The sequence below is a fragment of the Flavobacterium piscisymbiosum genome, from assembly GCF_020905295.1.
Classification (GTDB): Bacteria; Bacteroidota; Bacteroidia; order Flavobacteriales; family Flavobacteriaceae; genus Flavobacterium; species Flavobacterium piscisymbiosum.
In genome coordinates this window covers 4497770-4959142 of sequence record NZ_JAJJMM010000001.1, presented here as the reverse complement: position 1 = coordinate 4959142, position 461373 = coordinate 4497770, and the positions used below count along the sequence as shown (strand labels likewise).

The following is a 461373-nucleotide window of genomic DNA, read 5'->3' as shown; positions in this document are numbered from 1 at the left end:
GCATAATAACATCGCTGATAATCAAATTCGGAACGTGCTGCAATGCTTTTTCAAAAGCCACTTTTCCGTTCTCGGCTTCAATAATATTGTAATCCTCTTTGAGCAGGTTTTTCATGAACGATCGTAAAACCTTGTGATCTTCGACAATCAAAATAGTTTGTTTTTGATCGTTTACCACAAAATCATCAATATCTTCCGGTTCTGTGACGTTAGATTTATCTAGTTGAGCGGTATATTGATCGATGTCATCACTAATTCTAAAATCGGTAATAATTTCGTTATCCAAAAGATGCGTTCTTCCTAACGGAAGCGTAACTTTAAAAACGACACCCTTAGTTTCTTTATTCGTGACTTCAATGTCTCCTTTATGCAGTTTTACAATGTTCTTTACTATCGAAAGCCCAATTCCGGTTCCTTTATTATAGTTTTTCTGAACGTTGTTGTGCATTGGAACTTCAAAAAACAAATCAAAAATTTTATCGATATGTTCCGGCGCAATTCCCACTCCGGAATCTTCTATTGCGATAAAAAGATTTTCATCATCATGCGAAATTTTAAGATGAATATCTCCGCCTTTTGGAGTATATCGAAAAGCATTCGAAATTAAATTATAAAAAACACGTTCTAATTTATAACGATCAAAATATACGAGAATTTCTTCCTCAGATGATTCAAAAGTATAGCTATAACCGCCGTCTTTGGCATATTCGATAAAAGATAAAAAGATTTCTTTGGTGAATTTTACAATATTTCCTTCAGCAGATTCCAGCGTAACCTGATGATTTTCGAGTTTTCTAAAATCCATCAAACGATTAATTAAACCCAAAAGATGATTCGCACTTCCTTCAATCACCAATAACTTTTTGTACATTTCATTTGTACCGTTGTAATTGGCGAGAATTTGCTGTAATGGCCCAAGAATTAAGGTTAACGGCGTTCTAAATTCGTGTGAGATATTGGTAAAGAAATCCAGTTTAGCGATATTGTTTTCTTCAATTCGTTTGGTTTCCAGATATTCCAGTTCCAGCTTTTGTTTCAATCTCGCTTTCGATTTCATGATCCAGATCAAACCGTATAATCCCAAACCAATTATGATTCCGTACAATAAAAACGCCCAGATACTGCGCCACGGGGCAGGTTTTACGATCACGGTCAGGGTTGTAGGAACTTTATTCCAAACTCCGTCATTATTAGAGCCGCGAACTTCAAAAGTATAAGTTCCGGGATTCTGAATGGCAAACATAGCTTCTGTGTTTTTTGTAAGCGTCCAGTTGTTTTCCAGTCCGGTTAAACGGTAGCTATATTGATTTTTTTTGGACCTGATGTAATTAGGAATCGCAAAATTAATCGAGAAATTAGCCTTGTCATAATCCAAAGTGATGGTTTTGGTATAACCAATACTTTTTTCTAAAATGCCTAAGGAGTCATTGGGGTTTGTAGTTTGATTTTTGATTTTCAAATCAGTAATCAAAACCTGTGGAGCATCTTTATTTACGAAAATCTTTTGAGTATCAAAATAAGCTGCTCCAGACGGGCTTCCAAAATAAAATCTATTGGCATCAAGTTTTAAAGCCGCATTATCATTAAATTCATTATTTACGATACCGTCTTTTTGATCATAATTAATGGCTGTTTTTAGAGTAGTATTGTATTTTATAATTCCCTGATTGGTACTAATCCATAAATTTTTATTATCATCTTCAAGAATCGAATGGATCGCTGTAATAACGGTATTTCTAATTTTCAGATTAATTCTGTTGAATTTTTTTCCATCAAAATAATGCAGTCCTTTTGCTTTTGTCCCTACCCAGATTTTATTTTGAGAGTCCTGAAATAATGTCAAAATATCATCTCCGGATAAAGCAACATCATCATAAAAAAAGTGTTTTACAACGTATTTATTGGTTTGAAAATTTTGAAGCTCAATAAGATTTAGTCCGCTCAGTGTTCCCACCCAAAGTCTTTTTTGTTTGTCGACCAATACCGTTCGTACATAATTATTGCTTAGATAATTTGGTTTTGCATTTTCATTTCTAATAAATTGAAAAGCTTTAGAAACCGTATTATAGCGAATCAATCCTTTGCTAAAAGTCCCCATCCACAATACGTCGTTTCCTTCTGTTTTGATAGAATAAACCCCCACATCTTTTAGGGAATCCTTCAATTGAGGCGAAATCCGGTCGTTTTCAAAATTTTTGGTTAGCGTATTATAAGCAGAAATTCCTTTGGAGAAAGTTCCCATCCATAAGACATTATTGTCCGCAAACCACATTGATTTAATATCATTTATGGGCGTTTGTCCAGTTTTGTTGGTAATGTAACTAGTAGTTTCTGTGTTTTTATTGTAAACAGTAACGCCGCCGCCTTCTGTCCCAAAATAAATATTCTGCTTTTTGTCAGTAACAATTGAACTCACCACATCATAACTCATCGGAATCTTTTTCGAATTCTGATCGTAATTGAAGAAATTCGCGTTCGAAATATCCCACATATTTACGCCTTTGTAATAACAGCCCACCCAAACAGAACCTTTTTTATCAACAAAAATCGATTTTACTTTTTCGATTCCACTGCTATGACTATTATTACTATTGTTATTATTTATTTTTTGAATACTCTTATCTTCTCCTAAAACATAAATTCCGTCATAGGCACCAATCCAGATTGAGCCTTTATGATCAATAGCCAAAGCACGGACTTCATTGTTAATTTCCTTGTATTTTTCATTAGATAAAAACGAAACAAAGTGGTTTGTTGATGGATCGAATTTTAAAAGCCCTTTGTTTTTTGTTCCAACCCAGATATTGTTAAAACGATCTTCGACAACTGCTGATACATTGAGCAAATCAATAGTATTTAACGGATAATTTTTAAAAGAAAATTTCCCGTTTTTTCTACTTGTTAACACGCACAATCCTTTTGTCGTTCCAATCCAGATCTGACCTTTTTTAGTTTTTAATATGCTTATAATATTATTACTTGGAAGCGTTGTATTGTCTTGTGAAGAATGAAAAGCAGAGGAAAACTGTTTTGTTTTTTTGTTATAAACAGTTAATCCTTTTGAAGTTCCAAACCACATTTCATCTCCAATTTTCTTTATACACCAAATGGTATTACTATTTATGGTATGATTGATTTTATCGTGTAAATATCTATTGAAAGTATTGCTAACCGGGTCATAACAATTGAGTCCATTGTAAGTTCCAATCCATAATTTTCCAGATTCATCTTCTTCAATAGATAAGATATCATTGCTGATAGACGTTTTGTTAGTAACATCATTCCTGTAAATAGTGAATCGGCTGCCATCGTATTTATTGAGACCATCGCGTGTACCAAACCACATTTGTCCAAATTTGTCCTGATGTATGGCAATAACAGAGTTCTGCGAAAGTCCGTCGGTGGTCGAGATATTTTTCAGGCGATATTTATTTTGGGAGAATATATTCCCGGAAATAAGCATTGTTACAAGAAAGGCTATTTTGTATTTCATAGCATTTTTTTTTAGGTTCAAAAGAACAAAGGGAGAAAGTTTTTTATACTAAGGATTAATTTTTTATCCGATGGCTATCTGGTGCATTTTTTTAAACACATAGAAACATAGATTTTCTTTGTCAAATAAGGTGATTCAAAAAACTAGTTTTTACACATAGCTAAACCTTAAGTGCTATGTTTTTTAATGTAAAGCAAAACGCCTTTTTTACGTTCCAAAAAGCTATGTTTCTATGTGTTTAAATATTATTTCTTTAATCTCCTTTTTAATTGATAATTATAAAGAGAAGGAACTTTGTCCATCGGCGTATTCAAAAATTCAATATAAGCATCAGGTTCATATTTTACTTCGAATTTGGCGTTTCCATTCACACCAACAATTCTTGCAAAAGCCCCATCTTTCATGCCGTAAAGTAAAACTGGTTTTGTGATTTCAGCTGGTTTCTCGACCAGAACATTCAGATTCCAAAAAGTACTAAATGGCCCATGCGAAGGTTTCCAGTAATCCGCGCCGCCACCGCCAAACAAGTAATAACTGTTGTTTTTATCCGGTGTTATATGTACGGTAATATGATCGAATAAGTTTTGATGATTCGCTCCCGAATGCTGATCTAAAAGAGCATCGGCAAAAATCTCGCAATCCTGATACACGTTTTTAGTAGCAAAAGTGTTGAAACTTAACGGATGAACGGCTTTATTATAAATTTTAAGATTCCTGACCAATACATTATGAACCCCGCCCAAAGTCACCGTATAATGCGACATATGAGGACCATCGGTAACAATATTCTGAATGGTAACGTTCGAGATTTCCTCGCCTAAAATTCCGCTGTCAGCATTCGTAATCGTAACATCTTTTACCCAACTATTAAAAATACGTGTTAAAAATATCGCATTGTTTCCGGGTTCAACATGATGCGCAACTCTTGGAATATCAGGAAAAGTAAAACGAAGATGCTCGATCCCGACTTCTTCTAAATGTTTCCATTCGACCAATTGCGCCTGATAACTGGGTTTTATAGCAATTGTCAAAGGCGTTTTGATTGTAATTTTTGAGTTTGATATTTTGGTAATTTCAACTTGCTGTCGTACGATAGGAAGTTTCGGAAATTTCCAATGATGAGAACCTGGTTTTACATTGGCACCTTTGTATAAATCTTTGATGATTTCGCCATTTTCGCCATCTTTATTAAACAATTGCAATTCGACAATATCGCCCACTTTTAAACCTTTTGCATCCGAAACATTGATGATATGTTCACCCATATTTCCGGAACTTACTTTAGCTAAAGGATTTGGAGTAGGTTCGTATTTATCCAAATACGATTTTACACGTTCACCCGGAATTTGCGTCCAGATAAATCCACCTGACCAGGCATATTGCGAGAAAGGCAAATCGACATTATTTTCCGGTTCGCGTTGTCTTTTATCGAGTGTAGTTAGATACTCACGAAGTTCGGCCAATGATTCCGAATCTTTGAGGTACATCATCGGTCTCGGGCAATAAATTTCAGTTCCATTTTCACCAGAACCCGCGCCACGAATTACAAAGTTGCTCCTTTCGATATATACAATTTCGCTCAGAATAATGCGTCCAGCAGGCAATTGCAGAATCACATTTCCCTCAATAGCATTTGCAGCTTTTACAGCTTTTAGTAAAGCTTTAGAATCATCTAGAGCGTCATTCGCTTTTACACCATAATCTGTAGCATTAATGATTTTTCCCTGAACTTCCGGAATTTGGCTTTCGCCGAAATGATAACCGGCATAACTAAAATCAGGTAAATAGTTGGCTTTCGAATCCGTAAGTATTTTGGGCGTTTGCTGCGCCATGACTACACTATTTACAAAAAGGCTGCAACAAATGAGGATGGTTTGGGTATTCATGGTTGTGGTTATTTGGTTAGTTAGTGGTTTGCCACCAAGGCGCAAAGACGCAATTTTTTTGTTTCACGCAGATTTTAAAAGATTTAAGCAAATCGTGCAGATTTAATTAATAAAAATCTGTAGATAATATCTGCGTAAATCCGCTTAAATCCTTTTAAATCTGCGTAAAAGATTCTCTCAATCCATTTTATAAAGTTGACTTTAAATAAAACTTCGCGTCTTAGCGACTTCGTGGCAAGAAAAGCAGCTTTACGATAACTTTTAAAGCGACTTCTTAATTCCCATTTCAAGTCCTCTCAATTCAGCCAGACCTCTCAAACGCCCAATCGCCGAATATCCGGGATTCGTCTTTTTATTCAAATCGTCCAACATTTGGTGTCCGTGATCGGGACGCATTGGCAATTGACTGTTATTTCTTTTTTCAACTTCAATAATCGCTTTTACGACTTCGTACATATCAACATCGCCTTCAAGATGATTCGCTTCGTAAAAACTTCCTTCAGCATCACGTTCCGTGCTTCTTAGGTGAATAAAATTCATTTTATCACCGTGACGTCTTACAATTCCCGGTAAATCATTATCAGCTCTCACGCCGTATGAACCCGTGCACATCGTAAATCCGTTTGATTTTGAAGGAGCAGCATTCATCAATTCGATCAAATCTTCCTCAGTACTTACAACTCTTGGCAAACCTAAAATAGGGTAGGGAGGATCGTCAGGATGAATCGCCATCAATACGCCTTTACTTTCAGCAACCGGAATAATTTCTTTTAAAAAGAAAAACAAATTCTCCTTCAAGGCCTTTTTGTCAATATGATTGTATCCACTTAACGTAATCAGAAAATCTTCTACAGAATATGCTTCTTCAGCACCCGGAAGTCCTGCCAGAATATTTTGCTGTAACTTTACTTTATCAGCAGCAGTCATGGCTTCAAAATAACTTTTTGCTTTTTCGATTTGCGCTGCCGAATATTCATTTTCTGCTCCGGGTCTTTTCAGAATATACAATTCAAAAGCAGCAAAAGCATTAATATCAAAGCGCAACGCTTTAGATCCGTCGGCAGTTTCATAAGCCAGATCCGTTCTCGACCAGTCTAAAACTGGCATAAAATTGTAGCAAATGCATTTTATTCCGCATAAAGCCAGATTTCTAATGCTTTCTTTATAATTTTCAATGTATTGAAGATAATTTCCGGTCTGTTTTTTAATGTCTTCATGCACCGGAATACTCTCAACAACTGACCAAATTAAACCCGAAGCGCCTTTTTTAGGGTCACCATTTTCGTGTTCAATTTCAACTTTTCGCTTGATAATTTCTTCAATATCCCAAACTTGCCCATTCGGAATATGGTGTAATGCGGTCACAATTCCGGTAGCTCCGGTCTGTTTAATATCTTGTAAAGAAACGGGATCGTTTGGTCCGAACCATCTTAACGTTTGTTCCATTTTTTTATATTTATTGATGATGATTGTTTTTTAAAGCCTTTTATGTATTCATTTTTAAACACGAATTTCACTAATTGACACTAATTTTATCTTTCGATTAATTTTTAAAATTAATTTTCACAAACCAATCTGTGCTAATTTGTGAAATTGGTGTTCTTTTTTAATTATTTTAAATGCTCGTCGCAGCAAATCCGCCATCGACTTTTAAGATCGTTCCTGTTACAAATTTTGACATATCGCTGCATAAAAATAAAAGCGCTCCGTCGATATCTTCCGGAGTTCCAAATCTTCCCATTGGCGTATGTTCGATAATTTTTTCGCCTCTTGGTGTTAGTTTTCCTTCAGGAGTAAGTAATAAAGCCTTGTTTTGTTCTCCTATAAAAAATCCCGGAGAAATCGCATTTACACGAATTCCTTCACCATATTTTTGAGCTAACTCAACTGCCATCCATTGCGTAAAATTATCAATTGCCGCTTTTGAAGCCGAATATCCCACAACTCTCGTTAAAGGTCTTTGTGCCGATGCCGATGATATATTAATGATATTTCCTGATTTTTGTTTCGCAAAAAGTTCCGAAAATACCTGCGATGGCAACATTGTACCAATAATATTAAGATCGACTACTTTTTGTAAATCATCGATTTTCATATCAAATATCGCCTGATCCGGACTAATAGTTGCTCCAGGCATATTTCCGCCTGCAGCATTAATTAAAATGTCAAGACGACCGTATTTTTCTACAATAAAATCTCTGGCTTTTTCTAGTTCTTCTTTGTTTAAAACATTGGCCTGAACAGCAAAAGCTCTTCCGCCGCTGTTTTCTATGTTTTGTACAGCTTTATTAGCCTTTTCAATCGATTGAGAAACGATTCCAACAATAACGCCTTGTTGGGCCAAAACATTTGCAAAGTTGCTTCCCAAAACTCCGGCACCTCCGGTAATTAATGCAATTTTTCCTTTTAGATTAAATATTGAATCCATATTAAATTTTAAATTTATAGGTAATGTTTTAAACACATAGAAACATAGTTTTTTGGAACGTTTGAAGTCGTTTCACTTTGCATTAATAATCATAGACTATATGAAAAAACTAGTTTTCTTAAAAAACATTCTTCAGTTTTAAAAGTTATGTTTCTATGTGTTAAATATTTTTTAGGTATTAGTTATCTTCTTATTGTTGCTACTATCTCCAGCATTTTTTTAGTTTCGTTTTCAATTACATCGTAATCCTGCTCTTCTATACGTTTTTTGCTGATGAGTTTGCTTCCTAATCCAACCGCAGAGGCTCCGGCCGAAAACCAGCTTTCAATGCTGGCATGAGTAGGTTCTACACCGCCGGTAGTCATGAAAACCAATGATGGGAAAACATCTTTTATGCTGCTTAAAAATTCTGTGCCTAAAATGTTTCCGGGGAAAAGCTTTACGAGTTTTATTCCGGCATTTTCAGCCGCTATAATTTCTGTTGGCGTCATACAACCCGGAGCGTATAAAACTTCTTGATCTTTTAAGAAATCAGCCACTTCAGGAACAAAACCCGGACTAATAAAAAAGTCGGCTTTTGCATCGTTGAAGTCTTTGGCTTGTTGGAGGTTTTTAATTGTTCCGATACCTAATAACATTTCAGGTAATTCGGCATTTCGAACCGCAACCATTTTTTTGAAATTCGATAGCGCTTCAGGACCTCGGTTGGTGTATTCTACAGCTCTGATTCCTGCTTTGTAAAGCGTTCTTAAAATTTCGACACTAATAGCTTCATCGGTTGTAAAATACAACGGAAGAATAACTTGCTCAGCAATAACATCGATGGTTTTTTGAATGGTGCTCATCAGTTTTAAATTTTAACTTTAATGACGATTTTTTTAATTGTTCCTTCGCCAATCATAGCCGCGTGAACATCTGTGGGAAATAAAATCGCAAATTGTTTTTCCTGCAATTCAAAAAACATATCCGGTTTGTCGTGAAAGAAACGAACATCTCTTTCGTCGCTGTATTCCCCGTTTGGACTCACGCATTTTTCTCTTGGTTTCCATGCAAAAGTTTCAGGACCTTTTATCGAAATCTGGATGTCGATATTTTGGTCATGACATTCAAAACCTTTTATACTTTCTTCTTTGGTTGCGCCTTCGCCAACAATTACGATAACTTTTAATCCTTCGGCAATTTCAAATGCACCTTCTTCGAGTTTGCTAATGTCATTTTGATTTACGTAATCAAATGCTTCTTTGAATTTAGGATGAAGGCTGAAATATTTTGCAGCGTTTTGTAATGAATCTACAATCATTTTATTTGGTTTTTATGTTTTCTATTTGAACTTTAAATAATTATTAATGCTACTTTTTAGTTAAATAATTACTTTATATTGTTTTGCTTAAAATACTGGTTTATAAATGTTAAATGTTTATATATCAATATTAGTTATTTACACTGTCTTTTGTCATGAAAATTTTTATGAATCCTGTCAGAGCGATAATCAACTCCAAATATTTTTCTCTAATATAATGTTTTTTTCAAACACATTTGTATATTTGCGTGTACGCACACGGGCTTTTACAAATGTATATAAAAAGTTAAGTAAAACAACTTATATTCAATAAAAAAATAATAATTTCGAATGATCTAAAGCATCATTTAACTTAAAACTCATCAATATCATAACGATAAAAAAAATTGCCGAATTAGCCAACGTTTCCCCTGGAACTGTTGATAGAATTATACATAATCGTGGGCAGGTTGCTCAGGAAAATGTAGATAAAGTAAATGCAATTATTGAGCAATATGGCTACAAACGTAATATTCTGGCGAGTAATCTGGCCTTGAATAAAAAGTTTCATTTTGCAGTATTTTTACCTCAATATGAAAATCTGGAATATTGGAAAAGCCAAATTACAGGAATAGAAAAAGCAGCTATTGAGTTTAGTAAATTCGGTATTGTACTGGATTATTTCTTTTATGATTTTAATGCAGCTTCGTTTAAAGAAGCCGTTAAAAAAGTGCTGGAATTTGATTGCGATGGACTCTTATTTGCTCCTATTTTTTATGAAGAATCGGTACGTTTTCTAAGTGAATATGAAAAGAAAAATATTCCCGTTGTCATGATCGATTCGAATATTTCTAATAATGACGAACATGCTTATGTTGGACAAGATGCTTTTCAGAGTGGTTATCTTGCCGGAAGACTAATCAGTTTTGCGGTAAAAAATGAAAGACAAATTCTGATTTTTAAAATCACCAGAGAGATCGAAAGTACATCGGTTTATTTGCAGCGCATCAATGGTTTTTATTCGTTTTTTAAAGATCATAATGAACTCAGGAATTTTAAATTTTCTGAAATTACCATCAAAGATTCCGGAATTGATCAATTGAATCTGGAAATGTTTTCCGGCATCAATAGTGTTTTTGTACCCAATTCGAGAGCTTATATTGTCGCAAGATTTTTAGAACAAAACCATATAAAAGGCGTGAGAATTATTGGTTACGATTTATTAAAAGATAATATCAAATACCTCAATAAAGGAGTAATCGACTTTCTAATCAACCAAAGACCGGAAGAGCAGGGGTATATGGGAATTAATCACTTGTATAAAAAACTGGTCCTGCAGGAAATTGTAGAGAATACACATTATATTCCGTTGGAAATTATTCTGAAAGAGAATTATTTTCCTGCACCTAAGTGATTTTTTTCTGTAAAGTTATTTAATTAATCTCGCAAAGGCGCTAAGTCGTAAAGTTTTTAGTCTTAGAATCTTAGTAACTTAGCGCCTTTGCGAGAAACTATTTCTTCACCTTAACAACCAACGGATTATTGATCTTTTTAGCAAACGAACTCAAATACGTTTCCCATTGTTTTTGAGTTTGAAACGGGCTTCCTTTTTTCCATCCAAAACCAACATAATAGATTGCTTTATTGTTCTTTACGTCAATTTTTCCGTAAAGATTACTTAAATCTTTATCTTCGGTAATATGATTATCAAAACTTGTTAAAGTATTTTTTGGAGCCACAATTCCGGTTCCAATTTCAGAATCATCGATAGGTTCCCAATGGCTCAACCAGCCTTCTTTTATATTGGTTCCAATAGTTCCTTTTTTATCATGCAGCGTTAATCCGGCCGCAATAGATTTTGTTCCGGTAATGTTGATTTCAAAACGAGAAAGGTAACTTCCGTAATCCAGACTGATTAATTTCGATTCGGTTATTTTGTTGCCTTTTACATCCCAATCGGCATAAGTCAGGATAAAACTTGTTCTGATAGGTCCGGTTGTGATGGTTTTCCAGCTAGTGAAATTCTTAGAAAAATAGTATTTATCATCGACCTTAACGGCAATTCCGCCTACACCACGACTGTCACCTACATGAAAATTATCCAAACCTTCGCCAGTATCTTTATGATACGTTCCGGTTCCGTTAGTGGCTTTTTCGTACCATTTATTGATAATTGGATAATCGACTCTTTTTAGCCACGCATCAATTCCGCTGGTTAAAGTTCCGCCCGCAATTTTGTCTTCGACCATTTTTTGAGCCACAGGACCATAAGTTCTAAAGGCGACTTTATTATTTTCCCATGCATAATCATCTGTTCGTTCCGGAACAAATCTCGAATAACAACTAATTGTAGTTTCTTTTGATGGATTTTCGGCAACCAAAACTTCAAAATCTTGCTGTGATGAAGCTTTTATTTTAGGTTGAAATAATAGTACATCAATAGTTCCATCACCATCATTATCGATAGATTGTGTGGTCAAAAAAGTATTTGTACCAGCTTCTTTTACAGTATAATTTTCCAGTTTAACAGAAGTGGGTAATCCAAGGGATTTTTTGGTTAATTCAATGGTTTCGAATTCACGATCTATAGGAAGGGAATTGGTAACGGTAATGATTTTGTTTTGAGCATGAACGGCAATACTACTTGCCAGAATTGCGAGAAATAAAACAGGCTTTTTCAAAGTGGTTATTTTTTAATGTTTGTAAAGTGACATTTTAAGAATGATAAAATTACAAATAGATAATTGATTAAAAATACAGAATTGGGGTAAATATGTGCAGAATTTGGATAATAGAATTAACTTGATCTATTGGTTGGAACTATTTAAACACATAGGTACATAGGATAGTTGAACTCAAAAAAGGCATTTTACTTTCATTAATAATCCCGTCCCGAAGTTTCGGGATCTGGACTATGTATGAGAAACTGGTTTCTTTTGATTGTCTTTTTCTAAAGATAAAATCTATGTTTCTATGTGTTTAATAAAAAATATTGCCCAAAGCAAAGTGAGTAAATTAAGTAATTAGCGTAATAATTAAATACTATCTTTAGATGATAAATTTAAAACCCCATGAAAAAAAGCTCCGGTATTTTACTCTACAAATTTATTGACAAAACGATATTCTTTTTATTGGTTCATCCGGGTGGTCCGTTTTGGAAGAATAAGGATTTAGAAAGCTGGTCGATTCCGAAAGGAGAATTTACGGAGGATGAAAATCCGCTTGATGCTGCAAAACGAGAGTTTTACGAAGAAACCGGTTTTAAATTAGAAACCGAATCAGAAACCGATTTTATTAAACTTGACTCAGTAAAACTAAAATCAGGTAAAACCATTTTTGCCTGGGCACTAGAATTTGATATAGATGCAACGCTTGTAAAAAGTAACGACTTCGAAATGGAATGGCCTCCAAAATCAGGAAAACAACAATCGTTTCCGGAAGTTGACAAAGCCGAATGGTTTCAAACCGAACATGCTTTGAAAAAAATAAATCCCGCACAGGCTGATTTTATTGTTCAGATTATTTCTAAAATTTCTTCTTCGCTCTAAAATTTGTCTTGCTTTCGGGAATAATTTTGTAATTTACATTTTCGGTCAAGCCGAATAATTAAAAATGTAACCGTTGGGTGTAATGGATAAAAATTTAATTAAACACATAGAAACATAGATTTTATGATTTTGAAAAAAGTAAATCAAAAGAAACTCGTTTCTAACACATAGCTATGTTTTTTAATGCAAGTGAAACGTCTTTTTTTGATTTCAATAATTCTATGTTTCTATGTTTTAAAAATAATTACACCCAACTGGTTAAAAATGTAAATTAAAAAATATGGAAGTTAAGTGTATTATTTTCGATTGTGATGGAGTTCTTGTAGATACTGAAAAAATTGGTAACGGAATCATGCTTGAAATGGCAGCAGAATATGGTTTTAAGATGAAACTGGAAGATGCGTATCGCGATTTTAACGGTCGTAAATTAAAAGAGTGTTTCCTGTATATCGAGAATGCTATTGGCAAAAAACTTCCCGATACTTTTGAAGCAGATTATCGTGAGAAAAGTTTCGAAGCTTTTAAAACGCAGGTGAAACCAATGGAAGGCATCGTTGAATTTCTTAATAAATTAAAGATTCCATATTGTGTAGCTTCAAGCGGTCCGGTTGATAAAATCAGACTGAATCTTGAAGTGGCAGGTTTACTGGATAAATTCGAAAATAAAATATTCAGTTCGTACCAAATTAATAGCTGGAAACCAGATCCCGAAATTTTTCTGCACGCTGCAAAAGAAATGGGATTTGAAGTAAAAGATTGCATCGTAATCGAAGACAGCAAAGCCGGGGTAATCTCTGGAATAAAAGGCGGATTTAAAGTTTACGGTTTTGCCAATGGTTATAATAATGAAGATTTAGAAAAAGAAGGAGCGGAGCTTTTTCATTCTTATGAAGAGTTAAGCAAAATACTTCAATTTTAAAGAACGGTTTTCGACCCTCCTAAACTGAGTAAATTATTAATTAGGTGTGCTGTATTTCATAAAAAAGTTCCGTAGGAACGAATCATTTTGTAGGGATGGATTTTAATCCATTCTATGCGTTACAACAAGCAATTGAGCCAGTTTTGTCATTTCGAGGAACGAGAAATCCTCGCAAGTAACTCCGCAACGAAAATCCAATCTTTATGGAGCTTCTCGCGAGGATTTCTCGTTCCTCGAAATGACAAGATCATGGTTACGTAATTTTTTAAATTTTCTCACTATCTAATTAGAATATTCTCTAATTTCTTCATTACCAAATTCTTTAATTAAAATGTAATTTGTTACATTAAAATAAATTTTTATATATTTGATTATAGAGATTCATTTTTTTTGATGCTTTTAATTGTGAAATTATAATTTTAAGAGTAGTAATAAGAATGTCTTTTTTTGCTTAAAAATGCCTTTTCCCAAAGGGGGATTTTTGAGACTGTAGCTCTTAAAAAGCTACGAACTAACCTACAGACCGAAACAAAAATGACAAAATTTTTACTTAGAATTTTAGTTCTATGGATATCACTTTTGTATCCAATTGTTAATGCCCAAATTAAAAAAATTGGAGTTCCTTTTATTACCAATTACAACCCTAAATCCTATAAAGCAGCATCTGAAAACTGGGATGTTTTGCAGGATTCTAAAGGCATGATGTTTTTTGCGAATCATTTTGGTATTATGCAATTTGATGGCGTGAGATGGAGCATTGTGGCACAGCCGGAAAATAAAAGTATGGTTCGTTCTCTTGCGATCGATAAAAATGATAAAATGTATGTTGGTGCTCAGGGCGAATTTGGTTATACGGTTCAGTTACCAAACGGACAATATAAATACACTTCTCTGGTAAAGTTGCTGCCGGATTCTGCCAGAAATTTTGGTGATGTATTGCATACGGTTATTCGCCATAAAGAAGTAATTTTTTTCTCGAATGAAGAACTTTTTATTTTTAAAAACAACAAAATCAAAGTAATACGATCTGAGGCCAAGTTTGATGAATTTTTTGAAGTTGGCAAAGAAATCTATGTTTCAGATAATGTACAAGGTTTGCTGAAATTAGAAAATGATGCCTTAGTTGAAATTCCGAACAGTAAAGAATTTATTGGAATGAAGATTAGGAAAATCTTTGAAACCAATGAAGGTTTGATCATCCTGACACAAAAGAAAGGTTTATTGGTTTACAAAAACAATCTGTTAAAACCTTTTATAACCGAAGCAGATAATGTATTGAAACAGAATCAGATATCAACTGGGATTTTACTTTCTGATGGCTATTTCGGAATCGGAACTCGTCAAAACGGATTGATAGTTATTAATAGCAAAGGAGATTTAATTCAGCATATTAATAAACAGACAGGTTTACAAAATGATTATGTGACCAACCTTAAAATGGATAGGGAAGGCAATTTGTGGGTAACTTTAAAAGATGGTATTTCGATGATTCAGATTTCGTCGCCGTTATCAAAAATAATCGATACATCGAATTCAGAAACAAAAATATATTGCAGTCAGATTTATCAAAACAAATTGTATATCGCTACTGATAATGGTGTTTTTTGGTTGGATTGGAATGCTTACAAAAATGGCCAGCATGAGAATGTTCACTTTCAGCATATATCAGGAATGTCTGAAAACGTATGGAATATTGGCATTTTTGGAAACTCACTTTTGGCTTTTGAGAAAAATGGAGTTTTTGAGATCAAAGGTAATTCGGCACAATTGTTAGCCAGAACAGATGGTGCCTGGCAAGGTGTTCTTATTCCGAATCATCCTGATTTATTGCTTGTGGGCGGTTATAATGGCTTGTATTTATTAAAACAGATCAATAATTCCTGGGTGTATCAACATAAAATAAAAGGTTTTGAAGAAAGCAGTAGGGTAATTGTAACCGATGAAAATGAGAATATCTGGATTGCGCATGGTTACAAAGGCATCTTCAAAATGAGATTGAATAAAACATTTGATGCTGTTTCGAACATTGAATTTTATAATGATAAAAATGGTTTTCCGTCGAGTTTGTTTTTAAATAATTTCAAAATTAAGAATCAGATTCTTTTTGGAACCACAAAAGGTGTTTACAAACAAGATACTCATTCAAAGAAAATGATTCCTGATAGTAATTTCAAGAAATATCTGGGAATGAACAGTCATATTCGTTTGCTTAAAGAAGATCCTCAAAACAATATCTGGTATCTTTCTGGAGAGAATACCGGAAAAATGGAGCATAAAGCGGGCGGAGGTTTTACTGTAGAAGAATTGCCTTTTCGAAAACTGAGATATTTATACATTCCGGGTTTCGAGAATATTCAGACGACTTTAGACGGAGATGTGTTTTTTGGAACACAAGAAGGATTGATTCACTATAATACCACCAAAAACAAGAAATATCAGTCGAAGTACAAAGCAATAATTTCTGAGGTTAAATGTATTTTTCCAAAAGACAGTTTGTTGTTTTCCAGCAGATATGATGTACTTCCAACCAATATAGAATCGGCAAATACATTTTCGCCTGTTTTATCGTATTCGAATAACGCTTTGCACTTTTCGTTTGCATCACTTTGTTATGATGAGGCCGATGCAACTAAATACGAATATTGGCTCGAAGGTTTTGAGCCTAAATGGTCGGATTGGAATCTTCAGACCGAAAAAGAATATACCAATTTACCGGAGAACGAATATATTTTTCACGTAAGAGCAAAAAATATTTATGATGTTGTCAGCGAAGAAGCCGTTTTTAAATTTGAAATTCTACCACCTTGGTACAGAACAACCTGCTCTTATATTTTGTATTTGATATTGTTTGGCGTTTTGATTTATACGATTATCAAATACCAAAAAAATCTGGCTGAACGCGAACGTGAACAGCTAATCCTGAATCAGGAAAAGGAATTGCTCCGAAATCGCGCCGAATTAAACGAGCAGAAACTGGCTTTAGAACAGGAAAACATGGCCATTATGAAGGAGAATCTCGAAACAACGATTAATCTCAAAAATGCAAAAGTTGCTTCGAATACCGTTAATCTTATTCATTTAAATGAAATTTTACTTTCGATAAAAGAGCTTATTGGTCAGATTGATAAGAACAATGATTTTAATACCAATTTTGGTCTACTAAAGAAAATCAACCGAATCATTGATCACGAATTACAAGGAGATCAGCACTGGAATGAGTTTGAAGAAATTTTTAATCAGCTTCATGATAATTTCATGCAACGATTGAAAAGTAGTTTCCCGGAACTAACTCCGCGTGATATGCGATTGTGTGCTTATTTGCGAATGAATTTTAATACCAAAGAAATTGCACCACTTTTGGGGATTTCTGTTCGAGGAGTTGAAGACACGAGATATCGCATTCGTAAAAAATTACAGCTTTCTTCGGAGGCAAATATTACGGAGTTTATTTTGAATTTTTAGATGGGTTTATTTTTTCTCGCAGATTTGGCAGATCGAGCAGATTTTTTTAATTTTTTTTATCCCTTAATCTGTGGCTAAAATTTTTCACGCAGATTTTAAAAAGATTGATGCAGATGTGCGCAAATGTTTTATTTTATAACGTATTAATTCTAAAAGTTCTAAATTAATCGCGATCATAACCGCAATCTTGTCATCCCGAGGAACGAGGGATCTCCGCAAGAAATTCTACAAAGATTGGCTACATTTGTTGCGGAGTTTCTTGCGAAGATTTCTCCTCCGTCGAAATGACAAACTAAACGCAAACTGCATTTTCTTTCACATTCCTACAATTAAAATCCATCTTCTATCGGTTTATAACCAACACATAACGAATTTTTTACTATCAGTAAAATCCTAAGTAGATTTACGCTTTTTGCGGGCTAATTATTACATTTTTTTACAAACACCGTAGTCAAACCGTATTGTAAAATGTAAGTCTTGCCTGATTTATTTGTTAATATTGTCTCATTATTATTACAATAGCAATCTGTTTTTATAAGCAGGTATTTATTGTGCTAATAATCTTTACTAACAAATAACCTAAAAACAAATGAAACAAAAAGACTCTTTTTTCGGCCGACCACCGAAAAGCAATTACAATGTACTAAAAAGGTGTTTAATGTTACTCGTTCTGGCATTATTTCCACTCTTAAAAGTTTACTCACAATGCAACACCTTAATTTGGTCGGATGAATTTAACGGGACAACCGTAGACACTACCAAATGGCAAAGTATTTCCGGAAACGGCTGTCCATCGCTTTGCGGATTTGGAAATGCCGAAGCACAGCGTTACGATCCTGCTCAGGCGACAATTGTCAAAGAAGGAACAAACAGCTATTTGAACATTCAGGCAAAATACGAACCCAATGCTGCCTTTCCGTCACAACCGTATTCTTCTGCAAAACTCACCACAGAAGGTAAATATGCCATCAAATACGGAAGAATCGAAGCCCGTATGAAATTATCTAACGGAATGGGCGCATGGCCTGCTTTCTGGATGTTACCTGCAGGAACTTCAAACTGGCCTTTTACAGGTGAAATTGATATCATGGAAGCCAAGCACAGAAACCCAAAATCTGTAGACGGAACGCTTCATTATGACGCAGGTGGCTATCATTATACTGGAAGAAGTTATTCTTCACCAACGGATTTATCTTCAGAATTTCACGTTTATGCGGTAGAATGGGGACCAAATATCATTAAATGGTTTATAGATGGCAATTTATTTCATACTGCCACGCCACAAACGACTGTAAATGGCGGATGGCCTTTTAATGACCAACAGTTTTATATTATTTTAAATCTGGCTGTTGGTAGTGGCGGAACGCCTTATACAAGTGTAAACGGAGCAGGTGTAGAACCAATTCCGGCTGACTTTCCTGCAAAGCTGCAAGTAGATTATGTTCGTGTTTACAGTGGTAGTTTTACGTATGGCGTTTTGGGCGATGCAAAAGTATACCATAACGAAACAGGCAAAACGTATTCGATCAATGCGATTCCCGGAGCCGCTTATAATTGGACCGTTCCGGCTGGAGCATCAATTACTTCAGGACAAGGTACCAATACAATTACTGTAAATTGGGGAACTACAGGCGGAGATGTTTCTGTAGCGACTACAGTGTCAGGATGTGCCAGTAATACTTATAAATTGGCCGTTGTAACAGAAGTGCCTTTACCGGTAGAAAGAATCTACGAAGATTTTCAATCGAATAGAAATATCGTCTACGGACTTAAAACAGGAGTTTTGACAGAAGCGGTGGCAAATCCATCGGCTACAGGAATCAATACTTCGGCTTTGGTGGGGAAATATGTTCGTAACGCCTCTGAATTGTATGATGTTATGAATATCAAAAATGTAACCATCAGCAATGCGAATGATTATGTATATGGCAGAAAAAAACTTTCTTTTGATATCTATACCTCGGCGCCAGTTGGAACTAAAATCTCGATGCAACTCGAAAATAGTTTAGTAACCACAGCAACAAATTTCCCTTCAGGAAGACATAGCGGTTACAAAGCCACAACTACAGTTCAAAACAAATGGGAAACTATTGAATTTGAATTCGAAAAAGTAATCGACGCCAATACAAGCGCGTTATCTATTAATAATGTAGTTTTTCTTTTTGAATCGAATTCGAATACCGGCACGACTTATTATTTTGATAATTTGCTTACCAGAGCAGCGCCCGAAAAACCAATTATTGCTACAGATGTTCTTCAGAATTATGATGGTATCAATAAGATAATTAAAGGAACTACAACCGGAGTATATTCTGTTGTGGCAAATCCCGGAGCAAATGCGGTTAACTCGTCTGCGAATGTGGCAAAGTATGTTCGAAATATTACCGAACAATATGATGTACTTTTCTTTAATACGCAAGGCAATATCGAAGATGCAGGTTTATTAAAAAGTCAGACCAATAAAATCATGATAGATGTTTATACTACAGCGCCAATTGGTACAGTGGTTAGTCTGAATTTAGAGAATAGTGCAACGTCGCTTCCGGCTAATTTCCCTACAGGAAGAAACAGTAATTATGTTGCCATCACGACCAAACAGAATCAATGGGAAACGCTGACTTTCTACTATAATTCAAGTCCGGATCCGGGAACATCTAATCTGGCGGTCAATCAAATGGTGATATTAGCCAATTCAGGTTCTTTTACAAACGATACTTATTATTTTGATAATATCAGAATTGGTTCTACTAAATTACCGGATACTTTTACGCCCGGAGTAGTTTACGAAGATTACCAAACGGTTCATAATATCACGTTTAGAGATGCAATTGGAACTTATACGGCAAACACGCCAAATCCAAGTGCAAGCGGAATCAATACCTCTACAAACGTTGGAAAATATGTTAGAAAATCGACTGAATTATATGATAACTTTTCATTCAATACCGCTTTAAATAATATTGGAGATTTCAAAAGCGGAACGAAGAAATTTGCTATGGATGTGTATACCTCTGCGCCGGTTGGATCTGTAATTTCATGGCAGGCAGAAAGTAGTGCTTCGGTTCCTTCTAATTATCCTGTGGGGAGACATAGTATTTATCAGGGTGTTGTAAAACAAACCAATACCTGGCATACCATTACGTTTACTTATGCGAGCGCTCCGGATGCATCGACACTAGATACTGAAGTGAACCGGTTTGTGTTTTTGTTTGAACCGGGAACAAATTCAGGAAATACGTATTATTTTGATAATATCAGAGCGGTAAATTTAGTGGGAACAGAAAATCCTCCGGCAACTTTACCAGCGCCTTGGATAAGTTCAGATTTAGGTGCTGTAACTCCAGCAGGAGAAGCCACTCATGCCAGCGGAACTTTTACCATAAAAGGATCAGGAACTGATATTTGGGAATCAAGCGATCAATTTCAATTTGTAAATCAGTCTATTACGGGCGATGGAGAAATTATAGCCAAAGTAAATTCGTTAACCAATACCAACACTTACGCAAAAGCCGGAGTAATGTTTCGCGAGACACTTACACCAACTTCTAAACACGCTATGACCGATATTACGGCTGCAGCTGGAGTAGAATTTTTATCCAGAGATGCTGTTTCAGCAATCACAACGGCTCAGACAGCTACAGGAACGACTCCAAAATGGCTTCGTGTAACAAGAGCAGGAAATGTATTTACGTCTTATACTTCAGATAATGGTTCAACCTGGACACAATTGGGTACGCCAAGAACAATTGCTATGGCCAATACTATTTATGTGGGAATGGCAGTGACTTCTCATGCAAACGGAACTTTGGCAACAGGAGTTTTCAGCGATGTTATCGTTCGAAATATCACGCCGCCAACAAACAATGTCAATTTGGCTTTAGCCAAAACAACTTTAGCTTCTTCAGAAGAAAATGCCACTTATTCTTCGGCGAAAGCCACAGACGGAGACGCAGGAACAAGATGGGCGAGTAGTTTTGTCAATGCAAGCGAATGGATTTATGTTGATTTAGGAAGTAATTACAACATCAATCGTGTAGTATTAAAATGGGAAGCCGCTTTTGCAACCCAATACAAAGTACAAATTTCGACGGATAATGTTTTTACCGAAAATGAAACTGTAAACACACAAACGGCCAGCGACGGAGGAACAGATGATTTGACGGTGAACGGAACCGGAAGATACATTAGAGTTTTATGTACGGCGAAAGCTTTGGCTCCGTACGGATATTCTCTATTCGAAATCGAAGCTTACGGATCTGCCTCTACAGCTAAGAAAGCTGCGGTTGTAACTGAAGAAGCTGATGCAACAACTACAGCATTTGCAGTATATCCTAATCCGGCAAGCAATTATATTCAATTGGCAATACCTGAAAAATTAGACAACAAAATCGTAACGATTTATGATGATTCAGGAACATTACTGGTAGAGAAAAAACTGAATGCTGATGCTAAAGAAGATGTCATAGATGTAAGTAAACTTAGAAAAGGAATTTACATTCTGAACTTTAAATCTGATCAAAAAAGCTGGTCTAAAAAACTGATCAAGCAATAATCTAAAACCCAGTTGGGTGTAATGATCCTTAATAGTTACACCTAACTTTTATAAATAAACTCGTAGTTATGATTCTTTTTAACACATAGAAACATAGATTTTGTTTGCGAAAAAGGCATTTCACTTTATATAAAAGCACATAGATAGCTATGCGAAAGAAATGGATTTCTTTTTTGTATACTTTTTCATCCATAGAATCTATGTTTCTATGTTTTTAAATAAATTTTCCGAATTAAATGCGACGAGTTATAGCTTAATATTTTCTCATTCTTACTAATGAATTAAAAACAAGTTTATTAACCCAAACAATTTTAAACAATGAGAAATTTTAAATTACAAAAAAGGTTTTTTACTGCATTGCTTCTGGCATTGCTATGCAATTTTATGTACGGGCAGGGCCCAATTCCGTTTACGATAAGTAATACGTCAACATTTAATGACAACGAATTGTATGTCGCCATTGTAGGTATCGATTACAATACTGGAAATCACGTTTGGGTCAATGCCAAAACAAGTCAGGTTTTGCCTATGAGTGCTTCTTATAATACCGTTACAGGACCTACAATTGGCGGAAATACCGGACCGGGACAAAACTCGAAATATGCCAATTGTTTTACCAAGTTAAGCGAAATTCCTAACAAAACTTTTACGCTGCCGCAAATTGCAGGCTGCAGGGTTTTTATTGCCAAAGGACAGCAGTTGTATTTCTACTTTTTTGGCGCAAATGGTGCTCCTTCGGGATATACATCTCCAAATCCGTTGAATGCTACAGACCCAAATCAGGGCATTTTATATGAAATCATCGAATTGACTAATAATCAATATGGTTTCTTTGGAAATCCTTCGAGAGTCGATTCGTATAAATACCCAATGGGACTGGAGTTATTTGGTGCCAATGGATATCAGAAAAGAGTAGGTGAACTAAAAAAGCACGCTGATATTGTGGCGGCTTTCAAAGCAAATGTGCCATCAGAATTTCAAGGTTGTGTCAATAATACAACCGGCGAAATTACGGCACCATCAAAAACTCCCGCTTTTGCAGACGGAACGGGAGGAACTTCTGTAGGAGCTCAGGCCAATTATCTGAAATCTTATATTGATGCCATTTGGAACAAATATAAAAATGAAGATTTAATATTTTATGCAGGCGATGCCGGAGTTTTCAAAGGAAGAGTGATTGGCGAACAACTTGAAGTTGTGGGACAATCAGGAGGTTTTGTGGGTAGAACGGGAAGAGTTCAAAACAGACCATCAACTCAGGAAGCCCTAGAAGGAAAAGGTGTTCTGGACAGAAGATTGGTCGACGGAGATCTTGATCTTGTGGTTCAGGCGCAATTAACGGCGGCGATTAATCGTCATGTGGTAAATGTTACAACTTCAAATCCGGGACAGCAAAATTGGTACGATGCATCAAAATTTTATCAGGTGAATCCAACCAATCATTATTCTAAATTCTGGCATTTACCAGGAATAAGTGTAGATAATCTCGCTTACGGATTTGCCTATGATGATGTGGCTGATCAGTCGCCGTCGCTTCATTCGCCTCAGCCAACAAAAGTAATTGCTACGTTTGGAGGATATGCAGGTACAACACCTTCGGTTCCGGCTACTACAGATGTTATTACGGTTTATAAAGATTGTAATTACACCGAGTTTTCTGGCGGATTGACTATTGGTGATTATAATTTGGCGCGTTTGAATACTTTAGGAGTTTTAAACGATGATATTTCGTCACTTAAAGTAGCTCAGGGTTTTCAGGCGATTTTGTATCAGGATGATAATTTTACAGGAGCTTCAACGGTAATCAATTCTGATAATTCTTGTTTGAATACCACATGGAATGATAAAGTGACTTCGATTAGAATTCTGGCAAATGGAGTAACTACTTTGAATAATCAGACCTTTTATCTTCAAAACAGAAACAGCAATTTATATATGGATGTCTGGAATGCGAATTTATCGAATGGTGCTGCCATCAATCAGGGCGCTTTGAATTCAGGCAACAATCAGAAATTTACCTTCACACATTTGGGCGACGGATTGTACAAAATCATTGCCAATCATAGCGGTCAGTCTTTAGACGTAAATAATTTTAATAAAGCCAATGGTGCGAAAGTAGAGCAATATCCATACAATGCGACAACTAACCAACAGTTTGTATTAGTTGCAACGGGCGACGGATTTTATAAAATTGTAGCCAGACATAGTGGTCGAATCGTTGAGGTTGCAGGAGCAAGTACAGCTTCTGGCGCAGTGGTTCAACAATGGGACAATAACAATCAAACGTGCGGACAATGGAAATTGGTTCCGGCAACGACTTCGCAAACTTCTGTTTTAATTCAGGCCGAAGATTATTCTGCCATGAGCGGTATTCAGGTTGAAGCAACTACAGATACGGGCGGAGGTTCAAATGTTGGTTATACCGAAACGGGTGACTGGTTGGCTTATAACAGTATTAATTTTCCAACGACTGGTTCTTATTTAATAGAATACCGTGTTGCAAGTGGCGTAACGGGTGGTAGGTTATCGTCTGATTTAAACGGAGGAACTATTGTTTTAGGCAATGTTGATATTCCAAACACAGGAGGATGGCAAAATTGGCAAACGGTATCTCAGACGGTAAATGTAAATGCAGGAACGTACAATTTTGGAATCTATATTCAGAATACCGGAATGAACATTAACTGGATAAAAATTACAAAAGTAGGTGCGGGTTTAACAGCTAAATCAGCTCAAGCTCAAGTGGTTGAGGAGGAAGTTGTCGAAACGGCATTGAACATATATCCAAGTCCGGTCGAAAATACACTTTACATTACAACGGATGTCAGCGGAGGAAATGTAAGCATTGTAGATTCTCAGACAGGAACTGTATTTTCCGGACGAAAAGTCAATAATAACAGTTTAGATGTTTCGTATTTACGACGCGGAATTTATTTGATAGTATTTGAAAAAGACGGTCAGAAAACGGTGAAACGTTTTATAAAGAAATAAGCTGTTGGGCGTAATTATTTTAACACATAGGAACATAGAATTATAAAGATCAAAAAAGGCGTTTCACTTTGCATTAACACATCCCGAAGCTTCGGGACTATGTGATAGAAACGAGTTTCTTTTTAATGTTCTTTTTTCAAACAAATAAAATCTATGTTTCTATGTGTTTGATTAAGATTTTTATGGATTGCACCCAAGGCATTAAAGAATAGTTTTAAAAGAAATTTTAGATCTAAGTCTTTAGATTTTTAGGTTCCAACCAATCTGAAATCTAAAGTCTAAAAACTAAAATTATTTTCTCCCCCGAAAATTTACATATCTATTAATCTATTAAAAAATGTTACTATGAAAAACAATTACAAAGTGATCCAGCTAAAATGGATCTTGATTTTGGTTCTGGGTATTGTTAACTTATCAGTTGCCCAAAAAAAAGTTATCGCTTATATCCCAAATTGGGTAGATCTGAATGCCTTTTCGAGCAGCGTTCAGTACAGTAAACTGACGCATATTAATATTGCTTTCGAAAATCCTGATGCCAATGGATATCTGTCTTTTAATTCAGGAAGTAATACCATAATTAATGCGGCACATGCTCAAAACGTAAAAGTTTTTGTTTCCCTTGGAGGAGGCTCAGTTTCTGAAGGAGGCGCTATTCGTGATAACTACTTCAATTTGATTAAAGCTGCCAACAGAACAGCTTTTATTCAGAAAATCTACGATTATGTTGTGGCTCATAATTTTGATGGTGTCGACATGGATCTTGAAGGGCCGGCAATTAATAGCGATTATGGCGGATTTGTGATAGCGCTTGCGGCCAAATTGCATGCTAATGGAAAACTAATTTCGGCGGCGCTTTCAGAAGGATATGGCGGTGCAAATGTACCTGCATCTACTTTTGTAGCTTTTGACTGGATTAACATCATGGCGTATGATGCAACAGGACCGTGGCAACCGGGAAACCCAGGACAACATTCTCCGTACAGTATGGCAGTAAACCAGTTTAATTACTGGACAGGAAGAGGATTACCGGCAAGCAAAGCGATCATTGGACTTCCGTTTTACGGATATGGTTTTGGAGCTTCTGCTAATCAGGGAATTTCTTATGCCAATATTGTAGCGCAATATCCGGGAGCAGAAAATCTGGATCAGGTAGGAAATACGATTTATTATAACGGGATTCCAACCATTAAAGCAAAAACAACCTTCGCGATTCAGAATGCGGGCGGAGTTATGATTTGGGAATTGTCTCAGGATGCTGTGGGTTCTAAATCATTATTAACAGCCGTAAATCAGGTTATTACCGGAAGTAATCCACCAACAGGTACAGGAACTTTAATACAAGCAGAAAGCTACTCTTCGATGAGTGGTGTACAAACTGAATCTACTACAGATACAGGCGGAGGCTTAAATGTAGGATATGCAGATACAGGCGACTGGATGGCATATTCTAATATCAATTTCCCAACTTCGGGTTCTTATGTAATCGAATATAGAGTAGCAAGTGCTGTAAATGGCGCCAGAATATCATCTGATTTAAATGCAGGAAGTATTCAGTTAGGTAATGTTAATATTCCTAATACAGGAGGTTGGCAAAACTGGCAAACGGTTTCTCAAACCGTAAATGTAAATGCAGGAACGTACAATTTCGGGATATTTATACAAAGTTCTGGTGTCAATATCAATTGGTTCAGAATCACGAAATCGGCTGCAGGTTTAGCTGCTAAAACAGCTTCTGCAACGGGTATCGAAAATTTGAGTATTTATCCAAATCCTAGCGAAGATTCAATTTCATTTACTATTGAAGTTTCTGGAGCAAACGTATGCATTATCAATTCTGAAGGCGGCGCAACTGTTTCAACACAAAAAGTAAACGATAACAGAATAGATGTGTCAGGTTTAAAATCTGGAATTTACTTTATTTCGGTAGAAAAAGACGGAATCAAAACGGTAAGACGTTTTATTAAAAAATAAATAGTTAGTTATATTTATTCTAAACCTTTGTCAAAGTTTTAAACTTTGACAAAGGCTTTACCTAATCAAAATCTGTCAGAAATGACAGATTTTTTTATTTAAGGAATAATTTTTTCCTGACGTAATTGATCAAATATTGTAAAGAACATTTCTTCGGTATCAATAAATTCATGAAAACCAAAACGTCTGGCTTTACTTCCGTCTGCGAAGAAATCGTAATCCCATGAAAAAACAAAATCACCAAATCCCCAGCTGGATAATTTTTCATAACTGTGTTTTTCTAAATTGTATTTTTCCTGAATATTTTCCCATAACTCTTTTTTATCAGCCATAATTGTTTGAAGTTGGATTTGAAGAGGGGGTGCAACAGGAATATTAAAATAGGCTGCAATTTTTGGCCATAGTTCCGTCCATCTAAATAAATCTCCGTTGGTAATATTAAAAGCCTGATTGGCACATTTCAAATTTGTAGCCGCCCAAACGGTAGCTTTGGCTAATAATCCGGCATCGGTCATTTCCATAAGTTTGTCATACGCTCCTGGTTTTCCGGGAAAACGAAGCGGAAGATTTAATTCTTTTGAAATGGAAGCATAGACAGCAATAACAAGTGCCAAATTCATTGGGTTTTCCAATGCTGTACCACCAACAACAGATGGACGTATAGCGGTCCAATTCCAGTTTTTTCCTTGTTGTTTTTTTTCTAAAAACTCTTGTTGGTCGATATTAAATTCCGGAGGCATATGACCGGCATCATTTTCTTTTGCGGGAGTTTTAAAAGGACCAAGATGCGCGCCATAAACTTTATATCCCTGCATCAAGCTTATGTGCTGTAAATTCTTAGCTAATGGCTCAATTGTACTAACAACATTTTGAAGCATTGTCAGATTAGGTTCAACAAGTTCAGCCCATGAAGGACGATTTTGATAAGCAGCATAAAAAATATGAGTAATGTTATCCAGATGAGATAATTTCTTTTGAGAATCCTCAGCATCCAGTAAATCGACTGAAATATATTCAAGATTTGAAGCATTCTCACCACCTCTTCTGGAAAGACCAATAACAGACCAATTTCCTAAAGATAAAAGATGATGAATAATATTAGTTCCTATCACTCCATTTGCTCCAACTACAAGCGCAGTATTTTTATTCGTTGCCATTTTCTTTGTATTTAAAATTACATTACAAAGTTGTGACTGTTTTTACTCAATAAAAATGAAGTAGATTATGAAATAAGGTTGAAGTAGTTCAACTTTTCTTTTTTAATTTATTGTTCCGTATTTTCGAAAGAAATTCAGTACTCATGCCCAAATAGGAAGCTAGTGCATATTGAGGCACGCGTTTTACAATTAAAGGAAAATTTTCTATAAAAGTATCATAACGTTTCTCAGCAGTTGAAGTAAGATTTATAATAATTCGGCGCTGAAAAAATGCTGCTGTACGCTCAGCCGTAATACGAAAGAAAGTTTCGAATTTTGGATTAGCATTTTTTAGTTTCGTTTCTGTTTCGAAATCAATTTGCAGGAGAATAGCATCTTCTAATGCTACTACAAACATAGTCGCCGGCTGTTGATAAATATAACTGTTGTAATCAGAAATCCACCAATCTTCAATCGCAAACGAAATTGTATGTTCTTGTCCCTGATCACTTACAACATAAGCTCTTAAAGCGCCCTCTACTACATAGCTTCTATATTTAGCGACAAAATCAGGTTGAATAATAAATTGTCTTTTTTTGATTTTTGTAATTTTAAACTCAGAAACAAACTGATGCATTTCTTCTTCAGAAAGTGATATTCGGTTTTGTATGTGGTTTATTAAAGACTGATGTTCTTCCATTTTTGTGTTTGCGTTTTGATTGAGTTTATATGATCGCGTTTATGATGACATTTTTTATACAGGTTCCCATTTCCCATTTTCTTTCGCAATATCAATAAGTTTTTGTCCTTGTTCTGTCATTAAACCCTGCTCAATCATTCTTTGGGCACGATCACGATTAGGCTGACTCCATTTACTTTTCTTGGGGTTTCTGGGAGTAAAGGTGAGATAAAAACTTTCGACATCTCGTTTTTTACACAAACTGTCAATCCATCCAAAACACAAAGCTTCTTCGGTTGCTTCAACAAGATTAATGCTTTCGACTTTACTTTTTTTATGATATAAAATCAACCAGACCGATTTCTCTATTTGACTATTTTCCTGTAACCAATCACGCCATTCTTTTCTGGTTTGGGCATAAATGGCTTGTTTTCCATCTTTTGTTTCCATGATTAATGTGAATTGAAAGTTGATTATAAATTTAAATAAAAAAAGTTAACCGCGAAGAGCGCAATCCCGATAGCTATCGGGATACGCTAAGTTCGCAAGGATTTATTTTTAAATCTCGCAAAGTCTCAGAGTCGCAAAGAAAATAAAAACTTTGCGCTTTCGCGACTTTGCGCGATTATTACGCACCAGCTACAAAAAAACTTTGCGAACCTTGCAGTTAAATCAACATCACGGTACAGCAGTAATAATTATCATTCCGTAACAATACGATAAAGGATTTTAAAGTTTTAATTCCTAAAATTGCAAATCTTTTTATAACCCCATTTGCAAAAGCCTAACCTATGATTTTTAAATTTTCCTCTCTACATAAATATTGCTTCGCCATTCTTTTTTTTGTTTTATTAAACACCACAATTTCAGCGCAAAAACAAAAGAATCTTGACGGCGTTCAGGTTGCTTTTTTATCCGATGTTCATTTACAGGATTTGTTCGGAACATTTTCTGATAATGATTTTAAAGGCATTTTGAATACGAAAACCGGAAAATATACGTTAATGAGAACAATGGCGTCTCAGTTGCATTCGACCCGAATTTTCAATGAGAACTATTTTGCTTTCATCGCGGCTTTAGAAGATATCGCAAAAAGAAAGATAAAATATGTCGCACTTCCGGGAGATTACACAGATGACGGTCAGCCGATTCACGTAAAAGGATTAGAGAAAATTTTAGATGAATACAGAAAAAAATACAATATCGAGTTTTTCATTACCACTGGAAATCACGATCCCGTTGGACCTTTTGCTCAGGAATCCGGTAAAGAAGATTTTTTAGGAAAAGACGGTAAAAGTCAACCCATTTATAGCAAAGAAGGCCTCTATAAGCCAAACTTAACCATCGAACAGCCTGTTGTTGTGACCGCCGATATTGCTAAAATGGGTTATTTGGGAATTACTGATAATCTTAAAAATTTTGGTTTTTATCCCAACAAAAAATACAAATTCTGGGCAACGCCATTTGCAACTTATACTTCTAAAGATTATAGTTTCGAAAAAGCATCAAAAGCGGCTTTATTATCCAATAGAGTCTATAATGTATCGCCTGGATTTGAAGTTCCGGATGTGAGTTATGTCGTTGAACCTGTTGACGGACTTTGGTTAATGGCAATCGACGGGAATGTTTATATTCCAAAAAAGAACGACGGAGATCCAAAAGATTCTAAAAGCTATTCAGAAGCCAGTACGGGTTATAATAATGTACTTTCGAACAAAAAACATCTGATAAAATGGGTTGAAGAAATTTCGGCGCAAGCCAAACAACAAGGTAAAACTTTGATTGCTTTTAGTCATTTCCCGATGATTGATTTTAATGATGACGCTTCCGCGGAAATAAAAGAGTTACTTGGGCCAAACAAATGGCAATTGAATCGCGTTCCGGTCGAAGAAGTAGCACAGGTTTTTGCTGATGCGGGATTGAAGATTCATTTTGGCGGACATATGCATATTAATGATACAGGAGTTCGTACAACAGCAAAAGGAAATACTTTGGTCAATATTCAAACGCCATCATTGGCGGCGTATATTCCAGCTTATAAGTTGTTGACGATCAAAAAAGATAATTTGGTAGACATTCAAACGATTACAATTGATGAGGTTCCGCGATACGATGAACTTTTTGATTTGTATAAAATGGAATATCAATTCTTAGAAAGTCAAAACACAAAAGACATCTGGAATTTCGATATCCTAAAAACCAAAAATTACCATGATTTTACCGATTTTCATCTGAAGGAACTAGTCCGTTTACGTTTCCTGAAAGACGATTGGCCGGAATCTTTCAAGAATTTTATTCTAAATATTTCTGCAAAAGATTTATTGGTTTTAGCCAATATGCAATCTGATAAAGATTTTGATGTGATTTTAAAGAACAAAGAAAACTTTAAAAAAGAATGGTCAGAAGCTGAAAGTAAAACAGATAAACTTTTGTCTGAAAACAACCTAAAAAGACAAGATTTCAATTGGACAGGTTATGACATGTTAGTAGATTTCTACCGTTTTAGAAGTGCGGATGAATTGGCTTTAGTTGATGTTGGAACTGAAAGAGCGAAACAATATAAAGCGGTATCTCAGTTATTTTTCGAAAACCATAAAGAAGATGCATCAAAAGAAAAACCATTGCAAAACCAAATGCGATTGTTTCTGATCATTTTTAATAAATTCATGCATGAAGTTCCTGCGGATCATTTTAGTGTTGATTTGAAGAGTGGGGAGATTAAGAGTGAAAAATAGTTTCAGGTTTTAATTTGTTTCAGGTTTCAAGTTTTGTTGGAACGTAATTTTTGGGTGTGAATTTAACCGCAAGGAGCGCAAAGGTTTTTTGTTTTAGATTGTCGTTAGTAAACGCAAAGTTCGCAAAGCTTTATCAATTAGCTTTGCGAACTTTGCGTTTTATATAAACCTTACATGTAAAAATCTTTGCGCTCCTTGCGGTTAAATTTTTTTCACTCATTCCAACTTGAAAACTGAGACTGAGACTGAAAACTTACTCCCCTCCAGTAACCGGATTTACTCTCACATAACTACCATCATCATATTTGATTTGATAAGGAGAATTGAAGAAAGTACTTGGCAAATAATAATCTGTTGTGATGACTTGAGCGCCGGATTTTTTGGCAGCTTCAAAGTGTGTGTAATCATTTTTGCGTGCTTCTTTAGTATCAGAATCTGCTCTGGTTCTTATAATATATCCTTTTTTGACTAAATCTGTAATTTTTGGATCTTCAGAATTTCCTATCATCAAAGTTGCCGCCTCTGGTTTTCCTGGTTCTGCACAGATAAAAGCGGAGCGTCCTTTTAGGGATGGATGATTCAGTGAATACATATCTCTTTTGGCTCCGTTATTATCCAAAATAAATAAAAATTTACCTTTTGCTTTTTTCAGCGTTGGCCAATTGTTGTGTAAAACCGCTTCTTCAAGGGTTTTGTATTTTCCGCGAACCATATCCGGTGTTATTAGTTTATTACCTAAACCTTTGCGGAGTTCAGCATCTAAAGCATCAAATAATTCAGGTGTAAATTTCTCTGCTTTTGTACCCATGAAACTATCGTCATCTTTGGGTTCCAGTGTGATAAAAACCGGAATGTGATCCGGATTTGCATCAGACCATTTTTTTAATTCCGCAAGAGCATTTTGAAGCGTGTAGCAAGATGTTCTAAAATCAATATCGATCATGTGAAAAACTTTAAAACCCGGTTTGTTCATTTCTCCATTTGGGTCATAAACTTTTTCAGATTTTACCAGATCCAGACCTTTAGGATGTGCAAATTTTCCGCCTTTAGGATCGCCCTGAACATCAATTTCAAGATTTCGCAAACCTTTGTTCAACTGATCTGTAATTGAAATATGCGTGTATTGCAATCCTTTTAAGGAACGCGAAGTGTCTTTTGCCTGAATGAAATTGTATAAATCCGGTTCGATATTCTGGCGGTAACTATTATGTGAACCTATTACTTGTATTTGATTGATTTTTAAGTTGTCATTTTGAGCCTGAACGCTGCTGTTTATGGCGCCGGCAAGAAATAAAGTAAACAGAATTTGTTTCATGATTTTGAAAATGTAATTTTTATTAGAACTGAGGACGCAGCACTAGAAAATTACCTTTTTTTAGAAAGTACTAATGTAAAGACAGGATTTGATTTTTATGTTATTTAAAAAAAAAGAAATCGCAACCTGATTGTCATCATTGCCCTAAAATAGTAGTATTTCTACATCAGAATAATTCTTTATTTAATTTAAAGATAACGTTCAGGCAAAAAACTTTGGTATAACATTTTATTATTTTACATCACCAAACAGTCCCAAAATAAGCTATGAAAAATCCTGAAGTATTTGAAAAAACGTATAATGATTACTGGAAAAAGCTTAATGCTTTTTCGTATACGATGACTCAGGATAAAGACTTGGCGCAGAACATTGTTCAGGATGTTTTTATCGATTTATGGGAACGAAAAGATGACATTACTATAAATGCCATCGAGCCTTATTTGTTTCGTGCGGTAAAAAATCAGGTTTTCAAACATTACCAGAATAACAAGTTCGACAAGACGATTCTTGAGGATAAATTCGAAGATTATATTATTGATAATTTCAGCTCGATCGATCCTGAATTAATGGATTTATTGTATTCCTTATTGGATAAACTTCCGGAGAAACGAAAAGAAGTTTTGCTGATGTACAAATTTCAGGATATGTCAATTGATCAGATTGCCGAAGAACTCGGAATTTCGAAACAAACCGTAAAAAATCAAATTTCTTCGGCCTTAAAACAATTGCGTGAAGGCCTGAAAGACCTTGCCTGGCTTGCTCCATACATCATTTTGCACAAAAACTTTTAAGATAACTTTCTGTTAATGGTTTCGTAATATTTCGCGATAGTACGATTTTGCATTTCTGGTACTTATTGATAATAACAAGTATTATGGTAAAAAGAATCAAGCACAGTTTAGAATATCTTATCAATAAAAGTTCCCGACATAAAACTTCAAGAGCAGAAGAAGATTTGTTGCATAATTTTACTTTTAGTGAATATCAAAAATCAAATTGGGATACAACTTCAATGGGAAACCCGGACGAAGTTGCTCAGGATATTTACGACAATATTCAAATTCGAATAGGAAAGAAGAAAGCCTTCAATCCTTACTTAAAATATATGGCAGCTGCCAGCATTCTTTTTCTGGTTGGTTTAGGGTTTTACTTTAAACCAGGTATTACAGCCGAAAAGCAATTATCATTTAAAACGTCAGATACCCCCAAATCTATCCAATTAAGTGACGGCTCGAAAATTTATCTGGCAGCAAATTCATCATTTCAGTATCCTGAAAAATTTATGGGCGGACAAAGAAAAGTTTCTTTACTAAAAGGAAATGCATTTTTTGAAATAGCCAAAGACAAAAAGCATCCTTTTATTATTAGCTCAGGCGAAATTAAAACGAGAGTTGTAGGAACTTCATTTCACATTCAAATGTCAAAATTAAAATGCGAAGTGATTGTCGTAACCGGTAAGGTAAATGTTTCTACGAAAGGGCAGAGCGTAGATTTGGTTCCAAACGAAGAAGCTTTGTTTACGGCACAAAAATTAACCAAACAAATGGCTGAAAAATCCTATTTGGTCAATTGGTACAATACAGATGTTACGCTCAATCAGACTACTTTAAAACAAGTAATTACGGTTTTACAATATAAATACGGAGTTTCATTTCAATATGAAAATAAGCTCGTATTGGCAACGCCATTAACGGTGTTCATAAAGAAGGACGCATCATTAGAGAATGTTTTAGAACAAATAAATTATATCACAAACCTAAAATTTAAAGTTTATGGCGAAATAGTAAAAGTGGATTAAAAACAAAAAAAGCAGTTGCTGAGAACAACTGCCATTTATCATTAAGTATCGTAAAAAAACCAATAACTTAAATCATGTATTTTAAACCTTCTTATTTAAATCTAAAGAGTTTCATCTTTTTAGTACTAGCGTTACTGACCATTGAGAGTGGTTTTAGTAAAACTAATTCATTAAAAAAATCAAAAATAGAAAATAAAATAGAAAAAGCGACACTTGTTTCTATTTTTTCAAAATTGAGCGCGCAAACGGATTATAAATTCAGCTACGGACAAGCTATTATTGCTGATAATACCACGTATGCAGTAAATTACACAAATGAATCAGTGGCATTAATTTTAAGTGATCTTTCTAAAAAAGCCAATTTCAATTATAACATTAATGGTAAATTGGTTTTAATTCAGAAAGCAGCTGCGCCAAAAGCAGTTCCTGTAAAAGCGGTTGATAAAATTAGAGTAAAAGGAAAAATTGTTGACGAAAACAAATTACCAATTCCGGGTGCAACTGTAATCGAAAGCGGGTCTTCAAACTCAACTGTTACTGATTTTGACGGAGTATTTGAACTTTCTGTAGGTGAAGGAAAAAATATCGAAGTTTCGTATGTAGGATATACTACAAAAGTTCTTGCTGCACAGTCTGGTTTTATGACAGTTCAATTAGAACCAAGCACTGCCGAATTGAACGAGGTTTTAGTTGTGGGTTACGGAAAACAAGCCAAAAAAGATGTTACCGGAGCTGTTACGCAATTAGAAGCGGCTAATTTTAAACAAGGTGTAAACGTTTCTGTTGATAATCTATTACAAGGAAAAGTTGCGGGTGTTCGTGTTGTGAATACAAGCGGAGAACCTGGTGCTGGTGTAAACGTTACCATTCGTGGAGTGGGATCTATCAGAAGCGGAAGTACACCTTTGTTTGTTGTTGATGGTATGCCATTGTCTAATGATGATACAAGCCCTGCCGGAACTAATGTTGGTTTTGGAGGTTCAACGGCAAAAAATCCATTAAACTTTTTGAATACAAGTGATATCGAATCGATTACAGTTCTTAAAGATGCATCTGCTGCAGCTATTTACGGAGCAAGAGGATCTAACGGAGTTGTTTTGGTTACCACTAAAAAAGGATCTAAAGGCGAAGGAACATTAACGTTTGACTCTTATATGGGAGTTTCTACTGTTGCTCATAAATTAGATGTTCTTGATGCAGGCCAATATAGAAACGCTATAAAAGATAAAGCATTTGATCATGGCGGAAACACAGATTGGCAGGATGTAATTTTTAGATCTGCAATTACTACAAACAACGCTTTGTCTTTTGCAAAACAAACAGAATCAGGAAATTATTATGCATCTGTTGCACAAATGAATCAGGAAGGAATTATTCATAACAGTAATTTCAAACGTCTTTCGGGTAGAATTAATGCTGCTGAATCATTTTTAGACAACAAACGTTTAAAATTAAAACTGAATCTTACTGCGAGCCAGACTACAGATGATGGCGTTCCTACAAGTGATGATGGTGGTTCTAACGGACAATTGATCGTGCATACTTTGATGGCTAACCCAACAAGATCAGTTTTTGATGCTAACGGAAAGTACACCAATTTTAATATGAACGCGCATTATAACCCAGCTTATTTATTAAGTATTTATGAGGATCAAACGCGTACATTAAGAGTTTTAGGAAATTTAGAGGCTTCTTTCAGAATTATCGACGGATTAGAATATAAATTGAATATTGGTGTAGATCGCTCTACATCAGAAAGAAATACTACAATTTATCCCAACCTTACCGATTTAAATCCAAAAGGTAAATATGTTCAGAACAATCTTGATTCAAAAAATTCATTGGTTGAGCATTATCTAACTTATAATAAGGCATTCGATAAACATAAATTTGAAGTTCTTGGCGGATTCTCTTATCAAAAATTTGAAAGATCAGGAACAAGTTTCAGTATTGATGGAATTTCAGCGCAGGGAGCAGGTGTAAAACCATCTATTAATCCAGGTTTTGCAGGAACACAATCTGGTACAACAGGTTATGCTCAGGAAAACGAATTGCAATCTTATTTTGGAAGATTAAATTACAGTTTCGATAATAAATATTTATTGACAGCTTCTATGAGAGCTGATGGTTCTACACGTTTTGGAGATAATAACAAATACGGTTATTTTCCTTCATTTGCTTTAGGATGGAATATTACTAATGAAAATTTCCTGAAAGATTCTAAAACAATCAATAACCTAAAGCTTAGAGCAAGTTGGGGGCAAACAGGAAATCAGGAAGTACCTAATAAACAAACTAAGGCAAGTTACTCTTTGGCTGGCCCGGACGGATATTATTTAAATGACGATTTAAATCTTGTAAATGGTGTTTCTGTTTCCAGAACAGCAAATCCAGATTTAAAATGGGAAGTTGTTACACAATATAATGTAGGTCTTGATTTTAATTTATGGAATGACAGATTTTATGGAACTGTAGACTATTTTAATAAAACAACTACAGATGCTATTTTGTATATACCTTCAACTCCTTTGAGTCAGACAAAATTTATCTGGACAAATATCGACGGTAAAATTGTTAATAAGGGTATTGAGATTATGCTGGGTTCTAAAATCATCGATAGAAAAGATTTTACCTGGAATGTTGATGTGAATGGATCTACATTAAACAACAAAATTGAAAACTTACCCCTTTCAGAAATCTTAACAGGTGCTATTTCTGGTCCTGGACAATCAGGAGTTAATGCTAATATTTACAAGAGCGGTTATGCGGCTGGTTCATTTTATTTGTTAGAGCATACTGGTTTTGATCAAAATGGAGCAAACGTATTTAAAGACCAGAACGGAGACGGTAAAATTGATAACAGCGACAGAATTATTATCGAAGGAGCTTTACCCACTTTTTATTACGGTTTCAACAGTGATATGAGATATAAAAACTTTAGTTTTTCATTCTCAATTATCGGGCAAACAGGCGGTTATTTGTTGAACAATACAGGGTTGAATGCTTTAAATATTAACAACTTAGCATCAGATCGTAACGTGGCAACAGGATATTATGAGTCAGGGGCAAACCCAACAAACTCACCAATTTTGTCTACGCTTTTCTTAGAAAAGTCTGATTTTATAAGATTAAATGCGGCACGTATAGGTTACAATTTTGATTTGAAAGGATTAAACTGGATTAATGGCTTAACACTGTATGTTACAGGAAATAACCTAATTACAATTACAAATTATACAGGATTTGATCCATTAGTAAATACGCCTAAAGCAACCGACGGAAACCAATCTATTGGAATCGATTACGCAGCTTATCCAACTTCGAGAACGTTCAGTTTCGGAGCAACTTTAAAATTATAAATTATGAAGACAAAGACATTATTAAGCATAAAATTTTTAACATTATTCTCTTTTATTTTTCTTCTCAACAGCTGTACTGATCTGAATGAAGTTTTTTTAGATGAAATACCTGGAAATACAGTTTCAGATCCTGCGGGTTCACTTGCTGCCGCTTATGACAGATTGGGTGACGGAACTTTCGTTGATCATGGAGCCATTTTTGCCATGCAGGAATACACTACAGATGAAGCAATTTTACCAACTCGCGGAAGTGACTGGGGAGATGGCGGAAAATGGAGAGATATGCACGAATTTACCTGGAGCTCTACCAATTCAATCATTGTAGGTAACTGGGATTTATTAACAAATGGTATTACACGTTGTATAACCGCTATACAATCAGCTGAACAAAGTGCAATTCCTGAAAAGAAATTATATGCTGCAGAAGCAAAAGCACTTATGGCTTTTTACACGTATACCACTTTAGATTTATACGCACAAGCTCCATATAAAGATCCAATGGATACAAAAGCCACTTTACAAATTTTAAAAGCAGATACTCAAATAGATAAATTAATTACAGATGTTGAGGCTTTAATTCCTGATTTGGCTGATATTGGAACGCAAAGAACCTATCAGGGAAGATTTACCAAACAAGCTGCTTATGCTTTTTTAGCCAATATGTATTTAAATCGTGCTGTGTTCAAAGATCGTTACAATGCGTCATCAAATTTCAATTTTAATGAACCGGCCGTAACAGGAAGCACAGGAACAGATATGGACCGTGTTATTTATTACACCTCTTTATTAATCGATTCAGGAAAATTCAGTTTAGAAAGCGACTTTTTCAAAAACTTTGCAAGAGACAACAATAATGGTAAAGAACTTATTTTCGCTATTTCTCAAAAAATAGATTACATCCGTAACGGTTCAAACAGTTTTGCTTATGTGTGTATGGAGCGTAACCAGAGAGCATCTGCAGCAAACAGAGGAACAAATGCTGCTTGTATAACTCCCGAATTCTACGCATCATGGGATGGTAATCATGACGATCCAAGATTCGAACAACATTACCAATATGCTGACGGTACATGGTTCATGAACGATGGTACAGATGTAAGTGTTCCCGCAACCGATATTGTACCTAAAAGCAGCCCGGCGTTGCCGTGGTTCCATTTCAACAGAGGAATTCAGGCCGGACTTCAATACGGTCCTATATTGTTGGCTTCAGGATCTCTTGAAATGGTAGGTAACCGTATCAAAGTTTCTCCGTTATTTATGGAAAAAAGTACAGGTACAAGAATGAATTTTACCCCATCATTAACCTTTGCAGACCCAACTAAATCTGTTTTTGCTCAAAACGAAATCAATCAGGGAGCACGTGTTTTTAAATACGAATTCGATCCTGAAGGAGGAAACGGAAACAGTAATGTTGATATTCCGTTATTCCGTCTAGGAGGAATTTACGCCATGAGAGCCGAAGCCTATTTTAGAAAAGGAAGCGCAGGATTAGCCATGATCGATCTTAATAAATTGCGTACCAGCAGAAAAAGAGAATCTTTATATGGCAATGCTCCGGGAAAAGCACTTACTGCTTTAGACTCAGATCAATTGTACAAAGAATTAGGTTTCGAATTGTACTGGGAATTACAAAGAAGGCCACAAAGTATCCGTTTTGGAAAATTCGATTTAGCCGGAACTGCAAAAGCTGCTTCTCAACCCTTTAGAAGAGCATTCCCAATTCCGCAAACCGTTATTGATCAAAAAGTATTCAAACAAAATCAAGGATATAATTAAAAGTTTTGTGTTAGTTTATTTTTTTTTACAAAGAGCCTGTTTCGAAAGAGACAGGCTTTTTCATTTTAATTCAGGATATACATAAGCTTCTCCCATCTAACAAAACCTTACAAACTTTCCAACTAATCTCAAACCCAGAAAAAAACTTAGAACCTTAGCGTCTTAACATCTCAGAACCTTAAAAATAGGGGCATGCCACCATCCCGACAAGAGGGCAAAGTTACTTTGCGTGTATACGCCCTCTTATCGGGATGCTGTCGGGCTTTCACTGCTACTTCGGTAGCTTAGCTCTATCCCTCATGCGCACGTAGTTTTCATAAGACGATTATCAACTTATCATTATCAATTTATCATTGTAGATTCGTTATCACTGTTGATTATTAATCAAATTGCATAGTCATAATAATATTCACACATGTTTAATCGTAGACGCACAGCAGTGCGTCTTACGTCCAATTGGCACGTCCAACAAAACCCCCTCTGCACCTCAATTTAAAAACCCAATTAGAAAACCTTTGAACCTTTGCAGCTCTGAACCTCTGCCCCTAAAAACAAAGTAGTTATAATATAAAACTCAAACGAGATCTTATAAGATTCAAAACCCATTCTATAACTAAATTTGATAGTAATTTTCAACTCTTCGAAAATTTAGAAAATATAAAATTCAAGAATCAATAATTCAAAAAAATCACATAAAATGATACATCAAATCGATACAACAGACAATATTGTAGCTTTTAGAGCTTTGGCCGAAGTAACAAAAGAAGACTTTCTTAGCGTAGTTGTTCCCGCTGTAGAGCATTTAGTTAAGCAAAGTAATGAAGTCAACTTTTTATTAGTTCTCGACACTGATATTCAAAATTTTACAGCCGGTGCCTGGTTGCAGGATGCTTTACTAGGATTAAAACATTTAGGAAAATGGAATAGCGCTGCAATCGTAACAGATTCTGACGAAATCATAACTTTTACAAACGGTTTTAGTTTTGTCGTTCCCGGAGAATTTAAAGGATTTAAAAAATTAGAATTCAACAAAGCTTTAAATTGGGTCGAAGGAAATATTCAAATTAAATAATCAATGCCAGTATACGCTTATAAATTGATTTTGATTGAAGTAAATTAGCTCAGATGTCAAGGCTTTAAATTAAAATTGGTTTATGTTTTCCTGTACATGTCGATACAATTAAAAACCTGATTAAGAAGTAGTAGTAAGAAGCTAATATATAATAATTAAAAAAAGCCACGAGATCATGAAAATCAATTCATGAATTCGTGGCTATATTTTTATCGTTTAATGTGGTTAAGAATAAAGTAAAAAAACAGATAGAACGGTTTTAGTGATTGTATTCGATTCCACTACTATCAGTAAGTTCTTTTTTTGCTTTCGAAATTTTATTAAATTGCTTGTAAGCTGCTGAAGCTAATAAGGGTAAAGCAAAACCACCAATAAGGTTACCAATTGTGTTTTGTCCTGCTTTTTTTAATACAGCACCAACTATAAGTGTGCTTACTCCGGCGCAAGCCAATTGTTTAGCAGAAAGATTAGGTATTTTATTCGTTGATTTTTCAGGGGTAATTCCGTGCAATAATGGATCTATAAAATTTAAATTTTCCATAAGTTTTTCAATTTATTAGTTATACTTTTTTATGTAGATAGTTTTTCACTATCTGTTTCGTTCTCAATTTTTTCGATTTCTACTTTTTCTTTTTTAATAGCCTGTCTAAGCAAAGCAAATAAACTCATGTAGACATTAGCCATAAAAACAAGCGAAAATCCTGCCAAAATATAGCCGCGCCAATCATTTAGCAAAAGTTTATAATTACAAAGGATCAAAAATGCAATTGTGACATAGTGGCTAAAACAATATTCGCAGGTAAAGAGATAAAAGGCTTTTCGGGACAAAAGTGTCCTGTCATTTTTAGAATGTTTTACACACCATTCACGAGGTTCCTTAAATATTTCTTCATGTGTCACAGTCCAGCTGATACAGGCTATCGGAATAGCCAAAACAAACAACCAGATAATTTGAGTTGTAATATCCATCATACAAATGCATTTCTATAATCGTTTTAAATTATTTAAAAACAATAGTTTAAAATTACAGCAATTGGCACTTAGAAAGTTTACATAGTTTTAATTTTTTATTATAGAATTTATACCGAATTTCAGATTTCAATATACAAAAAATAACCGTTAAGTTTTAAAATCTTAACGGTTATCTAATTATAATATTTCATATTTTCTAAAAATTTTGCGGATTCGTACTCGGAAAAGGATCATGAGATACCTCGTCCAAATCTTCCTCTATATCTCTCAAATTTTCTTCCTCTTCTTCAGAATCATCGTCATCAAGATCACCGTCTTTTTTTACTGTATCATCCAAATCTTCAGGATCTTCATCATTTGTTATTTGATCCTCATCATTAGTGATTGGTGCTCCTCCAGGATTATTTTCGTTTCGGTTATAATCATTTGTCTGGTGATTTACATCATCAATAAATTCTTCCTGAATCTGGTTTTTTTCATCCTGATAAGCATTTTCCTTATCAATAAGTGTATCTAAGTCCTGATTAAAATCACGATTATCCTGACCGTAATTTTTATTGTTTTCATGTTCCATAGTTAATATACTTTAGAATTAATTACTTTTTTGTTGTCGACGGCTTCTTCGCATCCTTTTCATTTGGTTTAGTTTCTCTTTTTGGAGACGTTTCTTTCTTGTCTATTTTTTTGTCCATAGACTTTGCACCAGATGTCGAAGTGCTGCTGTTTTTTTGATCTGTAGTTTTCATGATATTTTTTTTTAATTGTTTGTTATAGTACAAATCTAGTTCCTTACTGCTGTTGTTTTCTTATAAAAAAACATAATGTAATTGTATAATTAACAGCAGGTTATAATGTAAGTTTTTTGTTTAATGATATAACTTTTCAGGAGAGATAAAAATCTATTTTCTCAAAAGATTAAATCAATATTTAGGGCTGATTATCAAATGTTTAAATGATGTAATCTTTGGGTAAAATCATGTAAGCAGTTGGTTGTATTGTAACCTACATTTGTCAGGCTTGTTACAGTTTATAATTCTCTCTAACTACTTTAATGACTTATTAAATGAGAATATAAACTGCTTTTTAAAACCATTTTTAAAAATCCTAAACAACTATCAAAAAAATGAAAAATTCAAAGAAACCAAGTCAGGATCATGCTGATGAAAAACAAAGAGATTTAGAATTTAATAAATCAAATGCTGACAATCAATTTCTGACCACCAATCAGGGAGTGAAAATTAACGACAACAACAATTCATTAAAAGCTGGTGAAAGAGGACCATCTTTACTCGAAGATTTTATTCTTAGAGAAAAAATCACCCACTTTGATCACGAACGTATTCCGGAAAGAATCGTACACGCAAGAGGTTCTGCAGCTCATGGTTATTTTGAATTGTATGAGTCGATGGAGAAATATACCAAAGCGGGTTTTCTTAACGATAAAAGCATCAAAACTCCTGTATTTGTTCGTTTTTCGACTGTTGCAGGTTCAAGAGGTTCAACCGATTTAGCACGTGACGTACGAGGATTCTCGGTTAAATTTTACACACAGGAAGGAAATTATGATTTGGTAGGAAACAATATGCCTGTCTTTTTTATTCAGGATGCCATGAAATTTCCTGATTTAATACACGCCGTAAAACCGGAACCACATCACGAAATGCCTCAGGCAGCTTCTGCGCACGATACTTTTTGGGATTTTATTTCCCTAATGCCAGAATCGATGCACATGATTATGTGGGTAATGAGCGACAGGGCAATCCCGAGAAGTCTAAGAATGATGGAAGGTTTTGGAGTACACACCTTTAGATTCATCAATAAAAACAACGAATCTCATTTCGTAAAATTTCATTGGAAACCTAAATTAGGAACTCACGCCGTAGCCTGGGATGAAGCGCAAAAAATCTCCGGTAAAAATTCCGATTTTCACAGACAGGATTTATGGGAAGCCATCGAAGGCGGAAACTTTCCTGAATGGGAATTAGGTGTACAAATCATTCCTGAAGCCGACGAACACAAATTTGAGTTCGATCTTTTAGACCCAACCAAATTGATTCCGGAAGAATTAGTTCCGGTACAAATCATTGGTAAAATGGTTCTGAATAAAAATCCGGATAACTTTTTTGCCGAAACAGAGCAAGTTGCTTTTCACCCGGGACATGTAGTTCCTGGAATCGATTTCTCGAATGATCCATTATTACAAGGACGTTTATTCTCGTATACAGATACACAATTATCAAGATTAGGAAGTCCTAATTTTCATGAAATCCCAATCAATCGTACTGTTGCGCCTATGCACAACAATCAGCGTGACGGACATATGCGTCAGGAAATTCCAACCGGTCGCGTGAGTTATCATCCTAATTCATTAGGCGGCGGTTGTCCGTTTCAGGCAAAAATCGACGAGGGAGGTTTTAGTAGTTTCAACGAAAGAATCGATGCGCAAAAAATACGTGAAAGAAGCGAAAGTTTCTCAGACCATTTTAGTCAGGCAAAACTTTTCTTCAACAGCCAAACGCCTATTGAGCAAAACCATATTGGAGACGCTTTGTCTTTTGAACTAGGAAAAGTAGAAACAAAAGCCATTAGAGAACGAATGTTGGGATTAATTTCTCAAATCGATAAAAATCTCGCGGCAAAAGTAGGTAAAGCATTAGGTATGAATGTACCAACTGAACTTGAAAAACCAATTAATCAAGGTGTTGGAGCTGATGATGAAGGGAAACAAGAGCCTAAAGAAGTAAAACAATCTATCGAGAATTCGGATGCTTTAAGCATGTTGAAAAATCCAACCATTTCGAATACAATTGCCACCAGACAAGTTGCTTTTTTATGTGCAGAGGGTGTAAATGCAGAATCTGTAAAAACCATGAAACTGGCCTTGAAAGATGCTGGAGCAAAAGCGGTAATTATTGCACCGCATTTAGGTACAATTGTATCAGAAGAAGGTCTTGAAATTGCTGTAGATCAAAGTTATCTTATTGCCGCTTCGGTATTGTTTGATGCTGTTTATATTCCGGCAGGAAAAGGAATTTTGGCACTTAAAAACAAGAAAGAAGTAGGTGAATTTATAAAAGATGCTTACCATCACTGCAAGTTTATCGCAGCCGAAGGTCAGGGCGTTCAGGTTCTTCCTTTAAAAGACGATGTACAGAAAGATGCGGGAATTTTAACCAGCGAAAAAATAGGAGATAAGGCTTTGGCCACTTCTTTTATAAAAGCAATGGGAAGACACCGTTTCTGGGAAAGAGAAGAGTTATTAAAAAAAGAATAATTTCTTTGAAATGTAATTTCTAATAAGCAGTAAATGAAAAAGTTTTTCTACCATAACAGTTTGTCAATTGTGTTTCTGTTACTTTTTATCGGTGCCTTTATAGGTCAGGTATTTTTTGGTATAGAAGAATATAACAAAGAGCTTTTAGAAAACGGTGGTCATGCAGTTACGATGAGTAATTATTTGACCACCGGACATTTCATAGAAGCTACTTTCGAAAATTGGGAAAGTGAGTTTCTGCAAATGGCTTTGTTAGTATGGCTGACTATTTTTCTCAAACAAAAAGGATCATCAGAATCGAAAGGTTTTGATGGAGATGAAGAAGTGGACCGTGAACCTTCGGCCAACCGAAAAGGCGCGCCATGGCCCGTTAAAAAAGGGGGAGTTTGGCTTTGGCTATATAAAAACTCATTGACAATCAGTTTGTTTTTGCTGTTTTTTGCTTCTTTTGTACTTCATTTTTATGGAAGTCTAAAAGATGAAAATACAGTGAATGTTTTAAAAGGAGATCCACAACTTTCTTTGGTGGATTATTTAGGTGAATCAAGATTTTGGTTTGAATCTTTTCAGAATTGGCAAAGCGAATTTCTTTCGGTTTTTGCTATTATCGTATTGTCTATTTTTTTACGACAAAAAGGATCTTCACAATCTAAACCTGTAGACGCACCTCATAGCGAAACAGGAGAATAAATAAGTATAATTAATTGAGTAATAATATGGCTTCAGAAAAAGTGACTGCATGTTGCCAGGCTTTAATAAAGAAAAATTGGACCATCAGTTTTGTAGAAAGTGCCTCGGCAGGAAAATTAAGTTATGAATTTTCTACCGTGATCAATTCGGGACAAATTCTCATTGGTGGCATGGTTTGTTATCATACTTCAATGAAAGAAGATTTACTTTTAATTCCGCAGGGAACCATTCAAAAGCATACTGCAGAATCTGCCATTGTTACCAAATTAATGGCACAAAATTTTCATCGTTATGTTCTGTCTGATATTTGCGTAGCCCTAACCGGACTAACAACACCGGGCGGAAGCGAAACTCCACGTAAACCTGTAGGAACTATTTTTGTTCATATTATCTTTCCGGATAAAGAAATAGCCAGACAATTTACATTTAAAGGAAAACCTGAAAGTATCGTTGATCAGGCGATTGATGCAGTTTCAGAATTAATTTTGGAAGAAGTATAAATGTAAGTGGTAAATGAGTTTTCCGGCAAAAAATGCACAGTAAAATGTAATTTTAAATAAACCGATAAAATTTTTACCGATTAAAAAGGCTACATTTACCAGAATGCCATAATTGTGTTTTTTACATTACCTAAAACATGAATTAAATAGCATATCGTACAAAGATTAATTTACATGACCACAATCTACAATGAGTAACAATTTAGATTCTACTTTAACTATTGATTTTTTAGAAAACCTTAAAAATCAAACAGCCACATCGCATAAAAAGCTCGAAAGCCTTCCGGTTTCAGCATCCATACTTTCTCCTCAAATGAAGATGGCTGATTATTGCCATTATTTATCGCTAATGTATGATGTGCATTATAGTGCTCAGGAAATTGTTTTTCCTTTACTAAAAGATCATATTACAGATTTAGAGGAAAGGGAAAAAACGCAATTAATTGATAAAGACCTTTCTTTTTTGCATTACACAAAAAACAATACAGTTTCGGTTTTTAGTAATCAGGATATCAATGTTCCCTTTGCATTAGGCATTCTATATGTTATAGAAGGATCCTCGCTTGGCGGACGTTTTATTCTAAAAAATATAGAAACAATTCCGGGATTAGATCAGCAGGAAGGAGTCTCGTATTTTGCAGGTTATGGTAATAAAACAGGAAGTTACTGGAAAAATTTTCTAAGCCAACTTACAACATACGAACAACAAAATAATTGTCAGGACGAAATCATAAAAGGTGCTGTTTATGCTTTTGATACTATTTACAACCATTTTTTGAATAATAGTAAACAATGAAAATTAAGGACATTGTAAATCGTGATTTGGTCACACTAACAAATTGTGAACATGAACCCATACACATTCCGGGAAGTATTCAGCCTCATGGTTTTTTGTTAGGAATAAATTTAGATTGGGAAATTGAATTTTGCAGTGCTAATATCAATTTGTTTCTTGATTTAACGTACGACGAATTATTAGGTCACAAATTCAGTAAGATTTTTGGAGCATCGGCACAAAAAGAGCTTTATGATTATGTACACAATCAAAAAGAGCAGCTAGTTTTTCCGCTTGAAGTCGAACTAAAAGACGTAGCATTTCAGATTACGATACATAAATCCGGTGCAATATATGTGCTCGAAGCAGAGCCACAATCTACCGGCAAAGAACAATTAGCCAATATTTATGCGCAGACCATTCAGTTTGTGTCTAATATGAACAATACCCGATCATTAAAAGAGTTGTGTGCGCTTGTTGCTGAGGGAACAAGGGAAATAACAGGATATGATCGTGTAATGATTTATCGTTTTGATGAAGATTATAACGGTGAAATTTTTGCAGAAAATTGCAGAGAAGATCTGGAACCATTTTTAGGGCTTCATTATCCTCATACTGATATTCCGGTGCAGGCAAGAGAATTGTATATGAAAAATCTTTTGCGGCTTATTGTTGATATTGGTTACGAACCGGTTCCTATTTTTACTATTGATGACAAAGAAAATAAAAATCTTGATCTGAGTCTTTCGTCGTTGCGAAGCACATCGCCAATTCATGTTGAATATCTTAAAAACATGGGAGTTGGAGCAACGCTTACTATTTCGCTTATTCATCACGGCAGATTGTGGGGACTTATTGCCTGTCACCATTATTCGCCTAAAAATATTTCTCCCGAAATTCGACTGGCAGCCAAACTTCAGGGTCAGTTTATTACTTCTCAAATCGATTTAAGGCAATCGAATGATGAATATGAGATTGCACGTAAAACGAATAAAGCCCTGGAACAATTAACAGCTTTGAATCTGCCGTTAAAAAATGATTCTTTTGAAGTTATTTGTGCTAATCCTGAGTTGCTAAAGCTTTGTAATGCTACCGGAGTTTCTATTTGTATTGGACATAAAACGTACAAAAACGGAATAACTCCATCTGATCAGGAGATCGAAAAGATCATCATGAGCATGCAGGATAACGAGTACGGAAAAACATTCAGTACTAATAAAGTGAGCAATTTTGTAACAGATTTAAAAAGTTACGAGGATGTTTCCGGAATAATTTATTACGCTTTGGGAAATGGTAATAATATTATTTGGTACAGACCAGAAACGGTTGCCGTGATCAATTGGGCAGGAGATCCTGAAAAAGCCATTATTATCGATAGTAAAGGACTGCATCCCAGAAATTCATTTAATTTATGGAAACAGATTATAAAACATCAAAGTAAAGCCTGGTTACAACCGGAACTAACTGCAGCGGCAAGTTATGCGCATTCTCTTCATAATCAGATTATCATGTTGTTGCTTAGTGAAGAAGAAGAGAAATACCGAAACCTTAGTGATGTATTGAAAGAAACAAATCTGGAACTGGAAAATATTAACTGGATTAGTACACACGATTTGCAGGAACCTTTGCGTAAGATTCAGTTTATTGCTTCGAAAGTATTATCAGATACTACCGAAATCCCTTCGGTAGCGATAATAGATTCGTTACAGCGCGTAACCAAATCTGCGAATAGAATGCAGAATTTATTGATAGATATCCTTAAATATACCCGAATAAAACATACCAAAGAATCCATTCAAAAAGTAAACCTTAATACTATTATGGAAGAAACCTTGCGGGATATGAAGGAGATAATGGAAGAAAATAAAGCCAATGTTGAATGCGAAAGTTTGCCTGAAGTGCATGCTGTTCCGTTTTTGATGAAGCAGTTATTTTCGAATATCATGCAAAATTCATTAAAATACGCTTCTGTAAACCGACTTCCGTTGATTAAGGTAACAGCTTCAAAAGAACCGGAAATCAATGAATATTCTAATAAAGTATATTGTAATTGGGTAAAATTTAGTGATAACGGTATTGGTTTCGAGCAAGAATATGCGGAGTCTATTTTTAAAATATTTACCAGATTACATACGCTCGAAAAATATGATGGTTCAGGAGTTGGACTGGCTCTATGCAAAAAAATTATGCAAACCTGCCACGGAAATATTCGTGCTGTGGGTAAACTAAATGAAGGAACAGAAATTACGATTTATTTTCCTTGTGATCCAAATGATTCTCTTATAGCCAATTGATGATAATTGGTTTCGAAGGCACAATATTAATAAAAGTAAAAGTCGTAAAGGAATTAATCTTTACGACTTTTTAGTTTTAGATTATTTTCTACTATAAAGCGAACCATTCCTGATTGATTTTTTATTCAATTCTCCTTTTTCGTATAAGTCTTCTAAAATAGTTGTCGCTTCAGTATAAGATTTATCCAGGATTACGGCATATTCTTTTGGAGCTAAAGTGGGATAAATTTCAAATAGAGCTAAAGAATTTGCTGCAATAAATAGTTTCTTTTTAGCTTCAGGGTATAATGCCAATAAAGCGTTTTCATAAGAAGCGTAAGGTTTAGAACCGTAAACCGTTAACTGATTATTATTTCCATCAGAAAAAAACAAAGTAGGGAAACCTCGTACGCCCAGGGTTTTTGCGTAAGCTAAATCTTCCTGAAAAAGTGTTTTTGCCTTTCCTTCATAATCTGTTTTTAATTTATTAATGTCAAGACCGGCAAGTTGCGCAGACTCTGCAATGTTTTCCCATTTTGCAATGTTTTTCTTTTCGAGAAATAATTTTTCACGAAGAATTCGCATAAATTTTATTGCTTTTTCCTTACTCTGAATTTGTGCCGCTTTCATCGCAATACAAGACGGATACGAAGAATCAAGAGGATCTTCAATCCAAACATTTCCATCGATAGGCATTTCGTAATGTAAACTGGCTTCGTTCCAATGATGCGCTACATCAGATGGTTTGCTTATTCCGCCGCTATTGTAAGACCAATCGGGTAGGAGGCCGCCCATTCGGTAATCAATATCAATATAATCGCCGTATTCCAGTTTTAGTTTTCTCAATTGTGGTTCAATTCCCCAACACGAAGAGCAAATGGGATCTGTGTAATAAACAATTTTTATTGGTTTAGTTTCTGTCGTAATAGTGCCAATTTCATTTTGTTTTTCATCAACAGGCATTTCGCATGTTCCGGTTTCGGGATCGCACAATAACGGATTTATCTTGTTTTCGTTCATTTTAGAGATAATTTGCGATTGACAGCTACAACTGAAAATCAGGATTAATAATAGCGACAGTATTTTCATAAATAACTGTTTTAAATTTACGCTTCGGTTTTTAATTTTATAATTTTACTGCAAACATCGCTTATCTTTAATCACAAGTCAATTAGTCTAAAAAATATGACTACAGAAAATAAATCTCCAAAAGAAAATGAATGTCCGGCAGAAGGGCTTCTAAAATTGTTGTCCGGAAAATGGAAACCACAGATTTTTTTGTTGGCTGTTAATGGTCCTTTACGCTTCAACGGACTTTTAAGAGAGATTAAAGGTGCTAATAAACAATCTATCGCAGTAGCACTTCGCGAACTGGAAGATTTTGGTATTTTAGATAAAAATGTGATCAAACTGAAACCTCTTCATATTGAATATAATTTATCCGAAAAAGGAAAATCTTTGATTCCGGTTTTTAAGCAACTGGAGTTTTTTTTGGAGAGATAAATTGTTATGATTTTGAAACTTTATTAAAGTTTTGACAATGCTAAAATTTTCTAAAAATTCTTATCTGGTTCCAGGTATCAATTACAATCAAAGGCTTGCCTTCATCTATTATAATTAAAGCTTTTTGAGGTAATATTAAATTGGCAATTTTATAGATTTGATGGTTTATTTACCACTAAAATTTTCAAAGTAAATCCAAGTAAAAATAACAAGTTACTTATTTTGTTTACAAAGAATGTTCCTTAGGAACATTTCGTTGGTAGACAAATGAGAAAATGTTTTTTTAATGTTCCATCGGAACATCTCGTTGGTTGAGATGATGTTGTTCATTTTTGATTCAAAAATTTCGTTTGAACAATACATTTTTCAAAAAATCAATTGTATAATTTCAACCGTCCCTCCGGGACGATATCTAAAACAACATTTTTTTTTAGCTACCGATGAAATGTTCCTATGGAACATGAAATATTGTTATTTTGGAGTTTGTAATTTGATTAACAATGAATTATAGAAAATCAAGAGTTGAAAATTTGTTTGCAAAATAAATGTTCCATCGAAACATCTCGTCGGTAGATATTTACGGTTTTGCAAATTATTTGGTAATAAATTATAGGAAATCAAATAAATGTTCCATCGGAACATCTCGTCGGTAGCTATTTGCGGTTTTGTAAATTGTTTGGTAATAAATTATAGGAAATCAAATAAATGTTCCATCGGAACATCTCGTCGGTAGCTATTTGCGGTTTTGTAAATTGTTTGGTAATAAATTATAGGAAATCAAAATAAATGTTCTATTGGAACATCTCATAGGTAAAAAAAAATGGCAAATACATACACACAGTTACATATACAATTTGTTTTCGCAGTAAAATATCGTAAAGCATTAATTGACAAGGAATGGAAAGACAGATTGCATCAATACATAACGGGTATAATTCAATCAAATCATCATAAAATGCTTTGCATCAACAGTATGCCCGATCATATTCATATCTTTATAGGTATGCGTCCAACACAATCTATTTCTGCGCTTATTCAAAATGTAAAAACAGAAACAAGTAAATGGATTAAACAAGAAAAATTGTGTTTGGCTTTTGCATGGCAGGAAGGTTACGGTGCTTTTTCGTATTCAAGAAGTCATGTTCCCAATGTAATTCGGTATATCCAAAATCAGGAGGAACATCATAAAAAAGAATCTTTTTTAGAGGAATATCAAAAAATCCTAAAAGCATTTGAAATCGAATATGATGAACAATATATTTTTACAGAACCAATTGAATGATATCAACTACCAATGAAATGTTCCGATGGAAAATGAAGCAGTTTAAAGTGAGGAGTAGATGAGTTTTATATATTCTACTCATCAAATTAAATATTATTTTTACAAACAAGTTTTCAAATAACAATGAAAACCAGACAACCCATTAAACAATAAAAATGATGAAAAAGCTATTTTTAATTTTACTGTTGTTATTGCAAATACCTACAATCTCCGGACAAAACCAAAGTGAAGACCCTTCATCAAAAAAAATTATCGGAACCTGGTATATGGATCAAAACCGGGATACGAAATGGGTTTTCAGCCAGGATGGAAAAGTCTACAACTATAATAAAAACATTTTTAAGGTAATGTATCGCTATACCATTTCGCATTCCTGTCAAAATTATTCATCTGATACTATTGAATTTATAACTTTAATGGACAAAGACGGAAATGAATTTTGTTTTAGGATAAATGCAATCAACGAAAACAAAAATGGCATATTATCACTTACTAAAATGGATAATATGGAGCAACTATTATTTGTAAACAATACTGATGTAATCGTAAGGAAATAGCATTTACAAATAAATTATCGATAATTTAGTTTCAAAAAAATGAAAATACCTTTAATCTTATTTGTGTTGTTTTTAATAACAATTGTTTCCTGCAAACGAAAAACTGCAGACACTATTTATTCCGTTTCTTATAGTATCGAAAATGGTGGTAAGGGCGCTGCCAGTTCCAGTCTTTTAATTTCAAAAGATTCGACCCAGTATATATGGGCAAATTATAAGGAAACAAAAACCAGATCTCAAGTAACATCGAGCGATACATGGAAAAAAATAATTAATAGTATAAAGCTGGTAGATTTTAAGCGTATTAATAGTGGTAAACGTCGTATTCAGTATGATGGTTCAGATGTTGTAATTACAATAAATGCAGATAAAGAATATAAATTGATCAATGGGGAAGAAAATTCCGTAAATTATACTAAGATAAAACCTTTAGGAATATTGCTGAAGCAAGAGTATAAAAAATTAGATTCTTTAGCATTACATCTTTAATTAATACAAAAATGAAGCAATTACAATTAATACTCCTGGTAATCTTATTTGCTAATACAGCACAATCGCAGGCAATTAAAGACTGTGAAACTTGTTTGTCTAAAACAATAAAGCAAGAACAAATAAAAAACTTAAGCATAGATGAATTGCGTTTTCTTACCAACGATTTATACGCCCGAAAAGGATATAAATTCAAAAGTGGTGAAATAGACAATTACTATTCTGATAAAAAATGGTATAAACCAATCAATGACAATGAGAAAATTGTTTACAATACAATTGAACAGCAAAATTTGCAATTATTTAAGCAAAGAACAGCTGAACTTAAAACAGATCGTGATAAGTTAATGAATGAGCTAAAGATATTTAAAGCGACAATATTGGCCAATGATAAAGTTACCTTAAAAAATAAATATTCATTTACAACCGAAAACGAGCAATACAAAAATATTACTGAAGCTTTAAAAAAAATAAATCTTGAGGATGTAAACTGGTCAAAAAATAAAGGTTTATATGGCGTAACTATTGATAACGGTGATTATGTAATGACGTATGAGCTAAAAATAGAAAAGAATCATGTAATCGTACAATATAGCAGCAGAGGAGGATCTGATATTGCAGAATCTTTGTACCCAAGCGAGTTCTCTGATGAATTTTCTTTTTGGTGGGAATTTGAATGGAAAAATGACACATTGAAATTCATAAAAATGAATGTAGCAGGCTAGAGAATAGATTATTTTTAGATCATTTAGAAGATGAAAATTTAAAACAACAACATAAAATCACCAATATGTCTCTATACAAATTCGACGAAGTTTTAAATGACTTGATGGATTATTTCATTTTAGGCGATCCGGATTATTTATTGCAGTATAAAACCGAAAATAATTTGCCTGATGATTTGCTCACGGAATTTACTACAGAAGAAACCGGTGATCAGGTTGTAGAACAAGGAGTAATGGTACCGATGATAGGAATTGAAAATCATCCGTACACCATATACTTCAATCTTTCGGTTGAAACTCCGGAGCTTTTAAAACCAGGAAATGAACTTCAGCATCAGCGTGACGGATATTGTTTAAAAGTAGCCAACGGACGAATTTATCTTTATACAATTCCTTATCTAAGAAATTTTACAAGACCCACAGTCGAAGCCTTAAAGAAATTCAAAAATGCGACGATCGAATTGCCAAATGGTTGGTATACAGTTTCTGTTCTAGCAGGATTAACAAAACAGCTTACAGAAATAGAAACGGTTTCAGGTCAAATAAAAGAATTTGAAAGCATGGAACCCACTTTTGAATTTGTTTTGAAACCATCAGCAGAAAAACCAGATTATACAGCAGATTTTAATTATCAGTTTAAAGTGGAAGTGTAAAGTATAAGTACTGGCGTTATTGCAATTTTAATAGAATAAGATTTGTTCGAAATATAAAAAGATAAGGGATAACTCCTAAAAAGATAATAATATGAAAATGTACATTTTAGTAAAACAGGGTGTTCCTGATAATTTGGTTCCTGTAATTACTGCGCACGCTTCTTTAGCCTGTTTTAGAAAATTTGAACAGAATGAAAACATGCAAACCTGGATCAACGGAATATTTAAAAAGGTAGTTTGTGTTGTTTCTGAAACAGAATTTAAAAATGCACAGAAAGAAGCGGACAATATTGTATTAACTGAATCGGCTTTGGATAATCAGGAAGTTTGTTTGGCATTTGTACCGAGAGAAGAATATCCAAAAATGTTCAAATTTTTTAGAATGTGGACTCCACAAGATACTTTAAAGAATGAATAACGAAATAAATATAGAAGAAATCAGGGAAAATACTTTTTTCTGGAAGTTTTATTTATGCTGGTTCAGAGGTTTTGATGATAAAGAAGAAATTAATATTGATGAAGCAGTTGATGTTATAGAAACCAATGAAACCGAATTTTATAATTGGGAAAGATTATTTTTTAATCATGAATCGATCGAAGAAAATCCAAGATATATCGCGGGGAACCTAACAGATAATTTAAATTTTGCAGTTGAATTTCAGGAATACGAAATCAATTTTTTTCTGAATGATATTTATATTGGCAATTTGGGCGGTCATTTTGAAGCATGGTTTTTAACATTGGATGAATTGCTGGCTTTTGAAAAAGATCCTGTTTTCTTTTTGCTTCTTTTACCAATGACAGGAATACAGGAAAATCAGAAATCGGTTTTAAAATCAATACTTACAAAACATCTGGAAGCTATTCCTAAATTTGAATCGCATTCTGAATATATTGCCAATTGTATTTTAAATGGTTTAATAATGGACTCTTCATTTCAGGAAACAGCTGAAATTGGCCTGACAAATAATGAAAATCACAGCGTAAGGAATGTCATAAAATATCCGCGTTATGAGGAAGATGTAAAACAGTTGAATAGAATTCTTCTGTCCTTAAAAAAATAACCTTGAGACTTAGTGCCTTCGTGGCTAATCTTTCGTATTAAACTTTTATTAACAAAAACTAAATCTTCATTAGTTTATATTTGTAAGGCAAATTTAATTTTAAGCCTTCGCCAATATGAAAATCAACGTTTTTAAAATCTTTACTTTTTTATTCTTTGCCTTTTCAATTGCAGGATACAGTCAAAATGTAAAGTTGATGAATATCGATCAGTTGAACGAAAGAATCAAAAACGGAAAAGACAGTACTTATGTAGTGAATTTCTGGGCAACATGGTGCGCGCCCTGCATTAAGGAATTGCCTCATTTTGAAAAGTTAAACGCAGAATTTAAATCAGAAAAATTGGCTGTATTATTGGTAAGCGTCGATTTTAAATCAAAATTAAACTCTGCTGTAATTCCTTTTGTAAAAAGAAAAAACTTGAAAAGTCAGGTTTTCTTACTGAACGAAAGCGATCCACAAAAATACATTGACCGAATCGATAAATCCTGGTCAGGAAGTATTCCGGCAACACTCTTCATTAAAGGAGATCAAAGAAAATTTATCGAATCTGAATTTACCTATGAACAATTATTAACCGAATATAAAAAACTATAAATTATGCAAAAGTTCATTACCACAGTTACAATACTAGTATTTAGTATTTTATTTGCCCAGGCACAAACGGCTACGCTTAAAGCAGGACAAACGGCACCTGAATTTAAATTAAAAAATGTTGATGGAAAAGAGGTTTCATTTGCCAGTTATCCAAAAGCCAAAGGTTTTATTGTTGTTTTTACTTGTAATACCTGTCCTTATGCAGTGGCATACGAGAAAAGAATAATTGAGCTGGATAAAAAATTCAAACCACAAGGATATCCTGTAATCGCTATTAACCCAAATGATCCTGAAGCTTCAAAAGCTGACGCTTACGATAAAATGCAACAATTGTCAAAAGATAAAAAATATCCTTTCCCATATTTATTCGATCAGGGACAAATAGTTACAGATCAATACGGAGCAAAACATACACCGCACCTTTTTATTGTTTCTAAAACAACAAAAGGAAATATCGTAGAATATGTAGGAGCAATAGACAACGATCCTGAAGGTACTAAAACAGAGAAAACAAAATATGCCGAAGATGTTATTGCTGCCTTAAAAAGCAATCAAAAACCTGCTATAACTGAAACTAAAGAAATTGGTTGTACGGTAAAAAGAAAAGCGAAAGCATAGTTTTTATATTTTCGTATAAAGAAACACCACTGAAAAGTTGGTGTTTTTTTTGTTTAGAGTTTTCTTAAAAACGTTCCGAAGGAACAAATCATATTGTAGAGATGGATTTTAATCCATAATACGCGCAATTCTACAATATTGTGGTTATTCTTTGTCGAATTACTAGTGTGATCCTTCGTTAAAAGGATGACAAGCTTGTGGTTAGTTTTGTCAGGCTGAGCGAAGTCGAAGGCCCGTTCCAATAGGAAACTCTCTTCGACTCATCCAGAGTGACATTCGCTGTAGATAAGCAAAAAAACAATTAATTTTAAAATAAAAAAAAGACTGTCTTAAAAGAACAGTCTCTATGATGCTTTTTTATAAACTTTTCAGCTTTTTCATAAAAACAGGAAACACCTCATTCAATTCTTCAAAAAGAGGATTTTTACGATGCTTTAATTTTATTTCGCTAAACAATTTCAGGCCAAGGGCAAATTGTGTCGCTTCGTTAGGATCTTCAAAAATATTTTTCTCTTTTATTTTTTCAATAATGCTAAAAACTTCGTCGTGATTGTCAAATTGTATTCCGAGTTCTTTTGCCGGTTCGGTTGTACCGTCTGCATATTCTTTTAGACTTAGTGTCAGGTAATATTTATTTGATCTTTTTTCCATTTGATTTTATATTATAATTATTTCAACCATTTTTCTACAATGGTTTTAAAGGTTTCCTTGTACTGTTCCCCAACAGTTATTTCGGTTTTATTAATGAAAATTGAATTTTTGCTAATCGAATTTATTTTTTCTAACGGAACAATAAAGGAACGATTGATTCGCATAAATTTTGATGCCGGCAGTTTTTCTTCCAACGCTTTAAGCGAGATCAAAGACATTACTGATTTTTGAGCATCTTCAAGATGCACTTTTACATAATCTTTTAAACTTTCGATGTATAAAATATCTTTTAAAGAAATTCTAACCCATTGGTATTCTACTTTCAAAAAGATAAATTCATCATCGGCAGTCACAGAAGGGTATTGATTTGCAGCTTCTTCAGACATTTGTAAAACCTTATTGGCAGCTCTTAGAAACTCTTCATAACTAAAAGGTTTTAAAAGATAATCTACAGCATTCACCCTGTAACCTTCAATTGCATAATGGTTATAAGCAGTGGTGAAAATAATTTTAGGCAATGGTCCCGGCTGTTCCTGCAAAAGTCTTGCTAGTTCCATACCGGTTAAGTTAGGCATGTTGATGTCTAAGAAAACAATGTCCGGTTGTTGTTCGCGTATTAAACTCATCGCTTCAACAGCATTATCACAACTGCAGGCCAATTGCAAAAACGGAGTTTGTTCTATAAAGGTTTCCACAAGCCTTAACGCAAGTGGTTCGTCATCTACTGCTATACATCTTAATACAATCATTGTTCTAAAGTTATTTGCAGATTTACTTTGTATTTGCCATTTGAGGCAATTCCGCATGTCATCATATGTTTGTGCGGATAAATTAAATGCAATCTGCGTTTCGTATTCGTTAATCCAATTCCGCCTTGATCTGTTGTTGCTGTTTTTTCGAAAAAAGTATTTTCAACTTCAAATTCAAGATTGTTTTCTTGTTGTCTAAGCTTAATATGTATTTCACTTTTGTCTGTGGCATGTACGCCATGTTTAAAAGCATTTTCTACTAAAGGTAATAACAACATGGGAACAATTGGGTAATCGTGTATTTTTTCGGGAATATCTGTTGTTATGGTAAGCTTGCTATTGGCACGAAGTTTCATTAAAGCTATAAAATCTTTCATGAAGTCGGCTTCTTTTAGTAAAGTAGTTCTTTCGCCTTCGGTACTGTAAAGTAAATAGCGCATCATGCGGCTTAAGGTATGAAGTGCACTCCGTGAATCTTCGATATTGGTATACGTAAGCGAATAAATACTATTAAGCGAATTAAAGAAAAAGTGCGGATTGATTTGTGCTTTTAGCATTGCCAGTTCGGCCATTGTTTTATCCTGCTCCAGTTTTTGTTTGTGTTGTGCCGCTCTTTGCCAGTGGTGTAACATGGCCCAGCTCGTACTAATTCCTAAAACCAACAAAGTAAGCATGAAAACATAATTGTCAAAATAAGGATTTTTGTATTTTTTAAACCCTAAAACCAAACTGATTTTAGTATGAAGATCTGTTTGAGATGTATAGAAATAGGCGATGACCTGCATAACAAAGATGATACAGAACTCCCAAAGTAAAAAAGGAGATGTACTATCTTTTATAATGGTTTTAGGAACGATGATTTTGGCATTAGAATAAAATATAATAATAAGCAAAAGCAATACAATTATTTGCCAAATCCAAAAAACTGTTGGAAGCACTACATTCCACGTTATTGGAATATAAAATAGCATTATAAATCCCAATAAAAGCCAGGCAAGAATATGTAATCCGGTGAAAATGTATGGTTTAAAAAAGGTTGGTGACATTTTATATTATGATTTTATGACAATATTACATTATATTTATAGAAGATATAAAAGCAATCGCCCAAAATAGTATGAGAACCCGTAAAAACCATTTTAGAGCCGACGAGCATGTTGTAACACCTGTTGTTATTCATTAATAAACTTCTATCGGTTCTTATGTGATATCTATCGATTGTTTCTTGCGCTCCGTCTATTGTAAATTTTTTGTTTGTTATATTTTAGTTCTTTTGTTTCGATATAAATTGATAATTACACATTTTTCACAATGAATAAGCAATCCTTTTTAAGCATTCTCGCAGTAGCTGTTGTTATCACATCGTGTGGTAATAAAAATGACAAATCGGCTCAGGCCGGAGGTGCACCACAAGTTAAAGAGTATAAAACGCTGACTTTAGAGACTAAATCAGCCACATTAAATACAGACTTTCCTGCCAGTATCCAGGGACAGCAAAATATCGAAATTCGCCCTAGGGTAGAAGGTTATATCGATAAAATTTATGTTGATGAAGGTGCTGTTGTTAAAGCAGGGCAGCCTTTATTTAAAATCAGCGCACCAGAATATGAGCAACAAGTTCGTACAGCAACTGCAAGTATAAAAAGTGCTCAGGCAGATTTAAGTTCAGCAAAACTGGCGGTAAATAAAGTAAAGCCACTGGTAGAAAAAGGAATCATTAGTAAATACGATCTTGAATCGGCTCAATATACTTATGAGTCAGCTTTGGCATCAGTAGCTCAGGCAAATGCAGCTTTAGTAAATGCCAAAACCAATTTGGGATATACTACAGTTACAAGTCCGGTTAATGGAGTTGTAGGGTCAATTCCGTTTCGTTTAGGAAGTTTGGTGAGTTCTAATACAACTGAACCTCTTACAACAGTTTCCAGTATAGGAAACGTTTTTGCTTATTTTGCAATGAACGAAAAAGCTTTGCTAAATTTTACTCAAAGCGGTACGGGAACTTCATTAGAACAAAAAATCAAACAATTGCCAGCCGTTTCACTTTTACTTTCAGATGGTTCAACTTATCCTGAAAAAGGACGTATTGAAACCGTAAACGGACTTATTAATACCGAAACCGGTTCGGTAAATATCAGAGCGCGTTTTCCTAATCCAAAAGGAATCATCAGAAGCGGAAGTAGTACAACTGTTAGAATCCCGAATGAAGTAAAAGATGTTATCTTAATTCCTCAGAGCGCTACATTCGAACTTCAGGATAAAATCTTTGCTGTTACTGTAGGGAAAGACGGAAAAACAAAAAATGTCAATATTGCTAAACTTGAAAACACAGCAGGGAATTACTATGTTGTAACAAGTGGCTTAAAAGCAGGTGATCAAATTGTATTAGAAGGAGTCGCTGCTTTAAAAGAAGGAACCGAAATTAAAGCTCAAAATCAGAATCAGGAAACGGTTTACGCTGACTTAAAATAAGAAAAAATGTTTAAAATATTTATACAAAGACCTGTACTTTCGACGGTAATATCTGTTATTATTGTCATTCTGGGAGTTTTAGGACTTATTGAGTTACCTATATCTCAATATCCTGATATCGCTCCACCTACAGTAAACGTTTCGGCAAGTTATACAGGTGCCAATGCTGACGTTGTACTTAAAAGTATCGTAATTCCGCTTGAAGAGCAAATTAATGGTGTAGAAAACATGACTTACATGACTTCTACAGCAACAAATGATGGTAATGCCTCTATAAAAATTTTCTTTAAAGTAGGAACAAACCCGGATTTAGCAGCGGTAAACGTTCAGAATAGGGTTTCAAGAGCAACAAGTTTATTGCCAGTAGAGGTAACTCAGGCCGGTGTAACAGTAACAAAGAGTCAGAGTAGTAACTTAGTGATTTTCTCTTTATATAGTGATGATCCTGCTTATGATCAGACCTTTCTTCAAAATTATGCTAAAATCAACCTTGTACCGCAAATTCAGCGTGTAGTTGGGGTAGGAGATGTAACCGTTTTTGGTGCAAAAGATTACTCCATGAGAATCTGGTTAAAACCGGATATCATGCAACAATACAAATTGATTCCGAGTGATATTTCAGCTGCTTTGGCCGAACAAAATATCGAAGCTGCACCAGGTAAATTTGGTGAGAACGGAGATCAGGCTTTTCAATACGTAATTAAGTATAAAGGACGTTTAACCAGCGACAAGGAATTTGGTGATATTATCATCAAATCTGTTGGAAACGGACAAATGCTGCGATTAAAAGATGTTGCTAAAGTAGAGCTAGGATCTTTAAGTTATACTTCGACGATTAAAACAAATGGTGTAGAATCTGCTGCAATGGCAATTAGCCAGACTCCGGGATCTAATGCCCGTGATGTAATCAACAACTCTAAAGCCCTTATTGAAGAGGCTGCAAAAATTTTCCCAAAAGGAGTAAAATATACAATTCTTGTTGACGTTAATGAAAACCTTGATGCTTCTATCGAAAAAGTAATTCATACGTTGATCGAAGCTTTTATATTGGTTTTTATCGTTGTATTTATTTTCCTTCAGGATTTTAGATCAACTTTAATTCCGGCTATTGCAGTTCCGGTAGCGATTGTAGGAACATTTTTCTTCCTGAATTTATTTGGGTTTACGATTAACTTATTAACCCTTTTTGCAATGGTACTGGCCATTGGTATTGTGGTCGATGATGCTATTGTCGTCGTCGAGGCGGTGCATGCCAAGCTGGATCACGGTTATAAATCGTCTAAGAAAGCAACTATCGATGCCATGGATGAAATTTCCGGAGCGATTATTTCGATCACACTTGTAATGGCAGCGGTATTTATTCCGGTAACATTTATTACTGGGTCTACGGGGGTTTTCTACAAACAATTTGGTATTACATTAGCCGTTGCGATTATCCTTTCGGCAATTAACGCCTTGACTTTAAGTCCTGCATTGTGTGCTTTGCTTTTAAAACCACATGCTGATGATCATAAACATAAAAGTTTTATTCAAAGATTTTATACATCGTTTAACGTTGCATTTGATAACGTTACGAGTAAATATAAAAAATCAGTTCAATTTCTTTCTGTAAAAAAATGGATCGTATTAGCCTCTATTGTTATTGCTGGTGCATCTTTATTTTATATGATGAAAACAACACCATCTGCTTTCGTTCCTGCGGAAGATCAGGGAACTGTGTTTGCCAATATTAGTTTACCGCCATCTGCTTCGATGGAACGTTCTGATATTATTGCAAAAAAAGTGGATAGTATTGCCAAAACAATTCCTGGAGTTAAAAATACACTTCGTATTGTGGGACAAAACTTTACTGCAGGAGCGGGAAGTGCTTACAGTATGGTAATTGTAAAACTGGAAACTTGGGAGAAACGTGATTTGAGTGTAAATGATGTAATTGGTCAGCTTTTTGCCAAAACAAGTGGTATTCGTGAAGCTAATATTTTCTTTATCTCTCCGCCAACCATTCAGGGATTTGGACAAAGTGGAGGATTCGAATTCCAATTGCAGGATAAAGGAGGACACACTACGGCTGAATTCTTTAAAGTAAATACTGATTTCTTAGAAAAGTTGTCAAAACGTCCTGAAATTCAATATGCTACAACGCCATTTAATCCAGGTTTCCCTCAATACATGATGGATATCAATCTGGCAAAAGCAAAAGATGCAGGTGTACCTGTCAACACGATTTTGTCAACGATGCAAGGTTACTATGGAGGATTGTATGCTTCGAATTTTAATAAATTCGGAAAACAATACCGTGTTATGATCCAGGCTTCTCCTGAGTTTAGAACGAATACAGAAGGATTAAATAAAATCTTTGTTAGAAACAGTGCAGGAACAATGGCTCCAATTACAGAGTTTGTAAAAATGACCAGAGTTTTCGGACCGGAATCTATTTCAAGGTTTAACCTTTTCTCTTCTATTGCTATTACCGGAGCACCAAATCCTGGATTTAGTTCAGGAGATGCTATTAAGGCCATTCAGGAAGTTGCAGCAGAAGAACTTCCAACAGGTTACGGATATGAATTCTCAGGATTAACACGTGAGGAATTGGCATCAGGAAGCGAAACTATTTTTATCTTTATATTATGTCTTGTCTTTGTATACTTCTTATTAAGTGCACAATACGAGAGTTATATTTTGCCATTTGCAGTATTATTATCAATTCCGTTTGGATTGGCAGGGGCGTATTTGTTCTCGATCATTTTCAAATTAAACAGTAATATTTACCTGCAGATTTCCTTAATCATGCTGATTGGATTGCTGGCGAAGAACGGTATTTTGATTGTCGAATTTGCCCTCGAAAGAAGGCGTAAAGGAATGCCAATTGTACAAGCAGCAGTTGAAGGAGCCGTTGCGCGTTTAAGACCAATTTTAATGACGTCTTTTGCCTTTATTTTAGGACTTGTTCCTTTGATGTTTGCTTCCGGAGCAGGAGCTGTAGGAAACAAATCAATTGGTACAGGAGCAGTAGGAGGAATGTTAATTGGTACCATTTTAGGAGTATTTGTTATTCCGGTATTGTTTATCATTTTCCAGACATTACAGGAAAAAGTGAGTGGCCCGGCAAAAGATGGTTATGATGATGACGATGATGACGAAGAGGTACAACTAATCGAAGCTCATAAAGAGTAATAATTTTAATTAAGAAAAAATGACTCATAGTTCAAATAAATATATTCTTATGGTAGTTGCAGTCACTCTTTTGAGTGCCTGCGTTACCAAAAAGTACGAACGTCCCAAAACATTATCGACAGATAATTTGTACAGAGATCAGACTTCTACTGACTCGACTACGATCGCTACTATGCCCTGGCAGACTGTTTTTAAGGATCAAAAACTAAATGCTTTAATTCAAAAAGGATTAGACCAGAACCTGAACTTAAAAAATGCAATCGAAAATATTGTTCAGTCTCGTGCTACTTTACGTCAGACGAAATTAGCGTATTACCCAACTTTAGATTTTGATGCTAATGCAACGCGTAATAAGCAATCTAAAGCAGCATTGAATTTTCCTCCGGGAATCAATATCAATACGCTGACTACGACTTATAAAATGGGTTTTAATACCTCTTGGGAAGCTGATATTTGGGGAAAACTAAGCAGTTCTAAAAGAGCAGCTTTGGCCACTTATCTTTCTACAGATGCGGCAAAACAAGCGGTACAAACACAATTGATTTCGGATATTGCTAATAATTATTTTTTATTGCTGTCCTATGACAAGCAATTAGAAATTACGCAGGCAACATTAGAAAGCCGTATTAAAAATGTAGAAGTTATCAAAGCTTTAAAAGAAGGAGCAATTGTAACCGGTGCATCTGTTGTGCAAAGTGAAGCCAATCAACATGCAGCCGAAGTTTTGATTCCGGATTTAAAAAGAAGCATTCGTGAGACTGAAAATGCAATTAATATTTTATTAGGACAAGCATCAGGACCAATCGAAAGAGGAGTTTTAGGCGAACAGGTAATTCCTGAAAAAATAGCTATTGGTTTACCAGCTCAGTTATTAGAAAATCGTCCGGATGTTCGTCAGGCCGAATTTAATTTCAGAACTGCTTTTGAGACAACTAATTTGGCAAGAACTTACTTTTATCCAAGTTTAACGCTTACAGCAAGTGGTGGTTTGTCGACTTTGCAATTGAAGAATTTCTTTGATCAGTCTATCTTTTATTCTATAATAGGAGGATTAACACAGCCTATTTTTAATCAGGGACTTAATAGAGAAAGATTAACGAACGCACAATCAAGACAAGTACAGGCTTTTAATAATTTTCAACAAAGCCTTTTAGTTGCAGGTCAGGAAGTTTCGAATGCTTTATATGCTTACGAAATGGCTGTAGCCAAAGAAGATTCGAGAGAAAAACAAATTGAAGCTTTAGTAAAAGCAGTAGACTTTACACAACAGCTTTTAGAATATAGTTCTGCAACTAATTATACAGATGTATTAACTTCCGAACAAAATCTTTTAGCAGCTCAATTGAGTGGTGTAAATGATAATTTACAAAAACTACAAGCAGTGGTAGATTTGTACCGCGCTCTGGGTGGTGGATGGAAATAAAATATATCGATAAATCATTTTTACGATTATCGCCACAAATTAAAACATGACTAAAAAACGCCTCAAATTTTTGAGGCGTTTTTTTATGGATTTTGTCGGCTGTGAGTTGCTATTCGTCGATTAGTATGGTGTTTTTGTATAATGGCAAGCATAAAAGCAAATAAATGGCACTACTTTAGCATTGTATTAAATACATTAATACTAAATACCACAAAAATGAAAAAAATAGTAATTGCACTAATGCTCCTGATGAGTGTTTTTGCCCACGCGCAAGTTTCGATCAATGTAAATATTGGTACACCTCCAAGCTGGGGTCCACAAGGTTATGACGACAGTAGATATTATTATCTGCCGGATATTGACACCTATTATGATGTAAGTCAAAAGCAGTTTATTTATGATAATAACGGCAGATGGGTAAGACAAAGCAGACTACCTTCAGCCTACAGACAATATGATCTTTACGGAGGATATAAAGTAGTTTTAAATGATTATAGAGGAGACGCTCCTTATAGCTATCATAAAAAACACAGAGCTGAATATCCAAAAGGATATCACGGAAAGCCTCAAAAAAACAGAGGAAATAAACCGGATAAAGCCTATAAACAAAATAACAAGGATAAAAATAAAAACGATCATCCAGGTAAGTCCAAAGGGAATTCTAATAAAGGAAAAGATCACGGACATGATCACCACTAAGTAAAAACATGACTAAATTTTAAGAACGCCTCAGCAATGAGGCGTTTTTTGTTTTAAAGCAATGTTGCTACGTGTTTTGTTTTTTACACGAAACCTATACAAACAAAAAAGGCTGTCCTGGCAAGACAACCTTTAATGACTAATAAAATAAAAATGTATTCTAAAGTTTTACTTACCTGATTTACTTTCAGGGCTCATAATAACTTCGACACTACTAGAACTATCCAAAACGTGCTTACTAAACTGCTGAATAGTTTTTTGATTAATTTTAGAAATTAAATTTTTATATTCTTCATCCTGTAAAAACGGAATCTGATTTAAACTGTTGTTATAAAGTGTATTGTTCCAGAAAGAATTGGTTTTAAGTGATTCTTCCCTGTTTTTTAAAAGTGCTTTTTTAATGTCTTCCAAATCATTTGCATTGACCGGATTTGATTTTAAATCGTTTAATTCTTTCCAGACAATCTGCATTAATTTTTCTTCTTTATCAGGATTACAGTCAAAAGTCAGGGCAAGACTAAAAGTGGGTTTTGGGATTATTTCCAGATTTCCGCCAACGTTTACACCATAACTGCCGCCTTCTTCTTCGCGAATCGTCTGCAGAAATCGTTTTGATAATACTTCCCCGATAACGTACATCGACAAAGCATTTTCTTTACTGTATTCGATCGTTCCGGTTAAGTTTAAATAAACGGTTGTTTTCGCAACTTCCATCGGACGTGTGAAATGAACTTCGGTTTTTCCTTTTTTAGGTACAATATTATGATCAACATAATTTTCCTTTAAAGCCGGATTTGATTTAATATTTCCGATATATTTCTGAATCAGTTCTAAGGCTGAATCCGGAATGTTTCCAACAAAAATAAAAGTGAAATCGGCAGCGTTTTTTATGCGGTCACGATAAATATTTTCTGCTTTTTTGAGATCAATAGTTTCAAGGAATTTTTCGTTGAATATAAATGTACGCGGGTTATAATTAGAATTGGCCAGCTCAATAGTATCCTTAAAAGTGTTTCCGTTGTCTTGTTTAATATTTTCAAGATTGTTTTTATACTGCTCTTTCAGAATACTAAAAATATTAGGATCAAAACGTGGCGCTTCAAAAGAAAGATAAAGCAATTGCAGCATGGTTTCGAAATCGGCTCTGTTAGAACTTCCCTGAAAACCCTGCGTATTTTCGCCAATAAAAGGGGCGGCCTGCGCTACTTTTCCGGTTAGTTTTTCTTTTAAACCTATATTGTCAAAATTGCCCAAACCGGAAGATCTTGCCAGTGTTGTAGCAATTTCGGCGGAAGCCAAATCTTCAGTTTTTACTAAAGATTTACCACCTTTTGAAAAAGCAGAAAACGTAATTTGATCTTTTGAATACGTTGTTGGAAGTACAATTATTTTTGCATCATTTTCTAAAATATAACCTTTTGCATCCTTAATTCCGGCTACATCAAATGTCTTTTTGATAGCAGCAGGTTTTAATTCTTTTTCTATTAAAGGCGAATTGTTTTCTTTTTTTGTGTAAGGTTCTAAAGTCATACTTTCTACCTTTTTCATCACATTAACAACAGCTTCCTTGTTGGGGAAATCATTTTTATCCTGATCAGAACCTGTCACTAACACCACTTGATTGGTAGGTTGCTGGATCGTTTTCGCGTAAGCGTTCAATTCTTCCAAAGTGATGCTTTTAATAATGCCAACAGTCAATTTATAATCATCTTCCGGAGAAAGAAATGGTTTTGCTTTCAGGAAATAATTCGTCAGTTTATCTGCCCAGCTGTCGTTGTCGACTTTATCTTTATTGCTGATAAAATCATCGTATGAACTTATAAAAATCTTTTTTGTCCGGTCTAATTCGGCTTGTGCGGCACCAAAACGTTTTAAGCGTTCTGCCTCAGTATACGCGTCTTCAAAAGCCTGAATTGTTTTTCCTTTTTTGGCTAAAGCCGAAATATTAAACGACGTATTTAATCTTGAAACCGGTTCGAAATAAGTTTTTAAGTTTAATGCTGAACCTTGATTTTTTAGGATTAATTCTCTGAAACGATTGTTTAAAATACTGGTATAAAAAGAGTTCATCACGTTTTTGCGTGTCACGATGCTGTCTTTTAATAGAGGCTCATCAAGAACATACTGAAGTGTAATAGAAGTAGAAGAAGCTTCTTTGTCTGATGCTGTTCCAAAATACAATTCATCGTGTTTTGGGATCTCTGTATAAGTTCTGGCAGCTGCTTTTTTAGCCAAAGGAATACCTGAAAATATGGCTTTTACTTTTTGCTCCATTGCTTTTACATCGATATCTCCCACAATAATTACGGCCTGTAAATCTGGTCTGTACCATTTTTTATAGTAATTGCGTAATTCAGGATATTTGAAGTTATTGATGATATTCAAATCACCAATAACATCTCTTTTACTGTATTTTGAACCCTTGTATAAAACAGGATCTGTCTGCATTTTTAAACGAAAACCGCTTGTTCTTCGGGTTCTCCACTCTTCCCTGATTACACCTCTTTCGGCATCAATTTCCGCATCCGTTAAAGACAGCGATCCTGACCAGTCATGAAGTACCCAAAGTGTAGAATCGATTAGTTTTTGATTGCTAACCGGAACCGTGCTAATATTATAAACAGTTTCATCCTGAGCGGTATAAGCATTGATGTCTTTACCAAAACTTACTCCGTTTTTTTCCAGCATTTTAATGATTCCTTTTCCTTTAAAATGTTCTGTTCCGTTGAAAGCCATGTGTTCCAGAAAGTGCGCCAATCCGTTTTGATTGTCGTCTTCGAGTATGGCACCAACATTTTGAACAAAGTAAAAACTGGCTCTGTCTTTTGGCTCTTCGTTATGCAGGATATAATACGTTAATCCGTTTTTTAGTTTTCCGGTTGTCACGTTTTTATCCAGCGGAATGTTGGTTTTGAATTGCGCAAAAGCACCCTGAACAGAAAGCGCTAAAATGCCTATGATGATATTTTTTTTAGTATACATTTTGATATTTTTTATCTTCTGTTTCTTCTAATTAGTATAAAAGCACCGCTCAATATGATCAATAAAGGAAAGAGCCCAATAAAGACAATTTTATTAATGAAAACCTGATTTGCATTGATGGTTATTTTTTTATCTGTGTTTTCCGGACGAGTGGTATCGATTGGAAATTCGTAATTGCTGAACCAGCTAAAAATATCAGTCATAAACTGAAATGTTCCTGAACCGTTTCGGCTTAATTCGGCATTGCCCATAAAATCAGCATCTCCGGCAACAATTATTTTTTGAGATTTTCCGTTAATATTTTTCGTTAATGCCACAACCAGAGGAATCGCCGTTACAGAAGGCTGTTTCTTCAACTCTTCTGAAACTGAAGTAATTCCCATTTGAGATTCCCATGCCGGCTGATTATTGGTTTTTAAAAGCGGCGTAACTTTAAATCCGGCATCTTTAGTGATTTTGATTCCGCTGCTTCCTAAAAGCGGGATTGGATAGTTATTTCTGGTTTTACTAAATTTAATAACAGGATCTGTATTTTTTTGAAGATTGGTTACTAAATAATCCGGAGAGTTGGTTTCACTTTCCTGAACCAGTGTTTGTTTGGTATAGCTTAACCCTAATTTATCTGTTATAGCAGCTAAAGCCGAATTGGTCTCAGGTTCAGACAAAAGCATTACATTTTTTCCTTCGTCGATATACTTCGTAATACGGTCAATAGCGCCCTGACTCAATTGTGTTTTTGGATCGGCAATGATTAAAATACCGGTTTGTTCCGGAATATTCTGCGCATTTATATCTACAGATGAAACATCAAAACCTTGATTGATAAGTGAATACCTAAAAGTGATTTCGTTAAATCCTGTTTTATAATTTTTATCTCCGTTTTTGTCAATGCTGCGTTCCATGTTTCCGGTTGCAAAAACAATTTTTGGCGCAGGAACTACTAATCTTTTTAAAGAAGCAGAGATTTCTTTTTCGCCCGGCGCTTTAAACAAATCATCAAACATTCTTAAAAATGTTTTCTTTCCGTTGTATTCAATTGTTCTTACCACTCGGTTTTGTTCCGGTTTCAGGTCAATGATTTTTTTAATTTCTTCAGGAGAATATAATTTTTTTAGTTTTACGTTCTGCGTTTCGATCAGTTTCTCGGCAAGCTGTTTGTCATTTAATCCCGGATTTTGTGCATATAGTGCTTCATTGTTTGAAGTGTCATAATAATACACATATTCCATTTGCATTTGAGGCACAAAGCGGGTGTAGTTTTCAAAACTCGAAATGTCCTGATTTTGTGAATACGGCATAGCCATATAATAGTTAATATCTAATAAATTTACATAAGTGGTAAGCTTGACAGGACCTTCTATTTTATTGACAATGTCTAAGCTCGTTTTGGTTAATGTTCTGTCTTTATTGCGTGTCATATCTTCATAGAATGTCAACGATGCTCTTGAAGTAACATAACCAAGTGCCAAAACAACAGTTATTAGCAAGGTATATTTTAGAACTCTTTGAGAAGCTGGCTGTGCATCTCTTCCAGTTTGTAATTTGTAAATACTCAGGCCAATAAAAAGACTGCTTACCAGTATAAAATACAATACATCTTTACTGATAATAAGACCTTCGAGCATTTCATTGGCACGACCGGCGATCGATAGAAAATAAGTGATGTCTTTTACATACTCGACATCCTGCCATAATTTTCCAATAAAATTTAATCCTGCTAAAACTACCAATGTACTAATCGCAGCAACAACCTGATAAGAAGTTAAACAAGACATAAAAAGACCAATTGCGGCATAGGTGCAAACCAGTAAATACAAACCAATAAGTCCCGAAATGGCAAATTTTAAATCTAAATTTTCGACAGAGAAATAAGAAATAACAACCTGCAGCCCCAGTATACCAACAAATAAAAGGCAATAAGCGGCAATGGCTAAATATTTACCCAGTACAATTTCTTTAATTTTAATAGGCGATGAAAGTAAAAGTTTGATAGAACCACTGTTGATTTCACGGCTTATCAATCCCATTGTTAATAGCGGAACATATAGATATAAATAATTCTGCATTTCAGTATATAATCCCATGAAACCTGAAAAAATAGCTTGCGACAAATTACCCATTCCGTCGCCCATTTTCTGAGATTTTTCAAAGCGTTCCAGAGAGTCAAAGAATTTCCAGTTGGACTGGATTGAAAATATGACTAAAACGACCCATGCAACCGGCGAATAAAACATCGTGTAGAGTTCTGTTTTAGCGATTCTGTATATTGTTTTCATTTAGTTTGTTTTTTAAGAAAGAATAGCGTTTTTAGAAGGCGCTTTTTTAGATAATTGAGCAAAAATTTCATCAAGAGATACTTTTTCAAATTGAATTTCTCTCAATTTCCAGTTGTTATAAACACTGAGCGAAATAATTTTCTCCGCAACTTCTTGTGTTCCGGTAAAGGTGATCTGTACTTTTTTTGGAGACAGAAAAATAGCAGCTGTTATCTCAGGAATATCTGTTAATGCTTCAAGAGCCGGCGGATTTTCAAAACTTGCCGTTAGTTTATCTGCTTCGATATGATTATTAAAAGCATCAAGCGTATCCGAAAAAACCATGTGTCCGTTTTCGATCATTCTGATATCCTGACAGGTTGCCTGAACTTCAGATAGAATGTGAGAGGAGAAAATAACAGCTTTGTCTTTGGATATTTTTTTGATTAATTTTCTAACTTCCAATATCTGGTTAGGGTCAAGTCCGTTCGTTGGTTCATCTAAAACGACCAATTTAGGTTCGTGAATAATAGCCTGAGCAATACCTACACGCTGTCTGTAACCTCCGGACAAGTTTCGGATTAATCGGTTGCTGAAATGTGCAATACCGCATTGTTCTTTGGCTTTCTCTAAAGCATATTTTAAATCTTCTTTTTTTACGTGTCTTAATTCTGCACAATGAATCAGATATTCATTTACCGTTAAATCCAAATGTAGTGGAGGGGTTTGTGGCAGGAAACCAATTAGTTTTTTGGCTTCGACAGGATTTTCTTTTAGATTAATTCCATCAATAAAGATGTTTCCTTTGGTTTGGTTTAAAACGCCGCAAAGAATATTCATAGTAGTTGATTTTCCGGCGCCATTAGATCCTAAAAGACCTAAAATTCGATTTGTTTTAATTTCAAAACTAATATTTTGTATTGCCCAATCCTTACTATATTGATGTGACAAGTCCTCAACTCTTACAATTGTTGTTTCCATAGTGTTTTTTAAAAATCGCAAGAATGTTTTTTTGAAGTAACATTCTTGCGCTTATTTTATTTATTAGTATCCAGAATTTTGGTTTAAGAAAGGATTAGATCGAATTGCCGGCTCCGGAATAGGATATAAGTTATCCGTAGATTTCCAGATTTTATCAGATAAAACAGAGAGTGTTTCGTCTAGTTTTCCGGTTCTTTTAAGATCCAGCCAGCGATGTCCGTTCTCGGCAAAGAACTCGCGTTGTCTCTCAAGAGCAATTAAGTCTAACAATTGGTTTGGATTTGTTACCGTAGTATTGTCTAGTAAGGCTCTATTTCGAATTGCATTAATATCCTGCTGAGCTCCCGTAATATCATTCGATTTTACTCTGGCTTCGGCACGTATTAAATAAAGTTCTGCTAATCGAAGCAGAGTAGAGCGCTCTGAAGGAGAGTCTCCAAAATCATTTTGATATTTACGAGGAGCAATCCCTAAAAATACGCCCAATCTGTCATTAATGTCAATGGTCCAGTTTGTTTTTCTGGCATCACCGGCTTCAAAAAGCGCATTGCCTTTTCTTAGTAATAAAGTACCACCGGTTGTAAATACAGAAGATCCTTCGTAAGTATAATCAACATTAAAATAAGGTATTTGAAGAATAGACTCTTTATTATCTGCAATAAAAGGACTGTTAGTATCTGTTAATCCGGTAATTAAACCATAAGTACCAGTTTCATTAATTACAGCAGATGCGTGGGTTGAAGCCTCATTCCATCTTTCTAAATAAAGATTTACTCTTGCCAATAAAGCTTCTGCCGCCCATTTTGTAGCTCTGATTCTTTCCTGATCATAATTTTTATAATCTGCAGGAAGATCTTTTGATGCATCGGTTAAGTCCAGCAAAATTTGCGCATAAACAGTTTCTTGCGAAGATTGCGGTAACAATGCCGATACATCTACATCTGTAGTAAGTACCAGCGGTACATTGCCCCAAAGATTGGTCAGGTAAAAATAAGAATACGCTCTTAGAAATTTAGCTTCGGCAATCCATTGTTTGCTTTTTACGGCATTAAGAGATGTGCTTTTAGTAAGCCCTTCAATTACGTTGTTTGCGTTGTAAATAGTTTTATATAATTCGCCCCAGTTCGCGTTTATAGTTCCGTCAGTTTCCGGAATTTCATTCGAACTGTAAATATTGGCAATACCTGTTCTTGGTACTAATTCATCAGCTGTTTCTCCTAAAACAGTATGTACTCTGTTATAAAAAAAATCGGCAACCATGCTTTGGTAGATTCCGTTTACAGCAGCCTCAGCTGTTGGCTCTGAAGCATAAACACTTTCTGATGATAGCTGATTGCTGGGAAGATCAACATCAAGAGCATTATCACAGCTTGTAATTCCTAATAAAAGAAAAAACGAAAATATAGAGGTATATTTTATAGAAATATTTTTCATGATTTTTTAGATTTAAAATGTAAACTGAGTTCCCAAAGTGATGGTACGTAATGGAGGCAAAGCCAATCCCTGCGTTTCAGGATCAAGACCTTTGTATTTAGTAAATGTTACTAAGTTTTGTCCCTGAACCGAAAGGCGAATACTCTGTAAATATTTCTTTGTTGCCTCATCTAAAGGAATCTGGTATGAAGCGCTTACATTTTTAAGTTTGATATACGATGCATCTACAATAGAAGCATTTGATCCTAAATAATTGAAAAAACTATTTTGAAAACCGGAACTTAAAACATTTCCTTGTGCGATATAATCATTGTATTCGTCTACCTGAAAATTCGCTGTTGAATAAGGATAACCCGGCTGAGCACCAGTAGAAGACAGTAAAGTAGTACCATCTTGTTTTACGAATTGAAACAAAAAGTCAAGTGTAAAAGCTCTATAACTTATTGTATTCGAGATTCCCCCGTAGTATTGAGGATAGGATGGTCCGGCGTATCTTCTGTCACCTCTGCCGGTTTCTGCATATCCGCTAGAGATTCTTCCGTCTCCGTTTAGATCTTCAAACTGAGCAATTCCATTGGCATTTACACCGGTATAATTATACAAATACCTGCTGCCTAAAGGGTTTCCAACAACATATTGCGAGTAATAGCTGGTAAACTCTATACCAGGAAATGATACTAACTTATTTGAATTGGTCGAAATATTAAAGGACGTTGACCAGTTGAAGTTTTTAGTATGAATATTGGTCGTAGCAAGAGTAAATTCCCAACCTTGATTTTCAACTTTTGCAGGTAAGTTTGCCGTATAAGTTGTAAAACCTGCCTGCGCACTAAGTGTATAGTTTACCAATTGATTACTTGAAGTATTTTTATAGTAAGCAGCAGTAAAAGAGATACGGTCATTAAGGAAACTTAAATCAAGAGCAGCTTCAAATTTCTTTGTTAATCCCCATTTGATGTTAGGATTTGCAATTCTGGCAGCCGCCATAGAAGCATTTCCGTCACCGTAATTACGAGTGTCAAAAGTTTCAGCATATTGATAATCTCCAATTTCGTCACTTCCTATTTCTCCATAACTAGAACGTAGTTTTCCAAAACTCAGCCAGCTAAGACTATTTAAGAATTTTTCCTGAGTAAATACCCATGCAGCACCCACAGATCCAAAGTTTCCAAAACGATTATTAGCTCCAAAACGTGATGAACCATCTCTTCTAAAGTTAATGTTCAGAATGTATTTATTGTCAATGTTGTAGTTAAGTCTGCTAAAAAGAGAAATGTATTTATATTCTGCGCTTCCGTTATTTGCGGTTATGTTTTCTGCGGTTCCGAGATTTCCAATTAAATTGTCTGAACTATATCCGCTTGAACTCACATAAGAAGGCATTTCAGATTTTCTGTTCTGCCATGAACCTCCCACAAGAGCGGTAAGATTTCCTTTCCATAATTCAGTTGTATAATTCAGTTGAGGCTCTACAGTAAAATTATTGGTGTTGTTTGTCGAAACAGTATACGATCTTTGAAAGTTCATGCTACTGCCATTGGCTTCGGCGTAAACATGATTACTTGCAGATGCCGGCATGAATTGTTTGGTTTGCATCTGAGCTCTTCCGTATCCAAGATCAGTTTTAAAAGAAAACCCTTTTGCAATCTCATACTGAAGACTTAAACTTGTAATTAAGTTCGTTCCTTTATCGTCTACTCTTTTCTCTAAAGCAGCAAGCGGATTAATATCGCTAAAATAATCCGGAGACCAGTAATAGCTGCCATCTGCATTGTACAACGGACGGTTAGGAGCAGTGCCTACAGCATAAGTTGTGATATCAAAAAAGGGCAGTTTATTGTTGTCTGTTGCAAAAATTACAGAAGCACCTACTTTTAATTTATTATCCAGTGTACTGTGATTGATATTAAAGTTGGTAGAAAATTTATCATAGCTAAAATCTCCCGGTACAACAGTAGTTTCTTTATGGTAAGTACCACTTAAAAGAAAATTTGTCGTGTCATTACCACCTCTTAATGACGCAGAATAATTATTAAAATTCGCTGTTCCGCCTATTAATTTTTTCTGCCAGTTCGTTTGCGCATTCGGGTCCCAGTCTGTAATAGCGATACCGTTGCTATCTACATCAGCAACATCACCATTATTGGTTAATGCCGTTTGCAGCATGTTTAAATACGCTGGCGTGCCTAACGTTTTTGCCATATGGGCTACTTCAGAAACTCCTGAATTGGTAGTTACAGTAAATTCTGTTTTTCCAGATTTTCCTTTTTTGGTCGTGATTAATACCACACCATTTGCTCCCCTTGAACCGTAAATTGCCGTAGCATCTGCATCTTTTAAGATCTCGATACTTTCTATATCATTTGGGTTGATGATATTAAGAGGGCTGGTCGATTTTTGAGCACCTCTAATAACATTTTGGTCCTGAACCTGTTCTTTAATGTCATCTCCAATATAAGGAACACCATCAACAATATAAAGTGGTAAATTGTTTCCGGCAATAAAATTTCGGCCACGAATACTGATATTCATGTCAGACCCTGCATAACCGGATGTCTGGGTTACAAATACCCCCGGAGTTCTTCCTTGCAGCGTTTGTAAAATATTGGTTACCGGTTGTTTTTCGATATCTTCTGCTGTAATTTTTACTACAGATCCTGTCGAAGTTCTTTTGGTTGTTGTACCGTAACCAATCACTACGATCTCATCTAGTTTAGCTAAATCGGGTTGCATTTTGATCGTAACGGATACTTGGTTTTCAACCGTAATATCCTGTGTTTTATACCCTAAATAAGATATTCTAAGGGTATGTTTTCCTGATGGAAGCTGAACATAAAATTGTCCGTCGAAATCAGAAACACCTTGTCTGTTTCCGCCTAAAAGCGAAATAGTGACACCTGGTAGCGGCTGACCATTTTCATCAAGAATTTTTCCTGAAAGCATATAATCAGCATCATCTGAATTTTCTTTTTTAGAAGCACTTGTTTCTGTTTCGGCTTCAGTTTTGGACTTTTCTTTTTTATAAATGACTACATTTTTATCTACTTGTTTGTAGACCAAATTGCTGCCCTGTAGTACACTATTCAAAATATCGCTTACACTGCGGCGTCCTTTTGGCGTACTCACTTTAGGAAAATCTTTTATGATCTGTGGCTGGTAAGCAAATAGTAATCCTGTCTTATTTTCAATCGTTTTAAAAAGGGTTTTAATATCCTGATTATGAAGTTCAATATCAACAGATATCGCTTCCAGATTCTGACCGCTCATTTCATTGGCAAAGACCATGTGCGTGCCGCAGGTCAGTAAGAAAATGTGGAATAAACTGATTCGCATGATCATAATGGTTTTTTTTGACAGGTTAAAAAAAGACGTAGATGTCTTTTCCCTGTCAAACATGGTTGTTTTACAGCGTAATTTCATAAATTTGCATGTTTTTTAATGGTTACTGGAATTAATTATTAAGAATCGCGGCCATCTGGTGTAGGAGCTAGATGGCTTTTTTATTTTGGTTTTAGCTAGTTTTTATATCGTTTTTTTAAAAGGTTAATACTCCGTTATTGGTGCTATTCACAGCCTTTTCCTTCCAGGACAATGGCGTTATTTTGATTATAATGATAAGTGGTTTCGATTACACTGCATACTACTTTTAGAACATGATCTAAATCTTCTTCGTTTAAGAAACTGGCAGTAATCCTGCATTTTTTAATGTTTTCATTTTCTAATACAATCGAGACTTTATATTTTTGAGAAATTAGCGCAACAGCCTCTTCCATATTGATATCGTCCAGAATCAGGTAATTACTTTTCCAGGCGATTGCAGTTTCGATTTTAATATTATTTTGCTCAAAGTCTAAAGTGTTTTTGTTCACTTTTATTTGTTGGTTAGGTGTGATGATACCGTAAGTTTTTTTAACATCTCCCACTTGTACCTTACCACGTTCAACCGTAACTTCTATATTATCAGATGTGTCGTAAGCATTGATATTAAAGGCAGTTCCTAAAACTTTTGTACTTACTTTCCCTGTATGCACGATAAATGGTTTTTTCTCATTTCTTTTAATATCAAAATAAGCCTCTCCGGATAAAGTAACTTCTCTGGTTTCTTTGTCAAAATCATTTTGGTCGTACGTGATACTGCTTTTATCGTTTAGGATAATCGTACTTCCGTCTGGTAAACGAATAAGCTGTTTTCCGTTAAATGCCAAAATCGAACTCTCTTTCTCTATATTTTCTTCTTTTGTTTTTATGGCATTAGGTACATTTTCATAAACAAAAGCAGTTCTTAAAGCAAATAAAATGGTGATCGCTGCGGCAATGGCAACCAGCGTTCTTCCAATTTTTCTATAAGATCTTTTATTATCATGAATCGAAATAACCTTAGGAGCTGATGATTGAGAAAGAATAAAACTAAGGATATCATCACTTTTTTGTTTATCGAGAATTTCAACATTCTGATTTTCCTTCATCAGCGACTGAATCTTTTCTTTTATAAAATCATCATGAGTGCCTGACTGGATAATCTCCATCAGCTTTTGTTGTTCTGCCTCAGATAAATTATTCTGCAGGTAGTTTTCGAATAATTCTTCAAATACTTTTTGTTGCATTTGCGTTTGATTGTGAGTTAATAATCGTTTATAATAGTAAACCTGGGTGTTTTTTGTTTTTGTTGTAATGCAATGATCTTGTTAAAAGAGGAGATAAACCTATGTCAAGTAATGATCTTTATTATAAAGACGATTGAAAAATAGGGAAGGAGTAGTCGAAAGTGAAAAAAATGTAAAAAAAATGTAAAATAATATAAAACGGCCTTTTTAGCTGTGGCCGAAAGTTTACATTTTAAAAAATAAAAACAATGTCATGAACATATTCATATAAGGTGAAATTTTTGTGCGAACAAATTTCAAAGCCTGAGCCATATGTTTTTTTACTGTTTCTGTAGAGATGCCCAAATCCTCACCAATTTTTTGGTGACTTAAACCATCCCATTTTGCCATTTTGTAGATTTTTTGCTGCTGTGGCGGAAGCTGATCAACAATTTGATTGAGAATAACATTGTACTGATCATCTTTTATAGCATCTTCGGTATCATTGGTCGATGTGCTTTTGTAATTAGTCTCAACAACTATAGACGTATCTCTCGCAATTTTCTTGATCATGTCAAAAATATGATTGCGGGAAATAATAAAAATATAATTTTCGATACTGGTAATTTCAGCCAGATTTTCGTGATTTTGCCAGATTTTCAAAAAGACATCCTGAACAACTTCTTCGGCTAAGATTCTGGATTTTGTTATTTTTAAAGCAGTAGAAAAAACAACATTTTTGTATTCATTATACAGTTTTGTAAACGCCAGTTCATTCCCTTGCGATAACTCGTAAAGGAGCTTGCTTTGGTCGGAATTGGGATTTAAAGACATTTAGATAATAATTTGTTAACTTGGACAATATTATTACTTTTTTGAATATATGCACTATTACCACTGAAAATATTTAGTCGAAATGTTATTTTGTTAATTATTTATTACAAAATTTGTTTAATTTGTAAAAATACATCAGTCATTTTATAAATCAACGAAACGTACTATTTTGAGTACGAAATTCTTTTAAAGCTTCTATTTTACAAGCTTTAAGAGCTTTGTTTTATAAAATATACGAAAATAGGTAACTATTGGTTTTAGAGATAAAAAAGAAGATTATTACTATAAAAAAAAAATATTTCATACCATAAAAGGGCATGAAATAAATGTATTTCACATACAATAACTTATCTCAAAAAAAGTGAATGTTTATTCTTGGTATATAGAAATAGGATAAGATAATAATGATTTACCAGCTTCCTTTTAAACCTTCTTTAAGTGCGCTGTTATATTTCTCTAAATCAAAGCTGTACAAATCAGGGGCTTTATGTGCGCCACCTTTTCGGGATTCATCTAGTTTGGTCAGAATATCATAGCGAAGGATTTTTCGATAAAAATTACCTCGATTTAGTTTTTTTCCTAAAATGGCTTCATACAATTTCTGCAATTCCGGCATTGTAAACTTTTCACTTAGAAGATTATAACCAATAGGATGATTGTTCAATTGCTCGCGAAGAGTAAGCAAAGCTTTATCTAAAATCGATCTGTGATCCATCATAAATGGCGGAAGATTGTCTATAGAGTGCCATTCAACGGCAGTAGAATATTCATCGATAACCAATTTTACGTGCGAATGTTCTGCGAGCGCATAATAACCAATAGATACAAAACGCTGTTTATTCCATATACTGTCATCATGCTCTTCAAAAGCACTTTCAGAACGTTTTAAATTTCCAAAAGTATAAAACTGCTGCAGGTAGATATTCTCTGTTCCTGTTCTGTCTTTTAATATTCTAACTGCCGCATCATCAACGTTTTCCTCTTTTTTTACATAACCTCCCGGAAGTCCCCAGGAATTTTGATCTTTCATTTTTACGGTTAAAACATGAAGCGAATTTTCGTTAAAACTAAAAATAGCACAATCGATAGAAAGCGTCGGAATATATTTTTTAAAGGACTCTGCAGATTGTTTTTCAAGTATATGTTTTAATTCCATAAGGGTAAAGTTAACTCCAAATTTAATCTTTTTAAGAATTATAAGCCAAATCGTTTCAATTTTTTCTGACATTTTTTTTAAGGCATAAAAAAAAATACTGATTCAGAAAACGAAGTTTTAATTTGAATTTGTTGTTCTGAATTAAAATAGGGTCAATATGACTTTAACTAGTGATTTCAATACTTTACGCAAACGAGGTAGTTTCTTTTTTGCTGTTTTTGAATTACATAAGCATATTTCTTCTTTATTGTTTTTATGAAATTTATAAGCTTGAAATAGTGAGATTATGAAAATTATTTAGGCATTTATTTGTTGATATGAGAATTTGTTTTTAATATTGCTTCATAATGAAGCAATGAAATTAAAACTTACTTAAACTAACTTACCACTTATGAAAAAAATGCTAATCTCAGCAATCTGTATGGCTGTTTTTCCGACTCTTGATGCCTATTCTCAAGATGATAAAAAGCAACAAAAAGCCTTAGACTCCATTAAAACAATTACCAAAATTGTAGAAACAGATACCAAAGAAGAAAAAAATAGAAACGTAATGCTTAACGCTGCCAATAACTCAGGTCCGCGTGATGTAAATATTGGTTTGCCATCAACCGTTGGTGGAATCACGATTCAGGAAAATGATTTGCCAGTTGTGTATTATTTCTGGCCTGAATTACCAAACAGAACCTGGAGACAAAGTAAAAGTTTGGAGAGAACCGGTTTACTAAAAATTGGAGAAGCGGCTATTACAACCGGAGATTTAGGTTTTGCGGTAAACTCATACACTAAATTAGGAACAGATAAATTAGAAATTGTTGGTAATTTCTCAGGTTCAAGTTTTGGCTGGATGAAAGGAGATCTTAATGTTTCAGGACCTTTAGCAAAAGGCTGGTCGTATACCATGGGAGCTTACGCTAATTTCGATCCCAATTCTTTCGATTTAAAATTTGCCAATTATTCTGACCGAACTCAAATTTACAGAGCAGGACTTACCAAAAAATTCAATAACGGAAAAGGGAAAATAAGCTTTTTATATAAATATGCCAACTCAGCTTCTTTAACCAACTATGCCGTTTTTAGATATAAAGAAGGCGGAAAAGTCGAAGAATACAATGATTTTAAAATTGGTCGTGACTCGTACATCGTAAATGATGGAACAATGAAATTCAAAGACATACTTACCGGCGAAACTAAGTTTGCCGATATGGGCGGGAGCGATGCAGCAACAACTTCACACACATTTGATATCTTAGGAAATTACGATTTGGCCAACGACTGGAAATTTACGTTCTCAACTCGCTTCAGAACTTCAAAAGCATCACAGTTAATTGCCATTCCGTTGAGTATTTTTCAGGGAACTGCAGCTGATAATTTTACATACGAGGCAACGGGTCAGCCTTATGTAGGAAATGTAAACTCAATGTTGGGATTGTATACTGACGGAACGCCAACAACAACCTTTTTATCCCGTTTCGAAATTAAAAAGAATGTAGAGAAACACAAATGGAGATTTGGATTATTAGAATATTATTATAATGTAGACGAGTTTACTTCAAGCCGTTCTTTCTTTAATCAAACAGTAAGCGCTAATCCTGATAAATTAGTTCGAAATACTCCGGGAGGAACTTCAAATACAGATGCTGACGGATTTTATAACTACAATGTTGGTGGAGAATACCACAACGGATTCGAGAACAAATTATCAGGTTATTTCTCTGATAACTGGACTATTTCAGATCGTTTGACATTGGCTTATGGTATCAATTTAAGATACCACAAATTAAAAGGAGATTATTACCAAACACCAAGAACACCAAATGTAGTTTTCGATCCAAGCCAAAAATCATATTTTGATAACAACTGGTTTCATTTAGGAGGTTCTGTAAATGCAGTTTACAAAGTGACAAAAAGTGCCGGAGTTCTTGCTGATTTCACTTATACAGAAAAAAATGGACAGCTTGAAAGTTATTCAGGATCTGTTGCGCCTAATTTGGCTAAAACAAAAAGTCCTTTGGCAGCATTTGGATTGTACTACAACCTGAAAAATTTAAGCATTGTTTCCCAGGCAACTTATTTAACAAGAAACAATTATCAGGCGAGATTGAATCTGGTAAATCCTGCAGATGGAAGCCAGTCAGAAGTAGCAACTGTTTTTTACGATATTCAAACCTTAGGCTGGACTACAGACATGGTAGCAACACCATTTAAAGGTTTTAATCTTCATTACTTAATTACTTTTCAGGATCCGGTTTACAAGAATTATGATTTCTCTGCTTTTGGAAATAACTATTCTTATAACGATAAAAACGTTTTGGAAATTTCTAAAGTTTTAATGGAAATTGATCCGAGTTATACTTACGGAGATTTCAAGGTTTGGGCGAGTTTCCGTTATTTCAGTAAACAATATGCCAACTTAACAAACGCGTTATTTTTTGCGCCAAGATGGGAAACTTTTGGAGGTGTAAATTACAAAATCAACGATCATTTTGATATTGGTTTAACAGCTGTGAACTTCTTAAACCAAACAGGTGCAAAAGGAGCGATTAGTGGTGCGGAGCTGATTACAGATGCTTCAGCTTATTACGACCAGCTTTTGGTAGGATCTTATATTCGTCCGTTTACATTAGAAGCTTCTCTTAATTTCAGGTTCTAAATTTTATTTAAAATGAAAAAAACAATCATAACTGTCGGTTTCGCTTTTTTTATAAGCGTTACAGTACAAGCTCAGCAGGAAAATTTTACCATTATTAAAAACAATAAAGGTGCCGATTTGGGATATTCTCCTGAATCCGGCATCAAAATTCTAACAGTTAACGGAAAGAAATTTAAAGATTTAAATAAAAACGGAAAACTGGATAAGTACGAAGACTGGCGCCTTTCGGCAGATGAAAGAGCTAAAGATTTAGCTTCTCAAATGTCAGTAGAACAAATTGCAGGATTAATGTTATACAGTCGTCATCAGGCTTTACCGGCAGGAATAGCAGGTTATAATGCAGGAACTTATAACGGAAAAGTATTTCCGGAAAGCAATGCTAAAGCGTACGACTTAACAGATCAGCAAAAGGCTTTTTTGAAAGAAGATAATCTTCGCCATGTTTTGATCACAAATGTAGAAAGTCCAGAAGTAGCTGCTTTATGGAACAACCAAATGCAGGCTTTCGTAGAAGGAATTGGTCTGGGAATTCCGAGTAATACCAGTACAGATCCGCGTCATAATGCAACTGTTACCGCAGAGTTTAATGCAGGAGCAGGAGGAACAATCTCAATGTGGCCGGATGGTTTAGGAATGGCATCAACTTTCGACCCCAAAATTGTAGAACAGTTTGGTCAAATTGCTGCTAAAGAATATCGTGCGTTAGGAATTGCAACAGCCTTATCTCCACAAATCGACTTAGGATCAGAACCAAGATGGTACAGGATTTCGATGACCTTTGGCGAAAGCCCAGCCTTAACCAGAGATATGGGAAGAGCTTATATTGACGGATTTCAAACTTCATACGGAAAAGACGAAATCAAGGATGGTTGGGGTTACAAAAGTGTAAATGCAATGGTAAAACACTGGCCAAGTGGTGGTGCTGAAGAAGGCGGACGTGACGGCCACTGGGCTTACGGAAAATTCGCCGTTTATCCGGGAAATAATCTTCAACAGCATATTGATCCGTTTATCAATGGTGCTTTCAAACTAAAAGGAAAAACAAGCAAAGCTTCAGCGGTGATGCCTTATTATACGATCACTTTTGATCAGGATAAAAAATACAACGAAAACGTAGCCAATGGTTACAGCAAATATATCATTACTGATTTATTGAGAGATAAATACGGTTATGACGGCGTAGTTTGTACAGATTGGCTTGTGACGGGAGATGAAGGAAAAACACCAAATCTTTTTGCCGGTAAACCTTGGGGGGTTGAGAATCTTTCGATTAATGAAAGACACTACAAAGCCATTATTGCCGGAGTAGATCAATTTGGTGGGAACAATGATAAAAAACCGGTTCTGGAAGCTTATCAAATGGGAATTAAAGAATTTGGAGAGTCTTTCATGAGAGCGCGTTTTGAAAGATCTGCCGTTCGTTTATTGAAGAATATTTTCAGAGTTGGACTTTTCGAAAATCCATATTTGAATGTTGCCGAAACAAAAGCAATTGTGGGTAATTCTGAATTTATGAAAGCAGGTTATGAGGCACAATTAAAATCGGTGGTTTTATTGAAAAACAAAGCTTCGGTTTTACCTCTTAAAGAAAAGAAGACAGTTTTTATTCCGAAGATTTATAAGGCTTCTACCAAAGACTGGTGGGGCGTTGCAAGTCAGCCAAAATTGGAATATCCGGTAAATTTAGAATTGGTTAAGAAATATTACAATGTAACCGAAGATCCATCAAAAGCAGATTTTGCTATTGTTTTTGTTACAAGTCCGCAAAGTTTAGAAGGCGGTTACGATTTAAAAGACAGACAAAACGGAAGCAACGGTTATGTGCCAATTTCACTTCAATACGGAACTTATACAGCAACCGAAGCGAGAGCCAAAAGTATCGCAGCCGGAGATCAGGTTATTGACCCTGCAATTAAGGACAGAACTTATAAAAATAAAACAGTAACAGTTGCAAATACTATGGATTTAAGAACAATTCTGGATACCAGAGACATGATGAACGGAAAACCGGTTATAGTTTCGGTTACGGCTTCAAAGCCAATGATTTTTAATGAATTTGAAAAACAGGTTGACGGTATTGTGTTGAATTTCGGAGTTTCTACGCAAGCCGTTCTGGATATTATTTCAGGAAAAACAGAACCATCAGGATTATTGCCAGTTCAGATGCCGGTGAATATGGAAACGGTTGAAAAACAATTTGAAGATGTTCCTTACGATATGACTCCGCACAAAGACAGCGAAGGCAATGTTTACGACTTTGCTTACGGATTGAATTGGAAAGGTGTTATTAAAGATGCGAGAACTGAGGTTTATAAGAAGTAATTTTTTTAGGCCACGAAGACGCTAAGGCACAAAGTTTTTTCTGATTGGCTTGAGTTTTAATCTCGCAGAGTCATAAAGTTTTTTTGTTTCACGCAGATTCCGTGGATTTAAGCAGATTTAAATTTATTATAATAATCTGCGCTCATGTTAAATCTTTTTAAAATCTGCGAGAAACAAAAAACTTAGCGGCTTTGTGACTTTGCGAGCAAATTAAGCAACGATTGAAAAAAAACTTAGCGCCTTTACGAGATTTACTAACAATGCAACAACAAATACCACAAACAAATGAAAAATAAAATCACCATACTATTTGCTTTTTGCCTGCTTTTAGGCACAACAGCAAAAGCGCAGGAAACCGTAAAACTATACACCGGAAAAGCTCCGGGATCTGAAAACTGGACGCAAAAAGAAGCTCAAATGTACTCTGACCTTTTTAAAACAGAAGTAGTTTACAATGTCACCGATCCTTCATTATTGGTTTATCAGGTTCCAAAAGGAGTAAAAAATACAGGAACTGCTATTGTAATCGCTCCGGGCGGAGGTTTTCAGAGTTTATCCATCAACAGAGAAGGAAAAGAATTGGCTGAAATCCTTAGCAAAAAAGGCATCACGGCTTTTGTTTTGAAATACCGTTTGAACAAAACCGAAACCAATGATCCGGCAAGAGAAATGATGGAGAAGCTCAAAGACAGAGCAGCTTTCGAAAAAAACTCTTTGGCTACTATAAAGTTAGCAGCGCAAGACGGAAAAAATGCTTTAAAATATGTGCGTGACAATGCCTCAAAATACGGCATCGATACTAAAAAAGTCGGCATAATTGGGTTTTCTGCAGGAAGTACAGTGGCGATGGAAACAGTTCTGGAAAATACAGCAGATCAATTACCGGATTTTGTAGCCAATATTTACGGAGGTCCAAGACCTGAATTATTAACGGTTGCAACTCCAGAGAAAAAAATCCCGATGTTTTTGTGCGCAGCCAGCGACGATCAGTTAAAACTGGCTCCAAGAAGTATTCAGATGTACAATAAATGGCTGGAAGCCGGACAAAGTGTCGAACTGCATATGTACTCAAAAGGCGGTCACGGATTTGGAACAGGAAAACAAAACCTGCCGGTAGATTCCTGGGAAACCCGTTTTGAAGAATGGCTTACACTACAAGGATTTCTAAACTAATATTTCTCTTTAATAAAGAGACTATTTAAACTATCTATATATGAAACATACATTTATAAAAACAGCAAGAGTTACGCTTTTGACAGCATTAGTGCTTTCTAATTTGTCCTGGAATACTCCTAAAGATGAAACGAATCCTCCGGTTTTAACCGTCAAAGGATTTAAATTTTTCGATTTAAACAGAAACGGAAAATTAGATATTTGGGAAGATACGCGTCTTTCTAATGATCAAAGAATTGATGCAATCATCAAACAAATGACCAATGCAGAAAAAGTAGAATTGCTTATCGGAACCGGAATGCCGGGTATCGAAGTTCTGACTGGTCCTGTTGGAGATTCTAAACAAGGTTTGGTTCCCGGAGCTGCGGGCGGAACTGCTGCTTTCGAACGATTTGGAATTCCTGCAACGGTTGTAGCCGATGGTCCTGCAGGTTTAAGAATTGCTTCAACGAGAGAAAATGATACAAAAACCTATTATGCAACGGCATTTCCGGTAGGTACAGCTTTGGCTTCGACCTGGAATAAAGCACTTTTAGAAGAAGTGGGAAAAGCAATGGGTAATGAGGTAAAAGAATATGGCGTTGATGTTTTATTAGCTCCTGCTTTGAACATTCACAGAAATCCTTTGAACGGAAGAAACTTCGAATATTATTCTGAAGATCCGTTGATTTCAGGGAAAACAGCAGCGGCAATTGTAAATGGAATTCAGTCGCAAGGTGTGGGAACTTCGATCAAACACTTTGCTGTGAATAATGAAGAAACCAATCGTTTAACAATTAATGCGCACGTTTCTGAAAGAGCGATTAGAGAAATTTATCTGAAAGGTTTTGAAATCACGGTAAAAGAATCTCAACCGTGGACTGTAATGTCGTCTTACAACAAACTGAATGGCGAATATACTTCTGACAGAAAAGATTTGCTAACCGAAGTTTTAAGAAACGAATGGGGTTTTAAAGGAATTGTAATGACGGACTGGCTTGGTGGTTTTCCGGGTTTCGAATCGATTTCAAAAGGTTCAAACTCTGATGTTGTTAAACAAATGATTGCGGGAAATGATTTATTAATGCCTGGAATTCCGGTTCAGAAAAAAGCACTTTTAGAAGCTTTAAATTCGGGTAAATTATCTCAGGAAGTGGCGAATACAAATGCGAAAAGAATTTTAGAATATATTTTTCGTACGCCAACTTTTGCAAAATATAAATACAGTGATAAACCTAATTTAGCTAAAAATGCTGAAGTAACCAGAAATGCTGCTGCAGAAGGAATGGTTTTGCTAAAAAACACGAATAATGCATTGCCTTTTGCTGACAAGCAAAAAGAGGTTGCGGTATTTGGGGTAACTTCTTATGCATGGATTACAGGCGGAACAGGAAGCGGAAGTGTGAATAATAAGCACACCGTTTCTCTTTTAGAAGGTTTGACTGCTGCAGGTTACAAATTAGATAAAGAACTAGTTGACTTGTATAAACCGCACGCTGAAAAAGAAGTTATTGCTGAAAAAGAAAGAAGAAAAGCAAGAGGTATTTTGGCTTTGCCGGAAAGACTTCCTGAAATGAAAATGGATGATGCTTTTATGGCTAAAAAAGCGGCTAGTTGTGAAATTGCGTTTGTAACCCTAGGAAGAAATTCTGGAGAAGGAGGAGACAGAGTGGTTGATAATGACTTTAATATGGCCAATGAAGAGATTGAAATGCTAGATAAAATTTCAAAAGCTTTTCATGCAAAAGGAAAAAAAGTAGTGGTTATTTTGAATATTGGCGGTGTAATCGAAACAGCTTCATGGAAAGATAAAGTAGATGCTATTTTACTGGCATGGCAGCCAGGTCAGGAAGGCGGACATTCTGTTGCTGACGTAGTTTCAGGAAAAATAAATCCATCTGGAAAACTGACGATGACTTTCCCTGCGAAATATTCTGATACACCATCTGCGAAAAACTTTCCGGGACTTCCTGCTGAGAATCCAAAAGAGGTGACTTATGAAGAAGGCGTTTATGTAGGATACCGTTATTTTAATACTTTCAACATAAAACCATCTTACGAATTTGGTTTTGGTAGCTCATACACGACTTTCGATTACACTAATGTAAAATTGAGTTCACCAACTTTTAAAGATAAATTAACCGTTTCTGTTACCGTTAAAAATACAGGGAAAGTAGCAGGAAAAGAAGTTGTTCAGGTTTACCTTTCTGCACCATCAAAATCTATTGATAAACCAAAAGAAGAATTAAAAGCTTTTGGTAAAACCAAAGAATTAAAACCGGGAGAAAGCCAAACATTACAATTGACTTTATCGCCAAAAGACCTGGCTTCATTTTTAGAAAGCAAAAGCGCCTGGATTGCAGAAGCAGGAACTTATAAAGTTTTTGTTGGAGCTTCTTCTTTAGATATTAAAAAATCAGTTGAATTTTCAGTTGCAAAAGAAATTACAGTAGAAAAAGTAAAGAAATCTTTTGAATTAGATTCAAAATTTACTGAGCTTAAACCGTAATTGTTAGTTAATTATTGTTAGTAAAAAAGCCTTTGAGACATTTTGTCCTGAAGGCTTTTTTTGCTTTTATACCAGCGATTTCAAAATGGACAAAAATACCTTCACCGCTTTCTTTTCATATACTTCCTTTATCGAAATAATCATGGCGTTACGCGTCATATTTTTTCCTTCGATCGGAATACACGAAATCCCTTTTTCATTTTTAATAGTAGTTTGAGTAAGAATGGTGTACCAATTAGCACTTTTTACAAGTTCTAATAATGTGGGAATATCGTTTATTTCGATAGTAACTTTTGGATGCAGATTGTTTTTATCAAAAGCTTCACTGATAAATTGTGTTGTACTGTATCCTTTTGAGGGAAGTGCAAGCGACAATTTGCTTATTTCTTTTAATGATATCGATTTTTTGTTTTTTAAGTTAGATGCTGTCGAAGTTACCAGAGTCATAGGTGATGTAAAAAGGATCTGGTAATTAAAATGATTTTCGGTAATGATTTCTTCGAAAGTCAGAATGACATCCAGTTCAAAGTGATTTAGTTTTTCTAGCAATTCCTTAGAAGTTCCAAAAACAATTTTGAATTCTATTTCAGGATATTGATTTGCAAATTCAATTACACCTTGGGTTAATATATCGCGCAGGGCATAAGTAACACCAATTGCAATTTTTCCGGTGTTCAGATTGTTTAAGTCTTTTAATAATGCCAACCCTTCATTGGCTTTGCTAATACTTTGCAAGGCAAAACCTGAGAATAATTCTCCAGCTTCGGTTAAGGTAATCCGCTTGCCAATTCGGTTAAAAAGCGGAATCTGCAATTCATCTTCCAGTTGTTTAATCTGTTGCGATAAAGTACTCTGGCTAATGTTTAAAGCATTTGCAGCCTCAGTAAAGTTGAGTAATTCTTTGGCTTTAAGGAAATATTTAAGTTGTCTGAGTTCCATTTTTTAAATCGGTTTTATCGATTGATGCTATCGAAAAATAACGTTTTACAAATATAGAAATTCTTTAGACCTTTGTAAAAATAATGAACGAGTAAAATGAAAATAATACCACTACAAGAAGGAAATTATGTTGTAAGCAGCGAAAAAGAATTTAAACTCATCAATGAATTTCCTTTAGATTCAGGGCTTAAAATGGCGATTCAGCCTTTTTTGATCATTACTCAAAATGATTATATACTTTTAGATTTAGGTTTAGGAATTAACAAAAACGGAAAACCTTTTATTCATCATTTACTGCAAACTCACAATATAGCACCGGAAGAAATTACAAAAGTTCTGATTTCGCATTTTCATAAAGATCATATCGAGGGAATTGGTTTTTTTGAGGGAGAAAACTTCATTCAAAATTTTCCAAATGCAACGATTTATATGCAGGAACGAGAATTAGATTTTGCTTTAGCGCAACAACATCCTTCTTATAATCTTGACATCCTCAATCTGTTTAAATCGTTTCCTAATGTTGAGTTTCTTAACGATGATAAGGGACAAATCACAAATGAAATTTTCTATGAAGTTTCAGGCGGACATTCGCCATTTCATCAGGTTTTCTGGATTAAGGAAAATAACGAGATCACCTTTTACGGAGCAGATGATTTGCCACAAGAAGCGTATCTAAAAATGCATGTAGCTTACAAAACAGATTATGATGGTAAACGTGCCATGCAATCTAGAAAAAAATGAAAACAGGAAGCTAGAGAACAAAGCTGGAAAGTGCTTTTGTATCATGATATGAAAAAGCCGGTTTTGGAGTTTTAGTTTTTTTTGAGAGGAAAGAGGAAAGAGGAAAGAGGATAGAATAAAGAGGATAGAATAAAGAGGAAAGAATAAAGAGGAAAGAATGAAGAGGATATAAAAAAGGGTTGAATCAAAATGTATCTGGATTCAACCCTTTTTTATGAATTACTTTTAATTTAGAATTTTACGGCTCCTTTGGGAACAGTTTCTCCAACAGTTGTTTTATTGCTTAGGTTAAAATTAGCCGATGAAACAAATTCTATATTCTGGCTGTTTTCTCCGTTAACTGTAATCGCTTTAGGAGAAGTAGAATTGAATTCTACATTTTTAAGGGACATATTTTTAGTATTGTAAATTTCAAAAACAGTGGTTTCTTCTATGTCTAGTTTCGCATTGCTTATTTTAATTCCGTTGGCATCGATGATAGAAAAGCCTTTTTTGGCATTTCCTGTCAGATTAGAAATTTCGATATTTTCCAGATTCATTTCAGGTAAACCTTGTAAAAATACAGCTTGTTGAGCTCCTTTTATCGTTACATTTTTGATGGAAATATTCTTGAACTGAGGTGTTTCTTCGTTCACCGGCATTGCTTTAGAACTTAATGTATTACCGCCTTCAGCAAGCGTTTCTTCGATCGATTTTCCGCCATAATATAAATTAAACGAAATTGCCTGCGAAGGAATATTAGTCATGAAAATATCCGAAATAAAAATATTTTCGACTACACCGCCACGTCCGCGATTACTTTTAAAACGTAATCCAACATCAGTTCCCATAAAGGTACAATTAGATACGTGCATGTTTTTTACACCGCTTGACATTTCACTTCCAACAGTTACGCCACCGTGTCCGTGATATACAATATTATTTTTTATGATAATGTTTTCGCAAGGAACGCCGCGATCACGACCGTCTTTGTCTTTTCCTGATTTAATACAAATAGCATCATCACCCACATCAAAACTAGAGTTTTCGATGATTACATTTTTGCAGGATTCTACATCAAGACCATCTCCGTTTTGAGAATACCACGGATTACGAACCGTTACGTTACGTACAATTAAATCTTCGACCATCAAAGGGTGAATGTTCCAGGCCGGCGAATTTTGAAATACCGGACCATCAAATAATACTCTTTTACTGTTTTGAATGCTTACCATTACAGGTCGTAAAAAATCATGAATGGTTTCGAACTCTTCTTTGGTTTTTAAATCCAGACGTACGTTTTGATCAGCGCCTTTAGAAGCATTCATAAAAGTTTCTGACGGATACCAGCTGGTTTTCTCTTTATTTAAAACTCCGCCCGAAGCAATCACTTTTTTCCATTGGCTATCCGTTAGTTTGCTCTTTTTTACTTGTCTCCAAACTTCTCCTGATCCGTCCCAGACACCATTACCGGTAAAAGCAATGTTCTCAAGGTTTTTACCATAAATAGGAGAGATACATCTCCAGGTATTCAATCCTTCAAAGCTGGTTTCTATAAGGGGATATAAACTTTTATCTGGCGAGAAAATGATTAATGCACCAGTTTCTGCATGAAGTTCAAGATTGCTTTTTAATAAAATTGGACCTGTAAGCCAGATTCCGGGAGGAATGATCACTTTTCCGCCTCCTTTTTTTAAAACCGCGTTTATTGCATCGGCGAAAGCCTTTGTATTTAAAACATAACCGCCATTTACAGCACCAAAATCTTTAAGGTTTACGCTGTTTTTTGGAATTACAGGTTCTTTGACTTTAGCCATTTTAAATTCAATATTCTTATAAGTATCATAAGACTTTGAATTTTGAGCAATACTGTTTTGCACACAACTTGTTATTATAACTGCCAGAGCAATACGTAAAAAGTTAATTGGGTTAGTTTTCATTCTAATTGTATTATGGTTAAAAAATTTCAGTCTTAATAGAGAGACTTTTTTGCTAAATGTATTTATTGATCCTTGTTTTTTTGCTGATTCAGAAAAAAAGAACTTCGATCGATAAATATATGTAAATGTAATCGATTACACAAATCTATTAAAAAATATTTAGAAAAGAGATTAAAATTGATCTTAGCCACAAAATAAAAGAGATTCGTTAAGAAAGTCTGATTCATCGGTTTATTTTAAAGGTATCAGGAAAGTACGGGATACATTTTTAGAATTTAAGATTTATTCTATTTTTAATTTTAGAGATAAAGAAGTGAATTTCGGCGAAAGCCAATTAAAAATATTTCACGCCCATTTTTACAGATTTCAGCAAATTAAAATTTGATATTTTTTCGCAAAATAAATCTGCATTATCTGCTTAAATCCATATTAAATCTGCGTGAAACATTTTTTTGTAACGCAATAAATTTCATTCTGATTACGTTTGCATTTTGTAGTAAAATAAACCTATATTAGCCTAAATATACCAATTTTATATGCCTGAATATTTAATCACAAATAGAAATAATAGCATGATTTGTACTATTTACTCACACCAATCCGGGTTTGATAATATTAAAGAAATAATCGTTTCTCATTTTCCGAAAGGAAATGTTTTAATTGATAAAGAGGAGGAATCTGATATCATAGAATTGGAAATTATAGATGGAAATTCTTCTCAAAAAATAAAAATCTTATATCGCGAAAGAGCCGAGCCTTCTTATCAAATTCCTGAAATTGATGATTCTGCGCTAACAGCGAACTTAAAAGGACTTTATGGTTTTGTATATGGATTGCCAACTGCAAACGAAAAAGTAAAAGAGTTATTTTTGCGCAAAATAGAAACTTTAAATTCTGAATTTACCATTATTCAGGAAGAGGGAGAATTAGCCAATTTGAAAACCATAATAGCAAATATCGCCAACGAACTTGATGCGATTTTGTTTGTTGAGCCTGATGCGGTTATTAGTAAATCGAGCGGACAACATTTTCTGGATAAAAATTTAGATTTGATTATTGATACCGAAGGAAATTGCGAAATTGATGCATTAGATGTCAGAATTAATTCGGTTTATTTTGATGCAGATCAGAATGAGTTGACAGAAGATCAGTTGCAAAGAAAAGAAAATAACGAAAAAATTCTGAAAGAATATGATATCAAAATCAACAGAAATTTGCCTTGTATTGAATCTGAAGCAGAAACTACTTTAAGAACTCCAAAAGAAATTGCGCAAAGAGTGAGTGCTTTGGCTGTCGTCAATTTAGTGGCGTTTAGTAGCATTTCTCCCGAAGAAGCGACAGAATATCTTCAAAATTATAATCTTTGGGATTTTACGACTGAGAATGAGAAAGAATTTCTGACCAACCCAACCGATGATAAAAAAGCAAACGAAAGCTGGAAATGTGAAGGAATATGGGTTTTGATGTGGGCTTTGAATAAAATAGAAACACTGGATTTTCCGGATGAATTTTGTGATCTGGAAAACATTGATCCTGATAATTACCCTGTGGGTCAGGACAAAGACCCCAATATTTTTATTGATTCGATTGTTGCAATACGATCTAAAAGTGAAATTTTGGATGCCAATGATTTGTATTACAGATTCAATTGGGCTTGCGTTGATGAGAGAATCAATGGCAGGGAAATCGAAGGAATTAATCCGGGTATCGTTTACGAAAGACAATATGCCTTAAACTGGCTGATTAATTATATGGAGCAGGATTGGGATTTTATTACTTGTGATACTTAATTTGTAAAGGTTGCTTTTCTTTGAGCATAATTTTACCGCATAGAACGCAAAGTTTATCAATCTATGGGGGTTTATAAAAAAGACAAAGTTCGCAACGCTGTATCAATAGAAAGCTTTGCGAACTTTTTGTTTATCAGTATAATATAAAGTAAAACATTTGCGTTCTTCGCGGTTAATTTATCCCTCAAGAATCACTAGTAAACAAACATTCCGCTCCAAAAATCTGAAGCGGAATGTTCTAATTAAAAAAAAACTCAAGTAATAGCATTGTTGCAATTGCATTTCTGCTATTGTTATTTTTAGAATACACCAATATAATGGTTTCCTGCTTTGTTTACCAATTTAGCTCCTTTTGTTACAGTGCCTGTTACAGCATCAATGATATAAATGTTACCGTCTTTACCAACTGGTGTTACAGCTACATATAAATCATTACCATCAACTACAAAACCTTGATATTGACCAAAATCTAAATCAGCATCGTAAGCAATACCTTCTACTTTTTTAGCTGTTTTTGCGTTAAGATCGATTCTTGCAACAAACCCTTGATTGTTAGCACCATCATGAGTATAAACTGCAAAAGCAATTCCGTTTCCTACGTATCTCCATGCATCAATGTATGATCCTTTTACGCCAAGAGCAGTATCTAAACTAAATACGTAAGAGTTGTCATATTCGTTGCTTTGGTTGATTTTTAAGATATAAGAACCGTTTTTTGTATCTCTTTGAGTAGCTTGGTAAATATTACCATCGTTAGCCACAAAACTATTAAAACTACGGTATCCGCTTGTGTCTCCAAAACCAACTGTAGAAGTAATAATTTTAGGGTTTAATAATGACGGATAATCCACCACAAGTGATTTAGAACCTAAACGCTCAAATTCAGTTTCGTTTGCTCCGGTAGCAGTATTTGTTTTACGCATCCATGTTCCGATGATTAATTTGTTTCCGGCTTTGTTTAGAGTTGGTGCATCTAAACGGAAAATATGATGTCCTAAAGCTTCTTCTTCAGGAGTTAACGGAATCTCGTATTGTTTTGCAGCAGAAATCAGGATATTTTTTAAATCTAAACTTAACACAGTAGCAGAACCTCTTGTATGTTTATATGATTTATCTTCATTAGTTACAATTACTGGCGCAGTTACGTTTACTGCTACACCTGTTTTATCTCCGTCAAAAAGTTTGGTCCATCTTGGAGAAGTTCCCGCATATTGAGATATGTTTACTGTAGATCCTGATTGTGTAAAATTATTACCGCCATTTACTTTATACGTCATAAACTCACCACCGTTTGCACCTGTATACGTAATATTAAAAAGCGTGTTTCCGTCTACAGATGATTGTAAACGAGCTGTTCTGGTTGATTGTACAGGCGTTCCGTTGTCGTAAACGTTGATAGAAATATTAGGATTTTTTGCATCTTCTTTACTAACAGAAAAAACTTTAGTTCCACCATTTCCATCCCCGGGAGCAGTTTGCATTAGGGCTCCTGCAACTGTTATCCAACGGCTCTCTGTTTCTGGCAATGTTGGTGTTATCGGGTCTTCATTATCATTACTGCTGCAGCTTGTCGTTAAGGCAAATGTGGTAAAAACCAAACCAAATGCCATTAATTTAAATGTACTTTTTTTCATATTCATGGTATTTAAAAAAATTAATTATATAGATTTAAAACTTATTCAGTATGTAATTGAATTTCAGATAAAATGCTACTCCCGGTTTTTGAACCCCAAAATTGTCGTAAACCTGTTCGTTGGTGATATTCTTGGCATCAAAACTCACAATGTATTTTTTGCTAGGAAAAGTATAACTCAAACCTAAATCATGCGGAAACTGAGAGGGCACTTTATCTATTTGAGTTTCCTGCCAGGTGGTGAAAAATTCGCCCACATAAGTAAAATTGTAATACAAATTCAACTCCGAATTAGACTGCAATACATCTTTAAAATTGTATTGAGCATTTCCATTAATAATAAAATAAGGCTCATTAGGATATTGCTTGTTATAGTAATCCAGTATTTGTCCGTTTTTATCGTATTTATCTTTAAAGAGCGAATTGAACTTAGACATATTTATTCCTATAAATAATCTTTTATTATATGAATATTCTAATGAAGCTTCATACCCTAAAGATTGTGCTGTACCTAAGTTTACTGAAGGTGAGGTCTGCAAAGCTTCATTTAAACGATTACTAAACTCACGAACGATTTTATCTTTAGAATTTCTCCAAAATCCCGAGCCGCCAAAACTAAATTTATGCTGATTAATGAGGTAAGGTCCAAAACGTAGTCCTACATTCAGGTTGTCGCTTTCTTCAGGTTTTAATGAGCTGTTACTGGTTTGATTTTCGCCCGGATTACCAAAAATTTCATTTTCAGAAGGAAGTCTGATCGCTTTTTCTGCCGATAAAGAGAACATCAATTTTGGTAAAACAAAATAAGATCCTGCGAAACCGTAACCATAAAAAGTAGTATTATTATTATCTAATTTTTCGACTATTGCAGATTGTCCGCCTGTAGTAATAATCTGCGGGGTTCTTTGTTCTGTTTTTTGGTTATAGCGTTTCCCAAACAAATTGGTTCTTAGTCGGGAATCAAACGCCTGAAGTTCGTAGGCAAAAGACAAAACGCTTTTTTGAAGATCTCGCTTTTGCTGAAAATTTCTTTCCATTTCAGATTTTAATTCATCATAATCATTTCTGGCAAAGTCATAAAGCATCGTGCTAAAAACAAATTTGTGATTATCATTTAAGGTATAGTTCAATCCGCCTCTTGTACTGAATATTTTGTTATTGATGTGCAAAATTGTAGCAGCACCTTGTTGTGCACCCGTTGGCGATAAAAAATGCTGACCATCAATACCAATTGCTTTTTCATTAAACCAATTGTAATTCCATTTTACTGTATCATTTAAAACTTCTCCTCTTTGACTAAAAACAGAGTTTACGGTGAATTCAAGTCCTTTTACAATAAAATCTTTTTTAGCATAATTAATGCTTATTACCTGTGCATCAGCCTCTGTAAACCTGCCTTTGTAGGGTTTAGACATCGCTTGTCCGTGCTGAATTTCGTTATAATCGTCAGAAGCATTAATACCAATTAAGAAAGTATCTGCCCATTTTACATCTGTAAATCCAGCTTCAAAACGTCCGCCATAAGAACGGTACGCATCATTAAACCGTTTGGCTTTTATTTGCGTCATCACTCCGTTAGGCGCAATATTATAGGCAAATTTCCCCCAGATTTCATAATCGTTATCCGAGTAATTATATAAACCGGAACCTTTTAATGTAAAACCAGATTTATCGCGGTAAGTGGTATTAAAGTTGGATTGAGTGGTATTAAACGAACCGTAAGATATCGAAGCATTCAGGGTGTTTTTAGCCCCTTTTTTCAAAATTACATTTATCGCACCTCCTAAAGCATCATCTGCCAGATGTGCCGGAATTACTCCTTTGTACACTTCGATTCGCTCAATTAATGCAGGCGGAATACTATTTAAACTGAATGAAGAACCGTAAGTCGAAATAGGAATTCCGTCTATAAATATTCGGATGGCATTTCCGGACATTCCATTCAAATTATAATTGATGCTCGATCCCAAACCTCCGTTTTGTCTGATGCGAACTCCAGCCGATTGCCCTAAAAGATCATTGGTCTGAATATTACGTTTTGCAGCTTCCTGAGTATCTATGACATTTACAGAGAAACCTTTCTCCATAATTTCTTTCTTTACAGTGGTTTTCTGAATCACAACTTCTTTCAAAGCTTTAGGATCATTTTTTTCTAAAGCAATATTAATATGATGAGAAGGCTGGTGTACGTGAATGGTATGCGTTTTAGTTTTGCCCTCAGGTGAAGAAATTTCTAAAGTATAATTTCCGTAAGCAATTGCTTTGATTTTGAAGTCTCCGTTATGATCTGCAACAGCAAAATTCTGTGTTCCTAAAACCAGTATTGTAGCACCCAAAGCCGGTTCGTTGTGAGAAAAGTGAACCTTTCCGTTAATATTTCCTTTTTGAGACCAAACTGAAAAATGAACAAACAAAAACACAACTGCTAAAAATTTCATAATTTATTTACTTACCAATAGGAGCGCAAACTTATGTTATTGTTTATATTTAATCTAAATAAATGAATTAGAAGATCATTAGAATTACATTAGAAATTCTAATGTTGGGGAAAAATGTTCCAGATTATAAGGATTATGAATAGGTTCCTGCTTCAGCTGGAGTTTTACAAACAATGTCATGGCACACGGATGACACGGATTTGCTTCGCAAAAACGCGGATTTACACAGATTTTTTTTCTGTCATCGTGAAGAATGAAGGATCACACAAGTAGCTCGACAAAGAATATCGACAAAGATTGCGGCATCACTTTACGGAGTTAGTAGTGTGATCCTTCGTTCCTCAGGAAGACAAGCTTGCGGTTACTTTGCGTTAAGCAAATGATAAAAGAATAAAAATCCGTTTTTAATCCGCGTTTTTGCGAAGCAAATCCGTGTCATCCGTGTGCCATGACAAAGAAACTCGACAAAGAATATCGACAAAGATTGCAGCATCACTTTACGGAATTACTAGTGTGATCCTTCGTACAGGAAGACAAGATTGCGGTTACTTTGCGTTAAGCAAATAAAAAGAATAAAAATCCGTTTTAATCCGCGCTTTTGCGAAGCAAATCCGTTTTATCCGCGTCTCATTCGTCGAGATTATAAACTTTCTGGTTCGCTTAATAATCGATTTATAATGTGGTCAGGCTTTCATATATTCTTCTTTATCTTTGTTTCCATTAAACCTTAATTATGCTTAATTTCAAATTGCACCATCTTGAATTCGAACCTCCTGAAATATTGCAGGATAGCATCAAATGTTTTTGGTACGACAGAAGAGATTCCGGTGAAGAATTCTCCAATTTTGAAGTTATGCCGGATGGTTATGCTGAAATTATTTTTTATTTTGGAAGTACCTGCAGTGTTTCTTATAATGGAGTTTTACAGCCCTTGCCATCACCGTTTATAATGGGATTACTCAATGAGCCTGTTATTTTAAATTCGAATAATCGTTTAGAAATTATTGCCATACGATGTTTTCCCTGGACTGTTTTTGATTTACTCGGATTGCCGTCAGGAAAGGGCAAAGGCGGAGTGCATATTTTCGAACACCCTATTGCTCAGCTTCAATCACGTTTGAATGAATTAATTCAAACCAATAAAATAGAAGAAGCGATTGCACATGTACAAGAGTTTTTTGTGAATGCACACTCACAAATTCCTGCTGATAGTTTATTGTTTAAAGCCGGACTGGCAATGCGAAATGCGAAAGGAATTATTCCGGTAAGTGAAGTAGCGTCCGCGGCTCATGCAACAGTTCGTACATTAGAAAGAAACTTCAAGCAATCCTCCGGTCATAGTGTAAAAGATGTATCCGGTTTGATGCGTTTTGAACAGGTACGCAATCATTTATGGCATTTTCCCGATGCTAATATTGCAGGTTTGGCTCAGGAATTAGGGTATACAGATCAATCTCATCTTAGCAGGGAATTTAAGCGCTACAGCGGCACCACGCCCGGTGCATTTGCAAGAAAGGCAAAACAAACTATTAGCAACGATTTTGTCGCGTTTGTACAATCCTAAGGAATGCCCTTTTTAGAATTTTGTCTTTCAATTATTACATATGAAAACAAAATCAAAAAAACACATATTTTGGATTATCATCGGGATTGTACTCCTTAATTCTGTTGGCATGTCGGTTGTATTGCCGTTGTTACCCTTTATTGTTGGAAAATATCTTCCATCAGCACAAATTGTTGTAGGCATGAGCGCGCTTATGTCGGTCTTTGCAGCCTGTACGTTTTTTGCAGCACCTATTTTTGGATCGTTAAGCGATCGATACGGACGAAAATATATTCTTATTTTTAGTTTATTAGGTTCTGTAATAGGCTATGTTTTATTCGGAATTGGTGGCGCTCTCTGGGTTCTTTTTCTGGGACGTATTATCGACGGTCTTACAGCTGGAAACATTAGCATTTTATTTGCTTACATATCTGATTCCACTGAACCAAAAGAAAGGGCCAAGTGGTTTGGTTATATAGGTTCTGCGATGGGAATAGGCAAATTGGGAGGTCCCGCATTAGGCGGATTGTTAGGCGGAATTTCTCTTTCGTTACCCTTTTTTGTTACTGCGGGATTAATTTTTATTTCGGGTTTGGCGACTTATTTTTTACTGCCGGAATCTTTGGTTCCCGAAAAAAGAACGAAACATTTAACGTTGAATAGTTTTAATGTGTTTTCGCATTTTAAAGATATTTTTAAGTTAAAAAACGTTAAGATGTTACTCGTTTTAGGCATATTCTTTTATATAAGCCTTGGGATTTTTCAGTTTAACTTTACCATTTTTCTAAAAGATATTTACAAATGGGGACCGGTATTTATTGGCACAATGCTAACATTGGTTGGTATTTGCGAGATTATTTCGCGAGCCGTTTTATTGCCCTGGTTGTTGAAACGTTTTAACGAAAAGAGTATCGGAATTGCGGGCTTAATTGTTTTTGGAATTGGTCTGGCATTAATTATGATCAGCGTATTTAGACCCTCCATAATAATTATTTCGCTTGCTGTCATCTTTATAATTACCGGCGAAGGCTTATTCGACCCCACTTATAATGCAAGATTATCACAGTCAGTAGACGAAAGTAATCAGGGAAAATTACAGGGTGTAAACCAAAGTTTGCAGTCGGCAAATAATATGATTACGCCATTGGCAGCAGCTGCTATTTATTTTTATAGTCCTTGTATATTGTATGCAACCGCTACATTTATTGTACTGGTGGCCATTGTTATATACGCGAAATACATTCCTAAAGTAACAAAAAGCTGAAACTCTAAAGCATCACTTTAAGATAATGAATCTTTAGAGAAAGCTAAAGTTTAGGCTTGAATTTCTTGATTTTAAAGTTTTTCGATTTTATTAATTTCCCATTATCGGTAATCATAACACAACTATAATCTGGATATTTTTTGAGTAAAAGCAAACCTTCTTTTTGTCCTAAAACCATTAAGGAAGTACTTAATCCGTTTGCTGTTTCTGCATTTGGACCAAAAACCGATACGCTGCACAATCCGGTTGCGGGATAACCTGTTGCCGGATTTATAATATGTGAGTAACGTTTTCCGTTAAAAACAACAAACTTTTCATAGCTTCCTGAGGTGGTTACAGCGCCATTGTTTAAAGGAACAACGGCAAATAACGCATCAGGATGAAAAGGGTTCGTCATACCAATATTCCAGTCTTTGCCATTGGGTTGTTTTCCCCAGGCAGTCATGTCGCCGGATCCGTTTACGATTCCGGCTTTAATGCCTTTTGCGAGCATCATATTTCGGCATTTATCTGTTGCATATCCTTCGCCTAAAGCTCCGAAACCAATTTTCATTCCCTTCAATTTTAGAAAAATAGTCGATTGCACCGAATCCAGAATAATGTTTTTATAGCCTACTTTTTCCACCGATTTTTTTATGGCTTCCGCCGAAGGCATTTCGGTCATCGATCCGTCAAATTTCCAGATTCTGTCCATAGCGGCAAAACTCACATCAAAACCGCCTTTTGTAGCTTCAGAAAATTCAATAGCTCTTTGTGTCAGTTCAAAAACTTCACGATCGACTTTTATGGGTTTAATTCCCGCATTCTGATTGACTTGTGATACTTGTGAATCCGGTTTCCAATCTGAGATTAAATTTTCTATTCGGGTGATTTCTGCAATAACCTCGTCGATATTTTGTTCTGCCGAAAGAGAATCTTTTGCCACGATCGTAATATCAAAACGTCCTCCCATTAATAGAGTCGTTCTTTTTCGTAATACTTGCGCGTTGACTGATAAACCGCAGATTATTACAGAGAAAAACAGGAATTTGTATAGAATTGATTTGCGCATGATGACTTTTTAAGAAGAGTTTTGGACACGAATTTCACGAATTTACACGAATATAAATGTTTAATTTTAGTGCGCTTAATTATTTCGCTAATGAAAATCTAAATTTAAAATGTACCGCCAGGTACAAAATATTGGTAGAAAATTATGTTCGAAAAATGCGTTAGCGTGCCGTAGGTACGTAATAGCAATGCATTTGTTGCGTACCTGCGGCACGCCGGCTGTTTTTAATTTATGTTTTCTACCAATATTTAGTCCCACTGGGACTTACCAAAATTAATTAGTGAAAATTAATGCAATTAGTGTTTAATAGCAATCCGTTAATAACTGACCATTCTCTCTATAATCTGATATACTTTTTGCATTTCTTTCAAGACATAATTTATCCAGAATAGCTTCAACATCTTTTTGCATGGCAAGTGATCCGCAAATCATGATGACACCATTTTCTTTTAATAAATTAATAAAAAAGTCAGCATCGCGTTTGATGAGATCCATTACATAAAAATGTTCTGCTTCGCGGGATAAAGCCAAATGAAAACTGTGCAGTTTTTGTTTCTCCATCATTTCTGATGTAAACTTTTTATATCCTGAAACAGTTTCGGTTTCCATACGGAATCCGGCATACAAATGCATTTCTGTTTTGGTTTTATTTTGTTCTATCATTCCAAGGAAAGGCGCAATACCGGTTCCGTTTGAAATTAAAGCTACTTTCGAAACCTTCTTAGGAAAATGAAAAGCTTTATTATTGATGATTCTTGCTTTGATCGTATTTCCGAGAATAAGGTTGTTTAGAAACTCAGAACCCAATCCGTTTGGATGTAGTTTTATAACCAATTGTATGTTACCGGAATGATTCCCAATAGAGTAGAGGCGTTCTCTCGTATCGTTTGCCGGATAAATAGCCAGTAGATCTCCTGAACTAAATTTGGCTCTCATATTCGCTCTTAAAGTCAGTATAAAAGTCTGTTCGTGCTCAGAAACCAGTGTTTTATCTAAGACCATTAGTTTTTGCAAACCTTTCGGGACATGATTGTATAAAGATGGCGTTGTCGATAACGGAATTCCGGTTTTGGCGCTCCATAATTTTATCCATTCGACAAATTCTGTTGCCGATTTATCGTTTACGGTTTGTACATCGATGAAACGCTCCGCCCAATCTTGATTTTCTAATTGTTTGTCAATTTCAAAAGCAAATTCACAAAAATCCGGATAAGCTTTCGAACCAAAACCAACTACTGAATAATTGATTTTTTGTTGTTGCGGATATTTCTTTAAAAGCGATAAAAATTTGCTTCCGTTAGAAGGCGCATCTCCTAATCCGTGTGTAGACGAAAAGACAATAATATGTTCTGCTTTCGGGAAAGTGGTGTAACTGTTCAATTCGGTAATAAAAGCCTTTTCTCCGTGACCAATCAATTGTTTCAGAATGGCATTGGCAAATCGAAGGGAACTTCCGTTTTCAGAACCAGCTAAAAGAATGTACTTACTTTCATTGGCTTTGAATTTATTTTTAATACGGCTTGATCTTCTTTTTAAGGTAATAACAAAACCCGAATAAATGAAAAACAGAATATTAATACTCGCAATGGCCAATATAAATGCCCAGATTCCGTTGGTTTTTCCGGTATGAAGATTCAGGCTTAAGTCAGCTAACTGAACGGTCATTGCAGAACGTTTTTCGGTTACAATTGCGCCTGTAACCTGATTGACTTCGATTTCACGATCTTTTAACTGAATGATGTAATATTCTTCGGGATCATCTGTAAAAGGAAACTCGATTTTGTTGACATCAGTCAGAAGTGTAGTCGAAAATACAGAAACAATTTTTCCTTTTGGAGCTTGTACAATCTCTGATTTTTCTGTTTTCTGTTTTTCTTTCCCTATAAAAAAGTTGAATCTCTCCAACGATAAATAGGTTCCGGTAAGTGCAATAATCAAAATTGGAATCAATGCCAATCGTCCTAAAACAACATGATAATATTGGGCAAAATAATCTTTTACCACTTTCGAAAAGAAATTACGGATGCCTCTTTGTCTGTTTAAAACAAGAGCAAAACCGGAAATTGCGATTAAGAATAATAAAAATGAAATTACACCAACAAAAAATCGTCCCGTTTCATGAAGAAACAAAGAACGATGAAAACCGGTAACCCATTGAATAAATTCGCTCTTTTTTATTGGTTTACCTAAAGCTTTACCCGTTTTAGGATCAATATAAGAGTTGATGTCATTGCCATCCTGATCAATTGCCTGAAGGGTTACAAACTGATTGTGATCTACGCTTAACTCTGTAATTTCAGCATACTGTTTTTTTAGCAGGGGTAAAGTTTGCGCCAGCGTTATCTGGTCGAAATTTTCTACTTTATACGGAAGTGTTTTTTCCTGCATTGCATCAACTGCCAGAATAATTCCTGTAGTCGAAGCTAAAATTAAAAACAAAGAAGAAAACAAAGCCAAGGCTAAGTGTGCGTAACGCCAAAAAGAAAGAGTCATTGAGTGGTATTCGAATGTATATTAATTCTCATTTTTGTCATTTCGACGAAGGAGAAATCCTCGCAAGTAGCTCGACAATTTAGGAAAAAACTCTGCCTTAGTTTTTTACGTAGATTTCTCCTTGGCCGAAATGACAATTATTGTGGTTATTGCAACTTTGTCAAAGTTCAAAACTTTGACAAAGTTTACTCAGAGCGAAAATATTAAATCTTATTTAATCGTACGTATCTGATATAGCCTTTACCTTCAGTTTTATCAGCCAAACCTTCAGTCGTAAGCGGGATTTCAACATCATTTACATGATACTTCTGATCCTCAACAGCCGATTCGAAACGTAGTTTATATCCTTTATTAATTTTCGAATCATCGATTTCTATGGTGGTAATGCTGCGATCTCCACCAGTAACAGATGCTCCGGTTTTGGCACTAATATCAGCAGGTTTTGCTGTCTGGAATTTGTTCCATTCTTTTAGTGATTTGTACCATTTTTTATCATCACCCATTATATAAAGTGTTTTCTCATATTCTCCCTTAGAATTAATAAGGGAAACTACGATATAAGCACCTTCTCCCATATAATTAGACATTTGAAGCATGCATTTGTACTTACTTGCCTGAGCATTTGCCTGAAAAGAGATTAAAAAAAGTAAAGTACTTGTAAGAGCTATTTTAAATATTGATTTCATATTTGAGTTATGAGTTGTGAGTTGTGGGTTATGGGTTATGAGTTATAAGTTATAAGTTTGATTTAACTAAAAACTCATAACTCCTAATTCATAACTTTTTTAACTATTTTAAAAATTCAACCGAAACATTGTTTTTCGTTAGTGATTCATTTTCTTTGGCCAGTGCATAAGCGCTTTCGTCAAATTCGGTATTGATGTCTTTTTTGGCACCAAGAGATACAAGGTATTTTAGGATTGAATCGTCTTTGGCTACCATTGCAGCTTTGTGTAAAGCCGTAAGACCGTCTTTGTTTTTAGCATTAACATCAATATTCAAAGAAGCTAATTTTTTCAGCAAAGCCAAATCATTTTTAGCAATAGCGAAGTGATATAAAGTACTTCCGTCTTTTTGAGCAGCAGCAAGATTTAAACCTTTATCCTGAAGTAATTTTATTTTGGCCTCAAATGGATCTTTTGCAGCATTAGCCTCGCGTCCTGCCGGTCTGTACGATTGTACTAAATAAACGCCAAGATTATTTCCGTCTTTATCTTTTACATTCACATCTGCGCCTTTGTTTAAAAGTAGCGCAACCGCTTCAGGCGTTCCTGATCTTACCGCCATTGTCAAAGCCGATTCGCCTTTCAGGTTCTGTAAATTGATGTTTTTTACTTTTGGTAATAATAGTTCTAAAACAGCAGTTTCTCTTGCTCCGGCAGCAATCATAACAGGAGTGTTTCCGTCTTTGTTTACTTGGTTGGCATCGACACCTTTGCTTAAAAAGTAATTGATAATTTCAGTCTGATTTTGTTTGCCTGCCAAAAAGTGCAGTACATTTTCTCCTGATTTAGTGGTAAAAGTTGGTTTTAGTTTTATTTCTTCTACTAAATATTTGTAAGCTTCAAGAGGCGTTGTTTCTCTGCGTGTTCCCTGAGTAGCAACCAGAAGGGCATTATCTGTAGGTTTAACTCCTTTTGCTACAAGTTTTTTCAGAAGAACTACATTTCCAGTTCTTGCAGCATAATCAAAAGCAGTTTTTCCGTTATTATCAACATCTTTAAATGATAATCCTTTAGTTGTAAGATAGTCACTAAGCATAAGTTCTTTGTCAAACGGAATTGCCATAAGTAACAAATTGGCACCGTCATTATATTTTTGCTTTGGATTTATTCCGGCTTTAAAAAAAGCATCACAAACTCCTGAGTTTAAAAGACCATTTCCTGCTGCAAAAACAAGTGGGGTAGTACCATGACTGTCTTCAAAATTAATATCGGATCCTTTTGAGATTAAGTATTCTACCAATTCTGTATTTCCTCTGTAAGCCGCCCAGTGCAAATAAATACGATTGTCATGGGTAGGTTTGTTTACAGGATTTCCTGGTTGGTCTAATAAGTATTTTATACTTGCCAGAGGTGCATCATTATTAATAGCCATAACGACCACATCAAAAGCATTTGCATTGGATTCAGAAGGGTTGTTTCCTTTTGCTATTTCGGCTTTTACGGTTGTAACATCTGGTGTGGCTTTCCAAAAAGAAGCCTCTAACATTGTGTTTTTTTGTTGGGCACTAACAAATAAAGTTGCAGCTAATGCGAAAGAGATAAAAATATTCTTTTTCATATTGGGTATTTATTGTTTTGAAATTTGTTTGAGGTTGTTTTTTGTTTACCTAATATCTTCTTTATATAAAAACTATTTAGAATAATTAAAAATAACGCAAATGTAAAAAATAATATTAGTAAATCAATTTTATTTAGGAATGAAATGCCCAATTCTAATGCAATTTTAATGTTGCAATCTCTTTAGACTTGATTTGTTTTTTAAAACAGTTTTTGTTTTCTTAATAAATTGCTTTTTTTAGAAATAGATAAAGAAAATTGTTCCATTTTATAAAATGAAACGCTTTTCCTTCTTTTTTTTCAAAATAAACGTCAATTCATAGTAAATTTACTTTTGATTAATGTGTTGATTATTAACTGTGTTTATAGAAGTAAATAAGTTTTATTTTACTTTTTTTAAGCCTTTTCAAATTATCTATCTGCCTCAGATTTTATTTTACCTCTCTTATCTTCCTTTGAAAAGAATCCAGAAATGCATTTTGTTAAATTTTAAAACTATGTCTTATCAATAGGGCATTTACATTTAGTCTTATAAGAGCTTTAGTTATTGATTGTAAAGAATACTTTGTTAGCTGGTTTATTACATAATTGTTTCCCTTTTCTTCAAAATTTAAAATTGAATAATATGAATAAAAATATACTTATTATACTGGTATCGCTTTTGTTTAATTTTGGATATGCACAAACTAATACGTGGACTGGTGCAATAAATACGGCATGGGAAAATGATTTAAACTGGAGTCTTGGAGTTGCTCCGGAAGCATTAGAAGATGTTGTTATACCTCCTGTAGTCAATCAGCCCGTAATTTCGACAGCTGGTGTAACTTGTGCTGCACTTACTTTAGGAGCTGGAAGTAGTTTAACAATTAGTGCTTCGGGAACTTTAGCAGTTATTGCTGAAATTACAATTACTGCTCCAACCTTTGATAACGGTAATACTACGCTTGCCGTAGGATCAGGAACATTGGCTGCAGGAGGAATTACTATGGAAGCCGGTGTAAATGATACCAGAAAATGTCATTTGACTATTGATACAGGAACTGCAAATGTTGTAGGGAATGTTATCATGACAGGATCAGCTCTCCAGAATAATATTGCTTTTACCAGCATAGGTTCGTTAAATATTGGAAGTACTATGACTGGTGGATCTTTAACTCCTGGTATTGGAGAGGTAAATTATAATGGTTCGGCAGCACAGATAGTAGGTAATTATGTTTATGATAATCTTACTTTGTCCGGTGCCGGAATTAAGACTTTTGATAGTGCCATCGCGGTAAATAATACTTTATCCATTGAAGCCGGAGTAATTGCAGACTTAGGAACATTTATTCACTCGACATTTTTGCTATCTCTTAATGGATCAAATTCTACAGGAACCTGGGGAGGTGTGGGGTCTGCGGCTATAAACATAAGCCCAACTTTTTTTGCTGCTAATAGCGGAATAGTAAATGTTGGACCGCCAACAGTTCAGGCAAGTAATTTAGTTTTTACAAATACTACCTCAACAAGTACTACTATTAACTGGACAAATGGTAATGGAGCGTCCAGAGTTGTATTTGTTTATGCGGGAGCAAGTGGCAGTGCTGCACCTCTTAATTATTTTCCTTATACACCTAATTCTGTGTTTGGTTTAGGAACTGAAATTGGATCAAGCGGTTGGTTTTGTGTTTACCAAGGCATTGGTACAACGGTAGATCTTACAGGTTTATCTCCTTCAACAACTTATCAGGTTATGACACTGGAATATAATGGTTCATTGGGGAATGAATTGCATCTTACAGCGACAAGCACAGGAAATCCTGCGGGATTTACAACTGCTGCTCTAAATAATAATATTGCAACATTGAGTAATTTGAGTTTAAGTGCAGGAAATTTAAGTCCCGCTTTTGCATCAGGAACTACAAATTATACTGCAACCGTAGATTTTTATACAACTGCTATAACAGTAACTCCCGTAGCTACAGATGGTAATGCAACCATAACTGTGAATGGTGTACCAGTAATAAGCGGAAATACATCAGGCACAATTGCATTGAATGTAGGATCGAATGTGATAACCAAAATTGTAACAGCGACAGATGGTATATCGACTGAAACTTATACATTAACTATAACCAGGCTTGCTGCTAGCGCGCCCCCGCCAATAATTACAAGTTTTAGTCCGGAGAATGGTCCTGTAGGTACTACGGTAATTATAAGCGGATCTAATTTTGGTGCAACTTTAGCAGAAAACACGGTGTTTTTTGGAGCAGTTCAGGCAGTTGTTATTGCTGCAACAACAACAAGTTTAACTGTAACAGTACCAATAGGAAGTACGTATCAACCAATTTCAGTTACGAATACAGCAACTGTTTTAATAGGATATTCGATGATACCATTTACTATGACCTTTACACCAAACAAAGGAGCTATAACCATAGATGATATATTGCCGAAAGTAAATTTTACTGCAGGTAGCGTAGTTTTAGGTGTAGCGAATGGGGATTTTGATGGAGATGGAAAGGATGATTTAGTATCTACAAATGCTGGTAATAATTCAATATCGGTTTTCCGCAACACGGCTGTGAGTGGTACTATTGATGCCGGTTCTTTTGGTTCTAAAATAGATTTTACAATTGGAACAGCTCCCAAAGGCGTACGTGCAGGAGATTTTGATGGTGACGGTAAATTAGATCTTGCTGTAGCAAATTTAACGGGAACTTTAGTTTCTATTTTTAGAAATATTTCAACAGGACCCGGTAATATTAATTTTGCAAATCAGGTGACTTATATAGTAGGTGCATCACCAAGTGACATTGCAATAGGTGATGTTGATGGAGACGGTAAAACAGACGTAGTTACTTCTAATTTGGATTCTAATAATATATCAGTTTTGCGAAATATTTCTTCTGGTATTGGGAATATTAATTTTGACTCCAAAGTAGATTTTGCAGCCAACGGAAGAGCTCAGGCAATTGGAAGTGGGGATTTGGATGGCGATGGTAAAATGGATATAATTACGGCTAATTTAAATAGTTCTATATCGGTTTTTCGTAATATTTCAACAGTTGGTACTGTGGGTTTTGCTGCTCAAGTTGCATATGGCACTGGAGCAAGCGGTTATAACATAGCAGTAGGAGATTTTAATAAAGATGGTAAACCAGATATTGCCGCTGCTAATGCAGGTAGTGCTTTTGTATCTGTATTTAAAAATACTTCTTCAGGGATTGGGAATATTAATTTTGATCCTAGAATAAATGTTGTAACAGCAAATAATACCAATGGTGTAGCAATTAGTGATATAGATGGTGACGGTAATCCTGATTTAGTTGCAGCCACATCAGGAGCAATCTTAGCTGTTTTTCGTAATACTTCACCAGTTGGTGGAGCTATTACTTTTGGTACCAGAGTAGATTTTGCTAATAATACTAATGCTAGAAACGTAATAATAGGAGATTTTGATGGAGATGGTAAAAACGATATAGCAACGGCAAATGGAGATGGTAATAATATATCCGTTTTTCGTAATGATCCTTTGTATCCACCAACAATTCAAGCGACGAACGTTACTTTTGTGAATACAACAGAAACAACAACAACTGCGAGCTGGACAGTTGGAAATGGATTATCGAGAGCAGTGTTTATGTATGCAGGATCCAGTGGCAGCCCTCTGCCAGTTGATCATATTACTTATACTGCTAATCCAGCTTTTGGAACTGGGACACAAATAGGAACTAGTGGCTGGTACTGTATTTATAATGGTACAGGGACATCAGTAGATATAACAGGTCTGCTTCCTGCGACAACTTATCAGGTAATGGCGGTTGAATATAATGGCTCTTTAGCGGGTAGAGAAACCTATCTTTCTACTGTAAGTACAGGAAATCCAGCCTCAGTAACAACAATAAGCAATATAGCAACTTTGAGTGATTTAAGTATTAGTTCAGGTACTTTAACTCCGGTTTTTGCAACAGCAACAACAGCTTATACAGCAACAGTATCTAATGCAGTCACAAGTTTAACATTAACACCTATAACTACAGATAATAATGCGACTGTAACCGTAAATGGTGTAACGGTGGTAAGCGGAAGTGCTTCTGGCGCGATTGCATTAGTGGTTGGACCAAATGTTATCACAACAATAGTTACTGCCCAAGATGGTACAACAATAGAAACTTATACCATAACAGTAACCAGAACCGAACCTACTATTGTAACTACAGGTACTTTATCAGCGTTAACAACAATTTACGGCACACCATCAGTATCAGGGACTTTTAATGTTTCAGGAACCGATATGGCCGAAGGAATTTTAGTCACAGCACCAACAGGGTTCGAAGTAAGTTCAGATGATCTTACATTCACAAATTCAGTTACCATTGGAGCAGCCGGTATAATTGCTTCTACACCAGTTTATATAAGACTAAAAGGAACAATTCCGGCCGGCACATATTCCGGAGATATCGTATTAACTAGTAATAACGCAACTACAGTAAATGTAGCAGCAGTTTCCAGCACAGTAACTCCAGCAGCATTAACAATAACTGCCGATGATAAAACAAAAATGTATGGAGATGATAATCCAACTCTAACGCTTAGCTATTCAGGTTTTGTAAACGGAGACACCGTAGGGAGTTTAACTTTAGCACCCATTACAAGTGCAGCCGCCGTAACCGGAAGTCCTGTTGGCGACTACACTATTAGCGTAAGCGGAGCCGCAAATCCTAATTACACAATAAGTTATGTTGATGGAACTTTGACAATCACCAAAGCACTTTTAACAATAACAGCCGATGATAAAACCAAAGTTTACGGCGAAGTAAATCCAACACTCACAGCCAGTTATTCAGGTTTTGTAAACGGAGATACAGCAACAAATTTAACCACAGCTCCAACAATTTCTACGACGGCATTAGACGCAAGCCCAGTTGGAACTTATACAATTACAGCCAGCGGCGCAGTCTCCGATAATTATGATTTCACTTACGTGAATGGAACTTTGACAATTACCAAAGCAACATTAACCATAACAGCCGATGATCAAACCAAAGTTTACGGAGCAGCAAATCCAACACTCACAGCCAGTTATTCCGGTTTTGCAAACGGAGAAACTTCAGCGAGTTTAACCACTTTGCCAACAATTTCCACAACGGCTTTAGATGCAAGCCCAGTTGGAGCCTATACAATAACAGCCAGCGGCGCAGTATCCGATAATTATGATTTCACTTACGTGAATGGAAACCTGACAATTACTAAAGCACTTTTAACCATCACAGCCGATGATAAAACCAAAGTTTACGGCGAAGCGAATCCAACACTCACAGCCAGTTATTCAGGATTTGTCAACGGAGATACAGCAACAAATTTAACCACAGCTCCAACAATTCCTACGACGGCATTAGATACAAGCCCGGTAGGAACTTACACTATTACAGCCAGCGGAGCAGTCTCTGATAATTATGATTTCACTTACGTGAATGGAACTTTGACAATTACCAAAGCACTTTTAACAATAACAGCCGATGATAAAACTAAAGTTTACGGAACAGCAAATCCAACACTCACAGCCAGTTATTCCGGTTTTGTCAACGGAGATACAGCAACAAATTTAACTACAGCTCCAACAATTTCCACAACAGCTTTAGATACAAGCCCGGTAGGAACTTACACTATTACAGCCAGCGGAGCAGTCTCTGATAATTATGATTTCACTTACGTGAATGGAACTTTGACAATTACCAAAGCAACATTAACCATAACAGCCGATGATCAAACCAAAGTTTACGGAGCAGCAAATCCAACACTCACAGCCAGTTATTCCGGTTTTGCAAACGGAGATACGTCAGCAAGTTTAACCACTTTACCAACAATCACCACAACAGCTTTAGATACAAGCCCGGTAGGAACTTACACTATTACAGCCAGCGGAGCAGTCTCTGATAATTATGATTTCACTTACGTGAATGGAAACCTGACAATCACCAAAGCACTTTTAACCATCACAGCTGATGATAAAATTAAAGTTTACGGAACAGCCAATCCAACACTCACAGCCAGTTATTCAGGTTTTGTAAACGGAGACACGGCAACAAATCTTACTACAGCTCCAACAATCACTACGATAGCAGATGATACAAGCCCGGTAGGAACTTACACCATTACAGCCAGCGGAGCAGTCTCTGATAATTATGATTTTACTTACGTGAATGGAAATCTGACAATCACTAAAGCACTTTTAACGATCACAGCCGATGATCAAACCAAAGTTTACGGCGAAGTAAATCCAACACTTACTGCAAGTTATTCAGGTTTTGTTAACGGAGACACGGCAACAAATCTTACTACAGCTCCAACAATTACCACGACGGCTTTAGATGCAAGCCCGGTAGGAACTTACACTATTACAGCCAGCGGAGCAGTCTCTGATAATTATGATTTCACTTACGTGAATGGAAATCTGACAATCACTAAAGCACTTTTAACAATAACAGCCGATGATCAAACCAAAGTCTACGGCGAAGTAAATCCAACACTTACAGTCAGTTATTCAGGATTTGTAAACGGAGATACAGCAACAAATCTTACTACAGCTCCAACAATCACTACGATAGCAGATGATACAAGCCCGGTAGGAATTTACACCATTACAGCCAGCGGAGCAGTATCTGATAATTATGATTTCACTTACGTGAATGGAAACCTGACAATCACTAAAGCACTTTTAACAATAACAGCCGATGATAAAACTAAAGTTTACGGAACAGCCAATCCAACATTAACAGCCAGTTATTTAGGTTTTGTAAATGGAGATACAGCAACAAATCTTACTACAGCTCCAACAATCACTACGATAGCAGATGATACAAGCCCGGTAGGAACTTACACCATTACAGCCAGCGGAGCAGTATCTGATAATTATGATTTCACTTACGTGAATGGAAACCTGACAATCACCAAAGCAACATTAACCATAACAGCCGATGATCAAACCAAAGTTTACGGAGCAGCAAATCCAACACTCACAGCCAGTTATTCCGGTTTTGCAAACGGAGAAACTTCAGCAAGTTTAACCACTTTGCCAACAATTTCCACAACGGCTTTAGATGCAAGCCCAGTTGGAACTTATACAATAACAGCCAGCGGCGCAGTCTCCGATAATTATGATATCACCTACGTGAATGGAAACCTGACAATTACCAAAGCAGCATTAACCATAACAGCCGATGATCAAACCAAAGTGTACGGAACAGCAAATCCAACACTCACAGCCAGTTATTCAGGTTTTGTAAACGGAGATACAGCAACAAATCTAATTACACCACCAACAATTTCCACAACAGCTTTAGATGCAAGCCCGGTTGGAACCTATACAATAACAGCCAGCGGAGCAGTCTCTGATAATTATGATTTCACCTACGTGAATGGAAATCTGACAATCACTAAAGCACTTTTAACAATAACAGCCGATGATCAAACCAAAGTTTACGGCGAAGCGAATCCAACACTCACAGCCAGTTATTCAGGATTTGTCAACGGAGACACAGCAACAAATCTAATTACACCACCAACAATTTCCACAACAGCTTTAGATGCAAGCCCGGTTGGAACCTATACAATAACAGCCAGCGGAGCAGTCTCTGATAATTATGATTTCACCTACGTGAATGGAAATCTGACAATCACTAAAGCACTTTTAACAATAACAGCCGATGATCAAACCAAAGTTTACGGCGAAGCGAATCCAACACTCACAGCCAGTTATTCAGGATTTGTCAACGGAGACACAGCAACAAATCTAACGACACCGCCAACAATAACTACGATCGCAGATGCAACAAGCCCAGTTGGAACTTATATAATAACACCGAGTGGCGCAGTCTCTGATAATTATGATTTCACTTACGTGAATGGAAACCTCACAATCACCAAAGCGACATTAACAATAACTGCTGATGACCAAACCAAAGTTTACGGAACAGCAAATCCAACACTCACAGCCGGTTATTTAGGATTTGTAAACGGAGACACAGCAACAAATCTTACTACAGCTCCAACAATCACCACAACAGCTTTAGACGCAAGCCCGGTTGGAACCTATACAATAACAGCCAGCGGCGCAGTCTCCGATAATTATGATTTCACTTACGTGAATGGAAATCTGACAATCACCAAAGCGACATTAACAATAACTGCGGATGATCAAACCAAAGTTTACGGAGCAGCAAATCCAACACTCACAGCCAGTTATTCCGGTTTTGCAAACGGAGAAACTTCAGCAAGTTTAACCACTTTGCCAACAATTTCCACAACGGCTTTAGACGCAAGCCCGGTTGGAACCTATACAATAACAGCCAGCGGAGCAGTCTCTGATAATTATGATTTTACTTACGTGAATGGAAATCTGACAATTACTAAAGCACTTTTAACAATAACAGCCGATGATAAAACCAAAGTTTACGGCGAAGTAAATCCAACACTCACAGCCAGTTATTCAGGTTTTGTAAACGGAGACACAGCAACAAATTTAACTACAGCTCCAACAATTTCCACAACAGCTTTAGATACAAGCCCGGTAGGAACTTACACTATTACAGCCAGCGGAGCAGTCTCTGATAATTATGATATCACCTACGTGAATGGAACTTTGACAATTACCAAAGCAGCATTAACCATAACAGCCGATGATCAAACCAAAGTTTACGGAACAGCAAATCCAACACTTACAGCCAGTTATTCCGGTTTTGTCAACGGAGATACAGCAACAAATCTAACTACACCTCCAACAATTTCCACAACGGCTTTAGATGCAAGTCCAGTTGGAATCTATACAATTACAGCCAACGGAGCAGTCTCCGATAATTATGATATCACCTACGTGAATGGAAATCTGACAATTACTAAAGCACTTTTAACAATAACAGCCGATGATAAAACCAAAGTTTACGGAACAGCCAATCCAACTCTAACGCTTAGCTATTCAGGTTTTGTAAACGGAGACACCGTAGGAAGTTTAACTTTAGCACCCATTACAAGTGCAGCCGCCGTAACCGGAAGTCCTGTTGGTGATTACACTATTAGCGTAAGCGGAGCCGCAAATCCTAATTACACAATAAGTTATGTTGATGGAACTTTGACAATCACCAAAGCACTTTTAACCATCACAGCTGATGATAAAATTAAAGTTTACGGAACAGCCAATCCAACACTCACAGCCAGTTATTCAGGTTTTGTAAACGGAGACACGGCAACAAATCTTACTACAGCTCCAACAATTTCTACGACGGCATTAGACGCAAGCCCGGTTGGAACCTATACAATAACAGCCAGCGGAGCAGTCTCTGATAATTATGATTTCACTTACGTGAATGGAAATCTGACAATCACCAAAGCGACATTAACCATAACAGCCGATGATAAAACCAAAGTGTACGGAACAGCAAATCCAACACTCACAGCCAGTTATTCAGGTTTTGTCAACGGAGACACATCAGTAAGTTTAATCACTTTGCCAACAATCACTACGATCGCAGATGCAACAAGCCCAGTTGGAACTTATACAATTACAGCCAGCGGAGCAGTCTCTGATAATTATGATTTTACTTACGTGAACGGAAATCTTACAATCACTAAAGCATTTTTAACAATAACAGCCGATGATAAAACCAAAGTTTACGGCGAAGCGAATCCAACATTAACGGCAAGTTATTCCGGTTTTGTCAACGGAGACACATCAGTAAGTTTAATCACTCTGCCAACAATCACTACGATCGCAGATGATACAAGCCCAGTTGGAACTTATACAATTACAGCCAGCGGCGCAGTATCCGATAATTATGATTTCACCTACGTGAATGGAACCCTGACAATTACAAAAGCACTTTTAACCATCACAGCCGATGATAAAACTAAAGTTTACGGCGAAGTAAATCCAACACTCACAGCCAGTTATTCAGGATTTGTCAACGGAGACACAGCAACAAATCTAACGACACCGCCAACAATCATTACAACAGCTTTAGATGCAAGTCCAGTCGGAACCTATGCAATTACAGCCAGCGGAGCAGTCTCTGATAATTATGATTTCACTTACGTGAATGGAACTTTGACAATTACCAAAGCAACATTAATTATCACAGCAGATAATCAAACCAAAGTTTACGGCGAAGTAAATCCAACACTTACAGCCAGTTATTTAGGATTTGTCAACGGAGATACATCTGCAAGTTTAACCACTCTGCCAACAATCAGCACAATCGCAGATGATACAAGTCCAGTTGGAACATATGCAATAACGGTAAGCGGGGCAGCATCTGATAATTACACTATTAATTATGTTGATGGAACGCTCACTATTACAGGAGCAACATTGTTGACTATTATTGCCAATGATCAGAGTAAAATTTACGGAGAAGCAAATCCAACCTTAACTGTTAGTTATGTTGGTTTTGTCAACGGCGATACAGAAGCAAGTTTAACTACTCTCCCTACAATCACAACTACAGCTGTTCAGAGTAGTCCAGTTGGAACTTATCCAATAACTGCAAGCGGAGCAATTAATTCAAACTATACTATTAGCTACGTGCCTGGTGTATTAACTGTAACTCCTGCAAATCTAGCTATTGCTGCCGATGATAAAACCAAAATTTATGGAGAAGCAAATCCACCATTAACCCTTAATTACACAGGTTTTGTCAATGGTGATACCGAAGCAAGTTTACTCACTCCGGCAATTGCTTCTACCACAGCCGATGCGACAAGTCCAGTAGGATCTTATCCAATAACAATAAGCGGTGCAACTTCACTGAATTATACAATTGGTTATACATCAGGAGCGACATTAACAGTTACTCCCGCAAATCTAGCCATTGCAGCCGACGATAAGTTTAAAATTTATGGAGAAGCAAATCCACCATTAACTCTTAATTACACAGGTTTTGTCAATGGTGATACCGAAGAAAGTTTACTCACTCCGGCAATTGCTTCTACCACAGCCAATGCGACAAGTCCAGTCGGATCTTATCCAATAACGATAAGCGGTGCAACTTCACTGAATTATACAATTGGTTATACATCAGGAGCGACATTAACAGTTACTCCTGCAAATTTAACCATCACGGCAAATAACCAAACCAAAACTTATGGATCAGTAAATCCAACATTAACGACAAGTTATTCCGGTTTTGTAAACGGAGATACAGCATCAAGTTTTATCACTTTACCAACAATTGCAACAACCTCATTTACAGGAAGTAGTGTCGGAACTTATCCAATTACGGCAAGTGGAGCAGTAAACCCAAATTATGCGATTAACTACGTTGATGGAACTTTAACCGTTACAACGGCGACATTAACCATTACTGCAGACAATCAAAGTAAAACTTACGGATCAGTAAATCCAACATTAACGACAAGTTATTCCGGTTTTGTAAACGGTGATACAGCATTAAGTTTCAGTACTTTGCCAACAATTTCAACAACTGCAGTTACAGGAAGTAGTGTCGGAACTTATCCAATTACGGCAAGTGGAGCAGTAAGCCCAAATTATGCGATTAACTACGTTGATGGAACTTTAACCGTTACAACGGCGACATTAACCATTACTGCAGACAATCAAAGTAAAACTTACGGATCAGTAAATCCAACATTAACGACAAGTTATTCCGGTTTTGTAAACGGTGATACAGCAGCAAGTTTCACTACTTTGCCAACAGTTTCTACAACGGCAGTTACAGGAAGTACTGTTGGAATTTATCCAATAACTGCAAGCGGAGCAGTAAACCCTAATTACACTATTAGTTATTTCAATGGAAATTTAACCGTTACAACTGCGAGTTTAACTATTACAGCCGATAATAAGACCAGAGATTACGGAGCACCAAATCCGGTACTAACGGCAAGTTATTCCGGTTTTGTCAATGGTGATACATCAGCGAGTTTGACCACTCAGCCAATTATTGCAACAATAGCAAATACTACGAGTCCGGTTGGAGTGTATGCGATTACGGTAAGTGGTGCAGTAGGCGCTAACTACAATATTACATATGTTACAGGCGTGTTGACTATAGTTTCACCAACCGATTTGAATTTAGCAAGTCTTACCGTTAACAATGGTACTCTAAATCCTGCCTTTTCACCAAATGTTCTTTCCTATACTGTCAATGTTGCCAGTACTATTAGCTCAGAAGCAATAACAGCAATTGCTGATGATCCTTTGGCAAAAATTACTATTAATGGAATTACAGTTCAAGGCGGATCTCCATACACAATAGCTTTAGTTCCAGGTCAAAATACTGTAATAATTAGAGTTGTAGGAGAAGATGGAATCACAACAAAAAGCTATACCCTGAATATTATCAGAGAAAAATCCAGTACTGCAACATTATCTAATTTAACGATAAGTGAAGGAACATTAAACCCTGTATTCGAATCTGATATAAACAATTATTCGGCTCTTGTTAAATACGATGTAGCTTCAATTAATGTACGTCCAACCACAACTGATTTGGGAGCAAAAATAACAGTAAATGGTTTACCTGTTTCAAGCGGTACATCTAGCGCTCCGGTAACTCTTATTGCCGGAGAAAATATCATAGAAACAATTGTTACTGCTCAGGATGGCATTACTAAAGAAACCTATACTATAATAGTGTATAAAGGAATTTCTCCGGATCAATTGGTTGTGAATAATATTCTATCTCCAAACGGAGACGGAAAAAATGATTTCTGGCAAATTAAGGATATTGAGCTTTTCCCTAATAATATGGTCACAGTTTATGACAGAGCAGGCCGAATCGTATATTCTAAAAAATCGTATAGTAACGAATGGGACGGATCATACAGCGGATCTCCGTTAAACAATGATACCTATTACTATTTGATTGATCTGGGAGATAATCTGCCAAAAATTAAAGGTTTCATCACCATGCTTAGGGATTAATGTCTCTTACTAAGAGTTTAAAAAAAGAAATAATTGTTATATCATAACCCTATCGATATGAATACAACTAAAAAAATATTTATGAGATTATTTGCCATTAAGCCCATCTTGTTTTTGAGCATAGTTTTATTAGTAAATAATACTGCAAATGCACAATTAAACAAATTCGAAGCCATGTATTATCAGAACCAGTATTTAGGCAATCCGGCTATGGCAGGACTCAACAAAGGCCTGAATGTAAATATTGGATATCAGCGGCAGTGGGATGATGTGCCCGGAAATCCGGTAATGATGTATGCAACAGTAGAATACAATCCGGAGAGTAGAGCGGCTTATGGTCTTAATTTTTATAGTGACAGAGCAGGTTTAATTACCAATACAAGAGTTTTGGGAACCTTTGCGTATCATTTGCCCCTTGATGGCGAGGATCGCAAAATAAATTTCGGACTTTCATTAGGAGGCAGATTTCTCTCGCTTGATAAAAGTAAAATTAGTGGCGATATAAATGATCCTTCGATTCAGAATTTTGATGAAGGGGGCGCTTTAGATGGTGATTTTGGTATCTCGTACACTACAAGATTATTAACTGTTCAGGCAGCTGTACCAAATTTAAATAATACCTTTTTCGAAAATGATAATGGAGAAAGACGTTATGTAGATAGCCAGATTTTCTATTCGGCGATAAGTTATAAAATATACGTATCAAGCCGAATAAATGATTTTAATATTGAGCCTCTTGTTGCTTATAGAGGCATTAGAGGTTATAAGGATATTGTTGATATTGGTGCAAATTTTAGTATGCCGGAATATAATATGAATATATCTGCTATGTATCATACCAATGAAGTCATTTCGGGCTCGTTTGGGATTACCTTAGATAAACTGGGTATCTTTTTATCCTATTCTAGTTTTATTGGTAATACAGGCGCTTATGCAAATGATGGTTTCGAATTGGGTTTACGCTATAAATTTTTAGATTAATGATTCGTTAGTTGTATTTATTTTAAAAAACAAGACCATATTGTTTAATCAAAAAAGTCCTTTTAATTATTTAAAATACAAATAACTATAATCTAAAAGAAATGTTTTGTTTCCTTCAGATGGCAAAAAATTTGCAAAATCTGAAAAATCTGCGAGAAAAAATATTTCACTCATAGATTTAAACAGAATTGTTCGTTTAAACACAATGTATTGTATTATCATTGTCAGGCTGAGCGAAGTCGAAGCCCACCTTCCAATTGGAGCGCACTTCGACTTCGCTCAGTGTGACAATTGGAATGAAAATTTATGAACTCAATTTTTATCACCAAGCTAAGCTAAAAGATTGAAGTAACGGTACCCAATAAGCAATGATTATTTATTAATCGTGTCAATGATTTTTTCACGGTGACTTAATCCCCAATTCACCAATGTTTCTGTTACCGGAAGTACCGATTTTCCGTATTCAGTAATCGCATAAACTACCGTAATAGGTTTTGTTTGCTGTTCTGTTCTCGAAACGAGCAAATTGGTTTCTAACTCCTTCAATTCCTTGCTTAACATCTTGGCAGAAATGCCATCGATCTCGCGTTGCATTTTTTTAAAATTGATTACCTGATGCGTTCTGTTAGTTAGGAAACGTAGGATCATCAGTTTCCATTTTCCTCCTAAAACATCCAGACTGTCGCGCATAGCCATAAGTTCTTCTGAACAATTGGCTTCGCGAAGCGTTCCGTTATCATTAATTTTTGCCATAGTAGTTTCTTATTGGTAAGCGGTAACCTCGGGTTAACCCATAGCAAAAATAAAGTATTTGTATGGTAATTTTGTAGTATAAAATACGAAATATGAAAGCAGTAGTTTTAGATCAAAATAGAGAATTTACTCTTCAGGAAGTTGATATACCGCAACCAAAAGAGAATGAAGTTCAGGTAAAAATAGCCGCATCTGGTTTTAATCCTGTCGATTACCAAATGACCGAAAATGCTATGGAACGAAAGTTATTGCATTCTCCCATATTAGGCAGGGAATTCTCAGGAATTATATCGGCTGTTGGAGAAAAAGTAACCGATTTTAAAATAGGAGATCCTGTATTTTGTGGTTCAGGAAGTATGGGATCAAATGGTACTTATGCCGAATATATTGCTGTTCCCGCAACAATTGTCATGCATTTACCTCATAATATTTCTTTTGAAGAAGGAGCTTCAATTCCATCAGTTGGATTAACAGCTTTGCAAGCTATAAATAGAATGCAAGCGAATTCATCTGATTCTATTTTTATAACCGGAGCAGCGGGCGGAGTAGGGAATATGTTAATTAAATTATTGATCGAAAGAGGAAATGGCAATCTTGTTGTCACGGCAGGAAACGAAAAAAGTATCGCTTCATTGTTAGACCTTGGCTTAAAGCCAAATCAAATTATCGATTACAGAAAAGATGAGGTTTACGAAACCGCTTTGACTTTAAACGATAACAGGCATTTTGATTTTGCAGTGGATCTGGTGGGGAATGAAATATCCCTTACAGCAGCCAAACTTTTAAAAATAAACGGAACTTATGTAGATGTTACTAATTTTTCTACGCCGGATTCCCGTGAAGTTCTTTTTAGCAGAGGTGCTACAATTCTCAATATCTCCAATTATGCTTTTGGTTTAGAAAAGCAATTTGACTATTATAAAAATGGATTGAATGAATTGAGAGTTTTACTTGAAAACAAATCAATCACGCCACCAACAATTGAAATAGTTGGGAATTTAGACGAGGAAACCGTTTTGAAAGCGCTCAGCATTCTTCGCGAAAACAAAACAAACGGAAAGAAATTAATCATGCAAATCGATCGACTATGAAAACAATTCCAAGAAGGATCGTTACAGGAATACGCAATGGAAAATCAATAATCGAAAAGGATGCAATTGTATCGAATGTTTCAGAACATTTTCCGGGTTTGATTATATCCGATATTTGGTCGACAGATAGTATGCCCGTAAAATTAGAAGAAGAAAAAGTAATCGAAAATACCGCTTTCCCCAATACGCCCAAAAACGGAAGTTATTTTCGCTATGTTCAGATTCCGCCTGACAAGGATCTTGGGATTGTAGCGCCAGAAGGCCAGCCCCATCCTTTGATGCATCAAACCGACACATTAGATTATATCGTAATTCTTTCCGGCGAAATCTGGCTTATTGTTGATGAAGGCGAAACGTTATTGCAAGCGGGAGATATTGTCGTGCAGAGAGGAACCAATCACGCCTGGAGTAATCGATCTGAGTTGCCTTGTATTCAGTTGGCGATATTGTTGGATGCTGCTAAATAAGATTTTCGAAACCTATGGCACACGGATGACACGGATTCGCTTTGCGAAAACGCGGATTCGTGTGGTTTTTTTTTACAAAAGATAGAATATGTGGGGTGTCAGGCTGAGAACGGGCGTTAATAATCTACGTGAAAACTTTGTCAAAGTTCGAAACTTTGACAAAGTTAACTGCATAGTATGTCATCCTGACGCAGGAAGGATCAAACTAGGACTCCGTAAAGTAATTCCGCAGTCTTTGTCGAAACTCTTTGTCGGGCTTCTTGTGTGATCCTTCGTGCCTCAGGATGACAAGATTGTGAGTAGCTATTGCGATTAAAATAAAAAAATCCGCGTAAATCCGCGTTTTCGCGAAGCGAATCCGTATCATCCGCGTAGAATATTCAAGTTAGTTTTGATTATGATGTTCGAATCCCGTTGCGCTCTTCGACTTCGCTTAAAGTGACATCGGTAATTATCTAAGAAGAAGCTTTGTCAAAGTTCGAAACTTTGACAAAGCGATAAAAACAACGAAATCAGCTTAAATCGATTTAAATCTGTGTCATCCGTGTGCCATCAAAAAATCTATTATGAATCCTAATGCCCTAGCCCTGATGGGAGCGGCATCCTTTTTATTTTTTCTTTAAAAATAAAAAGATATAGCGGACAGCAGGAAATAGCTCCTAATTCTTAAAACAGTCTATTAAATTGATAGGGTTAAAAAAGTTTGTGATTTTGCATTGAAATTCAAATTATCTCTTTAAATTTGCCGCAGCAATGAAAAACGATAACCAGAATACCAATTATTATAGCTGCAGCATAATGTGTTGCGCGACTATGCGATGGTATGAACTGGCTTATATATAAAAATAAAATGATTTATTTCTGAAGCCTTTCATAATCTATTGAAAGGCTTTTTGATTTTAAATTTTAGAATTTCAGAAGCGTTAAGTATTTATGTCTGTGGATATAGCAGATTTAATTTGAATTAAAAAAATGATTGAATTAAAAAATGTCACCAAGAATTTTCATCAGAAAAACAGAATTGTTACGGCTTTGTCTGATGTTTCGCTTAAAGTTCCTCCGGGAAAAATATTTGGTGTAATTGGAACTTCGGGAGCTGGAAAAAGTACCTTGATTCGATGTGTAAACTTATTGGAAAGACCAACTTCGGGAGAAATTATAGTAGACAAAAAATCGTTGTTACAATTATCGAATGCCGAATTGGCAATTGAAAGAAGACAAATAGGAATGATTTTTCAGCATTTCAACCTGCTTTCGTCGAGAACGGTTTTTGAAAATGTAGCTTTTCCGTTAGAATTGGTTGGCGCATCTAAGGACGCTATTCGAACTCGTGTTTTTGAGTTGTTGGAATTAGTAGGTTTGGACGAAAAAGCAAATGATTATCCTGCAAGCCTTTCCGGAGGTCAGAAACAAAGGGTTGCGATTGCAAGAACATTGGCGAATAATCCGAAAGTGTTACTTTGTGATGAAGCTACGAGTGCGCTTGATCCTGCAACTACAAGATCGATTTTGAATTTATTGAAGGATATTAACCGTCGTTTAAACATTACGATTTTGTTGATTACACACCAAATGGAAGTCGTAAAATCGATTTGCGATGAGGTTGCGGTAATCAGTCACGGAAAACTGATCGAGCAGGGAAGTGTAGGAGAAATTTTTGCCGATCCTAAACACGAATTAACCAAAGAATTTATTGCTTCGTCCTTGCATTTGGATATTCCGAGAGTATATCAGGAAAGATTGCAAAAGGAAGATGCCGAAGGTTTGAGTCCGTTATTGAGGCTTGAAATGACCGGGAAATCGGTAAATGAACCTGTTATTTCTGAAGTTTCGAGATTGTTTGATACCAACTTTAAAATCGTGAGCGCGCAAATGGATCAGGCCGGTGATGTAAATTTTGGTGTAATGCTGATCGAATTATCGGGCAAACGCGAGAATTACGAAGCTGCAATTGAATATTTTATTTCTAAACATATTAAAACAGAAATCATAGGTTATGTCTGATTCTATTATTACCTTATTATTAAACGGTACCTGGGAAACCATCGTAATGACATTTGTGTCGGGATTTTTTGGTTTTGTATTGGGGCTTCCAACAGGTATTTTGCTTTTCCTTACGAGAAAAAATCAAATTTTGGAGCAACCCGTTTTAAACAGAACTTTATCGGTTTTGGTGAATATTTTTCGTTCGATTCCGTTCATTATATTAATCGTTTGGATGATTCCGTTTACGCGTGCCCTGGTAGGAACTTCTATTGGTGTAAGTGCGGCTTTGGTTCCGTTAAGCATTGGTGCAGCGCCATTTATTGCGAGATTGGTAGAAAATAGTCTTCTTGGTTTGCCTTCAGGATTAATCGAAGCAGCAAGAGCTTTGGGCGCAACACCTTTTCAAATTGTATACAAAGTATTGCTTCCGGAAGCTTTGCCTTCTTTAATAAACGCAGCATCGATTACTTTAATTACGCTTGTAGGTTATTCTGCAATGGGTGGAGCAGTTGGTGCCGGTGGTTTAGGACAAGTAGGATATCAGTACGGATATATTGGTTACGATGCTGTAACGATGAATTCGGTTTTGGCGTTATTAGTACTTTTGGTATTTGTGATTCAGTTTGCGGGTGACTTTTTATCAAAACGATTTGATCACAGATAAATGCTTTGAGATTACTTTGAGGTTACTTTGAGATTTTACCGCAAAGCACGCAAAGTTTTTTTTTAGAATATCGTAAATTTTGTGAGAAGGTTAAGTTCGCAAAGCTTTGCGAACTTAAGTTGTGCTAGCAAAACTTAAAACTTAACGAACTCTGCGAAAAAACTTTGCGTTCTTTGCGGTAAAAAAACACATTAAAATCCTTGCACACGTTACGGTTAAATTCTAGACAACAGATAGATTTGAATTAAAAAATAAGAATTAAAAATTAAAAAATAAAAGAATGAATACGAACTTAAATTTTCTAAAAGTAGTCGGAATTATTGCCTTGACACTTTCATTGGCAAATTGTGGCAAAGCCAAAAACAACGATCCGCACCATATAAAAGTGGGTGTTGCAACAGGACCGGAATATAAAGTCGCAGAAGCAGCTAAAAAAGTAGCAAAAGAAAAATACGGACTTGAGGTAGAGCTGATTTCTTTTAATGATTATGTAATTCCAAACGAAGCTTTGAGCCAGGGAGATATTGATGCAAATGCTTTTCAGCACAAACCTTATCTTGACGAACAATCGAAACAACGCGGATACAAGTTGGCGATTATTGGTAAAACATTTATTTACCCTATCGCAGCGTATTCTAAAAAGATAAAAAGTCTTGCAGATTTGAAAGACGAAAGCACCATTATTATCCCGAATGATCCAACAAACGGAGGACGTTCGTTATTACTTTTGGAGAAAAACGGATTGCTAAAACTGAAAGCCGGAATTGGTTTATTACCTAAAGTAACAGATATTGTAAGTAATCCTAAAAAACTTAAAATATTAGAATTAGAAGCGCCTCAGTTGCCAAGATCTCTTGATGATGCAAACGTAACTATTGCGATTATCAACAATACTTTTGCTTCTCAGGCGGGATTAGTTCCTTCGCGTGATGCATTGTTTGTTGAGGATAAAGATTCTCCTTATGTAAATTTGGTAGTAAGTCGTGAGAATAATAAAAACGAAGAAAAAGTAAAACAGTTTTTACAAGCTTTTCAATCTCCAGAAGTTGAAGCAGCAGCTCTTAAAGAATTTAAAGGCGGAGCTGTAAAAGGTTGGTAATACTTTTAATAAAATTTGAAAAAGCGATAAATCATTTTGGTTTATCGCTTTTTTGTTTAGAGTTATTTTATTGGGATAAAAATAAAATTAAAGAGTTATATTTAAGCTACTAATATTACTTTTAAAATTAAATCGACCAATAAACATTCTAATTGATTCATTTTCAATTGTCATTATTGAGCTAAAAATCCATCTCATGAATTTTCAAATAAAAAAAATTATAGCTTCATTTTTAGTTTTATTCGGACTAACAATTGCGCAGGCACAACAAAAAGATAGCGCATCAAAGTGTCGTTACATTAAAACTTCTACCGGATATTTAATGGTTCTACGGGAAGGTGATAATGTTATCGAATCTATCGAAAAACTCGTCAAAGAAGAAAAACTGTCTTCGGGAAACTTTACCGGAATTGGCTTTGCGCAAGAGGTAACTTTTGGTTTTTATGATTTTAATCTAAAGAAATTTAATCCTAAAACCTTCAATAAAGTTGAAATGGGAAGTATTACTGGTTCTATTGCCTGGAATGGAGAAAAACCATCACTGCACATTCACGGAGTCGCAACCGATGACCAGTTTAATGCATTTGGCGGGCACATTCTTGCCTTAAAAGTTGGGACAGGATCTATGGAAGTTTACATTACATTAAACAATGAAAAACTGGAACGAAAAATCGAGCAGCCTCTAAATGCTAATGTTTTGCAATTGCCCTGTATAAAATAAAAATTTTTTAATGGGAAAGAGAGATTGATTTATGCAAGAATTAAAAAAGCAAACGCCCCTTTAATTCTTGCCAAATCATTTGATTTAATCAATCTGTATGCTTTCGATTGCTTTTTTCATCGCGTTTTCTTTTACGACAGGAACTTTAAGTCCTTCAGCACGGAAGGCTGTAAGATCAGTCATGCCAAGAAAACCCAGAAAAGATTTTAAATAAGGAACGACGAAATCGTTGGCTTTGCCTGGTCCTTCAGAATATATACCACCGGAAGTCATGGCTACATATACTTTTTTGCCTGTTACTTTTCCAACAGGACCATTTTCGCCATAGCCAAAAGTTATTCCGGCTCTGGTAATATGATCAATCCATGATTTTAGAGATGAGGGTATAGTAAAATTATAAAGTGGTGCACCAATTACAATAATATCAGCTGCCAATAACTGTTTTACAACCTGATTAGAAAATGCAATAGATTCCTGATCTTTTTGTGTCAACTGATCTTCGGGAATAAAAAAAGCACGAAGCGTATCAGGATTGAGATGGGGAATTTCGGTATCGACCAAATTTAATTCTTCGACGGTACTGCCCGGATATTTATCCTGTATTTTTTCGACAATTGTTTTGCCAAGTTTAATGCTGTATGATTCGTTGCCTTGTATACTTGAAATTAAATGCAGTATCTGTTTCATAAGGAAAAATTTTAAATTTTATATAAAGCAAAACTACAATTAACAGCTATGCAAAAGTGAGTACTTACCCAAAGGAAAGCGGTTACTTTTAGGAAAGTCTCTATCTTTGCGGTATGAAAACAATTGAAGATGAAATACTTCCAACAAAGGAAGCATGCGCCGGGTCACTAAAGAACATACTGGATGCACTGTATGTTTTAAACGGAAAATGGAAGATAGCCTTGATACTAAGTCTTATACAATCGCCCAAACGTTTTAATGAAATTCAGAAAGAGATTACCGGAATTTCACCCAAAGTTTTAGCCAACGAGCTCAAGGATTTAGAACTGAATGACTTTGTGAAACGAAATGTATATCCAACAACTCCCGTTAGTATCATTTACGAAGCAACTGATTATAGCCGAAGTTTAAAGAGTGTAATCCGTGAATTGAGTAATTGGGGCGAACAGCATCGGGAAAGAATTAAGGAAAGTATGCGTAAATCTTAATTAGCTAAAATCTCAGTTTCTTTTTACTTATTTTAAAAATTTTGGATTGATCTTGAATTGATATGTTCAAAAAGAATATCAAATTTTGTTCCTAGTTTTTTCTTAAGTCTTTGTTTTGATTTTTTTACCGCATCTGGCGTAATACCTAATAATTCGGCAATTTCGTTGTTGTTGAAATTTAGTTTTTGTAACAATAAAATTCTTTTACTAGAATCTGTAATCTCAGGAAAATCATTTTGTAATAATTGATAAAATTCAGGATATTCTTTTTGAAATTCTCTCTTAAACGTATTCCAGTTGTTCTCAGTCATTAAATGAGATTCCAGCAAAGTACTCAGTTTTTTATTTTCTTTTTCAAGATAGTGAGATGATGATTGTTTTATTTGGTCAATCTCACTTTTTAGTTTCTTGATCTGAATGTTTTTATCTTTTAAATAATCGACCTGAGCGTTCAAGTTTTCATGTGCTTCGGTTAGTTTATGTTCTGTTTTTATTTTTTCTAATTCTAATAAAGTAACTTTTTGATTGTATAGTAATTGCCTGTTTTTTAATTGTTTTTTGAAGTTTAAAAATATAAAGACTGCCAAAATAAATGCCAGAATAATTACAACAGCATAAATGTTTTTCATTGCAGATTCATGCTTGACCTCGTTTGCAGTCCTGTTTATATTTTGTTGGAATTTTGTTTTCTGAATTATCCAATTAGCATTATTTATCGCAATATCACCATCTTTGTTTTTTAGAGAATCTTCTAAAACAAGCATTCTTCTTCTGAGCTCTAATTCATTATCGGTCTTATTTTGTTGTTTTAAAATATCTAATTTAAGTTTGATAATTTGCAGTTCTGATTTTTTGAAATAGGATTTCGAATCGGCAATTTTTTTGGCTTTCATCAAGATAGCTTCTGCCTGATCAAGATTATTATTTTTTAAGTACAATTCTGCCAAAAGAATAGAAGCATACATTGTATTCTGGTTACTTTGTTCCTTTTCTGAAATTTGAATATCTTCTTTCAATAGAGAAATTGCTGCTTGCAAATCGCCTTTTTTTTCTTTTATAAGAGCCAGATTACCTAAAGCTTTTGCATATCGAATTTCATCATGTATTTGTTTTGCCAGCACAGTCGTTTTATTAAAATAAGATTCGGCTGCTTTGTCATTTCCCATTCGGAAATAGTTCAACCCAATATTATCAATTATCGAAGCGTATTCGGTAGTTTTTATTGGAGTGTATTTTTTGGCAAGATTCAGGTAATATAATGATTCTGGATAATCTTCAAGGGTTTGCAGGATCCAGCCAATTTTCTTGAAAGTTTCTCCAGGAAGAATAATTTCAGTGTCAGGCAGTTTTTTAATTTTATCAATTACTTGCAGCAATCTTGGTGTCATGCTTGTATAATCCCTGTAAAGATAGAGATAGCTGATGTAGTTAAGTTGTGCCCAGATTTCAAGAGACAAATCTTTTTGTACAACAGCACTTTTTATAGATTGTAAATAATAAAAATTACTTTTTGAATTGGTGGTATTATAAAAATCACTGTATCCGTTAGCGAGCAAACCCTCGTAAACAGATCTGTATTCTTTTGATTTGCTTAAAGGTTCAAGATATTTTTTTAATGAAGCGGTATCACTTTCAAAAGATTTTTGTTGAACAAGAAGTGTCTCGATGTTGTCAATTTTACCTGGTTTAGACGGAATCTGTAATGGAACGTTTTGGGATTTTACTTGTACAATAAAAAGCAATAAAAGGACACAATATGATTTTTTAAAAAGCATTACGTTTTTATCAGTGGTTATCAAATTTGGTGCGTAAAAATAGTAAAAAAAATCTATTACTTTTTACAACGCAATTTGTAAAGTATTGGTTTTAATGGTTTTTTGAATAAAAATGTCCCTTATTTGTCCCCCTTTGATACTGTTAAAAGTATAATGTGTGAATTACATTTGTCAACAGCTCCATAAGTATTTATTGTCCGCTTCATTTGTAAATGAATATACCTTCTGATTTATACTTTAATACTACCACTATTAAATTCTGATTCAATACATGAAAAAAAAACTACTTTTCTTCCTCTTATTATTTAGTGTGTTTAAACTTCAAAGCCAAATTACTGCCGGCTATTTAAGTGATGTTACAGAGCCTTGGTTCGTCCCAGGAAATATCAATGCGATGAATTCAGTTTACGGAACTGACTGGACGCAATATAATTATGATACCGTAAATGCAACAGCACTTTTTGATTCTAACAGAAGGTTTATCTGGATAGATGGGAGTGAGTATAACACTAGTAAAATGACAGCTTTTTTGGCTGCAAATAATGTAATAATCGAAAACTGGGTTAATGCCGGTGGTACTTTACTTATAAATACAGCAACAAACGAAGTTTTCTCACCTTACAATGTAGGTTTTGGAATCACTAGTACAAGAGTACTTTTTCCTAATGCATCACCAGCAGATCCTTCCGATTCTTTTTTTACTTTATCACCATATTTGCCTATTACGACTCCTATATATACAGGAGGTTATTTTGCACATAATTTTTTTTTAGGCCCGGGATTAGAAAAAAAAATAACTTCTTCGACAGGAGAAATACTATTAGCAGAAAAAAAAGTAGGAGGAGGATTGGTGCGTTTTTCAGGACTTACAACTTCTTTGTTTGAAAATACTCAATGGGCACCTAAACCTGAAATAATGAATTTATTGTACAGGATGATAAGTAAAGTTTCTGAAGGGCCTTTTATTACACTAATTAATCCGGTAGCAATTGCTTGTAGCAGAGAATCTGGATCTGTGCAATTTAAGATTGGTGATAAAGAAACATTACCATCTAATCTCATAATATCTATATCTTCATCAAATCAGGGAGTTATTCCAAATGCTAGTTTTGTCTTACTCGGTACAGGTGATACACGTACTCTTAATTTTACAAGTAGAGCCATTGGTACTTCAACTATTACTATTGCTGTAATTGATCAAAATTCGAATTCCGCTTTTACAAATTTTATTGTAACTGTCAAGGACACAGAAGTTCCGGTAGTACAAACACAAAATATAACGGTTCAGCTTGATGCTTTAGGGAAAGCAACTATAACCGAGTCTCAAATCAATAATGGTTCAACGGATAATTGTGCGATTGACAAAATCACTTTAGATAAAAAAACTTTTGATTGTTCGAATGTTGGAGCAAATACAGTAAGGCTAACCGTTTTGGATATCAACGGAAATTCAGATTCAAAATCCGCAGTAGTTACTGTAGAAGATAAAGTAAAACCAATAGTTGTCACGCAAGATATTACCGTTCAGCTCGATGCATCAGGAAAAGCAACTATAACCGAGTCTCAAATCGATAATGGTTCAACAGATAATTGCGCTATTGCGACAATAACTTTAGATAAGAAAGATTTTGATTGTGCCAATATTGGAGATAACACCGTAACGCTTACTGTTACGGATGTCAACGGAAATTCAGATTCAAAAACCGCAACAGTCACAGTTGAAGACAAAGTAAAACCAATAGTGTTTACGCAGAATATCACAATTCAGCTTGATGCTTTTGGAAATGCTGTTATAACTGAGGCAGAAATCGATAATGGTTCAACTGATAATTGCACTATTGCGACAATAACTTTAGATAAGAAAGATTTTGATTGTACTAATATTGGAGCAAATACGGTAACACTTACAGTTACGGATGTCAACGGAAATTCAGATTCAAAAACCGCAACAGTCACAGTTGAAGATAAAGTAAAACCAATAGTAGTTACGCAGAATATCACAATTCAGCTTGATGCTTCAGGAAAAGCAACGATAACTGCAGCAGAAATCAATAATGGCTCAACTGATAATTGTGGTATTGCTACAATGACTTTGGATAAAAAAGATTTTAATTGTTCGAATATTGGAGCCAATACTGTAACGCTAACTGTTTTAGATGTCAACGGAAATTCAGATTCCAAAACGGCAACAGTAACAGTTGAAGATCAATTAAAACCAATTGTTATAACTCAGAATATCACAGTACAATTAGACGCTTTAGGAAAAGCAACTATAAGTGTAACAGAAATCGATAATGGTTCATCTGATAATTGTACGATTGATAAAATAACTTTAGATAAAACAGATTTTGATTGTTCGAATGTTGGAGCCAATACCGTAACACTTACAGTTTTAGATGTTAATGGAAATTCAGATTCCAAAACCGCAACAGTTACAATTGAAGATAAAGTAAAACCAATAGTAGTTACGCAGAACATTACCGTTCAATTGGATGCTTTAGGAAAAGCAGCTATTACGGTGACAGAAATCGATAATGGCTCAACCGATAATTGTACGATTGATAAAATCACTTTAGACAAAACAGATTTTAATTGTTCGAATGTTGGAGCGAATACTGTGACGCTAACCGTTTTAGATGTCAACGGAAATTCAGATTCAAAAACAGCAACAGTTACGATCGAAGACAAAATAAAACCAATAGTGATAACGCAGAATATCACAGTACAATTAGATGCTTTAGGAAAAGCAACTATAACTGAATCTCAAATTGATAATGGTTCAACTGATAATTGTACTATTGATAAAATAACTTTAGATAAAACAGATTTTGATTGTACAAATGTTGGAGCCAATACTGTAACGCTAACCGTTTTAGATGTTAATGGAAATTCAGATTCAAAAACCGCAATAGTTACAATTGAAGATCAATTAAAACCAATAGTGGTTACGCAGAACATTACAATTCAATTAGATGCTTTAGGAAAAGCAACTATAAGTGTAACAGAAATAGATAATGGCTCATCTGATAATTGTGCGATTGATAAAATCACTTTAGACAAAACGGATTTTGATTGTTCGAATGTTGGAGCGAATACTGTAACGCTAACCGTTTTGGATGTCAACGGAAATTCAGATTCAAAAACCGCAACAGTTACAGTTGAGGATAAAATAAAACCAATTGTTATAACACAGAACATTACTATTCAATTGGATGCTTTAGGAAAAGCAATTATAACTGAATCTCAAATCGATAATGGTTCAACTGATAATTGCGCTATTGATAAAATCACTTTAGACAAAACAGATTTTGATTGTTCGAATGTTGGAGCAAATACCGTAACACTTACAGTTTTAGATGTTAATGGAAATTCAGATTCAAAAACCGCAACAGTTACAGTTGAAGATCAATTAAAACCAATAGTGGTAACACAGAACATTACTATTCAATTGGATGCTTTAGGAAAAGCAACTATAACCCCGGCAGAAATCGATAATGGCTCAACCGATAATTGCGCTATTGATAAAATGAATTTAGACAAGACAGATTTTGATTGTTCGAATGTTGGAGCGAATACGGTAACGTTAACCGTTTTGGATGTCAACGGAAATTCAGATTCAAAAACGGCAATAGTTACAGTTGAAGATCAACTAAAACCAATAATTGTAACACAGAATATCACAGTAGAATTAGATGCTTTAGGAAAAGCAACTATAACCGAATCTCAAATTGATAATGGCTCAACTGATAATTGTGAGATCGCTACCATGACTTTAGACAAAACCACTTTCGATTGTTCGAATATTGGTGATAATAATGTAACACTTAACCTAACAGATAAAAGTGGAAATTCAACGTCCGGAACTGCTGTCGTAACTGTTAAAGATTTGATCGCCCCAACTGTTATAACCCAAAATATAACAGTTCAACTCGATACTACAGGAAATACAGTACTAAATCCGGCGCTGATAAATAACGGTTCAACTGATAATTGTGGTATTGCTGCGATAACGTTAGATAAAACTACTTTTGATTGTTCAAACATTGGAGACAATACAGTAACATTAACTGTTATTGATGTTAACGGAAATTCGGCTTCAAAAACGGCAACGGTAAAAGTCGAAGACCAATTAAAACCTATCGTGATCACTCAGAATATAACTGCCGATCTGGACGCTTCTGGAAATGCCGTAATAACCGCTGCAGAAATCAATAATGGCTCAACAGATAATTGCGCGATAGATAAAATAGAAATCAATAAAACATCTTTTAATTGTTCGAATATTGGCCTCAATACCGTGACACTGACGGTTACGGATGTCAATGGAAATTCAGCTTCAAAAAATGCGACCGTTACCGTTCGGGATAAAATAAATCCAATAGTTGTAACTCAGAATATTACCGTTCAGCTGGATTTTTCAGGCACTTCTACAATCACTGCGGACCAAATCAATAATGGTTCAACGGATAACTGCGCTATCGATCAATTAACTTTAGACAAAACCACATTTAATTGTGATAATCTGGGAGATAATATTGTGACGCTAACAGTAAAAGATACAAGTGGTAATTTGTCTTCAGCAACGGCAACAGTAACCGTTCTTCCTCTTTCGCCGCCAGTATTTTCGAATTTAACACAAGAGTTTTGCGCAATCGAAAATCCTGTTATATCGAGCATAGCGGTAAACAGTGCTTATATAAAATGGTTTAAAGACGCTTCATCTTCTCAGACATTATCGGCTAATACAGATTTAACCAGCGGCATCTATTATGCTGCCAATTATAACGGAAGTTGTTACAGCGATCGTATTGCTGTTACTATTATTGTAAATGATGCTTTGGCACCAACAGGAAATGCAATACAGTTTATGTGTAAAGAAAAAGAAGCAACCGTAACTGATCTTATCACAAACGAAGAAGAAGTTTTATGGTATGAAACCGCCACAGGAGGTTTTGCATTAGGATCTACGACACTTCTGGAAGACAATCACAAGTACTATGCATCCTACATAGGAGCAGAATGCGAAAGTTCTAAAAGACTCGAAGTACAAGTTGTTTTTCGCTATTGCGATGTTAAAGTGTACAATGGAATCTCCGCAAATGGAGACGGAAAGAATGATTATTTTGCTATAGAAGGAGCGACAACTTTCGCGGATAATAAGCTCGAAATTTTTAATAGTTGGGGCAGTTTAGTTTTCGAAACAGCCAACTACGGAAACGAAGAAAATCTATTTAGAGGCGTTGCAAACAAAGGATTAGGCAGCGGAAAAGGATTACTTCCCTTCGGCACTTATTATTATGTTTTTAGTTTCACCAATCATGATAATAAAAGGGTAACAAAAACAGGCTTTTTACACCTAAATCCTTAATCTACAAACCAACTATTACAAATGAAATTCAATATTATAGCCACTCTGTTATTTACATTCACTTTGTTTTCTGCAAAAGCGCAGCAAGATGCACAATTTTCAGATTACAAGCTCAATATGTCGAGTTTTAATCCCGCTTTTGCCGGTTTTTTCGACGGAAGTGTTTTACTAATTCACCGTACACAATTTGCCGGTTTTGATGGCGCTCCGGAAACACAAAATCTTAATATTAATATTCCCATAGATCTTAATATGGGAGCCGGATTTAATGTTACCAATCAAAAGCTGGGAGTAACCCAGGACGTTATTATTACCGGAGATTATTCGTACACTATTTATACAGATGAACTGAATATGTTAAGTTTTGGACTTAAAGCAGGTTTGAGTATCCTTGACATCGATTATAGCCGCCTTGATCTTAATAATCCTGACGATTTAAGCTTTCAGAATAACATCGAAAATCAGGTAACTCCAAGAATAGGAGTGGGGCTTTTGTTCAATACTCCCAATTGGTTTATTGGTTTATCTGTGCCTAATTTTATTAAGGAAAGTTATAATCCAACCATAAAAACATCGACAATTACCACTAAGCCTCAAATTTATTTTACAACGGGTTATCAGACTCGTATAAATGATGATTTGTTATTTAAACCTTCGATATTAGCAAAAGCAGTCGAAAACGCACCATTGGCAATAGATTTCGCCCTTAATTTTGAATTCAGGGAAAAGTTTAGGCTCGGAGCTTCCTACAGATGGAATTCGGCCATTACCGGAATGATGGGAGTTAATCTTCTGCAAGATTTTCAGGCAGGTTATGCATACGATTACAACATCAACGGATTGGGAAAATATGCACCCTCATCGCATCAGTTTTACATTAAATACATTTTTAAACAATCTAAAAATATCCGCAGGGAATGTAGTTGCAGTTTTACTGATCCAACTAATAATCTTGGTTTTTAATTTTTTGGCTACTGAATTATATTAAAAGTTAAGTCACAATAAAAGTTAAACTTTGAAGCATTACCCTTTCTTTTTTTAACGTATGAATAGCTTTATTTATCATATATTAACTTTTGTGTTCCATAAGGTTTCAGTAAATTTATGATATCAAATTATAAATATATTCTTATGAAAGCAGTACGATATTATGGGCACAAAGATGTTAGAATTATAAATGACTTAGAAAAACCGAAACCTTCAGGTGATGAAGTATTATTAAAGATTGGCGGAGCAGGAGTTTGCCATTCGGACCTACATATAATCGATGAAGGAACCGTTTCCGGATCAACATTTACGTTAGGACATGAAAATGCAGGATGGGTAGAAGAAGTAGGACAAGATGTAAAAGGTTTTAAAAAAGGAGATGCAGTTTTAGTATACGGTCCGTGGGGATGCGGACATTGTAAGCCCTGCCAGCATTCAAACGAAAATTATTGTGATCATCAATCAGAACAAGCTTACGGTGGAGGATTAGGTTTAAACGGAGGAATGGCAGATTATATGTTAGTACCTTCATCCCGTTTATTAGTACCTATTCATGATTTAGATCCTGTAATTGCTGCTCCTTTAACAGATGCGGCATTAACACCATATTCTGCTATAAAACGCTCGTTGCATAAATTGATGCCAGATGAATATGTGGTGGTTATTGGAGTTGGAGGACTAGGACATGTAGCGCTGCAGATTTTATCTGAAATGTGCGGATCGACCATCATCGCTTGCGATATAACTCCCGAAAGACTAGAATTTGCAAAACAACTTGGGGCAACTTATGCAGTAAATTCTACGGATAAAGATGCTGCAGAACAAATCAAAAAAATTACAGGAATCAAAAAAGCAAAGGTAGTTCTTGATTTTGTTGGTGCTACTTCTACAATAGATTTGGGAACCAAAATAATTGGTTTAGACGGAGATTTAACAATTGTTGGTTTAGGCGGAGGAAAATTCGAATATAATATGAATGGATTACCTTTTGGCGTAAGTATGACAAATCCTTATTGGGGATCCAGAACAGAACTAATGGAAGTAATTGGACTGGCGATACAAAAGAAAATTCATATTGAAATTGAAAAATATAATTTAGATCAGGCACTTGAAGTTTATGACAAATTACGACAAGGAAAAATTAAAGGGCGCGCGGTTTTAATTCCTTAATTTAAAATACGAAACATTTTGTTATTTTACAAAAACGAAAGCGCTGAATCATTACATCCAGCGCTTTTTCTATATAACAATTTGAATTAGTAAAAAACAATTTAATCTTCTGCGGAAGCTTTTTTCTTTCCTTCAATATTTGGAAGAAAGGTGGTCAAAATTCCTATCAAAGGCAGAAACGCACAAACTTTAAAAACATATTCTATACTTGTAGCATCAGCTAATTTTCCTAATATAGCAGAACCTAATCCGCCCATACCAAAAGCCAATCCAAAGAAAAGACCCGCAATAAGACCCACTTTTCCAGGTACAAGTTCTGTGGCATAAACCAAAATTGCGGAGAAAGCTGATGAGATAATTAAACCAATAATTACAGATAAAACGCCTGTCCAGAAAAGAGAAACATAAGGCAATAACAATGTAAAAGGTGCAACACCTAATATTGAAATCCAGATAATATATTTTCGACCAAAACGATCTCCTAAAGCTCCGCCAAACAATGTTCCGGCAGCAACGGCACCAAGAAAAGCAAAAAGATAAATTTGTGATTCCTGTACAGATACATGAAATTTATCAATCAGGTAAAAAGTATAATAACTAGTCATACTGGCCATATAAAAGTATTTTGAAAAAATCAATACCAGCAAAATACCCAACGAAAAAATTACTTTTTGTTTTGAAAGTGAATGATGAACTTCTTCAGCTACAGCCGATTTATTTTTAGCTTTAAGGTTCAAATGTTCCTGATACCATTTCGCAACTCCCGAAAGAATAATGATTCCCACCGCGGCTGCAATACAAAACCAGATAATATTAAACTGTCCGTAAGGCACTACAATAATAGCTGCAAGCAAAGGCCCGATGGCACTTCCTGCATTTCCTCCTAATTGAAAAATAGATTGCGCCAATCCTCTTTTTCCTCCGGAAGCCATATGTGCAACCCTCGAAGCTTCTGGATGAAATATAGAAGAACCAACACCAATTAAACTAACAGCAAGTAAGATATTTACAAAACTTGAAGCCACTGCAACAGCCGCCAACCCTAAAAGTGTAAAAACCATTGCAACGGCTAACGAATATGGACGTGGTCTTTTATCAGTATAAAATCCAACGAAAGGCTGTAAAATAGATGCCGTAAGTTGATAAGTCAGCGTAATTAAACCAATTTCGCTAAAAGTCAAGTGAAATTTATCTTTTATAATAGGATAAACCGCAGGAACCACAGCCTGAAGCATATCATTAATAAAATGCGTTAAGCTAATAGTAAATAAAATAGAGAAAACAGTTTGTTGGGCCAACTGCTTCGAATGGGTAATAGTATTTGTTTTCATAATGAATAAAAAAAAATCAGATCATCTGATGAATTTGGGTAAAAAATTAGTAATTAGTATGTCCTGTTATTTTGGCAACGGTATTCCATGTTTTTTTGGGATCTTTTGCAATGATATTTTTTAAAAGCTGTTCGTGTATTGCGTATGTATCCTGAAATATTTTAGTGTTTGGATAGATTCTAAGAAACTCCTTTTTTAAATGTTTCGATACAGATTTATATAAATCGGCCAGAATTTCATTTTTTGAAGCTTGAGCAATCGCGATATGAAATTGAATATCAGCCTCTACACATTCTTCGAGTAAACCTTCATTGGCAGTTTTCATTCTGTCAGCCAAATGCTGTTTCATCGCAATGATATCATCTTCGGTTCTGTTGATGGCCGCTTTTTCAGCAATTTTCAATTCTAATAATTGTCGTACTTCGTCTAAATCCTCAAGACTTGCACGCTTCAATCGCTGATCCATAGGTTCCTGTATGCTGGTCACTTCCTGAACAAAAGTACCAACTCCTTGCTGAATCCGGAGCAAACCTGAATTGGCGAGTAGCTTCATCGCTTCTCTTATCGACGATCTTCCAACACCAAAACTTTTCATCAATTCTGCTTCAATAGGCAATTTCTCATTGATCTTATACTGACCAAGCGATATTTGCTCCTGTAATTTTGAAGCAACTTCTTCTGCGAGAGATTTTTTATTGATTAATGCCATAATTGAGTTATCATATCATCTGATGATTGCAAATGTATAAAAATATTTTAAATAACAGCAAAGAACTTAATTTTTTTACCGCAAGGCACGCTAAGAATTACGCAAAGTTCGCAAAGCTTAAGCAAAGATTGACAGATTAAAAATTTGTGAAAATTTGTGACTCGAGCGATAGCGAACAGGCGAAGCAAATTTGCGGTTAAAAAAAATATAAACTTTGCGCCCTTGCGCCTTTGCGAGATTATTACAGCCCATTAAAAAAATCCTTGCGTGCTTTGCGGTAAAATAAAAACTTTGCAGTAAAATATAAGCCTTCCAATTAATTATGTAAATTTTCCTATAAATTATATAACAGTGTTTATTTTATATTTAAGATTTTTGATCTATTCTAATATAAAAATCCCAAAACTATGAGAAATATTAACCAGATTGCTATTGTTTCGAGTATGCTAATAACCTTTTTAAGCTGCTCTAGTGATAAAGATGTCGATGTAAATCCTGGCACAACTACCAATCCTGTCGAAGGAAATGCTGCCAACACAACTTATAAACCAGCTTTCGAAGGGCAAACCAGAGTTAGTGGCGTACAAACCAACACGCCTTATCAGGGAGTTGCTATTGCTACAGGCTTAAGCAGTCCATGGGGAATTAAAAGTCTTCCTGACGGTAGATTATTGATTACCGAAAAAACAGGAACAATGCGTATTGCAACAACAGCCGGAGTTTTAAGCGCACCTATTACAGGTATTCCTGCCGTAAACGCTTCTGGACAAGGAGGTTTATTAGGTTTAACTATAGATCCTGATTTTACAACAAACCGTATGATTTACTGGGTGTATGCCGAAGCAACAACAGGCGGAAATAATACGGCTGTAGCCAAAGGAAAACTGTCAACTGACGAAAAAACAATCGAAGGAGCAACCGTAATTTACAGAGCAAAACCAGCAAACGCCAGTAATCTTCATTATGGCGGACGCATTCTATTTGATAAATCTGGTTTCTTAGTAGTAAGTACTGGAGAACGTTCTGTATTAGAAACTAGACCATTGGCACAATCTGTAGCGTCAGGTTTAGGAAAAGTAGTTCGCTTAACAAAAGAAGGTCAGCCAGCAAGTGGCAATCCTACTTTTACAGGAACGGGAGCTTTACCTGAATTATATACTATTGGACACAGAAATCCGCAAGGTTTGGCACTTAACCCTAATACAGGAGAAATTTGGTTGTCAGAACACGGACCACGCGGAGGTGACGAAATCAATCGCCTTAAAGCGGGAGCAAATTACGGATGGCCAACCATTACATACGGAATCGAATATAGCGGAGAAAAAGTAGGAGCAGGGATTCAGCAGCAAGATGGTTTAGAGCAGCCGGTTTACTATTGGGATCCGGTAGTTTCGCCAAGCGGAATGACGTTCTACACAGGAAATCGTGTGCCGGAATGGCAAAATAGCCTTTTTATAGGTGCTTTAAGCGGAATGCATATTGTTCGTCTTGCTATAAAAGACAATAAAGTAATTGGCGAAGAAAGACTTCTTGCTTCAGAAAACCAACGCTTTAGAGATATAACACAAGGAAACGACGGAGCTTTATACGCCGTTACTGATGGTGGAAAACTTTACAAAATCGATAAAAAATAGTTTCACTTTTTAAATATATATTCTTTTAGAAGAATACTTGTAATGGCGCTATATGGCGCCATTATTTGTTATGCAAAATGAGTTCCTTATATTTGGTATCGATTAAATGCAAAAACAATTGAATACAAAAATCACCACATATTCACTAGAGCATCATAAAAGTTTGTTTACTGATGCCAATAATGACAGAGAGTATTTTTATATTCAGGCAAAAGATCATCCTTACATCAGCGAACCTTATCGCGCAGAAAGTTATGCCATAGAATTTCTTCGAAAAGGAAGCATTGTAATGCAAACCAAACTCAAGAAAACAGTAATTCACGCTCCGGCAATACTAACATTAGGGCCTTCGGTAATTCGAAGTTTCACAAAAGACAGCGACGAAATTTTAATCGATATTATCTTTTTCAAACCTCAATTTTTTCTGCACAATCAAGCCAATGTTTTTTTTCTTTCGCAGTATGATTTTTTCGAAAATAGCGAAATGCACGTTTTCAATCTTGAGAGAAAAAACAAAATTAAGTTTGAACAAATCTTTACTTTGTTACGACAATCGATCGAACATAATTCTGATAATCAGCCTTCTATTCTAAGAGCTTATCTTTATATATTGATTTACGAATTAGATGTTATAAAGAAAACCATTGCAAACGATTCAGCTCAAAATCCTCTGTTCGAAAAGTTCAAAGAAATCCTTTCCAGAGATTTTGTAAACCAAAGATCAGTACAATATTATGCTGATGTTCTAAATGTATCACGTAAATATCTGTCAGAAGTAATTAAAAATAATAGCGGAAAAACCGCCAGTGACTGGATCGAAGATATTGTAATTCTCGAAGCCAAAATATTACTCCAAAATAAAGATCTTACGATTAACCAAATCAGCGATACTTTAAACTTCCCCAATCAATCCGGTTTTGGGAGATTTTTTAAAAAATGCGAAGGAATTTCACCTTTAGAATATCGCAGAAAGAATGTTTAATATATTTAAAAGTATATACGTAATTATACTTTGGGCGAGTCACCATCCCGATAAGAGGGCAAATTTACTATGCGATTATACGCCCTCTTATCGGGATGCTGTCGGGCTATCCGCGCTACTTCGGTAGCTTGCTTCTATCCCTCTCGCGAGCGACGAGCGAATGGAGTAGTTATTCGTTTTCGATCTCTTTTTTTAGTTTTTTAGCCCAATCTTGGGTTTAATTTTTTATTTAAACATTCCAATTGTCACCCTGAGCGAAGTCGAAGGGCGTTCCAATTGAAACGTGGGCTTCGACTTCGCTCAGCCTGACAATACAATGACAATACAATGCATTGTCTTTAAGCGAATAAAATTGTTAGCATCTGCATCTCAATTGTTAAAGTTGCTGCTATTGTGATTTATTAAAAGTGAAACGCCTTTGTTAAGCGATTCAACAAGCTATTTCTCTATGTGTTTAAAAAGACATCCCAATTAATTCAACCGACTTTTCGAACAAAACAAAAGCCGTTTAGCTCTTTTCTGATCAATCAAATCATCTCAACTTTGCAGTAATAAAAAAAAATAAAAGATATGTCTAAAATAGCAAAATTCGTAGTAATCATAAATGATAATGTAGTTTGGATGGAAGAAAAAGCCCTAAAATTCTATTCGGATTTATTTGGTTCTTCGAAAGAAATAGGAGAGAAGTACGCCAATGAAAACCTTTCAAGTCAGAAATTATTCAAAATACAAAATGATTTTTCGGTCGAAATGTTGATGGCTTATGATGGCGAAAATCCGTTGTCATTCATGAAACTGAATTCGTCCCGACTTTCGAATCAAAATCTTGATGCCAATAAACCAATGGGCGTAGACCATATTGTGTACTTTAATCCAGAAGATATCAACGTGCTTTTTAAACGTGCTGAAGAAGTCGCTTTACAAAGAAAATACGATTTAATTTGGGCAAAAGCTTTTACAATTGATTCCGTTTTAATCGAGACATTAAAGTCTTTGGGTTACGAAGAATTCAACTATGAAAGTGATACTACTCGCGACACAGATGAAAAGCAACTTTATCTTAAAAAATCAGTTTAAGTTAATTCTGATAACTTCATCATTTGCAATAGCATAAACAATATCGTTTTGTTCTGGTTTTAAAATGTGTTTTCCGGTAAATTCACCAAAAGCAGCCAGAATCATTTGATTTTCTTTCTGAAAAAAACAAGGTAATTTTAAAGATTGTGCACCAAAACCGCGCAGCATAATTCCGGGATGAATGTGGCCTGAAAAATTAAAAAAACCTTCTTTTAGGGTAGGATGATGTGTGAGTAAAAAATCGTCGATTTCCAGAAATTCTACAACATCAATATCAAGTTCCAGGTAATGTTTTTTATCAATAATATCATGATTTCCTGCGATCAGGATAATGGTATTGGTACAGCATTCTACCCATTTTTCGAATAAATCCCATTCCTTATTTTTAGAACTATGAAATAAATCTCCCAGGAAAATAATTTTTTCGGGTTTAAAAAAATCTACGATATCTGTCAAACGCTTAAAATTTTCAGAAACGACATTATTCGGAATCGCCACGCCGTGTTTCCTGAAATGCGACACTTTTCCGAGATGTACATCAGAAATGAGAAGCAATTTTCTGGTTTCCCAAAATAAAGCTCCACTTGTGTGCAAAATAAACGTTTGGTTTTGTATAGTAATCGTCATATAATATTACTTCATATAAGAAGCTGTCATTTTTTTAATTCGTTCCGCTAATGTTTCGCTGGATAATTTTTCTCTTAGTCTGTCTGTAATTAACGGAAAACTAAAAGGCGTAGGTTTCAAACAAGGTTTCCAGATAATCTCCTGATTGTTTATTCGTTCCAAAGCCATAATCAAACGGCCTTCTTCCAACTGATGTTCAAAGGTTTCGCGATACGCTTGCTGAAACAATAAGTTATCAGGTTCATAATCCCTGAAAACTTCAAAGAGCAATTGAGAACCGCTTTGCAAATGTTTTGTTTTGACCATTTTACCAGGAAAACCTGTAAAAACCAAACCTGCAATTACGGCAATATCCCTGAATTTCCGCCTTGCCATTTCGGTCGCATTCAGGCTTTTTTGCAAATCATGATGTACATATTCCGTGGAGAATAAATTATTATCCAGAACATTCTGCATATCAATTTCCTGATCAGAAAGTAATTCGAATCCGTAATCATTATACGCAAGCGAAAAACTGATAGGCAAAAGTAAACTAATTCTATACGCCAATAAACTTGCCAGCGCTTCATGCACAAACCGCCCTTCAAAAGGATAAAAAATAGCGTGATAGCCTTCTCTGGTTTTAAACGTTTCAATCAAAAACTGATCGTCTCCGGGAACAATAGATTCCTTTCTTTGTCTGGCAAATAAAGGTTGTAGAGCTTCGAGTTCCGGCGATAAATTATCGGTGTTGGCACGATACAATTCCTGACGCAGCAATTCGCTCATTTGTGCCGAAAGCGCCCTTCTGCCGCCCATCCAGCTTACTACTTTAGATTTCTTTTTAGGATCGGCCTTTCGAACCAAAACCTGCATATTTCTTATTCGGAACAATTCGAGTTGTTTTCCCGCGAAGATAAAAGTATCGCCTGGTTTTAATTTCGACACAAACCATTCTTCGATAGTACCAATATAACCGCCACTCATAAATTTTACGTTGATAACAGCATCGCCCACAATAGTTCCTATTTGCATGCGGTGATGCATGGCAATCAATCTACTGTTGATTTTGTAACGTCCGTCTTCTTCGATTTCTACCTTTTTATATTCGTCATAAGCTTGCAAACTTTGACTTCCGTTAGAAATGAAATTCAAAACCCAATTCCAGTTTTCTTCCGTAATTGCCTGATAGCAAAATGTTCCTTTGACTTCTTTGAAAATATCATCGGGAAGAAATCCGTCCGAAACCGCCAAAGTATTGAGGTATTGTACCAAAACATCCCAACTGTTCAAGTAGGGAACACGATCTTCAATTACATTCTCTTCAACCGCTTTTTTCAATGCCGAAGCTTCTATTAATTCAATCGCATGCGTAGCCAGAAAATAAATCACACTTTCTTTTCCCGGTTGGTGTCCGCTTCGTCCGGCTCTTTGCAAAAATCGCGCAACACCTTTTGGTCCGCCAACCTGAATAATAGTTTCTACGGGAGCAAAATCAACTCCAAGATCCAGACTTGAAGTACAAACCACAACTTTTAGTTCTTCGTCTCTAATAGCTTGTTCGACCCAAAGTCTTGTTTCACGATTTATACTTCCGTGGTGCATTGCCATTTCTCCGGCAAACTCAGGATATTTTTCGAGCAATCGCTGAAACCAGATTTCACAAGCCGAACGTACATTCGTAAATATCAAAGTCGTTTTGCTTGCTTTTATAATTTTTGCCACTTCATCAATCAGGTGCAAACCCATATGTCCGCGCCACGGATAGGTTTCCATTTTATCCGGAATAATCGAAATGACTTTTATTTTTTTATGAATCTGAGCCTTTATCAAAACGGAATTATTGTAAGCTTCGGAATCTACGCCAAGCAAAACTTCCTGCGCCTGCTGTAAATTTCCAATTGTAGCCGAGATTCCCCAAATACGCATTTTTGGGGCAATAGTTTTTAGTCGGGATAAAGCCAATTCGGTTTGAACGCCACGTTTTGTGCCCAATAATTCGTGCCATTCATCAATAACAATTGCGGTACAATTGCCAAATATTTTGTCGTAGCCTTTGGTTGCCAAAAGCAATTGCCAACTCTCCGGAGTGGTAACCAATAAATCCGGCATTTTTCCTTTTTGTTTGGCTCGTTCGCTTGCTGATGTATCGCCAGACCGAATTCCGACAGTCATTTGGGTTCCCAAATCATTAACGACTCTTTCTGCTGCTTGTTTTATTTCAACCGAAAGCGAACGTAAAGGCGTAATCCAAATTGCTTTAAGACCGGGTTTGTGTTTGGTTTTATAATCGGGATTATTTTTTATGTAGTTGAGAACAATAGGCAACCAGAGCGCATAGGTTTTTCCGCTGCCTGTAGGAGCGTTCAGTAAACCGTTTTTTCCTTGCAAAAAAGCAGTCCATGCCTGAGTCTGAAACGGAAACGGTTTCCATCCCTGATTCTCAAACCATTCATTTGCTACTGCAAAAAGTTGTTCTCTGTTCATTTGTCTTTGCTATTATTTTTTTACCATTAAGATATTAAGGTTCATTAAGTTTTGCTTTATCAAAGAAAATTAAGAAACCGATTTTAAAAATAAGTCCCAATGGGACGTCATATTTATAGAAATTTATGAGTTTATTTTTTAGAACCCCATCGGGGTGACATATTATGCATTAATTAAAATTTTATATATCGCTCCGCTGGAGCTCTTTTTCTGGCACATTCTTATGGTTTCTATAAATATTACGCTCCTCTGGAGCTTTAAAAACAAGAAATAAATAATCCTTGCTCATCTGTGTTTTCGCTTGCGAATCCGCCTCATCCGCGTCATCCGCGTGCCATTTTTTTTACCATTAAGATATTAAGTTTCATTAAGGTTTGCTTTGTGAAAGAAAATTAAGAAACCGATTTTAAAAATAAGTCCCAGCGGGACGTCATATTTATAGAAATTTATAAGTTTATTTTTTAGAACCCCATCGGGGTGACATATTATGCATTAATTAAAATTTTATATATCGCTCCGTTGGAGCTCTTTTTCTGGCACATTCTCATAGTTTCTATAAATATTACGCTCCTCTGGAGCTTTAAAAACAAGAAATAAAAAATCCGCGCTCATCCGTGTTTTCGCCTGCGAATCCGCTTCATCCGCGTGCCATTTTTTTTTACCACAATTTTATCATTTCGACAGAGGAGAAATCGCATTAAAAAATTCCGTTCCTAAAATCGTCAATCTTTGTCGAGCTTCTCGCGAGGATTTCTCCTCCGTCGAAATGACAAAAAATGCGGATAGAAAAAAGAAAACAAGAAAAAATCCGCGTTCATCCGTGTTTTCGCTTTAGCGAATCCGCGTCATCCGCGTGCCATCTCGCAATCCATAACTATAAAATCATACTCTTCAAATCCTCAATAGAATTAGCTTCATCGATTTTTTTATCATGTCGCCATCTTAAAATTCTCGGGAACCGTGTTGCAATTCCACTTTTATGTCTTTTTGAAAGCGCAATTCCTTCAAAACCAATTTCGAAAACCAATTGAGGCGTTACACTTCGAACCGGACCAAATCTTTCCAAAGTATTTTTCTTAATCCAATCATCTACCATTCTAAATTCAGCATCGGTTAGACCGGAATAGGCTTTTGCGAACGTGACCAGTTCCCGTTCGTTATTTTCGTTATTATGCCAGAGGGCGAAAGTATAATCGGTAAATAAATTTGAGCGTCGTCCATGACCGCGCATGGCGTAGGTGAGGACGGCATCAATGACCAAAGGTTCAATTTTCCATTTCCACCAATCGCCTTTTTTTCTTCCTACGAGATAAGGCGAATCTTTCCTTTTAATCATTAAACCCTCACTTTTCATTTTGCGGGAACGCAATCTTTCCTCCTTCAATTCTTCCCAGGTTGAAAATTTCACCCTTTCAGAAAGTTGCAGCGGAATATCATGGTGTTTAATATCTTCATACAATTGTTCCAATACTATACGTCTTTCTTCAAAAGGAAGATTTCGAATATCCTGACCTTTCCATTCTAATAAATCGTAGGCTTTTATAATTACAGGTGACTTTTTAAGGATTGCAGCCGAAACAGTTTTTCGTCCAATTCGGGTTTGCAGATCATTAAAAGTTCCGATTTCATTTTCTATGAATGGAAGAATTTCTCCGTCAATCACCGTTCCATCTGGAATAATTCCAATGAAAGATGCAAATTCAGGATATTTATCGGTTACCAATTCTTCACCACGACTCCAGATAAAAATTTCATTATCACGAATAATGGTTTGCGATCTGATTCCGTCCCATTTGTGTTCCGCGCTCCAATCTTCGGGATTTCCTAAATTCGAAGGTTCACCTTCGATAGGATAAGCGAGATAAAACGGAAAGGGTTTCGATAAATAATCGCTGTTTTGTTCGTCTAAAATTAATTCCTGAAAAGTGATTGTATTCGGATTCCAATCGCCCATTAATTTATGTGCCAATGAATCTTCATCAATATTTTCAGCTTTAGAAAGGGCACGCGTCATTAGTTTTTGGCTTACGCCGATTCTGAAGCTTCCGGTAATTAATTTAGTAAAAACAAAACGTTCGTAGTAATTAAGTGCCAGCCAGTTTTCGTGCAGATATTCTTTTTTTTCAATATCTGTTTTCTTTTTCAGGGCAATAATTTCCTGAAGATATTCGGTTAAACTTTTATCAGAATGTTCTTTTGTAGTTGGGATTACCAAAGCAATAGTTTCGGCCAAATCGCCCACTATATGATAACTTTCCTCAAACAACCAAAGGGGAATATTAGCCAGTTCATTTGCCCATAATCGCAGTAAAGTTGTATTTACAGGCCTTGGCGGACGACGATGCGAAAGAATAGCAATCGTCCAGACTTTATCTTCATTACTGGCATTGATAAAATAGTTGGTCAAAGCATCTACTTTTACCGAAGTTTTATTAGAACTGTCAAGCGCTTTTATAAGTTCGGCAAAGTTTTTCATGTTTTTATTTTTTTTTAAGAAGAGAGGCAAGAAGCAAGATACAAGAAACAAGATTTGATTCTTGTATCTTGCTTCTTTCTTCTATTATCTTTTATCTTTTACCTTTCTTCGTCTATCCTCTTTTTTCTTGCATCTATTCTCTTTGCTCTTCTATTCTTTCTTCCTCAACATCTTTCTTACTATCCATTTCTCCCAATTCCCCTTCATATTGCGTGTGAGCAGTTCTAGCATCGTAACCCAACTCCTTTAAATATTTCGAGAATATATCTGAATATCCGTGGGTACAAATGACCTTTTCGGCTCCGGTTGCTTTAATGCTTTCCAGTAAACCCGTCCAGTCGCAATGATCGCTTAAAACAAAACCTCTGTCTACAGCTCTTCTTCGTCTTGCACCGCGAAAAGTCATCCATCCGCTGGCAGAACCCGTAACAAAAGGAGTCATCTTTCTGATCCAAGTCGAACCGTGTGCACTTGGCGGAGCAAGGACAATGCTTCCTAGTAAATCTTCTTTTTTAGTTTCTGATGTGACTCTTACTGTGGCCGGAAAATCGACTAATGGGCGTAAAACTTCCGTCATATTTTCGATCGCTCCGTGCGTGTAAATTGTTCCAATATTAGGATCTAGGTATTTTAATAAACGTTGTGCTTTCCCTAACGAATATCCAAAAAGGACAGACGTTTTTCCTTCGGCGCGATTTTCTGCCCACCAATTATTAATATCCGTCATGACTTCGGCCTGAGGTGTCCATTTAAAAGCGGGTAAACTAAAAGTGCATTCGGTGATAAACGAATTGCATTTTACGACTTCGTATGGCACAGAAATTCCGTCATCTTCGGTTTTATAATCTCCGGTAAAAACCCAGACTTCGCCTTTGTATTCTACTCTTATCTGAGCAGAACCAATGACGTGACCTGCAGGATGAAGCGAAAATTTCACGCCATTTACCGTAAAAGTTTCGTTCCAGTCTTTTCCTGAAACATTAATATCGCCCAAACGGTGTTTTATGATAGGCACATTGTCATAATGTGTAATGTAATTTTTGTGTCCCCAACGCGCATGATCAGCATGTCCGTGCGTAATAATGGCGTTGGTAACCGGACGCCAAGGATCGAGATATACATCTGCCTGCTGGCAATATATACCTTTATCGTTGAAAGCTAATAATGGGACTTTCATAACCTGATTAAGCTATTTGAGCAATTCTTGCGCTTTTATACAAGGGATATGTATGCATAAAATCAGACACGCCATCTTTCATAGTATCGAAAGATTTTCCGTAAAAATACAAAGCGGTGGTTGAGTTTCCTTTCCAGTATCTTTCCTGGGATGTATTGGTTAATTTCGAAATTTCAGATTGTACGAAATCAACATTATAATCTTCCTGATCTTTTTTATGATCATTTCCGCCATCAAAATAAATAGCAATTCCTTCGTTTTTACCAAACGGAATTTCCTGATGTGTTTTTTCGATTATAATTTTTGATCCTTTTGGAGCGCCGCAAATTTCGACAAAATTAATAATGTCGTTTAAAACGGCTCTACTAATTTCTTCCTGATAAAATTTGACATGTATATCACAAAAGATAATTTCTCCCGGCTCTTCTTTAAGTATTCCGCCACCGGAAATTTCACCATAATTATTTTCAGATAAAAAATCATGTAAAGGCAACATATAAAGGTTTCTTCGGTCTAAAGGTGAAACTTTATCATTAATCTGAATTACAATATGGTACGGATTTTGATCAGTTTGGTCGCTTTCGAATAAATTGGATATAAATTGTAGTAACATAGCAATTAAGGTGTTAAGGATAAAATACTTTACTCAAAGTTACTAACTGAACCGAGTTTAGAATTTATACTTTTTTTCCAAAATGTTACATGATTTCTGATTAGGATTTTAGAATAAAGAACAAAGAACAAAGAACAAAGAATATAGAATATAGAAAATAGAATATAGTATATAGAATATAGTATATAGAATGATACTTTATAACGTGCTAATGATTGAAAAACAAGAATTTAAGTAACTTTAGTTTTTCACAAAACAGCCCCAATCATTGTCATTCGTGCCTCGAAATGACAATATTGCGATTACGTTACGTTCCAAGGGATTAAAATCCCTCGCTACAAAATAAATCATTCCTTCGGAATTTTATAAAGAGTTCCGGAGGAACGAAAACATATTGTAGGGATGGATTTTAATCCATTCTACGCGGTTATAATCGGCAATCTTGTTTGAAATATTGTAGTTACTTTGCTTTTTTAGTAGACTAATAATGTAAATTTAAACTGCAACTTCTTATGAAAATGATTGCCTTAGCCCGATAGGAGTGGAAATCCTTTTGTTCCGGTCCCGAGGCTTCAGGAGGAACAAAAGATTGGAACGGATTGCTTGGCCAATTCGCACTTTCAGGCTCGGGTGCGGGATTAGCTCCCGAAAAATATTCTAATAAAAATAATTACAATATCCCATCCAGAGTACTCACCAATTCCTGAAAATTATTAGGTTTTGTAAAGATCTGTACAGAACTAAATTCATTTGTAAGTTTCTTTAAGATTTCATGCGAATGCGAAGAATATACGACAACCTGAATTTTACTTAGTTCAGGAACCTTTCGTAATTCCTGTATAAATTCGGCACCGCTTAAATAAGGCATTTGCATATCGAGAAATATAAAGTCAGGCAAAACGGTTGCTACTTTTAAATTGTTTAATGCTTCAAGAGAATTATTGGAGATTGTAGTGAGTATATTTTTGTTTAATGAAGCAATCGCGGCGATAAAAAGTTCGCAGTCATCTTCGTCATCATCCACTAATAAAATTACTGTATTTTTCATTCCATGAAATTATTTTAAATTCCGGAGCTTTTGATTATATAATTTTACGCAGATGTTATATAATATAAATGTTTAATCCTCAATAAAAGAAATCTCAAAAGTAGTTTTACCGTCTTCGCTTTTATGCGATATATAACCGCCATGAGCTTCGATAATATTTTTAGACAAGGTCAGGCCAATTCCGGCGCCTTCTGGTCTTGTGGTAAAAAAAGGCAGGAATATTTTGTTTTCTATTTCTTTTTCTATTCCGTTTCCGGTGTCTGTAATTTTAATGAAGATTCGGTTTTCTTTGGCTTCCGCCGAAATTAAAATCTGCTTTTGTAAAGAGTCTTTTAGCGCATGAAAACTATTCGTTAGCAGATTAATTAATACTTGTTCTACTTGTTGAGAATCGATGTTTATGAATCTTTTGAAAGTTATGTTGTTACTGACTTCTATATTTTTCTCTTTAAATAAAGGATTCATAACCTGAAGACAGTTATCGATTAAATGCTGCAATTCTATTTTTTCTTTTTTAGGAGAAGGCAGCATTGCTAGTTTTCGATAACCTTCGACAAATTTTTGCAAATGGTCACTTCTTCTTAACATGGTTGTTACGCTGTTTTTTACATCTTCAAGATCTTCATCTGATAATGAATCCTGCTCAACCAAATCCTGTAAATTCTGGCAAATAGATCGAATAGGAGTAATGGAGTTTAAGAGTTCATGCGAGATCACTTTCATCAAATTTACCCAGGCTTCTTTCTCTTTTTTCTCGACTACATTCTGAATAGAATCCAATAAAACAATAAAATAATCCTGTTCGAAAATCTCGGTTCTCGAAGCCTGCAAAACAAAGGTTTGGTTGTTTTGTTCGTTCAAACTAATTTCTATGGATGTTTTTATTTCCTGAAAATTATCTTGTTCGATAATTTCACATAACGACGGCAATTGGTTTTTCAGATATTTCCATTTGGATACTTTTGGTACATTAAAATGTGTCGAAAAGTAGTCATTCATTAAAAAAATATTCCAATCGTTATCTTGCTTTTGCAGAATTATAATTCCGGTTTCGATGTTATTTAGAATAGAACGATAGATAATATCTTTCGAAATCTGCTCATTTTGTTTGCTTTTTAAAGTGTCATATAAAAGAAATAAGTCACTATAGTTTGTATTGAATTTATGTTTCGAAAAATCAGAACTAAAATCATTTTGTAATATCGAAGAAATGGTTTTATTATAAATGAGAACAAAATTGCGAACGTAAAAAAACATTTCACGAATCATGAGAAAAACAATAAAAAGTACAAATACTCCGGTAAAAACCAAACCATCTTTAAAAAAATAAATCGAAAGTTCAATCGCTGCAACAATTAAAATTAATCGAATAAAAAGCAGTTTATAGGTTTGAAATGTTTTAAACATATTTTTTTAATTAAAAATTGAGGATTAAAAATTAAAACTTTGAAAGCCTTCATTTTTATGCTATAGTTTGGACACAAATATTATGAATCAATTTTAAACACCAATTTACTTCGTCCGTTCGCTATCGCTCGGGTCACGAATTTGCACAAATTTTAATAATAAACTTTGTTTGTGAAATTAATTCCACAAACAAAAATTAGTGTCAATTAGTTAAATTGGTGTTACTCATCTGTTTTGATATTATATTTTTCTAAACGGCGGTACAAAGAACCTCTTGACAAACCCAATTCTTCGGCAGTTTTACTGATATTATTATTGTTTTTGAGCAATGCTTTTTCCACCGCAGCTTTTTCTACAGAGGAAAGCTGAATATCATCCGGATTGTCTTCGTAGGCTGTTATGGTTTCAAGATCTAAATCGGCAATTGTAATTTTATTGTTCTCGCACAAAATTACGGCACGTTCGATTTTGTTTTCCATTTCCCTAATGTTTCCGTTCCAGGCGTGTTTTTCGATTTGTTCCGGCACTTTTTTATCAAAAGTAATTTCGTCTCTTCCGTATTTTTCGGTCATTTTATCCAACAGATATTCGGCTAACGGAATTTTGTCTTCGTTACGTTCTCTTAGCGGAGGCAAAATAATTTCCATTGTATTAATACGATAATACAAATCTTCACGGAAATTTTTTTCGGCAACTTCAAGTTTCAGGTTTAAATTGGTTGCCGTAATAATACGAACATTCAAAGGTCTTGCTTTTGTTTCGCCTAATCGGGTTACTGTTTTAGTCTGGATCACCTGCAGTAATTTAGATTGCAAATGCAGCGGAACATTCCCAATTTCATCCAGAAAAATAGTGCCGTTTTGTGCCATTTCAAAACGTCCTGGCGTATCCACTTTCGCATCTGTAAAAGCGCCTTTTGCATAACCGAAAAGTTCACTTTCGAAAATATTAGAATTTAAAGATCCCAAATCTACCGCAATAAAAGGATTATTTTTCCTTTCGGATTGTTTGTAGATATGATGAGCGAGAACAAATTTTCCGGTTCCGTTTTCGCCCAAAATCAAAACATTTGCATCGGTTTTAGCCACTTTATCTGCTAGTGAATATGCTTTTTTTATAATCTCTGAAGTTCCAATAAAAAAGTCATTTTCAATTTCAATATTTTTTTCTTTCTTCTGTTCTTTTCGTGATTTATCAACGGCTTGTTTTACAGATTCCAGAAGTTTTTTATTTTCCCAGGGTTTTAATATATAATCAAAAGCGCCATTTTTTAAACCTTCAACAGCGGTTTCGACTTTACCAAAAGCAGTCATTAAAATCACAACTGTTTTAGGCGAAAGTGTTTTTATTTCTTTCAATAAATACAAACCTTCTCTTCCGTCTTCAAAACCTATTCGATAATTCATGTCGAGCAAAACGACATCAATGCTGTTTTTTGATAATAATTCGACAATATTTTTTGGATTATTAAGGGTATAAATGTCTTCAAAATACTTTTTCAGGTACACTTTCGACGCAAAAAGGATGTCTTCCTGATCGTCTATGATTAAAATTGAGGCATTTGTCTTTTTCATTTTTGTTCGGTTTTGGACGAAAGCTGTCCAATAATGGACACTTTGGATTGCTTAAAAAAAATAAAAATTTAAAAATTAGATAGTTACAAATCTTAAATTTTTGGCATGAAAATCACAATTAGATTAGTAAATCATCAAGTATGAGAATCATTATTGCTGGTAAATGTAACAAAAATAGATATTTATAGATTATGTTATCAATTATCTTAATTTAGGATCTGTTTTTTACTTCAGCTATAAAATTTTCAGCAAGAAAAACAAACATCAAAAATCAAATTAGTATGATCACAATTAAAAACCTTTCTAAAATTTTTAGAACTGAAGAAGTAGAAACAAAAGCATTAAGCGAAATTTCATTAACCATTAATCAAGGCGATTTTGTATCGATTATGGGACCATCCGGAAGCGGAAAATCGACTTTATTAAATATCATTGGTTTACTGGACAGCGCATCTGGTGGAAGCTACGAATTGTTAGGTCAGGAAATGATTGGCTTGAAAGAAAATCTAAAATCGAAAGCCAGAAAAGAAAATATTGGTTTCATATTTCAGAATTTTAATTTAATTGATGAATTATCGGTTTTTGATAATATCGAATTACCACTGATTTACAACAACGTTCCATCATCTGAAAGAAAGAAAAAAGTAGACGAGATGGCAAAGATATTAGGTATCTCGCATCGTTTGAAACATTATCCACAACAACTTTCAGGAGGTCAGCAACAACGTGTTGCCGTTGCAAGAGCTTTAATCAATGATCCTGCGATTATTCTTGCCGATGAGCCTACGGGAAATCTGGACAGTAAAAACGGAAATGAGGTAATGGAATTATTAACAGATCTTCATGCCAGCGGAGCTACAATTTTGATGGTAACACATTCTGATTATGATGCTTCATTTTCTCAAAGAACTATTTTAATGAAAGACGGAATCATACTTTCAGAAAAAATGAACCATAGAAATGTAGATGTTTTAGTAACTAATTCAATCAACTAAATCATGCTAAAAAACTGGATCAACATATTTATTTATCATATCAAAAACAATAAGGTTTTTACAGCCTTGAATGTTTTGGGATTGAGTATTGGAATTGCAGGTTTGATTTTTGCCATTTTATATTGGAACGACGAACATTCTTATGATCAATGGAATCCCAATAAAGACAGTATATTTTTAGTAGCAAATCAAATGGATGCGACTACCTATTGGGCTTCAAGTTCAGCACCAATAGGATCTACTATAAAAGACGCAAGCCCTGAAGTAGAATCTTACTGTTATCTAAACGGTTACTATAGCAATGATATTATTCGCTTTAATAATAAAAAAGTGCAGTCTGACAAAATAATTGAGGCGCAAGAAAACTTCTTTGATTATTTTCCTTATCAATTTATCGAAGGAAGTGCAAAAAATGCATTACCAGATGTAAACAGTATTTGTTTGTCGCAGGATTTGGCCGTTCAGATTTTCGGAAACCAACCTGCCGTGGGCAAACAAATTGTGCTGCAGGGTAAAAACCTAATAGTAAGAGGTGTTTATAAACTCGATAAAAAATCACTTTATAATCCTTCGTGCGTAGTTAATTTTATAGATGCAAGAATAAAAGAAACTATTCAGCAATGGGGTAATTTTCAATTTGTTCTGTTGTTAAAATTAAAGCATCCTAATGGACAGCAACGAGTGATTCAAAATCTTCAAAAATTATATTTTGACAACATGACCTCCCTTTTTGCAAAAGATCAGGGTATTTCACCTGAAGAGTTTATTAAGAAATATGGCCAGGTAAAACCGGGGTTAGAGTCGTTATCCTCTATACGATTACATACTAAAACCAGTGGCGTGATAGAAGCAAACGGCAATCTTCAATTTTTGCTTATCATGGTAGGATTATCTGTTTTAATTCTCATTCTGTCTATTGTAAACTATGTTAACTCAGCTACAGCAAATGCCATAAAGAGAGCGAAAGAAGTTGGAGTGCGTAAAATTATCGGAGCTTCAAAATCTGCTATAATCAAGCAATTTATTTTTGAAACCGCTATCATTTCGTTGTTTTCAATTTTGATATCGCTTGTTATTGTTGAGCTTTCTCTGCCTTATTATAATACTTTTTTAGAAAAAACGCTCGTATTGCAAAGTGGTCAGTTCTATTTGCAGCTTGTGGCTATATTTATTTTGACTGTTATTCTTGCAGGAATATTTCCTGCAGTGTATGTTTCTAATTTTGAGGCACTAAAAGTATTAAAAGGAAATTTTGGAAGAAGCAAAAGCGGTGTCTGGCTTAGAAACGGAATGCTGATTTTTCAATTTGCTATTGCGGCTTTCTTTATTGTTGGATCTTATATTGTGTATGAGCAAATTGAGCTTATGAACTCTAAAGACCTTGGGTTTAGCGGAAAACAAATCCTTAATATCTCCTACAGAAATATCTACGGCGACGGAATAACTGATAAAGACCGTTTTGAACGATATAGTATTATTCAAAACCAATTGAAGCACATAAAAGGAGTACAACAAGTTGCAGGAGGTGGTTTTGTTTTTGGAAGTGGGGCAAAATCTGTAATATCATATCATTATAAAGACAGAAATATTGACGGAAATAATGTGCCAATAGATTTTGGACTGCTGGAAATGATGAAAATAAAAATCGTAAAAGGGCGTTATTTGAGTCCTAAATTTGCTCAGGATACTATTGCTTCAATGTTAATTAATGAAACGGCCTTAAAACTATTAAATGAAAAAAATCCGATAGGCAAAAAATTGCACTGGAACGGACAAGATGCTATTATTGTTGGGATTGTAAAAGATTTTAATATAGGAAATCCGGGAGATCCAATCCCTCCAATGTCTTTTTTCCATTTTAAAACCGTACCCTGGTTTTCAGGAATTTTAAACAATATTTATATTACGGCCGATCCTGAAACCATGCAGCAAACCATAGCTGATATAGAAAATCTCTGGACAAAAAAAGTAGATACAGAATATCCGTTTTTATATGATTTCGTAGATAAAGAATATAAAAAGTCTTACAGCAGTTATGTAAAGCAAAAGAATCTCTTCTCTTTATTGAATGTTGTTGTTATTGTAATTGCACTTTTCGGGTTATTTGCTTTGGCTTCATATTCTATAGAAAGACGCATGAAAGAAATCGCGATTCGAAAAACACTGGGTGCCGAAACGAATGTTTTATTAAAAGAACTTTGCAAACAATATGTGATCTTTAGTATCATAGGATTTTTAATAGCTTTATTTCCAGTCTATTATTTGCTCAATAAATGGTTAGAGAATTTTGCTTACAGAATTACGATATCTGTTTATCCGTTTATAATTGGGTTTACTGCGTTATTGGTATTAACGTTATTAGTGGTGCTTACAAGAGCTTATCAGGCAACGAAAATTGATGTTTTGAAATACCTGAAATACGAATAGCTAAAAACAATTTTGCTTTTCTAACATTAACTCCACAACCAAAACCATGATACTAAACTATATCAACGTATTTATTTACCAGTTAAAACACAATAAACTGTTTTCATTTCTCAATATTCTTGGTTTGTCAATAGGGATTTCGGGATTAGTTTTTGCCTTGCTCTATTGGAACGACGAACAAAGTTACAATGCCTGGAATCCTGAAAAAGAAAAAGTATACCAGGTTTTGGTTCAACTAACCGATATGCCCGCTTTGTCAGATTGTGCCTTATTCCTGAAACCGGCTTTAGACGAAGATCCAAATGTCAAATCTATACTATATGCTGATAGCTGGTATCAAAAGGATAAAATTATTTACAAAGGAAAAAAGGAATTTGTAGATAGAATTATCAATGTCGAACAAAATTTCTTTTCTTTTTTTCCTTTCAAAATTATTAAGGGCGATGCAATTTCAGCTATAAAAGATGATTCCAGCATTGCGATTTCAGATATTACGGCTAAAAGGATTTTTGGAAATGAAAACCCCATTGGAAAACAAATAAAATGCTTTGACAAGCTGTTTTCTGTACGGGCGGTGTATCATATTCCAGGAAATTCTTCGATTGCGCCAAATGTCATCATCAATAAAATGAAAGAACTGACAACTTCCGGAATGACAAATCCGTTTATTTTAAAGTTATTATTAAAAGTAAAAGACCCTTCTAAAGTTGATCTTACAAGACAGAAACTCGAAAGAATCTACAACCACGATTTTATTGCGCAACTTGCCAAAGAAGCAGGTTTTACACCCGAAGTTATGGCTAAAAAAGTAGGTCACTTTTCGGTTATTCTTGAACCTTTGTCAAAAGCCAGATTACATTCGATAACAGATGGTTATCCTGAAACGCGAGGAAATTATCAATTTTTAATGATCATGATGGGGTTGTCTCTTTTGATTCTCATTTTGTCAATTGTAAATTATATCAATCTCGCAACTGCTAATGCCGTAAAGCGGGCGAAAGAAGTTGGAGTACGTAAAATTTCAGGAGCATCAAAAGGCGATATTGTGAGTCAGTTTCTTTTTGAAACGGTTTTAACCACGAGTTTTTCTATTTTACTGGCCTTAGTAATTGTAGAGCTGACTTTGCCGTATTACAACAACTTTTTAAACAAAAACATTGTACTTCTTGCCAGTCAGTTTTATATACAATTGATATTGATTTTTACCATTATAATTTTGACAGCAGGATTATTTCCGGCCATTTATATATCCAATTTCGAAACTTTTAAGGTTTTGAAAGGAAATTTCGAAAGAAGCAAAAACGGTATCTGGCTGCGCAACGGAATGCTTATTTTTCAGTTTGCCATTGCTGCCTTTTTTATTATTGGCTCAAATATCGTATACCAGCAAATTAAATATTTACAGAATAAAGATCTGGGTTTTAAGGGCGATCAGGTAATTTCGCTTTCTTTAAATTTTCCATCGGTTGATTATCAGGGAGAAAATGCAGCCCAAAATATTTACAACAAATACAACATCATAAAACAGCAGCTCAGCAAAATAAAAGGCGTCGAAGAAATCTCTACGGGCCTTATTACGTTTGACGGGTCAGACAATTCTATATCGGCGGTTTTATACCGTAATGAACTTTTTAAACAACGCATTATCCCTTTAGATTTTGGCATGTTTGAAATGTTGAACATCAAAATAATTAAGGGAAGAAATTTTGATAGAAAACGGTCTTCAGACACTATAAATTCTGTGATCATAAACGAAAGCGCATTAAAATTAATGAATATTAAAGATCCTCTTGGTAAGGAACTTTTAATTCGGGAGCAGAAATTAAAAATAATTGGTATTGTTCAGGATTTCAATTTATTAAGCCCTGAATTAAAAGTGCCACCAATGGCTTTTTACAATATCAGAATGTTTGGTATGACACATAACATTAGCAAAGTTTATGCAAAACTAAAACGAGATGATCTGGAAAATACGATTGCCAATATCGAAAAATTATGGTCGAAAGTTGATACCGAATATCCGTTTCAATATGATTTCGTAGATAAAGAATATGCGAGAACTTATGAAGCTTACACAAAACAAAAAAACTTGTTTTCACTGCTCAATATTGTTGTTGTTTTAATTGCTCTTTTTGGATTATTTGCACTTGCATCTTATTCCATACAAAGACGCATGAAAGAAATTGCAATTAGGAAAACGCTCGGAGCAGAAACAAATACTTTATTAAAAGAACTATCGAAACAATACATCTTGTATTGCATAATAGGATTTTTAATCGCCATTTTTCCAGTATATTATTTGCTAACTAAATGGTTGGAGAACTTTGCTTATAGAGTAGAAGTGTCCCTAATTTCGTTCGTTTTAGGCTTTGTCGTTTTATTAATTCTGACTTTAATAATTGTATTGTCAAGAGCTTATATAACAACCAAAACAGATGTTTTAAAATATTTAAAATACGAATAAGATGCTAAAAAACTGGACCAACATATTTATATACCACATCAAAAACAACAAGTTTTTTACAGCTTTGAATGTTTTGGGTTTGAGTATAGGAATTGCAGGATTGATTTTTGCCACTTTGTATTGGAACGAGGAGCATTCATACGATCAATGGAATCCTGAAAAAGACAAAATATCTTTAGTTCTCAATGATCTTGGCGGCGGCAACGTTTGGGCTGTAAATCCTGCAGTATCTGGACCATTATTAAAATCGGCAACTTCAGATTTAGAGGAGTACTGTTATTTTACCAGTGATTATGCTAAAGAAACGGTACAATATGATGGCAAAATAGAAGTAGTAGATAAAATTTTTTCTGCACAAAGTAATTTCTTTTCTTTTTTTCCTTTTGAATTTATTCGCGGTAGCGCAAAAAGTGCCCTTCATGACCGCAATAGCATTGCTTTTTCTGAAAAAACGGCTTCCCGCTTATTTAAAAATGAAAATCCGATGGGTAAACAGGTGAAGTACGCCGAGAGATATTTTGTAGTTCGCGGTGTATATCGACTATCCAAAAAATCTTCGGTAATGCCTGCTGCGGTAACTACGATAATCGAGGATGATTTAGAAAAAAGCAAAGAAAGCTGGGGTTTTAATTACGGATTGATGCTAAAGCTAAAAAAGCAAAGTGATACAACAGCCGTTCTAAAAAAGCTAAACGAAATCTATGTTGAAAATAATTATAAAAAGCAGGCAAGAGAAGAAGGTATAACCTATGAAGCTTATTTAAAACAGTATGGTGAACCTACAAAAGCTCTATTTCTTCCTTTTTCGGGAGCGAGGCTTATTCAGGGAAATTTTCCCTTTCCGGAAGGAAATGCCAATGTTCAATTTTTAAGAATATTAATGGGACTTTCCATACTTATATTGGTATTGTCGATAGTAAACTATATAAATCTGGCGACTGCAAATGCTGTAAAAAGAGCTAAAGAAGTAGGAGTAAGAAAAATTGTAGGTGCCACAAAACCACAAATTATTGCGCAATTTGTATTTGAAACCACATTAATTACTCTTTTTTCGCTCTTATTGGCATTAGTCATTGTAGAACTTTCATTGCCTTTTTATAATTCCCTTTTAAACAAAAATCTCATTCTCGAAGGTTCTCAGTTTTATATACAATTAATCTTCATTTTTATCATTGTCATTTTGGTTTCGGGAGTTTTACCAGCGATATATGTCTCAAATTTTGAGCCGTTGAAAGTTTTAAAAGGAAATTTTTCCCGCAGCAAAAACGGTATCTGGCTTAGAAACGGTATGCTGGTTTTGCAATTTGCCATAGCCACTTTTTTTATCATTGGTTCGTTTATAGTATATCAGCAGGTACATTATATGGCCACTAAAGATTTAGGTTTTAAGGGAGCTCAGGTAATGGATATTTCTTTTAAACCCAGAAAGGGCAAAAAGCAATTTGAAAGATATAAAACAATAAAGCAGGAGATTTTAAAAATAAAAGGCGTCGAGGCAGTTTCTGCAGGAGTATTTTCTATTGGAACCAATGTTAATTCATGGTCTGGTATGCATTATAAAGACAATAAAGAAGTTATAACGCAACAAATGGCTATTGATTTTGGAATACTGGACGTTCTGGGAATTCAGGTTATTAAAGGACGGGATTTATCAAGCGAATTTGCTGCAGATACAGTTACAAACGTTTTATTGAATGAAACCGCTGCTAAAACCCTGATGGAAAAAGATCCTATAAACAAGGAAATAGTTTGGGGAGAAAGAAAATTAAAAGTTGTTGGTATTGTAAAAGACTTCAATTATTTTGGACTGGAAAACAGAATTGGTCCAATGATTTTTTTACATATTACGGCTTTCGAATACATACAAAGAGATTTGATTACCATTTCTGTAAAAATTGCTCCACAAGATATGCCTGGAACAATTGCTGCTCTTGATAAATTCTGGAGAACAAAAGTCGACGCAGAATATCCTTTTGAATACAATTTTGTCGATAAAAACTTTGCCCGAACGTATAAAGAATATCAAAATCAAAGCAAATTATTTTCATTGTTAAATATAATTGTAATTCTAATCGCCATTTTCGGATTATTTGCTTTGGCTTCTTTTTCTATGGAAAGAAGGATAAGAGAAATTGCCATTAGAAAAACATTAGGCGCAGATACAAATGTATTATTGAAAAATTTATCCAAACAATATGTCGTTTTTTGCCTGATTGGTTTTCTAATCGGAATAATTCCTGCTTATTTATTATTGCAAAAATGGCTCGAGGATTTCGCTTTCCGCATTGATATTCCATTGCTGCCTTTTGGATTTGCACTAATTTTACTGTTGTTTTTAACCTTAACAATTGTTTTGGCAAAAGCATATCAGGTCACGAGAATTGATGTTTTGCAATACCTTAAGTACGAATAAAGCATAAAATTTAAAACCTCCAAAACGAATAATTTTGGAGGTTTTATTTTTAATGAAAGGTGTAAAATTAACCGTGAGCAGCTACAGAAACATCAGCCCATTCTTCCCAAGTAGCTAGTTTTTGTTGGTAAACTTGTTTTGCAAGTGGTAATGCTACTTTTCCTAAAAATAGGCGTAAAGGAGGATTTTCTGCTTCGACCAGTTTAACAATCGCAGGTGCAGTAGCGCTTGCTTGTCCAAAAGTGTCAGGATCATGTCCATCTGCTATTGCTTTTTTAAGTCCGTCATAAGCATCAATACTTTTACTATTGAATCCGTTACCCCAGATATCTGTAAAATAACCATTAGGTTCAACCAAAGTTACATTGATTCCAAATTGTTTTACTTCCTGCGCTAAAGTCTCTGTAAGACCTTCTACAGCAAATTTAGAAGCATTATAAAGACCTAAATTAGGCAAAGCGGCAATTCCTAAAATAGAAGAAACTTGTATAATATGCCCGCTTTTTTGATCTCTCATTATAGGTAAAACCGCTTGAGTCAACCAAAGAGTACCAAAAAAGTTGGTTTCAAATTGAGCTCTTGCTTCAGTTTCGCTAGCTTCTTCAACAGCACCGTTTAGTGCATAACCCGCATTATTGATCAGGATATCGATTGTACCAAAATGTTGTTTTACTTTTTCTACCAATGCAAACGAATCTTCGCGTTTGTTTACATCTAATGTTAAAGGCAAAATAGCGTCTCCGTATTGTGCTTTTAAGTCGGCGAGGGTATCAATATTTCGTGCTGTTGCAGCTACCTTGTACCCTTTTGCTAAAAATGCTTCTGCCCAGATTTTTCCAAATCCTTTTGATGCTCCTGAAATTAAAATTGTTTTTGACATGATCTTAAATTATTAATTGTTGATTATAAATTGATTATTGTTTATTGTTTATTTCTATTTTTATAAAAATGACTGATCGGTCATTTTTTTGGTAAAAAAAAATTAGAGTGTGTTTTCCTCTATAATTTTTTTTAATGTTTTAGCGATAACTTTCATCTTATCATTATTACCCGCCATTCTCGAAATAAGATGACCGCCTTCCATCATGGCTAACATAACGATGGCAAACTCTTCAGCATTCCACTCCGGGTTAAACTCTCCTTTGGCAATTCCTTTGTTGACACTATTGGTCAATAATTGCTGATTAGCGTTACAGCCTTTATTTATTTTCTCTTTTACGATAGGGTTGGTATCATCAGCCTCGGTGCCAAAATTCAGTAACGGACAACCACCGGTAAGCGGGGGATTTACAGCATTACTGAAAAAATCGATATAAGTAAAAAGCTCCTCTTTGGCAGTTTTACTTTTACTAATTTCAGATACCAGTTTATCACCAAGTACTTTCATATTATGATCTATCGCGGCGCAGGCCAGAACATCTTTATTTTCAAAGTGAACGTACATGCTTCCTTTAGACAATTTGGTAGCCTCCATAATATCACTCATAGATGTTGCCGCAATTCCTTTTGTATTAAAAATTGGTGCTGCTTTTTCTATAATGAATTGTCTGGTTTCTTCTCCTTTTGTCATGATAGTTTTCATTTTACGAGTACAAATATATGACCGATTGGTCATATCTGCAAATCTTTTTACTTTTTTGTGATAAGTTTCACATTTAGACTTGGCTTGTTGGTTGCCACAAAGGCGCTAAGGCACAAAGTTTTTTTTTATTTTAAACAGATTAGGCAGATTCGGGCTCATTCTAAAAAGATTTTTAAATTAATCAAAGAAAAAATAATCTGCAGTATGTGCTTCAATCTTTTTTAAATCTGCGTGAAACAAAAACAAACAATTTCAATCAAATATTTTTATTTATGTATTTAACTACGTAGTTTTGTAAAGTAAATTTTCAAAAACATGAAACCACAAATTATTCCCATAGAAAATAAATTCTCAAATGAGGTAGTAGATTTAATTTTAAACATTCAGCAAAAAGAATTTAATGTTGCTATTACAATTGAGGATCAGCCGGATTTATTAAACATTCAAAACTTCTATTATGCCAGCGGAGGACATTTCTGGGGCGCTTTTATAAATGAAGAATTAGTAGGAACGATTGCTTTAATAAAATTTAATGATACTCAGGCCGCTATTAGAAAAATGTTTGTAAAGAAAGAATTCCGCGGAAAAGAGTTTTCGATTGCCCAGAAATTATTAGACACTTTACTCGATTATTGCAACGAAAATCAAATTGATGATTTATATTTGGGAACCATAACAGTATTAGAAGCTGCTTTGCGTTTTTATAAAAGGAATCATTTCATACGAATCGAAAAAGAATCGCTTCCGGACACTTTTCCTGTTATGAGTGCCGACAATGTATTTTGTCATTTAAAACTAAAAAAGTAACGATGAATATAATTGATGAATCAGGGATTTTAGCCATTTCGACACGATTGCAAAGACTTAGCGAACAATTGCGAAAAGACGGTGCTTTATTTTACAAATCATACGGAATCGACTTTGAACCCAAATGGTTTCCTGTCGTATATACTTTGCATCATAAAGAAGTTTTGAGCGTGGTAGAAATTGCAAACGAAATAGGCTATACACATCCTTCGACCATTAGTTTATTAAAAGAACTCGAAAAACAAAAACTCATCCGTTCCAAAAAAGACAAAGTCGACGAACGAAAAAGATTAATATCACTTACCCCAAAAGGACAGGAATTGATCCTGAAAATGAAACCCGTTTGGGATGTAATGTCAAGCGTACTTAAAGAAATCGCAGACAATCAAAACAATCTCCTCCAGGCAATCAACGAAGCCGAAAATAAATTAATGCATCAGAGTTTTTTACAAAGAGCGTTGCAGTTGAAAAGTGAGGGAGAAAGCGACTAAGGTTCTAAGTTGCTAAGATTCTAAGTTTTTTTCTATTGTCACCCTGAGCGAAGTCGAAGGGCTTCCCAATTGGAATTTGGAATTTATTTTTTGGAATTTTAATTTTAAATTTATTCCCCAACTTTATTTTTAATGTGTTTCCTATGTGCGATTCCCCAATTGATCATTTCGGTTATAATAGGACCAAACGATTGGCAATAAGGAGTTGACTCATAAAGAATAGCCACTTTTGCATCACGATCTTCGGTTCTTTTTACGAGATTGTTCAGTTCCATATCCTTCAGTTCTTTCGAAAGCATTCTTGACGTAATCCCCGGAATACTTTGCTGAATTTCTTTAAATCGATGGTTTCCGTTACAGATAGAATTGATGATCGGCAATTTCCATTTCCCTCCCAAAACATATATAGTATCCTGAAGCGCCTGAACTTCTTCTTTCTGATTTCTTTCCATAACAATTTTTAGACTAATATATAAAAACATTCTTTTTCACCATATAATCGATATAATAAATTATAAGAGAATTGTGGATTGTTTTTAAACCATATAAGTAATGTAAGAAAATATAAGATAGCGTGAATTAGAATGTTTTTGAACAATATAAATGCTATAAGAAATTATAAGCACTTACTTTTTTAACCTTCCAAATTTAAATGAACTTATATAACTTATATGGTGGAAAAAACATAAAAAAAACATAGCTAGGTATACTCCATGATACCACTGAAAAAGCAATATGTTTTCCTCTTTAAATTTGTACCATTAATTTAAAAACATAAAAAATGGACAATTTAAAAAATAAAGTTGCAGTAATAACAGGCGGAAATAGCGGTATCGGTTATGCAACAGCCAAACAACTAAAAGAACAAGGCGCAACTGTAATCATTACCGGAAGAAGAAAAGAAGCAATCGAAAAAGCAGCTTCAGATTTGGGAGTAACAGCCATTGTTGCCGATCAATCCAGTATTTCAGACATCGAAAATCTGGCTTTGAAGGTAAAAGAAGATTTCGGACAAGTTGATATTCTCTTCATCAATGCCGGAATTGCCGGATTAGGAAATATAGAACAAGCAACAGAAACATTATTCGATAGTATTATCAATGTCAACTTCAAAGGAGCGTATTTTACACTAAGCAGATTCATTCCAATCCTGAAAGACGGAGCATCGATTGTATTTCTTTCTTCGAATACTGCAAGCATGCCAGGCCCGGGATCATCGATTTATTCTTCGAGCAAAACAGCTTTGAATTCGGTTATGAGATCAGCGGCATTGGAATTGGCACCAAGAAAAATCAGAGTAAACTCCGTTAGTCCTGGCCCAACAGAAACTGAGGTAATGAATAAAGTTGGTTTAGATACCACTACCGTAAAATCAATTATGGATGTTGTGATCGAAAAAGTTCCGTTAAAACAAATGGGAGCCTCAGAAGATGTTGCGAAAATGGTGGCGTATTTAAGCAGCGACGCAGCAAAATTCATTACCGGAGCCGATTTTATTATGGATGGCGGGATGGTTTTAGCTTAAGATTTCTTTTAGTGACAAAGGAACAGAGGGTTAAAGGCACAAAGGAACAAAGGGACAGAGGGGCAAAGGTTAAAAGATTTTTTCTACTGTCACCCTGGGCGAAGTCGAAGGGTTTCCCAATTGAAATTTGGAATTTATTTTTTGAAATTTTCAATTTTATTGACTTTTTTGGTTTCATTTTACAATTTGAAACAAACGAAAAGACTGATTACTAGATTTATAATTCCTGTAAACTTAATTTTATCACAATAATTTTTACGGGATATCGATAAAAATGATTTTTCAATAAATAGTAATCTAAATTTTTTAATTTATGGAAAATGATTTTGTAATAATTGTACTTTGTTTTAGTTCAATTTTTTTCTCATGCAAGAAAGATAAAAATAAGGATCAGGCAACTTCTGAGAAAGCTCAATCAGCTCCTTCCGATTCAATTACCGATGATGGCTGGCCACGCGAAGTATCTAACAATGGTACAAAACTGGTTTATTATCAACCTCAGGTGGATGATTGGAAAGATTATAAAGAAATTACGGCAAGACTTGCCTTTTCTCTCACTCCAAAAGATGGCAAACAAGTCTTGGGAGTAGCTTCTCTCAAAGCGGAAACATTAGTAGACAAAGATAACCGCAACGTATTTTTTAAGAATGTTCAGGTAACCGATGTACGATTTCCGGCACTCGATGAAAAAAAAGTCCCAGAAATGGAAAAACTTTTCAAAGAAACATTGCCTAAAGGCGGAGATCCTATTTCGGTAGATCGCATTCTGGCAGATTTAAATCAAACCAAAAGCCCTTCAAAAGGAATAGCTGGCAAGAACGATCCGCCTGCAATTTTCTACAGTACAAATCCCGCAGTTTTGCTTATTGTACAAGGAGAGCCTGTTTTAGTGCCGGTAGAAAAAACAGATATTCAATATGTAGTCAATACCAACTGGGATTTGTTTTTTGACAAAACCACAAAAGACTACTATTTACTGGCAGATAATGTATGGGTTACTTCGAAAACACTAGACGGAAAATGGATAAAAACCACTCAACTTCCTTCCGGTTTAAGTAATCTTCCGTCAGGTCAAAATTTTGATGATGTCAAAAAAGCGATTCCGCCGCCATCAGGAGGTACCGCTCCACAGATTTTCTACAGCAACAAACCGGCTGAATTAATTGCCATAAACGGAACCCCAAAATTTATTAAAATAGACGGAACCAAACTCTTATACATCGACAATACCGAAAATGATATTTTTGCCAACGAAGGCGATGGACAATATTATGTTTTGTTATCCGGAAGATGGTTTAAGTCTGCAGCATTAACAGGACCGTGGACATATGGCGGAAATAACCTGCCGGCTGATTTTGCCAAAATCCCAAAAGATTCCCCAAGAGCAAATGTATTAGCATCTGTACCGGGAACTCAGGAAGCCAAAGATGCTGTAATGCTGGCTCAGGTTCCTACAACAGCCATTATAAATAAAGCCGATGCCGAAGCAAAAGCCAAAGTTACCTACGACGGAACGCCTCAGTTTAAACCTATCGAAGGTACAAAAATGCAATATGCAAGCAACACTCAGGACAAAGTAATAAAAGTGGGCGATTTGTATTATTTGTGTTTTCAGGCAGTTTGGTTCATGTCGACAAGCCCAAACGGACCTTGGAAAACAGCAGATTCTGTTCCTAAAGAAATTTATACCATTCCGCCAAGTTCTCCCGTATATAATGTAACCTATGTTACCCAAACCACAACAGATACTACAGTTTCAAGCAGCACAACAGCCGGTTATTTTGGCGCCTTTATTATTGGCGCAACTGTAGGTGCTATATTAACTTATGGTACAGGATTTTACTATCCGCCATATGTATATTATGGAGGTATGTACCCGATTTATCGTCCGTGGCCTTATACCTACGGAGGCGGAGCAGTCTACAACCCATGGACAGGCGGCTGGGCTGCCGGAAGAAGCGTTTACGGACCTTATGGTGCTGCCGGAACATCAGCATGGTACAATCCTGCAACAGGAAGATACGGACGTTCTGCAAGTGTACAAGGCTGGTACGGAGGTCATACAGCAGCAAGTTCTTATAATCCCTGGACAGGAAATTACGCCAGAACCAATCAGGGCCATAATGCCTATGCACAATGGGGACATTCTGCAGCTACAAATGGCCGTCAGTGGGTACAATCCGGGCATGTTACTACAAGGCGCGGTACAGCAATTGGTTACGAAACTTCGGGAGGTCAAAAAGGTGTAATTACCCATCATAGAGGAGGAGGAACAACCATTCATACCAATAATAATGTATATGCCGGACACGACGGACATGTCTATAAAAAAGATGCCAACGGAAACTGGAGCCACTACAATAATGGCAACGGAGGCTGGACACAAGCCGGTAAACTTGGTTCATCAAAAAATCCGGGTTCAGCTATCGAACGCAATAAACCCAACCAGACAATTGGCGGAGCAACGCGTGCCGGCGATAGAATTCAGAACAATAATTTGCCTAAACCAAGCCAAAATATTGGTGGTGAAAATCGTTTAGGCGACGGAATCCAGCATGATAATTTCCCAAAAGCCAATCAAACACTTGGCCAACGAGATAAACCACTCGGAGAAGCCGGTCGTCCTGAGATTACAAATGATCTCGATCGCTCGGCATTCTCCAGAGATCGCGGAGAATCCCAAACCCGTAATTTTCAAAACTTCCAAAGAGAAGGAAACCGTTTAGGCGGTGGGAATTTCAGAGGCGGCGGTGGATTTAGAGGCAGAAGATAAGTTTACTAAAAGCTACGAATAAAAAATCAGGAACGATATTTACAATATTGTTTCCTGATTTTTTATTTATGACAAAAAGATAATCATCTTTTAAAAGTATAGCCCCTAAATTGGAATTTGGATTTTATCACCAAGTTTAGGGATTGGAATTTAATTTTTATTAGGAGCTATTTCCTGCTGTCCTTCCAAATCTTTTGTGCCGAACCCCGGCACAAAAGGATTTTCCCTCCCATCAGGGCTAGGCATCAGTTTTCATCAGAAATATATACGCCTCTGAATCTTTTCGAGATTATTATACCATACGAGGAGACGCACTGCTGTGCGCCTCTACGATTCCTGTTGAGCCTTAAAAAAAAACTCAGAACCTTAGCATCTTAGAACCTTAGCACCTTTAAAGAAATCCTTTGTCCCTTAGCACCTCAGAACCTTAGCACCTTTAAAAGAAAATCCTTTGTACCTTTGTCACTCAGAACCTTTGCCACTCTTTTATGGAATCCAAAGAAATCCTTCAACAACACATTGCCAAAACCGCTTCGTTGACAGACGATCAATTCGATTATTTCTTTTCGCATTTTAAACCCTTATCATTCAAAAAAGGACAAACTATTATTAGTGCCGGAGACAAAGTCGATTGCGAGTATTTTGTAATTTCAGGTTGCCTGAAAGCTTTTTTCATCAATGACGAAATCAAAATGTACATTCTGCAATTCGCTATGCCCACCTGGTGGACATCAGATTATAGCGCTTTATACAATCAAACCCCCGCAACCATAAATGTAGATTGCATCTCCGATGTCGAATTGCTTTGCCTTTCCAACAGCGACCGCGAAAAATTGTGTGCTGAATTTCATCAAATCGAACACTTTTTCCGCTGGAGAACCAACAAAGGATACATCGCATCACAAAAGCGACTTTTATCTTTTATGAATAATAATGTCAAAACCCGCTACGAAGAACTTCTGGCATTATATCCACAACTTTATAATTTAGTTCCCAAACATTTAATTGCCGCCTATCTGGGAGTTTCAAGAGAAACCTTAAGTAGATTATATAACTCATAAAGTTTTTTAGCCACAGATTACAAGGATTTTGTTTCACGCAGATTTAAAAAGATTTAAGCAGATTTTGACAGATTTTTGATTTTTAATTTAGTTTGTCATCGTGAGGAAAGAAGGATCACATTAGAAACTCCTCAAGCAAAATCGCAATCTTTGTCGAGCTTCTCGCGTGTCCTTCGACTTCGCTCAGGATGACAAAAATGAGAATAAAAAAAACTTAGAAACAAAAAACTTTGCGTCTCTGCGCCTTTGCGCGATTAAAAAAACAAGCATTGCCTTAATATTCATCTGCCTTTATTCGCTTAAATCTTTTTAAATCTGCGTGAAACAAAAAACTTTGCGTCTCTGCGCCCAATAACCATCGGGATTGCGAGATTAAAAAACAAGCATTGCCTTAATATTCATCTGCCTTTATCCGCCAAAATCTTTTTAAATCTGCGCGAAACAAAAAACTTTGCGCCTCTGCTCCCGATAACCATCGGGATTGCGCGATTAAAAAAAAATCTGCGTGAAACAAAACCTTTGCCTCTTTGCACCTCTAAAAAAAAGATTGTGATCTACATCACGTAACCAATTTCCATACCCGTCGTTCCTTTGTACTGTACTTTTAAATACAATAAAAATGGAAACAACAAATTTTAATATCGTAAGCGCAAACAGCAACATCGATTGGACTGGTAGAAAAGTTACCGGTGCACATAATGGTACAATTGGTATCAAAGAAGGTCATTTTATTTTGAATGACGGAAAAATAAATGGTGGAAATATTGTCATCAATACCGCCTCAATAAAAATTCTGGACGTTACAGATCCGGATACAAATGCGCAATTTGCTGGACATTTGGCTTCAGATGATTTTTTCTCTATCGAAAAATTTCCAACTGCAAGATTTGAGATTCTTTCTGTAAAAGAAATTTCAAATGGTAAATATTATCTTGAAGGGAATCTTACGATAAAAGACATCACACACCTTACAGGTTTTGAAACCGAAGTAGAAAGCACCAACAATACACTTTCATTTGCAGGTAAACTAGTTATTGATCGTACGAAATACGATATCAAATTCCGTTCAGGAAACTTCTTCAAAGATTTAGGCGATACATTAATCTACAACGACTTTGATTTAGATTTTACTATCACAGCCGAAGTATCTAAAAACTAAGACCATGCCTTACGTAAAAATCGAATTGACGCGCGAAGGTGTTACCCGCGAGCAAAAACAAGAATTAATAAGCGGAATCACCAACCTGATTACCGATGTATTGAACAAAGATCCGCATTTGACCCACGTTGTGATTCAGGAAATCGAACTCGACGATTGGGGTTACGCAGGAGATCAGGTATCTGTATTAAGAGAAAAAGGCATAACAGCCGATAAAAAATAATATCATGAAAAAACAAACGATAATCGTTACCGGAGCAGCTTCGGGAATCGGAAAAGGAATCGCCAAATACTTTTTGGACAGAGGCGATAATGTTGTCATCAATTCGTTAACACCATCGGCATTAGAAAGTGCTTACAACGAATTTGGAGCAGGAGACAATCTGGCCATGTTTGCCGGAGATGTGAGCAAAAAACAAACCGGAGAACAATTGGTAAAAATTGCTTTAGAAAAATTTGGTTCTGTAGATGTATTGGTAAACAATGCCGGAATCTTCGACAGTAAACCATTTTTGGAAGTTGATGAAGCGTATCTGGATAAATTTTTGACCACCAACCTAAAAGGAACTTATTTCACTACACAATCTGTTATTCCGCAAATGTTGAAACAACAAGATGGTGTTGTAATCAACATAGGAACTCCTTTGGTCAACCACGGATTGGGCGGATGGCCGGCTTCGGCTCCCGTATCAAGCAAAGGCGCCATTCACGCCTTAACGATTCAGTTAGCAGCAGAATTTGGTAAACAAAACATTCGTTTCAATACCGTTGCGCCGGGTGTTATTCGCACGCCAATGCACGGAGACAAATCAGATCAAAGTGCCGGATTGCATCTTTTGAACAGAGTAGGAGAAGTCGATGACGTAGCCGAAATGGTCTATACCGTTGCCAAAAGCAGTTTTATTACCGGTGCAATCATCAATGTTGATGGCGGTAAAGGAGCGGGACACAACTTATAATTAAATGAAAACTATTTTATTAATTGCTTTTATGCTCTGCACTTTGCAGGGCATAAAAGCTCAAAATAACATTAAAATGGAAAATCAGGCCGACGTGTCAGCGATTACTGATGCATTAGAAAATTATTATTTTAAAGGAATTTACGAAGGAGACGAAAGACGTTTGGGAAGTATTTTTCATGAAAGTGCTTTACTTTTTGGAGATATTAAAGGACAGCCTTATTTTAAAACGGTAGATCTTTATTTAAGCGGCGTAAAAAACAGACAAAGTCCTAAAGATTCAGGAAAACCTTTCAAAGGAGAAATTTTGAAGATTAATGTAGTAAATTCAATAGCTACAGCCGAAATTAATGTTAAAATGTACGACTTTAATTATCGGGATTTTTTATCTTTCCATAAGATTAACGGAAAATGGCTTATCGTCAATAAAATGTTGACCGATACAAGCGAATAACTTTAAACAAGATAGCAATGTGGTACAATACAAAAGCTACAGCATTATTAGGGATTGATTATCCTATAATGCAGGGACCATTTGGCGGAAATTTATCAACCGTAGCGTTAACTGCCGCGGTATCAAAAGCCGGTGGACTTGGCGGATACGGAGCTTATACAATGTCACCTCAGGAAATTTTCGAGGCCGACAAACAATTAAAAGCAGCAACCAATAAACCGTACAATATCAATCTCTGGGTTTCTGATCATGATATTCCGCAATCAGGTTTATCAGACGATCAATACGATAAAACAGCAGCATTATTCAAACCTTATTTTGATGAAGTTGGTATTCCGTTACCGGAAAAACCTGCTCCGTTTCAATCCAGATTTGAGAATCAGCTGGAAGTAATTTTAGATATAAAACCAAAAGTATTCAGTTTTATGTTTGGAGCACTTTCTGCCGATGTTTTAGAACAATGCAAAAGATCAGGAATCGTAACCGTTGGTGCGGCAACGACTTTAGACGAAGCTATTTTTCTCGAAAGTACCGGTGTAGATATGATTATTGCCTCAGGTTTTGAAGCGGGTGGACACAGACCTTCGTTTTTGGCTTCCGCCGAATCATCACTAACAGGAACTTTTGTATTACTACAACTCATTCGCGAAAAAGTAAAAACACCAATAATTGCTGCCGGAGGAATTGCCAACGGAAAAGGCGTCGCTGCAGCTTTAGCCTTAGGCGCCAGTGCGGCGCAGATAGGAACTGCATTTCTGGCCTGTGACGAATCGAACGCATTACCCATTCATAGAGAAATGTTATTCTCTGATGCAGCAAAATATACTACTTTATCACGTGCGTACACAGGACGTTTGGGCCGCGGATTAACCAGCAGAGTTGCCAAAGAAATTTTAGGCAAAGAAAAAGATGTGCTGCCGTTCCCGTTACAAACGAGTCTTATATCACCATTACGAAAAGCAGCGCTTGATCAGCAAAAATGGGACATGATTTTATTTTGGGGCGGACAAATCGCACCGATTTTAAAACATACCAAAGCGAAAGAACTGATGCATTCGCTTATAGAAGAAACGAACGCTTATTTTAATGATTTGAAGGGATAATCAAATTGAAAATACAAATGGACAAAGCCTGATTTTAGAGATTAGGCTTTTTTTGTGCGTTATTGTTTTTTTAAACAAATAGAGACATAGATTTGGAATGCGTAAAAAAGGGCGTTTCACTTTTAATAGTATCGCATAGTTTACCCAAAAATGCGCAGACTAACTTTGAATATATACATTTATAAGAGTTTTAAGCAGTTGGTTTAAAACCTTGACAAAGGATAAGGAGTTTTAGTTTTCCAGATAATGACCGCAATCTTGTCATTTCGACGCAAGGAGAAATCCTCGCAAGAAACTCGCCAAAGATTGGTTTTTCGTTGCGGAGTTACTTGCGAGGATTTCTCCTCCGTCGAAATGACAGAAATGCGCAGAAGAACTTTGAACATAGAAGATTTTTTCTGAAATGACAAAATAAGCTAAAATACTCTTATGAAACCTAAAGCCCTAGCCCCGATAGAAGTGGAAATCCTTTTGTGTCCGCCGCGACGGAAACAAAAGATTGAAACGAATTGCTTCGCCAATTCGCACTTTCAGGCTCGGGTGCGAGATTAGCTCCTGAAATAAAATAACAATAATACCCTAAAAACCTTCAACTTCCACAATGTCCGTTTCGGGTTCAACTTCGTCCGTTTAGACTATTTACTGATTTTAAATCGCTTGTTATCGAGATACTTTTGACAAAGAAATTAATCACAATAACAAAATTTATAATCAAAATGGAAACAATAAAAACAAACAAACGCAGCTTCCTAAACGCCATTGCTACAGGAACATTTATGCTGATTGCGACAACAAGCTTCGGACAAAAAAAGCAAACTAAAGTAGATTCAGAAGCAATTCGCCCGTATCACATTAGTATTTTGAAAGAAGTCTTGATGGATCTTCGCACTCGTGTAAACGCTACAAGATGGCCGGATAAAGAAACGGTTACAGACCAATCACAAGGTGTTAAATTACAGCAAATTCAAGGTCTGGTAAAATATTGGGGTACTACTTATGACTGGCGCAAAACAGAAGCGAAACTAAATGCATTGCCTCAATTTGTCACCAATATCGACGGATTAGACATTCAGTTCATTCACATTAAATCGAAACATAAAAACGCATTACCATTAATAATTACGCACGGTTGGCCAGGATCTTTCTTTGAACTTTTGAAAGTAATTGGACCTTTAACAGATCCTACCGCTTACGGTGGAAAAGCCGAAGACGCTTTTGATCTTGTAATTCCGTCAATGCCGGGTTATGGTTTTTCTGAAAAGCCAACAGGAACAGGCTGGGGACCGGAAAAAATTGGAAATGCGTGGGATATTTTGATGAAACGTTTGGGTTATAAAACTTATGTATCACAAGGTGGAGATTGGGGTTCTGTAATTGCTGATGCCATGGCACGCCAAGCTCCAGAAGGATTATTGGGGATTCACGTAAATATGCCTGCAACAGTTCCTGCAGATATTGCGAAAGCTTTAAAAGACGGAGATCCGGCTCCTGAAGGATTATCGGTTAAAGAAAAAGCAGCTTTTGTATCTCTTAATAAATTATACACCAGAGGCGGTGGTTATGCGGGAATGATGGTAACACGCCCTCAGACTTTAGGCTACGGACTTACAGATTCTCCTGTTGGATTGGCTTCTTTTTTCTTAGATAAATTCAACGAATGGACCTATAGTGGAGGAAACGCAGAAAAATCACTTACGAAAGATGAAATGCTAGATGATATCACTTTGTATTGGTTAACGAACACAGCAAACTCATCGGCACAATTGTATTGGGAAAATAATACCAACAACTTTAATGTGGTTGAACAAAAAACAAACGATATAAAAATTCCGGTTGCTGTAACTGTTTTTCCGGGAGAAATCTATCAGGCGCCAAAAAGCTGGACAGAGAAAAGTTATAAAAATCTGATTTACTTTAATGAAGTATCAAAAGGAGGTCATTTTGCTTCCTGGGAAGAACCACAACTTTTTACGGAAGAACTTCGTGCGGCATTTAAATCTTTGAGAAAATAACTAGAAATCGTTGTGTAGATTTATTTAAACACATAGAAACATAGATTTTATAATTTACATAAAGTTCTTTCTAAAAAATCAAGATTTTTAAACATAGCACAACTATGTGGTACTATTTAAAGTGAAACGCCCTTTCTTGATTCAGTAAAACTATGTTTCTATGTGTTTAAATCAAAAGCAAAGAATTATAAAGATTTAAAAAAAATCTGCTCAATCTGCCAAATCTGCGAGAAAAATTATTTAACACACAATCTAAAAAACAAACAAAATGAAAACAAATAAAATATATGCAATTATGATCGTAGGTCTTATTGCATTATTCACTCCATCAAATGCTCATGCACAACAAAGCGGCATAAAAAGAACCGATTTACAAAAACACGATCTAAGTAGTCCGGGAAAAGAAATGGTTCAGGCCCGAATTGATTTTGATGCTCATACTTCGTTTGGCAAACACGCCCATCCGGGAGAAGAAATTATTTATGTGATAGAAGGTTCACTGGAATATCAAATTGAAGATGAAACGCCGGTAACCTTAAAAGCAGGAGAAGTCCTTTTTATTCCGGCAGGAAAATTTCACTCGGCAAAAAATTATACCAATGCTAAAGCGTCTGAGTTAGCCACCTATATCGTCGAGAAAGGCAAACCAATTTTAGTGATGAAAAAATAAAAATCTCAGGTTTAGGTTTGTCCGTTTCAGGTTTTACTTCGTCCGTTTCAACTATTTTCTGATTGTACAAGAATGGTTATCAGAATACTTTTGACGAAGAAATTAACTCATAATCAAAATATTAAAAAACAATAATCATGAAAACAATACACAATAACAAAAGCAGTTTCGCTAATAGAATAGCTTCTAAAATGCTTTTAATAGCAGCTTTATTTTTTACAATGACATTTGTAAATGCGCAATCAGAGAAACAAACAACGGCAAGTTCTCTTGGAACCTTAAAACAAATTAATGCCGGATTATTAAACGTAGGGTATACTGAAGCAGGACCTTCAAACGGAACTCCGGTAATTTTGCTTCACGGATGGCCGTACGACATTCACAGTTATAACGAAGTGGTGCCTATTTTAGTTGCAAAAGGATACAGAGTTCTTACGCCTTATTTAAGAGGCTCAGGAACAACCACTTTTCTTTCTAAAGATACTTTTAGAAACGGACAGCAGGCAGCTTTGGCAAGCGATATTATTGCTTTTATGGATGCACTAAAAATTGACAAAGCCACTATTGGCGGATTTGATTGGGGAGCAAGAACAGCGGTCGTGATGGCAGCACTTTGGCCGGAACGCCTAAACGGATTGGTTTCTGTAAGTGGTTACCTTATTGTAAATCTGGAAGCGAATTTAAAACCGTTACCTCCTCAAGCCGAATTAGGATGGTGGTACCAATATTATTTTGCTACCGAAAGAGGAAAACTCGGCTACAACCAAAATACTTATGAGTTTAATAAACTGATCTGGAAAATTGCTTCTCCGTTATGGAATTTTGATAAAGCAACGTACGACCAAACGGCACAATCTTTTAATAATCCGGATCACGTAGCAATTGTTATCCATAATTACAGATGGAGACAATCTCTGGAACCAGGAGAATCTAAATACGATAGTTTAGAAAATAAATTGGCCACAAGACCAGCAATTAAAGTTCCGACAATCACAATAGGAAGCGATTTCGACGGTGCTAGCATAGACGGAAAAGCTTACGCCAATAAATTCACCGGTAAATACGAACACAGAATCTTAAAAGGAATTGGACACAACGTTCCGCAGGAAGATCCAAAAGCATTTGCTCAGGCGATAATTGATGTGGCTAAGTAAAGTTATTTAACCGCAAAAAGTTTAACCGCTAAGAGCGCAAGGATTTACGCAAAGTCCACTAAGGTTTATTTTTAAAGCACACAAGCTTTGCGCTCATTGCGGTTAAATTTACCACAGAGAACACGAAGATTTACACAAAGTTACACAAAGCTTTGCGCTCTTAGCGTTTTTATAAAACCTTCAATATCAAAAAAACTTTGCACGCTTTGCGGTTAAATCATAAAGCATTCAATTTAAAATTTCAAATAATCTAAAATCTTAAGTCTAAAATCTAAATTTCAAAAACATGGAAACAAAAGTATTATATACAGGAAAAACACACACAACAGGCGGTCGTGAAGGAGCATCTCAAAGTTCAGATGATCAATTGAATATTAAACTAAGTTCACCGGGAACATCACGTCCTGGAACAAATCCGGAGCAGCTATTTGCAGCGGGATGGTCGGCTTGTTTTATTGGGGCAATGGGAATCGCAGCTTCAAAATTAGGAATTAAGCTTCCGGTAGCAACTGCTGTAGATGCCGAAGTAGATTTATGCGTTACAGAAGGAGAATATTCTTTGCAAGCGCGTCTTAATGTGAGCCTTCCTGGAATTGATCCTGAAGTGGCAAAAGAACTTACAGCAATGGCGCATCAAACCTGTCCATATTCTAAAGCGACAAGAGGAAATATTGATGTGACAATTAATATTATATAATCAATCAAACGAAAACCTCTTCTTCCGGAGAGGTTTTTAAAACAGAAATCATGAAAAAAATAAAATTAATACCCGTTTTTATCACTTTGATGCTTCTTATTGGAATGACTTCTGTTGCACAAAATGCTACAGATAAAAAAGAGCAAAAAGGTTTTGCCCTTTTAGAATTGTTTACATCAGAAGGTTGCTCGAGTTGTCCTCCGGCGGATGAATTGCTGGGCAAAATTCAGAACGAGTACAAAGACAGCAATTTATATGTTCTTGCTTATCACGTTGACTATTGGGACAAACAAGGCTGGAAAGATATTTTTAGCAATCCTGATTATACACAAAGACAATACGAGTATGCCAAATTTCTCGGAAAAGAACCCATCTATACGCCACAACTAATCATAAACGGAAAAGCAAATTATATTGGTTCGCAGGAAACCGTTGTGAGAAACGGCATTAAAACAGCATTGTCTAAGCCCGCAGTTGCTGATTTGACTTTAAAAGCAAGCGAAATCAACAATACTCTTTCTGTGAATTATACTATAGAAGGAATATCAAAAAACAGTCGTTTATTGATTGCCATTGTTCAGAAATCTGCCAAAAGCAATGTAAAAAGAGGGGAGAATGCCCATCGTATTTTATCGCATTATCAAATCGTGTATTATTTGCATACTATAAATCTTAACAAAGACAGGTCTGGAATTGCTATTATTCATTTGCCAAAAGACTTTAATACAAAAGACTGGGAAGTAATAGGTTTTGTGCAGGACAGAAACAACGGAATCATTTTGGGCGCCAATAAAGCAGCTTTTCAGGAGCCTTTATTATAAAGAAGAATAAAAATCGCTAAAGCTGACTTTAGTTTTAATTAATTGATTTTTAGTAATTTAGTATGTGTAATTAATCATTTTAAAAATATAAATATGAAAGTAACGTATTACGGCCATTCTTGCTTTTCGGTCGAAGTAGGAGGCAAAAACTTGTTGTTTGATCCTTTTATTTCAGGAAACGAGTTGGCAAAAGATATTGATATAAGCGCAATTAAGGCGGATTATATTTTTGTTTCTCACGGACATTTTGATCATATGCTCGATGTTGAAGTCATTGCAAATCGGACAGGAGCAACTGTATTTGGCAGTTGGGAATTGTACCATTATTTTGGTAAACTCGGACTTAAAAATCTACAGCCAATAAACCCGGGTGGTAAAGGAACGTTTGAATTTGGAACTGTAAAAGCTTTTATCGCTCAGCATTCAAGCAGTTTTCCTGACGGTGCCTACGCAGGATCTGCCAGCGGATTTGCCTTTAAAACATCTGAAGGCAATTTTTATTACAGCGGCGACACAGCGCTTACATTAGACATGAGCCTTGTTGCGAAATGGGTAGATTTAGATTTTGCCGTTTTCCCCGTAGGAGATTTATTGACAATGGGAATCGACGATGCTATTGAAGCTTCTGAGCTTGTAAAAACCCAAAAAGTTATTGGAGTTCATTATGATACTTTCGGATTCATAAAAATGGATAAAAACAACGCAATTGAAGAATTCAAAAACGCAGGTTTGAGTTTGTATTTGCCTGATATTGGTGAAACCATAAATCTATAAGGGTTTTAGATAATATTTTGAAATAGTACCATATTCAATATGTCACCCCTCTGGGGTTTAATCAAACAGGGTATAAATTTTTCTATAAATATAACGTCCCGCTGGGACTTAATTATTCACTCTTTTTTATAGCTCCAGCGGAGCGCCATGTTTATAGAAGATAGATACATAATCATTGTTAAAGCTCCGGCGGAGCGTTATATTTATAGAAAATAAAAGCATTTACAGTATATAAAAGCTCCATCGGAGCGACATACTTGATTTGGATTTTAAAAACCAGCCGGGAGATTTCTTCCGGTTTTGTTTTTTACAAAGCAGATTTAATTTCGCGCAAAGACGCCAAGTCGCAAAGTTTAGCCTTTTTGCTTATTTTTCTTTGCGCCTTGGCTCCCGATAGCTATCGGGATTGCGCGATTATTTTAGAGAAACAATTCAAGAATATCTTTGCTTCGAAAAAAACATAAAACTAGTTCAGATAAGTGCATGTCCAATTCAGGCTTTAAGTTGTCCGGTTGACCTTTTTTTGACTTCTTATTTCAAGGGTTACAATATAAATTTGTTTAAAATTAAAACACTTTTTAACTCTTAAATACTATCATTATGAAACCAATATTCTCTTTTTTAGCCCTAGCTTTTTTCTTTTTTTCTGTTGAATCTCATGCTCAAAAATATTCTAGTAATAGTTTAGATAAGGCTATACATTTTCAAAATAATCAAATGTTTGAAGGATTTATATTTAATAAATCTATCACGAATGAGAATGACAGTATTTCAATGCTAAATAAATTTTCGAAAGATCTCCGTTCGGAATTGTCCAGTCAAAAATGGAATACGGTTTTAAACGAAAATAATCGTGCTTCTGGTCATAATCTTGCGATGATTAAAGTGATTGATAAAGACAAAATAAATCTCTTTGGAAATCCTTTGATGGGATTTACAGAGAAAAAATTAGTTTTTGATGAACCGGCTTTATTTAGCGATACAGTATTGGTTTACAGTTTTTAAGGTTTGCTAATATGCACCTTTATAATTTTGATTTACGACCTTTCAAGGGATAAGAATCCGTTTTTAGTATTGATAATCGTCATTTTTATCATTCCGAGGAACTACGAATTTCCACTATAAGCACGACAAAGATTGCACTTTCGATGCGAAGTTATATTGCGAAATTACGTTCGAAGTTTCCTCATTCCTCGGAATGACAAAAATGCGCAGAGGAACTTTAAACTTAAATCTTTAATGAATAAAATTAATAATTCAACTAAATTAAAATCAGATATTTTTAATGTATTATATAAAGTATTTAATTAATAGAAAAAAGCATGTTTTTCTAAATAATCGGGACACTATTTTCAGATATAAAATACTTCTAAAATATATTATCTTTGAAAAGCAAGATTAAAAAAACAAACACAAATATGGAAAAAGTAAAACGCTTTGAGGTTTCCCCTAAAGTCATTTGGGGAAGTTCTATAGCACTCGCGATTCTTGCTTCGATACCCAAATTATTTGATGGCGATTCAACACCCGGAGACATCATTATAAACTCTTCTATTACGTTGCTGTTTTCTGTTTTTATATGGTATTATAACATGTATAGCCTGCCTAAATTTTCTTCACAGCGCAGCCATCAAAGTTTGTTCAACTGGAAACTTTTACTGAGTGTTGTCATGGGAATTGTGGTCATGGTGATTTTGGTAATCGGACATCAGGAACTTTTTCAAATATCAAAAATGGACGCTCCAATTATGTTCGAATTACGAGGCGTTTTAATCAATTTGATTGTCTATATGTTTCTGCATTTGCTTTTTCAAAACTACCAAACCCAGCAAATGGGCGTAGAACTCGAACGCACCAAAGCCGTCAATCTGGGCGCACAATATGAACTTTTAAAACAACAGGTCAATCCGCATTTTTTGTTTAATAGTTTAAATACTTTAAAATCGATGGTGGATATTCAGGATCCGCAGAGTTCTGATTTCATCCTTAAATTATCTGATTTTTATCGTTTTACGCTCGAAAGCAGGAAACTGGATTTGATTCCCTTACGAGAAGAACTTCAGATTCTGGATTCTTACGTTTATCTCTTAAAAGCGCGTTTCGAGGACGGATTTGTTCTGGAAAACGAAGTCGATCAAAGACAATATGATTCGGCTGTTCCGCCTTTTACCTTGCAATTACTAATCGAAAACTGCATCAAACACAACGTGGTTTCATTAGATAAACCTTTACACATTAAATTATATACCGAAGGAGATTTCCTGGTGATCGAAAATCAGATTCAGCTTAAAAGAGGCGTATTGTCTACCGGAGTCGGATTGGACAATATCAATCAGCGCTTTTCGCATTTGATTCACAGAGAAATTGAAATCGATAAAAACGAAACTATTTTTAAAGTAAAAATACCAATGACCTATGACTATCATAATAATTGAAGATGAAGTAAAAACGGCCAAAGCACTTGGTCAGCTTATATTGAGTATCAGGCCAGATGCTCAAATTTTGTCGTATATACAAAGCATAGATGGCGCTGTTAGTTATTTGTTAGAGAATGATCAGCCTGATCTTATTTTTATGGATATTCAACTGGCCGATGGTTTATGTTTTGAAATTTTTAAAAACGTCGAAGTTTTATCGCCTGTAATTTTCTGTACGGCATTTGATGATTACGCAATTGAAGCTTTCAAATCAAACGGAATAGATTATGTACTAAAGCCATTCTCGAGAGAAAGCATCGCTCAGGCAATTAAGAAAGCGGGAGAGTTGAAGAATTTCTTTCAAAGAAATAAAAAAGCAATGCCTGATTTCGAGTATTTACTAACCAGAACAGGCGAAAATAAAGGGAAAAGCAGTTTTTTGGTTTTTAAGAATAACAAATACCAAACTATTCTAACAGAGAATATTGCGTTTTTTTATATCAAAAACGAAACGCCAACGATTATGACTTTCGATAAGGCCGAATACCAAATAACACAATCTCTCGATGAAGTTCACAAACTTTTATCGCCAACGCAATTCTTTAGAACTAACAGACAATATTTGGTTAACTTTTCTGCCATTAGAGAAGCAGAACATTATTTTTCACGTAAGTTAATCCTCAAATTAACCATCCCAACAGAAGAAAAATTACTGGTTGGTAAAGATAAAGCCACTGCGTTTTTGAGTTGGTTAGAGAATAGGTAAATTTTGAGGATAATTTAAACACATAGAAACATAGATTTCAGAATGCGAATAAAGGCATTTCATTTTGCATTAATACACAATAGTTTAGCTATGTGAGAAAGCTTGCTTTTTTTGTTATTCTAAAAAAACTATAAAATCTATGTTACTATGAGTTAGATATTTTCAATTTGTAGTATTGTAAAGAATGAAAAGCTGATTTATTGTAAATCAGCTTTTGTTACTATTGCTATTTTTCCAGTCGAAGTATTTTGAATAAAACCTATTAACTCCCAGTCTTTTGTATTGAAATTTTTAGATTTTTCAATGGCAATATTTCCTTCTTTTTCATTTAAAACAAAACTTTTAAGCTGCCTTACAATCTGAACATGTTGCAAAGTATTTCCTTTATTTTCGCCACGTGCTACTTTCGAAATGGCTTCTTTTTGAATTGTAGCAATAAACAAATTGGTGTTTTTCTCTAACAGATTGGTTTTAAAATGAATTGCTAAAGAATCTTTATCAGATTGAGCACTAAGTTCCAGATTTGAAGTTTGTTGCGTTGCCAAAGCATCAGAAATCTTTTTAGAAAGTGTTATTTCATTATAACCCGCAAATTCTGTAGTTCCGTTTATGATAAATTGAGGTGTATACATCACATAAAGATTCAGCCATTTTTGATATTGTTGCTGGCGAACCGTAAATTCGTTTGAACTAAATTGATCTTTCCAACCCAAACGATCCCAATAATCTACGTGGTATGCCAGGAAATAAATATTTTTGTCTTTGTTTTCGATTTGTAATTTCGCCATCAATTCATCGGCAGGAGGACAGCTCGAACAACCTTCGGAAGTAAAAAGTTCTACAACAGCAAATCCTTTATTAGTAGAAGTTTGTATTTCGATTTTCTCTGATTTTAACTTTCCGGATAGTTCTTCGTAACTATCCGGAAACATAAAGCAGTTAAGAGAAAAGAGTACAGAAAGCGCAATGAGGGCGCTTATTAAAAGTGTATTTTTCATATGATTATTTTGAATGATTGGAAAAAGCGCAATCCCAATGCTAACCTACCGTCTGTAAATCAGTACAACAAATTTTAATTCGTTTAATTTAATTTGTGAAATTAATTTCACGAAATGAATTAGTGTCAATTAGTGCAATTTGTGTTTAAAATTGAGCTATAGTATTGGTTTCCAAACGGTAGGGTGCTATCGGGATTGCGGGATTAAAACAGTAAAGCTTTAATGCTTAATTGGGTAGTGCGTAAGTTGCCGTGTACAATTTTCTAAACATGATGTACGTGACACTCACCATTATAAAAGCAATAATAGCATCGGTAGTCGCAGAAAAACCTAACACAGCAAGTTTCGAAAAGAAGGCGAAAGTGATATCAAAAAATACTCCGGCAAATACCCATTCTTTCCATCGCAATAATTTGTTCGGAATCAATAAAGTGATTACTCCGGCAACTTTCATTACGCCCAGTAAATAAATAAAATGTTCCGGATAGCCCAATTGTTGCGTAATTGCCCAAACAATAGGATTGGTAGTTAATTCGAAAAAACCGCTGGCGCCAAACCATAATGAAGTTAGAATAATTCCTGTCCAGTAAATAATTTTTGTTGTTTTTGTAGTCATGATTTCTATTTTTTAAGTTGATTTATAGGACAAATTTGCGCCATAAGTCATCAATTTAAAATTGAAATAATGTTGAAACGGACAATTTAAACTTTGAAATAGACAATCTCTAAGCCGATCTAATTTCGAAGTTTTTATATTAAAGAAAATTTAGAAATAAAGATTCATAATCACATTAAAACATGATGATTAGAACCAGGTTAATTCACCTGATTTTTTCTAAACGCAGATGGAGTAGTGCCCCGATGTTTTTTGAAGATTTTATTGAGATGGCTTTCATCATTAAAACCCAATTCGTTTGCAATTTCGCCCACGCGCAAATCACTATAAAGTAATCGGTTTTCGACCAGTTTTATTCGGTATTTTGAGATATAATCCTGAAGCGTTTCATTGGCTTGTTTCTTAAAGTACCTGCCCAGATAAGTTTCTGAAATTCCAAATTTCTCGCTCATAACCGTTACACTTAGTTTTTCAGGCTCATAAATATGAGTTTGAATATATTCCAGTAATGTATGTGCTTTTCCGTCAGATTGTTTGTTGATGTTTTCCGGAAGATATTCAGAGATATTTCGGGCAATAATAACAATCAAAGTATTGATCAATAACTGAATCAGTTCTGTATTGTATAAAGTGGGATTGTGATATTCATGCCTGATGGCTTCGATAACAGGATGCACCAGATTTTTGTCGGTAACTCTTTTTAAAATACATCCCGGCTGATGATGAGCGTGCTGCAAAATGTATTCGAGCTTATAAAGATTATTCGATGTAAAAGGTCCGTTTTTGATGTAAATATCCGTAAAACGCAACTGAAATATAGTCGTTGGACTTTTGATTTCTAAAGAATGGGAATCCTGAGGCGTGATCAAAAAAAGATGTCCCGGTTCGTATGATAATCGATTTTCGTTGATGGTTTGTACACCGGTTCCTGAAACAATATAAAGCAATTCAAAGAAATTGTTACCCACTTCGGTATGCAGGGATTCGTTTATTTCTTTAAAAATAACTTCGTACGGAAGATATAAATTGGTCTTTATCATAACAACATATTACTAAATTAACGAATGATATTACAATTATAAAATAGTTAAATCAGTATAATTTTGCTCAAAGTTAAATCAAATATTTTAATAATGAACAAAATCACAGACCAAACCGCACAACAACAGTTTCAAAAACAAAAGATTACATTACCAATTGCGCCCGCATCCTTTTTCGCGATGACTTTAGGATTGGCAGAAACAGGAAATGCCTGGAGAAACGCCACTTCATTATGGAATTTACCTTCTTATATTGGCGAAGTCTTAGAAGGTTTAGCTGTAATTTCTTTTTTATGGTGGTTATTGCTGTATTGCAACAAATGGATTCAGCATCGAAAACTGGCAATAACTGAATTCAATGATCCTGTACAATCGTCGTTTCTGGCTTTAATTCCAGAATCGATTATATTAATGGCAGTTGCAATTCATGTTTATAGTTTGTCAATTGCTATTTCTTTATTTTGGATAGGTTCAATTTTAAATCTTCTTTATGGCGCTTACAAACTTTCGGGTTTATGGGCACAAGAACGCCAGGCCGAACAGACAACGCCATCATTATTCCTGACATTCACGGCAAGTATTTTGGTAAATGCACTCGCAGCCGGATTATTAGGATATACCAATTACGGTTATGTACTTCTGGGTATTGGAACCATTTCGTGGCTCATCATGGATTCTGTAATCACACAACAATTAACCGTTGGTGGACTTGGCGCTAAAACCAGAAACTTTATGGGAATTTACATGGCACCGGCCGTGATCTTATTTGTGGCGTATCAGGTTTTGGCAGGAGAAAATTTAAGCATTCCCATTGTTTATGGTTTAATGGGATATGCATTATTTATTTTTGTAGCGATAACTTTTGCCTTAAAATGGCTAAAAGAACAAGCTTTTGCACCCGGATATTGGGCGTATACTTTTGGCATTGCAACCTTATCTCAGGGACTTTCGATTTTTGCTTTAAAAACCACTGATTTTACGGTTTCTATTTTGGCAATAATTATCTTTTGTATCATGAATATCGTGGTTTTAGGAGTTGCAATAGGATCAGTAAAATTGGTTTTGAAAGGAAGTTATTTTCCAAAGTAAAAATTCTTATTTAATATTGGAGAGAGTAAACCCGACAGGTTTTTGAAACCTGTCGGGTTTGTCGTGGATGATAAATACTTTAAAAAGAAAACCCGCGTCAACCCTTTAAATCCGTAAAACCCGTGGCCCATTAAAAAATAAAAAGTTAAAATACTTGTAAATAAAGACCGAACGGTCTAAATTTGTTCCCTCAAATAAAAAGGCTATGAGTAAAGCAGAAAGAACCAGACAATTTATTATCGAAGCATCGGCTCCTATAATCAACAAAAAGGGGATGGCAGGAACTTCATTGAGCGATATTATGGAAGCTACGAAACTGGCTAAAGGCGGTATTTACGGAAATTTTGAGAACAAAGAAGAGATTTGCAAGGAATCATTTCTGTATCTAAGATCTCAATTGTCTACAAAACTGAATACAGCTGTAGCTGAAGGAAAATCGGCCAAAGAGAAACTGTTTAATTTATTGGATGTCTATGCCAAAGACATCAATACGGCAGATGGTTGTCCGATTTTGAATTTTGGAGTCGAAGCTGACGATACCAATCCTGCTATGAAGGAGCAGGTAAAAAAAGCCATTCGTTCTGCTCAAAATAGATTTTTTACTATTGCTGAAGAAGGAATAAAAAACAAAGAATTATCATCAGAAATCAATCCTGAACATTTTAGCATAAAAGTTTTTGCCATGATTGAAGGCGCTATTTTATGTAGAAAAATTTTAGGAAATGATGATCAGATGAAAATTATTCTGGACAGCATTAAAACCGAATTCGAAAACTATGTATTGTAGTTTTTTTTTGAACTTTTTTAGACCGATCGGTCTAATTTGAAACTAATTAATTTAAAAAATGAGAACTTTAAAAGAAAATCATAAGGGCTTTAGTACCTTATTAGCCTTATCCCTTATTCCGTTATCGGGATTTGCCACAGATATTTATTTGCCTTCACTTCCTGCTATGGCAAAAGATTTGCACGTTTCGGCGGGAGCCATTCAGCTTTCGTTAGTCTTCTTTATGTTTAGCCTCGGCGTAAGCCAAATTTTTACAGGCAGTATATTAGACAGTTTTGGACGCTTTAAAATTAATATAGCTTCACTTGCGGTGTTTTCAGCCACCAGTTTTGTGATCGCTTTGGTGCCTGATATTTATGTGATTTATGCCATGCGAATCATTCAGGGAATCGCGATTGCTTTTATTGTCATAGCCAAACGAGCTTATTTCGTTGATCTTTATTCGGGCGAAAAACTAAAGAGTTATATCAGTTTATTTTCGATCATTTGGGCCTGCGCGCCTATTATGGCACCGTTTTTAGGAGGATATTTAGAAAGTAGCTTTGGCTGGAGATCCAACTTTTATTTTCTTGGCGGTTTATCATTGCTTTTTCTGGTTTTAGAACTTTTGTATAGCGGAGAATCTTTAAAATATTTTCATCCTTTTAAATTAAAAACCATTGCACAAACCTACTCCGGAATGTTAAGATCAGGTGATTTTACTTTGGGCGTTTTGATTCTCGCAATTTGTTTCGGGCTTGTTGTCGTGTATAGTTTATCCAGTCCGTTTATTGTAGAACGCGTATTGGGATATTCGGCGATTACAACAGGTTATAGTTCTTTATTGTCTGGTTTGGCGGTTATGACAGGCGGTATTATTGCCAAATCGCTTATTCATAAACCTTTGGCGAAAAAGGTAACTATTGCCGTTACAGTACAAGTGATTCTGGTATTATTAATGATTTCTACGGCTTCGATTACCAGCAATATTTATACGCTAATAGGTTTTACAATGGGAATCAACGTTTGTGGAGGATTTATTTTTAATAATATTTACGGCTATTGTCTAAGCCGTTTTTCTAAAAATGCCGGAGTAGCAAGCGGACTTACAGGCGGAGGAACTTATATGTTAAGTTCTTTGTTCAGTTACGGATTTGTCAATTTATATGCCGTGAAAAGTCAGCTATTATTAGGGTTTTCTAATATTTCGCTAATCTTTATTGTGGTAATTGTTTTCATGATTTTCAACAGATTCAGAACGCAACATTTAACAACAGTTCCTGTTCAATAAAATAAATTCCAATTAAAAAATTCCAAATCCCAATGAACGTTGGAATTTGGAATTTTTTTAAATTGGAATTTCACTATTTTGTGTTGGAATTTGGAATTTATTTTTTGGAGTTTAACCTTTCCGTATGTTCATCAACACCACAGCAAACAGAATCAGAATGACACCAATCCATTGCAGAAAATTAACGGGTTCTTTGAGCCAAATATAGGCTACAAGTATAGAAACCGGAATTTCTACAGCGGCAATAATAGCCCCAAACCCATTCCGGTTAATGGCATTCCGCGGGTAAATAAAAGAGGAGGGAGGATGGTACCAAATAAGGAAAGTAAAATTCCCCAACGCATAAAAATACCAGTTGAAAAATGGACATTGATCGAAGAATGAAAAATTAGAGCAATTACAATAAATCCGCCTAAAATCATAAAAAGACTTCTTCTTAGCGGAGGAGAATTCAGCTCAATATTATTCGAAGAATACATCGTTGCCGTATAAGAAAGCGCCGCCATAAGTCCCCAAAAGAAACCAATCCAGTTAATTGTTACAGATTCCTGTAATAAATTCGTTGCTAATATAGTCCCGATTAAGATTATAACAACCGAAAGAATTTTGCGCAATCCGGGTAATTTTTTATAAATAATCATTTCTGCAATTACCCCCATCCAAACGGTTTGCATGAGCAATACAATCGCAACACTTACTGGTACATATTGCACAGATAAGTAATAAAAAGTACTGGTTAAACCCAAAGATGTTCCGGCAAGAATTAACTTAAAAATGCTTTTTAATCCTGATGTCTTAGGTTTGGTTTCGCTTTTTCTTTTAGTCAATAAACTTAAAATTAAAAGTCCTGCAAATCCAAGAATATATTGCGAAAGCGTAACTTCGGCAGTTGAAAATCCTTCCTGATAGGCCATTTTTACAAAAGTTGCCAGCATGCCGTAACTCGAAGCGCCAAGTGCAATAAAAAGGCTTCCTTTAAGAACATTATTTTTCATTGATTCTGTTTTAAAGCAATTCTTCCTCAATAAGAGATTTTACTTTTTGATGTGAATTTTCGATCGTTTCCTTTAATATTTCCGGATTAAGAGTAGCGCCATCAATAGCAATCATATGAATATTGTGTACGCCCATAACATTAAAAACCGTTTTTAAATAATCGGTCTGAAAATTCATATGTGCGTTAAATTCTCCTTTTTCATATCCCTGAGAACCTCGTGAAAGTAATAAAACCAAGGTTTTGTTTTCTAATAATCCAATATAAGGATTCTCCATATTGCCCGGATTTAGTTTCCAGGTTTCATTTACCCGAACAATCTGATCGATATAGGCCTTAAGCGCACTAGGAACCGACCAGTTGTACATTGGAGTTCCTAAAACGATGATGTCTGCCTGACGCAATTCATTGATATAAATATCACTTGTTTTTAAAGCTTCTTTTTCTTCTTCAGATCTTGCAGTTTCAGGTTTAAAAGCTGCTGCAATCCAGTTTTCATTAATATGAGGAACATTTGTATTTCCTAATTCGCGTGATGCAATATCAGGATTTGTATGAATACTTTTCCAGTGATTAATAAAAACTTCAGTAAGATTTCTACTGTGAGAATTAAGCGTTCTTGCGCTCGAATTGATAACTAATACATTTTTCATTTTAATAATTTTTGTCAAAAGTATAGTTGTTTTGAGTTAACTTTGTATACCAATTTTTATAAAAACTACAGCCCAGATGTTGCCATACAAATCCTTGATTGAGATCGATAGAAATTCATCCGTTAATATTTATATTCAGGTGTGTAATAATTTTGTATCCCTGATTACCAATGGCACGCTGCAGCCTTCTGATGTATTGCCGAGTTCCCGAATATTGGCAGAATTAATTGGTATCAACAGGAATACCGTAAAACTGGCTTACGAAGAATTAATTAGTCAGGGTTGGGCTGAATCTGTCGAGCGAAAAGGTGTTTTTGTATTGTCTAAATTACCTGTAATATCCAAACCTAATATTCCTCAAGCGAATAAGAACAATAATCAGCAGGAATCTTTTATATGGACAAATAATTTTAGTCATAAAACGTTAAGCATAAATTTTCAAAAAAACGGACTTAGAATAGATGATGGTTTTCCTGATGTTCGTTTGGCGCCTGTAGATCAGTTAATGAGAGAATACAGAAGCCTTTCCAGAAAGTTTTACGGAAAAAATTTCCTGAAATATGGCAGTTCAAAAGGATCTGAACATTTGCGTATTTCGATTTCAAATTATCTTGCAAATACAAGAGGATTGGTTGCTTCGCCAGAAAATATTCTGATTTCCAAAGGAAGCCAAATGGGAATTTATCTTACGGCGCAATTGCTTCTTAATCCTGGAGATACTGTTGCTGTAGGAACTTCAAATTACGGTTATGCCGATGATACTTTCAAACATTCAGGTGCGAAGTTAATTCGTATTCCGGTTGATCAAAACGGGATGGATATCAATTATCTCGAAAATATTTTGCAAAAGCAAACCATAAAAGCACTTTATATCATTCCGCATCATCATTTCCCGACCACTGTCACACTTAGTATGGAGCGCAGGCTGAAGCTGTTGAATCTGGCAAAGAATTATCGTTTTGCTATTATTGAGGATGATTATGATTTTGATTTTCATTACGAGAATAAACCGTATTTACCTTTGGCGAGTATCGATCATAATCATAATGTTATTTACATTGGTTCGATTTCGAAGACTTTTGCACCAGCTTTACGAATTGGGTTCATGTCCGGACCACCTGCATTTATTACAGCTGCTGCTTCTTTAAGAGAATTGATCGATAAGCAAGGCGATACGCTTCTGGAAGATGCTTTTTCGGTATTATTTAATAATGGTGAGATGGAAAGGCATTTTCGTAAATCATTGAAAATCTACAAACAACGCAGAAACCTTTTCTGTGATATTCTTCAAACTGATTTTAAGGATACAATCGAATTTGAAATCCCGGAGGGCGGACTTGCTGTTTGGGCTACTTTCGATAAAAAAATTGACTTATTAAAAATGTCTCAAAATGCCCTAAAAAACGGACTTCACATTGATAACGGACTTTTTTATAAAAATGAATCTTTTGATCAGAATTCAATGAGAATTGGTTTTGCTTCAATCGATGAAAAAGAAATTATCAAAGCTTTAGAAATTCTTAAAAACAGTTTGTAGTTCTTTTGTGTTAAAATAATATAGCTACATATTAAAAGATTAAATAGATTTAAAAAATATCTGGGCTAGTCTTTATTTTAAAATTGGGATATTTTGCATCCAGTTTGATGTTCTAATTTTGCTGTAAAGAAAACAAGTTATGAACACTATTGCAACAAACAAATTAGTTTTAATCACTTTAAACAAAAGAACTTTGTTGAATATCATGTACACGCAAAATTTACTGGCTGAGAGTTTTAATGAAATATTAAAACAATATGATTTATCATCGGAACAATTTAATGTTCTAAAGATTTTACAATATCAAAAAGGCAAGCCTGCTAATATGTGTGACATACAGGAAAGAATGATCTACAAGACTAGTAATACCACTCGATTGGTTGATAAATTACTTTTGAAAGGATATGTAACGCGTGAAGTTTGCGAGGATAACCGAAGAAAAATTGAAGTATTTATTACCAAAGCAGGACTCGAAATACTGAAAGATTTAAAACCTAAAATGAATCTCTACGAAGAAAAACTTTCGCATAATCTGACATCGAAGGAATTTGAAAATCTCAATTATTTACTAGAAAAATACAGAACAACTTAATTTAAAATAAACATAATAATCACATAAAATTTTTAAACATGAAAACAAGAATTCATATCGACAAAGTAGAGCTAGCAGGATACAACGCTATTTTAGGATTAGAGAAATTTATTGAAAGCACATCGCTGACAAGAACGCACAAAGAGTTGATTAAAATTAGAGCTTCGCAAATAAACGGCTGTGCATTTTGTATTGATATGCATACCAAAGAAGCGCGCAAAGCTGGTGAAACAGAACAACGTATTTACGCTTTGAATGCTTGGCGCGATACTCCATTTTTTACCGAAGAAGAAAGAGCAATTTTGGCTTTAACAGAAGAAATTACGCTTATTAGTAATCATGTAAAGGATGAAACCTACGAAGCTGCGGCCAAAGTTTTGGACGAAAAATATTTAGCTCAGGTTATTTTGGCGATTATTACCATTAATGCCTGGAACAGAATTGGCATCTCGACAAACCTTATTCCGGCTTAATTTAGATTCGAAATATTAAATTACATAAATAGAAAAGGATTTAAAGCTTAATTGTAAAAAGCTTTAAATCCTTTTTTGTTGCGTACCTACGTCATACTAACGAACTTGAAATTATATGTTGGTAGAAAATAAAACAAATATTAAAATTAAGATTTCGCTGTTTTCTTCTTTTTTCCTAACCAGACTAATAATCCTGTAATAGGTAATGTTAAAGCGAAAAGAGAAACTAAAAAAGCCAATATCTTAGTTGGTAAACCGTAAATACTTCCGGTATGAATAGGGTAGTTCAATCGTCTTAGCTTATCTCCGGTAGAAAAATTTTCGTAAGGCCTAGCTTCAATTTCTTCGGCTGTGTATTTGTCAAAAAAAGCGGCGCTGGATTGATGTGGTATTGTTATTTCTGAATATTCTTTTAAGACCGAAATACTATTAATGGTATCAACAGGCATCCTGATTTGGATGTTTCCGGCATACGGAAAAATGCTGTCTGCTTTATTATAAATACTTTGGTAAAAAGCCGTATGATTAAGTTTAGGATCTATTTTTGTTGGGTTTTTTACTTTTGCAGAAGGTTTTTTTGTCGTTCCTTCAGTCATAAAATAAACTCCGTTTTGAAACCAGGTAAAAGCAAAGTTTAATCCGCTTAGAGCAATAATTAATAGAATTAAAAAGCTATAGAATCCAAAAGTAGAGTGAAAATCCCAATTGACTCTTTTAAAAGACGCACTCCATTTTACGGTAAGTCGCTGTTTTAGGTTTTTTATTTTCTTTGGCCACCATAAAATTAATCCGGAGATAATCATGAAAACAAAAATTAAACATGAAGTTCCCATGATTATTTGGCCGGTTTCACCTAATAATAGTTGTCTGTGTATTGCTAAAACAATAACAAAAAATCTCTTTTCCTGAGGAGTTGTAGCCAGAACTTTTCCGGTGTACGGATCGATAGAAAAAAATTGTGCTTTTTTATCAGAGTCCTTTCCTAAAACCTGCATGGTACGCGAAGGATCACTAAAAGTATAAATGCGGGTAATCTTTTTTATCGAATATTGTTTCTGAAGAATATCTGTGCAATAATCAATCGTTTTTTTTGATGTTCCTATTGCAGCAACATTATAATATTCGGGATGTATAGCCTGGTCAATTTCCTTTTCAAAAACCAAAATACTACCTGTTAATGCAGCAATAAAAACAATTAAACCAGAACCAAGACCTAGCCATAAATGCAAAAGTCCAATATTTTTTTTAAATCCTTTCTTCATATATGCTATTTTTCAGATCAGTCAAATTTGCCTAACCCGCAGATTTTGTTGGTGTTGTATAGAATTGGTTACTAATTCTAAAATTCTCGCACAAATTTATACTTATTTAGACTTAATATGCACTATGAAGCAAAAAAAATAATCTTTTTTTCTATTTAAATATACTACGTAAGAGTTTTATTATTAGATAGAGAAAAAGAGGTTTCTTGTGAGGTATTTTTACTTGTTCATTTTGTGGTTGGTTCCAATCTGCAATATTATTGATTGGTATTTTAAGGGTTTCAATTTATTAGAATAAAAATGTGTGAATCATTTGATATTGAGCAATATTATTTAAGAAATGATCATTTTATAGAATAATTAAAAATATTACTTGTTAAACAATTATTAATTTCTATTTTTGCGCTGTTTTTATTGATTCTAAATAAGAACAAAACTAACCAAACTTAAAAATCAATGAACTATTTTAGTGTAAGAACATCAAAGTTTTTATTTATTATAAGCATTTTATTTACTGTATGTGCCGCCGTTGCACAACAAAATCATGGAAAAATTAAGGGAAAAATAACTACTTCTGATGGAAAGCCAGCATCTGAAGTAAATATTGTTTTAAAGAATTCAAAATATAGTACCAGTACCAATGATGAAGGTAATTTTGAACTCAACCGTATAAGAAGCAATTCTTATACCCTGCAAATATCCTTAACAGGTTACGAAACTGTAGAACAGCAAATTGTAGTAGCAGACAACGAAACCACAACACTTAATGTGCAATTGAATGTTTCGAACAAGGAATTACAAGAGGTGGTAATTAATAACAGAAAAAGTATTCTTTCTAAGAAAACGCAATATGTTGCGAGAATGCCTCTTAAAAATATAGAAAATCCGCAGGTTTATAATGTGATACACAAAGAATTGATTCAGGAACAAATTGTAATTGACCCTGCCGGAGCAGTTAGAAACGCACCCGGAGTTGTACCACTTAATTATCCATCGGGTGGATTTGCCGTTATATTTAGAGGTTTTACGACAGGAATTAATTCCAGAAACGGAATGGAAACACTTTCGGGAAGATCAAGTGTAGGCATTGCAAATGTTGAACGAATAGAGATATTAAAAGGACCTTCGGGAACTTTATTTGGTTCATCGGCTTCTTCGTTTGGTGGTGTTGTCAATCTGGTTACCAAAAAACCTTTTGAAGCTTCGGCTACTGAAATATCTTATACAGCAGGAAGTTTTGGTGTAAACCGACTTACAGTAGATCTAAATACACCATTAACGAAAGATAAAAATGTACTTTTTAGATTGAATGCCGAAGTCAATAATGAAAAAAGTTTCCTGGATTACGGTTTTAATAAAACGTTGTCTTTTACTCCAAGTATTATTTTTAAAGCAAGCGAAAAACTTACTTTTAGCGTTGATGCAGAGTTGTTTAAGGTTAATAATACAAGACCGTTATACCCAACTGCAACCGCTGCATCAGGAATAACGAATCCTGGCGATATACAATTAAATTATAAAAAATCGCTGGTTCACGATGATGTCGATGCAAAATCATCTTCGTCTAAAGCCTTTGTTCAGGCCGAATACCAAATAAATGATCGTTGGAAATCGACTACTTTATTTTCTTACGTGAGTGAAGATTTAGATTATAGTTATCAGGTTTTACCAACCTGGACTTCGCCTACTACGGCTACTATGCGCGCAACGCTCTTTGGACCAATTTCGAGTAATTATACTAATATTCAGCAGAATTTTAATGGTGAATTTTCGACAGGAGTTTTAAAACATAAAATATTGGCCGGAGTTAATTACAGGTATTATACCGATACATTTTCGTCTACACCAACTCCTGCGGCTCCGTTTAGAACCATTGATGTAACTACTAATTTTAATCCGGTTAGAAGAAGCGAGATTGATAAAGTATTGCTGGCACCGGTGATAAGAGCCGGACGTGATGAATACACTTTTAGCGGATATGCCTCTTATGTATTGAGTGTTGCAGACAGATTATATGCAATGGCGAGTTTACGTTTGGATAATTTTGATCGAAAAGAAAGCGGAACCGTGCCCGGATATAGCCAAAATTCATTGTCACCAAAATTAGGAATAGTATACCAAATTGTGAAGGATCAGGTTTCTGTATTTGGAAATTACATGAACGGATTTCAGAATCTGGCTCCCGTTACACAGCCGGGAGGCGAGCAGCTTATATTAGATCCTTTATATGCAAATCAATATGAGGGAGGTATAAAAGCGGAAATGTTTAATAAAAAATTAAGTGCTACGGTAAGTTATTACAAAATAACGAATGATAACGCGCTAATACGCCAAGCTGATTTAACGTACCAACAAGATGGAAAACAGGTGAGTAAAGGAGTTGAATTTGAGTTTCTTGCCAATCCGCTTCCGGGTTTAGATATTACGGCAGGATATGCTTATAATGATAATCGAATTGTAAAAACCAGTGAAGCCAATAAAGCTATCGAAGGCAATAAAGCACAAGATGCTCCTGAAGATGTGGTAAACTTTTGGGCTTCGTATAAATTTCAAAACGTTTTAAAAGGTCTTGGTATTGGTGTTGGTGCAAACTATGTAGATAAAAGTTATATGGCGACTACCAATACTTTTTATATTCCGTCGTACACGATTTATAATCAAACGATATTTTACGAACAGTCAAACTGGAGAGTGGGAGTTAAGATAAATAACCTTTCGAACAAAAAATACTGGAGTTCATGGGGAGCACCACAACCTCCAGCAAACTTTTTAGTAAATCTAACATTCAGGTTTTAGATAATAACTTATTATTTTGTTTTTTTATTTGAGGGTTTCTGGCGATCTTTTTCGTCAGGAACCTTTTTTTATGTTTCTGCACAACATACATCATCCATAAAAAAATCCTTCAGGTTTTAAAACTGAAGGATTTTGTTTTTATTAATTGTTCGATGTAAAGCAATAAAAATTATTTAGTCACTTTTTTAAATCTCATCATTGGGATATCCTTCATGATCAAATTCAGTTTACCATCTTTATCAATAGAATAACTATCAATTTCTTTAATCGTTTTTGTAAACACCTGTTCTCCGCCACCTTCACAATACATTAAAGTAGCAGGACCTTGTTCTCCAAAAGTAAGTGATTTTCCTTTTAAGGTAAATGGAGCGCTGTAACCATTACAACCAGCATTTCCAGATACTTGTTTAGTAGCTTCATCAAATTTAATAAACGGTTTTTTATCCGGAAATAAACCTTCAAAAGCGATGCGTGGGCCGGAAATATACTCCAGCTCCCAGGTTGTATTATAAAGATCGGCAGTTTTTGAAGTGTCTTTCATTGAAGTACAAGAATTAAAAGATAATGCTAAAATAGCGACGAATACTAGTACGTAATTTTTCATAAAATAAGATTTTAAAACATAAATTTAAAGATTTTAATCAAAATCCAGGCCATAAATCTGACTTATTTTAATCCTTAATTTTGAAATAATCAAAAATTAAGAGAATTAACGGGTTAGATTATTAAGGTCTAATAGGTTATTAAGATATCGATTTGCTCGTACACATACAGAAATAAAATTTTAATTTCTCAACACATGTAAATGTTTTTGCATTTTCTATAGCTGAATTTTGCCTCATCATTAAAAACAAAAAAGATGAAAATATTATTTACCACTCTGGCACTTTTAGCCGTATCATTATCAATATCGGCACAACAAATTATTCATAAAAAAGTATTCAGTAAAAAAATGAATAAGGAGATTGAAACAGTTATCATTACTCCAAAACTAATAAAAGGAAAAACCTATAAAACCATTTATATACTTCATGGTTACAGCGGAAATCCTGATCGAACTTACAAACAAGATATTCAGGATCTGACGGGGAAATCTCAAAAATACAATACGATTTATGTATTAGCCGATGGTAATTTTAATAGCTGGTATGTAGATAGTCCGGTAGATAAATCATCACAATATCAAACTTTTATAGGGAAAGAATTAGTCGATTATATCGATGCTAATTATCCAACAATGAAAGACCGAAAGTCTAGAGGAATTTTGGGGTGGAGTATGGGTGGATATGGTGCATTAAATATTGGAATTTTTTATTCGGATACTTTTGGTATTGTCGGAAGTTCTTGTGGCGCACTGGATTTTAATCGTTTTGGCGAAAACTTTCATAATTATCAGGTAGATAAAGTTTTGGGAGATTTTAAAAGTTTATCCAAAGAGTATTTTACGTTTGATAAAACCAAACAAATGGCGCAATCAAATCAGTTTTATATTGTTGATTGTGGTACAGAAGATACGCAGATGATTGATATGAACCGCGATTTTCATCAGCTTTTGACGAATGAAAAAATAGAACATTTTTATATTGAATCTCCGGGCGGACATGACCCAAAGTATTGGAACAAATCTTTGGCCAACCAATTGGCTTTGTTCGAAAATTATTTTAATATTGAAAAGTAAGAAATCTATAAATATCAAAAACCTGTTCATTAATGAGCAGGTTTTTTTATTTTGAAACAATGAAAACTCAATTATAAAATTACGTTCTGTAACATCTAAAATAATCTTTAGTAAATTTGGCAAATAATTGTACACTACCAGCGACAGAAGCTTAAAAAAGAACTATTGAAAAAGAAATCGAATATAGAACTTCACACAAAAGAATTAGACAATCTAGGTCTCCAAGTAAGAGAAATAGCAGCTAATAACATCGATTTCAGCGGGCATTTAACGAAAGCGCACAGAGACGATCATTATGTTTTTTATATTCAGCAAGAAGGACTGATCGAGCTTATGATTGATTTTAAAAACCATCAGATAAAAGACCAGGCACTGTTTTTTATTGCTCCGGGTCAGGTACATTATTATACCAAACAAGTAGATTCGAAAGGGCATTTTATCTTTTTAAATCCATCTTATTTACAAAATACGTATCGAAGAATTTTTGATGCGCATCAAAATATTTCTCAGGTTGTACCGATCCAAAATGTTGTTTTATTTAATATTGCAGCATTACTATTCAATCAGGTGGCAGAAGCTGTGGGAGATATTCAAAAAAATATCATTCGTTCGCTTGTCGATAGTTTGATGGGAATGATGGTTTTAGAGTTTTCTAAAAACGAAAATTATCTTAAAAAAGGAATCGATAGAAAAACCGAACTCACTTTTCAGTTTAGACAATTGGTTCAGCGGCATTTTTTAGAACTAAAAAGACCCAAAGATTACGCTGCTTTGTTGCATATTTCAGTTCCTTATTTAAACGAAATGGTAAAGGAACAAACAGGATGTGCCTCAAGTTACTGGATACAGCATGAAATTTTACTGGAAGCCAAACGATTACTTTTTTACACGCAACTGAATACTAAGGAAATTGCTTTTGCATTGCAATACGAAGATCATACTTATTTCTCCCGATTTTTCAAAAAAAATGAAGGCATCACACCTTTAGAGTTTAGAAAGAATTACTGCGATTTGTCCAATCAAAACTCTTAGTTGGCCATTTCTGTTTTCTTGTAAAGCCCATTCCTTTGTACTCATAATTTTTAAACAAAAAAACATGAGTAGAATTTTAGAAAAAGGACAAACAATTGACTTTTACAAAGCCACTATACCTATTATTTTATCGGTATTTGCCATTTACCTCACGATTGGTCTCACATTGGGAATCGTGCCTGCATTTGTACAAAATGATTTAAAATTTAATAGTTTGATTGTAGGTTTGGTAATTGGTTTACAGCCGCTAACCACTCTTTTAACCCGCGCTTATTTCGGAAAACTTACCGATACAAAAGGAGCCAAAAGATCTAAACTTGGCGGAATACTTTTGGTAATGGCAGCGGGAATAGTTTATGTATTTGCGGCATCATTTGCATCATATCCTTTGGTAGCATTGTCATTTCTTTTACTCGCAAGAATTGTTCATGGCATTGCAGAAAGTTTGTTGGTAATTGGTGCTTTAACATGGGGAATTGGGTTAGTTGGGCATGAAAAATCCGGTAAGGTAATGACCTGGAACGGAATCGCGATGTATGGCGGAATCGCTGTTGGTGCGCCCTTAAGTATCTGGATGGCTAAAGATTTTGGCATCGTTTACGCCTTAGGTTTGATCGTTATTTTACCACTTGCAAGCTGGATTTCGACCATAAAATTGCCTGCTATTCCAGTAGACAAAGAACATATCAGAACGCCATTTTATAAAGTAGTAGGAACCATCGCAAAACAAGGATTAACACTCGCTTTTTCTTCTATGGCATTTGGTTGTATTGCTTCTTTTATAGCTTTGTTTTTTACAGAGAAAAATTGGGGCGACGCTTCTTTAGCCTTTATGATTTTCGGATTATCTTATATCCTGACAAGAGTCTTTTTTGCTTCTTATCCGGATAAATACGGAGGGTATAAAGTAGCCATAGTTTCTTTGGTCATTGAAGTTATTGGGCAATTTCTTATTTACACTTCTCTTACAAAAGAAATGGCCTTACTAGGCTGTGTTTTAACCGGAATTGGTTTTTCGCTTGTATTTCCTTCTTTAGGCGTATTAGCAATCAAAAAAGTAAAACCTCAAATGCGCGGAACTGCATTAGGAGCTTATGCTGCGTTTTTTGATCTTTCATTAGGATTAGCAGGACCTTTGGCAGGATTAATTGCAGGTTGGTTTAGCTATCAGGATATCTATTTATTTGGGAGTTTGAGCTGTTTATTGGCTTTAGGAACTATGTTGTTTAAACGAGATTAATTGAGAAATGATTATGGAAAATTATCAAAAAAAGGTGATCCGTTCTGTATTTACGGTAAAGCATAAGTGTTTTATTACACCGCATTATATTCGAGTAATTTTTGATGTAACCAATGAACAATTGGATTTGCTGGTTGATGTCAAGTCAGGATCGAATAACAAAATATACATTCCGCCCAAAGGGATGAATGTTATTTATTTCACCAATAAAGAGAGTGATGCTTTACCCGAACTTTTGCCTGTAATGAGAACGTATACGACCCGAAGTATCGATTTTGAAAAGAAAGAATTAAGTATTGATTTTGTAGCACATGGCGATAATGGCCCTGCTTCTGCCTGGGCACAAAAAGCCGAAGCAGGAGATATTCTTGGGATAGCGATGAAAGGTAATGCGAAAGATTTGGTTCCGAAGGCTGATGAATATCTTTTGATAGGGGATTCGACCGCGCTTCCGGTCATTGCAAGTATCTTGGAACAGCTTCCAAAAGGTGTAAATGTAAAAGCTGTATTGGAAGTATACGGAAAAAAGGACAAAGTTGATTTCGTTTCTCAGGCCAATTTAAGTATAGATTGGGTATATAATAAAAACCCCGAAAAAGGAAGTGAGCTTTCAAAATTGATAAAGAAAATCTCGCTTCCTGACACAAGAATGAAAAGATTTGCCTTTATAGCAGCAGAATACAATACGGTAAAAGCTTTAAGAAGTTATTTTAAAGAAGAAATAGGCTGGGAGAGAAGTGAATTTAATGCATCATCTTATTGGAAAGCAGGAAAAACTGAAACCGAATCTAACACAGAACGCAGGGAAGAAAAACTGGATTAAATTTATTTTGCATTAAGTGAAATATTAAAACAGGCCAAAGAGAAATTTTTCTTTTGCCTGTTTTTTTATGATATAAGCAGAAAGTATATTTCGCTATCTTTATAAAATAATTTTATAATCATGACGATACAGCAATTAAAATATATTGTAGCATTAGATGAAGAACGTCATTTTGCACGAGCTGCCGAAGTTTGTATGGTTACACAGCCCGGACTTACAATTCAGTTAAAAAATCTCGAAGAAGAAATAGGTATTAAAATTTTCGATCGAAATAAAGTTCCATTAACGCCAACCACGCTTGGAACAGAAATCATTAATAAAGCAAAGAAAATACTTCGAGAAGCCGATGAAATCAGGAATTTTGTGGTAAACGAAAAAAACTTATTAGAAGGAGAAGTTAGAGTAGGAGTAATTTCGACTTTATCTCCTTATTTGATTCCGTTGTTTATAAAGGCGATGAAAGAGGCAACTCCCAAAGTGCATTTTATTATAAGAGAAGCCAATACGGGACAATTAATGAAAGAATTAGAAACTGGTTCATTAGATGTGGTTTTGATGGCAACGCCAACCGGAAACCCCAATTTAATCGAACATCCTATTTTTAAAGAGCCTTTTGTAGCCTATTTAAACGAGCATCACCCAATGGCGAATAATGAGTTTTATGAACTTCAGCCGGGTGATAAAACAGAATTGTTATTGCTTCATAGTGAGTTTTGCTACAACGCACAATTGCTGGATATCTGCGGAATCAAATCTCCGGGAAAATTAAAAGAGCAGTTTACGTATGATATTAGTTCAATCGAAACCTTAAAAAATCTGGTTCGTGCCCAATTAGGATTTGCCATTATACCAGAACTTTCTATTTTGAACGAAAATAATTCAGGACTTTTTAAACCTTTTAAAGAACCAAAACCCGTAAGAGAAATTAGTTTGGTGGTTTCTGATTCATTTTCGAAAAAACTATTGCTCGAAAAAATGAATGAAGCCATCTGGAATTGTCTTCCGGATTCCCTCAAAAAAGATTTTGCGTATCGAAAAATACGATGGAATGATTCTCCTTATTTTGCCAAATCAGTTAGTGATTATATAAAGTTAAATTCTAAAACTTAAAATTAAATTCCAAGTTTTTAAAATACTAAATTCCAAACTGGAAATAGAAACTCCAATAAAAAGCTTTAAAACTCCAATTTTAAAGAGAAACTCCAAATAAAAAAAATCCAAATTCCAACTTGAACGTAAGTCAATTGGAATTTGGTCCCGAGGCTTCGGGATAAAAATTTGGAATTTATTTTTAATTTATTTTTTAGAAGCAGCAATTATCACTTTCGCTACCGCCTCTGGTTGCGAAATAAACACCACGTGACTTCCTTTTATTTCTGTAATTTTTGTATTCGAACGTTTGTACATGGCACGTTCTATTTCAGGAGATATACTTTTGTCTTCAGTTGCTACGATTCCGTACGAAGGTTTATTTCTCCAGGCTGCTTTTGTGACAGGAGTTCCAAATCCTTTTGCGTAGAATGCGCCTTGAGAAGCATACATAAAATCAGCGTCTTCTTTGCTGATATCTCCAGCAAAACCAGCATGAAATTTAGCTTTATCATAATAAACCACTCCTTTATCGTCTGGGCTTAAAACACCATTTTCAGGAGCTGGAGGAGCCGTCATTAACCATTGCACAGAAGTCTCTCCGTTATCAGGCTGTAAAGCTGCCACATAAACCAAAGCTGCTACTTTTGGATGATTTCCGGCTTCTGTAATTACAGTTCCACCCCATGAATGTCCTACCAAAATTGTTGGTCCGTCTTGTTTGTCCAGGGCTAAATTAGTTACTCTCACATCATCTTCAAGAGAGCTTAAAGGGTTTTGAACGATGGTAACGTTATATCCTTTTTTAGTTAATACCTGATATAAACCTTTCCAGCCAGAACCATCAGCGAATGCACCGTGTACTAATACAACGTTTTTAATTTGCGGAGCTGTAGTTTGTGCATTAGAATTTGCTGTTGCAAATAAGAAACTAAAAATAAGTACTGCGAACATGAAATAACGATTCAATTGTTCTTTTAATGCTATTGTTTTCATAATTGTATGTTTTTAAATTGTATGTTTTTTAAATTATTGTTTTGTTGTTTTAATTGTTGTGTCAGGCTGAGCGAAGTCGAAGCCCCCCCGCTCAGGTTGACATAAAGTATTTAGTTTAATGTTACTGATAAAGTAATTTCAGTATTTAATAATTTTGAGATAGGACAAATTTCTTTTGCTTTTTGTGCTGCTTTCTGAAAATCTTCTGCTGTAATTCCCGGAACTTTTCCGTTCAGGATTAACTGGATCAAAGTGATTGTTCCGTCTTCAAAAGTAACTTTTGCTTCTGTGCTTAAATCTTCCGGAATAAATCCTGCTTCAGAAAGTAAAAAGCTAAGTTGCATGGTAAAACAGCCAGAATGTGCCGCTGCGATTAATTCTTCAGGATTGGTTCCTACACCTTCTTCAAAACGGGTTTTAAAAGATAATTGGGCATTATCTAAAGTGGTGCTTTGAGTGCTAATAGTACCTTTTCCTTCCATTCCTGTACCTTTCCAGTTTGCGTTTGCTCTTCTTGTAAATTTCATAATCTTAATTTTTTATAGTTATTTATTTAATGATTCAAATCGTTTGTTTGATTTTGATGAGACAAATTTATGGCGATAGTTATTATTAATCAAATTAATAATTTTTTACACTTATAAAATTAATTTATAATGATGGGATTTTTTGAAATCTGTGTGCAACTAATCCTGAGCCAAAGGCCTGAAATCATTGCTTTTTTGGATATTTATAAGAAGCAGAGAATAAATAATACAAATGAAAAAAGGACATTAAATATTTAAATGTTTTACACTTAAGTATTTAATGTCCCTTAAAAATTAAATAAATATCAGATTTATCTACAAGAGTATAAGTCTAATGTACATTCATAGTTTGATCTAAATTACAAACTTGCGGTATTTAGCAAAGCAAGATCTTCAGTATCCAACTGTATTGTAGTTGCATTGATTAACTCTTTTAGTTGCTCTGGATTTGTTGCGCTTACTATTGGTGCTGCAATTTCAGGTTGATGCATTACCCACGCCAATGCAATTGTTCCCGGAACAGAATGATGTTTTGCGGCTACAGTATCAAGTGCTTTTAGAATTCTAAATCCTTTTTCGTTTAAGTATTTCTCTACGAATGCACCTCTTTTACTGTCTTTTAGATCGCTTTGATCACGATATTTTCCGCTTAAGAAACCACTTGCCAAAGAAAAATAGCTGATAACACTTAAATTATTTTTTGCAGTAATTGGTTTTATATTATCTTCAAAATCATGACGATCATATAAATTATATTCAGGTTGAAAAGTTTGATAAGCAGGAAGATTATTGTTCTTACTAGTGATAAGAGACTGCTCTAAACGTTCAGGTGTAAAGTTTGAAGCACCAATTATCCTTACTTTTCCTGCTTTGATAAGACTGTCATAAGCTTCGAGAGTTTCTTCGATAGGAGTAGAAAGATCATCATAATGCGATTGATACAAATCGATATAATCGGTTTGAAGTCGTTTTAATGAATCTTCGGCAGCCTGAATAATGTACTTTTTGCTCAATCCTTTTTTAGTTTCAGAGAATTCGGCACCTACTTTTGTAGCCAGAATAATTTTATCTCTTTTACCGGATTCTTTCAGCCATTTTCCAATAGCCAATTCCGATTCTCCACCTTCGTGACCTTCTACCCATTTGGAGTAAACATCTGCCGTATCTAAGGTATTGAATCCTGCATCTGTAAATTGATCTAACAAATTTGCTGTCATTTTTTGGTCGGTAGTCCAGCCAAATACATTGGTTCCAAATACCAATGGCGCAATTTCAATAGAAGAATTACCTAATTTTTTATTTTGTATCATAATTTTTAAATTTTAATCAAAAGTAATTGTTTAATGAACTTTTGTGTTTGTAAATAATAAAAAATGTAAATTTGTTCATTATATATGAACTTATGAATCAGTCGGTCAAAAAAACATTTCAAATTTTAGAATATATCGCTTCAAGCGGCAATTTTGTCAGACTTAATGATGTGGCGAAAGCTTTGGATTTAAAGAAAAATTCTGTGCATAGTTTTTTAGACAGTCTTAAACAACTGGGCTATTTAGAGCAAGATGAAGTAAGTCCGAGATATAGAATAACATCAAAACTGGAATGTTTGTATGCTCCTTTATTATCTGTGAATGAGCTCAAAAGTGAGTTACGGCCTATTTTAGAAAAAATAACCCAACTTACCAATGAATCTTCTTATCTGGCAGTACAAATGGGATCTTATTACAGACATGAACTTAAATGTGAGCCCAACAGAGCAGTAAAAATCACACTTAATACCGGTAAAGAGTACGAAATGGCAACTACAGCTATAGGAAAATCATTTCTTGCTTTTTCAGCCCATTTACAAACCAATTTAAGTAAGCAATATACTCCAGAAATGGCAGCCACAATTGAAACCGAAATTAAAACGATAATAAAAGCGGGTTATGCTTTGGATGTTCAGGCCTATGATCCTGATTTGAATTGTGTGGCTATGCCCATATTTTATAAAAATAAACCCATTGCAGTGCTTTGCGTTTCGGGCCCTTCGTTTAGATTTAAGGAACCACAATTCATCGAATCTTTACGTATAATGGAATCCCTGATTAAAGAACATGGCAAATACAATAGCAAACTGACAATTTAAAAGCAGAAATTCCTCTTTTATTTGTGATCAATAATAACCACTTTTTCAAAACGCCCGTGATGACTTATCGAAACATCTTTCAGAACATTTGATGATGTAGTTAGGAAAGGTATTCCGTTTTCATCTTTAATAATGTTTTTCTTTTCAATTTCAAGAACATTATCCAAATGATTTGCATGCATAACAGCAATGGTATGTAAACTATCTTTAGAGATTGTAGTTTTTGTATAATAGGTGTAATCCGGACAATTTACTATTCCTGTAGCGTGATGTTCATTTTTTGAGATAATAGTACACGCCAGTTTGTGAGGAATAAATTCCCTTATTTTAGTTTGGCGGTTATAAATTTTATAGGCTGCTTCTTTCATACTCCAAAGCAGCCATACGATGGTTTCAGGATCTGATGTATTGGATATTAGCAATTGTTCAGAAGCAGTAAAGAGCTTTTCGACAAAACCTTTACGCTGCCAGTTGCTTTCCTGTCGGGATTGCATCATATCTATAACATCATTACCAATCATTTCGCAGCGAGCTTTTCAGCTATAATTTCGACCGAAGTTTTTACATCGAGCATTCGTTCCATATCAGTATTATCAATCACGACATCAAATGCTTCTTCGATATCCAGAATAATGTCTACCAAGTTTGCCGAATTTATATTCAAATCATTAATAAAATCAGTGTCTTCGGTAAGGTTGTCATAAGCTTCGGTATTGGTTGTGTAAGGCTTTATGATCACTTTCAATTTTGCTATAAGTTCTTCTTTATTCATATAAATTTTCAAATTTTTTAAAGATTATACAGGCATTTACATCACCAAAACCAAAACTGGCTTTAGCAATTATATTCAGATTTTTATCGATTGTTTTTAAAGGTACTTTTGAAGCATCAATCAAGGCCGTAATTTCAGGATGAAGATCTTCGCAATTAGTATTTCCAAATAAAAAACCTTCGTGAAGCTGGAGTACCGTAGCAACACTTTCGATACTTCCGGCGGCGCTCAGGCAATGTCCGGTCATACTTTTTAAGGAATTGATATATGGAAAGTTAGTTCCCTTTCGATCTAATGCTTTAGTCCAGTTTTCGATTTCGAGACTGTCTTTTGTAGTAGCCGTAAGATGGCCGTTTATAGCATCAATATCAGTCGCAGAAATTCCTGCATTTTGTATTGCATCAGTAATACATCGCTGAACCGCTGTGCTGTTAGGAGCGGTCATACTGCCGTTACCGCGTTGTCCGCCCGAGTTTACATTTCCTCCCAATATTTCGGCATAAATGGTAGCACCTCGTTCTAAAGCACTTTCAAGATCTTCGATTACTAAAGCTCCGGCACCGCTTCCGGGAACAAATCCTGCTGCGCTGGCACTCATAGGTCGGGAACCTTGTTCGGGCGTATCATTATATTTAGAACTGCAAACACGCAAAGCATCAAACCCTGCCCAGATATACGGTCCGCTATCGCCGGTACTTCCTGCTAATATGCGTTTTGCCTGTCCGGCTTGTATACGGTCGTAGGCCATCATGATAGCTTCGGTTCCTGTAGCGCAGGCCGATGAATTTGTGGTAACCTGATTGCCTAAACCAAGTTTACCACCAAGATAAGCGCTAATACCGCTATTCATAGTTTGAGCCACAACAGTGCTGCCTAATCTTCGGACTTGCAATTCGTCTATTTTATAAATGCTTTCGCGAAATTTATCGATACCTGATGTTCCTGATCCAAAAATGGTTCCGCTGTCCCAATCCGGTTCTTCGTTATTTTCGATTGATAATCCTGCATTTTTCCAGGCTTCTATTCCGGCAATTACACCGTATAAAATTCCTGTACTATTAAAACCGCGTAGTTCTAATTCTGTAAAATACTCTAATTTTAATTCGTCTGAAATTGGTGGCTGACCTGCAATCTGACAAGAAAATTGTAATTCTTCTAATTGAGAATCATGACGAATTCCAGAAAGACTATTTCTCAGTGAATTTGTAAACGCAGGAATTCCAACCCCGTTTGGAGCCGAAACACCTAAGCCTGTTATAACAACTCTTTTGCTCATAATTTTGTTGTGATCATTCCGGATAAAACACCTTTGCAAACTTCTTGTCCGGTTTCGTTTGTCATAATTACATCACACTTAAGTTTTCCAAACCTGAAAAATATTTTTTGCGATGTAACGGTTACTTTTTCGTTTGGATACACGGGTTTTAAAAAATGCATATCTGCTGAAGTAAAAGCAACTACTGTATCTTTATTGAAGGTATCCTTTAATAAATAAATACCCAGACAAACCATGCCTATTTGCGCCATTGTTTCTGTTAAAATAACACCTGGAGTTACCGGATTTCCACTAAAATGACCTTTGTAAAAATCAAGATCTTCACTATAAGTATACGTTCCGGTAATACTGTTTTCATCTACATGTAATAGCTCATCTACAAAATGAAAAGGTTTACTGTAAGGCAGCTTTGCTAAAATATTTTCTAAAGTCATAATTTGTTTTGTTTAATAATTTGATGCTTAATTGAACGCGGATAAAACGGATTTACTTCGTAAAGACGCGGATTAAAAACGGATTTTTTAAATGTTAGTAAAATCCAATGTTTTAAAATCATATTTAATATGTGTATAATTTGAACAAGGATAAAACAGATTTACTTCGTAAAGACGCGGATGAAAACGGATTTTTTTTAATATCAGCAAAAATCCGTTTTAATCTGCGTTTTCGCCTTGCGAATCAGTAAAATCCGCATCTAATTTTATATAACAATAATCAAATTCGTTAATATTACCACTGCAATAAAACACGTTGTGCCGAAAATCCAGGGCCAAAACTCAGCATTAGTCCTTTTTCTCCCGGTTTTGGTTTTTCATCCATAATTTGTTCTAAAACATATAATACTGTTGCGCTTGACATATTGCCGTATTGTTTTAGTACGTCTTTAGTAGCGTCGATATTTTTACCTAATCCCGAGAAGAGAGCTTCTACGGTATTGACTATTTTTTTTCCTCCCGGATGAAAAATCATATGGTCTATATCTTTAATTTCTAAATTGTTTTTTTTCAGAAACGGGTGAATGATATCTCCAAAATGAGAGGAAATCGTATCCGGAACTTCAATATCCAATACCATTTGTAAACCTGAATTAGTCAGTTTAAAACCCATCATATGTTCGGCATCATAAAAATGATACATTTCCTCATTTAGTATTTCAGGGCCGTAATCTTCTTCGTAGGATGATAATAAACAACAAGCAGCTCCGTCGCCAAAAATGGCAGCGCTTACAATATTGGGCATCGAAAAATCATTCAACTGAAAAGTTGCCGTTGGAGATTCTACCGCTATTACCGCAGCACGTTTTCCCGGATTGGCTTTCAGGAAGTTTTTGGCATATATAATACCCGATATTCCGGCTGCACAGCCCATCTCGGTTACAGGAAGTCTTATGATATTCTGTTTTAGTTTCATTTTATTAATAAGATAAGCATCCAGAGACGGAATCATTATCCCTGTACAGCTTACTGTAATAATGTAATCCAGCGTTTCAGGATCCCAGCCGGCTTTGTTAAGTGCTTTCTCTAATACTTGTTCGCCCAGAATAATCACTTCACGGCTGTAAATATCATTTTTATCTTCAAATGATGTGGCTGTAAAAACTTCTTCCGGATCCATGATCGAGTAGCGTTTGTCGACTGCCGCGCCTTCAAAAATCTTTTTTACTTTTTTGATGAAACGTTCGTCCTGATCTTGCAGCCACACATCCAAAAACGGAAGTATGTCTGCTGTTGCTCGCGAATATTTGGGTAGTTGCTTGGCAACCGATATAATTTTTACACTCATTTTTTAGCAATTATCCATTGGTAACGAAAAGCCCATTTCCAGTTTATGGTATAGTTTTTTAAATTCAGTTTTTTAGAGAAATTCTCCAGTTCCTTTTTCTTAAATCCCCTTAAAATAGAGACAAGTCCATCCTCGCGCGACATCTTATTTAATTTAAAAACAGCGCAGATCTTTTCAAAAAGGTGATAAGCTAATTTGCTGCGGTGCAAATCGTTAATAACAATTCCAATGTTTGCATTGTTATTAAAGGTAGTCATTATATTTAATATCTGATCGTTATCAAAGTGGTGCAGGGTAAGGGTACATAAAACAATATCATATTGAATAGCATTAAAATCTTTGCTGAAAATATCGACACATAAATAGTCAATATTAGAGTATTCAGTTGATAATTCTTTGGCATATTTTATAGTAAAAGCATTTGCATCTATACCAATAAGTTTAAGATTTAGGTTGTTTTTTTGACCGTATTTCGCCAGCATACGCAGCATATCTCCGTTACCGCAGCCTATATCTGCAATTGTTATTGTTTTAGCCGGATCCGATTTTTTTAGTAATATTTTCAGTCCGTGTAGCGTGAGTTTATTGCCGCCCAATAACCTGTTAATACTGGCAATTTTATCCAACGCTTCCTGCAATTCTTTTCCTTCAAGAAAAAAATCATCCATTATCTCCGTTTCCTGTGTTCTGTATGTAGTATCTATGGTCATTTAATTTACGGTTATTGGTTTGCCGTGAGTTTGCTTAATTATTAAAGGTAATAAACCAGGTAAGGCTACGGCAATTGTAACCAGAGTATTGGTGACTGTTTTGTTTCTTAGAATTTTAGCCAAAATCCTTCCCATAAGCAATCGTTTTCCAAAATGCTTTTTCCATTGTTGTGTATAGCTTTTTTCTAATTCTTCTCTTGATTTTATTTTTCCGGAATAATAATCCAATATTAATTCTGATGCGATTTTTGCGCTGTGTATGGCCATTGCCATTCCGTTGCCGCATAAAGGATGAATAAGTCCGGCCGTATCACCAATCATTAAAATATGGTTTTCTACAGGTAATTTTTTATCAAAAGAAATTTGACTTATCGTAAGAGGTTTGTCAAACAGAAGCGTTCCATTTTCGAAAACAGCTTTTAAATGCTGATTTTGATGAAGTACATTCCGTTGATAATCTTCTATATTTTTATATTTTTTAAAAGTAGCGTAATCGGCCAGATAGCAAATATTAACAATGTCGTTCTCTACTTTCGAAACGCCGCAATAACCACCTTTAAAATTGTGAAGTGCCACGACATCATTTGGAAAATTTCCGTAATAATGCGCTTTTACAGCTAACCACGGAGACTTTTTTACAAAGAAATCACGCGATAATACCTGATCGATATTCGAACGTTTACCAAAAGCGCCCAATACTATTTTGGCCGACAAAACCTGATTCGCAGTAGAGATCGTAAACAAATCATTATCAAAAGAAACATCTGTTACTATTTCTTTGATTACAAGGCAACCTTTTTCTAATGCTTTTTGATATAAAAAATTATCGAGCTGATACCTGCTTATTCCAAATCCGCCTAATGGAAGATTTGCGGAGGCTATTTTTCCTTTGTGGGAAGAAAATTCAAATTTAGAAATTTCGGTAGGATGCAGTTTTAAAATATCTATATCAAGCCAATTAAGGTAAGGCAGTATTTCGTTTGAGACATATTCGCCACAAACCTTATGACGCGGATAAGAGGATTTTTCGATTAAAGTTACCGTTAATCCGCTTTGAGACAGATGTAAAGCGCCCGCCAAACCAGCAAGACCGCCTCCAATAATTACTACATCTGAATTTGTTCTCATACTAAGCAATTTAGCTATTATATCTCAAATATTAAATACATTTTTATATTAAAATTGCTTAAAATTTGTAATAATACATCTATTTCCAAAAGGATTATTTAGTACAAAGATCAAAAACTTGTGAATTCTTTAATTACATAATTTTATTTTTTGATTATAGAATTTCAGCTTAATAGTTTTCAAGGTATTTAAAGTTTAAAAATAAAAACGGGAAGCTTTACACTTCCCGTTTCTAGTACAATCACAAACTTTCAGTCCATGTTAAACCGCTAATATCCGTTAGTGTCAATGTATAAGCACTTTTTTGAAAAGCCCATTTATTCTCTATCGGAATTCGTATTGTTGCTTTTGCTCCCAGAGGAATTACCAAACTATGAACTCCGGGTTTTACTTTGGCTACATAATAATTGGATATGGTTTTAGGAGAAAGCTTTGCCAAATCATTTCCGTCCAATTGCAATAGGTATTTTCCTGATTCGTTCTTAACCGAAATACCAATTAAAAATGAACCATACACATCAACTCCTTCTACACGAAAAACGTCAAAAATCAATTCGTTACCGTCAATTTTTAAGTTGCTTATTTCGAGTTTTGGTTTTACCGATTTGTTATGGAGTGTTCCAAAAACACCGCCGTGAAAATATTGGTTGGTAAATAAAGTAAGTCCAAAAATAGAAAATGCTCCAACTAAAAGTAACGGTTTATAAGAAGCCAGATTTAATTCTCCTGAGCCCAACAATCGGAACCACTTTGTTTGTGTAAAGCGTGCTTTTTTTGCTATAAAATAACCGTCAAGTGAAAGGTAAGTACTTCCGGATAAAAAGAGCGTAAATCCGGAGGCCAATCCTAAGATTCCAATTTGCCATTCGTCTAAGCAAGTCGTTCCAATCCACCCCGAGGCAAGTAAGATTCCTAAGGCTAATAAGAAAATTCCAATGCTCATTAATCGTGTAAAAAAACCAAGCATTATGGCCAATCCCACAATTCCTTCGATAATTGTAAAGGCTACCATATTAATCCATAAAGCATCTGGATGTGTAACGAGGTATTCTATAACAGGTTTTATTCCCAAGGCATTGGGTAAAAAATGATTGAATTTTTCGCCTATATAACCGGCTTCTTCGGGAATTAATTTGTTTTCAAGGATAAGTCGCCTCCAAAAGGCAGAGAAATAAGTCCATCCCACGACTAAACGCAAAGCTAACGGAACAAAAGAATTCACGTCAAAAGTTTTTTGATGTTGCATGATATTTTATAAAATTTACAAAAGTAATAATTGTTTAAACAGTGCCTGATACGGCCTGTAGAGCAATTTTTAGTTTTTTAAATCGTATAAAAATAGGAGGATAGCTTGTCGTACTCTTATTGAATTCGAAAGCCGGGTGAATTGGAAAAGTAGTAACTAATTGGTTTTCCAGTTTTTGAAAACAAAAAGAGGGCGTGTTTGGAACTACAGGAATTTGAGGTACAGCAGCAGTACTTTTTGAAAGGCTGCTCTTTTGAAGTACGCTGAAATTGCACGATCCATGAACGGGTAATTGGGTTAGGCTTTTTTGAGAAAGTGTTACAAAATCGATTCCGGCAAAATGCAGGACAGATTTTTTGACATGACAATTAGAAAAAGCATATACCAAACCCACCAACAGTAAAAACTGTTTTAAGTATTTAAAAATAATGGTGGGCTTTTTTAATTTCATTTTATAAAAATAGGGTTTTTAAAGTAAACTTTACCGTCAATGCTTACTTTAACTCATCTGTTTTGTCTTGGCAGCATGATTTAATTGTTTTTTCTCCTGGTTTTCTTTTTGAAGATAGGTAATAAAAGTTAGGGGAGAAACTCCGGTAACTTTTTTAAAGGTAATTGTAAATCTGCTATGCGATAAAAAACCGCATTGATCGGCGAGATAGCTTATTTTATATTTTAAATAATTAGGATCATTTTTGAGTTGGTTAATGATATAATTGATTCGAAGTTCATTGATATAAGTGGCAAAATCCTTTGATTTATGTTTGTTAATAACGTACGATAGATAACGGTGGTTAATGCTAAGTTCTGCAGCTACGGAATTTAAGGAAATGTCTTTGTTGAGATACAAATCAGATTTCTCAAATTGCTTTATGCTTTCTAAAATGGTGCTTTCAGTTGCCTCAGACATATACTCTTTGGCGACATCTTTCTTAGGAGCGATCTTAATTTCGGTTTCTGTCTGGTTTTCGCTTTTACTAATAAATTTTTTAATTTTATTATAATCCTGTTTTCTTTTAAATATATATAAGCCAATGATAATTAGGATAATAAAAATACAGCTGCCAATAATAAGATACTTACTTTTTTGATATTCAGAATGGTTGTCAAACTGTTTTTTACGTAGTGTTTTTATCAAATCATCTGCTATAAGTTTTCGGCTTTGCTCTTCATCTTTATTGAGCGTAACATTGAGTTCATTGTAAGTAATGTATTTTTTGTTATCGGTTTTTTTATAAAACTCCAACAAAGAATTATAGACTTCCTGCTTTAATATAAAAAAATTGGAATCTTTTGCTATTTGCTCGGCTGTTTTGTAATTTGAAATAGCATTTTTAAAATCGCCCATTGCTGTATAAGCATTTGCAAGACCATTATATATAAATCCTTTGAGAGGACTATTTGGAGATTGTGATGATTCGAGTCCTTTTTTTGCTTTATTAAAATAGAAAAATGCAGAATCGACTTTATGCAATAGAAGAAAGTTTTTGGCAATAAGTTCGTTATTGACCGCTGTTTGAAAGTTAATGTCAATAGTTGTTCCGGCCTTTTCGAATAATTGATTGCCTTTTTTAAGATGCTCAATAGCTTTTGAAAAATTCGAAGAGTACATGTCGTAGTAGGCTATTTCCTGAGACAAGTTGCCTTGAAACTTATACATGTCGGTTTTGTCTTCAATTTTCTTACTGATATTTACAGCTTTCTGCAAGTGTATTTTTCCTAAGGTATAGATTTCGAATTCACGGTAAAGTGTAGATAAAAAACCGTTTATTCTTGCCTGCATGTTATAATTTTTGTCGATTATGGCCAAACTGTCTGCACGTTTTAATGCAGCAACGGCCTCATTGCGTATACCGTATTGGCGCAAAAGCGTTGCCCTAAGCATGCTTGATCTGATTCTTTCAGAATTGTTAGTTGAAATCTTATAGAGATAATCGGTATTGCTTAGAGCTTTCTTTGGATTTGAACTCAGCAATACCTGTGCTGTTTCTGAAAAAATACTGTCAAATTTTGAACCTTGTGCAGCACTTAAATAAGGAAAAACCACAGCTATAAATAAAATAAAAATACGTTTTAGGTGCATGTAAGTAAATTGTAATTAAAAGGTTGTATGGTGATGGTTTTTTTAAATGATTTTTCGCTTCATCGATACAGGTTGTATCATATTTTAAGAAAAATACTATGATTTTAATCAATGTATTGCATCAAATCATTATGCTGGGTAAAGTAGTTATTTTTTTTGATAAAAGTCAGGACTTTCCGAAAACGTAACATCTTATAATCATTACGTTACAAAATAAGTCAGGAATAATGATGTTGAGAATACTTTCCGTTTTTAGCGCTAAATTATAAGTGATAAAAAAAACGAAAGCGTATGCAAAGATAATTTTTTCGACAAATTTTTCAGTAATAATTTAGAAAGAGAACTGTTTAATTTTTTTATAAAAATGCTCTTTTTAATATTTTTTTATAATTGAAATTGATTCTTTCTGGCATAATGATCCAATACTTCTGAATTGCCCCCCACGTAATTACTTTTCAAATCCTGATTAGGGATGAAATGCTAATTCTACTTGTTAAAGAGCTTTAAAAATCGTTTAACCGCAACTATCTGTTTGTTAAATGATTATCTGTTTTTTCCTGAACAGATATTTTCTCTATTACGTAATCGAAAAAGGAATGCTCGCTTTACAGGAAGCTCTAATCTCTACTTTCGCACCCAAAATCAAAATATATCTGGAATAACAATTCAAATGATAACTATGAGAAAAAAATTACCCAAAAAACTACTGTTTTTAGTTTTGTTTCTTTTTTTTGTATTTAAGGGAAATGCCCAATACGCAACCAGTCACTATATAGCGCCATCACCTTGGCAGTATTGGAGTAATGCAAATGAAATTGTACTTACGACCGAATCGACCACAACGGTCACGGTAACCTTAAAGAAAAGTGACGGTACATTGCTTGCAACCCGAACGCTTACTTCGGCCGCGCCTAATGTATATCGTTTCGCTGGTTCGCCATGGCTATTAAATAGTAACCCTGTTAATACTATTCAGGACGATAGAGGTTTAATAGTAGAATGTACAGGTGGAAAAGTATCTGTAAATCTTAGAAATGTAGCTTCAGATCAGGCTAGTTCTGGTGGTGGAGATACCGACGGGAAAACCATTAAAGGAAATGCTTCTTTGGTTAGTTTTGGTAATGAAGGCAGGGGAACTGCTTTCCGTTTGGGATATTACCGAAGTAATTTTGCAGGTATTGCAGGATTTAACGGAGCCGCCAATCTTCCCGTGTATTCGGTTATGGCAATTGATGATAATACACAAGTAAAGCTAAACGGAGCCAATTTGGTGCTCTTAAATAAAGGACAAAGTTATTTGTTTCAACCTACGGGTACAGGAGATTTACTTGAAGCAAATAAACCGGTAGTAGCTAATACTGGTGCTTATACAGACACTCCGGGAGGATGTGGGGATGGAGCAGTAGATCAAATGGCACCGGTAAGTATTTTAGGAACAAAATATATTGTAGTAAGAGGTAGTGGTACGGCAGGAACAGGAGCTAATTTACCTGAACAGTCTACCATCATTGCATCTGAGGAAAATACTCAGGTTACAGTAACTAATTATGCTCCAAATGGAGCTTTTATTAATACAACAACTTTTACACTTGCAAGCGGAGGATCCTATCATTCTATTCATCATGGCGATGCTAATAATCGTTATTCATCCTCAATAATAGAATCAAATAAACCTATTGCAGTATATTCAGGAACAGCACAATCATGTGAAGTAGATATTGCTACCGTTCTTCCGGTAGGAGGATGTTCCGGATCAAAATGGACTTCGACAAGTCAGTTTAAAGGGTATAAGGAACAAGTGTTGCCTTATTTTGGATTTGTACTGGTAGAATCTCTAACAGCGATTGTTTATGTAAACGGGACTAATATTGAGAGCACAACAGGTAATCTTCGTTTCCAGTTAGGTACAACAGGAGTTTATTTAATTAGATTTGAAAACACACAAATTGGAAACCCTGCAAATATTACTGTTACTTCTTCGGCAAGAATGAATGTAGGGATTGTACAGCAAGGTGGAGGATTTTCGATGTCGGGATTCTTTTCTTCTTTTAATGAAACCCCGGCACTGCCTGAAGTTACAAAAGACAGTAATGGTTGTGCGATTAACATCATAACTGCCGATCCTGGATTAGAACCTTACCAATGGTATTTTGAAGGAGTGTTGATACCAGGCGCAACCAGTCAATCTATCATTCCGGAAAAAACAGGAAACTATTCGATTACCGGAACACGTGATTGTGGAGTTACAGGAAAATCGGCTGCAATATATGTTGCTGTTTGTGGAGATCGTGAAGTCACCAAAACAGTTGCAAACGGATCAGCCGCTAATGAAGTTGTATTTACGGTGGCAGCTAAAAATAACGGACCAAATGAAGACCGAAATGTTGTTGTTACGGATGCTTTACCTTCAGGGTATACTTTTGTTTCAGCTTCCCCAAGCACAGGAACTTATGATCAAAGTACCGGAATTTGGAACATTGGTAATCTTGCCGTTAATGCTGCTGCTGCCTTAAATATTATAGCAACTATAAAAACTATAGGTGGGGTTACGAACACAGCAAGTATAAAAGGTGATAATATTGATCTCACTTTGACGAATGACAGTGATAACGCAACACCTCAAGCTGAATTAAAACTGGTGAAAACAGCCAGAACAGGAGTATTTAATAAAGCCGGAGATGTAATCACTTATGATCTTGTCGTTACGAATACGGGTAAAGTACCGGTATTTAATATCAATATTACAGATGCTAATGCAGATTCCGGAAGTATTTCTCCAGCATCAGTAGCAACGCTTCTTCCGGGTGCTTCAGCAAATAGTACAGCCACCCATACTGTAACGCTTGCTGATCTTATAGCCAGTAAAGTGATTAATTCAGCCGAAGCAAAAGGTGTTGACGGCAGTAACAATCCAGTTGAAGATATATCAGGATCAGCTACAGATAATGATACAGAAACGGAAACAGAAACAAAATCTGTAATTTTTGCAGATAATGATACTGTAAATGCTATTAATGGAAATACAGGAGCAACTAATGTGATTAACATTTTTGCAAATGATAATATAAATGGGAATTCATTTGTTCCTGCAGACGTTGTTGTAACTTTGGGAACATCAGGTGTTCCTGCCGGATTAACTTTGAATACTGACGGTAGTGTTGATGTTGCAGCGGGAACAGCGGCCGGAACTTATACATTCGATTATAAGATTTGTCAGGTTGATATTCCTTTAAATTGTGCCGATGCAACTGTTACAGTAATTGTAACTACAATCGATGCTACAAATGATACGCCAAGTCCAATCAACGGAACAACTGGCGGAACAATCCCAACTGTTTTTGGAAATGATACATTGGACGGAGTTGCATTTTTACCAACAGATGTAACATTAACAACATCAACAACTCTTCCAACAGGATTAACTTTAAATTCAGATGGAACAATTACAGTTGATGCTAACACAGCGCCTGGAACTTATCCTATTACATATAGTATTTGTCAGGTTGCCAATCCATTAATTTGTGATACAGCAACTACAACAGTAATTGTAAACACAATCGATGCTACAAACGATACACCAAGCCCAATCAACGGAACAACAGGAGGAACGACTCCAACTGTTTTTGCAAATGATACTTTAGATGGAGTTGCATTTTTACCGGCAGATGTTACATTAACGACTTCAACAGCTCTTCCAACAGGATTAACTTTAAATTCAGATGGAACGATTACAGTTGACGCTAATACATCACCGGGAACTTATCCTGTTGCATATAGTATTTGTCAGGTTGCCAATCCATTGATTTGTGACACAGCAACTACAACTGTAATTGTAACTACAATCGATGCTACAAACGATACACCAAATCCAATCAACGGAACAACAGGAGGAACAATTCCAACTGTTTTTGCAAATGATACTTTGGATGGAGTTGCATTTTTACCGGCTGATGTTACATTAACAACTTCAACAACTCTTCCAACAGGATTAACTTTAAATTCAGATGGAACTATTACAGTTGACGCTAATACATCACCGGGAACTTATCCTGTTACATATAGTATTTGTCAGGTTGCCAATCCATTGATTTGTGACACAGCAACTACAACTGTAATTGTAACTAGAATCAATGCTACAAACGATACACCAAATCCAATCAACGGAACAACGGGAGGAACAACACCAACTGTTTTTGGAAATGATACTTTAGATGGAGTTACATTTTTACCTACAGATGTTACATTAACGACTTCAACAGTTCTTCCAACAGGATTGACATTAAATTCAGACGGAACTATTACGGTTGATGCTAATACAGCGCCTGGAACTTATCCTATAACTTATAGTATTTGTCAGGTTGCCAATCCATTGATTTGCGATACAGCAACTACAACAGTAATTGTAACTACAATCGATGCTACAAACGATACACCAAATCCAATCAACGGAACAACAGGAGGAACAATCCCAACTGTTTTTGCAAATGATACTTTGGATGGAGTTGCATTTTTACCGACAGATGTTACATTAACGACTTCAACAGTTCTTCCCACAGGATTGACTTTAAATTCAGACGGAACAATAACGGTTGATGCTAACACAGCACCGGGAACTTATCCTATAACTTATTCAATTTGTCAGGTTGCTAATCCATTGATTTGTGATACAGCAACTACAACAGTAATTGTAACTACAATCAATGCAGATAACGATACACCAAGTCCAATCAACGGAACAACAGGTGGAACAATACCAACTATTTTTGAAAATGATACTTTGGATGGAGTTACATTTTTACCGACAGATGTAACACTTACAACTTCAACAGTTCTTCCAACAGGATTGACTTTAAATTCAGACGGAACAATAACGGTTGATGCTAACACAGCACCGGGAAGTTATCCTATAACTTATAGTATTTGTCAGGTTGCCAATCCATTGATTTGTGATACGGCTACAACAACTGTAGTAGTTACGACAATCAATGCAGATAACGATACACAAAGTCCAATCAACGGAACAACAGGCGGAACAATCCCAACTGTTTTTGGAAATGATACTATGGACGGAGCTACATTTTTACCGACAGATGTAACACTTACAACTTCGACAACTCTTCCGACAGGATTGACTTTAAATTCAGACGGAACTATTACTGTTGATGCTAATACAGCACCGGGAACTTATCCTATAACTTATAGTATTTGTCAGGTTGCCAATCTATTAATTTGTGATACGGCAACTACAACAGTAATTGTAACTACAATCGATGCTACAAACGATACACCAAATCCAATCAACGGAACAACAGGAGGAACAATACCAACTGTTTTTGGAAATGATACTTTGGATGGAGTTGCATTTTTACCTATAGATGTTACACTTACCACTTCAACAGTTCTTCCAACAGGATTGACTTTAAATTCAGACGGAACTATTACCGTTAATGCTAACACAGCACCGGGAACTTATCCTATAACTTATAGTATTTGTCAGGTTGCTAATCCATTGATTTGTGATACGGCTACAACAACTGTAGTAGTTACGACAATCAATGCAGATAACGATACTCCAAGTCCAATCAACGGAACAACAGGAGGAACAATACCAACTGTTTTTGGAAATGATACTTTGGATGGAGTTGCATTTTTACCGACAGATGTAACACTTACAACTTCAACAGTTCTTCCAACAGGATTAACTTTAAATTCAGACGGAACAATTACCGTTGATGCTAACACAGCACCGGGAACTTATCCTGTTACTTATAGTATTTGTCAGGTTGCCAATCCATTAATTTGTGATACAGCAACAATAGATGTTATAGTTCAGGTGCCTACTATAGAAGTTATCAAAAAAGGAACTTTTAATGATGCCAATGGCGATGGTTTTGCTCAAAAAGGAGAAACGATTACTTATAATTTTTCAGTAGTAAATACGGGAACAATGCAATTAACCAATGTTGTTGTAACCGACCCAATGGTTACTGTAACTGGCGGCCCAATTGCGGTATTAAATGTTGGCACAAAAGACGATACCACGTTCAGCGCGACTTATGTAATCACACAGGCAGATGTTGATGCAGGAGCTATCAACAATCAGGCTTTGGTAACAGCAACTCCAATTGTTGGAACTCCAATATCTAATTTATCAGACAGTAATGACCCTGCGTTACCAGGGAAAAATGATTCAACAATAACGAAGCTATCTCAGAATCCTGGTTTAAAATTATTGAAACACGGCATATTTGAAGATGCAAATCATGACGGATCAGTAAGTGAAGGCGACCGTATTAATTATGTTTTTAGAGTAATCAATACAGGAAATGTTACCATCAAAGATATTGTAGTAACTGATCCTATGGTTACAGTTACAGGCGGACCAATTTCACTGGAACCACTAGCTTTTGATACAACAACTTTTACAGCAAGTTATGTACTTACGCAATCAGATATCGATTTGGGAGCAGTGTATAATTTAGCTCTGGTTACTGGAAATGATCCAAATAGAGTAAGTATCGATAATGATTCTGAAGATATTTCACCATTAACTCCACAAGATAAATTTTACGAGCCTGCTTGTCCTACTTGTACCGTTACTACTTTGGAACAAAAATCAGGAATTGCCTTAGTTAAAACAGCGGTATTTAATGATGAAAACAATAATAAAAATGCCGAAGCAGGTGAAACCATAACATATAGTTTTGTTGTTACCAATACAGGAAATGTGAGGCTAACAAATGTTGTTATCAACGATCCGTTGCCAGGAATTGTTATGACAGGAGGACCAATCTCGTTATCTCCGGGAGAAAGTGATAATATTAGTTTTAAAGGAATTTATGCTTTAAAACAAAGTGATATCAATACAGGAAAAGTTTCTAATCAGGCTTTTGTAACTGCAAAAAATCCTCTGGGTGTTACTGTAAGTGATGCTTCTGATGATAATGATAACTCAGGAAATAATCCAACTGTTTCACAAATAGAAGGCTGCGTAATCAAAATCTTTAATGCGATGTCTCCAAATGGAGATACCAAAAACGAACGCTTCTACATTCAGGGCTTAGAATGTTATCCTGACAATACAGTTGAGATCTACAACCGTTGGGGAGTTTTGGTGTTCGAGCGTGAGAATTATAATAACGAAGAACGTGCTTTTAGAGGAATGTCTGAAGGACGCACAACAGTAAAACAATCAGACGGATTACCGGTTGGAACGTATTACTATATTCTTAAGTACAAAGACAGCGATTCAAACGCACATCAGGAAGCAGGATATTTATATCTGAGTAAATAATAGTTAGAACAAATTAAAATGGCTTAGTCTCTAAAAGCTAAGCCATTATTAAAAGAAAAATAAATGAGAAAATTAGTTTTAGTTTTTATGTTTTTTTCCGCTGTAGGATTTGCACAACAAGACGCACAGTACACACAATATATGTACAACACCATCAATATAAACCCTGCTTATGCGGGTTCAAGAGGAGCATTGAGCATCTTTGGTTTGTACCGCACCCAATGGGTAGGACTTGACGGAGCACCTGAAACCAGCAGCTTTTCAGTAAATACGCCTCTTAGTAATAGTAATCTCGGACTTGGAGTTTCGCTGGTAAATGATAAAATAGGACCAACAAATGAAAATACCATATCGGCAGATTTGTCTTATACCGTTCCAACCTCTGAAACTTTCAAACTATCTTTTGGTATCAAGGCAACAGGAAACCTTTTTAGTCTTGATGTAAACAAACTGCAGCCAGAACATCAGGGTGATCCTCAATTTCAGGATCTCAACAGCAAATTCTCGCCAAATGTTGGGGCAGGAGTATACTACCATTCAGATAAAGCGTACGTAGGATTATCGGTACCCAATTTTATCGAAACCAATAGATATGATGATAATGATACAGCGATCTTCAAAGACAAAATCAACTATTATTTAATAGCAGGTTATGTGTTCGATTTAGATCCTTATATTAAATTCAAACCTGCAGTATTGACCAAAATGGTCGAAGGATCTCCGCTTCAAGTAGACCTTTCGGCAAACTTTATGTTCAATGATAAATTCGTAGCAGGTTTGGCCTATCGATGGAGCGCTGCATTAAGTGCAATGGCTGGATTTCAGGTAACCGACGGATTGTTTATTGGATATTCTTATGACCGCGAAACAACGAGATTAAATAATTATAATTCAGGTTCACATGAGATATTCCTGCGATTCGAATTCTTTAATAATTACCGTCGTATAACATCACCAAGATTCTTCTAAAAACAGACCATGATGAAAATTAAATATATAGTATCCACCATACTTTTTGCACTTATAGCGCTAAAAGGAAACGCGCAAACAGCTAGTCAGAATAAAGCAGATAAAGATTATACCCAATATGCTTATATTGATGCAATTGGAACTTATGAAAGAGTTGCAGAAAAAGGATATAAAGATGAAACCATGTTTCAGCGATTAGGTAATGCTTATTATTTTAATGGCGAATTAATTAAGGCTGCCAAATGGTACAATGCTCTTTTTGAAATGAATGCAGAGCAGGAACCGGAATATTATTACCGCTATGCACAAACTTTAAAAGCAATGGGAGATTACGCTAAAGCGGATAAAATCCTCGAAGCCTTCAATAAAAAAATAGCAACAGATAAAAGAGGTATTTTATTCGAAAATAATAAAAACTATCTCGAGCAAATAAAAGCCAATTCAGGAAGGTTCGAAATTGCGAATGCCGGAATAAATTCGAAGCAAACGGATTATGGAAGTGCATATTATAACAACCAAATTGTCTTTGCATCTGCCAGAGATACAGGAGGTATAAGTAGAAAGACATTTAAATGGACCAATAAAGCGTTTACCAATTTATATTTGGCGGAATTAAAAGCAGATGGAACATTAGGAGAACCGGAACGTTTTCAAAAGAAAATCAATTCTAAATTCAATGAATCGACACCTGTTTTTACTAAAGATGGAAAAACAATGTATTTTACAAGAAACAACTATCTTAAAGGAAAAAGAGGAAGAGACGATCAGAAAATTACATTGCTAAAACTATATAAAGCAGATTTTATAAAAGATAAATGGACGAATGTAACCGAACTACCTTTTAATAGCAACCAATACAGCACGGCACATCCCGCAATTAGCAATGATGAAAAAAAGTTGTATTTCGCCTCTGATATGCCCGGAACTTTAGGACAATCGGATTTGTATAGCGTAACCATAAACGATGATAAAACCTTTGGCAAACCCGAAAATCTGGGACCTGCCATTAATACAGAAGGAAGAGAAACTTTCCCGTTTATAGCTGCAGACAATCAATTGTATTTTGCCAGTGACGGCAGACCAGGATTAGGCGGACTTGATGTATTTGTATCAACAATCAAAAACGATGATACTTTTACAGCAGTGCAAAATGTAGGTGCACCAATAAACAGTAAACAAGATGATTTTGCCTTTATTATCAATAGTGACACCAGCAACGGTTTTTTCTCTTCTAACAGAGAAGGCGGAATTGGAAACGATGATATTTACAAAATTACCGAAACACGAAAACTGCTTTGCGAGCAAAAACTAAAAGCAACAATTGTTGATTTAGAAACCAATAAAATACTGGACAATGCCAAAGTAACTTTGCTTGACGAACAATTTAAAGTTATTGATGAGGTTGTTACACAAGCAGATGGAAGTTTCACATTTAATGTAGAATGCACTAAAAAATACTATGTAAGAGCCACAAAAGAAGACTACGAAACCAAAGAAATTCCGGTAACTATAATAGGAGAAGCAGGTGAAACGAGTGTTGTAGTGGCATTAGAAAAACGAATTAAACCAATAGGGGTAGGAACTGATTTGGCCAAAACGCTCAACATACCTATTATCTATTTTGATTTGGATAAATCTTTCATTCGTAAAGATGCAGCTTTTGAACTGGAAAAAATTCTGGTAGTAATGAAACAATATCCAAAGATGAAAATCGATGTTCGTTCTCATACAGATAGTAGACAAACTGCAGAATACAATATCGCCTTATCCAACAGAAGAGCCAAAGCAACCGTGCAATGGCTAACAAAAAATGGTATCGCTTCAAATCGATTAACCGGAAAAGGATATGGCGAGAGCCAACTGATTAATAATTGTGCAGATGGAGTTTCTTGTACAGAAGCTGAACATCAGTTAAACAGACGAAGTGAGTTTATCATTATTTCGATAGAATAATATCCAATAAAAAAAATTTCAATAAAATGCTCTTTCTAAAATTTTAGAAAGGGCATTTTATTTTTATAGTACTTGAATAAAAGTATAATGATTATTTGCGAAGGCATTCAATAACAAAATAACAAGAAAGTAATTAACTCATAACGCATTGAATACTTATAGGTGTTTTGAGGTTAAAAAAGAGTATTATTTATTTTTTGATGTAATTTTCTGTTAAATAATTAACTGATTTGCTAAATGAGGATGCTTTTATTAAAAAGAGGATAATATAGTATTATGATGTGGTAATATCAACAATTTTGTTAACTCCAATTTAACATAATTTTACAAGTGTTAAAAATACACTAACCAAATAGTTAAAATTATGAAACCAACCACGCATGTTTTTAAAAGTACTGCAACATCCTCTTACAGAGAAAAGATGTTCTTTACGATTTTGTTTTTGTTTGTTGTTTTTAGCTCATTTTCACAACAGAAGATCAGCGGTAAAATTACAGATGCAAATAATATTCCCATACCTGGAGTATCAGTTTTAGAAAAAAATACTTCTAATGGTGCTGTAAGTGATTTTGATGGTAATTTTCAGATTACACTTAAAAATAAAGATTCAAAATTGGTTTTTAGCTATATGGGCTTTGTAACTCAGGAAATTGCTGTTCTGAATAAGAGTCAGATAAATGTAGCGCTTCAGGACAGTAAAGAAGAATTAAACGAAGTAGTTGTTGTAGGATACGGAACTCAGAAAAAATCAAGAGTTACGAGTGCAATAGCCAGTGTAAAAGAAAAAGATTTTACAAGAGGAGCTATTAATGATGCTTCGGATCTTATCAAAGGTAAAGTTGCAGGTCTTAGTATTAATAACGGCTCAGGAGATCCGGGATCAACACCCAATATTACATTACGTGGATTCTCTACTCTAAAAGGAGGAACAGGCCCTTTGGTCTTAATTAATGGTGTACCCGGAAGTATTGATACGGTATCGCCAAATGAAATTGCATCAATAGATGTTTTAAAAGATGCTTCTGCAGCAGCCATTTATGGAACCAGAGGAGCGAATGGAGTAATTCTTATTACAACAAAAACAGTAAATAGCGAAATAGCGCCAACAATTACATACTCAACATTTGCTACAACATCTAATTTTGCTAACAAGGCTAAATTTTTAGATGCCAGTCAACAAAGAAGTTTGCGTGCACAAGGAGTTACCTTACCTTTTACTGATGGTGGTGCCAGTACAGATTGGTTAGATGAAATCTCAAGAACAGGATTTACTCAAAATCATAATTTAGCTTTAAAAGGCGGAACTGCTAAAACAAATTACATAGTAAACCTTAATTATGTGGATCAAACAGGGGCTTTTACTAATACGTATAATAAAGAGTATCGATTTTCATTTGATGTCAATCATACCATGTTCAACGATAAGTTAAAGATCAACTTGAGCTTACTAAACGGTACACAAGATATGGGTATTGATGAGGGTATTGCTGCCTATGCTTACAGACAGGCAATGATCAGAAATCCTACCGCTCCTGTATATAACCCAAATGGTACTTATAACGAAGATCCTAACAAACTTCAGTATTACAACCCGGTGGCGATTTTAAATGAAACGACACAGGACAGAAATAGTACATGGCAAAGATTTACGGCTAATCTTACTTTGGATTTATTGCCGGGTTGGGATGTAAGTGCGCAGCTTTCAAAAAATAAAAATACAGGTTTGACGGGATATGCCGAAACCAAGCAACATTATTCAAATACCATAAATAAAAGAAATGGAGTTGCCTCAAGAAGTACAGGAGTTACAGATAATGATTATGTAGAAATTACATCAAAATACCATAAAGATTTAGGCAGGCATGATTTTACAGTACTAGGTGGTTATAGTTATCAATATACTGTAAATGAAGGATTTTCTGCCCGTAATTCTGATTTTCCAACAGATGCATTTTCATATAATAATTTAGACGCAGGAAATGGTTTGTCAGATGGTACCGCATCTATCGATAGTTATAAAAACGATAGTAAATTAATCGGTTTCTTTGGCAGGCTTAACTATAATTTTGATAATAAATACGATTTGTTATTTAGTATCAGACGAGAAGGTTCTTCTAAGTTTGGAGACAATCACAAATGGGGTAATTTTCCGGCGGTTTCTGCAGGATGGAGCATCAATAAAGAGTCTTTTCTTAAAGATGTTACTGCTATAAATACTTTAAAATTAAGAGGAGGTTACGGAGAAACAGGAGTAATACCTAATGATCCTTATATGTCTATGACCTTGTATAATTATGAAGGCTATTTCTTTAGTAACGGAAAATGGGTCAAAGGTTTAGAGCCGGTAAGCAACCCAAATCCTGATTTGCGTTGGGAGAAAACAGCCGAGGTAAATATTGGTATTGATTTTGGATTTTTCGATAATAGAATTTCAGGAAGCTTTGATGTTTATAATAAAAAAACAAGTGATATGTTATGGGATTATAATGTACCAACTCCTCCTTATTTATTCCGTCAAATTACTGCCAATGTTGGGAAAATGGAAAATAAAGGATTTGAAATTCTTTTGAATACAGTTCCGGTTAGAACAAAAGACTTTAATTGGAATTCTTCAATGACTTTTTCACACAATAAAAATAAGCTAACAAGTCTTTCTAATGACTTATATAAAATTGAAGGAGATTTTTTGAATACAGGAAACACAGGAGATCCAATTTCATTTGAAACACATCGATTAGAAGTTGGACAACCAATAGGTAATTTTTGGGGACTAAAATCTGTAGATATTACTACCGATGGGAAATGGATTGTAGAATTGCCAGACGGAACAAGAAAAACACTTACCACAGAAATGTATAATGATAGTAACAAACAATATTTAGGAAATGGTATTCCGCAATATTATGCGGGGTGGACGAATACTTTTACCTACAAAAAATTTGACTTAAGTGTTGTATTAACAGGAGCTTTCGATTTTCAAATACTAAACACACAACGTATGTTTTATGAAAATCCAACCATTGCTTATAATATGTTAGATAGTGCATATGATAAAGTGTATGATAAAGCGGTATTAAACTACAACCAAACCTACGTAAGTTATTATGTTGAACAAGGAGATTATGTAAAAGTAGATAATGTAACCTTCTCGTATAATTTTGATGTAACACCATTCAAAATTATAAATGCAATGCGATTGTATGTGTCTGGAAATAACTTAGCCACATTTACTAAATACAAAGGATTGGATCCGGAAATAAAAAGACAAGATCCTTTGTCGCAGGGAATGGATAATAGAGATAAATATCCAAGTACCAGAGGTATCACACTAGGTTTAAATGTAACTTTTTAAATTAAATCAAAATGAAAAATAAAAATATAGTATATAAAATTCTTATTTCGGGTTTATTTCTTTTAGGAACAGGATGTACCAATTTAGACGAGACCGTTTATGATAAGGTAAGTGCCGAGGATACTAAATTAACTTCGGAAGATTTAGCCAGTATTGTTGCACCAGCTTACAACTCATTCAGACAAATTTATGCAGACTGGGATGCTATTTTTAACCTGTATGAAGATTCATCGGATCTAATGGTAACACCTCAAAGAAACGGTATTGGTTGGGGAGATTATTATATTACCATGCACAAACATACCTGGGGTACTGCACTTCCTATGGCAGAGGGTAACTGGTATTATATGTTTACAGGAGTAAATAAAGTCAATAGAGCAATATACCAACTAGAGCAAATAGACGGTGTCGAAAACAAAGAGAATGTCATTCAGGAATTAAAAGCATTAAGAGCCATTTATTATTATTTACTGCTGGATAATTTTAGAAATGTCCCTATTGTAACTTCATATATCAATCCTCCGGGATATTTACCGGTTCAAAATACAGGGAAAGAAGTATTTGATTTTGTAGAAAAGGAACTAAAAACAGCTTTACCTTATTTAAGCGATAAAAATAATTCTTCGACTTATGGTAAAATTAATCAGTGGGCTGTAAAAATGACTTTGGCAAAATTGTATCTAAATGCCGGTGTTTATTTAGGAACACCTAAATGGGATGAAGCTTTGGCTCAGGTCAATGATGTTATCAATAATGGAGGGTTTAGATTGACAAATAATTATTTGGACAATTTCATCATAAAAAATGAATTTTCAACAGAACAAATATTATCCATTCCTTTTGATCAGGTAAAAGCTCCCGGAACAAGCTGGCCGTACAGAACATTGGCAGCAGCAAGTCAGGCTACTTATGATTTGGCCGGAGGTCCCTGGAACGGAACTGGCGGAATACCACAATTTATAGATACCTATGATCCGGATGACCAAAGACTAAAAGATTGTTGGTTAGGCGGAAAACAGTTTACCAGTAAAGGAGAGCCAATAATGTTAGACGATAAAGTAACACAATTTGAATATATCAATTACATGACAAGTGTTGACGGTACCGAGCCTAATGAAGGTTACAGAATGGTGAAATATGAAATTGGTCCCGGCGTTGTAGGACAAGCTAGTAATGACGTTCCTTTTTATAGATTAGCAGATGCTATGATGATCAAAGCAGAGTGCCTGTTAAGAAAAGGTGATGCTGGCGGAGCCGCAGCCATTGTTACTGAAGTAAGACAACGAAATTTTAAAAATACCAATCCTGCCAAAGCTGTAGTATCAGGTGCAAAACTTTTAGGCGGCAGTGTGTATAAATACGGAACTTATCAGGCCGGAGTGATTACAAATTACGAAGGAGGTGCAGATATCCAGTACGGCGGTTTCCTTGACGAATTAGCTTGGGAATTTGTTGGAGAAGCGCACAGAAGACAAGATTTAATACGATTCGGAATATACTCAACAAAATCCTGGTTTTCGAAAAAAGGAGACCCTGCAGATAGTTTTAGAGCTATTTTCCCAATTCCACAGTCAGAAATGGCTAAAAACAGTAATTTAAAACAAAATCCTGGTTACTAGAAATTAATATGAAGATTTTACAAGTTGGTTGCTTGTAATTATAAGTGTGTGAAAAGCTGTTCCTTGTTTAGGAATGGCTTTTCATTTTTTAATTATTATTCAAATAACCACAATCATTGTCACCCTGAGCGAAGTCGAAGGGCACTCCAATATGAACGTGGGCTTCTCCCGAAGTCTCGGGACGATCAGCCTGACAATATGATAATCACTTTTGGGTTAAAAGTTTTTTATATTAAAATTATAGGCTAACAAAAATAAAGTCTGCTCAATCTGCAAGATCTGCGTGAAACAAATCTCCGCAAGAAACTCCTCAATCAAAATCACCAATCTTTGTCGAGCTGCTTGTGGAGATCCCTCGTTCCTCGGGATGACAAAAATGCGCAGACAACTATAGGCTTTAGCCAAATGTTTACATTTAGCTAAAGCCTTATTTTTTTGACAATTTATAAAAACAAGTTAAATAAAAACTTTGCGCCTTTGCGTCTTTGCGCGATTTAAAAAAAATCTGCGTGAAACAAAACTTAAAACTGCGCACGATAATGCGAAGGCGAAATTCCTTTCAACTCTTTAAACTTTCTGTTGAAATTAGCAATATCCTGAAAACCGCAAAGTTCAGAAACAGAAGCAATCGAAAGATCTTTTTTATTGTGAAGTAATTTACAGGCATTTTCAATTCTGATTTCAATCAAAAACTGAAAAAAAGTCTTGTTGGTACGTTTTTTAAAATAACGGCAAAAAGCATTTTTACTCATATTCGCTTTTTCTGCCACTTCATCAAGAGTAATATTCTGATGATAAAATTCGATCGCATATTCAAAAACAGCACTCATTCTGCGGCCTTCATCATCAGTATATTTCTTTTTGTAGACAAAAGAAGAAAGAGGAGTTTTCTCCGAAGAAACAATAATGTTTATAATTTTTAAGAAAGAAGCAATACGCTGAATTTTATTCTGTTTTTTTAGTTTATTAAAATGGTGTGTGATTTTCTTTTGATTCGAAAGGATCTTCATACCATATTCAGAATCTTTAAAAAAATCATCAACAGCACTCATATCGTTCAGGCTAAAAAAATCTTTCCCAAAAGAAGTTTTCGTAAAGAACAAAGTCAGCATTACAGATTCCGGACTTGCTTCGACATTACTTCTAAAAACATGAGGAACATTCTCACCAATAACCAGAATATCATCTTCCTTATAATCATTTATAGAATCTCCTACAATTAAAGTTCCGGAACCTTTTGCAATATAACTGATCTGAATTTCTTCATGTTGGTGCAATTGATCATAGAAAACACGCTCAATATCTTCCTGATAAATGAGAGCTTCTCTTTCGGTTTTGGGTATTTTAAAAGGTAGAATTTTCAACGTTTTGTTTTTAGGATATGTAAATATTAACAAAAAAAACAGATTATACAATAGATGTGGTAATATAGTATTGATAAAGGCTAATAATCACACAGGAGCACTTTTCTTTAAGCTTTATTTTTGATAAAAATTAAGAATATGAAAATAAATTGGGAAGGCGTAATGCCAGCTGTAACAACAAAGTTTACAGCAGAAGGTCAACTGGACCTCGTAATGTTCGAAAAGAATATTAAAGCACAAATTGATGCTGGAGTTAATGGAATCATTCTGGGAGGAACCCTGGGAGAAGCCAGTACATTGACTAAAGAAGAAAAAGAAGTTTTAATAACCAACACTTTAAGAATAGTCGACGGAAAAATTCCGGTTATTGTAAACATTGCAGAGCAAACTACTACCGAAGCCATTACTCTAGCAAAACGTGCAGAAGAGTTGGGCGTAAACGGTTTAATGTTATTGCCTCCAATGCGCTACAAAGCAACAGATTACGAAACGGTAGTTTATTTTAAAGAAATTGCCCAAAGCACTTCATTACCTATTATGATTTACAATAATCCTGTAGATTATAAAATTGAGGTAACGTTGGACATGTTTGAAGAACTTTTGAAACTAGAAAACATTCAGGCCGTAAAAGAATCAACCAGAGACATTAGCAATGTAACAAGAATCAGAAACCGTTTTGGCAACAGATTAAAGGTACTTTGCGGCGTAGATACATTGGCACTTGAAAGTTTAGTGGCTGGAGCCGATGGATGGGTTGCCGGATTAGTAGTGGCATATCCTGCAGAAACAGTGGCTATTTATAAACTGGTAAAAGCAGGAAAAGTAGCCGAAGCTTTAGAAATTTACAGATGGTTTATGCCATTATTAGAATTGGATATTTCTCCGCAATTGGTACAAAACATCAAATTGGCCGAAGTAGCAACAGGACTTGGAACAGAAAATGTAAGAGCACCAAGATTACCATTACAGGGATCAGAAAGAGAGCGCGTTTTATCGATCATTGATTTGGCGATGAAAAACAGACCCGTATTGCCGGCATATAAAAGTATTTAATTAAAGTTTAAAAGAAAGCGATGACTACAGGAAAAAATTATATTGGAGATGTGCTTTCCGCAAAAGGTAAAACGACCTATAAAACAATAAATCCGGAACAAAATTCTGAGAATGAAACTGTTTTTTATGAAGCTACAGAAGAAGAAATTTCAGAAGCCGTAGCACTAGCCGAAGAAGCTTTTAAAACATACGGCACAATTGCAGACGTAAAAAAAGCCGATTTTCTGGACGCAATTGCCGAAGAAATTGAAGCTCTTGGCGAAGATTTATTAACGACTTATATTCAGGAATCAGGTCTTCCTGCCGGAAGAGCAAATGGCGAACGCGGCAGAACAACCGGACAACTTAGAGCATTTGCGACTATGTTGAGAGAAGGTTCATGGGTAGAAGCCATCATTAATAAAACAGAAGGTAAATCCGATATTCGAAGATTGCAGATTCCACTTGGGCCTGTAGTCGTTTTTGGAGCCAGTAATTTTCCGCTAGCATTTTCTACTGCCGGCGGAGACACCGCCAGTGCATTAGCTGCCGGTTGTCCTGTGGTGGTAAAATCACATCCGCTTCATGCGGGAACAGGCGAATTAGTAGCTTCGGCAGTTATAAAAGCAGCCAAAAGAACCGGAATGCCAAATGGTGTATTTTCAAACCTGAACAGTCACGGTATAGAAGTAGGAGTAGCGTTGGTCGAAAATCCATCAGTAAAAGCGGTTGGTTTTACAGGAAGTATAAAAGGAGGTACGGCACTTTGCAAAATTGCAGCCAACAGAGCTATTCCAATTCCTGTTTATGCAGAAATGGGAAGCATTAATCCTGTTCTAATTTTACCATCGGCATTACAAACAGATGGTGAAAAATGGGCGAAAAATTATGCTGCTTCAATTGTAGCAGGTACAGGACAATTTTGTACAAATCCGGGCCTTATTTTAGGAATAAAAAGCGCCGAGTTAGATAATTTTATTGCTATTTTAGCTTTAGAGACAGATAAAATAGACCCAACTTGCATGCTGCATCCCAATATAAAAAGCCAATACGAAAACCTAAAATCAGAAGTGCTTGGGCAAGAAGGATATACGCAGCAAACCAGTTTAGAAAAAGTGGTGAAACCAAATTATGCATTGCAAAATATAATTACGGTAGACGGTGAAACCTTCTTAAACAATAAAACATTTCACAAAGAAGTTTTCGGGCCTTTTTCTGTAGTAGTTAAATGTGATGATATTCAACAGCTTAATAAAATTATCTTCGATTTAGAAGGGCAATTGACCGGAACAGTTTTAAATTCCGATTTGCAAGAGTTTGAAGAATTTACGGAAGTAATCGAAAATCTTAAAAATAAAGTCGGAAGATTAATTTTTAATAATGTTCCAACAGGAGTAGAGGTTTGTTCAGGAATGACACACGGCGGACCTTTTCCTGCAAGTTCCGACAGTAAATTTACATCTGTAGGATTAACAGCAGTAAAAAGATGGGCTCGTCCGGTAACTTTTCAGGATTGGCCGGATCAATTATTGCCAGGCGCTTTGCAGGATAAAAATCCTTTAAATATTACCAGAACTGTAAACGATATACTAACAAAGAACCCAATATAATTTATGCCAAGAAAAACTTTTTTTTGTGTAGATGCACATACGTGCGGAAATCCGGTAAGAGTGGTCGCTGGTGGTGGTCCCAATTTGGTTGGAAACAACATGAGCGAAAAACGACAACATTTTTTAAAAGAGTACGACTGGATTCGTAAAGGACTTATGTTTGAACCCCGCGGTCACGACATGATGAGCGGCAGTATTTTGTATCCGCCAAGCAATCCTGAAAATGATTTCGGAATTTTGTTTATCGAAACTTCGGGTTGTTTGCCTATGTGTGGCCACGGAACCATCGGAACGATAACTATCGCTATCGAAGAAGGTTTGGTTATTCCTAAAATTCCGGGAAAAATTAAGATGGAAGCCCCCGCAGGTTTGGTTCAGATCGAATATCAGCAAACCGGTAAAAAAGTAGACTGGGTACGATTGACAAACGTAAAATCATATCTCGCAGCAGAAGGCCTTACTATTGATTGTCCGGAATTGGGAGAGATTACTTTTGATGTCGCTTACGGCGGAAACTATTATGCCATTGTAGATCCGCAGCAGAATTTCTCAGGCGTTCAGGATTTTACAGCCGGAAAAATTGTGCAGTACAGTCAGGAAGTGCGCAAACGCATCAACGAGAAATATCCAAATCTTTTCATTCATCCAGAAAATGATACCATTCGTGATGTAAGTCATATGTTGTGGACAGGAGATCCTATCGACCCAACTTCATCAGGAAGAAATGCCGTTTTTTATGGAGATAAAGCTATCGATCGTTCGCCATGCGGCACCGGAACTTCAGCCAGAATTGCACAGCTTCACGCCAAAGGAAAACTAAAAAAAGAGGAAGATTATATACATGAAAGTTTTATTGGAAGTAAATTTATTGGCAGGGTAGAAGAAGAAACTTCTATAGGAAATATCAAAGCCATAGTACCAAGTATTCAGGGCTGGGCAAAAGTTTACGGTTACAATAATATCATTATCGATGAAGATGATGATCCGTACGCATTTGGTTTTCAGGTGATTTAAAAAAATGATAATATAAATAAATCATTGGTTTACAGAAAAACTTCTTGCCAATGATTTTTTAAATTTAGAATACTAATGAAAAAAGTAAGTATAATTGGCGGAGGGATAATAGGCTTGTGTTCAGCTTATTATTTAGCCAAAGAAGGTTATGAAGTAGTTGTTTTTGATAAATCAGATATGAGCGACGGCTGTTCTTACGGAAATGCAGGAATGATTGTTCCGTCGCATATAATTCCGCTCGCACAGCCCGGCATGATTGCGCAGGGAATAAAATGGATGTTTGACAGCCAAAGTCCGTTTTATGTAAAACCCAGATTAAATATGGATTTAATGAAATGGGGATTGCAATTCTACAAACACGCCAATTTAAAACATGTCGAAAAAGCCATGCCGGCACTTTGCGATTTATCACTTTTAAGTAAAGACTTGTATCAGGATTTTGCCAAACAAAACAATTCCTTTTTTTATGAAGAAAAAGGACTCTTAATGCTTTTTAAAACCGAAAAAACAGGCGAAGAAATTCAGCACGAAGGAATATTGGCAGAAAAATTAGGATTAGAAGTCGATTTTCTATCAAAAGAAGAAGTTTCAAAATTAGAAACAGGAACTACTACAAACGTAATTGGTGGCGTACATTATAAAAGTGATGCGCATGTTTACCCGCAAAAATTCATGCAATTCATCAAAGAAGAACTGAATAAATTAAACGTAAAAATTCATTCGCAAACCACCGTAAATGATTTTGTTTTAAAGAATAACACGGTCGCAGAAATCATCACCGATAAAGGCAATTTTGCAACAGACGAAGTAGTTTTGGCAACAGGATCGTGGAGTCCAAGCATTGCTAAAAAACTGAATGTCAACATTTCGATTTTACCAGGAAAAGGATATAGTTTTACATTAAAAGATCAAAACCATAAACCATCGATTCCAACCATTTTATGTGAAGGAAAAGTTGCCGTAACCCCTATGAATAATGATATTCGTTTTGGAGGAACTATGGAAATTACGCACACCAATGACACCAAAATCAATCAAAACAGACTTCAGGGAATTGTAAATTCAGTAAATGATTTTTATCCGGATTTAAAAATTGAAATGCCAAAGGTAGAAGATACCTGGTTTGGTTTCAGACCTTGTACGCCTTCAGGAATGCCAATTATTGCGAGAGATAAAAAACTTAAAAATTTAACGTTAGTTACGGGACATGCTATGATGGGATTAAGTCTGGCACCTGCAACAGGCAAAATAGTAGAAGAAATCATTTCAGGGAAAGCGACTTCTGTAGATACGCAAATGTTTCAACTCTAAAAAAATCAGCTTCATTTTCTAACCAAACTTGAAGCTGATTTTTTTTTATTTAAATAGCAATTTTGAATTGTATTTAAATTTTTCCCGGGATATAAAAAATAGAAATAGTTTGTTTCTCGCAGATTTGGCAGATTAGGCAGATTTATTCTTGAATTTATTAATGATCTGCTAAATCTGTCAAATCTGCGAGAGAAAATTTCGCATTAATTGTGAATTAATTTTCCAGTCCCAGCGGGGCGATATATTTATAGAAATTAATTACCATGTTTGGTAAAATCCCAACGGGGTGACAGATTTATCAGGAAGATATGCCGCTCCGCTGGAGCTCTAATATTGGAAGTATGAATTTTGTCTATAAATATAACGCTCCGCTGGAGCTCTAACATTGAAATCTATGAATTTGCTATAAACATGTCGCTCTGCTGGTGCTCAAATGTTGAAACGTATCAATTTGCAAGCAGATCTGGCAGATTTAGCAGGTCATTAATAATTCGATTTAGAATAAAATCAGCAAGATCTGCCAAATCTGCGAGAGAAAATTTCGCCATTAATTGTGAATTAATTTTCCAGCCCCAGCGGGGCGATATATTTATAGAAATTAATTACCATGTTTGCTAGAACCCCAGCGGGGTGACATATTTATCATTAATGGAGCTCTAATATTGGGCGTATGAATTTTGTCTGTAACACGTCGCTCCGCCAGAGCTTATTAAAAATGATAATAACAAAAACTCACAACATAAATTCTAAATACTAACCACATTTAAAATTTTAAAAAAAACAGATTGCCACATTCCTAAACAAAAGACAACCAAAAAACAAACCAAAAAATGACAGACAATAACAAGGAAGAATTTAAAAAAGAACTCGGACTTCTCGACGGAACCATGCTTGTAGTAGGTTCCATGATAGGTTCAGGAATATTTATTGTAAGTGCCGATATTGCCCGACAAGTAGGATCAACAGGATGGCTTATTTTAATATGGCTTATTTCAGGAATCATAACGATGATTGCTGCAGTAAGTTACGGAGAATTAAGCGCTATGTTTCCTAATGCCGGCGGACAATACGTTTATCTTAAAGAAGCCTATAATAAATTAGTAGCGTTTTTATATGGCTGGAGCTTTTTTGCCGTTATCCAAACCGGAACAATTGCGGCGGTTGGCGTTGCATTTTCGAAATTTACAGCCTATTTAATTCCGGCAGTAAGTGATGAAAATATTATTTACGAAATGGGAAGTTTTAAACTCAATGTAGCCCAAATCGTTTCTATTGTAACGATTATTTTTCTTACTTATCTGAATACCCGCGGTGTAAAAAATAGCAAGATTCTACAAACGATTTTAACCATTATAAAAATAGTTTCCATTTCAGGATTAATCATCTTCGGATTTACATTAGCAGCCAAATCTTCTATCTGGAATATGAACTGGACAGATGCCTGGACGCCGCGTTCCTTTAATACCGAAACAAGTTCCTGGATGCCAATTGGTACAACGGCTTTAATTTCGGGGATTTCTGCAGCAATGGTGGGAACCTTATTTTCAAGTGATTCCTGGACAGGCGTTACCTTTATTGCAGGAGAAATAAAAAATCCGAAGAGAAATGTAGGTTTAAGTATGTTTCTGGGAACTTTAATTGTAACTATTATTTACGTTCTGGTCAATATAATGTATGTAGCGGTTATTCCGCTTTGCGAAATTGCCGGTGCAAAATCGGATCGGGTTGCGGTTGTTGCGGCCGACTATATTTTTGGAGATATAGGAACGCTGATCATCGCCATTATGATCATGATTTCGACATTTGCCTGTAACAACGGCTTGATTATGGCCGGAGCCAGAGTATATTATACAATGGCGACTGATGGTTTGTTCTTTAAAAAAGCAGCATTATTAAACCATTCAAGCGTTCCTGCCTGGGCACTTTGGGCACAATGTATTTGGGCATCTGTATTATGCCTTACCGGAAAATACGGAGATTTACTAGACTTCGTAATCATCATTGTGCTGATTTTCTATATTTTAACGATCTACGGAATTATACGTCTTCGCAAAAAAATGCCTGATGCAGTTCGCCCTTATAAAGCAATCGGATATCCTTTTTTACCATTGCTGTATATTGTAATTGCCTCGGCAGTTTGCGTGTCGTTATTGTTTACCAAATTTTCTACTTGTGGCTGGGGTGTTTTAATTATGTTAATGGGAATTCCAATCTATTATTTGATAAAAGAAAAAACACCAAATTAATCTCTGACGACCTAACAGGTTTTTAAAACCTGTTAGGTCTATTAAAATAGAATCAGGTATTAATGTAGATGCATTACTATGCGTCTAATATTGGGCATATTAAGAAACTTTTCGTACACGCGCCGCTGTGCGTCTCTACAATATAAAATGCTCAAATAGGTGTATTAAAATTTGTTTTGGCTTAAGCCAAAGAAAAAATAATTCGATTTATTTCATTTCATTTTTGAGGTTAAGAAATACTGTTTTTCAACACCTTACTTGCATTTAATAACTGATTTTCCTCACATTTTGGTTTCGATGGGTAATATAATATTAGTATTTGTTAATATTAACCCATAGATCTCAATAAATAATATATATTTTTATTAATATTTAAATTATGAGAACAACTGGTAAAAAAATAAGTGTATTTTTAACACTTTCGTATTGTTTAATCGCTCAGGCTCAGGGAACTTTGAAAGAGTATAAGAGAGCGAATGCTGTAGATTCTTTGTTCAAAAATAAAGTAATCAATATTCCAAAAGAGTTTCATTGGGTTGGAAATGACTATGTATGGTATAGCAATAATCTATTAAAAGGAAAAGAATTTCTTTTGGTAGATGCCAAACAGCAAAAACAACAACAAGCTTTTGATCATCATAAATTAGCACAGTCATTATCAAAAATAGCAGGGAAAGAAATAAATGCCAAAGATCTCCCAATTGAAAATTTAGAGTTTGACAAAACCTTGTCTACACTTACTTTTACAGCAGATACAATCAAAATCTCTTGTAATTTAAGTACTTACGAATTAAAGAAATTAGGTGCCTATAAAAAGCCTTTGAAAGCAAATGATTATTGGGGCGGAAACTTTGATGAATTGGGCAATAAACCTGTAGGTTCTCCGGATTCTTTACATACGGCATTCATTAAAAATTACAATTTATACATAATCAACAAAAAGACTAAAGTAGAAACCCAGTTGAGTTATGATGGCTCAAAAGGTTTTTATTATTCATCATATTTACAGTGGTCGCCAAATAGTGCCGAAATCATGGCATATAAAGTAAGACCAGGTGAAGAACACAAAATTTATTTTGTAGAATCAAGTCCTAAAGATCAGTTTCAGCCGAAATTACAAACGAGAGATTATTTAAAACCAGGGGATCAATTGCCATTTAAGAGTCCGCAATTGTTTGTTGTGGCTTCAAAAAAACAAATTCCGGTGGCGACTGATTTATTTCAGGAACAATATGATCTTTCAGGGTTTGAATGGAAAGAAGATAATAGCAGTTTTACTTTCGAATACAATCAAAGGGGACATCAGGTGTATCGTGTTCTGGAAGTAAATGCGACAACTGGAAAAGTAAAGGTTATTATAGAAGAAACGAGTCCGACATTTGTAGAATACAGCGGAAAAAGATACCGTTTTGATAGTAAAAAAAGCAACGAAATTGTTTGGGCTTCGGAACGTGACGGATGGAATCATTTGTATTTATACGACGCTCTTACAGGTAAAGTAAAGAATCAGATAACAAAAGGTAACTGGCCAGTTAGAGAAGTAATTAAAGTAGATGAAGAAAAGAAACAAATCTATTTTACGGCAAGCGGATTAGACAAAGACCAGGATCCGTATTTATTACAGTTTTGCCGAATTGATTTTAATGGAAAAAACTTCACAAGATTAACAACAGAAAACGGGAATCACAAAGTGACTTTTTCGCCAGATTATAAATATTACGTCGATCAGTATTCGCGTGTAGATTTGGCACCAATTACCATTTTAAAAAGCGTCGACACTCAAAAAGTTATTGCTGAAATGCAAAAAGCGGATATCACCGAATTACAGAAAACAGGCTGGACAGCACCGGAAGTTTTTACTGCCAAAGGAAGAGACGGAAAAACAGACATTTGGGGCGTTATTGTACGCCCAACTACTTTTGATCCTAATAGAAAATATCCTATTATCGAATACATTTATGCTGGTCCGCAGGATTCATTTGTACCTAAAAATTTCCAGTCTTATTACTGGGCAATGTCTTCGTTGGCTGAATTAGGATTTATTGTGGTTCAGATTGACGGAATGGGAACTTCAAATCGCTCAAAAGCTTTTCATGATGTTTGCTGGAAGAATTTAAAAGACGGAGGTTTTCCCGACAGAAAACTCTGGATGAAAGCCGCTGCAGCCAAATATCCTTATATGAATATTGACAAAGTGGGAATTCACGGAACATCGGCCGGAGGACAAAATGCGGGAGCAGCCTTGGTTTTTAATTCTGATTTTTATGATGTAGCCGTAGCATCTTGTGGTTGTCATGATAATCGAATGGATAAAATGTGGTGGAACGAACAATGGATGGGATATCCTGTAGGACCAGAATATGAAGCTTGCTCGAATACAGCAAATGCTGCACAGCTAAACGGAAATTTGATGTTGATTCTTGGGGAATTAGATGATAATGTTGATCCGGCTTCTACTATGCAATTTGCAAACGCGCTGATAAAAGCCAATAAAAATTTTGAATTAGTAACCGTTCCCGGAATGGGACATTCGGCCGGAGGTGATTATGGAGAACGCAAACGCAGAGACTATTTTGTGCAGCATTTATTAGGTGTTACACCACCGGAGTGGAGCGAAGTTTATAAGTAAAAAACGTTTAAAAAGAATTAGATTATGACAAGATATAGGCTATTTATTTGTGTATTGTTAAGTTTTTGGGCATCCTGTTCAACTACAGTAATGGCACAAGGAGGCGATCAGATTTTAGACGGAATTGGTGAGACAGGATTGATAGCGCGCTATATATTTGACGGAAATGCAAAGGATTGGTCAAGAAATAATTTACACGGAAAAATTCAGGAATCACAAGCCAAATTTGTAAATGACGAACAGTTTGGTAAAGTATTGTCTTTACCGGCAGATGCCAAAGCTTTTGTAACACTACCGGGTGATGCATTAGTAGGAGAAGAATCTGTAAGTATTACAGGCTGGATTTTCCTGCGATCTGCACAAAAAGGGCAAATATTTTTTGATTTTGGAAAAAGTGCCAATGCTCATTTTTTTGCTGAACCAATAGCAACTGATGGAGGATTTCAGGCTGAAATAAATAATGGAGCAGGAGCAAAATACAAAGCAAATGCACCAGCTCTTGAAAAAGACAAATGGTATCATGTGGCCGTTGTGATCAATATTCCATCTAAATCTATTACCACTTTCGTGAATGGTGTACAGGTAAGCGAAACTAAAAATGTAGCACTCAATTTAGATCAGATTTTCGATAATAAATCAGGAGATAAAAATGTGCTTTACATTGGTAAATCATTAACATCAGAAACCGCTTCTCTTAATGCTAAACTACATGATTTTAGAATCTATCGTATTCCTTTAAACGATAAACAAGTGGCCAGAATCTATCATAATTCTTTAAAAGAAGAGAAGGAAGAAGAATCAGGAGAAGAACAAGCAAAAGATCTTCCGTCGTTTTCTAAAACAAGTCCGCAACTCTATAATCAATATTTAACCAGCGTTTCAGACATTTCAGTAACAACCGGAGTAGGGTTTCTGCCTAGATTACCAAGTTATATAAAAGGAGTTTACAAAGATGGCGTTCAGGGACCGGAAGTTCGTGTAATCTGGCCGGCACCAACAGACAATAGTCAGGTACTAAAAACAGGTCAATATACCGTAACCGGAATCATTCCCGGAACCGATTTAAAACCAAAAGCCCTTGTAAAAGTAATCGCTGCAAAAGAAGTTGCAACACCACAACGTAAATTAGAAGTATTTCATCTTGATCAGGTTTCTTTGAATAATGATCTTGACGGAAACCAGACAAAATTTATAGAGAACCGCGATAAATTCATCACAACACTTGCCACTACAGATCCGGATTCTTTTTTATATATGTTTCGCAATGCTTTTGGACAAGCACAGCCAACAGGAGCAGAACCACTTGGAGTTTGGGATACACAAGAAACCAAATTACGCGGACATGCAACCGGACATTACTTAACGGCCATTGCTCAGGCCTATGCAAGTACAGGTTATGATAAAACGCTTCAGGCGAATTTTAAGGAAAAAATGGAGTACATGGTCAATACATTGTACGACTTAGAACAGCTTTCAGGAAAACCAAAGGAAGCCGGAGGTAAATCTGTGTCAGATCCTACGGAAGTTCCTTTTGGTCCTGGAAAAACAAGTTACGATTCAGATTTAAGTCCTGAAGGTATTCGTACTGATTATTGGAATTGGGGTAAAGGTTTCATTAGTGCCTATCCGCCAGATCAGTTTATTATGCTCGAAAACGGAGCAACTTACGGAGGACAAAAAACTCAAATTTGGGCACCTTATTATACATTACATAAAATCCTTGCCGGATTGATGGATGTTTACGAAGTAAGCGGAAACGAAAAAGCGCTTGAAACAGCCAAAGGCATGGGAGACTGGGTGTATGCGCGTATGAAAAAACTACCTACCGAAACGCTTATTAGTATGTGGAATAGGTATATAGCAGGAGAATTTGGCGGAATGAACGAAGCCATGGCAAGATTGTACAGAATCACAAAAGATCCTCATTATCTGGAAGTAGCCCAATTATTCGATAACATCAAAGTGTTTTACGGCGATGCAAAACACTCACACGGACTGGCAAAAAATGTAGACACTTTCCGCGGATTGCATGCCAATCAGCACATTCCGCAAATTATGGGAGCGCTCGAAATGTACCGCGATTCTAATACGCCTGAATATTACAACGTAGCTGATAACTTTTGGTACAAAACCGTAAACGACTATATGTATACGATTGGGGGTGTTGCAGGAGCAAGAAATCCTGCCAATGCAGAATGTTTTATAAGCCAGCCGGCTACGATTTACGAAAATGGTTTTTCATCGGGAGGTCAAAATGAGACTTGTGCGACTTACAATATGCTGAAACTAACAGGAGATTTGTTCCTTTATGATCAGCGTGCAGAATATATGGATTATTATGAGCGTGGTCTTTACAATCATATTCTGGCTTCTGTGGCACAAGATAGTCCTGCCAATACGTATCACGTACCGTTAAGACCGGGTTCTGTAAAACAGTTTGGTAATGCACACATGACAGGATTTACCTGCTGTAACGGAACGGCAATTGAGAGTAATACAAAATTTCAAAATTCGATTTATTTTAAAAGTACAGACACCAATACATTGTATGTCAACCTTTACGTACCATCCACTTTAGAATGGACAGAAAAAAAGGTAACCATAGTACAAACAACAGATTTTCCTAATGAAGATTTTACCCGATTGACCATTAAAGGAAATGGCAAATTTGACATAAAAGTTCGCGTACCGCATTGGGCAACCAAAGGATTTTTTGTAAAGATAAATGGTAAAGAGGAAAAAGTAAAAGCCCAACCCGGAAGCTATCTTACTTTGAATAGAAAATGGAAAGACGGAGACGCAATTGAATTGCGCATGCCGTTTCAGTTTCACTTAGAATCGGTAATGGATCAGCAAAATATCGCGAGTTTATTTTACGGACCAATATTGCTTGCAGCACAGGAACCTGAACCAAGAAAAGACTGGCGTAAAGTTACCTTAGATGTTAAAGATATTAGTAAATCAATACAGGGAAATCCTAAGAAATTAGAATTTACTATCGACGGAATTGTATACAAACCATTTTACGAAAGCTATGGCCGCCATTCTGTTTATCTGGATGTTACGCTGAAATAGTTTATTAAAAAGAGCTAAAAAATAATGCCACAGATTACACAGATTCGCACTGATTAAAAAATCATTTTAATCCTTTAATCTGTGGCAAAAAAAACATTCAGAATCATCAAACCAAAAACATGAAAAAATATTTCCTAACCCTTTTTTTATTTTTAGCAATGGCAGTTCCATCATTTGCAAACGACCTTATTGATGTTATAAATACTTTTCAGGCAGATAAAACAGCCTTGCAGAATTTTTATTCGAACAATGAATCAGAAGAATATTATGTTCGATTTTCAAAGTTTTATGCCGATTGGGAAAAAACTGTAAAAGCGATCGATTTTAAAAATTTATCTAAAGACGGAAAAGTAGATTATTTGCTGTTGAAAAATCTAATTAATAAAGAGAATTACTTTTTACAAATAGAATATAAAGGGTATAAAGAAGTCGCTTCGGTATTGGATTTTTCAGATGATATTACTCTTTTTATCAAAGAAAGAAGAAGAGGCAAAAGACCCGTTTCGAGTCAGTTGGCAAAAGCATTTGACCTTGCCGGAATTAGTATTGATAAAAAAACGGAGGTCTTAAAAAATAAACCTTTTAAAGATTGGTTCGCAGCAGACAAAGCAGCGAAGTCAGTCGTTTCTTTCGAGAAATCATTAAAAGAAGCTTATGAATTTTATTATAGTTACGATCCTGATTTTACCTGGTGGATGCAGAAACCGTATAAAAACCTATCGGATAAACTTAAAGTTTACGAAGAATTTTTAAGAGGAAACTATTCTAAAAACAGCGTAAAAGATGACGGAAGCGGCATTATAGGAAAACCAATTGGCAGAGAAGCTATTATCAAAAGTTTATCGTATGAATATATTCCATATTCCCCTGAAGAACTTATTGCTATTGCACAAAATCAATTTGAATGGTGCAAAAAAGAAATGATAAAAGCATCGACAGAATTAGGTTACGGAAGCGATTGGAAAAAAGCGCTGGAACATGTAAAAGATACTTACGTTCCTGCAGGAGAACAACCACAAGCGATAACTGATTTATACACTCAGTCGGTTAAATTCATAGAAGACAGGGACTTAATCACTTTACCGGATTTGACAAAAGAAACCTGGCAAATGATTATGATGACACCGGAACGCCAGAAGATAAATCCGTTTTTTACCGGAGGATGGGAAATCAGTATTTCGTATCCAACCGAAGATATGGATCAGAAAGACAAGCTGATGAGTATGCGTGGCAATAATCCGAACTTTTCTTTTGCGACCGTACAGCACGAATTATTGCCGGGACATAATTTGCAGTTTTTCATGAACAGCCGTTACAAATCGTACAGACAGCCTTTTGATACTCCGTTTTGGATGGAAGGCTGGGCTTTGTATTGGGAAATCAATCTTTGGAACAAACAATTTCCGCAAACGCCGGAACAAAAATTAGGAATGTTATTCTGGAGAATTCACCGTTGTGCCCGAATCATTTTTTCATTAAAATACCATTTGGGAGAAATGACGCCACAACAATGCATTGATTTGTTAGTAAACGAAGTAGGGCATGAAAGAGCCAATGCAGAGGCCGAAGTAAGACGTTCTTTTGCCAGTGGAGATGCACCATTATATCAGGTTGCTTATATGACAGGTGGATTACAGTTTTATGCTTTAAGAAACGAATTACTGGCCAAAGGTTGGACAGAAAAACAATTTCACGACCGCGTTTTAAAAGAAAACATAATGCCGGTCGAAATGCTCAGAATTATATTAGAAGATTTACCTGTTGCTGAAGATTATAAAACGAATTGGAAGTTTTCGACTGATTTTAAATAATTAATTGAAGTTGGTATGTAATAAGTATAGTCCTTATGGACATGTCATTAAGTTAAGTTTTTTAAAAAGCAAAAAATAAAATTTTACCGCAAAGTTCGCAAAGGATTCCGTAAAGTTTACAAAGCTTTATGAATTGCGCTTTGCTTTAAGATCGCAAAGCGGTTATGTAAAATTTTGACTTAATGACATTGCCATTAGCAACTTGAATTAATTAGAATAAAATTCATCTCTAAAAAGTATAAATAAAAAGAATAAATAAAGTCTGTTTAGATTTTTTAAATAATAAGAAATATGAAAAAAACAACATTATTAGCCGTGATGATTTGTTGCTCAATGGCTTCAAATAATCTGCAAGCGCAGGAGTATTGGGATAAAATCAAAGCCGAAAAATCGACATTGGAGATAGATAAAGGATTCATTAATGTGAGCACCAAATCATTTCAGCTTAAATTATTAAAATCATCTCAAACGGTAGCTGCTTTGTCTCCTGCGACAGATAAAACCTTTGATTTTACTCCGGGTGAGCGACTTTCGATAAGAGACAAAGACGGACTTTACCAATTGGGAGATATTAATTTTAGAATTAAAGACGCCACCGGAGCTTGGAAAAATTATTCGAGTGCTGCCAAACGTGCTTCGGTAAAAGAACTTTCAGTTTCCGGAACTACATTGGCGGCAGCCGATCTTTCGAATACTTTTCCGGCAGGAACTCCGCTTAGCGTAAAACGTTATTACGAAGATAAAAACGGAGATTTGGTAATGCGTTTTGAAATTACGAATACTTCAGGCGCAGCAATAGAAATTGGAGCTTTGGGAATTCCTATGGTTTTTAATAATATTCTCGAAGGAAAATCATTGGATGAAACACATGCGCATAATGTATTTTTTGATCCTTATATTGGTAAAGATGCCGGTTATCTTGAAGTAAAAAGATTAAGCGGTCACGGTCCGGCATTGTTATTACTTCCTGAGGAAAATATGCCATTTGAAGCCTATCGTCCGTTATTGGATGACGCTACGCCAAGAAGTATCGTTTTTGAAGGATTTCATGAATGGATGCCATTGAGTAAAGCCTATGCTGAAAATGAATGGAAATCGGCAGAACAATGGAATACTCCTTCTTCGACAGTACTTGAGTCCGGAGCTTCAAAAAACTTTTCATTGAAATTGGTTTTGGTTGATGAAATTAAAAACATCCAAAAAACATTAATCGAAAAAGAACGTCCGCTAGCAATAGGAGTTCCCGGATATGTATTGCCGCAAGATGTTGATGGACAGCTATTTTTACAATACAAAAAAGCCGTTAAATCTTTTAAAATTGAACCGGAAGGCGCTTTGGCAATTGAGGCAAAAGGAAAAAATGATAAAGGATATTTTCAATACAAAGTAAACGGAAAAAAATGGGGCAGAGCCAGATTGACGGTAACTTATGAAGATGGTTTACAGCAAACTATTAATTATAAAGTAATAAAAGCTGAAAAAGATGTTGTGGCAGATTTTGGTCATTTCTCTACAACCGCACAATGGTTTGACGAGAAAAACGATCCTTTTCACAGAAACCCTTCGGTAATCTCGTATGATTATGAAACTAAAAAACAAGTAAGTCAGGACAGTCGTGTATGGATTGCGGGTTTAAGTGACGAAGGTGGAGCAGGAGGCTGGTTGGGTGCTATTATGAAACAATTGATAGAACCGAATAAAGAAGAAATAGTAAAACTGGAGCAATTTGTTGACAAAACGTTGTGGGGCGGAATTCAGTATAACACAGCAGATACGCTTAAATATGGTGTTAAAAAGAGTGTTTTTTATTACGAACCTACTTTAATGCCGGAAGGAACTTACAGTAAAGATGTAAATTATAAAACATGGGCTGCATGGGATAAAAAAGGATCTGATGATCCGGGAAGATCGTATAATTACCCACACGTTGCCGCTGCACACTGGACGATGTATCGTTTGGCCAGATACCACAAAGGTTTGGTAACAAATCACAGCTGGGATTGGTATTTAAAAAATGCCTACGAAACCAGTATTGCAATGACAACTCTGGCGCCTTATTATGCGCAGTTTGGACAAATGGAAGGAACGGTTTTTTTATTGATTTTAAAAGATCTAAAAACCGAAGGATATACCGAAATGGCGAATAATCTGGAAGCTAAAATGAAAGCAAGAGCCGATCATTGGCGAACGCTAAATTATCCTTTTGGAAGTGAAATGCCTTGGGATTCTACAGGTCAGGAAGAAGTATATATGTGGTCGGATTATTTTGGATACAATGACAAAGCAAAGATCACGCTGGATGCTATTTTAGCCTATATGCCAACAATGCCTAACTGGGCTTATAACGGAAACGCGCGCAGGTATTGGGACTTTCTATATGGAGGAAAATTGTCGAGAGTAGAACGTCAGATTCATCATTATGGCTCAGCGCTGAATGCGATTCCGGTTTTGGAACAATTCAGAAAAACACCTGAAGATTTTCATTTGCTAAAAGTAGGTTACGGCGGATTATTAGGAGGAATTTCAAATATTACCGAAGATGGTTTTGGGCCATCGGCTTTTCACTCTTATCCTGAAACGCTTAGAATCGATTATTTATCTGGTGATTATGGTTCTGGTTTCTTTGGTTATGCGGTAAATACAGCAACATTTATAACGAATGAAAAAGATTTGGGCTGGTTGGCTTTTGGAGGAAATTTAAAAGAAAAAGGCGATGAAGTCGAAGTAGAAATTACAACAGCAGCTAAATCTAAAGTATTCATTGGGGCAAAAAAAATGTGGCTGACATTAGATGCAGGAACATTTAATAAAGTAAGTTACAATACTAAAACGGATGAAGTAAAAATTACTTTAGATCCTAAAACAGCGTATACACCAGATGCTTATTTAAGAATCGATAAAGAGGTAAAATTGCCTTACGAAAAAGTAAGAGGAGCGTATAAAATTGCGTTGAAAACAAAAGCAATTCAAATTAAATTATAAGAATGAAACAGCAATCAAAACATCTTTTCAAAAAGCTACTATTTGTTTTATTTGGAATAGTTGCCGGTTTAAATTCCAGTGCACAAAATTTCGATAGATTTTTTCCCAAAAAAGACCTGACAACAGTTGGAGTTTATTATTATCCTGAACATTGGGATCAGAGTCAATGGGATCGTGATTTGAAAAAAATTGCCGAAATGGGTTTCGAATTTACCCATTTTGGAGAATTTGCCTGGGCGCAATTAGAACCACAGGAAGGTGTTTATGATTTTAAATGGCTGGATAAAGCGGTTGAAATTGCTGCAAAATATAAGTTGAAAATTATTATGTGTACGTCGACAGCCACGCCTCCGGTATGGCTCGTTCGCCAGCATCCGGATATTCTTTCAACTTATGAAGATGGTACTAAAACCGATCATGGTTCGAGACAACACGCATCGTTTTCAAGTAATTATTATCGTTCTTATTCTTTAAAAATGATCGAACAATTGGCCAAAAAATATGGTAATAATAAAAATATTATCGGTTGGCAGGTCGACAACGAGCCATCCCGTTTTCTGGATTATGGTGCAGATGCGCAACAACGCTATCGCAATTGGCTAAAGACAAAATATAAAACTATTGATGCCTTAAATCAGGCGTGGGGAAACAATTTCTGGAGCGGCACTTATTCTGACTTTAGTCAAATTAATATTCCGTTGCATAAAGAATGGGGAATGAACCTGCATTCGCAATTAGATCATTATCGATTTGCTGATGAGGAAACCGCCACTTTTCTGGACAGTCAGGCAGTTACGATACGCAAATTGGTAAGCAAAGACCAATGGATTACGTCTAATTACAGATCCAATTACGATGAAAGTTTTGTTGGAATGTCTAAAGAACTGGATTTTGATTGTTACACAAGATATTTGGTCTACGGAGGAAGTTTAGGAATAGGTTCAAAAGGATATCGTTTAGGCGATTATACCAGTATTGGAATGTCGAATGACTTTTTCCGACCTTTAAAAGGAATGTATGGTTGTATGGAATTACAGCCTGGACAAGTAAACTGGGGCAGTATTAATCCGCAGCCGTTGCCGGGAAGTGTTCGTATGTGGTTGTGGCATGTTTTTGCCGGAGGAAGTAAATTTACGTGTACGTATCGTTTTCGTGCGCCATTGTACGGTTACGAGCAATTTCACTACGGAATTGTAGGTACAGATGGTGTAACGCCAACGGTAGGTGGTAATGAATTTGGTCAGTTTATAAAAGAAATTGATACGTTGCGAAAAAAGTATGATGCTAAGGCAACATTGCCGGATTATTATTTAAAGCGAAAAACGGGAATTCTGTTCAATCCGGATAATGTAATGGGGATTGAATTAAACAAGCAAACAAAAGAGTGGAATACTATTGGACACTTTTTAAAATATTACAGAGCGACGAAATCTTTTGGTGCTCCGGTAGACTTTGTTCGTGACACCACTAATTTTTCTAAATATCCTTTTTTGATAGTACCTGCTTATCAGATGATGGATCAAAAAATGATAGATAAACTAACTTTGTATGCCAAAAACGGAGGGAATTTAATATTAAGTTGCCGATCCGGAATTCAAAATCGTCAGGGGCATCTTTGGGAAGCAAAGTTTTATGAGCCAATGTGGAATTTAATAGGATCCCAAATAGAATCATATGATTTATTAATGCCGCAATCTCCGGGCGTTATTAAATTTAATAATCAGGAATTTGCCTGGACCAGTTGGGGAGATTTATTAAAACCTAATAAAGAAACCGAAGTTTGGGCCACTTACGAAGGAGATTTTTATGCTGGAACACCCGCTATTATTTCGCGTAATTTAGGTAAAGGAACTGTAACGTATATTGGTGTAGATTCTAAAAACGGTGAACTTGAAAAACAGGTATTAAGAAAGTTGTACCAAAAACAAAATGCCCTTATAGAAAATTATCCGGAAGGAATTATGGTCGAATATCGCGATGGATTTGGTATTGCAGTCAATTATTCTGATAAGGTTTATAATATGAATTTACCGGAAAAAGCAAAAATCATTATTGGAACCAAAGCAATAAAAACCGCTGATGTGTTGGTTTGGAAATATTAATAGAATTTATTTAAATATAAATTAGATAATGCTTGTCAGGCTGAGCGGAGTCGAAGCCCTCGTTTTTATAAAAAGTCTCGGCTCCGCTACCAATGAAGTTTTTTGAACATAAAATAAAAAATCCGTACAAATCCGCGTTTTTGCAAAGCAAATCCGTGTGATCTGCGTGCCATTTAATATTGCTAAAATAATTACAATGCTGAAAAAGAAACTATTTTACAGTCTTATCATACTTGTCTTTACAGGAACTGTTTTTGCTCAAAAAGATATCCCTGTAAACACACCCGGAGCCGGAAATCCTATTTTGCCGGGTTGGTTTGCTGATCCTACCATTAAAAAGTTTGGCGATATTTATTATATCTATGCCACTACAGATAATGAAATGCTGGCATCTGGCGCGCCTACAGTCTGGTATAGTAAAGACTTCAAGAATTGGTTCAATTATATTATGGAAATTCCTTCATTTTCAGCAAAATCGATTACGAATTTCTGGGCTCCGGATATTGTAGAAGGAGACGATGGTAAATATTATTTGTATTTTGGAAATTGCGAAATAGGCTGTAATATTTACGGTTATGTTGCAGATACTCCTGTTGGTCCGTGGAAAAAATTAAGCGAACAGGATGTTCCCGTAATTTCAAACGGATATCCAAGAGAAGGTTATCCGTCTCTGGATGCGCAGTTTTTTAAAGACACCGATGGTAAAATATATGGTTATTGGGGAACCTGGGTGCATTACAACGGCGGATACGCTGTTGGAGAATTAAACAAAAAAACGATGGGAGAAATGGTTCATTCGACCAATATTCCGCTTGCGCAAACTCCTGCGCCTTTTGAAGCGGCTTATATGATGAAAAAAGGGTCTAAATACATTTTAATGTATTCCGGTGCTTCTTGTCATGACGAAACTTATAATGTTCGTTATTCTTATGCCGATTCGCCATACGGACCTTTTACGCCTGGACAAAACAATCCAATTTTGAGTACCAATGAAGACCAAACCGTTCATGGTCCCGGTCATCATTCTGTATTACAAGATAAAGACGATTATTATATTGTGTATCATAAACACGATTATCCTATGACTCGAGGCGGACTTGCCAGACAGGTTTGTATCGATAAAATGATTTTCGAAAATGATTCGACCATACAAAAAGTAGTACCTACAAGTAAAGGTATAAGTGATCTTGTTAAATCTACTGTACCAAAGGATATTGCTTTCGGATCAAAAACAACAGCTTCATCTTATTATCATTTAAAATCGACTCAATACGATTACGATTATAAACCCTCGTATGCAACTGATGATAATAACGCTACGATGTGGAAAGCGGCGAATAACACATCACCTCAGGATTTAACCATCGATTTGGGAACTGTTCAAACCATAAAAAGAGTAATGACGCAATTTGAATTTGCGAGTTATTATTACCAATACAAACTGGAGTATTCCGTAAATGGAAAAAACTGGTTACTATATGCTGATAAATCTAAAAACAGCACCGCCGGAAGTCCAATGATTGATGATAATGACGTAACGGCGCGTTATATAAAACTTACTGTTTTAGCGACTGAAAAAGTTGGACTTTACGCTGCAGTCTGGAACATTAAAGTGTATAGTTCATTATTTAATCTTCCGTTAGCATTAAAAAATGTACCATCGAAAATACCTCCTGCTGTAAAAAGCACTAAGAAGTTATTGGTCGATCTTGATGCAAGTAAAATTTCAAATAGTTCATCCATAAATACAATTTCGAATAAAGTTGCTATTGGCGGAAATTTCACAAAGAGTGGTGAAATAACTTTAGAAAAACCAGACGGAATTAAAGCTTTTCATTTTAAAAACGGAGCATTGACATTAGATAAAGCAGTTCCGAAATCTTTAGCATGGAATGGCTCTTATACAGTCGCAACCTGGGTTAAAAATCCTGAAGTTGCCAAAGAAGGAGAAATTCTGGCATCGTGGTGCGATCGAAACGAATTTAATTTAGCCAATTCATACAATGCTTTGGCTTATAACAGCAGCAATTATGGAGCTGCGCCACATCTGGACGGTCATTTTGATATGCGTTACAATACGATTCCAGAGGCGAATAAATGGCATTATATCGTGCTGACTTTTGATGGAGTTGTAGAGAAAATATATGTAGATGGTGTGCTGGACAATTCACAAAATATGTTATTATCGTCTGCAATTGATAAAGCCAAAATTATCATTGGAGCATCAGATATTGGAGAAAATTTCTCTGGTTTTATGGCTTCTTTGCGTTTGTACGATTATGCGATTGATCAAAAAGGTGTATTGGAATTAATGAAACAGACAAAACCTAAAACAGAATAATTCTCTTCAATAATTATAAATACAATTCAATTAATTTAAACACATAGAAACATAGATTTAACGATTTTGAAAAAAAAAGTAAATCAAAAAGAAACAAGTTTCTCAAACATAGTTATGTGTTTAATTTAGGTTTTTATGAATTATCTTAAATTAGCACTTTATAACCTAAAAACAGAAAAAAATGACAATTGGTATAGGCGGTTCTACTGCTGCAATCGAATTAGAAAAAATACAAAACAGAACTCAGGATGTACAACCCATTCAGTTGGAGGAATATCTGGAGCGCATAAAAAAAGCAACTGGATTGATGAAAGAGCTTTCTGTTCAGGCACTTTACCTGAATGCGGGAACCAATCTGTATTATTTTACAGGAACGAAGTGGAATGCTTCTGAAAGAATGGTTGGTGCTTTATTGTTTGATGATGGTTCTTTAGAATATATAGTGCCAAAATTTGAAGAAGGTACTTTTAAGAAATACATGAAAGTTCAGGCCAATATTAATTGTTGGGAAGAACACGAATCGCCTTATGTTTTATTTGGTAAATTATTGAATGACAGAAACTCTGAGTATGGGAGAATTGCCGTTGATGAATCTGCGCCTTATTTTTTAGTTGATGGAGTTTCAAAAGCCAATACTTCGCATGCTTTTATAAATGCGCAAGAAATTACGGCCGCTTGCAGAATGCAAAAATCTAAAAATGAAATTGCTATTATTCAAAAAGCAAAAGATATTACGATGGAGGTTCAGCGTGCTGCCGCTAAAATATTACGACCAGGAATTACCGTCGACGAAGTTGTTGATTTTATAAATAAAGCACATATTAAGGCAGGAATACCTTCGGGCTCTTATTTCTGTATCGTTTTATTTGCTGATGATACACAATATCCTCATGGCGTTTCGGTTCCTCAGCCTTTAAAAGAAAATGATGCTGTGATTGTAGATACAGGCTGTAGATTAGAAGGTTATCTTTCTGATATTACAAGATCTTATGCATACGGAACTCCTTCGGAAGAATACAGAACCATTTGGAATTTGGAGCAAAAAGTTCAATTTGCTGCTTTTGAAGCGGCGAATATCGATGCTTCGTGCGGATCTGTCGATGACGCGGCGAGAAAAACTTTGGCGGAAGCCGGACTAAGCCCTGATTATGATTTACCGGGATTACCGCACAGAGTAGGGCACGGAACCGGATTAGACATTCATGAATTTCCGTATTTAGTCCGCGGAAGCGAAATAAAATTACAGGAAGGAATGGTCGTGAGCAATGAACCGATGATTTGTATTCCGGGGAAATTTGGAATTCGTCATGAAGATCATTTTTACATGACAGAAAACGGGGCGAAGTGGTTTACTGAGCCAATGCATAGTGTTGATAATCCTTTTGGATATTAAATATGCACTCTGTTTGTCATTTCGAGGAACGAGAAATCTCCGTAAGTAATTCTACAAAGATTGGCGATTTTCTTTGTGGAGTTTCTCGTATGATCCTTCGTTCTAGGATGACAAAAATGGGAAATAGTTCGTATGAAAACAATTGCCCTAGCCCCGATAGAAGTGGAAATCCTTTTGTGCCGGGGTTCGGCACAAAAGATTGAAACGTATAGCGGGATTAGCTCCTGAAAAAAACATTATATCATTAGCAATCGAAATGACAATATTACGCTTGATAAAAGTATTGTAATTCGTTAAATCTTAATTAAATAAAATAAAAAAAAATGAAGCAATTTTTACTGTTATTATTGACCATTACATATTCAGCTATTCAGGCGCAGGAAAGTTCTTTAATTAAGATCGAAACTCAAAATTCTGCGTTAGTGCTTAAGGTTGGTAAAAACAAAAAATTGTATCAGACGTATTTAGGAACAAAACTGAATAACAGTAGCGAATACGAAGCCGTTTCAAAAGAAAATACCAAGAATTTTGTGGTCAATGACGGGAATCCTTTAATTGATTTACGTCATTCGGCATATCCAACTTTTGGAACCGATAATTTGTTCGAACCCGCTATTAGAATCACGCACAACGACGGAAATCCTTCATTAGAATTAGAATATCAAAACCATACGATTCAAAAAATTGATGATAATACAGCTGAGATTATCATCAAATTAAAAGATCCTCAATATCCGGTTTTTGTCAATCTTCATTATAAAACTTTCTACAAAGAAAATGTAATCGAATCCTGGACAGAAATTCAGCACAACGAGAAAAAAGCTGTAATGCTGTACAATTATGCTTCCTCGGCATTGCATTTGGATGCTGATCAATATTGGCTGACACAATTTTACAGTGATGTTGTTGAGGAAGTTCGAATGGAAGAAAGTCAGCTTACAAGAGGCATCAAGGTTATCGATTCGAAATTGGGAGTTCGAACCAATATGTTTGCTTCACCTAGTTTTTTTCTTTCTTTAAATTCGAAATCAGGCGAAAATACAGGCGAAGTGATTGCTGGTACAATTGCTTGGTCGGGAAACTTCAAGTATACATTTGATATTGATAACAATAATGAGTTGAGAATTATTTCAGGTATAAATGAATTTGCTTCCGAGTATAATTTAGAGCCCGGAAAAACATTCAAAACACCTGTTTTTATTTATACCTTTTCGAATCAGGGCAAAGGTCAGGCGAGTAGAAATTTGCACGCCTGGGCCAGAAAATACGGCCTTAAAGATGGCGAAAAACCGCGACTTACTTTATTGAACAATTGGGAAACAACCTTTTTTGATTTTGACGAAAATAAACTCGCCAACATGTTTACAGATGCCAAAACATTGGGCGTAGATATGTTTTTGCTGGATGATGGATGGTTTGGAAACAAATACCCAAGAAGCGGTTCAACATCAGGTTTAGGCGACTGGCAGGCAACAAAGTCAAAATTGCCAAATGGTATTGGTTTTCTGATGGAAAAAGCCAAAGAAACCAATGTGAAATTTGGTATCTGGATCGAGCCGGAAATGATCAACGAAAAAACTGAACTGTACGAAAAACATCCGGATTGGGTATTGAGTTTACCTAACAGAGAAAAGAATATTTATCGCACACAATTGGTTCTTGATTTATGCAATCCGCAGGTTCAGGATTTTGTTTTTAAGGTTGTCGATGATATCATGCAAACCAAGCAGGGTGTTGCGTTTTTTAAATGGGATTGTAATCGTATGATGACCAGTGCATATTCTACCTATCTTAAAAATCAGCAATCGCATTTGTTTATTGAATATACAAAAGGTTTGTATAAAGTTCTGGATCGAATAAAAGCCAAATATCCTGATCTTCCTATGATGCTTTGTGCCGGAGGAGGAGGAAGGGTCGATTACGGATTTCTAAATTATTTTACTGAGTTTTGGGCCAGCGACAACACAGATCCGTTTGACCGTGTTTTTATACAATGGGGATATTCTAATTTTTATCCGGCATTAGCAACCTGTAATCACGTAACTTCTATGGGCAATCAATCCATTAAATTTAAAACCGATGTTGCGATGATGGGCAAATTGGGTTTTGATATTCACGTAGGCGGATTAAAACCAAACGAATTGCAATTTTGCCAGGAAGCAGTTGCCAATTACAAACGATTAAGTCCCGTAATTTGGCAAGGTGATTTGTATCGCTTGATTTCGCCTTATGAAGAAAGCAGGGCAGTATTATCGTATGTGAATCATGATAAAACAAAGTCCGTTGTTTTCTCTTATACTTTGCATCCTTTAACCGATCCTAATTACAGTTTGGTACGATTAGAAGGACTTGACCCTTTAAAAAAATACGAAGTCAAAGAAATAAATCTTATGCCCGATGGCAAAAACACTTTTGAAGGATCAGGAAATGTTTTTTCGGGAGATTTTTTGATGAAAGTAGGTTTGAAAGTTTCTTCTGCAAGACAGGAAAGCAGTGTTGTATTAGAGCTTACAGCTGCCGATTTGAAGAATTAATTCGTATTAATTTTTGCGATTTTGGTTTTTAAATATAAATATTAATGTTTTGTAACTTATTGTAAAATAGATTAGTATATTTTATAAAATAGGTAAAATAGTATTAAATGTAGATAATATTGTCTTATAAGTCAATTAGTGTAGTTTTTACATTTACAAAAGAATGCTATTTCTTAACCTATTAATTAAATAAACTATGAAAAAACTTTTACTACTAGTTGTCGTTTTTCTATCCAGTTATTTTGCAATTGCACAGAAAACGCTTTTTACTCCCACAGAATGGAGTGACCCCAACAATGAATTTTACAATAAAGTATCCAACACCAGAAAGTATGAGTCTACCAACTTTGTGCTTTATTGGGGCGATAAAGTAGGCACAAATCCTGCGGCATATGCAGATGCTGCCTTACGATTTACACCTCAATCGGTTGCAGATACACTCGAGACCAGCTTTAAACGCTATATCACAGATTTGCATTTTGTAAATAATGCGCCAACGACCAATTTCGGGAAATACAAGATCATTATCATGATGATGAACACCTGGAATTCTACAGATCCCAGATTAGAAGCTTTTGCACAAGCGAGTTCCTTTAGCAATACTATTGGCGCTATGTTCGTACATCCTGAAGCCACAAGAGACGGCGGAGCATTATCACACGAGTTTGCGCATACACTGCAAATGATGATGAGCATTCAGGAAAATCCAGGTGCCGGAAGAGCATTTGCCGGATATGATTGGGCCAGTCCGTTTTATGAAGGACATGCCAATTTTATGCGCGCACAGGCTTATCCGCAATGGGCAGAAATCGATGGAACTCTGACCCGCTGGATCCAGACCAAACATTTTATGTGGTCATCGAATCGACATCATTATACCAATTTTCATTTGATGTATTATGTTCAGGAAAAAGAGGGATTTGATTTTACGAGAAGAATGTGGGCAGAATCTATGAATGAAGAACATCCGCTTGAAACGATTAAGCGATTAAAAGGTTTTACGCAGGATCAGCTTGATGATTATTTGTGGGGATATGCGCAGCGACAAGCCGCATTCGATTATCCCATTCAATGGAATTCCCAAATCAACACGACCAGTAATTTCGGAAAAACGATCAGAAACGTTTACAATGCGATAAAAACAAATATGCCTCGTTATACCAGCAGACAATATACGCTGCTTACAAAAGTTACGGGAACTACCGACCAATATTATACCAACAACGATTGGGCACCACAGGATTACGGAATGAATCTAATTCCGTTATACCCAACATGCACAGGAACTCAAAAGAAAGTTACTATTAAATTTAAAGGACATACAGAGGTTAATACTACGCAGGCCGGATGGCGTTATGGTTTTGTAACCACAAAAACCGATGGAACTATTTCGCGTTACAGCCCAATGTATAAAACTGATGGCGAAGCTTCGTTTACGCTTAATACCTCAACAGAAGCCAATATTTATCTGGTAGTTTTTGCAGCGCCAAAAGTGCATGTCAATTACAATATGGATGTTGGTTACCCAAAACAAAGAAGATATCCTTATGAATTAAAAATTGCAAATGCTACTCCGGAAGGATTTCAGCCTGCAGCCAATTTTAGAAGTTTTCTTAAAACAAACGGACATTTACATACCAATGGAGGCGGTTGGGTTTCTAACAATGCAACTGTGGCGTCAACAGTATATGTAGGTCCGTATGCAATTGTACGAGGCGGAACGATTTCAGGAAATGCCCGTATCGATGATTACGCGATGGTAGATGGCGGAACTATAAACGGCAATGCGATTGTAAGAGGCAATGCCTGTGTGTACAATGCGACTTTATCAAACAGCGCCATTGTTGAAGGTAACGCCTGGATGGAAGGTGGTTCTGTAAAAAACACAGCCAATATAAAAGGAAATGCAATGTTGTTTGCTGGAGATTTTGGCAGTTCAGTTGTAGTAGGCGGCGATGCAGAAATTGGCAGTTGCTCTACACCGGGTGTTTATTTACAATTTCCGTATTGGAGAAACGGAAGAGACAATTGCGATGGTAAAGGTGCGAGTGATACTTCTAACATCGATATTAATGCGACATTTACCAACTTTACAGCTGCGCAAATGGCTTTTAGCACCACACCCAACTGTACTGTAACTACGCTTAGTGCTAATAAAGTAGCTGCTGATCCGGAAACAGATTTAAATGTTTATCCAAACCCAACAAAAGGAAACCTGAACATTTCGTTTGCGCAAACAGAACAACAAAAAGTAACTATTGTATTGTTTGATATTAACGGACAAAAATTAGCTACAATTACAGATAAGGTTTATGAAGCAGGCCAAATTGATATTACTTATAATTGCAGTAATTTGATTAAAGGCGTTTATTTGCTCAACATTCAAAAAGGAAGTGAAATTATAAGCAAATCATTTTTGAAAGAATAATCAGGATTTATAGAAACTCTAATAATAAAAGGCGTTAATTTTAAATAAATTAACGCCTTTTTCGATATTTGAAACCTTGCTGAAACTATTTTGTAGTTACAATATAACTTTCAACAGGAAAACCGTATCTCGCTGTGGTAAAATAATCCGGTTCAGTTTCTTTTGAACGTTATTAAGTTGTTTCCTTTTTTATCCTGAATATTTGCAGTTGTGCCGATGATAAAACAGGATTCATTTGAGGCGGAGTATGAGCTTTTACATTTTTTGATAAAAAGTTAAGAACTAAAAAAACAATTATAACTGGATTTTTATAGATTTGTAAAACCTATGATATTTTAAAAATAGTTGGGTAAACAATTATAAAATTCTAAAGACAATGAAATCTGTTAGTTCAATATTTTTACTTTTAATGTTTGTTTGTTCTAATTCTTACTCGCAACTGAGTTCAGATAAAATATTCGAAAGCTTTAAACAAGGAGAACGCACCAATTGTTCATCGATAGCTTTTATAAAAGCTTCTTTGAATGTTTATGGATTAGACAGCCTTTTTGTAAAAGAAAAATTAAATGACAATCTATATAAAATAACATTAAAAAATAATGAATCATTTAATCTGAAGGCGGAGGAACTAAACAGAGCGAGAATATCTGCAGGTTTTATATTTATTAAAGATAATTGCGAAAGCGAAAAAATAACAGAATATGCAATCCTGACCTACGCGGTGATGGCAAAATACAAGCAAATTATTGACAAAGAAGCCACCTTTGAGAGAGCTTTGGAAGATCTGGAAGATGGAGCAGTTTATACACCAACAATTTATAAGTATTTAGGATTTAAAATAGGCAAACAAATACAAAAGCTAAAGCGACAATCCGGAAGTGAATATTGCGGGGTAGTAGCATGGTCAACAGCACATGCCGTTTTTGTTTGCGAAGATTTTATGGATTATTACGGCAACAAAAAAAGTATATGGATAAAATATCCCGGGCGTTTTAGGATAATTAAGTCATAACCTTAAAAACACCTTAAAATTAGTTGTTATATTAAAAAAAAGAAAGCAATAAGTTGTAATTTAAGTTAATTTATATATTTTTGTTTTTACCAACAACCAATTACAAATTAAAATGAAGAGCAAGATTATTTTACTATGTGCGCTTTTTTTCCTGACAACGGGAGCTATTTCAGCACAAGCAAAGAATGCACCAAGAAGCATTATCAGTACAACAGCTTTGATCCGTAAATACCACGATCAAAAAGAATTGAGCGGTATGCAAAAAGGGGAACTTTTAGAATTGTACATAGAACGTATTAAAGTTTTAGTAAAAACCCTTCCTTACATCGCTTTGGTTACTAAACCAGGAGTTACAATGGCAGATTTAGGTATTCCGGACGATGCAGTTCATAAAAAAATACTAGAATCTCAGGCAGTAGGAACAACAACTTTCTTAGATACAACAGTAGAGTTTCAAAGAAAAATGATGCCTTACTCTGACAAGGGAAATCTTGTTGCAGCAATTTTATTTTATGAAAACACACTAAAATCTTTACATGAGTTCAATGAACTTAATGAGATGTAATAATGATACTTAGTCAAAATAAAAAAAACAACCTTTACGGGTTGTTTTTTTTTATTTACAGAAAGTTCTTCTGAATTTTTTAATTGTCTTAATTTGAATATTAAAATAAAGTTAGTCCAAAACTCCAGCCAACCCATCCGGTTATTCCTTTACCATTGTCTTTTATTACATTATAACGTTCTGTTCGATTCTGAACAAAAGTAGAAGTGTTGGTGTCAGGGGCATTTTTATCTCTTAATTGAGACGAATAAATATTAAAAGAAGGGCCTCCGGATATGGCTACACCTTTGAACAGACGAAATGTAAATGCAGAATCGAATTTGTACAAAAAGTTATAGTAATCACAATTTCCTAAATAAAGATATTGCGCACTAATTTCAGGATTGTAGGCAAGGCGGTTTCCTAACCGAATATTTTTTCCTAACCCAATTCCGAAAGAAGTTAGTTTTTCTTCGTTTCTTCGTTCGCTTCTTCCTGCCATCAAAATAGTGTAGAGTTTATTATCTCCAGTTTTTATAGAAAAATTGATATCTGAAATTTCATTACGCGTAATAGTGAATTTTTGATAACCATCCTTTTTAAAGTTCAATAAACCAAGACTATAACCAGATGGCGAACCCGTAACATTCACTAATCCAAACTGAATTCCCTTCAATTCTTTGGCATAATTAAAAAGTCCGGCGATTTGCAGGCCGCGAACCTTTTGGTTTCCAATATTATAAATACCTGATATCTGTAATCCGTTCTGAGAGCCATTCACAGTATTATGAATACCAGCTATTTGAATTCCTTTAGAATCTTGCTGTACATTGTTGTAAATTCCGGTGATTTGTAAACCAATTTGCGAGCCTTTTACGCTATTGTGAATACCGCTCATCTGCAATCCTTTAAGATCACCAAACACATTATTGTAGATTCCGGCAAGCTGGACTCCATTTACAGATCCTCCCACAGTGTTGAATATACCTGCCATTTGCAAAGCTTCGACATTCATTCTGGTGATATTATACAATCCGGCAATTTCAAGTCCGCGAACGCCGCCGGTATATCCTCCCAATACATTTAAAGAGAAGCTACTTGAAATTTGAGAATTCATCATACCTCTTGTACTAAGACTCGGTATCAAAGAAGCCTGTACGGGAGCCTGGCTAATAAGGCCGCCAAGATTAAGGGATTGTATTTTTTGTTTTGATGAAATAAAGAAACGGCCAATTCCCGTTCGTTCAATTTGCGTGTAATCACCCGCATCATAATGAGATTTTGTTTGCCTTGAACCCATTTGGATTTTTATTTCAGAGAGCAACATCATCGTGATGCTTTTGTATTTTTCTTTTGTAACCGTTAGCTCAATGGTTTGTTGTACATTTTTAAGTTTAAGTTCAAAGTAACCTTCTTTATTTGTTAAAGTAGATTGCAGCGCATTTTTTTCATAAACGCTGGCATTCTCCACACGTTTGTTGGTTTTAGTGTCTACGATATAACCGCTTACAACATAATATTCACCAACGATATTGTTTTTTTCTAACTCAAGTGAGAGTTCTAAAGGAGCATAACGAAGGATCACAAAACCCGTTGATTCTTTGTACTCATAATGATTGTTTAGTAACTGATCTAAAACTTCCTTTACGGTAGATTGATCAGCATGAATACTAACGAGACTGTCTTTTGAGACTAATTTACTGTAATAAGCAAATCTAAAACTTCCTTTTTTCTCCATTAGATCCAAAATATTGCCTAACGGTTTTTTATCTGCCTGGATCGATATTTCAGTGGCTAATATAGATTGAGCATGAGCACTAAAAAATGTGCCTGAAAAAAGTATAAATAAAATACATACCAAAGTAAACCTAAAATTTATCTGCATATAAAAAAGGAATTACTCTAATAGAATTTGGTTACCGTTACGTTCCATTTTAATCATAAATGTTTCCTGGATTACTTCTAAAATCTGATCTAATGATTGATCTTTAAATACTGTTGTTATTGGTTTTTCCTGCAATACAGGATTTTTAATCGTGATATTTACATTGTATATTTCATTGAGCGCCTCAACTAATTCCTGTAGTGGCGTCTGGTCACAAACAAGTTCTTTATTACGGTAATAATTGTACAATTGGCCTTTGCTAATGCTTTTTAGCAACTTAAGTTGTAGGTCTGCAATAATTACTTTCTCGCCATGTTTTAGTTCGACCTGATCATTGTTCTTACTTACTTTTACAATTCCGGTTTCGACATCAACTGTAGTTTTTCCGTTTTTGTTTTTTACATTAAAAGAAGTTCCTACTACTTGTACCGTTACATCATTAACAGTAATAATAAAAGGTTTTGTTTTATCAGGAGAAACATAAAAAAAAGCTTCGCCTTGTAAAGTAACAGGTCGTTTGTCACCTTTAAACTTGCGGGTATATGACAAAGAAGAGTTTTTGTTTAAAGTAACCGTCGTGCCATCCGGCAAAGTATCATTTAGAGTAGTGTTTGTTGCATGTATCTGAATTAAAGTGTTCGCTGATTTATTTTCAAAATAAGAATAACCAAGCCATCCCAAAGTACTAATGAGCAGGATAGAGGCAACAATGCGCAACCAATTTTGGGATGATTTTTTTAGAGGAAGCACAGGAACGTCTTTTTCATGCATGCGATTTTGCAGTCGTTTCCAGGCAGCATTTTCATCAACATTATTTTCGGAAGCGATCAAAAGGCTATCGTCCCATATTTTCTTGAAACCATTGTAGTACGTTAAGTTATTTTTATCGGCTTTAAGCCAATTCTCTACTGTTGCACTTTCGTTTGCATCAGTTTCGCCAGCCAGATATTTCACCAGCAAATCATCGTTCATATTCATATTGTTTTGGCTCATGATCTTCGGATTAAATAATATAAGAATAACAAGAAAGGAAGATATTCTACCAGTTTAGTTCGCAATACCCTAAGGGCTTTACCCATTTGGTTTTCTACAGTTTTGATCGAAATATTCAATTGATCGGCTATTTGCTGATATTTAAGCTGCTCAAAACGACTCATTTGAAAAATTGTACGGCATTGCTGCGGCAGTTCATTAATTGCTTTTTGAATGTCGTTTTCAAGCTCAGATGCCATCATATTACTTGATGCATCCGGATCTGACGATTCCATATGATCTGAATATTGTAGTTGAAAAGAGTTTTTTACTTTTAAGTGTTTTATGTGATTCAGACTCTCGTTATGAACTGATCTGTAGAGATAAGCCTTCAAAGAATCATCAATTTGTAATTGATCTTTTTTTTCCCAAATACGAAAAAATACATTTTGAACAATTTCCTCAGCAATGTCAGTATCCTTCATAAAAGTATAAGCGAAAGCATGAAGGTTTTTAAAATACATTTTAAAAATCTTTTCAAAAGCAGCTTCATTTCCGTTCCGGATAAAATTGATATGGTCGCTGTTGCTATATTCCATTTATGCGATTTGACATTGAAATCAAAGATATATACTTTTTATATTTAATAACTAATCAGTTTAATTACTTCATTTTTCATTTTCTGTAGCCTAATTTATAAAAGACATAGAAACATAGATTTGTTGTACCGAAAAGGAGACAAAAAGAAACCCATTTCGTCACATAGAGACTATGTGTATTTTAAATAAGTGCAACACCTTTTTTAAATTGAATAAAAGCTATGTTTCTATGTGTTTAAATGAGTAAAATCCAAGTTTTATTATTATTATTATTATTAATTGTAAGATTGATTGGGCTGATGATGAATCCTGTTATGATTGGTGATTAACTGAATAAAACCATCTATAGAGGTATCACTATCAAGATCAGAATTCAGACCAAATTCATAGGAGTGAACAATACAGCTATGATCTGAGAAATAAGTAAAAGATAATCCTTTATCAGTTTCTTCAGCATTAATTATTTTGGGGTCTATGGTCTCTGCACCATTATCTTTTCGGCTAAAATATTCGAAAAGTTGTTGTTGAAATTGTCGGTGTTTTTCTTGATTTCTTCACATGATACGGATAATTTAATAGGTTGAATCTCTTCTTTATTTAATTTCTTTTTGGCAATAGCATCAGGACTGGCAAAAATGTAATACATCTTTTTTTGAAAACCATTTGCCTTTTTTACATCGGTAATAATATCCTGAAATTCATGAATATTGAGATATAAAGGATTGAGTTTGCTTTTAAGCGCGCTGGTAATACCATAACGCGGTTTTTCTTCTTCGTACTGAAAGGAGTCAAATAAGTGATCCCAAATCATAAAGGTTGCCCCAAAGTTTTTGTCGAGATATTTTTCCTGGCTTCCGTGATGTACACGATGATTAGAAGGAGTTCCAAAATGTTTTTCGATAAAAGGATGCAGCTTTCCAATAGCTTCTGTATGCACCCAAAACTGATACAATACACTCAGCTGATTTGCAATAAAAAATATGGCAGGATGAAAACCAGCAAAAATCAACGGAACAAAAAATACAATTTTAGCATACTGAAACCAACTTTGCCTGAAACTTACCGTAAGATTATAATGATCAGCAGAATGATGAACTACATGGGTTGCCCAGAAAAAACGGCAATAATGAGAAATACGGTGTGTCCAGTAAGAACTAAAATCATACAATATAAAACACGGGATTAAGCTCCACCAATTAAACTCCATGCGATAAGGCAATATATTGTAAATCCCTACTACGGCGTAAAGCAAACCCGTTTTCATGAGTAAATTAACGGTAAGATTCCCAAAACCAATTAGTACAGATCCCAGGGTTTCTTTTTTGTCGTATTCTTTTCGTTCCAGGAAATAAAAAACAACAAATTCTAATATGGTAAAAAACAGCACCACCGGCAAGGCATAAACAATTAAGTTGGGAGCACTTTTTTCGACTTCGTGAATTTTTTCTATTTCAATGGGCATGGCACCAAAGAAGGATAACTTTATAAATAAACTTGAAATGATTGCAAACATGATGATTGATTTTTAGATTGAATTATGAGATTTGAATGTTGATTGTAAAGAGTGTATGATGAAGCTCTACTTTTTGACAGATACCATTTAAGAAATGATAGTCGTTGTAATCTCCGTCAGGCAATACGATTCGGTAGGAGTGATTGTCGATTTTTTTGATGGATAAAAATTGCTGAAAACTATCAGAATAGACCTGATCTTCGCCTACAGGTTCTTTGCTGTAAAGCAGCATGAAATTGTAATCGATATATTGTTCTTTGATTTGCCCCTTTTTATTTTCGGATAAAGTTTTATAATTGGAGTTGACGAACTGAGTCGTTTTATTGGCTTTTTCTTTTCCGTTTACGTGACGCTTTACATAAGAAGACATTAGTTTTCCATTTTTAAAATGAGAACCCTCTTCTGTTTTTACATTAATTCCAAAAATAAACCGGGTTTTTACTTCAGAAGAAATTTTCAAAAACACATCGTCATTATTCGTTTTTTGATAAAATTGCATCTGGCCAATGATACTGCCGTTACGGAGCACATTATAATTGACTGTTTTCTTCTGCGCCTGAGAAGTAAGTGCGAAGAATAAAAAAATTGGAACAAATTGAATTTTGCTTTTTATCGCCTGAAAACTGAAGCTTTTAAATAGGGGATTGGTATCTTTTTTTAATAACCAAAATAATAGTGCGGTAGTGATAGTACATATCATAAGGCAATTGGAGGTTAAGAGTTAATTAATTGTGTTGCTATAGTAGTAACACAACTAAAAGACAATTTACCCCTACGTCACTTTTGATATTTTTTTATTAAAAGAGCAAAAAAGCCTTCAATGAATATCTAAAAAAGTAAAAATTGAAGAGAAAAAAACTAAGTTTAAAGCTGATTCTGAATTTTAATATATTGTTTGTTAGGGATTTATGTTTTTAGTTTTAATGATGATTTTTTTAATGATAGTTTTCTAAACCAATGAAAAAAATGAAAATAAAATATCAGATATTCTTAATACTTTTATTTTTTTTAGGATTATAGGTATTGGTGAGATAACAGAATTATTCCCGAATTTTATTAAAAACCAATTTAATAAAACAGGTAATGTTACTTAAAATGCTAAGACAATAATGCTTTGATTTACTATGTCGGGAAACGAAAAGAGAGTGAATATAAAAAGATGATATTCAACACTGGCAATGTATGAGCCAGGATTGAAAATAGCAGATGATCTTTCGAAATAAAGACTTATTATTTAATTGTAAAACCGTTTTGTTGCAGGGCTTCTGCGACTTTTATGACAACTTCAGAGCGATGTTTGCCATCTGTAACGGTTCGGTCGGTTTTTACCCAATAGCGTATATTGATTTGTATTGTACTTCCTGTAATGCCAGAAACTACGGCAGAATTAGAGTATCCTTTGTCGATTACGGCAGTATCTTCTTTCATGACTTCGGTAATGATTTCAATTGCTTTTCTGTAATCAGAACCATATTCGAGACCAATTGTAAAATCTTGGAGCAAATATCCTTCGCTGTTAAAATTTACAAGCGTATTTTTTATTAATAATGCGTTGGGAATATAAATGTTTTTGCTGTCACTTTTTATTTGTGTATCACGCAGGTTCAGGGCGACAACTTTTCCTTTTACGCCGTTGCTTTCGATAATATCACCAACAGAAAACGGTCTTTTGAAAGCCAATAAAATACCTGCCAGAAAATTTTCGCCTATATCTTTTAAAGCAAATCCAATTACAAATGCCGATATACCAGCTCCGGCGAGAACACTTTGTGCTACTCCGTTAAGGCCAATGACACGAAACATAAAAAGCAAACCTATTACAATAAGCAGTGCTTTTATAAGATTGGCAATAAAAGTTGCCAAAAGAGGATCATGCATTTTTGTTTTTAATCTTCGGTCTGCAAAAACTTTCACTCTTGCAGCGATAAGCCATGAAATAAGAACCACAAGTATGGCCAGTAAAATTTTTGGGGTAATGTCAACAAGACTATAGTAGTATCCTTCAACATGTTTGAGAATGTCGGTGAAAAATTCTTCCATACCAGTAATAATTATAATTTAAAAAATAAAAGCCCAAATATTTTGAGCTTTAGAGTAAATTCTTTTTTTTATTTTTTCTAGATAGTATTTCCTTCAGCATTCTCTTGTTCAAAACCTTCATTAAAATTTTGTCCCAGATGATCTGTATTGGATAAAGGAGTATCAGGATATTTTGGATCTTCGCCCCAGTTCAAAAGCTGTTCTCTCACTGTCATATATCCCTGACTATTTTGATTACATTGATATCCCACATTAGTTTCTGTATTGATAGAAAAACGCTCGTTTTGATCGAAATTTCCGTAATTAGTTGTTATCATGGCAGTTTATTTAGGGGTTAAATTTTTTAGTTGACATTTTTAACTTTCAATAAAACAGATAAGATTAAAAGTGAATCCAAAATTAAAAATATGGTTACTGATATATTTACATAATTTTAGTTAATAGTTGTTTAATTATCAGTTGTTTAAAAATGAATAGAAAATTATTTAATGATCCTGAAATTATAAAACATGTGATATTATAAAAGAAATTACATAATGATATAAAGAGTGTGTTTATAGATTGTTTTAATTTGGTTTTATAAAATGAGACAAGAAATTATTATAGAATTAAAAACTAAAGCTATGTTTAAGAAAGGTCAGAATGTTCAGCAGGAATTTGGCAATCAGGTCATGATAGTTATCGGATTTGAGCCGGAATTTATAGAAAACATAATTACGCAATGGAAGGATGAAGAAGGAACTATTGTTACTGGAAAATTTATGGAATCACAATTAATATCAGCAGATCAATAAAACAGAATAGCAGTTCGTTTATTATTATTATTTATTTAGAATTATATAAAGAGACATTCTTAATCTCATTAAGCGGTTGTAAAAGCAACCGCTTTTTTTTGTTTTAAAACTAAGTTGGAATGATTTACTGATTCCATTGATTTATTAGTATTTACTTATTCAATATTTTTTACTGACATTTTTTTTGATAATGTCATTTTTTTAAGACAAAAAGCCTGTAAAATATACAATCAAGATTTTTTTATCCCCAAAAACGTATTTTATTACTCCTTATAAAAATCATTATTATCCAATTTTGCAGGGCAAATCACGAATTGATTTTTAACCGCTATCAATGTGATTTAACAAACTAACTTTTTAAATAACCAAAATCACCAAGCCAAAATGACAAATTTTATTAGGATTAAAAAAAGTCCTGAAGGTTTATCCGGATTCTATTTGAAAAAGAAAATGATGATATTCTGTGTATTATTTTCTTTATCTCAAATTCATGGATACGCTATTAGCACTACGAGTACAACAGCGATGCAAAATGTACAACAGCAAAAAAACATTAAAGGACAGGTAAATGATGAAAACGGTATGCCGCTGCCGGGAGTAACCATTTTAGAAAAAGGAAGTAAAAATGCTACTTTAACAGATTTTGACGGAAAATTTACTTTAAAAGTAGAGAACGAAAATGCAATATTAGTAGTGTCTTTTCTGGGCTATTCAAATAGAGAAGTTGCTTTAAAGGGACAAACTTCTATTACTGTAAAAATGCAAAAGGCGACCACTTCGTTAGAGGAGGTAGTTGTAGTAGGTTATGGTAAAATGAAGAAAAAGGATTTAACAGGAGCAATTGTTCAGGTTACACCAGATAAATTAGCCAACCAAAATCCTCAGACCGTTCAGGATATATTAAGAGGAACGCCGGGTGTAAGAGTAGGTTATGACCCATCTGCAAAAGGAGGAGGAAATATCCAAATTCGTGGGCAAACTTCTGTATACACAGGTACAGATCAAAAAACAGGAGGACCTCATAATTCACCGCTTATTATTTTAGACGGAATGCAGTTTTATGGTGAACTTTCAGAAATCAATCCTGATGATATTGCCCAGCTTGATATTTTAAAAGATGCATCGGCAGCATCTGTATATGGATCGAGAGCAGCAGCAGGAGTTATTCTTATTTCGACCAAAAAAGGTAAAACAGGTAAACCTATGGTTAGTTTTACTACAAATACAACAATTAGTAATAAGAGCGCCTATCGTGGTGTGTATTCTCCAGAGGGATATTTAAAGTATCGTGAAGATTGGGAAACGGCTCAAACTTATGGTGCCAATACAACAACCGGGCAATACGAAGCATGGATATCAGGTGCAGTTGCTGCTGGTAAGCCAGGGTATTTCTCAAGTCCTAATGATTTAGGTAAATGGGGTATTACTGAAGCTCAATGGTTAGCTTATCAGCCACCTCTGCAAACAAACGGAAAAAGTTCAAAGGAAGTATGGGGAGCACGTTTAGGATTGAATTTTGATCCTTCGCTAATGGCAAATTTCCTGGCAGATAAAACACACGATTGGAGCAATAGTTCTTTTAGAACCGGGATTAATCATGATAATAATTTGAGTATTTCCGGAGCAAGTGACAGAGTCAATTATTATATGTCTTTTGGTTATTTAACTTCAGAAGGAGCCATTGTAGGAAATGATTATAAGTCGGCTCGTTCGAATATGAAAGTTGATGCTAAAGTTACAGACTGGCTTGATCTTGGATTAAATGTTAATTTTCAGGATCGATCGGATGGAGATATTACGCCCTCTTTAGGTACAAACGCCGGGGATAATAATATGATGAGAACCAGCCCATTTGGAACCTTTAGAGATGCAAATGGCAATTATGAAAGACAGCCAATGGGGAAAAATGTTTCCGGGCAGAATTATAATTATTACTACGAACGTCAATTTATTGAAAAAGAAACAGGATACACGACATTGAATACTATTTTTAATGCAAAGGTCACGCTTCCTTTTGGAATAACGTATTCATTTAACATTGCGCCTCGTTATCAATTTTATCATGATCGTTATTTCAGATCAACACAAAATCCAAACTGGCCTGCAGCTACCACTGGAGCAAATAGAAATAGCTCTACAAGATTTGATTATAACCTGAATAATACATTAACATGGGATTATACAATTGCTGAAAAACATCATATCGTAGCAACTTTTGTTCAGGAAGCTGAAGAACGTCGTTATTGGTCAGATGGAATGGATGCCTATAATATTCAGCCTTCAGATGCTTTAGGATTTCATCTTGTAAATACGGCAACAATGGCAAACAGTGCGATTAGATCAAACGACACGCATGAAACAGCAGATGGATTAATGGCACGACTTTTTTATTCGTATGATAATCGTTATATGCTTACAGCGACTGTTCGTCGTGATGGATATTCGGCATTTGGAGCTTCAAATCCTTATGCAGTTTTCCCATCTTTTGGAGTTGCATGGACCTTTAAAAACGAAAACTGGTTTAATTGGGATGCAATGAGCACAGGTAAATTACGTATGTCCTGGGGTAAAAATGGAAACAGGTCGCTTGCAGACCCTTACATTTCTTTGGCAAACTTAGTAAATACCGGAACAATGGGGTATTTAGATCCTTCAGGAAAAGCTCTTGAAATTAAGTATTTATCGCTTGATCGTATGGCAAATCCAAATTTGGCATGGGAAAAAACAACATCTACAAATATAGGTCTTGACTTAGGTTTTTTACAGGATCGTATAACTGCTACTTTAGATTTTTACAGAGCCTCTACTCACGATATGATTATGAGTCAGTCTCTGCCTGGTTTTACTGGATTTTCTGCAATTGCAACGAATCTTGGAGAGGTTCAAAACCAAGGTATGGAATTGAGCATCAACAGTCTTAACATAAAACATCCAAATTTTGAATGGCGTACTACATTTGGAATATCGTATAACGAAAATAAAATTGTTTCATTATATGGCAATATGGTCGATGTTAAGGATGCAGATGGCAATGTTGTAGGAAAAAAAGAAGGTAATGATTCTGCGAATGGATGGTTTATTGGCAGACCGATCACTCAAATTTGGGATTATAGAGTAACTGGAATCTGGCAAAAAGATGAGTGGAAAGAAGCTCAAAAATATGGGCAGCGTCCTGGAGATCCAAAAGTTGCAAACAGCTATACAGCAGACGATGTAGATGCAGTAGGACCAGACGGTGTTACTTATAAAAAAGCAGTTTATAATGAAAAAGATAAGGAGTTTTTAGGAAATTCAAATTCTCCTGTACAGTGGTCGCTTCGTAATGATTTTAAGATTTATAAAAATTGGGATTTGGCAATCAGCATGTATTCAAATGTGGGAGGTAAGTCACTTAATTCAAATTATATGAACACTTTCAACGATGCCAGTTTATATAAATTCAACTTTAATCCATATGTAAATCCGTATTGGACACTTGACAACCCAACAAATGATTGGGCACGTCTTGATGCTAAAGGACCAGCCGGAACTCCGGTTGCACCAGGAAAATTGTATGATCGCAGCTTTATTCGTCTGGACAACATTTCGCTAGCCTATACACTTCCCAGAGATCTTTTAGATCGTGTACATATTAAAAGTATAAAAATTTATGCTTCAGTTCAAAACGTAGCAACATGGTCTGCTTCTAAAGAATGGAAATACTTTGGAGATCCGGAAACAGGAGGATTGGCCACAAGACAATTCAATTTAGGTTTTAATTTCCAACTTTAATAATTACTCAACAATGAAAAGATATATAAAAAATAAAATTACAAGAATGTTGCCTTTTATTGTATTGGCAACCTTGTCTGGCTCTTGTTCAAAAGATTTTCTCGATGCAGATCCGCTTTCTTTTTATGAACCTGAAGCTACATTTAATACCGAAGCCGGGTTACAGGCAACCTTAGCATTGTGCGATAAACAGCTGCGTAATAATTATATTCATTTTGGTTATTCTGGTGTTAGTGTGCCTATTGCCTCAGAATATCTTTTTTCTGATATGGCACAATATGGAAAAACGGATACAGGCAGTAATATTGCTGATTACGCAAATACAATTGTTCCTACCGGGGATTTTCGAAGAGATGCAGGTGGTGAAGCGCTTTACCTTGGGTTTCTATGGACTGAAGCTTACACAGGTATTAAAAATGCAAATACCGTATTATCGTTTATTGGTAATGTGACAACTTTATCTGAAGAAGTTAAAAATAAATATATCGGGCAGGCTTATTTTCACAGATCATACCGTTATCTTAATCTGGTTTATCAATTTGGAGACATTCCTTTGATTACCAAAATCTTGTCGGTTCCTAAGCAGAGTTATTATTCTACTAAAAAAGAAGCGATCATCGAAATGATTACAGCAGATATGGAGAAAGCTGTACAATTTGTGCCGGAACAATCAAAAATAGGATATGTAGGTATGATTAGCAAAGGCGCATGTCGTCAGTTACTAATTAAATGTTATTTAGCATCCGGAAGATTTGCTGATGCAGAAGCACAAGCCAATATTTTGATTAATCAATCAGGTTATTCTTTGGTACAAAATACTTTAGGAATTTTTGATCCGGGAGGAAATCCTGCGGCATGGCCTATTACCAGAAATGTAATCTGGGATTTGCACAGACCGGAGAACAAAGTGATTTCTGCAAATACTGAAGCGATATTGGTGGCACCAAATGGAGGAGCACAATCATTTTTAGCATTTTCATCGATGAGAATTTTTGGACCTAACTGGAATGATGCTAATTTAATTACTCCTGATGGTAAAACAGCAGCACCGCGTTTTCCATTGACTGATAAAACGAATTATAATGCAAAATATGATTATCAAAGAGCAATAGGTCGTGGTATTGGTACTATTAGCGGTTCTTATTATTCACAACATCCTATGTGGGTTGTAAATCATATTGAAGACAAGCAGGATCTTAGACACAACAGCACAGTAGGAAACTGGGTGAATATGGAAGATCTTAAATACGCTCCCGGAGCAGGGGGTAGCGCAACATGGGCTGGGCAAAATTTTAGAATGAAAGATGCATCAGGAAAATTGTTAGCGCAAGATTCTATTCGTGATTGGTATGATTTCCCGCATTATAAAATCTTTTTTCATGATGTTGTGGCCGAAGCTAATCCGGCAGCAAATGATTTTCAGGGAGCTACAGCAGGAGCTAGCGCACACTTGTACATATACCGTTTAGCCGAAACCTATTTATTACGTGCAGAAGCCCGTTTTTATCAAGGTAATACTTCCGGAGCAGCTCAGGATGTGAATGTTGTAAGAGCAAGAGCAAAAGCTTCGCAAATGTATACCACGGTAACTATTGGAGATATTTGTGCAGAAAGAGGAAGAGAACTTTATCTGGAAGAATGGAGAAATGTAGAGTTAAAACGTATTTCGCACTGTTTGGCTCTTAGCGGAAAACCAGACGAATGGGGGCAGACTTACAGTAAAGATAATTGGGATAAACAATCAGGAACAGATGCAACAGGCGGAAGTTATTGGTACCAGCGTATTGTACATTATACTCTTTATAACAAATATCCAGCGGGTATTTCTATTAAGCCAGGTGTAAAGTTTTATTCTATGGACAAACGTAATAATTACTGGCCAATTCCATTTAGACTTGCTATAGAGCCTAATATTAAAGGACAGTTGAGCCAGAACTATGGTTATGACGGATATAATGCAGGTGTTAAAGTATGGGATAAATGGCAGGATGCGGTTGAAGATGAAAGTAAAAACTAATTCAGCAATGAAGGAAGTTTATAAGTCATACATTACTAAAGAATAATAAAAACAAAAGGCGTTAATTTTAGGATTAGCGTCTTTTTTTATTTTTATATGAAACCTGTTTTCTTGCTTGATATCTTATTATTATTATTATTAGAAAATGTAAAAGACAACAACACTGAATCTACTTTTCCTTTTAATAAAAAATTGACTTATGTAGTTACAGTTTGTACTTTTGCCGTTATGAATGATAATTTTATAAATGAATATTTTGGTATAGGAATACAAAATGGTAAAACGCCTGAAAATTTAGGTGTTTTGTGGCGATCTGCTCAAAACCTGGGAGCTACATTTATATTTACCATTGGTAATCGATATGCCAAACAAGCCAGCGATACCCACGATGCTGTAAAAGCAATTCCTTATTTTCATTATGATACTTTTGAAGCTTTTTTCGAAAACTTACCAAAAGGAGCGCGATTAGTTGGTGTTGAATTAGATGATAAAGCATCTGATTTAGAAACTTTTGAACACCCAAGACGTTGTGTTTATTTATTAGGAGCAGAAGATCATGGCTTATCGAGAAAAGTAATGGATAAATGCCATCATTTAGTAAAATTTAAATCAGAAAAAAGTTTAAATGTAGCCGTGGCAGGAACTATTATTATGTACGATAGAAATTTGGCTAAACCACGTTCTTAAAATAAATTTAAAAAAAACATTGTCTAGTTTAGGTTTTTACTTTTCATTCGTAAACAATGTTCCGTTCCTAAATAGAGCGGATCTCCATGTTTTTCAGACCAAAAACCTTCGAGTACATCTTTAGTAATGCACTTATAAACAGCAACGCCTTTGTAGGTTTTGTTTTCATCTCCTTTATAGCTAAAATTAATGACTAAAATATTGTCTTTAAAAAAGCCATAACCTTTTTGCTGTTGTGTGTTGTTAATAAGCCATTGTGCAATAATTCGGTTATTCTCATCGAGAGACAAACTCAAAATACCTTTGTAAGTTACCTGATTACTCTCGTCCTGATTGCTTCCGGAAACGGAATAATCTCCAATTAAATCTTGTATATTCATTTATTTTCTAATGCAGAAATTTTAGTAGTCGAAGCAAATTTATAAAATATATTTCATAGATAATAACGGGTTTATTATATTCTAAAGTTGGATAGTGGCACATTCGAAACAACTAGAAATTCATTTTCCACAATACATAAGTACTTAATTATTGCTTTGATAAAAATAATTCAATTTCTAAAAGTTCCAAATTTTATTAAATTTGTATGGCAACTCAGCTGATTTAAGATTTAAGCTTTTGGATTTACCACTATAAAATTTATTGGTTTTATTAAGTAGAATAAATTTGAAAAAAAATAGAGATGCCTGATTTGAATGATGTTTTAATAATAATTAGTTAATGATTTATAGCAAAGAAAATTTTCCTAAAATAACTTCTGAACGTAATTTAACTGCCACTATTTTTGTGTACCTACTGTTTGGACTTTTGTGTATCGCAATGCTTTGTTTATTTATAGCACTTCCTTTAAGTATGCAGCTGGAGCATAATAGCCGCTTATCAACTGGCGAGATGATCTTCGACCTAATATATTTTCCCATACTTCTTTGGATTATTTGGGCTCTTTATAAGGATTTTAAACGTCAGGAAACTAAAAAAATTATTCTCATTTCTATAGATCTGCACGGTATACATTATCATCAATACGATGGCATAGTACACAGCATCCTATACAAGCAGCTTGAAAGCAGCACAGAAGCTTATGGAAGTGATATCGATAGAAAAATTGGAACAAAATATTCTCCAGGCTATATTTTTGGTTTTAAAGAAGGTAAACAAATTCCCATTCATTTTTCTAAAGCTGAGAATGGACTTAGTTATATCCCGAAAAACAAATATTATCTAATAGGACATTTTCTGCAGGGTGTTACTTTATTTTCTCCTAATATAAAAATTTCTCAGGCTGTGTATGCTGATTATTTTATAAATCCCGTCACTTTTGAGTTCAATAAAAAAGCCCAAATAATTACCTATATATTAATTTTTATTTTGCTTATGATGATCTTGATTGCAATCGATTTGTTTACAAAATATACTAAGGGCTTTTCGATATTGTTTTAAATACTAGAATATTTACACAAGAAAAATAGGAAAAGGAAAAGGAAAATCTTAACTTTTGTATTAAATTAAAGATTGGCTTTAATTTAATTGAAAATGTAAAAGCGACCTATTAATACTTGTTTTGAAACTAGTGAATAATAGAATTATTTCTGATTAGTTTGAAAATAGACAGGCTTTGATATTATAAAAAAAGTACAAGTTCCATTTTAGATATATTAAATAAATCAATAATTTATTATAGTAAATGGATTGTTAATATTAAAGTACATTAATATTAAAAGTGCCATAACTTGAATTTGAATATTACATTGTTTTTTTGATATAAAAATTTTTTTATGGAAAATAACAATGATTTAAGCAGAAGAAGGTTTCTTAGAAATTCATTATTGGTCGCTGGAGGAGTTTTTATCGCCCCACTTATTGAAAGCTGCAGTGACGATGACAAAACTGATAACAGCGGTGCACCGGACGGAATGAAAAATGAAGGGTTTGAGACAGGAGTAGCCAGTTTTGACCCGACTGAAACAGGAGTGATTATCTGGACAAGATATTCAGCAGGTTCAGATGCTGAAATTACCTGGGAGTTAAGTAAGGACGCCGCATTTTCTGAAGTAACAAGAAAAGGGCAGGCCGCAGCATCTTCTACAAATGATTTTACAATAGCGGTAGATGTTCAGAACATCACTTCAAATACAAAATATTATTATAGATTTTATAATACCAAAACCAAACAAGTAACTGTTACCGGAGAAACACGCACACTGCCGTCTAAAACAGATAGTGTAAATGAGGTAAAAATGGCGGTTGTTTCCTGTTCTAATTTTCCGGCAGGACTTTTTAATGTGTATGGTGCAATTGCTTCTTCAGATGCAGATGTAGTGGTTCATCTTGGAGATTATATTTACGAATATGCGCCGGGACAATACGGAACAAATCCATTTACCAACGCACTGGGCAGAGAGCATAAACCAGCCAGAGAGATTCTAAACCTCAGCGATTACAGAGAAAGATACAGGCAATATAGAGGAGATAAAAATCTTCAGCTTCTTCATCAGAAAAAACCTTTTATATGTGTCTGGGATGACCATGAGTTTGCTAACGATACTTATAAATCCGGTGCAGAAAATCATCAACCCGCCGAAGGAGATTTTCAGATGAGAAAGATGGCAGCTTTTCAGGCCTACAGCGAATACATTCCACTTAAAACAGGAAAAGATCTTAGAATTTACAGAAGTTTTAATTTCGGTAATATTCTTTCGCTTTACATGATGGATACCAGATTTATAGCCAGAGATAAGCAGATGAGTTATGCTGATTATATTGATAATAGCGGAAATTTTGACCAGACAAAATTTAGAACAGATTTGTTAAGCCCCGGCAGAAAATTAATTGGAAGCGAACAAATGACCTGGCTGGGATCACAAATCAGTGCAGATACTGCTAAATGGAAAGTATTGGGCCAGCAGATCCTGATGACAAAAATGCTGATTCCTGCAGAGCTGCTGCTGCTTTTGAATCAGGTTTTAGCAGAAGTAGATCATTTTGGAAGTGCACAGCCAGCGACCATGCAAGCTCTTATTGGTGCAATCTCTGCGCTTGTTGTTATTAAAATGAGACATAAACAAAATGATTCTTCATTAACAGCTCAGGAAATTGCGAGAGTTACCACAACTTTGCCCTATAATTTGGATGCCTGGGATGGTTATTTTGCCGAAAGAGAGCAATTGTATGCCATGCTTTCCGGGAAAAATGTTGTAGTGCTGGCCGGAGATACACATAATGCCTGGATGGGTAAACTTACCGATATGCAGGGAAAATTTATAGGTACTGAAATAGCCTGCAGTTCTGTTTCATCACCAGGGCTGGAAGCTTATCTTGGAATTAGCTCAGATCCTGCAAAAGCGATAGAATTAGCACAAGCATTTACAGTACTGATAGATGATTTAGAATATGCAAATTTATATAAACGCGGATATACATATCTTAAATTTACAGCATCTGGTTCTGAAGCTGAATGGCGATTTGTAGATAGTGTAACAAGTGAAACTACAAATACAGTCACAGAAAAAAAATATACTATAGCATAGAAAATCTCATTTGGCACTTATTGTAGTTTTTTCGAAAGTGTCAAAAATGAGTGAATTAAATCGGAACAGGGGTAATCCTGTTCCGGTTTTTTTATTCTAAAGATTTGAATATTCTTAAACTAAGGCTATGATTTTTAGAGTTAAGCTGTTTTATGACCCGGTCACTTCTGACAATGAATTTGTATGAAAATAACCATGTAATCAAATATTGTTTTTTATATTGGCGCTTAGTAAATTTGTTTTTCGCCTTGCCAATTTGTACTACGCAAAAAATCTTCCCAGGTAAGGGTATTAGAATTTATTTGTCTGCTCCAGAGCAAATTCCTGTCTTGTCGGTAATAGCCATATTCAACAGCATATTCTGACATACCGATAATCTCCCGTACTAAAGTCTCATTTGAACTAAATTCCGGGAAATGATCCAGAAAATCTTCCCGTGTGAATGTCGAACTATATTGGGCTTTCTTGCCCGTAACCTTAACAAAGGTATCTAGTATTTCCTGGGGTGAGATGATATCACCAATAACCGGTAAGGATTTACCTGAGTATTTAAGCGGATATGACAAAATTTCTAAAACGGCCGGCCCCGTGGCTGTAGTGGGATCAACAAATGGTGCTCGGAAGTCCTTAGGGAGATATATAGGAAAGACAAGTATATCGTCCTTTACAATTGGAGTGTAAAATTCCAGGAAATTTGTATAAAAGAATCCCATATATATGAATGTGCTTTTGACCGGCAGTGTACGGATATAATCTTCAACTCTGGCTTTGTCTGTAAAATGGGGAGCAAACTTTTTGCCAGCCGTAATTTTATCTACATTTTCCAAACTGCTAAAGATAATATGTTGAACTCCTGCTTCAACAGCGGCATCTGCCAATTCTTTACCTAATGCAAACTCATGTATTTGCGGGGGAGCAATATTGGGTGTTAGCATGAAAACACCATATGAGCCTTGAAATGCTTTAACGAAATCTTTTTTATATCCAGCATTAAGTGGTACACTAACAAGTTCAACGCCCTGATCAATCAGCCTGACTGTATCGGGAGAATCAATGCGTCTTGTAATGCCTCGTACCCGATAGCGTCCACTTTGTAAAAGAGTTTGCGCAACACTACTTCCTTGTTTGCCCAAAATACCTACGATAGTGATAAGCGGTTTATTTTCTTGAGAGCTTGATTTATGTCCTTTGAGATCAGATACCATATGATGTTTTTTTAAGTGAATTTTAAACTATAAAAATTATAGTAGCAAAATTATTTATAGTTAAGTAAATTTGCAATAACTATCTATTTAGATAGCTCTTATAAAAACCAAATGCTATGAATTTAGAATGTAAAAGTGATTTAATTAAGGTGAATAGTAAACTGTTTCCGTGCACTGTCAGTATAGCTATGGATCTGATTGGCGGAAAGTGGAAAGCAGTTATACTTTATCATTTAAAAGATATAGATAAAAGATATAATGAGTTGAGAAAAGAAATGCCTGCTGTTACAGAGATGACTCTTAGCCTGCAATTAAAGCAACTAGAAAAAGATGGCCTTATATCGAGAACGGTTCACGGCAAAAAGCCTCCTGTTAAAGTTGTTTATAGTTTAACGGATTTTGGAAGATCCTGTATTCCTCTACTCAATGCCATCACAGAGTGGGGTAATCACGTTGCTGTTCAAAAAGGTGAATTTATCAATGTAAAACTTGTTACTGCGACGATTTTGCCACAAAATTAAAAAGAACGATAATTTTGATAATAAATAAATTTACAATCATAAAATTTGCGATAAAGAGAAGCTAATTTATCTTCAATTTCTTCTTAATAGAGATTTTTAAAATAAGGACTTGTATGTGTTTTCATTTATCATGCAATCTGTTTTTGTTGGTATATTAAATTGAAAGGACCAGTAATAAAAAAAACTTTACTTATCAAAATGGTATCTATTGGTTATGCTTTGGTATCTGGTATCGCAACTCTAAGTTTTAATTTTGTCTTATATAAATTTTAAAATTAAAGTAAAATGAATAAGGCATTATTATTAATTGATATACAGAAAGAATATTTTGAAAACGGAGCTTTAGAACTTGTCAATCCTATTGCTGCAAGCGAAAACGCCAAGAAACTATTGGAGCATTTTAGAAAAGAAAACGCGACTATTATTCATGTTCAGCATATCTCCGGAGAAGGTGCTCCCATTTTTGTTCCCGGTACAAAAGGTGTAGAAATTCATGAAAATGTAAAACCGATGGAAGGGGAGAAAGTAATTACGAAACAATTTCCTAATAGTTTTAGAGAAACTGATTTACTACAATATCTTCAGTCAAAAGAGATAACACATTTAGTAATCGCGGGAATGATGACTCACATGTGCATTGATGCGGGGACAAGGGCTGCTGTTGATTTTGGTTTTGAATGTACCGTAATTGGAGATGCCTGCGCTACACTGAATCTTCAAATAAATGGTCAGGAGGTCAACGCGGCAGATGTTCATAATGCTTTTTTGGCAGCACTGGAATTCTTTTATGCAAAAATCATAACTACAGAACAGTATTTACTATCTTAAAATAGAGGGTAATAAGGAATTAATTTTATAAAATGAGCTGTAATTTATTACTGCTCATTTTTTTGGTTTGAAGTAATTTGTAAAGGAAGTTGTAAATTTGCTTTAATTATAATATTTGGTCACACCTTAAAGAAAGCAAATGAAACGGATTTAAAACCGTTAATGAATAAAAAAAAATGAAAACAGTTAAATTTCATAAAACAGAATGTGGTGTTGAAGTACTTCTCAATGTATTGCATGGCGATATACTGAGCGAGAGGTATTTGGAGCGCGATACTTATAATACTGATTTTTTTGAAATATTGCTTTTTAAGACTGCCACAGGATCTCTGATTTTAAATCAGCAGAAGATCGAGATAACGGATAATACAGTTGTTTTTATTTCTCCCTTTCAAAAAAGGCAATGGACTTTGGAGAAAGAAGGGTTGGATTATACTGTTCTGGTTTTTCAGGAAAATTTTCTTAATGATTTCTTCTCAGACAAGTTCTTTACGTACCGCCTTCTGTATTTCTATCAATTGAATTATCCTTTAAATATTAGTATTGAAAAGGAAGAACTTCAAAAAGCACTTGGTCAGCTTATGGAAATCAAAAATGAACTTGTGAACAGCAGAACAGACAGTATCCATATCATACGATCTCTTACTTACTACCTGCTTTTGAAGTTTAACAGAATATATGCAGATGCAAATAATCTTTCGATCGACAGGGCAGAAAATAACTTTGCTTATCAGTTTAAACAGTTGTTGGAAATACACATCAGGCAGAAGCAGCGGATCGACTATTATGCAGATTTACTAAATGTGAGCAGGATTACCATTAATACTTGTGTGAAAAAGCAGTTTAATGTGACCGCGACAGAACTCTTAAAACAGAGACTGCTTTTCGAGATAAAAAATGATTTGATACATTCCGGAAAGACGATTGCTGAGATAGCCTATGATCTTCATTTTTCAGAACCCGGACATTTGATGCGATTTTTTAAAGCGCAGACAGGAATAACCAGCAGTCAGTTCCTCTCAGATTACCAAAATGGTATCTTTTCATAGCATTTTATAAGGCTGTTAAAGAATAACATAAATTTACAACAAAACAATTGCTATGCCTTAAATGAAAGTTTACGGAATGGCAGTTTCAAAACACTTTAACCTGCCATTTGGCAGTCAAATTTTTAATATGATCAAAAAAATTAAATCCAATAAGATATATTACCAAAGTACAATAACGCTTGCAGGGCCTGTTGTAATTTCGCAACTTGGGCATACACTAGTACAGACTCTTGATACAGTTATCATTGGGCATTATGCAGGAACTATATCATTGGCAGCGGTCTCACTGGTTCACTCTGTTTTCATGGTCGTTTTAGTCATAGGATTAGGGATTGCCTATGGATTAACACCTTTGATTGCACAAGAAAATGGAAAATCAAATTTTAAGGAATGTGCTAAGCTTCTGTCAAACAGCTTATGGCTTAATGTAGCAGCTGCAGTTTTTCTTTTTTTAATAGTGTATTATGGTTCTATGTTTGCTATGCAGCATGCAGATCAGGATCCTCAGGTAGTAGAAACAGCAAAACCTTATTTATTTGTTTTAAGTTTATCTATTCTGCCTTTAATGATATTTCAAACTTTCAAGCAGTTTGCAGAAGGGCTTGGTTTCACAAAACAAGCAATGTCGATAACGATATGGGGAAATGTGCTTAACGTAATTATCGCAGTGATTTTAGTAAAGGGAATGTTTGGCATTGAGCCAATGGGAGTTCAGGGAGTAGGAATTGCAACATTGATAGACAGGGTTTTAATGATGCTGGTTATGATGTGGTATGTGCTTCGATCAAAGAATTTTAAAGTTTATATACAGGATTTCTCTGTTAAGTTTGTTGATTTTTCTAAAATTATAAAAGTGGTAAAAATAGGATTGCCTGTGGCGATGCAGTATGTATTTGAAATTGGGGCATTTGCAGCTGCCGCTTTAATGGCAGGTCACATTGGTGCAATTGAACAGGCTGCTCATCAAACAGCAATAACCCTTGCAGCAATGACCTACATGATGGCTGGAGGAATTGCATCGGCTGCAACCATTAAAGTCGGAAATAGTTTTGGAAATCAGAAATACAAAAGACTTCAGAGGTTTGCTTATGCTTCCTATCATTTAGTTATTATTTTCATGATGTTCTTTGCTGTAATTTTCACACTCTTTAATCAATATTTACCTTATTTAATAACCAATGACATAAATGTTGTAGCATTGGCAGCGCAATTATTGATAATTGCCGCACTATTCCAGCTCTTTGATGGTACACAGGTAGTTGGACTAGGAACATTAAGAGGAATGGGAGATGTAAACATTCCTACTTTTATAACTTTTATTGCATATTGGCTTATTGGTTTGCCTGTGGCCTATGTTTTAGGAATTTATTTCGATGCAGGAGTAAAGGGAATCTGGTACGGTCTGACACTGGGTTTGTTAACATCATCTGTTTTACTGTATTTAAGGTTCCGATATGTAATGAACAAAGTCTTGAAAAATAATCTATAAGACATAATTGATTTGGCAACATATAAATACAATCATAAAGTAGAATTTATGGTTGTGACTATGCGCGTCGTAATTTTCAAACAAATATTACAGACTTTATCTAAAAATCTATTTTGTAAAATTAAATTGTGTACAATTTATTATTTTGTACATTTGCATTCTTATTTTGATTTTAAAAAAAAATTAAGAGTCAGATTTTTAATTTATAAAACAATAAACAATGTCATTAATAGAAGATTTAAACTGGAGACATGCCGTAAAAGCGTATGACTCAACAAAAAAAGTATCAGAAGAGGATTTAAATAAAATTTTAGAAGCTGCAAGATTAGCAGCAACTTCATCTGGTTTACAGCCTTTCCGTGTGATTGTAGTAAAAAATCAGGAATTGAAAGAGAAGATGGTAAAAGGCGCATTAAATCCAGAAGTTATGAGAGATTGTTCTCATGTATTGGTTTTTGCAGCATGGGAGCGTTATTCTAATGAGAAAATAGATAAAGTTTATGATCATCACACTGATGTAAGAGAATTACCAAGAGGTCGTTTCGGCAGTTATACGGATCAAATCAAGCAAATCTACGGAGCTCAAACTCCTGAACAACATTTTGCGCACACAGCAAGACAAAGTTATATTGCATTAGGTTTGGCAATGGCTCAGGCAGCCGAACTTAAAATTGATTCTACTCCGGCTGAAGGTTTTAGCAATGAAGTGGTAGATGAGATTTTGGATCTTAAGGAATTAGGTTTAAAAAGTGTTACACTTTTATATCTCGGTTACAGAGATACCGAAAATGACTGGCTTTCTACAATGAAGAAAGTAAGAATTCCTATGGAGGAATTTATCATCATAAAATAGTATTTTAAGCTACTTTTCGTCATTAGAATATGGAAAATCACCAACCACCACAATTGGAAAACCAACTTTGTTTTCCGCTTTACGTTATCACAAAAGAAATTATCGGTTTGTACCGACCATTTCTTGATGAGATTGATATTACTTACTCGCAGTATCTTGTAATGATGGTGCTTTGGGAGAAGGATGGATTGACCGTAAATCAGGTTGGCGAAAAACTGTATCTCGATAGTGGAACTTTAACGCCGCTCATGAAAAGACTTGAAGTTAAGGAGGTTATCATTCGAAAGAGAAAAAAGGAAGATGAAAGAGTAGTGGAAGTTTTTTTGACGGATAAAGGACGAAATTTGCAGCAAAAAGCGTGTGAAATTCCGATAAAAATGCAGGAAAAACTGAATCTGACAACAGAGGATTTATTTGAACTAAAAGAAACTGTTCAGAAAATTTTAAATAAAATTCAAAAATAAAATGAAAACATTATATACAACCAGCGTTACTGCAAGAGGAGGAAGAAACGGGCAGGTAAAAAGTGAAAACGGAATTTTGGACCTTGAGGTAAGAATGCCGAAAGCTTTAGGCGGTGCCAATGATAATTTTACCAATCCGGAAATGCTTTTCGCAGCTGGATATTCAGCATGCTTTGATAGTGCATTAAATCGTGTTATTAGTTTATCTAAAACTCAAACAGGCGAAACTTCGGTAGCTGCAAAAGTGAGCATTGGGCAAATTGAAAATGGCGGTTTTGGTTTAGCAGTAGAATTGGATGTAAATATTCCGGGAGTTTCTATTGAAGAAGCTCAGGAATTAACAGAAAAAGCGCATCAGATTTGTCCTTATTCAAATGCAACAAGATCTAATATTGAAGTTAAGCTTTTGGTGACGAATAACTAAGATTAAACTTTTTTAAATTATATAAATCTGCTTCTTTCTGAGGCAGATTTTTTTTTATTTGATCTCGATTTGACACGCATTACTATTCTTTGTAAAAGAAAATTCTAAATTTACTTCAAATATTAATTTAACTTAGTTCAAAAACCTACGATAGAACTTTTCAATAATCAACAGCAAAAAATAGCATCATGACGATCGAACTTTTAGATAAAGATAAAAATATCATCAGGTTAAAAAGCATTGATGAAATCCCCAGCGACTTATCTGATATAAATAGCATACAAATTATTAATTATGCAAGAGAAGATGTTCCGGTTTTTGAAAAGCTTTTCAATATAGATACTACAATATTAAATAATAGTGAGGATATAGAAATCAGTTCTCATTATCTGGAAAAGCCAAATCAATTGGCGTTTAATTTTTCATTTCCGTATTTTACTTCTCACAATAAAATTGAAGAAGTAATTGTTTCTTTTATTTTAAAAGAGCAGATCATGCTTTCTTTTATGGATATCAATTTTGAAAATTTTATTCCCGAAGCTAAAAAACAGGAGCATTTCGACAAAATAAAAGACCGGACTTTTACCATAGATACATTTCTTTTAATGATGATTAGGATTGTCCCGGATTATTATGCAGATTTAACAGAAGTCATCTCAAAAAAAATTAAGACCATTTATTCCGGATTGCAGCAGGAAAATGAGTTTTCTGAAAAGGGACTGGATGAAATAACCGCTCTAAAATTCAATAATTTAATCGTGAAAGAATCACTTAATGAATTTAGAAGAATTTTACATTTACTTAGAAAAAGCACAAAATTAAAGTCAGAAATCAAAGAAGAAATTTTATTCGAAATCAATGACTTAAGTGTAATTAATGAATACGTTCAAAACAATTTTGAACGATTAGACGATCTAAAAGATTACGTGTCAACAAGAATAGATTTGCAGCAAAACCGAATATTTAAAACCTTAACAATAATAACAACTTGCATTTCTTTGCCTATGCTGGTCGCAGGAATTTATGGAATGAATTTTAAATACATGCCCGAACTGGATTTTCATTATGGTTATATATTTGCTATAGTGCTGATGTTATTGTGTTTCATAGGCCCATTGATATGGTTCAAACATAAAAAATGGCTGAATTAATTTTACTAATCCAGCCATTAAATCATTTTTTACTTTAATGAAATTATTTTTTTGAGCTTTATATCCTGAGAGGGTGAAAGAACTAAAATTTCAAATTCTCTGAAATCATAATCAAATTCTTTTAAAGCTGTTTTGTAATAGGAGAAAGCAGCTTCATGTGTTTTAGAAATTAATCCACTTTAAGCTAACATAAACTCCAATTTTTATCCAGAAATTCATCCTCTCCAGGTTCTTCTGTCTTATAAGCAATTGCTTCCGGAATAGATGTTTTAGGTATGTTTACATGTATAATGGTGTTTTCCTTAATGTTGTCAAGCTGTCTCAAAACTTCCTCGAGTTCGTCGAGTGTGTTGATTTCAAAACCTTTACCTCCAAATACATCAACGAGTTTCGCATATTTCCAACGGTGCATTTCGTTGTAATCATAAACGTTGTTTAAATCAGGAATGCTATATTCAACTTTGTCTGCACCACGAAACGGATTTGGATTAACAAGCATTTGTTCAATACCATAAATACCATTATCCAAAACAAAAACAATGGTGTCGTGTTTCAGTTTATTCTGTGTAGATATAGCCTGACAGGTTTCCTGAAAAGCACCATCTCCAACAAATACTACCGCTCTTTTATCAGGTCTGGCACATTTTATTCCGGTTGCTGCAGGAACAGAATAACCTATCGAAAGCCATGATGCCTGTGCTACGAATCCGTTAGGTTCTGCAATACGAATACCTTGGGCACCCAATAAAGGAAAACCAGCATCGGCAACCACTATATGTTTCTCGTCTATAAAACTATTGATTCGGCTGAAAAACGTATCATAAGTAAGAGCTGGTCTTCCTCTTTTTGTTATTTTGTTATTAGCCAGGAAAAATGATTCAGGCAGCTGCTCTGCATCATACATTTCGTAAGCACTAAAAGGAACTTTGGTAAGTTCTTCTTTTAGAAATATAATAAAATCTCTTAGCGATACATTGGCAACATAAGAAGCGCCAATCCTTACACCGCTGTGATTGGCAAGTACAGTATCTTCTTTCCAGACATCAAAACCACCCAGGTTTTTGCCGGTGGTCCATACGCCAAGACCAATTTTTAGCTGAGCTTTTTCGAATTGTTCTTTAACATCTTTTGGAGATGCTTTGCCATTAAAAACACCTTTGAACTTAGGATGGTTTTCAGACACGATTGATTTTCCGAGTATAGAAGTCACAAATTCAGTATCTGTAGTTTCGATCAGATCCAGGAATTCCTTTTGAATACCGTGACGCTGGATCTCAATGCCGCCCCAAAAAATAATTTCTTTTCCGCGTGCCATTGCAGCGACTCTTTGAGCAGCTTTTCGTGCACTTGTTTGACATTTAGACGCTTCTCTTTCCACCAATGGAGCCGTAGGAGGATTGCATTCCATTCGCCATACATCTTCAAAAACTTCAAGATAAACTGGTCTTCCATATAAAATACAGGCATTTAAAACGGAATCAATTTTGTAAGGAGCATCTGATGAGCCTGTAACTTGTTCTGCCGCAACGGTAACATTTCGAAACACATTGATATTGCTGTACATATCACCAGTCATATGTGATGCCAGCATGCCCTGAACAAGACTTCTTTGCTGATCTTTATTGGTTGGAGCCCCATTAATGACAAGCACAGGACAGTGCTCTACATAAGAACCTGCAACCGAATTGAGCAGTGTAAATGCTCCCACGCCATAGGTTACTGCTACTGCAGCGAAACCGTTTTGACGTGCGTAGGCATCAGTACAATGTCCGGCGTTTATTTCATTCGTGTCGTTAACGATTTTAATTTTTGCATTTTTGTCTTCGTGAATCGTATTCAAAAATGGCGCGGTATAATTGCCTGCAATTCCAAATAAATGGGTGAGTCCTAATTGTTCCAGACGTATTTGCAGGTATTTTGCAACGGAGATTTTTTTCTGTGACATCTTAAATTGGGTTATTCAGGTTACCGGTATTTTCGTTGACTTCTAATGCAGTGCGTATTCCGGACTCGATGGCACCTTCAATCCAGGCATGTTTTAGGGAAGTATGTTCTCCTGCAAAATGAGCTTTTCCATTCCATTCGGTTGAGATGATATGACGTTGTAATAATTGTAATTGTCCCGGATTAAATATTGCCGCTTCACCATAAGCATAAGGGTCACGCATCCAGCTTTGTGTTGCTGCACCAATTAATTTTCCGCCTTTCTTTTTATAGTCTTTGATGCTCGAGGTAATTACGGCAAGGTCAATAATACGCTGCTGTTCCTTCTCGTCGTCAGAGTGCATGATTGCCAGGTTTTTAAGTGCATAAAAATACCTGTCATCATCATCCATAGAATCCCAGCGGCTTGCTTCGTCAGACCAGCAATAAGATGCCAATACGACACCATGCCCTTTACTTCCCAAATCATTGCTTGGATAGTAAGTAAAACGGTTCGAGAAATCAGTAATCGTACCGCCGCCAACAATATTATAAGGCGCTTCCTGCCACCATTTTTCACGAAATTCCAGTAATATTTTAGTAGCAGAATCGTAGTGAAGTTCCCGGATTGCTTTTCGCTTAAGCTGCTTGAATTGTGGTGTTACATAGACATGTCTTAACGCAGAAAAGGGTATGGTAACGATCACTTCATCAAATTCAAGATCGCTCACCGGTGTTTTTAATGCTTTGAATCCTGCATCTTCATAAAACTGAAAGTCACGTTGTACTTCAATATCCACTTGTATTTTTACCTTGTTGTTAACAAGCATCATTTTAGTCATCCTGCAATCAAAATAGGTGTTTTCTTCGAGGCTATGAGCTTTAAAGAATGCATTTGGCAGCATGTCGCTTCCGCCAACAATTTCCATAAACCGAGTAGTATCCTTGATAATATTTTGCTCAATAAAACTTTGTATAAAATCATAAGACATTCTGGATTCCAGATTTTGCAGGACTCCAATCATCTCGATGGCATTCTCTGAATACATCGAATTTTCCTTTAGGAAACGACGCATCGAATATTCTCCGTAACGCTCAATTAGCAAAGGCCAGTTTTTCTCAGGATCTTCTGCAATAAAAGCCTTAAGCGGAGTAATGAGATCGGCCATTAACTCGTCGGCACGCCTGTTTTCACTGCTGCCCAGATGAAAGTCCAGTAGTTTATTTACATCGACCTTAGTTCCGTCTTTTCGGATATATTCATTCTGAACAACACGTTTGCGGTTAACATAAAAAAGAGAATTTCTAGTAGTATCCGGCACCGGTTTAGTAGGATCTGCCTGATGTGCGATTGCCTGTTCTTTATCGACAGACAGATAATAAAAAGGTTCGGTTTTGAGTCCGAGTTTATTAATGTATTTAAGCACCATCTGGTGTATGGTTGGGATACGCATTGCACCGGCTTCGCCATAAACACTGTCGTCTTCAAAATATTTTTTGTTTTCAGAATTTCTGAAAGTCTTGATTCTTCCACCAACACGAGTGTTCGATTCGACTATTGTAACATTATGTCCGGCCTCTTTTAACAGAGCTGCGGCTACCATTCCGGCCATTCCGGCACCAATGATTAATACGTCTTTTGCTTTATCCGTAAGCGGGATTCCGTCGTCAATGTACTTTAAGTATTGCTGGATAATAGCATCGTTATCTTCGTCGAGTAAGCCGTGTAAATAGTTTTCCATAATTGGGGTAGTTTAGTTATTGGGTTATTCTTTTTGTTTTTTAATGGAATTATTTATGAATTAATTCAATGAAATTTTGAGTTTTAAGGGTAATTCGATCTGTTTATATTGTGTAGAATATTTGATTTTGATGCTTCTACTTAAACTCGAAAAAAATGAGCAGCTATCCAGGATTCTTTCCAACTGTTCCAAACTTCATCAAATGAAGGTGCATTTTCTTCATATTGAGCTTGTATCAGTTCTTTAGCTTCAGTAATATCTGTTTGTTCTTTCAAAAAGCTCAAAAACTCAAATTGTTCTTTATGCAAATCATAAATTGCTAATTTAAATTTGTGTCGCAGGACTACACAATAGCTTTCACTTTCAGAAGGTAAAGAGGGTTGTTTATCATTTTTAAATTCGGAATAGTACTTTCGAACGGGAAACTTAAATTTAAACAACACACATATAGGTACAAGTTTTAGTTTGTTTTCATCAGTATCTATCGTGGCTAATGGATAATCTTCTTCGGCTTTCATTTCAAAAATAACTCCAATGGCATATTCAAATCGGGCGAGTTCAATCATAAAATCAATCCAGTCTTCTTTGATGTTTTCGTGAGCATCAGGTCTGTTGTTTTCAAGATAGTCTGCAAAATGAGCTCCTAAATACGCTAAATTATAATTATGCGATGGTTTCGAAGCGAGATAATCATCCGCGAAAGCGCAAAAAATAGCCTCGCCTAAAGCATATTCTAAGGCGCTAAATTGCTGAGACATACAATTTCGTAAACGTGCAATATAGCTTCTTTGGTAAATTCCCAAATGTTCGTGTGCGGTAAGTTTTTCAGAATGACAAATCAAATCTTCAATTGAAGCAGTATTTAATTGATCCGAAAGTAAATGAGCGGGATTGACTCCAGTTTGCTGATAAGGATCGAGTAAAAGCTGCTGCATCCATTGTTGGAAATTTTTTAATGGTATTTTGACCGTTTTCTGCATTTTTTGTGCTTATATAAATTTATTCATTTCAAAAAGATTCAGTGGGTTTGAAACCTGTTCTTTATCCATAAACCGGACTTCATTTTCAACTCCAACAAAGGTTGAATCCATATATTGTTTTGATTTTAGTAATTCGGAATGATACACATCGAAGGGCGGAATATTGCCATCCCATTCTAATAAAACGGACGCTTCATTTGCCAGTTGATAAGCCATTTGAAACAATTTCCATACCTGCGAGTTCACTTCTCGATCGTGTGTGTCAATAATATAATTGCCACAATTTTGATGACCAGCCAAGTGCATTTGTACAATCTTATCATGTGGAATTCCTTTGATATATTCTACAGGATCAAAATCATTATTGAAAGAAGACACATAAACGTTGTTTACATCCAGAAGTAATCCGCAACCTGTTTCTTCGGTCATTATTCGTAAAAATTCCCATTCCGGAAGGGTAGAATTATTAAAGGATGCATAAGTGCTTGGATTTTCGACAACCAGTGGTCGTTCTAAATAGTCCTGCACCTGAATGATTCGATTACAAACGTGTTTTAATGATTCGTCATTTAGCGGAAGCGGAAGTAAATCGTGCGAATTGGTCGTTAAAACTCCTGTCCAGCACAAATGATCACTAATCCAGGCTGGCTGTACCTCGGTTGCCAATTGTTTCAAACTCTTGAGGTAATCAAAATTTAGCGGATCAGTACTTCCAATAGACAATGATACCCCGTGCATGACCACGGGATATCGTTCTGCTATTTGATGTAAAATGTATCTTGGTCTTCCGTGTGAGTCCATGAAATTCTCAGAAATTACCTCAAACCAATCTACGGCAGGATTCTTTTTCAGAATATGTTCAAAATGCTGGCTTCTAAGTCCTAGGCCCAATCCTAAATTGGGTAATCCGAGTCTAGTTGCCATTGTTTTTTGGTTTACAATTTAAAAGACTCTCCGGTAGTTTTTCTGCACTTTCTTGTTCCATCTTCAAAACTCTTAGATCGGCAGCGGTCTTTCTTTCGACAGGATTGTTTATATAAGAGCAAGATCTTGAACCACTTTGTCCGCAAGAAGAGTAATCCACACCTGTTGTATGGCGAATGGTGTTTACGTAGTCTTCACTTGGTCCGTATGGTAGGGGAGCTGGGCCAAATTCTTCACCATTTTCTTTTCTTTTTTCTTCGAAACGTATTCTGGCTAATTGCCAAACACTAAGTCCTTTATTGGGACCTTGCGCCATAAAACGAGAAGATAAAATGGGCACACCACAGCTACCCTGATAGCGACATTCGTTTTGACCAGGATGACAAAATTCTTCGGTAGTTCCAAAAATACCGCAACCTCCTTGTCCTTTGCACTCGTTTAAAGTGTGGCAAGGATGACCAACTGCTGTTGAGCAATCTCCCTTTCCTGCACAATCATTATTTCCTGAATATCCTGCATTTTTGCATGAATTAAGCCCCATACATACATGAAGCTCTCTATTTACTAATTCTGACATAATATATTTTTTAAGAATGGTGAGTATAAGGTGTACTTGGTACTTTTGGCACATCGGCTACAATGCTATAATCTAGTCCTACATCTGGCAGAGCTGGAAAATAATTGTCGTATTTGGGGTCTATTGCCCATTTCCAGTTAGGATCTGCTTTAGCCAATTGATCGACTAAATTCATAATTTGTGCTTTTGGTCTTAGGGAACTTTGCTCAAACGAATATGGTTCAAATGTCAGAGCGCCCTGGTAGCTTGTGTTGCCTTTAGTATAAGGGTATTTATTGATTTGGTTTCCAACACCACTCAAAAGCCAGATCATCGATTTATGAATCCCGTACATGAATAAATCGTATTGCGTACTTTCATCTTTGTAATAGCAGGCTTCAATCATTAAAAGAATATAAGCAAAAACGGCATTACCTAATTCAGAACACAATGCCAATGCGTGGTTACCCGAAGAAGTATAATCGGCTGTTTGAGGATTAGCATCTGTATTATATACAAAATAGCTAAAGAAATCGTCTAACCCCTGAATGCTACGAAACTTTTCCTGATAGTGACCGCCAAAAGTGTAGGCTTCCAGAAATTTGGCAAAATGAGCAAGTTCTTTTCCTGTATCATCATAATCACCTTTCCAGAAAACTGCCTTTCCATCAACAATATCCATTGGTACAGGCATTTTATTTTTGCCCCATTTTAAGACGTGTTGTTGGTCTGTACTTTTTCCTTCTCCTTGTTCAATAATACGCTCTAAAGCTTCAACTGCTGAATTAGCATCATAAACTCCAAGAAGTCCACCACTTTCATCTTCATTTGCGAACTGAGGATTGTGCTCTCTGTCATAATGCACAGTGTTCATAGAATTTTGAGAATAGAATGGTCTTGCACGTCCTGTGTCATCCGGAGGAAGCAATTGTGGTCTGTAATTATATGGTCCGGGAAAATCTTCTTTTACGCACTTAATAATTAATTCGTACAGTTTACCAATAGTATGATATTCAATTGTACTTAATAATTGTTTGTCTTTGTAAGGATCTTCAAATGGTTCAGGGCTTTCTATCTGGAGGAAAGTAGTCAATTGATTTAATGATAATTTTGCAGCATTAATTTGAAACTCGGGGATATGTCCGTCTAATTGTGTTGGAAAAGATAATATTTTTCCAATTCCCATAAGATCCGGAGCGGTTTGACAAACAGCTTGTTTGACATTACATGCGAGAGCAAGGTGTAGCATTTCTTCGATAACAACACTCATAATCAAAGCTGCCGCTTTATTTGAGTAAACCAAGACATCTACTTTAAGTTCTTGTGCCAATGCATCAATTTCTGCAGGAGTTTTGCCAGATTGAGAAAGCTGAGCATGAATTTTAGCATACAATACGTCCTGATCCTGTGCTCTGTTTATCGAATAATAGGTAGATAAATACGTTGGGATAGTAGCAAGTTCAAGCGCAATTGCCTGTTGCATTACTTCTTTGATATTCTCTTTTGTTACTGTATCCGAAAATGTAAAAAGTTTTTTTGTTTTCATGTAGTTATTTTTTTTGGGGAATAGGTTTATTTGTAATCTTTATTGTTTTAAATTTTGAATGATTGGTTGTTGTTGTAATTGCAGTAATTTCAGTATTACAGCCGCTGTTTTAGCGGGTCGTTGCGCAAGATAAGGGCAGGTTTGTTGCTCTCGGTTAGTTTAATTTTTCGTTTTTCATGCTGTAGGTTTCTTGTTTATAGTGTTTTTTTAGGGGTAAATCTTAGTTTGTTAAAGTTATCTCGGCTATTATATTACGATACTACAACTTGTAAAAGTTTAGAACTTCTATACTTATAGTTAGAGGATTGATTAAAAAACATATTTGAAAATAAGTCTGTTTAGGATTTTATTTATTCATAAAATTACTGCGATACAAAAGTTTAAATTAAAAAAAAGGCATGAGTGCCAAATTTTTATGCATAAAAGACCGAAATAGCAACATGAGATCCTTTTTTACATTTTGAAACATAAATTATTGAATACAGATTTAGTCCATTCATAGATCAGATCTATTCAAAAGAAAAAAAGAGTCCCTTAAGTATATTCATTACAAGGTCTGAGATTTGGAATTTCCTTTCAACTATTGGAATCGGGAGTCGAGCATTAGCGAACAGGCGAAGCAAATTAAGATTTGGATATTAATTTAAATTTTTAAGTATAAAAAAAAAACTAATTTTCATGAGGACTTTTTTTAGGGGTATCAAGATTGGAATCTAAACCTTACAGCGTTTGTCAGTATTGATTTTATAGTTTTGAAAGATTCTTTGTGTCACGATTTTTTCATAATAACTAATAATATTGAGAAGTAGGTAAAACCAGCTTGACAGTCTTAACTTTTTGTAGCAAATTAGTGAGCAATTCTAATGTATATGAAAACTTTTTTTTAAAGTATAGTATTTTACAAAATCATGTAATGGTTTGGATCAGGTTGAATATTTCATAAATACAGTGTTTTTTTTACAGGTATTTTTATTTAAAAACCAATAAAGCAGGAAAATACTTTCGTAAAAATATAAAATTTTAATATCTAAATTTGATGTTATCAGAAAGTTAAGAAAAAGTATTGAAAAATATTGTAGAAAATCGATAAAAAAGCTTGTAGATCTTAATAAACTGAGTACTTTTGCACCCGCTTTGCAACACAAGCGAAACAAAATTGAAACACGTTCGTAGACATATTGAATTGACAGCCGCTTTAACAGAGATGTTAGAGCAAAAGAATAAAGAGTAAGATAATCGAGAGATTAAAGAATAACCGATAGAGACTGATTCGAATAACAATAGCTTGAGCAATCAAGCAAACAATATACGATGAAGAGTTTGATCCTGGCTCAGGATGAACGCTAGCGGCAGGCTTAACACATGCAAGTCGAGGGGTATAGGTTTTCGGATCTAGAGACCGGCGCACGGGTGCGTAACGCGTATGCAATCTACCTTTTACAGAGGGATAGCCCAGAGAAATTTGGATTAATACCTCATAGTATAGCAGTTTCGCATGAAACCACTATTAAAGTCACAACGGTAAAAGATGAGCATGCGTCCCATTAGCTAGTTGGTAAGGTAACGGCTTACCAAGGCTACGATGGGTAGGGGTCCTGAGAGGGAGATCCCCCACACTGGTACTGAGACACGGACCAGACTCCTACGGGAGGCAGCAGTGAGGAATATTGGACAATGGGCGCAAGCCTGATCCAGCCATGCCGCGTGCAGGATGACGGTCCTATGGATTGTAAACTGCTTTTATACGAGAAGAAACATCCCGACGTGTCGGGACTTGACGGTATCGTAAGAATAAGGATCGGCTAACTCCGTGCCAGCAGCCGCGGTAATACGGAGGATCCAAGCGTTATCCGGAATCATTGGGTTTAAAGGGTCCGTAGGCGGTTTAATAAGTCAGTGGTGAAAGCCCATCGCTCAACGGTGGAACGGCCATTGATACTGTTAGACTTGAATTATTAGGAAGTAACTAGAATATGTAGTGTAGCGGTGAAATGCTTAGAGATTACATGGAATACCAATTGCGAAGGCAGGTTACTACTAATTGATTGACGCTGATGGACGAAAGCGTGGGTAGCGAACAGGATTAGATACCCTGGTAGTCCACGCCGTAAACGATGGATACTAGCTGTTGGGAGCAATTTCAGTGGCTAAGCGAAAGTGATAAGTATCCCACCTGGGGAGTACGTTCGCAAGAATGAAACTCAAAGGAATTGACGGGGGCCCGCACAAGCGGTGGAGCATGTGGTTTAATTCGATGATACGCGAGGAACCTTACCAAGGCTTAAATGTAGATTGACCGGTTTGGAAACAGATCTTTCGCAAGACAATTTACAAGGTGCTGCATGGTTGTCGTCAGCTCGTGCCGTGAGGTGTCAGGTTAAGTCCTATAACGAGCGCAACCCCTGTTGTTAGTTGCCAGCGAGTCAAGTCGGGAACTCTAACAAGACTGCCAGTGCAAACTGTGAGGAAGGTGGGGATGACGTCAAATCATCACGGCCCTTACGCCTTGGGCTACACACGTGCTACAATGGCCGGTACAGAGAGCAGCCACTGGGCGACCAGGAGCGAATCTATAAAACCGGTCACAGTTCGGATCGGAGTCTGCAACTCGACTCCGTGAAGCTGGAATCGCTAGTAATCGGATATCAGCCATGATCCGGTGAATACGTTCCCGGGCCTTGTACACACCGCCCGTCAAGCCATGGAAGCTGGGGGTGCCTGAAGTCGGTGACCGCAAGGAGCTGCCTAGGGTAAAACTGGTAACTAGGGCTAAGTCGTAACAAGGTAGCCGTACCGGAAGGTGCGGCTGGAACACCTCCTTTCTAGAGCCTTATGTGTTAGCTTAAAAAAGTTTAAAGAAAAGAGTTATAAGTTATGCGTCTTGACGTTTAACCCTTAACAATTAACTTTTAACCAAAAGCACGCTGAGGAAAAAAGAAGAAGCTCTATAGGATTATAATTTTAAGGATATTTTACTCTTGCTGTTAGTTCAAATAATAAATTTTAAGTAAAACAGAGTCTCGTAGCTCAGCTGGTTAGAGTACTACACTGATAATGTAGGGGTCGGCAGTTCGAGTCTGCCCGGGACTACTAAAATTTGGATTTAAGATCATAGATTTTAGATTTAAAGTTAAACTTAAAAAAAGGAAATTCTGGAAGTTGGGATTCGCCAAAAGAAATTAGAGAAGAATTAAGAAATCTAAAATCTGAATTCTACAATCTAAGATTGAAAAATGGGGGATTAGCTCAGCTGGCTAGAGCGCCTGCCTTGCACGCAGGAGGTCAACGGTTCGACTCCGTTATTCTCCACAAAAGTAGTGATCAGTAAAATAGTGGTCTGTGTTCGGTGCAAACTGAATACTAAAAACTGTAAACTGAGTACTGGCTTAAAGTTCATTGACATATTGAGATAAGAAAATAATAAAAAGTAGAAAGCGTTTTTTACAATTTATTGTAAAAGACAAAAAAAAACGGTCATAATTGATTTTATGATTGGTACAATAAGCAAAATAAGGGCGTATGGGGGATGCCTTGGCTCTCAGAGGCGATGAAAGGCGTGATAAGCTGCGAAAAGCTACGGGGACGGGCACACACCGATTGATCCGTAGATACCTGAATGGGGCAACCCACTATGTTGAAGACATAGTACACCGATAGGTGGGCAAACCCGCTGAACTGAAACATCTAAGTAGGCGGAGGAGAAGAAAACAAAAGTGATTCCGTAAGTAGTGGCGAGCGAACGCGGATTAGCCCAAACCAATGTTGTTACGGCAAGATTGGGGTTGTAGGACCACGACATTTTATGTACAAGGAACCGGAAGTTACTGGAAAGTGACACCATAGAGGGTGATAGTCCCGTATGGGTAACGAGTATAATAGATAGTGGTATCCTGAGTAGGGCGGGGCACGTGAAACCCTGTCTGAATTTGGCGGGACCATCCGCTAAGGCTAAATACTCCTGAGAGACCGATAGTGAACCAGTACCGTGAGGGAAAGGTGAAAAGAACCGTGAATAACGGAGTGAAATAGATCCTGAAACCATACGCTTACAAGCGGTCGGAGCCCTTTCGTGGGGTGACGGCGTGCCTTTTGCATAATGAGCCTACGAGTTAACGTTGCTGGCAAGGTTAAGTGGTTAAGCCACGGATCCGTAGCGAAAGCGAGTCTGAATAGGGCGCTTTAGTCAGTAGTGTTAGACGCGAAACCGTGTGATCTACCCATGGGCAGGATGAAGCTGTGGTAACACACAGTGGAGGTCCGAACCGGTTGACGTTGAAAAGTCTTCGGATGACCTGTGGGTAGGGGTGAAAGGCCAATCAAACTCGGAAATAGCTCGTACTCCCCGAAATGCATTTAGGTGCAGCGTTATGCGTAAAGTTATATAGAGGTAGAGCTACTGATTGGATGCGGGGGCTTCACCGCCTACCAATTCCTGACAAACTCCGAATGCTATATAATGTTTCATAACAGTGAGGGCTTGGGTGCTAAGGTCCAAGTCCGAGAGGGAAAGAACCCAGACCATCAGCTAAGGTCCCCAAATATATACTAAGTTGAAAGAACGAGGTTTGTCTGCCCAGACAGCTAGGATGTTGGCTTGGAAGCAGCCATTCATTTAAAGAGTGCGTAACAGCTCACTAGTCGAGCGGACGAGCATGGATAATAATCGGGCATAAGTATATTACCGAAGCTATGGATTTAGAGTTTACTCTAAGTGGTAGGGGAGCATTCTAACAGGGTTGAAGGTGTATCGTAAGGTATGCTGGACTGGTTAGAAAAGAAAATGTAGGCATAAGTAACGATAATGCGGGCGAGAAACCCGCACACCGAAAAACTAAGGTTTCCACAGCTATGCTAATCAGCTGTGGGTTAGTCTGGTCCTAAGGCGAACCCGAAAGGGACAGTCGATGGCTAACGGGTTAATATTCCCGTACTACTAATTACTGTGATGGGGTGACGGAGTGATGAAAGCGCCGCGAACTGACGGAATAGTTCGTTGAAGTACCTACCTATAAGATCTGCAGGCAAATCCACAGATTTTGGGGAAATACGATAGTACTCGGAGTCTTCGGACAAAGAGATAGTGCGCCTAAGGGCTTCCAAGAAAAACCTCTAAACTTCAGGTAATTAGTACCAGTACCGTAAACCGACACAGGTAGTTGAGGAGAGAATCCTAAGGTGCTCGAGAGATTCATGGCTAAGGAATTAGGCAAAATAGACCTGTAACTTCGGGAGAAAGGTCGCCAGCAGCAATGCTGGCCGCAGTGAAGAGGTCCAGGCGACTGTTTATCAAAAACACAGGGCTCTGCAAAATCGTAAGATGAAGTATAGGGCCTGACACCTGCCCGGTGCTGGAAGGTTAAGAGGAGATGTTATCTTCGGAGAAGCATTGAATTGAAGCCCCAGTAAACGGCGGCCGTAACTATAACGGTCCTAAGGTAGCGAAATTCCTTGTCGGGTAAGTTCCGACCTGCACGAATGGTGTAACGATCTGGACACTGTCTCAGCCATGAGCTCGGTGAAATTGTAGTAACGGTGAAGATGCCGTTTACCCGCAGTGGGACGAAAAGACCCTGTGCACCTTTACTATAGCTTAGTATTGACCTTGGATAAATGATGTGTAGGATAGGTTGGAGACTGTGAAGTGGCGTCGCCAGGCGTTGTGGAGTCATTGTTGAAATACAACCCTTTGTTTATCTGAGGCCTAACCCCGTTTTGCGGGGGACATTGCTTGGTGGGTAGTTTGACTGGGGTGGTCGCCTCCAAAAGAGTAACGGAGGCTTCTAAAGGTTCCCTCAGTACGCTTGGTAACCGTGCGTAGAGTGCAATGGCATAAGGGAGCTTGACTGAGAGACATACAGGTCGATCAGGTACGAAAGTAGAGCATAGTGATCCGGTGGTTCCGCATGGAAGGGCCATCGCTCAAAGGATAAAAGGTACGCCGGGGATAACAGGCTGATCTCCCCCAAGAGCTCATATCGACGGGGGGGTTTGGCACCTCGATGTCGGCTCGTCACATCCTGGGGCTGGAGAAGGTCCCAAGGGTTGGGCTGTTCGCCCATTAAAGTGGCACGCGAGCTGGGTTCAGAACGTCGTGAGACAGTTCGGTCTCTATCTACTGTGGGCGTTAGAAATTTGAGTGGATCTGATTCTAGTACGAGAGGACCGAATTGGACAAACCTCTAGTGTATCTGTTGTCCCGCCAGGGGCACCGCAGAGTAGCTACGTTTGGAAGGGATAAGCGCTGAAAGCATATAAGCGCGAAACCCACCACAAGATGAGATTTCTTTTAAGGATCGTGGAAGATGACCACGTTGATAGGCTATAGATGTAAAGGCAGTAATGTCATAGTCGAGTAGTACTAATAATCCGTAAGCTTATGTACACCCTTTTCTCCCGACTCAGGTCGGGAGAAGAAACTTTCTAAAAATAATAAATAAAAATACTTTTCTTTATCTCAGTATGTTAAGATATTACTTCAATTAAAAATTTTGAATTAAAAATTAAAAATTGAAGAACAAATTGCCCAAAGCAATTATAACTTCTTAAGGTGGTTATTGCGGCGGGGCTCACCTCTTCCCATCCCGAACAGAGTAGTTAAGCCCGCCTGCGCAGATGGTACTGCAGTTATGTGGGAGAGTATGTCGTCGCCTTTCTTTTAAAGATCCTCATCATTTATTTGATGAGGATTTTTTGTTTTATAAAATACTGGAGTTATGTTGGAGCCCCGATAGCTATCGGGGGTCTGTCGCCTTTCTAAAGTTTGCAAAGCTTTGTGAGCTTTGCCTTTTTTATAAAAGCAAAAAACACTTAGCGTTCAGTGCGATAATTTTTCTCTCTCGAAGGTTTTAGAATTGATCCTGTATAAGTTAAAAGGAAAAGCCTATAGATCTCGTATTTGAAAAAAAAATATTTTAATTGTGAAATAAAGGCTTATTTTTAAATCTCAAAATATTTTAATCATGAAAAAGGTAATGCTATTTGTTTTTTTATTTTCTGTATTACTTTGTAATGCACAGAAACAAGATGTTGAGAGAGCAATAGAGATTTTTTTTGAAGGATTTCATCAAAAAGATACTGTGAAAATGCAATCTGTTTGTTCTTCTAAAATTATTTTACAGTCAATTAGCGAGAGTACAATTAAGGGAAATAAATTATCTGATGAAACTGCTAAAGAATTGTATAAATCAATTGTCTCAATTCCGTCAACAATGAAGTTTCGTGAAAAAATAATAAACTATAATATTCAGATTGATGGAACAATGGCTCATGTATGGGCTCCATATGAGTTTTTTGTCAATGATAAATTAAGTCATACGGGAGTGAATATGTTTACTTTGTTTAAAGAAAATCATATTTGGAAAATTATTTACTTAATAGATACCAGAAGAAAATAATTTTTTAGATTACTTCTGTTAGATAATAATGACAAATATCGGCTAATAAACATTCTTCGCATTTTGGTTTTGGCCTGCAAATTTCTCTTCCTAAAAAAGAAATTGCCATTCCGATCTCTGACCAGATTGATTTCGGTAAGACTTGCATAAGGTCTTTTTCTACTTTATTTCCGTCCTTACTTTCTTTTATAATGCCAATTCTTGGCGCTACTCGTATTACGTGTAAATCTGCAATAATGCCTTCTGCTGGTTTGCCGGTTTCTCTTAAAATAACATTTGCAGATTTTCTGCCAATTCCTTTTAATGCTGTTAATCCCTGCATCGTAGTTGGAATGTCTTCATCATTTTTAATTGTTTGAGCAATCTCTAACAGCCAGCCTGCTTTTGTGGGATAATTTCGAACTTTATTGATGTAAGGGATAAAAGTTTCAGTATCAGTTTTTGATAGGCTTTTAAGTGTTGGGAATTTCTCAAATAAAGCTGGTGCAATTTTGTTGATATTAGCATCGGAATCCTGAGCAGATAAAACTACCATAACTAATAATTGATAGGTGTTTTGATATTCCAGTGGATGCCTTTTTCCTTTATATTTTTTTAAAATGGGTTTTAGTTTAGTTTCCCAATTTGATGTTTCTCCAAATAAATCCATTTTTTCTCTTATTAAAAATTAGAATTATAAAATGCAACTTTCACAAAATTAAGTAGTTTTAATGAAATCTATGATTTTTTTTATAACATTTTGATTTCCAAGTATTTTTCTGTGACCTAAGCCTTCGGTAAGAAATAAAGTGCCATTTTGTAAATATTCATGAATATGAATTCCTGCTTGTACCGGAACTTCAGGATCATCTTTATCATGTATTACCAAAACGGGAATTTGAATTTTTTGTGCTGCTCTATAAGCTGAAAAATCATCCATCTTCACCTGATATTGCTTTTCAAAATGATCACGTAATCTATTACTGATTTCAGTTTTTAAACCTAATTTAGAAACAAATTCTTCCAGAATATCATGTACAATATCTCCACTACCAATAACAACAGCTTTTTTTACATGTAAGCCATCTTTAATTGCGTTTAAAACCGACATTCCTCCTAATGAATGCCCGATTGCAATTTCAAAAGGACCGTATTGTTTTTCGATCTCTAAAATCGAAGCGATAAACTCAGACATTATTGTTGTTTTTCCTTCAGATTTTCCATGTGCCGGAGCATCGAAACTTATGGTTGAATATCCATTTTGTAAAAGTTCGTCCGCTATTTTGAATAGTTGCGTTCCACGACCTGACCAGCCATGAACTAATAATACTTTATGTTGACTTTTTCCATATTCGTAAGTGGTGATATTTTTATGAATTGCAGGAACAAAAAAAGTATTCTTAGTGCTTTTTTGATCCATTTCCAGCTCGCGTTTCGGAACCTTATGTTTTACTGGTGTTGTAAAAAGCTTTGCAGCAAAACTTGTTACCAATTTAGGAGATATAAAAGCGAGTAATTTGCTGGATAGTATGATAACCTGCGGAATTTTTAAAGATTGAGTAGGATTTGTCGCCTTTTTTGCCATTTCAATAAATTTTTTCTGAAGCCTTAATTTTACTTATTTTTTCCTAAATTTAGGAAACATAAAAGTAGCATTTTAATAGATGCTTATTCAAAAAAATAGTTCACAATTAGTTTATAAATCTTTATATGGAAATATTTCATATCAGTGCTGAGTGTTATCCTATGGCAAAAGTTGGCGGTTTAGCTGATGTTGTTGGTGCGTTACCAAAATATCAAATGAATGCCGGTCATGAGGTGCGCGTTGTTGTTCCTTGTTACGATACGAAGTTCAAAAATGAAAATAATTTTGAATGTGTTCATTGGGGAACCGTAAAATTGGGAAGTTTAGATTTTCCGTTTAGCGTTTTAAAAGAAACAACGAATAAACTTGGTTACGAATTATATCTCATAGAAATTAAGGAATTATTTGACCGGCCAAATATTTATGGATATGAGGATGATATAGAACGTTTTTTTTCTTTTCAGATTGCAACTCTGGATTGGATTGCTGCCCGTAAAAATGTTCCGGATATCATTAATTGTCATGACCATCATACGGGACTTATTCCGTTTTTGGTAAAATATGGTTATAAATATCAAAGTTTAATAACTGTAAAAACAGTTATTACGATTCATAATGGCTTGTACCAAGGCTGGTTTGGTTTTGATCAATTGCATTATTTACCGGAGTTTGATTTAATTCATGTTGGATTTTTAGAATGGAATAATTCTCTTAATTCTTTGGCGGTAGGAGTAAAGTGTGCACATGCAGTTACGACTGTTTCGCCAAGTTATCTGGATGAAATTAATGTCTCAGCAAATGGTTTAGAATCTTTATTTAATTCGGTTAGGGATAAATCAAAAGGTATTTTGAACGGAATTGATTTTGAAGTCTGGAATCCGGCAAAAGACCAAATGATTGCAGAAAATTATTCGATTGAAACTCTGGAAACCGGTAAACAAAAAAATAAGGAAAAGTTATGTGAGCAATTTGATCTCGATCCTACGAAACCTTTATTTAGTTTTATTGGTCGTTTATTCGAAGAAAAAGGCGGGGATTTATTACCTCAGGCGTCAGCTTTGGCTTTATCTGAAAATTTTGAGAATATCAATATACTGATTTTAGGATCAGGAAATGCACAAATAGAAGAACAATTACTTCAGTTAAGAAATGATTACAATGGCAATTACAATGTTTTTATTGGTTATAATGAAGAATTAGCCCACTTAATTTACGCAGGTTCTGATTATATTTTAATGCCATCAAGAGTTGAGCCTTGTGGATTAAACCAAATGTATGCCTTGCGTTACGGAACTGTACCCATTGTAAGAAGAACAGGCGGATTACGAGATACTGTAATTGATTTTGGCGATAACGGAAACGGGATTTGTCATGATCAGGCTTCCGTTGGGGATATTTGCTATTCTATAAATCGTGCCGTTAAATTGTACGATGATAAATTAAATTTTAATACAATAAGAAAAAAAGGAATGGCGATCGACCATTCGTGGGAAAGAGTTTGCCAAGAATATATTGAAATATACAACCTAATAATTGAGAAAAATGAAGTTTAAAAAGAAAAATGTAGTTGCTATTATTTTAGGAGGAGGACAAGGATCACGTTTGTTTCCGTTAACAGAAACCAGATCAAAACCAGCAGTTCCAATTGGTGGAAAATACCGATTAGTTGATATTCCTATTTCAAATTGTATCAATTCGGATATTTTTAAAATATTTGTTTTGACCCAGTTTAACTCGGCATCTCTAAATGCGCATATCAAAAACACTTTCAATTTTAGTATTTTCAGTCAATCATTTGTAGATATTTTAGCGGCAGAGCAAACTCCGGATAATCCAACATGGTTTCAGGGAACTGCAGATGCTGTTCGCCAATGTATGTCGCATTTTTTGAAACACGATTTTGATCATGCTTTAATTCTGTCAGGAGATCAATTGTATCAAATGGATTTTAATGAAATGCTGGAAGCTCACATTGCAGCGGATGCTGAAATTTCTATTGCTACTTTACCGGTAAATGCCAAAGACGCGCCTGAATTTGGAATCTTAAAAACATGTCATGAAAGTTATGTAGAGGCTTTTATTGAAAAACCTGACGCATCACTTTTACCTGAATGGGAATCGGAAGTAAGTGATCACATGAAGGAAAAGGGTAAAAAGTACCTGGCTTCGATGGGAATCTATATTTTTAACCGTCAGTTATTAGAAGATTTAATGGCCGATCCTGAAACAAAGGATTTTGGTAAAGAAATTATTCCGCAAGCTGTAGGTAAACATAAAATTTTGAGTTACCAATATGAAGGGTATTGGACAGATATTGGAAATATTGAATCGTTTTTTGAAGCCAATATTGGTTTAACGGCAGATATTCCTGAGTTTAATTTATTTGATAATGATAATAAAATTTTTACCAGACCAAGATTATTGCCTCCATCAAAATTTAGAAATTCAAATATTAATCAATCTTTAATTTCTGAAGGCTGTATTATTAATGCTAAAGAGATTAAAAGTTCTGTAATTGGCATTCGTTCCAGAATTGGTGTTGGAACCGTACTGGAGAATTGTTACGTTATGGGGAATGATTTTTATCAGGATCTTGATGAGATGAATCACGAAAGCAGTATTAATAAAATTCACGTAGGAATAGGAGAAAACTGTTTTATAAAAAATGCTTTGGTAGATAAAAACGTTCGTATAGGAAACAATGTTCATATTAACGGAGGCAAACATTTGGATAATTTTACAAACGAATTATATAGTATAAAAGATGGTATTGTAGTGATAAAAAAAGGAGTTGTACTATCGGATAATTTTAGAATTGAATAATAATTTTACAAAATAAATTTCAATACAAAAGTTCCAAATTCCAATAAAAATCAGCATTCCAATTATAAAAAACAAATATGAATAAAGTTATCACGCATTCTCTGTTTACTGATTTTGATATTGATTTATTCAAAGCGGGCAAACACTTCAAATTATATGAAAAATTAGGAGCACATTTAGTTGAAGTTAACGGAGTAAAAGGCGTTTACTTTGCAGTTTGGGCACCAACAGCTCAATCTGTTTCGGTTGTTGGTGATTTTAATTACTGGACAGAAGGAGAGCATTTATTGCAGGTTCGTTGGGATTCTTCGGGAATTTGGGAAGGTTTTATTCCGGGTATCGAGAAAGGAACACTTTACAAATATAAAATTCAATCCAACATAAATGGAGTTGTAACTGAGAAAGCCGATCCATTTTCTTTATACTGCGAAAAACCGCCTCATACAGCTTCGGTTGTCTGGGATTTAGATTATAATTGGAAGGATGAAAACTGGATGCAATCCCGTAAAGAAAACAATGCTTTAGATAAACCTTATTCTGTTTATGAAGTACACTTAGGTTCATGGAAGCGTGGTGAAAACAATCGTTTTCTAACCTATTTAGAACTTGCAGATGATCTGGTGAATTACGTAAAGGAAACTGGTTTTACTCACGTAGAATTTATGCCGATAATGGAATATCCTTATGATCCGTCTTGGGGATATCAACTGACAGGGTATTTTGCGCCAACTTCAAGATTCGGGAAACCACAGGATTTTATGGTTTTGGTTGATAAATTACATCAGGCTGGTATTGGTGTTATTTTAGATTGGGTTCCGTCGCATTTTCCTGATGATGCTCATGGTTTGGGCTTTTTTGATGGTTCGCATTTATACGAACATCCCGATCGCAGAAAAGGTTATCATCCGGATTGGAAAAGTTTGGTTTTTAATTATGGTCGCAATGAAGTGCGTGCTTTTTTAATTAGCAATGCCGTTTTTTGGCTGCAGCATTATCATGCCGATGGTTTACGCGTTGATGCTGTTGCCTCGATGTTATATCTTGATTATTCCAGAAATGAAGGCGAGTGGGAACCTAATATTTATGGCGGAAGGGAAAATCTGGACACGATTAGTTTTCTTAAAGAGTTTAATGAAGTAATCTACGCTAATTTTGATGGAGTTCAAACTATTGCAGAAGAAAGCACCTCTTTTCCAATGGTATCGAGACCAACTTTTACAGGTGGTTTAGGATTTGGTATGAAGTGGATGATGGGCTGGATGCATGATACTTTAAAATACTTCCAGAAAGAAACAGTTTATAGAAAATACCATCAGAATGATTTGACATTTTCGATGACGTATGCTTTTACCGAAAATTTTATGCTTCCGTTTTCTCATGATGAAGTAGTGTACGGAAAAAAATCTATCGCCAATAAAATGCCTGGCGATGAATGGCAGAAATTTGCCAATTTAAGATTGTTGTACGGTTATATGTTTACTCATCCCGGAACCAAATTACTTTTTATGGGTTCGGAATTTGGACAAAGTGATGAGTGGAATTTTGAAAAAAGCCTTGATTGGCATTTACTTCAGTACGATTATCATTCCGGCATTAAAAAAGTGATTACAGATTTGAATAATTTGTACAAAACACGCCCTGCTTTATATGAAAAGCAATTTACAGGAGAAGGTTTTGAATGGATTAATTATTCGGATCATCAAAATGCGGTGTTATCTTATATTCGAAAGGGAAATAATCCTGATGAAAATTTAATTGTAGTTTGTAATTTCACGCAAGTGGTTCGGGAAAATTATAGAATAGGGATTCCGAAAAAAGGCAAACTAGAGGAAATTTTCAATAGTGATGCTACTATTTATGGCGGAAGTGGATTGGCTAATACAAATACTTTAAAAATTGAAAAAAGCGCTTATGATGGAAGAGATTTTTCTGTTGAATTACTTTTGCCTCCGCTAAGTGTTACCGTTTATTCTTTAGTATAAAAAACAGCTATGATTTTTCATACTATTAATTTATCAATTTAACGTTTTAAAATTAGCGAATTGTTTGTTTTTTGATATCTAATTTAACACTCATTCAGAAAAAACGTTTTCGTGAATAAACCTTATATTGATACACGTTTATGTGCTTTTTTTGTATGTTTGAAAGAGAGATAAGCGTTATTATAATTAATTCATTTAGCGATATGATTACAAATACATCATTAGAATATAAAGGCGATTTATATCCGTCAAAAATCGTTTCATTTGAACATGAAGGCGATTCTATTTTTTTTAATACAGATAATAAAGTAATCTTAAAAGTCACTATTCTTAGAGACAGTTTAATTCGGTTTCGCTTTACAACAAAAGGATATTTCAGTAATGATTTCTCCTATGCAATAGATAAAACCCAGCTGCACGGTTATAATTTTTTAGAACTTACAGAAGAGGATACTTATTTTCTTATTAGAACCAGTAAGGTAAAATGTAAAATTCAAAAAGCAGATCTTCGTTTGTCTATTTATGATTTAAACGATCTTTTGATTCTTGAGGATGAACTTGGCTTTCATTGGGAAGAAAGTTATGAATATGGTGGAAATATCGTAAAAATGAGTAAATCATCTAAAGATGGGGAATGTTTTTACGGACTAGGAGACAAAGCGACTCAAATGAATTTAAAAGGCAAAAGATTAGAAAATTTTGCTACAGATCAATATGCTTATCAAAAGGATCAGGAACCTTTATATAAAGTAGTTCCGTTTTATATAGGTCTACACAACAAACAATCTTACGGTATTTTCTTTGATAATACTTTTAGAACCTTCTTTGATTTTTGTCAGGAAAGAAGAAACGTTTCCAGCTTTTGGGCTGAAGGCGGTGAAATGAATTACTACTTTATCTATGGGCCGCAAATGCAGGATGTAGTTACGACTTATACTGATTTAACAGGCAAGCCGGAATTACCGCCACTTTGGGTTTTAGGATATCATCAATGTAAATGGAGTTATTATCCGGAAAGTAAAGTAAAAGAAATTACATCTAAATTCAGAGAGCTTAAAATTCCCTGCGATGCCATTTATCTTGATATTGACTATATGGAAGGATTTCGATGTTTTACCTGGAATAAAAATTACTTTCCAGATCCAAAACGTATGGTTGCAGAACTGGCAGAAGATGGTTTTAAAACGATCGTAATCATTGATCCGGGAATTAAAATAGATAAAGATTACTGGGTTTACCAGGAAGCTTTAGAAAAAGATTATTTCTGCAAAAGAGCCGATGGACCGTATATGAAAGGTAAAGTCTGGCCAGGCGAATGTAATTTTCCTGATTATACAAATCCCGTAGTTAGAGAATGGTGGGCTGGATTATTTAAAGAATTAATTTCAGATATAGGTGTAAAAGGTGTTTGGAACGATATGAATGAACCGGCTGTTATGGAGGTTCCCAATAAAACATTCCCAATGGATGTTCGTCACGTTTATGACGGAAATCCTTGCAGCCATAGAAAAGCACATAATATTTACGGCACGCAAATGGCCAGAGCGACATATCATGGCGTAAAACGATTTACATATCCTAAACGTCCATTTGTAATTACCAGATCAGCGTATTCAGGAGCACAACGTTACACATCATCCTGGACTGGGGATAATGTAGCAACGTGGGAACATTTATGGCTTGCCAATATTCAGGTACAAAGAATGAGTATTTCCGGAATGGGATTTACTGGTTCTGATATTGGAGGTTTTGCAGAACAACCTACAGGTGAACTTTACGCACGTTGGATACAATTAGGTGTTTTTCACCCGTTTTGCAGAACGCATTCATCCGGAGATCATGGTAATCAGGAACCTTGGGCTTTTGATGAAGAAGTGATTAATATTACCCGCAAGTTTGTGAGTTTACGTTATCAGTTATTGCCGTACTTGTACACCATGTTTTGGCAATATATTGAAGAGGGAATTCCGATGCTGAAACCATTAGTTTATTACGATCAGGAAGATACGCAGACACATTATAGAAACGATGAATTCATCTTTGGAAATCAAATATTAGTATGTCCAATACTTGAACCTAATGCTGTAGGTAGACGTATGTATATACCAAGAGGCGAGTGGTATAACTATTGGACCAATGAGTTTTCTACAGGTGGAAGAGAAGTCTGGATTGATACTAAATTTGATGAAATTCCTGTTTTTATAAAAGCGGGCGCTATCATCCCAAAATATCCGGTTCAGCAATATGTGGGTGAACTTGAATTTGATGAACTAACGCTCGATCTTTACTTTAAAAACGGAAAAGAAAAATCAGTAGTTTATGAAGATGCTCAGGACGGTTATGATTATAAAAAAGGCCGCTACAGCTTTTTATCTTTTAGAACAATAGGTAAAGAAAAAGAATTGATTGTTCAGCTTCATAAAGAAGGAAAGTACGATACGCCTTATTCAAAATATAAAATTAACTTAATTGGATTGCCATTTAAAGTAACAGAAATTGAAATTGACAATGAAATAATCGCTTTCGACAAAATTGCATTCGAAGAAAATCATTTCTTAATTGTTGATAAAGAGTTCAGTGAACTTCATATAAGTGGTGAATAAGTAAATTCTGATAAAAATTTACGTAATTATATAAAATAAGAAATAATTATAATTGTATTTTTGTGTGTGTTAAAAATTTAAATATCATGAAAAAACATTTATTATCGGGAATTTTGGCAGCTGTTTTAGTTGTCGGCTGTGCAACTAATCCTGTTACAGGAAAGAAAAATTTAAACTTCGTTTCGAACAGTGAATTATTTCCATCGTCTTTTCAACAATATAGTACGTTTATAGCGGAGAATAAAGTTATTACAGGAACTCCAGATGCTAAATTAGTAGAAACTGTTGGCGGAAAAATTAAAAAAGCTGCTGAGAAATATTTGACTTTTTTAGGTCAGTCTCAATATTTAACTGACTATCGTTGGGAATATAAACTGGTAGATAATAAAGAAGTTAATGCCTGGTGTATGCCAGGAGGTAAAATTGTAGTTTATTCGGGAATTCTTCCAATAACACAAAACGAATCTGGCCTTGCTACTGTAATGGGGCATGAAGTTTCTCACGCATTAGCGAATCACGGTGCACAAAGAATGAGTGCGGCACAATTACAGCAAATTGGCGGTGCAGCCTTAGGGGCAGCAACAAGTGGAAAGTCGGAATCAACTCAGCAAATTTTTGCTCAGGCTTACGGGTTGGGTTCTGAAGTAGGAGTAATGCTTCCGTTTAGTAGAAGTAACGAAACCGAAGCTGATAAAATAGGATTAACACTTATGGCAATTGCTGGTTATAATCCGGATGATGCAATCGCGTTCTGGACCAGAATGTCAGCAAAATCAGGAGCATCAGGAACTCCGGAATTTATGAGTACTCACCCTGCTGATGCAACTAGAATCGCAAACCTAAAATCATTAATTCCTGAAGCAAAAGCGACAGCATTAAAAGTTGGGGTTATTAGATAAAAATAAATTGCTCAAAAAATAATCAAAAAGCTATTCATCACGGTGAATGGCTTTTTTTATGTAAAACAAAAGTTTAAGTTGTTTATAATTTATTAATACATGATTTATCAAATTTCTATTTGATTATAATAAAAAATAGATAAATTCGTAGCTTGTTAACAAAACCATTTCTATGAAAAATTTACAAAAAGGAGATAAAAAATTATTAAATGCTTGGGCTTTTTATGATTGGGCAAATTCTGTCTATACGCTTACAATCGCATCAGCAGTATTTCCTATTTTTTATGAAGCTTTATTTTCAGAACGTGACCATTACATTGATGTTTTTGGGATGCACTTAAAAAATTCGGCTTTGATTAGTTTTATCACGGCTATGGCATTTTTAGTAGTTTCTTTTATATCTCCTTTATTATCGGGAATTGCCGATTATGTTGGTAATAAAAAAGCATTCATGAAATTCTTCTGTTATTTGGGGGCGTTATCGTGTATGGGGCTGTATTGGTTTGACTTAGACAATATTTATATCGGCTTGGCTTTTTACTTTTTTGGATTACTGGGATATTGGGGAAGTTTGGTTTTTTATAATTCTTATTTGCCGGATATCGCGTTTGAAGAACAACAGGATAAAATTAGTGCCAAAGGATATTCGTTAGGATATATTGGAAGTGTAATTTTGTTGATCATTAATTTAGCAATGATCATGAAACCAAAAATTTTCGGAATCACTGGATCAGATGGAGAAGCAGCTATGAAAGCAATGCGATATTCGTTTGTAATGGTGGGGGTCTGGTGGATACTTTTTAGCCAATACACTTATTATTATTTACCAAAAGGACGAAAAGAAACGGGCGAAAAACTAACAAGATCTGTTGTATTTAATGGATTTAAAGAGTTAAAGAAAGTTTGGGCATTGCTACAGCAAAACATTCCTTTAAAACGTTATTTAGGAGGTTTTTTCGTTTCGAGTATGGCGGTACAAACTGTAGTGTTGGTTGCTACCTATTTTGGAGCACAGGAAATTCAATGGGAATCTAAAGAAGATAGTACGCAAGGTTTAATTATTTGCATTTTATTAATACAACTTGTAGCGGTTGTTGGAGCTATTGCAACTTCAAGAGCTTCAGCGAAATACGGTAATATTCCGACCCTGATTGTAATTAACTTTATTTGGGTAGTTTTTTGTGTGATCGTTTATTTTATTTATCTGCCTTTACATTTTTATATTGCAGCCACTATTGCAGGATTTGTAATGGGAGGAATTCAGGCATTGTCGCGTTCGACATACTCAAAATTATTACCTGAAACAGAAGATACTGCTTCATTTTTCAGTTTTTATGATGTTGCAGAAAAAATAGGAATTGTAATAGGGATGTGTGTTTACGGTGTTATTGACCAGATTACGGGAAGTCCTCGTTCTGCAATTTTTATTCTGGGAATATTTTTCGTTACAGCAATTTTCTTATTGAGAAGAGTACCAAAAAAGGCACTTTAAATTAATAAAGTGCCTTTCGGGGGATTTAATCTGTAGTAAATTAAGACAAATTGATTTGATTGATGATTGTAATTCTTATAGTGTTTTACAATTATACTTTTGTTATACTTCCTGAACCAGAAACTTTTACATCTCTTTTTTCAGGATTTCCGGTGTATTTGATATCACCTGAACCTGCAATTCTTGCTGTTAGGTTTTCTGCACAGTTAACACGGCTGTTACCAGATCCGGAAACGTTTGCATCAACATTTTTAGCTTTCAAATTTGTAGCTTCAATATTTCCTGATCCTGCAAGTTTGGTTGTTAAACTATCTGAACTTCCTTTTAAATTGATATTTCCGGATCCGCTTAAATTTAACTCTAAATTATTTGAGTTTACTTCCAGGTTAAAGTTTCCTGACCCTGCCAATTTTGCTGTAAATTTATCGCTTTTAATAGCATTTTTAGACTGAACATTTCCTGAACCTGCCAGGCTTACTTCTGATATTTTTTCGAAAGGAACAGTAACTTCGATTTTTTTACCCAAGCTCGGTCTGATATTAGTGCCTTTTTCAACGTAAATTTTTAAGACATTATCTTCGACTTCCACTTTTATAGCCGAAACTAGATTTTCCTCTCCTTTAATGATAATTTTACCTTCTTTTCCTGCTACCAAATCTACATCAAATGAGCCGGCTACTTTTATTACATCATAATCTGATGTTGTTCTTGTTTCAGAAACAACCTTTCCGTTTCCTTTAATTTTATTGTTTGACCATTGTGCATTTCCAATAGAACTTATTAATAATGCGCTAAATACGAATAGTTTAAAAGTTTTTTTCATTGTTTGATTCTTTAATTGTTGTTTTTGATTGATTTATGATTCGATTATCTTTTAGTTAGAATTATGTTTCCGTAACTAGAATTAATGATGACTTTATTTTGTCCTTTTTTCTTATTATACCCACTTATTCTTTTGTTGTTACTTTTAATTTCGCTAACCATAACTTCTAAAGAGCTGTCATTTTTAATACTTCCATATCTTGTATTAATATCAAAGTCAAAAGAATAGTTGGCGTCATAACCTAAAGCAATATTGGTATATCCTGTATTAATATTTACATTCTTTGATTTTTCACTCATTGATTCTACATTTATTTTTGAGTACGTAGCATCAATATTCAGGCTATTTAAAACCTCTGCAATAGATATAGTTACATAATTACTACTGCCAATAAGTGAATTTATCTTTTGAAATTTAAAACTGCCGTAGTTTCCTTTGCATTTAATGTTCTGACCGTCTAACAATGATACGTCGGTATAATTTGCATCAACATTTAAGTTACCGGATTCATTTATTTTTATTCCTGAATAACGTGCTTCAATGTTTCCGTTTTTAATATAATCAATGCTTGAATTCTGACTGTATCCAATTTCGATTCTATTGCTGTCCCCATTAAGTTTTCCTAATATAATTTTACCATACTTACAAGCAATATCAGTAGTAGATTCTAAATTGAGAGTCGTAATATTCCCGTATTTATTATTGAGTTTTACAGTTCCGTTTTTTGGAATTTTTATCACATAGTTAATTTCAAAACTATTGCTGCTTCCTCTGCTTTTTAATGAAGAATTTCCAATGTTGGTGATAGCGGTAACCATAGATTTCAGCGCATTAATATCGACATCGATGCTGCTTAATCTTTCGTTTACCCAATTTTCATTTCCGCCCGAAACTTTAATAGTAATATCAAGGTCAATTTTGTTTTCATCCCAGGTGCTTACAGTGATGTTACCGTATTTGTTCTCAATATCAATTCCTGCATTAGAATTAACAATAAAGGTTTTCTTGATGTTTTTTTCTTTAGAAATAAAAGTATCATCATTTGAGAATCCTAGAAAAGGAATCAAAATGAATAAGATAAGTATGTTATAATGTTTTTTCATCTGTGGTATTTTTAAATTTTTCGTTTTCTTCAATTCGTTGTAAAACTGTTTGTAAAAAAGATATTCTGGTTTGAAGATTGCTGATCATGGCGTAAATAATTTGTTTATTCTCGCCATTTTTCTGAACTTCTTTTATAATTTTTGCATAATCTGCATCAAAAACTTTCATTTGTTTTAATGCGTCATTAATGATTTGCTCATTTTCAGGCGAACTTTTTTCTTTTAATTTAACTAGCTCATTATCAATTAAAATACTAAATATCGAATCGGTTCTTTTTGTTTCTTTTGAAGCAAATTTGAATTCCTTAGGCTTTTCGTTATTATTATAAAACAGAGACACTCCCAGTAATATCACAATAGAAGCAGCAATTGCCCAAACTGCATGATTCTTTTTCTTTGGTTGTTTTTTGTTATTCAATTTATTTAAGAAATCAACCTGATGATCTGCATTCATCCTTTTTACATCCCATTGATTTTCAAATTTTTCAAATAATTGATCTAATTCGTCATTTTCCTTTTTCATATATCTAAAATTTATTTGTTAGTGGTGAATCTGTCGTCGCTTTTTTATTTATTTGTGCGCACAAACTTTTTATTAATAGCAATTTCATATCTCCTCTAATTTTTTTCGTAAACCTTCTTTTGCTCTGCTCAGTGTAGTTCTACAGTTAGCATAACTAATATTCAGAATTTCACATATTTCTTCCTGATCATAACCTTCAATATAAAAAAGCGTCAAAACCATGCGGTAATTGTCTTTTAAACTTAAGATGGTATCTAAAACCTGTTTCACTTTAAGTGAATTCAAATCTATATTTTCAGAAAAAAAACTATCATTTTCTTCTATTTTATATAATGTCTTACTTAGATCTTCAACTTGAAAGGCATTATTTTTTTTATAAAAGTCAATACTATAATTGACAATTATTTTCTTTAACCATGCTCCAAAAGCCACTTCTTGTTTGTAGTCGTTAATTTTTGTAAAAGCCTTAAGGAAACCTTCCTGCATAACGTCTTGTGCAAAATGTTCATCTTTTACAATACGGTAAGCTACGTTGTACATAGCTTTACTGTAACGATTGTAAACTTCAAATTGTGCCTTTTGATTGTTTTCTTTACAAAGCGCGATTAATTCTTCGATATTTTGGTTTGTTATACTCAAGTAATGGTTGCTAGTTTTTAATAAGGACGGTGCTTTTTTTAGTTTGTTACACTTTTGCTAAAAATAAATTTATTTTTTTTGAAAATAAGTGTAATAATCTCATTATGTCAAAAATTATAGTTGAAAGTAATGTTTTGTGTAAGATTTTTAGTTAGTTTTAGCAAAAATTAAATTTTGTATTAAAATAAAGAATTCATGAAAAAAAATTACATTTTATTTCTTTTGCTTTTTGCTTTGGGAATATCTTTTACTTCTTGTACTAAAGACTTTGAGGATGGGCTAAATTATAATAATGGCAATCAGGAGGCTGGTAACGGAAACGGAAATAATCCAGCCGGTACAGGAGTTTTTAAGGCAACCGTGGGAGGAAATGCCTTTGTTGCTAATGGTTCAAGCGCCATTGTAACAGATAATTTTGTACTCATTGCAGGAATTAGAACATCAAATAAAGATTTAATTCAGATAACTTTACCAAGTAATAAAGTAGGAACTTATACATGGGCAAATAGTAAAGATGACGGTGAAAAATTTGTCCTGTCTTATGGCTCAGTAGATACTGAAAATCCATTTATAAGCGCATCAAATGAAGTTGCAGAATTTTTTGGAGTTAAAAATTACACTGATACGGCAATTGTGACCATTACAGCAGTAGATAAAACTAAAAAAACTATTTCAGGAACATTTCAATTTACAGGTTTTAGAGATTTAGGTGATGATAAAACCGAAACCAAGATAATTACTAATGGTTCTTTTACGAATATACCTTATACAGAAACCGCACCTGTTGAAGAGTCTGACGGTTTTTTAAATGCAAAAATAGATGGCGTTGACTTTGTTGAAAACGATATTGATGTGGCTAGTGTAAGTTCAAGTGGTGTTTATCCGTATTTTAGCATAGTAGGAGCAAAGAATGGAGGTAATGAGGATAGTGTTCGTATAGGCGTTAGTAAATCATATGGTGTTGGAACATATCAGGCTTCGAGTGTTACATTGAATGGAGGCGGAGAGGAACTTGTAAATGTTGCGAATGCATCTTGTACTTTAGATGACCTTTTGTATACCACCGAATCAGGTTCGCTAACCATTACTTCAAAAACAGCAACAAAAATAGAAGGTACTTTTAATTTCGTTGTTAGTAATTTTACTACTGGTAAGAAAAAAACAATTACAGGGTCTTTTGGTATAAATACTGAGGATCTGTAATAATAAAAACACTAAAGACATTAAATCCGCCTTTGGGTGGATTTTTTTTTTGGTAGTACAATTTGATTTTACTAGATTGGCTATCTAAAATAGATAAATCATAGTTCATTTTGGCATAGTGATTGTCTATTTTAACGATCTATCTTGTAAATGAAGCGCTTAGAATATTTTTATTACAAATTAATGAATCTAAGACTACATTTGCAGTTAGTACTAAAATTTTAATGACAAAACGACTTATATACTATTATGTCAAACCATAAAATACTCACAATTGACAATCTGTCACTTCAAGAATTTGATTCAGAAGCAGAATTGATTCCATTATTAACTCCAGAAGACGAAGAGGAAATGAACAATGAGGAGCTTCCGCTTTCATTACCTATTTTGCCTTTACGTAATACTGTTTTATTTCCGGGAGTTGTTATTCCTATTTCTGCAGGAAGAGACAAATCGATTAAATTAATAAACGATGCTAATGCCGGCGGAAAAATCATTGGAGTAGTTTCTCAAATTAATGAAGAAGACGAAGATCCATCGAAAGATGATATTCATAAAATAGGAACTGTAGCCAGAATTCTACGCGTTTTAAAAATGCCTGACGGAAATGTTACCGTTATTTTACAAGGAAAAAAACGTTTTGAAATTGATGAAGTTGTTTCAGAAGATCCTTATATTACTGCAGCAATCAAAGAAGTTTCAGAAGACCGTCCTGAAGAAAATGACACTGAATTTACAGCTATTTTAGATTCTGTCAAAGAATTGGCCATTCAAATTATAAAGGAAAGTCCAAACATTCCTTCAGAAGCTACTTTTGCGATTAAAAACATTGAAAGCCAGTCGTTTTTGATCAATTTCGTTTCTTCGAATATGAATTTGTCGGTAAAAGAAAAACAAGGCTTATTATCGATAAACGGATTAAAAGACAGAGCGCTTGAAACCTTGCGTTATATGAACGTTGAGCTGCAAAAGTTAGAATTGAAGAATGACATTCAGTCAAAAGTTCGTTTTGATTTAGACCAGCAGCAACGTGAATATTTCCTTCATCAGCAAATGAAAACCATTCAGGAAGAACTGGGAGGCGTTTCGCAAGAAGAGGAAATGGACGAAATGGGACTGAAAGCGAAAACCAAAAAATGGGACGAAAAAACGCAGAAACATTTCGAAAAAGAATTGTCTAAAATGCGCAGAATGAACCCGCAATCACCAGATTTTGGAATTCAGCGTAATTATTTAGAGTTGTTTTTAGAATTGCCTTGGGGCGAATATTCTAAAGATAAATTTGACTTGAAACATGCTCAGAAAATATTAGATAAAGATCATTTTGGACTTGAAGAAGTTAAGAAAAGAATGATCGAACATTTGGCTGTATTGAAACTTCGTAACGATATGAAATCGCCTATTATATGTTTAACAGGTCCTCCGGGAGTTGGTAAAACATCTATCGGACGTTCGGTTGCAGAAGCTTTAGGTCGTGAATATGTGCGTATTTCGTTAGGTGGATTACGTGACGAAGCAGAAATTCGCGGGCATAGAAAAACGTATATTGGTGCAATGCCAGGAAGAATTATTCAGAGTTTAAAGAAAGCCGGAACATCAAATCCTGTTTTTATTTTAGATGAGATTGACAAACTTTCGAGTGGAAATAGTGGTGATCCGTCTTCAGCTTTATTAGAAGTTTTAGATCCGGAACAAAACAATGCTTTTTATGACAATTTCCTTGAAATGGGTTATGATTTATCTAAAGTAATGTTTATCGCGACATCTAACAATATGGCGACTATTCAGCCTGCTTTGCGTGACAGAATGGAAGTAATTAAGATGTCAGGTTATACAATTGAAGAAAAAGTAGAAATTGCAAAAAGACACCTTTTTCCTAAACAACTTGAAGCACACGGATTAACAGCTAAAGATTTAACGATTGGTAAAAAACAATTAGAAAAAATAGTAGAAGGTTATACACGTGAATCTGGCGTTCGTAACTTAGAAACTAAAATTGCGCAGGTGATTCGTAATGCAGCAAAATCTGTAGCGATGGAAGAGGAGTACAATAAAAAAGTAACTGACGAAGATATCGTAAAAGTTTTGGGTGTACCAAGATTAGAGCGTGATAAATACGAAAACAACGATATTGCAGGAGTTGTGACAGGATTAGCATGGACAAGTGTTGGCGGAGATATTTTGTTTATAGAATCCTTAATTTCTGAAGGTAAAGGTTCATTGACCATTACAGGAAATTTAGGTACAGTAATGAAAGAATCAGCTACAATTGCTTTAGAATATATTAAAGCAAATGCTAAGAAATTAGGATTGGATGTAGCATTGTTTCAAAAATACAATATTCACTTACACGTTCCTGAAGGTGCTACACCAAAAGACGGGCCAAGTGCCGGTATTGCAATGTTGACTTCTTTGGTTTCTTTATTGACTCAAAAGAAAGTAAAGAAAAGCTTGGCTATGACAGGTGAAATTACGCTTCGAGGAAAAGTTTTACCAGTTGGCGGAATCAAAGAAAAAATCTTAGCAGCAAAAAGAGCGAATATTAAAGAAATCATTTTATGTCACGAAAACAAAAGCGACATTGATGAAATCAAAGCAGAATATTTAGAAGGCCTGACTTTTCATTATGTAAAAGAAATGAGCGAAGTATTAGCCTTGGCTTTGACAGATCAAAGTGTGAAAAACGCAAAACAATTGAAATAAAAATTTCAATTGTAAATTCCAATATTTTAAAATCCAAATTCCAATCTGATTAACGCAGTTTTGGAATTTGGATTTTTTTTATTGATATTTAAATTTATTTATTTTTTATAAGTTATATAATTTTATCTTCGCAGTTGCGTTATTCCCATATAGGATTCGCCCCAAAAGCATGTTGAAACGATTCGTTTTACTTTTATTTATGTTAATTTGTTCCGTTTCGTTCGGACAAATAGGAGGGCGTTACACTTATCAATTTCTTAATTTAACGACGTCACCAAGGCAGGCAGCGTTAGGCGGGAAAAATATAACGATTTATGATGAAGATGTCAATCAGGCGATGTCTAATCCAGCAGCTTTAAACGAAGATATGGACAATCACCTTGCAATGAATTATGGTAATTACTACGGAGAAGCTTCTTACGGAACAGCTTCTTACGCTTATACTTACGATCGGCATGTGCAAACATTTTACGCCGGAATAAGTTATATTAACTATGGTTCGTTTGATGGTTATGACGAAAATGGCCAGGCAACATCAGATTTTACAGGGAGCGAAGGTGCTCTTTCCTTGGGTTACGCTTATAATATTCCTTTTACAGACTTACATATCGGAGCTAATGCTAAGTTAATAACTTCGACCTTAGAAAGTTATAATTCGATAGGTGGTGCAATTGATGTGGGAATTATGTATGAAATTCAAAAAAATAATGTAAATTTGGCCCTAGTATTTCGAAATATAGGAACACAGTTTACTACTTATTCAGGAATACAAGAGAATTTGCCCTTTGAAATCATCGCTGGTGTTTCGCAAGAATTAGAACATGTACCTATTCGTTGGTATCTTACTTTAGAGAATTTGCAACAATGGAACATCTCTTTTTCGAATCCCGTTCGTGGCGAAACCAATATTGACGGATCAACAAGTAATGAGAAAGTTTCGTTTGTAAATAATGCTTTACGACATGTTATTCTTGGATTGGAACTTTTTCCTCAAAAGGCATTTAATTTTCGTTTAGGATATAATTTTAGAAGAGGAGAGGAATTAAGAATTGATGAACAACGTAATTTTTCAGGAATCTCATTAGGGTTTGGTTTAAAAATGAATAAGTTAAAGTTTAATTATTCGTACTCAAGATATACATTGGCAGCTAATACAAGTCTTTTTGGTCTAATTTTAAATTTGCAATAACTATATGAAAATATTCAGTTTGTTTTTGTTCATGACTGTAGGGTTTTTTACGGGTACAAAGCACTACTATAAAAAAGAAGTTATGTCTACTCTTGAAGTAGAGAGAATGAATATCAGAATAGGTGAGATAAAAAACATGATTAGTATTGATCCTAAATACAATACTAAAATTGCTTTTTTTGTAGACATGAGAATACCATCAGGTAAAAATCGCTTTTTTGTTTATGACTTGGTAAACAATAAAATTTTAGATCAGGGTCTTGTTGCTCATGGTTCCGGATCTGAAACCGGAGTTAAAGGCAGTTTAAAATTCAGTAATGAACCAAACTCAAATTGCACTGCATTAGGAAGATATTCTATCGAAAAATGCTATAAAGGAGGATTTGGAAAATCATATAAATTAAATGGTTTAGACGAGACCAATAATAATGCTTTAAAGAGAGCTATCGTTTTACATTATTATTCAGCTGTTCCTTATGATGAGCAGGATTACTACATCAGTAATAGTCACGGATGCCCAATGGTAAACGAACAATTCTTTAAAAGAATTGAAAAAATAATCGATACTTCAAAATCTAAGATTATTTTGGATGTTTATTATTGAAAACGGGTTTAACCAATAATAAAAAACAAACTTTACATTGAATAATATTATTATCAGTAAATATTTTTTTACTGATAATTTTTTTTGCGCTTGTTTTAAATCTTCTCTCATTAAAATTTCATGAAATACTATATTTTATTTTTACTTCTGCTCAATAGTGTTTTATATTCGCAGAATGATTTAAAAAGTGCGATGAAGATGTATTCCGATAAAAATTGGTATTATATCAAAAAAGAGAATAATAATTTTGTGTTTTATAATTATTGCAGACCACTTTGGTTTAAATTTAATGAAATAGAGTTTCTTGCCAACGATGGGGCCTATGGAAAAGTCGAAAAATATAAGATTGAAAAAGTTCTTTACAACAAAGAGAATGAATCGTTGGAAATTTATTCAGAAATGCAAGGTGTTACTTTAAAACGTATCATTACAAAAATTAATGAATATACCTTAAATATTAAATTTGTTTATTTTGTTAATGTTGAGGACGAATTAAGTATAAAGTATAATCATGATGCAATTGTAGAATCAGAATTTAAAAAACTAAAAATAGTAAAGGCCTGCAAGTCAAATAAATCTAAAAAGGTTAAAAAAACAGATTCTAATGAAGAGCCGCCTCCGGCACCACAATAATAAATTAAAAAACAAAAATGAAAAAAATTACCATTGCTATTGATGGATTCTCATCAACAGGAAAAAGCACTTTAGCAAAACAATTAGCAAAAGAGCTTGAATATGTTTATGTAGATACCGGAGCGATGTATCGTGCAGTTGCCTATTTTGCAATGCAAAATAAGTTTATAGGAGCTGATTTTTTTGATAAAAATGCTTTAAAAGAAGCATTGCCTAAAATTCAGTTAGAATTTAAGTTTAATCCAGATTTAGGTTTTGGTGAAATGTTCCTGAATGGTGAGAACGTCGAAAAACAAATCAGAACTATTGAAGTTTCTAATTTTGTAAGTAAAGTAGCAGAAGTTTCTGAGGTACGTTCTAAATTAGTAGAACAACAACAGGAAATGGGAAAAAATGCAGCAATTGTAATGGACGGAAGGGATATAGGAACAGTTGTTTTCCCGAATGCCGAACTTAAAATATTTATGACTGCAAGTGCCGAAACCCGTGCACAAAGGCGTTTTGACGAATTGCAGCAAAAAGGCGATAATGTATCTTACGAAGATGTTTTGAAAAATGTAGTCGAAAGAGATCATATCGATACACATCGTGAAGATTCTCCTTTGGTGATTGCAGATGACGCCATAGAAATAGATAATTCTTACTTAAGCAGAGAAGAACAATTTGATGCTGTTTTAGAATTAGTAAATGATGTCGTAAAAACGAATTAAATTTTTGTAGATATTTATTTTAATGGTAGTTTTACCGCTTCATTTATTATTCTAAAGACAATTTCATCATATGGGAATTAAAAACAGGTTGATTATAATGAGCTTTCTTCAATTTTTTGTTTGGGGAGCCTGGCTTATAACAATTGGAAATTATTGGTTTGGAACTAAAAATTGGGAAGGAACCCAATTTGGTCTTGTCTTCGGAACCATGGGAATTGCTTCTTTATTCATGCCAACACTTACCGGGATCATTGCTGACAGATGGGTAAATGCTGAAAAGTTATATGGTTTTTTGCATATAATTTACGCTTTAGTTTTATTTGGTATTGCACAGGTAACCACACCGGATAATTTTATATATGTAATGTTTGCTGCAATGTGTTGTTATATGCCAACAATTGCTTTAAGTAATTCTATTTCATACACCTCGCTTAAGTTAAATGATAAAAACATAGTAAAAGATTTCCCGCCTATTCGTGTTTGGGGAACTATTGGTTTTATCGCTGCAATGTGGATCACTAATTTAAGTGGAAGCAAGGCGACTGAATATCAGTTTTATATTGCTGGGGTTGGAGCCTTAATTCTTGGGATTTATGCGTTTACATTGCCTAAATGTAAGCCACAACGCCTTACCAAAGAAGATGCTACATTAACAGAAACTTTAGGTTTAGAAGCTTTTAAACTTTTTGGAAATTACAAAATGGCTTTGTTTTTTGTGTTTTCTATGTTTTTAGGAGGTGCATTACAATTAACAAATGCTTACGGAGATGTCTTTTTGGATGAATTTAAACATTTTCCTAAATATGCTGATTCTTTCGTAATTGAGTATTCGACTATTATTATGTCGATCTCTCAGGTATCTGAAACTTTATTTATTTTGGCAATTCCGTTTTTCTTAAGACGTTTTGGAATCAAACAAGTAATGTTGATTAGTATGCTCGCTTGGGTATTACGTTTTGGATTATTTGCTTTTGGAGATCCTGTAGGTGGCTTATGGATGATTATTATGTCTTGTATTGTTTACGGAATGGCATTTGATTTCTTTAATATCTCAGGTTCTTTATTCGTAGAAAGCAATACCGATTCTAAAATACGTTCATCAGCTCAAGGATTATTTATGATGATGACCAATGGAGTAGGGGCTGTTTTAGGAAGTTTAACTTCGGGTTGGGCAATTGATCGTTTTTTTACAAAATCATTTAGCAATACAAGTGAATTAGCAGGATTTTTACAAACCGATGCAACAAATTCTAAAATGTTAGATTTTGTAAAAAGTCAGGGAAATTCAGTTTCAACAGACGGAATTTTTACCAATCCAATTTTGATGAAGGACTGGCATACGATCTGGTTGTCGTTTGCGGCTTATGCATTGGTTATCGCAATTGCTTTTGCTGTTTTATTCAAACACAAACACGATCCTAAAGAAATAGAGAATTTGAGTCATTAATGACTTATTATATATTTAAAACCCGCTTTCTACAAATAGAAAGCGGGTTTTTCTTTTCAGTTATATGTATATTTGATTATTCCTTTTTTAGATCAAAGTATGTTAAGTCAACAAAAATCAATTCCACCATTTAAGGCTATCATCTCAAAGCCAATGTTATTGCTGAATTTTATCTTTGCGTTATTTTGGGTATTCTTTGTGCTTTTTTTTGTTGCAGGAATTGTCTTTTTACTTATTAGTTCTTCAGAAGAAATAGGGTTAGATGTAATAGCTTCCGTTTTTTTGTTTCTTATATTTTTTATTGGTTTATGCGGTATAGCAGTATTGCTGATTTATTCCAGAAAAAAAATGTCTACCAGTATTATAATCGACGAAAAGGGAATTCTGTATTTTAATAAATTTAATAACAGAGTGGTTAAAGATTTACAATGGAGCAGTTTTGCAAAAAGGGAAAAACTTGCGCATGTATTTGAACCTCCTAAGTATGATGTTACATCAGTTACACCTATGAAATCATTTTACGATCAGTTTTATTGGCCTGTTTTGATTGATAATACGGTAACGGTACATAACGATGCTTTTTTAGGAAGGCATTTTTTTGCTATGTTTTATGTAAATCGATTAGAGTTAATAAGAACATTTTTATTAGGAGTTGCTCATTACCGACCTGATATTACGGTAGATCCCATTATTTTCTCCAATCATTATATTGATCCGGAAAACTACAATATTGATTATCGTCAACGAAATTTGATCAGGATTATGGCTGCTTTATTTTGTATTGTGGTTTTTGGGCTTATTTATTATTTGATTTGAATAGCAATTTGAAAATTTATTTTAAAAAAGCAATTAAATTCTCGACTTCCTTTTTCTGATCTGCATACTTTTTTTGAAGTTCAGAACCTTCTCCCATTCGATTATAATATTCCAAACCTTTGTTGGCGAAGAATTTTTTGTGAAAATTTGATATTTCAGGAATTTGCGGAAACTGAGTATGAAAATTCATTTCGTAATAAGCTTGCCATTCTCTTTCATTTTTATCTAAAACATAAGGTTTTTGAGTTTTTTGATTGACGTGTACCATTTCGTGAGCAATTAAAACAAGCATTAATTCTAATGGAAATTCGAAAGTGTTTTCAGGAATTCGTATAATTTGCGGATGTCCGAAATCGCCTTCGGTTGTCATTAAGATAAAATCAGGCTTTGCTTTTTCTCTGAATTCGAATCCTTTTAGGTTTTTATTTTTAAGATTATACTTTTTTAAAAGCCAGTAAACAGCATTGATTACTTGTCCGTTTCGATGGAAAATTTCTATTTTCTGTTTTATATCTTCAAGTTTTAAAGTCATTTAGCAAAAATATAAAATAAAACCGATTATTTTTTTTTGTAAAATATTATTTACAAAAATAACGAAACTGTTGTATGTTTGCATCTAAATAAAACTCTCGTGCCAAGATTAAGTAAATATTCTTCTGATACGCTTCCTCCGTTTCGTGCTGTACGTTCAACTACAAATAGAACTTGGGATTTTATTGTGGCTTTTAGTGTTATCAGTGTTATAATATTATTAGCAGGGATTATAATTTATTTGATAAATGAATTATTTCAAGCAGCTGCCGAAAACAGAAAAGACATTCCAGGCACTATTATTTTCATAATAATAATTTCTATTATTTTGACTTTGATGATATATAAAGTTATTTATACAAGAAAAGAACGTTTTACTACCACAATAATTGATGAAAAAGGGATACACTATTTCAATAGGTTTGATAATACTGTTGTAAATGAGATTTTATGGGATAATTTTGTTAGAAGTGACTTAGGAAAAAAAACGGGGCTTCTTACAGCCGAATTTGATATAGATTGTATTTCATATGATTCCAGGGGCAGAAAGTCAAATGGAACAGGAATCGTTAAGTATTTTTGGAAAGTTGCGGTAAATGAAAAAGAATATATTCATACTGATTTTTTTAACGCCAGTTATCTTTTAAATAGTCCTTATATTAATCGAAAAGATTTGATTCGTGCTTTTTTATTAGGATTGGCTCATTATAGGCCGGATCTTACGATAAATCCCTGTATTTTTATTGCAAATTCTATTGATGGGAAAGATTATACTTTTTATCCCAATACTACTTTTTGGAAAACTATTTTTGGTTTTATTTTTGTGCTTATTTTAGCAATTAGTGCTTATTTGTTGTATTTAGTAGCTATAGATTATCCACATTCCCCTTTCCAAAGAGAGGCTCTTGAGAAAGTTTTTCATGATCTGTTTTAAAAAGAAAATTTAAAAATTCTAAAAACTACCTTATTTCTAATCTAGCCCCGATAGAACGGATATCTTTTTATGGTGGTCCCGATCCCGAAACTTCAGGACAGAAAAGAATCTATGTTTAATCTGTATCATCCGCGTTCCCTTCCGGACAATCTTTATGACATTGCCCTAAGAGTCGGATCTACAATCTAAAACCTCCAATCGTCTGAAAAAAAAAGCTATTCTTTAACAAGACTTTTTAGTCTTTCATTTTCGGCTTCTAGTAGTTTGATATATTTTTCTTTATATTCATCTGCAGTATTAAAGTACATATTTTCGGCTTTAGCGCCAAGTCCTTGTGATAAATCAATGTGTGCAACATTAAATATTTGCGAGGTATCAAAATTTAATATCTGTGATAAATCTACACCTAGTATTTGGGCTATTTTTTCTATTCGTGAAAGAGTCAAATCGATTTCCCCCCTTTCAATTTTAGAATAATTACTTACACTCATACCTAAATCAGATGCTATCGCTTCTCTGGTTATATCCTTTAGTTCTCTAAACTTTTTTATATTTCCTCCTATATCCATGATGTAAAAGTAGTAAAATAACGGCTATAGACGCAAGTCAACACCCTGACTTTAGCATATTAAAGTCATAAAAATAGTAAAATAATCTTTAAAGTTGCAATTCACAACTACAAATGTGATAAAATAGTTAGTTTCGTTTTTATTTTTGTAAATAAAATATTACGTAAATATTGTTTTTTATAGTACTATTAATATAAGTTTAAAGAGTGTGAAATTGAAAAAGAAAATAATGTTAACATTTGAAGTGTTGGACTGGAGTATCTTGTGTTGTCAAACACAAATCATTGCGTCAATCAATCCTGATGGCTAAGTACAATTAGTAATTAATACTACAACAAGAGCTGTTTTGTTGTCAAGGCCTGCTTTGCAAAAGACAATATTACAACCTCGTATTGTAAGAATTTAGAACAAAAGTCATTTAAGTTTCAATATAGTCACCATTTAACGATGCTGTTTCGGGATTGTATCATTAGGATAGCAGTATAAATAGATGGATAAAAATGACAACAGAAAATGAAAAAAGAAAACGACATCGTTACAGGATATGTATTAAGGTGCAAAACAATTAAAACAAACTATACGGTATCGTTGAATGACTATACTATTGTAGCGTATAGATTAACAGGATATTATAATGACTTTACCATTTAAATACAGGTTGAGTATTGGTAATTTTTAAAATAAATTAATAATTTGAATAATGAAGAAAAAATTATTTTATACATGGCTTATATTTTTGGCTATGTTATTTTCAGTAAATACAAATGCACAGATCTCTATAGGGATTAAGAAAGGTCCTGAGGCGTTTTCTGTGTTAGAGCTTGCAAATATTGGCGGGCTTAGACTGCCTCAAATGACAACAGCCCAGCGTAATGCTTTTGCTGTAAAAGGCAATGCGCTTGGTAATGGCCTTACCATTTACAATAGTACTACAGGTTGTGTAGAGTACTGGAACAGCACCCGCTGGGTGAGTTTATGTGATGGAACATCGCAGACAACCATAAGCCCGACACCTTGTGTGAATGTAGCAGCAGACGGAACTGGTTGTGACCAGACGTTTACAATTTCAGATGTAGATTGTCCTAACGGGCCATTTTCTATCAGCATTGTAGCAGGCGGTGATTATGCTAACTTATATGATGTAAATAATGTAGCGGGATCATTTAAAGTTGCTTTTAATGAAAATGCTACAATAAATGCGCGTACCATATTAATACGTGTAACAAGTACTTGTACAAGTTTGTACAAAGAATTTTTATTCTCTCAAACTGGGGTAGATTGTACTTCTATATCTTATGCGGTGCCAACAGTGAGCCCGTCAAGTACTAGTCTGTCATTATGTACCGGAGGTTCTGTATATTTATCAGTTCCTTCTGCAACAGCAAATCTTGATAAATTAATCTGGACACGTAATGGTATTGAGGTAGCTCGAGGAGTTTCTTATTATGTTGCTGATTTGGCAGGTAAATACAATATCTCAATGGGAGCAGTTGGTTGTAATACCAATGCTGCAAATGAGCGTAATGTTACAGCATCTGCTACAGCGGCATCTGGTACTACATCAATTATTGCCTCTAATAATGGAGTTCTTTGCGGAAGCAATTCTGTAACGCTTACAGCAACAGGAAACACTGCAAATGTAGTATGGTTACACAACGGAGTAGAAGAAAGATCTGGAGCAACAGTAGTCTTAACCGGTGATGCAAGTACAGGGCAATGGTTTGCGGTTATAAAAGAAGGAAGCTGTTATTCTAAACCTTCAAATGTTGTGAGTATTACTAAAGGTACTGCAACAGGGCAAGTAACTCTTGATGATGCTGATGCATTGGTAAACGGACAAACTTTAAGCAGTTTTAACTCCTTTTGTGCAGGCGGATCACTAGATTTAAATGTTATAAATAAAAGAGACGGCATTACCTATACCTGGTATAATGGTAATGATATTATCAGTTCTAATCCTTTTATAGTACCAACTAACTTAACTAAAATTACGTTACGTTTGGTAGCTACAGATAATAGCGGAGCTACCTGTTCTAATGAAGTAAGTGTGGTAGATAAAAATGTTACAACAGGAGGTGCGCCGGCGCAGCCTAATATTACAGGAAACTCTGTACTTTGCGCAGGTACTACCGATTTAACTTTGGTACCCGCAATAGCAGGAACCTATACTTATACCTGGTATAAAGATGGTATAAAAATGAGTGAGACAACACCAACTATTACCGTAACTACACCAGGTGTGGTATATACAGGTATGGTGACTAATGGTTCAGGATGTTCAAGTACACTGGCTACAAAAACAATTGCAGCTAATGTTTCTGACTTACCGGTACTTACATGGGTTACAAAACCTGCACCAACTACTTACGGAGGTAAGGTTGGTTTGCAGACTGCTATCGAGTTTGGCCCTGCAGTATCATATACATGGACGGCCGATAAAGGAGCTGTTATTACAGGTTCAGGAGCGAGTGTTTCTGTCCAGCTTCCAGCTTCAGGAGCAGATAATGAGAAGTTAACTGTTAAAGTAACTGCTGTAAACAGCTGTGGAAAATCAGTTGAATTGCCAATTGAAATTATCATGAACAACGAATGTCCTCAACCTGCGCTTACACCGCAGTCTGAACTTTCTCAAACAGTAACTGCAGGATCAAGTGCTACGGTATCATTATCAGTATCATCTGGGGTAAACCCAACCTACCAATGGTACAGAAATGCAACAGCTAGTACAACAGGAGGTGCAGCGGTAGGTGGTTCTTCGGCTTCGTATTCTTACATTCCATCTGAAGCTAGTACAACTTATTTTTATTGTATTGTGACTAATGGTTGTGCGGGTAATTACCAAGCAACTTCACCGGTATTTACGGTAATAGCAAACGCTAACCCGGCTACAATACCAACAGGTGCAGGATCATTGAGTGGTAAAACATGTTTTGATATTGCAGAAAGTAACGATGGCGGCTCTTGCGGACCATTAGCATCTCGTATAGCAACTAAGGCAGATTTTAGCCAGACAGCTACTAACACACAAACCTATACGTTTACCCCAAGCGGCGCAGTAAGTAAAGTTCGTTTTGCTTATGTAGAATCTTTAGGTGGTGCTATTGTAAAATCGCTTACTAATAATGGCAATCCAGCAGCACTTAATGTATCAGGAGCTGTTACAGCAACGGTAGTGTACAAAAACACGTTGAGCAGTACTAGCGGTACTGGTACAGGTGCAGCTTTTGGTAAAACAACAACCGATGCTCTATCGGTTGATTTATATGTTATTTATAACAATAGTGCTAACGGAGGCGGTACAGATGTACAGGTAAAACTAACGGCAAAAATACAGGATTGTTCTTGTTGTGGTGCTTATATAGCTTCTGGGGTATTTAAATCTTTTATGTGTCATAACCTTGGAGCAAACACAAGTTTAGACCCTATGGTGCCAAATTCTGGTTTAATTGGAGATTTTTACCAATGGGGAGTAAAAGATCCTGTGGGAAAAATTCCTGCAAATATTTATAATGGTTATCAATTCTACCCATGGCCTCAAGTTGCTAGCACAGGGCCTACAAGTGAATTTACTTGGGGAGGAAATCTTGCAGGTACGCAAAAAACTGGTAGTGACCCTTGCCCTTCTGGGTATCGTATACCATCTTTCGGTGAATGGGATGGTTTAGTTGCTAATAATACTGTAACTGTTGCTACCACCGGAGTTGCTAATGCACTAGTATTTAAAGTGGGTAATTCATTAGCGTTGCCTGTGACTGGATATGTTAATGAAACCGGTAAGGTTGGTTTATATGCCAATGGCCAGTATTGGACTAGTAATGTTGGTTACGTACAAACTTATAATTATCCTATGGGGCGTAGTGTAACGTTTGCTTCACCTGCTAGTGGTTTTAGATATATTAATCAGGCAGGTACGCTTGGTACTAATAAGTTTCAGGGGGCAAATATCCGTTGTATATCAGAGAATTAAGAAAAAATGATATATAAAATTAATTAAAAATAATAATACAACAATTTTTAAAATTCATTGTTTTCTTTTATTGTTGTACCAGATGAGGGAGTTACTGGCTCCCTCATTTTTTTTGTTTTTTTTGAGAATTAGGAGAGAGAAAAGGTGTGAAAATGTGAGATGTAGGATGTGAGATTTGGGTGGTAAATGGTAGTTATGTTTGTCTTACTTACTGCCTTTGCTCTCGAAGCGTCGTAATGAGAGAAAATCCCTGTTTAATCCGTGTGCTATTTATGCCAAACTTTCACCATTAAGCAATTAAGAAAAGTTAAGTAAGCCCAATATTGTCACACTGACGCAGGAAGTGTCACCGCGAGTAACTCCGTAAGTTCAAAAACTTAATACAGGTTTAAAAAAAAAGCACTGAAAAGACTATCGGTTTCGTTAAAAGGTTTTGAGAATCTTTACCAAAAAAAAACTTTGATTGTAGAGTCGCTTGCGGAGACACTTCCTGCGTCAGTGTAACAAGTTTGTGGTTGTATTGCGTAAAGATTATGTTTTGTCTTTCTCAATCCCGAAGCGTCGAGACGAGAGAAAATCCGTGTTTAATCTGTGTTTTCGCTGTAGCGAATCCGTTTAATCCGTGTGCCATTTACGCCAAACTTTCACCATTAAGCAATTAAGAAAAGTTAAGTAAGCCCTAAACTTGTTTTTTCTGTAAAATGAAAATTCATGCCAATTCCAAAGTGTCGGGACTGCGTCCTTTGCGGTTAAAAGAAATATAAACTTAAAAACAACAACAATGATAAAAAAACTATTTATAGGAGGTTTTGCTTTGCTAAGCACAATAACCTCATTGTCGGCACAAACCATACAGGTAGATTTTCCGCATTTTGCAGGAAAAGAATATAGGTATCTTCTGGATCGTGGAGATAAAAAAGACACTATAGCATCAGGAAAACTGGATGAAGCGGGTAAAACTACCCTTGTATTCCCATTTAGTAAAAAAGGATATGCCGGGCTTTCTCATTTTTTAATTAAAGAAGGTGCAGGTGTTGAATTTATTGTAAATAATGAAAACTTTACGATATCCTGTTCTGACGAACAGCCAAGTATGGAGAATATAAAATATACGGTCTCAACAGAAAATAATTTTGTGCTTGATAGAATCCAAAAGCAAAAAAGCATTTTAGAAAAAGCAGGAATGGTGCAATATGCACTTAAAGCCTATAAAAAAGAGGAACCTTTATATCCGGCTCTCGAAAAAGAAAAGTCAAATCTGGATCAGCAGTTTACGGCTCTAAAAAGCGAAACGACAAAAAGCCCTTTATATGCGGCACGATTTGCAGAGATCTATGATTTTTTATCGGGTGTGGGCAGCAGTTTAGACCAGACAGAAGACGCCAAAGCCAAAGAAATGAACACTTTTGTAATAGACAAAATGGATTTTGGTGCACTTTATACAAGCAGCTTGTGGAGTCCGGCAATCGAGAGCTGGTCACAATTGCAGCAAAACATAATCAAAGACGATGCAATCTGGTTGCAGGATACTAAAAAGATATTTGTCCGTATTAGAAACAATGGTGTGTATACTGCTTTTGCAGAGAAAATGGTAGCCGTTTTATCAAAAGCAGGCAAAGACGAGATGGTAATGGCAATAGGGGAGTATGTAAAAAAATCCGGTAGGATAGAAAATCCCGGTCAAAACTTGCAGTACGCCATTACGGGACCTATTAAAGTAGCACCGGTATTACAAACTGCAACAGGCAAAAAAGTAATCAAAAACAAAACGTTGTTATTTTTCTTCGAGTCAGGCTGTAACAATTGCGAGAACGAGATTCATCAATTAATAGGTAATTACCAAGTTGTAAAAAACAAAGGTTACGAAGTAATCACAGTATCGGCAGATTTAACGGCAAATGCAGGCGACGGTCATAGTCATGAATTTCCGTGGAAAGAGCAGCTTTGCGATTACAAAGGATTTGCAGGAATAAACTTCAAGAACTACGGGGTTATTGGTACACCAACTTTCTTTATAGTAGACGCCAAAGGAAAAATCTCCGGAGGTCCATACGCAAGACTTATCGATACAGGTATTTTATAGTAGATAATCTATTTTAAGGAAACCCAAACAAAATAAATAGAGATAAAGGCAGTTCAAAGCGAGCTGCCTTTTTGATTTCTGCTCAATCTTGTTACAGAAATGACAATTATTGTGTTTAATCCGTGTGCCATTCAAACGAAATTTACATCATTAAGTAATTAAGAAAAGTTAAGTTACCCCAATATTGTCACACTGACGCAGGAAGTGTCTACGCGAGTAACTCTGTAAGTTCAAAAACTCAATACAATTTTAAAACAACCACCATAAAAGATAGGGGTGAAAGCGGGACTTGAGGCCTTGAAAACCCTTAAATTTGCTGCTCCTGAACAATACACTGATAATCATATAGAATTGTTTTGCTATTACAAATAAATGTATTAATTTTGCAAACCTTTTGGCAGAGAAGAGTTTCCATTAGGTATCAACTATTTATGTAAAACAACTTCTGTTTTTTCTATCGCTTTATGAAACTCAAGAAAAGCAGAATACAAATTTTTTATCAGCATGTCTGAACAATTAAAATCACAAGAAGAGTTTTTAGCAAATTTTAACTGGCATAACTTCGAAGAAGGTATCGATGCAGTAGATGAGAAAAACTTACAAGAATTCGAAGACTTAGTATCAAAAACTTTCATCGCTACAGATCAAGAAGAAGTAGTTGAAGGTGTAGTTGTTAGAATTACAGATAGAGACGTTATCGTTGATATCAATGCAAAATCGGAAGGTGTTATTTCTTTAAACGAATTCCGTTACAACCCAAACTTAAAAGTTGGTGACAAAGTAGAAGTATTAATCGACATCCGTGAGGACAAAACAGGTCAATTAGTATTATCTCACAGAAAAGCACGTACTATTAAATCATGGGATAGAGTTATTTCTGCAAACGAAACAGGAGAAATCGTTAATGGTTTTGTAAAATGCAGAACTAAAGGTGGTATGATCGTTGACGTTTTCGGAATTGAAGCTTTCTTACCTGGTTCTCAAATTGACGTTAAGCCAATTAGAGACTACGATGTATATGTAAACAAAATGATGGAATTCAAAGTGGTAAAAATTAACCACGAATTCAAAAACGTTGTTGTATCTCATAAAGCGCTTATCGAAGCTGATATCGAAGTACAGAAAAAAGAAATCATCGGTCAATTACAAAAAGGACAAGTATTAGAAGGTGTTGTTAAAAACATTACTTCTTATGGTGTGTTTATTGACTTAGGTGGTGTTGACGGATTAATTCACATTACTGACCTTTCTTGGAGCAGAATCAACCACCCAAGTGAAGTTCTTGAATTAGACCAAAAATTAAACGTTGTAATCCTTGATTTCGATGATGAGAAAACAAGAATTCAATTAGGATTGAAACAATTAAACGCTCACCCATGGGATGCTTTAGATGCTAATTTAACTATTGGTGATAAAGTAAAAGGTAAAGTAGTTGTAATCGCTGATTACGGTGCATTTATAGAAGTTGCTGAAGGTGTTGAAGGTTTAATCCACGTTTCTGAAATGTCATGGTCTACACATTTACGTTCTGCTCAGGATTTCGTAAAAGTTGGAGATGTTGTTGAGGCTGTTATCTTAACTTTAGATAGAGATGACCGTAAAATGTCATTAGGTATCAAACAATTGACTCAAGATCCATGGACTGATATTACTTCTAAATACCCAGTAGGTTCTAAACATACAGGTATCGTTAGAAACTTTACAAACTTTGGTATTTTCGTAGAATTAGAAGAAGGAATTGATGGATTAATTTACATCTCTGACTTATCTTGGACTAAGAAAATCAAACACCCATCTGAATTTGTAAATGTTGGTGAGAAACTTGATGTAGTTGTATTAGAATTAGATGTTGAAGGACGTAAATTATCTTTAGGTCACAAACAAACTACTGCTAATCCTTGGGATCAATACGAAGATTCTTTCGCTGTAGGAACTATCCACAATGGTGAAATTTCTGAAATCGTTGACAAAGGAGCTACTGTAGAATTCGGAGATGATATCGTTGCTTTCATTCCTACTCGTCACCTTGAAAAAGAAGACGGAAAGAAATTGAAAAAAGGTGATACTGCTGATTTCAAAGTAATCGAATTTAACAAAGAATTCAAAAGAGTAGTTGCTTCTCACACTGCTATCTTCCGTGAAGAAGAAGAGAAAAACGTGAAAGCTGCAACTGAAAATACTTCATCTAACTCATCTACAAATGCACCAGCTGCAACTTTAGGAGATAACAATGATGTATTAGCTGCATTGAAAGCTAAAATGGAAAAAACTGAGAAAAAATAATTCTTAGTTTATCTAAATATAGAAAGTCCCACAGCAATGTGGGACTTTTTTTTATGCACTTTTTTGTTTCAAGGTTTCTTTGTTTCAAGTTGTCACGCTGAGCGTCCCGAGGCTTCGGGAGAAGCGCGTTTCTATTAGAATTTGGAATTTAATAATTTAAAGTTCTTCTTTAGGAGCTATTTCCAGCTATCATTCCAATCTTTTATGTCCGCCGCGGCGGACACAAAAGGATTTTCCCTTCTATCTGGGCTAAGGCAGTAATTTTCAAAAGAAGTTTGGATTATTTTTCAGCTAATAATTTTGTTTCTTCAGGAGTATAATAATCAACAACTGCATAAGATTTTATCCCTGTTATTTTCATTTCATCAAGAATCTCTACCAAGTTACCATAATTAGATTTTTTACTTGGTTTAATAATTACAGTTATACCTCTTCCTCGTTTGCCTCTTTCTGCTGAATATTCGTAAACTTTTTTGCTTCTTTCTAACAATTTCTGACGAATTCCATTTTCACCATATTTTACTTCTTTGGGTGCGTCAATTGGATATGATAACAAACCGCAATATGTAATCATTTTATTATTACCATCAAGGAGTATTGTCATTGATCGATTTTCATCAGGCATGTTACAACCATATCTCTCACCGCAATCATCACAATCAGGTGTTCCATATTCTAAAACTTTAGGTTTTGATAATTCAATCGTAACCATAAAAAATATAATTAACAAGAACGAAACGCTAACCATTGCAGTTAAATCAACTCGTGTACTTAACTTTTTACTTCTTATTTTTTCAGGCAGATGTTGCATGTTTGAAATGTTTTAATTTGAAGCTAATAATTTTGATTCTTCCGGTGTAAATTCAGGTACTATTGCATAAGTACTAATATTTGCAATTTTCATTTCATCTAAAATATCAACAAGATTTCCATAATTCGATTTTTTGCTTGGCTTGATAATTACTGTTATGCTTTCTAGTTTTGTACCTTTAGAAGCATATCGGAGCAAACTATTTTTTCTTTTTAGCAGTTCTTTTCGAATTCCGTCTTTACCATAATTAATTTCTTTTGGAGCAATCATTGGAGATTCTAAAATACCCATATAATATATCAATTTATTATTTTCACCTAACATTACAGTTATTGATCTATTTTCTCCTTCACGTGTTATTGGACCACAAACAATTGTTCTATTATCAGGTAAACTTAAATCAACTGCTTTAGGTTTAGCCAACTCAATGGTAACCATAAAAAAGATAATCAACAAGAAAGAAACACTTACCATTGCGGTTAAATCGACTCTCGTACTTAACTTTTTACTTCTTATTTTTTTTGGTAGATTTTGCATGACAGATGAAATTAATTGATTAACTAGAACTTTATTTTGCAGCTAATAAGTTTGATTCTTCTGGCGTAAAATCATTTACAATTGCATAAGTATCAATTTTAGCAATTGCCATTTCGTCCAGAATATCGACTAAATTTTTGTAATTAGATTCTTTGCTTGGCTTAATAATAACAGTAATTCCTCTTCCGGGTTTTCCTAATTGAGCGGAATACTCAAGCATATTTTTATTTCTTAATAAAAGCTCTTTTCTAATACCATCTTTGCCATAACTAATTTCTCTCACCGGAGCCATTGGATTTTCCATAAATCCCATATAGGATATTAATTTATTATTATTACCTAATAGTAGAGTGACAGTTCTTTCGCCACCACCACAACTGATCCATGTACCGTTACCGTACGTCCAATCTTTATCTGGTAAGCCTAAATCAACAACTTTTGGCTTAGCCAACTCAATGGTGACCATAAAAAAGATAATCAATAAAAAAGAAACACTTACCATTGCGGTTAAATCAACTCTTGTACTTAACTTTTTACTTCTGATTTTTTTAGGTAGATTTTCCATAAAAGATGAATTTATTTACTAAAGTTAACAATAAAATTAACATATTGATCAAGTCGAATTTAAAAATAATAAAAAATAATTTTAGGTATTAAAAGCTTGTTTTACAGACTTTTTTAAAGATGTTTCAATGTTTTTTAAACTTTTTTGAAGATTTAATAAAACCAAAACAATTATTACCGCGTAAATGAGCTTATAACTTAAAATATTAATTATGAAAACTAGAAAATTTTTAGCAGTAGCAATCTTAGCATTAGGATTTGGATTTACATCATTTGCGCAAAAAACTGTAATGGTTGGTGGAGCTGCAATGTACCCAAATAAAAATATTATTGAAAATGCAGTAAACTCAAAAGATCACACTACACTTGTAGCTGCTGTAAAAGCTGCTGATTTGGTAGAAACATTACAAAGTAAAGGACCATTCACCGTTTTTGCCCCAACAAATGCCGCGTTTGACAAGTTGCCGGCAGGAACTGTAACAACATTATTGAAACCAGAAAACAAAAAAATGTTGCAAACGATCTTGACCTATCATGTGGTTGCAGGAAAAATGAATTCTTCAGATATTGCTAAAGCAATTAAAGCAGGAAAAGGTAAAGCTACTTTTAAAACGGTTAGCGGTGGAACTCTTACTGCCTGGATGAAAGGTAAAGATTTATACATCACGGACGAAAGCGGAAACAATTCTAAAGTTACTATTGCAGATGTGAATCAATCTAATGGTGTAATTCATGTAGTAGATACAGTTTTATTACCTAAAAAATAATAACTGCTTTATTAAAACCCAAAAATTAAAAATTCCAAATCCCAACTTTTAAATTGGAATTTGGAATTTTTAATTATCAGAAGTTTAATAACTTATTTTTTAGCGGTTAATGTAGATCCGGCCGAAGCAATGACAACACAAAAAACAGCCACAATTTCATATATATTAAGTTTTTCCTGTAAGAATATAAAAGCGCAAATAGAAGCTGCGGCAGGTTCTAAGCTCATTAAAATACTAAAAGTTCGGGGAGGAAGCTGTCCTAAAGCTTTCATCTCAAGTGTAAACGGAATTGCGCTTGACAAAAGGGCCAACGCTACACCCATACCCAAAAGTTTTGGAGTAAGATGCGATAATCCGTTTTCGTAAAAACCAAAAGGCAGGATTAAAATTGCCGCAAACAACATTCCGGTTGAAACCGCCTGACCACCGTTCATGATTTGAGAAATCTTTCCGCCTAAAACAATATAGGTTGCCCACAAGGCACCGGCCAAAAGCGCAAAGAAAACTCCTAAAAGATCGATACCTTCATTTGTCCACGGGGCGATTAAAGCGATTCCAATCGCTGCTAATATCACCCAGCAATAATCAACTAATCTTTTTGACCCAATTATAGCTACTAATAAAGGCCCAATAAATTCTAGCGTAACCGCTAATCCTATAGAAATTCTTTCTATTGATAAATAAAAAACCAGGTTCATTGCACCTAAACACAAACCATAAGGCACAACTATTTTCCATTGTTTTGGTGTAATTGTTTTTAGATTTGGCCTGTAAGCCAATAATAAAATTATAGCCGACACGCCAATTCTGATAGAGGCTGTTCCGGCTGCTCCAATTGCGGGAAATAAACTTTTGGCAATTGCTGCTCCACATTGTACACTTACGATAGCTAAAAGTACAGCGTAAATAGGAGGGATGTTGAAATCTTTGTTCTTCATTAGAAATAATTGATGAGAATAAGAAATGTATTTGCAAAGCAATAATTTCTATCTCCAAGAGGCATTGTTGAAATTGAGTTCAACTCTTTAATATAAAGGATAGTGTTTTTTTTGATTATTCTACAGCACGTTTTGTAACAAAAGCGCGATAACCAATAATAGCCATTTGCCATTTTTTTGCTTTCGAAATGTCTAAACCTTGTTTGGTAAAACTAGGTAAAAGGACTTTATTGATTTTGGCTAAAATTTTATACATGGCATTTTAATTTTTGCAAAGATATAAAAAAAGACCTTGCGGTTGGGCAAAGTCTTTTTTGGGTAATTTCTACTACAATAAGCTTTATGATTTCTTTTCGAGAAGCTTATCTATTTTTGCCAGCATTTCTTTTGCGTTAGCATTATCAGGTTTTAGTTCCAGTGACTTTTTATAATTTTCTTTTGAAATTTCGAACTGATTATTTCTAAAATAGCCATCAGCCAAACTATCAAATGCATTTCCGGATTTAGGATTTTCTATTGTGTTTAATTCTAAAACTTTGATGCCGTCACTTATTCTTCCGTGATCTATTAATGTATAGCCAATAATGTTTAATCTGTACTCAAAATCCCAATCAGGATGACTTTTCTTTGTATCTAGATAATTTTGCTTTGCTTCTTCGATATTTAATTTTAAAAAGTTCTGATTGATTTTTTCACCGGCGAGATAATATTCATCGGTCAAGGATTTATCTACAATTGATGCCACATGATTGATTACCTGACTCTGAACATATAAATTAGAATATTTATGCCCGTTTGCTAAAAATATAATCGTCAGTTTATTATCAGGAAATTTTCTAAATGCCGTTTCGTTTCCTCCTGTAAACCCATACGAAAGAATTTTATTTACAGGAACAATTTCCCAGCCGTAAGCAAAACGATCTGTATTGTTGGCAAATGTAAAAGGCTTCCACATCGAATATTTAGTTTCTTTATTAAGATAAACATCTTTATCGAGGTTTTCGTTCCAGCGTATAAAGTTTTGTAAAGTAATGTTTAAGCCATTAGCAGAATGGGCATCATATCCAAAGTTTGAAGTGCTTCTTACATATTTCTTAGTTTCGATATTATAATTATATCTAGGAACACTATTAGGTCTGTTTTCTCCAAAATTCGAAGAAAAATAAATACCCGATTGTATTGCCGGAAACTGATTTTGCAAAATGTAATTCTCAAAAGTTATACTGGTGATTTTCTCCATGATTTTGGTTAGAAACAAATAATTGGTCTGATTATAACTGTATTCATTTCCAGTAACGAATTCCATTGGTTTTTTAGCTAAAATCGCCATTTTTTCATCAAAAGACATCGTAATCTTTATGTCTTCGAACCTAATAATATTAGGCAAACCAGAAGAATGTGACAAAAGGTTTTTGACTTGTATCGTTTGCCATTCATTAGGAAGATTGTCAATGTATTTAGAGATAGGATCTTCTAATGATAATTTCCCCTTTTCGATAAGCTGAAACACACCAATATTGGTAATAAGCTTAGTTGTAGAAAAGAGTTTAAAAGCAGTGTTTTTATCCACTGCTTTGTTTTCTTCCAGAACGGCTTTCCCAAAATATTTCTCATAAATAACTTTGCCGTCTTTTACAACGCCCAATGCAACTCCGGGAATTTCATTTATTGCTATTACTTCTTTAATATAATTGTCAATTTTTTGTTCGGTTAATTGATCTTCCTTTTTTTGACTAAACGTTAAATTAAAAACGAGTAGGAGTGATAGAATAAAAAATGAGTTTTTCATGTATGTTTTTTGGGCTAGGAATTAAGATCTTTTATTCTCTTTTTCTATTCTTTTTAATTCTCTTTCATGAAGTTTCATATCTCTCTCTTGCAGTTTCATGTCTCTTTCCTGCAGTTTTATATCTTTCTCCTTTTGTTTAATGTCTTTTTCGCGTTGTCTCATGTCAATTTCATGTTGTTTCATGTTAATTTCAAATTGTTCCATGTTCGCTTCGTATGTTTTAGAATCTTTTCCATACTTCTTTTCAATGTCGAGATTAAATTTATCCATATCGGTATTAAATTTATCCATAGCAAGTTCATATTTAGCCATTTCTTTCTCGTAAATAGCTTCTCTTTGCGACATCAATTTTTCTACTTGCTTTTCGTACTCCGCCATTTGTGGCTCAATAATGGCCATTTTTTTCTCAAATTCAGCCATTTCTTTTTCAAACTTGGCCATTGCAGCTTTATCTTTATAATTTGCCGGAGCTACAGGAGCTTTGGGCATTTTAAAATTAGCGTTAGGCGCTTGCGGCATTGGTCCGGCAGGAAACGCAGGAGGAGATGGAGGCGTAGGAGGGGTTACAGCTCCCGCAGAAACATTCGAGGTATTCTTTTGATTTACTTCTGCAACGTGATTTCCGGCAACCATTGGTTTTTCAATTGAATCACCAGTAACAATACCTATTTTTTTAGAACCATTATTTTCTGTTGTAATTGCTATTCCGCTGTCATGTATAGGTTCATCACCGTCGATTTCTAAAGTTTGTACATTTTCTGTACCTTTTGCAATCTCAACTTTAATGGCGATTAACTCATTTTTAGTATTTCTTTTTACATTAGAAACTACAACATCAATATTGTGTTGTTTTTTAAAGTCCTCAGCCATTTCTTTTAATTGCTGATCAGTTGTATTTTTTTGAATTTTGAAAACATAAGACGGGTCTTGTTTCTCAGTAACTTTCTTAACTTCTTTTCGTTCTTTTTCCTGTGCGATTGTATTAATTTGAAATAAAAGCACAAAAGCCACAAGTGCCGGAATTATAGCGTAATACTTCCAGTAATTTCTCTTTTTTGATTGATTTTTGTTTAACATGACAATTCGTTTTTTGATTAATGATTGATAAAAATGATTGGTGATCGCAACACAACTTTCATGTGTTGTAATTTTTAAAAGCGTGTATTGGTACGCTTTTTTGTCGGATATTTTTTTGGCCGCTTCGCTATCTGCAATGAATTCAAGATTTTGCAGAATTGCTTTTTTATACAGCCAGATTATTGGGTTGAACCAAAACAGTACGCAAAAAACTCTCGATATCAATACATCTACGGTATGATTTTGATCGCTGTGTACTTTTTCGTGTTCAATAATATTTTCTAATTCTGATGGCGTAAACATTGATGAGTTGTATACGATATAATCAAAATAAGAAAACGGAGCAATGTTTTCGTTGATATCTACAAATTTAAAATCAGCTTGTTGTTGTACTTTTTTACCTTTTAAAACGGTATTTAAACTATAAAAATCAATGGCAAACTTTATTATCAAAGCTATAAAACCTATGATGTAAATAGCCAGCAGTATATAATTCCAATTAATATCAAAAGATTCATTTTCAATATGATGAGAAACTGGAAATTGAGTATACTTTAAATCAGAAACAGCGCTAAAATTTTCATTTGCTGCCGAAACTTCAACAGGAGCAGGCTCGATCCAGACAACTTTAGTGTAAACCAAAAAAGGTAAAGCTACTGAAGTAATTAGTCCAGCCAATAAAAACCATCTGCTGCTGGTAAAAAAGGTTTCTTTGCGCAATAAAAAATAATAAGCGCAATAAAACAATACCAGCAATCCGCTTGATTTTGCGATAAAGGTAAAAAGTGCTTCCATAACGATTATTGTACTTCTTGAGGAGTTTCAATCATAGCTAAGATCTCGCGTAATTCAGCTGCCGAAATTTTTTCTTCTTTGGCAAAAAACGACACCATATTTTTATATGAACTATTAAAATAGTTGTCAATTGCGGTATTCATATACTTTTTGCTATAAGTCTCCAGCGTAATTACCGGATGATATTGATGCGTATTTCCAAAAGCAACATGACCTACAAAACCTTTTTCTTCAAGATTGCGTACAATTGTCGAAAGCGTATTGTAATGTGGCTGGTCTTCAATAATCTCTGCCTGTATTTCTTTTACGAATGCCTTTTTCAGCTTCCATAAAATGTGCATGATTTCTTCTTCTTTATTGGTTAACTTTTGCATGATTTTTAGTTTTTTAAGTAATAGAAACTATTCTTTTTTAGTTTCTATTACAATTACTCCGTTTTTACCTTCTTCGCCATATTTTTTTGAAGCCTCAGGACCTTTAAAAACATTCATTGATTGGATATTAAGTTTCTGAAGGTCTTCTGTACTATTATTTGACGTAATTACAATACCATCAACAATTATTAATGGTTCTGATTTTTGTGCATTTTCTGAAGAAACTGTTATAACGGTTCCGTTTTTAACGTTACTATTTATATTGTAGCTATAAGAATTAGCAGCATCAGCGCTTACAATATTTGTACTAGTACTTGTACTAGTGCTTTTATTAGAAGTATGATTATTTTTAACATTTTTGTCAGTATTAATGTTACCGTTGGTGTCTTGGTGTATTGTTATTTTTTTGGTATTTGAAGTTTTTTGATCTTTACTTGTTTCATCACCAGTTTGAATACCTATTTTTTTGTTACCGTCTTTATCTGTTGTAACGACTATTCCAAAATCTTCAATTGGTTTATTTCCTCCAGTTTGAATAGATTGGGCTTGCTGCTTGCCGTTTTTGATCTCAATTTTAAGTGAAGTAAGATTGTTTTCGGCATTTCTTTTTATTTCAGAGGCTTTAAAGTCAATATTATGAATCGATTTTAGTTTCTCTTTTATCTCTTTTAATTCAGCATCTGTAGCATTCTTTTTGATTTTGTAGACATCTACAGACTTAATTTCTCCTGAGAGATCTTTTATAATTTGTTGTTTTTCTTTTGCAATTACTTCAACCTGAAATAAAAGAACAAAAGCCGCAAGTGCCGGAATTACAACATAGAACTTCCAGGAATTTCTCTTTTTTGATTGTTTTTTGTTTAACATAATGATTCGTTTTTTGATTAATGATTGATAAAAATGATTGGTAATGGCAACACAATTTTCATGTGTTGTTATTTTTAAAAGCGTGTATTGATACGCTTTTTTGTCGGATATTTTTTGTGCTGCTTCATTATCTGCAATAAACTCAAGATTTTGCAAAATGGCTTTTTTATAAAGCCAAATAATAGGGTTGAACCAAAATAACACACAAAATACTCTCGATACTAAAACATCTATGGTATGATTTTGCTCACTATGCACTTTTTCATGTTCAAGAATACTTTCTAACTCTGAGGCGCTGTACAGTGATGAGTTGTAAACGATATAATCAAAGTAGGAGAAAGGAGCAATATTTTCGTTGATATCTACAAATTTAAAATCAGCTTGTTGCTTTACTTTTTTGCCTTTTAATACCGTATTTAAACTATAAAAATCAAAAGCAAATTTTATTACTAATGCCAGAAATCCAATAGTATAAACAGCTATTAAAATTAAATTCCAATCGATTGTAAAAGATGTAGTATCAACTGACTGTGAAGTATAATTTTGAAAATTATCCGTTAAAAGCGGAGTAGGATCAACCCAAACTGTTTTTGTATACACTATAAAAGGCAATACAATAGAAGTAATTAATCCGGCCAATAAAAACCATCTGTTGCTATTAAAAAAAGTCTCTTTGCGCAGTAAAAAATAATAAGCACAATAAAACAATACTAGCAATCCGCTTGATTTTGCGATAAATGTGAAAAGTGTTTCCATAATATTTATTTATCTTTTTTTGGAGTTTCAGTCACAGACCAGGGTTTTAATTATTTTCTCGTAGTAATAACAATTACACCATCTTTTCCTTTTTCTCCATATTTTGCAATAGCTTCAGCCCCCTTATAGATTTGCATTTTTTCAATGTCTAAAGAATTTAGGTCATTCATGCTTTTATCTGTTACTATTACTCCGTCAACAATTATTAATTTTTTGCCCTTAGTATCTGATTTTATAGTAGTCGATGATTCGCTAGTAGAGCTTTTAATCGTTGGATATCCTCTATAAATTCTTTTTTCATTTCCGTCTTTGTCTGTTGGGGTTTTAGTAATGATTTCTATCACGCCATTTTTTCCGTCTGAACCATATTTTTCCGTTGCTTTTTGTCCTTTCAAAACATTCATATTGCCTATTTTGTTAGGGTCAATATCATTCATGTCAAAATCAGGACTGGTAAGTTTACCATTAATTAAAACAATAGGCTTTTCTTGCTGGCCTGAAATTGTTACAACATTAGCAGTTGTTTTAGAATCATTACTATTGGTTACCGTTTTTGTGGTAATTTCAATTGTATTTCCTTTAGTATTTACATCAACACTCTCAATTGTGTTTTGATCCAGATCTGATAATTCTTTTTGGTTTGATTTTACACCATTAATATAAATTTCTTTGTCACTAATTTTAATTGGTTTCGTAAGATGTTTAGTAATGATTTTGATGGTTGCTTTGCCTGATTTTTTCGAAACATCCATACTCTCAATTTCTTTAGAATCTAAATTATTTAGTTCTGCCTCAGTCGCTTTTTCACCATTAATAAAAATTTCTTTTTCTCCGGTTAATGCCGAATTGTTTAAAGCTTGTATATTTTCATTGGTAATCGCAGTTTCATCAGTTTTAAAATCTACTGTTAGTTTTCCGTTTTCAAGTGTAGAGATAATGATTGCAAAAGCTTTGATGGCATTGTTTCCTTCTACCTGCATTTGCCTGGCAATTTCATTTCCTTTTTTTAGTTCGACTTTAATTGCTATTAGTTCATTTTTTGAATTTCTTTCCAAATCTGAAAAAGAAGCTGTAATGTCAAAATTCTCCTTCAGCGTTTTTACTTTTTGATTGAATTCCTCATCTGTAGTTGTTTTCGTGATTTTAAAAACATCAATTCCTTCTGTATTGCTTTTTACAGTTACCAATTGAGGTTTTTCATGCGCAATAGTCTCAATTTGAAATAAAAGAACAAACACAACAAGTGCAGGAACAACAACACAAAACTTCCAGGAATTTCGTTTTTTTGATTGATTTTTGTTTAACATAACGATTCGTTTTTTGATTAATGATTGATAAAAATGATTGGTGATGGCAACACAATTTTCATGTGTTGTTATTTTTAAAAGGGTGTATTGATATGATCTTCTATCGGTTATTCTTTGTGCAGCAACCTTATCTGCAATAAATTCAAGATTTTGGGTAATTGCCTTTTTATAAAGCCACACAACCGGATTGAACCAGAAAAGAATGCAGAATACTCTTGAGATAAGTACATCGAAAGTATGATTTTGCTCACTATGCACTTTTTCGTGCTCAATGATATTCTCTAATTCTACAGTCGTGTACATTGATGAATTGTAAACGATATAGTCGAAATAAGAGAATGGTGCAATATTTTCTTTAGTATCAATAAATTTAAAGTCAGCTTGTTGTGATATTTTTTTTCCTTTTAAAACGGAGTTTAAGCTTCTAAAATCAATTAAAAATTTGAATACAAAAATCAGGAAACCTATACTATATAGGACAAGAAATACATAGTTCCAATTTATTTCAAAAGATTCCTCTATCGGCTGACTGACATTGATTTGGGAAACATTTAAATTTATCATTGGAGTAGGGTCAACCCATATCTCTTTGGTGTAAACCAAAAATGGCAATACAATAGAAGTAATTAGCCCAGCCAATAAAAACCATCTGTTACTAGTAAAAAAAGTTTCTTTGCGCAGTAAAAAATAATACGCACAATAAAACAAAACTAATAGTCCACAGGATTTTGCGATAAATATGAAAAATGCTTCCATAATAATTTATTTTTCTTCTTTTGGAGTTTCGATCATAGCTAAAATTTCACGTAATTCTGCTGCCGAAATTTTTTCTTCTTTGGCAAAAAACGAAACCATATTTTTATACGAACTATTAAAATAGTTGTCGATTGCAGTCTTCATGTACTTTTTACTATAAGCTTCTAAAGTAACTATTGGATAATACTGATGCGTATTTCCAAATGCATTATGACCCACAAAACCTTTCTCTTCAAGATTGCGCACAATCGTAGAAAGCGTGTTGTAATGTGGTTGATCTTCAGTAATCTCTGCTTGTATTTCTTTTACGAATGCTTTTTTAAGTTTCCATAAAATTTGCATGATTTCCTCTTCCTTGTTGGTTAACTTTTGCATGTTTTTTTATTTTAATTCAAACCTACAACTATTTTTCTAGTTACGCAACTATAAAAATAGTTATTTAACTAAAAAAGAAGTTTAATTGTTTTTAAATAATATAAGCGTATCCATAATTGTATGATTTTTAGATTAAAATGGAGGATGAAAATTTTACCGCAAAGAGCGCAAAGTTTTTTATATCTAAAGTGTGATTTTATTAAATAAAAAAGTTCGCAAAGCTTTGTGTTGAAAAAGCTTTGCGAACTTTATGTTTATAAAAATATCACCTTAAAATAACTTAGCGAACTTTGCGTAAATCTTAGCTCCCGATAGCTATCGGAATTGCGGTAAAATTTGCCAGATAAATGTAAATCAGTAAAATAGAACCTTAAGTAACCTTTTCTCTTAGCAAAGCCTTTCTAATCCATAAACAACAAAGCGTTGCAAAAACTCCTATACAAGCCATAAAAAGCCAGTTGATTTGATAGCCTAATCTGGAAATAATTTCAAAACCAACTTTTGAGCTAATAATATGTGCCAAGCTAAAACTCATCGTATAAAGTGCCATATAGCGGCCTTCCTGACCTTTTGGAGCTCTGCTTAAAGCAAAAGCATTCGAAAACGGAAACGTTAGAATTTCGCCAATCGAAATGCAAATCATGCTAATAACGAGAATTCCAGCCCAGACATTTATTAATAATAAAAAGAAACTGAGTGACATTATAAACGATCCAAGAATGATAATCCTAATTTTAGGAAATCCTTTTCTTTCCATAAAACCAACTGTTGGCATTTCCAGCGCAAAGATTAAAAGTCCGTTTAAGGTCATTAATAATCCGGTTTGAAATTCGCTTAGGCCAAATTTTTCATTATGATACAAAGGTAAAGTCGTAAAAAGCTGAAAAAATATCATAGCCGTAACAAAGCTCACAAACAAGAAAACCCAAAAGATTTTATCATGAAAAACCGACTTTATTGCTGCTGCACTTTCAGCTTTGTCTTCATGAATCACTTTTTTCTTTTCTTTAACCAATAAAGCAAAAATCGAAATCGAGATAATACACGAAGCTCCATCAATCCAGAACAAACCTGAATATCCAATTCCCATAATAATCAAACCTCCTAACGCAGGACCGGCGGCAAAACCTAAATTTACTGCTAAACGAACTAAAGTCAAGGCTCTAGTTCTGTTTTCTGGTTTGGCATAAGCGCCAAGCGAAACAAACATTGCCGGACGAAACATATCTGCAATGGTCATTAAAACAAACATGGCAATGCACAAAGTCCAAAATGTGGTAATATATTGTATAAAGAAAAGTGAGACTCCGCTCGTAAATAAACTAAAAATCATGATTTTGTAAAAACCAATTTTATCAGATAATTTTCCGCCAAGCCAGGATCCTAACATTGATCCTAAACCAAAGGCTACCATAATCCATCCCACTTGATTATAAGTAAACTGAAGATCTTCTTTTAAATATTTTGATAAAAAAGGAAGCACCATCGTTCCCGCACGATTGATAAAAGTGACAATTGTAAGTATCCAAATTTCTCTTGAAAATCCTTTAAAATTATTGATGTAGTGACTAAAAGCGGTCTTGAGCATTATAAATAAGTTATTTGCAGCAAAGTTACAAAACTTTGTAGGGATCACAGGTTGCTGCTTTGTTACTTTTAAACTATTTTTGCTCAAAATTTCAAAGATGAAAAACGGTATTGCTTTTTTAATATTACTGATTGTGAATTTCTGTTTTGGCCAAAATAAATTTGATCAAAAAGAAGCTGAAAAATTTCAGAAGACCATTAATGGCGAATATGCTGATGCTAAAACTAGTCCGTTGATGGCAGAAGATTTAAAGACTTTTAAAACTTTAGATTTTTATCCTATAAACAGTAAGTATTTTGTGAATGCTAAATTCGAAAAAGCACAAAACGAAAAAGTTTTCGAAATGAAAACCACAGGAACAAGAACGCCAAAATATATCAAGTACGGAACTTTATATTTTACTATAGACGGAGTTGCGCTTAAACTGAATGTTTATAGAAATATAGAACTTTCGAAAACCAAAGAATACAAAGATCATTTGTTTCTGCCTTTTTCAGATTTGACTTCCGGAAAAGAAAGTTATATAGGAGGAAGATATATCGATTTAAAAATTCCGAAAGGAAATACAATCGCGGTCGATTTTAATCAGGCTTATAATCCGTATTGTGCTTATAATCATAAATATTCTTGTCCGCTTGTTCCTTTAGAAAACGATTTGAATGTAGAAATAAAAGCCGGAGTTAAAACATTTCATTAATGGAATTCTTTAATTTTCATACCCATCAATTTACGAATCAACCGAATGTATTGGAGTTGGTCAATCAATATCCGAATGAATTTGATGATTCAATTCCGTTTTATTCCATTGGGATTCATCCGTGGTATATTAAGGAAGATCAAATTGAGGAATATTTGAAAATTATCGAAGAAAAACTACAGACTCAAAATTGCCTGGCGATTGGCGAATGTGGTTTAGACAAACGCATTGAAATTCCGTTTGAGCAGCAAATTATAGTTTTTGAAAAACAACTGGCTTTGGCCGAAAAATATAAAAAACCGGTTGTGATACATTGCGTAGCTGCTTTTCAGGAAGTAATTGCTGTTAAAAAGAAAATGAAAATATCGGTTCCGATGATTATTCATGGTTTTTCGAAAAATAGTCAAATCGCCAATCAATTAATAACAGCAGGATTTTATCTTTCATTTGGAAAATATCTATTGAGAAATCCAGATTTAAAACCTGTTTTTGAAAATATTCCGAATGATCGCTTTTTTCTGGAAACAGATACAATCGAAGAAGGAATTCAGCAGGTTTATAATGTAGCATCAGAATATAAAAATATAACAATCAAAGAATTGCAAGGGATTATCTCAAGTAATTTTAATAATGTTTTTCAGGGCAAGAACCTGGAACATGAAACAATTTAAACTAAAAAAACAATAATTTAAGATATGGCAGAGTGGACAGAAAGAGCCGAGCTTTTATTTACAAAAGAAGGATTACAAAATTTACAAAACTCAAATGTTTTGGTAGTGGGTTTAGGCGGAGTAGGATCATTTGCAGCTGAGTTTTTGGCAAGAGCAGGAGTAGGGAACATGACAATTGTAGACGGAGATGTTGTAGATATTACAAACATCAACAGACAATTACCGGCCTTACATTCGACTGTTGGTCAGCCTAAAATTACAATCGTAGGAGATCGTTTAATGGATATTAATCCGGAATTGAAACTTACACGTGTACAGGAATTTTTATCTCCTGAAAGAGCTTTTGAGATCGTTTCTCCAGAGTTTGACTATGTATTGGATTGTATCGACAGCATTACGCCAAAATTGAACCTGATTATTGCAGCCAAACGCAAAAGAGTAAAAATCATTAGCAGTATGGGCGCTGGCGGAAAAATGCTGGCTGCTAAAGTAAAAGTGACTGATATTTCTAAAACCATTAACTGCTACTTTTCTAAAGCGATCAGAAAACGCCTGAAAGCAGAAAAAATAAACAAACTAAAAGTAGTTTTCTCTTCTGAAATTCAAGACGAAAAAAGCTTAAAATTAACCGACGGAAAAAACTTTAAAAAGTCATTCTACGGAACCAACAGTTATATGCCAGGTTTATTCGGTTTATACGTAGCTGAAACCGTGATCAGACATTTGCTTAAGAAAGAGTAGCTAAAATGCTAAGGTTCTGAGTTGCTAAGTTTTAAAATCAAAAAAAAAAACTTAGAACCTTAGCATCTCAGAACCTTAGTACCTTAAAAAAAAACTTAGTAACTTTAAAAGAATGATAAAAACAGTAATTTTCGATATGGATGGTGTAATTGTAGACACAGAACCCGTTCATCGTTATGCCTACTACAAACAATTTTCAGAATTAGATATTACAGTAACTGAAGAAATGTATACTTCGTTTACCGGATTTTCGACTAGAAATACGTTTCAGACTCTAAAAGGATTTTTTCCAACAATAGAGCATGAAGTCGAAGATTTAATCCAAAGAAAAAGAAGTATCTTTAATGATGCTTTTGATACCAAAGAAGATTTGTATCTTTTAGAAGGTGTAGAGGATCTTATTAAAGATTTATACTCCAGTGGAATACAATTGATTTTGGCTTCATCAGCTTCAAAAGTTACGATTGATCGCGTTTTTACCAGATTCAATCTGCACCAGTATTTTACAGATATTGTTAGCGGAGAAGATTTTCCGCAATCAAAACCAAATCCGGCTATCTTTATTCATGCGGCTTCGTTATCGAAAGCGCCGAAAGAAGAATGTATCATTATTGAAGACAGTACAAATGGTGTAAAGGCAGCAAAAGCGGCCGGAATTTATTGTGTAGGATATAACAGTCATCATTCTAAATTACAGGATTTGTCAGATGCTGATATCATTATCAACCATTTTAATGAATTAAACGCTCAAAAAATATCACAGTTAAAGGGCTGAATTATAGAAAATTTAACATTTGTTCGGTAATTGAATTTGTAAATTTGAACAAAACAAAATAAACTCAAACAATGAAAAAACTACTTATTGCATTGGCCATAGTTTTGGCTCCTTTTGCTACAGAGGCACAAATAAAAACTCCGCAAGCGAGTCCTAAAGGATATATTAAACAAACAGTTGGATTAACTGATGTTGAAGTTACTTATTCAAGACCAGGCGCCAGAGGCAGAGCGGTTTTTGGAAATTTAGTTCCGTTTGGTAAATTATGGCGAACCGGAGCAAACGAAAATACGATCATTAATTTTGGTGATGATGTAGTAATTGATGGTAAAACATTGAAAAAAGGAAAATATGCAATATATACCATTCCTAAAATCGAAAGCTGGGAAGTGATTTTTTACCTTTCTACAGACAACTGGGGATTACCTGAAAACTGGAACGATGCTTATGTTGCTTTAAGAACTACTGTAAAAGAAGACGCTTTACCAACTCCTCTTGAGACTTTTACAATTGGAATCAATGGTCTTGATCCTAATTTTGGATACCTTGATATGGCTTGGGAAAACTCTCATGTAGCTTTAAAATTTGAAGTTCCTACAGCTAAAATTGCTACAGCAAGTATCGAAAAAACTTTAGGCGGACCAAGTGCAAATGATTATTTTGCTGCTGCAACTTATTTGTTCCAATCAAACGGAAACATCGAAACAGCCAGAACTTATATCGATAAGTCATTAGATATGAGTAACGAAAAACCATATTTTATCTTAAGATTAAAATCACAAATCCAGGCTAAACAAGGAGATAAAAAAGGAGCGGTAGAAACTGCAAAAGCTTCTCTTGCTGCTGCTGAAGCTGCTAACAATCAGGATTACGTAAAATTAAACAAAGATAGTATCGCAGAGTGGAGCAGATAGTGCTTTAAATTCCAAGATCTTAAAAAATCCAAATTTCAAAGCTTTTATAAGTTTTAGAATTTGGATTTTTTTTTTGAGTTTAATTTTTTAAGATCTATGTTAAAGTTTAAAACCAAGACTGTAAGGAACTTTAAAACTTATTTTTTTTGAATACATTCTGTGAAAACACATTAATAAACAATTGTTTATCATTTCTATTTGTAAATTGAATAGCCTCCAGCTTTAGCTGGGGGTCAAAATAGAAAGCAAAAAAAAGGCTTTAGCCAAATTTCTGTAAGGATGTTTAAGACTATAGCTTATTTGGCTAAAGCCTCCAATCTAATTTAATGGGTTTTAATCTCCAGCTAAAGCTGGAGGCTATTCAATTCGAAAATCTCGTTGTAATATGTGCGTTCCATTGCATTAAATGAAAGTATTTAATGCCTAAAACTAAGAAAAAACACTCTGTTTGTCAGTGAATTTTGCGAATTCAGGCAATTTAATTGGTTGTAAACTAATCGATAAGTTCCTCTAAAAATAATAAAAGTTCCTTACAGTCTTGGCTTGAAACTTTGGCAAAGATAAAAACGCACCATACTCCGCAAAGAAACCCCAATCTTGTCATTTCTGTAAAGGAGAAATTCTCGCAAGAAACTCTACAAAGATTGGTTGTTTAGTAGGCAGAAATTCTTCTTCGTAAAGAAGGCGAAATTGTATTAATAAATAGAAATAATAATTAAATAGACAGACCTGTCTGTTTGTAAAAATAATTATTTACATTTGCATATCTTAAATGATTATCAAATGCTGCCAAAAGAACGAATTTTAGATACCGTTTCAGTTTTATTCCACAAACAGGGATACAATGCCACGGGTATCAATCAGATTATTGAAGAAGCAAAAGTGGCGAAAGCGAGTTTTTACCAACACTTTAAATCAAAAGAAGATTTATGTGTGGCTTTTTTGAATGAAAGACATTCTTTTTGGTTCAATGCATTAGAAAATTTCACTTTAGCAGAAAAAGATACGAAGTCAAAAGTTTTGGCTTCATTTAATTTTTTAATTGATATGAATCAGAAAGAGCATTTTAGAGGTTGTAGTTTTCTGAATATACTTTCAGAAATTCCTTCAGATAATGTGAAAATTCTCAGTGTAATTCAAAGCCATAAATTAGATCTGCGAAATTATTTTAAAAATAGTATCAATGACGAGATTCTCGCAGATCATATTTATTTACTTTTTGAAAGCTGTATTATCGAAAGTCAGTTATTCAAATCCAATCAATTGATAGAACAATCAAAAAAAATAATTCAAACCTTAATTACATAAAAAAATGGAACAAAAATTACCGTTGCCACCTTTCACATATGAAACAGCAATACAAAAAATTCAGTTAGCAGAAGATGCCTGGAACAGTCAGGATCCCGAAAGAGTTTCAAAAGCGTATACGCTAGACAGCGAATGGAGAAACAGAGATCAGTTTGTAAATGGAAGGGAAGAGATAGTACGTTTTCTAACCCAAAAATGGCAAAAAGAACAAAACTATAAACTTAAAAAAGAATATTGGGCGCATACCGAAAACCGAATAGCCGTTCGATTTGAATATGAATATCAAAATATTCAGGGAGAATGGTTTAGAGCTTACGGAAATGAAAATTGGGAATTTGATGCAAATGGTCTTATGCAAAAAAGATTTGCAAGTATAAACGATCTCGCGATTAACGAAGAAGACAGAAAGCTGAAATAAAATCAGTTAGTTCATACTTGGTGGTTCAGGAATTTTTATGCTTCGCTTGATTTTCTTTACAATTAAAAGATAAAAAGTGATGCCGCCCAAAATAATAAGTAAAGCAATCTGAAGCTGCCCAATGCTGTTATTTTTGCTATACATAGCATTCGCGCTCGCCAATTTAGCTTTTCCTTCCTGAATTTGGATATTAGATAATGATTCTAAAGTCAATAATGCATCATGGCTTAAACTGGCAATTTTATTCCAATTTTTGCTTGCAACCTGTTTGTTTATTTCCTTGCATGAAATCAAAAATGTATCAAAATACTGTTTTTCTTTATTCGTTAAAACGGTTTTAGCATACAGATCATCAATATTATGAATCACATCTAACGTGTGAATGATTTCATCTTTTTTAGTAGTATCGCTTAAGTCGAGTTTTTCAGCTTCGGCTTTTATAAAGTGAAGTTCTTTAGAATATTGAAAAATATAATGCGCCACCACCAATCGATCGTTGTAAATCGCATTAATATTTTCGTTTACATTTTTGGAATTTTGAAGCGTATTAAAATTCCCTAACAAAATGATCAGCATCACAATAAGTAAAATAAAAGCAGCTTTTGTTTTATTGCTATATTTTTTTAAATCCTTCATGGTGATGTGTATTAAATTGATTTATAAAACTAGTTATTAAATGCGTGTATTCCCAATTTTTAATACAGACTTTGTTTTATTTTGCGAGTATTCCAACTTTTAGAGTTTTCTCAATATTTTTTATTGAAGCAATGGGCGCGATTTTTATGCTTTTATTTCCTTTTTGAACATAGAAATAATAAATACTATTGGTACTTATGAGGTAAATTTGCTCAGATTCGCCACTATTATAATTTAAAGTATAATTATAATCTACCTTATTTTTCCTGATGCTATGTATAGTTGAGTAACCACCAGCGACTCCTGTTCCGATGAAGAATGATAATAAAATAACAGCAAACATTTTGAAGGATGCAAAGATGTAATAATTTTTAGTCTCTTCTTCAGATAGTTTTTCAGTAGATTTTAATTCGGAAAGTTTCTGAAATGTTTTATTGTTACGATACTTCAGGAAGATTTTTGGCAAATAATAATGAAAGATAAAAAGTGACACTATAAAACCAAGTGTTATTGGGTTTGAAGTAAACTCAGCAATTGGACTAATTAAAATGTCCATGATAGTTGAATATTTCAGAATATTTATTCCTAATTGATAATAAAAGATGCTCTCTTTGAGTATTCCTAATATTACAAGATAAATGTAACCTAGGGGAAGTAGTTTTTGTATTTCCTCTGAATATTTCATTAAATGGTTTGTTTTGGCGAATACTAAAATAGTACTTTTTTATTACAAATATTCAATAGATGAATTGCAAAGAAAATTATTATTTATTTTGATAAATTAATGTTCTGGTTTGCTTGTTTACGATGTCAGCTTTTACTGGCTTGAGCTAAGATGCAAAGTTCAAAAACAGTATTGTCATTTCTGACAAAAATCTTATAGTTTGATTTTTAGTCTTGTGATTAAAATTATTAGCGGTTTTTTAATTAGAATTTTTAGGAGCTATTTCCTGCTGTACGCTATATCTTTTGTGCCGAACCCCGGCACAAAAGGATGCCGCTCCCATCAGGGCTAGGACACTCGTGTTTTATTCAACTTTAAGGAATTAAGGAAATATAATGTTTTCAAAAGCACTTTTACTATTTTACTACTTATTCTGATTTCTTTTCCGAATTAAAAAAAGGATCAAGGTAAAAATTAAAGCAACCAGAAAAACATAAAACCTAAGATTGGTGCTTGTTGTTCCACCTTCATTATCCCAAGGCGAGCCTAGTGTAATTGTAGTTAGAATGGCTTCAACAAAACCAATAAATATTCTGCCAAAAATTCCGCTTATTCCTTCTCCACAATCTTTACAAATAGAGAATCCATAAATAAATCCGGTTACCGGAAACGAAAGCAAAATACTTATAATGGCAGAAGTAAATAAATTTCTTTTATCTGTTATCTTCTTTTCCATGAATTGAATTTTGCTTTAATTTTATTTAAATAAACTTTTTTTGCAGACTGAAATTTCATCAGTAATTTTAATAACGATAATTATTTGCTTTTATCTAATAATTTCGAACTTACAGATTCTTTTAAGATTAATTCAATTTGTTCTTGTACTTCAGGATATTCATTTGTTTTTTTTAGTGCTACTATTATTGGTTTTATTTCATTATTATATAGCTCCCTGGTCAAATTATCACACTTTGAATCTCCGTTTCTTAGATATTGAAATACATTTCTTAATCTATTTTCATTATTCGATTGTAAGGCTTCCTTAATTGCAGCAATTTTGTTCCATCTTTTTTGATTTTTTTTCCACCATTTTTCTGCTTTTTTCGAAAGTACTTTTCTGATTTCTGCTTTTTTCTTAACAGATGTTTTCCTTTTCCAGTCTAACTCGTAAGTTCCTTTTTTGAGATAACTTTTATAGTAATTTTCCTTAACCAATTTCATTAGAGTTTCATTGTTAACTTCTAAACTTTGATAACCAAAATCCTGAAATGTCAAATCCTCAAGTAACCAACCGGAACGTACAGATATCCAATCGATATCATAAGGAATGTAATATCCATGACCATAGTAAACAGTGGTTCCAGGATAAATTAGATCGAAAGTATTAGTCAATTTTATAAAATCTTCATTCTTTAAAAGATTAATTAATTCAGGAATAATTGATTTTTGGTAGTTTTCAAGTTCTTGTTTTGCCGGGTATACTTTTTCGTAAAAAGATTCTTTTTTAAAATTAACAAATAGACTATCAATTTTTGCTTCATGCAAATTTTGTGCATTTGAACACAAAAATGAAAATATTAAAAGTAGAATTATTGAAGTTTTGATTTTCATTATTTAATTACAATTAATCCAAAACCACTTCATCAGACTCTTTTTCTCCTCTAAAAAAAGCAATCTGCATAAACAGCGCCAATATTATAGTCAAAATAGCTCCAATAAAATTCAGCCATAAATAGCCTAGTTTTTCCTGACCGCTTGGATGAATCGCAATCATAAAATAATAGATTACAAATATGGTAATTTGGCTTATAACAGCACTAATAAACATGGCTTTTGCTTTTACACGACGTAAATAAAATCCAACTAAAAAAATTCCTAAAACTGTTCCGTAGAAAATAGAACCAATGATATTAACCAACTGAATTAGATTCTCGAACAAAGTTCCTACACAGGCAAAAAGTATTGCAACGACTCCCCAGAATAAGGTAAAAAATTTGGTGGCATTTAGATAATGTTTCTCAGATTTTACGGTTTTTAAATTTCGTTTATAAATGTCAATTGCTGTTGTAGAAGCCAAAGCATTTAATCCCGAAGCGGTTGAAGACATTGCCGCCGAAAGAATTACAGCCAATAATAGACCAATAAGTCCTTTAGGTAAATAATTGAGGATAAAGTGGAAAAATACATAATCTTTATCATTGGTTTCACTGGCAGGATCGGCTCTTGAAATGATTTCTTTGGCACGATCGCGTAAATCCTTTTCTTTGTTGGATAAAGTCACCAGTTCTTTTCGTAAAATCGGATTATCAAAATCCTGATTCAACTGGTCGATGTACAATAAATTAATTACTTTTTTATCTTCTGAAAGTGTGACTAATTTTTTTTCTAAAGCATGATATTCTTCTTTATAAGCCGATTTTTCAATGACAATTTTATTATTCGGATTAAAATTTAACGGAACAGGATTGAACTGAAAAAATACAAAAACCATAACTCCCGTCAACAGGATAAAAAATTGCATTGGCACTTTAAGAAGTCCATTCATGATTAATCCCATTTGGCTTTCGCGAACTGATTTTCCGGATAAATAACGTCCAACCTGAGACTGGTCAGTTCCAAAATAGGCGAGGGCCAGAAAAAAACCACCGGTGATTCCGCTCCAGAAAGTATATTTTTCTTCAGGGTTAAAAGAGAAATCAACAATATTCATTTTATCATTGGCACCCGCAATGTGCAGTGCGCTTGTAAAAGTCATATCGTTTGGCAGGTAATGCAAAATAAGGAAAAACGTAATAAACATTCCCGACATAATCACGAACATTTGCTGTTTCTGTGTTACGTTTACTGCTTTTGTTCCGCCTGAAAATGTATAAATGATAACGAGAACACCAATAATAATATTCATTAAAGTCAAATTCCAACCCAAAAGCGCTGACAAAATAATAGCAGGAGCATAAATCGTTAATCCGGTTCCTAAACCTCTCTGAACCAGAAATAATATAGCAGCAAGCGAACGTGTTTTAAGGTCAAATCGTTTCTCCAGAAATTCATAAGCGGTAAAAACTTTATTTTTATGGTATAACGGAATAAAAGTCACACAAATTACGATCATGGCAATTGGCAATCCAAAATAGAATTGCACAAAACCCATTCCGTCATGATACGCTTGTCCCGGAGTGGATAAAAAAGTAATAGCGCTGGCTTGAGTTGCCATAACTGATAATCCAACGGTATACCAGGGAGTTTCGTTGTTGCCCAGAATAAAATCCTCGACGGTTTTACTTCCTCTGGTTTTCCAGGAGCCATAACCAACAATAAATAAAAGCGTTACAATAAGTACGATCCAATCAAATAGTTGCATAAGTTATGAGTATAATTGCATGATTAAGAAAAAAATCACAATGTAAATAGCATTGGCTACCAAAACATAGGTGTAGCTTTTTTTCCATTTTTTAGTTTTTTTAGCTTCCATATTTTGAATGTTTATTTCTTTATTTCTTGTTTAGGAGCTTCTACAGGCTGTTTTAGCGAAATCATGTTTGATAATAATCTATAGGCACCGGCAACACCTTCCGGTAATTCCCTAAAAAAGCTTAGACCAGTGTAAATATAGTATCCTTTTCCGTAAGGCGCTACGAGTAAGGCACCGTTTTTAGGAGATTCGCCTTTGTCATGCGACGATATAATAGGAGTAAAGGCAGGATCGTACTGATCAGGATAATACAAACCTTGTTCTTGTGTCCAACCTTCGAAATCTTTTGAACTGATTTTGTTAGGTGTATTTAAAATAGGATGATTTGGTGCCAGAAAAGTAACTTTAGCGTTTTCTTCGGTTACACGATCATTTGAAATTTTTAAAGGATAAGGTGCAATCTGATCGGTTACGGTTTTACCATACGTGTTGTATTGTACGATCATGTTTTTACCGCTTTTTACAAAATTGAAAAGTATATTTTGTTTGTTAGCCAATGCATTTACAGTATTGTATGCACGAACTCCGGTAATAACGACATTAAATGAATCCAGCTTTTCGGGCGTGATTTCTTCCGGTTTAATAATCGTTACTTTATATCCCATCTGAGCCAGACTTTCCGGAACTTCGTCACCAGCACCCATGATATAAGCAATGGCGTCACCGTTTGTTTTTAAATCAATTCGGATACATTTCGATTCAGCTGGTTTTAAAACCATTTGCTTGGTAATGTGGCTGTAATCAATAATAGTAAGATCCTTGTCAAAACGTTTATTATCAACAGTTGCAATACTTTTTGCAACGGCTTCTTCTGGATTTACCGGAGGGGTAACTTCAAAATAAAAAATCTGTTCGTTTCCTTTTTTCTCTAAAGCAAAAGGAATTTCTTTTGGAGAAACATCCCAGCTTTTAGGCAATTCTAATTGCAATTTTCCTTTAATGCCGTCTTTTCCTGCACGTACTTTTACAGGAATCATTTTACTTTTTACAGATCCAAAAATTAGAACTTTCTCTAAAACCGAAGTAGTAACTTCCGGAACAATATCAAGAAAATTATACATTTCGCCTTTTACACCATCGTTGTATTTGTACACAACGGTACGCTCAAACGGAATTTCGACACCATTTACCTTAACATTAAAAACAATTTTTACTTGTCTGATAATATCAGGAATACCAATGTTTTCCTGATTCGAAACCGTATACATTCCTACAGTTGCTTTTTCTTTTAGCCAGTAAGGTTGTGTATATTCAATATTGTTTGGAACCTGAATTTGTAAATTTATCTTTTGATCGTTATTATTTTTTAATGGAATATTCTGAGCCGTATTTTTATTATCCGGTAATGAAGTTACACTAACCAATTGCATTTCAACAGGGGATCTGTTTATAGCTTCAAGACTTAATCTAATGGTACTTCCCGGAGTCGCTTCCTGTTCGCTGGCAACAGCTTCAAGATATAATCCTGAACAAGATGCGATGATGTTTTTGATTGCGGCAGATTTTAAAGATTTCCAGTGATCATCTTCTAAAGCTTCAATCATATTGTAAGCCTTAACTAAATCCGGAATACTTGCAGAAGGATTACTGAAATTATATTTACTAATAATATTGGTAATCAAATCACCAACTGGTTTTCCGTTTTTAACACGGTTCCATGAAGTATCAATGCCGTCAAATAAATTGTCACGGTCTTTTGCATTATCACCGTTTATCAATTCTAAATATTCTGTTTCCTGACCACGTGCGCCAGTGCTTCCAAAACCTTGAGATTGGTGTCGGCTTCGGCTCAAAGCAGCAATTTCCTGATTCGATTTTCCGATTCCGTTATAATAAACTCCCGTTTCTATTTTGGTAAATTTTGATTTATTAGCAGCGTCAAATTTTTCCTGACTGCCGTAAAACCACCACGACGGATTAAAAAACTGACGTTTTACCTGCCAAGGTTTTACATATTTTAATTGTTCAGGATATATTTTTGGGTCGTTTGTAAGTTTAAAACTTTCGACGCTTAACATTGCCGATGAAGTATGATGTCCGTGGGTTGTACCAGGCGAACGATGATCAAATCTATTAATGATTACGTCCGGTTGAAATTTTCGAATAGTCCAGACAACATCAGCAAGGACTTTATCTTTGTCCCAGATTTCTAAAGTTTCATCAGGATTTTTTGAGTAGCCAAAATCATTGGCACGGGAGAAAAACTGCTCTCCGCCATCTATTTTTCTGGCTTCTATTAATTCCTGAGTTCTTATAACTCCAAGTAATTCGCGCAATTGCGGTCCAATTAAATTCTGACCTCCATCGCCGCGCGTCAAAGACAAATAACCGGTTCTGGCATTCATTTCGTTTGCCATATAAGAAATTAAACGGGTATTTTCGTCGTCAGGATGTGCAGCCAAATATAAAACAGAACCTAAAAAATTCAGTTTTTTGATTTGATTGTAAATTTCGATAGAACTTGGTTTTTGTGGTTGTTGTGCAAAAGAAATGGAAATCCCTGTTAAAAAAATAAGAAGAATTTGGATCTGAATTTTTCGCATAGCGTAGTTAAATGGTTTGAAAGAGCTTCAAAAATACTAATTATATTTTTGAACAGTATTTAAATGAAATGTTAATGTTTGGTTATTGATTTCCTTTTTTAAGAAAATTGATCCAAAAAAAAGAGAGTATCATTAGTTTGATACTCTCTTTTATACTGAGAATTATTTTTTTAATAAATTATCTTCTTCCGTGACCGCCACCATGTCCGTGATCATCATCATCTCTGTCGTGTCTATCATGGTGTTTGTCGTGCTTGTCGTGGTTTCTGTTATCATGACGTCTGTAATCTCTACGATCGTTTCGACGATCATTATATCCATAAACTTCTCTTGGTCGGTAAGGTCTTTGTGGAGCACCGTGATATCCTTTATAATATTTTACTCTGTGACGATCAAAATAAGTGTAAGGAGTTCTTCCGTGATAATCCGTTAAAACCACTTTATAACCTCCGTATAAATCATAATTTCTATATTGTCTTGGCAAGTAAGTTGTTCTCATCCATCTTCCTCCTCCAAAATAAATAAACTGTGAAGCTCTTACATCATAATACGCTTCAATATCCGGCAGGTAATAATATTCCATTTCGGCATATCCTGCAGGACCCCATGCAGGAGGTGATCCTATATTAACATTTATTGATACCTGAGCTTGTGTGGCGCTTGCAACCATCAGAAATAAACCTACGATTGCTATTTTTATTGTTTTCATTTTTTTTAGTTTTAATGTTAATGTTATTCCTGTTTAGGGATATTCATATACTGTGCCAAAAATGAAAACAAAATGTATTTGGTCGAATAAAAATAGCATTTTAACGAGTAATATTTTATTGGTTATTTTGTAACGTTTTGATTTATAAAACGTTTTGTGAAATTTAAAATTTAAAAAAAAATAGCAAGAGAATTTTAATTATCGGTATTCGACAGCTCTTGGTTTGGCAAGCTCAAAGTTTTGTAGTCCATAATCCGTGGTTTCAAAAGTATTTGTTTTAAATACATTATCTCCCTGATAAGGAATAGTAGGGTAGTATGAAATTGAAAGCTGAAATGAACTAAATACTAAATAGTCATTACTGATCAATAGTCCCAAAGTAATTTTTTGATATGCTTTATTTCTTCCCATCGCATCATTAGGACGTCCTAATACAGCAATTGAGTAATTAAAAAACGGATTCATACGAAATCCCCAAAGAGCATGAGGAGAATAAGTTTGCGTTTGTAAAGATAAAACCATTTTATTGGTTCCGTAAATAGCACTATTAAAACCTGCTAAACCATTTTGTTCGTTTATATTCAATTGATCTCCAATGATATCTTCACGGTTTACACCTATAACGAGCTTAGGATTCACAAATTGTCTTAGTTTCCAGTTTCCAATTTTATAAAGCTTAGTAAAATAATTGGTTTCCATCAAAAATGCTGTTTGATAAGTGTTAGATTGATGAAAGAAAGTTCCCGCTTCAAAATTCATACTTAAAAAGCCTAATCGATAGTAATTTCCAAATGAAAATTGTGCACCAACATAAGGCCTCCAAAATGTGTTTTTATATTGATAGCCAAAAGTAATACCGTAAATTCTTCCTATAGGTACATCTTCGACCTGTCCGTTTCTAAAGAGATACGTTTCTTTTATAAATTTTCGTCTGTTAAGTCCAATTCCGGCAAATATGAATTTTTCGTCTGAATAAAAGTTGGTTGGGTCATAGAGTGGAGAAGGGCTTTCTTTATAATTAACATTAAGAAAGCGAGCAGAAGCCACTAAATTTGTTATTCCGTTTTCGTCTTCAAATACTTTAGATGCATGTCCTACCCATAAATCCTGAAAATTATTTTTAAAGGGCTGAAACGCATACGAACTATCTGGTGCCTGCAATGAATCTCTTCTAAAAATTTGCCCTACATAAGCACCACCTGCCCATTTGGTAAGCGGAGAATAAAAGAGCCGTTCGATATTGATACTTTTATTATAATTATTGTCCAGATCCATATTATAATGCAGTACTGCACCAATGTAGGTATTCTTTATATTTGGTACGGTATACGTAACGTCATTACCATTACTACCGTCATCAAATCGATTTGTAAAACGATATTCCAATTGTTGCCCGGATCCAAAAAAGTCTTTTTCTTTTACTCCAACAGAAACTCGATTACTGGATATTGAAAATTTTGGAATTGTACTCCAGGAATCCAGCACACGAATCGTAACATCTACAGAATCTGATGCCACACCCGCTACTTTATTCGTTACTCTTACCGCAGAAACGTATCGCTGAGATCGTATTAAACGTTCAGATTCCTGTACTTTATAAGTGTCGTAAGGCGTATTTCTTTTGAATAATAATAAGTTGTAAATCGCTATTTTCTTTGTTTTAAGATGCAATTTGTTACCGGTTCTTTCTCCCCAATTTCTGGGCATTTGAGTAGTATCGGTAATAGATTGTCCAAAAGGATCTAAAGTTACAATATTGATTTTTCGAATGATTTTTCCATTAAAATTGGTGGTATCATTTTGCACCAAAATTGGTTCTTTCTTTTTGGTTTTAGCAGACCTGAACAACAGTTTGTGAAGTGTTTGAGTAAACTTATTTTTTTTAGAATAATTTTTAATTTTGGTATAAACTTCTGTGCTGTCTTTTTTACCACCTGTATCTTTCTTTGTTTTATCAACCTGACTGTAGGCACTTTGTAAACAAAAGCACAAGAGGATAAAAAATATTATTTTAGTGTTTAATGACATTAGATAATTAGACGGGCTTAAAAGTTATTTTTTGATATGAATATAGTAAATTAATAAGACTATTTTGTAAAAACGTGATACTATTTAGTTCTCTATTTTTGCTTTTCGAACTCTCCAGGTAAATTTTCGAGGCATATGATTACCCATTAAATAACCCCAGGGCTCTAGTGAATCAATTCTGTCAAATATAATTTTTAAAATGGCTAAAAGAGGAATCGCTAAAAACATACCTGAAATTCCTGCTGCTGCGCCACCAACAATAATTCCCATGATTGAGACAAAAGCATTGATTTCTACTTTAGAATTAATAATCAAAGGAACTAATAAGTTATTATCTATCAATTGCACGATTATATTTACTATTAAAATACCTAATATTATTGAAGTATCAGCAGAGCCTGTTAAAGAGGCCAAAACGGTGATAATTCCAGCAATTAAAATACCAATATAAGGGATAAGATTAAGAATTCCTGTTATTAATCCTAATAAGATAAAATACTTGATTCCGATGATCCAAAGTCCTAAAGCGGTTAATACAGATACGACTATCATCTCTAAAATCAGACTCACGATATAATTATTAATAGAAACTTTAATTTGCGATAAAATATCTTTTAATCTGGAATGATCTTCTTTATTTACGAGTTTTGCTAAGAACAAAATAAAATGATCTTTATATAATAAGAATAAAAAAGTATAAATAGGGATAATGGTGCAATCTACAAGAAGATCAGTTATCGATACTAAGGCAGAACCTATCGTTGCTTTTCCGTTTTGTACAGAATCTTTTGCAACGGTGTCAATATATTTTTTTTGCTCCCCAATGCTTACATGAAAATTGTCTTTTACAAACTTATGAATATCGGTTATAAAAGCGTTTGCATTCTTTTTTATCGTGTCAAAATCATTGGCAATATCGCTAACCTGATAAGATATAAAGATCAATATCCCTACAATGAAGGCAGCAAAAATTAAAATACAACATGCCGCAGCAAGATGTCTGGGGAATTTTAATCGTGTATGCAAAAAGGTAAAAACAGGTACTAATAGTACGGAGAATAAAAAAGCCATTAAGACAGGAGTAATGATGTCTTTTCCGGCACAAAAAATAAAAGCAAAAGATATAAAGCTAACTAATATAAAAGCAAGTTTAGCATAAAACGGTAATTTTATGGTGCGAATCATTGTATAGTGGTGATTTAGTAAAAAAAACTAGATTTTGGTAAAACAAATATTATATTTTATTTAAAAAATATCGTTTTAGCTTTTTCTTAATAGTTTATAAAATTCCCATTCTGAATCTTTTTTTACTGCTACAAATTGAACGAATTAGATCTGATTTTCTTTTGCCACTGATTTCAATGATTTTAAGGATTTTTGAAAAATTTGATTTATTTGCTTGAAAAGTTTTTTTTACCACAAATTACACAAATTAGCGCAAATTTTCTTTTGTTACTTTCGATAAGCAAAAGGGATAAAATGATTTGAAGCATTTTAAAAAATCTGCACTATCTGCTAAATCTGCGATAAACTTTTTTACCACAAATTACACAAATTAGCACAAATTTTCTTTTGTTATTTTCGATAAGTAATCGAGATAAAATGATTTGAAGCATTTTAAGAAATCTGCTTTATCTGCTAAATCTGCGAGAAATTTTTTTGCCACGAATTTCAAGAATTTTTACGAATTTTTTCTTTAATACATCTAACCAAATAGAATGATCTAAAGAATTAGCTTTGCGGACTTCTCCTGAAATTTTCAGCTCGAAAACTTCGTGAACTTTGTGAAAAAACTTTGCGGGCTCTGCGGTGAAAATTTAGCAAAGATTAAAATGATTGTCAGGTTTTTTTTAAATCTGCTTTATCTGGGAGATCTGCGAGAACTTTTTTACCACAAATTACACAAATTAGCACAAATTTTCTTTTGTTACTTTCGATAAGCAAAAGGGATAAAATGATTTGAAGCATTTTAAGAAATCTGCTTTATCTGCTAAATCTGCGAGAATTTTTTTTGCCACGAATTTCACGAATTTTCACGAATTTTTTCTTTGATACATCTAACCAAATAGAATGATATTAAAGAATTAGCTTTGCGGACTTCTCTTGAAATTTTCAGCTCGAAAACTTCGTAAACTTTGTGAAAAAACTTTGCGGGCTCTGCGGTGAAAATTTACCAAAGATTAAAATGATTGTCAGTTTTTTTTTAAATCTGCACTATCCGCTAAATCTGCGAGAAACTTTTTTACCACAAATTACACAAATTAGCACAAATTTTCTTTTGTTTATTCCGACAGCCATCGGAATAAAATGATTTGAAGGATAGCTTTGCGGACTTCTCCTGAAATTTCAGATCAAATAACATTGCGAACTTTGCGAAAAAACTTTGCAGGCTCTGCGGTACAATTTCAGCAAGTATTTAAAAAGTTATCTGGCTAAATCTCTTTAATCAAAAAACTCTTTTTCTTCGTAATGCGCCGGCATGATTGAGATGCCTTTTTGAAGAAGTAAATTGTTTGGGAAGATAATTTTCTCGCCTTCTTTTGTTTTTAGGTTCACATGAAAAGCACTAATATCTTCTATTTCAGCTTCTATAGGGAAATCTTTATCATGAATTTTGATAGTATCTCCAATTCTGAAAGGAAATGAGAAAAACAATATCATTCCCGAAGTAATATTACTCAAAATCGACCATTGCGCAAACATAGCCACTCCAATTACGGTTGCAATTGAAGAAACTGTTATAAAAATATCTTTAGTTTCAACTCCCCAAATTACAATTAAGCTAATGGTTACCAGTATATTCATTAAAATATGAATATACTTAATAACCAAATTAGTTCTATGTTCTAATAGGTGACTTGTACTGGCGTAACGACGAATTAATTTTGCAATAATTACTCTTAACGCTACTAAAGCGAAAAGGATAATTATGGTGCTGAAAATTTCCTGACTATATTCTTTAAAAGAAAACATAAATATTTTTTTTACACTAAAGTACTCAAATATTCGTAAACTTTAGCTGTTGGTAAGCCCATAACATTGGTATAAGAACCTTCGACTTTTGCAACTGCCATAAAACCAAACCATTCCTGAATACCATAAGCACCCGCTTTATCATAAGGTTTATAGTTTTCGATATAATACAAAATCGCTTCGTCTGACAAATCTTTGAAAGTTACTTTTGTTACGTCATTTATTACAGTAGAAGTAAAGCTGGTTCTAAAACATACCGATGTAAAAACTTCGTGCGTGTCGTTAGACATTGATTTGATCATTTCAAAAGCTTCCTGAGCATTTTTGGGTTTCCCTAAAGCTTTATCCTTATGCCACACAATGGTATCACTGGTGATCAGAATTTCATTTTCTTTTAGTTCTCCATCAAATGCACTTGCTTTTAATGCAGCCAAATAATCCGTGATTTCAACTGCTTTCAATTCAGGAGGATATATCTCTTCGATTTCTTTTAATCTTATTTCGAAATCAAGGTCCAGATCCTTAAAAAACTGTTGTCTGCGTGGTGAGCCCGAAGCCAGGATTAAAGTATATTTTTTTAGTTTTTCTTTAAGCATTGTACTTGATATTTAAGGTAATAATTAGAATGGATAAAATTCCGAAGAATAAAATGAGTTTTAAAACTGTACTCAAATGGCGGTAATCTTTTTTAGATTTTGCTGAAACTATTTTTACAATGAAATATAAAAGGGGTGCCAGAACAAAAGCAAAAGAATAAAATGTTGCAATAAAAAGATTATTCTGAAAAAAATAAGTATTGGTATAAAGCAGACATAAAAGAAAAGCAATAACAGCAAAAACTACCGCTATTTTTGCAGCACGACTAATTCCTATTGCAATAGGTAAGGTGTTCATTCCTTGATTGTAATCGCCATTTACATCTTCGATATCTTTAACGATCTCCCTAATAAAGTTAATCATAAAAGCAAACAAAGCATAATCTGTCAGTATCGAAAAAAAGCTTGCCATTTGCGCCTGATTCTCGGAATTAGTTGCTGGAAAAAGGTCAAAAACGCCAATGATTAAAACACTTGCCGAAAGTAATAATGCTACAACAAAATTGCCTAAAATCATGATTTGCTTTAAAGTTGTTGCATAAAAATAAAGCAATGAAGCAATCAATATAAATAACGAAGCAAAACCCGGTCTTAAAATAATATTAGACAAAACAAAACCAAGAGCAACGCCAGTAATATTAAGTGCTACATAAATATTATAGCCAGCAGTTTCTGAGATTCCTTTACCAATAACAACATCCTCTGGTTTATTGATAGTATCGGTAGCAACATCATATATATTATTAATTACATAACCAGCTGCAGCCAATAAAACGGTACTCAAAACCAATAATCCGTATTGCCAGTCGGCCAGGGCTAATGGAATATTCTGTTGTTTTAAAAATGCATAACGAAATAATACCTGCATAAAAGCAAGCATAAGTAGGTTCCTATATCGAATGAGTTTGAGGAATTTCATTTTTTTTTAAGGTTCTAAGGGACTAAGTTTTTTTTTAAGTTACAAAGGTTCAAAGGGGCAGAGGTTTTTTAGGTTTCAGGTTTCAGGTTATTTACGAAGGTTTTCGTCATTTCAAACCTGAAATCTGAAACCTGAAACAATTGTTACTGAGACTGTGACTGCGACTGAAAACTAATCATGTTTCCCGTTAAAACATTCCATCCATTTTCCCTGCACTTTCATCACTTGTTCGATAACATCTCTTACAGCACCTTTTCCGCCTTTTACGTGCGAAACATAACGGCAAATATTTTTGATTTCAGGGCTTGCATCTTGTGGGCAGGTTGGCAAACCAACTAATTGCATAACGTGAAAATCAGGAATATCATCACCCATATATAAAACTTGTTCAGGCTTGATATTATAGGTTTCAGTGTATTCCTTAAAGGTTTTAACTTTATCAGGACTTCCTAAATGAATGTCTTTTATACCAAGATTCTGTAAACGAATACGAACGCCTTCGTTGCTTCCGCCGGAAATAATACAAACGTTAAATCCACTTTCAACAGCCGCTTTCATAGCAAAACCATCACGAATATTCATCGTGCGAAGCATTTCTCCTTCATTGGTTACAAAAACCGAACTGTCTGTAAGTACGCCATCAACATCAAAAACAAAAGTAGTGATGTCGTTCATTATTTCTTTAAAATGTTTTGCCATTATGCTGTATAGATTGTGTTAGTATTTTATAAATATTTTTTTGATTTTCGTTTGTCAAATACTCCAAATGCGCCTCAATTGTATTGATATCATTTCGTTTTGCAGGTCCGGTTTGCGCATCGACAGGATTTAAAGTATTTATTTTTTCGGCAGTTTCTTGTATTAATGGCTTTAAGATTTCAAAAGGAACTTTATGTTCAGTACAAATTTCCTGTCCAATTTGATATAAATGATTCGTAAAGTTATTTACAAAAACTGCTGCTACGTGCAATGCCTTTCTCTGATCGGAGTTAATAGCAAAAACAGCACTAGAGATGCTTTTAGCAACAGTTTCTAAAACACGAAAATCGAAAGTATTTTCAGCTTCTAAGCAAAGCGGAATGATCGAAAAATCAATTTCTTTGTTTTTAGAAAATGTTTGAAGCGGATAAAAAACACCTTTTCTGTTTTTGGCATCCAAAACATCAAGCGAAGCCGCGCCAGAAGTATGTACAACGATTCGGTTTTGAAAAGGCAATTGTTTAGAAACATCAGTAATAGCCTTGTCTGAGACGGCAATAATATACAAATCACTTTCCTGCAATTCCTCAAAATCACTTGTAATTTTATCAAATTCAATTAAAGAACTTAAAGTTTCTTTTTTTCTGGAATAAACCTGTACAATTTCTACAAGTTCACTTTTGGTGAAAGCTTTTATCAAATGCTGGGCAACATTGCCTGAACCAATTATTGTTATTCGAATCATATCGCAAAATTAGCATTATTTTTTCTAAAGAAAATAGTGAAAGTAGAGTTTACCCACAGATTGCACAGATTAAAAAGATTTTAATCGCGCATTATTTTGTTAATGATATGCAAACGTGTATTAAAATGGTATATTTTATAAACCCAGTCAATTTTAAACCTTAGTAAAACAGATTCATTATCATAAAAACTCTTCAAGTCTTATAGCGCCAAACTCATAGCCACTTTTGTAATAAATGATGCTATTGTAAATTTGTAAAATTAAGCGTACATTTTTGTCAATTTGACTAAAAATCAAACCCTATTTTTGGTTTTTATTAACAAACTTCAAATATTGGAACTCAACATTTTTAAGTACTTTTGTGCCACTTTTATACAATGTAATTCCTCAAAAATGGATAAAAAAATATTCTCTTTTTTGTTTTCTACACGATTAATGTCTGTTCTTTTTTTAACATTTGCTATCGCAATGGGTATTGGTACTTTTATCGAAAGTAAATACAATACAGACACAGCCCGAATTCTAATTTATAATACATGGTGGTTTGAAGCAATAATGGTCTTCTTTTTGATCAATTTCTTCGGAAATATCAAACGTTACCAATTACATAAAAAAGAAAAATGGGCAACACTTATACTTCACTTAGCTTTTATCTTTATTCTTATAGGAGCTTTTATTACGCGCTATATCAGTTACGAAGGAATGATGCCAATTCGTGAAGGCGCTGCCGAAAATCAAGTCTATTCAGACAAAACGTTCTTAACTGTTTTTGCAGACGGAGAATACAAAGGCGAAATGAAACGTAGAGTTTTTGACAAGCCATTATTGTTCTCGCCGGTAACCAATAACGATTTTACGCTTTCAGGTAAATTCGACGAAACTCCTTTTGAAGTAACTTATGTTAACTACATCATGGGAGCTAAAGAAGTAATAAAACCATCTGCAAACGGAACTTTATATCTTAAATTGGTAGAAGCGGGAGCAGGCGGACGTGAAGAACATTTTCTAAAAGAAGGAGAAGTTCAAAACATTCATAATGTATTATTTGCATTAAACAAACCTACAGAAGGCGCTATCAATATTAACACAACTGGCGAAAAATATACCATTCAAACCCCTTTTGAAGGAGAGTTTATGCGAATGGCAGATAAATTAAAAGGATCTGTAACCAAAGATGATATTCAGCCACTTATGATGCGTTCTTTATATAGTATTGGAGATATTCGAATCGTTTTTCCGGATCCAGCTGTAAGAGGAGTTGTTGATTACGAGTCGGATAACGATTATAAAGCCAAATCTCACCACGATGCTTTAGTAGTAAAAGTTAAAGCAGATGGCCAGGAAAAAGAAGTTCGTCTTTTAGGATCTAAGGGTAGTGTAGGAGAGCCTCAAACCGTAAAAATTGGTAAAATCGAATACAGTTTATTCTACGGAAGTAAAACGTATATTTTGCCATTTAAAATAAAATTAAACGATTTTATCGCCACAAAATATCCTGGAACAGAGAAAAGTTATTCGGCTTTTGAAAGTAAAGTAACCGTTCAGGATTCTACAGAAACATTTGATGCCAGAATTTTCATGAACAACGTTTTAGACCACAAAGGATATAGATTTTTTCAATCATCATTCGATCCGGACGAAAAAGGAACGGTATTATCTGTAAACCACGATTTCTGGGGAACATCTATTACTTATTTTGGATATTTTATGTTATACTTTGGTTTAATGGCTATTATGTTTACCAAACATTCTCGTTTTGCTGATCTAAAACGTAAACTAGACAATGTAAAAAAGAAAAAATTAATTACGATTCTGGTTTTAATGCTAAGTTTCTCTGGTTTTGCTCAGGCACCTCACGTTCATACGGAGGGAGATGGTCACGATCACAATCATAACCATGCACCTGCAGATCCTAACGATCACGCCAATCACGTAACTGCAGCACCAAGTCAGAAACAAATAGATTCTTTACTGACGATTTACAAAGCTCCGTTAGCACACGCCGCTAAATTTGGACGTTTGATTATTCAGGATGCCGGTGGTAGAATGAAACCTATTAATACTTTCTCATCTGAATTGTTGAGAAAAGTAAGTCATAAAGACACTTACAACGGAATGAACTCTGATCAGGTATTCCTGTCAATGACACAATACGCTCAGGTTTGGATACAAGTTCCGCTTATTTATCTTAATACAAAAGATGATAGTATTCGTAAAATCATTGGCGTAGACAGAAAAGCTAAATTAGCACCGTTTGTAAAATTCTTTGACGAAAACGGAAATTATAAATTATCTCCTTATTTAGATGCAGCGTACAAAGCAGCGAATCCAAATAGTTTTGAAACAGATTTTATTGAAACAGATAAAAAAGTTAACTTAATGGAATCTGCCTTGAGCGGAAGCATCCTGAAAATTTTTCCAATCCCGAATGATCCAAACAATAAATGGATTTCGTATTTAGAATTACAAAATGCAGGTTTAAAAGGCATGGATTCTACCTATGTAAAACAAATTCTGCCTTTATATTTTAGCGCTTTAAACAACGGATCAATTTCTAAAAACTTTGATACTGCCGATCATTTGGTTGAAAGTATAGATGGCTTTCAAAAGAAATTCGGAAGTAAAGTACGTCCAAGTGATAAGAAAATCGACCTTGAAATCGCATACAACACCTACAACATTTTACCAAAAATGTTCTACTGGTATTCACTTGCCGGAATTTTCATGTTGATCTTTACACTTTTCAGTACTTTCTTTGATAAAAAATGGCTTCGCATTACCGTAAATGGTTTTCATATATTAATAGGAGTAATATTTGCATTTCATACCATCGCCTTAATAGCCCGTTGGTACATTTCAGGTCACGCACCCTGGAGTAACGCTTACGAAGCAATTGTTTATGTGGCATGGGCAACCATGTTCTTCGGACTGGCTTTCGATCGTAAATCGAAACTTACCGTCGCATCAGCAGCATTCGTAACAGCGATGATCTTTTTTGCCGCAGACGCAAACTGGATCGATCCTGAAATTGCAAACCTGCAACCGGTTCTTAACTCATATTGGTTAATGATTCACGTAGCAGTAATTGTAGGAAGTTATGGCCCATTTGCATTAGGAATGATTCTTGGTTTTGTCGGATTAATTTTAATCTTCTTTACCAACGATAAGAACAAGGTAAAAATGGACTTAAACATCAAAGAAATTACCTATATCAACGAAATGTCTTTAACAATTGGTCTAATCATGCTTACCATTGGTAACTTCCTTGGAGGACAATGGGCCAACGAAAGCTGGGGACGTTACTGGGGATGGGATCCAAAAGAAACATGGGCTTTAATCTCGATTATGGTTTATGCCTTCGTAATTCACGCTCGATTTGTTCCTGCATTAAGAGGACAATGGTTCTTTAATTTAATGAGTATGTTTGCCTTCGTGTCAATTTTATTTACCTATTACGGAGTAAACTTCCACTTAGTTGGTCTACACTCATACGCAAGCGGAGAAGCACATTCATTAAGCTGGATCTGGTATTCATTAGGAACAATTGCCCTTATCGGAATTGTAACATATCCAAAATACCGCAAGTATTATAAAAAGAAAAAATAATAAATAAGGTATTTTATTAATTCACAAAAAAGGTTCAACCATCAAAAGTTGAACCTTTTTTTATGTTATATCAGAAAATATATTTCGAAATTTCCATCTAATATCCTTAGATAAGTTGAATAATTAGGAGCTATTTCCTGCTATCCGTTCCAATCTTTTGTGGCGAACCCCGCCACAAAAGGATTTCCACTTCTATCAGGGCTAGGACTTTTGTTTTCATTACACTTCCGTCAAAAACAAAGAAGAAATGCAAAAACTATAAAATTGTAAATCAAGCCATGAATCAGCTCAATCACAAATATAAATATCAGCTTTTAAACATAGCCAACGGTTTCAACCGTTGGTACGCAAAATATGATACGCAATATATGATACGCAATATATGATACACAATATATGATACACAATATATGATACGCAATATATGATACGCAAATAGATGATACACAATCCAATCTACATAATAAATGATGTATAATATATACGATATATTGTAACGATCAAACCCAAGGTTTCAACCTTGGTTATAACAAAGAACCAAACTGAAAAAAACTTAGCATCTTAGTATCTTAGCACCTTAGTATCTCAGATCCTTAGATCAAAACACTCTCTTCCTAAACCAGAAAGCCACATTTACCAAAGCAATCAAAGCAGGAACTTCGACCAAAGGACCTATAACGCCGGCAAAAGCCTGTCCGCTGTTAATACCAAAAACACCAATAGCAACCGCAATCGCCAATTCGAAATTATTGCCTGTAGCCGTAAAAGCAATCGAAGTACTTTTAGAATAATCGGCACCAAAATATTTTCCGGTAAAAAAACTAATGACAAACATTAATCCAAAATAAATCATCAACGGAATTGCGATTCGAACAACATCCATCGGAATCTGAACAATCAATTCGCCTTTAAGACTAAACATAAGAACAATGGTAAACAATAAAGCAATCAAAGTAACAGGAGAAATAAACGGAATGTATTTATGCAGAAACCATTCTTCGCCTTTGAGTTTTATCAAACCAAACCGAGTAATAATTCCCAAAGCAAACGGAATCCCTAAATAAATACCAACACTTTCGGCAATTTCAATTACACTAATATTAACATTAAAACCTCTATATCCAAAGTAAGGAGGTAAAACCGTTATAAAAATATACGCATAAACGCTATAAAGCAAAACCTGAAAAATACTGTTTAAAGCAATTAATCCGGCAGCATATTCACGATTTCCATCGGCAAGATCATTCCAAACGACAACCATGGCAATGCAGCGCGCCAGTCCAATTAAAATTAGCCCAATCATATATTCAGGATAATCTTTTAAGAATAACAATGCTAAAACGAACATCAAAACAGGACCAACAATCCAATTTAAGAATAGGGAAGCACCAAGTACTTTAGTGTTTTTAAAAACTTCTCCTATTTTAGCATAATCTACTTTAGCAAGCGGAGGATACATCATCAAAATCAAACCAATAGCCAACGGAATATTAGTACTTCCGCTAGAAAACGAATTGATGAAATTTCCGCTTGACGGAAAAAAGTATCCAACAGCAATACCAACAGCCATAGCCAGAAAAATCCAAAGCGTTAAAAACCGATCCAGAAAACTTAGCTTTTTTCGTCTCACAACAGGATGACAATGATCTGTAGACATTTTATTTTTTTATTTGAGAGAAAACATAAAACATTTCAGTCGCGATTTGCACACTTCTTTCATTGTATTTCTCTGATTGTTGCTCCGTATTATCAAAAGCTTTTGGATCCTCATACGTTACCGCAATTCTTTTCTCGGCTCCTGCAATAAAAGGACAACCGCCATCTGCCTGTGAACAAGTCATGATGGCTGCAAATTCACTTTCAGGATTAAAATCATCATCATACGTTTTAGAAAAACCTATAACTGGAGCTTGATTTCCTGCAAATTTTATAGCATAAACAGGATTATTACTTCCTGATAACTTCGTAATTGTAAAACCTGATTGTGCTAATGTTTCGGCAACTTTAGGATATAAAGCAGTTGCCTCAGTTCCGCCGGAATAGCAAAAAACATTTTGAATTCCGTAATAATACGCAGCCGTTTGCGCCCAAACCTGAGCCAAATGACTTCGTCTGGAATTATGCGTACAAATTAAATTCAATCTGATTTCCTGATGATGATCAGACTTTAGCTGAACAAAATCAATAAGAGGCTGGAGGATTTCTTTACGTTCTTTAGAAATCTTTGCAAAATCAAAAGACTGAACTAAAGATTGAATTTCGGGGAATAATATATTGTAATTCGACATTTTGTAAGATTTTAGATTTAACAACAGCTTCCACCAGGCGTACAAGAATTACCTTCATCTGTACTTAATTGTGTCAGTTTAAGTTTTGGTTTTTCTGATGGAATGCCACATTGATCCTGAGCCAAACAAGCTGTAGTTTTGTTTAACAGTAAAAAATATTTTCCATTAAAATCTAAGTCGTATTTGCCAATAGTAGTATTTTGATATTCAACTTCGATTTCAAAATCTCCAATTCCTAAAACTTTTTCTGAAAGTTCTATGATATGAATCAATTTTTGTGGTTTTAAACGATGCTCATAATCATTGGCATCCCAAAGCTGAAAATTCACGACAGTTTCTTGACGAACCACTCCGCCACAATCAATAAAGTTTTTGGTAATCAAACCTACTTCGGTTACGTGAAAATATTCCGGAACAAATTTTCCGTCAGGCAATTCAAAATTCACAGCTTCAACAGTGGTAAGTATTTTTTTAATTTCTGAAAGTTTCATAATAATTTGATTTAATAGTTTAACAACATTCGTTTTTTCTTTTTTCTAAATGAAGGTTTATCTGACTGAAGAAAACTTTTATTTTCTCGAAACCCACTTCGTTAATACAATAACAAATGGCATTTCCTTCGATATTTCCTTTTATCAATCCGGCGTTTTTTAATTCTTTCAAATGCTGAGAAACCGTTGGTTGAGAAAGAGGAAGTTCATTTACGATATCACCGCAAATACATGTATTGACCTTCATTAAGTATTGAATAATAGCTATTCGAGCAGGATGACCTAAAGCTTTTGTTAAAATAGCCAATTCGTTTTGTTCATCTGTAAAATGATCTGTTTTAGTAGCTCCCATCGTTATATTTTTATATTGCAATATTACGATATAGATTGAAATAAAAAAAGAAAATTGTTTATTATTTTCTTTTTTAGGGATTTATGATTAAAGTCTTCCCGTCATCACAAGCACAATAGTCATTACGATTAAAAAACAAACCAGAAAAATAAAATGACTTACTATAGACAACAAGAATGCTTTTGTTTTTGACATTTTATTAAAGAACTGGATATTGGTCCAGAAAATTAATATGACACCTATTATATACATTAAATTCAAAATCTGTTGCATATGAGGCGTTCCGTTGAAATACAGTAACAATGGAAATATTAAAATTTGAGCAAATAGCCTTTGTGAAGCTTTGAACGTATTGAGGACAAAAAGTTCGAAAAAATTATAGCCTTGTTTTCTAAAAACAATATAGGTTCCAATAGTATACAAAGGTATAGTAGCAATGGTTGTCCAGGCAAAGTGCGTAGCATTCCACTCATTAAAATCATTTAGATTTAAATCAGCTTCATTAACCTTAAATAAATTGAGGTGATAATAATGGTATAAAAAACCGTAAAATGCAGCCAAAACAGTCACCAAAGACAAGGGTTTGAAATGTCTGACGCGTTTTCCTTCAATAAATTCACGAATAGAATGTCCGGGCCTTGTAAATAGCTGTTTTATAGAATAAGGAATGCCCGCATCAAAATGCAACAAACTGTGCTGGATATCATGCCATAAATAATGCGCGTTTATTTTATGTGTATCCGCTGGCTGACCGCAATTATTGCAGTAATTTCCGGTATAATGTTGCTGACAGTTTTTACAGGTTATTTCCATTGCATTTGGTATTTTAATCCTTATTTGTAATATTCATATTCGTATTTATAAACGCGTCGAAATTGTTGGGAACGAAATATTATTTCAGTGATTAAATTTTTGCTATTGTATTTATAATTAGAAAAATAGACATTTCCATCTTCTAAATTTCGATATATACTTTCAGATAAAAGATTGTTGTCGTAATTGTATGTTGTTGTATTCAAAAGTGTATCATTTTTAAATTCACTTTTTTCGATACAATACTGGTCTTTATATTTATATTTTAAATTTTTACTTCCTTCTTTTTCGCTAATAATATTTTTATGTTCATCAAACGTTTTAATGATTTCTCCCATTCCAATCATGTCAGTTTTGTACTTATTTATTATTTTACCAGGTAAGTAGGAAAAAGTATGTACTGAAGTAACGTTATTTCTGGAGTCAAAAAATTTTTCATTTAAAGGACGAAGCTTACTATCATATTCAATCGAAAAATCCAGATATTTTGGTTGGTTAATTAATTTTTTTAAACCTTGAGTATTTAGCAATGCAGTGGTATCTTTAATTCCTTCAATTTCGTTTTTGTATTTATAGTATTCCTCGTCGGATGTCACTACCGAATAGGCATCATCAATGCTAATAGTATCTTGGCCAACAATAGTATATTCTATTCCTTTTGATTTATTTTCCAGATATTTATCATTTTCTAATTGACGTTGTTTTTCGTCTTCAGTTAAATACGAAAAAAGTTGTGTTGATTTATCCGAATATTTTATTTCTTCGCAACTAAAGCCCTGAATAGCGTATGCATTTATTTTTTTAATAAGTCTGTTTTTTTTGTCGTACTTAAAGTAGCCAACATGATTTAGTCTATTTTTTAAGAAAAAATAAATCAGTCCCTTGTTATTAAAATAATGCTGTTCCTGAATTGTATCATTTTCTTTGACCGTTATTTTTTTTACTCCTTTGGTATTTTTATTTAAATAATCATAATCATTTATATAACTGTGTGGTTCCTGTGCAAAAGCAAATGTCGAGATAAGAAGAAAAAACAGTAAGATAACTTGATTGAAAGAAATATAGCGATTGTCAGTAGGCATCATAGGTTATTTTTATAGTTAATAATCAATTCAATTTATACTTTCTTATATCCATCAGGATACATAATGGCCAATAAAACTATAATGAGTAAAAAGTTATATTCGACACCATTTCGTCCGCCGCCAACAACAAACCAGCCTTCCTGAAAATGAACGAGAATAATTCCCATGATCAGCACAAAAATTGTTACAAAACCTGCCAGTTTAATATACTTATTCAATACTAAAAGTACAGCGGCAATTATATGAGATAATTTAATAGACCAGGCGATAAAAACTCCAAAAGGAGCAAACCCAATTTGGTTTAAATACAAATTTCCAAAATCATTAATTCCGTTGTCGAAGATTCCAAAAACAGAATGGGTGAGGAGAATAATAGCAACTGCAATTCGCAAAAGTAAAGTTCCGTTCATGGTTTTAGTAGTTTGGTTTATAGTGGGTTATTCAAATTAAAAATAATAAAAAAAACGCACATTAAAATAAATTAATATGCGTTCTGAGTTTTATGCTAAGTTTATTTTTAAACTTTTCCTAAAGTATACAATTGTGTCATTGTAGGCGTTAAGCTTCCGCCGGCAGGCTCAAGTGTAATTCCAAATGCTTCTGCAGAATCTGTTTGGCTTACAGCAAAGATTTTTTGTGAATTTCCTTCAAAATTATCCAGTAAACCTATACTTGTTGGCGTAAGTACCGGACTTAATTTTAGGGACCAAACCTGATATACCATTCCTTTTGGAGGAGTTGGTAAACCTGCAGCATCAATATAAGTCGTTTTTGTTTGCTTGTTCCAATACACTTTTGCAAATGAATTAGGAGAAACAGCCTGACCGCCAAGTGTTACACCAGTGTTTTTGATATCCCTAACAATAGTTAAGTTTTTCTCTGTCTCTTTATTTTGCTGATCTAAGAAAGCATATTCTCTTTGTATTTTATCTTTCTCAGTTCCAACAGTAGAAATAGCTTCTTTTGTTTTGGTAAGTTCCAGAGTTTGATATCCAAGTCCTAGTAGTAACAACACTGCTGCAGCCCATCCCACATATTGAGACCAGGTCGATGCCGGTTTCATGTCGACTACTTTGCCATGTTTCAGCTCTAAACGGGCCTTTATTTTTTCAAAATTAGCTACCGAATGAAAAGGAGAGAAGCTTGATGATAAAGCCACAATAGCTTTTTCTATTGCAATAATTTCCTGATCCATTTCGGGATTCTTCTTAGCCATTTCGGCTATTTCCAGATTTTCAGTTTCGGTCAATAAACCGTAAACATATAATTCGAGAATTCCTGAGTCTATATATTCTTGTGCTTCCATTATATTTTTAAATAATTACGTAGGTCGTTAATACAATTTCTGTTTTGCGTTTTGATAGTTCCCAGTGGCAATGCCAATTCTTCTGAAGCTTCTTGTTGGGTATATCCTTTAAAAAATAATAAATCTATAATCTCAATACATTTGGGTTTTAGTTTTTTTACAAATTCCTGAATTCCAATTGTATCAATTCTATTAGTAAGTTTATTACTGTCGTCTAACAGATTTACGAAATTATCTGAGGAAAGGTTTTTTTGGCTGTTATTAAAATTTTTAGATCTTAGCTTATCAATCGATGTATTCCTAGCAATATTAAGGATCCAGGTATAAAATCGCCCTTTGCTCTCGTTATAAGTATCGATATTTTTCCAGATTTTGACAAAAACTTCCTGCAAAACATCTTCTGCTTCTTCACGGTTTTTTATCAGAACATTGATAACCGAAAACAAACTTTTCGAATACATATCGTACAAATGGGTAAAAGCTCTTTCGTCTTTTTTGTAAATTAAAACTAGCAATTCATCTTGACTCATAGATTTAGGTTTTTAAGCTTAAACAAAATTTTAGTATACGTTTTTATAGATTGAGATAAAGATAATTTATTTTTTTGTGAAATTTTATTTTTTTTTAATAGTCCGAAACCTAGGAAAATAAGGGGTTTCAAAAAAATATTACTTTTTTTTCATTTTTTTAAAACCAAAAGCAAACCAATTACGTAAATGCTATTATAACATCAAACAATAATGCTGAAAATAGCAGAAGAAAGAAAAGAACTTCAAAATAAGAATACGAAAGCTGTTTTTGGGGGAGATGATAAGTTGAAATTTAACAGTTGTTAAAGATTTAAAGTGTAAAGTAAATCTCAATAATAAAAAATGCCATGAAAAAGATAGACAATTTAAAAATTTTAATTGTGGGTTTAACAACGGTTTTGGCATTATCGAGTTTTAGTAAAAGTGATTTTAGAAGAGATTATATAGAATCAGGATTTAATAATCAAATTCAGATCTAAATATAGCATTGAATAGTTGATGTCTTCGGACTTCCAAACCGAAAATTAGAATAGGAAACTAAATGCCAAATTTACGCTGATAACAATATAATAAGATAAACGCCAGAGATAAAATAATATTTAAAGATATAAGGTTGTACGATTCTAAGATAATTTTCACTATAACCGGGGCATCAACTATAATTTTAACTAACATAATAAGAATAGATTACAATTAAATTCATGGTTTGATTTGTTTGTATGGGGGGAAGCCTAGCGTCTGATTAACGCTAGGCTTCAATTTTTTTATTTAACTTATGTTTAATAAAAATAAAGCAGTCAAAATAGTTTCTGAAAACAGTTTTTAACTAATTTTATAAAAAAATTAATCAATGAAAAAAATAGCATTTATAGCTTGCAGCATAATTTTATTACTAAGCTCACAAGCTCAGGCTCAGACAAGTAAAAGTAAAATATCTAAAACAGATAAAGCCATGGCAAAAGAAAACATTTACCAATTTAAAGTTCAGGATTTATCTGGAGATACTTTTGATTTTGCATCGCTAAAAGGAAAAAAAATAATGATCGTAAATACCGCTTCAAAATGCGGATTAACGCCTCAATACAAAGATCTTGAAGCGATCTATAAAGAGTATAAAGACAAAGGTTTTGTAATTGTAGGTTTTCCTGCTAATAATTTTGCTTCGCAGGAACCTGGAACAAACAAAGAAATCGAAACGTTTTGCCAACAAAATTACGGAGTAACTTTCCCTATGATGGACAAAGTTTCTGTAAAAGGAGATGATATGTGCGAGGTGTACAAGTTCTTGACACAAAAATCTAAAAACGGTTTACAGGATTCTGAAGTAGAATGGAATTTCCAGAAATACTTAATTAACGAAAAAGGCGAATTAGTAAAGGTTATCAAACCAAGAACATTGCCAACAGATCCTGAAGTAATCAACTGGATAAAGAGTTAATAAACAACTATCTCAACCAAAAAATCCACAAATTTGAATTTTCAAGTTTGTGGATTTTTTTTGTCTTTACGAGAAACGAAGCAATCTCACTTGCTAAATAAAATCACCTTATTTTGAACGCGGATGAAACGGATTCGCTAAAGTGAAAACGCAGATTAGTGCGCATTTTTTTATTTTATTCATACAGATTTTACGTTCAGTTTGTCATGTCGAACGAGAAATCTTCGCAAGTAACTCTACAAAGTATATCAATTTTTGGAAATGCAACAACCAGGATTTTTCGTTCCTCTAAAATGACAAAATCGATGGTAAACAACCTACTGATTCAAGATTTTCATAATTGTTTGTTCGATTCCGGGTTCACTATCAGAATGTCCGCAATTTTCAATATAAAGAGTAGACCTTTTAAGTTTAAAATGTAACGCTTCAGCATACTGAACCGGACAAATTGCATCATATTTTCCGTGAACTATAATCGTTGGGATATTATCTATTTTTTTTACATTATCTAATATATAGTTATCTTCTATAAAACAGTTATTATTTAAATAATGCGACTCCATAATAGCTAAAGATTCAAACGGAAATTCATTTATAAAGGCATCGATTTCATTTTCGGTAATTCCTTTCTTAAAAATAGAGATCTCATAAAACACCCATTCATAACAAAAAAACTTTTTGTTTTCCGGACTTCCATTCAGCATTTGATCAAGATAATAGGCCGAAATACTGAGATTTAAACCTGAAGGGACATTACTTTTAAAACGATTCCATTCCTTAGGAAATTCATTTTCGACACCACCATTTACGTAATAATCAATAGATCTTTTATCTCCAAGAAATATACCCCGTAACAAAAGACTTTTTACTTTTTCCGGATTTTGTATCGCAAATACCAAACTCAAAGTTGTCCCCCACGAACCACCAAAAATATTTATTTTTTCGATTTTGAGATAGGAGAGGAGCTTGTTAATATCATCAATTAAATCCTGAGTTGTATTTTCTTTTATAACCCCAAAAGGCTTGCTTTTAGACGCTCCTCTTTGATCAAAAAAGACAACCCTATGTTTTTTGAAATCAAAAAAACGCTTATCCTGCTCAGAAAATCCCGCGCCGGGACCACCATGAACAAACAAATAAGTTTCGCCATCATCAGCACCGCAAACCTCATAGTATATTTCATGAATTTCACTAACTTTAAGATAGCCTTTTTGTATTTGATAGTCTGTATTCAATATTTGTAGATTAAAATTAGTTCCTTATAAATTAAATTATTAAGTTCGAAACGACAAAAAAAATTAACGTCCAGCTTTGCGAACTCAAAGAATGACAATGTTTTTAATAGCGAACTTTGCGTAATTCTTAGCGTGCTTTGTGGTAAAAAAAACATTCCAGTAAACATTATCAAAAAACAGAAAAAAATCCGCGTCAATCAGCGTTTTCGCGCTAGCGAATCCGTTTCATCTGCGGGCCATTTTTACCTACTTCAATATCAACTGCATGAAAACCAAATCAAGCCAGTGATCAAATTTATAACCGACTTCACGTATGGTTCCTGTTGCAACAAAACCAAATCGTTCATGAAAAGCAATACTTCCAGCATTATCAGCATCGATCGCACCAATCATCACATGATAACCTTGTTCTTTGGCCAAACGAATCAATTCAAGTAATAGTTTAGATCCAATACCTTTACCTATAATATTATCAACTACATAAACTGAGTGTTCAATCGTATATTGATATCCAAGTTTCTCACGGAATTGCCCGTAACTTCCAAATCCTACCACTTCGCCATCTAACTCAGCAACGACAATGGGCAGGTTTTTAGCTTTTTTATCTTCAAACCATTTCGTCTGAACATCGATAGTTTGAATATCATAATTATAATTTGCAGTAGTATGCAAAATAGAGTGGTTTACAATCTCAAGAATTTTTTCTAAATCGTTGGTTGTCGCTGGTCTTAGTATTACGTCCATTTTGTTTTTGGTAGTTTTTTGTCCCAAATTCATAAATTCGAGGCTATTTTAATTGTTATTTTGTTGTAAGTTTTAATTCTATCCAAATTATTTTGTTGCTTTTAGAACGGTATTAGATTGGAATTTGGTCCCGAAGCTTCGGGATAATATTTGGAATTTCGTGTTTATTTTTTATTGAGTTCAGCCAATAAATCATCTGCATCTTTAGTACCCCAGCCCATTTCGGTACCAATTTCCCTGGCATCTTTAGCATATTTCAAAGCTAATTTTTTGTCTTTTATTTTATTATAAAGTCGGGCGATAAGTAAATTTCCGTCATAAGAATCATTCAATTCAAGAGAATGTTTTACCCACGAAATAGACTTTTTCAAACTCTCGGTGTCAGAGATGTGTTTCAAATACGTCTGACCAATCTCTTTAAGGAAACTGGCGTCATTCCAGGCTATTTTTTGAGTATCCTCAAGCGTTACTTTTTTATATTGTTGCCATTTTTCAGTTCTTTCTGCCAGCGTTAAATCAAATTTAAAAACAATCGAATCTGTTTTTTGCAAACGAATCGATTTGGCTATTTCCCTTTGTTTATAATAGTTTATAGTATCCAAACCATCAACATAAGGACGAAGTAATTCATTGACAATGCTTTCTATTTTACGATCAACGCGGTTTTGAGAAGCTGCGGCAGCAAAATCCTTTTGATGATTTAAAACATACTGAAATTCTCTCGATTTAATATCTGTTACTCCATTCGCAATAACACGCCAGTTCAATTCACTAACCAATTGTGCATCAGATTGTGTATTCAGATAAATATGTGTCGGAATCGATAAATCAGTTCTGTCTTTTCCTTTTTTCAGCGTATTCAAATAAGCAAAAAACTTAGTGGAATTACTCGGGTCATCCAGAAATTGTTTCTCTAAATAAGGCAATTGCATTCTCGAATTCAAAGCATAATTGGCTTCTGTCAAAAAATCTGCTTTTTTCGATTCGCCTTTTAAAGCGTATAGAAGCACCTCATTATTTGGATCTATAAATAAAAAAGTAGGCAATGATTTGGTATTGTATTTATCTTTTAGAGCAATTCCTTCTTCTTTTTCAACATTTTTCCAAACGCACACATAGTTTTTCTTTAAAAAATCCATTACAGCAGGATCACTAAAAACTTCCTTTTTCATTTGATTACAATGGGGACACCAATCAGCGTACAGCATTACAAAAAGAGGTTTTCCCTGAGTTTTGGCATTTTTTAAAGCTGTTTTATACGGTGTATCATCCGGAACAAACTGATTTTGAGAATGTAAGACTTGTAACGATAAGCAGAGAAAGAAAATAGAGAAGAAACGCATAGAAAGTTTATTTTTATTAAAAAATCTGATTTACAAATATATCTCCTTTTTCTAAAAACAGCCCTTAATATCTTCCTATTTATAAGTTAAATCCAACACGAAGTTTGTAACTTTGTGTTATCAAAAAGAAATCTTAGACTTTTAGATTTTCTTTACAAAATAATACACATAATAATGATTTACCCCAAAATAGCGCTTGCTCAAAGCATTATCGAAATTTGTTTAGCAAAAGAAATCACCAATATTATAATTTCACCGGGATCAAGAAACGCACCTTTAACGATTGGGTTTGCACAAAATCCTAACTTTAAATGTTACAGCATTGCTGACGAACGCTGCGCTGCTTTTTTCGCTTTAGGAATTGCACAGCAAACCAAACAGCCAACCGCAATTGTTTGTACTTCAGGATCGGCTTTATTAAACTATTATCCGGCTGTAGCCGAAGCATTTTACAGTCAGATTCCGTTAATCGTAATCTCGGCAGATCGACCGCAAAGCAAGATCGATATTGGCGATGGACAAACCATTCGTCAGGAAAACGTTTTTCAGAATCACTCGGTTTTCAATGCCAATTTAACCGAAGATGCTTCTGTAGAAAATGATTTAAAAATCAATAAAGCAATCGAAACTGCGATTCTTCAAAAAGGTCCGGTTCATATTAATGCGCCTTTCGAAGAACCTTTATACGAAACGGTTTCAGAACTTTCTGTTGAACCAAAGATTACCCATTCAGAGGAAATTCTCGGAACAAAAATTATCGAAAATATTGATGATGTAGCTTCTGTTTGGAATACTTCAAAAAGAAAATTAATTCTTATTGGAGGAATAAACGAAGCCAATTCTGTTAGTAAAGAAATTCTCGAAAACTTTGCCAAAGATCCCTCAATTGTAGTGCTTACGGAGACAACATCAAATTTGCATGAACCAAGTTTTATTAATAGTATAGACAGCTTAATTACACCTTTTGACGATTGTGATTTTAAAGAATTAGAACCGGAAGTTTTAATCACTTTTGGTGGTATGATTGTTTCAAAACGTATTAAGGCTTTTTTACGAAAATATAAACCTGCACATCACTGGCACATAGATACTTTACGTGCTTACGATACATTTAATGCTTTAAGCAAACATTTTGTAATGGAGCCAGAAGATTTTTTCAAAGAACTGCTTCCAAAAACAGCATTTGTTTCAAGTAAATATTTCTCAAAAATTGATAAAATTTACGATTTAAGAAAAATCAGAAAACAGGAATATTTGCGTAAAATTACATTTTCAGATTTTAAAGTATTCGAAAAAGTAATAGAATCACTTCCTAAAAACAGTCAGCTTCAAATAAGCAATAGTTCAGCGATCCGTTACGCGCAGTTAATCGAAATTGATCCTTCAATCGAAGTTTATTGCAACCGCGGAACAAGCGGTATTGATGGAAGTACATCAACAGCGATAGGAGCGGCAGTAGGAAGAAAAGATATACAAACCGTATTTATTACCGGAGATATTGGCTTTTTATACGATAGCAATGCTTTATGGAATTCTTACATCCCTAAAAACTTCAAAATTATCTTAATTAATAATGGAGGAGGAGGAATCTTTAGAATTTTACCCGGGCATGAAGAAAAACCTGTATTTAATACGTATTTCGAAACTTCGCATAATCTTACCGCAGAACATTTAGCAAAGATGTATAAGCTTAATTATTTTACTGCCAATGATGTAGCATCTCTTGAAGAGGCATTAAAAAACCTTTACAGTAATGATGATGCTGCCGGAATTCTGGAGGTATTTACGCCAACGTTGGAAAACGACGTTGTTTTAAAACAATACTTTAAAGAGTTGATTTGATATTGTAAATAAAATAAAGTTAAAATAGTTTTAATGTAAGATAAATCTTTAAATTTGATTTTTATAAATCTAATCAATTTTAAATTTTTATTATGAGCGCAAGAGAAGAATTAATTAAAAAGTACGCAGAAGATCTAAAAGAAAAATGTGGCGTAACACCAAATATGGATTTGCTTACTAAAGTAACTATAGGTTGCGGACCGTCTATTTATAATGCAGATGCCTCTACGGTTGCCGGAACTCAACAATCTGAGTTGGACACTGTAAAAAATAATTTCCTGATAAAAAAATTAGGGTTAGCTGATAGCCCGGCTTTAGACAAAGCGATAGCTGATGTTATGGAGAAATATGGCAAATCGAATAAACACAAGTACAGAGCAGTGGTGTATTATTTATTGACATTGCATTTTAAAAAAGAAAGTGTTTACAAATAAATTCATTCGGATTAAAAAACAAAAAGCGCCTATTTGGCGCTTTTTATATTATTATTATTATTAACGAATAGGAACCGGAAAAACAGGTAAACTCGCATGACCTAAATCATCTACAGTTTGTATAGCAAAAAAGTAATTATCTTTAGAATACGGGATTTCTGCTTTTGTGTCTTTTACAAAAAATGTTTTTTCCCAATGAGAAGAAGCTGTTTCCCTCATTAATATCTGATAACCGTATGGTGTTTTTCCTTCCGGAGCATTCCATGAAAAAGTAGATGAATTAGAAAGGTTTTTAACTTCTATACCTACATTTGTTGGCGCTTTTGGCGACCAGGCTAAATTGGCTAGAGTAGCTAAATTAGAGCAAGTGTTTTTTCGTAAATAATCAAAATCCATAAATTCGACCAAATCACCATATTTAATACCGTTCTCAGTTCTTAAATCTTGATGTTGGTGATCAAAATTCTCATTCATTTCGCAAAAACGAACTGCCGTAAATCCATTTTGACTAAACGGAGTATGATCGCCGCCACGTAAAAAACGATCGTTTCGATACACAAGTTTCACCGTTAATTGATCTACGTATTGTTCAGTAACCGTTTTTATATAACGCGCCAACAATCTCGACGGACTGTCATTATCGCGATTGGTAGCTTTTCGCATTTTTGCTTCATCTTCGGTTTCAAGAAACGGAATTGTTTCACTAAAAACCCTGATTTGCGTATTGTCTCTTAAATTAGTTCCGCTTGATAAACTATTGCCAGTCATATCATTATTTAGCATTGCCATAACATTCCAGTTGGATTCTTTTGCCTTTTCAGCAAGATAACGAGCACCAATAAGTCCTTGTTCTTCACCCACTACAGCCACAAAAATAATGGTTACCGGAAAAGATCTTTTACTCATTACTTTAGCCAATTCCATTACAGCTGCAACCCCTGAGGCATCATCATTTGCACCAGGCGCGTCAGATTTTATATTCATCACATCAGAAACTCTCGAATCCAGATGCCCACTTATAATAAGTACACGATTGTCATTTGGGTCGGTTCCTTTTAAAGTTGCCATTACATTACCAAGCTGACTGTCTTTATTGATACGTTTCCCATCTGCATTTACAGTAAAATAATCAATTTCAGAAGTCAATCTTCCGTTCGATTCCAAAGCATATTTATCAAACTCAGATTTTACCCATTGCTGCGCGGCGCCAATTCCTTTGGTCTTACTTTTAGTATCGCTTAGAGTATGTCGTGTGCCAAAAGAAACTAACTTTCGAACAGTAGCTTCAAGGTTATCGGCTTTAATTTCGGTAATCATTTTTTTTATTTCCGGATCTTCAGCAATTTGAGAAAAGGTAATTTGGGTAAAAAACAGAAAAGTAAAAACGGAATAGAAAAAGGTCTTTTTCATTGATTTGGAGTTATTTTTTGATTCTCAAATTTAACTAAAAAATAAACAAACCCCGAAAAAGATATTGATGGATTTTTTTTCACTGTACCATTTTCAAACTTCGTACATTTGCACTTTAAAAACTCAGCTGCTTTTTAGCTTAGAATCTCAAGAATATGATTGAAATAGGAAAATACAACACCCTTACTATATTACGTGATACCAAAGTTGGTTTATTTTTAGGTAATCCTCAAGAAGATCCCGAAGGAATTCACGATATTTTATTACCGAATAAATACGTTCCAAACGAATTTGAAATAGGCGAAGAGCTTATCGTGTTTGTTTATTTAGACCACGAACAACGCCCGGTTGCTACCACGCTTGAACCTTATATATTATTGAATGAATTTGCACTTTTAAGAGTAAATTACATCAATCAGGTGGGAGCTTTTATGGATTGGGGAATGGAAAAAGATATACTTGTTCCGTTTAAAGAACAAGCCCGCCCAATGGAAAAAGGAAAACGTTACTTAGTTTACCTTTATATGGATGAAAAAACCAATCGTTTGGTCGCTTCAAGTAAATTGAACCAATTTTTAAGCAATGAAAACCTAACGGTTGAAAAAGGCGAAGAAGTTGATTTGATCGTTTCACATATTACCGAATTAGGAATAAATGTTATCATCAATGAGCAACACAAAGGATTGTTGTATAAAGATGAAGTTTATGATGATGCGATTAGAACCGGAGACAGAATGATAGGATTTATTAAAAACATTCGTCCTGATAATAAAATTGATGTCGCGCTGCAAGTGCAAGGTTATCAAAGTATTGAGCCAAATGCAGAAAAAATATTAGATGAATTAAGAGCCAATCGAGGTTTTTTACGTTTAAACGATGCTTCGCATCCTGAGGATATCAAAACGGTATTAAAAATGAGTAAAAAGACTTTCAAAAAAGCAATTGGAGCTTTATACAAAGACAAACTCATAGAAATAAAAGAAGATGGGATTTATCTTGTAAAAGAATAACTTTTTAAAAATTCCAAATTTTAAAATTCCAAATTCCAACAATACTTTACGTCGAGTTGGAATTTGGATTTTTTTTTTGAAATTTATCTCAACCATAGTCAACGGTTTCAACTAAGAGTGTAAGGAACTTTTGCGAAAGCCTAATTTAATTCTTATCGTCAAACATAGCGCGTGGTTTCAATCTTGGGAATTTAAAATACCAAATCCCAACAATACGTCCGGTTGGAATTTGGAATTTTTTTATTGAAATTTAAAAAATATTTAGAGTTTATGAAAAAAATGATCTTTTTAAGCCTTTCGTGCTTCGTTCTTATTTCATGTCAAAAAAACAAGTAAGATTTAAAACTTGAATTACTGACAAATGAGATTGTTTGTGTTGAAGATGTTTATATGGATGATTTCCGGGAAGTTTTTTATAAACCAAATGCAGAATATGACAGTCTTTCAAAAAACATTCTTCATTATAAAATAACCAATATTTCAGATAAAAAATATTTTATAATGCTCAACGAGGATAATCTGGGAACCGTAGAACGAGATCTTTATAGAGAAGCTTTAGGAAGAAAAGATTATGCTTATAATTCGATTGGCTTTAGCATGTATAAAAAAGATTCTATTTTAGATGGAAGTTCCACAAGGGCCGAAAATATGTGCGGCAACGGTTTCGAACTAATGAAAATTGAAGAGTTAGATACTATAGTCTCTAAGTTTTTAAGAAAGAACCAAATTTTCAGGAAATACCAGCTAGAATATGTCAATGATATCGATGAATCATTACAAGGTTATTTTCTTCAGCCTGGAGAAACAAAATATTTTACTTCAGTAATTAATTTGCCTTATAGAAATAGTCAAATGTGGTTTTCAAATATTGACAAGAAGAAACCAAATTTAGGTTCACTTTCTTTAAAGAATGATTCTGTTTTTACGAATAAAAGATTAAGTCAGGATCGGAAAAAAGAGATAAAAGAAAACGGATATGTTTTATTTGACGGCATTATTTACTCTAATAAAGTTCCGGTAAAACTAATAAAGATTACAAATTAAAACAGGAAAGGCTGCTCATTACAAGCAGCCTTTCCCTTTTTATTCTAGTTTTAAAAAAAATTGTAATTAAAAAAAAACAGAAATAAAATAATTTGAATCCTTCAAGAAATAAAAGCTTTAAAAATTTTAGAAATTACTTCTTGAAACGGTATGTCTTTAAACAATTTATACATTCATATTAAAAGCGAAACGTCAATTTCACGGCTAATCCATTGGTTTGATAAAATAACGTATAGAAAGTTTTAGTTAGCATTTTTTCCTCTTTTCGTAATCAATTTTATACTAATTACTAAACAATTCTAGCATTTAACCTTAGGTGTTACTATCTCCTTTTCGAAGTTTCAATAAATGAGTAAATCATTTGCTCATTATTTAAGGGTTTACTATTTAAAACCGTAAAAAAATGAGCGACAAATTTTTTAAATTTTCTCAAAAAAATCATTTTTTAGGTTAATAAATCAGTGAAAGAAAATCAATCCCAAATCGATGAAATAAAATGTATCTCATTGATTTCTAGGGTGTAAAATTACTTATTATTTTCCGAAACTTATGTTAAAAAATGTTATTTTTTATACAAGACTATCAATTGTTAACATTGAAAGTAATTTTCGTACAGACTTAACGCAAATAGAGTAGGTAAAAATGTAAAAATGGTTTATTTTTACGCTATAATTATTAAAAATAAAACAAATAGAAATGGATTGGATAACTGCCAGAGAATTTGAAGATATAACTTATAAAAAATGTAACGGAGTTGCTAGAATCGCTTTTAACAGACCTAATGTTAGAAATGCTTTTCGTCCTAAAACAACTTCAGAATTATACCAGGCTTTTTACGACGCACAAGAGGATACTTCGATAGGTGTGGTTTTACTTTCTGCAGAAGGACCATCAACAAAAGATGGAGTTTATTCTTTTTGCAGCGGAGGAGATCAAAACGCACGCGGACACCAAGGTTATGTGGGTGAAGATGGTCAACATCGTTTGAATATTCTTGAAGTACAGCGTTTAATTCGTTTTATGCCAAAAGTAGTTATTGCAGTTGTTCCGGGTTGGGCAGTTGGCGGCGGACACAGTTTGCACGTAGTTTGCGATATGACTCTGGCGAGTAAAGAACACGCTATTTTTAAACAAACAGATGCTGATGTAACTAGTTTCGACGGTGGTTACGGATCTGCTTACCTGGCGAAAATGGTAGGTCAGAAAAAAGCACGTGAAATTTTCTTTTTAGGAAGAAATTATTCAGCTCAGGAAGCGATGGATATGGGAATGGTAAATGCCGTAATCCCTCACGATGAGTTAGAAGATACCGCTTACGAATGGGCTCAGGAAATACTTCAAAAATCTCCAACTTCTATCAAAATGCTAAAATTTGCCATGAATCTTACAGACGACGGAATGGTTGGTCAGCAAGTTTTTGCCGGAGAAGCCACTCGTTTAGCCTACATGACAGAAGAAGCGAAAGAAGGAAGAAATGCATTCTTAGAAAAAAGAAAACCAAACTTTGGCGAAAACAAATGGTTGCCATAAAAAGTAATTAGTTTCCAGTCTCAGTCACAGTCTGAAAACTGAAACTGTGACTGAAAACTTTTTCAAGAACTCTAAAATCTAAAATTAAAAATAAATGAAACATTGGATTGAAGCCGCACGATTGCGCACATTGCCTTTATCAGTTTCCGGAATTATAGTTGGAAGTATCTACGCGCTTTCAAACCCAACATCGACAATCGATACACCAACAGAAGTATTCAGTTGGAAAATTTTTGGTTTTGCACTCTTAACGACATTAGGTTTACAGGTTTTATCCAATTTTGCAAATGATTACGGAGATGGAGTAAAAGGTACAGATAATGAAGACAGAATAGGGCCAAAGCGTGCTATTCAGAGCGGAGTGATCACGCCACAAGCCATGAAAAAGGCGATAACTATTACAGCTGGATTGACTTTATTATCGGCTATTATCTTAATTTATTTTGCATTTGGAGAAACGAATTTCGGATATTCGATCTTCTTCTTATTGTTAGGTATTGCTGCAATTGTATCTGCGATTCGTTATACTGTTGGTAATTCGGCTTACGGATATAAAGGTTTTGGAGACCTTTTTGTTTTCATATTCTTTGGTTTAGTCAGTACTTTAGGCGTTAACTTTTTATATTCTAAAGAAATCGATCCGCTTCTAATTCTTCCTGCCGTAGCCATTGGTTTATTGAGCGTAGGGGTTTTAAACCTTAATAATATGCGCGACGAAGAATCAGATCGTAAATCAGGAAAAAACACAATCGTTGTTAAAATGGGCGGAGCAAAAGCTAAAGTGTATCATTTTACACTTATAATTACTGCTATGATTGCAGTAGTTCTTTTTGCTGTTTTAAGCAATTATAACTTCGATCAGTATTTGTTTTTATTGGCTTATATACCTTTAACCAAACATTTAATTACCGTTTATAAAAACCAAAACCCTAAGCTTTTAGATCCGGAATTAAAGACACTTGCATTAAGTACATTTTTGCTTTCGATCTTGCTTACAGTATGTATGATTTCGTTGATTTCAGACATTATTGTCAACCTTTTCCTGGGTGGAAGATAAAACAAAGTTCAACTTTAAAATTTAAACAAAATGAAAATCACATTTTACGGACACGCATCATTAGCCATCGAAGTGGGAGGAAAACACATTCTTGTTGATCCTTTTATTACAGGAAATCCAAAAGCTGCGACAATAGACATAAATACATTACAAGCAGATTATATTTTGCTTACACACGCACACGGAGATCATATTCTTGATGCCGAAACTATTGCAAAACGCACCAATGCAACCATAGTTTCTAATGCTGAAATTGCAAGTTATTACGCTCAAAGAGAATTAAAAGCACACCCGATGAATCACGGCGGAAGCTGGAAATTCGATTTCGGAAAAGTGAAATATGTAAACGCAATTCACTCAAGTTCTTTTCCTGACGGAAGTTACGGAGGAAATCCTGGTGGTTTTGTGATCGAAGGCGAACATAAAAACATCTACATTGCCGGAGATACAGCACTTACATACGACATGAAATTGATTCCGTTAAGAACCGAGCTTGATCTTGTAATTCTTCCAATCGGTAACAATTTCACGATGGATGTAGAAGATGCTATTATTGCTTCAGATTTTGTAGAATGCGATAAAATCCTTGGATATCACTTTGATACATTTGGTTATATCGAAATCGATCATGAAGATGCTATTCGTAAATTTTTCGATAAAGGAAAAGATTTAATGCTTCTCGAAATCGGAGAATCAATCGAACTTTAATTATTATACAAACGAGCTTTTTAAAGTTTAGTTTTATTTCTAAAATTGGAATTTAAATTTTAGTTTTTACTAAATTGTAATTTGTCATCCTGAGCGAAGTCGAAGCAAGGAGCTATTTCCCGCTTTCGGTTATATCTTTTTTGAGAAGATGAAAAATCTTCTCAAAATAAGGATACCACCTCTATCGGGGCTAGGATCTTACTATTCATAAGAAATTATAAATGAACGACACAATTAAATTCATTTGCGAATGTTGCGGCAAAGAGCACGAAAGCTGGCCTGCAATAACTTATAATGCACCCAGTAGTTATAGTAATCTTTCATCAGATGAAAAAGAAGAAATAGCGGTTATTGACCAGGATTTTTGCGTGATTAAATATGCTGACGATCATATTGACCGATTCGTTAGAGTAGTACTTATTCAAAAAGTAAACGATCATTGCGAAGATCTCGAATATGGTTTCTGGGTTTCATTAAGCGAAACAAGTTTCAAGGATTATCTCGAAAACTTCGATAATGAAAACCATGAAACACAATATTTTGGATGGCTTTCCAATTATATTCCTCAATATCAATTTTCAAATAGTATTCCAACAACCGTTGTGACTAAAAGCGGAAACGACAGACCGGAAATTTTTCCTCATAAAGATTTCGACCATCCTTTTGTAAAAGATTTTTATAACGGAATCACAAAAGAAGAAGCCGAAAAAAGGATTCGGGAAATACTATAAAAAATCAGGCATCAAAATTATATCTAATAATTAAACCTTAAAAAATGAATTTAAAAAAAACCGTCATCTTTCTTTTTCTTATTATTTCATTTAACACATTTGCTCAAAAATGTTCTTGTCAGGATAATTTCGCATGGTTAAAACAAACTTTTGAAGAGAATGATGCTGGTTTTCAATTCGTAATTGATAAAAAAGGATTAAAAGAGTATCAAAATCATAATGAGATTTTTTCGAAAAAGATCAAAAACATTAAGGACGCAAATGATTGCCAAAAAGCCTTATCTGAATGGTTATTGTTTTTTAGAAAATCGCATTTATCTTTAGTTGTAAACCAAGATCAACAAAAAAAAGAAGCTGCAAAACCTAATACTGCAGCAAATGATAAATGGGAGAAAATGGAAATCCCTGAAACTGAATTAAAAAATAATTTAGCTAAAAATTCCCTGCCTGGCTTTGAAGGAATTTGGGTCTCTGAACCCTATACTATTGGAGTTGTAAAAAAGGACAATCAATATGTAGGTTATATTTTAGATGCTAAAGGAACAAAATGGAAACAATATCAGGTAAAATTTAAGATTACAGAAAATTTAGACAAAACACATACCGCAATCTATTATTTGGGTGATTATTCGAGTCGTAAATTTGATGACATTCAATTTATTGGAAATAATTTCCTGAAAATTGGTTTCGTTTCCTTAAAAAGAGTTTTCCCTAATATCCAGGAAAATAATCCCGAAATAAGTGATTACATCGAATCTATAACTACACAAGAACCTTTTATTAAAGCGATTTCACCCAAAACGGTTTTATTACGCATTCCGTCATTTAATTATTCGAATAAAAAAGCCATCGACAGTATTCTTGCTGCAAACCATAATTTAATTACTTCGCGCGAAAATTTAATTATAGATTTAAGAGATAACGGCGGAGGATCAGATTCAAGTTTCGAAAATATCATACCCTATTTGTATTCAAATCCAATTAGAAATATTGGAGTTCAATTCTTATCTACAAAGCTCAATAATAAGAGGATGGAAGATTTTATGGCAGATCCGGAATGGTCGGATAAGGATAAGGAATGGGCCAGAAAAGGATTAGAAAAGCTAAATGCTCACCTTGGTCAATTTGTTAATTTAGAAGAAAATGCGGTAGAAGAAACTAAACTTGATAAAGTGCTCACTAATCCAAAAAATATTGGAATAATAATACACGAAAATAATGCAAGTACTACAGAGCAATTTTTATTAGCTGCAAAACAAAGTAAAAAAGTAAAACTTTTTGGAACAACAACAGAAGGTGTTTTGGACATTTCGAATATGTATTTTATCGATTCTCCTTGCAAAGACTTAAAGTTAGGCTATTCATTATCAAAAAGTTTTAGAATTCCGGGCATGCAAATTGATGACAAAGGAATTCAGCCGGATTACTATCTTGACAAAACTATTCCTGAATATAATTGGGTTAGATTTACAGAACAAATATTAAACGCGAATTAAATAAATGATTTTAAAAAATCGTAACATGAATTTAAAGAAAATAGTTTTATTCATTTTAATTACAGTTTCCTATAACACATTCGCTCAAAAAGATGGCTATTGGGACAAAGAACGCGCTACAACAAAAGAAATTATAGTTTCAGCACGAGACCGAATTGTGCTAAAAACAGAAGATTTACCTGTTGGAACAACCGAAATCGTTTATAGAATTACATTATTAGACGAAAATCAGGAAATGACGAATAGTTTGGTTTCGGTATTAAAATCGATTCCCGATCCAACCGGAATTTCTCAGGGATCCGCCGGAGCCGTTTTTTTAATGTCTAAAATTTCTGGTGACGATACTTGTTCTTACGCACTTTTTACTTCAAACGAAAATGCAAAAAAATACATTTCTGATGGTAAAACAGATAAAGCCTGTTACGCTCAGGAAGAACCGTTAAGCAAAGATGCCAAACGATTATCGCTTGATAAATCTTCTTGTTTGGGACAAAATATAAGTACACTTTGGTTTGGTTTTCACAGTAAAAACTGGCTTTTAAACCAAAAAATTGTATTGGAAGTTGTGCCATGGGTCGATTCAAAATTAAACCGTGGTTGGAATCAGGACAACAAAAACGAAATTATTAGTCTTTGTAAAACTTCGACAATGGCGCAAAAAATGGCCAATTCGGATGATTTTTGCGTTTGTATTCTCGAAAAAATAATGAAACAATATCGTTATACCGAGTTTCAGAAATTATTGCCAATCGAGAAAAACAAAGTGTATAAAGACTTTGGAAACAGCTGTTATAAGGATGTAGATATTTCTAAAAACGTTTATAGCGATTTAAGAACACAAGCTTCGACTTTAATAAAACTACAAAAGTACAACGAAGCGATTCAAAAACTGAATACCATAATTAATGATGGAAAAGCAACCGCAATCGATTATGGTTCTATTGGTTATTGCTATATTTTGACCAAACAATATGCAAAAGCAATTAAATTCCTGAAAGAAGGTGAAAAATTAGACGATACAGAGTTGTTGGTAAAACTAAATCTGGCACACGTTTATCTGGTGAGCGACGATTATAGCGAAGCAAAAGCCATTTACAAAAAATACCAAACCCAAAACGTTACAGACAGTTTAAGCTGGAAAGAAAAAACCAAGCAGGATTTTACAGTTTTCGAAAAAGCAGGATTACCATCAAAGGACTTTGAAAGAGTTTTGAAATTATACAATTAAAAATATTTGCACCATATAAGTTATATAAGTTCATTTAATTATAGCACCTAAACTAAAGCCTATTTTGTTTTTTTTATAATCGTAATTATAATAGAATTTTTAAATTTTGTCATTACATTTAAATGAACTCATATAACTTATATGGTTTAAAACGTTACCATGAAATCAACTTTCCAAAAATACATGTTAGAGTTTAAACGTCCTTCCGGAACTTCCAGAGGCATTATGACCGAAAAAGAAACCTGGTTTATTATCCTTGAAGAGAATGGTAAAAAAGGATTTGGAGAGTGCGGAATATTACGTGGTTTAAGTGCAGATGATCGTGATGATTACGAAGAAAAACTAAACTGGGCTTGCCAGAATATTCAACTCGGCGAAACTGCCTTATGGGAAGCTTTATTAGAATTTCCGTCAATACAATTCGGGATCGAAATGGCTTTTTTATCTCTTAAAAGCGAAAATCCATATGTTTTATTTCCTTCGGATTTTACTAATAATTCTAAATCAATTGCCATAAATGGATTGGTTTGGATGGGAGAAGCTTCATACATGAAACAACAAATCGAAGAGAAATTAGCCGATGGTTTCAATTGCATCAAACTCAAAATTGGCGCTATCGATTTTGATAAAGAGCTAGAATTACTACACTTTATCCGAAGCCATTTTTCGGCAGAACAAATCGAAATTCGTGTTGATGCGAATGGCGCTTTTGCTTTAAATGAAGCTTTAGATAAACTTAATCAACTAAATCAATTTCAGCTTCATAGTATCGAGCAGCCAATTAAAAAAGAAAATACTAAAGCAATGGCTGATTTGTGTGAGACAACTCCGTTTCCTATTGCATTAGACGAGGAACTAATTGGTGTTTTTTCATTACCAGAAAAAGAAAAATTACTACAAGAAATAAAGCCTCAATACATTATCCTGAAGCCAAGTTTTATAGGCGGATTCAGAGGAACCAAAGAATGGATTGATTTAGCCAATAAATACAATATTGGTTGGTGGATTACATCAGCATTAGAAAGTAATATTGGCCTTAATGCCATTTCGCAATGGACCTTTATTCAAAACTCAAAAATGCCCCAAGGTTTAGGAACCGGTGCACTTTATACCAATAATATCGATTGTCCGCTGGAAGTTTCGCAAGGACAATTATGGTACAATATATCCAAAAAATGGGAATCATTTTTTTAAAGGTTCAAAGGGGCAGAGCGACAAACGTTCAAAGGTTTAAAAACAGGAAGTAAAAGAGTAAAGAGTAAAGAGTAAAGAGTATAAAATAAAAAGGCACAGAGTAGAAAAGCCTTTGAACCTTTGCAACTCTGTACCTTTGAACCTTTTTCTAACCTTAAAAATTACTCTTTCCCTCCAAGTAATCCTTGTTGCCAGTCTTTTAGTTCCTGCCATTTTCCCTGATAGGCCAATAAAGCCTGTTTTGCCCAGGTACTTGGATTGTGAATGGCGTAATTTTCGCCACCGGCATCCAGAATAGATTGTAATTTTTCAGTTGAAGTTTCTGAGAGTTCTTGCCAGGTTGTTATTCCTGCGGCATTAAACAATGCTTCAATTTTTGGTCCGATTCCTTCTACAATCTTCAAATCATTTTCTTTTATTTTTTTACCGTAAAGTGTAGCTGCTAATGAAGCATCAAATAAAAATGCAGGAGCAGCAGCAGAACTAAATGATTGTGCAGATGAAGATATAGTTGCTTTTGATGCTAAATCGGCTTCTAATGAAGAGATTTTAGCATTCAGATTTCTGGTATTTGCTTTACAGGCATCCAAATCAGCTTGTAATGACAATGCAAGAGAATCGTCTCCTTTCGAATTCATTTTTCCTAGTAAGTAACCCAAGATTCCACAGATTAATCCCACTAGCACCGGTATTAAGATACAAGGTATATTCATAATAGTATATTTTGATTAATTATTTTATTGTAATTACAGTTCTTCTGTTATTTGCTTTTCCTTCTGCAGTTGTATTTTCACCAATTGGCTCGTCAGGTCCTTTTGAGTTAGTTGTAATGCGGCTGCCGTCGATACCTTTTTTCGATAAATAATTTTTAGAAAATTCGGCACGTTTTTGCCCCAGTAGAACATTAGAATCACGATTTCCAACATTATCACTATGCCCAACGGCCAGAATAACCGCGTCTTTAACATGCTCCATATATTTTACCAGATCAGCCACTTTTTGTTTTTCAGCATTAGATAATTGGTTACTGGATCTATTGGTGCTAAAATGCAGAATTAGCGGATCACCATTAATTTTATCTTTCAAAATTACCCATTCGTCAGTAACAGCAGGAGCAGGTTCAGGAGTTTCAAATTTATATTCGGCAGGTCCTAAAAGCGTATCCTTGCTTGTTTTCCACGTATCTACTATTTCTCCTTTTGTATCAAACTGAGAATCAGATAATCCTTTTGAAACAAAATATTTTTTGATATCATTTGCCCTGGCAAGACCAAGATTTTCAAAAGTCGTAGTATTTGTTTCATCAGAAGTAGCATAACCCGTTATTGTTATTTTTTGTTTAGGGTTTGCAATCAAAAATGTTTTAAGATTTTCAATTCCAATTGCTACAGAATCACTAACAGGCAGGACGACTGCAAAACTGTTTTTAAGGAACTTGATATTATCATTACTGTGATAATCAATTCCGGAACCATTTAGAATAAAAGGGACAAAAATAGTCTCCTCAGCCACAACTACCGATACTTTTTCAGTATCTGTCGCTGGTGTTTTAATAGTACAATTGCAACAGAATTTTACATACAAAAAAGTACCCAAAATAACTGTTATTGCAATGCCTAATAGATAAAGTGCTTTTTTAGACATAAGTGATGAAATTAAGATTCACTCAAATTTAACAAAAAAATAGATACATAATGCATTAATAATCAGTTATTTTGAAGTTATATATCTAATTTTGAATAGGTTATAGAAATAAATTAAACATTCATATTGATTTAAAACTGAACTTTAAGACTGAATTAAATTGAGTAACTTGCATAAAAATTAAATTGAGACAATAAAAATGGTCGAAATAGAAAGAAAGTTTCTTGTAAAATCAGATGATTTTAAAGAACAGGCTTTTACGCAGAATAACATCGCTCAGGGATATTTGAGTTCAATTCCTGAAAGAACTGTTCGCGTTAGAATAAAAGGAAATAAAGGCTTTATTACGATAAAAGGAATTGGTCAGCACGGAGGAATGTCTCGTTTTGAATGGGAAAATGAAATTCCGATTGATGAAGCGCAAGAGTTACTAAAATTATGCGAAAGAGGTAAAATAGAGAAAACTCGCTTTGAAGTAAAATCCGGAAAACACATTTTTGAAATAGATGAATTTTACGGAGAAAACGAAGGTTTAGTAATGGCCGAAATAGAGTTAGAATCTGAAACAGAATCATTTGAAAAACCTGATTGGCTAGGAGAAGAAGTAACAAATGACAAAAGATACTACAACGCTTATTTGAGTAAAAATCCTTTTAAGAGCTGGGAAAAGCAATAAAGTTATGGTAGAACAATATGATTTGATCATCGTTGGCGGCGGCCCAATAGGACTTGCTTGTGCGATCGAAGCTCAAAAGAAACAATTACGTTATTTAATTATTGAAAAAGGGGCGATTGTAAATAGTATTTTCAATTATCCATTGTATATGACTTTTTTCTCGACAGCAGAAAGGCTGGAAATTGGTGATATTCCGTTTAATTGCCTGGCTCCAAAACCAGGTCGTCAGGAAGCTTTAGAATATTATCGAAATATTCATCGTTATTTTAATTTTTCAATTCATTTGTTTGAAAAAGTTACTCAGGTTGAAAAATTAGAAAATAAATCTTTTAAGATTACAACCGATAAATCTTTGTACGAAGCTAAAAACGTAGTAATTGCAACTGGTTTTTATGACATTCCGATTGAAATGAACCTAAAAGGCGAAGAATTGCCTAAAGTGCGTCATTATTACAAAGAAGCGCACGAATATGCTTTTAGAAATGTTTTAGTAGTTGGCGCGAATAATTCGTCTGTTGATGCCGCTTTAGAATGTTGGAGAAAAGGAGCAAATGTCACTATGGTGATTCGTAAAAATGAAATTAACAACCGGGTAAAATATTGGGTAAAACCTGATATCGAAAACCGAATCGCCGAAGGAAGTATCAAAGCATATTTTGAATCGAATATTACTGAAATTAAAGAAAATGAAGTAGAAATCGAAACTCCAAACGGAAAAGTTACGATAGAAAATGATTTTGTTCTGGCATTAACAGGCTACAAACCAGATTTAAGTTTTCTGGAAAAAATGGGAATTCAATTATCTGATGATGAACTAAAAACTCCAAACTATAATCCTGAAACAATGGAAACCAATGTCGAAGGTCTATTCTTAGCCGGTGTAGTTTGTGGTGGAATGCAAACCCATAAATGGTTTATAGAAAACTCACGTATTCATGCCAATATGATTATGGATTATATTACTTCTAAATAAAGTTTGCCACAGATTTTAAAACATTAGAATATTTTTTTCACCATTAAGAGATTAAGTTATTTAAGAAGCAATCCTTAATTTTTCTTAATTTCTTAATAGTTTATTTAAAAATTAAATTTTTAAATCTGTGGCTTTTTTTTCCCATTAAGAGATTAAGTTATTTAAGAAGCAGTGCTTAATTTTTCTTAATCTCTTAATGGTTTATTTACAAATTAAATGTTTTAAATCTGCGGCTTTTTTTTACCACTAAGAGATTAAGTTATTTAAGAAGCAATGCTTAATTTTTCTTAATCTCTTAATAGTTATTTAAAAATTAAATGTTTAGAATTCGTGGCAAAAAAAATTAAGAACTACAAGAAAGCATAGAACAACCTACTTTAGATCGTGCCCAATCAGGTCTTTTGGCGAACCATTTTTCGTATTCCGGCTGTTCATCATACGGTTTTTGCAATAACTGATACAATTCGTCAATCAAAGAATAATCTCCCTGATCTGCGGCATCAATTGCTAATTGCGACATATAATTTCGAAGCACGTATTTAGGATTTATCGCATTCATTTTTTCTGAACGATTTTCATGTGATACTTCTTCGGTATTTAATCTTTCGATATAAACCGTAAACCATTTTGTCCAGGCTTCTAAAATTTCTCCTGAAATTTCTTCAGGTTTGTAGAAAGAATCTTTTATTTTTTCAATTGCTTTTTCCGGAGAATCTGATTTTAAAATTTGACTCAAGTTTCTAAAAAAGATGGTCATATCAGTTTCGGATAATTGTAAAACAGTTTCTAAAGCAGTAATCAATTTGCTATCAGTTTCAGTTGAAGTAAATATTCCTAATTTATTCAAAAACATTGTTTTACATTCTGAATCATACTCATTGATAAACGATTCTAATATTTTTTCTAAAGGTTCTGCTTCATTAATTAAAGGATACAGCGCATTTGCTAATTGATATAAATTCCATTGTGCAATTTGCGGCTGATTGCCAAAACGATACCTTCTGTTTTGACTGTCAGTTGTGTTAGGTGTCCAATTAGGATCGTAATTTTCTAACCAGCCATACGGACCGTAATCGATCGTGATTCCGTGAATCGACATATTATCTGTATTCATCACGCCGTGTACAAAACCTACACGTTGCCAATGTAAAATCATTTCACGAGTTTTATCTGCAACCGTTTGAAAAAATTGCAAATATTGCTGTTTTGGTTCTCCTTTAATTTCAGGAAAATAATGTTTGATATTATATTCCACAAATTGTTTTAAGTTCTTGAGTTCGTTTCGGGCTGTCAGCATTTCGAAACTTCCAAAACGAATAAACGATGGCGCTACACGACAAACAATTGCTCCTTTTTCGTAAGCTGGATTTCCGTTGTATAATATATCTCTTAAAACTTCATCTCCGGATAACATTAGCGAAAGCGATCGGGTAGTGGGAATACCTAAATGATACATGGCTTCGGCACATAAATATTCTCTTACAGAAGAACGCAAAACAGCCAAACCGTCTGCAGTTCTGGAATATGGAGTTTTTCCGGCTCCTTTTAACTGAAGTGTAAAAAACTCATTATTATGTTCTACTTCGGTTAAGTTGATAGCACGGCCGTCGCCCAATTGTCCGGCCCAATTCCCGAACTGATGTCCCGCATAACACATAGCATACGGACGGGTTTCAGCAAGAATTTCTTTTCCAGAAAAGGCATTCAAAAACATTTCAGATTGAATTTCGTCTTCAGCAATACCGACCAATTCAGCCACTTCTTTTGATGCGTGAATAAGTTTAGGATTCGAAGGTTTTGTAGGATTTACATAAGAGAAAACGGCATTAGAAACCTGACGAATTTCATTTGTTTCGTTAGGATCTGCAGGTAATTCAGCAGTAAATCGATTATTTATTTTTAAATTTTTCATTTGAGTTTTTATTTTTAGCCACAGATTACACAGATTAAAATGATTTTTAAAATGTTAATTAAATTAAAAAAATAATCCTCTTAATCCTTTAATCTGTGGCAAAACTTTTATTTAGTCAACTAATTTATGAGCGTACATTTTTTTCAACTTTTGCACTTTCGGATCAATTACGATTTGGCAATAACGCGCATCCTGATTATTGTTGTAATAATTTTGATGGTCTTCTTCGGCTTCGTAAAATACCTCGAAAGGCACTAATTCCGTAACAATTGGATTATTATAGAATTCTTTTGCTTCTTTAAAAACTTCTTCTGCAATTGCTTTTTGTTCTTCATCATGATATAAAACAATAGAACGATATCGCGTCCCAACATCAGCGCCCTGACGATTTAAGGTTGTTGGATCGTGACTCGTCATAAATATAAAGATTAAATCACGATATGAAATTATGTCAGGATCAAATGTTACTTGTATCACTTCGGCGTGACCGGTTCTTTCGGTACAAACTTCCCTATAAGGGGGATTCTTGATAAAACCTCCCGAAAATCCTGATTTTAATGATTCTATTCCGTTTAAACGCTGAATTACAGCTTCAATACACCAAAAACATCCGCCGCCAAAAGTGGCTAATGATAAATTTTTCATAAAGGTATTGTTTAGTTTTACTTGCCCTATTAATCCGATAGAATATTATGATAAATTATTAGTAAAACAATGTTTTAATTAAAGATCTTAAATGGTTATGAAATGTTTGAAGTTTACAATTGATAAATTCGCAATTTTATAAAAAAGCGATATATTTGCAATCAAACTCAGGCACACTAATGAATAGCAAAAATAATACCATCACTTTAGAAACCTATTTTCAGGATTTTAGAAAGCATATTGTTGGAATTGATCAGGAATTTACTTCTCCGTATGGCAAGAAAAAGATCATTTATACTGATTGGACTGCCAGCGGAAGGCTATATCGACCAATTGAGGAGAAACTTTTGAATGATTTCGGACCTTTTGTAGCCAATACTCATACAGAAACTACTGTGTCAGGTACTGCCATGACAAAAGCGTATCATCATGCCAGAAACATTATAAAGCGTCATACCAATGCCAGCAAAGATGATGTTTTGATTACTGACGGAACGGGAATGACTGGTGTTGTCAATAAATTTCAGCGTATTTTGGGACTTAAAGTTCCTGAAAACCTTAAGGATTTTATTACTGTTCCGGCAGAAAAAAGACCAATTGTTTTTATTTCGCATATGGAGCACCATTCGAATCAAACGTCTTGGTTAGAAACTATTGCAGATGTAGAGATTATTCCGTCTTGCGAAAAAGGACTTTTTTGTCTGGATAATTTGGCTTTATTATTAGAAAAATACGCTGACAGAACAATTAAAATTGCTTCAATAACTTCATGTTCGAATGTTACTGGTTTGAAAACACCTTTTCATGAAGCTGCAAAATTAATGCATCAGCATCATGGTGTTTGTTTTGTCGATTTTGCCTGTTCAGGACCTTATGTCGAAATTGATATGCATCCTGAAGATCCGGAAGCGTATCTTGATGCTATTTTCTTTTCGCCTCATAAATTTTTAGGCGGCCCTGGAACTTCTGGGGTTTTGATTTTTAATAAAAAATTATACAATAATATGATTCCCGATTGTCCGGGTGGAGGAACTGTAAGCTGGACAAATCCTTGGGGAGAACATAAATATATTGACAATATCGAGGATCGCGAAGATGGCGGAACTCCAGGTTTTCTTCAGGTTATTAAAACCGCTTTGGCTATTGAGCTAAAAGAAGAAATGGGAATTGAAAACATTCTACAACGTGAACACGAGATTGTTGATTACGTTTTTAATGAATTAGATTCGGTTTCTAATATTAAGATTCTGGCGGGACAACATCAAAATCGTTTGGGGGTAATTTCGTTTTTTATTGAGGATCTTCATTTTAATCTAGGTGTAAAATTGCTGAATGATAAATTCGGGATTCAGACTAGGGGAGGTTGCAGCTGTGCGGGAACTTACGGACATTTTTTATTGCACGTAGATCAGGAAACTTCGAATAAACTGGTGAATGAAATTACGATTGGTGATTTGATCAAAAAACCAGGATGGATTAGAATGTCCATTCACCCGACTACAACTGATGAAGAAATTGCTTTTGTTTGTGAAAGTATTAAGGATTTAGCAACGAACCATAAAAATTGGGCTTTGGACTATTCATATAATAAAAACACAAATGAGTTTGTTCATAAAAATGCGAATTCATTTGAGGATGAATTGGTTGCTGGTTGGTTTAGATCGTAATATTTTTTAAACTTAAAATTTAACCGCAAAGAACGCAAAGATTTACGCGAAGGTCGCAAAGTTTTTATCATTTAGATCTTATTTTTATAAAAACTTTGCGTGCTTTGCGGTAAAAGTCAATCTAGTTCTTATAAATGATAAATTTCTCGTTTAGCCCCGATAGAGCCGGTATCCTTTGAGAGGAACGAACAAAGATAAAGGTGAAAGCGGGACAGAAAGTCTTGAGAAAACATCATTTTTCTGCTCCTTAAAATTCTGCTACATAATAAGGCGAACTCCGCCAAGATCTGAAACTCGGTAAGAAAACTTGTTTCCGGGAGAACCTATAAACATAAAGTTTTTTGGGATTTTCCACTTTTTGGATAATTCGTCGATGATTTCAGGACCAAAAACGCCTTTAATTTCTAGGTATTCCAGATCGATTTCATCGTAAGCGCGATCGAGAACTTCAAGATCTTTTATCAAAGCTTCGTTTCTTGAAGTATTGTTTGTTACGTATACGATCTTTAATTTATTGGTGGTTTCATTTCCCTGAACATATTGCAGGACTTTGTTGAGAATGGCAATATCATCGCCTTTGGTGAAAAAGACAAATTCCTGCGAATTGATTTCGACACTCATTCGTTGTAAATAACGATTGCTGAGAATGACCATTTTACGTAAAGGCTGATAGAAATATTCTAAAGCTTCGATGAGTAATCGAATTAAGATAACACGATTCAACATGATTCCGATAAAAATCAGCGACGGAACCATATATTTTAAGAAGGTATAAAATGAATTGATGTTGAGTTTCATGTTTCCAATGAAAGCAGCAATGATAAAAGAAACCGCCAGAACAACTGCAATTCCGCGAGCACGCTCTGGTCTTGGTAATTTTTTGCGCTTGAATTTGAGTAAAAGATTTCCGATTCCGAATAATGCCATTACAGCCAAAAAAGAAAAGGTATAAACTCCGGCCAATGATTCTAAATGGCCACTTGTTGCAAAAAGGACGGAAATGCATAAAACCAAAAAGCTAATTACAATTCTATAATGTGAACCTCTTTTATTTTGTTTCAGAAAATAATTAGGAAGAATTCTGTCTAAAGTCATTCGGTTTAATAATCCGGAAACTCCAACAAATGAAGTTAATACAGCTCCGCACAAAACTAAAACGGCATCTATAGAAATTAGCCAGGCTAGCCATGATCCTCCGGTGGTTTGTCCTAAATGGGCAAGAAGTGATTCTTTATTGTCGCCAACTTCGGTTAGCGGAATAATACTTATTAATAATATGGCAATTACAGGATTGAAGAAACTTACGATTGCCCACATATTTCGGAGCGTTTTTGGAAAAACTCCAGGTTCTTGCTCTTCTACAAAATTGGCCGAGCTTTCGAAACCTGAAATACCAAGCATGGCTGCCGAAAAACCAAGAAAAAGTGCTGTTTTAATATTTTCGTAGGCTATAGGGGTTTCCCAATTGATATGAAAAATTTCAAAACCATTGTTTAAAACGAACCATAATGACGCTAAAACAAGTAGGGTTAAAGTAGCTAAATGGGTGATAAAAATAATCACGGCCACGAATGCCGATTCGCCAATTCCTAAAATAGCAAGCCCTGTAAATAAAACGAGAACTATAACTGTTGCAATAGTTACATTTAAACTTTCGAAGATTCCGTGCAAATAATGCATGCCTTCTGAGGCTGAAATTACCGCTGTTGCCATATACGACAAAACGGTTAATGTGGCAGCGAGGGAAGCCAATCGTTTGGTTGATGTGTTTAGCAAAACATTGTAAGCTCCTCCGTTTAAAGGGATTGCGCCAACAACTTCTCCGTAAATTTTTCTGAACAAGTATAAAACAACGGCAACTATTAATAATGAGATCCACGCGTATTGCCCTGCATATAAAATAGTTAAAGCTGAAACATATAAACAGGAAGAACTAATATCGTTTCCGCAAATTGCCGTTGCCTGTAATTGATTTAGTTTTTTGTGTACAAGTTCTTTCATAGTTATTCAAGATTAAAACACGATTAACTCAACAAAAAGAGTAACAAACAAGCAATTGTAATTGATGGCAGATAGTGAAAACTAAAAATATATTTTAGCTACTGATTATTTAGATTCCTGAAACTTTTTGAGCGATAATAAGGCCTGGTCCTGAATTTTCTTCTGAAAAAATCCTGTCCATCCTAATAAATAGCCCATTGGACCGAAAGCTTGTTTCGACCATTTCCAGACATCAAAATTGTCGGTATGTTTGATGATTAAACCGTCCTGAAAAGCAAATTCGGCAGCAATAGTATTGATTACTTTTCTGTTGGTTTTGCTGAAATTATAGGTAGCTTTCCATATTGCTGATCCTGTAAAATGATCGGCTTTTACATCTGAAAATTCTATTTTGATATTGCCTTTGCTTTTTAAAATAAGCATTTCCCACATTTTAGAAACCTGATCTTCTTTTAGTAAGCCAAAAGCAGGATCTATAAAATGAATTTTTGGATGGTAACATTCGCTCATGGTTTTAGCATCGGCGTTGGCAAAAGCAGTATAGAATTTGGTGATTAAAGCCTCGTTTGGATTCATATGGTACTAAATTAGAGTATAAATATAAGATTTATTAGACAAAAAAAATTATTTATAAAGCACTAATTGCTGCGGCGGTATCAAATGATTTTTTAGATTTATCGAAGGCTGTAGAAAAATAATCTTTTTTGTTTGAAGCTGTAAAATAACCGGTTTGATCACCAAAGGCATTTGAATTTCCGGTAACTATAAAACGAATTCCTTTGATATCATTTTTTTTCAGTTTTACCATTTCGGCCGGAGTGAAATAATAATAAGATGATGTTGTGCCTTCAGCACTTTCGTTTACTTTTTTGTCAACGCATGGAATGACATCTCCGTTTGCTAAATCAACATACAAACCACCAGAAATTCTGGTTTTATCATTAGCCGTCTTAATCGTTAGTTTTAAAACGCCTCCTTTTTCTGTTTTTGCAATTTGAACATTTGCTTCGCCTGTGTAAACATATTTTTCGCAAATGAACGTATAATTTTCTGTTGCCGGGTAAGGTTTAGCACCTTTTATAACCATTGTTTCCTGAGCGTTTGCGAATGTTGAAATTAGCAGTAATAAAAAAAGAGGCAGTTTTAAATTCATAGTTTTATTTTATTGTTCTGTTAGTTTAGAATCAAATTTTTCATCCCAATCCATTGATTTAATGGCAGAAATCAAATTATCTTCATTCACAAAAACGCGCAATTCTTTATTGGCAACTTTTTTTGTGTATAAAGCATGATAGCGATAAACCACTTCTTGTTTCGTTTTGTAAACGCCATCTAATTTTAAATCGATAAAGCTTCCGTAATACTGTCTAAATCGCTGACATGTTTTGGTTAAACGCTCTTCGGTTGTGTTTTCCCTAACCGATGCCGTAACTTCTGTGTCATTAAATGGTTTAAACTTTGATGTATTACAAGTTTCTAAAACTCGTTTTCCTAATTCGTAAGCTTTTTGTTGTTGATTGGCATTGATTTCTGAACCAGAAATTTTCTTAATCTTTAAATCTTCGGTATCTCTGCTAATGGTTTTCGATTTACATCCAATTAACAACAACAAACATATAATCAATCCTGCTTTCTTCATAACTATTTAAGTAATTTTTAATAATAAGTTAGGGTCAGGGCAATTTTCTATATAAAAATTCAAATCATTTGTATTACAAACTCCAGGATAATCCCCATTATAATCTTCGATATTTTTTATAATCTGAAAATGTACATGAGGAGCATAATCACCGTTTACGGTTGAATTCCCTAAGGTTCCAATTTTTTGACCTTTAATAAAAACTTTCCCAACACTTAGTTTTTCTATACTTTCTAACGATAAATGTCCGTATAAAGTATAAAATTTTTCATTTTCAACAATGTGCTCTAAAATAATTGTCGGGCCATAATCTCCCAAACCAATATTATTTTTAAAGCTGTGCACCTTTCCGTCAAGTGGTGCCAAAACTGCGGTATCTGCTTTTGTCCATAAATCGAGACCAATATGAATATTGCGTTCCGGAATAGAATCGTTTTTGAAAATCGTACTTCGCTGATATAAGGTACGACCTTCTATATAACCTCCGTAAGCAACTTCGGCATTGTTTTTTTCTAAACAATTAGATATAAATATTTCAAATTCAGCTGCATTCGCTGGTTTTTGCTCCATCAATTCAAGATTCGTTATAGATAAATCTAACGGAATGTATTTTGAAAGATGGATCTCAGAATCAATTACTTTAGTAGGTGGTAAGGCTTTTAATATAGAGGCAAGAGGTTTCATAAAGTTTACAATTTAAGAGACTTTTTCGATAATTATTAATTCATTATGCACTTCGATGCGGGGCAGCATTTTTGAAGTAAATAATTCAGCGTTTATTTCTGATATATATTTTTTATTACGAACATTATGGGCTTCATCTAAAATCATGGTATTAAAAAGAACAAATCCGTGATTTTTTAAAAGAGAACAAATTCGTCCGCTAAAAAAGCTTTCAAACAAAAAGTTCGGCATTTTGATATCTTCAAAAATATCAATAATAATGAGATCATATTTGTTTTTTGTTTTTAATACAAATTCAAAAGCATCATCAATTACAATTTCCAGTTGTTTTATTTGATCAAGGTTGAAATACTGATTGGCAATCTGGATAATATCCGAATCAATTTCGACACCGGTAATTTTACCTTTATATTCAATTTCGTCCACCAGTGTTTTGATGACGCTCCCGCCGGCAACGCCCAAGAGTAAAATATGATCCATTTTACGAATCGCGTCATACCCTATATTTCTAAGACCATATCTTAATATACGTTGCAAACTTCCGTATGAATAATTGGTATTTTCAGAATCAAGAACCAATTCTCCGTTTGCCCAGGTAACTTCGATAATTTTGCTTCTTTCTGATTTTTTCTTGAATATTTTTATTGGAATGATATAACTGAATAATTTTTGAATCATTTTTAAATGCTTTTACTCAAATTTACCACTTTAAATCTTTTATTTTGCAAGAAAAATAAACTTTGATGAAAAAACAGTTGTATAAATTCATCTTTTTTAAGCTAATGGGCTGGAAAATAGTAGGAATTGAAAATGCGGAAGTGAAAAAATGTGTGATAATGGTGATGCCACATACAAGTAATCATGATTTTTATTTAGGAATATTTACTCGCGGAATCTCTGGATTAGAGATGAATTGGGTTGGAAAGAAAGAATTATTCAAATTTCCTATAGGATATTATTTCAGAAGTGTGGGAGGAGAACCACTGGATCGTACCGGCGGATTAAATAAAGTAGATTCAATCGCAGCTATCTTTGACAGAAAAGAAGTTTTCCGTTTGGCTGTTGCTCCAGAAGGAACCCGCAAAGGAGTTAAAGAAATAAAAACAGGATTCTATTATATTGCGCTTAAAGCAAACGTACCTATTGTTCCCGTTGCTTTTGATTGGGGCAAAAAAGAAGTCAGCTTTGCAAAACCATTTTTACCAACCGGAAATTACGAAGCAGATCTTTTGATTCTGAAAAAACATTATAAAGGAGTTGTGGGTAAAATTCCTCAAGATGGCTTTCAACTGTAAATTTTCGATATTTTTTTAATTAAGTGAGAATCCCTTAAACGAAAAATATTTTCATTTTTTTTGAGATATGCGATTTTTTCAGATTACGGATTATAGGCCTTGAAAGTTCCGTTTTTATAAAAAATAACAATTTTCTCGATTTCACTTTCTTCAGAACTTAAATTTTGATTTTTAATTTCTGGAGAAATCCTTGTTGCTGGTTTTTCAACCTCTTTATAATTAATAGCAGAAAATAAATCTCCGCCACTTATATTTTCATTTGAAGAAATAGGAGCAGGAGTTTTTGATGTTTCTACAACTTCATCATTATTTTTAGGAAAACTTCCTTTTCCATTCAAAATCCAATAGAGGTCAACATCAGGAAAAACTTCCATAATCTTCATGACAAAATCTAAGCTTGGTTTGTTTCTGCCAGAAAGTAGGTGAGACATACTAGAACGCTGTACCCCAATTTTATCGGCAAAAGAGGATGCATTTAGAGCATAATAGTCCAATATAATTTCTAGACGTTTTACAAAATCATCGATGTTTACCATTGTAAATTATTGTTTTTAAAATCGTTGTTTACAAATGTAATTAAAAGAATCTAATAAAGCAATTTTACAGTTGTAAATTAATAAAAGGAGAGGATATTATATTAATTATCACTTTAATCAATAGCGTTTAAATAGCTAATTATAAGTAGTTTGATTTTGTTTAATTAAACTTATAACATTTGTCAACTCCTGTATACACTAATTGATTAATAAACCTTAAAATCTTGTTTACAATTATAAATTATCATTATTTTCAACTGTTTACAATTGTAAAAATAAAGATGTTTACTTTTGTAAACTAATCAAAAGACAATGAATTTAGAAGAATTATTTAGCCAATACAACGAAAAAACAATAGAGGGCCGTTACCTGACTTTAGATCATATTCAGCCATTATTAGATAAACTAAATACTAATAATCAAGTACAAATAATTGGAAGATCGGTTTTAGACGAACCTATATATAGTTACCAAATTGGAACAGGAGAAACTCGTATTTACCTTTGGTCACAAATGCACGGGAACGAAAGCACCACAACAAAAGCGCTGTTTGACTTTATTAATGTATTAAACAGCGGATCTGAAATTGCTGAGAAAATGCTTAAAACGTTTACATTTTATAGCATTCCTATTTTAAATCCGGATGGTGCAAGACTTTATACAAGAGAAAATGCAAATAAAATTGACTTAAATAGGGATTCTCAAAACCTAACTCAGCCTGAAAGCAAGGTGTTAAGGGAAGTTTTTGAGACTTTTAAGCCTCATTATTGCTTTAATCTACACGATCAGCGCACTATATTTGGTGCTGGAGATACAGGGAAACCTGCAACTGTTTCATTTTTAGCACCTTCATATAATGAAGAAAGAGAAGTGAATGAAAACCGTTTGAAAGCCATTAATGTTATTGCCGGAATCAACGATGTATTGCAAAAATATATCCCTGGACAGGTTGGTCGCTTTGATGATTCATTTAATATCAATTGTATAGGGGATACTTTTCAGTTTTTAGGAGCACCTACCATTTTATTCGAAGCAGGTCACTTCCCTGATGATTATGACCGCGAAATCACTCGAAAGTTCATATTTTTCTCACTTTTTTCAGGCTTTCAACTCATTGGCGAAAACGATTTAGTTGATAACAGAATTAATGATTATTTGAATATTTCACAAAATAAAGTGGTTTTTTATGATTTTATGTATAAAAATATCAAAATAAATTATGATGGTATCGAAATTATTACGAATTTTGTCGCACAATACAAAGAAGAATTGATTGAAAATAAGATTCATTTTAACGCTTACATAGTTGAAGCGGGCGAATTGGAAAATTATTTTGGACATTACGAATACGATGCGAAAGGAGCAATTTATTCTGATGACTTTAGTGGTTTTCCGAAATCGAATCAAAAAGCAGATTTTTATTTAAATAAAAATGTTAAATTTGTTAACGGATTGATAAAAAGTTAATTTTTATGTGAATTTGTTGTTTTTTATATATATTTTTATACTTTGTAATAGCAATTAGTAATATTAATTAAAGAATTATGAGTAAATTTCGTTTAGATGAAGTAGATCACCAGATTTTAGATATGTTAATAGACAATACGAGAGTTCCGTTTACTGACATTGCAAAAAAACTATTGATATCTGCTGGTACAGTGCATGTTAGGGTTAAGAAAATGGAAGACGCAGGAATAATAATGGGTTCTTCATTGGCTTTGGATTACGATAAATTAGGGTATTCATTTATTGCATACGTGGGTGTGTTCCTTAATAATACGTCTCAAACTAAATTTGTATTAGAGCGAATCAATCAAATTCCGTTCGTAACAGTAGCATCTGTAACGACAGGAAAATTCAACATCTTTTGCAAAATTAGAGCAAAAGATACTAAGCACGCAAAAGAAGTTATCTTTATGATAGATGATATCGATGGTGTTTACAGAACAGAAACTATGATTTCATTAGAAGAAAGTATCAACGATAAGAAGCGTTTGATGCATACTATTTTTAAAAATATGTAATTTTTTCTTGAATGCTATATTAAAATATAACCTCAAGTTTATTCTTGGGGTTTTTTTATGACTAATTAACCACAACTACAAATAGATTATGTACACGTTGCCTAAAATAGAACGTTTTAATCAAGATGTTCTCTCAAAATACCACATTTATAATAGTGTATTTATAACATTGCCTTTTGATTCTATAGACAATACGGGAGCATTACTTCCTTTATTTACAGAGACATGCGAAACGGGATTTAAAAAACATGAAACACCAAAAGAGATATTCGATTTCTTCTCTAATCGTTACTTAAACAACGCCACAGAAAAGGATAAGATCGATTTAATGTTTCGATTTATTCAATATACAGAGCGTCAAATTGTATTATTTGATGCTATTGAAGATGCTGCTTTTCCGGAAGTTAACAACATGGAAGGCCGAGGATCTTTGCGTGATATCAAAGAGAAATCAGATGCCAAGGAAAAAGATCATGAATTGATTGAATTCTTAGAAAATTTTAATGTTAGAACAGTTCTAACAGCGCATCCAACACAATTCTATCCTGGGCCAGTTTTAGGAATTATAAATGATTTAACGGACGCTATTCGTTTAAATGATTTATTAAAAATCAAAGAATTGTTAGCGCAATTAGGAAAAACACCTTTTATCCAGAACGAAAAACCAAATCCTTACGATGAAGCGGTTAGTTTGATCTGGTATTTAGAAAATGTATTTTATGCAACTTCAGGTGAAATTGTTCATTATTTGCAAAAGAATATTCTTCACGGAGAAGCTATTCAAAACCAATTAATAAAACTTGGTTTCTGGCCAGGAGGAGACCGTGACGGAAATCCTTTTGTTACTACCGAGATAACTTTAAAAGTTGCGGATCGTTTACGTACCTCTATATTAAAGTGTTATTATATCGAAATGAGAAATTTAAAACGTAAGTTAACTTTCTCAGGTGTAGATACTTTGGTAGCCGAACTTGAACATAAACTTTATCGTTCTGTATTTTATTCTAAAGGTGAAATTTATATCACATTAGATGAATTACTGACACAATTAAATCTTATTCGTGATATTATTATCGAAAAACACCAATCTCTTTATTTAGATGATCTGGAAGCGTTTTTGGTGAAAATTAATCTTTTTGGTTTCCATTTTGCAACTTTAGATATTCGTCAGAATAGTAAAATTCATGATGCAGTATTTAAAGATGTTGTAAATCATTATTTAAATTCAGGCTCTGCAATATTTCCTTCTAACTATTTTGAATTATCTGAAGATGAAAAATTAGTTGTTTTATCTAAAGTAAAAGGAGAATTAAATCCGGCTGATTTTGAAAATGAAATCACAAGATCTACTTTAGAGTCTGTTCAGGCTATTAAAACCATTCAGAAAGCAAATGGTGAGTTTGGTGCCAATCGTTACATTATTAGTAATAACGAAAGCGCATTGAATGTCATGGAGACTTTTGCTATGATTCGCTTAAATAATTGGGAACATCCAACAGTAGATATTATTCCGCTTTTTGAATCTGTTGATGATTTGCAAAATGCGCATCATATTATGGAGCAATTGTATACGAATCCAGAATATTCAAAACATTTGCAGGAAAGAGGAAATAAGCAAACTATCATGTTAGGTTTCTCTGACGGAACTAAAGATGGTGGTTACTTAATGGCAAACTGGAGTATTTATCAGGCTAAAATTGCTTTGACTGAAATATCAAGAAAATATGGTATTAAAGCCATTTTCTTTGACGGTCGCGGCGGACCTCCGGCACGTGGTGGTGGAAAAACGCATAAATTTTATGCTTCTTTGGGTCCAAAGATCGAAAATAACGAAATTCAGATTACAGTTCAGGGACAAACGATTAGTTCTAATTTTGGAACTTTGGATTCCTGTCGTTATAATATCGAAAATTTATTAACTGCCGGTGTAACCAATCAGGTATTTAGTAAAGAGAAAAACGAATTGAGTGCAGATGAAACTCAGATTTTAACTCATTTGGCTGATTTAGGTTATGAAAAATACCTAAGCTTTAAGAATCACCCAAAATTCATTCCGTATTTAGAGAAAATGAGTACGTTAAAATATTACTCGAAAACTAATATCGGAAGCCGCCCTTCTAAAAGAAGTAAATCTGAATCATTAGATTTTGCTGATTTAAGAGCGATTCCTTTTGTAGGTTCATGGAGTCAATTGAAACAAAATGTACCTGGATTTTTTGGAGTAGGATCGGCATTAAAACATTTTGAAGAATCAGGACAATGGGACAAAGTACACGATTTGTATCACAATTCTTTATTCTTTAAAACATTGCTTGAAAACAGTATGATGTCACTGGCCAAATCATTTTTGCCGTTAACAGCTTACATGAGAAATGATCCTGAATTTGGTGAATTCTGGCAAATTATTTACGATGAATTTCAGGAAACAAAACGTTTATTACTTAAAATAGCCGGTCATAAAACGCTTATGGAAAACTATCCTGATGGTATAGCATCGATTCAGGTAAGAGAGCGTATCGTATTGCCGTTGTTGACAATACAGCAATATGCTTTATTAAGAATTAATGAACTGAATAAAGAAAATGAGGTTGATGAAGAGTTGGTAAAAGTATACGAAAAAATTGTGACCAGATCACTTTTCGGAAATACTAATGCAAGTAGAAACTCAGCATAAATTTGATTTAAAGAATTAGAAATTAATAAATATGAATTCAAATCAGTTATTGGAAACAGAATATTCAGGTCCTTTTGCGAATTATGTTCGCGAAGCGGGAGAAGTTAATTTAATCGAGGAATTAGAAATTTCTCTTCATGATTTTATTCGATTTGTTCAAAATATTCCCCTCGATAAATTTGATTATCGTTATTCCGAAGGTAAATGGACTATCAAAGATATTATTCAGCATTTGATCGATTGCGAGCGTATTTTTGTTTATCGCGCTTTGCGTTTTTCAAGAAACGATAAAACCGCTTTACCGGGATTTGAAGAAAATGATTATGTTGATAATACTTTTGCAAACAAAAGAAGTATTCAGGAATTATTAACTGAGCTTTCTGCTTTAAGACATTCAACTTTATTGTTTTACAAAAGTTTATCTGAAGAGCAACTTAAAAGAGTTGGAACTGCTTCGACACATCAAATTTCGGCAGGCGCTTTAGGTTTTGTAATTATCGGACATCAAAAACACCATCAAAAAGTTTTCGAAGAAAGGTATTTATAAGTTTACTTTTTTAATATAAAAAAATCCTGTGAAGAATGTTTTCACAGGATTTTTTGTTCTCAGATGATTTATAATTCTACTAAGCCAAAAATGAAATAAAAAATAAAAAAAACAAAGAAAATTATTTTTTCAATTCTAATTTTTTCAATCGGGAGTTTATTGCGCCTTCATTTCTTCCTAACAAAAGCGCTATTTCTTGCACTTTCTTTCCTAGATAAAAATTATGAACAAGTTCTGTATCTTCCTCTGAACTCCATTTTTTATAGGCTTCAGGATTTTCTAGCCTTTTTTCATCCAATGAATAAGCTTTAATTTTTAGCTTTTCATCGTCATTTTTGTGCCTTTCAAGAAAAGCCAATCCAAATCGAATTTTATCGTAAGACATTTTTTCTTCAAAATAATCATAATAGGGTTTCAATGCAGTTGGAAATTCAAGTTCGATTTGCGCTTTTTGCAATTGAGAAATTTCTTTTTCTCCAACAAACTGATTTAAATCAAAATCATGTCCATCAACATATAATTTTGCTAAATGAGAAACAATTGTGGTTTGTCCGAGGTTTCTTTTTCTTGCAATTTCTTCAACTGTATCACCACTTTTGAACATCTCTAAGGTTGTTTTATAGGTGTTGCCTTCTTTTTTAGCTTTTGCAATTGTCTTTTTTGCATTTTCATAATACACAATCGCATCTATAAATTCCCGACCGTATTTTTCCAGTTTTACTTTACCAACACCATCAATGGCCAGAAATTCTTCGTCACTCATAGGACGAAAAGTTTCCATGTGTCTTAACGCAGCATCACTAAAAATGACGTAAGCCGGAACTTCTTCATCTTTGGCGATCTCATAACGTAATTTTCGAAGTATTTCAAAAAGAGAACTTTTCGCTGCTTTGGTTTTTGTTTCTTTTACTTCGTTTTTATCAATTACTTTTTTAACAACAGTATTTAGTTTTACTTTTTCGCCTTCAAATAAAACTTTTTTAGCAAAAGGGGTAAGTAAGATTTTATTGTGTTGATGAAATGCAATTTCGCAATATCCTAAATTAATCAACTGAATTAAATATTGATTCCAGTCGTACCATGAAATGTCAGTGCCAATTCCGTACGTTTTTAAGTCTTGATAATTTTTTTCGTAGATATACGCGTTTTTCGAGCCGCGTAAAAAATCTACAATTACCGCCAAAGGCTCAGATTCCTGTAAACGACTAATAGCTGACAATGCTTTTTGCGCGAGAATCGTACCATCGAAAAAAGTTGGAGGATTTTTGCAAATATCGCAGTTTCCACAATTCTCTTTTACAAGTTCTCCAAAGTAGGAGAGCAGAATTTTTCTTCTGCAGCTCAAAGCATCAGCATATTGTTTCATTCTTTCGAGTTTTGCCAGCTGAACATCTGAGTTCAATCCTTCAGATGCAAATTTCTGAAGCTGAATTACATCAGCGTAACTTTCGAACAAAACAGTTTCAGCAGGTAATCCGTCACGACCGGCTCGGCCAATTTCCTGATAATAACCTTCGATATTTTTAGGTAAATTATAATGAATCACCCAACGAACATTCGATTTATCGATTCCCATCCCAAAAGCAATGGTCGCACAAACCACCTGGCAATCGTCGTTTATAAATTCGTCTTGTGTTTTTGCACGAAGCTTATTTTCTAAACCGGCATGGTACGCTTTTGCTTTTACACCATTTTTTTGCAGTTTCAATGCCAGCTCCTCGGTTGTTTTTCGACTTAAGCAATATACAATTCCGGATTCATTGGGTTTATTTTCTACAAAATCTATAATTTGTTTTACACGATCTAACGCAGGACGAACTTCGAGGCTTAAGTTTTTTCGATCAAAAGAAGCTACAAAAGTTTTGGGATTTCTTAAATTTAATTGCTTTGTAATATCTGTTCGCGTCGCTTTATCAGCTGTTGCCGTCAACGCCAGAACAGGAGTAGAAGGGAATCGGCTTTTTAAATATCCTAAATTAGTGTAAGCCGGACGAAAATCATGTCCCCATGACGAAATACAATGCGCTTCATCAATTGCAATTAAGCTAACTGTCAATTCATTAAAAACAACATCAAGATAAGACAAACTTTCCGGTGCTATATAAACGAGCTTAAATTTGTTTGATTTTAAATTATCAATATAAAATTGCTGTTCTTCACTAGATTGACTGCTATTGATATAACAAGCATTGATTCCGTTGGTTTTTAAACTGTCAACCTGATCTTTCATCAGGGCGATTAGAGGCGAAATAACAATTGTGATTCCCGGCAAAACCAGAGCAGGTAATTGAAAACATATCGATTTTCCTCCTCCGGTAGGCATTATTGCTAATGTATCCTGACCTGAAAGTATCGTATTAATGATTGTTTCCTGATTGGGTCTGAATTTTTCAAAACCGAAATTCTCTTTTAGTTTGGCGTGTAAAATTTCTGAATTCATAGGGCTGATATTTACTAATCTTTAAATATAATAAAAAGTTTAAATATAGTATTTTTCTTATATTTAAAAATACGATTTTACTGAATTAATAAAAAAAGGAACCCGAATAGAGTTCCTTTAGTTTATTTTGAAAGATGAGAATTAATCTTCGTCGTCTTCATCATCTTCGTCAGCAATATCATCTGGATCTTTATCCTCATCGTCATCATCATCTCCGCCGTCAGTATCTGGTTTGTCTATTGCATCATCGTCATCGTCATCATCAATATCGTCATCAAGATCAAGACCTTTTACTGGTTCGATTACATCAACATCTACGTCGATATCATCGTCTTCATCGTAATTCTCGATTCTGTCAGCAAGTTTAGTACTAATTTTTACTAAATAAATAGTGTCTTCAGTACGAACTTCAACAGCTTCGATCAATTCGTTTTTAGCATTTCTAAAACGGATTACATCCGAATCATCATAACCATCAGGAAATTTTTCTACCAAAAGGTTCAAAATTTCGTTGGTAAGTTTAGCGTAGTCTACTATAACTCTTTTCATAAATATCCTATAAATCTAATAAGTAAGCAAAAATTAACGGTGCAACAATTGTAGCATCCGACTCAATAATGAATTTTGGAGTTTTTATATCTAATTTACCCCAAGTGATTTTCTCGTTTGGAACCGCTCCGGAATATGATCCGTAACTAGTTGTTGAATCTGAAATCTGGCAGAAATAACTCCAAAACGGAATATCATGCATTTCCATATCCTGGTACAACATCGGAACCACACAAATAGGAAAATCTCCTGCAATACCACCACCAATTTGGAAAAATCCAATTCCGTTAGCACTATTTTTTGGATACCAGTCTGAAAGGAAAACCATATATTCAATTCCTGATTTCATGGTAGACGCTTTTAAGTCTCCTTTGATCACGTATGAAGCAAAGATGTTCCCCATCGTACTATCTTCCCATCCTGGTACAATAATAGGTAAGTTTTTCTCTGCAGCCGCATACATCCAGCTATCTTTTAAATCTATTTCGTAATATTCTTCTAAAACGCCAGATAACAACATTTTATACATGAATTCATGCGGAAAATAACGTTCTCCTTTATCATCAGCATCTTTCCAGATTTTGTAAATGTGTTTTTGTAAACGACGGAATGCTTCATGTTCAGGAATACAAGTGTCTGTAACACGATTTAATCCTCTTTCAAGCAAAGCCCATTCGTCTTCTGGTGTTAAATCACGATAGTTTGGCACTCTTTCGTAGTGAGAGTGTGCTACTAAGTTCATGATGTCTTCTTCTAGATTGGCTCCAGTACATGAAATAATCTGTACTTTATCTTGTCTAATTATTTCGGCAAAAATTTTACCAATTTCTGCTGTACTCATAGCGCCAGCCATACTTACCATCATTTTTGCACCATTTGCCAATTGTTGTTCGTATGCTTTTGCAGCATCAACTAAAGAAGCAGAGTTAAAGTGTAAATAATGTTTTTCAATAAACTGACTGATTGGTCCTTTCATTTTGTTTTTGTTTTTTTGTTTTTTTTTGAATTAAAAGTTTAACCTTTTAGATGTACTGCAAATTAATAATTTTATGGATATTAACATTTAATTTACAGGTTTTTTTTTATACTTTTTTAGTATATCCTAAAATCTTCAATACATCGTCAGAAGTTTGTTGTTCTGAGAAAACTTCGGTGGCCAAAATGCCATTTTCGTCACGATCTATTAAAATATGTTTAGGCTGCGGAATCAAACAGTGGTGTAATCCACCGTAACCTCCAATGGTTTCCTGATACGCACCAGTATTAAAGAAACCAATATACAATGGCTTTTCTTTGTTGTATTTAGGCAAATAAATGGCGTTCATATTTTGCTCTGAGTTGTAATAATCGTCACTATCACAAGTCAAACCTCCTAATAAAACCCGCTCGTAAGTATCATTCCAACGGTTGACCGCCAGCATAATAAAACGTTTGTTTATAGCCCAAGTATCCGGCAAAGTAGTAATGAAAGACGAATCGATCATGTTCCATTTTTCTCTATCATTTTGTTGTTTTTGATACAAAATCTGATAGATCGCGCCACCGCTTTCACCTACAGTAAATGATCCAAATTCAGTAAAGATATTAGGAACATCAACTTCAGCTTCATCGCATGCTATTTTAATCTGATTGATAATCTCATCAATCATATATTGGTAATCATATTCGAATGCCAATGAATTTTTAATAGGGAAACCACCTCCAATGTTCAAACCATCAAGAGTAGGACATTCCTTTTTAAGGGCAATGTATACTTTGATACATTTTACCAATTCATTCCAGTAATATGATGTATCGTTTATTCCGGTATTAATGAAAAAGTGAAGCATTTTAAGCTCTAATCTGTCATTTTCCTGGATTTGTTTTTTATAGAATGCAACTATGTTTTTGTATCCGATACCTAATCTTGAAGTATAAAACTCAAATTTTGGTTCTTCTTCAGCTGCAATACGAATTCCAATTTTGAATTTTCCTTTAATTTCAGCCTGTAACAAATCCAGCTCTTCATAATTATCAATAATCGGAATAGTATTTTTATGTCCGCTATTGATTAATCGCGCTATATTAGTAATGTATTCGTCTCTTTTAAATCCGTTACAAATAACATAGGTACTTTTGTTTATTTTACCATTTTCAAGCAAATTTTCTACGATATTAACATCAAAAGCTGATGATGTCTCAATATGAATGTTATTCTTGAAAGCTTCATTCATAATGTATTCAAAATGAGAACTTTTTGTACAATAACAATAGTAGTATTTAGCATCGTATTTATTCTTTTCCATTGATTTTCTGAACCAGGACTTTGCCTTATTAATGTTTTCAGAAATTTGTGGTAAATAAGTAAATTTTAAAGGCGTACCGTATTGTTCAACCAATTTCATCAAATCGATATTGTGAAATTGTAAGTTGTCTTTGTTTAATTTAAATTCCGTTTGAGGAAAGTAGTAAGTTTGATTAATTAGATCAGAATATTTTGTATTCATTTAGTTTTCGATATTTAGAATTGTAATTTTTTAATTTAGTAAACTGTGCTAAATCTAAAATTCAAACCCTAATATTCGCAAATACAATTTGCAGTTTTTCGTGTTCTGCTTTCGAATATTGAAAAACATCAAAACAAAGCGGACTTTTACTATTATAAAAACGGTTCAACATCCTTAGCAAGGAACTATTGAGCCGGTTTCTATAAGAACTGAATTGTCTTTGTTTATTGTTTGTTTTCATCGTGGCAAATGTAAAAAATAATATATACCTAAAGCAAAGCTTTTTATTAAAAAAAGTTTAAGATTTATAATCTTGAAACGCGTCTAGAATCAATTTATTTTCAACGGATTGATTAATTTTTATTTTCCCGATTCCTTCAATTAATGCAAATTGAATCAGACCGTATTCATTTTTTTTGTCATGAATCAGCAATTCAAGGATCGGATCGATGTCATTTTCTTCGATTTTTACATCATCATAAATACTCTTTATTGCCGTTTTAATTTCAGCATATTCTTCTGTTGTGATTAAGTTTTTGTGTAATGAAATATAACTTTCCAGAATCATTCCAATCGCAATGGCTTCACCGTGTAACAATGTCTTTTTTGATTCGCTTTCGAGAAAATAACTTTCGATAGCGTGACCTAATGTATGACCAAAATTCAATGCTTTACGAATATTCTTTTCGGTTGGATCCTGAATTACAATATCATTCTTAATTTCTACCGAGCGATATATTAGTGCATCAAAATCAGCAAAATCAATGGCTTTTAAGTCTAAAAACTGTTTCCAGTAGGCTGCATCATATATAAGACCGTGTTTTAGCATTTCGGCCAATCCTGAACGCATTTCGCTTTGTGGTAAAGTTTCAAGATAATTTGTATCAATAAGCACCATTTGAGGCACATTAATAACACCAATCTGGTTTTTAAGATTTCCTAAGTCAACTCCGGTTTTTCCTCCTACAGAAGCGTCAACCATAGATAATAGGGTAGTTGGTATATTAATAAAATCTACTCCACGTTTGAAAGTCGAAGCTACAAATCCGCCAAGATCTGTTACAACACCACCACCAAGATTAATGACAAGCGATTTTCTGTCGGCACCAAGTTCTGTAAGTACTTTCCAGATTTCGATACAAGTTTCAATATTTTTATTGATTTCACCAGATTCAAATTCAATAATTTCTATTGTTAAATCGGTTTCAAGTAAAGGCAAAAATTTTGGTAAACAATACTCATTTGTTTCATTATCAACTATAATAAACAAATTAGAGTATTTATTTTCTTTTAAATGATTATTTAGGGCTTCGTAAGCATTTTGGTTAAAATGCACGAGATAATTATTAGCTTGAATAGATTGCATATTTCTGTAGTTAATTGAAACCGCAAAATAAGGCATTTTTAGCTAAATAATATTCAAACTTTTGTTCTAATTTGTTTTAAAATGAATGATTTTAATTAAGGTTTGGGTTATTTGTTTTAATTTTTGATATCTAATATTTTATAATAAAGTAAACTCTTACTTAATAAATTAGTGTATTAGATAATTTTGTTAACGATATTAAAAATTATGCTATGTTTTAGTAAATAATATTCAAAACTCTATCTATATTTGCACAAAAAACTGACCTTAATGGAAAAAATATTCGATAACACTCAAGTTGCATTTTCGTTAAAAAGCGATACAGAACTTGATAGAGCTTATTTTCTTTTTAAAATGATCGACAGCCAACCTTTAGTAAGGATAGGAACTGCTGTTACCAATTTTGCTATAAAAGCAAATCTTCCGGTAGAAGGATTAATTCGTGCAACTGTTTTTGACCATTTTTGCGGTGGTGTAAACGAAAATGATTGTATTACGGTAGTAGACAAAATGTTTACCAAAGGTGTTTCATCTGTATTAGATTATTCTGTTGAAGGAAAAGAAGAAGAAGAGCAGTTTGATGCTGCTTTAGAAATGACTTTAAAAACCATTGAATTTGCTAAAGAACGTTTAGCGATTCCGTTTGCTGTATTTAAGCCAACAGGTTTTGGTCGTTTTGAATTGTATGAAAAATTAGGAGAAAAACAAACCTTGACTTTGGCAGAACAAGCAGAGTGGGATAGAGTAGTAGCCCGTTTTGATCATGTTTGCGGTGAAGCGCACAAAAAAGATGTCGCTTTATTAATTGATGGTGAAGAAAGTTGGATGCAGGATGCTGCTGATGATTTGGTTACCGCTATGATGCGCAAATACAATAAAGAGAAAGCAATTGTTTTTAATACTTTGCAAATGTACCGTTGGGATCGTTTGGATTATTTGAAAAATCTACATGAAGTTGCTAAAAAAGAAGGTTTCTTTATTGGAATGAAATTGGTTCGTGGTGCTTACATGGAAAAAGAAAACAAAAGAGCGGAAGAGAAAAATTACGTTTCGCCAATTTGTGTTTCTAAAGAAGCTACAGATATTAATTATGATGCTGCTGTACATTATATGTTAGAGCATTTAGAAATAATGTCAATTTTCGCGGGAACTCATAACGAATTGAGCTCTTATAAATTGATGGAAATGATGCAGGAAAAAGGAATTGCCAAAAACGATAATAAAATCTGGTTTGGACAATTGTACGGAATGAGTGATAATATTAGTTACAACCTTGCTGAAAACGGTTATAATGTAGCGAAGTATTTACCATTTGGACCTGTAAAAGATGTTATGCCGTACTTAATTCGTCGCGCTGAAGAAAATACTTCGGTAGCAGGGCAAACAAGCCGCGAATTATCTATGATTAAGGCAGAACGTAAACGCAGAAAAGGGAAGTAGATTTTAGTCTCAGTCTCGGTTTACATTTTTATATAAAAAAATCCAAATTCCAATGTTAACAATTGGAATTTGGATTTTTTTTTATTGAAATTTTTAAGCTTTTTTAGAAAGAAACCTGGCATTGTAAAACTACCATTCCTAAACGATCGCTTTGTTTGTATGCGCCAATAAGTGTTTTGTCATAAACAGCTCTGTTTTGGTAATTTAAACTAAACTTTGGACCCAAAGTTCCGGTTGTATAATAATTGACACCCAATTCATACATCGTCATTGGTGTATCTAAAGCTTCTAAATCGGCAATTTGTGTTGCTGCGTAAGGCTGAAAACGACCTTTTTTAGCTTCATTATCTGATTTGCCAAAAAGATATCCTAATTGAGCATAATAAATATTTCCCGTACCAACGCCAATAAATCCGGCACCAGAACCATTAATTAACGTATTATCTCCAATTGCAGGATTTGGCGTATTTACAGACTGAATATAGTTTTTACCGTAATCATTATTATTAAAAGCCGCATAAGCTGTTAGTGCAGCTCCTTTAGCGTTAATTGGACTATCATAAAAAACATCAAATCCTAAAACTTTCATATCATCATAAGCTACAGTTGCATCCGGCGTTAAATGCCACATCGCTTTGGCTTGCGTCATATAACCTAACGCTACATTGAAAACCTTTTTTGTTCCCAAATAAGTTCCTTTGTGATACGCATCTTCAAGTGATTCCTTATCCAGGAAAGAATACGTTAGAATTCCGGAATATTGTGCTCTTGGTGTTTCAGTACTTAAGGTCGAATTTAATCCAAGATTATTGTTTGAATTTCGATACGGATTTGTAATTGCTGCACGGTAATTAAATTTTCCTAAATATCCTTTTGCATAAATACTTAAGTTTCTATTTCCAAAAGTTGATGATGTATTGGCAAATTGCTGATACATTGGCGTATCTAAAGTAAGTTGCGAAGAAGAACTATTTGCCGAATAACGGGTTGTTCCTGCTCCCCAAGCGGTTAATCCACCACCAATATGAAGTTTTTCGTTAAAATGATATTCTCCCAAGGCATCCATAACAGAAAGGGGTGCATTTGAAGGTCCGTTATTCTGTGTAAAATTGATATTGTTCTGACCCAATTGTAAATGAAAGAAGATGTTCTCTGTAATCATTCCCATGGCTTGTAAGCGCAGACGTCTAATTACAATATCATAGGCATCATTGACTTCTGTAGTTCCAATTTTACTATTGGGATTCAATTCTGAATATCTTCCCCAAACCTGAAGATTCATTCCAAATTTGATGTATTTCGAACCGTCGGGACTGATATTTACAACGTTAAAAGGTTTTTCCTGAGCAAGAACACTTATGGTGTTTAGGATAATAAATAATAAAATCAGGGCGAGTCTTAAATGTGGCATTTAGTTGTATTTAAAATTAATTATAGGCTTTTAGTTTTTAATAGTTGCTAAACTGAAGATTACTTAGGTTTTTATAAGTACCGTTTTCAAGATTTATTAATTCCTGATGTGTACCTTCTTCGGTTATTTTTCCATTATCTAAAACTAAAATTTTATCAGCATTTCTAATAGTTGACAGACGGTGAGCAATAATAATACTTGTTCTTCCTTCCATCAAAACTTCTAACGCTTCCTGAACTAATTTTTCGCTTTCACTATCTAAAGATGACGTCGCTTCATCTAAAATTAAAATACTTGGGTTTTTAAGCAATGCTCTTGCAATCGCAATACGTTGACGTTGACCTCCGGAAAGTTTTACACCGCGTTCTCCTACGACAGTTTCGAATTTTTCAGGGAAACCTTCAACAAAATTCAAAGCATTGGCTTGTTTTGCAGCCAGCATAATTTCTTCATCGGTTGCATCTGGTTTTCCGTATGCAATATTTTCTTTGATAGTTCCTCCAAATAAAATAACATCCTGAGGAACAATACTCATATTACCACGAAGATTTTCTAAATCATAATCGTAAATATTTTTTCCGTCAACGGTAATTTCGCCTGACTCAATATCATAAAAACGCAATAATAAAGAAGAAATAGTAGATTTTCCGGCTCCACTTGGCCCTACAATTGCAATTTTTTGACCAAATTCAGCTGTAAAGTTTACATCTTTTAAAACTTGTACTTCTTTTCTTGAAGGATAACTAAAAGCAACGTTTTTGAAAGAAACATTTCCTTTTATTTTTTCTAAAGGTTCTCCATTTTGCGTTGCATTTATTTTTTCAGGAGTTTCTTCTAATAATTCAAAAACTCTCTCGGTAGCACCAATTGCTTTTTGAATTTGCGCATATAATTCGGCAATTCCTCCAAAAGAGGCTCCTACAAATGTAGAATATAGTACGAATGAGATCAATTGACCAACGCTCATTTCGCCGGCAATGCTTAAACGTACACCATACCAAACTACAGCTACAATTGCACCAAACAAACAGAAAATGATAAAAGAGGCAAAATAACCACGGTATTTACCGCCTTTGATAGCCAGTTTTACCACTTCGCTTATTTTCCCTTTATAACGGGCAACTTCATACCATTCGTTAGCAAAAGCTTTTACGATACTAATTCCCTGCATAGTTTCTTCTACGATAACTTGGCTTTCTGCCACCTGATCTTGTACTTGTTTAGAATATTTTCTAATAAAGCGACCAAAGATTACTGCAGCAACCGCTACAAGAGGAACTACAGCCAACATTAATAAAGTCAATTTAAAACTTTCTGTAGCCAATAGAATAACACCACCAATAATTAGTATGAATTGACGTAAAAACTCTGCAATTGTTGATGTTAATGTATCCTGAATTTGCGTAATATCTGCACTAATACGGCTGTTTAACTCGCCAACTCTTTTTTGGGAAAAGAAGGTCATTGGCAGTTTTACTAAATTAGTGTATAAAGACAAACGCAGATTTGCGAGTGTATTTTCGGTAAAATTGACAAATAATGACAATCTGAAGAAAGAGCAGAAAGATTGTAGAAACAGGATTACAATTAATCCCAGTGCAATTTGGTTGGCCTGATCGTTATCTTTGTTCTTGACACAATCAATCAACATTCCCATTAATTTAGGAAAGGCAAGGGCAGTAGCCCCAGTAAGTAACAAGAAAACCAATCCAACATAAAATTTCCATTGGTGTTTTCCGGCGTATTTGAATATTATGGTCGCTTTATTAAGTGAAGTAGCGGTAATTTTTGATTTTGGTAAATCATTTTCTTTAAATCTAGCCATTTGAGTATACAATTAAGGTACGCAAATATAGGATTATAGCAAGTGAACTCAAAAGAATATTATAAATTAGCTTTTGAGATTTCATTATTTAACTAAATTTAAAGAAATCGTAATTTTATTCTTTTTTTAAAAAGCTGAAAAATAGATTAATAAATAAAAACATTAAAATAAAATGATTTTCTTTCGAAAAAAGGCTTGCAAATACAAAATCTAGCTTTACATTTGCACTCGCAATCACAAACGATAGCAACCTAAAATAGGGCGATTAGCTCAGCTGGTTCAGAGCACCTCGTTTACACCGAGGGGGTCGGGGGTTCGAACCCCTCATCGCCCACAAAATTCCAAAAACTCCAAGATCATTTGATTTTGGAGTTTTTTGCTTTATATCTATTTATGAATTTCACTGATTACATCCTATTTAGCGAAAGCAAAAACAAATTTCACATTGGCTTTACTTCTAATTTAGAAGATAGAATCATCAGACACAATCAGAAAAGTAAAGGTTTTACAGTAAATGTAAATGACTGGAAAGTTGTTTATACTAAAAAATATGAATCCAAAGAAATTGCACACAAAAGAGAATTACAGATCAAATCTTGGAAAAGCAGAATCAAAATTCAAGAATTAATTCAATCCAAAGATTAACTCAGATAGATCAGAGCATTCCGATTTTTAATCGGAAGTGGTCGGGGGTTCGAACCTTCCGATAAAAATCGGAACAGGCTATCATCGCCCACAAAATTCCAAAAACTCCAAGATCATTTGATTTTGGAGTTTTTTGCTTTATATCTATTTATGAATTTCACTGTTTACATCCTTTTTAGCGAAAGCAAAAACAAATTTTACATTGGCTTTACTTCTAATTTAGAAGATAAAATCATCAGACACAATCAGAAAAGTAAAGGTTTACAGGAAATGTAAACGACTGGAAAATTGTTTACACAGAAAACTATCCATCAAAAGAGCTTGCACATAAAAGAGAATTACAAATTAAATCTTGGAAAAGCAGAATTAAAATTCAAGAATTAATACAAAACAAAGATTAGTTCAGCTGGTTCAGAGCATTCCGATTTCTTCGGAAGTGGTCGGGTGGGCGAACCTTCCGATAAAAATCGGAACAGGCTATCATCGCCCACCAAGAAACTCCTTAAGAAATTAAGGCGTTTTTGTATGGCTATTAATTTAGTAATGTTGTCAGTTTTTTCAATTTAAAAAACTTTTACCAGCGCTAAATTTTGCAAATAATTAACTTACTTTTGGTTTAACTAAAATGTTATTTATAAAAGTAAAATATGAAAAAAATTATTGTAAGTATCTTTGTTCTAAGTCAATGTTTGAATGTACATGGACAATCGATTGATAAAATTATTACAACCAAGGAGGTAACTCGTATAGAGAAAATACTTTCGGCTGATGATATGCAGGGCAGGAGAACTTTTACTCCCGGTATTGACAAAGCATCTGCCTTTATAGAATCAGAGTTTGGGGCTATTGGTTTACAAACTTTCGATGCAGCAAAGAATTACAGACAAGAATTTTCGATGACTGCCTCTAAAACAGTTTCTTCAAAAATTACTATTGATGGCAAAGAAATAAATAATAATCAAGTTGCAACATTCTCCTACCTTCCTCAAGTTTCTTTAACTGAAAAAAGCGATATTTCTATTGTAAAAATCAATAAAGGGGATAACATTGGCGAGAAATTTAACGAATATTATAAAAGCCCAAAAAATCTTTTGGTACTAGTTGATCCTTCTTTTGATAATGTTTTACCAAATATTCAACATATTGATCGAATAAGTGCTAGCCCTGGAAACAATACAATTCTGTTTGTTTTTGGTACCATCGAAGCGACTACTTTTTCTGTTGAATTAACAAATACAATCACCAAAAAAACATTGAATAATGTTGTTGGAATATTACCCGGAAAAACTAAGCCAAATGAGTATGTGATTTTTTCAGGGCATTATGATCATTTAGGTGTAGGCTCTCCTGAAGAAGGTGCTCCGCGTTCTGCAACAGATTCTATTTATAATGGCGCTAATGATGATGCCGCTGGTACAACAGCAGTAATAATGCTTGCGAAATATTTTAAAAAACAAAATAACAATGAGCGTACTATTATTTTTACCACATTTGTAGCTGAAGAATTGGGCGGCTATGGAGCCAAATATTTTTCTAAACAACTTGCACCAGAAAAGGTGATTGCGATGTTCAATATTGAAATGATAGGAACAGAATCTAAATGGGGTAAAAACTCGGCTTACATTACAGGCTATGAAAAGTCGAATATGGGGCCCATTTTACAAACAAATTTAACTGGAACAAGTTTTAAATTTTATGCAGATCCTTATCCTGAACAACAATTATTTTATCGCTCAGACAACGCTACTTTGGCCAAGCTTGGAGTTCCTGCTCATACCATTTCTACTTCAAAAATGGATAATGAGCCAACGTATCACACAGTAGATGATGAATTTGAAACGTTAGATATTGATAACATGACTCAAATTATAAAATCAATTGCATTAAGTTCTTCTTCGATTATTAGTGGAAAAGATACACCAACAAGAGTAAATACTACTCAACTGAAATAACATAAGTAAATTATAAAGAATCGAAAAAGCACCGAAAATGATTCGTTTTTAGTGCTTTTTAGAGTTTTTCAATTGTAATTTTATTAAAATTCCGCATAAAATGGTTCGCAAGGTCCATCAAGAAACTCCTTAAGAAATTAGGGAGTTTTTTTGTTTTTTCGTTAAGCACTTTTGTAATTACAAATTTTAAGTTTTCCTTCTCCGGAACTTTATTTTCAATAACAAGTTTTACCAAAAAACACACAAGAAATGTAAATTACTTTAATTTGCATTTTTATATTGATTAGGCGTCATTCCAGTTTTTTGTTTAAAGAGTCGAGTGAAGTGCTGTTGATATTTAAATCCCAATTCATCAGCAATTTGGTTTATTGATTTAACGGGATCAAAAATTTTTGCTTTTGCTTCATCAATCAATTTAGATTGAATGTACTCTAATGCAGTATTTCCTGTTTCTTTTTTTATCAAATCGCCGAAATAATTGGGCGATAAATGCAATTTTTCTGCACACCAGTTTACACTCGGCAGTCCTAATTTTCGTGGTAAATCTGATTTGAAATAGTCATTAAGCAGATCTTCAAAACGAACCAATATATCTTTATTCACATTATTACGAGTGATAAACTGCCTGTCATAATAGCGCATACAATAATTTAGGAAAAGTTCAATATTGGATACAATTAGTGTTTTACTATGTTTATCAATATTCAAATTAATCTCAACTGCAATCTTCTCCAGACAATCGTTTATTGTTGTTCTTTCTTTTTTAGACAGGTGAAGCGCTTCATTAACTTCGTAGGAGAAAAAAGAATACTCTTTTATATGTTTTCCGAGTGATGTTCCCGCAATTAAATCGGGATGAAATACAAGTGCTTTTCCGGCAGGTTTTATAAGTTTACCTTTACTGTCAATTCCGTAAACCTGTCCGGGCGCTATAAAAACTAAAGTTCCATCTTCATAATCATAAGGCTGACATCCATAACGTATATCTCCGCAGTTAATATATTTTAGAAAAACAGCATAAACCCCCATATATCGACGGAAATATTGATAAGTTGGTATTTCATCAAAATTAACAACACTGACCAAAGGATGCAAAGTGTCAACTCCAACAGAGTCATTGTATTGTTTAACAGTATCTATTCTTTCAATTTCTTCCATAATGTGAAAAATTATTAAACAAATTTAAAGAAACTAAAGTATCTGAATATAACCAAGAGACAATATCAGTAAAAGTGGTAAATAAATCAGTGTTCTGTCTACATTTAAAACAGGCATTACTAACGAAATTTGCATTGTAGTCTTTTTGACAGATCTCCTATTTCAATAATTATAGTAATATAAAATATAAGATGATGCCTATTATAAAATCATTATATAAAAGATTAATTTTAGTATCATTAATAATACTATCAGCTTGCAATAACAAAATAATTCAACAAAAAATGAGTACAGAAAACACTACAACGCTTTTTCCTAAGGGAGAAAAGTTAACAAACGGATATTTTACAGGAGAAGCTTACCTGCAGCTTTTATTAGCAAAGGATAAAAATAACGACTTTGTAATTGGGAGCGTAACATTTGAGGCGGGAGCAAGAACAAATTGGCATACACATCCCAAAGGTCAGGTTTTAATAGTAACAGAAGGAGAAGGACTGTATCAGGAAAAAGGAAAACCTGCACAATCAATAAAAAAAGGAGAGATCATAAATATACCCAAAAATGTAGAACATTGGCATGGTGCTTCAGCTGGCTCAAAAATGGTTCATATTGCTATTACAAACTATGAAGGAGAAGTAAATGCAGTTTGGTTAAATCCTGTCACAGATGCAGAGTTTTCTGAGGCCAATAAATAATCTCAAAAACAAAAAAAGCAACTATTTTGAAAAATCTATTTTTTATAATTCTTCTAATAAATATCAGTTCAATGAGCGCACAAGATAAAAACACACCCGGTACAAATTTAAATAATCATCAACAGAGCATGGCAAACATTGCTGTATTGTCTGCGGTAGGAAATATTCAAGAACTCAAAACACAATTGAATACCGGTCTTGATTCAGGACTTACTATTAACGAGATTAAGGAAGCACTAGTACAGCTTTATGCTTATTGTGGTTTTCCCAGAAGTCTTAATTCAATAAATGCTTTTATGGAAGTTTTGGAGGAAAGAAAAATTAAAGGAATTATTGATGTAGCTGGTAGAGAAGCATCGCCAATTACTGATACAGGTAATAAATACGATGTTGGAAAAGAGACTTTCCAAAAACTAACCGGACGTGAAGAAACAGGCCCAAAAACAGGAGCAAATGCTTTCGCGCCAATAATTGATGTTTTTCTAAAAGAGCATTTATTTGCTGATATTTTCAGTCGTGATATCTTAGACTACCGTCAGCGTGAATTTGTAACTATATCAATATTATCTGCAATGTCAGGTGTAGAACCTCAATTACAGGCACATATTTCTATGGGACTAAATACTGGAATTACAGAAGGTCAAATTATGGAATTAAGTACAATAATTGAAAAACATATTGGTAAAGAACAGGCCGAAATTGTTAGAAATACTTTAGTCAAAGTAATCAAAATCAATAAAAAAGATTAATTAAAATTGAATTTATATGAAAAAATATATCCCTGATCTCTATAAAAGCTTTCTTTTATATTTAATACTTGCAATTACAATTTTTACACCAGGCACTATGTCAGCTCAAAATAAAAACATGATGGTTCGTATTTCAGAAATTGAAATTTTTCCTGAATTTTTATCCGAATATAAAGCAGTACTAAAAGAAGAATCTTCGGCCTCAGTAAAGCTAGAACCCGGAGTTTTGGCAATTTTTCCGATGTATCAAAAAAACGATTCAACCCAAATTAGAATCTTAGAAATCTACAGTGATCAAGACGCATATCAATCACATTTAAAAACACCTCATTTTCAAAAATATAAAACCACAACAATTAAAATGGTTAAATCATTAAAACTGATTGATATGAATAGCATTGACACTGAATCAATGAAAATGTTGTTTAGGAAAATGAATGAATAATTTATATATAATTATGGGGTAAGAGATAGCTGATCTTAAAAAAAAAAGATTACAATATCAAAATCATAGGGTACTATTTTAAAGCTTTTCTCGAATCCTGCAAAAAATGGTTCGTAAAAACCACCAAATAAACTCCTTGAGAAATTAGGGAGTTTTTAGGTTCGTACTTGAAGATTCTTAGGCGGTTACATCTAATTGCCGTTATAATTAAATTCTAGTTTTTTTTCAGTTCATTATATCTCATTGTCAAATCTTTATCAAGAACAAATTTCAAATCTTTATTTTTCCCAACAAGTGTATCACTATTTATACAATATTTCCGAGCAGGTGAAGAAGGTGTTTTTACTCCGGGTGTAGCAAAATCAAACCAAGCTCTTTTTCTATAAGCCCTTTCTCTTTTTACCTTAATTTTATTAGGGTTTAAAACAACAAACTCATCTATAGTACTATTTTTAAATAATTTAGTCACATTGCTTAAATCAGGTTCTTTATCTCTTTCTTTAAATTCAAATTGAGCGTATTGTATCGTTTTTTTATCCCAATCAATTTTATAAAATAACCACCAAATTTTACTTTCATCTTTATCGTTAATTAATACTGCTTTACTTTTATAACCATAAATTTTAACATTCGAATTGATTTTTTGGACATTTTGCGTTTGTCCACTGCTTAAAAAACAATTTATGAGGAGAAATAATGTCCATTTAAATTTCATAATTAGATACCTCTTTTTTATTTGAATGTTACTCTGTTCATACTTGCTTTCTACCAGTCATAATATGGCATCAATATATTTTGCTGTATTTTTATTTTCTGAAATATTATTTTGAATAAGCTTTCCTTTTGTCAATCACTTTTTAATTAAAAAAATCATCATAACTTTCCTTTTTTGATTTTTGATACTTTTCAATATATACATCCAGAAAGCCGCTTTGTTTTAAAAACTGCATGGGTTCTTTTATATTTAATATTTCTTCAATCGCTTTTTGTTTGTCTTTTTGTTTGTTAAAATAAGATTCTATTATTTTATAGCCTATCCAATATCCTAAATCATTTGGCCTTTCATCTTTCTTAGAAGTTCCATACAACCAATCCTGATAATCAGCATTTTTTAATCTCGTGACAAATTCCTGACACAATTTGTCTTTGTTTTGCTCTCCATATTGGTACGAAAACTGGTTTATTGATTCGCCCGAAATAAGTTCACCCATAAAGTCTGCACCTCCTTCAAGCAAACACCATTTCAACAGCATATCTTTACCTGTTATTTTTTGCTGATAATGAATAAGTTCATGTGCTATTAAACCTGAAACGCCATCAAGATTTTTAAGCATTTCAATACCTATAATAATTCCTTCAGGAGAAGAAGTTCCTCCTGAATTAAATCTTCCGTAAACAAAATAAATTGGAGGGAATTTTGCATTTGGATACCAATATTTTAATGCACTATAAATAGCAACAACTCTCTTTTGCTTAGAAGAAATTCCGTCCAGAACATTTCTGGAAAGTTCATAATCAGCTTTTCTTTTTTTTACAACAGCAAAAAGTGAGTCTGCATTGATTATTCTGTTTTCAGTAAATTGTTTAACACCGGGAGAGCCTTTTTGCATGTATTCAATAAATGGATTTTGTTTTGATTTCTCCATTTTATCAAATGCTTCCCAAAAATTTTTTGAATCCTTTGTTTCAAAAACAGCATCCAAAGGGCTGTCTGAGAAATTACTTTGTCCAAAAATCAAGTTGCAAAAAATAATAAAAAGTGTTGTAAAAACAGACTTTAACTTCATAGCTAATAAATTTTAAAGTTTTTTTTGATAGAATATCAGATAACTTTGATGTAAAAAACTACTGTTGCCCTTTTTTGCTTTAATGTGTCTCACACAAAAAAACTTAGCAGGCGGAGTGTTTTTATTTATGCTTTTCAAATAACCATTTTGGAATCTCCTCAGTTATTAAAAACGGAATAACAATGTTATTATGATTTAGGTTACTTAAAGTCGTAAAAGCCAAATTCTTGTTTGAAGATAATTTATTAAACAATTCAAGACTTCCAACGTATGGATTATCATCATCTTTTTGACCATGAATAAGCCATATATTTTTCTTGCTTAATTTTTTGAGATTTGAAAAATCAGGAACGGCCGCAACAGAAACAATAGCCGCAAATTTATCCGGTGCAATATTTAGCAAATTTTGCGCTGTTGAACCACCCATAGAATAACCAACCAGATAAATTCTGTTTTTATCAATGTTTGGATTTTCTTTTTCAACCTTTTCAATTAATTCCAGCAAGGCAAAAACATCTTTTGAAGGTTTTGAAATTTGAATTCCATCACTATTTTTTTCATAAGTGGAAGAACGCGAACTGAATTGCGGTGCTATCACATAACACTGATATTTATTATAAATTTCAGGTCTCAACCAAATTTTAGCAAATGGTTCAAGTTGATTTTCATTGTCATTTCCAATTCGGGTAGAGTTATGAAAAGTAATTACCAAAGGGTATTTTTGGTTATTACTACTTTTTTTTGGTGTTAGAAATCTATAAGGAATTTGTATGTTTTCTTTAGTAAATGTTTTTTTTACAAAGCTGTCTGTATTTAAACTATTTAATATTTTTCTATTATTTACAAAAGTTAAACTGTCAACAGTTGTTGCCCGAAACTCTTTTTTTTGTGCAAAAGCAAAATTTACAGTTAAAATTAAAAAGAGCGCAAGTAGTTCTATATTTCTTTTATACATACAGTTTTTTAAAAAATTATGGGTAACCTTCGAATGAATTTTAATGTGTTTTTATCCTATTGAAATTGTTAGATCTCAAATTGCCGTGCTAATACTTATTTATGACAGAATATCTTCAAATATTACTGTATTTGTCTAATTTTAAGACTTTAATTTGGGTTTTAATTTTTAACGAATATAATAATAATTCTTACTGTAAAATTTTTTTATTTCAAGTAAATACATGTTAAAAACAAAGTAATTTAGTGAATGTGATTTTGCATCAAAAAGCATTTTTTTATAAAGATGATTACTATACTTTCAAGCAAAGTTTTTTTTAGATTCTCTAAAAAAAAGCTCGCAAATACTTACATTGCGTAAAGAATATACTAGATTTAGTACTTAATATTCAAGCTATTAATTAGAAAAGAAAATATCATTTTGATGAAAATAAAACTAAATAACAAATACATATTCTGCCTTTGCTATACCTTTCTGATTGCTGTAACAATCTCTTGTAATAAACAAAATCAATTTAATCAGGGAAAAAGTGAAAGTAAAACTGATGGCATAAGATTGAAATACACGACAGGAATTCATTCCATTTTAGAAGACAGTAGAGGAAACATTTGGTTTGGTAGTTACAGCGAAGGGGTGTGTTTGCTGCATAATGGAAAGCTGCTGTATTTTACAACAGAAAACGGATTAAGCCAAAATCAGGTCAGGAATATTTTTGAAGATAAAAATAGCGTTATCTGGTTTGAATGTGGCAAAGGATTAAGTACTTACGACGGCCATAAAATGAGTATTTATAAAGAAAGAAATTATAATGCAAAAAACGAATGGAAATTAAACGATAATGATCTCTGGTTTAAAGGTAATGAGATCGAGGCATACAATAAACTTGAAGGAAATCCGGGCGTGTATCAGTATGACGGGAAACAACTTTCGTTTCGCACATTACCTGTTAAAACAAAATCGGGGCATGAGAATCATTATTTGATATCGACAAATTTTGTAAAAAGTAAAAACGGTACGATTTGGTTTGGGACTTATGGCGCTGTAATTGGTTATAATGGCTCAGATTTTAAAATAATCGACGATGCTTTTTTAGGACTAAGTGACAAAACCGGACATTTGCATACCCGTGCTATAATGGAAGACAGCAAAGAAAATCTTTGGATTGCCAATAACGGAATAGGTGTTTTAAAATATGATGGAAAAAAAGTGATCAATTTCACAGAGCAACAAAAACTAAAAAAAAAGGAAGGCAATTCGCTTGAGAAAGTTTTTTCTATTGGAGAGGATAATTTAGGGAACGTTTGGTTTGGGACTGTAGGATCCGGAGTATGGCGATACGATGGGAAGTCTGTGAAAAATTTCACGAAAGAGGATGGAGTAGGGAGCAACCATATTTGGACTATTTATAAAACCAAAAAAGGAGAATTGTGGGTTGGAGGAGCAAATCCGAGTGGGGTATATCGATTCAACGGTGTTTCTTTTGAAAGGATTTATTAGAAAATTCACAAACACAAAACATAATTGATTCAATTGCATTTATCCAGTTTTAGCAGTTTCATTTTCCCAACTTCTTCTTCGTTTTCATAGCTTTGCCGCGAATAGTCCTTAAAGACCCATTTATTATTTTGTTTTTCAAGATAACCTTTTATATCACCAAAAATCGGGGCTTTGTTAGTGCTAAAATCAAACGAATCTTCGTGAACTCCAAACTGCTTTAATTGCATCCATTTTTTATTACAAAGTGAATATATTTTACAACTATTGACTCTGCTCATTTCTAGTTTATCAATTACCAAAGCAATTTCGTCTTTACCATCTTGATTATTGTCCCCAATGTTTATTAAGCAATAAAGTCCTTGTGCTGTACCAAGATGTAAAGTATCTTGATTTTTTTTATTAATAGTCAAATACAAATCGGCTTTTTGATTGTAAAACCAATTTTCGACTATTTCCCAATCATTTTCAAAAGGGTCAGGAGATTTTTCTATTTCAGTGTTTGTTTTTTTTGAATAATTATGCTGAAAAATTGTATCCTGTTTTCCGTTACCGTCAAAGCCGCCAACTACAAATAGTTTTTTTAATTTATTAAATTTAATACTTTTCGCTATCGTATCAGAAATAGCTGCATTACTGACTTTCTTTCTGTTATTTTCATTACAGCTAAAAAGTATTATAATGAATGAGAATAGGCAAGACAACTGTTTCACTGTCATATTTTAAGGCTCTACTAGGAAAAAATAGGTTGTTATCAATTATTTAAAATTCATGTCTAAGCTACTATAAATAAATTAAATTATTCTATACGATTTACGATGTATTATAAAAAAGTTCTTAAACAGGTTTTTGAAATAATGAAAAACTCCTTAAAATTTAAGGAGTTTTTTCGATGCTTCAGCTTTTATTTTTTAGCCTATTTATGTTTTTTCTGTTTTGGGTAATTCTCTCCAGGAATAACTTTTATGTACTATTTTCCAGTCGCCATGATACTTAAGTATTAAAAAATAATCTGTAAAAATTCGCTGATTGGGTATTAAGATTTCTGCTTTTGCCATTGCTGTATCGTTCTCAACATCAATAGAAACGATGCTTCCAATTCTGTTCGTTTTTTCTCCTTTTTTTATGTTCGAAATATACTGTTCTCCTGAGCGAATCCATAAAGTATCTTTTGAAACTGTATATAAATTAAAATTAGGATCAAAAACTTTGCGTAATCTTTCGGGTTGTCCGTTTGCAGTACCTTCAATATAGTCGAGTAATACTTCTGTAATTTTCTCTAAATCACTCACTAAAAAAGCATTAGTACCTTTAGAATTATCCTTTAAAATTTTAAGAACCTCATTTGCTACGTTTGAACCCGAAGTAGGATCCTGACCGGTCACAAATCTGCCATCGACCTTATAAAAAGCATCTCCGCCTTTTGCAGAATATACAAAATCGCCTTTATTATTTTTAATCGCTTTGTCTATAGAAAACGGAAATGCTTTGTAATATGCTGCTTCTTTATTTTCGAATATATCCGGATATCCCGTAATTTTTCTTCCGGCATAAAGAGATTTTTGGTTTTCATCCTTCAAATAAGCAATTCCGGCAGTTCCGTGGCAAATGGCAGCAATTACGCCATTCTTGCTATAAATGCTTCTTGCAATTTTTTGAATCGTAACATCCTCTGCAACTCCAAACATTGCGGCACCGCCACCGCTATAAAAAATTGCCGAATAATCATCGGTTATAATTTCACTTGGTTTCTTGGTACGCTCCAGTTTATCCAAAAACCAACCGTCGTACAAATACTTTTTTTGCAAAATATCAGATGTATTAATATATCCAATTGGGATAGCTCCGCCTTTAGGACTTACAAAATCGACTGTATATCCGGCTTTTATAAATATATCATAAGGAAGGACAATTTCTTCAAAATGATTCGCCGTCGGGATTTTAGTGCTTCCGTAAAAATCCTGATTGGAGGTTACAAACAAAATTTTGTTTTGAGAATATATTGGCTGTAAACCTGTAAGAACAAGTAATACGATTATTATTTTATTCATTTAATGAAAATTATAAAGTTTCGAATCTAATAAACACATCTTATTTATTAATTGGCTTTAGCAACTGTTGCTTCTACTGTTTTATGAGGTGTTCGAGCCGAAATTTTATCTACAACTAGCCAGCCCTTATTTGTTTTCATGAAATGAAAGTAATCTACAAATAATAGCGTTGGCGTACTGATCTCTACTTTTGCAATAGCCACATTATTTGTTATATCGACAAATACAGTTCGAGCCGACCAATTTTTGGGTCTGTCGTGTTTTTGAAAACCTGCAATATATTTTGATTTGGTTACCACTTTAATTTCGTTATCAGCGAAATATTTCAATTGCCAGGAATCATCAAATGACGAGCCTACTTTGGTGGAATCTCCTGTAGCTTGCCCTTCTAAATACAAATTGATTGTTTTTTCTATCAAAGCCAGGTCGTTTGTAGTATCGCTTATCTGAGCATTTAGGTTAAAAGATAAAAGAATAACGGAAATAAATAAAAGTACTTTTCTCATTTTTAAAATTGTTAGATTGTTAATAATGAGAGCAAATATCAAGTATATGAATGCCGAAAAGGTTTTAATTTATAAATTAGAACTCTGATTTTATAATATCAAACTCATTTTAAGTATGATTTTTGATATTCTGCAGGGGTCAAACCGGTTGTTTTTTTAAACGCAGTAAAAAAAGCTGATTTTGAATTGAAACCACTATCGTAACCTAAATTTTCGATAGTATAATTCGTTTCGGTTTCTAATAACTTTTTTGCTTTTTCGATTCGATATTCTTTAATAAGGCTGGAAAAAGATTTGCCCAATACTTCATTCACGTATTGAGACAGAATATGTTTGGTCACTTTTAATTCTTTCGCTGCTTCTTCAAGACTAAAATTTGGATTAAGAAATAGTTCTTTTTCAATTATTACGGCTAATTTTTGATCTATTACATCCAAAGTTTCTTTGTCAATTTCCTTGTTCTTGTATTTTTCTTTTTCAGTAAAAAAAGTTGATTCACTATTGGTTTTAAAAACTAAAAGCAGCATAATTAAATACAAAACAAACGTAAAGGATAAGGCTCCAACAATATAGGAAGTATAAGCTGCCATGCTATAGGAAAACCATATCACTACAACACCAAAATAAATACTAAGAAACCAAATATCTATTCTTTTTAAAGTTTCCCTTTTCTTGATTTTTAGAAAAATTGGACGAAGGTATTTTAAAGATAAAATAATGTAAATAAGCCATTGCGAATATATGGCACATACAATCCATCTGCTCCAAATTGCGCGATGCTCTACATAAGGATAAAAAATTCCTAAAATGGTTATTACTGTCAGGTAGGACAGGACATGATTTTTCCAATTTAATTTTTCATTTCCATATGATTTTAGATATAAAAAAAGAAAAGGCCCAATGAGAACGCAGGCAGAAAGCCCAATTTGAATAAAAATATTAGACAAATGCGGATTAAAATAGAAAAATATTGATTTAATAATTCTAATGCTTAAAACCAGTAGGAGTAAGGATAAAAAATAGTTGGTAAAATTTTTCGTTTTGGCATTTATAGCAAAATATATCGAAAGTATGAAACCATTAAAAGCTCCTAAAGCACTAAAAAAGAAAAGCAACTGGTTGGACTCTATCATTATTTAATTTGATTATTTTTTCAGATGATCTCATTGAGGGTAACTAAAAAAAAAGATGCTTTTATTTCCTTAATTTACTGCTACGAAAGTTCTTTTTCAATTATTAAACTTTAAGATCTCTTGATTTAATTTCTTTGTTCAGTAAACTTAAATTGATCAACAATGGAACAAATGTGATAGGTAAGGTAAAAATAGGAATAAGTGTCGCTATCGAAAAGTTTTTAAATCCTTTTGCACTAAAAAGATACACAATAACTGCTATGGCCAACACAAAAATAACTCCGAAGCCAATTGAAACAGCTTTAAATAAATCTCTCTTTTTAATTAATTCTTCATTTGAAAGTTCTTCGTAAATGTTTTTTTTCATAAGATTGGTTAATTTATTTTGGTAATTGTTTTTGGTTTAAAATTCCGCAGACTCTTTTATAATAGTCATTAATCAACTTTTTTAGTTGGTTTTAATGCTGTGAGTTACTTTATTTTTTTGCTAATATAATAAATATATTTAGCACTGTTTTATGAAATTATTTGAATTTAAGATCGAAATTATCATAAACAAAGGACGTTTCATTTAGCGAAAGCTTAAGTTAAGTTTTAATTAAGAATGTGTACCTTTACTATGAAAGTTGTACAATAAAAATCAAAATTAATTTATCATTTACAGTTCATTTATAATACTTACTTATTGTATCAAAGTATAATTTTAAAACCTAATTACGTATGGCATTTGATCATTATATACAGATAGAAAGGGTTGAAAAACTAACAAAAAAAGAATTCATAGAAAACTATTACAAGCCACAAAAGCCTGTGATAATGACAAAGCAAATAGAGGACTGGCCAGCTTTTAGTAAATGGAATTTTGATTTTATCAGAGAAGTTGCAGGAAATAAAACAGTGCCTTTGTACGATAGCCGTAAAACCGATTATACCAAGAAAGTCAATGAGCCGGACTTTACGATGACAATGTCTGAATATATTGATATTCTTGAAAAAGGCCCAACCGATCTTCGTATCTTTTTGTATAATCTCATGAAAGACGTTCCTTTAATGAAGTCTGATATGCATTGGCCGCGTTTGGGAATAAGATTACTTAAAAGCATGCCGCTTGTTTTTTTTGGAGGTCAGAATGCCAAGGTATTTATGCATTATGACATTGATTTTCCTAATATTTTTCACGTTCATTTTGAAGGCCAAAAACAATGTGTCCTTGTCGATCCCAAAGAAACAAAATACATGTACCGACTGCCATATTCATGGTTGTGCAACGAAGATATAGATTTTGATAATCCTGATTTTGAACGTTTTCCGGCACTTAGAAAAGTCAAACCATACATTACCACTCTTAATCACGGCGAAATGCTCTATATGCCAGAAGGTTGGTGGCACTACATGAAATACCTTACACCGGGTTTTTCGCTGAGTTTAAGATCCCTCGCCGGAAGACCGTCTAATTTATGGAAAGGTTTTGCCAACGTCGCTATTATACGATATTATGATAACTGGATGAGAAAAAGAAAAGGGCAGGAATGGCTGGATTATAAAGATGCAGAATCTATTCGCAGAACAAATGCAGAACTGGAAACATCAGAATAATAAAACAAAAAACTCCATTGTAATAATGGAGTTTTTTGTTTTTAAGGAATTTATTTCTCTACTCTTTTAAAGTCTAAATCCTGAAAGTCAAAACTAAAATCAATATTTGGAGAGATTCCTTTCATCTTAATAGATTGCCCTTTACCTTTTTCATCAACCGAAAACGTTACAAAAGCATCACAGTTCATTGCCTGATATTCCCATTTTACAGCGAATGTATTAGTATCATAAAAAGCTAAAGGCCCGTTTAATTTTGGTGAACGCAGACATTTAATCCATAATTGTTTGTTTTTTACAAATACTTCTGCTTTTCCAAACCAACTATCTTCATAAATACCAATAAAGTCTTCATTATTTACTTTCGTGTTTTTTGCAGCCGTCACTTTTTTCCAGGTATTTATGGTAACATCATCACTTGTATTTTTATCCTGACTCATCCATTCGGCCATTTTATCTGTCCAGCCAAAATCATCCAAACCTAAATAACTGTCTGCAATGGTATTAGATACTGCCATAAAAAGACCGGCGCCACCATTTTCGGTATTAGTTAAAACAACAATCCCTAAGTTCAGATCAGGAAACAGGGTTACAATAGACAGCATTCCAGGCAAACCACCTGTGTGTTCTACCTTAAGATTTCCCTTCGCATCTGATATTCCCCATCCTAAACCGTAACCGTTAAAATGAGAATTGTATCTGGGATTAGGATCTGCAGGCATAACAGTATGTATACGCCACATTTCATCATGATTTTTTAAAGAGAATAATGACGATTTCAAATCATCTCCATATTGCCCTTTATTCAGGCGTGTAATCATCCATTTCGACATATCTGCCACATTCGAATAAATACCTCCTGCGGCACTTCCTATTCCAATATCATAAGAATTAATCGTTTTTATAGTTCCCGACACCGAAGAGTGGGGTACAGCAAGATTCGTTTTGTCTTTTAATAAAGGTCCCACAAACGTATGATTCATTTGCAAAGGCGCTATAATTCTTTGTTGTACAAATTGCTCATAACTCATACCGCTAACTTTAGCAATTACTTCTCCGGCAACGATGTACAGTAAATTATCATAATCAAATTGGGTTCTAAAGGCAGAAACTGGTTTAAAATGCTGAAAACTTTTCATCACATCTGTAACTGTAAAATTAGATCCATCAGGAAAAAACATCAAATCACCAACACCTAATCCTAGTCCGCTGCGATGAGTTAATAAATCTTGTATATTGAAATTCTCTGTAACATAATCGTTGTACATTTTAAATTCCGGCAAATAATCTTTTACTTTATCTGTCCATTTTATTTTACCTTGATCTTCTAAAATAGAAAGCGCAGCGGTTGTAAAAGCCTTGGTGTTAGATGCTATTTGAAAATTTGTGTATTCGTCTACAGGTTTTTTGGTTTCAATAGAACTAATTCCATATCCCTTCGAGTGAATTATTTTTCCATCTTTCACAACAGCAATTGATGCTCCCGCAACTTTAAACTTTTGCAAAGCATTTTGCATTACCAAATCAATTTTTGCAGATGATAATTGGGCAAATGCAGTTGTTGAGGCCAAACAAACAAAGAGTACCGAAGCGAAACGAATTCTCACTTTTTTCATATTAATTCTATTTTTGGTGGGTTAATTACGTTATTCAATTAAATACTAATAATAGCACAGATACTCTTAAATTATAAGTAATTTTATCTGTAAATTAACATTTATTGCCAGCGAATATAAGAAATATCTTTAATCGAAATAATCAATGCTTGTAAGTTAATGTAAGAGTTATTAACACTATTTTGAAAACCAATAAACAAAGACTAAAAAAAGAGCACCTTCAAAATTAATGATTTTGAAGGTACTCTTTTTTAATATTTCAAGTGAGATTAAATGTCTCTTATTTAACGCGCAATTCCCTGATGTTGCAAAATATATCCGTTATCAATTAGTTCATTTACAATATTTAAGGCAGTTTTATCTCCACTTATTCTGTATTGTATATTAGCTCCTGAACTTTCGTATTTTATTTTAAAGACTTTATTATCAAACGTTATAAGTTCTTCGTACAAAAACTTATCATAACCGGGATGTTTGCTGCTCATGTTGTACCAGGTTCCTATCAAATTCTGATCTAAATCATACACTTCGTATTTTTGAACTCCTAATGCAGTTGTTGATACGATCTTTATATTTCCAATCTTTTTATTATTAGGATCTTTTGTTATGGCGCTATAGATAATACCGGCATCGTCGATTACAACCTGATAACCTTCAATTCTTTTTTGTTTTCCACTTGCTGCATTTGCTTCGTTTTTAATTTTATTGCCAACACCTGAAGATTCACCATTTATAAAATTTTCGATCGCTTCAGTATTTAGACCATCCGCGCTCACAAAACCTTTATCTATAAAAGCTTCTATAACGCTTTTTTGCTGATTTAGCGGATTGAATTTTTTATAATCAACTTCATTTGTTTTACCTGATTTAGCACTCTTTAGAATCATCCATCTTTTTCCGGTAGATTCTAAAAATTTTAATTCAGCACTTACAGAATACTGCTTGTCTAAACTCAGAATTTGAAGATTTGGTTTTTTCCCTTCGATATAAGCAACTGCTTTGTCATCAAGCTTTACTTCGTCGTTTTTAATTTTTATTTCCTGCGCAAAAGCGCAAACTGTTAGTAATGCTGCTGTAACAGTAAAAATTGTTTTTTTCATTTTTTAATTTGGGGTTTTAGTTATATCTGCTATTCTATCGAAGTAAATGTAATCGATTTTTATTAAGATCTTGTAAAAACTTAATACACTACTGTTTAATTTTGTAAGCATAAAAAAACTCCATTATTTCTAATGAAGTTTTCCAAATTTTCGTATCAATTGTAAATCAAGGATATATCATCAAAAATACAAAAGCAAATAAATTCACCAGAAGTACTACACCGTAAACAATATTCGATTTTCCTTTGCTTAAGGACAACATTACGGTAAACACTGATAATGCCAGCAGAACAATCGATTTTATATCAAGTCCCAAAATAATAGGCATATCCATCATAATGCAAACTACTGCCACACTTGGAATAGTTAAACCAATACTTGCCAATGCAGAACCCAAAGCTAAATTGATACTGGTTTGAAGTCTGTTTTTTCTTGCCGCAATAATAGCAGCAATAGCTTCCGGAAGTAAAATTATTGCAGCAATTACAACTCCAACCAAAGATTTTGGAAGATGATAACTCACAATAATACTTTCGATAGTAGGAGATAGGGTTTTAGCCAATAAAACCACAATACCTAAACTTACGATCAGGAAAACAAGACTGGTGTAAAAGGTTTTATTATCGATTGCAATGGGCTCAACTACATCTTCGTTTTCGTCATCGCCAACAGTTAGAAAATATTGCCTGTACCTGCTTGTTTGTGCAAACAGAAAAGAGCCATAAATAACAAGACATGCAATCGAAGCAAAAACAAGTTGTGGTAAGGAGTAATAAGATCCTTTAACACTTTCGGTAAAAGTAGGGAAGACCAATGTAAATACTATAATCGAAACCAATGAAACCAAACCAATAGTTACCGAAGAAACAGAAAAATTTTGTTCGTAATGTTTTAGTCCGCCAATTAAAAGGCAAAGGCCAATAATTCCATTTAGAATAAGCATTGTAGCCGCATAAACCGTATCTCGGGCTAAAGAAGCTGCTTCAGTTCCTTCTGAAAGCATGAGCGATACAATAATCGAAACTTCAATAACGGTTATAGATATGGCCAAAATAATGGTTCCGTAAGGCTCTCCAACTCTTTCTGCTATTACTTCTGAATGATGCACGGCCGACATAACACTAAGGATAAGCAATATACTGGCAATAACCTGAAAAATGCTGCTGTTGTCTATAAGTCCGCTAAAAAAAAGAATCCAGGCAAGTGCCGGAATGATGATCGTCCATTGAAGTAATCTTTTCATATATAAATGTTTTCTGCCAATAATTTTTAATGTAAAATGACATTTTAATTTCCCGTAATATAAGTCTTTTTACCGCAAATACCAAAAACACTGGGCCATATACTTGAGAAACCGGCTCATAATAATAGTATCTTTAGCTTCTAAAAATCTTTTTTCTTCAAAAATTACAGAACTATTTTTTAGCCAAACACAAACCTATAATCATGAAAAACAGTTACTTTTTTTATATTTTTCTATTCTTGAACATCTTTCATATATCTGGTCAAACTAAAAATAAAATTGATGATTCTCTTTTGCGTGAAATGACCGATTCTATTTCCAGTAAACATTATCCCGGTATTCATAGCGTACTAATTTCAAAAGACAAACAATTAGTTTATGAACAATATTTTAATGGCTATAAGAGAGATTCTCTTCACGATTCCCGTTCTTCTTTTAAATCTATAGCAAGTTTACTCGTTGGAATAGCGATCGATAAAGGATTTATCAAAAATATAAACCAGAAAGTTTATGAGTTTTTTCCTGAATATCCATACCTTAAAACAGATCCATTAAAAAAAAATATGACGATTAAAAACCTACTTGAAATGAAATCAGGTTTTGATTGTGAGGAATTTAATGATACAAAAGATTGTGAGGACGAAATGAGTTCCAGCAAAAACTGGGTCGGGTACTCTTTGAATCTTCCTATGAAAGACAAACCTGGCGAAGTATGGGCTTATACCTCAATAGATCCCGTAATCCTGAGCGGAGTCATGCGCAAAGCAACAAAAATGTCTGTTATGGATTTTGCTAAAAAATATTTATTCGAACCTCTTGGAATCACAAATTATAAATGGACAATCGATCCAAGCGGAAATGGTATGACAGCAGGATCTTTCTACATTAAACCTAAAGATATGCTTAAAATAGGGCAGATGGTAAAAGACAAGGGCATTTGGGAAGGCAAACAAATCATTTCGAAAAAATGGATTTTAGAGTCTACTCTTTGTGATATCCTAATTCCTGATTTCTCCTATATGAAAACCAGTAAAAGTAAAATTGGATCTCCGCAACCGGCTTATTATGGTTATTATTGGTATCGCGAAACCCTGAAAACAAAAGATCTTGAGGAGAATTTACTCTTTGCATCCGGTAATGGAGGCCAGTATATTTTTATAATCGAAAATTTAAATTTAACTGTTGTTTTCACGCAAGGAAACTATCAATCGTTTAAAGCAAAACAGGCTTTCGAAATTATGGCAAAATATATTTTACCTCAATTTAAAAACTGAAAGACATAAAATTTACAGAATTATTTTACCTCTTTATCATCAGAACTTTTAGTCAGCCTAACCAATCTTACCATTTGGTATATTGCATGATTTTTTAAGGATAAAGAGCGTGCAATTTCAGGAATGGCCTGCATATGAGCTTCGCATAAATAACCAAACTCCAGTTCTGTCATTATTTTGGCATGTTCTGAAATTATTTTACTTATCTCTTCAGTCTTTACGGCAACTTCGATATATACTAAATAAAAACCCTCTGAATAATCTAATGGCGAAGCCACATTTTTTAGAAAATGTTCATAATTATTATCTTCCATGTACATTCATTTTAAATTGGTTCCCAAAGTTCTATTTTATTGCCTTCTGCGTCCATAATATGTACAAATTTACCGTAATCGTAAGTTGCAATTTCATCAAGAACAGTTACACCGTTTTCTTTGAGCTGATTTACAAGACCTTCAATATTTTGAACCGTATAGTTAATCATGAAATCTTTTCTGGAAGGGGAGAAGTATTCATCACCTTTCTTAAAAGGGCTCCATTGTACAGCATTTATTTTATCAGGATTATTAAAATCTCTGGATTCAAAAGTCGAACCCCATTCATTAACATCAAAACCTAAGTTTTTGGCATACCATTCTCTAGTTTCCTTTTGATTTTCCGAAAAGAAAAAAACACCTCCAATTCCTGTTACTTTTGGCGTCTTATCATTTGAAGTGACGTGTGTTATGTTATTTGAATCCTGCATTATACTTGTTTTAATTTATACATCTGGTTTATCAAATTTAATCAATTCATTTAAATGAAATTCAGTAAAACTATTTAGTTAGAGTTGCTTTCAAATTCAGTTTTAAATTGTTCAACTAACTCATAATTTACTCCAATATTAATAAAGGAGTTACATCTTCATCATATTGCTGTAATAAAAAATGAAGCGGTACGACCGAGTTTATGCTTATCAATTTATTTAGTTGCATAAGGTTATTTAAACTTTCATGAAGAGCATAAGCTATAGCAAACTTATAAGTATTAAAAAGTTCTATTCTTCCCTCTAGCTCATACCAATCGATCTCTTCATCTTGACTACCTTCCAAATTTTTGTAGTTTAATTTTTGTAAAGCTTGGCAAAAATCTAAATTTATACCGGGCAAAGCATAATATCCATCGGCATATTCGTGCCAACCTAAATCATAGGTTTCTAATTGTTTTTTTAATGGAGTTTCAATTTGGTTAATTCCGTAAACAAGCGCCTGTGGTAATTTTTCCTTTAGATCACCATAAGTAAATAATATGGCAAATAATTTAGAATTCAAATCTATGTCTCTTTCTTTATTTATCCACCATTCTGATATGTTAAGCTCAATTTCAGATTCAAATTGTGATATAAGTTTTTCTATATTTATTTCAGAAATAAAAAACTTAAATTGTTCAAACAAAGGATGTAAGTCCTTCTTAGCTAAAAAGATTTCTTTAGTCGTTTCAAATTGACTCCAGAGATTATTTTTTATTGCAGTATTCATTACTTGGTTTTAATCATTTGAATTTTAAACAGTATTTTAATTCAATTAGAAAAGACAATTATTACAATTCTTTCGTCAATCGATCCAATTCTTTTAACAAAGTTGGGAATCTAAATTCACCGGCCATTAGTGCTACTTTTTCAAAAGCATCATCTAATTCAATACCAATAGAAGTAATATATAACGGCTTTTTGCTATCACCTCTCAAAAGAGCTCGTTTGTGTTTTTCGATAGCTGTAAAATTTGTTTTCGCAACACCAATAATCGGGATTTTACTATTTAGTTTTTCGTATAAACGTCCACCCAAACCGTATTTTTTTTCATCATCTAAATACACAAAACCATCCACAATAATGGCTTCAATAGTTGTTAAATCAATTTTATCTAATAAACTGAGAATACAAGGCAATTCTCTTTTATAAAATTCTCCCGGAATATATTCTTCTATATTCTCGATGAATTCAGTGTGAATTTTAAAATTTTCACTTTGATTCCATTCTGTAAATTCAAGGCAAACCGTTTTTGCTTTTCCGTCGTAGTAATACGTATCGAAGGCTAATATCATTATTTATAGATTATTTGGGCTAATATATTTATTTTATTTTAAAATCGTCATTCAGTCCCTTTCCATCCAAAATCTTATCAATAGCTTTCTCCACTCTTGATTCTCTTGTTTTAGATTGTTTTGGAGATGAAAAATGCAGTAAATAAGCTCTTTGTCGTCCGGGAGTTAAAGCTTTGAATGCAGCATCTAATTTTGAATCCCGATCTAATTTCTTTTGAAATTCTTCAGCAACTTCAAACTCTTTGGTCTTCTTTAATTTCACCTTTAGACCCGATTTTTCAACTTCAATCGCTTGATAAATATAAGTTTTTAGAATCGATTTTTGATCTTTAATTTCCTGAAGATTCGTAAACCTTATTTGTCTTGCTGCCTGAACATTTTTAGATTGCTGTATCAAAATTCCATTGGTATCACTTAACAAAGCTCCTTTAAAAAACAAAAGCGCAAAATACTCTTTAAAAGCGTGTATCAAAACAATATTATTGCCCTGAAAAGTATAACAAGGACAGCCCCATTTGAGTTCTTCAGTTAACTGACAATCTAAAACAATATTACGCAGTTCTTCTTGTTCTTTTTGCCATTTTTTGGCTTCATCAAAATAAAAATCAACTTTAGGATTCATAACATTTTATTTTAAATGAATTAAACACGCAACAATCCGCGAAAACCCCTTGCGGCATAATACGAATCTGCTCCGTTATGATAAACAAAAACAGTATTGTAACGAAAATCTGAGAATAGGGCACCGCCTAATTTCCTGATATCAGAAGGCGTTTCGATCCAGCTCGAGGTTTTACTGTCAAATTTACCCAGTTGCTGAAGTTCTTTGTATTGTTCTTCGTTTAGGATTTTAATTCCCATTTCTTCCGCCATATTTAGGGCACTATCTGCGGGTTTATTTTCTTTTCTTTTTTCTAAAGCTTCGTGGTCGTAACATATACTTCTGCGCCCTTTAGGACTTTCGGCGGCACAATCACAAAATATATATTCATCTGTTTTTTTATCATAACCAACTACATCTGGTTCTCCTTCAGTTCTTTCCATTTCATCCAGAGACCATAATTTATCCGGATTGGCTTGCAGTTTTGCGAGCGCTTTATTCCACTCAATACCTTTATGGCGCTGCATATTCTTTTCAAAGCGAGCTTCTAAAACATCAAGCAATTCCTCTTGCTGTTCTGGTGATAATTTATTTTTCATAACGTTTGTTTTATGATTGAACCGAAATAAGTTTTCTTTCTAAAGGTCTAAAATACCAAGATATGATTGTTAATATAAGCAACAATAACGGACCAAATAAAGCAATAGGAGCATCGCCACAAGACAAATGAGAAAAAATAGCGCCAGACATTGCAAAAAAGAATCCTGCATAAGCCCATTCTTTCAATAAAGTAAATTTAGGAATTAATACAGCGATTACGCCTAATATTTTCCAAATTCCAAGAATGGTCAAAAAATAGATTGGATAACCCAAATGGTTCATCATATCTACTTCTTCTTTCATTTTTATTAATTGCACTACGCCGGTTACTGTCATGCCTAATGCAAGCCAAAGAGTAGCTATCCAGTAGATAATTTTATTTCTTTTTGTCATGACTTATTATTTTAGTTTGTTTGTAATTTCCTGTAATCTATTGTGCGCCATATTCATACCTTGAGCAAAAGGTAATTTTAGCATCTGATCACGAAGATCTGTCGATTTATAAATAATATGCATCGTAAGTTTACTCGTTTCCTCAGAAACTGATTCGAAATCTAAAAACTCAAGCTGGGCAGCAAAAGGTGAATTTTCCATTTCAAATGTGCGGGTAATTCTTTGGTTTTCGATGCATTCGTGAATCACGCCATTCGCTTTAAAAACTACATTTCCTTTAGGATCAGTAGTTTCAAACTGATAACTTCCGTACTTTTTACTTTCGAGTTTAAGCACATTTGTACCCATCCATTGCGCTACTATTTCAGGTTCGACATAAGCTTTGAACAGTAATTCTAACGGAAGATCAAACTCTCGTTTAATCACAAGATCCTGCTGACCATCTTTGGCATTAATTTTTGTTTTTAATTCCATATTAGTTTATTGTTTAGGTTTGTAGTTTTTCATTATGGTTTCTAATGTATTAAATCGGTCGTCCCACATTTTGCGAAAAGGTTCTATAAAATCAGCTACTTCTTTCATTTTCTTTGCATTAGTCTGATAATAAATTTCTCTGCCGTTTTGTTGCTGGTTTAATAATTCACATTCTGTAAGGATCTGAATGTGTTTTGAAATCGTCTGTCGCGACGAATCGAAATTTTCTGCTATAACACCAGGTGTCATCGCTTGTATCGCAACTAAACTTAATATTGCCCTGCGGGTAGGGTCGGCTATGGCCTGAAATACATCTCTACGAATTTCCATTGTGCAGTTATTTGACTGCAAATATAATGCAGTTATTTGACTGCGCAAAATATTTTACGCTTTTTTTTACTAAAAATGAGATAGTTATAAAAAAAGCCTCTAAAATCAACTGCTTTTAGTGGCTTTAAAATTTTATTAGTCCTAAGGAGATTAGGTCTGTTTAGTTTTTTGCTACGTTAATTTCAATATTAGCAAGAATGAGTATAACTATAATTTCGATAAAAAAATAAGCACATCCCAAAACGGTAATTTCTCGATGAAAATAAGTTAGAAACCCAATCGTTAAACAGCAATATACAAGATTCACCAGAGCAATGATTCTAATATAGAACTGCCAGTTTTTTATCACGAATAAATAACTGATAAAAGAGTAGAAGGCTAAAATACAAGCTAGTATAGCAAGTACAATCAATACTTCTTTTGGCATTCCAACAGCGATTTCAAATCTAACCAATACAATTCCTAAGAAAAAAGCTGAAATCAAAGCGCCCAAACTATCTATTAAAAATATTTTTTTATGCTTCAAGATCATAGTTTTACCTTTTAAATAATACCCTTTTTACTTAGCTGATTTTAAATAAATTAGCTAAGTAAAAGTAAGAATTAAAAAGTAAATTAACAATATATTAACACGATAAATTCATTTGTTTTTAAAGCAAAATGCTTTTTTGGATATTAATTTGTTCCAAGAAAGATTCATCATGAGAAACCACAATTAATGTTCCCTGATATTCATTGATAGCAGCCGTCAGGATTTCAACATTCTGAATGTCAAGATTATTCGTAGGTTCATCTAATACAATAATGTCCGGCGATTCGTTATTAATCGTTAAACAACAAAGCATTAATCGCATTTTTTCGCCACCACTTAAAGCATTGCAAGGTTTGTCCCAATATTCTTTATGGAATAAAAAGCGATTCAATCTCATTTTGATCTCATGTTCTTCTAATCCTGAACCGTTAAACTGTTGCGCCTGATCATAAACTTTAAGCTCATTATTGATCAGCGAATAATCCTGATCAATATAAACCGATTTGTTTTGCGGACTATAAACCGTTCCTGATTTAGGGTTTAATTTACCCAATATTATTTTGATTAAAGTCGTTTTTCCGGATCCGTTGCTGCCTTTTAGAGCAATTCTTTCTCCGCTCAGGATTTCGATATTCAAATCTTTTTTCCAAAGCAATTGATCTTTGTAACTAAAGTTAATTGCATTTGCCTTAAAAAGAATTTTGCCTTTATGCAAACCCGAATCATCAAAACCAAATTTCATCTGATCGATATCGGGTAGGGCAGATCTTATTTCGCGTAGTTCTTTCGAGATACCATCGATTTTTTCTACATGAACACTTTTAAGTTTCGATGAACTATTCTCGGCGTTATTGCGCAAAGTATTCATCATAATGCGTGCAACACCTGATTTCTCTTGTTTCTTTTTGCCTCTTGCATCCAGTTTTTGCTGCCTTTCCAGAGTTTCACGCTCTTTTTCTTTGGCTTTTTTCAAGGCTTTCTCTTTGCTTTGCAAATCCTGGTTTAAAGCATTATTTTCAACTTGTTTTTGCTCAGCATAAAAGTCGTAATTCCCGCCATAAATAGTAATACCACGTTTACTAAGTTCATAAACAGTATTCAAAAGATTCAGCAGTTTTCGATCATGACTCACAATAATTAAACTACTGTTTGTCGATGTAATAAAGTGATACAACAATTCTCTGGTTGCTTTGTCAAGATGATTACTAGGTTCATCAAGCAAAACCAATTCTGGTTCGTGAATCAAAATACCCGCGAGGAAAACTTTTGTTTTTTGTCCTCCGCTTAAGTTTTCAATTTTTTCGTTCAAGTCCAGATCAGATAATTGCCAATACTTTAATGCATTGCTGCAACGCTCCTCAATAGTCCAGTCATCGTTTAAGACATTAAGATTTTCTTCTGTAACATTTCCAACCAGAATCTCTTTAAGTGCTTTGAGTTTGTCATGAACGCGTAAAGCTTCAGCAATTGTAAAATGATTGTATTGCCCGAAAATTTGCGGAATGTAATAAGGATGAGAGCTAACTCTTAGATCTCCGTTTGATGGCTTTAATTCGCCGGCAATGATTTTTAACAGCGTCGATTTTCCGACTCCATTATTACCAATTAGTGCAATTTTTTCGTGATTATTTACTGTAAAACCAATATTGTCAAACAATAAATCACTGTTGTTGTGTTTATATGAAATGTTTTGTAGAGTAAGCATAATTTCTTTCTATAAAGATGAATAAATAGAGTAACCGCGATTGCCGTTTACCCTTTAAATTGTCCGAAAGAAATTATTTTTCACATAAATTATTACTATTATTTAAGATTGCAAAGATACAATTTGTGTTTGATTTTGAAAATACATTCGATTTAAAAAGAAAAACCACGATAAATTTTACTTCAACGTGGCTTGATATATTTTTTGTTATAATGCTGAAAACGTACGTTATATTTTTTTGAGGGTTATTTTCATTTCTTTGCTGTCTAATATCAGTTGATCGTCTGTTATTGTGCTTTCACAAGGATATGGGGTTCCCGTTTCATCTTTTATCACTAAATTCTTTCCACCTTTTGTCAATGCAAAAGTCCCATTATTTATTTCATTTTGTAAATACCCGGTTACGTGTCCGTCTTCTGTAAAAGTTAATGTTCCGTTAGTCAGAATCACATTTTTTAAAGAATCCGAAAGCGGTATTTTAGGTTCAACAGCAGTGATTTTCCAAGAGTTTACCAGTTTATTGCGACCTTTATGGCATGAAATCATTAATACTGCTAATAATGCAATTGCGAAGATAAATAAGTTAGATTTTCTCATGATTTTGTGATTAAAGTTAGACCTTAGAAAATTACAAAATTATTTTTAATTAAAAATCTAAAAATCAAATATTTATAAATAAATAGAAAAATAAACCTACAAAATTAAATTTCACATTACTAATTTTAAGTTTTTGATTGCGTGGAAATTAAGGAATTACTGTAATATCAGGAAAGTTTTGTTGTGAAGCATGTTCATCATAACACCCGTATCGATTGTAGAGAGCACACCATTGTGTCTTTAAGTTAAAAACTGATTTTATTAGAAAATTTGAGATCTGGATTTTTTGGAATTTAGAATTTCATACCAATAATTTGCGATTAAAATTTAAAAAATCCGCGTAAGCCCGTCCAATCCGTAAAATCCGTGGGCAAAGGCAAAAAATACAATACTAAAAAAAACTTAGCACCTCAGAACCTTAGCATCTTAGAACCTAAAAAAAACTACTTTAAAGTCAAAGCTCCCAAAATTTCTTCATACATAAAAGGTCCTCCGGGGTATTTTGCAGTATAATCCAGATTCATCCAAACCTGACCACGTTCATCAATATGATAATGGATCTTCTTTTTATAACTTTCTTTTACAAAAAGTACATTTTTAATTAGATAATTGACCTTTTCCAGATCGATCATAGAACCAATCAATATTTCAGGGTAAATATGTCCTTTCGTATGAATTAACCTTGGAGTTCCGCCAATAGAGCGAATTGCGGCGGCCATTAAAATCGAATGATCGTCGCAATCTCCTGAAAAATATTCTAAAGATTCGCTCGCAGTAGCAATATAATCACCTTCTTTGGGATCGTTTACGTAATTCCATCGGCTATTAATCTCTTTAAACACTGCAAAACACTGAATAATAGTTCTGTAATCAGAATATCCTTTAAGGCCTTTAAAATGCTTTGTTGTAGCCATTATCGCGAAGTTTCGAACCTTTGGATTCTGATATTCGATGGCATTGATAATTTTTGATTTATTAGGAAACGGAAGCAGCTTCGCCACAATAATATC

The 461373-nt window shown here is 34.4% G+C and carries 363 protein-coding genes, 3 tRNA genes and 3 rRNA genes (2 of these 369 only partly in view); 192 read left to right on the top strand and 177 right to left on the bottom strand.

Translation table 11 applies throughout. From position 1 onward, the window contains the following. The 6 genes from LNP81_RS21200 to LNP81_RS21175 all read right to left on the bottom strand — a co-directional run. Nucleotides 1–3493 carry the 5' portion of a two-component regulator propeller domain-containing protein gene (locus tag LNP81_RS21200; RefSeq protein WP_230039286.1) on the bottom strand. 611 nt of this gene lie to the left of the window's left edge, so only the first 3493 of its 4104 coding nucleotides appear in the window; the start codon lies at nt 3491–3493; the stop codon falls past the left edge of the window. A 245-nt stretch (nt 3494–3738) separates the two neighbouring features. Continuing rightward, entirely contained in the window at nt 3739–5379 is a 1641-nt protein-coding gene (locus LNP81_RS21195; RefSeq protein WP_230039285.1) for a glycoside hydrolase family 55 protein, read from the bottom strand. A 261-nt stretch (nt 5380–5640) separates the two neighbouring features. Further along, nucleotides 5641–6825: a mannonate dehydratase gene (uxuA, locus tag LNP81_RS21190; RefSeq protein ID WP_230039284.1), complete on the bottom strand. Its 1185-nt coding sequence runs from the start codon at nt 6823–6825 to the stop codon at nt 5641–5643. Nucleotides 6826–6994: 169 nt separating this feature from the next. Further along, the gene (locus LNP81_RS21185) at nt 6995–7807 is read right to left on the bottom strand and encodes an SDR family oxidoreductase (RefSeq protein ID WP_230039283.1); all 813 of its coding nucleotides are present in this window, start codon (nt 7805–7807) and stop codon (nt 6995–6997) included. A gap of 182 nt (nt 7808–7989) precedes the next feature. Next, a complete protein-coding gene (locus LNP81_RS21180) occupies nt 7990–8652 on the bottom strand; it encodes a bifunctional 4-hydroxy-2-oxoglutarate aldolase/2-dehydro-3-deoxy-phosphogluconate aldolase (protein WP_230039282.1) in 663 nt (220 codons plus the stop codon). 5 nt (nt 8653–8657) lie between these two features. Further along, entirely contained in the window at nt 8658–9107 is a 450-nt protein-coding gene (locus LNP81_RS21175; RefSeq protein ID WP_230039281.1) for a NanQ anomerase/TabA/YiaL family protein, read from the bottom strand. Between the two features lie 361 nt (nt 9108–9468). On the opposite strand from LNP81_RS21175, the gene LNP81_RS21170 reads away from it, so the two are divergent. Beyond that, nucleotides 9469–10500 carry a LacI family DNA-binding transcriptional regulator gene (locus LNP81_RS21170; RefSeq protein ID WP_346432759.1) on the top strand — a complete coding sequence of 344 codons (1032 nt, stop codon included), beginning with the start codon at nt 9469–9471 and terminating at the stop codon, nt 10498–10500. A gap of 97 nt (nt 10501–10597) precedes the next feature. On the opposite strand, the gene LNP81_RS21165 is transcribed toward LNP81_RS21170, so the two are convergent. Next, the gene (locus LNP81_RS21165) at nt 10598–11767 is read right to left on the bottom strand and encodes a BT3233 family polysaccharide utilization protein (protein WP_230039280.1); all 1170 of its coding nucleotides are present in this window, start codon (nt 11765–11767) and stop codon (nt 10598–10600) included. 390 nt (nt 11768–12157) lie between these two features. On the opposite strand from LNP81_RS21165, the gene LNP81_RS21160 reads away from it, so the two are divergent. The 6 genes from LNP81_RS21160 to LNP81_RS21135 all read left to right on the top strand — a co-directional run bounded on the left by LNP81_RS21160 (nt 12158) and on the right by LNP81_RS21135 (nt 26529). Next, complete coding sequence (locus tag LNP81_RS21160) at nt 12158–12634, top strand: NUDIX hydrolase (protein WP_230039279.1); 477 nt, start codon at nt 12158–12160, stop codon at nt 12632–12634. 280 nt (nt 12635–12914) lie between these two features. After that, nucleotides 12915–13553, top strand: coding sequence for an HAD family hydrolase (locus LNP81_RS21155; protein ID WP_230039278.1), 639 nt, complete (start codon nt 12915–12917; stop codon nt 13551–13553). Between the two features lie 534 nt (nt 13554–14087). Continuing rightward, on the top strand, nt 14088–17015 hold the full coding sequence (locus LNP81_RS21150) for a triple tyrosine motif-containing protein (protein WP_230039277.1): 2928 nt from the start codon (nt 14088–14090) through the stop codon (nt 17013–17015). Between the two features lie 658 nt (nt 17016–17673). Further along, a complete protein-coding gene (locus LNP81_RS21145; RefSeq protein ID WP_230039276.1) occupies nt 17674–21567 on the top strand; it encodes a family 16 glycosylhydrolase in 3894 nt (1297 codons plus the stop codon). A 318-nt stretch (nt 21568–21885) separates the two neighbouring features. Further along, on the top strand, nt 21886–24558 hold the full coding sequence (locus tag LNP81_RS21140) for a beta-1,3-glucanase family protein (protein ID WP_230039275.1): 2673 nt from the start codon (nt 21886–21888) through the stop codon (nt 24556–24558). Between the two features lie 345 nt (nt 24559–24903). Next, on the top strand, nt 24904–26529 hold the full coding sequence (locus tag LNP81_RS21135) for a glycosyl hydrolase family 18 protein (protein WP_230039274.1): 1626 nt from the start codon (nt 24904–24906) through the stop codon (nt 26527–26529). A gap of 98 nt (nt 26530–26627) precedes the next feature. Here the strand turns inward: LNP81_RS21135 and LNP81_RS21130 are convergent, their stop codons facing one another. The 3 genes from LNP81_RS21130 to LNP81_RS21120 form a co-directional block, all read right to left on the bottom strand. Further along, entirely contained in the window at nt 26628–27686 is a 1059-nt protein-coding gene (locus LNP81_RS21130) for an SDR family oxidoreductase (protein WP_230039273.1), read from the bottom strand. Between the two features lie 88 nt (nt 27687–27774). Next, nucleotides 27775–28365 carry a Crp/Fnr family transcriptional regulator gene (locus tag LNP81_RS21125; RefSeq protein WP_230039272.1) on the bottom strand — a complete coding sequence of 197 codons (591 nt, stop codon included), beginning with the start codon at nt 28363–28365 and terminating at the stop codon, nt 27775–27777. A 54-nt stretch (nt 28366–28419) separates the two neighbouring features. Then, the gene (locus LNP81_RS21120; protein ID WP_230039271.1) at nt 28420–28794 is read right to left on the bottom strand and encodes a YdeI/OmpD-associated family protein; all 375 of its coding nucleotides are present in this window, start codon (nt 28792–28794) and stop codon (nt 28420–28422) included. Nucleotides 28795–29135: 341 nt separating this feature from the next. Between LNP81_RS21120 and LNP81_RS21115 the strand changes: the two genes are divergently transcribed. Next, a complete protein-coding gene (locus LNP81_RS21115) occupies nt 29136–31079 on the top strand; it encodes a metallophosphoesterase family protein (RefSeq protein WP_230039270.1) in 1944 nt (647 codons plus the stop codon). 253 nt (nt 31080–31332) lie between these two features. Here LNP81_RS21115 and LNP81_RS21110 read toward each other — a convergent pair whose 3' ends face one another. Further along, nucleotides 31333–32394, bottom strand: coding sequence for a phosphatidylinositol-specific phospholipase C1-like protein (locus LNP81_RS21110; protein WP_230039269.1), 1062 nt, complete (start codon nt 32392–32394; stop codon nt 31333–31335). Nucleotides 32395–32660: 266 nt separating this feature from the next. On the opposite strand from LNP81_RS21110, the gene LNP81_RS21105 reads away from it, so the two are divergent. From LNP81_RS21105 to LNP81_RS21085, 5 genes are all read left to right on the top strand, one after another. Next, complete coding sequence (locus LNP81_RS21105) at nt 32661–33185, top strand: RNA polymerase sigma-70 factor (protein ID WP_230039268.1); 525 nt, start codon at nt 32661–32663, stop codon at nt 33183–33185. A gap of 83 nt (nt 33186–33268) precedes the next feature. Then, nucleotides 33269–34192, top strand: coding sequence for a FecR family protein (locus tag LNP81_RS21100; protein WP_230039267.1), 924 nt, complete (start codon nt 33269–33271; stop codon nt 34190–34192). Between the two features lie 74 nt (nt 34193–34266). Further along, nucleotides 34267–37551 carry a SusC/RagA family TonB-linked outer membrane protein gene (locus LNP81_RS21095; protein WP_230039266.1) on the top strand — a complete coding sequence of 1095 codons (3285 nt, stop codon included), beginning with the start codon at nt 34267–34269 and terminating at the stop codon, nt 37549–37551. A 3-nt stretch (nt 37552–37554) separates the two neighbouring features. Continuing rightward, nucleotides 37555–39327 carry a RagB/SusD family nutrient uptake outer membrane protein gene (locus LNP81_RS21090; RefSeq protein WP_230039265.1) on the top strand — a complete coding sequence of 591 codons (1773 nt, stop codon included), beginning with the start codon at nt 37555–37557 and terminating at the stop codon, nt 39325–39327. Between the two features lie 697 nt (nt 39328–40024). Continuing rightward, on the top strand, nt 40025–40399 hold the full coding sequence (locus LNP81_RS21085; RefSeq protein WP_230039264.1) for a SpoIIAA family protein: 375 nt from the start codon (nt 40025–40027) through the stop codon (nt 40397–40399). Between the two features lie 259 nt (nt 40400–40658). On the opposite strand, the gene LNP81_RS21080 is transcribed toward LNP81_RS21085, so the two are convergent. The 4 genes from LNP81_RS21080 to LNP81_RS21065 all read right to left on the bottom strand — a co-directional run bounded on the left by LNP81_RS21080 (nt 40659) and on the right by LNP81_RS21065 (nt 42117). Beyond that, a complete protein-coding gene (locus LNP81_RS21080) occupies nt 40659–40940 on the bottom strand; it encodes a PrgI family protein (protein ID WP_230039262.1) in 282 nt (93 codons plus the stop codon). A 29-nt stretch (nt 40941–40969) separates the two neighbouring features. Continuing rightward, on the bottom strand, nt 40970–41371 hold the full coding sequence (locus LNP81_RS21075) for a hypothetical protein (RefSeq protein WP_230039260.1): 402 nt from the start codon (nt 41369–41371) through the stop codon (nt 40970–40972). 196 nt (nt 41372–41567) lie between these two features. After that, nucleotides 41568–41945, bottom strand: coding sequence for a hypothetical protein (locus LNP81_RS21070; RefSeq protein WP_230039258.1), 378 nt, complete (start codon nt 41943–41945; stop codon nt 41568–41570). Between the two features lie 22 nt (nt 41946–41967). Then, a complete protein-coding gene (locus LNP81_RS21065) occupies nt 41968–42117 on the bottom strand; it encodes a hypothetical protein (RefSeq protein WP_230039256.1) in 150 nt (49 codons plus the stop codon). A gap of 377 nt (nt 42118–42494) precedes the next feature. Here LNP81_RS21065 and LNP81_RS21060 point away from each other — a divergent pair, with 377 nt between their 5' ends. The 5 genes from LNP81_RS21060 (at nt 42495) to LNP81_RS21040 (ending at nt 48904) form a co-directional block, all read left to right on the top strand. Continuing rightward, a complete protein-coding gene (locus LNP81_RS21060) occupies nt 42495–44645 on the top strand; it encodes a catalase (RefSeq protein ID WP_230039254.1) in 2151 nt (716 codons plus the stop codon). Between the two features lie 33 nt (nt 44646–44678). After that, a complete protein-coding gene (locus tag LNP81_RS21055) occupies nt 44679–45335 on the top strand; it encodes a DUF6766 family protein (RefSeq protein WP_230039253.1) in 657 nt (218 codons plus the stop codon). Between the two features lie 26 nt (nt 45336–45361). Further along, nucleotides 45362–45835, top strand: a complete 474-nt coding sequence (locus LNP81_RS21050; RefSeq protein WP_230039252.1) for a CinA family protein — start codon at nt 45362–45364, stop codon at nt 45833–45835. A gap of 190 nt (nt 45836–46025) precedes the next feature. Beyond that, complete coding sequence (locus LNP81_RS21045) at nt 46026–46631, top strand: biliverdin-producing heme oxygenase (protein WP_230039250.1); 606 nt, start codon at nt 46026–46028, stop codon at nt 46629–46631. Then, the gene (locus LNP81_RS21040) at nt 46628–48904 is read left to right on the top strand and encodes an ATP-binding protein (RefSeq protein ID WP_230039248.1); all 2277 of its coding nucleotides are present in this window, start codon (nt 46628–46630) and stop codon (nt 48902–48904) included. Before LNP81_RS21045 ends, LNP81_RS21040 begins: the two co-directional genes overlap by 4 nt. An 81-nt stretch (nt 48905–48985) precedes the next feature. On the opposite strand, the gene LNP81_RS21035 is transcribed toward LNP81_RS21040, so the two are convergent. Continuing rightward, nucleotides 48986–49903 (bottom strand): ClpXP adapter SpxH family protein, encoded by a 918-nt coding sequence (locus LNP81_RS21035; protein ID WP_230040933.1) that lies wholly within the window; start codon nt 49901–49903, stop codon nt 48986–48988. A gap of 165 nt (nt 49904–50068) precedes the next feature. On the opposite strand from LNP81_RS21035, the gene LNP81_RS21030 reads away from it, so the two are divergent. From LNP81_RS21030 to LNP81_RS20985, 10 genes are all read left to right on the top strand, one after another. Next, complete coding sequence (locus LNP81_RS21030) at nt 50069–50386, top strand: winged helix-turn-helix transcriptional regulator (protein ID WP_230039246.1); 318 nt, start codon at nt 50069–50071, stop codon at nt 50384–50386. Nucleotides 50387–51206: 820 nt separating this feature from the next. Continuing rightward, nucleotides 51207–51668 carry an IS200/IS605 family transposase gene (gene tnpA / locus LNP81_RS21025; protein ID WP_230039244.1) on the top strand — a complete coding sequence of 154 codons (462 nt, stop codon included), beginning with the start codon at nt 51207–51209 and terminating at the stop codon, nt 51666–51668. A gap of 158 nt (nt 51669–51826) precedes the next feature. Continuing rightward, complete coding sequence (locus LNP81_RS21020) at nt 51827–52225, top strand: hypothetical protein (RefSeq protein WP_230039242.1); 399 nt, start codon at nt 51827–51829, stop codon at nt 52223–52225. A gap of 39 nt (nt 52226–52264) precedes the next feature. Further along, nucleotides 52265–52714, top strand: coding sequence for a hypothetical protein (locus LNP81_RS21015; RefSeq protein ID WP_230039240.1), 450 nt, complete (start codon nt 52265–52267; stop codon nt 52712–52714). 11 nt (nt 52715–52725) lie between these two features. Next, nucleotides 52726–53439, top strand: coding sequence for a YARHG domain-containing protein (locus LNP81_RS21010; RefSeq protein WP_230039238.1), 714 nt, complete (start codon nt 52726–52728; stop codon nt 53437–53439). A gap of 65 nt (nt 53440–53504) precedes the next feature. Then, a complete protein-coding gene (locus LNP81_RS21005) occupies nt 53505–54092 on the top strand; it encodes a hypothetical protein (RefSeq protein ID WP_230039236.1) in 588 nt (195 codons plus the stop codon). A 91-nt stretch (nt 54093–54183) separates the two neighbouring features. Further along, entirely contained in the window at nt 54184–54510 is a 327-nt protein-coding gene (locus LNP81_RS21000; RefSeq protein WP_230039234.1) for an aminoacyl-tRNA hydrolase, read from the top strand. Continuing rightward, the gene (locus LNP81_RS20995; RefSeq protein ID WP_230039232.1) at nt 54503–55156 is read left to right on the top strand and encodes an Imm19 family immunity protein; all 654 of its coding nucleotides are present in this window, start codon (nt 54503–54505) and stop codon (nt 55154–55156) included. Before LNP81_RS21000 ends, LNP81_RS20995 begins: the two co-directional genes overlap by 8 nt. Nucleotides 55157–55271: 115 nt before the next feature. Further along, nucleotides 55272–55751 carry a TlpA disulfide reductase family protein gene (locus LNP81_RS20990; protein WP_230039230.1) on the top strand — a complete coding sequence of 160 codons (480 nt, stop codon included), beginning with the start codon at nt 55272–55274 and terminating at the stop codon, nt 55749–55751. 3 nt (nt 55752–55754) lie between these two features. Continuing rightward, complete coding sequence (locus LNP81_RS20985) at nt 55755–56369, top strand: thioredoxin family protein (RefSeq protein WP_230039228.1); 615 nt, start codon at nt 55755–55757, stop codon at nt 56367–56369. A gap of 357 nt (nt 56370–56726) precedes the next feature. Here the strand turns inward: LNP81_RS20985 and LNP81_RS20980 are convergent, their stop codons facing one another. Genes LNP81_RS20980 through LNP81_RS20970 form a run of 3 tightly spaced genes read right to left on the bottom strand, consistent with a single transcriptional unit; the run spans nt 56727 to nt 58815 of the window. Then, the gene (locus LNP81_RS20980) at nt 56727–57020 is read right to left on the bottom strand and encodes a DUF3861 domain-containing protein (protein WP_230039226.1); all 294 of its coding nucleotides are present in this window, start codon (nt 57018–57020) and stop codon (nt 56727–56729) included. A 17-nt stretch (nt 57021–57037) separates the two neighbouring features. Further along, on the bottom strand, nt 57038–57769 hold the full coding sequence (locus tag LNP81_RS20975) for a LytR/AlgR family response regulator transcription factor (protein ID WP_230039224.1): 732 nt from the start codon (nt 57767–57769) through the stop codon (nt 57038–57040). Continuing rightward, nucleotides 57766–58815 carry a sensor histidine kinase gene (locus LNP81_RS20970; protein WP_230039222.1) on the bottom strand — a complete coding sequence of 350 codons (1050 nt, stop codon included), beginning with the start codon at nt 58813–58815 and terminating at the stop codon, nt 57766–57768. Before LNP81_RS20970 ends, LNP81_RS20975 begins: the two co-directional genes overlap by 4 nt. A 265-nt stretch (nt 58816–59080) precedes the next feature. On the opposite strand from LNP81_RS20970, the gene LNP81_RS20965 reads away from it, so the two are divergent. The 4 genes from LNP81_RS20965 (at nt 59081) to LNP81_RS20950 (ending at nt 65537) form a co-directional block, all read left to right on the top strand. Continuing rightward, nucleotides 59081–60241: an efflux RND transporter periplasmic adaptor subunit gene (locus LNP81_RS20965; protein WP_230039220.1), complete on the top strand. Its 1161-nt coding sequence runs from the start codon at nt 59081–59083 to the stop codon at nt 60239–60241. Nucleotides 60242–60247: 6 nt separating this feature from the next. Beyond that, nucleotides 60248–63415, top strand: coding sequence for an efflux RND transporter permease subunit (locus LNP81_RS20960; protein WP_230039218.1), 3168 nt, complete (start codon nt 60248–60250; stop codon nt 63413–63415). Nucleotides 63416–63434: 19 nt separating this feature from the next. Continuing rightward, the gene (locus LNP81_RS20955; RefSeq protein ID WP_230039215.1) at nt 63435–64838 is read left to right on the top strand and encodes an efflux transporter outer membrane subunit; all 1404 of its coding nucleotides are present in this window, start codon (nt 63435–63437) and stop codon (nt 64836–64838) included. A gap of 216 nt (nt 64839–65054) precedes the next feature. Further along, entirely contained in the window at nt 65055–65537 is a 483-nt protein-coding gene (locus LNP81_RS20950) for a hypothetical protein (RefSeq protein WP_230039213.1), read from the top strand. 168 nt (nt 65538–65705) lie between these two features. Here LNP81_RS20950 and LNP81_RS20945 read toward each other — a convergent pair whose 3' ends face one another. The 8 genes from LNP81_RS20945 to LNP81_RS20910 all read right to left on the bottom strand — a co-directional run bounded on the left by LNP81_RS20945 (nt 65706) and on the right by LNP81_RS20910 (nt 79762). Beyond that, nucleotides 65706–68519 carry a M16 family metallopeptidase gene (locus LNP81_RS20945; RefSeq protein WP_230039211.1) on the bottom strand — a complete coding sequence of 938 codons (2814 nt, stop codon included), beginning with the start codon at nt 68517–68519 and terminating at the stop codon, nt 65706–65708. An 11-nt stretch (nt 68520–68530) separates the two neighbouring features. Further along, nucleotides 68531–70795, bottom strand: a complete 2265-nt coding sequence (locus LNP81_RS20940) for a Gldg family protein (protein ID WP_230039209.1) — start codon at nt 70793–70795, stop codon at nt 68531–68533. A gap of 12 nt (nt 70796–70807) precedes the next feature. After that, the gene (locus tag LNP81_RS20935; RefSeq protein WP_078007825.1) at nt 70808–71755 is read right to left on the bottom strand and encodes an ABC transporter ATP-binding protein; all 948 of its coding nucleotides are present in this window, start codon (nt 71753–71755) and stop codon (nt 70808–70810) included. Between the two features lie 63 nt (nt 71756–71818). After that, nucleotides 71819–73189, bottom strand: a complete 1371-nt coding sequence (locus LNP81_RS20930; protein WP_230039206.1) for a RagB/SusD family nutrient uptake outer membrane protein — start codon at nt 73187–73189, stop codon at nt 71819–71821. Nucleotides 73190–73201: 12 nt separating this feature from the next. Beyond that, on the bottom strand, nt 73202–76528 hold the full coding sequence (locus tag LNP81_RS20925) for a TonB-dependent receptor (protein WP_230039205.1): 3327 nt from the start codon (nt 76526–76528) through the stop codon (nt 73202–73204). A 224-nt stretch (nt 76529–76752) separates the two neighbouring features. Beyond that, entirely contained in the window at nt 76753–77793 is a 1041-nt protein-coding gene (locus tag LNP81_RS20920) for a FecR family protein (protein ID WP_230039203.1), read from the bottom strand. A 225-nt stretch (nt 77794–78018) separates the two neighbouring features. After that, nucleotides 78019–78606, bottom strand: coding sequence for an RNA polymerase sigma factor (locus tag LNP81_RS20915; RefSeq protein ID WP_230039200.1), 588 nt, complete (start codon nt 78604–78606; stop codon nt 78019–78021). 409 nt (nt 78607–79015) lie between these two features. Continuing rightward, complete coding sequence (locus tag LNP81_RS20910; RefSeq protein ID WP_194616281.1) at nt 79016–79762, bottom strand: NUDIX hydrolase; 747 nt, start codon at nt 79760–79762, stop codon at nt 79016–79018. A gap of 391 nt (nt 79763–80153) precedes the next feature. Here LNP81_RS20910 and LNP81_RS20905 point away from each other — a divergent pair, with 391 nt between their 5' ends. The 4 genes from LNP81_RS20905 to LNP81_RS20890 all read left to right on the top strand — a co-directional run bounded on the left by LNP81_RS20905 (nt 80154) and on the right by LNP81_RS20890 (nt 88395). Then, nucleotides 80154–82412 (top strand): TonB-dependent receptor, encoded by a 2259-nt coding sequence (locus tag LNP81_RS20905; protein ID WP_230039198.1) that lies wholly within the window; start codon nt 80154–80156, stop codon nt 82410–82412. Between the two features lie 12 nt (nt 82413–82424). After that, the gene (locus LNP81_RS20900; RefSeq protein WP_230039196.1) at nt 82425–84734 is read left to right on the top strand and encodes a glycoside hydrolase family 3 protein; all 2310 of its coding nucleotides are present in this window, start codon (nt 82425–82427) and stop codon (nt 84732–84734) included. 285 nt (nt 84735–85019) lie between these two features. Continuing rightward, complete coding sequence (locus LNP81_RS20895; protein WP_230039194.1) at nt 85020–85907, top strand: alpha/beta hydrolase; 888 nt, start codon at nt 85020–85022, stop codon at nt 85905–85907. Nucleotides 85908–85947: 40 nt separating this feature from the next. Beyond that, on the top strand, nt 85948–88395 hold the full coding sequence (locus LNP81_RS20890) for a glycoside hydrolase family 3 C-terminal domain-containing protein (protein ID WP_230039192.1): 2448 nt from the start codon (nt 85948–85950) through the stop codon (nt 88393–88395). Nucleotides 88396–88461: 66 nt separating this feature from the next. Here LNP81_RS20890 and LNP81_RS20885 read toward each other — a convergent pair whose 3' ends face one another. Beyond that, complete coding sequence (locus tag LNP81_RS20885) at nt 88462–89334, bottom strand: LysR family transcriptional regulator (RefSeq protein WP_230039190.1); 873 nt, start codon at nt 89332–89334, stop codon at nt 88462–88464. A 96-nt stretch (nt 89335–89430) separates the two neighbouring features. Here LNP81_RS20885 and LNP81_RS20880 point away from each other — a divergent pair, with 96 nt between their 5' ends. After that, nucleotides 89431–90075: an MBL fold metallo-hydrolase gene (locus LNP81_RS20880; RefSeq protein ID WP_230039188.1), complete on the top strand. Its 645-nt coding sequence runs from the start codon at nt 89431–89433 to the stop codon at nt 90073–90075. A gap of 230 nt (nt 90076–90305) precedes the next feature. Here LNP81_RS20880 and LNP81_RS20875 read toward each other — a convergent pair whose 3' ends face one another. Continuing rightward, nucleotides 90306–91994 (bottom strand): glycoside hydrolase family 28 protein, encoded by a 1689-nt coding sequence (locus LNP81_RS20875; protein WP_230039186.1) that lies wholly within the window; start codon nt 91992–91994, stop codon nt 90306–90308. A gap of 536 nt (nt 91995–92530) precedes the next feature. Here LNP81_RS20875 and LNP81_RS20870 point away from each other — a divergent pair. Next, the gene (locus LNP81_RS20870) at nt 92531–93784 is read left to right on the top strand and encodes a DUF4272 domain-containing protein (protein WP_230039184.1); all 1254 of its coding nucleotides are present in this window, start codon (nt 92531–92533) and stop codon (nt 93782–93784) included. Nucleotides 93785–94083: 299 nt separating this feature from the next. Here the strand turns inward: LNP81_RS20870 and LNP81_RS20865 are convergent, their stop codons facing one another. Together LNP81_RS20865 and LNP81_RS20860 are read right to left on the bottom strand one after the other, a co-directional pair. Beyond that, nucleotides 94084–95418 (bottom strand): DUF4374 domain-containing protein, encoded by a 1335-nt coding sequence (locus LNP81_RS20865; RefSeq protein WP_230039182.1) that lies wholly within the window; start codon nt 95416–95418, stop codon nt 94084–94086. 34 nt (nt 95419–95452) lie between these two features. Continuing rightward, entirely contained in the window at nt 95453–97855 is a 2403-nt protein-coding gene (locus LNP81_RS20860; protein ID WP_230039180.1) for a TonB-dependent receptor, read from the bottom strand. Between the two features lie 733 nt (nt 97856–98588). Here LNP81_RS20860 and LNP81_RS20855 point away from each other — a divergent pair. Then, nucleotides 98589–99419, top strand: coding sequence for a helix-turn-helix domain-containing protein (locus LNP81_RS20855; protein WP_230039178.1), 831 nt, complete (start codon nt 98589–98591; stop codon nt 99417–99419). A 40-nt stretch (nt 99420–99459) separates the two neighbouring features. Next, a complete protein-coding gene (locus LNP81_RS20850; RefSeq protein WP_230039176.1) occupies nt 99460–100662 on the top strand; it encodes an MFS transporter in 1203 nt (400 codons plus the stop codon). 43 nt (nt 100663–100705) lie between these two features. Here LNP81_RS20850 and LNP81_RS20845 read toward each other — a convergent pair whose 3' ends face one another. The 4 genes from LNP81_RS20845 to LNP81_RS20830 all read right to left on the bottom strand — a co-directional run bounded on the left by LNP81_RS20845 (nt 100706) and on the right by LNP81_RS20830 (nt 106489). Further along, a complete protein-coding gene (locus tag LNP81_RS20845) occupies nt 100706–101713 on the bottom strand; it encodes an FAD:protein FMN transferase (RefSeq protein ID WP_230039175.1) in 1008 nt (335 codons plus the stop codon). A gap of 303 nt (nt 101714–102016) precedes the next feature. Next, nucleotides 102017–104206: a PepSY domain-containing protein gene (locus LNP81_RS20840; protein ID WP_230039173.1), complete on the bottom strand. Its 2190-nt coding sequence runs from the start codon at nt 104204–104206 to the stop codon at nt 102017–102019. A gap of 203 nt (nt 104207–104409) precedes the next feature. After that, nucleotides 104410–104892 (bottom strand): DUF2271 domain-containing protein, encoded by a 483-nt coding sequence (locus LNP81_RS20835; protein WP_230039172.1) that lies wholly within the window; start codon nt 104890–104892, stop codon nt 104410–104412. Nucleotides 104893–104995: 103 nt separating this feature from the next. Further along, nucleotides 104996–106489, bottom strand: coding sequence for an ankyrin repeat domain-containing protein (locus LNP81_RS20830; protein WP_230039171.1), 1494 nt, complete (start codon nt 106487–106489; stop codon nt 104996–104998). Nucleotides 106490–107113: 624 nt separating this feature from the next. On the opposite strand from LNP81_RS20830, the gene LNP81_RS20825 reads away from it, so the two are divergent. After that, entirely contained in the window at nt 107114–119404 is a 12291-nt protein-coding gene (locus LNP81_RS20825; protein ID WP_230039170.1) for an MBG domain-containing protein, read from the top strand. A 57-nt stretch (nt 119405–119461) separates the two neighbouring features. After that, complete coding sequence (locus tag LNP81_RS20820; protein ID WP_230039169.1) at nt 119462–120385, top strand: PorP/SprF family type IX secretion system membrane protein; 924 nt, start codon at nt 119462–119464, stop codon at nt 120383–120385. Nucleotides 120386–120757: 372 nt separating this feature from the next. On the opposite strand, the gene LNP81_RS20815 is transcribed toward LNP81_RS20820, so the two are convergent. After that, complete coding sequence (locus LNP81_RS20815; RefSeq protein ID WP_230039168.1) at nt 120758–121138, bottom strand: winged helix-turn-helix transcriptional regulator; 381 nt, start codon at nt 121136–121138, stop codon at nt 120758–120760. 92 nt (nt 121139–121230) lie between these two features. Between LNP81_RS20815 and LNP81_RS20810 the strand changes: the two genes are divergently transcribed. From LNP81_RS20810 to LNP81_RS20785, 6 genes are all read left to right on the top strand, one after another. Then, a complete protein-coding gene (locus tag LNP81_RS20810) occupies nt 121231–122229 on the top strand; it encodes an NADP-dependent oxidoreductase (protein ID WP_230039166.1) in 999 nt (332 codons plus the stop codon). Continuing rightward, on the top strand, nt 122226–122696 hold the full coding sequence (locus LNP81_RS20805) for a cupin domain-containing protein (protein ID WP_230039164.1): 471 nt from the start codon (nt 122226–122228) through the stop codon (nt 122694–122696). The genes LNP81_RS20810 and LNP81_RS20805 overlap by 4 nt, the downstream gene beginning before the upstream one ends. Before the next feature lie 972 nt (nt 122697–123668). Then, nucleotides 123669–124700, top strand: coding sequence for a methionine ABC transporter ATP-binding protein MetN (metN, locus tag LNP81_RS20800; RefSeq protein WP_230039162.1), 1032 nt, complete (start codon nt 123669–123671; stop codon nt 124698–124700). Continuing rightward, complete coding sequence (gene metI / locus LNP81_RS20795; RefSeq protein ID WP_230039160.1) at nt 124693–125346, top strand: methionine ABC transporter permease MetI; 654 nt, start codon at nt 124693–124695, stop codon at nt 125344–125346. Before metN ends, metI begins: the two co-directional genes overlap by 8 nt. Before the next feature lie 280 nt (nt 125347–125626). Then, complete coding sequence (metQ, locus tag LNP81_RS20790) at nt 125627–126445, top strand: methionine ABC transporter substrate-binding lipoprotein MetQ (RefSeq protein ID WP_230039158.1); 819 nt, start codon at nt 125627–125629, stop codon at nt 126443–126445. Nucleotides 126446–126641: 196 nt separating this feature from the next. After that, nucleotides 126642–127166, top strand: coding sequence for a PPC domain-containing DNA-binding protein (locus LNP81_RS20785; protein WP_230039156.1), 525 nt, complete (start codon nt 126642–126644; stop codon nt 127164–127166). 84 nt (nt 127167–127250) lie between these two features. On the opposite strand, the gene LNP81_RS20780 is transcribed toward LNP81_RS20785, so the two are convergent. Then, nucleotides 127251–127853: an FMN-dependent NADH-azoreductase gene (locus LNP81_RS20780; protein ID WP_230039154.1), complete on the bottom strand. Its 603-nt coding sequence runs from the start codon at nt 127851–127853 to the stop codon at nt 127251–127253. A 113-nt stretch (nt 127854–127966) separates the two neighbouring features. Here LNP81_RS20780 and LNP81_RS20775 point away from each other — a divergent pair, with 113 nt between their 5' ends. After that, nucleotides 127967–128341 (top strand): winged helix-turn-helix transcriptional regulator, encoded by a 375-nt coding sequence (locus LNP81_RS20775; protein ID WP_230039152.1) that lies wholly within the window; start codon nt 127967–127969, stop codon nt 128339–128341. A gap of 32 nt (nt 128342–128373) precedes the next feature. Here LNP81_RS20775 and LNP81_RS20770 read toward each other — a convergent pair whose 3' ends face one another. After that, the gene (locus LNP81_RS20770) at nt 128374–130116 is read right to left on the bottom strand and encodes a tetratricopeptide repeat protein (protein WP_230039150.1); all 1743 of its coding nucleotides are present in this window, start codon (nt 130114–130116) and stop codon (nt 128374–128376) included. A 271-nt stretch (nt 130117–130387) separates the two neighbouring features. Between LNP81_RS20770 and LNP81_RS20765 the strand changes: the two genes are divergently transcribed. The 3 genes from LNP81_RS20765 to LNP81_RS20755 all read left to right on the top strand — a co-directional run bounded on the left by LNP81_RS20765 (nt 130388) and on the right by LNP81_RS20755 (nt 137641). Then, nucleotides 130388–135484, top strand: coding sequence for a T9SS type B sorting domain-containing protein (locus LNP81_RS20765; RefSeq protein ID WP_230039148.1), 5097 nt, complete (start codon nt 130388–130390; stop codon nt 135482–135484). Nucleotides 135485–135505: 21 nt separating this feature from the next. Beyond that, nucleotides 135506–136447, top strand: a complete 942-nt coding sequence (locus LNP81_RS20760) for a PorP/SprF family type IX secretion system membrane protein (RefSeq protein ID WP_230039146.1) — start codon at nt 135506–135508, stop codon at nt 136445–136447. Nucleotides 136448–136615: 168 nt separating this feature from the next. Beyond that, entirely contained in the window at nt 136616–137641 is a 1026-nt protein-coding gene (locus LNP81_RS20755; protein ID WP_230039144.1) for an NAD(P)-dependent alcohol dehydrogenase, read from the top strand. A gap of 101 nt (nt 137642–137742) precedes the next feature. On the opposite strand, the gene LNP81_RS20750 is transcribed toward LNP81_RS20755, so the two are convergent. Together LNP81_RS20750 and LNP81_RS20745 are read right to left on the bottom strand one after the other, a co-directional pair. Then, the gene (locus LNP81_RS20750; protein ID WP_230039142.1) at nt 137743–138972 is read right to left on the bottom strand and encodes an MFS transporter; all 1230 of its coding nucleotides are present in this window, start codon (nt 138970–138972) and stop codon (nt 137743–137745) included. A gap of 46 nt (nt 138973–139018) precedes the next feature. Further along, nucleotides 139019–139681 carry a FadR/GntR family transcriptional regulator gene (locus LNP81_RS20745; RefSeq protein ID WP_230039140.1) on the bottom strand — a complete coding sequence of 221 codons (663 nt, stop codon included), beginning with the start codon at nt 139679–139681 and terminating at the stop codon, nt 139019–139021. A 407-nt stretch (nt 139682–140088) separates the two neighbouring features. On the opposite strand from LNP81_RS20745, the gene LNP81_RS20740 reads away from it, so the two are divergent. The 3 genes from LNP81_RS20740 (at nt 140089) to LNP81_RS20730 (ending at nt 143374) form a co-directional block, all read left to right on the top strand. After that, entirely contained in the window at nt 140089–141315 is a 1227-nt protein-coding gene (locus tag LNP81_RS20740) for a PQQ-dependent sugar dehydrogenase (protein ID WP_230039138.1), read from the top strand. Between the two features lie 118 nt (nt 141316–141433). Then, nucleotides 141434–142297: an AraC family transcriptional regulator gene (locus tag LNP81_RS20735; protein ID WP_230039136.1), complete on the top strand. Its 864-nt coding sequence runs from the start codon at nt 141434–141436 to the stop codon at nt 142295–142297. 570 nt (nt 142298–142867) lie between these two features. Next, nucleotides 142868–143374, top strand: coding sequence for a hypothetical protein (locus LNP81_RS20730; protein WP_230039135.1), 507 nt, complete (start codon nt 142868–142870; stop codon nt 143372–143374). Here LNP81_RS20730 and pdeM read toward each other — a convergent pair. From pdeM to LNP81_RS20690, 8 genes are all read right to left on the bottom strand, one after another. Then, nucleotides 143366–144001: a ligase-associated DNA damage response endonuclease PdeM gene (gene pdeM / locus LNP81_RS20725; RefSeq protein ID WP_230039134.1), complete on the bottom strand. Its 636-nt coding sequence runs from the start codon at nt 143999–144001 to the stop codon at nt 143366–143368. The genes LNP81_RS20730 and pdeM overlap by 9 nt on opposite strands. A 6-nt stretch (nt 144002–144007) precedes the next feature. Further along, the gene (locus tag LNP81_RS20720) at nt 144008–146467 is read right to left on the bottom strand and encodes a ligase-associated DNA damage response DEXH box helicase (protein WP_230039133.1); all 2460 of its coding nucleotides are present in this window, start codon (nt 146465–146467) and stop codon (nt 144008–144010) included. An 874-nt stretch (nt 146468–147341) separates the two neighbouring features. Next, nucleotides 147342–148943: an ATP-dependent DNA ligase gene (locus LNP81_RS20715; RefSeq protein WP_230039132.1), complete on the bottom strand. Its 1602-nt coding sequence runs from the start codon at nt 148941–148943 to the stop codon at nt 147342–147344. A gap of 133 nt (nt 148944–149076) precedes the next feature. Next, complete coding sequence (locus LNP81_RS20710; protein WP_230039131.1) at nt 149077–150120, bottom strand: ligase-associated DNA damage response exonuclease; 1044 nt, start codon at nt 150118–150120, stop codon at nt 149077–149079. A gap of 7 nt (nt 150121–150127) precedes the next feature. Beyond that, on the bottom strand, nt 150128–150733 hold the full coding sequence (locus LNP81_RS20705; RefSeq protein WP_230039129.1) for a hypothetical protein: 606 nt from the start codon (nt 150731–150733) through the stop codon (nt 150128–150130). A gap of 670 nt (nt 150734–151403) precedes the next feature. Further along, nucleotides 151404–151781: a response regulator gene (locus LNP81_RS20700; RefSeq protein ID WP_230039127.1), complete on the bottom strand. Its 378-nt coding sequence runs from the start codon at nt 151779–151781 to the stop codon at nt 151404–151406. Nucleotides 151782–151853: 72 nt separating this feature from the next. After that, nucleotides 151854–153188 (bottom strand): sensor histidine kinase, encoded by a 1335-nt coding sequence (locus LNP81_RS20695; protein ID WP_230039125.1) that lies wholly within the window; start codon nt 153186–153188, stop codon nt 151854–151856. Between the two features lie 221 nt (nt 153189–153409). Next, complete coding sequence (locus LNP81_RS20690) at nt 153410–154762, bottom strand: sigma-54-dependent transcriptional regulator (protein WP_230039123.1); 1353 nt, start codon at nt 154760–154762, stop codon at nt 153410–153412. A gap of 281 nt (nt 154763–155043) precedes the next feature. Here LNP81_RS20690 and LNP81_RS20685 point away from each other — a divergent pair, with 281 nt between their 5' ends. Genes LNP81_RS20685 through LNP81_RS20670 form a run of 4 tightly spaced genes read left to right on the top strand, consistent with a single transcriptional unit; the run spans nt 155044 to nt 163061 of the window. Next, nucleotides 155044–155757 carry an ABC transporter ATP-binding protein gene (locus tag LNP81_RS20685; protein ID WP_230039121.1) on the top strand — a complete coding sequence of 238 codons (714 nt, stop codon included), beginning with the start codon at nt 155044–155046 and terminating at the stop codon, nt 155755–155757. A 3-nt stretch (nt 155758–155760) separates the two neighbouring features. Then, nucleotides 155761–158184, top strand: a complete 2424-nt coding sequence (locus LNP81_RS20680) for an ABC transporter permease (RefSeq protein ID WP_230039118.1) — start codon at nt 155761–155763, stop codon at nt 158182–158184. 46 nt (nt 158185–158230) lie between these two features. Further along, nucleotides 158231–160648 carry an ABC transporter permease gene (locus LNP81_RS20675; protein ID WP_230039116.1) on the top strand — a complete coding sequence of 806 codons (2418 nt, stop codon included), beginning with the start codon at nt 158231–158233 and terminating at the stop codon, nt 160646–160648. Between the two features lies 1 nt (nt 160649). Then, nucleotides 160650–163061, top strand: coding sequence for an ABC transporter permease (locus tag LNP81_RS20670; RefSeq protein WP_230039114.1), 2412 nt, complete (start codon nt 160650–160652; stop codon nt 163059–163061). 67 nt (nt 163062–163128) lie between these two features. On the opposite strand, the gene LNP81_RS20665 is transcribed toward LNP81_RS20670, so the two are convergent. After that, complete coding sequence (locus LNP81_RS20665) at nt 163129–163941, bottom strand: SDR family NAD(P)-dependent oxidoreductase (protein WP_230039112.1); 813 nt, start codon at nt 163939–163941, stop codon at nt 163129–163131. A 102-nt stretch (nt 163942–164043) separates the two neighbouring features. Beyond that, nucleotides 164044–164631 (bottom strand): TetR/AcrR family transcriptional regulator, encoded by a 588-nt coding sequence (locus LNP81_RS20660; protein ID WP_230039111.1) that lies wholly within the window; start codon nt 164629–164631, stop codon nt 164044–164046. 327 nt (nt 164632–164958) lie between these two features. Here LNP81_RS20660 and LNP81_RS20655 point away from each other — a divergent pair, with 327 nt between their 5' ends. Beyond that, entirely contained in the window at nt 164959–165450 is a 492-nt protein-coding gene (locus tag LNP81_RS20655; protein WP_230039110.1) for a GNAT family N-acetyltransferase, read from the top strand. A gap of 2 nt (nt 165451–165452) precedes the next feature. Continuing rightward, nucleotides 165453–165941 (top strand): MarR family winged helix-turn-helix transcriptional regulator, encoded by a 489-nt coding sequence (locus tag LNP81_RS20650; RefSeq protein WP_230039109.1) that lies wholly within the window; start codon nt 165453–165455, stop codon nt 165939–165941. Between the two features lie 110 nt (nt 165942–166051). On the opposite strand, the gene LNP81_RS20645 is transcribed toward LNP81_RS20650, so the two are convergent. Next, nucleotides 166052–166393 (bottom strand): winged helix-turn-helix transcriptional regulator, encoded by a 342-nt coding sequence (locus LNP81_RS20645; RefSeq protein ID WP_230039108.1) that lies wholly within the window; start codon nt 166391–166393, stop codon nt 166052–166054. A gap of 329 nt (nt 166394–166722) precedes the next feature. On the opposite strand from LNP81_RS20645, the gene LNP81_RS20640 reads away from it, so the two are divergent. From LNP81_RS20640 to LNP81_RS20560, 17 genes are all read left to right on the top strand, one after another. Further along, entirely contained in the window at nt 166723–167466 is a 744-nt protein-coding gene (locus tag LNP81_RS20640) for an SDR family oxidoreductase (protein WP_230039107.1), read from the top strand. A gap of 313 nt (nt 167467–167779) precedes the next feature. Beyond that, nucleotides 167780–170239 carry a dermokine domain-containing protein gene (locus LNP81_RS20635; RefSeq protein ID WP_230039106.1) on the top strand — a complete coding sequence of 820 codons (2460 nt, stop codon included), beginning with the start codon at nt 167780–167782 and terminating at the stop codon, nt 170237–170239. Nucleotides 170240–170727: 488 nt separating this feature from the next. After that, nucleotides 170728–171300, top strand: a complete 573-nt coding sequence (locus LNP81_RS20630; protein ID WP_230039105.1) for a Crp/Fnr family transcriptional regulator — start codon at nt 170728–170730, stop codon at nt 171298–171300. Between the two features lie 619 nt (nt 171301–171919). Next, on the top strand, nt 171920–172459 hold the full coding sequence (locus LNP81_RS20625; RefSeq protein ID WP_230039103.1) for a YceI family protein: 540 nt from the start codon (nt 171920–171922) through the stop codon (nt 172457–172459). A gap of 4 nt (nt 172460–172463) precedes the next feature. Continuing rightward, entirely contained in the window at nt 172464–172682 is a 219-nt protein-coding gene (locus LNP81_RS20620) for a tautomerase family protein (protein ID WP_055095205.1), read from the top strand. Between the two features lie 4 nt (nt 172683–172686). Continuing rightward, nucleotides 172687–173418, top strand: a complete 732-nt coding sequence (locus tag LNP81_RS20615) for an SDR family NAD(P)-dependent oxidoreductase (protein ID WP_230039101.1) — start codon at nt 172687–172689, stop codon at nt 173416–173418. Between the two features lie 4 nt (nt 173419–173422). Continuing rightward, entirely contained in the window at nt 173423–173872 is a 450-nt protein-coding gene (locus LNP81_RS20610; RefSeq protein WP_230039100.1) for a nuclear transport factor 2 family protein, read from the top strand. A gap of 17 nt (nt 173873–173889) precedes the next feature. Continuing rightward, complete coding sequence (locus tag LNP81_RS20605; RefSeq protein ID WP_230039099.1) at nt 173890–174975, top strand: NAD(P)H-dependent flavin oxidoreductase; 1086 nt, start codon at nt 173890–173892, stop codon at nt 174973–174975. 716 nt (nt 174976–175691) lie between these two features. Then, nucleotides 175692–176987, top strand: coding sequence for an epoxide hydrolase family protein (locus LNP81_RS20600; protein WP_230039098.1), 1296 nt, complete (start codon nt 175692–175694; stop codon nt 176985–176987). 268 nt (nt 176988–177255) lie between these two features. Further along, nucleotides 177256–177657, top strand: a complete 402-nt coding sequence (locus LNP81_RS20595) for a cupin domain-containing protein (RefSeq protein ID WP_230039097.1) — start codon at nt 177256–177258, stop codon at nt 177655–177657. Nucleotides 177658–177794: 137 nt separating this feature from the next. Next, complete coding sequence (locus tag LNP81_RS20590; protein WP_230039095.1) at nt 177795–178811, top strand: alpha/beta fold hydrolase; 1017 nt, start codon at nt 177795–177797, stop codon at nt 178809–178811. A gap of 286 nt (nt 178812–179097) precedes the next feature. Continuing rightward, entirely contained in the window at nt 179098–179508 is a 411-nt protein-coding gene (locus LNP81_RS20585; protein WP_230039093.1) for an organic hydroperoxide resistance protein, read from the top strand. Between the two features lie 50 nt (nt 179509–179558). Further along, nucleotides 179559–180329: a DUF1223 domain-containing protein gene (locus tag LNP81_RS20580; protein ID WP_230039092.1), complete on the top strand. Its 771-nt coding sequence runs from the start codon at nt 179559–179561 to the stop codon at nt 180327–180329. Between the two features lie 93 nt (nt 180330–180422). Then, the gene (locus LNP81_RS20575) at nt 180423–181103 is read left to right on the top strand and encodes a metal-dependent hydrolase (RefSeq protein ID WP_230039091.1); all 681 of its coding nucleotides are present in this window, start codon (nt 180423–180425) and stop codon (nt 181101–181103) included. A gap of 600 nt (nt 181104–181703) precedes the next feature. Beyond that, nucleotides 181704–182108, top strand: coding sequence for a hypothetical protein (locus LNP81_RS20570; protein ID WP_230039090.1), 405 nt, complete (start codon nt 181704–181706; stop codon nt 182106–182108). A gap of 413 nt (nt 182109–182521) precedes the next feature. Then, on the top strand, nt 182522–183538 hold the full coding sequence (locus tag LNP81_RS20565; RefSeq protein WP_230039089.1) for a sensor histidine kinase: 1017 nt from the start codon (nt 182522–182524) through the stop codon (nt 183536–183538). Then, a complete protein-coding gene (locus tag LNP81_RS20560) occupies nt 183519–184286 on the top strand; it encodes a LytR/AlgR family response regulator transcription factor (protein ID WP_230039088.1) in 768 nt (255 codons plus the stop codon). Before LNP81_RS20565 ends, LNP81_RS20560 begins: the two co-directional genes overlap by 20 nt. Before the next feature lie 197 nt (nt 184287–184483). Here LNP81_RS20560 and LNP81_RS20555 read toward each other — a convergent pair whose 3' ends face one another. The 3 genes from LNP81_RS20555 to LNP81_RS20545 all read right to left on the bottom strand — a co-directional run bounded on the left by LNP81_RS20555 (nt 184484) and on the right by LNP81_RS20545 (nt 186940). Beyond that, nucleotides 184484–185284 (bottom strand): DUF1223 domain-containing protein, encoded by an 801-nt coding sequence (locus tag LNP81_RS20555; RefSeq protein ID WP_230039087.1) that lies wholly within the window; start codon nt 185282–185284, stop codon nt 184484–184486. Nucleotides 185285–185510: 226 nt separating this feature from the next. Next, on the bottom strand, nt 185511–185900 hold the full coding sequence (locus tag LNP81_RS20550; RefSeq protein WP_230039085.1) for a DoxX family protein: 390 nt from the start codon (nt 185898–185900) through the stop codon (nt 185511–185513). Nucleotides 185901–186100: 200 nt separating this feature from the next. Further along, nucleotides 186101–186940: an AraC family transcriptional regulator gene (locus tag LNP81_RS20545; protein WP_230039084.1), complete on the bottom strand. Its 840-nt coding sequence runs from the start codon at nt 186938–186940 to the stop codon at nt 186101–186103. 93 nt (nt 186941–187033) lie between these two features. Here LNP81_RS20545 and LNP81_RS20540 point away from each other — a divergent pair, with 93 nt between their 5' ends. The 3 genes from LNP81_RS20540 to LNP81_RS20530 all read left to right on the top strand — a co-directional run bounded on the left by LNP81_RS20540 (nt 187034) and on the right by LNP81_RS20530 (nt 190086). Next, complete coding sequence (locus LNP81_RS20540; RefSeq protein ID WP_230039082.1) at nt 187034–188029, top strand: SLAC1 family transporter; 996 nt, start codon at nt 187034–187036, stop codon at nt 188027–188029. A 205-nt stretch (nt 188030–188234) separates the two neighbouring features. Further along, nucleotides 188235–188816 (top strand): TetR/AcrR family transcriptional regulator, encoded by a 582-nt coding sequence (locus tag LNP81_RS20535; RefSeq protein ID WP_230039080.1) that lies wholly within the window; start codon nt 188235–188237, stop codon nt 188814–188816. A 58-nt stretch (nt 188817–188874) separates the two neighbouring features. After that, a complete protein-coding gene (locus tag LNP81_RS20530) occupies nt 188875–190086 on the top strand; it encodes an MFS transporter (RefSeq protein ID WP_230039079.1) in 1212 nt (403 codons plus the stop codon). A 233-nt stretch (nt 190087–190319) separates the two neighbouring features. Here LNP81_RS20530 and LNP81_RS20525 read toward each other — a convergent pair whose 3' ends face one another. Further along, nucleotides 190320–191081: a DMT family transporter gene (locus tag LNP81_RS20525; RefSeq protein WP_346432744.1), complete on the bottom strand. Its 762-nt coding sequence runs from the start codon at nt 191079–191081 to the stop codon at nt 190320–190322. Between the two features lie 10 nt (nt 191082–191091). Further along, nucleotides 191092–191733 (bottom strand): FMN-dependent NADH-azoreductase, encoded by a 642-nt coding sequence (locus LNP81_RS20520; RefSeq protein ID WP_230039078.1) that lies wholly within the window; start codon nt 191731–191733, stop codon nt 191092–191094. 76 nt (nt 191734–191809) lie between these two features. Here LNP81_RS20520 and pdxR point away from each other — a divergent pair, with 76 nt between their 5' ends. From pdxR to LNP81_RS20505, 3 genes are all read left to right on the top strand, one after another. Beyond that, nucleotides 191810–193270, top strand: coding sequence for a MocR-like pyridoxine biosynthesis transcription factor PdxR (gene pdxR / locus LNP81_RS20515; protein WP_230039077.1), 1461 nt, complete (start codon nt 191810–191812; stop codon nt 193268–193270). A 139-nt stretch (nt 193271–193409) separates the two neighbouring features. Next, entirely contained in the window at nt 193410–193862 is a 453-nt protein-coding gene (locus LNP81_RS20510) for a MarR family winged helix-turn-helix transcriptional regulator (protein ID WP_230039076.1), read from the top strand. Nucleotides 193863–193900: 38 nt separating this feature from the next. After that, entirely contained in the window at nt 193901–194335 is a 435-nt protein-coding gene (locus LNP81_RS20505) for a carboxymuconolactone decarboxylase family protein (protein ID WP_230039075.1), read from the top strand. Nucleotides 194336–194481: 146 nt separating this feature from the next. On the opposite strand, the gene LNP81_RS20500 is transcribed toward LNP81_RS20505, so the two are convergent. Then, nucleotides 194482–195597, bottom strand: a complete 1116-nt coding sequence (locus LNP81_RS20500) for a PepSY-associated TM helix domain-containing protein (protein WP_230039074.1) — start codon at nt 195595–195597, stop codon at nt 194482–194484. A 456-nt stretch (nt 195598–196053) separates the two neighbouring features. On the opposite strand from LNP81_RS20500, the gene LNP81_RS20495 reads away from it, so the two are divergent. Then, complete coding sequence (locus LNP81_RS20495; protein WP_230039073.1) at nt 196054–198393, top strand: TonB-dependent receptor; 2340 nt, start codon at nt 196054–196056, stop codon at nt 198391–198393. Between the two features lie 169 nt (nt 198394–198562). Here the strand turns inward: LNP81_RS20495 and LNP81_RS20490 are convergent, their stop codons facing one another. After that, nucleotides 198563–198997, bottom strand: a complete 435-nt coding sequence (locus tag LNP81_RS20490) for an META domain-containing protein (RefSeq protein WP_230039071.1) — start codon at nt 198995–198997, stop codon at nt 198563–198565. Between the two features lie 255 nt (nt 198998–199252). On the opposite strand from LNP81_RS20490, the gene LNP81_RS20485 reads away from it, so the two are divergent. From LNP81_RS20485 to LNP81_RS20465, 5 genes are all read left to right on the top strand, one after another. After that, nucleotides 199253–200071, top strand: a complete 819-nt coding sequence (locus tag LNP81_RS20485; RefSeq protein WP_230039069.1) for an alpha/beta hydrolase — start codon at nt 199253–199255, stop codon at nt 200069–200071. A gap of 165 nt (nt 200072–200236) precedes the next feature. Further along, nucleotides 200237–201103 carry an AraC family transcriptional regulator gene (locus LNP81_RS20480; protein ID WP_230039067.1) on the top strand — a complete coding sequence of 289 codons (867 nt, stop codon included), beginning with the start codon at nt 200237–200239 and terminating at the stop codon, nt 201101–201103. Nucleotides 201104–201167: 64 nt separating this feature from the next. Beyond that, entirely contained in the window at nt 201168–202343 is a 1176-nt protein-coding gene (locus tag LNP81_RS20475) for an MFS transporter (RefSeq protein WP_230039065.1), read from the top strand. 13 nt (nt 202344–202356) lie between these two features. After that, nucleotides 202357–203166 carry a siderophore-interacting protein gene (locus tag LNP81_RS20470; RefSeq protein WP_230039063.1) on the top strand — a complete coding sequence of 270 codons (810 nt, stop codon included), beginning with the start codon at nt 202357–202359 and terminating at the stop codon, nt 203164–203166. 120 nt (nt 203167–203286) lie between these two features. Further along, nucleotides 203287–204276: a hydrogen peroxide-inducible genes activator gene (locus LNP81_RS20465; RefSeq protein ID WP_230039061.1), complete on the top strand. Its 990-nt coding sequence runs from the start codon at nt 203287–203289 to the stop codon at nt 204274–204276. 186 nt (nt 204277–204462) lie between these two features. Here LNP81_RS20465 and LNP81_RS20460 read toward each other — a convergent pair whose 3' ends face one another. From LNP81_RS20460 to LNP81_RS20450, 3 genes are all read right to left on the bottom strand, one after another. Continuing rightward, complete coding sequence (locus LNP81_RS20460) at nt 204463–205251, bottom strand: alpha/beta hydrolase (protein ID WP_230039059.1); 789 nt, start codon at nt 205249–205251, stop codon at nt 204463–204465. Nucleotides 205252–205361: 110 nt separating this feature from the next. Continuing rightward, nucleotides 205362–205778 carry an OsmC family protein gene (locus tag LNP81_RS20455; RefSeq protein WP_230039057.1) on the bottom strand — a complete coding sequence of 139 codons (417 nt, stop codon included), beginning with the start codon at nt 205776–205778 and terminating at the stop codon, nt 205362–205364. Between the two features lie 359 nt (nt 205779–206137). Next, the gene (locus LNP81_RS20450; RefSeq protein WP_255700759.1) at nt 206138–207088 is read right to left on the bottom strand and encodes an aldo/keto reductase; all 951 of its coding nucleotides are present in this window, start codon (nt 207086–207088) and stop codon (nt 206138–206140) included. Nucleotides 207089–207159: 71 nt separating this feature from the next. Here LNP81_RS20450 and LNP81_RS20445 point away from each other — a divergent pair, with 71 nt between their 5' ends. After that, nucleotides 207160–207906 carry an IclR family transcriptional regulator gene (locus LNP81_RS20445; RefSeq protein ID WP_230039055.1) on the top strand — a complete coding sequence of 249 codons (747 nt, stop codon included), beginning with the start codon at nt 207160–207162 and terminating at the stop codon, nt 207904–207906. A gap of 17 nt (nt 207907–207923) precedes the next feature. Here the strand turns inward: LNP81_RS20445 and LNP81_RS20440 are convergent, their stop codons facing one another. The 10 genes from LNP81_RS20440 to LNP81_RS20395 all read right to left on the bottom strand — a co-directional run bounded on the left by LNP81_RS20440 (nt 207924) and on the right by LNP81_RS20395 (nt 216903). Beyond that, a complete protein-coding gene (locus tag LNP81_RS20440; protein WP_230039053.1) occupies nt 207924–208427 on the bottom strand; it encodes a 4'-phosphopantetheinyl transferase family protein in 504 nt (167 codons plus the stop codon). Further along, nucleotides 208424–208678, bottom strand: a complete 255-nt coding sequence (locus LNP81_RS20435; RefSeq protein WP_230039051.1) for an acyl carrier protein — start codon at nt 208676–208678, stop codon at nt 208424–208426. The genes LNP81_RS20440 and LNP81_RS20435 overlap by 4 nt, the downstream gene beginning before the upstream one ends. Continuing rightward, on the bottom strand, nt 208671–209954 hold the full coding sequence (locus tag LNP81_RS20430) for a beta-ketoacyl-[acyl-carrier-protein] synthase family protein (protein ID WP_230039049.1): 1284 nt from the start codon (nt 209952–209954) through the stop codon (nt 208671–208673). Before LNP81_RS20430 ends, LNP81_RS20435 begins: the two co-directional genes overlap by 8 nt. Next, nucleotides 209951–210388 carry a 3-hydroxyacyl-ACP dehydratase FabZ family protein gene (locus LNP81_RS20425; protein ID WP_230039047.1) on the bottom strand — a complete coding sequence of 146 codons (438 nt, stop codon included), beginning with the start codon at nt 210386–210388 and terminating at the stop codon, nt 209951–209953. The genes LNP81_RS20430 and LNP81_RS20425 overlap by 4 nt, the downstream gene beginning before the upstream one ends. Before the next feature lie 295 nt (nt 210389–210683). Then, nucleotides 210684–211736: a type III polyketide synthase gene (locus LNP81_RS20420; RefSeq protein ID WP_230039045.1), complete on the bottom strand. Its 1053-nt coding sequence runs from the start codon at nt 211734–211736 to the stop codon at nt 210684–210686. Continuing rightward, complete coding sequence (locus LNP81_RS20415) at nt 211733–212446, bottom strand: methyltransferase domain-containing protein (RefSeq protein WP_230039042.1); 714 nt, start codon at nt 212444–212446, stop codon at nt 211733–211735. The genes LNP81_RS20420 and LNP81_RS20415 overlap by 4 nt, the downstream gene beginning before the upstream one ends. Further along, nucleotides 212447–213574 carry an NAD(P)/FAD-dependent oxidoreductase gene (locus LNP81_RS20410; protein ID WP_230039041.1) on the bottom strand — a complete coding sequence of 376 codons (1128 nt, stop codon included), beginning with the start codon at nt 213572–213574 and terminating at the stop codon, nt 212447–212449. Between the two features lie 241 nt (nt 213575–213815). After that, nucleotides 213816–214820, bottom strand: coding sequence for a TQO small subunit DoxD (locus LNP81_RS20405; RefSeq protein ID WP_230039039.1), 1005 nt, complete (start codon nt 214818–214820; stop codon nt 213816–213818). A 34-nt stretch (nt 214821–214854) separates the two neighbouring features. Then, the gene (locus LNP81_RS20400) at nt 214855–215271 is read right to left on the bottom strand and encodes a hypothetical protein (protein ID WP_230039037.1); all 417 of its coding nucleotides are present in this window, start codon (nt 215269–215271) and stop codon (nt 214855–214857) included. A gap of 48 nt (nt 215272–215319) precedes the next feature. Then, nucleotides 215320–216903, bottom strand: coding sequence for a helix-turn-helix domain-containing protein (locus LNP81_RS20395; protein WP_230039035.1), 1584 nt, complete (start codon nt 216901–216903; stop codon nt 215320–215322). Nucleotides 216904–217582: 679 nt separating this feature from the next. Here LNP81_RS20395 and LNP81_RS20390 point away from each other — a divergent pair. The 5 genes from LNP81_RS20390 to LNP81_RS20370 all read left to right on the top strand — a co-directional run bounded on the left by LNP81_RS20390 (nt 217583) and on the right by LNP81_RS20370 (nt 232090). Then, nucleotides 217583–224197, top strand: coding sequence for a DUF7507 domain-containing protein (locus tag LNP81_RS20390; RefSeq protein WP_230039033.1), 6615 nt, complete (start codon nt 217583–217585; stop codon nt 224195–224197). A 63-nt stretch (nt 224198–224260) separates the two neighbouring features. Continuing rightward, nucleotides 224261–225166: a PorP/SprF family type IX secretion system membrane protein gene (locus tag LNP81_RS20385; RefSeq protein WP_230039032.1), complete on the top strand. Its 906-nt coding sequence runs from the start codon at nt 224261–224263 to the stop codon at nt 225164–225166. A gap of 12 nt (nt 225167–225178) precedes the next feature. Then, on the top strand, nt 225179–227119 hold the full coding sequence (locus tag LNP81_RS20380) for an OmpA family protein (RefSeq protein WP_230040929.1): 1941 nt from the start codon (nt 225179–225181) through the stop codon (nt 227117–227119). A gap of 364 nt (nt 227120–227483) precedes the next feature. Further along, complete coding sequence (locus LNP81_RS20375) at nt 227484–230471, top strand: SusC/RagA family TonB-linked outer membrane protein (protein ID WP_230039031.1); 2988 nt, start codon at nt 227484–227486, stop codon at nt 230469–230471. An 11-nt stretch (nt 230472–230482) separates the two neighbouring features. After that, complete coding sequence (locus LNP81_RS20370) at nt 230483–232090, top strand: RagB/SusD family nutrient uptake outer membrane protein (RefSeq protein WP_230039030.1); 1608 nt, start codon at nt 230483–230485, stop codon at nt 232088–232090. 521 nt (nt 232091–232611) lie between these two features. On the opposite strand, the gene LNP81_RS20365 is transcribed toward LNP81_RS20370, so the two are convergent. Beyond that, nucleotides 232612–233454: an AraC family transcriptional regulator gene (locus LNP81_RS20365; protein ID WP_230039029.1), complete on the bottom strand. Its 843-nt coding sequence runs from the start codon at nt 233452–233454 to the stop codon at nt 232612–232614. Between the two features lie 138 nt (nt 233455–233592). Between LNP81_RS20365 and LNP81_RS20360 the strand changes: the two genes are divergently transcribed. The 16 genes from LNP81_RS20360 to LNP81_RS20285 all read left to right on the top strand — a co-directional run bounded on the left by LNP81_RS20360 (nt 233593) and on the right by LNP81_RS20285 (nt 263539). Further along, on the top strand, nt 233593–234507 hold the full coding sequence (locus LNP81_RS20360; RefSeq protein ID WP_230039028.1) for a dihydrodipicolinate synthase family protein: 915 nt from the start codon (nt 233593–233595) through the stop codon (nt 234505–234507). A 20-nt stretch (nt 234508–234527) separates the two neighbouring features. Further along, a complete protein-coding gene (locus LNP81_RS20355; protein WP_230039027.1) occupies nt 234528–236096 on the top strand; it encodes an aldehyde dehydrogenase (NADP(+)) in 1569 nt (522 codons plus the stop codon). A gap of 3 nt (nt 236097–236099) precedes the next feature. Next, complete coding sequence (locus tag LNP81_RS20350) at nt 236100–237110, top strand: 4-hydroxyproline epimerase (RefSeq protein ID WP_230039026.1); 1011 nt, start codon at nt 236100–236102, stop codon at nt 237108–237110. 75 nt (nt 237111–237185) lie between these two features. Further along, entirely contained in the window at nt 237186–238421 is a 1236-nt protein-coding gene (locus tag LNP81_RS20345) for an NAD(P)/FAD-dependent oxidoreductase (protein ID WP_230039024.1), read from the top strand. Between the two features lie 830 nt (nt 238422–239251). Next, complete coding sequence (locus LNP81_RS20340) at nt 239252–240667, top strand: APC family permease (protein WP_230039022.1); 1416 nt, start codon at nt 239252–239254, stop codon at nt 240665–240667. A gap of 379 nt (nt 240668–241046) precedes the next feature. After that, nucleotides 241047–243296: a S9 family peptidase gene (locus tag LNP81_RS20335; protein WP_230039020.1), complete on the top strand. Its 2250-nt coding sequence runs from the start codon at nt 241047–241049 to the stop codon at nt 243294–243296. 24 nt (nt 243297–243320) lie between these two features. Beyond that, a complete protein-coding gene (locus LNP81_RS20330; protein ID WP_230039018.1) occupies nt 243321–246371 on the top strand; it encodes a beta-L-arabinofuranosidase domain-containing protein in 3051 nt (1016 codons plus the stop codon). A 119-nt stretch (nt 246372–246490) separates the two neighbouring features. Continuing rightward, nucleotides 246491–248182, top strand: a complete 1692-nt coding sequence (locus tag LNP81_RS20325) for a DUF885 family protein (protein ID WP_230039016.1) — start codon at nt 246491–246493, stop codon at nt 248180–248182. A gap of 291 nt (nt 248183–248473) precedes the next feature. Continuing rightward, on the top strand, nt 248474–251164 hold the full coding sequence (locus LNP81_RS20320) for a DUF5695 domain-containing protein (protein WP_230039014.1): 2691 nt from the start codon (nt 248474–248476) through the stop codon (nt 251162–251164). Between the two features lie 2 nt (nt 251165–251166). Beyond that, on the top strand, nt 251167–253266 hold the full coding sequence (locus tag LNP81_RS20315) for a beta-galactosidase (RefSeq protein ID WP_230039012.1): 2100 nt from the start codon (nt 251167–251169) through the stop codon (nt 253264–253266). A gap of 196 nt (nt 253267–253462) precedes the next feature. Further along, nucleotides 253463–255607: a family 43 glycosylhydrolase gene (locus tag LNP81_RS20310; RefSeq protein ID WP_230039011.1), complete on the top strand. Its 2145-nt coding sequence runs from the start codon at nt 253463–253465 to the stop codon at nt 255605–255607. Between the two features lie 181 nt (nt 255608–255788). After that, the gene (locus LNP81_RS20305; RefSeq protein ID WP_230039009.1) at nt 255789–257000 is read left to right on the top strand and encodes a M24 family metallopeptidase; all 1212 of its coding nucleotides are present in this window, start codon (nt 255789–255791) and stop codon (nt 256998–257000) included. Between the two features lie 323 nt (nt 257001–257323). Beyond that, nucleotides 257324–259534: an alpha-galactosidase gene (locus LNP81_RS20300; protein WP_230039008.1), complete on the top strand. Its 2211-nt coding sequence runs from the start codon at nt 257324–257326 to the stop codon at nt 259532–259534. A gap of 196 nt (nt 259535–259730) precedes the next feature. Continuing rightward, nucleotides 259731–261962, top strand: coding sequence for a DUF6055 domain-containing protein (locus LNP81_RS20295; protein ID WP_230039007.1), 2232 nt, complete (start codon nt 259731–259733; stop codon nt 261960–261962). 376 nt (nt 261963–262338) lie between these two features. Beyond that, nucleotides 262339–262974, top strand: a complete 636-nt coding sequence (locus tag LNP81_RS20290; protein WP_230039006.1) for a hypothetical protein — start codon at nt 262339–262341, stop codon at nt 262972–262974. A 112-nt stretch (nt 262975–263086) separates the two neighbouring features. After that, nucleotides 263087–263539 (top strand): hypothetical protein, encoded by a 453-nt coding sequence (locus tag LNP81_RS20285; RefSeq protein ID WP_230039005.1) that lies wholly within the window; start codon nt 263087–263089, stop codon nt 263537–263539. Nucleotides 263540–263639: 100 nt separating this feature from the next. Here LNP81_RS20285 and LNP81_RS20280 read toward each other — a convergent pair whose 3' ends face one another. The 7 genes from LNP81_RS20280 to LNP81_RS20250 form a co-directional block, all read right to left on the bottom strand. Beyond that, complete coding sequence (locus LNP81_RS20280; RefSeq protein WP_230039004.1) at nt 263640–265256, bottom strand: carboxypeptidase-like regulatory domain-containing protein; 1617 nt, start codon at nt 265254–265256, stop codon at nt 263640–263642. 159 nt (nt 265257–265415) lie between these two features. Continuing rightward, the gene (locus tag LNP81_RS20275) at nt 265416–266396 is read right to left on the bottom strand and encodes a FecR family protein (protein WP_230039003.1); all 981 of its coding nucleotides are present in this window, start codon (nt 266394–266396) and stop codon (nt 265416–265418) included. Continuing rightward, on the bottom strand, nt 266393–266974 hold the full coding sequence (locus LNP81_RS20270; RefSeq protein ID WP_230039001.1) for an RNA polymerase sigma-70 factor: 582 nt from the start codon (nt 266972–266974) through the stop codon (nt 266393–266395). The genes LNP81_RS20275 and LNP81_RS20270 overlap by 4 nt, the downstream gene beginning before the upstream one ends. A 472-nt stretch (nt 266975–267446) precedes the next feature. Beyond that, nucleotides 267447–268487 carry a sterol desaturase family protein gene (locus tag LNP81_RS20265; protein WP_230039000.1) on the bottom strand — a complete coding sequence of 347 codons (1041 nt, stop codon included), beginning with the start codon at nt 268485–268487 and terminating at the stop codon, nt 267447–267449. A 22-nt stretch (nt 268488–268509) separates the two neighbouring features. Next, nucleotides 268510–269187 carry a DUF6134 family protein gene (locus LNP81_RS20260; RefSeq protein ID WP_230038999.1) on the bottom strand — a complete coding sequence of 226 codons (678 nt, stop codon included), beginning with the start codon at nt 269185–269187 and terminating at the stop codon, nt 268510–268512. A gap of 530 nt (nt 269188–269717) precedes the next feature. Then, nucleotides 269718–270527, bottom strand: coding sequence for a mechanosensitive ion channel family protein (locus LNP81_RS20255; RefSeq protein WP_230038998.1), 810 nt, complete (start codon nt 270525–270527; stop codon nt 269718–269720). Nucleotides 270528–270604: 77 nt separating this feature from the next. Further along, nucleotides 270605–270844, bottom strand: a complete 240-nt coding sequence (locus LNP81_RS20250) for a hypothetical protein (RefSeq protein ID WP_230038997.1) — start codon at nt 270842–270844, stop codon at nt 270605–270607. Nucleotides 270845–271150: 306 nt separating this feature from the next. On the opposite strand from LNP81_RS20250, the gene LNP81_RS20245 reads away from it, so the two are divergent. From LNP81_RS20245 to LNP81_RS20230, 4 genes are all read left to right on the top strand, one after another. After that, complete coding sequence (locus LNP81_RS20245) at nt 271151–271321, top strand: hypothetical protein (protein WP_230038996.1); 171 nt, start codon at nt 271151–271153, stop codon at nt 271319–271321. A gap of 384 nt (nt 271322–271705) precedes the next feature. Next, nucleotides 271706–275092, top strand: coding sequence for a SusC/RagA family TonB-linked outer membrane protein (locus LNP81_RS20240; RefSeq protein WP_230038995.1), 3387 nt, complete (start codon nt 271706–271708; stop codon nt 275090–275092). 13 nt (nt 275093–275105) lie between these two features. Further along, nucleotides 275106–277109, top strand: a complete 2004-nt coding sequence (locus LNP81_RS20235) for a RagB/SusD family nutrient uptake outer membrane protein (RefSeq protein ID WP_230038994.1) — start codon at nt 275106–275108, stop codon at nt 277107–277109. A gap of 228 nt (nt 277110–277337) precedes the next feature. Then, nucleotides 277338–277796, top strand: a complete 459-nt coding sequence (locus LNP81_RS20230) for an RNA methyltransferase (RefSeq protein ID WP_230040927.1) — start codon at nt 277338–277340, stop codon at nt 277794–277796. Between the two features lie 23 nt (nt 277797–277819). Here LNP81_RS20230 and LNP81_RS20225 read toward each other — a convergent pair whose 3' ends face one another. Continuing rightward, complete coding sequence (locus LNP81_RS20225; protein WP_230038992.1) at nt 277820–278176, bottom strand: hypothetical protein; 357 nt, start codon at nt 278174–278176, stop codon at nt 277820–277822. A gap of 340 nt (nt 278177–278516) precedes the next feature. Here LNP81_RS20225 and LNP81_RS20220 point away from each other — a divergent pair, with 340 nt between their 5' ends. Together LNP81_RS20220 and LNP81_RS20215 are read left to right on the top strand one after the other, a co-directional pair. Beyond that, nucleotides 278517–279236: a hypothetical protein gene (locus LNP81_RS20220; protein WP_230038990.1), complete on the top strand. Its 720-nt coding sequence runs from the start codon at nt 278517–278519 to the stop codon at nt 279234–279236. Between the two features lie 335 nt (nt 279237–279571). After that, nucleotides 279572–281323 (top strand): alkaline phosphatase D family protein, encoded by a 1752-nt coding sequence (locus LNP81_RS20215; protein WP_230038988.1) that lies wholly within the window; start codon nt 279572–279574, stop codon nt 281321–281323. Nucleotides 281324–281550: 227 nt separating this feature from the next. Here the strand turns inward: LNP81_RS20215 and LNP81_RS20210 are convergent, their stop codons facing one another. Next, nucleotides 281551–282528, bottom strand: a complete 978-nt coding sequence (locus tag LNP81_RS20210; protein ID WP_230038986.1) for an NmrA/HSCARG family protein — start codon at nt 282526–282528, stop codon at nt 281551–281553. Between the two features lie 116 nt (nt 282529–282644). Between LNP81_RS20210 and LNP81_RS20205 the strand changes: the two genes are divergently transcribed. The 8 genes from LNP81_RS20205 to LNP81_RS20170 all read left to right on the top strand — a co-directional run bounded on the left by LNP81_RS20205 (nt 282645) and on the right by LNP81_RS20170 (nt 289307). Further along, entirely contained in the window at nt 282645–283049 is a 405-nt protein-coding gene (locus LNP81_RS20205; RefSeq protein ID WP_230038984.1) for a winged helix-turn-helix transcriptional regulator, read from the top strand. A 285-nt stretch (nt 283050–283334) separates the two neighbouring features. Further along, on the top strand, nt 283335–283877 hold the full coding sequence (locus tag LNP81_RS20200) for a cysteine hydrolase family protein (RefSeq protein WP_230038982.1): 543 nt from the start codon (nt 283335–283337) through the stop codon (nt 283875–283877). Nucleotides 283878–284053: 176 nt separating this feature from the next. After that, complete coding sequence (locus LNP81_RS20195; protein WP_230038981.1) at nt 284054–284926, top strand: AraC family transcriptional regulator; 873 nt, start codon at nt 284054–284056, stop codon at nt 284924–284926. A gap of 76 nt (nt 284927–285002) precedes the next feature. Then, nucleotides 285003–286415 carry an MATE family efflux transporter gene (locus LNP81_RS20190; RefSeq protein WP_230038980.1) on the top strand — a complete coding sequence of 471 codons (1413 nt, stop codon included), beginning with the start codon at nt 285003–285005 and terminating at the stop codon, nt 286413–286415. Between the two features lie 220 nt (nt 286416–286635). Further along, a complete protein-coding gene (locus LNP81_RS20185; RefSeq protein ID WP_230038979.1) occupies nt 286636–287268 on the top strand; it encodes an NAD(P)H-dependent oxidoreductase in 633 nt (210 codons plus the stop codon). 29 nt (nt 287269–287297) lie between these two features. Beyond that, on the top strand, nt 287298–287732 hold the full coding sequence (locus LNP81_RS20180; protein ID WP_230038978.1) for a MarR family winged helix-turn-helix transcriptional regulator: 435 nt from the start codon (nt 287298–287300) through the stop codon (nt 287730–287732). 1 nt (nt 287733) lies between these two features. Further along, nucleotides 287734–288156, top strand: a complete 423-nt coding sequence (locus tag LNP81_RS20175) for an organic hydroperoxide resistance protein (RefSeq protein ID WP_230038977.1) — start codon at nt 287734–287736, stop codon at nt 288154–288156. Between the two features lie 188 nt (nt 288157–288344). Continuing rightward, complete coding sequence (locus tag LNP81_RS20170) at nt 288345–289307, top strand: CorA family divalent cation transporter (protein WP_230038976.1); 963 nt, start codon at nt 288345–288347, stop codon at nt 289305–289307. Nucleotides 289308–289491: 184 nt separating this feature from the next. Here LNP81_RS20170 and LNP81_RS20165 read toward each other — a convergent pair whose 3' ends face one another. From LNP81_RS20165 to LNP81_RS20140, 6 genes are all read right to left on the bottom strand, one after another. Next, the gene (locus LNP81_RS20165) at nt 289492–291252 is read right to left on the bottom strand and encodes an alpha-keto acid decarboxylase family protein (RefSeq protein ID WP_230038975.1); all 1761 of its coding nucleotides are present in this window, start codon (nt 291250–291252) and stop codon (nt 289492–289494) included. Between the two features lies 1 nt (nt 291253). Continuing rightward, nucleotides 291254–292972 (bottom strand): flavin monoamine oxidase family protein, encoded by a 1719-nt coding sequence (locus LNP81_RS20160; protein ID WP_230038974.1) that lies wholly within the window; start codon nt 292970–292972, stop codon nt 291254–291256. A 140-nt stretch (nt 292973–293112) separates the two neighbouring features. After that, the gene (locus LNP81_RS20155) at nt 293113–293952 is read right to left on the bottom strand and encodes an HvfC/BufC N-terminal domain-containing protein (protein WP_230038973.1); all 840 of its coding nucleotides are present in this window, start codon (nt 293950–293952) and stop codon (nt 293113–293115) included. A gap of 9 nt (nt 293953–293961) precedes the next feature. Then, a complete protein-coding gene (bufB, locus tag LNP81_RS20150) occupies nt 293962–294876 on the bottom strand; it encodes an MNIO family bufferin maturase (RefSeq protein ID WP_230038972.1) in 915 nt (304 codons plus the stop codon). Then, nucleotides 294866–295453, bottom strand: coding sequence for a hypothetical protein (locus LNP81_RS20145; protein ID WP_230038971.1), 588 nt, complete (start codon nt 295451–295453; stop codon nt 294866–294868). The genes bufB and LNP81_RS20145 overlap by 11 nt, the downstream gene beginning before the upstream one ends. Nucleotides 295454–295463: 10 nt before the next feature. Next, on the bottom strand, nt 295464–296978 hold the full coding sequence (locus LNP81_RS20140) for a ferritin-like protein (RefSeq protein ID WP_230038970.1): 1515 nt from the start codon (nt 296976–296978) through the stop codon (nt 295464–295466). 1308 nt (nt 296979–298286) lie between these two features. Between LNP81_RS20140 and LNP81_RS20135 the strand changes: the two genes are divergently transcribed. From LNP81_RS20135 to LNP81_RS20110, 6 genes are all read left to right on the top strand, one after another. Next, a 16S ribosomal RNA gene (locus LNP81_RS20135) occupies nt 298287–299800 on the top strand. A 194-nt stretch (nt 299801–299994) separates the two neighbouring features. After that, nucleotides 299995–300068 (top strand) — tRNA-Ile (locus tag LNP81_RS20130). Between the two features lie 145 nt (nt 300069–300213). After that, nucleotides 300214–300287: transfer RNA gene (locus LNP81_RS20125), tRNA-Ala, on the top strand. A 189-nt stretch (nt 300288–300476) separates the two neighbouring features. Then, nucleotides 300477–303360, top strand: a 23S ribosomal RNA gene (locus LNP81_RS20120). Between the two features lie 161 nt (nt 303361–303521). After that, nucleotides 303522–303631, top strand: a 5S ribosomal RNA gene (gene rrf, locus LNP81_RS20115). Together the 16S, 23S and 5S rRNA genes with 2 tRNA genes alongside form the textbook arrangement of a ribosomal RNA operon. A 306-nt stretch (nt 303632–303937) precedes the next feature. Beyond that, the gene (locus LNP81_RS20110; protein ID WP_230038969.1) at nt 303938–304372 is read left to right on the top strand and encodes a nuclear transport factor 2 family protein; all 435 of its coding nucleotides are present in this window, start codon (nt 303938–303940) and stop codon (nt 304370–304372) included. Nucleotides 304373–304376: 4 nt separating this feature from the next. On the opposite strand, the gene LNP81_RS20105 is transcribed toward LNP81_RS20110, so the two are convergent. Further along, nucleotides 304377–305021, bottom strand: coding sequence for an endonuclease III domain-containing protein (locus tag LNP81_RS20105; protein ID WP_230038968.1), 645 nt, complete (start codon nt 305019–305021; stop codon nt 304377–304379). A 48-nt stretch (nt 305022–305069) separates the two neighbouring features. Continuing rightward, complete coding sequence (locus LNP81_RS20100) at nt 305070–305936, bottom strand: alpha/beta hydrolase (protein WP_230038967.1); 867 nt, start codon at nt 305934–305936, stop codon at nt 305070–305072. 125 nt (nt 305937–306061) lie between these two features. Between LNP81_RS20100 and LNP81_RS20095 the strand changes: the two genes are divergently transcribed. From LNP81_RS20095 to LNP81_RS20070, 6 genes are all read left to right on the top strand, one after another. Then, on the top strand, nt 306062–307489 hold the full coding sequence (locus LNP81_RS20095; protein WP_230038965.1) for a glycogen synthase: 1428 nt from the start codon (nt 306062–306064) through the stop codon (nt 307487–307489). Beyond that, a complete protein-coding gene (locus LNP81_RS20090; RefSeq protein WP_230038963.1) occupies nt 307479–308759 on the top strand; it encodes a glucose-1-phosphate adenylyltransferase in 1281 nt (426 codons plus the stop codon). Before LNP81_RS20095 ends, LNP81_RS20090 begins: the two co-directional genes overlap by 11 nt. 77 nt (nt 308760–308836) lie before the next feature. Next, the gene (gene glgB / locus LNP81_RS20085; protein ID WP_230038961.1) at nt 308837–310741 is read left to right on the top strand and encodes a 1,4-alpha-glucan branching protein GlgB; all 1905 of its coding nucleotides are present in this window, start codon (nt 308837–308839) and stop codon (nt 310739–310741) included. Nucleotides 310742–310944: 203 nt separating this feature from the next. Next, a complete protein-coding gene (locus LNP81_RS20080) occupies nt 310945–313344 on the top strand; it encodes a glycoside hydrolase family 31 protein (RefSeq protein WP_230038959.1) in 2400 nt (799 codons plus the stop codon). Between the two features lie 86 nt (nt 313345–313430). Beyond that, nucleotides 313431–314243, top strand: coding sequence for a M48 family metallopeptidase (locus LNP81_RS20075; protein ID WP_230038957.1), 813 nt, complete (start codon nt 313431–313433; stop codon nt 314241–314243). A 172-nt stretch (nt 314244–314415) separates the two neighbouring features. Continuing rightward, nucleotides 314416–315735, top strand: a complete 1320-nt coding sequence (locus LNP81_RS20070) for an MFS transporter (RefSeq protein WP_230038955.1) — start codon at nt 314416–314418, stop codon at nt 315733–315735. 91 nt (nt 315736–315826) lie between these two features. Here the strand turns inward: LNP81_RS20070 and LNP81_RS20065 are convergent, their stop codons facing one another. The 4 genes from LNP81_RS20065 to LNP81_RS20050 all read right to left on the bottom strand — a co-directional run bounded on the left by LNP81_RS20065 (nt 315827) and on the right by LNP81_RS20050 (nt 318823). After that, a complete protein-coding gene (locus LNP81_RS20065; protein ID WP_230038953.1) occupies nt 315827–316558 on the bottom strand; it encodes a head GIN domain-containing protein in 732 nt (243 codons plus the stop codon). 44 nt (nt 316559–316602) lie between these two features. Then, nucleotides 316603–317661, bottom strand: coding sequence for a DUF4097 family beta strand repeat-containing protein (locus LNP81_RS20060; protein WP_230038951.1), 1059 nt, complete (start codon nt 317659–317661; stop codon nt 316603–316605). Then, on the bottom strand, nt 317645–318184 hold the full coding sequence (locus LNP81_RS20055) for an anti-sigma factor (RefSeq protein WP_230038949.1): 540 nt from the start codon (nt 318182–318184) through the stop codon (nt 317645–317647). Before LNP81_RS20055 ends, LNP81_RS20060 begins: the two co-directional genes overlap by 17 nt. 84 nt (nt 318185–318268) lie before the next feature. Continuing rightward, the gene (locus LNP81_RS20050; RefSeq protein ID WP_230038947.1) at nt 318269–318823 is read right to left on the bottom strand and encodes an RNA polymerase sigma factor; all 555 of its coding nucleotides are present in this window, start codon (nt 318821–318823) and stop codon (nt 318269–318271) included. Between the two features lie 195 nt (nt 318824–319018). Between LNP81_RS20050 and LNP81_RS20045 the strand changes: the two genes are divergently transcribed. From LNP81_RS20045 to LNP81_RS20010, 8 genes are all read left to right on the top strand, one after another. Continuing rightward, nucleotides 319019–320026, top strand: a complete 1008-nt coding sequence (locus LNP81_RS20045; protein WP_230038945.1) for a DUF6252 domain-containing protein — start codon at nt 319019–319021, stop codon at nt 320024–320026. A 249-nt stretch (nt 320027–320275) separates the two neighbouring features. After that, on the top strand, nt 320276–322729 hold the full coding sequence (gene lon / locus LNP81_RS20040) for an endopeptidase La (protein WP_230038943.1): 2454 nt from the start codon (nt 320276–320278) through the stop codon (nt 322727–322729). A 169-nt stretch (nt 322730–322898) separates the two neighbouring features. Next, the gene (gene porQ / locus LNP81_RS20035) at nt 322899–323918 is read left to right on the top strand and encodes a type IX secretion system protein PorQ (protein ID WP_230038941.1); all 1020 of its coding nucleotides are present in this window, start codon (nt 322899–322901) and stop codon (nt 323916–323918) included. A gap of 4 nt (nt 323919–323922) precedes the next feature. Beyond that, on the top strand, nt 323923–324522 hold the full coding sequence (locus tag LNP81_RS20030) for a murein L,D-transpeptidase catalytic domain-containing protein (RefSeq protein ID WP_230038940.1): 600 nt from the start codon (nt 323923–323925) through the stop codon (nt 324520–324522). Between the two features lie 120 nt (nt 324523–324642). Next, nucleotides 324643–325155: a hypothetical protein gene (locus LNP81_RS20025; RefSeq protein ID WP_230038938.1), complete on the top strand. Its 513-nt coding sequence runs from the start codon at nt 324643–324645 to the stop codon at nt 325153–325155. Between the two features lie 17 nt (nt 325156–325172). Next, nucleotides 325173–325865, top strand: coding sequence for a (d)CMP kinase (gene cmk / locus LNP81_RS20020; RefSeq protein WP_230038936.1), 693 nt, complete (start codon nt 325173–325175; stop codon nt 325863–325865). Nucleotides 325866–325935: 70 nt separating this feature from the next. After that, on the top strand, nt 325936–327312 hold the full coding sequence (locus tag LNP81_RS20015; protein WP_230038934.1) for a nucleoside permease: 1377 nt from the start codon (nt 325936–325938) through the stop codon (nt 327310–327312). Nucleotides 327313–327660: 348 nt separating this feature from the next. Next, a complete protein-coding gene (locus LNP81_RS20010) occupies nt 327661–328128 on the top strand; it encodes a hypothetical protein (protein ID WP_230038932.1) in 468 nt (155 codons plus the stop codon). Nucleotides 328129–328144: 16 nt separating this feature from the next. On the opposite strand, the gene LNP81_RS20005 is transcribed toward LNP81_RS20010, so the two are convergent. Continuing rightward, nucleotides 328145–328660 carry a hypothetical protein gene (locus LNP81_RS20005; protein WP_230038930.1) on the bottom strand — a complete coding sequence of 172 codons (516 nt, stop codon included), beginning with the start codon at nt 328658–328660 and terminating at the stop codon, nt 328145–328147. Between the two features lie 99 nt (nt 328661–328759). Between LNP81_RS20005 and LNP81_RS20000 the strand changes: the two genes are divergently transcribed. Beyond that, entirely contained in the window at nt 328760–329593 is an 834-nt protein-coding gene (locus LNP81_RS20000) for a hypothetical protein (protein ID WP_230038928.1), read from the top strand. 215 nt (nt 329594–329808) lie between these two features. Here the strand turns inward: LNP81_RS20000 and LNP81_RS19995 are convergent, their stop codons facing one another. Then, nucleotides 329809–330162 (bottom strand): helix-turn-helix domain-containing protein, encoded by a 354-nt coding sequence (locus tag LNP81_RS19995; protein ID WP_230038926.1) that lies wholly within the window; start codon nt 330160–330162, stop codon nt 329809–329811. A 513-nt stretch (nt 330163–330675) separates the two neighbouring features. On the opposite strand from LNP81_RS19995, the gene LNP81_RS19990 reads away from it, so the two are divergent. From LNP81_RS19990 to rpsA, 4 genes are all read left to right on the top strand, one after another. Then, nucleotides 330676–330813 carry a hypothetical protein gene (locus LNP81_RS19990; RefSeq protein ID WP_230038924.1) on the top strand — a complete coding sequence of 46 codons (138 nt, stop codon included), beginning with the start codon at nt 330676–330678 and terminating at the stop codon, nt 330811–330813. A gap of 49 nt (nt 330814–330862) precedes the next feature. Further along, nucleotides 330863–334129 (top strand): hypothetical protein, encoded by a 3267-nt coding sequence (locus LNP81_RS19985; RefSeq protein WP_230038922.1) that lies wholly within the window; start codon nt 330863–330865, stop codon nt 334127–334129. A 781-nt stretch (nt 334130–334910) separates the two neighbouring features. Next, on the top strand, nt 334911–336212 hold the full coding sequence (locus tag LNP81_RS19980; RefSeq protein ID WP_230038921.1) for a peroxiredoxin family protein: 1302 nt from the start codon (nt 334911–334913) through the stop codon (nt 336210–336212). Nucleotides 336213–336716: 504 nt separating this feature from the next. After that, nucleotides 336717–338495, top strand: coding sequence for a 30S ribosomal protein S1 (rpsA, locus tag LNP81_RS19975; RefSeq protein ID WP_056253708.1), 1779 nt, complete (start codon nt 336717–336719; stop codon nt 338493–338495). A 280-nt stretch (nt 338496–338775) separates the two neighbouring features. Here the strand turns inward: rpsA and LNP81_RS19970 are convergent, their stop codons facing one another. The 3 genes from LNP81_RS19970 to LNP81_RS19960 are packed head-to-tail and all read right to left on the bottom strand — an operon-like array spanning nt 338776 to nt 340408. Next, nucleotides 338776–339306, bottom strand: a complete 531-nt coding sequence (locus tag LNP81_RS19970; protein WP_230038920.1) for an ExbD/TolR family protein — start codon at nt 339304–339306, stop codon at nt 338776–338778. A 12-nt stretch (nt 339307–339318) separates the two neighbouring features. Further along, nucleotides 339319–339843: an ExbD/TolR family protein gene (locus LNP81_RS19965; RefSeq protein ID WP_230038918.1), complete on the bottom strand. Its 525-nt coding sequence runs from the start codon at nt 339841–339843 to the stop codon at nt 339319–339321. A 31-nt stretch (nt 339844–339874) separates the two neighbouring features. Next, nucleotides 339875–340408, bottom strand: a complete 534-nt coding sequence (locus LNP81_RS19960; protein WP_230038916.1) for an ExbD/TolR family protein — start codon at nt 340406–340408, stop codon at nt 339875–339877. A 211-nt stretch (nt 340409–340619) separates the two neighbouring features. On the opposite strand from LNP81_RS19960, the gene LNP81_RS19955 reads away from it, so the two are divergent. Then, nucleotides 340620–341174, top strand: coding sequence for a fasciclin domain-containing protein (locus tag LNP81_RS19955; RefSeq protein WP_230038914.1), 555 nt, complete (start codon nt 340620–340622; stop codon nt 341172–341174). Nucleotides 341175–341266: 92 nt separating this feature from the next. On the opposite strand, the gene LNP81_RS19950 is transcribed toward LNP81_RS19955, so the two are convergent. From LNP81_RS19950 to LNP81_RS19910, 9 genes are all read right to left on the bottom strand, one after another. Then, nucleotides 341267–342112, bottom strand: a complete 846-nt coding sequence (locus LNP81_RS19950) for an EamA family transporter (RefSeq protein ID WP_230038912.1) — start codon at nt 342110–342112, stop codon at nt 341267–341269. Nucleotides 342113–342227: 115 nt separating this feature from the next. Continuing rightward, nucleotides 342228–342368 carry an SsrA-binding protein gene (locus tag LNP81_RS19945; protein ID WP_173973125.1) on the bottom strand — a complete coding sequence of 47 codons (141 nt, stop codon included), beginning with the start codon at nt 342366–342368 and terminating at the stop codon, nt 342228–342230. 84 nt (nt 342369–342452) lie between these two features. After that, nucleotides 342453–343901 (bottom strand): serine hydrolase domain-containing protein, encoded by a 1449-nt coding sequence (locus tag LNP81_RS19940; protein WP_230038910.1) that lies wholly within the window; start codon nt 343899–343901, stop codon nt 342453–342455. Between the two features lie 21 nt (nt 343902–343922). Further along, nucleotides 343923–345773, bottom strand: a complete 1851-nt coding sequence (locus LNP81_RS19935; protein ID WP_230038908.1) for a M56 family metallopeptidase — start codon at nt 345771–345773, stop codon at nt 343923–343925. 5 nt (nt 345774–345778) lie between these two features. After that, the gene (locus LNP81_RS19930; RefSeq protein ID WP_230038906.1) at nt 345779–346147 is read right to left on the bottom strand and encodes a BlaI/MecI/CopY family transcriptional regulator; all 369 of its coding nucleotides are present in this window, start codon (nt 346145–346147) and stop codon (nt 345779–345781) included. Between the two features lie 27 nt (nt 346148–346174). Then, nucleotides 346175–347770: a M56 family metallopeptidase gene (locus tag LNP81_RS19925; protein ID WP_230038904.1), complete on the bottom strand. Its 1596-nt coding sequence runs from the start codon at nt 347768–347770 to the stop codon at nt 346175–346177. Nucleotides 347771–347820: 50 nt separating this feature from the next. Further along, nucleotides 347821–349833, bottom strand: a complete 2013-nt coding sequence (locus LNP81_RS19920) for a M56 family metallopeptidase (protein WP_230038902.1) — start codon at nt 349831–349833, stop codon at nt 347821–347823. Between the two features lie 6 nt (nt 349834–349839). Next, nucleotides 349840–350208: a BlaI/MecI/CopY family transcriptional regulator gene (locus LNP81_RS19915; protein WP_065449473.1), complete on the bottom strand. Its 369-nt coding sequence runs from the start codon at nt 350206–350208 to the stop codon at nt 349840–349842. A 370-nt stretch (nt 350209–350578) separates the two neighbouring features. Next, nucleotides 350579–351796 carry an MDR family MFS transporter gene (locus tag LNP81_RS19910; protein WP_230038900.1) on the bottom strand — a complete coding sequence of 406 codons (1218 nt, stop codon included), beginning with the start codon at nt 351794–351796 and terminating at the stop codon, nt 350579–350581. 97 nt (nt 351797–351893) lie between these two features. Here LNP81_RS19910 and LNP81_RS19905 point away from each other — a divergent pair, with 97 nt between their 5' ends. The 7 genes from LNP81_RS19905 to LNP81_RS19875 all read left to right on the top strand — a co-directional run bounded on the left by LNP81_RS19905 (nt 351894) and on the right by LNP81_RS19875 (nt 357320). Beyond that, nucleotides 351894–352493 carry a DUF1684 domain-containing protein gene (locus tag LNP81_RS19905; protein WP_230038898.1) on the top strand — a complete coding sequence of 200 codons (600 nt, stop codon included), beginning with the start codon at nt 351894–351896 and terminating at the stop codon, nt 352491–352493. Beyond that, nucleotides 352493–353164 carry a TatD family hydrolase gene (locus LNP81_RS19900; protein ID WP_230038896.1) on the top strand — a complete coding sequence of 224 codons (672 nt, stop codon included), beginning with the start codon at nt 352493–352495 and terminating at the stop codon, nt 353162–353164. Before LNP81_RS19905 ends, LNP81_RS19900 begins: the two co-directional genes overlap by 1 nt. A gap of 24 nt (nt 353165–353188) precedes the next feature. After that, nucleotides 353189–353905 carry a tRNA threonylcarbamoyladenosine dehydratase gene (locus tag LNP81_RS19895; RefSeq protein WP_230038894.1) on the top strand — a complete coding sequence of 239 codons (717 nt, stop codon included), beginning with the start codon at nt 353189–353191 and terminating at the stop codon, nt 353903–353905. 112 nt (nt 353906–354017) lie between these two features. After that, nucleotides 354018–354680, top strand: a complete 663-nt coding sequence (locus tag LNP81_RS19890) for an HAD family hydrolase (protein WP_230038892.1) — start codon at nt 354018–354020, stop codon at nt 354678–354680. Between the two features lie 71 nt (nt 354681–354751). Continuing rightward, nucleotides 354752–355594 carry a DUF2911 domain-containing protein gene (locus LNP81_RS19885; RefSeq protein ID WP_230038890.1) on the top strand — a complete coding sequence of 281 codons (843 nt, stop codon included), beginning with the start codon at nt 354752–354754 and terminating at the stop codon, nt 355592–355594. Nucleotides 355595–356377: 783 nt separating this feature from the next. Continuing rightward, nucleotides 356378–356902, top strand: a complete 525-nt coding sequence (locus tag LNP81_RS19880) for a TetR/AcrR family transcriptional regulator (protein WP_230038888.1) — start codon at nt 356378–356380, stop codon at nt 356900–356902. A 4-nt stretch (nt 356903–356906) separates the two neighbouring features. After that, nucleotides 356907–357320: a nuclear transport factor 2 family protein gene (locus tag LNP81_RS19875; protein WP_230038886.1), complete on the top strand. Its 414-nt coding sequence runs from the start codon at nt 356907–356909 to the stop codon at nt 357318–357320. Nucleotides 357321–357326: 6 nt separating this feature from the next. Here the strand turns inward: LNP81_RS19875 and LNP81_RS19870 are convergent, their stop codons facing one another. The 14 genes from LNP81_RS19870 to LNP81_RS19805 form a co-directional block, all read right to left on the bottom strand. After that, a complete protein-coding gene (locus LNP81_RS19870; RefSeq protein ID WP_230038884.1) occupies nt 357327–357956 on the bottom strand; it encodes an MCP four helix bundle domain-containing protein in 630 nt (209 codons plus the stop codon). 76 nt (nt 357957–358032) lie between these two features. Further along, complete coding sequence (locus LNP81_RS19865) at nt 358033–358641, bottom strand: hypothetical protein (protein WP_230038882.1); 609 nt, start codon at nt 358639–358641, stop codon at nt 358033–358035. A gap of 403 nt (nt 358642–359044) precedes the next feature. After that, nucleotides 359045–359356 (bottom strand): hypothetical protein, encoded by a 312-nt coding sequence (locus LNP81_RS19860; protein WP_230038880.1) that lies wholly within the window; start codon nt 359354–359356, stop codon nt 359045–359047. An 80-nt stretch (nt 359357–359436) separates the two neighbouring features. Then, complete coding sequence (locus LNP81_RS19855) at nt 359437–360231, bottom strand: hypothetical protein (RefSeq protein ID WP_230038878.1); 795 nt, start codon at nt 360229–360231, stop codon at nt 359437–359439. A gap of 13 nt (nt 360232–360244) precedes the next feature. Beyond that, nucleotides 360245–361981 carry a sodium:solute symporter family protein gene (locus tag LNP81_RS19850; RefSeq protein ID WP_230038876.1) on the bottom strand — a complete coding sequence of 579 codons (1737 nt, stop codon included), beginning with the start codon at nt 361979–361981 and terminating at the stop codon, nt 360245–360247. A 122-nt stretch (nt 361982–362103) separates the two neighbouring features. Further along, entirely contained in the window at nt 362104–364635 is a 2532-nt protein-coding gene (locus LNP81_RS19845) for a PIG-L family deacetylase (RefSeq protein WP_230038874.1), read from the bottom strand. A gap of 178 nt (nt 364636–364813) precedes the next feature. Beyond that, a complete protein-coding gene (locus tag LNP81_RS19840; protein WP_230038872.1) occupies nt 364814–365344 on the bottom strand; it encodes a hypothetical protein in 531 nt (176 codons plus the stop codon). A 198-nt stretch (nt 365345–365542) separates the two neighbouring features. Continuing rightward, nucleotides 365543–367372, bottom strand: a complete 1830-nt coding sequence (locus LNP81_RS19835; protein ID WP_230038870.1) for a hypothetical protein — start codon at nt 367370–367372, stop codon at nt 365543–365545. An 84-nt stretch (nt 367373–367456) separates the two neighbouring features. After that, on the bottom strand, nt 367457–368557 hold the full coding sequence (locus LNP81_RS19830) for an AI-2E family transporter (protein WP_230038868.1): 1101 nt from the start codon (nt 368555–368557) through the stop codon (nt 367457–367459). Nucleotides 368558–369814: 1257 nt separating this feature from the next. Then, a complete protein-coding gene (locus LNP81_RS19825; protein ID WP_194618195.1) occupies nt 369815–370345 on the bottom strand; it encodes a mechanosensitive ion channel family protein in 531 nt (176 codons plus the stop codon). 11 nt (nt 370346–370356) lie between these two features. Continuing rightward, nucleotides 370357–370941: a Maf-like protein gene (locus LNP81_RS19820; RefSeq protein WP_230038866.1), complete on the bottom strand. Its 585-nt coding sequence runs from the start codon at nt 370939–370941 to the stop codon at nt 370357–370359. Beyond that, entirely contained in the window at nt 370934–371809 is an 876-nt protein-coding gene (locus tag LNP81_RS19815) for a geranylgeranylglycerol-phosphate geranylgeranyltransferase (RefSeq protein WP_230038863.1), read from the bottom strand. Before LNP81_RS19815 ends, LNP81_RS19820 begins: the two co-directional genes overlap by 8 nt. A 222-nt stretch (nt 371810–372031) precedes the next feature. After that, complete coding sequence (locus LNP81_RS19810) at nt 372032–372559, bottom strand: KdsC family phosphatase (protein WP_230038861.1); 528 nt, start codon at nt 372557–372559, stop codon at nt 372032–372034. Next, nucleotides 372543–373304, bottom strand: coding sequence for a Rossmann-like and DUF2520 domain-containing protein (locus tag LNP81_RS19805; protein WP_230038859.1), 762 nt, complete (start codon nt 373302–373304; stop codon nt 372543–372545). The genes LNP81_RS19810 and LNP81_RS19805 overlap by 17 nt, the downstream gene beginning before the upstream one ends. A 393-nt stretch (nt 373305–373697) precedes the next feature. On the opposite strand from LNP81_RS19805, the gene LNP81_RS19800 reads away from it, so the two are divergent. Further along, the gene (locus tag LNP81_RS19800; RefSeq protein ID WP_230038857.1) at nt 373698–376910 is read left to right on the top strand and encodes a cytochrome c biogenesis protein CcsA; all 3213 of its coding nucleotides are present in this window, start codon (nt 373698–373700) and stop codon (nt 376908–376910) included. A 598-nt stretch (nt 376911–377508) separates the two neighbouring features. On the opposite strand, the gene arsB is transcribed toward LNP81_RS19800, so the two are convergent. From arsB to LNP81_RS19755, 9 genes are all read right to left on the bottom strand, one after another. Continuing rightward, nucleotides 377509–378567 (bottom strand): ACR3 family arsenite efflux transporter, encoded by a 1059-nt coding sequence (gene arsB / locus LNP81_RS19795; RefSeq protein WP_230038855.1) that lies wholly within the window; start codon nt 378565–378567, stop codon nt 377509–377511. Between the two features lies 1 nt (nt 378568). After that, the gene (locus LNP81_RS19790; protein WP_230038853.1) at nt 378569–379198 is read right to left on the bottom strand and encodes an arsenate-mycothiol transferase ArsC; all 630 of its coding nucleotides are present in this window, start codon (nt 379196–379198) and stop codon (nt 378569–378571) included. A gap of 17 nt (nt 379199–379215) precedes the next feature. Further along, on the bottom strand, nt 379216–379689 hold the full coding sequence (locus LNP81_RS19785; protein ID WP_230038851.1) for a DUF6428 family protein: 474 nt from the start codon (nt 379687–379689) through the stop codon (nt 379216–379218). 19 nt (nt 379690–379708) lie between these two features. Then, nucleotides 379709–380041 (bottom strand): ArsR/SmtB family transcription factor, encoded by a 333-nt coding sequence (locus LNP81_RS19780; RefSeq protein WP_230038850.1) that lies wholly within the window; start codon nt 380039–380041, stop codon nt 379709–379711. A gap of 87 nt (nt 380042–380128) precedes the next feature. Next, the gene (locus tag LNP81_RS19775; RefSeq protein WP_230038848.1) at nt 380129–380854 is read right to left on the bottom strand and encodes a DUF3667 domain-containing protein; all 726 of its coding nucleotides are present in this window, start codon (nt 380852–380854) and stop codon (nt 380129–380131) included. 20 nt (nt 380855–380874) lie between these two features. After that, nucleotides 380875–381939 carry a hypothetical protein gene (locus LNP81_RS19770; protein WP_230038846.1) on the bottom strand — a complete coding sequence of 355 codons (1065 nt, stop codon included), beginning with the start codon at nt 381937–381939 and terminating at the stop codon, nt 380875–380877. 32 nt (nt 381940–381971) lie between these two features. Next, the gene (locus tag LNP81_RS19765) at nt 381972–382349 is read right to left on the bottom strand and encodes a DoxX family protein (RefSeq protein WP_230038843.1); all 378 of its coding nucleotides are present in this window, start codon (nt 382347–382349) and stop codon (nt 381972–381974) included. 107 nt (nt 382350–382456) lie between these two features. Beyond that, on the bottom strand, nt 382457–383245 hold the full coding sequence (locus LNP81_RS19760; protein ID WP_230038841.1) for an anti-sigma factor: 789 nt from the start codon (nt 383243–383245) through the stop codon (nt 382457–382459). Then, nucleotides 383245–383775 carry an RNA polymerase sigma factor gene (locus tag LNP81_RS19755; protein WP_078007051.1) on the bottom strand — a complete coding sequence of 177 codons (531 nt, stop codon included), beginning with the start codon at nt 383773–383775 and terminating at the stop codon, nt 383245–383247. The genes LNP81_RS19760 and LNP81_RS19755 overlap by 1 nt, the downstream gene beginning before the upstream one ends. A 347-nt stretch (nt 383776–384122) precedes the next feature. On the opposite strand from LNP81_RS19755, the gene LNP81_RS27380 reads away from it, so the two are divergent. Continuing rightward, nucleotides 384123–384254 carry a hypothetical protein gene (locus LNP81_RS27380; protein WP_255700756.1) on the top strand — a complete coding sequence of 44 codons (132 nt, stop codon included), beginning with the start codon at nt 384123–384125 and terminating at the stop codon, nt 384252–384254. A gap of 371 nt (nt 384255–384625) precedes the next feature. Further along, on the top strand, nt 384626–385213 hold the full coding sequence (locus LNP81_RS19750; RefSeq protein WP_230038839.1) for a glutathione peroxidase: 588 nt from the start codon (nt 384626–384628) through the stop codon (nt 385211–385213). Nucleotides 385214–385530: 317 nt separating this feature from the next. Here the strand turns inward: LNP81_RS19750 and pip are convergent, their stop codons facing one another. From pip to LNP81_RS19735, 3 genes are all read right to left on the bottom strand, one after another. Beyond that, a complete protein-coding gene (gene pip, locus LNP81_RS19745) occupies nt 385531–386448 on the bottom strand; it encodes a prolyl aminopeptidase (protein ID WP_230038837.1) in 918 nt (305 codons plus the stop codon). Nucleotides 386449–386694: 246 nt separating this feature from the next. Next, entirely contained in the window at nt 386695–387192 is a 498-nt protein-coding gene (locus tag LNP81_RS19740) for a GNAT family N-acetyltransferase (protein WP_230038835.1), read from the bottom strand. A 164-nt stretch (nt 387193–387356) separates the two neighbouring features. After that, nucleotides 387357–388535, bottom strand: a complete 1179-nt coding sequence (locus tag LNP81_RS19735) for a thioredoxin family protein (protein WP_230038833.1) — start codon at nt 388533–388535, stop codon at nt 387357–387359. Between the two features lie 174 nt (nt 388536–388709). Between LNP81_RS19735 and menD the strand changes: the two genes are divergently transcribed. Together menD and LNP81_RS19725 are read left to right on the top strand one after the other, a co-directional pair. After that, the gene (gene menD, locus LNP81_RS19730; RefSeq protein WP_230038831.1) at nt 388710–390377 is read left to right on the top strand and encodes a 2-succinyl-5-enolpyruvyl-6-hydroxy-3-cyclohexene-1-carboxylic-acid synthase; all 1668 of its coding nucleotides are present in this window, start codon (nt 388710–388712) and stop codon (nt 390375–390377) included. A gap of 92 nt (nt 390378–390469) precedes the next feature. After that, the gene (locus LNP81_RS19725; protein ID WP_230038829.1) at nt 390470–390811 is read left to right on the top strand and encodes a DUF2853 family protein; all 342 of its coding nucleotides are present in this window, start codon (nt 390470–390472) and stop codon (nt 390809–390811) included. 60 nt (nt 390812–390871) lie between these two features. Here LNP81_RS19725 and LNP81_RS19720 read toward each other — a convergent pair whose 3' ends face one another. Beyond that, nucleotides 390872–392221: a M20/M25/M40 family metallo-hydrolase gene (locus LNP81_RS19720; RefSeq protein ID WP_230038827.1), complete on the bottom strand. Its 1350-nt coding sequence runs from the start codon at nt 392219–392221 to the stop codon at nt 390872–390874. A 155-nt stretch (nt 392222–392376) separates the two neighbouring features. On the opposite strand from LNP81_RS19720, the gene LNP81_RS19715 reads away from it, so the two are divergent. From LNP81_RS19715 to LNP81_RS19675, 9 genes are all read left to right on the top strand, one after another. Continuing rightward, nucleotides 392377–393231 (top strand): CvfB family protein, encoded by an 855-nt coding sequence (locus LNP81_RS19715; RefSeq protein ID WP_230038825.1) that lies wholly within the window; start codon nt 392377–392379, stop codon nt 393229–393231. A 390-nt stretch (nt 393232–393621) separates the two neighbouring features. Further along, on the top strand, nt 393622–394275 hold the full coding sequence (locus LNP81_RS19710; RefSeq protein ID WP_230038823.1) for a hypothetical protein: 654 nt from the start codon (nt 393622–393624) through the stop codon (nt 394273–394275). A 696-nt stretch (nt 394276–394971) separates the two neighbouring features. After that, the gene (locus tag LNP81_RS19705; RefSeq protein ID WP_035681238.1) at nt 394972–395805 is read left to right on the top strand and encodes a 1,4-dihydroxy-2-naphthoyl-CoA synthase; all 834 of its coding nucleotides are present in this window, start codon (nt 394972–394974) and stop codon (nt 395803–395805) included. Between the two features lie 94 nt (nt 395806–395899). Next, nucleotides 395900–396862 (top strand): 1,4-dihydroxy-2-naphthoate octaprenyltransferase, encoded by a 963-nt coding sequence (gene menA / locus LNP81_RS19700; protein WP_230038821.1) that lies wholly within the window; start codon nt 395900–395902, stop codon nt 396860–396862. Between the two features lie 30 nt (nt 396863–396892). Continuing rightward, nucleotides 396893–397570, top strand: a complete 678-nt coding sequence (locus LNP81_RS19695) for a metal-dependent hydrolase (protein WP_230038819.1) — start codon at nt 396893–396895, stop codon at nt 397568–397570. A gap of 221 nt (nt 397571–397791) precedes the next feature. Further along, nucleotides 397792–398301: a DUF2199 domain-containing protein gene (locus LNP81_RS19690; RefSeq protein WP_230038817.1), complete on the top strand. Its 510-nt coding sequence runs from the start codon at nt 397792–397794 to the stop codon at nt 398299–398301. A 44-nt stretch (nt 398302–398345) separates the two neighbouring features. Further along, complete coding sequence (locus LNP81_RS19685; protein WP_230038815.1) at nt 398346–399797, top strand: S41 family peptidase; 1452 nt, start codon at nt 398346–398348, stop codon at nt 399795–399797. A gap of 25 nt (nt 399798–399822) precedes the next feature. Further along, nucleotides 399823–401025 carry a tetratricopeptide repeat protein gene (locus LNP81_RS19680; protein ID WP_230038813.1) on the top strand — a complete coding sequence of 401 codons (1203 nt, stop codon included), beginning with the start codon at nt 399823–399825 and terminating at the stop codon, nt 401023–401025. 159 nt (nt 401026–401184) lie between these two features. Continuing rightward, nucleotides 401185–402219, top strand: coding sequence for an o-succinylbenzoate synthase (locus tag LNP81_RS19675; RefSeq protein WP_230038811.1), 1035 nt, complete (start codon nt 401185–401187; stop codon nt 402217–402219). Between the two features lie 161 nt (nt 402220–402380). Here LNP81_RS19675 and LNP81_RS19670 read toward each other — a convergent pair whose 3' ends face one another. Together LNP81_RS19670 and LNP81_RS19665 are read right to left on the bottom strand one after the other, a co-directional pair. Further along, complete coding sequence (locus tag LNP81_RS19670) at nt 402381–402932, bottom strand: hypothetical protein (protein ID WP_230038808.1); 552 nt, start codon at nt 402930–402932, stop codon at nt 402381–402383. 19 nt (nt 402933–402951) lie between these two features. Next, nucleotides 402952–403863 (bottom strand): OmpA family protein, encoded by a 912-nt coding sequence (locus tag LNP81_RS19665; RefSeq protein WP_230038806.1) that lies wholly within the window; start codon nt 403861–403863, stop codon nt 402952–402954. A gap of 199 nt (nt 403864–404062) precedes the next feature. Between LNP81_RS19665 and LNP81_RS19660 the strand changes: the two genes are divergently transcribed. Then, nucleotides 404063–404539, top strand: a complete 477-nt coding sequence (locus tag LNP81_RS19660) for a CYTH domain-containing protein (protein WP_230038803.1) — start codon at nt 404063–404065, stop codon at nt 404537–404539. Nucleotides 404540–404543: 4 nt separating this feature from the next. Further along, nucleotides 404544–405512 (top strand): YpdA family putative bacillithiol disulfide reductase, encoded by a 969-nt coding sequence (locus LNP81_RS19655; RefSeq protein WP_230038801.1) that lies wholly within the window; start codon nt 404544–404546, stop codon nt 405510–405512. Nucleotides 405513–405855: 343 nt separating this feature from the next. On the opposite strand, the gene LNP81_RS19650 is transcribed toward LNP81_RS19655, so the two are convergent. Together LNP81_RS19650 and msrA are read right to left on the bottom strand one after the other, a co-directional pair. Continuing rightward, nucleotides 405856–407424: a protein adenylyltransferase SelO gene (locus tag LNP81_RS19650; protein WP_230038799.1), complete on the bottom strand. Its 1569-nt coding sequence runs from the start codon at nt 407422–407424 to the stop codon at nt 405856–405858. 111 nt (nt 407425–407535) lie between these two features. Next, nucleotides 407536–408069 (bottom strand): peptide-methionine (S)-S-oxide reductase MsrA, encoded by a 534-nt coding sequence (gene msrA / locus LNP81_RS19645; RefSeq protein WP_230038797.1) that lies wholly within the window; start codon nt 408067–408069, stop codon nt 407536–407538. Between the two features lie 179 nt (nt 408070–408248). Here msrA and LNP81_RS19640 point away from each other — a divergent pair, with 179 nt between their 5' ends. After that, nucleotides 408249–409736, top strand: a complete 1488-nt coding sequence (locus tag LNP81_RS19640; protein WP_230038795.1) for an aminotransferase class V-fold PLP-dependent enzyme — start codon at nt 408249–408251, stop codon at nt 409734–409736. A gap of 258 nt (nt 409737–409994) precedes the next feature. Here the strand turns inward: LNP81_RS19640 and LNP81_RS19635 are convergent, their stop codons facing one another. The 6 genes from LNP81_RS19635 to LNP81_RS19610 form a co-directional block, all read right to left on the bottom strand. After that, entirely contained in the window at nt 409995–411737 is a 1743-nt protein-coding gene (locus LNP81_RS19635; protein WP_230038793.1) for an APC family permease, read from the bottom strand. A gap of 105 nt (nt 411738–411842) precedes the next feature. Next, complete coding sequence (locus LNP81_RS19630) at nt 411843–412313, bottom strand: nuclear transport factor 2 family protein (RefSeq protein ID WP_230038791.1); 471 nt, start codon at nt 412311–412313, stop codon at nt 411843–411845. Nucleotides 412314–412365: 52 nt separating this feature from the next. Then, complete coding sequence (locus LNP81_RS19625) at nt 412366–412890, bottom strand: hypothetical protein (protein ID WP_230038789.1); 525 nt, start codon at nt 412888–412890, stop codon at nt 412366–412368. Between the two features lie 9 nt (nt 412891–412899). Further along, on the bottom strand, nt 412900–413376 hold the full coding sequence (locus tag LNP81_RS19620) for a hypothetical protein (RefSeq protein ID WP_230038787.1): 477 nt from the start codon (nt 413374–413376) through the stop codon (nt 412900–412902). A 6-nt stretch (nt 413377–413382) separates the two neighbouring features. After that, nucleotides 413383–414060, bottom strand: coding sequence for a peptidoglycan DD-metalloendopeptidase family protein (locus LNP81_RS19615; protein WP_230038785.1), 678 nt, complete (start codon nt 414058–414060; stop codon nt 413383–413385). A gap of 12 nt (nt 414061–414072) precedes the next feature. Further along, a complete protein-coding gene (locus LNP81_RS19610) occupies nt 414073–414738 on the bottom strand; it encodes a spermidine synthase (RefSeq protein WP_230038783.1) in 666 nt (221 codons plus the stop codon). A gap of 65 nt (nt 414739–414803) precedes the next feature. On the opposite strand from LNP81_RS19610, the gene LNP81_RS19605 reads away from it, so the two are divergent. Then, nucleotides 414804–415355: a 1-acyl-sn-glycerol-3-phosphate acyltransferase gene (locus tag LNP81_RS19605; protein WP_230038781.1), complete on the top strand. Its 552-nt coding sequence runs from the start codon at nt 414804–414806 to the stop codon at nt 415353–415355. Between the two features lie 83 nt (nt 415356–415438). Here LNP81_RS19605 and LNP81_RS19600 read toward each other — a convergent pair whose 3' ends face one another. Further along, nucleotides 415439–415891, bottom strand: coding sequence for a helix-turn-helix transcriptional regulator (locus LNP81_RS19600; RefSeq protein ID WP_230038779.1), 453 nt, complete (start codon nt 415889–415891; stop codon nt 415439–415441). A gap of 312 nt (nt 415892–416203) precedes the next feature. Here LNP81_RS19600 and LNP81_RS19595 point away from each other — a divergent pair, with 312 nt between their 5' ends. From LNP81_RS19595 to LNP81_RS19580, 4 genes are all read left to right on the top strand, one after another. After that, on the top strand, nt 416204–417358 hold the full coding sequence (locus LNP81_RS19595) for a M14 family metallopeptidase (protein WP_230038777.1): 1155 nt from the start codon (nt 416204–416206) through the stop codon (nt 417356–417358). A gap of 77 nt (nt 417359–417435) precedes the next feature. Further along, nucleotides 417436–417915, top strand: coding sequence for an Lrp/AsnC family transcriptional regulator (locus tag LNP81_RS19590; protein WP_008468989.1), 480 nt, complete (start codon nt 417436–417438; stop codon nt 417913–417915). A gap of 88 nt (nt 417916–418003) precedes the next feature. Continuing rightward, nucleotides 418004–420589: a phosphoenolpyruvate carboxylase gene (locus tag LNP81_RS19585; protein ID WP_230038775.1), complete on the top strand. Its 2586-nt coding sequence runs from the start codon at nt 418004–418006 to the stop codon at nt 420587–420589. A 31-nt stretch (nt 420590–420620) separates the two neighbouring features. Further along, the gene (locus LNP81_RS19580) at nt 420621–421136 is read left to right on the top strand and encodes a DinB family protein (protein WP_230038773.1); all 516 of its coding nucleotides are present in this window, start codon (nt 420621–420623) and stop codon (nt 421134–421136) included. A 121-nt stretch (nt 421137–421257) separates the two neighbouring features. Here LNP81_RS19580 and recQ read toward each other — a convergent pair whose 3' ends face one another. The 5 genes from recQ to aroB all read right to left on the bottom strand — a co-directional run bounded on the left by recQ (nt 421258) and on the right by aroB (nt 427977). Then, a complete protein-coding gene (gene recQ / locus LNP81_RS19575; RefSeq protein ID WP_230038771.1) occupies nt 421258–423576 on the bottom strand; it encodes a DNA helicase RecQ in 2319 nt (772 codons plus the stop codon). A gap of 141 nt (nt 423577–423717) precedes the next feature. Then, nucleotides 423718–424125 carry a DNA primase gene (locus LNP81_RS19570; protein ID WP_230038769.1) on the bottom strand — a complete coding sequence of 136 codons (408 nt, stop codon included), beginning with the start codon at nt 424123–424125 and terminating at the stop codon, nt 423718–423720. A gap of 7 nt (nt 424126–424132) precedes the next feature. Beyond that, nucleotides 424133–425101, bottom strand: a complete 969-nt coding sequence (locus LNP81_RS19565; protein WP_056253513.1) for a deoxyhypusine synthase family protein — start codon at nt 425099–425101, stop codon at nt 424133–424135. Between the two features lie 106 nt (nt 425102–425207). Beyond that, on the bottom strand, nt 425208–426611 hold the full coding sequence (locus LNP81_RS19560) for a type III PLP-dependent enzyme domain-containing protein (RefSeq protein WP_230038767.1): 1404 nt from the start codon (nt 426609–426611) through the stop codon (nt 425208–425210). 298 nt (nt 426612–426909) lie between these two features. Beyond that, nucleotides 426910–427977 carry a 3-dehydroquinate synthase gene (aroB, locus tag LNP81_RS19555; protein WP_230038765.1) on the bottom strand — a complete coding sequence of 356 codons (1068 nt, stop codon included), beginning with the start codon at nt 427975–427977 and terminating at the stop codon, nt 426910–426912. Between the two features lie 270 nt (nt 427978–428247). Between aroB and LNP81_RS19550 the strand changes: the two genes are divergently transcribed. Next, a complete protein-coding gene (locus LNP81_RS19550; RefSeq protein ID WP_230038763.1) occupies nt 428248–429417 on the top strand; it encodes a proline dehydrogenase family protein in 1170 nt (389 codons plus the stop codon). 103 nt (nt 429418–429520) lie between these two features. Here LNP81_RS19550 and LNP81_RS19545 read toward each other — a convergent pair whose 3' ends face one another. Together LNP81_RS19545 and LNP81_RS19540 are read right to left on the bottom strand one after the other, a co-directional pair. Beyond that, nucleotides 429521–430828: an OprO/OprP family phosphate-selective porin gene (locus tag LNP81_RS19545; RefSeq protein ID WP_230038761.1), complete on the bottom strand. Its 1308-nt coding sequence runs from the start codon at nt 430826–430828 to the stop codon at nt 429521–429523. 37 nt (nt 430829–430865) lie between these two features. Then, nucleotides 430866–432653: an ABC transporter ATP-binding protein gene (locus LNP81_RS19540; protein WP_230038759.1), complete on the bottom strand. Its 1788-nt coding sequence runs from the start codon at nt 432651–432653 to the stop codon at nt 430866–430868. 259 nt (nt 432654–432912) lie between these two features. Between LNP81_RS19540 and LNP81_RS19535 the strand changes: the two genes are divergently transcribed. From LNP81_RS19535 to LNP81_RS19520, 4 genes are all read left to right on the top strand, one after another. After that, a tRNA-Val gene (locus LNP81_RS19535) sits at nt 432913–432987 on the top strand. 59 nt (nt 432988–433046) lie between these two features. Then, nucleotides 433047–433298: a GIY-YIG nuclease family protein gene (locus LNP81_RS19530; protein ID WP_230038756.1), complete on the top strand. Its 252-nt coding sequence runs from the start codon at nt 433047–433049 to the stop codon at nt 433296–433298. 150 nt (nt 433299–433448) lie between these two features. After that, on the top strand, nt 433449–433574 hold the full coding sequence (locus LNP81_RS19525; protein WP_230038754.1) for a GIY-YIG nuclease family protein: 126 nt from the start codon (nt 433449–433451) through the stop codon (nt 433572–433574). A gap of 371 nt (nt 433575–433945) precedes the next feature. Beyond that, the gene (locus LNP81_RS19520; RefSeq protein ID WP_230038752.1) at nt 433946–435250 is read left to right on the top strand and encodes a M20/M25/M40 family metallo-hydrolase; all 1305 of its coding nucleotides are present in this window, start codon (nt 433946–433948) and stop codon (nt 435248–435250) included. A 261-nt stretch (nt 435251–435511) separates the two neighbouring features. On the opposite strand, the gene LNP81_RS19515 is transcribed toward LNP81_RS19520, so the two are convergent. Beyond that, complete coding sequence (locus LNP81_RS19515; RefSeq protein WP_230038750.1) at nt 435512–436408, bottom strand: helix-turn-helix domain-containing protein; 897 nt, start codon at nt 436406–436408, stop codon at nt 435512–435514. Nucleotides 436409–436692: 284 nt separating this feature from the next. Between LNP81_RS19515 and LNP81_RS19510 the strand changes: the two genes are divergently transcribed. From LNP81_RS19510 to LNP81_RS19500, 3 genes are all read left to right on the top strand, one after another. Further along, nucleotides 436693–437103: a cupin domain-containing protein gene (locus LNP81_RS19510; RefSeq protein WP_230038748.1), complete on the top strand. Its 411-nt coding sequence runs from the start codon at nt 436693–436695 to the stop codon at nt 437101–437103. A gap of 71 nt (nt 437104–437174) precedes the next feature. After that, nucleotides 437175–437852, top strand: coding sequence for a carboxymuconolactone decarboxylase family protein (locus LNP81_RS19505; protein ID WP_230038746.1), 678 nt, complete (start codon nt 437175–437177; stop codon nt 437850–437852). Between the two features lie 16 nt (nt 437853–437868). After that, nucleotides 437869–438297, top strand: coding sequence for a putative quinol monooxygenase (locus LNP81_RS19500; protein WP_230038744.1), 429 nt, complete (start codon nt 437869–437871; stop codon nt 438295–438297). A 214-nt stretch (nt 438298–438511) separates the two neighbouring features. Here LNP81_RS19500 and LNP81_RS19495 read toward each other — a convergent pair whose 3' ends face one another. The 3 genes from LNP81_RS19495 to LNP81_RS19485 all read right to left on the bottom strand — a co-directional run bounded on the left by LNP81_RS19495 (nt 438512) and on the right by LNP81_RS19485 (nt 441039). After that, nucleotides 438512–439012, bottom strand: a complete 501-nt coding sequence (locus tag LNP81_RS19495; protein ID WP_230038742.1) for a hypothetical protein — start codon at nt 439010–439012, stop codon at nt 438512–438514. Between the two features lie 142 nt (nt 439013–439154). Further along, nucleotides 439155–440084, bottom strand: coding sequence for a DUF2268 domain-containing putative Zn-dependent protease (locus tag LNP81_RS19490; RefSeq protein WP_230038740.1), 930 nt, complete (start codon nt 440082–440084; stop codon nt 439155–439157). Nucleotides 440085–440205: 121 nt separating this feature from the next. Further along, a complete protein-coding gene (locus tag LNP81_RS19485; RefSeq protein ID WP_230038738.1) occupies nt 440206–441039 on the bottom strand; it encodes a carboxylesterase family protein in 834 nt (277 codons plus the stop codon). 423 nt (nt 441040–441462) lie between these two features. On the opposite strand from LNP81_RS19485, the gene LNP81_RS19480 reads away from it, so the two are divergent. Beyond that, nucleotides 441463–442536 carry a ligand-binding sensor domain-containing protein gene (locus LNP81_RS19480; RefSeq protein ID WP_230038736.1) on the top strand — a complete coding sequence of 358 codons (1074 nt, stop codon included), beginning with the start codon at nt 441463–441465 and terminating at the stop codon, nt 442534–442536. Between the two features lie 29 nt (nt 442537–442565). On the opposite strand, the gene LNP81_RS19475 is transcribed toward LNP81_RS19480, so the two are convergent. From LNP81_RS19475 to LNP81_RS19455, 5 genes are all read right to left on the bottom strand, one after another. Further along, complete coding sequence (locus LNP81_RS19475; RefSeq protein ID WP_230038734.1) at nt 442566–443252, bottom strand: hypothetical protein; 687 nt, start codon at nt 443250–443252, stop codon at nt 442566–442568. A gap of 201 nt (nt 443253–443453) precedes the next feature. Further along, nucleotides 443454–444584 (bottom strand): nuclear transport factor 2 family protein, encoded by a 1131-nt coding sequence (locus LNP81_RS19470; protein WP_230038732.1) that lies wholly within the window; start codon nt 444582–444584, stop codon nt 443454–443456. A 47-nt stretch (nt 444585–444631) separates the two neighbouring features. Continuing rightward, the gene (locus LNP81_RS19465) at nt 444632–445090 is read right to left on the bottom strand and encodes a nuclear transport factor 2 family protein (protein ID WP_230038729.1); all 459 of its coding nucleotides are present in this window, start codon (nt 445088–445090) and stop codon (nt 444632–444634) included. A gap of 104 nt (nt 445091–445194) precedes the next feature. Then, on the bottom strand, nt 445195–446223 hold the full coding sequence (locus tag LNP81_RS19460) for a helix-turn-helix domain-containing protein (protein WP_230038727.1): 1029 nt from the start codon (nt 446221–446223) through the stop codon (nt 445195–445197). A 103-nt stretch (nt 446224–446326) separates the two neighbouring features. Then, nucleotides 446327–446590, bottom strand: coding sequence for a hypothetical protein (locus LNP81_RS19455; RefSeq protein ID WP_230038725.1), 264 nt, complete (start codon nt 446588–446590; stop codon nt 446327–446329). A 353-nt stretch (nt 446591–446943) separates the two neighbouring features. Between LNP81_RS19455 and LNP81_RS19450 the strand changes: the two genes are divergently transcribed. Continuing rightward, a complete protein-coding gene (locus LNP81_RS19450) occupies nt 446944–447819 on the top strand; it encodes a cupin-like domain-containing protein (RefSeq protein WP_230038723.1) in 876 nt (291 codons plus the stop codon). Between the two features lie 50 nt (nt 447820–447869). On the opposite strand, the gene LNP81_RS19445 is transcribed toward LNP81_RS19450, so the two are convergent. The 3 genes from LNP81_RS19445 to LNP81_RS19435 all read right to left on the bottom strand — a co-directional run bounded on the left by LNP81_RS19445 (nt 447870) and on the right by LNP81_RS19435 (nt 451775). Then, complete coding sequence (locus tag LNP81_RS19445; RefSeq protein WP_230038721.1) at nt 447870–449432, bottom strand: serine hydrolase; 1563 nt, start codon at nt 449430–449432, stop codon at nt 447870–447872. A gap of 284 nt (nt 449433–449716) precedes the next feature. Further along, nucleotides 449717–450532: a hypothetical protein gene (locus LNP81_RS19440; RefSeq protein ID WP_230038719.1), complete on the bottom strand. Its 816-nt coding sequence runs from the start codon at nt 450530–450532 to the stop codon at nt 449717–449719. A gap of 166 nt (nt 450533–450698) precedes the next feature. Next, nucleotides 450699–451775 (bottom strand): calcium:cation antiporter, encoded by a 1077-nt coding sequence (locus tag LNP81_RS19435; RefSeq protein ID WP_230038717.1) that lies wholly within the window; start codon nt 451773–451775, stop codon nt 450699–450701. 203 nt (nt 451776–451978) lie between these two features. Between LNP81_RS19435 and LNP81_RS19430 the strand changes: the two genes are divergently transcribed. Beyond that, entirely contained in the window at nt 451979–453049 is a 1071-nt protein-coding gene (locus LNP81_RS19430) for a serine hydrolase domain-containing protein (protein WP_230038715.1), read from the top strand. A 20-nt stretch (nt 453050–453069) separates the two neighbouring features. Here the strand turns inward: LNP81_RS19430 and LNP81_RS19425 are convergent, their stop codons facing one another. The 13 genes from LNP81_RS19425 to LNP81_RS19365 all read right to left on the bottom strand — a co-directional run. Next, nucleotides 453070–453363, bottom strand: coding sequence for a hypothetical protein (locus LNP81_RS19425; protein ID WP_230038713.1), 294 nt, complete (start codon nt 453361–453363; stop codon nt 453070–453072). 11 nt (nt 453364–453374) lie between these two features. After that, complete coding sequence (locus tag LNP81_RS19420) at nt 453375–453794, bottom strand: VOC family protein (RefSeq protein ID WP_230038711.1); 420 nt, start codon at nt 453792–453794, stop codon at nt 453375–453377. Nucleotides 453795–453921: 127 nt separating this feature from the next. Continuing rightward, complete coding sequence (locus tag LNP81_RS19415) at nt 453922–454566, bottom strand: hypothetical protein (protein WP_230038709.1); 645 nt, start codon at nt 454564–454566, stop codon at nt 453922–453924. Between the two features lie 61 nt (nt 454567–454627). After that, complete coding sequence (locus tag LNP81_RS19410; RefSeq protein WP_230038707.1) at nt 454628–455131, bottom strand: endonuclease V; 504 nt, start codon at nt 455129–455131, stop codon at nt 454628–454630. A gap of 28 nt (nt 455132–455159) precedes the next feature. Beyond that, entirely contained in the window at nt 455160–455753 is a 594-nt protein-coding gene (locus LNP81_RS19405; protein ID WP_230038705.1) for a YdeI/OmpD-associated family protein, read from the bottom strand. A 20-nt stretch (nt 455754–455773) separates the two neighbouring features. Continuing rightward, complete coding sequence (locus LNP81_RS19400; protein WP_230038703.1) at nt 455774–456331, bottom strand: DUF4256 domain-containing protein; 558 nt, start codon at nt 456329–456331, stop codon at nt 455774–455776. Nucleotides 456332–456341: 10 nt separating this feature from the next. Beyond that, nucleotides 456342–456725 (bottom strand): DoxX family protein, encoded by a 384-nt coding sequence (locus tag LNP81_RS19395; protein WP_230038701.1) that lies wholly within the window; start codon nt 456723–456725, stop codon nt 456342–456344. 6 nt (nt 456726–456731) lie between these two features. Beyond that, nucleotides 456732–457199, bottom strand: coding sequence for an SRPBCC family protein (locus LNP81_RS19390; protein WP_230038699.1), 468 nt, complete (start codon nt 457197–457199; stop codon nt 456732–456734). 6 nt (nt 457200–457205) lie between these two features. Further along, the gene (locus LNP81_RS19385) at nt 457206–457529 is read right to left on the bottom strand and encodes an ArsR/SmtB family transcription factor (protein WP_230038697.1); all 324 of its coding nucleotides are present in this window, start codon (nt 457527–457529) and stop codon (nt 457206–457208) included. Between the two features lie 160 nt (nt 457530–457689). Beyond that, nucleotides 457690–458055 (bottom strand): hypothetical protein, encoded by a 366-nt coding sequence (locus LNP81_RS19380; RefSeq protein ID WP_230038694.1) that lies wholly within the window; start codon nt 458053–458055, stop codon nt 457690–457692. A gap of 124 nt (nt 458056–458179) precedes the next feature. Next, nucleotides 458180–459766 carry a ribosomal protection-like ABC-F family protein gene (gene abc-f / locus LNP81_RS19375; RefSeq protein ID WP_230038692.1) on the bottom strand — a complete coding sequence of 529 codons (1587 nt, stop codon included), beginning with the start codon at nt 459764–459766 and terminating at the stop codon, nt 458180–458182. A 228-nt stretch (nt 459767–459994) separates the two neighbouring features. Further along, entirely contained in the window at nt 459995–460363 is a 369-nt protein-coding gene (locus LNP81_RS19370) for a hypothetical protein (RefSeq protein WP_230038690.1), read from the bottom strand. A gap of 443 nt (nt 460364–460806) precedes the next feature. Further along, nucleotides 460807–461373: the 3' portion of a transglutaminase-like domain-containing protein gene (locus LNP81_RS19365; protein WP_230038688.1), read on the bottom strand. The gene runs 366 nt beyond the window's last position; 567 of the gene's 933 nt are visible here — the last part of the coding sequence; its start codon lies off the right edge, out of view; it ends in the stop codon at nt 460807–460809.

Coding starts and splice junctions, on each gene's coding strand:
- LNP81_RS21195 (WP_230039285.1), bottom strand. CDS start 5,379: ATGAATACCCAAACCATCCTCATTTGTTGCAGCCTTTTTGTAAATAGT.
- uxuA (WP_230039284.1), bottom strand. CDS start 6,825: ATGGAACAAACGTTAAGATGGTTCGGACCAAACGATCCCGTTTCTTTA.
- LNP81_RS21185 (WP_230039283.1), bottom strand. CDS start 7,807: ATGGATTCAATATTTAATCTAAAAGGAAAAATTGCATTAATTACCGGA.
- LNP81_RS21180 (WP_230039282.1), bottom strand. CDS start 8,652: ATGAGCACCATTCAAAAAACCATCGATGTTATTGCTGAGCAAGTTATT.
- LNP81_RS21175 (WP_230039281.1), bottom strand. CDS start 9,107: ATGATTGTAGATTCATTACAAAACGCTGCAAAATATTTCAGCCTTCAT.
- LNP81_RS21160 (WP_230039279.1), top strand. CDS start 12,158: ATGAAAAAAAGCTCCGGTATTTTACTCTACAAATTTATTGACAAAACG.
- LNP81_RS21155 (WP_230039278.1), top strand. CDS start 12,915: ATGGAAGTTAAGTGTATTATTTTCGATTGTGATGGAGTTCTTGTAGAT.
- LNP81_RS21150 (WP_230039277.1), top strand. CDS start 14,088: ATGACAAAATTTTTACTTAGAATTTTAGTTCTATGGATATCACTTTTG.
- LNP81_RS21145 (WP_230039276.1), top strand. CDS start 17,674: ATGTTACTCGTTCTGGCATTATTTCCACTCTTAAAAGTTTACTCACAA.
- LNP81_RS21140 (WP_230039275.1), top strand. CDS start 21,886: ATGAGAAATTTTAAATTACAAAAAAGGTTTTTTACTGCATTGCTTCTG.
- LNP81_RS21135 (WP_230039274.1), top strand. CDS start 24,904: ATGAAAAACAATTACAAAGTGATCCAGCTAAAATGGATCTTGATTTTG.
- LNP81_RS21130 (WP_230039273.1), bottom strand. CDS start 27,686: ATGGCAACGAATAAAAATACTGCGCTTGTAGTTGGAGCAAATGGAGTG.
- LNP81_RS21125 (WP_230039272.1), bottom strand. CDS start 28,365: ATGGAAGAACATCAGTCTTTAATAAACCACATACAAAACCGAATATCA.
- LNP81_RS21120 (WP_230039271.1), bottom strand. CDS start 28,794: ATGGAAACAAAAGATGGAAAACAAGCCATTTATGCCCAAACCAGAAAA.
- LNP81_RS21115 (WP_230039270.1), top strand. CDS start 29,136: ATGATTTTTAAATTTTCCTCTCTACATAAATATTGCTTCGCCATTCTT.
- LNP81_RS21110 (WP_230039269.1), bottom strand. CDS start 32,394: ATGAAACAAATTCTGTTTACTTTATTTCTTGCCGGCGCCATAAACAGC.
- LNP81_RS21105 (WP_230039268.1), top strand. CDS start 32,661: ATGAAAAATCCTGAAGTATTTGAAAAAACGTATAATGATTACTGGAAA.
- LNP81_RS21100 (WP_230039267.1), top strand. CDS start 33,269: ATGGTAAAAAGAATCAAGCACAGTTTAGAATATCTTATCAATAAAAGT.
- LNP81_RS21095 (WP_230039266.1), top strand. CDS start 34,267: ATGTATTTTAAACCTTCTTATTTAAATCTAAAGAGTTTCATCTTTTTA.
- LNP81_RS21090 (WP_230039265.1), top strand. CDS start 37,555: ATGAAGACAAAGACATTATTAAGCATAAAATTTTTAACATTATTCTCT.
- LNP81_RS21085 (WP_230039264.1), top strand. CDS start 40,025: ATGATACATCAAATCGATACAACAGACAATATTGTAGCTTTTAGAGCT.
- LNP81_RS21080 (WP_230039262.1), bottom strand. CDS start 40,940: ATGGAAAATTTAAATTTTATAGATCCATTATTGCACGGAATTACCCCT.
- LNP81_RS21075 (WP_230039260.1), bottom strand. CDS start 41,371: ATGATGGATATTACAACTCAAATTATCTGGTTGTTTGTTTTGGCTATT.
- LNP81_RS21070 (WP_230039258.1), bottom strand. CDS start 41,945: ATGGAACATGAAAACAATAAAAATTACGGTCAGGATAATCGTGATTTT.
- LNP81_RS21065 (WP_230039256.1), bottom strand. CDS start 42,117: ATGAAAACTACAGATCAAAAAAACAGCAGCACTTCGACATCTGGTGCA.
- LNP81_RS21060 (WP_230039254.1), top strand. CDS start 42,495: ATGAAAAATTCAAAGAAACCAAGTCAGGATCATGCTGATGAAAAACAA.
- LNP81_RS21055 (WP_230039253.1), top strand. CDS start 44,679: ATGAAAAAGTTTTTCTACCATAACAGTTTGTCAATTGTGTTTCTGTTA.
- LNP81_RS21050 (WP_230039252.1), top strand. CDS start 45,362: ATGGCTTCAGAAAAAGTGACTGCATGTTGCCAGGCTTTAATAAAGAAA.
- LNP81_RS21045 (WP_230039250.1), top strand. CDS start 46,026: ATGAGTAACAATTTAGATTCTACTTTAACTATTGATTTTTTAGAAAAC.
- LNP81_RS21040 (WP_230039248.1), top strand. CDS start 46,628: ATGAAAATTAAGGACATTGTAAATCGTGATTTGGTCACACTAACAAAT.
- LNP81_RS21035 (WP_230040933.1), bottom strand. CDS start 49,903: ATGAACGAAAACAAGATAAATCCGTTATTGTGCGATCCCGAAACCGGA.
- LNP81_RS21030 (WP_230039246.1), top strand. CDS start 50,069: ATGACTACAGAAAATAAATCTCCAAAAGAAAATGAATGTCCGGCAGAA.
- tnpA (WP_230039244.1), top strand. CDS start 51,207: ATGGCAAATACATACACACAGTTACATATACAATTTGTTTTCGCAGTA.
- LNP81_RS21020 (WP_230039242.1), top strand. CDS start 51,827: ATGAAAAAGCTATTTTTAATTTTACTGTTGTTATTGCAAATACCTACA.
- LNP81_RS21015 (WP_230039240.1), top strand. CDS start 52,265: ATGAAAATACCTTTAATCTTATTTGTGTTGTTTTTAATAACAATTGTT.
- LNP81_RS21010 (WP_230039238.1), top strand. CDS start 52,726: ATGAAGCAATTACAATTAATACTCCTGGTAATCTTATTTGCTAATACA.
- LNP81_RS21005 (WP_230039236.1), top strand. CDS start 53,505: ATGTCTCTATACAAATTCGACGAAGTTTTAAATGACTTGATGGATTAT.
- LNP81_RS21000 (WP_230039234.1), top strand. CDS start 54,184: ATGAAAATGTACATTTTAGTAAAACAGGGTGTTCCTGATAATTTGGTT.
- LNP81_RS20995 (WP_230039232.1), top strand. CDS start 54,503: ATGAATAACGAAATAAATATAGAAGAAATCAGGGAAAATACTTTTTTC.
- LNP81_RS20990 (WP_230039230.1), top strand. CDS start 55,272: ATGAAAATCAACGTTTTTAAAATCTTTACTTTTTTATTCTTTGCCTTT.
- LNP81_RS20985 (WP_230039228.1), top strand. CDS start 55,755: ATGCAAAAGTTCATTACCACAGTTACAATACTAGTATTTAGTATTTTA.
- LNP81_RS20980 (WP_230039226.1), bottom strand. CDS start 57,020: ATGGAAAAAAGATCAAATAAATATTACCTGACACTAAGTCTAAAAGAA.
- LNP81_RS20975 (WP_230039224.1), bottom strand. CDS start 57,769: ATGATTGTATTAAGATGTATAGCAGTAGATGACGAACCACTTGCGTTA.
- LNP81_RS20970 (WP_230039222.1), bottom strand. CDS start 58,815: ATGTCACCAACCTTTTTTAAACCATACATTTTCACCGGATTACATATT.
- LNP81_RS20965 (WP_230039220.1), top strand. CDS start 59,081: ATGAATAAGCAATCCTTTTTAAGCATTCTCGCAGTAGCTGTTGTTATC.
- LNP81_RS20960 (WP_230039218.1), top strand. CDS start 60,248: ATGTTTAAAATATTTATACAAAGACCTGTACTTTCGACGGTAATATCT.
- LNP81_RS20955 (WP_230039215.1), top strand. CDS start 63,435: ATGACTCATAGTTCAAATAAATATATTCTTATGGTAGTTGCAGTCACT.
- LNP81_RS20950 (WP_230039213.1), top strand. CDS start 65,055: ATGAAAAAAATAGTAATTGCACTAATGCTCCTGATGAGTGTTTTTGCC.
- LNP81_RS20945 (WP_230039211.1), bottom strand. CDS start 68,519: ATGTATACTAAAAAAAATATCATCATAGGCATTTTAGCGCTTTCTGTT.
- LNP81_RS20940 (WP_230039209.1), bottom strand. CDS start 70,795: ATGAAAACAATATACAGAATCGCTAAAACAGAACTCTACACGATGTTT.
- LNP81_RS20935 (WP_078007825.1), bottom strand. CDS start 71,755: ATGGAAACAACAATTGTAAGAGTTGAGGACTTGTCACATCAATATAGT.
- LNP81_RS20930 (WP_230039206.1), bottom strand. CDS start 73,189: ATGAAAAATATTTCTATAAAATATACCTCTATATTTTCGTTTTTTCTT.
- LNP81_RS20925 (WP_230039205.1), bottom strand. CDS start 76,528: ATGATCATGCGAATCAGTTTATTCCACATTTTCTTACTGACCTGCGGC.
- LNP81_RS20920 (WP_230039203.1), bottom strand. CDS start 77,793: ATGCAACAAAAAGTATTTGAAGAATTATTCGAAAACTACCTGCAGAAT.
- LNP81_RS20915 (WP_230039200.1), bottom strand. CDS start 78,606: ATGTCTTTAAATCCCAATTCCGACCAAAGCAAGCTCCTTTACGAGTTA.
- LNP81_RS20910 (WP_194616281.1), bottom strand. CDS start 79,762: ATGGAATTAAAACATATACTTGAAAAACAATCTGCAGAGTCCTTTAAA.
- LNP81_RS20905 (WP_230039198.1), top strand. CDS start 80,154: ATGAAAAAAATGCTAATCTCAGCAATCTGTATGGCTGTTTTTCCGACT.
- LNP81_RS20900 (WP_230039196.1), top strand. CDS start 82,425: ATGAAAAAAACAATCATAACTGTCGGTTTCGCTTTTTTTATAAGCGTT.
- LNP81_RS20895 (WP_230039194.1), top strand. CDS start 85,020: ATGAAAAATAAAATCACCATACTATTTGCTTTTTGCCTGCTTTTAGGC.
- LNP81_RS20890 (WP_230039192.1), top strand. CDS start 85,948: ATGAAACATACATTTATAAAAACAGCAAGAGTTACGCTTTTGACAGCA.
- LNP81_RS20885 (WP_230039190.1), bottom strand. CDS start 89,334: ATGGAACTCAGACAACTTAAATATTTCCTTAAAGCCAAAGAATTACTC.
- LNP81_RS20880 (WP_230039188.1), top strand. CDS start 89,431: ATGAAAATAATACCACTACAAGAAGGAAATTATGTTGTAAGCAGCGAA.
- LNP81_RS20875 (WP_230039186.1), bottom strand. CDS start 91,994: ATGAAAACTAACCCAATTAACTTTTTACGTATTGCTCTGGCAGTTATA.
- LNP81_RS20870 (WP_230039184.1), top strand. CDS start 92,531: ATGCCTGAATATTTAATCACAAATAGAAATAATAGCATGATTTGTACT.
- LNP81_RS20865 (WP_230039182.1), bottom strand. CDS start 95,418: ATGAAAAAAAGTACATTTAAATTAATGGCATTTGGTTTGGTTTTTACC.
- LNP81_RS20860 (WP_230039180.1), bottom strand. CDS start 97,855: ATGAAATTTTTAGCAGTTGTGTTTTTGTTTGTTCATTTTTCAGTTTGG.
- LNP81_RS20855 (WP_230039178.1), top strand. CDS start 98,589: ATGCTTAATTTCAAATTGCACCATCTTGAATTCGAACCTCCTGAAATA.
- LNP81_RS20850 (WP_230039176.1), top strand. CDS start 99,460: ATGAAAACAAAATCAAAAAAACACATATTTTGGATTATCATCGGGATT.
- LNP81_RS20845 (WP_230039175.1), bottom strand. CDS start 101,713: ATGCGCAAATCAATTCTATACAAATTCCTGTTTTTCTCTGTAATAATC.
- LNP81_RS20840 (WP_230039173.1), bottom strand. CDS start 104,206: ATGACTCTTTCTTTTTGGCGTTACGCACACTTAGCCTTGGCTTTGTTT.
- LNP81_RS20835 (WP_230039172.1), bottom strand. CDS start 104,892: ATGAAATCAATATTTAAAATAGCTCTTACAAGTACTTTACTTTTTTTA.
- LNP81_RS20830 (WP_230039171.1), bottom strand. CDS start 106,489: ATGAAAAAGAATATTTTTATCTCTTTCGCATTAGCTGCAACTTTATTT.
- LNP81_RS20825 (WP_230039170.1), top strand. CDS start 107,114: ATGAATAAAAATATACTTATTATACTGGTATCGCTTTTGTTTAATTTT.
- LNP81_RS20820 (WP_230039169.1), top strand. CDS start 119,462: ATGAATACAACTAAAAAAATATTTATGAGATTATTTGCCATTAAGCCC.
- LNP81_RS20815 (WP_230039168.1), bottom strand. CDS start 121,138: ATGGCAAAAATTAATGATAACGGAACGCTTCGCGAAGCCAATTGTTCA.
- LNP81_RS20810 (WP_230039166.1), top strand. CDS start 121,231: ATGAAAGCAGTAGTTTTAGATCAAAATAGAGAATTTACTCTTCAGGAA.
- LNP81_RS20805 (WP_230039164.1), top strand. CDS start 122,226: ATGAAAACAATTCCAAGAAGGATCGTTACAGGAATACGCAATGGAAAA.
- metN (WP_230039162.1), top strand. CDS start 123,669: ATGATTGAATTAAAAAATGTCACCAAGAATTTTCATCAGAAAAACAGA.
- metI (WP_230039160.1), top strand. CDS start 124,693: ATGTCTGATTCTATTATTACCTTATTATTAAACGGTACCTGGGAAACC.
- metQ (WP_230039158.1), top strand. CDS start 125,627: ATGAATACGAACTTAAATTTTCTAAAAGTAGTCGGAATTATTGCCTTG.
- LNP81_RS20785 (WP_230039156.1), top strand. CDS start 126,642: ATGAATTTTCAAATAAAAAAAATTATAGCTTCATTTTTAGTTTTATTC.
- LNP81_RS20780 (WP_230039154.1), bottom strand. CDS start 127,853: ATGAAACAGATACTGCATTTAATTTCAAGTATACAAGGCAACGAATCA.
- LNP81_RS20775 (WP_230039152.1), top strand. CDS start 127,967: ATGAAAACAATTGAAGATGAAATACTTCCAACAAAGGAAGCATGCGCC.
- LNP81_RS20770 (WP_230039150.1), bottom strand. CDS start 130,116: ATGCTTTTTAAAAAATCATATTGTGTCCTTTTATTGCTTTTTATTGTA.
- LNP81_RS20765 (WP_230039148.1), top strand. CDS start 130,388: ATGAAAAAAAAACTACTTTTCTTCCTCTTATTATTTAGTGTGTTTAAA.
- LNP81_RS20760 (WP_230039146.1), top strand. CDS start 135,506: ATGAAATTCAATATTATAGCCACTCTGTTATTTACATTCACTTTGTTT.
- LNP81_RS20755 (WP_230039144.1), top strand. CDS start 136,616: ATGAAAGCAGTACGATATTATGGGCACAAAGATGTTAGAATTATAAAT.
- LNP81_RS20750 (WP_230039142.1), bottom strand. CDS start 138,972: ATGAAAACAAATACTATTACCCATTCGAAGCAGTTGGCCCAACAAACT.
- LNP81_RS20745 (WP_230039140.1), bottom strand. CDS start 139,681: ATGGCATTAATCAATAAAAAATCTCTCGCAGAAGAAGTTGCTTCAAAA.
- LNP81_RS20740 (WP_230039138.1), top strand. CDS start 140,089: ATGAGAAATATTAACCAGATTGCTATTGTTTCGAGTATGCTAATAACC.
- LNP81_RS20730 (WP_230039135.1), top strand. CDS start 142,868: ATGTCTAAAATAGCAAAATTCGTAGTAATCATAAATGATAATGTAGTT.
- pdeM (WP_230039134.1), bottom strand. CDS start 144,001: ATGACGATTACTATACAAAACCAAACGTTTATTTTGCACACAAGTGGA.
- LNP81_RS20720 (WP_230039133.1), bottom strand. CDS start 146,467: ATGAACAGAGAACAACTTTTTGCAGTAGCAAATGAATGGTTTGAGAAT.
- LNP81_RS20715 (WP_230039132.1), bottom strand. CDS start 148,943: ATGAAAAACTTTGCCGAACTTATAAAAGCGCTTGACAGTTCTAATAAA.
- LNP81_RS20710 (WP_230039131.1), bottom strand. CDS start 150,120: ATGAAAGTCCCATTATTAGCTTTCAACGATAAAGGTATATATTGCCAG.
- LNP81_RS20705 (WP_230039129.1), bottom strand. CDS start 150,733: ATGTTACTACAATTTATATCCAATTTATTCGAAAGCGACCAAACTGAT.
- LNP81_RS20700 (WP_230039127.1), bottom strand. CDS start 151,781: ATGAAAAATACAGTAATTTTATTAGTGGATGATGACGAAGATGACTGC.
- LNP81_RS20695 (WP_230039125.1), bottom strand. CDS start 153,188: ATGTTTAAAACATTTCAAACCTATAAACTGCTTTTTATTCGATTAATT.
- LNP81_RS20690 (WP_230039123.1), bottom strand. CDS start 154,762: ATGAAAAAGACAAATGCCTCAATTTTAATCATAGACGATCAGGAAGAC.
- LNP81_RS20685 (WP_230039121.1), top strand. CDS start 155,044: ATGATCACAATTAAAAACCTTTCTAAAATTTTTAGAACTGAAGAAGTA.
- LNP81_RS20680 (WP_230039118.1), top strand. CDS start 155,761: ATGCTAAAAAACTGGATCAACATATTTATTTATCATATCAAAAACAAT.
- LNP81_RS20675 (WP_230039116.1), top strand. CDS start 158,231: ATGATACTAAACTATATCAACGTATTTATTTACCAGTTAAAACACAAT.
- LNP81_RS20670 (WP_230039114.1), top strand. CDS start 160,650: ATGCTAAAAAACTGGACCAACATATTTATATACCACATCAAAAACAAC.
- LNP81_RS20665 (WP_230039112.1), bottom strand. CDS start 163,941: ATGTCAAAAACAATTTTAATTTCAGGAGCATCAAAAGGATTTGGAAAA.
- LNP81_RS20660 (WP_230039111.1), bottom strand. CDS start 164,631: ATGACAAAAGGAGAAGAAACCAGACAATTCATTATAGAAAAAGCAGCA.
- LNP81_RS20655 (WP_230039110.1), top strand. CDS start 164,959: ATGAAACCACAAATTATTCCCATAGAAAATAAATTCTCAAATGAGGTA.
- LNP81_RS20650 (WP_230039109.1), top strand. CDS start 165,453: ATGAATATAATTGATGAATCAGGGATTTTAGCCATTTCGACACGATTG.
- LNP81_RS20645 (WP_230039108.1), bottom strand. CDS start 166,393: ATGGAAAGAAATCAGAAAGAAGAAGTTCAGGCGCTTCAGGATACTATA.
- LNP81_RS20640 (WP_230039107.1), top strand. CDS start 166,723: ATGGACAATTTAAAAAATAAAGTTGCAGTAATAACAGGCGGAAATAGC.
- LNP81_RS20635 (WP_230039106.1), top strand. CDS start 167,780: ATGGAAAATGATTTTGTAATAATTGTACTTTGTTTTAGTTCAATTTTT.
- LNP81_RS20630 (WP_230039105.1), top strand. CDS start 170,728: ATGGAATCCAAAGAAATCCTTCAACAACACATTGCCAAAACCGCTTCG.
- LNP81_RS20625 (WP_230039103.1), top strand. CDS start 171,920: ATGGAAACAACAAATTTTAATATCGTAAGCGCAAACAGCAACATCGAT.
- LNP81_RS20620 (WP_055095205.1), top strand. CDS start 172,464: ATGCCTTACGTAAAAATCGAATTGACGCGCGAAGGTGTTACCCGCGAG.
- LNP81_RS20615 (WP_230039101.1), top strand. CDS start 172,687: ATGAAAAAACAAACGATAATCGTTACCGGAGCAGCTTCGGGAATCGGA.
- LNP81_RS20610 (WP_230039100.1), top strand. CDS start 173,423: ATGAAAACTATTTTATTAATTGCTTTTATGCTCTGCACTTTGCAGGGC.
- LNP81_RS20605 (WP_230039099.1), top strand. CDS start 173,890: ATGTGGTACAATACAAAAGCTACAGCATTATTAGGGATTGATTATCCT.
- LNP81_RS20600 (WP_230039098.1), top strand. CDS start 175,692: ATGGAAACAATAAAAACAAACAAACGCAGCTTCCTAAACGCCATTGCT.
- LNP81_RS20595 (WP_230039097.1), top strand. CDS start 177,256: ATGAAAACAAATAAAATATATGCAATTATGATCGTAGGTCTTATTGCA.
- LNP81_RS20590 (WP_230039095.1), top strand. CDS start 177,795: ATGAAAACAATACACAATAACAAAAGCAGTTTCGCTAATAGAATAGCT.
- LNP81_RS20585 (WP_230039093.1), top strand. CDS start 179,098: ATGGAAACAAAAGTATTATATACAGGAAAAACACACACAACAGGCGGT.
- LNP81_RS20580 (WP_230039092.1), top strand. CDS start 179,559: ATGAAAAAAATAAAATTAATACCCGTTTTTATCACTTTGATGCTTCTT.
- LNP81_RS20575 (WP_230039091.1), top strand. CDS start 180,423: ATGAAAGTAACGTATTACGGCCATTCTTGCTTTTCGGTCGAAGTAGGA.
- LNP81_RS20570 (WP_230039090.1), top strand. CDS start 181,704: ATGAAACCAATATTCTCTTTTTTAGCCCTAGCTTTTTTCTTTTTTTCT.
- LNP81_RS20565 (WP_230039089.1), top strand. CDS start 182,522: ATGGAAAAAGTAAAACGCTTTGAGGTTTCCCCTAAAGTCATTTGGGGA.
- LNP81_RS20560 (WP_230039088.1), top strand. CDS start 183,519: ATGACTATCATAATAATTGAAGATGAAGTAAAAACGGCCAAAGCACTT.
- LNP81_RS20555 (WP_230039087.1), bottom strand. CDS start 185,284: ATGAAAAATACACTTTTAATAAGCGCCCTCATTGCGCTTTCTGTACTC.
- LNP81_RS20550 (WP_230039085.1), bottom strand. CDS start 185,900: ATGACTACAAAAACAACAAAAATTATTTACTGGACAGGAATTATTCTA.
- LNP81_RS20545 (WP_230039084.1), bottom strand. CDS start 186,940: ATGATAAAGACCAATTTATATCTTCCGTACGAAGTTATTTTTAAAGAA.
- LNP81_RS20540 (WP_230039082.1), top strand. CDS start 187,034: ATGAACAAAATCACAGACCAAACCGCACAACAACAGTTTCAAAAACAA.
- LNP81_RS20535 (WP_230039080.1), top strand. CDS start 188,235: ATGAGTAAAGCAGAAAGAACCAGACAATTTATTATCGAAGCATCGGCT.
- LNP81_RS20530 (WP_230039079.1), top strand. CDS start 188,875: ATGAGAACTTTAAAAGAAAATCATAAGGGCTTTAGTACCTTATTAGCC.
- LNP81_RS20525 (WP_346432744.1), bottom strand. CDS start 191,081: ATGAAAAATAATGTTCTTAAAGGAAGCCTTTTTATTGCACTTGGCGCT.
- LNP81_RS20520 (WP_230039078.1), bottom strand. CDS start 191,733: ATGAAAAATGTATTAGTTATCAATTCGAGCGCAAGAACGCTTAATTCT.
- pdxR (WP_230039077.1), top strand. CDS start 191,810: ATGTTGCCATACAAATCCTTGATTGAGATCGATAGAAATTCATCCGTT.
- LNP81_RS20510 (WP_230039076.1), top strand. CDS start 193,410: ATGAACACTATTGCAACAAACAAATTAGTTTTAATCACTTTAAACAAA.
- LNP81_RS20505 (WP_230039075.1), top strand. CDS start 193,901: ATGAAAACAAGAATTCATATCGACAAAGTAGAGCTAGCAGGATACAAC.
- LNP81_RS20500 (WP_230039074.1), bottom strand. CDS start 195,597: ATGAAGAAAGGATTTAAAAAAAATATTGGACTTTTGCATTTATGGCTA.
- LNP81_RS20495 (WP_230039073.1), top strand. CDS start 196,054: ATGAACTATTTTAGTGTAAGAACATCAAAGTTTTTATTTATTATAAGC.
- LNP81_RS20490 (WP_230039071.1), bottom strand. CDS start 198,997: ATGAAAAATTACGTACTAGTATTCGTCGCTATTTTAGCATTATCTTTT.
- LNP81_RS20485 (WP_230039069.1), top strand. CDS start 199,253: ATGAAAATATTATTTACCACTCTGGCACTTTTAGCCGTATCATTATCA.
- LNP81_RS20475 (WP_230039065.1), top strand. CDS start 201,168: ATGAGTAGAATTTTAGAAAAAGGACAAACAATTGACTTTTACAAAGCC.
- LNP81_RS20470 (WP_230039063.1), top strand. CDS start 202,357: ATGGAAAATTATCAAAAAAAGGTGATCCGTTCTGTATTTACGGTAAAG.
- LNP81_RS20465 (WP_230039061.1), top strand. CDS start 203,287: ATGACGATACAGCAATTAAAATATATTGTAGCATTAGATGAAGAACGT.
- LNP81_RS20460 (WP_230039059.1), bottom strand. CDS start 205,251: ATGAAAACAATAGCATTAAAAGAACAATTGAATCGTTATTTCATGTTC.
- LNP81_RS20455 (WP_230039057.1), bottom strand. CDS start 205,778: ATGAAATTTACAAGAAGAGCAAACGCAAACTGGAAAGGTACAGGAATG.
- LNP81_RS20450 (WP_255700759.1), bottom strand. CDS start 207,088: ATGATACAAAATAAAAAATTAGGTAATTCTTCTATTGAAATTGCGCCA.
- LNP81_RS20440 (WP_230039053.1), bottom strand. CDS start 208,427: ATGATTGGTAATGATGTTATAGATATGATGCAATCCCGACAGGAAAGC.
- LNP81_RS20435 (WP_230039051.1), bottom strand. CDS start 208,678: ATGAATAAAGAAGAACTTATAGCAAAATTGAAAGTGATCATAAAGCCT.
- LNP81_RS20430 (WP_230039049.1), bottom strand. CDS start 209,954: ATGAGCAAAAGAGTTGTTATAACAGGCTTAGGTGTTTCGGCTCCAAAC.
- LNP81_RS20425 (WP_230039047.1), bottom strand. CDS start 210,388: ATGACTTTAGAAAATATTTTAGCAAAGCTGCCTTACAGTAAACCTTTT.
- LNP81_RS20420 (WP_230039045.1), bottom strand. CDS start 211,736: ATGAGTGTAAAAATTATATCGGTTGCCAAGCAACTACCCAAATATTCG.
- LNP81_RS20415 (WP_230039042.1), bottom strand. CDS start 212,446: ATGACCATAGATACTACATACAGAACACAGGAAACGGAGATAATGGAT.
- LNP81_RS20410 (WP_230039041.1), bottom strand. CDS start 213,574: ATGAGAACAAATTCAGATGTAGTAATTATTGGAGGCGGTCTTGCTGGT.
- LNP81_RS20405 (WP_230039039.1), bottom strand. CDS start 214,820: ATGCAACATCAAAAAACTTTTGACGTGAATTCTTTTGTTCCGTTAGCT.
- LNP81_RS20400 (WP_230039037.1), bottom strand. CDS start 215,271: ATGAAATTAAAAAAGCCCACCATTATTTTTAAATACTTAAAACAGTTT.
- LNP81_RS20395 (WP_230039035.1), bottom strand. CDS start 216,903: ATGCACCTAAAACGTATTTTTATTTTATTTATAGCTGTGGTTTTTCCT.
- LNP81_RS20390 (WP_230039033.1), top strand. CDS start 217,583: ATGAGAAAAAAATTACCCAAAAAACTACTGTTTTTAGTTTTGTTTCTT.
- LNP81_RS20385 (WP_230039032.1), top strand. CDS start 224,261: ATGAGAAAATTAGTTTTAGTTTTTATGTTTTTTTCCGCTGTAGGATTT.
- LNP81_RS20380 (WP_230040929.1), top strand. CDS start 225,179: ATGAAAATTAAATATATAGTATCCACCATACTTTTTGCACTTATAGCG.
- LNP81_RS20375 (WP_230039031.1), top strand. CDS start 227,484: ATGAAACCAACCACGCATGTTTTTAAAAGTACTGCAACATCCTCTTAC.
- LNP81_RS20370 (WP_230039030.1), top strand. CDS start 230,483: ATGAAAAATAAAAATATAGTATATAAAATTCTTATTTCGGGTTTATTT.
- LNP81_RS20360 (WP_230039028.1), top strand. CDS start 233,593: ATGAAAATAAATTGGGAAGGCGTAATGCCAGCTGTAACAACAAAGTTT.
- LNP81_RS20355 (WP_230039027.1), top strand. CDS start 234,528: ATGACTACAGGAAAAAATTATATTGGAGATGTGCTTTCCGCAAAAGGT.
- LNP81_RS20350 (WP_230039026.1), top strand. CDS start 236,100: ATGCCAAGAAAAACTTTTTTTTGTGTAGATGCACATACGTGCGGAAAT.
- LNP81_RS20345 (WP_230039024.1), top strand. CDS start 237,186: ATGAAAAAAGTAAGTATAATTGGCGGAGGGATAATAGGCTTGTGTTCA.
- LNP81_RS20340 (WP_230039022.1), top strand. CDS start 239,252: ATGACAGACAATAACAAGGAAGAATTTAAAAAAGAACTCGGACTTCTC.
- LNP81_RS20335 (WP_230039020.1), top strand. CDS start 241,047: ATGAGAACAACTGGTAAAAAAATAAGTGTATTTTTAACACTTTCGTAT.
- LNP81_RS20330 (WP_230039018.1), top strand. CDS start 243,321: ATGACAAGATATAGGCTATTTATTTGTGTATTGTTAAGTTTTTGGGCA.
- LNP81_RS20325 (WP_230039016.1), top strand. CDS start 246,491: ATGAAAAAATATTTCCTAACCCTTTTTTTATTTTTAGCAATGGCAGTT.
- LNP81_RS20320 (WP_230039014.1), top strand. CDS start 248,474: ATGAAAAAAACAACATTATTAGCCGTGATGATTTGTTGCTCAATGGCT.
- LNP81_RS20315 (WP_230039012.1), top strand. CDS start 251,167: ATGAAACAGCAATCAAAACATCTTTTCAAAAAGCTACTATTTGTTTTA.
- LNP81_RS20310 (WP_230039011.1), top strand. CDS start 253,463: ATGCTGAAAAAGAAACTATTTTACAGTCTTATCATACTTGTCTTTACA.
- LNP81_RS20305 (WP_230039009.1), top strand. CDS start 255,789: ATGACAATTGGTATAGGCGGTTCTACTGCTGCAATCGAATTAGAAAAA.
- LNP81_RS20300 (WP_230039008.1), top strand. CDS start 257,324: ATGAAGCAATTTTTACTGTTATTATTGACCATTACATATTCAGCTATT.
- LNP81_RS20295 (WP_230039007.1), top strand. CDS start 259,731: ATGAAAAAACTTTTACTACTAGTTGTCGTTTTTCTATCCAGTTATTTT.
- LNP81_RS20290 (WP_230039006.1), top strand. CDS start 262,339: ATGAAATCTGTTAGTTCAATATTTTTACTTTTAATGTTTGTTTGTTCT.
- LNP81_RS20285 (WP_230039005.1), top strand. CDS start 263,087: ATGAAGAGCAAGATTATTTTACTATGTGCGCTTTTTTTCCTGACAACG.
- LNP81_RS20280 (WP_230039004.1), bottom strand. CDS start 265,256: ATGGAGAAAAAAGGAAGTTTTAGATTTGCTTATTACAGTAAATTAGTC.
- LNP81_RS20275 (WP_230039003.1), bottom strand. CDS start 266,396: ATGAGCCAAAACAATATGAATATGAACGATGATTTGCTGGTGAAATAT.
- LNP81_RS20270 (WP_230039001.1), bottom strand. CDS start 266,974: ATGGAATATAGCAACAGCGACCATATCAATTTTATCCGGAACGGAAAT.
- LNP81_RS20265 (WP_230039000.1), bottom strand. CDS start 268,487: ATGTTTGCAATCATTTCAAGTTTATTTATAAAGTTATCCTTCTTTGGT.
- LNP81_RS20260 (WP_230038999.1), bottom strand. CDS start 269,187: ATGATATGTACTATCACTACCGCACTATTATTTTGGTTATTAAAAAAA.
- LNP81_RS20255 (WP_230038998.1), bottom strand. CDS start 270,527: ATGGAAGAATTTTTCACCGACATTCTCAAACATGTTGAAGGATACTAC.
- LNP81_RS20250 (WP_230038997.1), bottom strand. CDS start 270,844: ATGATAACAACTAATTACGGAAATTTCGATCAAAACGAGCGTTTTTCT.
- LNP81_RS20245 (WP_230038996.1), top strand. CDS start 271,151: ATGTTTAAGAAAGGTCAGAATGTTCAGCAGGAATTTGGCAATCAGGTC.
- LNP81_RS20240 (WP_230038995.1), top strand. CDS start 271,706: ATGACAAATTTTATTAGGATTAAAAAAAGTCCTGAAGGTTTATCCGGA.
- LNP81_RS20235 (WP_230038994.1), top strand. CDS start 275,106: ATGAAAAGATATATAAAAAATAAAATTACAAGAATGTTGCCTTTTATT.
- LNP81_RS20230 (WP_230040927.1), top strand. CDS start 277,338: ATGAATGATAATTTTATAAATGAATATTTTGGTATAGGAATACAAAAT.
- LNP81_RS20225 (WP_230038992.1), bottom strand. CDS start 278,176: ATGAATATACAAGATTTAATTGGAGATTATTCCGTTTCCGGAAGCAAT.
- LNP81_RS20220 (WP_230038990.1), top strand. CDS start 278,517: ATGATTTATAGCAAAGAAAATTTTCCTAAAATAACTTCTGAACGTAAT.
- LNP81_RS20215 (WP_230038988.1), top strand. CDS start 279,572: ATGGAAAATAACAATGATTTAAGCAGAAGAAGGTTTCTTAGAAATTCA.
- LNP81_RS20210 (WP_230038986.1), bottom strand. CDS start 282,528: ATGGTATCTGATCTCAAAGGACATAAATCAAGCTCTCAAGAAAATAAA.
- LNP81_RS20205 (WP_230038984.1), top strand. CDS start 282,645: ATGAATTTAGAATGTAAAAGTGATTTAATTAAGGTGAATAGTAAACTG.
- LNP81_RS20200 (WP_230038982.1), top strand. CDS start 283,335: ATGAATAAGGCATTATTATTAATTGATATACAGAAAGAATATTTTGAA.
- LNP81_RS20195 (WP_230038981.1), top strand. CDS start 284,054: ATGAAAACAGTTAAATTTCATAAAACAGAATGTGGTGTTGAAGTACTT.
- LNP81_RS20190 (WP_230038980.1), top strand. CDS start 285,003: ATGGCAGTTTCAAAACACTTTAACCTGCCATTTGGCAGTCAAATTTTT.
- LNP81_RS20185 (WP_230038979.1), top strand. CDS start 286,636: ATGTCATTAATAGAAGATTTAAACTGGAGACATGCCGTAAAAGCGTAT.
- LNP81_RS20180 (WP_230038978.1), top strand. CDS start 287,298: ATGGAAAATCACCAACCACCACAATTGGAAAACCAACTTTGTTTTCCG.
- LNP81_RS20175 (WP_230038977.1), top strand. CDS start 287,734: ATGAAAACATTATATACAACCAGCGTTACTGCAAGAGGAGGAAGAAAC.
- LNP81_RS20170 (WP_230038976.1), top strand. CDS start 288,345: ATGACGATCGAACTTTTAGATAAAGATAAAAATATCATCAGGTTAAAA.
- LNP81_RS20165 (WP_230038975.1), bottom strand. CDS start 291,252: ATGTCACAGAAAAAAATCTCCGTTGCAAAATACCTGCAAATACGTCTG.
- LNP81_RS20160 (WP_230038974.1), bottom strand. CDS start 292,972: ATGGAAAACTATTTACACGGCTTACTCGACGAAGATAACGATGCTATT.
- LNP81_RS20155 (WP_230038973.1), bottom strand. CDS start 293,952: ATGCAGAAAACGGTCAAAATACCATTAAAAAATTTCCAACAATGGATG.
- bufB (WP_230038972.1), bottom strand. CDS start 294,876: ATGGCAACTAGACTCGGATTACCCAATTTAGGATTGGGCCTAGGACTT.
- LNP81_RS20145 (WP_230038971.1), bottom strand. CDS start 295,453: ATGTCAGAATTAGTAAATAGAGAGCTTCATGTATGTATGGGGCTTAAT.
- LNP81_RS20140 (WP_230038970.1), bottom strand. CDS start 296,978: ATGAAAACAAAAAAACTTTTTACATTTTCGGATACAGTAACAAAAGAG.
- LNP81_RS20110 (WP_230038969.1), top strand. CDS start 303,938: ATGAAAAAGGTAATGCTATTTGTTTTTTTATTTTCTGTATTACTTTGT.
- LNP81_RS20105 (WP_230038968.1), bottom strand. CDS start 305,021: ATGGATTTATTTGGAGAAACATCAAATTGGGAAACTAAACTAAAACCC.
- LNP81_RS20100 (WP_230038967.1), bottom strand. CDS start 305,936: ATGGCAAAAAAGGCGACAAATCCTACTCAATCTTTAAAAATTCCGCAG.
- LNP81_RS20095 (WP_230038965.1), top strand. CDS start 306,062: ATGGAAATATTTCATATCAGTGCTGAGTGTTATCCTATGGCAAAAGTT.
- LNP81_RS20090 (WP_230038963.1), top strand. CDS start 307,479: ATGAAGTTTAAAAAGAAAAATGTAGTTGCTATTATTTTAGGAGGAGGA.
- glgB (WP_230038961.1), top strand. CDS start 308,837: ATGAATAAAGTTATCACGCATTCTCTGTTTACTGATTTTGATATTGAT.
- LNP81_RS20080 (WP_230038959.1), top strand. CDS start 310,945: ATGATTACAAATACATCATTAGAATATAAAGGCGATTTATATCCGTCA.
- LNP81_RS20075 (WP_230038957.1), top strand. CDS start 313,431: ATGAAAAAACATTTATTATCGGGAATTTTGGCAGCTGTTTTAGTTGTC.
- LNP81_RS20070 (WP_230038955.1), top strand. CDS start 314,416: ATGAAAAATTTACAAAAAGGAGATAAAAAATTATTAAATGCTTGGGCT.
- LNP81_RS20065 (WP_230038953.1), bottom strand. CDS start 316,558: ATGAAAAAAACTTTTAAACTATTCGTATTTAGCGCATTATTAATAAGT.
- LNP81_RS20060 (WP_230038951.1), bottom strand. CDS start 317,661: ATGAAAAAACATTATAACATACTTATCTTATTCATTTTGATTCCTTTT.
- LNP81_RS20055 (WP_230038949.1), bottom strand. CDS start 318,184: ATGAAAAAGGAAAATGACGAATTAGATCAATTATTTGAAAAATTTGAA.
- LNP81_RS20045 (WP_230038945.1), top strand. CDS start 319,019: ATGAAAAAAAATTACATTTTATTTCTTTTGCTTTTTGCTTTGGGAATA.
- lon (WP_230038943.1), top strand. CDS start 320,276: ATGTCAAACCATAAAATACTCACAATTGACAATCTGTCACTTCAAGAA.
- porQ (WP_230038941.1), top strand. CDS start 322,899: ATGTTGAAACGATTCGTTTTACTTTTATTTATGTTAATTTGTTCCGTT.
- LNP81_RS20030 (WP_230038940.1), top strand. CDS start 323,923: ATGAAAATATTCAGTTTGTTTTTGTTCATGACTGTAGGGTTTTTTACG.
- LNP81_RS20025 (WP_230038938.1), top strand. CDS start 324,643: ATGAAATACTATATTTTATTTTTACTTCTGCTCAATAGTGTTTTATAT.
- cmk (WP_230038936.1), top strand. CDS start 325,173: ATGAAAAAAATTACCATTGCTATTGATGGATTCTCATCAACAGGAAAA.
- LNP81_RS20015 (WP_230038934.1), top strand. CDS start 325,936: ATGGGAATTAAAAACAGGTTGATTATAATGAGCTTTCTTCAATTTTTT.
- LNP81_RS20010 (WP_230038932.1), top strand. CDS start 327,661: ATGTCTACCAGTATTATAATCGACGAAAAGGGAATTCTGTATTTTAAT.
- LNP81_RS20005 (WP_230038930.1), bottom strand. CDS start 328,660: ATGACTTTAAAACTTGAAGATATAAAACAGAAAATAGAAATTTTCCAT.
- LNP81_RS19995 (WP_230038926.1), bottom strand. CDS start 330,162: ATGGATATAGGAGGAAATATAAAAAAGTTTAGAGAACTAAAGGATATA.
- LNP81_RS19990 (WP_230038924.1), top strand. CDS start 330,676: ATGAAAAAAGAAAACGACATCGTTACAGGATATGTATTAAGGTGCAAA.
- LNP81_RS19985 (WP_230038922.1), top strand. CDS start 330,863: ATGAAGAAAAAATTATTTTATACATGGCTTATATTTTTGGCTATGTTA.
- LNP81_RS19980 (WP_230038921.1), top strand. CDS start 334,911: ATGATAAAAAAACTATTTATAGGAGGTTTTGCTTTGCTAAGCACAATA.
- rpsA (WP_056253708.1), top strand. CDS start 336,717: ATGTCTGAACAATTAAAATCACAAGAAGAGTTTTTAGCAAATTTTAAC.
- LNP81_RS19970 (WP_230038920.1), bottom strand. CDS start 339,306: ATGCAACATCTGCCTGAAAAAATAAGAAGTAAAAAGTTAAGTACACGA.
- LNP81_RS19965 (WP_230038918.1), bottom strand. CDS start 339,843: ATGCAAAATCTACCAAAAAAAATAAGAAGTAAAAAGTTAAGTACGAGA.
- LNP81_RS19960 (WP_230038916.1), bottom strand. CDS start 340,408: ATGGAAAATCTACCTAAAAAAATCAGAAGTAAAAAGTTAAGTACAAGA.
- LNP81_RS19955 (WP_230038914.1), top strand. CDS start 340,620: ATGAAAACTAGAAAATTTTTAGCAGTAGCAATCTTAGCATTAGGATTT.
- LNP81_RS19950 (WP_230038912.1), bottom strand. CDS start 342,112: ATGAAGAACAAAGATTTCAACATCCCTCCTATTTACGCTGTACTTTTA.
- LNP81_RS19945 (WP_173973125.1), bottom strand. CDS start 342,368: ATGTATAAAATTTTAGCCAAAATCAATAAAGTCCTTTTACCTAGTTTT.
- LNP81_RS19940 (WP_230038910.1), bottom strand. CDS start 343,901: ATGAAAAACTCATTTTTTATTCTATCACTCCTACTCGTTTTTAATTTA.
- LNP81_RS19935 (WP_230038908.1), bottom strand. CDS start 345,773: ATGGAAGCACTTTTTACCTTTATCGCAAAATCAAGCGGATTGCTGGTA.
- LNP81_RS19930 (WP_230038906.1), bottom strand. CDS start 346,147: ATGCAAAAGTTAACCAATAAAGAAGAAGAAATCATGCACATTTTATGG.
- LNP81_RS19925 (WP_230038904.1), bottom strand. CDS start 347,770: ATGGAAACACTTTTCACATTTATCGCAAAATCAAGCGGATTGCTAGTA.
- LNP81_RS19920 (WP_230038902.1), bottom strand. CDS start 349,833: ATGGAAGCATTTTTCATATTTATCGCAAAATCCTGTGGACTATTAGTT.
- LNP81_RS19915 (WP_065449473.1), bottom strand. CDS start 350,208: ATGCAAAAGTTAACCAACAAGGAAGAGGAAATCATGCAAATTTTATGG.
- LNP81_RS19910 (WP_230038900.1), bottom strand. CDS start 351,796: ATGCTCAAGACCGCTTTTAGTCACTACATCAATAATTTTAAAGGATTT.
- LNP81_RS19905 (WP_230038898.1), top strand. CDS start 351,894: ATGAAAAACGGTATTGCTTTTTTAATATTACTGATTGTGAATTTCTGT.
- LNP81_RS19900 (WP_230038896.1), top strand. CDS start 352,493: ATGGAATTCTTTAATTTTCATACCCATCAATTTACGAATCAACCGAAT.
- LNP81_RS19895 (WP_230038894.1), top strand. CDS start 353,189: ATGGCAGAGTGGACAGAAAGAGCCGAGCTTTTATTTACAAAAGAAGGA.
- LNP81_RS19890 (WP_230038892.1), top strand. CDS start 354,018: ATGATAAAAACAGTAATTTTCGATATGGATGGTGTAATTGTAGACACA.
- LNP81_RS19885 (WP_230038890.1), top strand. CDS start 354,752: ATGAAAAAACTACTTATTGCATTGGCCATAGTTTTGGCTCCTTTTGCT.
- LNP81_RS19880 (WP_230038888.1), top strand. CDS start 356,378: ATGCTGCCAAAAGAACGAATTTTAGATACCGTTTCAGTTTTATTCCAC.
- LNP81_RS19875 (WP_230038886.1), top strand. CDS start 356,907: ATGGAACAAAAATTACCGTTGCCACCTTTCACATATGAAACAGCAATA.
- LNP81_RS19870 (WP_230038884.1), bottom strand. CDS start 357,956: ATGAAGGATTTAAAAAAATATAGCAATAAAACAAAAGCTGCTTTTATT.
- LNP81_RS19865 (WP_230038882.1), bottom strand. CDS start 358,641: ATGAAATATTCAGAGGAAATACAAAAACTACTTCCCCTAGGTTACATT.
- LNP81_RS19860 (WP_230038880.1), bottom strand. CDS start 359,356: ATGGAAAAGAAGATAACAGATAAAAGAAATTTATTTACTTCTGCCATT.
- LNP81_RS19855 (WP_230038878.1), bottom strand. CDS start 360,231: ATGAAAATCAAAACTTCAATAATTCTACTTTTAATATTTTCATTTTTG.
- LNP81_RS19850 (WP_230038876.1), bottom strand. CDS start 361,981: ATGCAACTATTTGATTGGATCGTACTTATTGTAACGCTTTTATTTATT.
- LNP81_RS19845 (WP_230038874.1), bottom strand. CDS start 364,635: ATGCGAAAAATTCAGATCCAAATTCTTCTTATTTTTTTAACAGGGATT.
- LNP81_RS19840 (WP_230038872.1), bottom strand. CDS start 365,344: ATGAAAACAATAAAAATAGCAATCGTAGGTTTATTTCTGATGGTTGCA.
- LNP81_RS19835 (WP_230038870.1), bottom strand. CDS start 367,372: ATGTCATTAAACACTAAAATAATATTTTTTATCCTCTTGTGCTTTTGT.
- LNP81_RS19830 (WP_230038868.1), bottom strand. CDS start 368,557: ATGATTCGCACCATAAAATTACCGTTTTATGCTAAACTTGCTTTTATA.
- LNP81_RS19825 (WP_194618195.1), bottom strand. CDS start 370,345: ATGTTTTCTTTTAAAGAATATAGTCAGGAAATTTTCAGCACCATAATT.
- LNP81_RS19820 (WP_230038866.1), bottom strand. CDS start 370,941: ATGCTTAAAGAAAAACTAAAAAAATATACTTTAATCCTGGCTTCGGGC.
- LNP81_RS19815 (WP_230038863.1), bottom strand. CDS start 371,809: ATGCAGGTATTATTTCGTTATGCATTTTTAAAACAACAGAATATTCCA.
- LNP81_RS19810 (WP_230038861.1), bottom strand. CDS start 372,559: ATGGCAAAACATTTTAAAGAAATAATGAACGACATCACTACTTTTGTT.
- LNP81_RS19805 (WP_230038859.1), bottom strand. CDS start 373,304: ATGATTCGAATAACAATAATTGGTTCAGGCAATGTTGCCCAGCATTTG.
- LNP81_RS19800 (WP_230038857.1), top strand. CDS start 373,698: ATGGATAAAAAAATATTCTCTTTTTTGTTTTCTACACGATTAATGTCT.
- arsB (WP_230038855.1), bottom strand. CDS start 378,567: ATGTCTACAGATCATTGTCATCCTGTTGTGAGACGAAAAAAGCTAAGT.
- LNP81_RS19790 (WP_230038853.1), bottom strand. CDS start 379,198: ATGTCGAATTACAATATATTATTCCCCGAAATTCAATCTTTAGTTCAG.
- LNP81_RS19785 (WP_230038851.1), bottom strand. CDS start 379,689: ATGAAACTTTCAGAAATTAAAAAAATACTTACCACTGTTGAAGCTGTG.
- LNP81_RS19780 (WP_230038850.1), bottom strand. CDS start 380,041: ATGGGAGCTACTAAAACAGATCATTTTACAGATGAACAAAACGAATTG.
- LNP81_RS19775 (WP_230038848.1), bottom strand. CDS start 380,854: ATGGAAATAACCTGTAAAAACTGTCAGCAACATTATACCGGAAATTAC.
- LNP81_RS19770 (WP_230038846.1), bottom strand. CDS start 381,939: ATGATGCCTACTGACAATCGCTATATTTCTTTCAATCAAGTTATCTTA.
- LNP81_RS19765 (WP_230038843.1), bottom strand. CDS start 382,349: ATGAACGGAACTTTACTTTTGCGAATTGCAGTTGCTATTATTCTCCTC.
- LNP81_RS19760 (WP_230038841.1), bottom strand. CDS start 383,245: ATGGAAGCACAAGAATATATAGACTCAGGAATTCTCGAATTATATGTT.
- LNP81_RS19755 (WP_078007051.1), bottom strand. CDS start 383,775: ATGAGTCAAGATGAATTGCTAGTTTTAATTTACAAAAAAGACGAAAGA.
- LNP81_RS27380 (WP_255700756.1), top strand. CDS start 384,123: ATGAAAAAGATAGACAATTTAAAAATTTTAATTGTGGGTTTAACAACG.
- LNP81_RS19750 (WP_230038839.1), top strand. CDS start 384,626: ATGAAAAAAATAGCATTTATAGCTTGCAGCATAATTTTATTACTAAGC.
- LNP81_RS19740 (WP_230038835.1), bottom strand. CDS start 387,192: ATGGACGTAATACTAAGACCAGCGACAACCAACGATTTAGAAAAAATT.
- LNP81_RS19735 (WP_230038833.1), bottom strand. CDS start 388,535: ATGCGTTTCTTCTCTATTTTCTTTCTCTGCTTATCGTTACAAGTCTTA.
- menD (WP_230038831.1), top strand. CDS start 388,710: ATGATTTACCCCAAAATAGCGCTTGCTCAAAGCATTATCGAAATTTGT.
- LNP81_RS19725 (WP_230038829.1), top strand. CDS start 390,470: ATGAGCGCAAGAGAAGAATTAATTAAAAAGTACGCAGAAGATCTAAAA.
- LNP81_RS19720 (WP_230038827.1), bottom strand. CDS start 392,221: ATGAAAAAGACCTTTTTCTATTCCGTTTTTACTTTTCTGTTTTTTACC.
- LNP81_RS19715 (WP_230038825.1), top strand. CDS start 392,377: ATGATTGAAATAGGAAAATACAACACCCTTACTATATTACGTGATACC.
- LNP81_RS19710 (WP_230038823.1), top strand. CDS start 393,622: ATGGATGATTTCCGGGAAGTTTTTTATAAACCAAATGCAGAATATGAC.
- LNP81_RS19705 (WP_035681238.1), top strand. CDS start 394,972: ATGGATTGGATAACTGCCAGAGAATTTGAAGATATAACTTATAAAAAA.
- menA (WP_230038821.1), top strand. CDS start 395,900: ATGAAACATTGGATTGAAGCCGCACGATTGCGCACATTGCCTTTATCA.
- LNP81_RS19695 (WP_230038819.1), top strand. CDS start 396,893: ATGAAAATCACATTTTACGGACACGCATCATTAGCCATCGAAGTGGGA.
- LNP81_RS19690 (WP_230038817.1), top strand. CDS start 397,792: ATGAACGACACAATTAAATTCATTTGCGAATGTTGCGGCAAAGAGCAC.
- LNP81_RS19685 (WP_230038815.1), top strand. CDS start 398,346: ATGAATTTAAAAAAAACCGTCATCTTTCTTTTTCTTATTATTTCATTT.
- LNP81_RS19680 (WP_230038813.1), top strand. CDS start 399,823: ATGAATTTAAAGAAAATAGTTTTATTCATTTTAATTACAGTTTCCTAT.
- LNP81_RS19675 (WP_230038811.1), top strand. CDS start 401,185: ATGAAATCAACTTTCCAAAAATACATGTTAGAGTTTAAACGTCCTTCC.
- LNP81_RS19670 (WP_230038808.1), bottom strand. CDS start 402,932: ATGAATATACCTTGTATCTTAATACCGGTGCTAGTGGGATTAATCTGT.
- LNP81_RS19665 (WP_230038806.1), bottom strand. CDS start 403,863: ATGTCTAAAAAAGCACTTTATCTATTAGGCATTGCAATAACAGTTATT.
- LNP81_RS19660 (WP_230038803.1), top strand. CDS start 404,063: ATGGTCGAAATAGAAAGAAAGTTTCTTGTAAAATCAGATGATTTTAAA.
- LNP81_RS19655 (WP_230038801.1), top strand. CDS start 404,544: ATGGTAGAACAATATGATTTGATCATCGTTGGCGGCGGCCCAATAGGA.
- LNP81_RS19650 (WP_230038799.1), bottom strand. CDS start 407,424: ATGAAAAATTTAAAAATAAATAATCGATTTACTGCTGAATTACCTGCA.
- msrA (WP_230038797.1), bottom strand. CDS start 408,069: ATGAAAAATTTATCATTAGCCACTTTTGGCGGCGGATGTTTTTGGTGT.
- LNP81_RS19640 (WP_230038795.1), top strand. CDS start 408,249: ATGAATAGCAAAAATAATACCATCACTTTAGAAACCTATTTTCAGGAT.
- LNP81_RS19635 (WP_230038793.1), bottom strand. CDS start 411,737: ATGAAAGAACTTGTACACAAAAAACTAAATCAATTACAGGCAACGGCA.
- LNP81_RS19630 (WP_230038791.1), bottom strand. CDS start 412,313: ATGAATCCAAACGAGGCTTTAATCACCAAATTCTATACTGCTTTTGCC.
- LNP81_RS19625 (WP_230038789.1), bottom strand. CDS start 412,890: ATGAATTTAAAACTGCCTCTTTTTTTATTACTGCTAATTTCAACATTC.
- LNP81_RS19620 (WP_230038787.1), bottom strand. CDS start 413,376: ATGAAGAAAGCAGGATTGATTATATGTTTGTTGTTGTTAATTGGATGT.
- LNP81_RS19615 (WP_230038785.1), bottom strand. CDS start 414,060: ATGAAACCTCTTGCCTCTATATTAAAAGCCTTACCACCTACTAAAGTA.
- LNP81_RS19610 (WP_230038783.1), bottom strand. CDS start 414,738: ATGATTCAAAAATTATTCAGTTATATCATTCCAATAAAAATATTCAAG.
- LNP81_RS19605 (WP_230038781.1), top strand. CDS start 414,804: ATGAAAAAACAGTTGTATAAATTCATCTTTTTTAAGCTAATGGGCTGG.
- LNP81_RS19600 (WP_230038779.1), bottom strand. CDS start 415,891: ATGGTAAACATCGATGATTTTGTAAAACGTCTAGAAATTATATTGGAC.
- LNP81_RS19595 (WP_230038777.1), top strand. CDS start 416,204: ATGAATTTAGAAGAATTATTTAGCCAATACAACGAAAAAACAATAGAG.
- LNP81_RS19590 (WP_008468989.1), top strand. CDS start 417,436: ATGAGTAAATTTCGTTTAGATGAAGTAGATCACCAGATTTTAGATATG.
- LNP81_RS19585 (WP_230038775.1), top strand. CDS start 418,004: ATGTACACGTTGCCTAAAATAGAACGTTTTAATCAAGATGTTCTCTCA.
- LNP81_RS19580 (WP_230038773.1), top strand. CDS start 420,621: ATGAATTCAAATCAGTTATTGGAAACAGAATATTCAGGTCCTTTTGCG.
- recQ (WP_230038771.1), bottom strand. CDS start 423,576: ATGAATTCAGAAATTTTACACGCCAAACTAAAAGAGAATTTCGGTTTT.
- LNP81_RS19570 (WP_230038769.1), bottom strand. CDS start 424,125: ATGAAAAGAGTTATAGTAGACTACGCTAAACTTACCAACGAAATTTTG.
- LNP81_RS19565 (WP_056253513.1), bottom strand. CDS start 425,101: ATGAAAGGACCAATCAGTCAGTTTATTGAAAAACATTATTTACACTTT.
- LNP81_RS19560 (WP_230038767.1), bottom strand. CDS start 426,611: ATGAATACAAAATATTCTGATCTAATTAATCAAACTTACTACTTTCCT.
- aroB (WP_230038765.1), bottom strand. CDS start 427,977: ATGCAATCTATTCAAGCTAATAATTATCTCGTGCATTTTAACCAAAAT.
- LNP81_RS19550 (WP_230038763.1), top strand. CDS start 428,248: ATGGAAAAAATATTCGATAACACTCAAGTTGCATTTTCGTTAAAAAGC.
- LNP81_RS19545 (WP_230038761.1), bottom strand. CDS start 430,828: ATGCCACATTTAAGACTCGCCCTGATTTTATTATTTATTATCCTAAAC.
- LNP81_RS19540 (WP_230038759.1), bottom strand. CDS start 432,653: ATGGCTAGATTTAAAGAAAATGATTTACCAAAATCAAAAATTACCGCT.
- LNP81_RS19530 (WP_230038756.1), top strand. CDS start 433,047: ATGAATTTCACTGATTACATCCTATTTAGCGAAAGCAAAAACAAATTT.
- LNP81_RS19525 (WP_230038754.1), top strand. CDS start 433,449: ATGAATTTCACTGTTTACATCCTTTTTAGCGAAAGCAAAAACAAATTT.
- LNP81_RS19520 (WP_230038752.1), top strand. CDS start 433,946: ATGAAAAAAATTATTGTAAGTATCTTTGTTCTAAGTCAATGTTTGAAT.
- LNP81_RS19515 (WP_230038750.1), bottom strand. CDS start 436,408: ATGGAAGAAATTGAAAGAATAGATACTGTTAAACAATACAATGACTCT.
- LNP81_RS19510 (WP_230038748.1), top strand. CDS start 436,693: ATGAGTACAGAAAACACTACAACGCTTTTTCCTAAGGGAGAAAAGTTA.
- LNP81_RS19505 (WP_230038746.1), top strand. CDS start 437,175: ATGAGCGCACAAGATAAAAACACACCCGGTACAAATTTAAATAATCAT.
- LNP81_RS19500 (WP_230038744.1), top strand. CDS start 437,869: ATGAAAAAATATATCCCTGATCTCTATAAAAGCTTTCTTTTATATTTA.
- LNP81_RS19495 (WP_230038742.1), bottom strand. CDS start 439,012: ATGAAATTTAAATGGACATTATTTCTCCTCATAAATTGTTTTTTAAGC.
- LNP81_RS19490 (WP_230038740.1), bottom strand. CDS start 440,084: ATGAAGTTAAAGTCTGTTTTTACAACACTTTTTATTATTTTTTGCAAC.
- LNP81_RS19485 (WP_230038738.1), bottom strand. CDS start 441,039: ATGTATAAAAGAAATATAGAACTACTTGCGCTCTTTTTAATTTTAACT.
- LNP81_RS19480 (WP_230038736.1), top strand. CDS start 441,463: ATGAAAATAAAACTAAATAACAAATACATATTCTGCCTTTGCTATACC.
- LNP81_RS19475 (WP_230038734.1), bottom strand. CDS start 443,252: ATGACAGTGAAACAGTTGTCTTGCCTATTCTCATTCATTATAATACTT.
- LNP81_RS19470 (WP_230038732.1), bottom strand. CDS start 444,584: ATGAATAAAATAATAATCGTATTACTTGTTCTTACAGGTTTACAGCCA.
- LNP81_RS19465 (WP_230038729.1), bottom strand. CDS start 445,090: ATGAGAAAAGTACTTTTATTTATTTCCGTTATTCTTTTATCTTTTAAC.
- LNP81_RS19460 (WP_230038727.1), bottom strand. CDS start 446,223: ATGATAGAGTCCAACCAGTTGCTTTTCTTTTTTAGTGCTTTAGGAGCT.
- LNP81_RS19455 (WP_230038725.1), bottom strand. CDS start 446,590: ATGAAAAAAAACATTTACGAAGAACTTTCAAATGAAGAATTAATTAAA.
- LNP81_RS19450 (WP_230038723.1), top strand. CDS start 446,944: ATGGCATTTGATCATTATATACAGATAGAAAGGGTTGAAAAACTAACA.
- LNP81_RS19445 (WP_230038721.1), bottom strand. CDS start 449,432: ATGAAAAAAGTGAGAATTCGTTTCGCTTCGGTACTCTTTGTTTGTTTG.
- LNP81_RS19440 (WP_230038719.1), bottom strand. CDS start 450,532: ATGAAAAAAACAATTTTTACTGTTACAGCAGCATTACTAACAGTTTGC.
- LNP81_RS19435 (WP_230038717.1), bottom strand. CDS start 451,775: ATGAAAAGATTACTTCAATGGACGATCATCATTCCGGCACTTGCCTGG.
- LNP81_RS19430 (WP_230038715.1), top strand. CDS start 451,979: ATGAAAAACAGTTACTTTTTTTATATTTTTCTATTCTTGAACATCTTT.
- LNP81_RS19425 (WP_230038713.1), bottom strand. CDS start 453,363: ATGGAAGATAATAATTATGAACATTTTCTAAAAAATGTGGCTTCGCCA.
- LNP81_RS19420 (WP_230038711.1), bottom strand. CDS start 453,794: ATGCAGGATTCAAATAACATAACACACGTCACTTCAAATGATAAGACG.
- LNP81_RS19415 (WP_230038709.1), bottom strand. CDS start 454,566: ATGAATACTGCAATAAAAAATAATCTCTGGAGTCAATTTGAAACGACT.
- LNP81_RS19410 (WP_230038707.1), bottom strand. CDS start 455,131: ATGATATTAGCCTTCGATACGTATTACTACGACGGAAAAGCAAAAACG.
- LNP81_RS19405 (WP_230038705.1), bottom strand. CDS start 455,753: ATGAATCCTAAAGTTGATTTTTATTTTGATGAAGCCAAAAAATGGCAA.
- LNP81_RS19400 (WP_230038703.1), bottom strand. CDS start 456,331: ATGAAAAATAAATTATCACCAGAACAGCAAGAGGAATTGCTTGATGTT.
- LNP81_RS19395 (WP_230038701.1), bottom strand. CDS start 456,725: ATGACAAAAAGAAATAAAATTATCTACTGGATAGCTACTCTTTGGCTT.
- LNP81_RS19390 (WP_230038699.1), bottom strand. CDS start 457,199: ATGGAATTAAAAACAAAAATTAATGCCAAAGATGGTCAGCAGGATCTT.
- LNP81_RS19385 (WP_230038697.1), bottom strand. CDS start 457,529: ATGGAAATTCGTAGAGATGTATTTCAGGCCATAGCCGACCCTACCCGC.
- abc-f (WP_230038692.1), bottom strand. CDS start 459,766: ATGCTTACTCTACAAAACATTTCATATAAACACAACAACAGTGATTTA.
- LNP81_RS19370 (WP_230038690.1), bottom strand. CDS start 460,363: ATGAGAAAATCTAACTTATTTATCTTCGCAATTGCATTATTAGCAGTA.